Raw genomic sequence first — 454,680 nt, 5'->3', positions numbered from 1 at the left:
CTCGGTCAGCGCGGGCATCGGCAGCTCCGGCCAGGGTGAGCCCTTGGCGCCGTCGGCGTAGCGGGCGCGCAGCTCGGCGGGCAGCTCGGCCCAGGTGGGCTGGAAGGCGAGCGAGGAGTTCCAGCCACCGAAGGAGAAGTCGCTGACGGCGTCGAGGGCGAGCAGCTGCTGCTGGCGCAGGGTCGGCGCGGGCGTCCGCGCCTCGGCACGGTAGGCGACCTGCTGCCGGCGGGGCGCTCCGGCGTCGCGGATCTGGAAGGCGATCGACGCGAGGGCCAGCCCGAGGACGAGGCCGATGCCGAAGGTGAAGATCGGCAGTCCGGTGCTGCCGTCCGCGCTCGCGAGGCCGAGCACGAAGCCGACGATCCCGAGCGGAGCGGCGACGGCCGTGACCAGCAGGGCGCGGCGGCCGATCCCGCCGCCGGGGGCGCGCCGGTGGGAGTCCGCGGCGCGCGCGTAGCGCAGGCGCGAGCGCACGGGGAACTCGACGTCTCCCGGGTGATTCTGCAGCGGCACGATCGGCAGCCTAGACGGGCAGCGAGGACGCCGCGCGTGTGGTTGCCTGGGGGCATGAAGCTTGCCGAAGCACTCCTCGAGCGGGCCGATCTGCAGAAGCGGATCGAGGCCCTCCAGTCGCGGATCGTCGCGAACGCCTCCTACCAGGAGGGCGAGGAGCCGACGGAGGACCCGTCGGAGCTGCTGGCCGAGTGCCTGCGCGCGCTGGACGCGCTGGAGCGGCTGGTCACCGCGGTCAATCTGACGAACACGGCGGCGACCACGCCTGACGGCGTGCGGCTGACCGCGGCGCTCGCCCGGCGCGAGGCGCTCCGGACGCAGCACAGCATCGTCGTCCGGGCGGCCGACGCGGCGGCGGGCGACCGCGGCTACCGGCAGCTGCGCAGCGAGCTGCGGCGGCTGCCGGCGCTGCCGGTGCGCGAGCTGCGCGCGCGGGCCGACGTGCTCGCTCGCGAGCTGCGCGACCTCGACGCGGCGATCCAGCGCACCAACTGGGAGGTCGATCTGCTGCAGGAGTGAGCCGGAGCGCCCTTCGGGGCGCAGTCGGGCGGTGAGTCGGTAGGCGCACCGGAGCGAGCACACACCGTCGGGCCGGCGGTCAATTCGGCCCACTGTCACGCGGTGGGCAGCGTACGGCTCCGGCCATCACTCACAGCCCAGCACCGACGACCGGTGACCGCGCAGACAGGACATCTCATCACCACGTGCTGGCCGGGGCGCCGAGGGCGGGTTCGGGGACCTCACCGCCTGTCTCATGTCAGCGCGCGCAGCTGAGTGGCGAAGAAGGCCAGCGAGCGGTCGACCTCGGGCAGCGCGGGCGTGCGGTTGAGGTGGCCGTGCGGCATGCCCTGCGCGAGGTAGCCGGTCGCGGCGACGCCCGCCTCCGCGAGCTGGCGGAGCAGGAGCTCGGCCGAGCCGCGGAGCTCGTCGAACTCGTTGACGAGGACCGAGGTCGGCGGGAGGCCGTGCAGTGGTGCCGCGCCGGGGAGGGCGTGCGGGGGCAGGTCGGAGAGTCGACCGACGTAGGTGCGGACCATGTCCTCGATGCCCGCGGTCGGGAAGCGCAGCAGCGGCGGGAGCGGGAGCAGCTCGCGGAGCACGGCGTCGCCGAGTGCGGGGTTCGGGAAGTGCGCGAACGGGTAGGCGAGCAGCACGTGGTCCGGGAGGCGGGCGCCGCCGTCGCGCTCGCGGAGCGTCGCGGCGAGGGCCAGGGCGGCGCCGGCGCTGGCCCCGCCGATCGCGACGGGCAGCGCGTCGGGGGTCTCGGCGCGGAGGTGGCGCCAGGCGGCCTGCACGTCGTCGAGCGGGACGGGGAAGCGGACCTCGGCGCTCGCGAGGCGGTAGCCGACCGAGACGACGCGGCAGCCCGCGCGGGCGGCGAGCTCGGCGGAGACGACGTGCGACTCGCGCATCTCGAGGTCGCCGGCCTGGAAGCCGCCGCCGTGCACCCAGAGCAGGGCGGAGGCAGCGGGCTCTGCGGGCGCGTAGATCCGGAGCGGGATCGGGCCGTGCGGGCCGTCGCTCGCGGCGTCGGAGACGGTGACGTCCTCGGGGAGCGACCACGGGCCGGAGTCCTCCTCGAACTCGGCGACCTTCGCCGCCTGCGCCGCGTCGAGCGGGTAGGCGACTCCGTCGAGCAGCGGCAGGCGGGCGGCGAGGTAGGGATCGAGCGGCAATGGTGCCTCCTGGGTGGTGCGGGGTACGGAGAACACGGTAGTCAGGACGGGCGGCCCGCGGTCTGCCTCACGGTGGATCTCGATACGCCCTCTGCGAGGGCTACTCGATCAGCATGGATCACCCATGCTGGTCGAGTAGCGCGCAGCGCGTATCGAGACCCGCGTCCGTCAGAACGGGGGCGGGACGTCCTCGAAGCGGGGGCCCGGCGGCGCCCCGGCCAGGGCGGGTGGGCGGATCGTGACGGTGCGGCCGGTCGGGGTGGTCCAGACGATGCCGCCGTCCGGGCGGGGGACGTAGGTCCAGCGGTCACCGTGGCGCACGTGGTGGTGCGACGTGCAGAGGGAGACGAGGTTCTCCAGGGCGGTCTCGCCGCCGTTGCGCCACTCGATCGTGTGGTCCGCCTCCGACCTCGAGGCGCTGCGGGTGCAGCCCGGGAAGCGGCAGGTCTGGTCTCGGAGCTGCAGATGCAGGCGCATCTGCGGGGGCGGGACCCGGTAGGTGCGGCCGACGGAGACGACCGCGCGGGTGTCCGGATCCGTGAGGACGCGGGTGAAGGAGGCGCCGGTCTCGACCAGCGCGCGGGCGAGGTCGGCCGGGATGAGGCCGTAACCGTCGAGATCGGCTGGTGCGTCATCGAGTCCCGCGGCGGTCGACGCGGCGAGGGTGAGCCGCACCTCGGCTCGGATCCCGGGGACGTACGACTCGGACACGCGAGGACCGTCGCTCGCGGGAGTGGTGCCGGCGATGTCGCCGTCGCGCAGCAGATCGGTGAGGGCATCGGCCTTCAGCTGAGCCAGGGTGCGCTCGTCGCCGCCCTCCCGGAGGGAGCGGGCGATGCGGTCGAGACGATCCCCGATGCCCATCGCGTCCGGCGCGGGGAGGAGCGCGCAGAGAGTCGCCATCCCGTCGATCTCGGGCGAGATCCACACGGCGCGGTCCTGGCGGGCGCGGGCATGGCGCTGAGCGAACGGCTCCTCGTGCAGCTCGTCGCGGAGCCGGGCGACGATCCGCCTCAGCTGCGTCGGCGTCACGTCCGGCGCGACGCCCGCGGCGCGCTCGTCGAAGGCGGCGCGAGAGGCGGCGGGCAGGGTCGCGGCGATCGCGCAGATGACCTCGCTCGACTCCCAGAGGAGGCGTCCCTCCGCCACCGCGGCGCGCGTGCACGGCAGCTCCTCGACCAGCAGGATCGCGCGATCGATCACCTTCGACGCCGCCCGCTCCGACAGGCGCAGCGCGACCGCGAACTGCGCCCGGATCGACCGCTCGACGAGGCTGCTCGCCTCGCTCCGGGACAGTCCGCCGCCCCGCGCGAACTCCTCGGGAGCGGTGAGCGCCGTGCGGTACGCCAGATGCACGGCCTCGGCCCGCGTGAGCAGGAACCGCGCCGACGTGACACCGAGGTCGGCGGCGACGCCGAGGACCGCGCCGACCGCGGCGACCGGCCCGGTCGGTTCCTCCGCGCTGCTCGCGTCGCTGATCTCATCCATACGAGTATCGAAGCAGGGACCGCCGACACCCGCGGGGCGGTCCCGAGCAGTTCGAAGACAACCTCGCAAAAGAGCTCCTGTGGAGGAGCCACGGCGGTGGCGCGGGCGCCTCAGCGTGCAGGCGAAGCGCGCTCGAGGAGGAGGACCCCGTCCAGGAGGACCGTGTCCTCGCCGTCCGGGCCGGTCGCCGTCCGCTCGCGGGTCTCGACGAGCCGGGGCGTCCACTCGGCCGGATCGAGGGCGAGGGCGGCGAGCTCCTCCTCGGGCGAGGCGAGGACGGGCCCGCCCTCGTGCCGGTGCGCGTGCGCGGACCAGGGCGGCGCGGCCGCGTGCGAGACGACCGCGAGGACTCCGCCGGGCGCCACGAGCTCGGCGGCACGGCGCAGGATGGGGATCCGCGGCAGCTCCACCATCGAGTGCAGGAAGCTCGACGCGACCAGGTCGAAGACGCCCTCGACCGGCCAGTCGGCGCCGAGATCCGCCTGGCGGACGTCGATCACGAGGCCCCGGGAGAGCGCCTCGGCCCGGGCGCGCTCGAGCGCGGTCTCGGAGAGGTCGAGGCCGGTGACGGTCCAGCCCTGCGCCGCCAGCCAGAGGACGTCGCCGCCCTCGCCGCAGCCCAGATCGAGGGCGCGGCCGGGGGTGACGTCGCCGACGAGCTCGACGAGGGTCGCGTTCGGCCGGCCCGACCAGACGCGGTCGGAGTCGGAGTAGCGCGCCTCCCAGTGCTCGCGGGCGGTGCCGGGCTCGGCGCCGTGCTCGGTGACGTGCTCGTGCTCGTGCTCGTGCTCGCTGCTCATGTCGTTCCCTCCGGCGAGCGCGGCGCGTGCGTCCGGCTCCGCTCGAGGATGCCGGACCGCGCGCTCCGGAGCCAGCCGTCGTGCCGCTTCGGCACGGGCTCCTCCCCAGGCGCCGAGTCCGGGGCTCTCTCCACCGATCTCCGCGACCCCTTCCGCGACACCGCGGACGCCGATTAGCGTCGGCGGCATGAGCCTGAGCTTCGAAGAGATCATCGTCGACTGCACCGACTTCCGCGCCCTGGGGCACTGGTGGCAGGGGGCCCTCGGCTGGGACATCGTCGACGAGGACGACGAGGGGATCGAGCTGCTGCCCGCATCCGGCCGCGGCCCGAGTCTCCTCTTCCTCGACGTCCCGGAGCGGAAGACCGTGAAGAACCGCCTGCACCTCGACTTCGTGCCCGACGATCAGGCGGCGGAGGTCGACCGGCTGATCGCGCTGGGCGCCACCCGGATCGACGTCGGCCAGGGCGAGCAGTCGTGGGTGGTGCTCGCGGATCCGGAGGGGAACGAGTTCTGCATCCTCTCCGCACGCGAGTGACGGAGGGCAAGGATGCGTATGTATCGAAAACCGTCTGAGAATGTCAAGGGTAGAACGATCGTTCTCGACACCCCTAGCATCGGCTTCGACGCGAGCCCGCCCCGGCCGCGCAGAGACGAGGAGAGACCCGTGAGCGCGAACGCCCTGCCCGCGACGGCCCTGCCCGCGACGGCCCAGCCCACGAGAGCGGAGAAGGCGCAGTCCCCCGCACTGAACCGCACCGCCGGGCTCTACGCCTACGCCTACCGGCTCACGCTCTCGGAGTCGATGGCCACCGCCGCCCTGCACCAGGCCGCGGTCACCCTCCGCTCGGGATCACCGCGTGTCGTCGACGAGCAGTCGGCCCTCGAGATCGCACGGACGGAGATCGGCCGTCACAGCGTCGGCCGCCGCGCCGCGCTTGTTCCCGCGTCCGCTCCGGTCGGGCTCCGCGAGGACGACCTGCTCCGCTCCGCGTTCCACCGCCGCCTGCACGGCCTGCCCGCCCTCGAGCGCCAGTGCTGGCTGCTGCGCCACACCGGCGGGCACGACGTCGCGGTGATCGCCGACCTCCTCGAGATCAGCGCCGAGCAGGTGCGCTCGGCCCTCGGCAGCGCTGCGGCGATCCTCGTCGCGGGCGAGCTCGCCGACGCCGGCGCGGAGGACGCCGAGAACACCGCCCTCTGACACGCGGATCGCAGCGGCGGGTGCGGGAGGGAAGGAGCAGGAGGGAAGGAGCCCGAGGGACGCCGGGTCCAGCCGGCGGCGCCCCTCAGGCGTCTGAGACCGCGCGGGCGGCGCTCCCTCGGGAGGCGTCCGGGCGGAGGTCGGGGTCAGTCGAGGTAGTCGATGTCGTCCCACGGCTCCTGCAGGTCGCCGGTGTCGCGGTCGTCGTCGGGGACCTGGACCTCTTCGAAGATCACCGGGACCCCGGAGGAGATCAGCACGCTGACCTGGCGGTTGCCGACCACCACGAAGTCGATGAGCCCGCCGCCGGCCTGGGTCGCGCGGGTCGCGGACTCCTTGAGATCGTCGACGTCCGTCCCCTGGGAGAGTCCGTAGGTCTTGCCCTCGATGGTGACGGTGGTTCGGATCATCTGGCGCGCCTGCTCCTCGACTCGGGAGCCCTCACCCTACGAATCGTGCCGAAGTGCAGCCAGGCCTTGCGGAGGAGGCGGCGGACTGCCACGCGCGCTCGCGGACTCTGCGCAGGACACGCGCGGAACGGCCCCGCTCACGCTCTCCCCGCTCGCGTCAACGGGGGTCACGGCGGGCCGGGCGGACCGTAGCGTGGCCGACGCACGATCCGAACACCCGCGGGAGCAGGACCGACCGCGGAACGAGCAACGAGGAGGATCCCATGACGGACAAGAGCACCCCCGACACTCAGCCGGTCGAGCCCGACGAGGTCGACCCCGAGACCGCGACCGACCCCGAGGGCGACCCGGTCGAGAACCCGTCCGGCTGAGCCGGGCGCGCGCCGCACGGCGCAGAGAAGGCTGAGAGCGCCGGACCCCCTGCTAGTCGGGGATCCGGCGCTCTCAGCCTGTGTTGTGCGGGTGCCGCGGTGCTGTCACCACGGCACCCGCCGGCCGGGAGGGGGAGGCTCGGCTCCCCCTCTCATCGGCAGCGCCGCGTCGCGGTGATCAGCTGCGGTTGCGGCGTCGTGCTCGTCGCTGCTGGAGCAGCAGCAGTGCGCCGCCACCGAGGGCGAGGAACGCGAGCGACAGACCGGCACCGGTCTCGACTCCGGTCGAGGCGAGTCCGCTGGTCGGCGGCGTCCCGGACTTCGCCGGGATCACCGGCGGAGTGGAGGCCCGGGGCGTGGGCTGGACCGTGGGCGTGGGCGTCGAGGTGGGGGTCGGCGTCGGCGTCACCACGGGCGGCGTCGGCGTCGGAGTCGGGGTCACCACGGGCGGCGTCGTCGGCGGGGTCGTCGGAGGCGTCGTGGGCGGCGTGGTCGGCGGAGTCGTCGTCGGCGTCGTCGGCGGCGTCGTGGGCGGCGTCGTAGGCGGGGTCGTCGGCGGAGTCGTCGGCGGGGTGGTCGGCGGAGTCGTCGGCGGGGTCGTCGGCGGAGTCGTCGGCGGGGTGGTCGGCGGCGTCGTGGGAGGCGTCGTGGGCGGGGTCGTAGGCGGAGTCGTGGGCGGCGTCGTCGGCGGAGTCGTGGGCGGCGTCGTCGGCGGGGTCGTGGGCGGCGTCGTCGGAGGCGTCGTAGGAGGCGTCGTCGGAGGCGTCGTAGGCGGGGTCGTCGGCGGCGTGGTCGGCGGAGTCGTCGGCGGCGTGGTCGGCGGAGTCGTCGGCGGCGTGGTCGGCGGAGTCGTCGGCGGAGTCGTCGGCGGAGTCGTCGGCGGCGTGGTCGGCGGCGTGGTCGGCGGCGTGGTCGGCGGCGTGGTCGGCGGCGTGGTCGGCGGCGTGGTCGGCGGAGTCGTGGGCGGCGTGGTCGGAGGCGTCGTCGGCGGAGTCGTGGGCGGCGTCGTCGGAGGCGTGGTCGGAGGCGTCGTCGGCGGAGTCGTCGGCGGCGTCGTCGGAGGCGTCGTCGGAGGCGTCGTCGGCGGCGTCGTCGGCGGCGTCGTCGGCGGCGTCGTCGGCGGAGTCGTCGGCGGCGTCGTCGGCGGCGTCGTCGGCGGCGTCGTCGGAGGAGTCGTCGGCGGAGTCGTCGGCGGCGTCGTCGGCGGAGTCGTCGGCGGCGTCGTCGGCGGAGTCGTCGGCGGGGTCGTCGGCGGGGTTGTCGGCGGAGTCGTGGGCGGCGTGGTCGGCGGCGTCGTCGGCGGCGTCGTGGGCGGCGTCGTGGGCGGCGTCGTCGGCGGCGTCGTCGGCGGCGTGGTCGGCGGTGCCGTGGTCGGCGCGGTGGTCGGCGGGGCGGTGGTCGCCGGGGTGCAGGAGGACGAGACGAAGGTGTCGTCGTCGAGGGTCACGGCGCCGTTGCGGGCGAGGGCGCGGCCGTCGACGGTGACCGCGTTGGTCACGGTGATCGAGGTCAGCGCGAGGATCGAGCCCGCGAAGTCGGAGGAGGTGCCGAGGGTCGCGGAGCTGCCGACCTGCCAGAAGACGTTGCAGGCCTGCGCGCCGTTGATCAGCTCGATCCGGCTCCCGGAGCCCGTGATGAGGGTGGAGGCGGCCTTGAAGACGAAGACGGCGCCGTTCGCACCCTCGGCATCGAGGGTCACGGTGCCCGTGACTCCGATCGGGCCGGAGGCGGTGTAGACGCCGGGGGTGAAGGTGCGGCCGACGAGGTCGCCGGCGACGGACTCGGTGGTGGCCTGCGAGGTCAGCTGGTCGTAGGCCTTGACCAGGTCGGACTGCGCGCCGATCGCGTCGGCGTCCGCGGCGTGGGTCGCACCGAGGACCTCGCCGGGCGGGAAGCCGGTGATCGCGGTGCCGGGGCTCACGCCGAGGTCGAGCGGCAGGAGCGTGTCGCCGGTGTTGGTGACGGTCGATCCGCCGAGGACCGAGAAGTTCCCGGCCCTCCCGAGGGTCGGCGCCGTGGCCGCCTGGGCGGCGGTCGCGGAGAGGAGCCCCGCGGACAGGAGCAGGATCCCGGTCGACGCCGCGATCCCCACCTTCCAACGGGCCCGGTCTCGTCGGACGTGGGAGGGAGTTCCGTGCGGCATCGTTGCGCAGCGATCCGCCCACGACAGCGTGGGCTCGTGACACCCGAGGTGAGTGGAGTCGAACCGTAGCCCCGGGCCGGAGCAGGAGTACAGGGCGCGATCGCCGGCCCGGCGCGGATCTGCCGGGGATCCGGGCGCGGATCGACGGATTGTCACCCTGACGGGGGACTGCGTGCCGTTGCGCCGGTGTCCCCGGACACGTGACGCGACCGAGGCCACGATGACGCGGCGGCCACTTGCCCCGCCCCCGCTCGAGTGGGACCGTGGGCCGCAGCCGCCGACGCAGAGGAGCGCACCGTGGGAACCCTCGACATCGATCTGTTCAGCACCGTCGACGGGGTCGCGCAGGCGCCCGGCGGACCGGAGGAGGACCCGGGCGGCGGCTTCGCGTTCGGCGGCTGGCAGGCGCCGCTGGTCGACGAGGTGGTCGGCGAGCAGGTCCTGGACGGGATGGCCGGCATGGACGCCCTGCTGCTCGGACGGCGCACGTACGAGATCTTCGCGGGCTACTGGCCGCAGCAGCAGGGGCCGATCGCGGAGCTGTTCGACCGGATCCCGAAGTACGTCGCCTCCCGGGGGACGCCGCCACTCCCCTGGTCCGGCTCGGTGCAGCTCGGCGCCGACCTGCCCGCCGCCGTCCGCGAGGTGCGCGAGCGCCACTCCGCCGTGCACGTGATCGGCAGCCTCGACCTGGTGCAGACGCTGCTCGCGGAGCAGCTCTTCGACCGGCTCACCCTGTGGCTGCACCCGATCCTGCTCGGCTCCGGCAAGCCGGTCTTCGGCGGCGGTGCCGTGCCCACGAACCTGCGGCTCGACGGGCCGGCCGTCACCTCGCCGCGCGGAGTCGTGCGCCTGCAGTACCTGCGGGTGGACGGGACGCCCGGCACCGGGACGATGGGGCCCTGAGCCGCCGATCGACCCGCCGGCCTCGCGACCCTCCGGCATACTGACGGCGTGCAGGACGAGGACGACGAGCGCCAGGATCTCGAGCGCGCGCTCTACGCCCGCCCGACCGGGGACGACCGCGACGAGGCGCTGCGGGCCGAGGCGCAGCGGATCGAGGCGCAGCGGGCCGAGGCACTGCGGGCCGAGGCACTGCGGGCCGAAGCGCAGCGCCGACCCCTGGCCGCCGCCGCTGCCCCGGAGGCGCAGCCCGGCCCGCGAGGCGCCGGACCCGCGCGGACGGCCGGCGAACCCTCGCCCGCCGCACCCCCTACCCGGTCGCATCTCGTCCTCCTCGGCGCCGGGCTGCTCGTCGGCGGGCTCGCGATCGGCGCGGCCACCGCCTCCGTCATCGGCGCGGCCGTCCCGCAGCCGTCCTCGAGCGGGCCCGCGACGGCGACCGGGACCCCGACCCCGCGCGCGACCGACCGCTTCGCCGCGATCGTCGAGGGCTGGGCCGTCACCACCGACATCCCCACCGGCCTCTCGCTGATCTCGGGCGACGCCGAGGTCTACAGCCCGACCTTCGAGACCACCCAGGACGACCGGCTGCTGCTCACGGCGCCCGACGCCACCCGGATCTGCCTCGCCCTCGAGCGCCCCGACGGCTCCCTCTCGGCGGGCTGCACCGGCCTCGAGGCCTTCTTCGCCGGCGACGCCCTCGACGTGGTCGGCACGGCGACCGGCGACGACACCCCGGTCTACACGCGCGTCACCCTCCGCCCCGACGGCAGCATCGAGGGCGGCTTCCAGCTGGTCGCGACGCCAGGCCCGGAGGCGTGAGCCGCGAATCCGCAGCGGAGACCTTCCCGCGGCGCACTCTCACCACGGCCGACGGCACCGAGCTCTCCGTCCTGGATTCAGGAGGCTCCGGCCCGATCGTCGTCGTCCTCCACGGCCTCGCCGGCAGCTCCTCCGAGTTCTTAGCCACAGCCCAGGCGCTGCCCGAGCACAGGGTGCTGCTGCTCGACCAGCGCGGGCACGGGCACAGCACGCGGCGGCCGGCCGACGTGTCGCGGGAGGCGTTCGTCTCGGACGTGATCGCGCTCATCGAGGAGGTCGGCCGGCCCGTCGCCCTGGTGGGCCAGTCGATGGGCGCGCACACCGCGCTGCTGACGGCGGCGGCCCGGCCTGAGCTGGTGTCACGCCTCGTGCTGCTCGAAGGCGGCGAGGGCAGAGGCGACCCCGACCAGCATGCGGCGCTCGGCAAATGGCTCCGCGCCTGGCCGGTGCCGTTCGACTCCCGCGAGGCAGCGCTCGCCTTCCTCGGCGACTCCCCGCTCTCGCGCGCGTGGGTCGACGACCTCGAACAGGCGGCCGACGGCCTCCGCCCGCGCTTCGACCCCGACGTGATGGTGCGCGCGATCACCGCGGTCGCCGTGCCCCGGTGGGAGGAGTGGGAGAGAGTGACAGCCCCGACCACGGTGATCTACGCCTCCGACGGCCTCTTCACCTCGGAGGCGAAGGACGAGTTCATCCGCCGCGGACGCGACGTGACCCGCATCGACCTGGCGGGCGCCTCCCACGACGCGCATCTCGACGCGTTCGACGGATGGATCGCGGCGCTGCGAGCCGGTCTGTCGGGCTGAACGCGCCTGTCAAGCCTGCACGGGCGCTCAGAGAAACCGAGGGCGCGGGCGCCAGGATGCGGAGACATCCGCCCGCTCCGCCGAGCACCGACCCGAGAGGCCCCGCCGTGCCCGCCAGCACCCAGAACGCCACCACCGCCACCGACTCCGGCACCACCGCGCTGCAGGAGTACGACGTCGCCGTGATCGGCGCGGGCCCGGCCGGCACCGCCGCCGCCCTCCGCGCGGCCGAGCTCGGCGCGAAGGTGGTCGTGCTCGAGGCCGGCCGCGTCGGCGGCACCTGCGTCAACACCGGCTGCGTGCCCACCCGCGTGCTCGCGAAGACCGCGCGCATCGTCCGCGAGGCCCGCACCGCCGGCGACTACGGCGTCGACGTCGGCACGCCCGTCGTCGACTGGGCCGCGACCGTCCGCCACGTGCACGCGCGGGTCGACAAGGTCCGCTCGATCAAGCGCGAGGCGCAGCGCTTCGAGGAGGCGGGAGTCGAGCTGATCCACGAGGGCCGCGCGCGCTTCGTCGACGAGAGCACCCTCGTCCTGGACAGCGGTCGGCGGATCCGCGCGCGCTCGATCCTGATCTGCGTCGGCGGCCACTCGCGCCGCCTGCCGATCCCGGGCGCCGAGCTCGCCACCGTCCCCGAGGACGTGCTGGCGCTGCCCGCCCTCCCCCGCCGGGTCGCGGTCATCGGCGGCGGCAACACCGGCGCGCAGCTCGTCACGGTGTTCAACGCCTTCGGCTCCGAGGTGACACTGCTCGACGTCGCTCCGCGGATCCTGACCACCTCGGACACGAGCATCTCGGAGCACGTCGCCGGCGCCTTCGAGCGCCAGGGCGTGCGCGTGCACCTGGGCATCGAGACGGTCGAGCGCCTCGAGCGCGCGGAGGACGGCTCGATCGACATCACCTGGCGCGAGGACGGCTCCGCGCGCACCGAGGGCGTCGACGCCGTGATCATGGCGACCGGCTGGCCCGCCGACGTCGAGGACCTGGGGCTGGAGAACGCCGGCATCGAGGTCGTCCGCTCGGCGATCCCGGCCGATCAGTACTTCCGCACGATCGTGCCGCACGTCTTCGCGGTCGGCGACGCGAACGGGCGCGACATGCTCGTGCAGGCGGCGCAGTTCGAGGCGGAGGCGGCGGCCGAGAACGCGGTGCTCGGCGCCAACCGGCGCACCCCGCAGTTCCTGCTGCCGGCCGGCGGCTTCACGGACCCGGACTACGCGGGTGTCGGCTTCACGCAGGAGCAGGCCCGCGAGCGCGACCCGCAGTGCATCGTCGCGTCCGTGCCGTTCTCGAGCGTCGACCGCGCCGTGATCGACGACCGCGAGGGCGGGTTCCTGACGCTGATCGCCGACCGCCGCCGCGAGCTGCTGCTCGGCGCGCACGCCGTCGGCGAGAACGCGATCGAGGTCGTGCAGTCCGTGACGACCGCGATGGCGGCCGGCGTCGACGTCGCGACCCTGGCGAACGTGCGGTTCGCCTACCCGACGTACAGCGCGGTGATCGGCATGGCGGCGCGGGCGCTGCTGGCCGAGCCGGCGCGGCCCGCCGAGCTGGAGTGAGCGGCGCTACCCGATCCCGGAGCGCGGCGCCAGCCCTCACCGGGTTCGGCGCCCGCTCCGAATGATGAGGGAAGGGCGACTCCCGCCCTTCCGCTCCCGAGAGGAACCACCGTGCCGATCCCCGCTGTCGACTACGCCCACATCCGCCTGACCGTCCGCGACATCGCCGTGTCGCGCGCCTTCTACGACTCCGTCTTCGGCTTCGACGTCGCCTTCGAGGCGCCGCCCGCGGACGCCCCCGAGGAGCAGAAGGAGCAGCTCGCGTTCCTCTTCGGCGGCGTGATCTACCAGTTCCCGGGCGGACTGCTGGGCCTGCGCCCGGTCGCCGACGCGGGCGACCGCTTCGACGAGGACCGCATCGGTCTCGACCACCTCAGCTTCGCCGTCGCCGACCTCGACGCCCTGAAGGCCGCCGCCGCCGCGCTCGACGAGCTCGGCATCGCGCACGAGCCGATCAAGGACGCCGGCGGCCAGAGCATCCTCGAGTTCCGCGACCCCGACAACATCGCGCTGGAGATCAGCTCGCCGAGCTGAGCGCAGCGCATGCTGGTCGAGTAGCCCCGCAGGGACGTATCGAGACCCACCCATCGGACGACGGTGGATCTCGATACGCCCGCTCCGCGGGCTACTCGATCAGCAGGTGCCTCTCACGGGCGGCGCCAGAGGTACGGGGTCGTCGTCGAGACCTTCGCGAGGCCCGAGCGCTCGAGGATGGGGCGGGAGTACTCGGTCGAGTCGCTGTGCACGAGGGTGCGGCCTGCCTCGAGCGCGGCGGCGGCGCGCGCGGCCGTCAGCGCGCGGTAGATGCCGCGGCCGCGGTACTCCTCGAGAACGGCGCCACCCCAGACGCCGACGACGTCGGAGTCCGCGACCGGCTCGAGCCGGCCGCCGCCGACCATGCGGCCGTCGACCTCGGCGACCCACAGCTCCATGCCGTCGCCGCGAGCGAGCCGTGCGACCAGCGCATCGGCGATGTCCGTGTCGACGTCCTCGCCGAACGCGGCGTCGATCATCGCGCTGAACGCGCGGACGTCCGGCTCGTCGACGACGCGGCGCAGGGTCGCGCCGTCGGGCACCGGGGCGTCGCGGGTGAGCGCCTCGAGCGGGCCGATCATGATCGACTCCGTCTCCTCGGCGACGAAGCCGTGACGCAGCAGCGCCTCGTGCAGACCGGGCGCCCGGTCGTGGCCGCGGGTCTTCCACTCGACCTTCCGGATCTCCGCGTCGGCGTCGAAGTGCGCGCGGGCCGCGGTGACGAGGGCGTCGATCGCCGCCTCGTCCGCCCCGCCGAGGTCGCGGTAGGTGACGAAGCCGCGCCCGCCGGCGAAGGTGACCAGCCGGAGCGGCCCGGCGCGCGTCACCGCCACGGCGCTCGGCGTCTCGGCGTCGGTGCGGAGCTGCTCGTCGTAGACACGCAGGTACTGCGCGCGGAGGTCGTCGGGGTGGGTGCTGGTGGTCATCCCGCCACGCTACGGGCGGAGGGCGCAGATCGCCTCGGGGTGCCCATGCTGATCGAGTAGCCCGCGGAGCGGGCGTATGGAGATCCACCGACGTCAGAACGTGAGTCTGCAGACCCGCCGCGCTGAGGACGGCGGGTCTCGATACGACCCTGCGGGGCTACTCGACCGGCATGTTCGCCGGCGCCTCTTCCCGATGGATCCTCCGATGTCAGAACACGAGTCTGCAGATCCGCCCTGCTGGTGACACGGATCTCGAGACGCCCCTGCTGGCTCCTCGACCGGCAGGGGTGCGCACAACATCAGCTGAGAGCAGGGGGCATCCCCTGACAGCGGAGGCCACCCCTTCTCAGCTGATGTTCTGCAGCGCTCGAGCGCTCCACGCCGTTCGAGCGGGCCCTCCGGTGGTCGCACAGCACGTGCAGCGGGCGTGTGGAGGTCCGCCCGCGTCGGAAGACGAGTCTGCAGACCGCCCTGCGGAGGACGGCGGGTCTCGATACGCCCCTTCGGGGCTGCTCGACCAGCATGAGACTCGACATGCCCCTGTGAGGCTGATCGATCAGGAGGGTCCTCTCCCCCATCGCGGAGGCGCGAAGCGGCTTCGCCTGCTCGACCGGCGGGATGCGGAGCGGGGTCAGCCGGTGACGCGGGCGATCAGGTCCTGGATGAAGGGGAGGACGTCGCCGGCCTGGTCGACGCTCGCGAAGGCGGTGGCGAGCAGCGGCCAGACGGAGCCGACGAGGGTGGCGATCACGGCGGCGACCGCGGCGACCCAGGCGAGGGCCGCGTTCCGGGAGACCAGGGCCAGAGCGAGGAACGCCAGGGCGACCAGGTAGCTCAGGACGATCGAGAGGGTGATCGCGCCGACCGGGACGTCGAGGACGCCCGCGGTCGTCGCGTCGGCCGCGCCGATCAGGCCGAGCACCGGGAGCAGCACGCCGACGACGATCAGGAAGCTGACGACGACGCCGGTCGCGAGGGCGGCCCAGGCCGCGCGCGGCTTCCGGCGCGAGCCGTAGGAGCGGGTGCGCACGGCCTACTCCGACCCGCGGCGCTCGGCGTCGGCGATGTCGGAGCCGTCGGCGGCCGAAGCATCGGTGGCCGAGGTGTCGGCGTCCACCGGCTCGACCTCGACGCGGACGACGAACTCGGCGGCGGGAGCATCGGCGGTGACGACGACGGTCTCGACAGCGTCGGAGTCGGAGTCCGCGTCGGCGTCGCGCTCCACGCGGGCCGGCCGCGTCGCGACCTCGTCGGACAGCGAGTCCGCGGTGGCGTCCGACGCGGCGGCGCGGTCGGCGGCCTCGTCGAGGCGGTCCGAGGCGTCGTCGAGCGCGTCGGCGGTCCGCTCGCGGGCGGTGTCGAGTGCCGCGGCGCCCTTCTCCCGAGCGGAGTCGAGGGCGGCGCCGCCCTTCTCGCGGGCGGAGTCCATCGCGTCGCCGGCCTTCTCGACCAGCGAGGGGCCGTCCTCGCGCTCGGAGTCCGGCACCTCGATCGGGTCGAAGGGGCCGTGCACGTCGGTGACGTTGACGTTGACGACGACGCGCTCGCGGGTCAGCTGCGCGGCGGCCTTGCCGACCTGCTCGCGGACGGCGTCGATGACCTCCTGGACGGGGCGCGGGTACTCCGACACCAGGTCGAGGTCGAGGACGAGCGCGCCGTCGACGCGGGCGATGCTCACGCCCGGGCTCGTGCTGGTGCCCAGGACGGCGCGGGTCGCGCGGTCGAGGGTGCGGGCGGCGGCGCCGCCGAGGTGGTGGACGCCGGTGACACCGGCGGTGGTCTCCGCGGCGGCGGTCGCGAGCAGGCGCTCGATCGACTCGCCCTCCGGGTGCGCGCCGTCGATGGCGCGGAGGTCGTTCGTTCCGACGGTGTCGGTCATGGGGTACTCCTCAGTGGTCTTCCGGCCCTCCCGAGCGGGAGGGCCGGATCGTCCGGTGCGGCGGGTGCGCGGCACGGGGCGGCGCGGACGCCGCTACTGCACGCGGGCGCTGCTGCTCATCCTGGTGCGGAGGCCGCTGACGATCTGGATGACCACGGGGGTCTCCTCGCCCAGCACAGCGTCCCAGCTCTTCACCGCGTCGTCGATCGCGCGGCGGGTCCGCATCGGCGAGACGCCGCGGCGGGTGTGCGCGGTGACGCGGAGGACGGTGCGGTGCTTGACCTCGAAGGCGGTGACGTCGAGCGCGACGATCGAGGGATCGTGCGACAGCGCCTCCTCGAGGACGTGCTCGGCGACCTTCGCGTCGATGGTGACGGAGCCGCCGGTCGGCGTGCCCGCGCCGGAGCCGGAGCCCACGCGCAGCAACGTCGACGTGCGTCCCCGGCCCTGGCGCACGATGAAGCGCACCAGCAGCAGGATCAGCACGAGGGCGACCACGGCCGTGACCCAGAGGATCCACGGCTGCCCGCCGGAGAGGGCGTCGCTGGTGGGCTGCGTCGCGTCCTCCGCGCCGGTGGAGACCGTCTCCTGGACGTCGGGGAACAGCGATCCGGCCGCGACGGCACCGCCGGCGAGCAGGAGCACGAGGCCCACGACGAACAGGAGGAGGCGGTTGAGGAACCGGTTGGTGGTGGTCATCGGACCGTCCCCTTCTCGGACAGGCGCACGCGGGCCGTGAGCTTCGGGCTGATGTCGTAGCCGGCGAGCTCGGCGTCGACCGCCTCGCGGATGGTGCCGACGTCGAGTCTGCGCCCGGAGGTGCGGCCGACGGTGACACCGGCCGTGCGACCGCCGATCGACACCGACACCTGGTCGGGGTCGACGTCGCCGGCGTAGGCGGCGGTGCGGGCGAGGCTCTGCGCGATCACGCGGTCGTCGATGACGGCCGCCGTGCGATCGGCGCCGGCGCGGCGGCGGCCGCGACGACCCGGGGAGAAGGACACGACGATCAGGACGAGCCCGATCAGCGCGGCGACCGCTCCGCCGGCCACGATCAGCGGGACGGGAGCGCTCGCGGCGCCGAGCACCGCGGCCGCTCCGTCCTGCGGGGCGACGAGCAGCGCGGGCTGCCCGAGGGCGGCGAGCACCGCCTCCGTGCCGATCCACGCGAAGACGAGGATGAGCAGGACCGCGAGGACGATCGCCGAGGTGGAGCGGGACGAGGTGATCTCGCGCCGGACGAGCCGGGGATAGAGGGCTCCGGTGGAGCGGGTCCCTGAGGCTGCGGGGGTCGTCACGAGACTCTCCTTCGCTCGCGCAGGTCGGCCCCGGTGATCCGGAGGTCGACGCGCCCGATGGTGGACCCGGTCAGCTCGAGGCAGCGGGTGCGGATGGTGGACTGGGCCGTGCTGAGACGGCTGAGGACCGTGCCGGAGCGGCGGTCCCCCTCGCCGAGCGGACGGATGCGCAGGGGGGCCTGCGCGGTGACGTGCAGCTTCCCCCCGTCGTCGTCCAGCTCGACCGAGACGTCCGACGCGTCGACGTCGAGCGCCTCCGCGGTGACGGCCGACACGACCCTGCGCACGGCGCGCGAGGTGATCGTCGTGCGGCCGTGGCGGGCCTGGTCGGCCATCACCGCCGCGGTCACGAGGACCGCCGCCCGCGGAGGGTGTCGGCGAGCGAGCTCAGGTCGAGCTTGCCCTCGACGACGCGGCCGACGCCGTAGCCGATGGCCATGGCGAGGGCGACCCAGAGGAGAGCCCAGAAGCCGAAGACCAGGCCGGTGACGGCGAGGACGGCGCCCAGGATCAGGCCGAGGTGGGACGGAGTCACTTGACGCGGCTCTCGGTGTCCTCGTCCTTGTCGTCCGAGGGGATGTAGACGTCGGCGACGGTCACGTTGACCTCGGTGACCTCCATGCCCACGACCGAGAAGATGGCCTCGGAGACGGCGGAGCGGATGCTGTCGGCGAGCTTCTGCAGCGCGACGGGGTACTCGGCGACGACGGTGATGTCGGCGGCGACCTGCTTCTCGCCGACCTCGACGGAGATGCCCTGGCCGCGGTCCTGCGCGTTGATCGCGTTGCGGATGGCGCCGATGGCGCGGGCGGCTCCGCCGCCGAGGTCGTGGACGCCGGCGACCTGGCGGGCGGCGATGCCGGCGACCTTCTCGACGACGCCGTCGGCGATCGTGTTCTTGCCGGTCGAGGTCTCGGTGCCGTGCTTGGCCGAGGTGGTGGCGAGGGTGCTGGGGGTGACGTTGGTCATGATGCTCTCCCTGGTAGAAGGTGATGCGCGACTCGGTCGCGGTGACGACGATCCGTCGCACATGAATCAGACGTGCGGGGCTCCGGGATCGTCCCGCCGGATCAGCCAGTGCGCAGGAAACATCGAGCGACGACGCGCTCTGCGGCCAGCGCCGTCCACAGGCCCGCGGAGTTGCGCGGCAGCTGTCGGCGAGCCTCGGGGAGGAGGCGGTGGGCCGCGTGCTCAGCGGCGCAGCGTGTGGCTCGGCAGCTCCTCGAAGCGGGCCTGGTAGGCGCTGGCGAAGCGGCCGAGGTTGCCGAAGCCCCACTCGCGGGCCACGGCGGCGACGGTCGTCGAGCAGGGGTCGCCCTCGACGAGGTCGTGGTGGGCGCGGTCGAGGCGGACGTCGCGGAGGTAGACCGACGGCGAGACGCCGAGGTGGCGCTGGGTGGCCTGCTGCAGGGTGCGGGTGTGCAGGCCGGCGGCGCGGGCGGCGTCGGCCGGGGTGATCGGCTCGTGCGCGTGGTGCTGCAGGAAGTCGAGGGCGACGCGGGTGCGCGAGGCGGAGGGGCGGCGGAGCACGGCCGGGACGTCCCAGGCGCGCCACGGGAAGAGCAGCAGCAGCGCGCGGGCCAGGTTGAGCTCGGCGGTGAAGCGCACCAGCGGAGCGATCGCGGCGCTCGCGAGCGCGGCCGTCGCGTCGGTCACCGCGGTCCGCCAGCGGGCGAGCACGCCGGGGTCGGCGTCGGCCTCGTGGTCGAAGGAGACGGGCTGGCGCGGGCCGGAGTGCGACTCGGTCGCGACGTCCTCGAGGAAGCCCGGCGCGAAGTGCACGAGGTTCTGGCGGTGCGGCTGGTAGGCCAGGCCGAACTGGCGCTCGGCGGGCAGCAGGAACGGCGCGGACGCGGCTCCGGTGCGGGTGAAGGGGCGCAGGTTGAGCTGGCCGCCGCCGGCGCGGAACCAGCCGACGACGTACTCGCGCAGATGCGCGATCTCGCCGGTCAGCGCGCCGGCGCAGTCGGAGGTGCGGAGCGTGACCCGCTCGCTCCCGCGGTAGGCGTAGCGGAAGGAGAAGGCGCGCGCACCGGGCTGCACCCGGAACGAGCCGCCGCCGTAGGCCTCGGCGTAGACGGCGGACGCCTCGGCGGGGTCGGCTCCGGCCGCCTCGAACCGGCGCTCGGCGCCGACGGAGGAGTCGCTCACCGGGGCGAACGGGCTGCCCATCGTGAAGGTGGAGCCGCTGGGTGCCTGGGCGGGCGCTGTCGGCGACGGGGAGGTGTGCATGGTCGGGCTTCTCTCGGGGTCTGGGAGATCAGGGGCGGACGGGGGTCGGTCTTCGCCTCGGTGCTCTACAGATACAGACGGGTCGACGGCCGGAAACGTCACGGATCCGGGCCGTGCTCGCAATCCGGCCAGCGGATTCGTCGGCGACGGAGGAGGCTGGTAGGCATTCGGAGCAGCGGCTGCCGAGAACGCGCGCAGGCGCGCAACGACGGCGGAACGGCGGGAGGTGGCGATCGTGGCGGAAGCGCTGCCCGACGAGGCCCGGCCCGACGACGTCCGGCCCGACGACGACCCGCTGCTCCGCGCCTCCGACGCCACGCTCGCCGCCCGGGCCGTGGACGGCGACATCGCCGCCTTCGAGCAGCTGGCCCGGCGCCACGGCGCGCTGATGCGGGTCTACGCCGCGAAGCTGCTGGGCTCCGAGGCGGAGTCGGACGACGTGGTGCAGGAGGCGTTCCTCACCGGCTGGCGCCGCCTCGGCGACCTCGACAGCCCCGCGCACATCCGGAACTGGCTGATGCGGATCGTCTCGCACAAGGCGATCGACCGGATCCGCGTCCGCCGCCGCCACGACGACATCGACGACTGGGATCCGCCCGCGCCCGCCGAGAGCTCGCCCGAGCGGATCGTCGAGGCGCGGCTCCAGCTGGACGCCGTCTGGGAAGCACTGGACCGATTGCCTCCCGATCAGCGACGCTGTTGGCTGCTCCGCGAGACCGCCGGCTACAGCTACCAGGAGATCGCCGACGCTCTCGAACTCCCCGTCTCGACGGTCCGCGGCCTGCTCGCCCGAGCCCGCCGCTTCCTGCTCCACGAACTGGAGGCATGGCGATGATCGACGCAGACGACGCCGTGCCCGAGGACGGCACGCCCGAGAACGGCGCTGCCGAGACCTCCGCGCCCGGCGGCGCGGTGCCCGACGACGACCTCGAGGGCCACACGCTGGAGGAGCTCGGCGAGTACCTCGACCGCGGACGCACCCCGGTCGATCCCTCGATCGAGGGCTCGGCCGCCTGCCGCCTCGCGCTCGCGAACCTCACCCGCCTGAACGAGCTGTCGGCCACCGCGCTGCGCCGCCGCGCCGACGCGGAGCCGGACCGCGACGAGGTCTGGATCGCCGGGCTGCTCGACGCGATCCGGTCCGAGGTGCGCTCCGGGCGCGACGTGCCGATCCGCCACCCCGACCCGACGCTGCGGCTCGCGCTGACCGAGGCAGCCGTGCGCGGGATGATCCGGCGCGCGGGCGACACGATGGGCGGCGTCATCATGGGCCGCTGCACGCTCGACGGCGACGTCGGGACCCCGGGCGCGGTGATCCGGGTCGACGTCACCTTCGCGCTCGAGTTCGGCGTGCCGGTCGCGACCGTCGCGGACCGCCTGCGCGAGCGGATCCGCTACGCCCTCGAGCGGCACACCGAGCTCGTCGTCGGCGCGATCGACGTCACCGTCGACGACGTGTATCCGAGCAGGGAGGACCAGCCGTGACCGACAGCACCGCGACCGACAGCACCGGGACGGACGACAGCACTCTCGACGGCGCCGCTCACGACGACACCGCGCTCTCGCAGCGTCTCACCGCCGCGATCCGCGATATCGAGGGCGTCGCCGGGGTCTACCCGGCGCAGCCGCTGCTCGAGGCGGCCGCCGACGCGCTCGCGGTGAAGCTCGCCCTGCGGCAGCCGGACGTGCTCGTCGACATCGACCGCTCGGACGGCTTCACCACCGTCACCGCGCACATCGCGGCGACCGCGGCGCTCCCCGCCCCCGAGACCCTGCGCGCCGTCGGCGAGGGGCTCCGGCGCCTGCTCGACTCGGAGCCGTCGGTGATCGGCCCGCTCGCCGTGAACGTGAAGGTCCGGCTGGTCGAGGACTCGGGGCGCGCCGCGGAGTAGCGCCGGTCAGGCGTCGATCGTGCGCTGCGCGCCGGGATCGGGGCTCGCACCCGCGTCGGCCAGCCCCCCGTCGGTCACCCTCACGTCGCTCGCCTCCACGTCGGTCGACGCGAGACTGATCCGGCGCGGCTTCGCCTTCGCGGCGATGGGGATGCGCAGCGTCAGCACGCCCGCCGTGTAGTCGGCTTGCACGCTCTCGGTGTCGAGGGAGTCGCCGAGGACGAGCTGGCGGCTGAAGATGCCCCACTGCCGCTCGGCGGCGACGGGGTCGGCGCCCTCCGGGAGGTGGCCGGCGCGCTCGGCACGCACGGTCAGCACGTTCCGCTCGACGTCGATGTCGATCCGCTCGGGCTGGACGCCGGGCAGGTCGAGCTCGACGACGAAGTCATCGCCCTCGCGCCAGGCGTCCAGGGGCATCACGGTCGGACGGGCGGCCGTGCCGAAGACCTGCCGGCTGAAGCGGTCGAGGTCGCGGAACGGGTCCTGCTGCAGAAGCATCATGGTCTCCTCACTCGCTGGAAATCGGTCGCCACCGGGCCTTTCGCCGGTGACATACAAGTATTTACAGCGGCGGGAGCGCTCGTGCAAGAGCGTCTCAGCGAACGCCGAGGAAGTCGCACCAGGCGGGCTGATCGGGGTCGTGACCGGGCCAGACCTCGACCGGCCGGCCATCGACTCCGTGCTGCGCCGCGAGGTCCGCGAGCCGCTCGATCGAGCGCTGCGCGGCGTCCGCGTCCGACGGGCGGGCCGTCCAGCCGCAGGGGGTGCGCTCGTCGAGGTTGCGCTGCAGGTCGGCGGCGTCGCAGGCGAGCACGATCGAGCGGTCGGCGAGGTCGATCCGGAACGACTGGTGGCCCGGGGTGTGCCCGCGGGTGTCGAGCGCGGAGACGCCGGGGGCGAGCTCGGTGTCGCCGTCGAGGAGCAGCACCCGGACGTCGGCGTCGAGGAGGTCCTGCGGGACGACGGTCTCGCGGCGGCCGAGGCCCTCGCCGAGCCACTCCCACTCCCGCCGCTGCAGGGCGACCGGGGTGCCTGCGGGAGCGAGGCGCAGCCCGCCGGTGTGGTCGAGGTGCAGGTGAGAGAGGGCGACGAGGGCGAGGTCCTCCCAGCGCAGGCCGGCCGCCGCCACCTGCTCGGCGAGCGCGTCGCCGGGCGGGACGACGGCGGTGTAGCTCTCGTAGTCGTAGTGCGCGGCACGCTGGGCGGGGTCACGGACGCGGTCGAGGTGGAAGCCGCCGTCGATCAGGATCCAGGAGTCGCCGAGGTCGATCGCGGCGCCGGTGACCGGCTCGAGGAGGAAGCGCGCCGGGTCGCCGCCGCGGAGCGAGATCGACTCCGCGATCGGCTCGTGGCCGAGCACGAGCGGGACGAGGCGGCGGGGGCGGCCGAGCGGAAGGGCGCCAGGCCAGTCGTCGGCGATCACGGGAACCTCCTGCAGCTCTTCGGATTGGATCCAATATAGTCGTGAATGAATCCACAACCATCCTCCCGCACGAGACGAGGGCTCGCATGACCGGCGCCATCCCGATCAACATCCCGATCACCACCGAGATGCTCCACTGGGGCCGTCGGCCGACCTACGAGATGGTCGAGCAGATCGTCGACGGCTACCCCTCCGACGTCTCGCGCTGGCTGATCGGCGCGCACACCGGGACGCACGTCGACGCGCCGTCGCACTTCGTGCCGGGCGGCGCGACCGTCGACGAGATCGCGCTGGAGAGCGTGGTCGGGCCGGTCCGGGTGCTCGACCTGCGGCACGTCGCGGAGGAGATCACCGACGAGGACCTCGTCGCGGCCGGCGCCGAGGGGGCGGTGCGGGTGCTGTTCCGCACGCGCAACTCGACCGACGCGCTGACCCGCGCGGTGAAGTCGGAGACCTGGGTCGGCCTCGCGCCGAGCGGTGCGCGCTGGCTGGTCGAGCACGGCGTGCTCTTCGCGGGCCTGGACTACATGACGATGGAGGCGCCCGCGCACACCGAGGAGTGGCCGACCCACGTGCTCCTCTGCGGCGCCGGCGTCGTGATCCTCGAGAACGCGGACCTCGCGCAGGTCGAGCCCGGCGACTACCTGATGGTCTGCCAGCCGGTCGCCTTCGAGGGCCGCGAGGCCGCCCCCGCCCCGACGGTCCTGCTCCCCCTCCCGTGACCCCCTCCCCGCGAGATGCCACTTGTGCACGCTTTCCACGGCGGGTCGCGTACTCAAGTGGCATCTCGCGGAGGGGGTCAGACTCCTGCGGGCTCCAGGGCTCCCTGCTGCTCGCGGTCGAGCTCGGTGCGGACCGAGCGCTCGCCGGCGAGCTCGCGCGGGGTGCGCGGGGCGAGGAGGCCGACCACGATGAACGTGCCGAAGCCGATCGCCGCGGCGACGAGGGTGGCGTAGCCGTCGAAGCCGGCGCCGATCAGGTCGTTCGGGACGTAGAGGATGTCGTTCGGCACGCCGTAGAGCGTCGGCGTGAGCGCCAGGAAGACCAGGCGGACGACCAGGCCGACGCCGGCCGCCGTGAGCGCGGCGACGACCCCGGGGCGCTTCCAGAAGACGCCGAGCAGGAACGGCGCGGCGAGGCAGGCGAGCATGATGTCGAAGGCCAGCGTCAGCAGGATGCCGGTCTGGCTGACCCGGATCGCGAGGAACGAGCCGAGGATCACGATCGGCACCATGGCGACGCGGGTCCAGCGCAGCAGCGGGTCCGGGCCGCTGCCGGAGTGGCGGCGGACCGAGAGCACGTTGCGGACGACGATCGCCGAGGTGGCGAGGATGGCGCCGGACGCGGTCGAGAACGACGCGGCGACGACTCCGGAGAGCACCAGGATCGCGATGACCGGCGGCGCGTAGTCGTCGAGCAGCGTGAACAGGACCGGGCCGTCGGCGGCCGAGAGCCCCAGGACGGCGGTGGCGCTGAGCGCGACGATCGCGAAGATCGAGCCGATCGCCGCGGTGCCGACGGCGGCGGCGTAGCAGGCGCGGCGGGCGACCTCGGGCGACTTGGCGCCGAAGATCCGCTGCATGAAGTCGATCGCGACCAGGTCGCCGATGCCGAGGGCGACGAGGGTGGCCCAGTTGACGGGGGCGCCCATCGCCGGGTCGGTGAGCTGCTCGAAGTCGAATGGCCCCATGCCCTCGGGGATGACGATGCCGTAGGCGAGCGCGACCCAGACCAGCAGCGAGATCGCCGCGACGACCGTGATCACGGTCTGGATGGCCGCGGTGTACGCGTCGGAGAAGAGGCCGCCGGCGATCGTGTAGCTGAGCACGAGGGCGACCGAGAGGATCACGCCCCAGGCGTACGGGATGCCGGCGAAGCGCTCGAGCAGGAAGCCGCAGGCCACCAGGTTGCCGGCCAGCAGGATCGTGAAGGAGAAGACCATGATCACCGAGGCGACGACCTCGGTGGTGCGGTCGTAGCGCATCCGGAAGAAGTCGGCGAGGGTGAAGAGCTTCATCGCGTTCATCGGCTTGGCGAGGAAGAGACCCGTGATCAGGAGGCAGATCGCCAGGCCGATCGCGAGCGAGGCGCCCGCCCAGAAGCCGAACTGCGAGGTGAGGTCGGTGTTGCCGACGGTGGCGTTCGAGTCGACCGCGGCGGCGGTGAGGCTGACGGCGACGAGCGGGATGCCGAGGCGGCGTCCGGCGACGAGGTAGTTGGCGCTGTCGCCGTCGATCTTGCGGGCGACCGCGATGCCGACGGCGAGGATCACCACGACGGTGATCCCCACTCCGAGGATGATCATGCGTGCTCCGAGCTGCTGGGTGGTGCGGCGGGGTGTTTCTATCGGTTGATAGACACGGATCCTGCCGCGCGCTCGGTCGCGGTTCTTTTCGGGCGTGGGTCGATCCTGTTAACTCCGGCGCGCGGGCCCCTCATCGAGAACGCGAAAGTTGCGGTAGTCGACGCCGAGTACCGCAACTTTTGGAGGATGGGCGGGGGCTCGGGGCGTGCGGCAGGCCGGACGGGCGGGGCGTCAGCGCAGGTGGGCGAGCAGGGCCGGGCCCGCGGCGAGCGCCTCGGCGACGGCGGGGCGCGGGAGGTCGAGGACGCGGAGGGCCGCGAGGGCGACCGCCTCCGCGGAGGGGCCGGGCTCGGCGGGCTGCCGGCGGCGCTGGAGGATGACGTTCTCGACCAGGGCGAGGACGAGGGAGGCGCCGGTCGCGGGATCGGCGGCGCCGCAGGCCGCGACGAGGGTGCGGTAGGCGGTTTCCAGCTCGGAGCGGCGGTCGCGGAACTCGGCGAAGCGCTCGTCGCCGAGCTCGGGCAGCAGGTAGAGCGCGCCGACGTTGTGCTCGCCGGCCGCGAGCAGGCGGGCGTCGGAGACGCAGAGCGCCCAGAGGCGCGCGGCCGGCGGCTCGTCGCGGGTGAGGAGCACGGCGGCGGCGTCGAGCGAGGGCTGCACCGTGCCGAGCAGCAGCTCGAGCAGCACCGCGTGCTTGCCGCCGAAGTGGTGGTAGAGCGAGGCCTGGCGGATGCCGGCCGCCGCCGCGATGGCGTGCGTGCTGGTGCCGCCGAAGCCCTCCGTGCAGAAGAGCGCCGCGCTCGCCGCGAGGATGTCCGCCCGCGTGCCCAGCCCGGTGAGCGACGCCCCGGAGGCGCGCGGCCGTCCGGGGGGTGCGCTGGCCATGCGCTCGACCGTATCAGCGCCGTCGAGCCCCGCCGACTCTCCAAAAGTTGCGGTAGTGGCGCGCGACTACCGCAACTTTTGAGGAGTGGGCGGGTGGGCGAGGGGCGGGGGCCGGCAGACGAGGGGCGGGGGCGGGCGGACGAGGGGCGGGTGGGCGAGCAGGACGCGCGCGAAACACGATCGCAACGTCGGGGTCACAGCGGCGACACGGGGGCGCGGTTGACTTCCTGTCGAGCGATAGAAACCCCGGCAGCGACCGGACCAGCAGACGGAGCAGGCGCAGCATGACGACATCAGGCACCTCGACCACGGCGGGTGCGCGCGAGCACGCCCGCGCCCAGGAGGCGGCGGCGGCGAGCACGCGCCCCGACGCGCCGGAGGGCGTCACCCAGGCGGACCTGCGCTGGTCCGAGCGGATCGAGGGCGGCGGCTACGGCCACCGCGTCCTCGCCCGCGGGACGCACCTCCGCCTGACCGACGTCACGGGAGACGCCTGCGCCTCGCTCCTGGTGTACAACGCGCTGGAGCCGCACGAGCGGCTGAACGTCGCGGACACCGTCAAGGTGCAGTGGCAGGTCTACGCGGGCGCCGGCCAGCTGCTGCTCAGCGACCAGGGCCGCGTGCTCGCGAGCGTCGTCGCCGACGATTCCGGCCGCCACGACACGATCTACGGCACCACCGCGCTGGCGCGGAACGTCGAGCGCTACGGCGACGGCTCGCCGCAGGGCCCGTCGCCGGCCGGTCGCGAGCTGCTGCTGCTCGGCGCGGCCAAGCACGGACTGGGGCGGCGCGATCTGCCGCCGAGCGTCTCATACTTCCAGGGGGTGCGGATCCGCGAGGACGGCAGCCCGGAGTGGCTCGGCGGCGCCGGGCCCGGCCGCTCGGTGACGCTGCGGCTGGAGATGCCGGCGATCGTCCTGCTGGCGAACACCGCGCATCCGCTCGACCCGCGGCCGGAGTTCACGGTCGGCCCGGTCGACGTGCACGCCTGGGCGGGCGAGCCGGCGAGCGCCGACGAGCGCGCCGCCACTCCGGAGGGCCGCCGCGCCTTCCTGCAGACCGACGAGTACCTGAGCGCGAGGGGCATCGCATGAGCACCACCGGCACCGACACGAGCACGAGCAGCAGCGACACCACCACCGCCTACGGCACCGAGACCCACCGCGAGACCGTCGCCGCCCGCGCCCCCTGGTCGCGCCTCCTGAAGCGCGGCGAGTTCCTGACCATCGTCGACGTCGACGGCAACCAGGCCGTCGACTTCCTCGCCTACGACGCGGAGGACCGCACCGCCTACTCCGCGGCCGCGACCCTGCAGGCGCAGGAGACGGTGTACCTGGTCACCGGCTCGGTGCTCCGCGACGCCGAGCACCGCCCGCTGCTCACCGTCGTGGCGACCGACGTCGAGCGCCACGACACCCTCGGCGGCGCCTGCTCGAAGGAGAGCAACGCGCTCCGCTACGGCTTCCACACCACGGCGCAGCACGCCTGTGCGGAGAACTTCGTCGCCGAGCTCTCCCGGCACGGGATGGGCAAGCGCGACCAGGTCTCGAACGTGAACTGGTTCATGAACGTGCCGGTGGACCCGGACGGCGCCCTCGGGATCGTCGACGGGATCTCCTCCCCCGGCCTCAGAGTCGTGCTTCGGGCCGAGCGGGACACCCTCGTCGTCGTCTCGAACTGCCCGCAGATCAACAACCCGTGCAACGGCTTCGACCCGTCGCGCGCGGAGATGATCGTGCACAGCGGGGCGAACGCGGGAACGGGCACCGCATGAGCTTCGACACCCTCCTCGTCGCCAACCGCGGCGAGATCGCGGTCCGCATCCTCCGCACCGCGAAGGCGATGGGCCTGCGGACCGTCGCCGTCTACTCCGACGCCGACCTCGGCGCCGCGCACGTCGCGCTCGCCGACGAGGCGGTGCGGCTCGGCCCGGCGCCCGCGGCCGACAGCTACCTGCGGATCGACCGGATCCTCGAGGCGGCCGCGCAGACCGGCGCCGGCGCGATCCACCCGGGCTACGGCTTCCTCAGCGAGAACGCCGAGTTCGCGCGCGCCTGCGCGGCGGCCGGCATCGTCTTCGTCGGCCCCACTCCCGAGCAGCTGGAGGTGTTCGGCGCCAAGCACACCGCGCGCGACGCCGCCGAGCGCGCGGGCGTGCCGCTGCTGGCCGGCACCGGGCTGCTCGACGACGCCGACCACGCGGCCCGCGAGGCCGACCGCATCGGCTACCCGGTGATGCTCAAGGCGACGGCGGGCGGCGGCGGCATCGGCATGCGCGCCTGCCGCGACGAGGCCGAGCTGCGCGCCGCCTGGCGCGAGGTGCGGCGCCTGGCCGAGGCCGGCTTCTCCTCCGCCGGCGTCTTCCTGGAGCGGCTGGTCGAGCGCGCCCGGCACGTCGAGGTGCAGGTCTTCGGCGACGGCGCCGGCCGCGTCGTCTCGCTCGGCGACCGCGACTGCTCGCTGCAGCGCCGCAACCAGAAGGTGGTCGAGGAGAGCCCCGCCCCCGATCTGCCGGACGCCGTTCGCGAGCGCATCGCGGAGGCGTCGCGCCGGCTCTGCGCCGAGGCCGGCTACCGCAGCGCGGGCACGGTCGAGTACATCTACGACCCGGTCCGGCAGGAGGCGGCGTTCCTCGAGGTGAACACCCGCCTGCAGGTCGAGCACCCGGTGACGGAGTCGCGCTACGGCATCGACCTGGTCGAGTGGATGCTGCGGCTGGCGCAGGGCGAGACGGCGTTCCTCGACACGGTCCCGGAGCCGAGCGGGGCGGCCGTCGAGGCGCGGGTCTACGCGGAGAACCCGGACCTCGGCAACGCGCCGAGCTCGGGCACCATCACCGGGCTGCAGTTCCCGGACGACGTCCGCGTCGACGGCTGGATCCGCCCCGGAAGCGAGGTCTCCACCTCCTACGACCCGCTGCTCGCGAAGGTCATCGTGAGCGGCGGCACCCGCGAGGAGGCCTGGGCCGCGCTCGGACGGGCGCTCGCCGCCACCCGGGTCGACGGCATCGCGACCAACGTCGGACTGCTGCGGGCCATCGCCGCCTCGCCCTCGGTGCTCGCGGCCGAGCACTCCACCGCGACCCTCGACGACCTGCGCGACGCGAGCCCGCGGGTCGAGGTGCTGAAGGGCGGGATGCTGACCACCGTGCAGGACGCGACCGGGCGCCTGGGCTACTGGCCGGTCGGCGTGCCGCCGTCGGGACCGATGGATCCGCTGTCGTTCCGCCTCGGCAACACCGCGCTCGGCAACCCCGAGGACGCGCCGGGGCTCGAGATCACGATGAGCGGGCCGACCCTCCGCTTCCACACCGCCACCCGCGTGGTGCTGACCGGGGCACCCGCGCCGGCGACCCTCGACGGCGCGCCGATCCCGCAGTGGGAGCCGGTCGCGGTGCCGGCCGGCGGCGTCCTCGCCATCGGCACGGCCGAGAGCGGCATGCGGCTGTACCTGCTGGTCGAGGGCGGGCTCGACATCCCGCTGGTGCTCGGCTCGGCCAGCACCTTCGACCTCGGCGCGATCGGCGGGCACGCGGGGCGCGCGCTCGCCCCGGGCGACGTGCTCGGGCTGCGGACGCCGAGCGTCCCCAACACGGTCGCGATCGTGCCGGAGGAGGAGCGCCCCGCGTTCCCGCACGCCTGGACCCTCGCCGCGCTCGAGGGCCCGCACGCCGCTCCGGAGTTCTTCACCGAGGACGACATGGCCGTCTTCTACGCCACCGACTGGGAGGTGCACTTCAACTCGGCGCGCACCGGCGTCCGCCTGCTCGGCCCGAAGCCGCACTGGGCCCGCGAGGACGGCGGCGAGGCCGGGCTGCACCCCTCCAACATCCACGACACCCCGTACGCGGTCGGCGCCGTCGACTACACCGGCGACCTGCCGATCCTGCTCGGACCCGACGGCCCGAGCCTCGGCGGCTTCACCTGCCCGGCGAGCGTCGCGACCGGCCACCTCTGGCGGCTCGGGCAGCTCCGCCCCGGCGACACCGTGCGCTTCGTGCCGGTCACCGCGGCGCAAGCGACCGGGCTGCTCGACGCTCCGCTCGACGAGCCCGCGGCGGGCCGCGCGGCGGTCGACGACCAGGGCGTGCTGCACCGCCGGCCCGCGCACGACGGCGATCCGTCGCTGGTGCTGCGCCGGAGCGGCGACGCGAACCTGCTCGTCGAGATCGGCGAGATGAGTCTCGACCTCGCCTCGCGGATGCGCGTGCACGCCATCGCCGAGACGCTGGAGAAGGCGGCGCTGTCCGGCGTGATCGAGCTGACCCCGGGCATCCGCTCGCTGCAGGTGCACTTCGACCCGCGGACGACCTCGACCGACGCGGTCGCCGAGGCGGTGCTCGCGGCCGAGGCGCTGCTGCCCGCGACCGCCGACCTGCGCGTGCCGAGCCGCACCGTGCACCTGCCGCTGGCGTGGGACGACCCGTCGACGCGCGAGGCGATCCGCCGCTACATGGCGGGCGTCCGCGACGACGCGCCCTGGTGCCCGTGGAACATCGAGTTCATCCGCCGGATCAACGGCCTGGACAGCGTCGACGAGGTCTACCGCACGGTGTTCGAGGCCGAGTACCTGGTGCTCGGGCTCGGTGACGTCTACCTCGGCGCACCGGTCGCGACTCCGCTCGACCCGCGGCACCGGCTGGTGACCACCAAGTACAACCCGGCGCGCACCTGGACGCCGCAGAACGCCGTCGGCATCGGCGGCGCCTACCTCTGCATCTACGGGATGGAGGGGCCGGGCGGCTACCAGTTCGTCGGCCGCACGGTGCCGATCTGGTCGACGCACCACCAGGCCGGAGCGTTCGAGACCGGCGTGCCGTGGCTGCTGCGGTTCTTCGACCGCATCCGCTGGTACCCGGTGGAGCCGGACGAGCTGCTCGAGCTGCGCTCCGAGATGGCCGCGGGGCGCCTGCCGCTGCGGATCGAGGAGGGCGAGTTCGGGCTCGCGGAGTACCAGGAGTTCCTCGCGGAGAACGCGGAGTCGATCGCGGACTTCCGCGCGGTGCAGGCCGGGGCGTTCGGCGCCGAGCGCGCCGCCTGGGAGGCGTCGGGCGAGTTCGACCGCGTGGAGGCGGTGCCCGCGCCGCCCGCGTCCTCCGCCGTGGAGATCCCGGACGGCTGCGAGGGCGTCGAGGCGCCGTTCGTGGCGACCGTGTTCCGGATCGACGTGGCCGTGGGGGATGCGGTCTCGGCCGGGCAGACGCTGGTCGCCCTCGAGGCGATGAAGATGGAGGCGCCCGTGACGGCTCCGGCGGCCGGGCGCGTGGTCGCCGTGGTCGCCGAGGTCGGGGCGCACGTGGCCGCGGGCACGGTGCTCGTGGTGCTGGAGACGAGGGCCGAGCAGGCCGAGGAAGAGGACGCAGCATGATGGACGACCCCGCGCTGGACCCCGCGATTCAGGACCCCGCGGCGCACGTCGCCGAGCGCTACCGGCGGCTGGCCGCCCGGCCCGAGGCGTTCATCGCCCTGCGGCCCGAGGCCGAGGTGGCGGCCGAGCTGGCCGCCGTCGATCCGGCGCTCCCGCTCGCCGGGCTGCTGTTCGCGGTGAAGGGCAACATCGACGTCGCGGGACTGGAGACGACGGCGGCCTGCCCGGCGTTCGCGTCCGCGCCGGCCGAGGACGCGACCGTGGTGGCGCGGCTGCGCGCGGCGGGAGCCGTGGTGCTCGGCTCGGCCAACCTCGACCAGTTCGCGACGGGCCTCGTCGGCACCCGCTCCCCCTACGGCGCGGTGCGGCACGCGGTCGACCCGTCGCGGATCTCGGGCGGCTCGTCCTCCGGCTCCGCGGTCGCGGTGGCGCTCGGCGGCGCGGACTTCGCGCTCGGGACCGACACCGCGGGCTCCGGCCGGGTGCCGGCCGCGTTCCACGGGCTGGTCGGGCTGAAGCCGACCAAGGGCTGGGTCAGCGCCGCCGGCGTGGTGCCGGCCTGCCGGAGTCTGGACGTGGTGACGGTGATGGCGGCGGATCCGGCGATCGCCCGGCGCGCGCTCGACGTGATGGCCGGGCCGGACTCGCGCGATCCGCTCAGCCGCAGCGGAGTCGCCGAGCCGTTCGCCTCGACGGCGCGGATCGGCGTCCCGCGGCCCGGGCAGCTCGGCGAGCTGGCGCCCGGCTGGGCCGAGGCGTTCGACGCCGAGGTCGCCCGCTGGGCCGAGGCGGGGGCGACGCTGGTCGAGCTCGACATCGAGGTGTTCCTCGAGACCGCGCGGATGCTCTACGACGGTGCCTTCGTAGCCGAGCGCTACGCGGCGGTCGGCGAGTTCGTCGACGCGCACCCCGACGAGGTGGACCCGGTGGTCGGCGGCATCGTCTCGCGCTCGCGGGAGCTGCCGGCCTGGAAGCTCTTCCAGGACCAGGAGCGGCTCGACCGCGCGCGGGTCGCCTCGGACGCCGTGTTCGAGCGGATCGACGCGCTGCTGCTGCCGACGACGACCGAGCACCCGACGCTCGCGGCCGTCGCCGCCGACCCGATCGGCGTCAACTCGCGGCTCGGGCGCTTCACCAACTTCGCGAACCTGCTCGACCTGGCCGCCGTCGCCTACCCCGCCGGAGTCGTCGACGGGCTGCCGTTCGGCGTGCAGCTGATCGGGCCCGCGTTCACCGACCACCAGCTCGCCGATCTCGTCTGGAGCCGCTCATGAGCACCGCCGCGAACACCGTTCTTCTCGCCGTCGCCGGCGCGCACCTGCGCGACCAGCCGCTGCACCACCAGCTCGCCGATCGCGACGCGGAGTTCGTCGAGGCGACGATGACGAGCGCCGACTACCGCCTCTACGCGCTGTCGACCGTGCCGCCGAAGCCCGGCGTCGTGCGCGTCGCCGAGGGCGGCGCGGCCCTCGAGGTCGAGGTGTACCGGCTGACGGAGGCCGCGTTCGGCTCGTTCGTCGCGGCGCTCCCGCAGCCGATGGCCATCGGCGCGGTCGCGTTGGCCGACGGCTCCCTCGTCAGCGGCTTCCTCGTCGAGCCGATCGCCCTCGCCGGCGCGGACGACATCACCGCCTTCGGCGGCTGGCGCGCCCACCTCGCCCGCTGACGCGCGCCCTCCCCTGCTGGTCGAGCAGCGCGCAGCGCGTTCCATGCTGGTCGAGTAGCGCGGAGCGCGTTCCATGCTGGTCGAGTAGCGCGGAGCGCGTATCGAGACCCACCCACCGAACGATGGTGGATCTCGATACGCCCGCTGCGCGGGCTACTCGATCAGCATGGAGTGCGCCCGCTCCGCGGGCTCCCCTTTCCGCCTGGCTTTCCGCGTCTCGAGACCCGCGCCTCACGCAGCGGCTAGATCGTCGGGAGGAGGATCTCGCGGACGAGGGCGTCGAGGCGGGCGTCGGCGTCGAGGAACTGGCGGAGGGTGCGGCGGGTGGCGCCGAACGAGCCGAACTCGTCGACGGTCATGCCGTCCTCGAAGTAGGCGCGGCGGAACTCCGGGAGCTCGAGCAGCGCGGCCAGGATCTCGGCGGGGACCGGGACGTCGATCTGCGCCGGGTCGACCTCGATGCGGTTCTCGTGGATCAGCAGCTGCCACTCGAACGGCGGCGAGACGACGAGGTCGCCGCCCACCAGCTCCGACCACTGCAGGTGGTTGCGGAACGCGGCCGAGAGGATGCGCGAGCGGTAGCCGCGCTCCCGGAAGATCCGGTACGCCTCCTTGAGCGCCGCGACGCCCGCCCAGTCGAGGTGGCCGGGCTGCACGAGGCGGCGGTCGGCCGCGACCGACGCCTTGATCCAGTCGTCGAGACGCCCGCCCATGATGGTGACGACGGAGCCGAACTCGTGGTCCGGCAGCCCCTCGGCCGCGCGGCGGTCGAAGCCGCGCTCGATCGCCTCGGCGACGGCCACCGCCTGCGCGACGGTGAACGACACCGTCGCGTTGATGCTGACGCCGCGGTAGGTCGCCTCCTCGATCGCGCGGATGCCGATCGCCGTCGCGGGGATCTTCACGATGATGTTCTCGGCGAGCTCCGAGAAGTGCACGGCCTGCGCGACGAGCGCGTCGGCGTCGCGGTGCAGCCGCGGGTCGGTCTGCACCGAGAGGCGCCCGTCCCGTCCGCCGCTCGCGCGGAACGCGGGGAGCAGCAGCTCGGCCGCCTCGATCGACATCTGCTCGATGGCCAGCCAGCCGAGCTCGCTCTCCCCCGCAGTGGGGTGCTGCTCGGCGAGCGCCGCGATCCGCGGACCCCAGACGTCGAGGTGCTTCTCGATCGTGGTCAGCGCGATCACCGGGTTGCAGGTCGCGCCGACCGCGCCGAACGCGATCGACCGGCCGAGCTCCTCGAGGTCCGCGGAGTCGTTCCAGAGGCTGGTCGCCGTCGCGGCTCCGGCGCGCAGCGGCTCGTACGGGGCGGTCGCTGCGTCGGCGGTCACGGTGGCGCTCATGGTCTTCTCCAGGGGACGGGGCGCCTCGGCGCCGGTGGCAATGGTGCTCATTCTAGGCGGATTCTGTATAAATGTCCTGACATTAGGGCAGGCCTTTCCCGCCAGGCGCTCAGCCCAGCAGCGGCTTCTGCGCCGCTCGCTGCCGCGTGTACTCCTCGAACGCCCGCTGCGTGCTCGGCAGCTCGGACACCTCCGCGACGGGGACGTCCCACCAGCCCTCGCCGCTCGGCGCGTAGAGCAGCGGGTCGCTGTTGATGTGGATGAGGGTCGTGCGATCGGACGCCTTCGCGGCGGCCACCGCGGCGCGCAAGTCGTCGATCGCGGACCCGCTCGGTGCCACCTCGATCACGTCGACGCCGTAGCTGCGCGCGTTCGCGGCGAGATCGAGCGGGATCTCGCGGTCGTCGAGCCCGCGGTACTGCGTGCCGTAGCGGCCGGAGCCGACGGTCTCGGAGAGGTGCCCGATCGAGGCGTAGCCGTGGTTCTGGATCAGCACCACGATGATCTTCAGTCCCTCGGCCACCGCGGTCACCAGCTCGGTGTGCAGCATCAGGTAGGAGCCGTCGCCGACCATGACGACGACGTCGCGGTCCGAGCCCGACGCCTCCGCCCCGCGCTTGACGCCGAGGCCGCCGGCGATCTCGTAGCCCATGCAGGAGAAGGCGTACTCGACGTGGTAGCCGAGGCTGTCGCGCACCCGCCAGAGCTTGTGCAGGTCGCCGGGCAGCGAGCCGGCCGCCTGCACGACGACGTCCTCGGGGTCGGTCGCGGACTGCACCGCACCGATGATCTCGGCCTGGCCGGGCAGCGCGAGTCCGGAGGGGGCGAACGAGGCGTCGACCGCGGCGTCCCACTCCGCCTTCTCGCGGCGGAGGCGCTCGGCGTACTCCTCGGAGACGTGGAACCGGCTCAGCTGCTCGCGCAGCGCCACCAGCGCCTCGCGGGCGTCGGCGATGATCGGCAGGCGGCTGCCGTGCTTGTAGGCGTCGAACGCGGCGACGTTGATGTTCACGAACACGACGCCGTCGTTCTGGAACACGGTGCGGCTCGCGGTGGTGAAGTCGCTGTAGCGCGTGCCGATGCCGATGACGACGTCGGCGTCGGCCGCGAGGCGGTTCGCGGCGGTGGAGCCGGTGGCGCCGATCCCGCCGAGGTACTGCGGGTGGTCCCAGGCGAGGGCACCGCCGCCGGCCTGGGTGGTGGCGACGGGGACGCCGGTGGCCTCGGCGAACGCGCGCAGCGCCTCCTCGGCGCCGGAGTAGATCACGCCGCCGCCTGCGACGACGATCGGATTCCGCGCGGCGGCGATCGCGGCGACCGCGCGCTCGAGCGGGCCGCGCTCCGGGACCGGGCGGCGCAGGTGCCACTCGCGCTCCTCGAGGAAGGCGACGGGGACGTCGAGCACCTCGGCCTGGACGTCCTCGGGCAGGGCGATGGTGACGGCGCCGGTCTCCGCCGGGTCGGTCAGCACGCGCAGCGCCGCGAGGGCGATCGAGTACAGCTGCTCCGGCCGCTGCACGCGGTCGAAGAAGCGCGAGAGCGGCCGGAACGCGTCGTTGACGGTGATGCCGATGTCGTGCGGCAGCTCGAGCTGCTGCAGGACCGGATCGGCGACGCGGGTCGCGAAGGTGTCGCTGGGCAGCAGCAGCGCCGGGAGCCGGTTCGCGGTCGCGAGGGCGGCGCCGGTGAGCATGTTGGCGGCGCCCGGTCCGACGGAGGCGGCGCTGGCGTAGGTGCCGAGCCGGCGGTGCATCCGCGCGTAGCCGACGGCCTGGTGCACCATCGCCTGCTCGTTGCGCGCCTGGTGGTACGGCATCAGGGTCGGATCGAGGGCGTTCGACTGCGCGAGTGCCTGGCCGATGCCGGCGACGTTGCCGTGCCCGAAGATGCCGAACATCCCCGGGATCGTGCGCTCGCGGTGGTCGCCGTCCACGGTCCACTGCCGGGCGAGGAACTCGACGAGCGCCTGGCTCACGGTCATCCGCTGGGTCTTGTCGGCCATCAGTGCTGTCCTCCGGTGGTGCTGGGTGTGCTGTCGGTCGTGTCTGTGCTGGTCGTGCTGTCGGGCGTGTACGGGAGTCGGGGGTCGATGTCCTGGTCGTCCCAGGTGCTGCGGATCCAGCCGTGCGCCGGATGGTCGCTGATCCGCCAGGCGCGCTCCTCGCCCGGGCCGGCCATCACGTTGAGGTAGTAGAGGTCGTAGCCCGGCGCCGCGACGGCGGGGCCGTGGTAGCCGAACGGGACGAGGGCGATGTCGCCGGTGCGCACCGTCGCGTCGATCGCGATCTCGCCCGCGGGCGACGTGGAGGTGCTGAACATCCCGAACGGCTCCGCGCTCGCGGGCGCCTCGACGCCGCGGCTGACGGCGGTCTCGAAGTAGTAGATCTCCTCGAGCCGCGACTCGTGCCCGGGGACGTCCTCGTCGTGCTTGTGCGCGGGGTAGCTCGACCAGTTCTCGGCGGGAGTGATCACCTCGCAGACGATGAAGCGGTCGGCCTCGAGCGCGCTCGGGGTGCCGAAGTTGTGCACCTGCCGGCTGGAGCGGCCGGCACCGCGGAGCTCGACGGGGATCTCCGCGCGCGGGATGTAGCGGCTCGGGTACGCGGTCGCGGCGGGGGCCTCCGCGATCGCGACGCGGCCCTCCCCCGACACCGTCGCGGAGGACAGCATCGAGAGGTAGAGCACGTCGCTCGGGCCGTCGAAGACCGAGGCCCGGCCCGCGAGGACGGTGGTCTCCGCGGTGCCGTCGGCCTCGTGCCGGACGGTGAAGGAGCCGGCGAGCGGGACGACGAGGCGCTCGAGGCCCGCGGCGGGGAGCGCGAGCTCGTCACCGGGGGCCAGGTCCGCGACGCGGAGTCCGGTGTGCCGCCAGCCGGGCAGGCCGGCGTCGACGACGGACTCCCAGCCGTCGCGGGCGAGCGCGCCCCGCGGGAACAGCCACTCGTTGTGCGTGGTCATCTCGGGCCTTCCGTCGTGTCTCGGTGGGGGGTGCGCTGGCGGGGCGGGTCTCGATACGCCGCCTGCGGCGCCTACTCGACCAGCATGTGAGCCCGATGCGTCTGCGCGAGGGTGGAGCGCAACCGGTGAATCGCGTGCCAGCGATTCGACGTGCGCGGACGCAGGACGCTCTGCGGAACGCTCCCTTTTCGCGAAGCCGACCGCGGCCGAGCGACGACGAAGGAGGAGCGAGGCACAACGGCTCAGTTCTGGGGGAAGCCCAGGTTGATGCCGCCGTGGCTCGGGTCCAGCCAGCGCGACGTGATCGCCTTCTGCTGCGTGAAGAACCGCACGCCCTCAGCGCCGTGGGCCTTCGTGTCGCCGAACAGCGACGACTTCCAGCCGCCGAACGAGAACGTGGCGACGGGCACGGGGATGGGCACGTTGATGCCGATCATCCCGACCTCGACCTCGTTCTGGAAGCGGCGCGCGGCCCCGCCGTCGTTCGTGAAGATCGCCGTGCCGTTGCCGAACGCACCGGTGTTGATCAGCTCGACGCCCTCCTCGTAGGAGGCGACGCGCACGATCGAGAGCACCGGTCCGAAGATCTCCTCGGTGTAGGCGCGCGAGGTGGTCGGCACCCTGTCGAGCAGCGTCGGGCCGAGCCAGAAGCCGTTCTCGTCGCCGTCGACCTCGATCCCGCGGCCGTCGATGACGACCTCGGCGCCGTCCTGCTCGGCGATGCCGATGTAGGACGCGACCTTGTCGCGGTGCGCCTCGGTGACCAGGGGTCCCATGTCGCAGCCGCGGCGCCCGTCGCCGATGCGCAGCTGCGACGCGCGCTCCTGGATCTTGGTGATCAGCTCGTCCGCGACCGGCTCGACCGCGACGACGACCGAGATCGCCATGCAGCGCTCCCCCGCGGAGCCGAAGCCCGCGTTGATCGCCGAGTCCGCGACCAGGTCGAGGTCCGCGTCGGGCAGCACCAGCATGTGGTTCTTCGCGCCGCCGAGGGCCTGGACGCGCTTGCCGTGCTTCGTCCCGGTCTCGTAGACGTACTGGGCGATCGGGGTCGAGCCGACGAAGGAGATCGAGCGGACGTCGGGCGAGGTGAGCAGTCCGTCGACGGCCTGCTTGTCGCCGTTGAGCACCGTGAAGACGCCGTCGGGCAGGCCGGCCTCCTTCCACAGCTTCGCGAGCCAGATCGCCGCGGTCGGGTCCTTCTCGCTGGGCTTGAGGATCACGGTGTTGCCGGCCGCGATCGCGATCGGGAAGAACCACATCGGCACCATCGCGGGGAAGTTGAACGGCGAGATGATTCCCACCACGCCGAGCGGCTGCTTCGTCGAGTACACGTCGACGCCGGTCGAGACCTGCTCCGAGTACTCGCCCTTGAGGTGGTGCGCGAGGCCGGTCGCGAACTCCACGACCTCCTGGCCGCGGGTGATCTCGCCGAGCGCGTCGGAGATCACCTTGCCGTGCTCCGAGGTGATGATCTCGGCCAGCTCGCCCTTCTTCGCCTCCAGCAGCTCGCGGAAGGAGAAGAGGATCTGCTGGCGCTTGGCGAGCGACAGGTCGCGCCAGGCCGGGAACGCGGCCTTGGCCGAGGCGATCGCGGCGGCGATCTCGTCGGCGTCGGCCAGGGCGACCTCCTTGGTCGCGACGCCCAGCGCCGGGTCGTAGACCGGCGCGGTGCGGCCGGAGGTCGACGGCGACTCGCGCCCGTCGATCCAGTGCGGGACGACGGCGAGCTGGTGGAGCGGGGTGGTGCCGATGGTCTCGGACATGGTTCCTGTTCTCTTCTCGTAGGGGATGCGGTCAGCCGTGCACGAGCGCGGCAGCGGTGTCGACCGCCGCCGCGACGTCGCCGTCGGCCGGGTAGAGGAGCGTGCGGCCGACGACGAGGCCGCGGACGCCGGGCAGCGCGAGGGCCGCGCCCCACGACGCGTAGGTCTCGTCCGGGCGGCCGGCGGGGTCGCCGCCGAGCAGCAGCGTCGGCAGCGTGGTCGCGGCCATCACCCGCTCCATCTCGGGGACGACGGGCAGCTTCAGCCAGGTGCAGGCCGAGGACGAGCCGAGCCCGGAGGCGATCGCGATCGAGGTGATCACGGCGTCGGCGGAGAGGTCGTTGACGACGGCGCCGTCGACCCACTCGCTCAGGAACGGCTCGAGCATGATCGGCAGGCGGGCCGCCGCGGCCGCGGTCACGGCCGCCGCGTTGGCCTCGAGCGTCGCGACCGAGCCGGCGTCGGCGAGGTTGATCCGCAGCAGCGTCTTCGCGAAGTCGAGGCCGTCGCGGACGATCCCGTCGATGTCGTAGCCGGTGAAGCGGTCGTCCATCTCGAAGGACGCGCCGCGCAGGCCGCCCCGGTTCATCGATCCGACGACGACCTTGTCGTCGAGCAGCCCGAGGAGCGCGAGGTCGTCGATGATGTCGGGGGTGCCGAGCACGCCGTCGACACCGGGGCGCGAGAGCGCGGTGGCGAGGCGGTCGAGCAGCTCGTAGCGGTCCGCCATCGCCATCGCCTCGCCGCGCACGCCGAGCGCGCCGCGGGCGGGGTGGTCCGCGGCGACGAGCAGGAGCCGGCCGTCCCCGCCGAGCAGCGGCCGGCGGCGGCGGCCGGCGAGCGCCCGCGCGACGGCGGCCGGGTCCTCGGCGCGGAGCCGGCGCAGCTCCGCGAAGTCGCGATCAGAGCGTGACATCGGTGCGCTCCTCCAGGAAGGCCTCGACCTCGGCCGTGGTGGGCATCGCCGTCGAGCACTCGCGCCGCGAGGCGACGATCGCGCCGGCGACGTTCGCGAAGCGGAGGATCCGCTCCAGGTCCCAGCCCTCGACCAGCCCGTGGATGAGCGCGCCGCCGAAGCTGTCCCCGGCGCCGAGGCCGTTGACGACCTGCACCGGGAAGGGCGCGACCTGGACCGTCTCGGAGCGGGTCTTCGCGAGGACGCCGCGCGGCCCCTGCTTGACGATCGCGAGCTCGACGCCCCGGTCGAGCAGCGCGTCGGCCGCCCGCGACGGGTCGGTCTCGCCGACGGCGACCTCGCACTCCTCGCGGTTGCCGACCGCGACGGTGACCCACTCCAGCGCCTTGGCGACCTCCTGCGAGGCTCGCTCCGGCGAGCGCCAGAACATCGGCCGGTAGTCGAGGTCCAGCACGGTGAACGGGCGGCGGGCGCGCGCCTGCCAGGCCACGAAGTGCGCCGACCGGCTGGGCTCCTCCGTGAGCCCCGTGACGGTCGACCAGTAGACCGTCGCCCGCTCGATCGCGTCGAGGTCGAGCGACTGCGCGGTGATCGCCAGGTCGGGCGCCTTGGGCTTGCGGTAGAAGTACAGCGGGAAGTCGTCCGGCGGGAGGATCTCGCAGAACGTCACCGGGGTGGCCAGCTCGGGCTCGGTGCCGACGAACTCGTCGGAGACGCCGAGCCGGACCAGCTCGCGCTTCACGTAGCGGCCGAACGGGTCGTCGCCCGCCCGCGAGATCAGCGCGGCGGAGTGCCCGTGCCGGGCGGCCGCGATGGCGACGTTGGCGGCGCTGCCGCCGAGGTACTTGCCGAAGGTCTCGACGTCCTCGAGCCCGACGCCGTCCTGCAGCGGGTAGATGTCGACCCCGACGCGGCCGATGGTCAGCACGTCGTAGGGCGCGTCCGTCACTCCGGCCTCGCGGCGGCCTCGTGCGCGACCTCGGCGGTGACCGCGGAGTCGGGCATCGAGCGCTCGAGCTCGTGAGCGAGGGAGGCGAGCTCGGCGCCGCCGGCCATCAGGCTGGTCAGCTCGCCGAGGCTGATCTCGCTCTTCTCGAAGTTGCCGAGGCTGGTGCCGCGGTTCAGGAGGAGGAAGCGGTCGCCGACCGGGTAGGCGTGGTGCGGGTTGTGGGTGATGAAGACCACGCCGAGCCCGGCGTCGCGGGAGCGGGCGATGTACTTGAGCACCACGCCCGACTGCTTGACGCCGAGCGCCGCGGTCGGCTCGTCGAGGATCAGCACGCGGGCGCCGAAGTAGACCGCGCGGGCGATCGCGACGCACTGGCGCTCGCCTCCGGAGAGCGTGCCGATCGGCTGGTCGACGTCGCGCAGGTCGATGCCCATGCTCGCCAGCTCGCTCTGCGTGACCTCCTTCATCCGCTTCACGTCCAGGCGGCGCAGCGGCCCGCGCCCCTTGGTGATCTCGGAGCCGAGGAAGAAGTTGCGCCAGACCGGCATCAGCGGCACGACGGCGAGGTCCTGGTAGACCGTCGCGATCCCCGCCTGCAGCGCCGCGCGCGGCGACGAGAAGGTGACCGGAGATCCGTCGAGGAGCAGCTCTCCCTCGGAGGGGGTGTGCGCGCCGGCGAGCATCTTGATGAAGGTCGACTTGCCGGCGCCGTTGTCGCCGAGGACGCAGGTCACCTGGCCTGCGTTGACCGTGGTCGAGACTCCGGCGAGCGCGTTGACGGCGCCGTAGCTCTTGCCGATGTCGCGGATCTCGACGATCGTCGTGCCCACCGGGGTGCGGGGCGCGGCCGGCCGTCCGGTCGAGGGGCCGCTCGTCGTGTCGGCGCTCATCGCCCGCCTCCTGCTCGTGTCCGGACGAAGTTGTTGAGGAGCACCGCGGCGAGCAGCATGCCGCCGAGGACGGTGCGCAGCCAGTTGGTGTCCCACTGGGCGAAGGTGATGCCCTGGAAGACCATCCCGTAGATCAGCGCGCCGAGGGCGGCGCCGATCGCCGAGCCGTAGCCGCCGGTCATCAGGCAGCCGCCGACGACCGCGCAGATGATGTAGATGAACTCCTGGCCGACGCCGGTGTTCGCCTGCACCGTCGAGGTGCGGAAGAGCGAGATCATGCCGACGAGCCAGGCGGCGCCGGCGGTCCCCATGAAGAGGCCGATCTTGGTCTTCAGCACGGGGACGCCGACCTGGCGGGACGAGGTCTGCGCCCCGCCGACGGCGAAGATCCAGTTGCCGGCGCGGGTGCGCAGCAGGATCCAGGTCGCGACGGCCGCCACCACGAACCACCAGAGCACCGAGACGTAGAAGGTGCCGCCGCCGATGCCGAGCGACGAGCCGAACAGCGGCTGGATGCCGTCGTAGCCCGGGACCTTGGTCATGCCCTGGATCGCGACCTGGCCGGTGATGATCTTCGTCACCGCCAGGTCGATGCCGGCGAGGGCGAAGAAGGTTCCGAGCGTCACGATGAAGCTCGGCAGCCCGGTCTTCATCACCAGGACGCCGTTGAGGGCGCCCACCGCGAGGCAGACAACGAGCGAGACGACGACCGCCACCCAGATGCTGAGTCCGTAGTGGGTGGTCAGGATCCCGACGATGAGGGCGGAGAAGCCCGTCATCACGCCGGCGGAGAGGTCGAACTCGCCGCCGATCATCAGCAGCGCCACGGCGACGGCCATGATCCCGAAGGTCGAGGCCGACTCCAGCCAGACCCCGGCGCCGGCGAAGCTCAGGAACTGCGGGGTGTAGAGGGAGAAGAACACGAGCACGGCGAGGGCGGCGACGAACGCGCCGGTCTCGGGCCGGGCCAGGATCTTGCGGAGCGGGCGGCGCTCGAGGCGGGGCCTCGTCGCGATCGTCACGATGTCTGTGGTCGTCACTGCTGACTCCTGTCGGGGACGGCCGCGGCCGCTAGCGGGTGCCGTTCGCGGCGAACTCGGCGACCGCGGCCGCGTTCTCCTTGGTGACGAAGGCGGGGCCGGAGTAGACCGGCTGGCCGCCGCCGATGACGTTGCCGTTGGTCGTGTAGAGCTGGAGCGCCGTCACGCCGAGGAAGCCCTGGACGTAGGGCTGCTGGTCGACGGCGAAGGCGATCGAGCCGTCCTCGACCGCGGTGACGACGTCCTCGGAGAGGTCGAAGGTGCCGACCTGGGCCGAGCTGCCCGACTCCGACACGGCGCCGACGGCGTCGATCGCGTACTGGCCGCCGAGGGTGAGCACGCCGTCGATGGACGGGTCGGCCTGCAGCTTGGACTTGATGGTCGCCTTGACGTCGGCGTCGTTCGTGCCGTCCACCTGGAGGTTGCTCATGCTGCCGCCGAAGGTCGAGGCGGCCGCCTTGCAGCGCTCCTCGAGACCGACGTTGCCCGCCTCCTGGATGACGCAGAGCGCGTTGGTGGCGCCCGCCTCGGCGAGCTTCGTGCCGACCGCCTCGCCGGCGACCGTCTCGCTCTGGCCGATGTGGGTCAGGGCGCCGAACTCGGCGGAGCGCTCGATGCCGGAGTTGATGGTGACGACGGGGATGCCGGCCGCGACGGCCTTCTCGACGCTGTCCTTGACGCCGTCGGGGTTGGCCATCGAGACGACGATGCCGTCGACGCCCTGGGCGACCGCGTTGTCGATCAGCTGCGACTGCTTGGCCGGGTCGGGGTCCGCGTTGTAGGTGATCGTCGCGCTGTAGTCGGCGCCGGCCGCCTCGGCACCCGACTTCACGCGGTCCCAGAAGGCGTCGCCGGGGCCGGAGTGGGTGACGACCGCGTAGGTGTAGTCGCCGCCGCCGCTCGCGCCGCCGCCGGCGGTCGAGGCGGGCTCCTGGCCGGTGCCGGTGCACCCGCTGAGCAGCAGGGCCGCCGAGGCGGCGAGGCCCAGGCCTGCGAGGAATCGCTTCTTCATGAGAGCTCCTTCTCTGCGGACGGCGTCGTCTCTGACGGTCCGGAACGTCGTTGTCGGGTCGAGTATGAAATCACCGATTGCAAATGTCAATACATATTGTCATTGCGCTACGCTCGGAGCGGCTCACCGGTGAGTGGCATCGGGTGCCGAGCCGCTGTCAGGAGCATGGAGGAGCGCGCAATGGTGCACCGTTTCGGGGTAGGTCTGGTGTCGGTCGGCTGGATGGGACGCCTGCACACGCGCGCGTACCGCGCGGTCCCGGAGCACTACCCGGACCTCGGCGTCGCCGTGGACCTCGTGTCGGCGGCCGACACCGATCCTGGCACGCGCTCGCTGGCCGAGGACGTCCTGGGCTATCGCCGGACGACGGCGGACTACCGGGAGGTGCTCGAGGAGCCCGAGGTCGACATCGTCTCGATCTGCGCGCCGAACTTCCTGCACCGCGAGGTCGCCCTCGCCGCGGCAGCGGCCGGCAAGCCGTTCTGGATCGAGAAGCCGATGGGCCGCTCCGCCGCCGAGTCGTCCGAGATCGCGCGCGCCGCGGCCGACGCCGGTGTCGTCACCTCGGTCGGCTTCAACTACCGGCACGCACCGGCCCTGGCGCAGGCCCGCTCCCTGATCCGCGACGGAGCGATCGGCCGGGTCACCAACGTCAGCGTGCGCCTGCTCGCCGACTACTCCGCGGACCCGCTCGGCGCCCTCACCTGGCGCTTCCTGCAGGCGCGGGCCGGCTCGGGCGTGCTCGGCGATCTGCTCTCGCACGGCGCCGACCTGGCGCAGTACCTGGTGGGGCGGATCGACTCGGTCTCCGCGCTCACCGAGACCTTCGTGCGCGAGCGCCCGCTGCCCGGCTCGGCCGCGGCGGGCCACTTCAGCAAGGGCACCGAGGGCGGCGAGCGCGGCGCGGTCGAGAACGAGGACTACGCGGCGGTGCTCGGCCGCTTCGAGTCCGGCGCGGTCGCGGTGCTGGAGGCGAGCCGGGTCGCGGTCGGGCCCCGCGCCGAGTACACGCTCGAGGTCTACGGCACGAAGGGCTCGCTGCGCTGGGACTTCCAGCGGCTGAACGAGCTGCAGCTCGCCGACGACCCGAGCGGCTACCGCACGATCATGGCGCAGCCGGGCTTCGGCGACTTCTCCCGCTTCCAGCCGGGCGCCGGGACGAGCATGGGCTTCGACGACCTCAAGACGATCGAGGCGTCGCTCTTCCTGACCTCGGTGCTGGAGGGGCGCCAGCTCGCGCCGTCGGCCGCGGACGCCTGGTCGGCCGCCGAGATCGTCGAGGCGGCGCTGCGCAGCGACCGGTCACGGGCGTGGGAGAGTGTCGCGGCCGTGAGCGGGGACACCACCTACGACGCGTGAGCCGCGGGGCGGCCTTCAGAGTCCGAAGGCCGCCTCGAAGGCGTCGAGCGCCGACTCGGAGTCGGTCGACGGCCACGCCTCGAGGCCGACGACCCCGTCGTAGCCGAGGGCGCGCAGCTCCTGGGCGACGGCCGGGTAGCGGATCTCGCCGGTTCCGGGCTCGCAGCGGCCGGGCACGTCCGCGACCTGGATCTCGCCGATCCAGGGCAGGGACCGGCGCACGAGCTCGAGCAGGTTCCCCTCGCCGATCTGCGCGTGGTACAGGTCGAGGTTCAGCCGCAGACCGGGGCGGTCGACCGCGCTGACCAGCGCGAGGGTGTCCTCGGCGCGGGCGAACGGCGTGCCCGGGTGGTCGACGGCCGTGTTGAGGTTCTCCAGGGTGAAGACCCGGCCGCGCTCCTCGCCGAGCGCGGCCAGCCGGCGGAGGGTGTCCTCGGCGCGGTCGCGGTCCCCTGGCGTCACGTCGGTGCCGGGCCGGACGGGCAGGCCGCCCGGGGCGAGGCCGGTGCCGTGCAGGTTCAGCCGCGGGCTGTCGATGACCTCGGCCGCCGCGAGCGAGAGCTCGGCCGTGCGGAGCGTCTCGGCGATGCCGTCGGGCGTGATCAGATCGCCGGTGAGGTAGCCGGTCATCGACGAGAACGTCGCGCCGGTCGCCGCGAGCGCGGGCAGGTCCTTGGTGGACCAGTCCCAGATCTCGACCTCGAAGCCGCGCTCGCGCAGGCGGCGGACGCGGTCGGCGAACTCGAGCTCCGGGAAGAGCATCTCCGCGGAGGCGGCGAGGCGGACGGTCACGGCCGGCGCCCTACAGCTCGACGCTCACCGAGACGCGCTCGACCGCGGAGCGGGCGGCGGCGTCGGCGAGGACCAGGGCGGCGCGGCCGTCGGCGAACGTGGGGCTCGTCGACTCCTGGCCGCGGGCCAGCTTGATGAACTCGGTCAGCTCGGCCCGGTAGGCGACGGCGTAGCGCTCGAGGAAGAAGTCCTGGTACGGCGGCTTCGCCTGCACGCTCGTGCCGTTCGAGACGCTGACCAGGCTGGTGAGGGCGTTCGCGACCTCGATCGAGCCGTCCGCGCCGAAGGCCTCGATGCGCTGGTCGTAGCCGACCGAGCTGTGCCGCGAGTTGGTGATCGAGACGAGCGCACCGGAGGCGGAGCGGAGCGTGACGACGGCGGTGTCGAAGTCGCCGTGCTCGCGTGCGCCGGGGTCGAAGGTCGTCGTGCCGGTCGCGGTGACCTCGACGATGTCGGGGAGGAAGAAGCGCGCCATGTCGAAGTCGTGGATCGTCATGTCGCGGAAGATGCCGCCGGAGACGCCGATGTAGGCCGCGGGCGGGGCGGCGGGGTCGCGGCTGATGATCGAGAGCTGCTCGAGCGCGCCGATCTCGCCGGCGGCGACGCGGGCGCGCGCCTCGGCGAAGGCCGGGTCGAAGCGGCGGTTGAAGCCGAGGGCGATCGGCACCCCCGACGACGTGACGCGGGGCAGCAGGGCGTCGACGCGCGCGATGTCGAGGTCGATGGGCTTCTCGCAGAGCGCGGGGACACCGGCCGAGATCGCGGCCTCGAGCAGGTCGACGTGGGTCGCGGTCGGCGAGGCGATCAGCACCGCGTCGATCTCACCGGAGGCGAACATCTCGGCGGCGTCGGTCGTCACGGTTCCGCCATAGCGGGCGGAGACGGCGTTCGCGCCGTCGACGAACGGGTCGCAGACCCAGGCGAGCGTCGCCTCGGGGTCGGCGGCGATGTTCGCCGCGTGCACCTGGCCGATGCGGCCGGTGCCGATGAGTCCGAAGCGGAGAGGGGTGTCGGTCACGGCGATGTCCTTGCTGCCCGGGGGCGGTCTGGGTGGTCGGGGTTCGGGTGTCGGGAGTTCGGGTCTCGGGAGGTGGGCGCGGCGGGTCAGGCCCAGGCGCGCAGGGCCTCGCGGTTCACGGCCTGGTCGTCGCGGCGCTCGTCGCGGAAGGCGGTGATGTCGGCGTCGGGCGCGTTGAGGACGTCCTGCTCGACGACGACCCAGCCGTCGTAGCCCTGGGCGTCGATCGCGGTCATCACGGCGTCGAGGTCGATGTCGCCGCGGCCGAAGGCGACGAACGATCCGGAGGACCAGACCTCGCGCATCCCGCCGCCGGCCGCCAGGACCCGGCGCAGCTCGGCGACGTCGACGTCCTTGAGGTGCAGGTGGTTGATCCGGGAGCCCCAGCGCTCGACGGCCGCGACCGGGTCGCCGCCGCCGATCAGCAGGTGGCCGGTGTCGAGGGTGAGCCCGATGTCGACGGCGCCGAGGAAGCGGTCGATCTCCTCCGGCGACTCGATGTACGTGCCCGCGTGGTGGTGGAACGTGGGCTCGAAGCCGGCCGCGCGGACGGCGGCGGTGGCGCGCTCGACGTTGGCGACCAGCCGCGACCAGCGGGCGTCGTCGAGCGGGTCGGCACCGGCGCCGCGACCGGGCGAGGAGCGCCGGGCCGCGGAGCCGTCGTCGGCGAGGGTCGGCAGCGGGAGCCGCGCGGGGCCGTGCTCGGACGCCTCGGCGAAGAGGCGGAGCGCGGCGTCGAGCTCGGGGAGCGAGGCCGCGAAGGCCTCGTCGTCCGAGAAGGGCAGCTGGATCCAGCCGCCGGCGATGTCGAGTCCTGACCGCTCGAGGCGCTGGCGCAGCTCTCGTCCGCGGCCGAGGTAGCCGGCCGGTCCGAGATCGACGCCGGTGTAGCCCGCCTCGGCGAGCACGTCGACGAGGTCGTCGGGCGAGACGACGTCGGCGCCCTCCGGGGTGAGCTCGAAGACGCCGAAGCTGACGGGGGCGCCGGCGACCGCGGCCTTCATCGGGCCGCTCCGGGGGCGGCGTGCTCGGGGGCGCGGAGGATCATCTGGACCATACGACGGTGTACAACTCCTCGAGAGGGCGGTCTGTAATGTCGTTACAATAGCACAATGGGACGGTCTGCCGTGCTGCTGACCTGCGCTGCATAATGGGGTGACGCCGACGGGTGTCGATCATTCCCGGCGGAGAGCCGGCGGGCGGAGGGGGACGACATGGCGCTGCAGGAGGAGCACGCCCTGCCGATGGACCTCTTCATGGACCTCGACCGCTCCGGCCCGATTCCGCTCTACCACCAGATCGCGACCCGCCTCGAGCGGGCCATCCTCGACGAGACGCTCCCGGCCGGTTCTCGGCTCGAGAACGAGGTGTCGCTGGGCAACCGACTGGGCATGTCGCGGCCGACCATCCGCCGCGCCATCCAGGACCTCGTCGACAAGGGCCTCCTCGTGCGCCGCCGCGGCATCGGCACGCAGGTCGTGCACGGCAGGGTCACCCGCAACGTCGAGCTCACCAGCCTGTTCGAGGACCTCCAGCGCTCCGGCCAGAGCCCGACGACGAGCACCCTCTCCTCCACGGTCGGCACGGCCGACGAGAGGACCGCCGAGGCGCTCGGCGTCGAGGTCGGCTCGCCCGTCCTGCACCTCGTGCGGCTGCGGTCGGCGGACGGGGTCCCGCTCGCCGTGCTCGACAACACGCTGCCGGCCGACTTCGTCGACCTCGACCTCGGCGCCCTCGAGACGCACGGCCTCTACCAGCTGCTCCGGGCCCGCGGAGTGGCGATGCGCGTCGCCAAGCAGCGGATCGGCGCCCGCGCCACGACCCCGCGCGAGGCCCAGCTCCTCGACCTCCGCAAGGGCGCCGCGGTCCTGACGATGACCCGCACCGCCTTCGACAACTCCGGCCGCGCCGTCGAGTACGGCCAGCACTGCTACCGCCCCGACCTCTACTCCTTCGAGATCACCCTCGTCGACCGCTGACCCGCCGCCGGGCGGATCTCGATACGCCCTCTGCGAGGGCTACTCGATCAACATGAGGTGACCGCCCTCGACATGGCTGCTCGATCAGCAGGGACGGGCGCGAGCGCGCTGAACAGCACGGGCGGGCACGCCCGTTCCATGCTGGTCGAGTAGCGCGCAGCGCGTATCGAGACCCACCCACCGGACGACGGCGGATCTCGATACGCCCTCTCCAAGGGCTACTCGATCAGCATGGACGCGTCAGTTCCCGTCGCGGCGGAGGCGGGCCTCGCGGCCGGCGATGTGCACGCCGAGGCCGGTGATGCCGGCGGTGAATGCGACGATCACGCCGAGCATCCCGTAGATGCTCCCCGCGCCCGCGGCGAATGCGCCGATGAGGAGCGCGATCGAGGCCAGCACGATCAGGACGGCGCCGGCGATCTCGCCGCCGCTGGATCTCCTCAGCACGTCTCGCATGCCTCCAGACTGCGACGCGCGGCGCGCCCGCCGCAAGGCTTCCGAGATGAACGGAGCACGAGAGCCCGCCGCCCGCTAGACGGCCACCCGCCCCCGCCGCAAGCCCGAGAGACGCCGAGCCTCCGCGACCAGACTGGAGGCATGCAGCAGCTGACCTACGCCTCCAAGAGCATCGTCACCACCGACGCCGTCACCGAGGCCCTCCTCGACCTCGTGACCGCGATCGACCGGCAGGAGCACTCGGAGGCCGTCAGCGTCCCCGCCTTCACCGACGAGGGCGTGCTCATCGAGGCGAAGATGACCCTCGACGCGAGCAGCGAGCTCGTCGTCGTGCCGGTGGAGCAGTCCGTCGACGACGAGGCCGCGACCGAGGAGGCCGTCGCCAAGGCCGTCGAGGACATCCGCTCGCGCATCAAGGACAACCGCCGCACGATCGCGCGCCCCGTGATCGAGCCGGACCCGGAGCCGTACAACTACGAGGAGTTCTGAGCCGCCGCTGACCTCGGAGGGCTAGCCCAGGCGCCCGTCGAGGTCCTTGACCACGCGGCCGGACTGCAGCACGGCCCGCACCGCGGCCGGATCGCCGAGCGCGGCGATGTCGGCCAGCGGATCCGCGTCGGTCAGCACCAGGTCGGCGAGCTTGCCCGGCTCGACCGAGCCGAGCTGCGCGTTCAGGCCCAGCAGGCGGGCGCCGCCGAGGGTGCCGGCACTCAGCGCTTCGAGCGGCGTGAGCCCGACGGCGACCAGCTGCGCCAGTTCGGCGAGATTGTGACCGTGCGGGTGCACGCCGGCATCCGTGCCGAGCGCGAGCGGGATCCCCGCCGCGACGGCCCGGCGCACCGAGTCGAGGCCGCGCTCGCGCAGCAGCTCGCGCTGTCGCAGCCGCTCGGCGGTGGTCGTCGCCGGGTCGAACGCGCGGACCAGGATGCTCAGGGTCGGCACGAGCGTCGTCCCGCGCTCGCGCATCAGCGCGATGGTCTCGTCGGAGAGGTCGTAGCCGTGCTCGATGCTCGTCGCGCCGCCCAGCACGGCGGCGCGCGCGGCGTCGTCGGAGAGGGCGTGCGCGGTGATCGGCCGGCCGCCGCGCTCGGCGAGCAGCTCCGCGATCAGGGCGACCTGCTTCTGCGTGATCCCGACGTCGCGGGCGTCGTCGTTCGGTGAGCCGAGCCCGCCCGAGGTGGCGACCTTGATCACGTCGGCGCCGGTTCGGACGAGGGTGCGGACCGTCCGGACGACGTCCTCGTCCGTGTCGACGAGCCCGGGCGCGGGCATGCCCGGGCGCACGGCCCAGGCCGGCAGGCTGCCGTTGCGGTGGTGCGGATCGGCGTGGCCGCCGGTCGGCGAGAGCATGGCGATCGCGAGGTGCAGGCGCGGGCCGTCGACCGCGCCGCGCGCGACGGCCTCGCGGTAGCCCGGCGACAGCCCGTCGAGGTCGCGGGCGGTGGTCACGCCGGCGTCGAGCGTGCGGCGCAGGAGCCCGGCGATCTCGAGGACGTCCTCCTCCGGGAAGCGCTCGCGCGCCGCCTCCGGAGCGACCGGCACCATCGCGAGGTGCACGTGCACGTCGACGAAGCCCGGCAGCAGGAATGCGCCGGACACGTCGACCGCGCGACCCTCGAGCCCGGGATCCGCACGGCGCGGCCCCGCGTAGGCGATCACGCCGTCGCGGATCTCGACCTCGGAGTCCTCGAGCGGAGCGGCGCCCGTTCCGTCGACGAGCGTCGCGCCGACGAGGCGGAGCACACCCTCGGCGACGGGGGTGGCGGGCAGGCGGGCCGTCATGCGGTCTCCTTCGCGGGGACCGCCGCGGGACCCGAGAGGCTGAAGCCGGGCGAGCCCGGGTCGGCGTCGAGCAGGCGGCGGGTGTACCAGTGCTGGGGGCCGGCGTAAATCCGCTCGACCGGGCCGGCCTCGACGACCTCGCCGCGGTAGAGCACCACGACCTCGTCGCTGACCCGCTGGACGACGGCGAGGTTGTGCGAGATGAACATCATCGTCAGGCCGAGCGACTCCTTGATCCCGGCGAGCAGATCGAGGATCTGGCCCTGCACCGAGACGTCGAGGGCCGAAGTGATCTCGTCGGCGATCACGAAGGTCGGGTCGATGATCAGCCCGCGGGCGATCGCGACGCGCTGGCGCTGCCCGCCGGAGAACTCGTGCGGGAACCGGTGCCGCATGTCGGCGCTGAGACCGACGCGCTCGAGCCAGGCGACGATCAGCTCCTCGTTCCGGCCGACGCGGGCGCGGACCGGGTCGATCGCCTCGGCCAGGGTCTGCGCGATGGTGCGCCGCGGCGAGAGCGAGGAGTACGGGTCCTGCGGGATCATCTGCGTGCGCCGCCGGTAGGCGTGCATCGCCGAGCGGTTGGCGGCCACGATGTCGACGCCGTCCACGGTCGCCGTGCCGGCGGCCGCGCGGACCGAGCCGACCAGCACCTTGGCGAGGGTCGACTTGCCGGAGCCGGACTCGCCGACCACGCCGACGGTGCGGCCCCGCTCGACCCGCAGGTCGACGCCGTGCAGGACCTTCGCGTGGCCGAAGACCACGTCGAGACCGCGGACGTCGACCATCGCGGAGGACGCGGGGGTCACGGCGACGGCGCTCACGAGCGCACCTCCGGCGGCGTCGGCACGGTCACGACGGGCGTCGCGGCGAGCAGCTGCCGCGTGTACGGATGCGTCACGGTCTCCTCCGAGAGGTGGGCGATGTCCTCGATCCGCTCGACGATGCGGCCGTCCTTCATCACGAGGACGCGGTCGCAGAGCGCCCGGACGACGCCGAGGTCGTGCGAGATGAAGAGCACGGCGGTGCCGGAGTCCTCGTTCATCCGCTTGAGCACGCTCAGCACCTCGCGCTGCACTGTCACGTCGAGCGCGGTGGTCGGCTCGTCGGCGATCAGCAGGTCGGGCTTCGCGCTCATCGCCGAGGCGATCATTGCGCGCTGCTTCATGCCGCCGGAGAGCTGGTGCGGGTACTGCCGCAGGCGCCCCTCCGGATCGGAGAGCATCACCGAGCGGAAGCCGCGCAGGAGCAGGTCGAGCGCGTCGCGGCGGGAGTGGCGCAGGCGGATCCGCAGCACGTCGGAGAGCTGGGTGCCGAGGACCATGGCGGGGTTCAGCGCGGTGCCCGGGTCCTGGTAGATCAGGCCGATCTTCGCGGCGAGCACCCGGTCCGGGACGGGGCCGAGCAGGTCGGTGCCACCGAGCTCGAGCCGGCGCGCGGACGCCTCGAGACCCTCGCCGAGCAGCTTCGCGACCACGGACGCCGTCAGCGACTTGCCCGAGCCGGACTCGCCGACGATGCCGAGCACCTCGCCGCGGCGGATGGTGAAGGAGAGGTCGGAGACGAGCTCGCGGCCGGTCGCGCCGTGGCGGACGGTGATGCCGTCGGCGACGAGCACGGCGTCGGCGGGGGCGGGCGCGGCGGTCGAGGAGTCGGTGGCCCTCGTCATCCGGGCCCGCGTCGTGTTCGAGCGCGGGTTCGCCGCCGCCGCCAGGCCGTCGCCGACCAGGAGCGCCGCGAAGGAGGCGACCGTGAGCGCGAGCGCCGGGCCGAGGATGACGACCGGGTTCACCGAGATGCGGCTGAGCCCGTCGTTGAGCAGCGTGCCCCAGTCGAAGGCGGGGGTCTGCGCGCCGAGGCCGATGAAGGAGAGGCCGGAGATCTCGACCAGCGCGCCGGAGAAGGCGCCGGCGACGAGGATCAGCGTCGGCTCGGCCATGTTCGGCAGCACGTGCCGCAGCGCGACGAGGTGCGTCGGCACGCCGGTCAGCCGGGCGGTCGTGACGTACTCGCTCGCCGCGATCTTGGAGGCGAGGTTGGCCGTGAGCCGCGCGAAGCCGGCGATGTTGGCGACCGCGATGGCGACCACCACCTGGACGACGCCCTGACCGAGAATGGCGGCGACGATGATCGCGACGAGCATCGTCGGGTAGCTGACGGCCAGCTCGATCGCGCGCAGCCCGAGCTCGCGGACCCGGCGCGGGGCGAGCCAGACGCCGATGCCGACCGCGATGCCGACGATCGCGGAGAGCACGGTCGCGGCGAGCGCCATCAGCACGGTCGAGCGGGTGGCGACGAGGGTGCGGGCGAGCATGTCGCGGCCGAGGGTGTCGGTGCCGAGCGGGTGCTCGGCGGTCGAGCCGAGGCTGGGGCTGCCGCCGAGGCCGGTGGCCTGGCCCTCGAGCGCGATCGGGGCGATCAGCGCGGTGAGGGCGATCACGCCGAGCAGGCCGAGCCCGATCACGAGCCCGGGGTTCCAGGCGAAGGTGCGCGCGCCGGCGGGCTTCAGGCCGCGGACGGCGGGGAGGGACTCAGCCACGCTGCTCTCCGAGGGTGCGCGGGTCGATCAGACCCAGGATGACGTCGATCACGAGGGTGATCACGAGGGAGATGAGCCCGATGACGAAGACGGCCGCCCGGATCACCGGGTAGTCCTTGTCGATCGCGATCGCCTGGACGATCACGCCGCCGAGGCCGGGCCAGGCGAAGACCGCCTCGGTGATCAGCGCCGAGCCGAGCAGCGCGGTGAGGATGATGCCCGAGAGCGTCAGCGCCGTGGTGAGCAGGTTGGGCAGCATGTGCTTGGCGTAGAGGGTGAGCGCGGGCAGCCGCCAGCCGCGGGCGGTGCGCATGTAGTCCTGCTCGAGGATCACCGCGGTCTCGCGGCGGACGATCCTCGCGACGGAGCAGGTGCCGCCGACGGTGAGCGAGGCGATCGGCAGGATCGCGGCGGTGCCGAAGTCGTAGGCCGGCGAGTACGCGGGCGGCAGCACCTTGAGCAGCACCGCGAAGACGACGACGAAGCCGGTCGCGAGCACGTAGGTGGGGACCGAGGAGATCAGCCCGGTGACGGTGCTGAACACGGCGTCGAGCCAGCGGCGGCGGTCGCCGCGGGTCGCGACTCCGACCGCCATGCCCAGCGCGATGCCGAGCACGAGCAGGAGCAGCACCGCGGAGATCGTGATGGTCAGCGTGTACGGCACGGCCGTCATCACGAGGTCCATCGCGGGGATCGTGTAGCGGTAGGAGGCGCCGAAGTCGCCCTGCAGCACGCCGACGAGGTAGGTCCAGAGCTGCGCGGGCAGCGGCTGGTCGAGCCCGAGCTGGGTGCGCACCAGCTCGACCTGGTCGAGCGAGGCCGCCTCCCCTGCGATGGCGATCGCCGGGTCGCCGGGGATGAGCTGCACGATCAGGAAGGTGACCAGCACGAGCAGCGCCAGGTTGACGAGCAGGCCGAGGGCCCGGCGGAGGAGGAACCTCCGCCAGGCCCCGCCGAGGGTGCCGGCGCGGACGGCGCCCGGGCCGGGCGCCCCCGCGCCGGACGACCCGAGGCCCAACGATGCAGCGGTGGTGGCGGTCGTGGTGCTCATCGCGTCGTCTCCTCGTGTCGTCCGGCTCGGGTGGGCTGCTCAGTGGATCAGGGCGTCAGCGGATCAGGACAGGATCCGCATGGCCGAGATGTCCCAGTAGCCCGAGAACACCGAGGTGGCGAAGCCGGAGCGGGCCACGTAGCGGTGCGTGTCGGTGATCAGCGGCGTCATGTCGACGCGCTCGAGGATCGTCTTCTGGGCGGCGAGCAGGTTCTCGCACTGCGTCTCGGTGTCCGAGGCGGCCATCGCGGCCTCGTAGTAGGCGACGCCCTCGGGGTTGTCGCTGGAGGAGACGTTCGTGCCGCCGTCCGCGTAGGTCGGGCCGAGGTAGCGGGCGATCGTGGTGTGGATGAGGCCGGGGCCGGCGTTCTCCGCCGCGATCGCGACGTCCCAGGTGGCGGGCTCGGTGCGCATGGCCTTCGACCAGTCGGCCGGGTCGAGCGCCGAGACGGTGACGGTGGCGCCCGCGGCGCGGAGCGACTCGGCCAGGTAGTCGGCGGCCGGGTCCCAGTTCGACATCATCAGCAGGCGGATCGACTGACCGGTGAGCTCGGGCGTCGCGGCGGCGGGGTCGTACTTCTGCACCAGCGACTCGTCGTCCAGCGCGCAGCGGTAGCTCGCCGCGTTGACGGTGTACTGCGGCACGCCGAGGCCGTCGAGGCCGGCCGAGTTGAAGCCCTGGGTGTCGATCGCCTGGGCGACCGCGGCGCGGAGGTCCTCCTTGCCCTCGAAGATCGAGCCGGAGCCGGGGGCCTCGTTGAAGACGAGGTTGTAGGCCGAGCTGGCGAAGGTGACGGTCGTGTAGGCGGGGTCGTCCTCGAAGCGCAGCGCGTTCGAGTCGTAGAAGCGGGCCAGGTCGACTCCGCCGGACTCGAGCAGGTTGGCGCTCGTGTTGGAGTCGGACTGCACGGTGAGGTTGATCGTCTTCGCGGGCTCGCCCTCGACGTCCTGCCAGTCGGGCCAGGCGTCGTAGTCGTCGCGCAGCGTGTAGGCGGCGCTGACGCCGGCCGAGAGGTTCGAGAGCATGTACGGGCCGGACCAGGCGCCGTCGACAGTGCCCGCGGCGAGGCCCTCGGTGTCGGCGAGGCCGGCGGGGCAGATGATGCCGGTGCCGGGGCGGGTGACGCCGCCGAGCAGCTGCGAGTAGGGCTGGCTGAGCGAGATCGTCAGCGTGCCGGCCGCGTCGTCGGGGGTGAAGGTCGCGTCGCCGGAGCCGAAGGCCTGGTTCTTCCAGGTCAGCGCGCCCGAGTCGTCGAGGCCGGTGAGGTACGTGAAGGAGTCGGCGACGACGGTCGGCGTGATCGCCGTGCCGTCGGCGCAGGTGGCGTCGTCGCGGAGGGTGAACGTGTACTCGGAGGCCGAGACGGCGTTCCACTCGGTGGCGAGGCCGCCGATGTAGCCCTCGGTCTCGCCCTGGCGGAGCAGGGTGTCGAAGCCGAGGCGCGCGACGGTCACGTCGGCGTCGGCGGAGGCCTTCGCGGGGTCGAAGGTGGACGGCGCGTACCAGAGCTCCGCGTTGATGGTGTCGGTGGTGCCGGCGGTGCCGGTGGCGCTCTGCGGGGCGCTGGTGGTCCCGCAGGCGGTGAGCGCGAGGCTCGCGACGGCCGCCAGTGCGACGCCGGCGAGCAAGCTCTTCCTGACCATGGTGCTGTCCTCCAAGGGGTACGGGTGGTGCATCGGGGGCGGGGCGGAGTTGCTCGGGGGGCCGCTCAACTTGGATCCAATCTAAGGCAATGCGGATCCCATTGTGTTTCGTCGGGATTACATCTGCCGGGCGATCCCCGCGGCCCCCCCGTGCACCGTCCGCCCGCCGACCACCGTGCGCAGCACGCGCGCCCCGGCGAACTCCTCCGCCGAGCACTCCCCCGGGTCGACCGAGAGCAGCACCAGGTCGGCGAGGAAGCCGGGGCGGAGCATCCCGCGGCGGTCCTCCGCGAAGGCCGCGTGCGCCGCGCACCGCGTGTAGCCCTCGACGGCCTCGAGCACCGTGAGCGCCTGCTCCGGACCGAGCGGGTCGGGCAGTCGGCGCATCCGACGGCTCACCGCGGTCGCGACCACCCGGCGCGGGTCGAACGGGAAGTAGGGGGCGTCGGAGCCGAGCGCGATCACAGCGCCGGAGTCGCGCCAGTCGCGCATCGGGTTCACCGGGTCGGCCCGCGCGCCGAGCCGGGCGGTCAGTCCAGCCGCGTTGCTCCAGGCGATCGACGGCTGCAGCGAGGCGACGACGCCGAGCCGGGCCGCGCGCTCGCGGCTCTCGGCGGAGGGCTCGAGGTAGGCGTGGATCAGCTGGCAGCGCAGGGCGGCGATCCGCTCGGGCGGGCCCGCCGCCTCGAGGGCGTCGAGCACCTCGGCGACCGCGCGGCTGCCGACCGCGTGCACGCCCAGGCCCCAGCCGCGCTGGACGCACTCTGCGGCGAGCCGCGCGAACTCGGCGGTCGCGATCCGCTGCACGCCGTGGCTTCCGCCGGGCCAGGGCTGCTCGAGGAGGGCCTGGCCCTTCATCCCCTCGCCGTCGTAGTAGACCTTGATCGGGCCGAGGCGGAGCAGCTCGTCGCCGTCGCCGGTGCTGCCGCCGACGGTGTCGAGCAGGGCGAGCGCCTCGTCGACGCCCGGGACCGCTTCCATACCGAGCTCGGGGTAGGGCATCGCGACGACGCGCAGCGACAGCTCGCCGCGCTCGTGCGCCGCGCGGTAGGCGGCGAGCTCGTCGAGCGTGACGGCGGGGTCGATGACACCGGTGAAGCCCAGCTCGTGCAGCAGCGGCTGGATGCGGAGGAGGGCCGCGCGGCGGTCCTCGGGAGTGGGCGGGGTGTCGCCGAGCCAGTCCGGGGCGTCCGGATCGGCGTCCGCGTCGGCGAGCATCGCGGCCGAGAACGCGTCGGCGCCGGCGCCCGCGTCGAGCAGCTGCAGGGCCTTCAGGCCCGCGCGCTGGGCGTGCGAGTGCGCGTCGATGAAGCCGGGGAGGAGGGTGCCGTCGAGGTGCTCCTCGGGGGTGCCGGCGGGGGCTGCGGCGCGGACCTCCCGCAGGGTGCCGACGGCGGTGATCCGGTCGCCGTCGATCAGGAGCGCCTCGGCGAGCGGGTTCTCGGGGTCCATGGTGCGGACGCGGGCGACGAGGAGGCGGGGGGCGGTGCCGTTCTGGGACTCAGGCATCGATCGTCTCCCGGCGGTCGAGCCAGTCGTGCACGTCGGCGGCGGTGACGAGCGCGTCGCGCTGGAGGTACTCGATCGCCTCGAGGGTGGCGGCGTGCGCGCGCTCGCTCGAGCCGGCGACGCAGTCGGTGAGCACCCGGACGGCGTAGTCGTGCTGGTGCGCGTCCGCCGCCGTGTAGTGGATGCAGACGTCGGTGAGGCCGCCGACCAGCAGCAGCGTGCCGGCGCGGTAGGCCTTCAGGACGATCTCAAGCTCGGTGCCGAAGAAGGCGGAGTAGCGGCGCTTGCGGATCACGAACTCCTCGGGCCGCGGCTCGAGCCAGGACGCCAGCTCGGTGCCCGGGTCGCCCTCGAGGCAGTGCGGACCCTCGGCGCCGTCCAGCTCGCGGCCGATGTCGATCAGGTCGCGCTTGTGCACCTCCTGCACGAAGACGACCGGCACGCCGGCACTGCGGCAGTGCGCGATCAGGTCGCGCACCCGGGGTGTGCGCTCCGCCCGGCCGCTCATCACGGGGATGCCGAGGGTCGGCAGGCCCGAGGCGGCCCCGCCCTGGATGTCGACGACGAGGAGGACGGGAGTGCCGGAGACGGCGAGCATGCGGGTGGATCCTTCCGGGTGGTGCGCGGGTCGGGTGAGGTGCCCCCATGACCCCGGCGGCGCGAGGGCCGGGGCCCGTCGTCCGCCCGGCAAGTCTGACCAGGCGATCGTTCGGGCGGGGGTCGGCCGTGTTTCCCCGGGGTAAAACCTCGGGCTGCTCGGCTTGTGGAGGAGAGTCGGGCGCGGCCGCTCCATCCGCGCCCCCTGATTCCTCAAAAGTTGCGGTAGTCGCGCGCCACGACCGCAACTTTTGAAGAGTCGGCGAGCGGCGGAGGCGGCCGGCCGTCATTCCTCAGAAGTTGCGGTAGTCGCGCTCGACTACCGCAACTTTTGGAGAGTGGGTCGGGCGCGGGCCGGGGGGCTAGACCGGGCGGGCGGCGCGGCGGCGGCGGTGCGGGAGCAGGGTGGCGACGGGGACCGGAGCGAAGGCGTCGGCGACGGCGACCCAGACGGTCGCGTCGGGGGCGTGGTCGCCGAGGAGCTCGGCGCAGACGCCGCAGGGCTCGATGAGGTGGCGGGAGCCGGCCGGGCGCTGCAGCACTCCGACGATCGAGACGACCGGGGAGCCGGCGACGACGGCGGCGCTGAGGGCGGCCGACTCGGCGCAGACGGAGGCCCGGCCGGCGCTCGCCTCGACGTGCAGGCCGGTCACGATCCGCCCGTCCGCGAGGCGGAGGGCGGCCGCGACCTCGTGGACGCCGGTCCGGTAGCGCGCGTCGAGGATCGCCGAGGCCGCCTCGAGCAGCTCGCGGTCCGGCGCGGACATCCCCGCGGGAGGCCCGTCGAGCACCGGCCGATCGAGCACCGGGCTCTCCGGCGCGGAAGGCCCCGACTCCGCCCCCTCGGTCACGACCAGCCCAGGATCCGCGCCATGTTGCCGCCCTCGACCAGCGCGCGGTCGGCCTCGTCCGGGATCGCCTTGGCGATCTTCATCCGCTCGAGGTCGAAGTCGCTGCCCGGCCACTCGGAGCCGAGCAGGATCTTCTCAGCGCCGAGCCGGGCGTAGGCGCGCTTGACGTCGGACATCAGCGTCGCCGAGGTCTCGAGGTAGACGTGCGGGTTGCGCTCGGCGACGATGATCGCCTCGGGCACGTTCCAGACCGCGCCCATGTGGGCGATGATCGTCGGCACTCCGGGGAAGCCCTTCGCGATCTCCTCGATGGCGAACGGCGCGCAGAACGCGTCGTCGAGCGCGTTGATCAGCACGGGCAGGCCGAGCTCGTCGCAGACCGCGAACAGCGGGTCGAGCAGCCCGTGATCGGCGACGTGGTAGCCGTGCAGGCTGGGGTGCAGCTTGAGCCCGACCAGGCCGGCGTCGGCGAAGCGGCGGATCTCGTCGGTCGCGTTCTCCCACTGCGGCATGACCTGGCCGAAGCCGAACAGCCGGTCGGGGTGCGCCTTCACGAGGTCGATCAGGAAGTCGTTCTCGATGCCCTGCGCGAGGGAGCAGACCATCGCGCGGTCGACGCCGGCGGCGTCCATCCGGTCGAGGATGCGCTTCGGGTCGAACGGGGTGTAGGCCGGGGGCTGCTCGCCGGGGCGGACCCCGCTGAGGTAGTCGCTGCGGCCTCGGCGGTCCTGAGTGGTGTTGTACGCGTCGATGATCATGCGGCGTCTCCTTCTTCCGGTGTGGTGCGGGGGTGTCGTGCGGGGTGTTGTGCGGCGGGCGGCGTGTTGTTCGGGGGCGGGGCGGGCTGCTCAGCCGACCGCGGCCATCGCGCCCATGGCGACGAGCGCGGCGAGGGAGGCGAGCCTCCGGGCGGTGTCGAGGCGGCCGGGGCGTCCGGCGAGGGCGACGCGGAGCGTGCACGCCGCGTAGACGGCGACGGCGGCGCCGAGCGGCAGGGCGAGTCCGCCGCCGTGCGCGTGCCCGGCGCCCGCGAGCGGACCGGCACCCGCGGTGGGCGCGGCATCGGCGAGGAGCACGAGGACGGCGGCGAGCAGCATCCCGACCGCGTGCAGCGCGTCGGCACCGTGCCGCCGCACTCCCCGGCCTCGGCGCACCCGGTCGACGAGGGCGGCGACGAGCGCGCAGCCCGCGAGCAGCGCGGACCAGAGCGGCGCGGGCAGGAGGTGCAGGGCGGGCAGGTGCACGTCGAGCATCGCGGCGAGCATGGCCGCTTCGGCGACGAGCCAGCCGCGGCCCACTCCCCGCCAGCCGGCGAGACCGAGCGCGAGGGAGCTGGCGGCGCCCGCGAGCATCACGACCAGCAGCACGTCCACGCCGGCCTCCAGACCTCGATCGGTCGCCACGGCGGACAACATTGGATCCAATCTAGGGCTGTGCGGATCCATGGGTCAAGCCGGACGCAGGAGTGGGCTCGCCGTTCGACGACACCGACCCTCGCGTGGGATCCAATACCTGCAATGATTGGATCCCGGCCGACCTGGCCGCTGATAGGAGGGGATCATCGCGTGACGACCCAGGGCGACAACGCACTCGTGGACGATCTGGCCGCCCGGATCCGGGCGAAGATCATGTCCGGCGAGATCCCGATCGGCGCCCCGCTGCGCCAGGCCGAGCTCGCGACGCAGTTCGGCATCAGCCGCACCCCGGTCCGCGAGGCGCTGCGCCAGCTGCAGACCGGCGGGCTGATCGAGGTCGTCCCCAACCGCGGCGCCGTCGTCCGCGTGCCGGTGCCGTGGGAGGTGCGCGAGGCCTACGAGGTGCGCGCCGAGCTGGAGTCGCTGGCCGCCCGCCGCGCGGTCGACCGCCTGGACGATGCGACGATCGCCGAGCTCCGCTCCGTCAACACCGCCATGTACGAGCGCTCGCTCGCCGTCGCCGCCGGCACCGCCGCCGAGCGCGACGGCAGCGCCAACGACCAGTTCCACGGGCTGATCTACCAGGCCTCGGGCAACACCCGCCTCAGCCGGATGCTGATCGAGATCAACGACGCCTTCCCGCGCAACGTCTCGGGCCTGGTCCTCCGCGAGAACTCGCGCCACCGCGAGGAGAACTTCCGCGAGCACGAGCAGATCGTCGAGGCCTTCGTCGCCGGCGACCGCGAGCGCGCCGCCGCGATCATGCGCGAGCACGTCCTCCGCGCGGGCGAGCACCTCGCGCACTGGTACGAGCGCCGCTCCTCGACGGTGTTCACGGGCTGAGGGGCGGAGTCGGCCGCACAACATCAGCTGAGAAGGGTGGGCCTCCTCCCACAGAGGAGGCCGGGTGCTCTCAGCTGATGTCGTGTGGCGGAGTCAGCTCCGCGGCACCGTCGACCCGCGGATCAGCAGCTCCGTCGGCAGCAGCGTCGCCCGCGGAACGTCGTCGCCGGCCAGCAGCCGCACCAGGACCTCGGCCATCGCGTCGCCGAGGCCGGCGGCCGGCTGGCGGACGGTCGTGATCGGCGGCTCGGCCGCCTCCGAGGAGTAGTCGCCGTCGAAGCCGGCGAGCGCCACGTCGCCCGGCACGCTCAGGCCGCGCTCGCGCAGCACCGCCAGGGCGCCGGAGGCCATCTGGTCGTTGGAGGCGAAGACCGCGTCGATCGGGCGGCCGGAGTCGAGCAGGCGCCGCATCGCCTCGGCGCCGTCCCGCGGCGAGTAGTCGCCGATCTCGACGAGCGAGGCGTCCAGGCCCGCCGCCTCGACGGTCGCGCGCCAGCCCGCGAGGCGGTCGATCGCGCCGGGCATGTCCTGGCGGCTCGCGATCATCGCCGGGGCGCGCCTGCCGAGGCCCAGCAGGTGCTCGGTGACCTGGCGCGCCGCTCCGACGTTGTCGACGTCGACGAAGTGGCTGTCGTGGTCGTCGAGGCTGAGCGGGCGGCCGCCGAAGACGAGGGGGACGCTCGCGCCGATCCGGGCGTAGGAGTGGTCGCCGCTGTGGTGCGACACCACGAGGGCGCCGTCGACGTTGCCGCCGAGGAGGTAGCGGCGGGTCTTGTCGGGCGTCGCCTCGGAGGCGATCACGATGTTGAGCATGTAGTCGGTCGCGGCGAGGCGGGTCGCCGCACCTTGCACGACGGCGGCGAGGAACGGGTCGCCGAAGACCTTGCCGATCGACTCGGGCACCAGCAGGGCGAGGACCTGGGTCCGCCGGCTGGCGAGCGAGCGCGCCGCGCGGTTGGGCACGTAGCCGAGCTGCTCGATCGCGAGGCGGACGGCGGCCTGCGCCTCGGCCTTCACCTTCGGCGAGTCGTTGACGACCCGGCTGACCGTCGCCCGGGACACTCCGGCGAGCGCGGCGACGGCCTCGAGCGTGGGTGCGGCCGGTGCGGTGTCGTGACTCATGCGTGCCTCTCGAGCGGTGGACCCCCGGGCCCGAGAGTAGCCGAGCGGGCGCGTGCCCTTCGAGACACCTCCGGGGGTCCGCTCGCACTACGGCCATAGCGGGCTTCCCATGCTGATCGAGTAGGCCGCGCAGCGGGCTTCCTTGCGATCGAGCAGGCCGCGCAGCGGGCTTCCTTGCGATCGAGCAGGCCGCGCAGCGGGCTTCCCATGCTGATCGAGTAGCCCGCGCAGCGGGCGTATCGAGATCCACCATCGCCGGAAGTCGAGTCTGCAGACCCGCCCTGCTGAGGACGGCGGGTCTCGATACGCCCCTTCGGGGCTACTCGACCAGCATGCTGGCGGGCGACTCCTCCGAGGAGATCCGCTGCGGGAGGAGCTCCCGGGGTCAGCCCTTGACTGCGCCGCCCATGATGCCGGCGATCAGCTGCTTGCCCGCCAGCACGAACAGCACGAGCAGCGGGATGATCGACAGCACCGCGCCGGCCAGCACGATCGAGTAGTCGACGTAGTAGCCCGACTGCAGCTGCGACAGGGCGGTCTGCAGCGTCGGGTTGGTCGGGCTCAGCACGATCAGCGGCCAGAGGAAGTCGGTCCACGCCATCATGAAGGTGAACAGCGCGAGGATCGCCATCGCGGGCCGCGCGGCCGGCACCGCGACGGTCAGGAACGTCCGGAACTGGTTCGCTCCGTCGACCCGCGCCGCCTCGATCAGCTCGTCCGGGATCACGTCCACCAGGTACTGCCGCATGAAGAACACGCCGAACGCGGTGACCAGCGTCGGCACGATCACGGCGCCGAGGGTGCCGGTCCAGCCGAGCTGCCGCATCAGGATGAACAGCGGGATGATGCCCAGCTGGGTCGGGATCGCCATGGTCGCGATCACGGTGATCATCAGCCCGTCCCGCCCGCGGAAGCGCAGCTTCGCGAAGGCGTAGCCCGCCAGGGTCGAGAACGAGACGACCGACAGCGTGATGATCCCCGAGACGACCACGCTGTTCAGCAGCGCCGTCCAGAACGGGATCGCCGTGAACACCTGCGCCGCATTGGCGAGGAAGTTGCCGCCCGGGATCAGCGGCAGCGTCTCGCCGCGGGTCGCGTTGCTCCCGCTGGCCACCACGAACGACCACCAGAGCGGGTAGGTCGAGCCGAGGATGAAGGCGCTGAGCAGGCCGTAGGTGAGGAACCCCGGGCGGTCGACGCGGCCGGCGCCGGAGGAGCGCGGGCGCCGGGCGCGACGCTCGGGCTCGGCCGCGACAGGCGCAGCGGCGGGAGCGGTGGGAATCGTCGCGGTCATCGGTCGCTCGCCTTCTGCGCCGGTCGGCGCGTGCGCGTTCTCACGCGGTTCTCGACGGACGCGATCCGCCGCGAGATCGCGAAGTTCACCAGTCCGATCAGCACGATCAGCAGGAACAGCAGCCAGGCGACCGCCGCCGCCTCGCCGAAGTTCTGCCGGAAGAACGCCATCTCCCAGAGGTAGAGGACGGTCGTCTGGAACTGGCGGTCCGAGCCGCCGATGCCGCCGGCGTTCGAGACGTCGAACAGGCGCGGCTCGGCGAAGATCTGCAGTCCGCCGATGGTGGCCGTGATGATCACGAAGATCAGGGTCGGCCGGATGCTCGGGATCGTGATCGAGGTGAAGCGGCGGAACGAGCCCGCTCCGTCGAGCGCGGCCGACTCGTGCAGGTCGCGCGGCACGGCCTGCATCGCGGCGAGCAGGATGAGGGCGTTGTAGCCGGTCCAGCGCCAGTTGACCATCGAGGCGATCGCGATGTGGCTGGCGAGGCGGTCGTTGGTCCAGTCGATCGGGGCGATGCCGACCAGGCCGAGCAGATTGTTCGCCAGGCCCTCCTGGTCGCCGAAGATGCTCGAGAAGATCAGCGCCACGGCGACGGGCGAGACGACGTAGGGCAGCAGCACGCTCATCCGCCAGAAGGTGCGGGCGCGCAGCGACTGGTCGAGTACCGCCGCGAGCACCAGGGCCACGGCGAGCTGCGGGATCGTGGAGAGCAGGAAGATGCTCAGCGTGTTGCCGATCGAGTTCCAGAAGAAGCGGTCGCCGAGCACCGCGGCGAAGTTGCCGAGGCCGACGAAGTCGCCCTGGCCCTGCAGCAGCTGCCAGTCGTAGAGCGAGACCACCAGCGTGTAGACGAGGGGGAAGGCTCCCGTGATCGCGAAGAGCAGGAAGAACGGCGAGATGTAGAGGTAGGGCGACGCCTTGACGTCGAAGCGGCTCATCCGCTGCCGCGCGGTCAGCGGCAGGCGGGGCGCGGGGCGGCGGCCGGGAGGCGGCGCGGCCGACGCGGTCGGCGGGGTCAGGGTGCTCGTCATGGGTCGCTCTCGTCGGTCGCTCTCGTGGGGGACGCGTTCGTGGGACACGTCGTCGGACGCGTCATGGGAAGGGGAGGGAGGGCCCCCGCCCGGCCTGCTACCGGACGGGGGCCCTGTCTGAGGGGAGCGGGTCAGTCGACCAGCTCGTCGAGGAGCGAGAGCGCCTCGTCCCAGCCCTTGTCGCCGTCGAGCTCGCCGCGGTCGACCTTCTGCAGGACCGGGCCGAAGACGTTCTCCTGGATCAGCGAGTCGTCCGGACCCTTGTACTGGGCGACGACGCCCTGGGCGCGCTCGGCGAGGATCGCGCCGGTCGGCGAGCCGTTCAGCGCCGGGTCGGGCGCGGCGGCGGAGGCGAGCTGCTCCTGGGCGGAGACGGTGCTCGGGAACGGACCGGTCGCGTCGAACGCGGCGATCTGCTGCTCCGGCTCGCTCAGCCACGAGGCGAGCTCCGCCGCCTCCGCGGGGTGCTTCGACTGCGTCGGGACGGAGAGGAACGAGCCGCCCCAGTTGGCCGCGCCGCCGGGGAAGACGTCCGCGAAGTCCCAGCCCGTGGCCTCGGGATCGCCGCCGCCGGCCTCGACCTGCGCCTTCACCTGGCCGAGCATCCAGCCCGGGCAGACGAACGTCGCGAAGGTGCCGTCGTTGAAGGACTTGCCCTTGTTCCAGTCCCAGGCCTTCTGCGCGGCCGAGAGTCCGGAGGCGGCGCCGTCGGTGATCCAGCCCCAGCGCTCCTGCAGCTCGGCGTTGCCGTCGATGTTCAGCTCGCCGTCGGCGGTGTAGTAGCCCTCGGGGAGCTGGTTCACCATCGCGTTCCAGACGAAGCCGGACTGGTCGTACCAGGCCTTGCCGGTCGCGTCGTGGTACTGCTTGCCGGCCGCGAGGTAGTCCTCCCAGGTCGCGTCCGCGCCGCCGAGCAGCTCCGCGACGGCGGCGCGATCGGTGGGCAGGCCCGCGGCCTCGAAGGCGGCGGTGCTGTAGCAGAGGCCCTCGGGGCCGATGTCGGTGCCGTAGCCGATGACGCGGCCGTCGGGGTCGACCGCCTGCTCGTACTTCCAGTCGACCCAGTCGGCCTTGCGGTCCTCGATGCCGTGGTCGCGGAGGTCGACGAACTGGTCGGAGACCTCCATGATCGAGCCGAGCCAGCCCTCCTCGATGGCGACGACGTCGGCGAGGCCGGAGCCCGCGGCGAGCTTGGTGAACGCGTCGGTCCGGGCGTTGCCGCCGGTGTCGATGTTGTTCGGGACGATCGTGACGCCCGGGTGGGCGGCCTCGTACTCGGCGTAGAGGTCGTCGAACCCCATGGCGCCGAACGTGGTCACGGTCAGTTCGATGTCGCCGTCCTCGGCCGCTCCGGATCCGGACGAGCAGCCGGAGACGAGCAGGGCCAGGGTGGCGGCGCCGGCGATCGCCGTGGCGATCCTGGCGCGTCGTGATTCGAGCACGGTCACTCCTTCGTGATGGGTGTCAGGGCACCCCTGGGGGCGCTCCCACGGTGCTGTGCTGCCGTGTGTGAGAGCGCTCTCACGAGGTGTGAGGCGAGCATACGGAGCGGGTCGCGGGGAGGTCAAGACTTTTGTGAGAGCGCTCTCTTTTGCGGTCGTGGCGGGTCCTGGAGGAGGTTCGGCTCGCGGAATCGGCCTCGGCACGCGGAATGCAGCGGGAACCGCGAGCCGGAGGCGGTTCCGCGAGCCGGAGGTGACGCCGGGCGATCTCCGGCACGCGGAACAGCCCTGGGCTCGTGGAAACCGGACGAAACAACGGGCCGGAGCGGAGTCCGCGAGCCGGAGATGTGCGAGCCCGAGATCCGCCGGGACCCCGGGCGGCCCTGAACGGTTCCGGACGGTTCCGGCACACGCCCGGCACGGTTCCGACACGCGGAACGGCCCTCGGCACGCGGAAACCCGGCAGAACTGCGAGCCGGAGGTGATCCGACGAGCCGGAGTCGGCCCAAGGCGCCTTCGGCACGCGGAACCACCCTCGGCACGGAGAAACCCGCGGAAACGACGAGCCGGAGCCGACCTGGCGAGCCGCAGGTGACTCCGGAGCGACTCCGGCTCGTGGAATCACCTCCGGCACGCGGAAACCGGGTGGAACAGCGAGCCGGAGGTCGGCTCACGAGCCGGGGGCGGCTCCCGCGTCGATCGCGGCGTCTCGGGTCCGCCTCTTGACGTGGAACTTGTTTTTCACAAGCATGAGCGCAGACGCCGCAGTCCGCGGCTCCGCCGAGAAGGAGAGACTGCCATGCCCTCGATGTTCGTCAACCTGCCCGTCACCGACCTCGAGCGCGCGAAGGCGTTCTACGTCGCACTCGGCTTCTCGATCAATCCGGCGTTCTCCGACCACAACGCGGCCTGCGTCGTGGTGGAGGAGGACCACAACTACTTCATGATCCTGGTGCGCGAGTACTTCCAGACCTTCAGCGACCTGCCGATCGGCGACCCGGCCGTGAACCCCTCCGTCTCGACCGCGATCTTCCTCGACACCCGCGAGGCCGTCGACGCCACCGTCACCGCCGGGCTCGCCGCGGGCGGCTCCGAGTCGCGGCCCGCCTCCGACTACGGCTTCATGTACCAGCGCCAGGTCGCCGACCCCGACGGCAACCTGCTCGAGTTCGGCTGGATGGACCCGGTCGCCGCGGCGCAGGGCCCGGAGGCGTTCACCGGCGAGCAGGCCTGAGGGCGATGGCCGCACGCGACTACGGGCAGTACTCGGCGCTCACCCGCGCGGTCGAGCTGGTCGGCGAGCGCTGGGCGCTGCTGATCGTCCGGGACCTGCTGGTCGGGCCGCGCCGCTACAGCGAGCTCGCGCAGGGGCTCGCGCGCATCCCGAGCAACGTGCTGGCCGGCCGGCTGAAGGAGCTGCAGGCGGCCGGGATCATCCGGCGGGCGCCGCGCTCGCGCATCATCGTCTACGAGCTGACGCCCTACGGCCGCGAGCTCGAGCCGATCGTGCTCGCGCTCGGCGCCTGGGGGTTCAAAGCGCTGGGCGATCCGCGCGAGGAGCAGGTGATCACCCCGGACTCGATGACGGTCGACCTGCGCACTGCGTTCCGGCCGCAGGTCGCGGCCGAGCTGCCGGCGACGGTGTACGCGGCGCAGGTCGGGCCGGCCGGGCTGCTGATCCGGGTCGACGGCGCGGCGCTGGACGTCTCGCGCGGCGAGGTGCCGGGCGGCGAGGCTCCGGTGGATCTCGCGTTCTCTACTGGCGCGGACATCCGACTGCTGCTCTCGGGCGAGCTCGCGCCGGAGCGGGCGATCGCGACCGGCGCGGTCACGGTGCTCCGCGGGCGGGACGCGCTGCTCGGGCGCTTCGCGAGCACGTTCCACCTCGCGGCGTGACGCGCGGCACTGCGGTCGCGCACCCGCGGAGCGGGCCCCGTGCATGCTGATCGAGTAGTCCGCGCAGCGGACGTATCGAGATCCACCGCCGCTCGGAGGGTGGGTCTCGGTACGCCCCTCCGGGGCTGCTCGACCAGCGTGCGGCGGCGCGTCCGGGGCTGCTCGACCAGCATGGGGGCTGCTCGACCGGCATGCGGGCGGAAGGGCTGGCCGCTGAGCGAGGGGCGGGTGGCCGCGCAGGGCGCCTCCGGGGCCGCGCGGCCGGGAGCCGACTGGGCGCGCGGCTCCCTCGGCGCCGGCGGGTGCTGGAGTGGCGGTTGCCCTCGCGCGCCGCGGGGCCGTCCCACGACCCGCGGAGGAACCCCCATGCCGTCATCGAAGCCCGCCAGCCGCACCACGAGTGAGCAGCGGAAGGAGCACGCCGAGCAGTACTCCGCCGCGGCGCGCTACGCGTCCGAGGCGTTCGGCACGTTCCTGCTCGTCGCGGGCGGCGTGGGCACGGCGATCTTCGCCTCCGCCTTCCCGGACAGCGGCAACGCACTCGGCGTCGGCTTCCTCGGCGTCGCGCTCGCCTTCGGGCTCACGCTGGTCGCCGGGATCTACGCCGTCGGCCACATCTCGGGCGGCCACTTCAACCCGGCCGTCTCGATCGGCTTCGCCCTCGCGGGGCGGACGTTGTGGCGGCACATCCCCGGCTACATCGTCGCCCAGATCGTCGGCGGAATCGCGGGCGCCGGAGTCGTCGCGCTGATCGCGGCCGACGGGCCGGCCGGCTACTTCGACGCCGCCCGCGACTCCGGCTTCGCCTCGAACGGCTACGGCGCCGCCTCCCCCGGCGGCTTCGGGCTCGGCGCGGTGATCCTGGCCGAGGTCGTGCTGACGGCGGTCTTCGTCGGCGTGATCCTCTCCGTCACCGCGAAGCGCGAGTACAAGTCCGTCGCCCCGATCGCGATCGGCCTCACCCTGACCCTCGTGCACCTGATCAGCATCCCGATCAGCAACACCTCGGTGAACCCGGCCCGCTCGATCGCGGCCGCCGTCTTCGCCGGCCCCGACGCCCTCGGCCAGGTCTGGGTGTTCCTGCTGGCGCCGCTGCTCGGTGCGGCGATCGCCGGCCTCGCCTCGAAGACGTTGCACCGCACCCGCTGACGCGCGGGGTCCGGCCGGTCGCCGCGTCGACGACGCAGAAGTTGCGGTAGCCGAGCGCGACTACCGCAACTTCTGAGGAATGGGGGCCGCCCGGTGGGCGGGGCGAGCAGCAGGACGGAGGCGGGCCCCGGGCTGTGCAGCGCTCCGGCCGTGCAGAACATCAGCTGAGGGGGCCGCTCGACCGCGATGGGCGATGAGTGCGCGTCTCGGCTGATGTCGTGTCGCACCGATCGCGCGGGATCTCGATGCGCCCGCAAGCGGGCTGCTCGATCAGCATGCAGTGGGAGCGGTCGCGACACCTTTGCTGGTCGAGTAGCCCCGGAGGGGCGTATCGAGACCACACGCGCTCAGGACGGGGGATCTCGATACGCCCGCTGCGCGGGCTGCTCGATCAGCATGCTGCGGCGGGCGCGTCAGCCGACGAGCATCGCGAAGCCCTGGGCGGGGAGGGTGACCGGGGTCGCACCCGTGGCGGGCGATTCGCTCACGAGGGTGCCGTCCTGCGCGTAGACGCGGAGGGTGCCGGTGCCGTCGACCGTGGTCGGCTGGGGCGACGCGGTCGAGTTGCGGACCAGCTCGGTGCGGCCGGTGTCGCCGACGAGGACGAGGCGCGAGACGACGGGGCGGACCAGCAGGGCGTCGAGCTTCGTCTCGCCGGAGAGGGCGCGGACCTCGACGGTGGTCGCGCTCGCGGGGAGGGTGCGGCGGAGCTTCTGCGGCAGCAGGATGCCGGACGCCTCGGTGACGCCCTGCGCGCCGACGGTGCTGGTGAGCACGTCGAGCGGGCGGCGGCCCGAGTTCCAGAGGCTGATCGGGGTCTTCTCGGTGCCGCGCTCGGCGGCGAAGATCACGGCCTCGACCAGGCGGTCCTGGGTCGCGGAGCCGACGGGGATCGTCGCGGACCGGCGCCAGTTCGAGAGCGACAGGTAGGAGCCGCTCCAGCCGGACTCGCCGGTCCAGGCCGACTCCGGGGTGACGACCGTGCCGCCGCGGGCCGACTCGGCCTCGACGAGGCGGAGGCCGTCGCGGCTCGCCTGGGTCGTGACCGCGGTCGCGCGGGCGGCGACGGACGGGTGGGCGTCGAGCGCGAGCATCGAGAGCAGCCCGTGGATGGTGCTCTCGGCGCCGCTGTTGCGGTTGACGCTGCCGTCGGCCTGGACGCCGTCGTAGGTGACTCCGGTCGCCGGGTCGTAGACGGGGGCGCCGCTGAGATTGAGCCCGAAGAACCAGGCGCCCTGCACGCCCGCGAGGTCGAGGTAGGCGCTCGAGCCGGTCGCGTCGGCGAGGGCGAGCGAGTTCTGCAGCCGGGAGTCCGCGCCGTAGGCGATCTGCACGCGGTCGGTCGGCGTCGGGTTCCAGCCGTTGTCCGGGCCGCCGGCGGTCAGCAGCTCGGGGGCGAAGCGCGCGGCGTCGACGACGGCCGGCTCGAGGAGCGACGCGTCGCCGAGCGCGACGGACGAGGCGGCCAGGCCGCCCGCCATCTGCGAGGACCAGGAGTGCCAGAGCGAGCGCGACTTCGTCCAGGGCAGGATCGCGCCGTACGGCCAGGAGGTGGTGTCGCCTTGAGTCGTGGTGCGGGCGTAGGCGGCGACGCCCTCGGCGAGCTTCGCGGTGCTGGCGCGCACAGCGGCGTCGTCGGGTGCGGCCGCGACGTAGGCGGAGAGGCCGAGCAGGGCCTCCGCGGTGGCGTCGGCGCCGTCGACGATCAGCCAGGCGGGCACGTCGACGCCGTCGGCGACCGCGTACTCGCCGTAGCGGGTGAGCACCTCGCGGTCGACGGCGGAGACGCCGAGGCGCAGGCGCTCCTGCAGGAAGGCGGCGAAGTCGGGGTCCTCGTCCTGGAACGCGGCGTAGCCCTCGCCGAGCGCCCAGAGGGTGCGGGCGAGCCAGTAGCTGTCCTCGGAGTCGCTCGGGTCGGGCAGCTCGACGGGCTCGGCGCTGGGGTTCAGCTCGCCGTCGGGCTGCATCCAGAGGACGACGTTGCCGGCGTCGTCGCCGTCAGTGGTCTGGAAGTAGGCGAGCGAGCGGAGGGTCTCGTAGGCCTTGTCGCGGCTCGCCGTCGAGCCGGTCTGCTGCCAGTGCCGGAGGTAGACGACGGCGGCGCGGGAGACGTCGTCGGTGTTGTAGGCGCCCTGCGCCCAGTCGCCGGTCGCCGGGTCGAGTGGGCCGCCGCCGACGCGCTCGAAGGTGCCGCCGTCGCGGGCGTCGGCGTAGGTCCACGGGAGTACGAGATCCGGCTCCTCGGCGAGGCGGTAGGTGCTGTGGCCGGGCTGGGGCTCCGGCGTGGCGGTGTCGAGCAGGAAGTCGAGGTGCGCGGTGTTGGTCAGCGGCTCGGCGGCCTGGGCGGGGGCCGCGCCGACGGCGAGGCCTCCGGCGACGAGGGCGGTCGCGGCCAGGACGGCGGCGGCGCGGGGTCTGAAGTTCGTCATTGAACTCTCTCCTTGAAGGGGGGTGGTGGCTGGGGGTGGGGGATCTCGATACGCCCGCTGCGCGGGCTACTCGATCAGCATGAAAAGGCGCCCGCGGCGCGGGCCCGGAGGGGCATCGCCCGCGGGGCTCGGAGGGGCGACTGCATGCTGGTCGAGTAGCCCCGGAGGGGCGTATCGAGACCCGGCGCCTGCAGGACGGTGAATCTCGATACGCCCGCGGAGCGGGCTACTCGATCAGCATGAAACGGCGCCCGCCACGCGGGCTCCTCCGCGCCTACTCGTCCGTGCGGAGCAGGCGGGCCGCGCCGATCTTGGAGTCGGCCATGCCGTAGAAGACGTAGTGGCGGCCGTCGATCTCCTCGATGGCGGTGGGGAAGACGACGTTGGGGACGATGCCGCTGCGCTCCTCCTCGGTCTCGGCCTCGAGCAGCGGCTCGGAGGTGCGGGCGATCACCTTCGAGGGGTCGTCGGCGTCGAGGAGGATGGCGCCGGCCGCGTAGTTGACGTGCTGCTGCTGCGAGAAGGCGCTGTCGATGGTGCCGGTGACGCCGTGGTGCAGCAGGAGCCAGCCCTCGGGCACCCGCAGCGGCACGGGGCCGCCGCCGATCTTCAGCTCCTCGTAGGCGAACTCGGGGCCCGCGACGAAGCGGTGCCGGGTCCAGCGCGTCAGGTTCGCCAGGTCGCGGTCCACCTCGTCGACCGGCACGTAGCTGATCCAGATGCTCTGCCGCGGGTCGTCGACGCCCGCGGGCAGCCGCACGCCCTCCCCCGGCCGGGTCTCGCCGAGGTCCCACATCGGCCGGTGCAGCACCGCGAACGAGCGCGTGCCGTCCGGCGCCGCGACGATCTCGGGGAAGAACACCGTGTCCTTGTTGTGGAAGAGCCCGAGGTCGATGTCGAGGTCGTCGTCGTAGGCGAAGGTCACCGGGCCGAGGCGCCGCCACTCGCGCAGGTCCTCCGAGACGGCGAGCGCCGTCCGCGGCCCGAGCGGCCCGTACGCGACGTAGGTCATCACGTGCAGGCCCAGCGCCTCGATGAAGGTGACCCGCGGATCCTCGACGCCGGAGTGCGTCGCCCCGCGCTCGAAGGCGCGGTCGGGCGCCAGTACGACGCCCTGGCGCTCGACGCCGACGGGCACGCCGTCCTCGACGAGCACGCGGGCCAGGCCGATCCGCGAGACATTGCCGGCGGCGACCATCCGGGGCAGGAGGTACAGCTCGCCGTCGGGTCCGTGTCCGCTGCCGGGGTTGAGCACCCCCTCGGCCTCGAGCGGCTCGCCGGGGAGCGGCTCCATCACGACGCCGACGCGCTCGAGGCGGTACGGGACGGCGGTGCGGGTGGTGGCGGTGGTGGTGCCGGGGGTGGGAGTCATGGTCATCCTTTCACTCCGGATCCGAGATCCGTCGAGACGAAGTAGCGCTGGAACACGATGAAGAGCACGACGACGGGGGCGGCCAGCACGACGGCGCCCGCGAGGATCGCGCCGAACGGGTTGTCGGTCGACGACGCGACGTTGGAGATGTAGTTGGCGAGGGACACGGCGAGCGGCTGCAGCGACGCGTCCTTCGTGATCAGGAACGGCCAGAGGAACTCGTTCCAGGGGCCGATGAAGGTGAGCAGCACGGCCGTGACGAGCGCGGGGCGCACCAGCGGCAGCGCGATGTTCCACAGCAGCTTGATCTCGCCGGCCCCGTCGATCCGCGCGGCCTCGAACAGCTCCTTGGGCAGCTGCAGGAAGTACTGCCGGAAGATGATCACCGCCGTCGAGTTGATCGCGAACGGCAGGATCATGCCCAGGTGGCTGTCCGCGAGTCCGTAGTCGCGGGCGATCAGCACGTAGAGCGGGATCTGCAGCAGCTGGAACGGGATGACCTGCACCAGCAGCGCGAGTGCGAACACGGCGTTCCGGCCGCGCCACTCGAGCATCGCGAGTGCGTAGCCCGCCAGCACCCCGAAGACGATCGTGCAGAGCAGCACGCCGCCGGTGAAGATCCCCGAGTTGATCAACCCGGTGAGCAGGTTGATCCGCTCATTGACGTTCACGTAGTTGTCGAGGGTGAGGTTGCCCGCCTCGGGGATCGCCCCGGCCAGGGTGGGGTCGGGGTCGGTCTGCAGCGAGCCGATCACCATGTAGTAGAAGGGGAACAGGAAGACGATCGCGCCGAGCGCGAGCACCACGCCGCGCAGGATCACGGCCGATCGGCTCGAGGCCGGGCGCTTCCGCCGGGTCGGCGGGGCGGCGGCGGCGGGGACCGCGGAGGTCGCGCCTCCGGCACTGGCGAGCGTGCTCATGAGTTCCTCTCCCCGGCGAAGCGGTTCTGCAGGTAGGCGATGACGAGCACGAGCAGCACCAGCACGACGCCGATGGCCGAGGCCACGTCGGGCTGCCCCTGCTGGATGCCCAGCTGGTACATCAGCAGCACGGGTGAGGCGGAGGCGCCGTTGGGCCCGCCGCCACCGGTGAGCAGGTAGGGCTCGGTGAAGAGGTTCGCGCCGGTCACGGTGGAGACGAGCAGCACCAGCAGGGTCGCCGGCCGCACGCTCGGCACGGTCACCGACCAGAACTGCCGGATGCGGCCCGCGCCGTCGGTCGACGCCGACTCGTAGAGCTCCTTCGGCACGTTCTGCAGCGCCGCCAGGTACAGCAGGATGTAGAAGCCGAGCTGCTTCCAGGTGACGTAGAGCGCGATGATCGGCATCGCCAGCTTGTCGTTGATCAGCCAGGACGGGTCCGGCGCGAGCGGCCCGAGCAGGCTGTTCACGAGTCCGTTCCCGTTGAAGAGGAACAGCCAGACGCCGACGACCGCGACACTCGCGGTGACGTAGGGCACGTAGAAGCTGACCCGGAGGAACGTGCGCAGGTGCACGACCTTGTCCAGCGCCGAGGCGAGCAGCAGCGAGAGCACCACCGTCAGCGGCACGTTGATCACCAGGAAGATCCCGATGTTGCCGAAGGAGCGGATGACCTGCGGGCTCGAGAACGCGGTGACGAAGTTGTCGAAGCCGACGAACGGGCGCTCGACCTGCACGCCGGGGGCCGCGAAGAAGAAGTCGTGGAAGGCGATGTAGACGGAGTAGCCGACCGGGAACGCGAAGACCGCGAGCACGAACAGCAGGTAGGGGCTGCCGAGCAGCAGCCCGAACGGCTGCGGACCGAGGACGCGGCGGAGCAGGCTCCGCTTGTCCTGCGGCCGCGGGGCTCCGGCGCCCTGCGACGCCGGAGCCTTCGGGGCGAGAGTCGTCATCTCACTGCCGTCCGGCGTCTCACTGCTGGCCGGCGAGCCCGGTGACGGTCTCCGCCGCCCCGTCGAGCGCCGACTGCACGTCGCCGTCGCCGAAGATCACGGTCTTGCCCCAGGCGTCGCGGATCGCCTGCAGCATCTGCACGGTGTTCGGGCCGGAGGGCACCTCGATGGTGCGGCTCGCCTGGTCGCCGAAGCGCTGGTAGGCGGGGTTGGCCTCGAAGTAGTCGGCGTAGGTGGTCTGCAGGTCGGTGCGCAGCGGCATCTGGCCGGTGGTCTCCAGCAGCGAGCGATCCTGCTCCTCGCTGGTGGCGAACTTCAGGACGTCCCAGGCGGTGCCCTTGTTCTCGCAGGCGGAGTAGAGGCCGACGTTCTTCGCGTCGCTGAAGGTCCAGGTGTCCTCGGCGGGCGTGCCGTCGGGGGTGGGCACGGAGACGGAGCCCCAGTTCAGGTCGTCGTAGACCGAGACCGCCCACGGGCCGACGATCGACATCGCGGCCTGGCCGTCGGCGAACGCGTCGCCCTGGTACTGCTCGCGGCCGGCGAGGCCCTGGTCGTAGAGGCTCTTCCAGAAGTCGGCGACCTGGTAGCCGGCGTCGTCGGCGAAGGTGGCCTTCCCGTCCTCGACCAGCCCCGTCCCTCCGGTCGCCGCGGCGTAGAGCGGCATGAAGTCGAACTGGGTCTGGAAGAACTCGCTGGTCGGCGCGGGCTGGATCGCGGCGGGCGCGGCTCCGGACTCGACGAGGGTCTTCGCGGTGGCGGTGAACTCGTCGTAGGTGGCGAGCGACGGGTTCTCCGGATCGAGACCGGCCGCGGTGAAGATGTCCTTGTTGTAGAAGATGACGACCGGGTTGCTCTTCCACGGCATCTGGAAGTACTCGCCGTCGGCGTTCTGGTACTGCTCGGCGAGGTCGCCGCTGCGGGTCTCGATGTAGTCGACGCCGTCCTCGAACTCGGACAGGTTCACGAGTCCGCCCTGGCGCTCGAACTGGCCGACCGCGCTGGGCGCCGTGTTGAAGACGAGGCAGGGCGCGTTGCCGGCGGTGATCGCGGCGCCGATGACCTCCTCGCTGCTCTTGCCGGCCGGGATCTCCTGGCCGGTGATCTGCTCGTCGGGGTGGTCGGCGTTCCAGGCGTCGACCATGGACGTGCCCCACTGCACCTCCTGCTCGTTGTTCGAGTACCAGATGGTGATCGGGCCGGTCGCGGTCAGGTCGGTGGAGGCGCCCCCTCCCCCGCCGCTGCAGGCGGTCAGTCCGAGGGTCGCGAGCGAGGCGATGCCCACTCCGGTCAGCCAGCGTCTCTTCATCGAGGCCATGGTGTTCTCCTTGTTCTGCGCGTGCGCGGCGGTGCGCACGCGCGTCAGTGGATCGGGTTCAGGGGGTCGGGGTGCCGGTGGGTCGGGACCGCGGTGGCGCGGTCGAGTGGCGGACCACGAGTCCTGCGGGCTCGAGGTCGACGTCGGGGGCGGTGCCGTTCTCGATCAGGTCGAGGAGGGTCCGCGCGGCCGCCTCGCCCCAGCGCGCGGGCCGCGTGCGGGCCGAGGTCAGCGAGGGGTAGACGTGCGCGGCGATCTCGGAGTCGTCGAAGCCGGTGATCGAGAGGTCGTCCGGCAGGCGCAGCCCGCGGGTGTGCGCGACGCCGAGGCCGGCGATGGCCATCGGGTCGTTGGCGAAGACGATCGCAGTGGGCGGCACGGCGGAGTCGAGCAGGGTCTCGGTGGCGCTCGCGCCCTGGCCGGCGCTGAAGTCGGTGACGACGACGGGGCCCGGCTCGAGGCCGGCGTCGGCGCAGGCGCGCTCGAACGCCTCGCGGCGGCGGAGGGAGTGCAGCAGGTGACCGGAGCCGGCGACGTGCGCGATGCGGCGGTGGCCGAGCTCGGCGAGGTGCTGCACGGCGCCGGTGATGCCGGCGGTGTCGTCCATCACCACCGCGGGCGAGCTCGAGCCGTCGAGGCGGCCGAGCGTGACCGCGGGCAGGCCGAGCTCGGCCAGCAGCGCCGGGCGGGCGTCGGCCTCGCGCAGGTCGCTGAGGAAGACGCCGTCCACGCGGCGGTCGGCCGCGAGGGTGCGGTAGACCGCCTCCTCCGAGGCGCCCGGGTCGACGACGCTGAGCACCAGCACCCGGCCGTGCTCGGCGAGCACCCGCTCGACCCCCGAGATGAAGGCCGGGAAGAACGGGTCGGCGGCGATGACCTCGGGGTCGCGGGCGACCACGAGCCCGACGGCGAAGGAGACGCTGGTCGACAGCGAGCGGGCGGTGAGGCTGGGCCGGTAGCCGAGGTCGGCGGCGACGCGGAGGATCCGCTCGCGCGACTCCGGCGAGACGCCCGGCCGGTCGTTCAGCGCGAAGGAGACGAGCGCCTTGCTGACGCCGGCCGCGCGGGCGACGTCGAGGATCGTCGGTCGTGCCGCCATGGCCGTGCCTCCTGCTCGTCGTCGAGTCCGCGTCTGAACCGGTTTACTTAACCGGTTCAGGCACCGTAGCAGGCGCGTGCAGGCGGAGGGAAGCACCGGCGAGGCGCTGACCCCCGGATCGAGACCTGCGCCCGCCCGAACATGCTGGTCGAGTAGCCCCGAAGGGGCGGATCGAGACCGAACATCGCCAGCAGGGCGGGTCTGCAGACTCGCGTTCTGACGGCGATGGATCTCGAGACGCCCACTCCGCGGGCTGCTCGATCAGCATGGGGGCCCGCTGCGCGGGCACCTCGATCGGCATGCTTTCGCCAGCGGACCCGCGATGGGGCTCGCGCCGCGAGCAGGCCCCCGCCCGCGTCCACTCACGAGCGCCGACCTACGCGAGTGGACGCCTACTGGGCCCTGCGCTCCAGCAGGACCCCGTTCCGGGTCCACTCGCCGTACATGCTGGTCGAGTAGCCCCCGCAGGGGCGTACATGCTGGTCGAGTAGCCCCGCAGGGGCGTATCGAGACCCGACGTCGCCGGCAGGGCGGGACTGCGGACTCGCCTTCGGGCGGTGGTGGATCTCGATACGCCCGCTGCGCGGGCTACTCGATCGGCATGGGCCCGTCCCCGCGGGCAAGGCGTGGAGGCCCGCTGCGCGGGCTACCCATCAGCCGGGAGGCTCGCTCCGCGGGCTGCTCGATCGGCATGCAGACGGCCCGAGCCGTCGGCACGTCGAAACCCGACAGTTGCCGGAGAAGGTCTATGCATACGCATGCAGGGTGTGAGACAGTCGGTTGTCGCGACAGGCAACCCGAAACTGCCGTCGTGACGAAGACCTGAGTGGCACGGGCATCCCGAGCGGCGCACCTCGCGTGCGGCGCTGCCCCGCCGCTCTCACGCCCGCCGCCGGCCCGCCTCCTTCCGGAGCGCCCTGGCCGGCGCACCTCACCCCCAAGGACACCCTGATGAACGACACCCGCCTGCGCTCCACCCTGCCAACTCTGCCCACCTCGCCCGCCCTGCCCCGCCGCAGCGTCCTCTCCGGCGCCGCCTGGTCGGTCCCGGTGATCGCCGTCGCGATCGCCACGCCGGCCGCCGCCGCCTCGACCGCCCCCGAGGCCGACAAGGGCCCGATCACCGGCACCATCGCCTTCACGCCGGTCCAGTACCGCGGCACCCGCGCCGGCGACCGGGTCGAGTTCCCGGTGCTGACCGGTGTCGTCACCATCTCCCGCGGCCCGCTGCCGGCCAAGGTCTTCCTCAACTTCTCCGAGGTGAGCGAGGGACGCGTCGACCTGCGCCGCGACGCCGGCCGCTACGTCGCGGTCGACCCGGCGACCGGCCGCTTCGAGGTCCGCGGCGTCTACAACGCGATCGTCGGCGGCGACAACCCGTTCGGCTTCGTCTACGCGGGCGTCGAGGCGGAGGACGCCGACGGCGCCCTCTTCGGCTACACCGTCGCCGAGCTGATCGGCTGACCCGCCGACGGTCCCGCGAGGTCGGCGCGCGTCACCGGGCCAGGGCGGCCAGCTCCGCCCGGTTGTGCGCGCCGGCCTTGCGCAGCAGGTTCGACACGTGGAACTTCGCGGTGTTGCCGCTGATCCCGAGGTCGTCCGCGATCCGCTGGTTCGAGGCGCCGAGTGTGATCAGGTTCAGCACCTCGCGCTCGCGGGCGCTCAGCTCGGCGACGTCGAGCCCGTCCGGTTGAGCCGGCGGGTCGAGCGGCAGGCGGATCGACAGGGTCGAGCCCCAGCCCGCCGTCGACGCGATCGACAGCTCGCCGTCGAGGCCGCGCACGCGCTCCGCGATCGGGCGCAGCGCCTCGTCGCGGGTGGTCAGCTCGCCGCGGCCGTCGTCGCGGATCTCGACCAGCAGGTTCAGCCCGTCGCAGTCCCACTGGATCCGCACCCGCCGCGTCTGCTCCGACTCCACGAAGGCCAGCACCGCGCTCCGCACGATCGCGCGCGCCGCGTGCGCGACCTCGCCGGGCAGCGCGCGTCCCGTCGCCGGCGGCTCGACGAACTGCACGTCGAGATCGCCGAACCGCACCAGCGGGCTCAGGTCGCGCCGCAGCCGGGCGAACGCTCCGACCACCGGCTCGAGCATCGCGCTGCGCTGCTCGTCGGAGGCGGTGCGCAGCTCGACCAGCGCGTTCGCGGCGATGTCGATCGCGACGGTGCGGGCCGCCCGGTCGTCCAGGCGCTCGGCGCGCAGGGCGGCGAGCACCGACTCCAGCGCCACCGCGTGCCGGTCGGCCTGCTCGGCGACGGTGCGCGCGTGCTGCTGCAGCAGCGAGCGGGAGGCGGGGGTCTCGGCGGCGGTCTCGGCGGGCTCCATCCCTCGAACCTACCCGGCCTACCCGCACACGGCGCCACCCACCCGATCGGGTAGGCGGAACCGTCTCATCGGGTGGTGGGAGCCGGTGTCCCCCACGCGCAGGCTGGCCACATGCCCGCATCCACCGACGTCACCACCGACCCCGCCCAGGCCCTCGCCGCGATCGTCGCCGAGGTCTCGAAGGCGACCGCCGCGCTCACGACCGACCGCCTCGAGCCCGTCGCCGAGCTGCTCGCGGACGCCGAGCGCGTCTTCGTGCACGGCGCCGGCCGCTCCGGCCTCGCGCTGCGGATGACCGCCATGCGGCTGATGCACCTCGGTCTCGTCGTGCACGTGGTCGGCGACGTCACCACCCCCGCGATCCGCGAGGGCGACGTGCTGCTCACCGCGAGCGGCTCCGGCACCACCGGCGGCATCGTGCGCGCCGCGCAGTCCGCCGTCGACGCCGGCGCGCGGGTCGCCGCGATCACCACCGCCGCCGGATCCCCGCTGGCCGAGCTGGCCTCCGCCGTCGTGATCGTGCCGGCCGCCGACAAGCTCGACCGCTCGGGCGCGGCCTCGGCGCAGTACTCCGGCGGGCTCTTCGAGCAGGTCGTCGTGCTCACCGGCGACGCCCTGTTCCACGCGCTCTGGAAGCGCGGCGGCGCGAGCGCCGACGAGCTCTGGCCGCGCCACGCGAACCTCGAATGACGACCGACCCCACTCTCCTCCATACCCCCACCTCGACAGGAAGAAGCACCCCGTGAAGCTCCAGTTCGCCATGGACACCCTCAGCACCGACGCCGCCCTCGAGCTCGCCGCCGCGGCCGCCCCGCACGTCGACATCCTCGAGCTCGGCACCCCGCTGATCAAGAGCGCCGGCCTCTCGGCCATCACCGCCGTCAAGGAGGCGCACCCCGACAAGACGGTCTTCGCCGACCTCAAGACGATGGACGCCGGCGAGCTCGAGGCCGACATGGCCTTCAAGGCCGGCGCCGACCTGGTGACCGTCCTCGGCGTCGCCGGCGACAGCACCATCGCCGGCGCGATCGCCGCCGGCAAGAAGCACGGCAAGGGCGTCGTCGTCGACCTGATCGGCGTCCCCGACAAGGCCGCCCGCGCCCGCGAGGTCGTCGCGCTCGGCGCCGAGTTCGTCGAGATGCACGCCGGCCTCGACGAGCAGGCCGAGGAGGGCTTCACCTTCGAGACGCTGCTGCGCGACGGCGAGGCCTCGGGCGTCCCGTTCTCGGTCGCGGGCGGCGTGAGCACCGCCACCATCGAGTCGGTGCAGCGCTCGGGCGCCGTGGTCGCCGTCGCGGGCGGCGCGATCTACGGGGCGCCCGACGTGGGTGCGGCGGCTGCCGCGCTGCGCGCTGCCATCGCCTGATCGCCGCCATCGCCTGATCCCTCGGGGCGGCGTCGCGCGATTGCGCGCCGCCGCCCTCCTGCAGCTCAGCCCCTCAGACTCGCGCTAGGGAAGTCGCGGTGGCGCGATCAGTTCGAGGAAGCCGCCGAGCGCACCCTCGAGGTAGACGATGCGCGTACCCGCTCGGGCGCCGCTGGTCATCCGGTGGGGCGGACCGACCGGCCGCCAACCGTGCGCAGCACCCAGGCCCAGCACCCGGTCGAGGTCCGAGACCGTCAGCGCGATGTGCACCGTGCCGATGTCCGCGGGTGAGCCGGCTGCTCGAGCCGACCGAGGGGGGTCGTACTGCAGCAGCTCGACTCGGTGGTCTCCGAGTGTCACCACCGCTCCCCGGATCGTCGTTCCGTCGACACCCGTGGTCGCGACCGTGGTGTCCGCATCGAGCGTGAAGGTGCGGTCGAGTGTGAAGCCGAGACCGGAGCTCGATGAGCGAGAGGACATAGGCTCGCACGCATGGCAGCCGGCGCAGTGATGTACAACTTCGCGATACAGCTGGCCGATGTGGACCGCGGCGTCTACGAGGACATCACGCTGCGGGCCGCTCGGCACCCTTCCGAGACCGACGTGTTCATGATGACGCGCGTGCTCGCCTACTGCCTCGAATACGTGGAGGGGATCACCTTCAGCGAGGGGATCTCGTCGACGGCGACCGAGCCGGCGGTGCTGGTCCGTGATCTCACCGGCAGGTTGACCACGTGGATCGAGGTGGGCGCGCCGGATGCCGAGCGACTGCACTTCGGGAGCAGGCTGGCCGACCGCACGACGGTCTACACGCATCGCGACCCGGAGAAGGTGATCGCGGCGTGGTCCGGCAAGCGAGTCCACCAGCTCGAGCAGATCACCGTGCAGAGCTTCGACCACGGGTTCCTGGATGCCGCGGTCGCGGTACTCGAGCGCCGCAACTCGCTGACCGTGTCGGTCGTCGAGGGGCAGCTGTATCTCGAGTTCAACGGCGTGACGTCGAGCAGCGACATCCACGTGCATCAGCCGGGCTGAGCGTCGGCACCCTCGACGCGAACGGAAGGACCGAGTCGCGTCCTGTTGCACGTCGACGTCCGTCGACGACTGCATTCCAGGCGGAGGCACGGCCGTCACGACGGGCCGGGTGCAGTGCTCGTCGGTCTGCTGCTCGCGTACTAGGCGGTGCTGGAGGCGTTGATCGCGCCGACGTGCTCCTTGGAATCGTGGTACCGGGACCTGGTGCCGGCCAGGCCGGCTCGGGAGCCGGAGGAGAGCACGACGGTGAGGCCGCGACCCGTACTGCTGAAGTGTCCGACGTCGTGATCACGGCACCGGGAGCGGCCGTGGTCGCGGGGGTGACGAGGGAAGTCGATGTACAGCACCGCGGGTCGGCGGTCAGCAGAATCATGTCTTCGAACGAGGCAGAGAGCATCCAGTTCCCGGTGCAGCGGACTCACTGGGGCACCGGGGCTCTCAGCGACGCCGAGCCGGGCGGTCTTCTTGAACGTCTCAGTGCGCAGTGCGCGGTCGCCGCCGCCGCCGGTCGAGCCACCGTCGCCTGATTCCCGCGGCGCTGCGCGCCCTTCCTCAGGAACATCGCCCTCCTCCAGCGCCACCCCTCCGACTTGACCCCTCCCGCCCCCGCCCTCCATACTCGTCAAAACGAACTTTGAGTTCACCTAGTGAACTCCGCATCCCTCAACGACGAGCGGAAGGAACACCCCATGGGGTTGGCTGTCTGGGCCCTCATCGCGTACATCGCGGTCATCGTGATCTGGAGCGTCGCGCTCAAGCGCGGCATCGGCGAGGCCATGGTGGTCGGCTTCCTGGTCGTCTGCGCCTTCGGCGGCGGCGACTTCCTCCGCCTGGTCCTGGTCGGCATGCAGGCCGCCTTCGACCAGGAGATCGTGTTCGCCGCGCTGGCCTTCACCTTCATCGGCTTCCTGCTCGCCTCCACCGGCGTCATCGACCGGCAGGTCGACCTGCTGAACTCGCTGCTCGGCCGCCTCCGCGGCGGCGCGGGCTACGTCGCCACCGTCGGCTCGGCGCTGTTCGGCGCGGTCGCGCACTCCGGATCCGCGAACGCGGCGACCATGGGCTCGGTCGCGATCCCGTGGATGAAGCGCTCGAACTGGCCGCCGCACGTGGCCGCGACGCTGATCGCCGGGAACGCGGGCAACGGCACCGTCATCCCGCCGAGCGCCTCGTTCTTCATCCTGATCGGCACCGCCACCGTCGCGCCGTACATCTCGATCGACCAGCTGCTGCTCGCGATGTTCGCCGCCGCCGCCTGGTGCATCCTCTGGCGCCTGATCGTCGTCTTCTACTTCGTCCGCAAGTACAAGATCGGCCGCGTCGCCGCCGCCGACATCCTGCCGTTCGCCAAGTCGTTCCGCCGCGGCTGGACCTCGCTGCTCGTCTTCCTCGGCATCATCATCCCCGTCGTCGTCACCCTCGGCCCCACCGGCGAGGCGCTGACCGGCGTGCTCGGCGCGGACGTGATGGACGCGATCAGCATCATCGTCTGGATCCCCGTGCTGCTCGGCCTCTTCGCCGCCGCGCTGGGCTGGCGCGGCCTGCCGAAGTCGGGCCGGGAGTGGTACGCCTTCGTCGCGAAGACCGCGCCCCGCTACCGCGACATCGGCGCCACGCTGGTCTTCGCCTTCGCCGGCGGCGCGGTGCTCACCGAGCTCGGGCTCGCGGAGCAGCTCTCCACCGTGCTGAACGGGCTGAACGCCTCGCCCGTCGTGATGTCGGTGATCGTCGCCGTGATGGTCGTCCTGGTCGCCGGGCCGCTGAGCTCGACCGCGACCATCGCGACGATCGGCGGCATCGGCTTCAGCGTCCTCGTCGCCTCGGGCGTCGACCCGGTGCTCGCGGCGTGCGTCGTCCTCGTCGCCGCCTCCACCGAGGGCGCCTCCCCGCCCGGTGCCGCCGCGATCTACATCGCGACCGGCATCGCGCAGGTGAACCCGGTGAAGACGTTCGTCCCGCTGATCGTGCTCTACGTCCTCCCGATCCTGCTCATCGCCGCCCTCATCGGGCCGGGCTGGCTGCCGGTGCCGCACTGATGCGCGCCCGCCCCCGCCCCCGCCCCGCCGCCGTTTTCCCGCCCTCGTCCTGGAGACACTGATGTCCGAAGAAACCGCCCCCCGCGACTCCCCGCACGGCCCCGGCCGTCAGCGCGTCATCTCCGTGATGACCACCGTCTTCGTGGTCCTCCTCGTCACGATGCTCGTGCTCGGCACGATCCTCGTCCTGCTGCAGATCGCCGGTCTGGTCGTCGTGAACGGCACCCTCATCGCCGGCGCCTCCGCCGCGCTCAGCCCGTGGACGTTCGGCGTCGCCGGTGTGCTCGGCATCTGGACGCTCCTCCTCTCCTACGCCCACGGCTGGAAGCCCGCCGACTAGGCGGCGCTCCCTCGACACGGAACGAGAACGACATGACCGACAGATCCCTCCTCGAGCGCTTCGCCGCCCTCCCCGTCGCCAACGTCGGCGACTCCATGGACCGCCTCGGCGTCGTCGACGCCGCGATCCGCCCCGTCTGGCGCGGCGCCCGACTGGCCGGCCCCGCCTTCACGGTGGAGGTCGCCGGCGGCGACAACGCGGGCATCCACGAGGCGATCGGCCGGCTCAGCCCCGGCGACGTCCTCGTCGTCAACGGCCACGGCGTGCAGGACCGCGCGCTCGTCGGCGAGCTGATCGGCGAGCGGCTGCGCAAGGTCGGCTGCATCGGCATCGTGATCGACGGGGCGCTGCGCGACGTCGACGACCTCGAGGAGATGGGCTTCCCGGCGTTCGCCCGCGCGGTCAGCCCGGCCGGCCCCTACAAGAACGGACCGTTCCGGCTCGGCGTGCCCGTCGCGATCGGCTCGGTCGTGGTCTCCCCCGGCGACCTCGTGCTCGGCGACTCCGACGGCCTGGCGGTCGTCCCGCGCGGCGAGGCCGAGGCCGTGCTGGAGCGGGCGGAGGCCAAGCACGCCACGGAGACCGCGACTCGGAAGAGCATCCTGGCGGGGCCGTGACCGGGGACGGGACCGCCGCCGGGGACGCCGGGGTAGCGGACGTCAGCGCCGCGGCCCGGGACAATGGTGGCCATGGCCCAGACTCCCGCGGACGCGTCCGCCTCGACCGTGCGCAGCGTCGACCGCGCGCTCGACCTGCTCGAGCTCCTCGAGCGCAGCGACTCCCCGTTGCGGCTGGTCGAGCTGAGCCGCGGCTCCGGGCTGCAGAACGCGACCGTGCTGCGGATCCTCGGCTCGCTGCAGCACCGCGGCCTCGTCGCCACCGAGAACGGGCTCTACCGGCTGGGGCCGGCGGCGCTCGGGATGGGGCACAGCTACCTCGCGACCGACCCGCTGATCGCCCGGGCCCGGCCGGTGCTGCAGCAGCTGGCGGGCAGCACGGGCCTGACCGCCTCGCTCTACGCGCGGATCGGCGACTCGCGGATCCTCACCGTCCGCGTCGACGGGCAGGACCCGCTGCGCTACCAGCTCCCGCTCGGCCGCCGGCTGCCGCTGCACGTCGGCGCCGGGAAGAACATCCTGGCCGCCCTGCCGGAGGACGAGCGCGACCGGATCCTCGAGGGGCTCGGCGACACCGACACCGCGGCCGGCGAGCGGGTCACGGCCCGCGAGCTGCGCGAGCAGCTCGCGCAGGTCCGCCGCGACGGCTTCCATATCTCCATCAACGAACGCGAGACCGGCGTCGCCGCCGTGAGCGTGCCCCTCGGGGGCGCTGCCGGTGACGTGATCGCCGCGATCTCGGCCTCGGGCCCCCTCGAGACCACCCCCCGCGCCCACCTCGAGGCGCAGGTGCCAGAACTGCGCCGAGCGGCGAACGCCCTCCAGCGCTGATCAGCCGGAGCGCACGAGCGTCCGGCGAAGGAAGGACGCGCGATGCGCATCGGATTCATCGGACTCGGCGAGGCCGGAGCCCTCTACGCGGCGGCGGCCGCCGCCCACGGCGACACGGTCTCGGGCTACGACCCGGCCGCTCCCGGCACTCCCGAGGGGGTGGAGCGGACGGCTGACCTGGCGGGCGCCGTCTCCTCCGCCGACCTCGTCGTCGTGCTGACGGCGGCGTCGCTGAGCGAGCGGATCGCGGCCGACGCCGCCCCGCACCTGCGCGCGGGCGCCGTCTACGCCGACTTCACCACCGCCTCCCCCGCCACGATGGAGGCGGTCGAGCGGGTGATCGACGCCGCGGGCGGCCGATTCGCCGACGTCGCGATCCTCGGCCCCGTGCCCGCCAAGGGCGCGCGGACCGAGACCATCGTCAGCGGCGCCGCGGCGGCGGACGTCGAGGCCTGGCTGTCGTCGCTCGGCGCCGAGGTCGAGCGGATCGACGGCCCGGCCGGCGTCGCGACCTCGCGCAAGCTGCTCCGGAGCGTGCTGATGAAGAGCCTCGCCGCGGTCGTCGTGGAGGCCGTCACCGCCGGCCGCGCCGCCGGCTGCGAGCCGTGGATCCGCGAGCAGATCGCCGCCCAGCTCTCGGGCGACGTCGAGGCCAAGATCGACCGCTACGAGACCGGCAGCCGCAAGCACGCCGTCCGCCGCAGCCACGAGATGACCTCCGTCGTCGAGTACCTCACCGCCCTCGAGGTCCCGTCCGAGATGTCCGCGGCCTCGGAGCGCGTCCTGCAGCGCCTCGCGGACGAGGAGGCGGGCGGCGCATCGCGGGCGTGAGCAGCGAGCGCTCCCTGCTGGTCGAGCAGCCCCGCAGGGGCGTATCGAGACCCATCCTCAGACGTCGGTGGATCTCGATACGCCCGCTCCGCGGGCTACTCGATCACCATGCATCTCCCGGACGGAAAGGGCGCAGCGGCGACCGCCCTCCATGTTGGTCGAGTAGCCCCGCAGGGGCGTATCGAGACCCGCCGTCGTCATGCGTTCGGGTCTGCAGACCCATCTTCAGACGTCGGTAGATCTCGATACGCCCGCTCCGCGGGCTACTCGATCAGCATGAATTCACCAGCGCGAACAAGGTGATCTGTCCGAGGAGACCCAGCTCGGGTTGTCTTCGAGGGCTCCGACGCGCCGCGCCCACCGCTCCCCGGTCCTAGCCCCGCTCGGCTCCGGGCTCAGCGCCCGCCCAGCTCGCGAGGTAGGGCAGGCGCCGCTCGAGCGCGAAGACGCGGGCGACCTCGGCGGCGTCGGCGCGGCGGCGGGCGGACTCCTCGTCGGTGCCCGACCAGGCGTAGGGGTAGGGGAACGGGTCGGTGAGGTGCGCCATCAGGTGCAGCACCATCTCGTCGTCGTCCTCGGCGGTGACGTCGGGGCTCGCGGTGCCGCGCTCGTTCCACTCGGCGCTCCAGCGGCCGGCGAAGTCTCGGCGGGCCGACCAGCGCGGGTCGCCGTCGTAGGCGAGGCGGTCCTCCCGCACGACGGACCAGTGCCGGTCCCGCGACGGCAGCAGCTCGCGCGCCGCCTCGACGACGGAGACGGGCGTCCAGCCGGCGGGGAAGAAGGTGCGCAGCGCGGTCGCCAGGACGAGCGGAGTCGGGAGCGTCGACGCGTCCGCGCGGCCGGCGCTCACCAGCGCGCACACCGCGAGGGTCTCCGGGTGCGGCCCTCCGGAGGCGCGGCCGAGCTCGGCCAGGTGGATCGCGAGGGAGCGGTGGAACGCGGCCGAGGCCTCCGCGTCGGCGAACGGCGGGGCGGGGATGCGGCGGTCGAGCCGGATCCGGGGGATGTGGCGCACGACGGGTCCTCTGGTCGGTCGGGTCTCAGGTCACGGCTGCCGAACGGCGCGCGGCCGCAGGCCGTCGAGAAGCACGTCGAGCAGCACCGCCCGGTCGGCGGGAGAGCCGAGGCGGACGGCGTGCTCGATGCCGCAGACGAGGTGCTCGAGGTGGTCGATCGTGAGGTCCGGGCGGACGGCGCCGGCGGTGCGCGCCGCCGCGAGCACGGCCGCGAAGGACTCGAAGATCTCGCGCTTGGCCGCGCGGACGGACTCGGCCTCGTCCTCCGGCGAGAGCAGCACCGCCTGGAGTCCACCGTCGGACAGCTGGAGGTCGAGCGCCTCGCGCAGGTACACGGCGAGGGCGGCGCCGGGGTCGGGCAGGGCGGCGGCACGACGCGAGACGGCGAGCATCGCGTCGAGAGTGTCGGCGGAGAGGGCCTCGACGAGGGCGTGGACGGTCGGGAAGTGCCGGTAGACGGTGGCGACGCCGACCCCGGCCTCGCGAGCGACCTCGTTCAGCCGCAACGTGCCCCGGTCGTGGGTGCGCGCGACCTCGAGGATGCGCGCGCGGCTCCGCGCGGCGTCGGATCGGAGGACTGCCATGCGCCCCATCCTACGCAAGCGGATGAGTCATCCGTTTCGTGCTAGCGTCCGATGCGGATACATCATCCACTTCGAGAGACGAGGACCGCATGACGAGCGAGCACCCGAGTTGGGACACCGACCGACTCCCCGACCAGACCGGGCGCACCGTCGTCGTGACCGGTGCGACCGCGGGCATCGGCTACTTCGCCGCCGAGCAGCTGGCCGGCGCCGGCGCGGACGTCGCCCTGGCGTCGCGCTCGGCGGGCAAGCTCCGGCGGGCGGCGGACACCCTCCGCGACGTGGTCTCGCGAGCCCGGGTCCGGACCGTCGTGCTCGAGCTCGGCTCGTCCGCCTCCGTCGACCGGGCCGCCGCGGAGCTCGCCGCGCTGCCCCGCCTCGACGGGATACTGCTCAACGGCGGCGCGATGAGCATGGACCCGCGCGCGGTCACCGAGGACGGGCTGCCGCTGCTGCTCGGCACGCACGTCGCCGCCAGTGCGCGACTGGTCGCGCGGCTGCTGCCCGCACTCGCGGCCACCGCGGCCGAGCACGGCGGCCGGAGCCGGATCGTGCACACGTCGACGGGGTTCGTGCAGCAGTTCCCGATGCGGGTGGACGATCTGCGCCGGGTCCCGCGGGTGGGCATCAGCGCCTACACGAAGGCCAAGACGGCGACCGAGATCTGGGCTTTCGAGCTCGACCGCCGGCTGCGCGCCGCGGGCGTCCCGGTCGCGTCGATCGTCACGCGGCCCGGAGTGGGCGTCGACGCGAAGACCCCGGAGCGCGCGGGGATCCGCGACGCGACGACCCCTCACCAGCGCAATCCGTACACGCCGTGGGCGCAGGGCAAGGACACCGCCGCCTGGTCGGCCGTGCGGGCGCTCACCGATCCGCAGCTGCAGGGCGGGGAGTACGTCTCCCCGCGAGGACGCCTGCGGGGAGCGCCCGTGCTCGTCGCGCCGCCGGCCCGGACCGCCGCTCCCCCGGCGGACGCGGCCGACCGGCTCTGGCGCCAGGTCGAGGAGCTCGCGGGGGTCGGCGTCGACCTCTGAGGCCTGACCCGCGGTCAGCCCTCGAGCCAGTCGAGGGCTGCCGTGAGCAGCCGCACGTGCCCGGGCGAGGAGTACGACGCGGCGTCGTGGCCGAGCGCGTCGTAGACGGTGCGGCCGCCGCCCTCGCGCTCGAGCGCCCAGGCGATCGGGTGCCGCTCGCCGTCGTGCTCGTGCGTCGCGAGGATCCGGGCGGCGTCCGCGACCTCGAGCCAGGAGTAGCGCTCGTCCTGCACATCGAAGTCGTCGAGGCCCGCGGTGATCGGATGCGCGCCCGCGGCGATCGCGATGCGGGCGGGTCCGTAGTCCGGGTGCATGGTCGTGCCGCGGACCCACCGTCCGCCGAGGAGCGTCGCCCAGTCCGGGGAGTCCCCGAAGCTCGTGGAGCTGACGTGGATCCCGAGCACCGGGACCGCCGACCGGTCGAGCAGGGCGAGCGCCGCCGCCCCCTCGGCGAGCGGGCTCGCGCCGCCGTCGCGCGGCTGACCGACGTCGACGACGAGCAGGTCCGGGAGCGGTGCGCGGCCGGAGCCGAGATCGGCGAGCGCCTGGTCGACGTCGCCGCGGATCTCGACCTCGTGCCCACGCGCCGAGAGCAGCGCGGCCAGGGCGGCCGCGGTCTCTCCGAAGGGATGCCAAGGATCGGCGTAGCGGCCGTCGCCGCGGAGGAGCAGGGCGGTCACGGGAGCTCCGTTCTCGCGGACATCGGTCGCGGCAGCGCGGTCAGCTCGCGCGCGGCATGCGGAGGTCCGAAGACCGCATCCGCCGAGCCGTATCGTCCCACGCGGGTTCCGCGAACTCGCTCTCGTGGAGTGCAGCCGCACAACATCAGCTGAGAGTGGAGGGCCTCCGCTGTCAGGGGAGGCCGGTCCGTTCTGGCTGATGTTGTGCGCGCCGATCCCCTCGCCGGCCGCGGCGAGTCGCCGCCCGGCCCCCGCGACTCTCCGAAAGCTGCGGTAGTGGCGCGCGACTACCGCAACTTCTGGAGAGTCGAGGAGGGATGCAGGCCCGGCGTCAGAACGACGGGACCCGGGCGATCCAGCCGGTGGCCTCCTCCAGGGCGCGGGTGACCGCCAGCAGCTGGGCCTCGCGGCCGTGGCGGCCGACGACCTGGACGCCGACGGGGAGGCCGTCGGGGGTGAAGCCGGCCGAGGTGACGACGACCGGGTGGGCCGTGAGCGTCAGGCGGTTGGCGAGCATCTGCCAGGTGAAGTAGCGGTCGAAGTCGTGGCCGTCCACGGACGGCACCCACTCGAGCTCCGCGGGTGGCGCGACGACGGGGGTCGCCGGCAGGATCAGCACGTCGTGCGTCTCGAGGACGCGGGCGGTGTCGCGGAAGAGGCGGGTGCGGCGCTCGTAGGCGTCGGCGAGCTGCGTCGCCGACATCGCTCGGCCCTGCTCGACGTTGCGGAGGTAGTCGGGGCGGAAGCCGGTGGCGCCCGCGTCGACGGCGTGCCGGCCGCCGAGGAAGAACTCGAAGGTCTCGATGGTCTCCCAGGCCTCGTCGGCGCCCGCGAAGTCGGGCTCGTCCGCGTCGAGCACGGCGCCGAGTCCGGAGAGCTGCGCGGCGAACGCGGCGTGCACGGCGCGCACGGCGGGGTCGATCGGCAGCCCGCCGGCGTCGTCGCTCCACGCGATCCGCAGGCCGTCGACCGCGACCGGGCGCGCGGCGTGCACGGGCAGCGACGACAGCGGCCAGACGCTCTTCTCGACCGAGAGCGCGTCGAGGAAGAGGGCGGCGTCGGCGGAGTCGCGAGCCATCGGGCCGGTCACGCCGTGCGGGGTCCAGGCGTTGCCGGTGCGCCCGCTGGCCACGCGGCCGGGGCTCGGCCGCACGCCGACGACGTTGCAGAACGCGGCCGGGTAGCGCAGGCTGCCGCCGCTGTCGGAGCCGTCGGCGATCGGCAGCATCCGCGCGGCGAGGGCGGCGGCCGCGCCTCCGCTCGACCCGCCGGCGTGGCGCGAGACGTCCCACGGGTTCACGGTGGTGCCGAAGACCGGGTTGAAGGTCAGCACCCCCTGGCCCATCTCGGGGGTGTTGGTCTTGCCGATGATCAGGGCGCCGGACTCGCGCAGCAGCGCCGCGAGGACGCTGTCGTGCGCGGCGGGCGCGGCGTCGGCGAAGGCGGCGGAGCCGTTCGTCGTCGGGAAGCCGGCGACGTCCATCAGGTCCTTCACCGCGGTCGGCAGGCCGTGCAGCGGTGGCAGCGCCTCGCCGGCCGCGAGCGCCTCGGCGGTGCGGCGGTCGGCGGCCTCCGCGGCGGCGAGCGAGACCGAGTCGGGCTGCTGCGAGACGACGGCGCGGATCGCGGGGTTCCGCTCCTCGATCCGCTCCAGGTGCGCGCGCATCACCTCGACGACCGAGACCTCGCGGGAGGCGACGGCCGCGGCGAGCTCGACGGCCGAGCTGTCGGCCAGGTGCTCAGCCAGGCCCGCCATCAGCGGCCGCCCTCGTGCCCGTGCTGCTGCTCCGCGTGCTCGTGCCCGGCGTGGGCGTCCGACGCGCCATCGGTGTGGCACGCGTGCGCGTCGCCCGAGCTCCCCGGCGCGCAGTGCGCCGACTCCGACGCCGGCACGTCGAGCGACGGGTTCCGGTCGAAGAACCCGTCCGGCTCCAGCCGCAGGCTGATCCGGTCGACGGGCATGATCGGCCACTGCTCCGGGCGCGGGAAGTGGTGCACGCCGAGGACCGGCCAGAGCACGAGGCGCTCGTTCTCGAGCGAGCGGTCGGCCTGCTGCCAGACGTGCACGCCGTCGTCGCCGAGCTCGCCCTGGTTGGGGTACTCGCCGGCGATGAAGCGCTGCTCCGGGTCGAAGGCGCTCGCCCAGAGGTGCTGCCCGACGAAGGGCGCCTTCCGCTCGACGACGCTGCCCGGGCGGGCGTAGAGCTGCGCGGTGTTCTGCAGCGCGAGGCGGTAGGCGGTCGCCTCGCCGTAGCGGTTCTGCGCCGACTCGCTCTCGATCCGCCAGTGCAGCGCGCGCGACGGGTCGGCGCGGCGGGCGGCCACCGACTCCGAGGCCAGCGGCGTCTCGACGGCGAGGCAGGCGTTGCCGTAGGGGTTGGTCGTCTCGTCGGGGTCGGCCTCGGCGTGCACCTCGACCAGGCGGTTGAGCGGGCCGTCGATCGCGGTGTCGAGGCGGACCGCGAAGTAGTGCTGGTGGATCGGCGCCTGCACGTTCGGCGCGACCATCCGCCCCGAGCGCGGCGACTCGCCGTCGGCGATGCCGCTGACCGACATCAGTCCGGTCAGCTTCACCTCGAGTTCGACCGAGCCGTCCTGGTACAGCGACCAGTAGAAGCCGTAGTCGTAGTTCGCGACGGTCGCGAAGCTGGAGATCACCAGGCGGCGGCTGCGGCGCACCTCGGCGCTGCCGGTGCGGGTGTTCACGTGCTTCCAGAGGATCGAGTCGTCCTCCTCGTGCAGGCAGATGCCGTTGACGATGGTCTGCGGCTCGCCGTGGCCGTCGAGGTAGTCGACGTCGAAGTAGCGGATCTCGCCGAGGCAGTCGCAGCCGAGCTCGAGGCTCGCGGTGAGCGGGCCGGCGCCGTACTCGCCCCAGTCGAAGAAGTTCTTGCGGTAGGCGGTCGGGTCGCTGTCGAGGTACGGCACGTACATCTCGTTGACGGCGGCGCGCGCCAGCACCGGACGCTCGACGTCGCCGTCGCGGTAAGTCAGCTCGTGCAGCACGAGGCCCTCGCGGTGGCTGAAGCCGACCCGGAACGACCAGTTCTGCCACTCGACGCGGTGCCCCTCGATCGCGAAGCCCGGGCCGTCGGCCTGGACGATGTCGAGCTTCGACACCTCGCGGTCGGGGCCCCAGGTGCCGGCGGTGTAGACGCCGGTCTCGCTCGCCATCGGGATCACGCCGTGGTCCTCGATCCGGATCACCTCGAGGGTGTCGAGGTCGAGGATCGGCACGAGGCCGGCGACCGGGCGGGCGTAGCCGTTGTCCTCGGGGAACTCGCGGTACCAGACCGTGCCCCAGCTGAGCCGGCGGTCGGCGAGGTCGTCGGGGACGAAGCCGGTGATCGACTCCGGGTCGACCCAGACCAGCGAGGTGTCGGTGATGCCGCGGAGGGCGAGCGCCTCCGCGAGCAGCGGCGAGTTCCGGGCCGCCTGGGCGATCAGGCGCGCCTCGTCGCTGGAGACGCCGGGGCGGCGGTGGTCGACGTCGGTCCAGACCTCGACGATCGCGGGGCTGTCGGGGCCGGCGGTCCAGCCGCGCACCTCCCAGGCGGCGCGGGCGTCCGGGTCGAGCACGACCAGGCGGACGGGGCGGGCGCCGCCGGGCGCGATGCCGCGCGCCTTCTCCTCGTCGAGGCTGATGCCCCAGAAGCGCGGGCGGGCGCCGATGCGGTCGCTCGCGCGGACGGCGGCGACGAAGGACGCGATCTCGGCGGCGGCGAGGGGGTCGAGGGAGTGCGAGTGAGTGGTGAGGGTGCTGGTGCTGGTGGAGCTCATGGCGGCGGCGGTCCTTCGGTTCGGGGCGTCAGGCGTGCGGAAGAAAAGGGGAGTTCAGCGGGATAAGAGGAGCGGAGCGACGGGGCCGGTCCGACGAGGCGGGCGCGGTTCCCGGCCGCGACGGTCGAGAGCGGTCAGCCCGCCCCCGCGACGATCGCGCGGCCGTCGGCCCGCGGATCGCTGGCCGCGTCGAGCCGCCCGTCGCGGTGCAGCCGCACGAGCTGCACGTGCCCGGCCTCGTCGATCGGGCCGGACGATTCAGCGACCGGAAGCCCGAGCTCTCCCGCCGCAGCGACCGCAGCGGGAACCCCCGGCTCCGCCACGAGCGTCAGCTCCTCGTGCCCCAGATCCCGCGCCCCGACGACGAACCGCGGCCGCTCGAGCACTACTCCCGGATCCGCGGCCGGATCGAGCAGCTCGCGCACGAGCTGCGCGAGGATCCACGGCTGGGCGCTGCCGCCCTGGCAGCCGAGGCCGAGCAGCAGGTCCCCGCTCTCGGCGATGACCGGCAGCAGCGTGTGCGGCGGGCGCAGGCCCGGGCCGACCCGGCCGGGGTGGGCGGGGTCGGTGCTGAAGGCGGAGCCGCGGTTGTGCAGGACGATGCCGGTGCCGGGGTCGAGGATCCCGGAGCCGAAGAGCTGGTAGACGCTCTGGATCAGAGTGACGACGGTGCCGTCGGTGTCGGCCGCGGTGACCGCGACCGTGTCGCCGAGCGCGCGGCCGGCCCGCGGCAGGGAGCCGCGGGAGAGGGAGCGGGGGTCGAGCATGGCGGCGACGTCGATCGCTCCGCCGCGCGGGTCGCCGAGCGCGGACTGCCGCACGAGCGCCGCGTCGCGGACCGCCTCGACGAGCTGCGCGGTGTCGCCGGAGAGCGCCTCGGGCAGGACGCCGAGCAGCACCACGCCCTGGCTCGGCGGAGGGGCGACCCACCAGCGCACGCCGCCCTCGCGGGAGGCGGCCGGCTCGACCAGCTCGGCCTCGTGCGCGGCGAAGTCGGCGGGGGTGTGCGCGCCGCCGAGGGCGGCCAGGCGCGCGGCGAGGGAGTCGGCGATCCGGCCGCGGTAGAACGCTCCGGGATCGTCGACCAGCTCTACCAGTGAGGCGGCCAGCGCGGGCTGCACCAGCAGGTCGCCCTCGCCGAGGAGCCCGCCGTCGCCGTCGCCGAAGACGCCGCGCATGCCCTCGTCGGCGAGCAGCTCGTCGCGGCGCAGGGCGATCGCGCGCCCGAGCCCCGCGGAGATCGGGAAGCCGTCGGCGGCGAGCATCGCGGCCCGGCGGAGCGGAGTGTCGAGGCCGAGGCGCCCGCCGAGGCCGGCGATCGCGCACCAGCCGGCCACCGCGCCGGGGATCGTGACGGTCTGCGCGCCCTGCCGCGGCATCCGCTCCTCGCGGGAGAGCGCCGCGACGTCGATGCCCGCGGGCGCCGCTCCGGCCGAGACCACCGCGACGACGTCCTCGCCGGGGCGGCGGACCAGCGCGATCAGGTCGCCGCCGAGTCCGCACTGGTGCGGGTAGACGACGGTGAGCGCAGTCGCGGCGGCCAGAGCGGCGTCGATCGCGTCGCCGCCGTCGGCGATGGCACGGGCCGCGGCGTCGAGTGCGGCGGGGTGCGGCGCCGCGACGGCGACGCGGGCGGGAGGCGGGGAGAGGGTCATGCGGTCACCGTCCGGTCCGGGCTGAGGAAGTCGAGGTCGGGGCGGTCGACGCCGTCGACGAGGTCGGCCAGCGCCTCGCCGATCGCGGGGCCGAACTTGAAGCCGTGGCCGGAGCAGGCCGCGGCGACCAGCACCTCGGGCCGGCCGGGCAGCGCGCCGACGACGAACCGCTTGTCGGGGGTCATCGTGTAGAGGCAGGCGACGGCCTCGCCGCCGGCCGTGTCGATCCCGGGGACGAAGCGACGGAGCAGGCTCTCGAGGTGCGCGATCTCCGCCGCGGTCGGCGGGGCGACGGGGACGGCCGGGTCCCAGACCGGCCCCGCGTCGACGCCGATCTTGGCGCCGGAGCCGGCCGCCTCGGGCAGGCCGAAGACCAGGCCGTCCGGCAGATCGACGGAGAAGCAGCCGAGCGCCGGCGGCTGCGCGGCGCTCTGGCCGGCCGGGACGGTGAGGGTGAGGATCCGCTGCACCTCGAAGAAGCCGGCGGTCTCGGGGAGCAGCCGCTCGACCCAGGCGCCGCCGGAGACGACGAGCCGACGGGCGCGCAGCTCGCCGGCGGAGGTGCGGACGGTGACGACGCCCGCGCTGTCGCCGGTGCCGACGCTCCAGTCGAGCACCTCCTCGTCGAAGCGCAGCTCGGCGCCGGCGGCGGTCGCGGCGGACTGCGCGAAGGCCAGCGCGCGGGCGGCCTCGACGACGCCGGCGTCGGGATCGTGGACGACCCCGTAGTCGGCGGGCGGAGCGAAGGAGGTATCGGGCACGGCGACCGGCCGGCTGCGCCCGCCCTGCAGCGCCGCCTCGCCGCGGTGCGCGTAGAGGCCGCCGGTCGGGTGGACGAAGGGCGCGCCGGCCGCGGCCGACCAGCGGTCCCAGCCGCGGAAGGCGCGGTCGACCAGGTCGTTCCAGACCGGGCTCGGGTAGGCGCGACGGATCATCCGGGTCGCGCCGTGCGACGAGCCGCGGACGTGGCCGGGGCCGAACTGCTCGATCCCCACCACGCTGCGCCCGCGCAGGGCGAGCTCGAAGGCGGTGGCGGAGCCGTGGATCCCGAGGCCGACGACGATCGCGTCGTGGACGGTGTCGTCGGAGACCGTCATGAGCTCACCCCCGCGACCGCCGTCAGCAGCGCCTCGACGTCCGACTCGTCGGTGTAGACGTGCGGCGACACCCGGACGACGCTCGCGAGGCCGCGCGCGCCGAGGTCCCACTGCGCGTGCGAGGCGGGCACCGCGAGCGAGTCGACGGCCGCCTCGCGCAGCCGCGCCGAGACGGTCTTGCCGGGGACGCCGTCGACGGTGAAGGTCACGATGCCGGACGGCGACACGGGCGGATCCGCCACGGTGACGCCGCCGATCGCGGACAGCTCGGTGCGCAGCCGGGCGCCGAGGGCCACCAGGTGCGCCTCGGTCGCCGCCGTGCCGCGCTCGTGCGCCTCGCGCAGCGCCTCGCCGAGTCCGAGGCGGAGGGCCACCGACGACTCCCAGGTCTCGAGGGCTCTCGCCGTGCCGTCCATCGTCCACTCCTGCTCGCTCGTCCACTGCGAGCCTCGCACGTCGGGCGCCCAGGCCCCGATGCCCTCGAGCAGGCCGCGGCGGAGGAAGACCAGCCCGGTCCCGCGCGGCCCGCGGAGGAACTTGCGTCCGGTGGTGACCAGGGCGTCGCAGTCGATCGCGCGGACGTCGATGTCGAGCTGACCGACCGACTGGGTCGCGTCGAGCACGGTGATCGCGCCGTAGCGGCGGGCCAGCGCGCCGATCGCGGCGACCGGCTCGACGAGTCCGGAGGAGGTGGGGACGTGCACGGCGCTGATCACGGTGCGGCCGCTCGCGGTGGCGAGGGCGCTCTCCAGCGCCTCGATGTCGAGGCCGCCGCTGGAGTCGTTGGGGAGGAGCGTCAGACGGACGCCGTCGTAGCGCTCGAGCGCGAGCAGCCGCAGCGCCTGGCTGACGTAGCTCGAGCGCGGGGCGAGCACGGTGTCGCCGGGGCCGAGGCGGAGGGCGTCGAAGATCGCACGGAGGCCGCTGGTCGCGCTGTCGAAGAAGGCGATCTCGTCGGCGTCCGCGCCGAGCAGCGCGGCGGCGGCGGCGTAGGCGGCGTCGACCCGGTCGGCGACGTGGTTCGCGGCCTCGTAGCCGCCGATCCGCTGCTCGAGGCGGAGGTGCGCGATGACGGTCTCGAGGACCGAGTCGGTCATCAGGCCCGCGCCGGCCGCGTTGAAGTAGTGCCGGCCGGCCGTGCCGGCGGTGCGAGCGCGCTCGGCGGCCACATCGATGGACGTCCGGGCGGGGGCGCCACCGGTGAGGCCGATCGTCATCTGCAGGTCCCTTCTCGCGGTCGCCGTACCGCCGACCCCTTAATGGATCCCATCGTACGCAGGTTGTATCCATTCTGGCTACCGCCGGATACGCTTGCGGCATGAGCCACTCCGCCGTTGAGCACTCCGCCGAGCAGCACTCTCCCGAGCAGCGTGCCCGCGAGCTCGGCCTCGCGATCCCCGACTACCTCGACCCTCCCTACGGCGGGCGCTACGGCGGCAGCACCCTGCGGGCGTTCCACCGCACCGGCGACCTGCTCGAGCTCAGCGGCATCACCCCGGAGTCGCGCGACGGCGCCCTGCTGCACCCGGGAGCGGTCGGCGTCGACATCACCCTCGAGCAGGCACGGGAGGCGGCCCGCTACACCGCCGTCAACGCGCTCGGCATGATCCGCGCGGCCCTCGGCTCGCTCGACGAGGTCGTCGCCCTCTCGCGCGGGCTCTGCTTCGTGCTGTGCTCGCCCGGCTTCGAGCGCCTCAACGAGGTCTCGAACGCCGCGAGCGACCTCCTCCTCGACGTCTTCGGCCCCGACGCCGGCCGGATGGGCCGCGCCTCCATCGGCGCCACCGCCCTCTCCCGCAGCGCCTGCTTCGAGCTCTGGCTCAGCCTGGAGTGCCGGCCCCGCTGACACCCCCCCTCCGGCCGAGGCGTCCTCGAACGGTCGAGACGTCCAGGAGCAGCGGGACGCCTCGACGGTTCGAGGACGCCTCGGCGGCGCACTCCAGGTCCATGCTGGGGCCCCAGGCCCGCTCGCCGAACCGCCTGCGGCCCCGCCCGCCGGGGGCCGCAGGCGGCCGCCCTAAGCTCGAGGGCGTCGGTGGTCGGTGCAGCCCAGCAGGAGGACGAGTCGTGGACGTGGTTCTCGGAGTCGACGTCGGCACGTCCAGCACGAAGGCGATCCTCGTCGGCCTCGACGGGCGGGTGGTCGCCGAGGCGGCCCGGGCGCACGTCGTGGACCGGCCGCGGCAGGGCTGGGTCGAGATGGACTCCGGCGTCTGGTGGGCCGAGTTCCGCAGCCTCGTCGCCGAGCTCACCGCCGCCGCGCCGCACGGAGTCGTCGTCGCGGTCGGCGTCAGCGGCATGGGCCCGTGCGTGCTCCTGACCGACGCGGCCGGCGACGAGCTCCGCCCCGCGATCCTCTACGGCGTCGACACCCGCAGCGTCGGCATGCTCGACGAGGTCACCGCGCTGCTCGGCGGCGAGGAGGCGATGCGCGCCCGCACCGGCTCCGGGCTCTCGGCGCAGGCCGCGGGCGTCAAGCTCGCCTGGGTCGCCCGGCACGAGCCGGAGCTCTGGCGCCGCGCCGTCCGCTTCACGATGCCGTCCTCGCGGATCGTCGAGCTGCTCACCGGCGAGTACGTGCTCGACCACCACTCCGCCAGCCAGTGCACGCCGCTCTACGACGTCGCCCGCGAGGAGTGGATCGACGAGTGGGCCGCCCTGCTCGCCCCCGGCCTGCAGCTCCCCCGCCTCGGCTGGCCCGGCGAGACCGCCGGCCGCATCACTCCCGAGGCCGCCGCCGCGACCGGACTGCCGGCCGGCGTCCCCGTGGTCTTCGGCACCATCGACGCCTGGGCCGAGAGCCTCAGCGCCGGCCGCCGCCGACCCGGCCGGGTGTTCCTCCAGTACGGCACGACGATGTTCCTGGTCGCGCCGATGGCCGCCCCGACCCCGCTCGGCGGGATGTGGACGACGGTCGGCGCCGCTCCCGGCGAGCCGACCGCGGCCGGCGGCATGGCCACCTCCGGCGCCGTGACCGACTGGCTGCGCCGGCTGACCGGCGCCTCCTGGGCCGAGCTGCTCGACGAGGCCGCGCGGTCCGGACCGGGCGCCGGCGGGCTGCTCGTGCTGCCCTACTTCGCGGGCGAGCGCTCGCCGTTCGCCGACTCCGACGCGCGCGGCGTGATCGCCGGGCTCGGCGTCGGCTCCACCCGCGGCGACCTCTACCGCGCGGTCCTCGAGGCGACGGCCTTCGCCGTCCGGCACCACCTCGAGGTGCTCGGCGAGCACGGCGTGCGCGTCGAGGCGCTGGTCGGCGCGGGCGGCGGGGTCGCCGCCGAGCTCTGGCCGCAGATCGTCAGCGACGTCTGCGGCCTGGAGCAGGTGATCCCCACGGTCTCGGTCGGCGCGGCCTACGGCTCGGCCGTGCTCGCGGCGGGCCTGGTCACCGAGGTCGACATCGAGGAGTGGAACCCCGCGGCGACGACCCTCGTGCCCGATCAGGCCGTCGCCGCGCTCTACGACGGGCTGTACGCGGACTTCCGCCGGCTCTACCCCGAGACCCGCGCCACCGTGCACCGCCTGGCGCAGCGGAGCCGGGACCTCGGGGCAGGCGGCTGATCTCTAGGCGTCCACGCCCGCCGGCGCGCTCCCGTCGTACCCGCAGATCGCCGCGACCTTGCCCGCCGACGCGCTCGACGGGTCGAACTCGTAGCCGAGCCACTCCCGCGCCATCCGCCGCGCCACCTCCAGCCCGACCACGCGCTGGCCCAGGCAGAGCACCTGCGCGTTGTTCGACAGCACCGACCGCTCCACCGAGTAGGAGTCGTGCGCCGTCACCGCGCGCACCCCCGGCACCTTGTTCGCCGCGATCGCGACGCCCAGGCCCGTGCCGCAGACCAGGATCGCGCGGTCCGCGGACCCGTCGGCGATCATCCGCGCGGCCGTGACCGCGATGTCCGGGTAGTCGGTGTGGCTGTCGGCGTCGACGCCGACGTCGGTCACCAGCGAGACGCGGTCGTCCTTCAGCAGATCGGCCTTCAGCGCCTCCTTGTAGTCGTGGCCCGCGTCGTCCGATCCGACGACGACCCGATAGGTGGTGGTCATTCCGCTCCTCCTTCTGCAGTGGCTTGCGTGGTGGCATCCGCACCGGCGCGCTCCGCGAGGACGTCGCCGACCGCGGTCAGGATCATCCCCATCGAGGTCGCGCCCGCGTCCGGTGTGCCCAGGCTCTTCTCGGCCAGGGGTCGTGCGCGGCCGACCTTCGGCCGCAGGTCCGCCGTCGCCGCGGCGCGCTCGACGGCGACGCCCGCCGCCTCCCGCCACGCCTCGACCAGCGACGAGCCGCCCGCCACCCGCTCGCGCAGCACGCGGGCGAACGGCAGCAGCGCGTCGAGCATGGTCTTGTCGCCCTCGCTCGCCCGCCCGAGATCGACGATCGACTCCGCGAAGGCGTCGACGCCGGCCACGACGTCCGCCGCCGAGTACTCCTCGCGCCCGTCGGTCAGCGAGGCGCCGAGCGCCTCGAGCGCCGCGCCCCAGAGCACCCCGGAGGTGCCGCCGGCCTGCTCCGCCCAGGACTGCCCCGCGCGGGACAGCAGCCAGGCGCCGCCCGCGCGCTCCTCGATCCGGTCGAGGCGCCGGGTCGCCGCGCCGATGCCCTTGAGCATCCCGCGGCCGTGGTCGCCGTCGCCCGCGAGCGCGTCGATCCGCCCGAGGGTCTCCTCCTCGCGCTGCAGCAGCTCGCGCATCCGCTCGAGAGCGGCGCGCACGGTCTCGCCGAGCGCGACGGCCGCGTCGGTGGCGGAAGGAGCGGACTCCTCCTCACCCGCCGCGGCGTCCTCGCCCGAGGGCGCCAGCAGCGCCGCGACCGGCGCCGCGACCCGGCGGTAGGCCGGCGTGTAGGCGTCGGCGCACCAGTAGCGCTCGAGCTCGTCGTCGAGCCACTGCAGCGTCAGCGAGACGCCGCCCATGTCGAGGCTGGTGACCAGCTCGCCGACCTCCGGCTCGACGGTCTGCAGCCCGGCCTCCTCCAGCCGGCGCGCGATGTGGCGCCAGAGCAGGAAGAGCTCCTCGTACTTCGTGGTGCCGAGCCCGTTGAGGATCGGGGCGACGCGCGTCGTGCCGCCCTCCGCTCGGGCACCCTCGGGAAGGTCCGCCAGGAGCCGGTCGACGAGCAGATCCGCCAGCTCCGCCGCGCGCAGCAGCTCGATGTCCTGGATGCCGGGCTCGCCGTGGATCCCGAGCCCGAGACCCAGGTGACCCTCGGGCACGCTGAACAGCGGCTCGGCGGCGCCGGGCATCGTGCAGCCCGAGAACGCGACGCCGAGCGTGCGCGTCGCCGCGTTGCTCGCGTTCCCGATCCGCTCGACCTCGTCGAGGGACAGCCCCTCGGCGGCAGCCGCTCCCATCGCCTTGAACACCGGGAAGTCGCCCGCGATCCCGCGGCGCTTCCCGATCTCCTCCGCCGAGGCGATGTCGTCCGTGACGACGACGATCCGGGTGTCGATCCCCTCCTTGCGCAGCCGCTCGGCCGCGATGCCGAAGTTCATCGTGTCGCCGGCGTAGTTGCCGAAGCTGAACACCACTCCGCGACCCTGATCGGCCGCCTTCGCGACCGAGTAGGCCTGCGCCGCGGAGGGCGAGGTGAAGATGTTGCCCACCACCGCTCCGGTCGCGAGACCCGGGCCGACCGTGCCGCTGAACGCCGGGTAGTGCCCGGAGCCGCCGCCGATGACGACCGCCACCTGCGGCGACGCACCGGCGGTGCGGTGCGCGACCACTCCGCCGGGCACGCCGCGCAGGCGGTCCGCGTAGAGGGACAGGAAGCCGGCGAGCTGGTCCTCGGCGAACTCGTCGGGGTCGTCGTAGATCGTCGTCATGCCGGTCAGCTCCGGGCGTCGGCCGCGACGACCGCCTCGGTCAGCGACGGCACGATCGAGACCTTGACCGAGCCGCCCTGGCTGTCGGCGACGAGGTCGAGCGCCTCCTGGAACTGCTCGAGCGGGAACTGGTGCGTGCAGATCTCGTCCATCGGCAGCACGCCGCTCTCGAGCAGCTTGATCGCAGCGGGCCAGCAGTTCGGGCCGAGGTGGGCGCCGAGGACGTTGAGCTCCTTGTCGTCGCTGATGATCGACCAGTCGACCGAGGCGTTCGAGCCGAAGACGGAGTACTCGACGTAGGTGCCGAGCTTGCGCAGGATGTTGAGGCCCTGCGAGACCGCGGACGGGTGGCCGGTGGCCTCGATGTAGACGTCGGCGCCGTAGCCGCCGGTGAGCTCCTTGACGACGGCGACCGCGTCCTGCTTCGTGATGTTGATGACGAGGTCGGCGCCGGCCTTGGTGGCGAGCGCGAGCTTCTCGTCGCTCATGTCGAGCGCGATGACCATCTTCGGGTTCTTCTGCCGGGTGCCCGCGATCGCGCCGAGGCCGATCGGCCCGGCGCCCGCGATGACGACGACGTCGTCGAACTGGATGCTGCCGCGCTCGACCGCGTGCATGGCGCAGGACAGCGGCTCGCTGAACGCGGCGACCTGCGGGGCCAGGTCGCGGCTGACCGGGTGGGTGAGCGCGCGGGTCGGGACCAGCACGTACTCGGCCATCGCACCGTCGAAGCCCTTGAAGCCGAACATGTCGTGCGGTCCGCACATCCAGTAGGCGCCCATCAGGCAGTAGCGGCACTCCCAGCACGGCACGATCTGCTCGCAGGCGATGCGGTCGCCCAGCGCGACGCCGCGCTTGGCGAGCGCCGCGTCGTCGCCGGCGACGACGGTGCCGACGAACTCGTGGCCCGCGATGCGGTCGCGCTCGGCCCACGCGGGGCGGTTCTCGTCGCCCCAGAACTTGGCGGCGCCGTGGTAGCACTTCAGGTCGCTCGCGCAGACGCCGACCGCGTCGACGCGCAGCAGCAGCTCGCCGGCGGCGGGGACCGGCACGGGCACGGTCTCGAGGCGGTAGTCCTCCGGGCCGTGCACGACGACGGCGCGCATGGACTCGGGCACGTCGGAGCCGTCGAAGTGCCGCGTCTGCGGGGCCGTCTGCGGGGAAGGAGTGGTGATGGTCATGGGAAGCCTCCGAGGGGTTCGCGGGGCCGCTTCGTCGCGGCCTTCCCGAACCTACCCCGTCCAGAACACTTGTCAAGAACAGAATTTCTGTTCTTCGCGGTGCATGGCCGATCTGCCGCCAATTCCGTCGCGGCCCTTGCGGAAATTCTGTGTTGAACATAATTTCTTCTCCGGAGGCGGGTTCGCCCACCTCCCGCAGCGACGGAGCCGCCTCAGGGAGACGCCGTCACGAGCACCACCACGACCAGCACTCCCGACCAGCGAACGGACACCGCGATGACGCGTGCACTCCCTCCCACCACGAGCAGGCCCCCGATCGGCGCCTCCCGGAAGCGCCTGATCCTCGCCGCGGTCGTCGTGGTCGTCCTCGCCGCGATGGCGTTCAGCACCAAGGTCGTCGGCGCCGACTCCGACCTGGGCGCCGGACCCGCCGAGTTCTCGGCCGAGTCCTGGGCCGCCGAGAACTTCCCCGTCATCCAGGAGGGCATCGCCGACCGCGCGGTCGACGCCGCCACCCTCGCCACCGCGATCGCCGCCGACAGCGCGGCCGCCGCGACCGAGTACGGCGTCGCCGGCGGCACCGGCCCCGAGTTCGCCACCACCTTCACCGGCACCGTCGGCGCCGGCCAGAACGGCATCTACCCCGTGACCGTCGAGGGCGTCCCCGGCGACGTCCTGATCCGCGTGCAGACCGGCCCCGCGATCAACGGCACCGACCTCCGCGACGCCACCGGCACCGTCGAGTTCGGCCAGTTCACCAACCAGATCGACTACCAGGACGCGGCGAGCGCCCTCAACGAGCAGCTGAAGACCACCGTGCTCGGCGCGGTCGACACCACCGCGCTCGAGGGGAAGACGATCCAGGTCACCGGCGCGTTCCAGCTGATCAACCCGGCCGGCTGGCTCGTCACGCCGTCCGAGCTGGTGGTCCAGTGAGCACCGCCGCGGCCCCGGTCGCCGGCATCGGCGAGGTCGTCCTCGAGGCCGTCGACGTGGTCAAGACCTACGGCGCCACCCGCGCGCTCAAGGGCGTCGGCTTCTCGGTGCACCGCGGCCAGGTCACCACCCTCTTCGGCGAGAACGGCGCCGGCAAGTCGACGCTGATGAAGATCCTGTCCGGGGTCGAGCAGCCCACCTCGGGCGAGATCGTGCTGAACGGCACCGCGGTCGCCTTCGAGGACACCGTCGACGCCCGCGAGCACGGCGTCTCGATCATCCACCAGGAGCTGAGCCTCGCCCCGAACCTCTCGGTGCGCGACAACATCTTCCTCGGCCGCGAGATCACCGGCCCGTCCGGCGTCGACTACGCCGAGGAGGCGCGCCAGGCCCGCGCGGTGCTCGAGGAGCTCGGCGAGGACATCGACCCGCTGACCCTCGTCGCCGACCTGCGGCTCGGCCAGCAGCAGCTGATCGAGATCGCCCGCGCCCTCTCCGTCGACGCGCGGATCCTGATCATGGACGAGCCGACCAGCGCGCTCAGCGCCGCCGAGGTCGAGGTGCTCTTCACCGTCATCCACGACCTCACCGCCCGCGGCGTCTCCATCGTCTACATCTCGCACCACCTGGAGGAGGCGCTGGAGATCACCGATCACGCCGTCGTCCTCCGCGACGGCTCGGTCACCGCGACCGCCGTCGCCGCCGACATCGACCTCGCCTGGGTCGTCCGCGCGATGGTCGGCGAGGGCTTCGACCTCGGCTCGCCGCCCACCGGCTACCCGTTCGGCGACGTCGCCCTCTCGGTGCGCGGCGTCAGCGTCGCGGACCCGTCGATCCCCGGCCGCGACGTGGTCGACCGCATCGACCTCGACGTCCGCGAGGGCGAGATCGTCTGCCTCTACGGGCTGATGGGCGCCGGCCGCACCGAGCTGCTCGAGGCGATCGCCGGCCGCACCGCCGTCACCGCCGGCACGATCTCGAAGAACGGCCGCGACCTGGCCGGGATGTCGATCGCCGAGCGGATCGGCGCGGGCCTCGGCCTCGTCCCCGAGGACCGCCAGCGCGACGGCCTGGTGCAGACCATGACCGTCGGCCGGAACCTCTCGCTCGCGAGCATCGGCTCCTTCGTGAAGGGGCTGTTCCTCTCCCCCCGCCGCGAGGTCGACCTCGTCACCGACTCGATCCGCACCGTGCACGTGAAGACCGCGGGCGGCGAGGCGATGATCGGCTCGCTCTCCGGCGGCAACCAGCAGAAGGTCGTCATCGGCAAGATGCTGGCCACGCAGCCCGACGTGATCCTGCTCGACGAGCCGAGCCGCGGCATCGACATCGGCGCCAAGGCCGAGGTCTTCCGGCTGCTCTCCGAGCGCGCCCGCGACGGCCTGGCCGTCGTCTACACGACCTCCGAGGTCGGCGAGTGCCTCAGCATCGCCCACCGCATCATCGTGCTGAGCCGAGGCCGGATCGCGGCCGAGTTCGGCTCGGACGTCTCCAAAGAAGACATCATGGCCGCCTCCGGTGAGGCCGTGATCTCGTGACCACTACGGAACGGAAGCCCTCAATGACCTCCACCGCGACCGGGCAGCGACGCCCCGCGCTCTTCAAGGACGGTTTCGACCTCGGCCGCCTGCTGCTGCAGGGGCGCGCGTTCTTCGCGCTGATCGCGATCATCGTCGTGTTCTCGATCCTCTCGCCCAACTACTTCACCGTCGGCAACATCCTCACGATGTCCTCGCACGTGGCGGTCTACGCGATCCTCGCGATCGGCATGCTGCTGGTGATCCTCAACGGCGGCATCGACCTCTCGGTCGGCTCGACGCTGGGCTTCTCGGGAGTGATCGCCGGCTTCCTGATGCAGGGCGTGCAGATCGGCGGGAGCACCCTCTACCCCGCGCTCTGGGTCGTGGTCGTGCTCTCCTGCGCGGCCGGCGCGCTGATCGGCCTGATCAACGGGATCCTGGTCGCGCGGTTCAAGGTCGCCCCGTTCGTCGCGACCCTCGGCATGCTCTACGTCGTCCGCGGCGTCGGACTGCTGATGACGAACGGCCTCACCTACAACGACCTCGCGGGGCAGCCCGAGCTCGGCAACACCGGCTTCGACTGGCTCGGGTTCAACCGCCTGCTCGGCCTGCCGATCGGCGTCGTGATCATGATCGTCGTCGCGATCGTGGTCAGCCTCCTGCTCAACCGCACGGTCTTCGGCCGCTGGCTGTACGCCTCGGGCGGCAACGAGCGCGCCTCGGAGCTCTCCGGCGTGCCGGTGAAGCGGGTCAAGGTCCGCGTCTACGTGCTCTCGGGCCTGTTCGCCTCGATCGCCGGCCTCATCCTCTCCTCCGAGCTCACCAGCGCCAGCCCCACCGCCGGCAGCTCCTACGAGCTCACCGCCATCGCCGCCGTCGTCATCGGCGGCGCGGCCCTCACCGGCGGAGTCGGCACCGTCCGCGGCACGCTGCTCGGCGCGTTCGTCATCGGCTTCCTCTCCGACGGCCTCGTCATCATCGGCGTCTCGTCGTACTGGCAGACCGTCTTCACCGGCGCGGTGATCGTCTTCGCGGTCCTGCTGAACGCGGTGCAGTACCGCGGGAAGCCGCGCAAGGGCGGCGGCTCCGGCCCGCGGCCCGCCTCCGACGCGGGCGCTCCGGCGCCCGTCCCCCAGACATCGGGCGCCCCGGCCGCCTAGGCCGGCCTCCCGAGAGAAGACCTCGGTCGGCCACCGCCGATCGGACCACAGTGAAAGGAACAGACCAATGAACCGCAAGCTGGCAACGGTGCTCGCCGCGGGCGCGGGGCTCACCCTCGTCCTGTCCGGATGCTCCTCCGACGCGGGGACCGCGGGAGAGGCCGCCGGCACCCCCGGCGCCTCCGAGGGCGGCCTCATCTCGATCATCGTCAACGACCCGGCCAACCCCTACTGGCAGACCGAGGGCGACGTCGCGTCGGCCGAGGCCGAGGCGCTCGGCTACACCGCCAACGTGGGCGCCTCGAAGGGCGACACCAACACCGAGAGCACCCTGATCGACACCGCGATCACCAACAAGTCGGTCGCGATCATCCTCGACCCGGCCAACGCCTCCGGCTCGGTCGGCGCGGTGAAGAAGGCCGACGCGGCGGGCATCCCCGTGATCCTGGTGAACGCCGAGATCAACGAGACCGGCCTCGCGAAGGCGCAGCTCGTCTCCAACAACGCCCAGGGCGCGGCCCTCGGCGCGCAGCAGTGGGTCGCCGACGTCGGCGACACCGCGAACTACGCGGAGCTGTTCGGATCCCCCTCCGACAACAACGCGCAGACCCGCTCGAACGGCTACGCGACCGTGATCTCGCAGTACCCCGGCCTCGTCGAGGTCGCGAACCAGGTCGGCAACTGGGACCGCACGCAGGGCCACGACAAGATGCAGTCGATCCTGCAGGCCAACCCGGACGTCACCGGCGTCATCTCCGGCAACGACGAGATGGCGCTCGGCGCGATCGCGGCGCTGAAGGAGGCCGGCAAGCTCGACCAGGTCAAGGTCGGCGGCTTCGACGGCTCGCCCGACGCGGTCGACGCCATCAAGGCCGGCGAGCTGCAGTACACCGTGCTCCAGCCCGTCGCGACCTTCGCCAAGGAGGCCGTCCAGCAGGCCGACTCCTTCCTCCGCACCGGCGAGACCGGCGCCTCGGAGGAGAAGCAGGCGTTCGACTGCATCCTCATCACGAAGGAGAACGTCGACAAGATGACGGCCCCCTTCACCCTCTCCGAGTAACCCACCCGTCCCTCCTCCCTCCGCGAGATGCCACGTATGAGCGCCTTTCACGGCGTGTCGCGCTCACAAGTGGCATCTCGCGGAGGGGGAGGGGACCTGCACGACGCCGAGGAAGAGGGCACAATGACGCACGTGACTCCGCCGCCCAGCGCCCCCCGGCGCTCCGACACCGTCAGGTTCCCCCTCGACGTCGTCTATCAGGCGGCGCGGATGTACTACCTCGAGGACGCGACCCAGGTCGAGATCGCCGCGCGGCTCGACGTCTCGCGGCCGACCGTCAGCCGCCTCATCGCCGAGGCCCGGCGCCTGGGCCTCGTCCGGATCAGCGTGATCGACCCCTTCGTCGACGAGAACACCGGCCTCGCCGACGCCCTCCGCGAGGCGCTCGGCCTGAACGCCGTGCACCTCGCCCCCGTGACGCACGCCGCCACCCTCGGCCGCGACCTCGCCGTCCCGGTCGCCGCCGCCCTCGCCGACATGCAGCTCGGCGTCGGCGACGCGCTGCTGATGTCGCTCGGCCGCACCGTGCACGACCTGGCCAGCTCGGGGATGCTGCCGCCGCTGCCCGGAGTGACGATCGTCCCCGCCGTCGGCGGCCAGGCCGAGCCGCAGTCCTGGTTCCAGACCAACGAGATCACCCGGATGGCCGCCGCCGCGACCGGCGCCCGCTCCAGCTTCCTCTTCGCGCAGGCCCTGCCCAGCCCGGCGATGCGCTCCGGCCTCGAGGCCGACCCCGCGTTCCTCCAGGTGATGGACCTCTGGAGCAGCGCCAAGGGCGCCCTGCTCGGCATCGGCGCCCCGACCGCCACCCGCCACGAGCTCTCCTCCGGCCTCCCCAGCGACCGGCACCTCTTCGACGAGGCCGCCGGCGACGTCTGCCTCAACTTCTTCCGCGCCGACGGCTCGGCCGTCGAGTTCCCCGGCAGCGAGCGCATGGTCCGCGTCTCCCGCGCCGACCTCGCCGCCCTCCCCCACGCGGTCGGCGTCGCCGTCGGCGTCGACAAGGCCCCGAGCATCCTCGGCGCGGTCCGCGGCTCCCTGATCAACGCGCTGGTCACCGACGCGGTGACGGCCCGCGCGGTCCTCGCCGCGGTCTGACGCCGGCCGCGGGCGGCGCTCAGGCCAGCGTCGTGGGCTGCGGCGTCACGGGGTAGGACAGCGGCGGGAGGTCGACCGCGGTCGGGCAGAAGGACGTCGAGCCGAGATCGACCTGCGTGGTGCCCGGAGCGCCGGGGACCGCGAGCACCATGACGGTCGCGGCCGTCGGCGCGCACGAGCCGGTGGTGTCGGTGAGGAACGTGAGGTAGGCGTGCCCGCCCGGCTCGACCGTGACCGGCTCCCCCGAGAACTGCTCGCCGGAACTCGCCTGGACCACGGTGTCCACCGGGGCGCCGGCGTCGTCGAGGAAGGTCACCTCCGGAGTGCCCTGCAGCACGCAGGTGCCGGTGCCCGCGTCGGTCAGCTCCACGATCACCGTCACCGTGTCCTGCACCTCGAAGGTGGACGTGCCGGCGAGCGCGCACTCCTCGGCGACCGCCGAGGGCGTGGTCGTCGCGCTCGCGGTGCCGCTCGGAACGGGGCCGGCGGACGCGGTGCCGCCGGCAGCGGTGCCGTCCGGACTCGGCGCCGTGCAGCCCGCGATCCCGACGGCGAGGAGGACGGCCACCCCGCCGAGAGCGCACGCACGACCGGGCTTCATCGCGGACCTCGCACGATCATCGGACGCTCCTTCGCAGCACGACCCCGCCGGAGGCCGCTTCACCGTGCCGGCTCTCCGCGAGCCTCCTCCCAGTGTGCGCGCACGAAGGGAGGAGCGGTAGTGGCCCGCTGACGCAAAACGACAGATGGCGAATAGAGGGCCGGAAACCTACTGTGGAGGTGCGGTCGAGGAGTGGGGGCTCCGGTGACGCCGCGGGCGGACCGACGCGGACGTCGGTGCCGAGGTGCTCTCGGCCGCATCGGGGGACTGCGGCCGGGAGCACCGGCCCGGGCAGGACGGCTCGGCCGGGCCGGAGCCCGTCATGCGCCCGCGAGTGGACGCGGGCGGGGGCCCGCTTCCGACTCGGGCCCCATCGGGCGTCCTCTCGGAGGATCATGCTGATCCCCCTGCGGGGCTACTCGACCAGCATGTCTGCGGGCGTCTCTTCCAAGGAGATCCACCCGCACGCTGCGTGGCGACCGCACTCGCCCCGGGGATCGACCCGCGGGCCCGCTCCGCCCTACGCTTCGACGATGACACGCACTGACGCGCCGGGTCGTCCTCGCAACACGGTCGGGCTGATCGGCTTCCTGCTCGCGGTCCTCCAGACGCTGACGCAGATCCTGCTCGCCGGGGTCACCACCGCGCTACCGGTGCTCGCCTACGGCAACGGCATCGACGCGACGAGCATCGGCGCGCTGTTCGCGGGCATCGCCCTCGTTCAGCTGCTGCTCGCCGCCGCCACCACCGGGCTCGGCGTCGCCGGCGTGGTCCGCCCGGGACGCCCGCGGATCCTCGCCGCGATCGCCCTGGGCGTCGGGGCGCACGGCGTCCTCGTGGGCCTGGCGACGCTGGTCCTGCCCCCGCTGGTCGGACTCGTCCTGCAGTGATCGCGCCGCGGTCTGCGACGGCCGCGGCGTCACCGGCCCGCCGGATCACGACCGCCCCGCGTCGCCCCCGGTCGTCCGATTCCGGACATGACCGCTAGAGGACGTTGCCTCCACGACCCGGAGCCTGCCACTGTCGCAGAGCGACCGACGACGGTCCACGACTCGAAGGACCGGAGTTCACCGATGAGCGATTCCCTGTCGACCGATCACCCCACGAGCGAGATGACGCCCGAGGTGCTGGCGGCGTTCAGCGACGCCTGGTCCCGCCACGACCTCGAGGAGCTGATGAGCCACGTCACCGACGACTGCGTCTACGGCGCGTCCGTCGGTCCCGAGCCCGGCCGGACCTGGTCCGGGAAGGAGCAGGTCCGCGAGGGCTTCGCGCTGATGCTCGCCTTCGACACCGGCCAGGAGCGGCACGAGGAGGGGGAGCCCCTCATCGCCGGCGCGCGCGGCGCGGCCACCTGGTCCTTCACCGGGACCGGCCCCGACGGCGAGCCCCAGGTCACCCGCGGCTGCGACATCTACGAGTTCCGCGGCGGCAAGATCGCCCGCAAGGACGCCTTCCGAAAGGTGTACAAGGCCGACGCGCCGTCCGACTGACAATCGCAGCCCGCCGCTGCCTCATGGTGGTCGAGTAGCCCCGCAGGGGCGTATCGAGACCCGCCGCGATCAGCAGGGCGGGCCTGCAGACTCCTCTTCCGACGCTGGTGGATCTCGATACGCCCGCTCCGCGGGCTACTCGATCAGCATGCCTTAACCCGCACGAACAAGGCGATCGACGTGCAAGAGACGCTCACAGACATGCTGGTCGAGTAGCCCCGCCGGGGCGTATCGAGACCCGCATGCCTTCACCCGAGCGATGCCGGCGACTCCAGGCCCGTTCCGCGAGCCTGAGCGCGCCCGCCACCACCTCCGGCACGCGAAACGACCTCCGGCACGCCGTTCCGCGCGGATCCAGCGCGCCCGAGCCGATTCCACGAGCCCGAGCTCACCCTCCGGGACGCGAACCGGCCTCCGACTCGACGATCAGCGAAGAATCTCGCGGCGCGGATGAACGCTCGCGGGGGCCGGGCAGTACCCCTCTTCGAGTCGCCGATCTGCGGCGACCGGAAGTCTCGAGGAGTTCATGATGAGCAGGACCTTGAAAGTCGGCATCACCGCTGTCGCCGTCGCGAGCGTGATGGCCGTCGCCCCCGTGCTGGCCGGCGCGAGCACTGTCGCTCCCGCCGCCGCGACCAGCGATGCCAGCAGCGCTCTGGTCAGCGCCGCCCGCTCGGTGGCCGCCAAGCTGCGCGTCGTCGGTCTCGCCGACGAGGGCACGGCGCTCGTGCAGTTCAACCCCCTGAAGCCCGGCACGGTCTCCCGCAGCGTCGCCGTCACCGGTCTGACCGGCGGCGACACCGCGCTCGTCGGCATCGACTACCGCGTCCAGGACGGCGAGCTCTACGGCGTCGGGAACACCGCGGCGAGCGCCGGCGTCTACTCCATCGACGCGACCACCGGCGTGGCCACTCCGGTCACCCGGCTCACCGTGGCGCTCAGCGGCACCACCTTCGGCGTCGACTTCAACCCCGCCGCCAACGCCCTCCGCGTGATCAGTGACACCGGCCAGAACCTCCGCCAGCCGTTCGCGACTCCGGGTGCCGCGACCGTGGTCGACGGCGCGCTCAGCTACGCCGCGCCCGCCGTCGCCACCGGCGTCAACGGAGCCGCGTACACGAACAACGATCTCGACCCGAACACGGCGACGACCCTCTTCGTCCTCGACACGGCGCTCGACCAGATCGCGATCCAGTCCCCCGCCAACGCCGGCACGCTGGCGCCGACCGGGAAGCTCGGCGTCGACGCCGCGGGTGTCACCGGCTTCGACATCTACTCCGTCCTGCGCAACGGCGGCTCGATCGGCTCGATCGGCCTGGCCGCGGTGAACGGCTCGCTCTACGAGGTGGGCGTGCTCAACGGCACGGCCACCCGCCTCGGCACGATCGGCGCGGACGTCACCGACATCGCGATCCCGCTCGTCCAGCGCTGACCCGACCGGTCGGGCACGGCACCGACGCCGGCCGGCGCTCCGCGGGGAGTGCCGGCCGGCGTCGTGCTCGGCATCGACGTCACTGCTCCGAGGGGGCGGTGCGCGCCCGGAGGACGCCGAGGGCGACGAGCGCGGCGGCGAGGCCGGCCAGGACGAGCCCGGCGACGCCGACCGCGCCGGAGAGCTGCTCGGCCCCGGCCGCCGTCGCCCGGGCGCTCGTGATGCTGCCGGCGACGAGCGCGCTGAGGATCGTGCCGCCGGCGGCGATGCCGACCGCGGTCGCGAGCTCGCTCGCCGTGTCCACGAGGGCCGCGCCGACGGAGGTGCGCTCGGCCGGGAGCCCGCGGAGCACGTTCGTCCCGGCGACGACGCCGACCACGCGCATCCCCGCCGCGACGAGCACGAGGGCGATCAGCACCCCGCCGTAGCCGAAGCGGCCGAGCAGCCCGAAGACGGCGAGCCCGGCGACCACGGCGCCCGCGCTCACCGCGGCGGCGCGCTCGAGGCCGACGCGCGCGACGAAGGGGCCGACGAAGCGACCGCCGGCGAGGAGGACGACGACCTGCGGGAGCAGGCCGAGCGCCGCGGCGGCCGGACTCCAGCCCCAGGCGAGCTGCAGCTGCAGCGTGACCAGGTAGGAGAGCCCGCCGACGGCGAGACCGGTCGCGGCCTTGAACGCCAGTCCGCTGGAGACGAGCGGCAGGGCCACGAGGCGCAGGTCCAGCAGCGGATGCCGGGCGCTGCGCTGGCGGAGCACGAAGCCGGTCCCCGTGAGGACCGCCGTCGCCACGGCCGCCCACGGCGCCCACGGTCCGATCCCGGTCCCGGCGCCGTCGGCACCCACGGATCCGGTGCCGACGAACAGCGTCGGCGCGACGAGGGCGGCCGCGATCGTCACCGTGCCGAGCAGCGCGCCGACGACGTCGATCGGGCCGCGGTGCAGGTCGGCCTGGGCGTCGGCCGGCACGCCCAGGCGGATGCCGATCAGCGCGAGCACCGCGATCGGCACGTTCGCGAGCAGGAGCACCTGCCACGGCGCGACCGCCAGCACGAGACCTCCGGCGGTGGGGCCGACCGCGAGTCCGACGAGCCCGGCGGTCGAGACGACGGTCAGCGCCCGGACCCGGAGCTCGTCGGTCCCGAACAGGCGGAAGGCGAGCGCCATCGATCCGGGCGTCGTCATCGCCGCCGCGACCCCCATCACGGCCCGGACGGCGATGAGCTGCTCCGTCGTCGTCACGGCCGCGGTCGCCAGGCTCGCGACGGCGAGCAGCACCAGGCCGGCGAGCATCACCCTGCGGCGTCCGAAGCGGTCGGCGATCGCGCCGAAGAGGAGCATGAGGCCGCCGAACGCGACCGAGTAGGCACCCGTCACCCACTGCAGGCCCGCGGTCGACGCGTGCAGCTCGCGACCGAGCGTCGGCAGGGCGACGTTCAGGACCGAGTTGTCGAGCATCTCGAACAGGAAGACGGCCGAGAGACCGGCGAGGGCGATCCAGGCGTCGCGCAGGCGGCGGGGAGCCGCGTCTCGCGGGGCGGATCGTGGGGTGTCGAGCACCATGGGCGCACTCCTTCACAGGGAAGAAGTGGCGGATCTCTCGATGCCGCGTGCGCGTGCAGACCGGCGCGGCCTGCGTTTTACCTCAGATGCGACGACCGTACACCCGGGGCGGGTCGAAGGGCGACCACCGCCGCCGAGGTGGCCGGCTCAGCGGAAGGGCAGCGCCTGCTCCCGGCTGGTCAGCGTGCCGCTCGCGACCGGGCTCCGGCGCCCGCCCCCATGCTGGTCGAGTAGCCCCGCAGGGGCGTATCGAGACCCACCGTCGCCAGCACGGATGCCGGAAGCGGCTCAGCGCTCGGGCAGGCGAGCGGTGGTCCAGGCCAGGGCGTCCGCGACGGCGGCGGAGTCCGGTCCGACGACGGTGCCGTGGTCGAGGCCGGGATAGGGGCGCGCCTCCAGGGCGGTGCCGTCGGCGGCGGCGGCCCAGCGCTCCAGCGAGGCGGGGGCGACGACGTCGTCGGCCTCGCCCCAGGCGACGAAGGTCGGGGTGCCGGGCGCGGTCGTGGCCGTGTTGCCCGCGAGGCGGCGCCGGAGCAGCGAGGCCGAGTCGCGGACGCCGACCGGGACGGCCCCCGCGACGACCGGCTCCAGCCCGGCCGTGAGCTCGGCGGTCGGCGGGTCGCCCAGGCAGCCGGCCGCGACGGCCTCGAGGACGGGGGCGAGCGCCGGATCGAAGCCCTCCGTCGCGGAGTCGTCGCCGTACCAGGCGTCGTAGCCCGCGGCGATCCAGCCGCCGAGCAGCGCGGCCGCGACCGGCGGCGCCGTCGGCGCGATCAGCTCGCCGGGATCGACGGCGGGCGCGAAGGCGGCCACCGCTCGCACGGTCAGCTCGGGCGCGTACGACGCGGCGGTGCTCGCCGTCCAGAGCGCCGCGTGCCCGCCCTGCGAGTGGCCCCAGACCGCGAAGCCGGCGTCGAGTGCGCCGCCAGACAGCTCCCGCGTCGCGCGCACGGCGTCGAGCGACGCGCGCGCCTCCCCCTCGCCGACCAGATAGGGCATCGGCCGGTCCGTGCGCGGATCCGCGAGGTCCGGCGCGACGACGGTCCACCCTCCGCGCAGGAGCTCGTCGAGCCCGGGCACGGCCCCGCCGGTGAGCCAGCCGGGGATCGCGCTCGGCGAGCAGGCGGCCTGCGCGCCGGTCGTCCCGTGCTCCCAGACGAGGATCCGCCCCGCGGCGGCGACGGTCGGGCTGATCACCAGCGCGTGCGAGGAGACCGCGCGGTCCTGCACGTCGAGCGTGCGGAAGGTGACGCTCTGCACGACCGAGCCGGCCGGCGCCTCCCCCGCCCACGGCCCGACGTCGAGGACCGCCCCTGGCCGCGACGGGTCGGCGGACGACGGCGCGGGCTCCGGCGCCGCCACGCAGCCCGCGCCGCCCAGGAGCACCCCGACGGCGAGCAGCGCGACGCCGAGCCCCCGCGCCCGCCCACCCGCGCGACCCGCCCTCACGCGTCGAGGGACCCCGAGACCAGCCCGGCCTTCCACGAGATCGTGCCGTGCTCGAAGTCCTGCACCGTCGTGCCCGCGGCGTTCACGTACTGGCCCGCCAGCGGGAAGCCGTAGGCCGGCCGCCACGCGGTCAGGATGTCGCCGAGCACGAGCCAGGTCCCCGTCGGCGCGTTCGAGAAGACGCGCACGCCGGTCGGGCCGTTCTGCATCCCGTCGGCGAACGGCCCCGACGGCGGCAGCGCGACCTGCCGCCAGAGCACCCCGGCGGCGACCGGCGAGCTCCACCAGCCGGTCGGCGTCTCGAAGCGGGTGCCGGACACGTGGTCGCGCCCGAGAGCGGTCGGCCCCACGGTGAAGACGGGGCTCACCGCCGCGCCGAGGGCGGAGTCGGCGTGCGCGTCGAAGCGGACGACCTCGTCGCGCGCGGGGACGCCGTTCTGGAGCATCCACTGCACCGCGAAGGCCGCCTGCTTCGGCGCGTTCGCCGTGTCGAAGACGCCGAAGGTGTCGGAGGCCCCCTGGTCCTTCAGCTCGTGGAGGTACATCGGCCCGGCGAAGGACATCTCGGCCCACTGCGTCACGCCCGACGAGAGGAACCGCGCCTGCGGATCCGTGCCCAGGACGCTCGGGTAGCCGTACTCCGTCGCCCAGATCTGCGACGACCCCGCTCCGGCCGCCCGCAGCGACGCTGCGAAGCCGATCACCTGGCGCACCGGAGTGAGGTCCCAGCGGGCGCTCTCGGCGAGGGTGCCGTCCATGTCGTAGGGGTGGAAGGCGTAGTGGTCCACCTTCGTCGCGACGATGCCCGCGGCGATCATCCGGCGGACGAACTCCGGCGCGAGCATGTCGCCCGCGGCGGTCGATCCCGGCCCGAGACCGCCGCAGACGGTCAGGGTCCCGGGGGCGGCCGCGCGGATCTCCTCGACCGCCGCCTTCACGAGCGAGGTGAAGAACACCGGATCCGGCCCGGGCCAGAAGTACTCCTTGCCGTTGGGCTCGTTCCAGATCTCGTAGGCGAAGATCCGCCCCTTGTAGCGGGTCGCTGCGGCCTTGACGAAGCGGCGCCAGGTGGTGAGCGAGGCGGGCCGGTTGTGCGGCTGCCCCTCCTTCTTCTGCGCCGCGGCCCAGTACGGGGCGCTGCCGAGCACGGCCAGCACCGACAGCCCCCGGGCGCGGGCGCCGTCGACGATCGGATCGAACAGCGACCAGTCGAAGGTGCCGCTCTTCTGCTCGGCGAAGAACCAGGAGAGGTCGAAGCGGAGGGAGTTCGCGCCCACCGCGACCATCCAGTCGAGGCTGCGGGTGCGCGACTCCGCCGTCTCCCAGAGGATCCCGGAGTTGACCGAGAAGCCCGCCCCCGAGCGGGGCGCGATCGCGCGGGGCGCGGCGGCCGCGGCGCTCGGCAGCGCTCCCGCCGAGAGCGCGAGCGTGGACAGCCCCGCGGCGGAGATCAGTCCGCGGCGGGAGAATCGTGGTGCGTCGGACGGTCTGCTCGATGCCATGGCGCTGCTCCTCCACCGGTGCGCCGAGAGCTCTCCCCCGGCCGTGTCCCCCGATCATTCCCGCTCCCCGCGGATCCCGCCCCCGCGCGGATCCGGCCGCGCAGGGCGCTCCCGAGGGGCGCCGCCTCGGTAGCATCGATCCGGGTCGACGCGGGCGGACCCGTCGAGGGCCCGATGCGAGGAGGATCCGTGGCCGAGAGACCGGGAATCGACGCCGGCAGGCGCGAACGGCTCCCCGAACCCCCTCGGCCGGCCGGCACGGCGCCCGCCGAGATTGGCGGATTCGGGCGCCGCCCTGTCGCAGCGGCACACCCCGGCGCCGTTCGAGGAGCCGCCCGATGAGCGCCGCGGAGACCGCCGCCGAGCCGTCGCTCCGCCGCCGGCGCTCCCCGCGGATCCTGCTGGTCTGCGAGGGCAACATCTGCCGGTCGCCCGCGGCCGAGCTCCTCCTCGAGTCCCTGCTCGACGGCGTGCCGGTGCGGATCGCGAGCGCGGGGCTCGGCGCCGCGATCGATCGGCCGATGCCCGAGCCGATGCGCGCGGCGATCGCGGACTGGGGCGTCGACGCACACGCCCTCGACGAGCACCGCGGCCGGCAGCTCACCCCCGAGCTGCTCGAGCGCTCCGATCTGGTGCTCACCATGACCCGGGAGCAGCGCACCGCGGTCGTGCGCCTCGCCCCGGCCCTCCTCTCCCGCGCCTTCACCCTCGCCGAGCTCGCCCGCCTGGCCGACGGCGCCCGCCCCGGCGACTCGGCCGACCCCGGCACCCGGCTCCGGCAGCTGCTCGCCAGCGTGCAGGCCCGGCGGCCGCTCGCCCAGGCGGCCGCCGCCGAGGACATCGCCGACCCCTACCGCCGGTCCCACGACTCCTACGAGCAGGCGGCCACGGCGATCCGGGACGCGCTCGAGCGGGCCGCACCGGCGCTCCGGGCAGCGCTCACGCCGGGCGACGGCGTCCCAGCTTCCGCAGTCGCAGCGCCGGTCGCTCCACCCCCAGGAACACCACCGACGCCAGCGCGACGGTCGTAGCGAGCACGACGGCGGCACCGGTCACCAGCCCGATCGGGGTGTCCGGGAAGTCGACGCCGGCGCGGTCCAGGAAGAGGATCACCGGCATGTGCAGCAGGTAGATGCTGAGCGAGGTCTTGCCCAGCCAGAGCAGCACCGGGTTGTCGACGAGGTGCGAGACGCGCCAGACCGAGTGGCCGTCCTTGACCGGCAGCGCGAGCAGCAGGATCACCCCGAGCGACGCGATCGCCACGCCCGCGCTGATGAACCGCGGCACGAGCAGGTAGGCGGCCACCACCGCGACGAGCCCGACCGCGATCGCGATCCAGCCCGAGCGCCGGGCCGTGCGCAGCCCGCGCGGCCCGACCGCCTCGCGCTCGACGGCGATCCAGACGACGATCGCGACCATCCCCCAGCCGAAGCCGTCGGCCCAGACGGGCAGGCTGCGGCTGAAGACCGCGAGGGCGTTCGGTCCCCACTCCGAGGAGCCGTACTCGAGGCCCGACGCCTGCTGCCAGAGCGTGCCGGCGGTCTTCGAGACCAGGCCCACCGCGACGAGGACCGCTCCCGGTGCCGCCGCGACCGCGTAGCGCCCGAGCCGCGGAGCGACCCGGCCGAGGACCAGGACGCAGACCGCCACCAGCGGCGGCAGCAGCAGGTAGTAGGCGAGCTCGATGGTCAGCGTCCAGGCGGGCGCGATGCCGGTCTGGATCTGGGAGGGGAGGTAGGACTGCTGGAGGCTGAGGTGCAGGAGCACCCGCCACGGATCCTCGAAGCGGCCGATCGCGCTGTCGCCCGCACCGTCGCGGACGGCGTCGTAGGCGTTGGTGAGGTAGAGGGTGCCGCTGAGCCAGGCCACGACGAAGCCGACGGTCGCTCCCGGGAAGACGCGCAGCACCCGCGAGAGCGCGTAGTCGCCGAGCTTCCCGCGCATGCTCGTCCCGGCGACGACCGCCCGGGCGAACGGCCAGTAGATCAGGAAGCCGCTCAGCACGAAGAAGGAGACGACCGCCTGCGCAGTGACCTCGAGCCCCGTCCCGCGGAGGGCGCCGGGCGCCCAGTGCGAGCCGACGTGCGCGACGATGATGCAGATCGCCAGGCCGCCGCGGAAGCCGTCGAGGCCGATGACGCGCAGGGGGCGGCGGACGGGGGTCCGCTGGGTGGTGGCGGTCATGGCTGACGCTCCTGTCGGGGGGACGGCTGCGGAGTCGCGAGGGCGGCGGCGGTCCGCACTCCGGCCACCGGATCGGCGGGTGGCGGCGCGGGCGGAGCCACGCTGCAGAGCTGGGTCAGCAGCAGGCCGAAGGCGAGCGTGAGCGGGGTCATCGTGACGACCGGGAAGTCGACCTGGAAGGCGAAGAAGACCGTCCCGGCGTAGACCGCGAGGGCGAGGTCCGAGCCGGACCCCGAGCCCGCCCGCCGCGACCGCCGGACCGCGACGACCAGCACCACGAGCAGCAGCGCCACGAAGAGCAGCCCCGAGAGGATCCCCGCGCGCCAGACGATCAGCAGCGGCGTGTTGGCGACGTGGTTGAGCGAGTAGCCGTAGGCCGCGTCGGTGAACTCCCGCAGGTCCCAGCCCCGGCCGAACCACCAGTGCCCGGCCATCTGCCCCGGGTAGTTCGCCAGCGCGTCGACGCGGTCCGAGACGCCCGCGGTGCGCGAGTCGAAGGAGTCGACGAAGCGGTCGCGGAGCGCCGGCACCCAGTAGAGGCTCCCGAGCGCGAGGATCCCGCCCGCGACCGACGCGGCGCGGGCGCCCGCCGAGCGGTGCGAGACCACGAGCGTCACGGCGAGGCCGAGCACCAGCGCGCCCATCGCGCCGCGGGAGAACGTCCCGACGATCGCCGCGCCGAGCAGCGCGAGCACCAGGATCCGCGGCCGGCCGCGCAGCTGCGCGCCGGCGATCCCGAAGGCGAAGAGGAAGAACAGCCCCGCGACGTTCGGGTCGACGTAGAGCCCGCTGACCCGGGTGAGCGAGGAGCCGTCCACCGTCACGGTCCGCAGGTTGCCGACCGCCGAGGTGTCGCCGTAGCCGAAGAGGGCGAGCGAGTTGAGCAGCTGCCCGCCCGGATCGAGCACCACCATGACCAGCGCGGTCGCCGCGCCGATCGCCGCGCCCGCGACGAAGGCCTGCAGCACCGTCCGCCGCATCCGCTCGTCGGCGACGAGCGCGAGGATCGTGATGCCGGCCGCGAGCGCCCAGCGGAGGTAGATGAGCAGGGCGCCGATCCCGTCGAAGGTCACCACCATCGAGAAGGCCGAGACGATCAGGAAGGCCGTCAGCACGCCGAGCACCGCGGTGCTCTGCGGGCTGGAGCGGGGCCGCAGGCAGAGCACGGTCACGGCGAACCAGACGGCGAGCGCCAGCACGGCGTAGGTCCCGGTGCCGGGGACGGTGGCGAACGGCGCCGCGCCGAGCACCCCGCCGAGGGCGACGGCCGAGAGCGCGGGGACGCGGACGGCGAGGTGGAGCAGCAGCGGCGCGCTGCAGAGCAGGATCGCCACCGCGGTCGTCGCGACGCCGCCGCGGACGACGGCGAGCAGCAGCGCCGCCAGCGCGACGAGCGCGTAGGCGACGGCCGCGAGCACCGGCAGCGGTCGCCGGCTCACGGCGCCAGCCAGTCCTGGACCGCCCGGAGCGGGCGCTCCTGCCGCCAGTGCTCGATGTTCTGCTCGTAGACGTCGTCGCCGAGGCGGCGTGCGAGCGCGGAGTCGAGGAGGAGCCGGCGCGCCTGCTCGATGAAGCCCTCCCTGGTCTTCTCCACCGGGAGATCGAAGAGGGAGTCCAGGCTCCCCACGGCGGCGGGCGTGCCGACGACCGGCATCCCGCGCGCGACGGCGTCGAGGATCTTCACCCGCACGCCTCCGCCTGTGGCGATCGAGGCGAGGATCCCGCGGCAGGAGGCGAGCGTCGCGTCGAGGTCGTCGACGAAGCCGAGCTCGCGGACCCCCTCCGTCACGGGCAGCGGCCGCTCGCCGTGCCCGATGACGAGCAGCTCGGCGCCGGGGATGCCCGCGCGGATGGCAGGCCACCACTGCAGCAGCAGGCGCACGCCCTCCTCGTTCGGCGGCCAGCGGCGGTCGCCGACGAAGGCGACCCGCGGCGCGGCGAGGTCGCGCCGGTGGCGGGACACCGGCGGGAGGGTGACGTCCAGCCAGCGCGTCCGCCGCACTCCCCGGCGCGCGAAGTCGTCCGCCTCGCCGGCGTCGTAGGTGGCGACCGCGACCGCCTCGCGCACCGCCCGCAGCTCGTCGCGGAGGATCATGCCGCTCTGCAGGCGCCCGAGGTTCCCGCGCGCCGCGCCCCAGACCAGCGACTCCGACACGACGGTGTTGATGTACAGCTTCTTCTGCACGCCGGAGCGGAAGTACGGCTCGGCGAGGTAGGTGTGGTCGGCGACGACCCGGTCGGCGTCGCTCGCGGTGATGGCGGCGCGCAGCTCGGGCAGGTCGAAGCGCTCGTGCACCAGGCTCCGCCCGCGCGCGAGCGCCCCGGCGACGAGGCGCACCGGCGATGGCGGCGACTTCTTGACGAGCGTGTTCCCGTTCCGCACGCCCGACTCGCGCGAGAGTGCGATGTAGCGGACGGGCCCGAGCTGCTGCGCGAGCGAGTAGACGAGCGAGAACATCATCATGTCCCCGGTGCGCTCGAGCTCGGGGTCCTTGGCGACGAGGAACTCGGTGACGCCGCTCATGCGGATCCCTCCCCTGTCCTGCCCGGGACGGGAGCCGCGGCCGGCGCGACCGCCGGCGGGTCGACGCGGGCGCCGTCGACGTCCGGCGGCCCGCCCGCCCGCCGGTAGGCGTCGTGCACGACGACGGCGAAGGCGCCGACCAGGAGCACCTCGCCGACGACGGCCGCGAGCGCCGCGGCCGTCCCGCCGGCGACGCCCGCGAGCACCGCGATCGCCAGGCACGCGGCGCGCAGCAGCAGGGCCGCCCCCGCGCCGAGGATGCGGCGCCGGTCGGCGCCCAGCACGTACAGCGCGGTGACCCACGCGTTCGAGACGGAGCGCAGACCGGCGAACGGGGCCAGCACGAGCAGCAGCACGCCGACCTGCGCGGTCCGCTGGTCCAGGAGCAGGACGCCGCCCACTCCCGCGGTCCCGAGCGCCATCACCGCGCCCAGCCCGAGAACGAGCCCGAGCGGCGGACCGCCGTGCCGTTGCCCGCCCGCGTCCCGCAGCGACGCCGTGTACTGCTGCCCGAGCAGCTGCCCGACGATCGACGCCGCGAGCACCAGCTGCGAGGCGATCGCGTAGGCGCCGACGACCTCGTCGCCGAGCAGGAGGCCGAGGAGGAGGATGTCGCCCTGCAGGTAGAGCGCCGTGATGACCGCGTCGACGACGAGCAGCAGCTGCCCGCGCGCGCCCCGCGGCCAGCGCGGCCGGACCCCGCGGATCCCGCGGACGGCGACGACCGCGACGACGAGGTAGGGCAGGACGTAGGCGAGCATCAGCAGCTCGAGCGGAAGACCCCGCCCCGCGAGCAGCCAGAGCCCGACCGCCGCCAGGATCGAGCCGACCTGCCGGGCGGCGTCCCAGCGGGTCGGCAGCATCGGCTCGCCGTCGCGCAGCGCCCGGCTCTTGACCGCGTTGAACAGCATCTCGCCGCCGGCGATCAGCAGGGCGAGCCCGGCGACGAACGACCAGGCGTAGACCATCGCGCCCAGCGCGAACAGGGCGAGGCCGAGCAGCGTGCGGGCGCTGCGCTCCGCCGCGTAGGTCGCCGCGTCCACGCGCACGCTGCGCACCAGGAAGATGTTCTCGGACGGAGCGGCGAGCACCGCCGCGGCGGCGAACGCCATCGCGTAGAGGCCGTAGTCGCCGAGGCCGACGGTCGCCACCAGGAACAGCATCCAGGCCAGCCCGGAGCCGCGGCCCAGCACCATCCAGCCGCTCGCGCCGGCGAGGGCGAGGATCCGCCGGCGCCCCTGCCCCGCGGCGGCCGTCCCGGTCACGAGCGCGCGCCCTCGAGCAGCGCGGACCAGCGACGGGCGAACACCGCGAAGGCCGCCGCGCTGGTGAGCCGCTCCGCGAGGCCGGCCGAGCGCTCCGCGAGCGCGCCGATCGCCGCGTCGTCGGGCACCACGGCGTTGACCCGCTCGGCCAGCTCGCGCACGCCGCCCTCGACTACCTCGGCCTCGTCGCTGAGACCCGGGTGGCCGAGGGCGATGATCGGCGTCCGGTAGGCGAGGGCGCGCGCGACGACGCTCGACGCGACGTGGATCGTGGGACCGTAGGCGCCGCGCCGGCCGTAGGGCAGCACGATCGCGCGGACGCCGGCGAAGAAGCGGTCCTCGTCCTCGCCCTCCACGCCGCCCAGCACCCGCACGCCCGGCACCGGCTCCAGCGCCTCGGTGCCGCGCCCCGCCACCACGATCTCGATGGCCGGATCGACCGCGGCGCGGAGCGCGGCGAGCTGGTCGAAGCCCTTCCCTCGGTAGACGTAGCCGAAGAGCCCGATCGCGAGCGGGCGCTCCGCCGCTGGGGCGACGGCCGGCTTGACCGGGGCGGGCAGGAAGGCGACGTCGACGTCGCGGACGCGCAGCTCCTCCTCGATCGCCGCCGCCCCCGACGCGGTGAGGGCGAAGAGCGAGACGCCGCGCAGCACGCGCCGCTCGAGCAGGCGGTGCAGCCGCATCAGCGGGAAGTGGATCGCGTGGGTCGCGAAGTGGCTGCGGCCGACGAGCGCGGTGCGGAACGGCGTCCAGACCGCGAGCGGAGCGTCGTGCAGCGTGGCGGTGACGACGCTCGCCCGCGCGCGCACCCGACGGCTCGCGAGCAGCCAGAACGGCACGATCACGCCGCCGCTGTGCTCGGTGTGCACGATAACCGGGCCGGTGGCCGCCTCGATCGCCCGCAGGACCTCGCGGCGGGCCCGTCGGACCTCGGCCACGCCGTCCGCCCCGGCCCCGCCGTGCCGCACCTCGACGACCGCGCCGGCCACCTCGCGGGCCCGGGCGATGAGGTCGTCGGCGTAGTCGCTCACTCCGCTGGAGCCGGTGCGCGGGGCGACGTAGACGAGGGTGACGTCCGACCAGCCCTCGGCGCCCTCGTGCTCGCGGATCATCGCCGCCCTCTCGTGCATCAGTAGAACAGCCGTCGGAAGCGGGTCGAGTAGGCGAGCGAGGAGGTGCGCTGCCCGCGGACGACGGCGGGCACGCCCGCGACGATCGTCATCGCCTCCACGTCCGTGCGCACCAGCGAGCACGCACCGACGACGGCGCCGCGGCCGATCGAGACCCCCGCGACCACGGTCGTGCGCGAGGCCAGCCAGGCGTGGTCGCCGATGGTCACCGGCTCCTCGACGGCCTCGAAGGTGTCGGACTGCGGCAGGTGGTACGCGGTGATGATGTGGGTGTCGCTCGCGATCGCGACGTCGTCGCCGATCGTGATCCCGCCCCGCGCGTCGAAGAAGCAGCGGAAGCCGATCGAGCAGTTCTCGCCGATCACCAGGCGGTCGATGTCGAGGATCGACGTGCCGCGGCCGATCGAGGTGCCCGCGCCGATCCTCGCGCCCCACAGCCGCAGCACGCCCAGGCGTACGAGGTGGGAGGGGACGTGCGTGGCGACGATGTTGAAGGCGGCGATCCCGAGCTGCCGCCAGGCACGGCCGGCGATCCCGGTCACGAGGGCATCAGCTCCCGCTTCGAGTCGTCCGCACTGGCCGCGGGCTCCTCCGGGCGGACCTGCGCGATCGCCTCGACGTAGGCGCGGCTCTCGTAGCCGTAGGCGCGGCCGCGGTCGTCGGTCGCGGCGAGCAGATTCACCACGACGCCCACGAGCGGGGCGTGCACGCGCTGCAGGGCGTCCTTCGCGTTGGTGAGCTGCGGCCGCTTGACGAGCGCCGAGCCGACGACGAAGAGCACCGCGTCGGCCGCCCGCGCGAGCACGAGCGAGTCGGCGACGGGGAGCACGGGCGGGGCGTCGAGGACCACGTAGTCGGCCTCGGCGTGCAGCTCTTGCAGGATGCGGTCGAAGGTCGGCGAGGCGAGCAGCTCCGCCGGGTTCGGCGGGGTGCGGCCGGACGCGAGCACGCGGAGCGAGCCGCTCTCGCCGACCGGCTGGAGGAGGTCCTTCGCGGCGGCCCGGCCCAGCAGCGCGTCGGTGAGGCCGACGCCGGTCTCGAGCCCCAGCCGCTCCGACAGCCGCGACACCCGCAGGTCCGCGTCGACGAGGATCACGGACTTCCCGGCCGCGGCGAGGCTCGCGGCGAGGCTGAGCGAGATCGTCGACTTCCCCTCCCCGGGGATCGAGGAGGTGACCAGGATGATCCGCCGCGGCGACCCGCCGATGTCGACGAAGGTGAGGTTGGTGCGCAGCGCCCGGATCGCCTCGCCGAAGGAGGAGCGCAGCGCCGCCTCCTCGATCAGCGGGACGGTGCCGAGATTGCGGGTCCGCGGGATCGTCCCGAGCAGCGGCACGCCGAGCAGCGCCTCCGCCTGGGCCGCCTGCCGCACCCGCTGGTCGAGTGCGTTCAGGAGGAGAGCCAGCCCGACGCCGAGCAGGATCCCGGCGAGCCCGCCCGCGAGGAGGACGAGCGGGATCGACGGCCACGACGGCGCCGCGGGCGGTGCGGCCTCCTCCAGCGGCGTGACCGTGACGACGGGGTCGCGTCCGGCGAGCGGCCGCTCGAGCGTCTCGGTGATCGTCGAGGAGAGCGAGGACGCGACCGCGTTCACGAGGTCGGCGGCCTCCTCGGCCGACCCGGACTCCGCTGAGAGGTTGATGATCAGGCTGTCGAGCTCGACCGTGGAGGACACCCGCGTCGCCAGCTCCGCGGAGGTGGTCTGCAGCCCGAGGTCCTCGATGACCGCGTCGAGCACGATCGGCAGCGTCGCCACCGCGGCGTAGGACTCCACGCGGCTCTGCGTGTAGGTGGACCCCTGCAGCAGATCGGTCGCGGAGCCCGAGGCCTGGTTCGAGACGAACAGCCGCGCGGTCGCGGTGTACTGCGGCGCCGTGAGCAGCAGCGCCCCGCAGCCGGTCAGCAGGCCGACGGCGAGCACGCTCACCACGAGCGCCCAGTAGCGCTGCCAGATCTGCACGAGTTCTCGGAGGTTCATGGGGCTTCTCTCGTCGTGTCCCGGAGCACCGCGTCAGCCCTCGAGAGCGGCGCGGACGCGCTCGGAGACGATCGGTGCGATGGCGGTGGCGTAGTCGTCGGTGATGTGCTGCTCGTCCGCCCGGACGAGGGTGCCGCCGGCGAACGCCGGGCACAGGTCGGCGCTGGCGCAGAACAGGTCGCGGGTCTCCACCAGCCGCGCGGAGGGGGACGCCGCCACGGCCTCGGTGACGGCGTCGAGCTGCGAGAACCAGGTCTCGCTGACCGGCGCCGCGCAGTCGGACGGCGAGGCGACACGGGTGTAGCAGGTCGCCACCGCCTGGCCCCGGGGCGGCGTCATCAGCACGACGGTCCGGGCGTCGCCGACCTCGGCGAGGCTCCGCTCGAGGCCCTCGGTCCAGCGCGCCTGCGCGGTCGAGCGGTCCTCCGGGATCAGCTGGAGCATCTCGACCTCGGCGTCCGAGACGATCACGGCGGCGGGCCGGAGCGCCGCGATGCGCTCCAGCGTCCAGCGGCGGTGGTCGTCGCAGGTCGCGGGGAAGCCGGGGGCCGGGTCGGCGGTGACGGTCCCGGTGACCGGCAGGTCGGCGAACGGGCAGAGCGCTCCCGTCAGCAGCCGCACCCGGTACCCCTGCTCGTTGAGCGAGCCCGCGAGCGCGGGAACCCAGGCGAGGGCGACGGAGTCGCCGACGACGACGGCGGTCCTCGGGAGCGACGCGTCGCCGATCACGCAGTCGTCCTCGTTCGCCGCGTCCACCGTGATGCAGGTCCGGGCGAGGGCGCCGCCGAAGGCCGCGTCCCCCGCGTCGATCGCCTCCGCGACCGGCTCCGGCCAGGAGACCGCCGACGAGGCGGCACCGAGCGCGGCGGTGACCTGATCGAGCCCGTCGAGCCCCTCGGGCACGGCCGGCGCGGCGCCCGGCTCGACGGCCGTCGACGCGGAGACCCCGGCGACGGCGACGCTGTCGCGCGGGAGCACGAGCACGACGGCGGTCGTCACGAGCGCCGCGGCGGCGAGGCCGAGCGCGACCCAGCGGGGCCAGCCCTCACTCCCGCGCCGGTCGGTGCGGCGGGCCCGCGGCTCGAGCCATCGGCTGCGGCGCACGGGCTCCTCGACGCCGTAGTGGCTCGCGGTGGCGAGGACGAGGGCGAGCGGGATCGCTCCGGCGAGGTACCAGGGCGAGTCGTGGCCGACGAGCGCGGCGAGGAAGACGAAGACCGGCCAGTGCCAGAGGTAGAGCGAGTAGGAGATCCGCCCGAGGAACCGCGAGACCGGGTTGCTCAAGAGGACGACGTGGGAGGGTCCGCCCTCTCCGGCGACGATGATCGCCGCGGTCGCCAGGGTCGGGAGCAGCGCCGCGACGCCCGGGTACGGGGTCTGCGGAGTGAGCACGAACGACCCGGTGACGAGCACCGCGACGCCCAGCCAGCCGAGCACCGGGCGCAGCCGGTCCGGGATCCGGCGCCAGTGCGCCGCCCCGAGGAACAGGAGCGCCCCGAGGGCCAGCTCCCACGCGCGGGTCAGCGTCGAGAGGTAGGCGACCCCGGGCGACAGCTCGGACTCCACGACCGCCCAGGCGAAGGAGGCCGCCGCGACGACGGCGACCAGCGCGACGACCGCGCGCGACGACGGCGGCCAGACCCGCTGATCCGCCGGCCCGCGCCGTCGCCGGGCGACCGCGCGCGCGATCCCGAAGCCGACCAGGACCAGCAGCGGCCAGACGAGGTAGAACTGCTCCTCGACCGCCAGCGACCAGTAGTGCAGCAGCGGCGACTGCGGCGCCCAGGTGGCGAAGTAGTCGGTGCCGTTCAGGACGAAGTTCCAGTTCGCGCTGACCAGCGCCGCCCAGACCCCGTCCACGAGGATCGACTCCGCCCGGGCCCGGCCGAAGACCAGGAAGCCGGCCAGCACCGTCACCGCGATGACGACCGCGGCGGCCGGGGCGAGCCGGCGGAACCGGCGGACGTAGAACGTCGGCAGCGAGATCCGGCGCGAGCGGGTGTACTCCTTCACCAGGAGCCCCGTGATCAGGAATCCGGAGAGCACGAAGAACGCGTCGAGGGCGACGAAGCCGCCGATCGGAACCTCCGCGAAGTGCGTCAGGAGGATCAGCATGACGGCGAGCGCGCGGAGTCCCTCGAGGTCCGCGCGGTAGCTCGAGCCACCCGGCGAACGCGGCGCGGTGAAGGGTCTGGACACCGTGCACCTCGCGTTCTCGATGGGGTCGGGAAGGCATTCACGGCGCGCCGATACGACCGACGGAATGTCCTGTTTCTCGCTGTCGACGACGACTCGGCATCACTGTAGTGCGACGCCTTCTTCACGCCTACCATCGCATTCGCCCGGTATGCCCTCTCGAAGAGCGAAGAGGAGCGATCGGTGAATCCGCGGAGCAGACGGGTGACCATGACACGCCATTCCGACGACGAGCAGTCCGACCGGAGAGAACCTCTCGAGCGGGTGACGGTGCTCCATGTCTGCGAGCGCTTCGGCGGCGGTCTCGCCGACGCGATCTCGAGCTTCGCCGCGGCCGATGCGGGGATCCGCCACGTCCTGCTCTACGCCGCCAGTCCGGAGGTTCCGCTGCCGGTCTCGGCGCACGCGCTCTTCGACGGGGTCCTCGAGCTGCCAGCCGGCCACCTCGCCCGCGTGCTCGCCGTGAGGAGCGCCATTCGCCGCACCCGCGCCTCGATCGTGCACTCGCACTCCGCATTCGCGGGTTTGTATGCGCGCCTGGCCGTCTCGCGGCACGGCACGGCCCAGGTGCATTCGCCGCACTGCTTCCCCTTCGAGCGGGCGGATCGCGGGCCGTCGGCGCTCCGTGCGTTCCACCTGATCGAGTGGGTCCTGGCGCGCAACACCAGCCTCTTCGTGACCTGCTCCGAGAACGAGCTGCGCCGCGCGCGAGCGCTCGGCGGCGCCCCCGCCACCTGGGTGGTGAACTGCGCCAACGGCGTCCCGGCCCAGTTCATTCGCGACAACATCAGTGATTCCCCACCGGGATCAGAAGATATCGGGCATGATTCCGCACGCATCGTCGGAGTGGGCCGAATAGCCCCGCAGAAGGGCCCGGACATCTTCGCGAAGACCGCGAGGACTATCGCCGGACAAGGAGTTCTGGCGCGATTCCACTGGGTCGGTCGCGGAAACTCGGACGACCTCACTAATGATCTCGAGGAATCGGGTGTCGAGGTGACCGGCTGGCTCTCCAAGGAGAGCGGTCTCTCCGTTCTCGCGGGCGCGAGCGTCTATCTGCACACGGCCCGCTGGGAGGGCTTCCCGGTGTCCCTGCTCGAAGCCGTGGCGCTCGGCGTGCCGGTCGTCGTCCTCCGCCGGCCGTACGCCGAGTCGCTCCCCGAGGAGCTGCTCGCGGAGGAGCACGAGCTCGCCGACCGGATCGCCCGCCTCCTCGGGGACGCCGACCTGCGCCGGAGGAACGTCGCCCTGGCCCGCGACGCCCTCTGCTCGCACGTCCCCGGCCGCCAGCGGGAGCAGCTGCAGGACGCCTACCTCTCCCTGACGGCGTCGAAGGCGCGGCCGCGCACCGCGCCGGAGCCGGTCCCCGCCCTGCGCTTCCCCGCCGAGAAGGCCTCCTGACCCGTCGACTTGCGACGTCCTGAGCCCCGATCGGGGGCCGCCCTCTCCCCGGAGAGCGGATCTCGATACGCCCGCGGAGCGGGCTACTCGATCAGCATGAAGCGCAGGCGCCCGCCCCCCATGCTGGTCGAGTAGCCCCGCAGGGGCGTATCGAGACCCACCGTCGCCAACAGCCCGGGTCTGCAGCCCCGCGCGCCGCGCAGCCGACCCGGGGTCGTCCGCTTCAGTGCGCCGCGTCGTACGCGGCCTGCACGTCCGCGGGCACCCGACCGGAGCGGGGGACCTCGTAGCCGTGCCGTCGCGCCCAGTGCCGGATCGCGGCGAGCATCTCGGGGCTCTTCCGCCCGGCGCTCGCGGCGATCGGCGTCACCCGGGAGCGGGCCGGCGCCTCGGACAGCGGCCGGGCCGCGTCCACGAACGGCGCGAGCGCGCGGTGCAGGTGCCCGATGTTCGCCGCGGACAGGTCGATCTCGTACGCGTCGTCCCCGACGGAGAAGGACACCGTCCCGCCGCGCCCGGCGGCGATGGGCGCACCGGTGAGATCGTCCACGAGCACGACCTGGGAGACCACGGATCCGACGACCTTTCACGGGAGGAGCAGTGCGGCCGATCGGACGCACGCGCACGTCCATGGAACCAGATGCGGGCCCACGGCGGGGCCCGGCGCGGTCCGACGAGGGGACGGCGGCCGGCGGGAGAGCCGTCGAAACCTACTAAGAACAGCCTCCGATCAGCACCTTCAGCGGTGTCCTGTGCGATTCGCCCCACCGCCGCCGGGTCGTCACGGTGCCCTCAGAAGCAGCGGTCGGCGCGAGCAGTGGCCGGGACGCGTGAAGTCAACTAAGTTGACTTCACTGCTCGACCACCCTGAAGGAGGACGCATGTCCACGACCGCCCCACTCACCGCCCAGAGCTCGATCGGGGAATGGCTGAACCATCCCGAGGGCTCCGCGCTCATCCGCGACGTGCTCGGCGGCGCCGCCGGCGGCTTCGACGAGGCCAAGCTGGCGCCGGTGCGCTCGCTGCCGCTGCAGCAGCTGGTCGCGCTGAGCCAGGGGCAGCTCCCGCAGAGCGTCGTCGACGATCTGGTGCTGCGGGCGAACGGCGGCGTCATGCCCGAGGCCGCGGAGAGCACCGGCTGGCGCGAGAGCGTCACCCCCGGACGCTTCGCGGGGAGGACCGTGATCGTCACCGGCGCGGCGTCCGGCATCGGCCGCGCCACCGCCTCCCGCATCGCCCGCGAAGGCGGCCGGGTCGTCGCCGTGGACATCTCGGCCGAGCGGCTCCAGGAGTTCGCGGCCTCGCTGCCCGACGCCGAGATCGTGCCCGTCGCCGGCGACATCACGAAGCAGGACGACATCGACGCGATCGTCGCGGCGGCCGGCGAGCGGATCGACGGCCTCGCCAACATCGCCGGGATCAACGACGACTTCTCCCCCGCCCACGAGACCTCGGACGCGGTGTGGGACCGGGTGATCGCCATCAACCTCACCGGCGGCTTCAAGCTCTCCCGCGCCGTGCTCCCCGCGATGCTCGCGGCCTCGGCCGGATCGATCGTCAACGTCGCCTCCGAGGCGGGGCTGCGCGGCAACGCGTCCGGCAACGCCTACACGGTCTCCAAGCACGGCGTCGTCGGGCTCACCAGGAGCGCCGCGTTCATGTACGCGGGCAGCGGGATCCGCGTGAACGCCGTCGCGCCCGGCGGCGTCGCCACCGGCATCCCGTTCCCGCCGAACGTCTCCGAGGCCGGCAGCGCCCGGCTCGCCCCGTTCCAGAGCGCGATCCCCTCCGTCGCCTCCGCGGAGCAGCTGGCGGCGTCGATCACCTTCCTGCTCAGCGACGACGGCGTGAACATCAACGGGGCGATCCTGCCCAGCGACGGCGGCTGGTCCGTGCAGTAGTCAGGCGGACGCCGGCGGGCCGGGCCGGTCCGCGGGAGTGAGCAGGCCCTGCAGCGCGTCGCCGTAGCGCTCGACGATCTGCTCGTGGTCGGTGGCGAGGAGGACCTCGTCGCCGACCACCCACATCGAGTGCAGCAGTCCCCCGACGAGCGCCGCGGCCAGGCGTGCGCGCAGGTCCGCGTCCGGCCCCGTCATGCGGGCCCGCAGCGGAGCCACGAACGCCTCCTCGTGCACGGCGTGCAGCCGGGCGCCGATCGCGGGCTCGCTCCCCCCGCGCACCAGCGCGAGGAAGACGGCCTGCGTGTCGCGCTCGTCCGCGAGAAGGGAGGCGACGAAGCTGCGCCCGAAGTCCCGCAGCGGCACGTCCAGCTCCGGGCGGTCCTGGATGCTCACCTGCATCACGTCGAGGAACAGCGCCTCCTTCGACCCGAACCGGCGGACGACGACGGCGGGATCCACCTGCGCCTCCGCCGCGATCTCGCGGACGGTGACCCGCGAGTAGCCGCGCTCCCGGAACAGCCGCTCCCCCGCCGCGCGGATGCTCGCGCTGAGGGCGGCAGGAGAACGGCGAGGCACGGTGCTCGATCGTACCCGCGAGGTGCCGGACGAGGCGCGCCGAGCAGTTCGTCGACTCCGCGTGACGGGGGCGGTCACGGCTCGGTTCAGCGCTGCCGGCGGGCGCATCCGGCCTACCCTGCCGACATGGCCCTGCATCTGCGACAGATCGTGCTCGACGCCGAGAACGCGCGAGAGCTCGCCGCGTCCTACCTCGCCCTGCTGGACGGCGAGTACCGACCCGGGGACGAGCCGGCCGCAGACGGCTCCGACGACGACGCCGAGTGGGTCGCGATCCGCACCTCCGAAGGGGTCGGCATCACGGTGCAGCGGGTGGACGAGCTGCCCCGGGTGACCTGGCCGGACGGGCCGGTGCGCCAGCAGCTGCACCTCGACTTCACCGTCACGGATGCGGAGGAGCTCGAGCGGCAACGTGCGCGAGCGGTCGCCCTGGGCGCCACGGTCATCGACGATCAGAGCGCAGATCCGGAGGAGGCGCTGTACGTCCTCGCCGATCCGGCCGGTCACCCGTTCTGCATCTTCGTCGCAGACGACGGAACAGCACAGCCGAGCAGTCCGTGACCCGCCGGGCCATCGACTCCCTCGCCACCTCGTCGGAGCGGCCGGCGAGGAAACCCTCTGCGGCCGGCGGTGTCGCACCGAGCGATCATCAGCGGAACACTCCTCAGCGGTCGACCTCGCCGCCCGGCGGCTCGTGCCGATCAGCGCCCCTGCTTCTCCGGAGTCAGCTGCCCGTGAGCTGCGACACCCGGCCTCGGGACACGCCGAGGATCGCCGCGGAATCCGTCACGGAGTAACCGGCTTCACGCAGTCGTCGCGCTGCGGCACGCGAGCGAACCGCAGCGGCGACGGACGCCTGAGCCGCCTGCTCGGTCGCGCGTCGCGCTTCGATGATCTCGGCGCCGAGCGGACCGATCTCCGGAACGACGGTCACGTCCCATCCGCTGTGGTCGACGCTCGGATCGACGGTGTCGAGATAGTCGCGCACCTGCTGCACGGCCTTGTCGAGCGCGCTGACCTGGGTCACGGCCTCGCCGTCGATCCACAGCTCCCAGCCGTGCTCCCAGTGATGGGCCGTGACCGTGATGCTCATCGCTCGTCCTCCTTCGCCGCCTCGATCGCGTTCAACGCCTTGCGCACGAGTCCCGGAGAGACGTCCCGAGTCTGCGTGAGGACCACATGATGCCTGCCGTTGCACGACCACACCTCGTGGTCACCCTTCCCCTCTCGGGAAGTGAAGCCCGCAGCCCGCAACAGCGCCACCAGCTCCCTGTACCGCATCGGCTTGACCACGACCATAATTTACCCGGGCTCAACCGGCAACGGCGAGCCCGGATGGATGAGCGCGAGCGGTCACCCCGTCGGGCACGATCCGTCCCGTCGGCACGCCGCCGGTCCCCGGCGTCTCGAGCGGAGGGGGCGGCTCGGATGCCGGCGGAGGGTGGGGAGGAGACCGACGCCCAGGGGGAGATGGGTCTCCTTGGAAGAGACGCCCGCAGACATGCTGGTCGAGTAGCCCCGCAGGGGCGTATCGAGACCCACCACCGCCTGGACGTCTGCCTCTTCCCGCCCTGCGCCGGCGCCGAAGGCGCCCCCAGGGCCGCGCGTCGGCTCCGGGCGCCCGGGCAGGTGGGACGCCGCCGACCCGACGTCGCCCGAAGTGCTCAGGGTCGCCTCAGCGCGCCAGCAGCCCGAACGACCCGATGACGACCGGCACCACCGCGACGGCCAGCAGGAGGTAGGACAGCACGAGCCCCACCGTCGACTCGCGGCGAGGGCCCTCGCGTCGTCGCGCCACGTGACCGACGACGACGCCGGCCAGCGGGAGGACGTACTGCACCGTCGTCGCGATCCCGATCACCAGGGGATCGCCCCGCCACAGGTGAGCCACCGCCAGGTATCCGATCGCGTACGACACGACGGCGAGAACGCCCAGCACGAGCGACGCCCGCGTCCACCCGCGTCCGGTCCGCCGTGCAGTGCCCGTCTCCTTCATCGCATTCATGCCTCCACTGTACGAACCGACCCTCGCGTTCCACGGGCTCGGACCCGCACGAGGGCGGAGCGGAGGCGCGACGAGCCGGCTCGCCCGCGATCGAGCCGGGGGTCACCGGGGCGAGGGAGACCGCAGCGACCTCACCCGGAGGTGAGGCCGTCAGGACGAGGACGCCTCAGCTCCGATGCGAAGAAGCCGGTGATCCGGTCGAGCGCCTCGATGACCACGGCCCGATCGCGCCCGGCGAGGAGATCGTGGTCCGAGCCGACGAAGACGTGGTGCTCCGTGCGCACGCCCCCGCTCCGGAGCCGCGCGGCGAGCTCGGCGCCCTCGGGGGCGAGGGTGTCGTCTCCTCCGGTCAGCACGAGCGTCGGCGGCATCGCCGCAGGCAGCGCGAGGTCGCGGGACGGCGACGCGAGAGGCTCCTGCTGGCGCGGGACGTCCGGGAAGTACGCCCAGCCGACGAAACGCTGGACGAACGGGCTGATCGCCGGACGACGGACGCCCGACGTCCGGTCCGTCCGGATCACGTCCGTCACCGGGACGACGAGCGCGACGGCCAGCGGAGCCGGCAGCGACGCCGCGTGCAGCTGCTGGCAGATGTTGATCGCGAGCTTCGCCCCGGCGCTGACGCCGCCGAGCAGGAGCCGGTCCCCGGACCATCCGGCGCCGGTCTCCGCCTGGAGCCAGCGGGCGATGTCGCAGACCTCCTCCTCGGCGACCGGATACTGCACGCGCGGCCCGGTGTCGTAGTCCGGCAGCACCACGACGGCACCGAGCCGATCGGCCATCGCCCGCGCGATGTGCAGGTCCTGCTCGGGGTAGCGGTTGACGAAGCCGCCGCCGTGCAGCTGCAGCACGACCGGAGCGTCCGGGTCGTCGACGGCGGGACGCTGCACCACCGCGCGGACGACGCCGTGCCGGGTCGGGATCCGCAGGCCGGTCGGGGCGGGCAGTCGGGTGCTCGGCTCCGGGAGACCGCGGGGCGCTCCGACGCGGACCCGCGACCCGATCTGCGCGAGGGCCCAGAACAGCGGGCTGAGGGGACGGCGGACGGTCACGCCTCCACCGTAGAGCGGCCGCGGGGGTGGCGCCCGCAGGACGATCCCCCACCGGGACGGCGCCCGGCCTAAGGTCCCGGTGTGAGCATCGAGCACGACTCCCTCCCGCCGAGCGGTGAGCCGTCCGCGGAGGCAGGGCCTCCGCTCGACGAGCGGCTGACCGAGGACGAGCTCCGCCGCTGGTACCGGCTCCGCGACGAGCTCGCCGCCTTCGCCCGCGCCCGCGGAGTGAGCGCCTCGGGCCCGGACGGCGACCGCGCCGGGCTCCTCGCCGCCTGGCAGGAGTACCGGGCGCTGCCCGCCGACGTCCGCCCCCGCGCCTGACGGTCCTGGCCGGACGGCGCTGCGGTCGACCCGGGGCGCGCTTGACTCTGACGCCGCGTCAACCCGTAGCGTCGCTTCTATCGCCTCGGGTTCCGCCCGGGAGGCGGGAACGGAGGACGCGGTGGAGCACGAAGGGCCGGCGCAGGAGTGGTCCGCGCACGAGGTGGCGCGGCTGGCCGGCACGACCAGCCGGACGCTGCGGCACTACGGCGCCGAGAGGCTGCTGCCGGCGAGCCGGCTGGGCGCGAACGGGTACCGCTACTACGACGCGGCCGCGCTGGTGACGCTGCAGCGGATCCTGCTGCTGCGCGACCTCGGTGTCGGGCTGTCCGAGATCGGGCGGATCCTGCGTAGCGACACCGAGCCGGCGGTCGCCCTCGAGCGGCACCTCGATGTGCTGCGGGAGGAGCGGCGGCGGCTCGACCGCCGCATCCGCGCGGTCGCCGGGACCGTCGCGGCGATGAGAGAAGGGAACGGGCCGATGGCTGAGGAGATGTTCGACGGGTTCGACCACGCGGAGCACCGCGAGGAGGTGGAGCGCCGCTGGGGCGCGCCGGCCTACGCCGACGGCGACCGCTGGTGGCGCTCGATGACCGCGGAGGAGCGGGAGCAGTGGCTCCGGCGGCAGGCGGACCTCGCCGGCGCCTGGACCGCCGCGGCGGCGAGCGGCGCGTACCCGGCCGGCGAGGAGGCGCTCGCGCTCGCCGAGCGGCAGCGCGCGTGGCTCGCCGACGTGCCGGGCACGCCCCGCGACGCGTCCGGCGCCCCGAGCGACGAGTACCTGCTCGGCCTCGGCGAGCTGTACGTCGCCGACGAGCGCTTCGCCGCGCACTACGGCGGAGTGGCCGGCGCCCGCTTCGTCCGCGACGCGCTGCGGGCCCTCGTCGAGCGGGAGGGCTGACGCGACGGTGCGTCCGACACCGCACCTCCGGCTCGCGGAACCCCCTCCGGCTCGTCGATCCGCCCGTTTCCAGCGAGCCCGAGCGCCTTCCGCGAGCCGGAGCGCACCCGCCACCACCTCGGGCACGCCATTCGCCCTCCGGCACGTCGATCTGCGCGTTTCCAGCGAGCCCGAGCGCACTCCACGAGCCGGAGCGCGCCCACGACCACCTCGGGCACGCCATTCGCCCTCCGGTACGTCGATCCGCGCGAATCCCACGAGCCCGAGCGCATTCCGCGAGCCCGAGTACGGCCCCACAGGGGACCTGCGGACCTGCGCTCTCCGCAACGGGTCCTCGATGCGCGCCACGGCCTTGGCAGGACGACGGCCGCCGAGTTGGATGGCAGGATGCTGACCCTCCTCCCGCCGATCTCGGAACCCTGGACGGTCACGGGTCTGGGCCGCACCGACGACGGTCCTCTCGACGAGGTGCTGATCGCCGTCCACCGGGCGACGCCGGAGCACCGCTTCACGATCCGCACGATGCGGCGCACCGGCACGCGGCTGGGACCTCGGGGCTCCGTCCACGGGACGGTGACGGACTCGGTCGCGACCGCGAGCCTGGCCGTCGGCTGCCTGCTCCTGGACGTGCTGCCCACCGACCTGCCGACGCAGGAGGCGCGCGCCGCGATGAGGGCGACGGAGGAACGAGCTCAGGCTCTCGCCCGCGACCGGGACGGGTGGAACGTCACCGCGCTCCCCCTCGACGGCGTCGACTACGCCCTGTTCACCCGCAGCATCCCCGAGGGGAGCGTCGCCCACTCCGACCTCGGCTGGGCCACCGTCGCGATGTGGAGCCGCGGCCCTCTCCACGAGGGCCCCTTCCGACTGGCGGACGTCGAGCCGGGCGACGACCTCGGCGAGGACTGACACGACCGATCCCCGTTCGGGACCGCGCGGCGCTACTGTTCGGGCATGATCTCCCCCGAGCACTTCCTGGCGTTCGCGCTCGCGTCGGTGGCCCTGATCGTGATCCCCGGGCCGAGCGTCCTCTTCACGATCAGCCGGTCGATCGCCTACGGCCGCCGGGCGGGGGTGCTGAGCCTGCTCGGGAACGCGCTCGGGATCATGCCGGCCATCTTCGCCGTGGCCTTCGGGGTGGGCGCCGTCGTCGCGGCGTCGGTCGTCGCCTTCACCGTCCTCAAGCTCGCGGGGGCCGTCTACCTGGTGTGGCTCGGCGTGCAGGCGATCCGCCACCGCCACGCGCACGCCGGCACGGCCGCCACCGCCCCGGAATCGTCGTGGACCCTCCTGCGCCAGGGTTTCGTCGTCGGCCTCACGAACCCGAAGACCGTCGCCTTCTTCGTCGCCGTCCTCCCCCAGTTCGTGGATCCGGCCGCCGGCCCCGTCTGGGCGCAGCTGCTGCTGCTCGGCTTCACCTTCCAGGCCCTCGCGCTGGTCTGCGACAGCGTCTGGGCGCTGGCCGCGGGCACCGCGCGCTCGTGGTTCGCGTCGTCGCCGAAGCGGATGTCGACCCTCACCGGCACCGGCGGTGTGATGATCATCGGCCTCGGCGGCACGCTGGCGCTGACGGGGTCCAAGAGCTGATCGGGTCCGCGGGCTGACCGTCGAGATCCCGGGCTGCGCGAAGGCCCGCTCCCGGATCCGGGGGCGGGCCTTCGCGGTCGAGATCGTCCCGGGAAGCTACACGCCGCGGCTGGCCCAGACGGCGACGCCGAGTCCGTCGTACTCGACGAGGTTGCCGTCGTTCTGCATGACGAGGCGGTAGGGCTCGCCGGTCTCACTCGGCTTCGGCATGTTGGACCAGTAGCCCTGGCCCTCGCCGGAGCCGGGGGCGTAGACGACGAGGTAGCCGATGTCCAGGCCGACGATGCTGCCGGGGATCGAGGTGCCGGTGGACCAGTCGGCGCCGCGGGCGCCGTAGACGACGAAGTTGCCGTCGCGCTGCATCACGGCCCGCCAGGCGCCGTTCGCCGAGGTCAGCTGCTCGTTGCTCAGCAGGAGGTAGTTGTTCTGCAGCGTGTCGCGGCGGAGCTGTCCGGAGCTGCTCCAGAGCGGACCCCGATCGCTGGCACCGATGACGAGGTTCCCGTCGCCGCCGAGGTACATGGTGGCGCCGGGGTTGCCGTCGGTTCCGGAGGACCACTTCACCGAGCCGTCGGTGCCGTAGATCACGGCGTTGCCGTCGGTCTGCATGACGAGGCGGTTGCCGGCGCCGCTGGTGCCGGTGAACCACAGCGGGGTGCTGCCCGTGTAGACGACGAAGTTGCCGTCGGCCTGCATGATCGCGCGGCTCGGCCCGGCGGTCAGCTGCTGGCCGGCGGCGAGGGTCTGCCCGGACTCGAGCGTGAGGACGTCGGGGGCGGCGATGCGGCCGTTGACGAAGCTCGCCCAGGCGGGGGTGCCGGTGGCGCGGTAGACGACGAGGTTGCCGTCGTCCTGCATCCGGAGGGTGGAGCCGGGGTCGTTCGTCCCGGTGAACCAGACGGGACGGCCGGTGGCGTCGTAGATGACGACGTTGCCGTCGGCCTGCATGATCAGGCGGTCTCCGCGGCCCTGCGTGGCGGACTGCCAGACGACGCCGTAGGTGGCCAAGACGACCGCGTTCCCGTCGTCCTGGAACACGAAGCGGAAGGTGCCGTCGGGGGAGACGAGCGACTGGCCCCTGGTGAGCTGCTGCCCGGCGGTGAGCACGGATCCCTCGGCCGCGGCGACGGCGGCGGCCGTGATCGCGTGCGGCGCGCTCGCGGCGAAGGCCGGAGCCGCGCCGGCGAAGAGGCTGCCGGTCAGCGCCAGGGCGGCGAGTCCGGAGACGAGGGGACGGGAGAGGGAAGGCGTCATCGCGATGCTCTTTCGGCTGGTGGTGAGTGGTGAGAGACGGGCGATCGAGCGCGGTCCGCGGGCTCGCAGCACATCTGACCGATGTCTATCAGCGCGGTGCCCGGGTGCACATCCGTCGTCCGGGGGGCGCCGATCTCGGTTGCATCACGACCGCGGGGCGGGGGGGCGAGACCGCCCTTCCTACCAGTCGCCGCGCGCCGCCCCTCCGGAGTCATCCGACCTCGACGCGGCTGCCGAGGAGGCGGCGCAGCCGGGACAGCCGGTTGCGGACCGAGCCGACCTGCACGTCGAGCTGCGCGGCCGCGTCGGCGTAGGAGAGGTCCTCGACCAGGCAGAGGCGGAAGATCTGCTGGTCGATCTCGGGCAGCCGCGAGACGGCCCGGGTGACGTCCTCGAGCACGAGACGGGCCTCGACGAGGCGCTCGGCGGAGAACGCGGTGCCGACGTAGGCGTCGGGCTGCTCGCGGGCGACCTGGCGGATCGCGGCGCGCAGGACGTTGTTGCACTCCAGCCGCGTGGCGACGAGCAGCCACGGCAGGGCCGAGGTGCCGACGAAGTGCGTGCTTGCGCGCTTCCGCCAGAGTGCGAAAAAGACGCTCTGCAGCACGTCCTCGGCGTCCTCCTCGCTCCGCAGGCGCGCGACGGCGTAGCGGTAGACGGCCAGCGCGTGACGGCGGTAGAGCACGCCGAACGCGTCGCGGGAGCCTCCCGCCAGCTCGCTCAGCAGGGCGACGTCGTCCGCGGCGGCGCTCTCGGCGGTCATCGCGACTCGAGAGCGTCGAGGCCCAGACGGGCGCACCACGCGGCGTCCGGCTCGTCGCGCGCCGTCGGGAAGACGGCGGCGAGACCGTCGGGGCGGACGCAGACGGCGCTCACCGACTCGTCCGAGCCGCACATCGAGGTCGCGAGTGCGACGCGCTGCGTGATCTCGTCGGGCAGCCCCTCGACCATGATCGCCACCGCGGGATCGGGCTCGTTCAGGTCGGCTGTCGCGTAGCAGGCGGCACCGTCGCGGACGGTGCGGGAGGTGGCGGCCTCGAAGGTGGTGATCCCGGCCGCCACGCCCGCGGCAACGACACCGAGCCCCACGAGCACTCCGACGGTGCGCCGCTGCCGCGAGACTCGCCTCGCCCTGGTGATCCGCACCTCGAGGCGCTCCTCCACGCGCGCGAGCACCTCGTCGTCCCGAGTCGATGCCGTCATCAGTCCCCCCTCTGAACACTCTCACCCGGTAACGTCCGCCGCACCGTTTTCGTCTCACCGGAGTCCGACAGCAGGAACGGCGCATGATGCGGTCGCCCTGCTGCGCAGCGATCGAGCCGGAGTCACGACGTCGACCGCTGGCGGGCGGAGGAGCACACCGACCGGACGCTGCTCGGTGCGCAGGCGGGCTGATCGGTGGGGGCGGGGCCGGGCCCGGCCCCACCCCGTGGAATCGGGCGACGCGTCCGGTCATCTGCGGGGTACGGGACCGGAGGGCGGATTCCACCCCTCGAGCGGCGCGTGCGCGCTGCGCTCGAGAGTCGAGGGAGACGGGGGCCGGGTCTCGCGATCACCGGCAAGCTTCGCGCACGGCCGCGATCGTGTCCAGGGGCGGCCGCTCGCGAGCATCGCGGTCGCGGCAGCCCGGCGCCTAGGCTCGCGGAATGGCGAAGCGGAGGGTGTCGGAGCGCGCGCAGGCGCTGCTCCTCGCCCGGCCGTGGACGCTGGCGGTGCTCAGCGGCGTGTTCGTGGCGATGATCGTCGTGCTCGCCGCGGACGTGGGCTGGGACCCGGCCGCGGTCGTCGGCGGGGGCCGCCGGCACGCACCGCTGTGGCTGGTGACGGGGATCGGGCTGCCGTTCTTCGGCACCGGAGTCGTCGTGGGAGTCGTCAAGCAGGTGCAGTTCATGCGGCGGCGGCGGCGCGCGCCCGTGTCGCCGAGCCCGGAGGTCGAGCGGCTGCGTCGGGACGGACCCGGCTGGCTGAGCCGCCGGGAGGACGAGGCGCGTGAGCGGGAGGAGTCCGCGGTCGTCTCGCCGGAAGCGGTCGGCCGGCGCGCAGGGCGAGCAGCCCGACGGAGGGGGCCGTCGTGAGCAGTAGGCGGCCGGCGCCTGATCGCGCAGCCTGCGGTCGCGACCCGCAGGGAGCGGACGGGAGCGGTCCACCGGCTGGACCGCCGGAACGCGCGCCAGGCTGACCGAGTAGCCCGCGGAGCGGGCACTGCATGCTGATCGAGCAGCCCGCCTCGCGGGCGTCTCGAGATCCACCGATTTCAGTACCTCGGTGGAGGCGCGCCTGCTCACCCGGGTCTCGATATGCGCTGCGCGCTACTCGACCAGCATGAACAGGCGCCTGGGAGAGGATCGGCGCTCCGTGCTGACCGCGCAGCCCACGAAGCGGGCACTGCATGCCGCCTGCGCAGCCATGAAGCAAGCACCGCATGCTGACCGCGCAGTCGCCGAAGCGGCACTGCATGCTGATCGAGTAGCCCGCATCGCGGGCGTATCGAGATCCACCGTCGTCAGAACGGTGCGGGCACGTCGACGAAGCGCGGCTCGGGTGGCGGGTCGGGCGGGCGCCCGGGCAGAGGCGGCGGCCGGTTGCTGATCCGCCGGCCGGTGGGGCTCGTCCAGACGATCGTCCCGCCGGAGTCGACCGGGTCGTAGCTCCACTGCTCTCCGTGCCGGACGTGGTGGTGGGACGTGCAGAGCATGACGAGGTTCTCGAGACAGGTCTCGCCGCCGTTGCGCCACTCGAGCGTGTGGTCGGCCTCGCTGGTCGCGGCGGAGCGGGTGCAGCCGGGGAAGCGGCAGGTCTGATCCCGCAGCTGCAGGTGGAGGCGCATTCGGGCGGGCGGGAGGCGCTGGGTGCGTCCGACCGAGACGACGGCGCCGGTGTCGGAGTCGGTGAGGACCCGGGTGAAGGAGGCGGCGGTGCGGATGAGCTCACGGGCGATCGGTGCGGGGACGGGGCCGTAGCCGTCGAGGTCCGCGGGCGCCTCGTCGAGGCCGACCGCTGTGGATGCGGCGAGCGTCAGCCGCACCTCGGCGCGGACGCCGGGGACGAAGGTCGGGTCCGGCCGGTGCTCGGCGTTCGGCGTGGTGCCGGCGATGTCGCCGTCGCAGAGCAGGTCGATCGCGGCGTCGGCGCTGAGCTGCTGCAGGGTGCGGGGGTCGCCCTCGTCGCGGAGCGTGCGGGCGATACGGCGCAGCCGTTCGTGCGCGCCCACCACCGCGGGTGCCGGGCCGTGGATGCAGAGCGTGGCCATTCCGTCGATGTCGGGCGTGACCCAGGCAGCGCGGTCCTCGCGGGCGCGGGCGTGCCGCTGGGCGAGGGGATCCTCGTGCAGCTCCTCCCGCCAGCGGCGCAGGGCGCGGCGCAGCTGCGTGAGAGTCATCGACGGTGCCGCTTCGGCGGCACGCTCGTCGAGAGCGGCGCGGGAGGCCTCGGGGAGGCTTCCGGCGGTCGCGCAGATCGCCTCCCCTTCCTCCCAGTGCAGTCGCGCCTGCGCGAGCAGCGCCCTAGTCAGCGGGAGGTGCTCCATCAGCAGCTGCGCGTTCTCGAGACGGCGCGCGATCACCTGCTCCGGCAGGCCCTCGGCGACGGCGAGCTCGGCGCGGATGGAGCGCTCGACGAGGTCGCGGGTCTCGCCGGGGGTCGCACCACGGGCGAAGACGTCCTGGTGGGCGAGGGCCGTTCGGTGGAAGTCGTAGAGGTCTTCGGCCTCGGTGAGGCGGCGCTGCGCCGCGGCGCGGGCGTTCGCGGCGGCGCGGGCGCTGAGCACGCGCAGGTGCTCGAGTGCCTCTCCCGTCGATCCGAACTCCGTCATACGAGTATTGAATCAGGGACCACCGACACTGGGGCCGGCTCGTGGGGGGGCAGCGGGACGATCGGGGGCTGAACCGGGGCTGTGGAGGAGGCACTGCGTCGGCGGGGCGGGTCTCGATACGCTCTTCGGGCTACTCGACCAGCATGCAGCGCCCTGCGGGCTACTCGACCGGCACGCAGCGCCCTGCGAGCCCCTCGACCCGGTCGGCGCCCCGTGAGAGGCTCGCCCGGTGGACGGCGGGGACGATCGGCGCGACGGCGCGGAGCCGAGCCCGGTCGAAACGACCGAGCGGCTCCTGCTCCACCGACCCGCCGAGACGGACCTGGACGAGCTCTTCGCCCTGTACTCGGATCGCCGGCTGGCCGAGGGCGATCCCCTCCTCCTGCACCCCTCCCGCGCGCACACCCGCGCGGTGCTCGACCGGCGGCGGGAGCAGTGGGCGCGCGACGGCCTCAGCAGCTGGGTGGTCCGCGAGCGGAGCCCGCGCGGCGGGCCCGGACTGATCGGCATCGGCGGCTGCTCGCTCCTCGCGGGCACGGCGTGGAACGTGGCGTTCACCCTCCACCCGGACCACTGGGGCAAGGGCTACGCGCAGGAGATCGCCACCGCGGGCATCGACCGGGCGCGACTCCTCCGCCCGGACCTGCCGATCACCGCGGTCGTCGCGGAGCAGAACCGGCGCTCCCACCGCGCCGTCGAGCGCCTCGGCCTCGTGCGGGCGTGGACGGGCCCCGACGCGCACAGCCCGGACCCGACAGCCCGAGTCGTCCTGTACGCCGACCGCCCGCTCTCGACGGAGCGGATCGGCCTGCTGACGAGCTGACGCCTCCTGTGGTTGGGTTGCCGCACCGACCACACCCGGAGGACGACGATGCCCGACCACGACGAGACCTGCGCAGCCGAACTCCGGAGCCGAGCAGCGGCGGTCTCGGCATGAACGGCGTCGGCCCGATCGACGTCGCCTTCACCGCGCCGATCGGCGTCACCGTGAAGGGCGACCTCTGGTCGTGCGTGGAGGTGCCGGACTCCGCCGCGCTGCTCGGCACCGGCAAGTCCGTGAAGGTCGTCGCGACCGTCGACGGCGAGCCGCTCACCGCCGGCCTGATGCCCACCGGCGCCGGCGGCCACATGCTCTCGATCAGCGCCAAGCTCCGCAAGAAGCTCGGCAAGGACCTCGGCGACGACGTCGCCGTCCACCTGACGGAGCGCCTGACCTGACGGCCGGACCGCGGGAGAACGGTGGATCTCGATACGCCCGCGGAGCGGGCTACTCGATCAGCATGCACTCCCCGCCCGGCGAGCAGCCACCCTTCCATGCTGGTCGAGTAGCCCCGGAGGGGCGTATCGAGACCCGCCGCCGTCAGCAGGGCGGGTCTGCAGACTCGACTTCTGACGCTGGTGGATCTCGATACGCCCGCGGAGCGGGCTACTCGATCAGCATGGGACGGCTCCTCGATCAGCACGGGGGTCACGGCAGGACGCCGTCCGGGCTCCGCCACTCCGGATGGCGGGCCTCGACGGCGTCGGTGATGGCGTACTGGGTGTCCGTCGTCAGGGCGAACGGGCTCTGGACGTCGATCTGCACGTAGTCGAGGCGGTCCCAGACGGAGACGTGCCAGTCGCCCGGGGAGTCGCCGTCCCAGGTCGCGGTGCCCTCGGCGCCCGGCCGGGTGAACCACAGCTCGGCGCCCTCGCCGGTCTCCGCGGCGTCCTGCGTCAGCTCGTCCGCGACCCAGCCGTCGGCGAGCAGCTCGCGCTCGATCGCCTCCTGGATCTCCCGACTCACCTCGGGCCCCGCCTCCTGCGGTACCAGGCGCAGGAACAGCTCGACCCAGCGCTCGTCGTCGCGGCTCACCGAGGGCTTGCCGCCCCGCACCGACACCCGAAGGTCCGCACCGATCAGCACCGGGTGCAGCGACTCCGCGGCGGTCACCGCGCTGTCGCCGAGCTCCTCCGCCGCGAGGATCTGCTCGTCGACGCCCGCCGTCGGCCCCGTCGCGCAGCCGGTCAGCAGGCCGAGCAGCACGACGCCCGCGATCGCCGCCCGCCTCGATCTCATCCGCCCACCGTATCGACAGGTGCAGTCGGGCCCCGCGAGGGCTAAGATCCGCGAGACGCGACCCGACGCGGATGGACGGATCCTGGCCGGCCACGATCGTCGGTGCGCCCGCATTCGGAGACCCCTTGGACGCTCGACGACGCCTGCTGGTGGCGGCCGGGGCACTTGCGCTGGTGCTGGTCGCGGGAGCTTTCGTGCTGGACGCGACCGCCGGTGGCCCCGGCGACGGCAGCCCGATCAGCGCGGGCGCGACCGGCTCCGCGGGCACCCCCTCCCCCGGCGCACCCTCCTCCGGCACCACCTCCTCCCCCGGCGCCGCCGCGACCCCCGGCGCGACCTCCGCCGCCACCGTGACCCCGCAGGACCCGTCGAACCCCGCCGCCGTCGCCGACCCCTCCGCCCCGCTCGAGGTCTCCGGCCCCGCCCCCGTCGACACCGGCCTGCCCGACTCCACCCCGCGCGCCGCCCTCGTCTCCCTCCCACTGCCCGCCGCCGCGAGCGCCACCCGCGCGCTGGTCGCCGGCTACCCCTCCGCCGTCGTCGCCCCGCTGCCCGACTCGGTCGTCGCCTCGAGCTCGGTCGAGCCCGCCGGCGACGCACTGCGCTCGGGCCTCACCGCGACCGTCGCCCTCGACGCCGAGCAGATCGTCGAGAGCTACCGCCGCTCACTGGCCGCGCAGGGCTTCACCTCCGCCGCCGTCGACGCCCCCGCCGACGGCGCCGCGATGGTCTTCACCGCGGGCGAGGACAGCGTGAGCCTCTCCGTCACCCCCACCGGCACCCCGCGGATGAGCTACTCGCTGATCGCCGTCCTGCACCCGAGCGGCGGCTAGACGTGTACATCTCCCTGTCCGACCGGCCCGAGGGCGCGGCGGAGCAGCCCGCGCGCAGCACCGGTCCGTCGCGCATCGCCCCCGCCGTCATCGCCCTCGGCATCGTCAGCCTCTTCACCGACATCTCCTCGGAGTCGACCGCCGCGATCCTCCCCTTCTACATCACCGCCGCGCTGGGCATGTCGACGCTCGCGTACGGCTTCCTCGACGGTCTGTATCAGGGCGTCAGCGCCTTCGTCCGCATCGGCGCCGGCTGGACCGCCGACCGCACCGACCGGCCCAAGCTCGTCGCCCTCGCCGGCTACGGCCTGTCGATGCTCGCGCGCCTGGGCCTGCTGGCCGGCAGCGGCCCGGCCGCGCTCACGGCGGTCGTCACCGTCGACCGCCTCGGCAAAGGCATCCGCACCGCCCCCCGCGACGCGATGATCTCCGCGTCGTCCGAGCCGGCGTCGCTCGCCCGCTCGTTCGGCGTGCACCGGATGCTCGACACCGTCGGCGCGACGATCGGGCCGCTCCTGGCCTTCGTCGTGCTGCTGCTCGTGCCGGACGGCTACTCCACGGTCTTCGTGCTGTCGGCCGCGTTCGCGACACTCGGCGTGGTCGTGCTGCTGCTGTTCGTGCCGGACGTGCGGACGCGCATCGCGGGCGGCGCGGCGCGAACGAAGCTGCCCTGGCGCCGCCTCTGGGACCGGCGCCCGCGCCGCCTCCTGCTCGCCGCCGGCCTGCTCGGACTGCTCACGGTCGGCGACGGCTTCGTGTACCTGGTGCTGCAGAGCCGCAGCGGCTTCGCGGCGCAGTGGTTCCCGCTGCTGTACGTCGGGACGAACGCCGCCTACCTCGCCCTCGCGATCCCCTTTGGCCGCCTCGCCGACCGCTGGGGCCGCGCGCGGATGTTCGCCGCCGGCCACGTGCTGCTGCTCGCCGTCTACGTGCTCGCGGCGTCGCCCGCCGCAGGGCTCGCGGTGACGATCGCCTGCCTGCTGCTGCTCGGCGCCTTCTACGCGGCGACCGACGGCGTGCTCGCGGCCGTCGCCGGGGCGAGCGTGCCCGCCGAGATCCGGGCGAGCGGGATCGCCGCGGCGCAGACGGTCGTCGCGGTCGCGCGGCTGTTCGCGTCGGTCGGCTTCGGCGCGCTGTGGCTGTGGCTCGGCCGGGAGGGCGCGATGATCGCCGTCGCCGTCGGCCTCGCGGTGGCGCTCCCCCTGGCGGTGCTGCTACTGCGCGAGCGCTTCGCGGAGAAGAAGGGATGACGGCCGGTCAGGCGGGCCGCCTCTCGGACCGCGCGCGCTGGATCATCGCCGTGGTGGCCGCCGTCGCCCTGCTCGGCGGCGCGGCTGTGTACGGGGCCGGCGCCTGGGCGCGGTACCAGGCGCGCGCCTCCGCCGACTCGGCCGTCGCCGTCTCGACCGGCGCCCCCGCGGACGGCGACCGGATCGTCTTCCGCAACACCGCGAGCGGCCAGGGCTACGGGCTGGTCGCCTCCGTGCCACTGGCCGACCCGGAAGCCGCGCGCACCCTCACCGACCGCGCCTGCGACCGCGTCGCCGCCACCGAGTCGATGGAGCTCTGCCTGCGCACCGACCGCGGCGTGCTGACCACCTTCGAGGCCGTGCTGACCGGCGCCGACGGCGAGACCCTGCAGACGTGGCCGCTGCCGGGCATCCCCAGCCGCGCCCGCATCGGCGACGGGATGCTGAGCACGACCGCGTTCGTGACCGGGCACTCGTATGCGCCGACCACCTTCTCCACCCAGACCGTCATCCGCTCGCTCGACCCGACCGTGCCGGACCCGGGGGATCTGGAGTCCTTCGCGCTGAGCGTCGCCGGGGCTCCGCTGACGGCCGCCGACCGGAACCTGTGGGGGGTCACCTTCGCCGACGACGGGGACACCTTCTACGCGACCGCGGCGTCGGGGTCGCGGACGTGGCTGGTGCGCGGGAGCATGTCGGCTCGGACGATGACAGCCATCCACGACACGGCGGAGTGCCCGTCGCTGTCGCCGGACGAGACGCGAGTCGCGTACAAGAAGGACGTCGGGGACGGCGTGCCGGACTGGCGGATCGCGGTGCTGGATCTGGCGACGGGGGTGGAGACGGTACTGCCGGAGGAGCGGAGTGTGGACGACCAGGTCGTGTGGCTGGATGACGGGACGCTGCTCTACGGGATGCCGCGGGAGGGGGCGGCGGGGGATACGGACGTTTGGTCTATCTCGGCTGACGGCGAGGGCGATCCGCAGCTCGTCCTCGAGCACGCCTGGTCGCCGTCCGTCGTCCGACCATGATCGGCGCTACATGTCCCGACTCGGCGTTCAAGCTCTATGCCCGAACGGGTTTGTGCATCACTAACTCAACACCCTGGCTGCACTATGACAACAGACAAGTCAGCCCTGCCGTCGCAACGAGAAGGCTCGCTACGGACCGGCCCCCGAATTTCTAGCTCTGACGGGCGCGTATGAGCCCGCCGCAACTTGAGCTGGTGCAGAGCGAACGAAAGACCTCAGATCCCGAGGTTCACATCTATGATGACCCCATGACTGACGAAACGAGAGCCGCCCTATCGCAAGCCTCAGCCGCTCTAGCCGCCGCTCGTGAAAATGCCGAGCGTGCGAAGGAGTCGTGTCTCGAGCAGATCGCGGCCGATCTGCCCTCCCGCGCCGCCGAGTCCGCGCGCCGGGTTGCCACCGCGCAGCCTGAAGTGACGAAGAAGCTCGGTAAGGACGGCGTGGCGACGATGCGCGCTGCCCTTAAAACCGCTTCAGAGGAACTCGGCCTGCAGTTGATTGCCGCCAAGGACGAGATCGACTGGCCGCTCGGTACCCGCTACAAAAAGATCGAGAATTGGCACATTCGCGGCGCATTGTTCAACACATTTCACCGGCGCACCGGAGCCTTAAGTGCGGTTCTATCTGACAGCGGATACAAGCTCGACGTGTCTGATCCATTCCTTCCGCAGTACCTCTACACAGAATCCACGCTTTCAAAGGTTGCGGGAGCCCTGTCGGCGCTCGGAGCCGCGATCGAGCGGCTCGACGCGGCGAAGAGGGCGGACGATAATTCCACCGTGGACGAAATTTGGGGTTTATAGACAGACATCGGGCCAGCGTTCGCCACTGGGCCGATGGATTGAGGCCAATTCCCATGAGCCCGTAAAATCGAGGCCTAAGGGCCGAAAAGATTCGGCATTCTTCAAGAAACTTGAACGATACACAAAAGGATCTACTTACTTAATCGAGTCTCGTCTGAAGTTTGAAGTCGGCAAAAAAGGAACATTAAAGGTCAAATGCTTCGAGATTAGAGAGTAAATTTACAGAGTGAGACTCCGTAGGCCAGAGTCCATGCCGAGATCGAGTATCAACTCTGCAGAATCACGACATTGTGTATTTCGTTTCAAATAAACTTGCGGCATCAACATTCCCGATGCTAACTTCGCAAAATATCCCAAAGACCAAAAAGCTGAGGTAGAAGAGCGAGAAATAACTTCCCACTTCCAACTGCCTTATTTTTTGTCCATTCTCTTGCTTCATTCAAAAAAATGACGAGTCCAATCAGTGTCCCAACCGCGAAGCCTGGAACTCCTAGGACAAAGAGCAGCACGGCGACAATCAGAGCGACCACCGAAACAACTATCCGGACTACTCGTCTGCCGTTGAGTGCGAGATACTCAGCTTGCGCCTTTTCGATGTCGGCTTTCTCGCTCCGCAAACGTTCGATCTCGGAGAACGAAGCCGCAGCGGCCCTCTCGGCGCTTGCGCGCTCCGAAGCCACAACACTTAGTTCCGCTGCATTTTTCGTCACCGTTTCGGCCATCCGGGACCTTTCAGAGACAAAAGCTTTACGTTGCACCTCCGCCGCAATGGCCTGCCTGCTCGATCGCTTATTAGCAACGAAGGTTGAGATGGACTCCCTCCCTTGGATCTGGCCCGATCCCGCATTATTCAATAGATCGCCAAGAGTCAACTGCGCAACTCGAATATCAGTCTCGGACGGAGAACCTTGGCCGAGTGTTTGAGCTAGATTCAGGGCGACATCAGGCGGATATTTTACCGCAATTCGAAGAACAGCCTCTTGCCGGAGGAAGGAAGCAGCAGCCTCTATAAGCTCCCTAACCTCAGGTGCCGGGGCGGCCTGGGTAACTAGTGTCGCCCACTGGCCAAGGCTCAAAACAAGCGGCTCCTTATCCTTTGGATTTACACGCTGATATGTCGGGGAAATCTTCCGGTCATGCGTTATTAGCCAGCCACCGGGCCACAAAGAAAGATCATCTCGACTTGACCGGCGCCGCGCTCGCCACACCATTTCTATCGACTCGGCATCGCGCGCGATCTGCTTCGCTCCGCGAAAGCTGTTGCCAGCGGCTATCAATGTTTTCAACTGGTCGTTCAGGGCGTCTACATTCACTCGATCTAGGTTGCGGTGATGTCTAACCACCACTCCCAAATCTTCAAGTTCATTATTGATTTGACGCGCTCTCTCCGCGAACTCCTCCCAGTTTTTATACCGACGAACCTCGACGGCCTCCAGGAAAAGCTCTAGTACTTGCTCATTCACGCTGCTCGCGTAAACGCGAGCTCCGACTCCACCCCGAAGCGCTTCTTTCAAACCTGGTATGTACTGATCCTCGACTCGAGTCACCACGTCCAGTAATTCTTCGATTACATGCTCAGGTACGATAACTTGCATGCCAGTTTCGCGGGATAGTCGGACAACAGTTGCAAGGTGGGCTGCGGTATCATCAGGCCCGAGGTATGCGACTAGGACGGGCGTATCGAGGACGATGCGCTGGCCGGCAAGTGACCCAAGCGTCCCTTGCGCCTCTGCTCTCGACCTCCCCGCGATGATCGAATGGAGAACGCAACTAGTGGCAACATGATTCACTAGTTCGTTGCCGAAAGGGTCCGATTCATCGATCGAAGCCAATAGGCATGCTGTCAAGAAGTCAGTTGTGGCCTCGGGAGCGTCGAGTCGGTGAATTAAGGTCAGCATACGTGCGCCATTGAGCGATATCGGTCTGACGTTACCGCTGGCTGACTTGCTCACCGCTCCGGTGTAGACGTCAGGACTCGATACAATCGCATCAGAAAAAATTTTGACGAGTATTGCAGCCCATAGATCTGCCTGCTCATTAGACACGCCGCCGAAGTCCAAGGTCGCTCGTTCCTGAATTTGTGCAGCGAAGCGACTAAGCGCGTCCGAATACCACGAACGGGTCGCATCGATTTCCGTGGCTCCGGCTCGAGTCAGCGCCCAGTCGATTCCGTCTCCGGCCTGCTGAGTGGCCACAACACCCCCGCGCTGCGCATAGTCGAGGGCGAGTTCCACACGCTCCACGGCAACGTGCGCGCCCGGCCAGATCGCGTTTATGGACGTGTGAATTTCCGCCATTGGAGCCGGTCCAGACGCTAGGACCTCAATGCAAGTCGATACAAGAAGTTCTTGCTCATTCGCTAATCGCTCAGAGCTAAGTAGCACGTGAGCGGCCGAGAGCAAGTCGCGCGCGGGCTGCACTGTCTCGCCTGAGGTGTCTGACTGGTTCATAGCTACGCTCCTAGTTCACCTTCAGCATGCCAGAGCCCACCGACGCTCTTGACCATTCAGGGGCCGGGTCGTCAACCGTCGAGGGACACCCTGCCGAGCATCAGCCAGAAGTCCATGTCACTCTGCCTCGGCCAAGGAGGCAGGAACTCGCGAAGAAGCGGGGCCATCGCCGACGATACCGACGGTCGTTGCCCTGTGGCTCGGGTTGCGTAAACGTCGTAGTGGTACGTTCGAGCGGCTGGTTTCAGCGGGAATCTGCGTTGAATCCTGAAGTGATGGGGTCGCGACCTTACTCGATTAGTCGCCGTGCCTGACTCAAGTGCGCCACCTCGTCGACTGGGAATAGTTGCAGGGCGGAGGCACGATAGAGCCTGTGGCGCCCTCCACGCATAGGGGACAAGAGCGGCCTTCCGCGGGGTCGCCAGGTCCCGGCGGCCGTCTTGACGTGAAGCTGTCACAAGCCAAGTCGGTGGAGCGGCGCGTCATCAGCTCTGGCTCGCCGAGGTTTCACCCCGTCAAGGGTCAGATCGACGCAGAGGGGCGCGGCGTAGAATGTGTTCGGGTCGTCGGTCGAGCGCGGCCCTCCTCTGGTCCGATTCTGAGCGCGGTCAGGATCACCGTCCCTCACGTCGTCTCATGGGTAGCCTCCGTCTCGGGCCGCATTGCAGCCCTCATTCAAACCGACGCCAGTTTCCCCGGGTTCAGCAAGCACCTGCCGACACAAGCACCACGCCGCTTCCGTTGCCCCCGTCATTTCCCCTGGCTTCCGCTAGAGGTATCACCGCCGAGCTAGGCATCAAAAAACCAGCCTCAGTTAGGAAGTAATCATGAGCATGGAAGGCGTCGCCTGGAGCTCCCTCTACCGGATCTCCTCCGCCCAGAGCGGCAAGCACGGCATCTCCCGCGAGTCCGTGCGCCGCATCATGACCTTCGCGGTCCCGTACCGCGCCCGCCTCCTCCTCTTCATCGGCCTCTCCGTCGTCGGGGCGTTCCTCGCCGTCGCGACGCCGGTGCTCGCCGGCCGGGTGGTCGACACCATCGTCGCCCGGGGTGCGGTCGGGACGATCGTGCAGCTCGCCGTGGTCATCGCCGTCGTGGCCGTGGCCGACGCCGGCGTCTCGCTCGTCACGCGCTGGTACTCGGCGCGGATCGGCGAGGGGGTCATCCTCGACCTGCGCACCGCCGTCTTCAACCACGTGCAGAAGATGCCGATCGCGTTCTTCACCCGCACCCGCACGGGCGCCCTCGTCAGCCGGCTCAACAACGACGTGATCGGCGCGCAGCAGGCCTTCAGCGGCACGCTCTCCGGCGTGGTCACGAACGTCGTGGCACTGGTCCTCACCCTGATCGTCATGCTCAGCACGTCCTGGCTGGTCACCGTCCTCGCGGTGATCATGCTGCCGATCTTCCTCATCCCCGCGCGCCGGATGGGCAGCCGTCTCGCCGCGCTCCGCCGCGAGGCCGCCGACCACAACTCGGCGATGAGCACGCAGATGACCGAGCGGTTCTCCGCGCCCGGCGCCACCCTGGTCAAGCTGTTCGGCCGGCCCGACGAGGAGGCCGAGGAGTTCCGCGTCCGGGCCGCCCGCGTCCGAGACATCGGGGTCCGCACGGCGATGCTGCAGCTCGTCTTCGTCACCGCGCTGACCCTCGTCTCCGCGCTCGCCCTCGCGCTCGTCTACGGGCTCGGCGGCGTCCTCGCGCTCGGCGGGCAGCTCGACACCGGCGCGGTCGTCACCCTCGCGCTCCTCCTCACCCGCCTCTACGCGCCGCTGACCAGCCTCGCGAACGCGCGCGTCGAGATCATGAGCGCGGTCGTCAGCTTCGAGCGCGTCTTCGAGGTGCTCGACCTCCAGCCGCTCATCCAGGAGAAGCCCGACGCGGGCACCGTCCCCGAGGGCCCGGTGTCCGTCGAGTTCGACGACGTCCGCTTCGCCTACCCGTCCGCGGACAAGGTGTCGCTCGCCTCCCTCGAGGAGGTCGCGGTCCTCGACACCCGCGGCGGTGAGGAGGTGCTGCACGGCCTCTCCTTCCGGATCGAGCCGGGGCAGACCGTCGCGCTCGTCGGCACGTCCGGGGCCGGCAAGTCCACGATCGCGCAGCTGCTCTCGCGCCTCTACGACGTCGACAGCGGCGCGGTGCGCCTGGCCGGCACCGACGTCCGCGACGTCACCTTCGCCTCGATGCGGCACACCCTGGGCATGGTGACCCAGGACGGCCACCTCTTCCACGAGACGATCCTGTCCAACCTGCGCCTCGCCCGGCCGGAGTCGACCGACGACGAGGTGTGGGACGCCCTCCGCCGCGCGCGACTCGAGCCGCTCATCCGCTCCCTGCCCGACCAGCTGGACACCCTCGTCGGCGAGCGCGGCTACCGCCTGTCCGGCGGCGAGCGCCAGCGGCTGACCATCGCGCGGCTCCTGCTGGCCCAGCCGCGCGTCGTCATCCTCGACGAGGCGACGGCGGCGCTCGACTCCACCTCGGAGGCCGCGGTGCAGGCGGCGCTCAGCGAGGCGCTCGAGGGCCGGACCGCGATGGTGATCGCCCACCGCCTCTCCACCATCCGCAGCGCCGACCTGATCCTCGTGATCGAGGACGGCACGATCGTCGAGCGCGGCACGCACGAGGAGCTGCTCGCCGCCGCCGGCCGCTACGAGGAGCTGCACCGCACGCAGTTCGCGGTGCAGAAGGACGTGGCGGAGGAGGAGGCGCTCAGCGGGTCCTGAGCGCGACCGAAGTCGCTGGGGTGGGCGGGTCTCGATGCGCCCCTGCGGGTCTGCTCGACCAGCATGTCTGCGGGCGTCTCAGGCAGAGGAGACCCACCGCCGTCTGTGGGGCTGGTCTGCACACTCGCTTTCGACAGGGACCGCGACGGACGCACGAGGAGCCCTGCCTCAGCGGCTCTCGGCTCGACCCCGCCCCGGCTCCTCCCCGCCTCCGGGCGGCCACTGCCCTATCGTTACCGCTAACACGGGATCAGGCGGCGGGGGACGAGCATGGCCGACAGGCAGCAGCGCGCGGCGACCATCTACGACGTCGCCCGGGCGGCGGGGGTCTCGCATCAGACGGTGTCGCGGTTCCTGACGGGGACCGGCGGCATCCGTCCGGCGAACCGGGTCCGGGTCGAGGAGGCGCTGCGGACGCTGAACTACCGGACCAACGCCACCGCTCGCTCGCTCGCCACCCGGCGCACGCACCGCCTCGGGGCACTGGTGCACGAGCTGTCCGGGACCGGCCCGGGCAAGACGATGCAGGGGGCGAGCGACGCCGCCCGCCGGGCCGGCTACTCGCTCGACATCATCAGCCTCGACACCTCCGACGACGTCGAGCTCGCCGACGCATTGGACGCGCTCGGCAGCCGGGACCTGGAGGGCATCCTCGCCACGGCGCCCACCGACGAGGTCGATGCGGCGCTGCGCACGCTCGATCTTCCGATCCCGATCCACATCGATCGCGGCGGCGAGCGGACGGACGGCTCGTCGGTGGTCGGCACGCGGCTCGCCGTCTCGCACCTGCTGGAACTCGGCCACCAGTGCATCGCGCACCTCGCCGGCCCCGAGCGCTGGATCTCCGCGCAGGACCGCGCGCGCACCTACCAGCAGTGCATGACCGAGGCGGCGCTGCCCACCCGTCCGCTCGTGCACGGCGACTGGTCCTCCCGCTCCGGCTACGCGGCGGCTCCGCAGCTCTTCGCGGAGGCCGGCGTCACGGCGGTCGTCGCCGCGAACGACCGGATGGCGCTCGGACTGCTGCTCTGGCTGCACGACAACGGCCGGCGGATCCCCGAGGACGTCAGCGTCGTCGGCTTCGACGACATCGCCGAGGCGGAGTTCTTCCACCCGCCGCTGACGACCGTGCGCCAGGACTTCACGGCGATGGGCCGCGCCTCCGCGCTGGCGCTGATCGCCCTGGTCGAGGAGTCCGACCGGGCGGGCGCCGTCGACTACCCGGCGCCGGAGCTCGTCGTGCGCGCGTCGACCGCCCCTCCCGCCTGAGGGATCCGCGAGCCCGCGCAACCACGACCGCGGACCCTCCGATCCCCGAATCGTGACCGGTAACGATTCACCCTTGCGGTGAAGAAGACGGCGCTCTACGGTGATCCTGTCGCACAGTTCGTTACCGGTAACGAAACCCGGATCCACGACGCGACGCGCCTTCTGCAGAGCAGCAGAGGATTCACGCAGGGATGAAGACACCGATGAGAACGACGAAGTTCCGCAGGCCGCTCGCGGCCGTGACCGCCCTCGCCGCCGCCGCCCTCCTGGCGGGCTGCACCGGCGCGACCAGCCCGGCCGCGACAGGCGACGCCGACGGCCCCGTCACCCTCGAGTACTGGTCGTGGGCCCCCAACATCGAGAAGATCGTCGACGTCTGGAACCAGGCGAACCCCGACATCCAGGTGGAGGTCAACACCTCGACCGGCGGCGCGGAGATCGTCGCGAAGCTCAGCGCGGCGAAGCAGGCCGGCACCCTGCCGGACCTCTCGAACACCACCTACGAGAACCTGCCGAACCTGATCACGAGCGAGATCGCCTCCGACGTCACCGCGATCATGGGCGACCGGGAGGCCGAGACGGCCGGCCCCGCCTGGGAGCTGACGACGTTCGACGACGTGAACTACGCCGTCCCGCAGGGCACCGCGCCGATGTTCCTCTACTACCGCACCGACATCTTCGAGGCGAACGGCCTGGCCGTTCCGACCACCTGGGACGAGTACGCCGACGCCGCCCGCGCCCTGCACGCCGCGGACCCGACGAAGTACCTCGCGACCTTCCCCGCGAACGACGCGCAGCTGTTCGCCGGGCTCAGCCAGCAGGCCGGCGCCGAGTGGTGGAGCCAGGAGGACGGCACCTGGACGGTCGCGATCGACGACCCCGCCTCGCAGAAGGTCGCCGACTACTGGCAGGGCCTGGTCGACGACGGCAGCCTCGCGACTTTCAAGACCTTCACTCCGGAGTGGCAGGCCGCGCTCGCCGACGGCACGCTGGCCAGCTGGCTCGGCGCGGTCTGGACTCCCCCGCTGCTGCAGAACAACGCGCCCGACACGATCGGGAAGTGGGCCGCGGTGCCGATCCCGCAGTGGACCCCGTCCGACCCGAGCTCGGGAGTCCTGGGCGGCAGCGGCACGATCGTGACCACCGGCTCCGACCACCCGGAGCAGGCGCGCGAGTTCGCGCTCTGGCTGAACACCTCGACCGAGGCCCTCGAGGCGTACATCGAGTACGCCAGCATCTGGCCCGCCGCGCTCTCCGGCCGCGAGCTGCCCGAGCTGCAGCAGGCCCCGGCGCTGCTGCCCGAGCAGACCGACTTCTACGCCACCGCCGACGAGATCGATCAGATCACGGCGTCGGTGACCTGGGGGCCGAACGTCTCGGTCGCCTACGACGCCTTCAACAACGCCTTCAGCGCCGCCGTCAACGAGAAGGGCAGCTTCGCGGAGGCGCTCGCGAGCGTGCAGGAGGCGACCGTCGCGGACCTCGAGAAGTCCGGCTACGACGTCGCCGGGCAGTGAGGCTCCCGTGACGACCACCGCCGCGCCCCGGACCGGGCGCCCCTCGACCCTCGCCCCGCGCGCGGCACCCTGGTTCTTCGTGGCCCCCGCGGTGCTGCTCGCCGTCGCGCTGCTCGCCCTCCCGCTGCTCTACACGGTCTGGCTCAGCTTCCGCGGCAACACCGTCAGCGGCAGCGGGCTGGGCGTGAAGAAGGAGACGTTCGTCGGCTTCGACAACTACGCGCGGACCCTGTCCGACCCCGCGCTCTGGGCCGGCTTCGGCCGGATGCTGACCTACGCGCTGCTCTCGGTGCCGGTCACGATGATCCTCGCGCTGGTGTTCGCGCTCCTGCTCGACAACCTCTCCACCCGCTTCGGCCGGTTCTCGCGGATCGCGATCTTCGTGCCCTACGCGGTGCCGGGCGTGATCGCCGCGCTGATGTGGGGGTTCCTCTACCTCCCGGGCGTCAGCCCCTTCGTCGACGCGGCGACCGCTCTGGGGCTGCCCGCTCCGGTCTTCCTCGGACCGGACTCGGTGTTCCTCTCGGTCGCGAACATCGCGATCTGGGGCTCGGTCGGCTTCAACATGGTGATCCTCTACACCTCGCTGCGCGGTCTGCCGTCCGAGATCTACGACGCCGCCCGCATCGACGGCTGCTCCGAGCGCCAGCTCGCGCTGCGCATCAAGCTGCCGCTGATCGTGCCGGGAGTCATCATGACCGGGCTCTTCTCCGTCATCGGCGCACTGCAGGTCTTCTCGGAGCCGAACACGCTCGTGACGCTCACCACGGTGATCGGCTCGGACTGGGTGCCGATGATGCTGATCTACCGCGACGCCTTCGTGACCAACGACCTGTTCTCGGCGTCGGCGACCTCGGTCGTGGTCACCCTCCTCACCCTCATCGCCTCGCTCGGCCTGCTGCGGTTCCTGCAGTCGCGCGCCTTCGGAGAAGACTGATCATGACCGACACCCTCACCAAGCTCCCGCCCGTCCTCGAGGATCCGCGCCGGGCCGCGCAGTCGGTCCGCTCCCGCCGCCGCGGCCCCACGGTCACCCGGCCGCGGGCGGCGTTCTGGCCGACCGCTGTCCTGCTCGTCGGGGCCGTCTACTGCCTCCTGCCCGTCTTCTGGCTCTTCACGGCAGCGACCAAGCGCTCGGGCGAGCTGTTCACCACCTTCTCGCTCTGGCCGAGCTTCACCGGCGGGTTCCAGGAGAACTTCGCCCTGCTGCTCGGTGTGGGCAACGGCGCGTTCTGGTCCTGGTGTCTGAACAGCCTGATCTTCGCCGGCGGCGGCGGACTGCTCGGCACCGCCGTCTCCGCCCTCGCCGGCTACGGCCTCGCGAAGTACTCCTTCCGCGGGAAGAAGCTCGTGTTCAACTTCCTGCTGATCGGGGTGCTCATCCCCGGGGTGATCCTCGCGATCCCGCAGTACCTGCTGCTCTCCTCCGTCGGGATCGCCGGCACCTACTGGTCGGTGCTGCTGCCGTGCATGATCAGCCCGTTCAGCATCTACCTCTGCCGCATCTACGCCACCGCGGTCGTGCCCACCGAGATGCTCGAGGCCGGCCGGATCGACGGGGCGAGCGAGTGGCGGATCTTCTCGCGGATCGCCGTGTACCCGATGGTGCCCGGACTGATCACCGTTTTCCTGCTGCACTTCGTCGGCATCTGGAACAACTTCCTGCTCCCCTTCATCATGCTCTCGCGCACCGACATGTTCCCGTTGACGGTCGGCTTCTACTCGCTGATGAACCAGGGCAACGACCAGCCCAACACCTACAACGTCGTGATCATGGGCTGCCTCGTCTCGACCATCCCGCTGATCGCGCTCTTCCTCTTCCTGCAGCGCTACTGGCGCCTCGACCTCGTCAGCGGATCCCTCAAGGGCTGACCGCCCGGTTCCGCCGACCGCCCTGACCGCCCGGTTCCGCCGACCGCCCTGTCCGACCGCTTCTCCGCGCCGACCACCTCTCTCACACCGAAGGATCGACATGACCACCACCGAGACCGCCACCGCTCCGACCGCGACCGGCAGCACCCTCCCCGACGGCGGCTGGCCCGTCATGCTCACCCCGTTCCGCGAGGACCGCTCGCTCGACTTCGAGCAGGTCGACGCCCTCACGGACTGGCTGATCGACAACGGCGCCGCCGGCATCTTCACCGTCGCGCTCTCCAGCGAGATGTACGACCTCACCGAGGAGGAGCGCCTCGCCCTCGCGACGCGGGTCGTCGCCCGCTCCGCCGGTCGCGTCCCGGTGGTCGCCTCCTCCGTCTCCTCGGGCACCGCGGAGGAGCAGGCCGCGTCCGCCGCCGCGATGGCCGCGACCGGGGTCGACGCGGTCGTGCTGATCTCCTCGCTGGTCGGCGGGCTCACCACCACCGAGGAGGAGTGGCGCGCGACGGTGCAGCACATCCTCGACACCGTGCCGGGGGTCGACTTCGGGATCTACGAGTGCCCGGTGCCGTTCAAGCGCCTGCCCTCGACCGAGAACGTCGCCTGGATGGCCGGGACCGGCCGCTTCGTCTTCTACAAGGACACCTCGCACTCGCTCAAGACCATGCAGGAGCGCCTCGCCGCGATCGCGGGCACCCGGCTGAAGCTCTACAACGCGCAGATCTCCTCCCTCACGGACTCGCTCCGCGCGGGTGCCGCGGGCCTCAGCGGCTACGCCGCGAACATCTACCCGGAGCACGTGGCCTGGCTCTGCGAGCACTACGACGACGAGCCCGCCGAGACGGCCGTCGCCGTGCAGCGCCTGCTGACGGTCGCCGAGCACACGATCAACTCCCGCTACCCGACCTCGGCGAAGTACTACCTCCGGCACAGCTCGCGTCTGGCGATCGAGCCGATCAGCCGCTGGAAGCCCGAGGGGATCGGCGCGCACGAGGGCGCGCCGCTGCTGGAGCTCGCCGCCTACATCCGCGACCTCCGGCTGCCCGGGTCGGCGCGGGTCGAGGGCTCCCGCTAGATGCTCGTCGGGGCGTACCCGTCGCTGCCGGAGCACGCGCGACGCGACGCGGCGGCCTTCGACGCCTTCCACGAGCGGATCGCACTCGTCACCGGATGCTCGGGGTTCGAGATCCCGTTCGGCAGCGCCTTCGTCCCCGACGAGGCGGAGCTGCTGCGGCTGCTGCGCCGCGGGGGGACGCACGTGCTCACCCTGCTGCCGGCGGTGCTCGAGCGCGGGGTCGGGCTGGCGGATCCGGTCGAGGAGCGCCGGGCGGCCGCGGTCGCCCTCGTGCGGCGGGCCATGAGGGCGGCCGCGGCGGCGAACGACCGCGAGCAGCGGTCGGTCGTCGACGCCGTGCTGCTCCACTCGGCGCCGCGGACGACCCGCGGCTCCGCAGGGGCGGCCCGGGCGGCGTTCTCGCGGAGTCTCGCCGAGATCGCCGGCTGGGACGCGCACGGCGTGCGGTTCGTGATCGAGCACTGCGACTCCTTCGAGGGGCCCGGCCCGGCGAAGGGCTTCCTCGACCTTCCGACCGAACTCGACCTCGCCTCCCGCCACGGCTTCGGCACCGCGATCAACTGGGGCCGCTCCTACCTCGAGACCCGCCGCCTCGACGGCCCGCTCGAGCACGCGCGGGCCGCGCGCGACGCCGGCACCCTGGCGATGCTCGGCGTCTCGGGAGTCAGCGACACGGCCACGCCACTCGGCCCCGCGTTCAGCGACAGCCACGCCCCCGTCCGCACCGACGACACCGTCCCGAGCCTGCTCAATTCCGACACCCTGCAGCGCTTCCTCGGGGTGGATCCCGGAGCTCGTGTCGTCACCAAGGTCGCGGGCGGACCGCGCGCACTGGCCGCCTCCGCCCACGCCGCCCGCCGGCCCTTCCTGCCGGCCGAGCAGCCCCGCAGGCTTCCCCTGCCGGCCGAGCAGCCCCGCAGGCCCCACATGCTGGTCGAGTAGCCCCGCAGGGGCGTATCGAGACCCACCGTCCCCGGCAGTTCCGGCCTGACGACACGACGCCGACCACATCACCGCTCTCTGGAGACACGCCATGACCCACCACCCCGCCGACACCCGCTACGACCGCATGACCTACCACCGGACCGGCCGCAGCGGCCTGAAGCTGCCCGCCCTCTCGCTGGGCCTGTGGCACAACTTCGGCGAGACGAAGCCGATCGAGACCCAGCGCGCGATCGTCCGCCGAGCCTTCGACCTCGGGATCACCCACTTCGACCTCGCCAACAACTACGGCCCGCCCTACGGCTCCGCCGAGACGGCGTTCGGCCGGATCCTCGCGGAGGACCTGCGCCCGTACCGCGACGAGCTGGTCCTCTCCACGAAGGCCGGCTACGACATGTGGCCCGGCCCCTACGGCGATCACGGCTCGCGCAAGTACCTGCTCTCCTCGCTCGACCAGAGCCTCGGCCGGCTCGGCGTCGACCACGTCGACGTCTTCTACTCGCACCGCCCCGACCCGGAGACCCCGATCGAGGAGACGATGGGCGCGCTGGCGAGCGCGATCCAGCAGGGCAAGGCCCTCTACGCGGGCGTCTCGAACTACTCGCCCGAGCAGACGATCGCCGCCCGCGACGCGCTCGCCGCGTACGGGGTGCCGCTGCTGATCCACCAGCCCCGCTACTCGATGCTCGACCGCCGGCCCGAGGAGTCGGGCCTGCTCGACCTCGTCGAGCGGGAGGGCATCGGCGCCATCGTCTTCTCGCCACTGGAGCAGGGGCTGCTCACCGACCGCTACCTCTCCGGCGAGATCCCGCCGGACTCGCGCGCCGCGGTCGGGCACTTCCTCAAGCCCGGGGCCCTCGAGGGCGACTACCAGCGGCTGATCCAGGGCCTGAAGGAGATCGCGGACGGGCGCGGCCAGAGCATCGCCCAGCTCGCCCTGAACTGGGTGCTGCGCTCCTCCGCTGTCACCTCGGCGATCATCGGCGCCTCGAGCGTGCAGCAGCTGGAGCAGAACGTGGCGGCCCTCGACGCGCCGCCCCTCTCGGCGACCGAACTCGGGGCGATCGAGGATCTGCTCCAGCACTGACACCGTGCCGACCGGCGAGCTCGGATGCATCCACACGTCGGTTCCCGGCCCCGCGAGTCGAGGTCGTCCTGAGGGACGAGGCTGCACGCGACATCGGACATCGACGTCCGCTAGCCGATGATCCTGTCCAGGGTCGCGGCGGGAAGATCGAGCCGGTTCAGCAGGCGGAGGACGACGAAGACGCTGGGGTTGTCCTGGTCGCCGCGCTCGATGCGGCGCAGAGTCGCGGTTCCGACGCCTGCGTCGCGCGCGAGGTCCTCCTGGCGGAGCCCCCGCTCCAGCCGGGCTCGGCGCAGGTGCGCTCCGAGCCGGCGTGCGGAGTCGGTGGTGGGGTGGAGAGGTCGAGGCATCGGCGATCGGCCCTTCGGTGCTCAGTCGGACGGGATCGGGGTGCCGCGCCGGCCGTAGGCGCCGGCGGCGAGGAACGCGGCGGCCAGCAGTGCGGCGACGAGCCAGAAGGCGTTGAGGAGCCCGAACGACTCCGAGAGGCCGCCGATGACGGGCGGGCCGGCGAGGTTCGCGAGGTAGCCGACGGAGGCGACGATGCTGACGCGGGCGGCCGGGTTCGGACCGCTGTCGGCGGCGGCGGACATGCCCAGGGGGAAGCCCATCGAGACGCCGACCGCCCAGAGCACCGTCCCGAGGAGGATCAGCCAGGTGGGCCCGCCGAGGATGAACAGCACGAGCCCCAGCACCCCGACGGCGGCCGTGATCCGGATGGTGGCGACGCGGCCGAGGCGGTCGACGACCGGGCCGCCGACGACGCGAGCGATCGTCTCACCCAGGGCGAAGACCGTGAAGAAGAGCGCGGCGACCGTCTCCGTCTGTCCGTGGCCGTCCCGGGCCGAGAGCGACAGCCAGCTGTTCGCGGTCCCCTCCCCCAGCTCGGCGCCGAACATGACCACGCCGATGAGCAGAAGCCGCCAGTCGGCCAGGACCCGCAGCCGCTGACGCCAGCCACTCGAGGCCGGGGCTCCCGCGGCGCTCGCCTCGACGGCCTGCGCCGCCGGAAGGTAGCGGACCGCGATCAGGCCGGCGATCGCGATCAGCACCGCCTCGGCGCAGAACTGCCACTCGAAGCGGATCCCGGCCGCCGATGCGCCGGCGCCGAGCACGGAGCCGAGGATCGCGCCCGCCGACCAGGCCGCGTGCAGCAGCGGCATCAGCGTCTTCTGCACGGCGGCCTCGACCGCCGCACCCTCGACGTTGATCATCACGTCGAGCGAGCCGACCCCCAGGCCGACCGCGACGAACCCGACGATCGTGATGCCGAGGGAGCCGGCGACTCCGGCTCCGAGACCGACGACGGCCACGCCGGCAGCGGTCGTCAGGAGGGCGCCGAGGATCGCGCGCCGGGCACCGAGCCTCGACAGCAGCAGCGCCGCGACGCCCAGGCCGGCGATCGAGCCGACGGTCACGCCTGCCAGGGCGAGGCCGATCACGGCGTCCCCGATCCCCAGGGAATCGCGGATGCTCGGGAGTCGCGGACCCCAGGTGGAGACCGTGACGCCCCCGAGGGCGAACATCACCATGACGGCGTTCCGCCACGCGGCGGTCGAGTGGCGAGAGGGGGCGAGGGCGGTGCCGTGAACGTTCACAGGCCAGACGCTAGCAGAGGTCGGCGCAGAACCGTGAACGTTCCGATTTCTGCAGAGAAAGAGAGCCCGGGCGAGCGCATCGGTGCGCCGACCCGTGCAGTCGCGGTCAGGCGGAGTCGCGCAGGAGGAGTGTGAGCCCGACGACGGACTCCCCCACCGGCCCCGTTCCGCCGTCGGAGAAGGCCCGCTCGAGCAGCGTGACGGCCGCCTCCGCGAGCCGGGCCTTGTCGATCGCCAGGGTCGTCAGCTCGGGCGTGACGAGTCGGCCGATGTCGAGGCCGTCCACGCCGATCACCGCCACCTCTTCGGGCACGCGGCGCCCGGCCCTCGCCAGCGTCTTGAGCACGCCCAGCGCCATGATGTCGTTGTAGACGAGGACCGCGTCGAGCTCCGGGCACTGCTCCAGCAGCTCGCCGGCCCCGCGCATCCCGCCCTCCATGCTCTCCTCCGCGACGAGCGCCGGCAGGTCCCGCCAGGACAGGTCGTGCTCCTCGAGACCTGCGCGGAAGACGTCGCGGCGGACGTCGGTCCCCACCTCCGAACCGAGGAACGCGATCCGGCGCCGGCCCTGCGCGACGAGACGATCGACGGCCGCCCGGACCCCCTGCTCGACCTCGAGCACGACCCGCCCGTTCAAGCGCTCGTCGGCGGGCCCGTCGATCATCACCAGCGGCAGTCGCCGCTGCCCGCCCCGCAGCACGTCCTCGGGCAGCAGCGACAGGGTGTCCGTGCGGCAGCCTGTGAGCACCAGCGCGTCGACGCCCGAGACGATCGTCGCGAGCTGCCCGCGCGCCTTCCCCCGGTCCGTGCCGACGTCGCAGAGCAGCACGCCCCAGTCCCGATCGGCCGCGACCCGGTTCACCGCCGCGGCGAGTTCCGCGAAGTACGGGTTGCTCAGGTCCTCGAGCACGAGCCCGATGATCGTGCGGCGCCCGCGGACCATGCTCTGCGCCGCCCGGTTCGGACGGTAGTTCAGCTCCCGCGCCGCCGCGATCACACGCGCCTTCGTCGTCGCCCGGACATCCGCCATGTCGTTGAGAGCACGGCTGACCGTCTGCCGCGACACGCCTGCGACCCGCGCCACGTCGATGATCGTCGCCGGAGCAGGAGGAACGGACATGGCACGAGGGTACGCGCTGGGCGCGCCCCCTCTCAGGGCCGTCGGAGTCCCCGCTGCGACTCACGGCCGTCCGGCCCGGGGCGGACGTCCGGTGTCGAGACTTCACGCGCCCGTGACGCGGGGACCGTCCGCTCTGCGTCCGCGACCTGCTCGTCGATTGCGCTCTCGACGTCCAGCAGCAGCCATTCCGAGGTCCCCGCCGCCGCTCAGAACAGCCGGACCGCGTCCTCCGGCTCGTCCAGCCCGCGCACCAGCGTCGGGATCCGCTTCTTGAAGGCGAAGAACCCGCGCGACGCCGACGGCCACGCGGTGCCGTCCCAGCGGCGGCGCACGGTGACGAGCGCGATCCCCTCCTGAGCGAGGGCGGAGCGGAGCGCGTCCAGCCGCTCCTGCACGGGGCCGACCGGCGCGTACGGGACCACTACGGTGTCGAGCCGCTCGGACGCCGCCCAGTCGACGACCGTCGAGGGCACCGCATCGGCCAGCACGCGCGCCGGCCGGCCGCCCTTGTCCGGCGTGTGCTCCGCGGCGTCGGCGATCGCCGCGGCGGTGAAGTCCTGCACCGCCTCGGAGACCGCGAACGGCGAGCGCTCCCCCGGGTCGGCGAAGACCGCGGTCGCGATCAGCCGCTCCGCCAGTCCGGGCTGCTCGGCGAGCAGGCTCCTCGCGTCGAGGTCCTCCTCGTGCAGCAGGAGGCCGGGGCGGGTGCCGAGGGTGCCGACGACGTCGTCCGGCTCGATCGGCGTCCGGGGCGGGAAGTGCTCCTCGCTGAGCGCGGGTGCCGAGCCGGCGAGGCCCTGCGGCGAGAAGCGGCCCTCGGTGTACTTGGCGATGTTGGACGCGGTCGCGAGGTAGGTCTTGCCCGGGGTCTGCAGGCCGGCGACCCAGCGCCAGGAGAGAGTGTTGGAGGCGGCGTCGCCGTCGAGCAGGTGCCGGTAGAAGAAGTCGGCGCCGAGCTGCCAGGGCAGGCCGAGCGTGAAGATCCAGATGCTGGCGAACCACATGCGCGTGTGATTGTGCAGGTACCCGGTCTCGACGAGCTCCTGCACCCAGGCGTCCATCGCGCCGATGCCGCTCCGGCCCTCGATCGCGTCGCGGTAGCCGGTCGGGAGGTGCCCCTCGAAGTCGCTCACCTCGCGGCGGTAGCGGCGCCACACCTCGGGGTTCTGCTCGAGCCAGCCCTTCCAGTAGGTGCGCCAGAACACCTCCTGGACGAACTTCTCCGCGGCGGTCAGCGTGTGGCGGGCGAGGACGGCGACGACGACCTCCCGCTCGGTGACGAGCCGGTGGCGGAGGTACGGGGAGAGCCCGGACACGTTGCTCCGGGACGGTCCGTGGTCGTGATTGCGCTCGCGCGTGTAGGCGGAGCCGGCGCGCGCGACGAAGTCGTCGAGCGCCTCGAGACCGGCGGCTCGGGTCGGGATGAACATCCCGCCATCATGCGACGCGCTCCGGGGCGGGGGCTGACAGCGTCTTGCCACAACCTGTTTGGTCGGATCAACCACCGGCTGCCGCCGGGCCTCCTCAGACGTGCCGAGAGCGCCGTGAAGATCCGGTCTCACCAATGTCGGTAGTGGATGGTTCGATCTTCTCAACCAAGAAGGAGCGAGTCGTGTCAACAGGATTTATCAGGTTGCGCCACCCGTCGACGCCGACGCCGGACGGATGCCGTTGGTGCGGTACCGCTCCGGCGGGACACGGTTACATGTGGGTGCGATCGATAGGAGGCCACCTTTGGGAAGCGCCGACTAGCGCTCAGCGGCTTGCTCGCATGCGCCATCGGGGAGTCATTGCGCGCGCCGCATGAGCTCCTCGAAAACTTCAATCAGTGCGGCAGGGACCTCGTCCTTCGTCTTCAGGCGTAGGACCAAGGAAAGCAGCATGTCCGGCTTGCCCTTCGGGGCGCCGCTCGAACCTCGTTGAACCATGCGAAGGACGTCGGTACTGAACTTCTTTCCCACCCCTCGGTGCGATGCGAAATCGGCCTCCGACCAAGTGTCAGATGGGACGTCGTCCCCATCTCGAATCCACAAATCGTTCGCTGCAGTCACCCATTGCGCGTCAGAAAAGACGTCCTCGATCTCGTTGGGATCGCCGACATAGAGGCAATGCTTGCTGGGATGCAAGCCCGACTTCAACAATCGCTCGTCGCTGAAGACGTGCTTCGCGACGGTCTTTGAGTCGGTATCAACGAGGAACGAGACCTTCCTCTCGTGTCCTGCGAGAAATTGAGCAAAGCGCAACGCGCCTTCGTTGTTGTGGCACGGCCAGAGCGCGATACCGCACGATTCAAGATGGCGACCGGTAGCGAGTTTGAAAAGAACCGGAATCACTCTCGCTTCTGTCTCCCCTTCCACGCCAACAAAAAGCCGCTCATGCAACAAGACTGTATTTCGGAGGCCGACGCTGGCCGCGATGGCGCCGAGGTGCAAGCCGACCTGAGAGTCGTCGGCGAGGTGCTCAAGTATCGTGCGATGCTCAGCGTGCTTGACATGGACGACATCACTGATGTCGGTGCCATCGATGAGGTTCATCGAGTGAGAAGCTATGACGACAGTGACGTTCGGATGCGTAGTCTGCTCGTGGATCAGCCGCATCAATTCGCGTTGATGTCCGTAATCGAGATGTGTGTCCGGCTCATCGTAGAGAAGAACCACGTCCTCACCTGAGCGAGCGAGCACGGTGGAATTGTGCTCCCAGACCGCCAACGCGATGCGGCGTGCACGCCCGGCGCCTGAAACCTGAAGTCCAATCTCTTCTCCCGCGGGGTTCAACACCGTGATCTGAGTCGACTTCAGACCATTAGCGCTTGTGAAACTGACGGTTGGTCTAATCGTGACGTCGCCGATATCTTGCACCTTCTGCATGATATGGTCGCGAATCTCCTCCGCATCTTGCGTCAACTTTCGTTCGAGTTCCGCCTCAATCGTGCGGACATCGCCTTGTAACTCGTCCGACTCGAGGTGACCTCGGTACGCTGTCTGTAGCGTCGACTGAATGGCCGTCTCGGCGTTGACTGCACTAGCAGCGTCGAAGCGCTGGCCAGCAGGTAGCGCCCGGTCCAGAGCTGTCTCCGCGGGGCTCCACATTTCCTCGGTGTCGGCCGCCGTAGCAGCTTCATCCAGCCGGCTTACGAGGTCGGCCTTGTATCCGTCTGTCGGCAAGCCAAGTCCACTGAGCCGATCCTTCAACACATCGACCTTTAGGGCGGCATAGTCCCGCAGGCGAACGTCGGCTGGAACCTGCTTGAGCACCTCTAGAGACGTAGTTCCATTTCGGTGCACGCGCCGGGCTCGGAGAGGCGACGACCCAAGTCCGCTTTCCGTGTCGCGGAGCTCAAAGGTTCCCTCCACCCACGTTTCGGCAACACGACGAACCGTTTCGTCGTCATCCAGGACGCCACCCCGAAGATAGGTGCGATCCGAATCGTCTAGCTTTCGGGACCCGAGTAGAAATGAAATCGCGTCAATAATGGCGGTCTTGCCGGCATCATTGTGCCCGGCGAGCACCGTCGGAGAACCAATCGGCAACGGTCCCAGGGATTCGACCGACCGGAAGCCGGCAATGGACACACTAATAAGCTTCATCATTCCCCCGTACGACTGCTGTCCCGAGATAAACCTATCGCTAACTGCCCGGCCACGCACCCTGTGGTCCTGCGCGGAGCCACTCAACGTCAGGCGCCTGAGTGCGATGGCGTTTCGATCTTGCGGTCCTGACAGCCCGACAAGTCGCGCCCCCAGTGAACCGTCAGTGCGCCAGCTGGGCAGGCCGACCAACACCACAAGAACTACACCGACATTCGGACAGCGCACTCTACCGGATGCCTGTTTGAGGAGGTGACAGACAGGACTTGAATCGGACCGTTCGCCATGGCGCCGGGAGCAGCCGGTCAGGCGGGGGAAGTGGATTCTGCGTCGAACGGAAGCTCAAAGACGCGCGCCTTCACCTTGGGCGCTACTCCTTTTGACTACTAGAAGGCAGCTGATTCACGCACCAGCCCGCCCAAGCTGTTCCGGCACGCCACGGTCGTCAGACGTCCGGATCGCCGCGGAGGAAGGACTCGACAGCCTCGATGACCTCGCTGCCGCGGTCTTCGCGGATCGCCGTGATGGGCGTGTCCTCGTGGAGCACGGGGTTCCCGCCGAGGAACCACTGGCGCGCGACGTGCTCCGACTCCGACTCCGACAGCGCGACCCAGACGCGATGGCCGAGCTGCAGCCGGCGCGTGAAGTCCGCGGACGGGCGCGGACCGTCGGGTTTCGCCCACTTGCTGGGCAGCTTCCGGTCCTTGGAGCCGGTCATCGCCGCGACGAGTGTCGGGCCCAGACCCTGAACGAGCACGGCAGCGACCTCATGGACGTCCATGCGTGCGGTTCTCGCGTGCTGACCTGTCGTCACTGCGGTTGGCATCGCACCCTCCTCGAGAGCATCGTTACCCCTACTTTACCCCCGAGTTCTCCGACGGCGGCGGTATGACGAGGCCCTCCGCATCGCCGCCCCCTACCCCTTCGCCTGGAAGTACACGTCCACGAAGTAGTTCGTGGAGTTGTACGACGACGACGGCATGACCCCGCCGGATCCGTAGCGGTAGACGCCGTTGTCGCCGGAGGCCGAGGTCAGCGCGCCGTTCGTGACCGGCGACGCCAGCCCGGCTCCCGTGGCGGCGTAGTAGCCCGCGGGCGCGAGGTACGACACCGTGTAGCGCGCGCCCGGCACGAGCTCGACCGGCGAGGCGAACGCGGCGCTCTGCCAGCCGGTCGCGGTCTCGCCGGTGAATGTCACCTGCGCGATCCGCGTGCCGGAGGCGTCCCACAGCGAGCCGACGTGGGTGCCGGTGTTGCGGGAGCCCTTGTAGAAGGCGATGCCGGTGGCGCTGCCCGCCGTCGACGCGGTGAAGGACATCCCGACCTCGACCGAGGACGAGTCCTCAGCGGAGGCGGTCGCGGGGGTCGCATCCGCGAAGAGGCGCGTGCCCGACGGGGTGGTCGGCGTCGGGGTCGGAGTGGGCGTGGGCGTCGCCGACGGCGTGAACGAGACGTCGACCAGGTAGTTCGTGGTCGAGCGCTGCCCCGCGAAGCCGCCGGAGTAGGTGTAGGCGCCGGAGTCGCTCGCGGTGACGAGCGGGCCGCGCGTGGATCCGGAGCCGAAGCCGTTGATCGTGGCGGAGTAGTTGCCGGTGGTCGTCGTGTAGGCGGCGACGTAGTCGGTCCCGCCGGTCACGGCCACCGGAGTGGCGAACGTCACCTGCTGCCAGCCGGCCGTGCTCTCGGCGGTGAAGGTCGCCCGGCCGATCTCGGCGCCGGTGTCGGCGTTCGAGAGCGTGCCGACGTGGGTACCGGTGTTGCCGGGGCCCTTGTAGAAGCGGAGCGACGTGATCGTGCCGTCGACCAGCGGGGCGAAGCGCGTGCCCAGGGTGACGGGCGTGCCCTCGGCGACCTGCGCGATGCCCGGGGTCGTCGAGTCGTCGAAGAGCCGGCAGGGGCAGGCTCCCGCGACGGTGTCCGGCGCCTGGGTGGTGAAGGTCCAGCTGCCGCCGGCGGTGACGGTGCCGCCGCCGGTCGCGGTGCCGGCGAGCGTCGCGGTGTACCCGGTCGACGCGGCGAGCGGGGCGGTGGGCGTGAAGGTGGCGGTGCGGGTGGTGGCGTTGTACGAGGTGCTGCCCGCGACGCTCGCGCCGGCGGCGGTCTTCAGCGTCATCGCGACGGTGCTCGCCGTGACCGCCTTCGAGAAGACGGCCGAGACCTTCGTCGACGGCGCGACGCTCGAGGAGCCGGCCAGCGGCGCCTGCGACCCGACGCTCAGCGGCGTGGCGTCGACCGTGCTGTAGACGGCGTCGACGAAGTAGTTGTTCGCGCGGTAGCTGTCGGTCGGGAAGCCGCCGGTGGTGCTGTAGACCCCGGCGGGCGTCGCGCCGAAGCCGCCGGCGACCGTCAGCGGGGCGGCGGCGTAGCCGGTGCTCGACCAGAACCAGTCGGCGGACGAGTAGTGGCCGGTCGTGGTCGTGTACGAGACGACGTAGGTGGTGCCGGCGGTGACGGCGACGGGCGCGCCGAACGTGGCGGTCTGCCAGCCGCTCGCCGACTCGTTCGCGAAGGCGACGGTGGCCAGCTGCCGGCCGTCGACGCTCCAGAGGGTGCCGGTGTGCGGGCCGGTGTTGGCCGCGCTCTTGTAGAAGCGCACGCCCTGGATGAAGCCGTCGGCGCTCGGGGTGAAGCGCAGGCCGAGGGTGGCCGGATCGACGTCGCCGGAGTCGGCGGTCTTCGGCACCTCGGCGCCGAACACGGTGGCCGTGCCGGTGATGGTGACGGCGCGGCTCGTGACGGCGCCGATGTTGGCGCTGTCGTCGACGGCGCGCACCCGGATCGAGACGGTGCCGGCGCCGTGCTGGACGTAGCTGTACGACCAGGACGTCGTGCCGGTCGCCGGGTGCCAGGTGGCGCCGTCGGTCGAGACCTCGACGCCGGCGACCTTGCCCGAGGCGTCGGTCGCGGTGCCCGAGACCGAGACCGTGCTGCCGTTGGCCTTGCTGGTGGCGCCCGAGGGGTTCGAGACCGCGACGGTCGGGCCCGCGGTGTCGGTGCTCTTCGTCGCGGCGACCAGGCCGCTCATCAGCGTGGTGGGCTGCACGCCCATGTCGGCGAAGAGGTTCACCTGCGCCTGCTGCATCCGGACGTCCGCGGCGGCACCGTTGCCGTCGTGCTGCTGGTCGAGGCCCCAGGTCCACTGCACGGAGCCTGCCGAGAAGACGAGCGCGCCGCTCGCCGCCTTGTACAGGGTGAGGTTGTGCCGGGTGGTGCCCGCGGCGACGGTGGTGCCGAAGTCCTGCAGGTACTCGGGGACGGCGCCGGTCGTCGTCGAGAGGCGGATCAGGCCGGGCGGCCGGGCGCCGTTGTCGACGTCCTCGTTGGACTCGTAGCCGATGGTGTGCGGGGCGAGCGCGGCGCTGCTCCCGGTGGCGAGGCCGGTGAGCGAGGTGTTGCGCCAGAGCCGCAGCTTCCCCTCCGCGGCGCTGACGGTCACCGGCAGATCCGAGTAGTTCACCATGTAGAGCGTGCCCGCGAGGCTGTTCTCGGGCCGGCCGCCGCCGTTCGCCACCGAGGCGAAGCGCGGGTCGCGCCAGGTGCCGGTGGACTCGGGCGACGGGTCGGTCTTGGCGTTCGCCCAGGTCTCCTTGTAGGTGACGACGGTCCGGTAGTCCTGGCCGCCCGCGGTCGGCGAGGGCTCGTAGCGGGTGCGCCAGTAGTTCTCGTTGCCGGAGAGGAACTGCAGGTTCACGCCGGCGTCGCGCGCGGCGGTGACGTTCGCGCGCTGGGCGCCGGACCAGTACTCGTCGTGGCCGACGGAGAGGAAGGTGCGGTGCTGCTTCAGCGCCGAGCCGAAGCGGTCGGTGTCGACGCCGCTGAAGTAGCTGACGTCGTAGCCGTTGCGCTCGAGGAAGCGCACCAGCGGGAACTCGTTGGCGAAGTAGAAGTCGCGGCCCTCGTTGTCGCCGCGGGTGGTGACGGGCCGGTTGTAGCTGAGCTTGTAGGCGCGGCCGTTGGCGCCGCCGCTGTAGAAGTTCGAGCCGCCGTAGGTGTTGTAGGCCTGCCAGGTGGGGTCGGAGGTCTGGAAGAGCACGGCCGAGGTGCTGGCGGTGTCGCGCACGACGAAGGTGATCTGGCTCCGGCCGCCCGTGTCGGCGCGGGTGAGCAGGGCGACGTAGACGCCCGAGACGGCGGTGCTCGGCACGTCCCAGCCCGCCGAGACGGCCCAGGTGCCGCAGTCGTAGAGCTCGGTGGTGACGTCGGAGAGGCACTCGGGCTGGAGCTGCGGGAGGGCCGCGGTCGGGGTCACCGAGGTGATGAGACGCGCGCCCTTCCCGGCGTACCAGCCGGTGCGGTAGACGTCGATGGAGTAGGCCGCGGCGTCGGTGTCGATCTTGAAGTCGATCCGCTGGCCGACGTTGACGCTGATGTCGGTGGAGTAGCCCTGGATCGACGGGTCGCCGGCTCCGGTGATGTCCCAGACCGACGGGTCGGTACCGGGCTTCGCGTTCTCGCAGACGATGGCGTTCTGCCCCGGCGCGCAGGCGGTGTCGGCGCTCGCGGTCGGCACGACGAGACCGACCACGACGAGGGCTGCGGCGGCGGCGATCGCGAGGAGCGACGCGCGGAGGCGGCCTCGGCGGGTCGGCGGGAGGAGCCGCGGCGTCAGCGGGGTGCGCGGCGCAAGGGAGGTGCGCGGCGTCAGGGGGGTGCGCGGAGCGGGGGCGGGGTCCATCGGGGACGCCTTTCGGGGGTCGTTCCCGCGTCGGGTACGCGGGAGCCGGCGACGGGGCGCGTCCGGGGACGCGCCGAGCCCGGGTCCGCGAGGGTCCTGCAGCTCCCCCGCCAGGATCGGGGAAGAGGGGGACGCCGGGCGGGTGGACCGGGAATGCCGAGCAGAAAAACGGTACCGGAAGCAGAACGCGCCAGGGGGTCGATTCGGCAACGATTCGTGGTAATGCGCTGTGCGGCTCCGGACTTCCGATGCCGACGTGACCGGGGCGGGGACGTTCCAGGCCGCTCGTCGCTGATCCGACGCCGGATCGTTACCGAGAGAGCGCTCTCTCAGGACGTACTCTGGGCAGGCGCAGCTGGGGGGGGCTACTCCCCCTCGTCGCTCCATCACTCAACGAGGAGGAACCATGCGGTCATCTCTGCACCGTCGTCTCACCCTTCCGGTCGCCGTACTCGCGGCCGCCGGGATCGCCCTCGCGGGCTGCTCCAGCAGCAGCGACCCCAACGACCCGAACGCCGACGGCGGCGCGAGCTCCGGCGGCGCCGCGGGCGACGGCTCCGTCACCGTCTACGGCACGATCAACGGCGACGAGGCGACCCTGCTCGAGCAGTCCTGGGCGGACTGGGAGAAGGAGTCCGGGATCGACATCAAGTACACCGGCGACAAGGGCTTCGAGCAGCAGATCGGCATCAAGGTGCAGGGCGGCGACGTCCCCGACCTCGCGATCTTCCCGCAGCCGGGACTGCTCGCCGACACCGTCGCCTCGGGCAAGGTGAAGGAGCTGCCCGAGGGCGCCCTCGCGAACGTGAAGCAGAACTGGTCCGAGGACTGGCAGAAGTACGGCCAGGTCGACGGCACCCAGTACGGCGCGCCGCTGATGGCGAGCGTGAAGGGCTACGTCTGGTACTCGCCGGCGAAGTTCACGGAGTGGGGCGTCTCGGTCCCGACGACCTGGGACGAGATGGAGGCGCTGGGGAAGACCATCGCCGAGAAGTCGGGCGGACCGTCCTGGTGCGCCGGTTTCGCCTCCGACGCCGCGTCGGGCTGGCCGGGCACCGACTGGATCGAGGATGCGGTGCTGCGCGAGTCCGGTCCGGACGCCTACGACTCGTGGGTCGCGGGCGACACCCCGTTCACCGACCCGAAGATCAAGGCCGCGTTCGACTCGGTCGGCTCGATCCTGCTCGACCCGACGCTCGTGAACGCGGGCTACGGCGACGTGTCCTCGATCAACTCGACCGCCTTCGGTGACGTCGCGCAGAACATGGCCAACGGCACCTGCGCACTGACCCACCAGGCGTCCTTCTTCGAAGGCTTCCTCACCGGAGCCGACGCGACCGTGGCGGAGGACGGCGACGTCTGGGCGTTCCTCACCCCGCCGATCAAGGCGGACGACGACCAGGCCGTCACCGGCGGCGGCGAGTTCGTCGCCGCGTTCGCGGACGACGCGGACACCGCGAAGGTGCAGGAGTACCTGGCGAGCGCGGACTGGGCCAACAGCCGAGTGAAGCTCGGCGGCGTCATCTCGGCCAACACCGGCCTCGACCCGGCGAACGCGAGCAGCGACCTGCTGCGCAGCTCCATCTCGATCCTGCAGGACCCGGGCACCACGTTCCGCTTCGACGCCTCCGACCTGATGCCCAAGGCCGTCGGCTCCGACAGCTTCTTCAAGGGCATCGTGGACTGGATCGACGGCTCGAGCACCGACCAGGTCCTCGACACCATCCAGGCGGGTTACACCTCGTAGCGCGCATGCTGATCGAGTAGCCCGCGCAGCGGGCGTATCGAGATCCACCGTCTCCAGCAGGGCGGGTCTCGATACGCCGCCTCCCGCGGCTACCCGACCAGCATGGAACCGCCCGGAAGCTCGCGCAGCGTCCCTCCGCTTGCTGGTCGCGCGGCGGGCCTCAGCAGGTGGCCGCCGGGTAAGGGGCTCTCGTCGTGGACGTCGCGGGGGCGCCGCCGACCGTAGCGGTGCTGGTCACCGTCGCCGTTCCGGCCGGCATGCTCGTCGCGCGGACGGTAAAGGCGGCGCTGGCGGACTTGCCCGGCGCGACCTTCGGGAACGACTTCGTGCCGTGGCTGGTCTCGACCTTCAGGTCGGTCGGAACCGTCGCGTCGTTGCGGGCGCTGACGGTGAGCACGACCTTGCCGGCGACGCAGCGGCTCGACGCGCTGACGGTCGTCGGCAGTGTCGGGGCGATCGACACCGTGGTGGGCGTGCCGACGGCGACGGGCGCGATGGTGACCTTGTCGATGTTCGGGGCGTACGCCGTGGCGTTCCCGAGGACGATCGGCGCGGTCCCGGTGGTCAGCGTCAGGGGGACGGTGCGCTCCCAGAAGCTGTTCCACGAGATCGTGTAGCGGAAGTAGGCGCTGCCGACGGTGCCGGCGACCCCCTTCTCCGTCACGTCGATCCGGCGGTCGACGACCTGCGGGTTGTAGTCGTGGCGACCGCTGAGCTCGGCGTTGGAGTAGGTCACCGAGAGGTCGTAGGCGCCGGCGGTGTCGAAGCCCGCGGCCCGCGCGATCTCGAGGGTGTTGGCCGCGCCGTTGCCGACGAAGCCCACGTACTGCCCGCCCGACACGTTGGAGCCGGTGCTCGCGGCGAGCGAGGCGTTCGCCGCCGCACCCGTCTTCGTCGCGTTCTCGGCCTCGATCGTCGTCGCGGCGGAGTCGGAGTCGGCGGCGCGGGTCGTCGTCACGGTGCTGAGCAGCACGCCGGCGGTGGAGTGCAGCTCGATCTCGTTGATGCCCTCGACGAGGTGCAGTCGGGTGGTCGAGGACCAGAGTCCGGCCGATCCGGCGCTGACGGTGCTGACCTTGCGGCCGTTGACGGACACGTCGATGCTCGACGCTCCGCTCGTGCGGTAGTCGAGCGCGACGTCGTAGTAGCCGGTCTTCCACGCGTTGGCGTAGACGTCGGCGCGCTGCTGGCCGGCGATGCTCGCGAAGCCGCGCGCACCCGCCGTGTCGTAGACGACCTTGGCTCCTCCCGTGTAGCGCAGGGTCGAGGCCGGGTACACGGTCTTCTCGCCGTCGGTGACGTCGGTGAGGAGGAATTTGTCGAGGGTTATGTCGGCGTTCGGGAGCACCGTCGTGCCGTTCTCGCTGGCGCGCAGCGAGAGGGTGTGCTGGCCGGCGGTCAGCTCGACGGTCACCTCGGCGCTGCCGCGGTACTGCCACTTCTGCGTGTTCGTCAGGGCGAGGTCGGCGGTGTACTGCACGAGCTGGTTCTTCGCGCCGTCGACGAAGAGGGCGTGGCGCCCGGGGACGCCGGGCGTCGATCCGATCACCTGGAAGCGGTAGCTGCCGGTGCGCGGGACGGTGACGGTCCAGTCGGCCTTCGAGGAGGCGTTGTTGAACGATCCGACGTCGCGCCCGCCGGAGGCGAGGAACTTCCAACCGCCGCCGTCGGTGGGGTTCTGCGTGTAGGCCTGGGCGCCGGTGAGCGCCGTGTTCTCGGCCTCGATGCTGGTCTGCCAGCTCGCGGTGGTGCCGACGACGCGGTCCTGGGCGGGAGTGATGACCACCTGGTAGGCCGCGTAGCGGTCGTAGCTCGGGATCGCCAGATCGAGCGAGTCGGCGGCGAGGGCCGCTCCGTCGACGGCGGCGATCACGCGCGGCGTGCCGTGCACGCCCTGGGCGCCGGAGAGGGTCGCCTCGCGGACCTCGACGTCCACGGTCGAGCCGAAGACGGCCGGGTCGAGCCCGTCGAGATCGAGGGCGACGTTCTGCGCGCCCGAGCCGCCGTAGAGGACGGTCGCGCGCTTGTTCACCGGGTCGACCGCGCCGATGCCCTGCAGGGTGTCGGCGGTGTTCAGCTTCGGGGGCGTGACCGCGACGGTCTTCGAGCCGTCGAGGTCGCCGTACCACTTGAACATCCACCAGCCGGCGTTCGCCGCGTTGGGGCGGGCGCTGTTGTCGGAGAGGTTGCCGGCGTAGTTCCAGTAGGCGACCTGCGCGTCGACCTTCTCGTCCTCGAACATCGCGAGCCACTGGATCAGCTGGCCGGGCGTGCCCATGTCGCGCAGCATCCCGTACTCGGTGATGTTGATCGGGATGTCGGCGATCCCGCGGGCGTCCTCGAGGGCGCGGTAGTCCTCCAGGTGCGAGCGGAAGGTGGCGAGATTGTCGATGCCGAGCTCGTGCCAGATCATGACCTGCGGGAGCGTGCCGGTGGACTTCGCGTAGTCGAGGAAGTCCGCGGTGCGATCGGCGTGATAGGAGGCGTCGCCGGGTCCGCCGACGCGCGCGGTGCCCAGGCCGTGGCGGGCGTAGACCTTCTGGATGACGTCGTACGAGGCCTTCCAGTCGGCGAGGAAGGTGTCCTTCAGCGCACCCCAGTCGTTGTACCAGTTGCCGCCGTCCGGCTCGTTGAACGGGATGTGCACGTAGTCCTGCGGGCGGTCCGACTTCGTGGCGACCGCCTCGGTGACGAACTCGACGATCTCGAGGTAGTCCCACACTCCGTTCGGCGTGTTCGTGTACGTGCCGGTCGCCTGGTCGTAGGTGCGGGTGTCGCCCGGGCGCTGACCGCCGTTGTAGGCCCAGTCGGGGTAGTAGTCCTGCGTGTAGATGTACATGTCCTCGCCGTGCTTGGCGAAGAAGCCGTCCTCGACCTTGAGGGCGTCACCGCTCGGGTGCTGGGTGCCGAACGGCGCCTTCTGCGAGGTGTTGGTGATGTGCGCTCCGTCGATGAGCGCCTGCGTGGGCGCTCCTTCGTCGCCGAAGCCGTAGAGGGTGCCGGTGGCACCGCCGCGGAAATCGCCGGTGGACCGCGAGAAGTCCACGGCGAGGGTCTCGGAGCTGCCCGCCGCGCTCGCGGGGGCGGCGACCGCGACGAGGCCGAGTCCGCTGAGGGCGACGCCGATCGCGGCGGCGCAGGCCAGTGCTCTGGAGGCTTTCATCATCGAATGCTCTTCCTGTGGGAGGGGACGGCGAGGCGCCGCTGCCAGCACGATAGCGATTTCAGACTCGGCGAGCCAGAGAATTCTGAAATCGGTATCGCATGTCCATCGTCCTCAGCGATAACGGTTTCATCTCGCCCTTGCGCTCAACTGAAATCGGTATCAGTATCAGTCGAGCTTCCACCGGGAGCGAGCCCTTCCCACTCCACGACGACGAGGAGCCCCTGTGCCGAACGACCTGACCTGGGGAGACCCCGAGGACCTGCAGCTGACGTTCGCCTGCGACGCCGATGCTCCGTTCCGGCTGGTCGCGCTGACGGCCCGCGGTGTCGCGCTCCGGGCGACGCACGTCGCTCCGTTCTTCGAGATCACCACCGTCGCCGCCGGTCACGCCCCGGCGAGCAGCCGGCTGACCCACTCGCAGCTCGGCACCGCACTGCGCTACGTCTCGCACCGCGAGAGCGTCGTCGACGGCCTCGACGTGCTGGAGGTCACGGCTGAGGCGCCGGGACTGGTCGCGACCGCCGTGCTCCGGAGGGTGCCCGGCGTCGCCGCCGTCACCTCCGAGGTCGTCGTCCGCGCGGTCGAGCGGCAGGTGCTGCGCTCAGTCGTCTCCTGGAGCTGCGACCCGGGCGCCACCGTGAATGACGCGGCGGTGTCCGGCAAGGAGTCCTTCGCCCGCTGGTCGCTGCTGCGCGGCCGCAACGACTGGCTCGGCGAGGGCCGCTGGAGCAGCACGCCGCTGCGCGAGGCCGGCCTGGTCACCCTCCGCGAGGACATCACCGGGCACGACCCGCGCGGCGCGGTCGGCGCGGTCTCGACCGGCAGCTGGTCCACCGGAGAGCAGCTCCCGGTCGCCGGCCTCCACGCCCCCGACGCCGCCCTCCTCTGGCAGATCGAGCACAACGGCGCCTGGCGCTGGGAGGTCGGCGAGGACATCGACGGCGGCTCGATCGCCCTCTCCGGCCCGACGGACCTCGACCACGGCTGGCTCTGCGTGCTCGAGCCCGGCGAGGAGTTCCGCTCCGTCCCCGTCACGGTCGCCGTCGGCGCCGACACGACGGCCGCCGCGGACGCCCTCACCCTCAGCCGCCGGGCCCGGCGCCGCGCGCACCCGGACAACGCGGCGATGCCCGTCGTCTTCAACGACTACATGAACACCCTCGACGGCGACCCGACCACCGCGAAGCTGCTGCCGCTGATCGACGCCGCGTCCGCCGCAGGAGCCGAGATCTTCTGCATCGACGCCGGCTGGTACGACGACAGCGGGGTCGCCGGCGGCTGGTGGAGCAGCGTCGGCGCCTGGCAGCCGTCCACGGTCCGCTTCCCGGACGGCCTCTGCGAGGTGATCGAGCGGATCCGCGCGCGCGGCCTGGTCCCGGGGCTGTGGCTCGAGCCCGAGGTCATCGGCGTGGACAGCCCCCTGGCCGGCGAGCTCCCGGACGACGCGTTCCTGCAGCGGGCCGGCGCGCGGATCGAGGAGCACGAGCGGTTCCACCTCGACCTGCGCCACCCCGCGGCGCGCGCGCACCTCGACGCGACGGTCGACCGCCTGATCGCCGACTTCGGCATCGGCTTCTTCAAGCTCGACTACAACATCGACGCCGGCCCCGGCACCGACCGCGACGCCGACTCGATCGGCGCGGGCCTGCTCGGCCACAACCGCGCCTACCTCGCCTGGCTCGACGGCGTGCTCGAGCGGCATCCGACCCTGGTGATCGAGAGCTGCTCCTCGGGCGCGATGCGGCAGGACTGGGCCGTGATGTCCCGCCTGCAGATGCAGTCGACCTCCGACCAGCAGGACTTCCGCCGCTACCCGCCGATCGCGGCCGCCGCGCCGATGATGCTCCTCCCGGAGCAGGCCGCCAGCTGGGCGTACCCGCAGGCCGACATGGACGACGAGGAGATCGCGTTCTGCCTGGTCACCGGGCTCCTCGGCCGGTTCTACCTCTCGGGCTACCTCAACCGGATGTCCGACCCGCAGCTCGCCCTGGTGCACGAGGCCGTCGCCGCGGCGAAGCGGCTCCGCGCTCCGATCGCGGCGTCCCTCCCGCGCTGGCCGCTCGGGCTGCCGGGCTGGACGGACGACGCGGTCGCCCTGGCGCTGCGGACCGAGGACGAGCACCTGGTCTCGGTCTGGCGCCGCAGCGGCAGCGACGACGTCGTGCTGCGCGTCCCGGAGCTGCGCGGGCAGGACGTCGACGTCTCGGTCGTGTTCCCGGTCGCGCTGACGGCGTGGCCCGTCGAGTGGGAGCCCAGCACTGCCCGCCTCACCGTCCGGCCCACCGGCTCCGGTCCCTCCGCCCGCACCTTCCGCCTGTCCCTCCGCACCACCTGACCCCTGCCGGATCCACCCGTCCCGGCACACCCTCTCCCCTCACAGAAAGCTCGAGTATTTCGATGAAGAAGTCACTCCTCAGCGCGGCCGTCCTCGCGGCGGCCTCCGCCCTGCTCCTCGCCGGCTGCAGCGACCCCGGGGCCGGCGGCGGAACCGCGGGCGGCGACGCCGCACCCGCCTCCTGGCCCGCCCAGGACGCCGATCTGTCCGGCACCGACCTCACCATCTGGGCCGCGCAGAACTCCAACACCGTCCCGGAGTCGGTGATCGAGGGCTTCGAGGAGCTCACCGGCGCCAGCGTCGACGTCGAGACGATCCCGGACCCCTACGAGCAGGGCGTGCAGACCAAGGTCGCCACCGGCGACAAGCCCGATCTCGCCTTCTGGCAGCCCACCGCCTCGCAGCTCACCGCGCTGAACGCGTCGACGAACCTGCAGAGCCTCGACGGAGCGCCCTGGCTCGAGGACGTCGACCCCTCGCTGAAGGACATCACCGGCCTGCTCGACGACACCCGCTACGCCGCGCTGGTCACCACCCCCGCGGTCGAGGGCGTCTACTACAACAAGAAGGTCTTCGAGGCGAACGGCATCACGGAGACGCCGACCGACTGGGACTCGTTCCTCGCGACCGCCCGCCAGCTCAAGACCGCCGGCGAGACGCCGTTCTTCGAGATGGGTGCCGACCGCTGGGCCACCCAGTGGTGGGTGCAGGTGCAGCTCGCCGACGCTGCGAAGGACGGCCTCTGGGACCGCGTGAACTCGGGCGAGGAGAAGTTCACCGACCCGACGATCCAGGGCACGATCGACACCTACAAGGGTCTGATCGACGAGGGCCTGTTCAACGAGGATATCAAGACCGCCACCTTCGAGGACCAGGGCGCGGCCCTGCTCGCCGGCGACGCCGCGATGGTCGTCCAGGTCAACTCCTTCTTCGGCCAGCTGCAGTCGCTGTCCGACACCGCGACGCTGAACGACACGATCGGCTTCTTCCCGATCTCGCCCTCGGGCAACGTCGGCACCTTCATCCCGGACCAGTCGAACGCGCTCGTCGCCTTCGCGACCGGAGACGAGAAGAAGGAGGCGGCCTCGCGCCAGTTCCTCTCCTACTGGCTCGGCGACGGCTACTCGGACTTCGTCACCGCGCAGGACACCATCTCGCTCCAGCCCTCGGTCACCACGCCCGACACCGTGCCCACCGCGCTCGTCTCGGTCAGCGACTCCGTCGGCGACTCGGTCGGCTCGATGCAGGCCCAGGCCATCGCGAACCCCGACCTGTACATCTACCTCGCCGACATGATCCAGGGCACCAAGACCCCGGAGCAGGTCGCGCAGGCCACGCAGGACCAGTTCGCGCAGCTCGCGAAGGCGCAGGGCGCCACCGGCTTCTAGCCGCTCGACACCGGGGCCCGGCCACGACGGCGGGCCCCGGACCCTCCCGCGCACGACCCCCTCTCTCGAAAGGCAGTGCCCCGCGTGTCCACCACCCGAGCCGCCGCGCCACCCCGGGTCCTCGCCCGCGCCGTGAAGACCGGCGGCATGCCGAGCGGACGCCGCTCCGACCACCCGCTGGTCTTCCTCGTGCCGGCCCTCCTGGTCCTGATCGTCTTCTTCTTCGTGCCGACGGTGTTCAACTTCGTCTACGCCTTCACCGACTGGTCCAGCTTCAAGGCCGCCATCGGCTTCGTCGGCGTCGCGAACTTCGTCGACCTCTTCCAGAGCGGCACGCTGATCCAGGCGCTGCGGGTGACGCTGGTCTACGCGGTGCTCGTCGCGGTCTTCCAGAACGTCTTCGGCCTGATCCTCGCGCTGCTGTTGGAGAAGGACACCCGGGTCAACCGCTTCGCCCGGGTGATGTTCTTCATCCCGGTGATCATGTCCGCCCTCGCGGTCGGCTACGTCTTCCAGGCGCTGCTCAAGCCCGACGGCGCGCTGAACGGGATCCTCTCCTTCGTCTCCGGGCAGCCGGTCTCGATCGCCTGGCTCGGCGACACCACCTGGACGATCGTCGTCGTCGCCCTGATCCACTCCTGGAAGTGGATGGGCCTGTCGATGCTCATCTACCTGGCCGGGCTCAAGACGATCTCCGGCGACGTGCTCGAGGCCGCGCGCTTGGACGGCTCCTCCTGGTGGCAGACCTTCCGCGACATCCGCTTCCCGCTGATCGCGCCGGCGCTGACCTTCAACGTCGCCACCGCGCTGCTGGGCTCGATGAACGGCTTCGACATCGTCCAGGCCACCACCGAGGGCGGCCCCGGCGGCACGACCGAGCTGCTCAACATCTTCATCTTCCGCACCTTCGGCCAGGGCCTGTTCGCGCAGGCGACGACGATGAGCCTGATCCTCTTCGTCACCGTCGCCGTCCTCGCCTTCCCCGTCATCCGCACCCTGCGCCGTCGAGAGGACGTCCTGTGAGCACCGTCATCGAGCGACCGGTCACGTCCACTCCCGCCGCCCCGGAGTCGCGGGTCCGCCGCTCCCGCCGCCCGCTGCTGCAGCCGATCGCCGCCCTCGCCAGCGTCGCCCTGCTGCTCGGCGTGCCGTTCTGGCTGATCGTCAGCACCGCGGGCAAGACCCAGGCGGAGGCGCTGAACCCCAACCTCGCCGCCCCCTCGCAGTGGCAGCTGCTCGAGAACTTCGCGACCGTCTTCACCGACGGCCGCATGGTCCCCGCGTTCCTCGGCAGCGTCCTCGTGATGGTGCCCTCGGTGCTCGGTGTGCTCGTGCTCGGCTCGATGGCCGCCTGGATCCTCGGCCGCCGCACCGGTCGCGGGATGGCCGTCGTCTATGCGCTCGCCATCAGCGGCATCGTCCTGCCGCCCGCGGTCGTCACCGTGGTGCTGCTGCTGCGCCAGCTCGGCCTCGCCGGCACCGCCGTCGGCATGGTCGGCGTCTACATGGGGATGTACCTCTCGACCGTGATCTTCTTCGTCACCGGCTTCGTCCGCACCATTCCGGCGGAGCTGGAGGAGGCGGCCCGCGTCGACGGCGCGCGGCCGATCCGGGTGTTCTTCACGATCATCCTGCCGCTGCTGATGCCGGTGCTCGCGACCGCGACGATCCTGATCTGCCTCTACATCTGGAACGACGTCTTCTACGCGCTCTTCGTGGTCGGCGGCCGCCTCGACACCCTGCCGCTGAACCTCTACCAGGTCGCCAGCGCCGGGCTCTACCTGCAGAACTGGCACCTGATCTTCTCCTATATCATCCTGATGAGCCTGCCCCTGCTCCTGGTGTTCGTCTTCGCGCAGCTCAAGATCATCTCCGGCATCACGAGCGGCGCGGTGAAGTGACCACCGCCGGAGCCCGCGGCACCGAGCCGGTCGCCCTCGCTCCGTCGTGGCTCGCCGGGCACTTGCAGGACGGTCGAGGACGGAAGCGGGACGGCGTGACGCGCGACAGGTCGACGAGGGCCCCGGTCATCGCCGACGTCGCCCGCCTCGCGGGCGTCTCGGTCCCGACCGTGTCGCGGGTGCTGACCGGCGCCGCGCGGGTCGCCCCCGACAAGCGCGAGCGAGTGCTCGCCGCCATCGCGGAGCTCAACTACCGGCCCAGCGCCGTCGCCCGGAACCTCGTCACCCGGCGCTCGCGCACCATCGCCGTCGTCGCCGGCAACACCTCGCAGTACGGCTACGCCGAGGCGATCCGCGGCATCGAGGAGGAGGCGCGCGCCGGCGGCTGGACCGTCACCATCACCGTCGTCGAGTCGGCGGACCCGGAGCACGTCGAGCGGGCGCTCTCCTCGGTGCTCGACCAGAGCCCCGACGGGATCGTCGTCCTCAAGTTCGATCCGCCCGGCGTGGCCGTGCTCGCGGCGATCCCGGAGACCGTGCCGGTCGTCGCGCTCTCGGGGGTCCGCGGGCGGCGGCCGCAGGCGGTGCTCGACGAGCTCCGCGCAGCTCAGGCGCTGACCGAGCACCTGCTCGAGCTGGGGCACGCGACGGTGCACCACATCCGCATCCCGCCGTCGCGGCGCGAGGACGGACGCACGACCGGCTGGCGCCGCGCGCTGAAGGCCGCGGGAGTGGCCACGGCGCCGACCCCGTTCGAGGCGACCTGGGAGCCCGAGTCCGGGCGGCTGCTCGCCGCTCGGCTGGTCGAGGACCCCAGCGTCACCGCCGTCTTCTGCGGCAACGACGAGATCGCGATGGGCGTGATCAAGGGCATCACCGAGGCCGGGCTGCGCGTCCCCGAGGACATCAGCGTCGTCGGCTTCGACGACCACCCGCTCGCCCGGATGTGGACACCCGCCCTGACCACCGTCCGCCAGGACTTCGCCGGCCTCGGCCGCCGCGGCTTCGGCCTGCTCCTCACCGCGATGGAGGGCCGCACGGGCGCCGCCTTCTCCTCCGAGCTCCCGGAGCTCGTCCTCCGCGAGAGCGCCGCGGCCCCGCGCCCGCGCGCCTGACCGCCGGCTGCTCGAGGAGAGGCACGCCTCCCGGAGGGGTGGGTCTCGATACGCCGCCTGCGTCGGCTACTCGACCAGCATGCACGGCGGCGCAGACCGTCCCCTCCCCCGTGAGTAGGGCCGCCCGAGTCCATGCTGATCGAGCAGCCCGCGCAGCGGGCCCCCGCATGCTGATCGAGTAGCCCGCGCAGCGTGCGTATCGAGATCCACCGTCGCCGGACACGTCGAGCGCCTTGCTCCTGCCGCAGCGTCATGTGGTCTGCTCGAAGCACGTCCCGACCCGACCCGGAAGGCCCGCCATGCATCCGTTCCCGACCCCGCCCCGTGAGGTCCTGATCGGCGACGCCGCGGCGTTCGTCGGCGTCACTCCCCGGGGGATCCGTCACTACCACCAGGTCGGCCTGCTCCCCGAGCGCGAGCGCGGCGGCGACGGGCGCCGCCGGTACGGCTACGAGGAGATCATCCGGCTGCTCTGGATCCGCCGGATGGCCGAGGCGGGCATCGCCCTCGACGACGTGCGCGACGCCTTCGCCGGCGCCGCGCCGGACAGTGCGGACGGCGCGGACGAGGTCGCGGACGTCCTCGCGCGGCTGGAGGACACCCTCGCCGCGCAGGAGGCCGAGCTGCAGCGGCAGCGGGCGTCGGTGCAGCGCATGCGCTCCCTCGGCAGCCGGCTGGGCCTGCTCGACGACCTCGTCTCCGGCCGCCTCGAGGGCGCGCCCGAGGGCTCGCTGCGCCAGGACGACCTGGACGTCCTGCTGGTCACCGAGCGGGTGTTCGGCCCGCTCGGCGCCGCCATCCAGGCGGGCCGCTTCGCCGCGCTCGCCGCGCACCCCGAGCTGCGCGCCGCGTCCGACCGCGTCGACGCCGCCGAGGAGGCCCTGGACGATACCGTCGCCGTCGACGACCCCCGCGTCGCGCAGGTGGCGGCCGAGCGGCACGCCTTCGAGACGGAACTGCTGCGCGTCTGCGTCGAGTCCGGTCAGCTGGAGGAGGACGACGCTCTCGCCGACGCCTGGGACGAGCGGCACCCGCCCGAGGACGCCGAGACGCCCGCCCCCGCGGCCGATGCGCGCGCCCGGAGCGCGGCGGACGTCATCCGGAGCCTGCCCTACGACTTCTCCCCCGCCCGCGTGCGCTGCATGGAGCTGGCCGTGCAGCTCGGCGTGGAGGAGCCGCCGGCGTCCTGACCGCCCGGGTCAGCCCGCGCGGATGCGGTCGGCGAGCTCCCGCGCGTCCTCGTCGCCGGGGAGGATCTGCACCGAGTCGCCCTCGATCGCCTGCGTCACCGCCACGGCCGAGACGACCACGTCGCCGGCCCGCAGCAGCAGGCGCGCGTCCGGGCCGGCGTCCGCCGCCTCCGCCGTCGCGTCCTGGAAGAGCTCGGCGCCGTCCTCGTCGAAGCGCACGTCGACGGTTTGGGCGTCGCCGGTGCCGGACACCTCGACCGAGGCGACACCCGCCCGGGTGAACGCCGCCGGGTCGACGAGCACGTCCTGGCCGCCGACCGCGGTGCACTGCGGATCCGCGCCCGCCTCGCAGACCGCGGACACGGCGAGGTCGAGCCCGCCGCCGGACCCCTCCGGCTCGGGATCCGCGGGCGAGGCGCAGCCGGAGAGCGCGAGCAGAAGGATCCCGACGGCTCCTGCGATGGTGTGCTGACGCCCCACGATGCCCCCCTCGGGTCTCGGAGCGCGCCACGATACCGAACGCTCGCGGGCACCGCACCCGCCGGCCTCATCGACCCCCTGCCGATCGAGCAGCCCCTTCTTGCCGATCGAGCAGCCCGCGCAGCGGGCGTATCGAGATCCACCGTCCCCAGCACGCCGGGTCTCGATACGCCGCCTGCGGCGTCTACTCGACCAGCATGAGGCGGGCGCGCGAGTGGACCCGGACCGGGCTCCGGCCTGGGCGCAGCGCCCGACGCGCGTCCACTCGCGCGAGCCGGCCCCGCCGAGTGGACGCGTACAGGGGCCTGCTCGGGACTCGAGGCCCGTCGCGGGTCCACTCGAGGATTCGTGCTGATCGAGGAGGCCGCAGACCGGGCGCATCGGGTTCAGGAGGGTGGGTCTCGATACGCCGCCTGCGGCGGCTACTCGACCAGCATGAAAGACACGCCGTCTGCGGGGGCTACTCGACCAGCAGGGAAAGGCTCGTCGCCGGGGGCGGCTACTCGACCACCATGATCACTCGAAGAGCGAGAGGGTGAGGGTGGAGCTGTAGGCGCCCGCGTCGACGGTGGTCGGGGTCTTGAGGGTCAGGGCCGCGTTGGCGGTCCAAGAGCCCTCCTCGGCGACGCCGGCGGAGTCGTTGGTGATGGCGAGCAGTTCCTGGTCGACGAGGCCGACGCCGTCGGGGCCGCCGTCGAGGGCGGTGTCGACGACGTCGCCCTCGGCGACGAGGCCGGAGTCGCCGCCGTCGATCAGGTTCGGGGCCCAGCCGAGGTTCTCCGCGCCGATGGTGTCGCCGGTCGACGAGGTGAAGTCGCTCGCGGTTCCGAGGACGTACCAGCCGGCCCCGGCCGGGATGTCCGCGGCGTCGCGGGTGTCCGTCACCGTCACGGTCGGCAGGGTGCCGGTGAACTGGCGGACGACGCCCGTCGAGCCGTTCTCGGTCAGCGCGGTGGAGTCGCTCGCGACCGTCATCGAGAGCGAGCCGGGCGTGGTCAGCGGTGCGATCTGCACGTTGACGTCGACGTCGTCGGCGCCCTGCTGCTCGTCGGCGAACGCGGTGCCGGCGACGCCGAGCAGGAGCAGGCCCCCGGCGAGACCGGCGGCGCCGCGGGTGAGAAGGGGACGGATCCGGGTGGGGCGGGTGGTCATGGCAGGGGTTCTCCGTTCTCCGGCCGGCCTCGTCGCCGACTCGTCGTCGCGCGTCCCGCCCCTCCCGTTCGATCATTATCGATCATCAGAGAAAGGTGATCCGCGCTGCCGAGCAGACTATCCCGTGGTCGCGCCGAGAGGAAAGACCCTGCTAGGGCGCCGCTTCGAGCCGTTGCGCCCGCGAAACCGCTCGGATACGGTGACCACAGCGAGCGCTCTCCTCATGTTCTGAAATGATCGGAGTTGGCGGATCGCTCATCTCATTCGACTCGACGACGAGGCGCACTCATGCTCAACCGCTCTCCCCGGCACGCTCGAGGCTCGCAGCCCGAGCCCCCCTCGCTCAGCAGGCCGCACCGCAGGAAGGAGGGGAGGGGACGGACCCTCGTCGTGGCGACCGCGCTCGGAGCCCTGCTCGCCGCGGGGCTCGCCCAGGTGCCGGCCGCGCAGGCCGCGCCGTCGGACGTGCAGGCCGTCACCGTCACCGCGGCCGACGTCGCCGCCGCGGCGGAGAGCGTCAACGCGCTGACCTTCAAGGGCTTCGGCATCCTCTCCGCGAACTCGACCAGCGCGCTGCTGCTCGACTACAAGTCGCAGCACCCCGAGAAGTACTGGGAGCTGATCGAGACGCTCTTCGGCGGCGAGCACCCGATCATGACCACCATCAAGATCGAGATGGGCAACGACCGCAACACCTCGACCGGGCCGAACGTCGCGACGATGCGCTCGCGCGACGAGTACCCGAACGTGCAGCGCGAGCCCGGCTTCCAGCTGGCGGCGGACGCCCAGAAGGTCGCCGAGGGCGACGTGCACGTCAGCATCCTGCGCTGGAGCCGCCCCACCTGGGTGACCAGCGACGAGGACCAGTACATCTGGTTCAAGAACACCGTCCTGGCCGCGGAGCGCGAGTACGGGATCATGGTCGACTCGATCAACCCGGACACCAACGAGACCACGAGCCCGAACGCCGCGCTCTACAAGAAGTTCTCCACCTGGCTCCGCACCGACACCAAGGGCTACGAGGGCGCGAGCGCGCAGGACCCGAACAACGGCTTCGCCTCGGCGGACGAGGGCGAGCGCTACCGCGCGATCCGCACGGTCGCGGCGGACACGGTCGGCACTCCCCCGACCTCCTTCGGCGACCAGCTGAACTCGACCACCGACCCGTCGCTCCGCGACGCCGTCGACGTCGTCGGCTTCCACTACGCCACCTCGGACGACGCGAACGGGAACCTGAAGAGGTTCGCGCAGACCTACGACAAGGAGATCTGGAACTCCGAGGGCCAGGCGACCTTCTCCAACTCCGCCGACCGCCCGAACAACACGAACCCCGACGGCCAGGGCGGCACCGGGACCGAGTTCGGCGGCACCAACAGCGCGCTCGAGATGAGCAACTGGGTCACCTCCGGCTTCGCGAAGTCGCTGCGGACCCTGAACATCTTCCAGCCGGCTATCGGCTCCTTCTACGACGGCTTCCAGTACTCCTCGAAGGAGCTGGTCAGCGCCCGGGACCCGTGGTCGGGCTGGCTGTACTACGACGGCGGCCTGGCCGCGGTCGAGCAGTACACGCAGTTCGCGCAGCTCGGCTGGGAGAACGAGGACAACACCGCGGGCGTCTGGCGCGGCATCCCGCAGGCCTCCGGCAGCGCGCTCGGCGGCGGCAACCCGCCCAGCGGCGCCTCGACCGGGGCGGTGTCGTACACGACGCTCGCCGCACCGGACGGCTCGGACTTCTCGACCGTGATCGTCAACGACAGTCCGTTCGAGAAGACCTACGCGCTCTCGACGGAGGACCTCGACCTGGGCGACGACCGCACGATGGAGGTCTGGGAGACCCGCGCGGCCGACGCCGGCGAGGCCTACGACGCGAACTACGTCGTGCCCGTGTCGGAGCTGTCCGACGTGGACGGCGTGTACACGGTGACCGTGAAGCCCTGGTCGACGGCGACCGCCACCACGCTCGACCACGCGGCGAGCGCCGGCGGTGTCCTCACTCCGCGTGAGGGCTACGGCTCGACCCTGCCGACCTCGCCCGAGTACACCGACGCCGACGGCGGCCGCGACGTGCTCGACACCGACGCGAGCGGCGACGTCAACGGCGTCACGACCGACTCCGTCCTCTACGCGGACGACTTCGACTACGCCGAGGCGGCGGACATCCGCTCCTACGACCCGGCGACCGGGGCGCTGAGCGACTCCGGCGAGTCGTTCCTCGACAGCCGCGGTGCGAAGGCGAAGCCCGCCGGCACCCCCGCGGTGCAGCCGGAGGACGACGGCGCGATCCCGCGCTACACGAACGACACCAACGGCGCCTTCGAGTCCGTGGCCACCGGCGACGCCGCGCGCGACCGCGTGCTGCGCCAGCAGGTCGGCCCGGGCATGAACGGCTCCGCCTGGAACGGCGGCGATCCGAAGACGACGATCGGCGACTACCGCTGGGCGAACTACCGCGCCTCGGTCGACGTGCTCTTCGAGAACGGCGGCACCCCGTACGCGACCCTCGGCGCCCGCGAGCAGGGCGGGACGCCCAACGGGCAGAACGTCTCCGCGGCCGAGCTGCGGGTCGACGCGACGGGCGCCTGGAGCCTGCTGCGCTACGGCACCTCCGTCGCGTCCGGCACCGCCTCCGCCACCCCCGGCACGGCGTTCCGCACCGGCACCGGAGTGTGGAACCGGATCGCCGTGCAGGTGGCGGGCGACAAGTACACCGCCTACCTCAACGGAGTGCAGGTCGCCGCGTACGCCGACCCGTCGCCGCAGGCCGCGGGACGCGTGCAGCTCGGCTCGGCCTTCACCTTCACGCAGTTCGACGACCTCGTCGTCGAGCAGGTGCCCGGCTTCACTCCCTACTACTCCACCGTCGTCGACGGCATGCACCAGACCAGCTGGAGCGACGGCTCGACGCCGATCCTCGAGTTCGACGAGCAGTGGACGCACATCAACGGCCAGGGCATGTTCGAGTGGCAGCGCACGGCGTCGAAGAGCACCGGCAAGGGCGCGGCGCTGAGCTACTCCTTCACCGGGACCGGACTCGACGTCCTCGGCAGCAACACCGGGGCCGCGACGCTGAACGTCACGGTGGACGGCGTCCGGGTGGCGACGAACGCGCCGACCTGGGCGGCGGGCAGCGAGCGCACGGCGTTCCAGCTCCGCGGTCTCGCGGACGGCGCGCACACGGTGGTGCTGGAGACGGCGAACGACGGCGTCCTGAACGTGGATGCGGTCGGCGTGGTCGTCGCGAACGCGGACTCGTCCGCGGTCGACACCACCGCCCTCGCGGCGGCGCTGGCGACGGCCGAGCGCTTCGTCGAGGCGGAGTGGAGCGCCTCCTCCTGGGCTCCGTTCGCGAGCGTCGTGGGTTCCGCCCGATCGGCGCTGGCCGACCCGGCCGGCTACGGCCTCGACGCGGAGGGGGCCGCCGCTCTGGTGGCGCGCCTCAGCCGGACCGCCGCGGAGCTCGTGCCCGAGGGCGTGAGCACCGACGTCCGCGACCTCGGCCTGATCGCCGGGACCACCTCCGCCGGACTGCCGAAGACCCTGACCCTCGAGGGCACCGACCGCGCCGTGACCTGGGACGCGGGCGCCGCGCAGGCCCTCGCGGGGACGGCCGAGCTCGGCACGGTGCGGCTGACCGGCCGGACCACTGAGAAGGTCGCCTCGACCGGGGTGTTCCAGCGCTTCTCGGTGCCGCTGCTCGTCACTCCGGCCGACCTGCGCTACTTCGTCGACTCGGGTTCGAGCGGAGCCGCCGCCGGATCCGCCTACGCGGCCGTGAAGGCGAGCCAGCCGGGCGTCCTCAACGACGCCGCCGACCGCAAGTGGGACGGCGTCTCCGCGGGCAGCACCTGGGGGTACTCGACCACGTCGACCGGCGCCGTCGTGCCCGGCAACCCCGCGGACTGGAGCTCCTCGTACGTGCCGGCCGACTTCGGCAAGCCCGTCGTGACGCACCTGACGCTGCCCGCCGGGACCTACGACGTCGTCGCCGTGCAGGCGCCGCGGGCCGGATTGACCACCAACGTCGTCTCGACCGTCACCGCGGCCGGCACGACCAAGCGCGCCACCGCGGTCTCGACCGGGGCGGCCACGCCGGTGCGCCAGCAGGTGACCCTCGCGGCGCCGGGCGTCGTGGACGTGTCCTTCGGGACCGACGGGACGAGCGGCTACAACGCGCGGCTCGCGCTGGTCTACGTCCAGCGCGTGACCCGCGACCTCGGCTACCAGGGCGCGCTCACCGCGAGCGCCGCGCTGCCGACCACTGTGACGGTCGACGGCGCCTCCGTCGGCATCACCTGGGACGCGGACTCCGCGGCCCAGACCCGCACCGACTACGCGCCGGTGACCCTGCGCGGGATGCTCGCGAACGGCGCGAAGGTGACCGCGCGCTACGAGATCGTTCCCGAGGGGCTCGTCTACTACATCGACTCCGGCACCGCGGCGACCTCCTCGCCGCAGTACGGCGCGGTGCAGGCGGCCGTCCCGTCGCTGCTCAACGCCGTGTCGGACCGGGCCTCGACCGCCGCCGACCAGTGGGGCTTCGCGCCCGAGGGCATGAAGGTGAAGACCGGGACGGACGTCAACGACAAGTTCTCGACCGGTCTCTACCAGGACACGACGCAGCTGATCTACCGGCTGCCGCTGGCCGCCGGGACGTACACGCTGACGGGCGGGTTCACCGAGTGGTGGAACCTCAGCCGGACGATGAACCACACGGTCTCGGCCGGGGGCGTGGAGCTGGCCAAGGGCAACATCCCGCTGTCGGGCACGAGCACGCCGCTGACCGGGGCGCTGACCTTCACCCTCGCTGCGCCGACCACGGTGGAGTACCGGGTGACGAACGAGGGCGCGGGCGGCGAGAAGCCGGTGATCTCGTGGCTCGGAGTCGCGGCGGTCGCCCCCGCCGCCCCGGCGCTGCCGGACCTGGACGTGACGGTGCAGAGCCGGTGCGTCGCGGGCAAGGTGCAGCTGGGCGTCACCGCGGTCAACACGGCCGACGTGCCGGTGGGGATCACGATGACGACGGCCTACGGCGAGAAGGCGTTCACCGCCGTCGCGCCCGGGAAGAGCGCGTTCCACTCCTTCACCACCCGGGCCAAGACGGTGCCGGCCGACGCGGTCGACCTGACCGTGACGGGCACCGTCGACGGGGAGGACGTGACGCGGGAGCAGAGCGAGGAGTACCCGGCCGCGAGCTGCTGAGGAGCGGTGCGGGAGCCGGCGCCGCCTTCGTGAGGAGGGCGGCGCCGGCTCCAGCGTGTGCGGGGGCTGGAGCCTGGGGTGAGCCTGTGCGAGTTCTCAGTGTCCACTCCACGGAGCGCGTGCTGGCGGCGGTCCCGCCTACGGTCGAGCACGAGCACGACGGCGTGCGGCACTCCCCCTCGAGATCCGCTCCGACCGGAAGGCACGCCATGACCACCACGCTGGACCGCCCGACCACCTCCTCCACGGCCCGCCGCGGCGCACTGCCGGGGGTCTCCGCCGGACTGCTCGTCCTCCGCCTCGCGCTGGGCGCCGTCTTCCTCGCGCACGGCTGGCAGAAGATCGCCGTCGACGGCCTCGCGGCGACGACCGAGGGCTTCGGAGCGATGGGGATCCCGTTCGCCGCCGTCCTCGCCCCGGTCGCCGCCTTCACCGAGCTGCTCGGCGGCGCCGCGATCATCGTCGGCCTGCTGACCCGGATCGCCGCCGCCGGCCTCGCGATCACGGCGGTCGTCGCGCTCGTCGTCGTCCACCTGCCGAGCGGCTTCTTCGCCGCTACCGGCGGCATCGAGTTCGTCCTGGTGCTGGCCGCCGGAGCGGTGGCGCTCGTGCTGACCGGCCCCGGCCGCCTCTCGGTCGACGCCCTGCTGCGCCGCCGCCGCTGACCCCGGATCTGCTCGGGAGAGATGCCCGCAGAATGCTGGTCGAGTAGCCCCGCAGGGGCGTATCGAGACCCACCACCGCTGGCACGGTGGTCTGCAGGCTCTCGTCTCGGCCCGGGTGGATCTCGATACGCCCGCTGCGCGGGCTACTCGATCAGCATGGGGGGCGCAGTCCGCGGCCAGGGTGCCTGGCCCGACCGCCTCATGCCGGTCGCGCAGCCCGCAGGGCACTCCCTGCTGGTCGCGCAAGCCGCAGGTCGATTCATGCTGGTCGAGTAGCCGCCTCCGGCGGCGTATCGAGACCCACCATCACCGAGACATCCGGGAACGAGCCTCCTCCCCAACCCCCGATCCGCCTGCCCTCTCCCCCGATCGGCCCTTGCCCCCGCTTCGATGTCGGTGGCCACTGGTTCAATATAGGTATGGCAGAAGATGAGAATGCAGCAGCACTCGCGGAGGTGCGCAACTGCTTCGACGACTCCGCGGCCGCCGAGCGCGCCGCCTCTCCGACGCGCCTGAGGGCGGTCGAGCGGATGCACCGCGGGTACCGCGTCGCGCTCACCGTCCCGGAATCGTTCGCCCGCGGCGCGTCCCGGAGCGAGACCCGCGATCTCGTCGAGCGCTCGATCCGAGCCGAGCTCGCGGTAACGCTCGGCGTGTCCGAGCGGGAGGTCTGCCGGCGGCTCGAGACCGCGGAGATGCTGATGGAGCACCTTCCCCTCACCCGCGCCCTGCTCCGCGACGCGCGGATCCTCTGGGAGGCCGGCGAGGCCGTCTGCAGAGCGGCGAGCAGCCTCCCCGAGGCCTCTCGCGCGGCACTCGACGAGCGCGCCGCCGACGCCGCCCTCACGATGACGACGACCCAGCTGCGCCGAGCTCTCAGTCGCTGGCGCGAGGAGCTGCACGAGCAGCCCCTCGCCGAGCGCCACGCCCGCGCCTGCCAGGACCGCGCGGTCTGGGTCACCCCGGACGTCGACGGAATGGCGACCCTCTGCGTCCACGCTCCCGCACCGGCGGTGACGGGCGCCTACGACCGGCTGCGCCGCATCGCCCGCACCCTCCGCGACGAGGGCGACCCCCGCACACTCCAGCAGCTCAGCGCGGACGCGGCGGTCGATCTGCTCTGCGACGGCGACATCGCCGGCACCAAGCCGAACGCCGAGCACCGGCCGGACCCGACCTTCGTCCCCGGTGTCCGCGCGGAGGTACGACTGACGCTCGCGGCGTCGACCGCCGTGGGTCTCGACGACGCGCCCGCGGACCTCGACGGCTACGGACCCGTGCCCGCCGACGTCGCCCGCGAGCTGATCCGCACGGCGGCGTCTTTCACCCGGGTCCTGACCGATCCGGACACCGGCGCCGTCACCTCCGTCGGCCGAACCTGGCGCGTCCCACCCGCGCAGATGCGCCTGCACCTCCAGCTCCGCGATCAGACCTGCCGCTTCCCCGGCTGCACCCGGACTGCCGCGACGGCCGAGGCCGACCACACCCTCGAGTGGCGCAACGGCGGCGAGACGTCCCTCGAGAACCTCGTCATGCTCTGCACGTCCCACCACCACATCCGGCACGGAGAGCAGTGGAGCTACGACCGGATCGATGACGACGGGACGCTCGAGTGGACGAGCCCGACCGGGCGGCGGATCAGCAACCGGCCACCACCTCTGCCCGGGCGGCCGCCGAATCCTCCGCCGGGGCCTCGCTTCGACACTGTTCCCGCACCGTTCTGACGGTGGTGGATCTCGATACGCCCGCGAAGCGGGCTACTCGATCAGCATGGAGTGGGTGCACAGCGCGTCGGCGTGCCCCGACCCATGCTGGTCGAGTAGCGCGCAGCGCGTATCGAGACGCGGCGGTCAGGGGCGGGCGGCGGCGAGGAGGGCGCCGAGGCGGGCGAGCTGGGCCGGGTCCTCGAGGGCGGAGCCGACGGCGGCGACGCGGACGCCGGCGTCGAGGAAGTCGGAGACGTTGGCGGCGTCGAGGCCGCCGGTCGCGACGAAGCGGATGCCGGGGAAGGGGCCGCGGATGTGCTTGAACCAGCCGGCGCCGAGCCAGGTGGCGGGGAAGGCCTTCAGCCAGGTGAGGCCGAGCGAGGCGGCGAGCTGCACCTCCGACGGCGTCGCGACTCCGGGCAGCAGCGGGAGATCGACGGCGCCGGCCGCGGCGAGGATGCGCTGGTCGAGGCCCGGCGAGACGAGGTAGCCGGCGCCGGCCTCGCGGGCGAGCGCGACCTGCTCGGGGCGGACGATCGTGCCCGCTCCGACGGTCTTGCCGCGCTCGGCGCCCAGGCGCGCGACCTCGCGGAGGGCGACCTCGTCCTCCGCGGTCTGCAGCGGCACCTCGACCGAGTCGATGCCGAGGTCCCAGGCGGTCGTCGCGAGGGCGATCGAGCGCTCCACGCCCATGCCGCGCAGGATCGCCATCAGCGGGGCGCCTGCGAAGACCTCGTCGAAGGGGCTCGCGGTCGGGCTTGCAGTCGGGGTGGTCGCGGGGGTGGTGGTGAACACAGTCATCGTCGTGCCGTTCTCTCGTCGAGGGAGTCGCCCGCCACGGCGAGGGTGAGGGCGGCGCGGTCGTGGCCGCGGCGCAGGCGTGCTCCGGGGTCGGCGCCCTGGAGCAGGGCGGCCAGGTAGCCGCCGGCGAAGGCGTCGCCCGCGCCGACCGCATCGAGCACCTCCACCTCGTGCGAGGGCTCGAAGACCCCGCCGGCAGCGTCGGCACCGGCGCAGAACACCGTCGCGCCGATGTGGCCGTCCTTGACGACCAGCTCGGCGACGTCCGGGAACTGCGCGCGGACGTCCTCGGCGGTGCGGGTGCCCCACAGCGTCTCCGCCTCGTCGCGGCCGACGAAGACCACGTCGGCCAGCCGGACCAGCTCGGCGAGCACCGGCGCGGCATCGGCGACGCTCCAGAGCGCGGCGCGGTAGTTGACGTCGAGGCTCACCGGGACGCCGAGCTCGCGGGCGCGCATGGCGGCGCGCCGGAGGAATCGGTCGGCCGGCTCGGAGAGCGCCGCGGTGATCCCGGACAGGTGCACCAGCGCCACGTCGTCGAACGGGGCGGCATCGGCGTCGGCGGTGTCGAGGTACGCGGCGGCCGATCCCGCTCGGTAGTAGGAGACTCCGCGGCCGGGGTCCTTCACGTAGACGCCGGTGGGATGACCGGGGTCGCGGACGACGCGCGAGACGTCGATCCGCCGCGCCGCGAGCTGCCGGAGCACCCGCTCGCCGAGCGCGTCGGCACCGAGCCGGCTGTGCCAGCGCACGGGGACGCCGAGCGCCGCCGCGTGCGCGAGCACGTTCGACTCCGCACCGCCCGCGTCCACCAGGAAGTCGTCCGCGTCGGCGACGGAGCCGCCGCAGGGCACCAGCACGGCCATGGTCTCCCCCATGGCCAGCAGCACGCCGCCGACAGCGGATCCGGACGTCACGCCAGGTCCTTCACCGGCGCCGCATCCATGTCGTCGAACGCCTGGTTCTCGCCCGCCATCGCCCAGACGAAGGAGTAGGCGGCCGTGCCGACGCCGGAGTGCAGCGACCAGCTCGGCGAGAGGATCGCCTGGCGGTCGGCCACGACGAGGTGCCGGGTCTCCTGGCGCTCCCCGAGCAGGTGGATGACGCGCGCGTCCTCGGGCAGGTCGAAGTAGAGGTAGCACTCGGTGCGGCGGTCGTGGGTGTGCGCGGGCATGGTGTTCCACATCGAGCCCTCGTGCAGGGTCGTCACGCCCATCACGATCTGGCAGCTGCGCACGCCGTTCTCGTGGATGTACTGGTTGAGCGTGCGGCGGTTGCTCGTCGCCTGCTCGCCGAGCTCGCGGACGGTGCCCTCGCCGGGCGCGACGAGCACCGAGGGGTACGTGGTGTGCGCGGGGGCCGAGAAGAGGTAGAACTGGGCGCCCGCGTCTCCCGAAACCACGGCACCCGAGCCGGCGTCCTCGAACGCCACCGCCTCGATCCCGCGCCCCAGGTACAGGCAGGCGCCCGACACCAGCGTGTACGTCTCGCCGTCCGCGGTCACCGTGCCGGTGCCGCCGACGTTGACGATCCCCAGCTCGCGGTGCTCGAGGAAGGTGTCGCTCCGGATCTCCTCGTAGCCGGTCAGCTCGAGCCGCTGCCCCGCGGGGACGGCGCCGCCGAGCACGATGCGATCGTGGTGCGTGTAGACCAGCCGGATCTCGCCGGCGACGAACACCTCCGGGACGAGGTACTCCCGGCGCAGGTCCTCGGTGGTCATGCCGGGGATCTGCGAGGGGTTGGTGGCGTAGCGCTGCTCCATGGGGAGACTCCTGTCGGGTCGGTTCTGGTCGGGTGGGTTCGGGGAGCCGGTCGGCGTCAGCGCACGAGCCAGCCGCCGTCGACGGGGAGGATCGTCCCCGTGACGTAGGCGGCGGCGTCCGACGCGAGGAACACGAAGGCGCCCTGCAGGTCCGCGGGGGTGCCCCAGCGGCCGGCGGGAATGCGCGCGACGATCGACGCCTCGCGGGCCTCATCGGCGCGGATCGCCGCGGTGTTGTCGGTGGCGAGGTAGCCGGGGGCGATCGCGTTGACGGTCACTCCGGAGGCGGCCCACTCGTTGGCGAACGCCTTGGTCAGGCCCGCGACCGCGTGCTTGGAGGCGGTGTAGCCGGGGACGGTGATCCCGCCCTGGAAGGACAGCATCGACGCGACAGTGATGATCCGGCCCGAGCCCTGCGCGAGCATCCGCCGGCCGGCCGCCTGGGTGAGGTGGAAGACCGAGTCGAGGTTCACCTTCAGCACCTCGTCCCAGTCCGCGGCGCTGTGCTCGGCCGCGGGGGTGCGCTTGATCGTGCCGGCGTTGTTGACCAGCACGTCGATCCGGCCGAGCTCGCCGACGACCTCGTCGATCGCGGAGTGCAGCTCGGCGGCGGTCGCGGTGGCGAAGTCGCGGCGGATCAGGTGCGCCCGTCGGCCCAGCCCGCGGATCAGCTCGGCCGTCTCGCTCGCGTCGCCCCGGTCGATCAGCGCGATGTCGGCGCCGACCTCGGCGAGCGCCAGCGCGGCGCCGCGGCCGATGCCCCGGCTGGTCCCGGTGACGGCGGCGACCCGGCCGTCGAGCCGGAAGGCGTCGAGGGTGAAGGCGTCCAGGGTCATGGTCGTCCCTTTCGGAAGGTCGTGGTGAGGGAGCCGATCCCGTCGACGCGGATCGTCACCGCGTCGCCGTCGGCCAGCGGGCGGTGCGCCGCGAGCGCCTCCGGCAGCTTCTGCGGGCTGCCCGTGGCGATCACGTCGCCCGGCTCGAGGGTCATCCCCTCGCTGAGGTGGTGGACGAGCGCCGCCATGCTGAAGACCAGGTCGGCGGTGCTCTGCGAGACGGTGACGACGCCGTCGCGGACCACCTCGACGCGGAGGTCGCCGGTGTCCGCGATCTCGTCCGGCGTCACGAGCCACGGGCCCAGCGGGGCGAAGCCGTCGGAGCACTTGCCGAGCGTCCACTGGCTGGAGCGGCCCTGCCACGTGCGCTCGGAGACGTCGTTGATCACGGTGTACCCGGCGATGTGGCCGGCCGCCTCGTCGAGCGGGATGTCCCGCCCGCCGCGGCCGATCACGAGCGCGATCTCGCCCTCGTAGTCGACGTCGGTCGCCGTCAGCGGCAGGGTCACCGGGTCGCCGGGGGCGCCGAGGGTGTTCGGCGTCTTGACGAACACGTCGGGGGTCGTCGGCACCGGCCGGTCCTCGCCGCCGGCGGGCACGTGCCCGCGGTAGTTGTAGCCGATGCAGAGGATCTTCCCCGGCACGACCGGCGGCAGGAGGCGGAGCGAGTCCAGCGGCACGGTCGCAGTGCCGACCGCCCGGGCCGCGGTCAGCAGCGCGCGGTCGGCGAGCAGCTCCGTGACGGTCGCGGCACCCAGGTCGAGGACCCGGTCGCCGTCGCCGTCGCCGTCCAGCACGACCCCGGTCCGAGCGCCCTCGGCGCTCTCGAATCTGACGAGTCTCACCAGTAGGGCCGCCATTCCGGTCGCGAGACGCGCATCAGCGCCTCCAGGTAGAAGTAGTCGCCCCAGAGCGTGCCCTCGTCGACGCCCACGTTCTTCGGCAGGTCGTAGACGCTGTGCAGCAGGACGGTGTCCGCGGCCTCGGGGCTCTCGGGAGCGCAGTCCCGGATCAGCGCCGCGAGGATCCGGTGCGCGGCGTCGCGCCAGCGCTCGGCGCACTCGGCGTCGGTCTCGACCAGCGCCAGCTCGAGCAGTCCGCAGACCGCGATCGCCGCCGCCGAGCTGTCCCGGGGCGCGTCGCTGCCCTCCGCGTAGACGAGGTCCCAGTAGGGCACGAGGTCGCCCGGCAGGTGCGCGAGGAAGTACTCGGCGCAGGCCCGCGACGCCTCGAGCAGCGCGTCGTCGCCGAGCACGCGGAAGCCCATCGCGAAGCCGTAGACGCCCCAGGCCTGCCCGCGTGCCCAGCAGGAGTCGTCGAACGCGCCCTGCTCGGTGCCGCCGCGCAGCGGCTCGCCGGTCTCGGCGTCCCAGTAGAAGGTGTGGAAGGTGGACGAGTCGGGGCGGAGGATGTTGACCCGCAGCGCCTCGATGTGGCGCGCGACGGCCTCGGCGTAGCGCGGGTCGCCGGTCTGCTCGCCGGCCCAGGTCAGCAGCGGCATGTTCATCAGCGAGTCGATGATCGTGCGGCCGCGCTGCTTCGGGTCGCGGAGGTCGCCCCAGGCCTGGACGATGCCGGCCGTCGGCAGGAACCGCGTCATCAAGTGCTCGGCGGCCTCGAGCGCCGCGGTGCGGCCGAGCTCGTCGCCGAGGAGCCGGAAGGGCGCGACGCAGGAGAGCGTGTAGAGGAAGCCGAGGTCGTGGGTCTCCAGGTCCTCGCCCTCCCGCACGCGGCGGGCGAAGTCCTGCAGGTGGCCGCGGGCGGCGTCGAGGAAGACGTCCTCGCCGGTCGCCTCCCAGGCGATCCACTGCATGCCCGGCCAGAAGCTGGTCGTCCAGCCGCGGTTGGCGCCGGCCGCGAAGCCCTGTGCCGCGGGGCGGATCGGGTAGCGGCCGTCCGTGGTGGTGTCGTCGGGGTACGCGGAGCCGAAGGCCCCGATCATCCGGCGGACGACCTCGAGGGCGTCCGCCACGGCCTGCTCGGTGGTCGTCCTCCCCGTGGTGGGTGGAGTGGTCGTCATGGGGAGAGTCCTTCGTGGGAGGTCAGGCCGCGACCGGCTGGTCGGCGGCGAGCGCGGGGCGGAGGGTGAACCGGGCGTTCGCCCAGACCAGGTAGAGGGCGGGAGCGGCCGAGACGCCGAGGGCGAGCGCGGGCGAGGCGGTGAAGAGGTACGCCTGGAACGCGAGGACCAGCAGCGAGACCACCGACAGGTGCCAGCGGCGGGCGGCGAGGAACACCGCCGCCTTCACGGCCTGCCGGAGCGTCGATCCACTCGCCTCCGCGAGGGCGACGAGCGCCACCGGCACGCAGCCGACCACGAGCAGGGCGATGACCGCGAGGAACGGGATGACGACCACGCCGATCTGCGTCGGCGCGAGGAACCGCACGTCGACGAGCACCAGCACGACGACCGCGGTGGCGGCGGCCAGCAGCCACACGGGGCGGCGCCAGCTCGCGCGCCACGCCCGCCAGAACGTCCGCACGACCGCGGTCTCGCCGCGCGAGTGCGCCGCGAAGACCGCGGCGGCGCCCATCAGGGCCGGCGCGCAGAGCGGCAGCGCCACCGCGAGGAGCGGCCAGGAGAGCACCGGATCCGTCGTCACCAGCAGCAGCACGAGCGGCAGGCAGGCGACCAGGAGCAGCACGTTCGTCACCAGGATCAGGTAGGCGACGCCGAAGAGCGAGGCGTAGAGGCCGTTCGGGATGCGGCGCACGATCAGCCCTTCAGTCCGCTGGTCGCGATGCCCTCGACGAAGTACTTCTGGCCGAGGAGGAAGATCACGGCGATCGGGACCACCGAGATGACCAGGCCCGCGAACAGCAGCGCGTAGTTGGCGTCGTAGAGGGTGCTGACGAAGCTCTGCAGTCCCAGCTGGATCGTCCACAGGTCCGGGTTCCGCAGGTAGATCAGCGGCCCGAGGTAGTCGTTCCAGGTGGCGACGAAGGTCAGCAGCGTGAGGCTCGCGATCGCGGGGATCGACAGCGGCACCATGATCCGCGCCCAAATGCCGTACTCGCTCAGGCCGTCGATCCGCGCGGCCTCGGAGAGCTCCTCCGGGATCGTCTCGTAGAACTGCTTCATCAGGAACACGCCGAAGGCGCCGAAGGCCTGGATCAGGATGATCGCCCAGAGGGTGTTCGAGACCTTGAGGTTCGACAGCAGGATGAACTGCGGGATCATGTACGACTGCCACGGCACCGCGATCGTGCCGATGTAGACCAGGAACAGCACGTCGCGGCCGGGGAAGCGCATCCGCGAGAAGCCGTAGGCCGCGAACGAGCCGGTGACCACCTGCAGGATCGTGACGACGACCGCGAGCAGCAGCGTGTTCCGGATCCAGGTGAGCATGCCCGACTGGGTCCAGATCTGGACGTAGTTGCTCCAGACCCAGGTCTCCGGGAACCACTTCACCGGCACCGAGAAGACCTCGTTCGGCGTCTTCACCGAGCTCGTGATCATCCAGAAGAACGGCAGCAGCAGCGCGGCCGCGGCGATGATCATCACCGCGTAGCCGAGGAGGCGGCCCGCCCTGCGCGCCGGGGAGCGGCCGGCCTCCTTGCGGCGCGGCGGCAGCGGCTCGTTCACGCAGACGACGGTGGGAGCGCCGTCGGGGATGAGAAGTCCGGTCATCGGGACTCGCTCCTTCGGTTGAGGAAGAACTGGGCCAGCGTCACGAGGATGCAGAGCAGGAAGAGCACGACCGAGACCGCCGACGCGTAGCCGAACTGGTTCTCCTGGAAGCCCTTCTGGTAGATGAACTGCGAGAGCACGAGGGTCGCCTGGCCCGGGCCGCCCTGCGTCATCACGAGGATCAGGTCGAAGATCTTGAACGAGTTGATGGTGAGCATCACCGTCACGAAGAAGGTGGTCGGCCGCAGGCACGGGATCGTCACGTTGACGAAGCGCTGCCAGACCGAGGCGCCGTCGACGCGGGCGGCCTCGTGCAGCTCGCGCGGCACGGTCTGCAGCCCGGCGAGGAACAGGATCATGTAGTAGCCCATGTCCCGCCAGGTGCTGATGATCACGACCGCGGGCATCGCCCACTCGGACGAGGTCAGCCAGCCGGGCGGGTCGGAGATGCCGATCAGGCCGAGCAGCTGGTTGATCGGGCCGTACTCCGGGCTGAAGAGCAGGTTCCAGACCACGGCGATCGCGACGATCGAGGTGATGTAGGGGAAGAACGCGGCGGTGCGGAAGAACGCGACGCCGCGGAGCTTGTTGTTGAGCAGCAGCGCGAGCCCGAGCGAGACGACCAGCGTCAGCGGGATGTGCAGCGCGGCGTAGTAGAGCGTGTTCAGCAGCGCGATACGGAAGCTCGCGTCGCCGATCAGGCGCTGGAAGTTCGCGATGCCGACCCAGTTCGCCTGGCCGAAGACGTTCCAGTCGGTCATCGACATGTAGAAGAGGGTGATCACCGGCACGAGCGTGAGCGCGGCGAAGCCCAGGAAGTTCGGGAGGATGAAGGTCCAGCCGATCAGCATGTTCCGGACGGCGTACGCAGAGCGTCGTCGTCGGGGCGGCAGGGGCGACGGCGTCGGCGGAGTCGACGGGCCGGCGTCCGCGGCGGCGAGGGTCGTCATGAGACCTCCAGGGTCCGAGGGGGGAAGAAGAGGGGGCGGTGGCCGGCCCGTGCGGGGCCGGCCACCGCGGGGAGTCAGTTCGTGCCGACTTCGTTCTTCACGCGGTCCTCGGCGGTCTTCACGGCGTCGTCGAGGCTCGTCGAGCCCGACATGACGGCGGTGTGCAGGTCGAGGAGCACGTTCTGGACGGCGGCCGTCTTGGCCGAGGTCGGGTTCTCCGGCTTGGTGTCGTGCGACGACCAGGCGAACTTCGAGACCTCGTCGGTCGGCGCGCTGTCGACCGCGAAGTAGGTCTCGGCGACCGCGTCGCTGGTCAGGGCCGGGGTGATGCCGAGGGAGGCGACGACCTCCGCGCCCTCCTCGCTCGACGCGAACTCGAGGAACTCCTTGGCCGCGGCCTGCTTGCCCGAGTCGATGCCGGCGTTGATGCCGAAGCCGGTCGGGTCGCCGAAGGTCACGGGGGTCTGGTCCATGCCGGTCGTCGACTCGTCGAACTGCGGGATCGGTGCGAAGCCCCAGTCGAAGGTGTCCGAGTCGCCGGACGCCTGCTGGGCGATCAGCGACGCGACGAACCACGTGCCCATCGGCATCATCGCGGCGTTCTGCTTGCCGAACTCGGCCTGGTAGGTGAGCTTGTTCGCGACGATCGTGTTGTACTCCGCCTGCGCACCCGCGTCCTGGAGCGCGAGGGCGCGCTCGTAGTAGGGCTCGAGGTAGCCGTAATCGGCGTCGAGGATGTCGATGTCCGGGGTCTGCGCGCTCGCGAAGCCCTGCACCGTCGACTGCCAGCTGTGCTCGTAGGTGCCGGCGGCGCTGCTGCCGGCCGCGGCGAGCGCGGTGGTCAGCTGCTCGGCGGTGGCCTCGTAGTCGTCCCAGGTCCAGGAGCCGTCGGGGTAGGCGACGCCGGCCTGGTCGAAGAGGGCCTTGTTGTAGAAGAGGACCCAGGAGTCCTGGCGGTAGGGCGCCGCCCACTGCTTGTCGTCGACCTGGTAGGCCTCCACGCCGCCGAGGTCGTCGGGCAGCTCGATGTCGGAGACGTCGAGGAGCTGGCCGCCGGCCTGGTAGGTGACGACGTTCTTGACGTTCTTCTGCGTGACGATGTCCGGACCGCTGCCGGCCGCGAGATCCGCGGTCATCAGGGTGTCGTAGTTGGTCGCGTCGTACTCCTTGACCTCGATCGTGACGTCGGGGTCCTTCTCGTGGAACGCGTCGGCGAGCGCCTGGAACTCCGGCGTCGTGCTCAGGCTCCAGCCGGAGAGGCTGAGCGTGATCGGGCCGTCGGCCGCGGGCGCGTCACCGCCGCCTCCCGCCGAGCAGGCGGTGAGGGACAGGGCGGCGACCAGGGCCACTCCGGCTGCGGCGAATCTTCTCTTCATGCGTGCTGCTCCTTTGCATCTGCGTCCGGGACTCCACCTCGGGTCCTCGGGTACCGGAGCTGCCGAGCGGCGCGTCCGGAATCTGGGAGTCGGTGCTCGGTGACGAGGCCGTCGGGCCAGGTCGCCGTCACGGACAGGGCGTCGCCGTCGGGGGCGACATCGACGGAGGCGACGTCGACGGCGGCGGGGCCCGCGACGGGGGCCTCCGAGCCGGCTGCTTCGTCACCGGTGAGGCCGACCAGCGCGACGACGAGGGCGTCGACCTCCGCCGGGAGGGTGAGCGTCGGCACGCCGACCGCGGGGCCGAGCGGGCTCGCGCCGTCGCGGGCGACGACCTCGGGGACGGCGCCGGGGGTGAGGGAGGTCAGCGTGCTGGTGAGGCGGCCGTTCGAGGCGGTGGCCGTCGCGGCGCTCGTGTCCGCGTTGATCTCCGCGCCCGCCAGCGGCCAGCCGCCGATGCGCAGGGCGATCTCCTCCGGCCGCACGCCCTCGGCGAGCTCGTCGATCCGGACGAGGCGCAGCTCCCACGGACCGCGGACCAGCGAGTGCACGCTGATCCGGCCGGCGACGCGGACGGCGCCGCGCAGTCCCTCGCCGTGGCGGTGGCTGCTGCGCTCCGGGGTGATCCAGTGCGCGTCCCAGCTCGAGCCTGCGACGCCGACCCGGCCGTCCGCGTCCAGGCGGACCTCGGTCAGCGTCATGCCGGTGCGGTGGGTCGCGTCGCCCGCAGCGTCGACCAGCGCGACGCTCTGCTCGAGCACCTCCGTCCAGCCGCGCTCGTCGAGCAGCGGCGCAGTGGCGGTCGAGTAGCCCAGGCGGGCGTAGAGCGGGGAGTCGCCGGTCGTCGCGCCGGGCAGCGCCTTGTCGGTGCCGTGGTTGACGACGCGGACGATGCCGTCGGCCTGCGTGCCCGAGACGATCCAGCCGGGCGAGACGATCGCGCGGAGGTCGTCGCCCTGCTCGATCGGGAGCAGGGCGGCCGGGAGCGGCTCGATGGCCGCGGACCAGACCGGGTGCTCGGCCGGGAGCAGGATGCCGAGCATGCCCTTGACCGCCCAGTACGGCGAGCCGGGGCCGGAGTAGGACTGCGCGAGCTCGCGCCACGGGCCGTGCCAGCCCATCGAGAGCAGGCCGTCCTCGCCGGGAGCGCCGTTCTCGGCGAAGTGCCCGACGATCGCGCTCGCGGCGCGGCGGAGCCGGCCCGGGGAGTGCGAGGGCACCTCGGCGATCACACCGGCCCAGAACGGCGCGGCGGCGGCGAAGCGGTAGATCAGGCTGCGGCCCTGCAGCAGCGGCGAGCCGTCGCCGCCGACCAGCGCGAGGGCGTCGTCGAGGTAGCGGTCGAGCCGGGCGACGTCGGCGGCGGCCCGCGGGGCGGCCAGCTCGGCCGCGCCGGACATCCGCGCCCAGAGCACCGGGTACACGTGCAGGGCCCAGCCGACGTAGTGGTCGTAGGCGCGCTCCGCGCCGTCGGCGAGCCATCCGTCCTCGCGGACGAAGGAGTCGTGCCGAGCGAGGTCCGCGGCGACGTCCTGCGCGGACCACGGGCCGCCGACCGAGCGGAGGAAGGTCTCGACGACCAGGCGGAACCAGACCCAGTTGGTCTGCGGGTAGCTGTCGTCGCCGACGACGGGGGCGAGGTAGTCGATGACGCGCTGCTGGGTCCGCGCGTCGAGGCGGTCCCAGATCCACGGCCGCGTGAGGTCGAGCACCAGCGCGATCGACGCCGCCTCGACCTTGGCCTGGGCGTGCTCGTCGATCCGGACCCAGCGGTCCTCCGCGTCGGGGTCGACGCCGGTCTCGACGCCGCGGCGGTAGAAGTCGATCAGGTCGTCGACGCCCTCGCCGCGCGCTCCGGCGATGCGGAAGCCGGCGAGCAGGAAGGTGCGGGCGAAGCCCTCGAGGCCGTCGACCGCGCGGCCGTAGCCGCCCTCGGCGCCGGGGAGGGTGATCCGCCCGTGACCGGCGCTGGCGTAGGGGACCACCGCGGCGAGGAGCGCGTCCGCGACGGCGAGCCAGTGCTCGCGCGTCCAGTCGGCGCGGAGGTTCCCCTCGTCCACGGCGGTTCTCCTTTGAATCGTGATGTCCACGCTCTCTCCCACGTGACGTGAGCGGCACTGAACAGAACAGGACTATACATACGGAAATCGATCACCTCAAGAATTTGGTTGAAGCAAAATGATTGATTATGATCAGTTGCATGCCCCAGCACCCCGCCCCGGCATCGTCGCCGGGCGTGATCGAGTCCTTCCGCGGCCCGCTCGCGGCCGCCTTCTCGCCCGACCGTCCGCTCTCGGCGCGCGGGGTGCTCCTCTCTCCCGAGCAGTCGCTGCCGGTGCCGACCGCCGCCGACCGGGACGCCTGGGCCGCGGCCGATGCTCCGACCCTCGCCGCGGTCGCCCAGCGCGCCGCCGCCGACCTGCTCGCGCCGTGGCCGCAGCCGCTCGCGAGCCAGGCCGTCCGCGTGCACCGCGACGGGAACCGGGACGGCTGGGAGCAGCGGGCGTTCGAGCGGCAGCGTCGGCTGAGCCGCGCGGTGCTGCTGGCCGCGAGCACGAGCGGCGGCACAGCAGACTTCTGGCTCGATCAGGTCGCCGACGGCGTGCAGCTGCTCCTCGAGCAGAGCTCCTGGTGCTGGCCGGCCCACGACGACGCGCTGAGCCGGCACGGCTCGGTGCTCGCCGACGTCGCCGACCCCTTCCTCGACCTCGGCGCGGGCGAGGTCGCCGGCCAGCTCGCCTGGCTCGACCACGTCCTCGGCGAGCGCCTCGACGACCGGTATCCCGGGCTGCGCCGCAGGATCCGCCGCGAGACCCGCGAGCGCGTGCTCGCCCCGTTCCTCGCCCGCGACGACTGGCACTGGCTGGGCCTGGACGGCGACGTGCACAACTGGAACCCCTGGATCACCGGCAACGTGCTGGTCGCCGCCCTCCGCCTGCTCGACGCGCCGGGCGAGGAGGACGAGCGCGCCGCCGTCGTCACCCGCGCCGTCGCCGCGCTGGACCGCTACGTCGCCGTGCTCCCCGAGGACGGCGCGATCGACGAGGGCTACGCCTACTGGTGGAACGGTGCCGGCCGCGCCCTCGAGGCGCTCGACGTCCTCGCGCACGCGACCGGCGGCGCCTGGGATGCCTCGGCCGTGCCCGCCCTGCGCGCGACCGTCGCCTTCCCGCACCGCTCGCACCTCGGCGGCGACTGGTACGTCGCGCACGCCGACGGCCAGGCGTTGCAGTCGCGCGACCAGCCCTGGCACGCGGTGCACCGGGCCGGCCGCCGGGTCGGCGACACCGCGGCGATGGCGCACGCCGCGGCGCAGCGCGCCCCCGGCGAACCCGCCGCCTCCGAGAAGGAGGGACTCGGCCGCCTGCTGCGCGGAGCGACCGACCCGCTCTGGACCGCGGCCCCCGCGGCGCTCCCGCCGCTCCCCCGCGAGGTCTGGCTCGAGTCCGTCCAGGTGCTCCTCGCCCGCACGACCGCAGGATCGCCGGCCGGCCTGACCCTCGTCGCCAAGGGCGGGCACAACGCCGAGCACCACAACCACAACGACGTCGGCGCGTTCCAGGTGGCGAGCGACGGCGTACCCGTCGTCGTCGACGCCGGCCGCCCCACCTACACCGCCGCCACCTTCGGTCCGGAGCGCTACGGCATCTGGACGATGCGCAGCGAGTGGCACAACCTGCCCGTCGTCCGCGGGCTCGGGCAGCCGCCCGGGCGGGAGGCGGCCGCGGCGGACGTCTCGGTCGCGCTGAGCGACGCGTCCGCCGCGTTCTCCGCGGAGCTCGCCGCCGCCTACCCCGGGACGGGCCTGCGCTCCTGGCGCCGCACCGTCTCCCTCGACCGCCCGTCCGCAAGGGTCGTCCTCGAGGACCGCTGGGACCTCGCCCCGTGGGACGATCAGGACGATGAGCCCGGCACCGCGATCCGACTGCTCCTCGCGGGAGACGTCGTGACCGAGCGCGGAGCCGCCCGGGTCCGCCCGCTCGGCGGCGCTCGGCCGCTCCGGATCGCCTGGGATCCGTCCTGCGAGCACCGCACCGTCGTCCGGGAGCTGGACGATCCGATGCTCTCGAGCGTCTGGGGCGAGCGGCTGACGCTGCTGGAGATCGACGCCACCGCGCGCAGGGAGCTGCGGATCGCGATAGACCTGGACCCACCGATCGGAGAGCAACGATGAGCGACCAGACCCAGTCCCCACCCCTCGCCGCCGAGCGACGGGCGCACATCCTCGCGGCCCTCGGCGTCGACGGCGCCGTCCGCATCTCCCAGCTGACCGAGGCGCTCGGCGTGGCGACGGTCACGCTCCGCCGCGACCTGGTGCAGATGGAGCGCGAGGGCCTGCTCAGCCGCGTGCACGGCGGCGCGGTCGTGCTCTCCGGCTCGGCCGGTCACACGGCGCCCGCCCCGGAGCCGGAGGAGGTCAAGCTCGGCTCGATCGCCGTCCTGGTCCCCTCGCTCAACTACTACTGGCCCGGCGTGCTGCACGCGATGGAGGCGACCGGCCGCAGCCTCGGCTACGACGTCGTCCTGCGCGGCGCCTCCTACGAGCTGCAGGACGAGCGCCCCGTGCTCGAGCGCCTGCTGCGCTCCGGCGACGTGCGCGGGCTGATCGTCGCCCCCAACACCGACACGGAGCACTCGGGCGACGTCCTCCGCTGGCTCGCCGACTGCGGCGTCCCGTCGGTCCTGGTCGAGCGCGACGCGGTCCTCGAGCCCGAGGGCACGCCCGCCGAGTCGGTCACCACCGACCACGCGCTCGGCGCCGTGCTCGCCGCCCGGCACCTCGCCGAGCTCGGCCACCGCAAGGTCGGCCTGATCCTGTCGCGGAACTCGCCCACCTCGCGCAAGATCGCCGCGGGCTGGCTCTCGGCCTGCGAGGCGCTCGGCCTCACCCCCGCCGACCACTTCGAGGAGACGCTGCCCGACCGCGGCAGCGCCGACTTCTCCGAGGTGGTCAACGCGGCCCTGGAGACGGCCCTCGAGACCGGCGTCACCGCGCTGCTCGTCCACTCCGACCCGGAGGCGATGGCCTTCGTCGACCTCGCGCTCAACCGCGGCATCTCGGTGCCCGGCGACCTCTCGGTGATCGCCTACGACGACGAGGTCGCGCAGCTCTTCACCCCCGCGCTGACCGCGGTGAGCCCGCCGCGCGCCGGCGTCGGCGAGGCCGCGGTGCGCCTGCTCGTGCAGCGGATCGAGGACCCGGAGCGGCCCGTGCACCGCGTGCAGCTGAACCCGAGCCTGATCGTCCGGGCCTCGACGGCGGCGCCCGGGCGCCCGGCGGACGGGCAGCCGGACGGCGCGCGGTGATCGACCGCCACGAGCACTCGCCGTGGTCGTTCTGGGCGGAGGCCTCGCCGGAGCAGCGGTTCCGCCAGCTCGAGCTGCAGCGCGAGCTCCTGGCCGCGCACCCCGGCTGGACGATCGGCGTCGACTGCTTCGTCGCGGAGTCGGCCGCGGTCGACCCCGAGCACCTCGTGCTGGGCGACCGCTCGTACCTCGCCGCCGGCGCGTACCTGACGGGCGACGTCGAGATCGGCGCCGACTGCTCGCTCAACCCCTACACGGTGGTGCGCGGGAGCGTCGTCCTCGGCTCGGCCGTGCGGGTCGGCGCGCACACCTCGATCCTCGGCTTCAACCACTCGATGGAGCCCGGCACCGAGGTGTTCCGCCAGCCGCTGAGCTCGCGCGGCATCCGCATCGGCGACGACGTCTGGATCGGCTCGCACGTGGTCGTGCTCGACGGCGTGACGGTGGGCGACCACGCGGTGCTCGCCGCCGGTGCGGTCGTCACGAAGGACGTGGCGGCCGGTGCGGTCGTCGGCGGCAACCCCGCGCGGCGGCTGCGCTGGCGGGTGCCGCCCGTCGCCGCCGAGGTCTCGGACGCCGCGCGCCTGGCGGACCGGGCGCGCGAGGAGATCGAGGGGATCCTGCGCGGTGCACTCGTCGACGGCGGGCCGGCGCCTCAGGACGGACCTGCACTCCACGACGGACCTGCACTCCACGACGGGCCCGCCTTCCGCGACCGGCCGGGCGCCGCCCCGACCGACCGCGCTCTCGGCGACGCGGTCGAGCTCGCCGACCTCCTGCTCGGCTCGCCTCCTCCCGGCGTCGATCCCGCCGCGGTCGTCGCGCGGCTCCGCGGGCTGCCGGTCCCGGGGGCCGACCTGTGGACCGATCCGGAGGCCGCGTACCGCGTGCTGAGCGCGGGCTACGCGCTCGACCTGCTCGGGTCGGAGTTCGCCCGGCCGCTGACCGCCGTGACCGAGGAGACCCCGGAGGGCCTCGTCGCGCGGCTCGACGGGCTGCGTTGGCGCGACGACCCGTGGAACGCCGGCCACCACGTCGACGCGCTCGGCACCGCGCTGCACTGGACGCGCCGCCGCGGCGACGCGGTCCCGACCGGCCTCGAGGAGGCGCTCTACGGCTGGCTGCTCACCCGCGCCGATCCCCGCAGCGGCATGTGGGGCGAGGCGTCGGCCGACCGCGGACTGCTCCTGCTCGTGAACGGCGCGTACCGCGCGACCCGCGGCACCTTCGTGCAGGACGGCCGCCCGCTCCCCTACCCGGACGCCGTCCGCGACACCGTCCTCCGGCACGCCCGCGACGACCGCTGGTTCCGGCCCGAGCGCGTCGACGCCTGCGCCGCCCTCGACCTCGTCCACCCGCTCTGGCTCACCCGCGGCAGCACCTACCGCGCCGCCGAGGTGGAACCGCTGGCGCGGACCCTGCTCGCGGACGTCCTCGGCCAGTGGCGCCCCGGCCGCGGCTTCGCCTTCCGCCTGCACGCCGACGACGCCGGCCTCCAGGGCACCGAGATGTGGCTCGCCGTCCTCTGGTACCTCGCCGACCTCCTCGGCGCCTCCGACGCCCTCGGCTACCGCCCCCGAGGCGTCCACCGCCCGGAGCCGGCCCCGCCCCGCCCCATGCTGATCGAGTAGCCCGCGCAGCGGGCGTATCGAGATCCCCCACCCCCAGCACGCCGGGTCTCGATACGCCGCCTCCGGCGCCTACTCGACCAGCATGGGTCGGCCCACGAGTGGACCCGAATCGGGGCCCGACACAGGGCCACACCCCGATACGCGTCCCCTCGCGCGCCTCACCGCCTCCGACTGGACGCGCACCGGGGCCTGCTCGGGGCGCGAGGCCCCTCACGGGTCCGTTCGAGGACTCCTGCTGATCGAGTAGCCCGCGCAGCGGGCGTATCGAGATCCCCCCTGACCAGCACGCCGACTCCCAGCGCGCCGCCTCCGGCGGCCGCGCTCCACCCGCGCCGCTCAGGGGATCAGCCGCCGGTCGCGGAGGTCCTGGAAGAGGCGCAGGAACATCGCCTCGGTGTCGACGTACTCGTGGAAGCCCGCCCGCCGGGACTTCGAGCTGTCGGCGATGACGTCGTAGTCCCAGCCGAAGACGAAGTCGCCGAACCGCCAGGACGACACGTCCTCGTACGGGGTGGGCACGAGGCCGTGGCGCTCGATCATCGCCTGCCACAGCGCGCCCTTGTCGGCCATCACCTCGGTGAGGCTCATCGGCAGCGGCGGGGCGACCTCGAGGTCGAAGAAGGCGGCGATCCTCGGCCACATCGACGACCAGCGGAACAGATCGCCGTTGGTGATGTTGTAGGCCTGATCGCGGCTGCCGGGGTCGGTCGCCGCCCAGACGGTGGCCTTCGCGAGGAGATCCGCGTCGGTCATCTCGATCAGGCTCGTGTACGCGCCGGGCGCTCCGGGGAAGCGCAGCGGGATCCCGAGCTCCCGGCTCATCGAGGCGTACACCGCGATCACCATCGCGAGGTTCATCGGGTTGCCGAGGCCGACGCCGGCGACCACCGAGGGACGCAGCGCGGACCACGACCACCGGGCGCCCGCCCGCCGCCGCTCGAGGAACCGCTGCTGATCGACGTTGAACTCCGGCGGCATGTGCGGCGGGTCGTCCTCCCGCGCGGGCGTGGCGAACGGGCCGAGGTGCGCGCCGTAGACCTTGTAGCCCTGCATGAGCGAGATGTGCTCGAGACCCGGGGCGACGGGCTCGATCGCGTCGACGACGTGGGTGAGCATCGCCAGGTTCGGCGCGACGAGCTCCGCCCAGGTCGCCGGTCCTGGTACGCGGCGTAGAAGACGTGCGTGACCGCCGCCTCCTCCGCGAGGGCCGCGGCCGTCGCCTCCCGGTCGAGCAGGTCGACCGCGATCTGCCGGACGCGGGCGGTGTCCGCACCGCCGCGCCGCGAGACGCCGACGACGTCCCAGCCGCCCTCCTGCTCGAGATGCCGGATCAGGTTCCCCCCGATCACCCCTCGCGCTCCGACCACCAGTGCTGTCCTGTTCATGCGGCTCTCTCTTCACATCGCGTTTTCACGATGCCCTTTCTAGCAGACATCGGGATATCGCGATGTGGCGATAAGCTGAGGCCATGACGGAGCTGAGCGACGAGGAACTGGTGACGGCCTTCAAGGCGCTCGGGCATCCGACGCGTCTGGCGATCCTCGGCTGGCTGAAGGAGCCCGCGTCCTTCCCCGCGCAGGACCGGCCCGCCGAGGAGGTCGGCGTGTGCCTCAAGCACATCCAGGCCCGCGCCGAAGTGTCGCAGTCCACGGCGTCGCAGTTCATGGCGACCCTGCAGCGCGCGGGCCTGGTCATCTGCACCCGGATCGGCCCGTGGTCGCACTACCGGCGCAACGAGGAGACCCTCGCCGCCCTCGGCCTGGCCGTGCTCGACGGCGTTCAGACCCCCTGAGGACGCTCCGGCCGCGTCGCCAACGCGGCGGCGGCCGCCACACCGACGGTGTCGACCGGCTCCCGGCCGAGGAGCGCGGCCAGGTCGCCGCTCGGCTCCCCGAGGAAGCCGTGGCGCACCGCCGAGTGGATCGACATCAGCATCGCGGGCTGGAACGGCTTCAGTCCCGCTGCCCCGTACGACGCTCGGCGCTCCGCGAGATCGAGGTCGTCGAGCGGGACGCCCAGCCGCTCCGCCACGTCGCCCGCCGTGATCGCCGGTCCGACCAGGTCGTAGGCGCGGCCCTCGTGCTCCCCCGGCGCCGCGGCCACCGTCGCGGCGACGTCCGCCAGGTCCTCGCGGGCGACGGCGGCCAGCGCTCCCTCGCCGAACGCCGAGACGAGCCGCCGCCCGGACCAGGTGAGGAGGGAGCCGAAGAGGTCGGCGTAGAGGCCGTTGCGGAGGACCGTCCAGCGGACGGCTCCGCGGGCGAGACGGCGCTCGGTCCAGCGGTGCGCGAGGGCGAAGGCGAGGTGGTCGCCGGCCGCGGTGACGCTCGTGTAGACGACGTGCCCGACGCCGTCGCGCTCCGCCGCGGCGAGCGCCGTCTCGTGCCGCGCGACGACGACGTCGTCCTCCGCCTCCCCCGCCGACACGAGGACGAGGGTGTCCACGCCCGCGAAGGAGACGGTCGACGGATCGTCGAGGTCGATCCTCCGCAGGCCCGGCCGCTCCTGGCGGCTGCTGCCGATCGCGGGGACGCCGCGCCGGAGGAGGGTCTCGAGGATCGCGGAGCCGAGCTGCCCGGTCGCGCCGGTGATGAGGATCACGGTCTCACCTTTCGTGGTTCTTCGGGATGACTACGCTCTGATCGTGCTGCGCCCCGTCAGCCCCGACAAGGAGGCACTCTCGTGTCACTCACGCACACCGGAGTAACCGCGGACCTCGAGCCCTGCGGTCGGGAGGATCATCCCGACTGCGGCATCAGGGACGTCCTGACGCGGGTCGGCGACACCTGGTCGGTGCTCGTGATCGTCGAGCTCGCGAGCGGCGACCGGCGGTTCCGCGAGCTCCAGCGCGCGATCGACGGGATCTCGCAGCGCATGCTGACGCTGACCCTGCGCCGCCTCGAGCGCGACGGCCTGGTCGAGCGAACCGTCTTCCCGACCGTGCCGGCCCAGGTCTCCTATGCCCTCACCGCCTCCGGCAGCAGCCTCACCCACCTCGTGAAGGCCCTCGCCGACTGGTCGCTCGAGCAGCGGCCGGCGATCGCCGCGGCCCGCGACCGCTACGACGAGCGGAACCCGGGCCACGCCATCCGCTGACGCCCGGCCCGGGGAGGAGAATGGCCCGGTGGACATGCGGACCGTCGAGGTGCTGAAGGCGCTGGGCAACCCCACCCGCCTGCAGATCATGGAGTGGCTGCGGACGCCCGAGGCCTCCTTCAGCGAGTACGAGCCCATCGCCGACCGCGCGGAGTTCGGCGTGTGCGTCACCCATCTCGCCGCGAAGACCGGCCTCGCGCAGTCCACCATCTCCTCCTACATGGGGTCGCTGGAGCGCGCCGGCCTCGTGCGCTCGACGCGGGTGGGGAAGTACACGCACTACCGCCGGAACGCTGCGGACGTCGACGACCTTCTGCACCGCCTCGAGGACACCCTCTAGCGCTCGGGACGTAGCGACGTTTCGAGGATCGTCGATACGATGGCGGCATGAGCACCTCGTCGACGGCCGCCCCGGTGCGCCGCGCCCTCCTCGTCCAGGCCCATCCGGAACCGGGCTCGTTCTCCTCCGCCCAGGCCGACGCGGTGGCCGAGCAGCTGCGCACGGACGGGATCGAGGTCCGCCGGATCGACCTCTACGCGGACGACTGGGACCCCGTCCTGCACCGCGACCAGTTCGCGAGCGCACCCGGGTACTTCAAGCCGCAGGCCGAGCAGAGCGCCGCGGTCGCCGCGGGCACGCTCGGAGACCCGGTGCAGTCGCACCTCGACGCGCTGCGGGAGGCCGACCTCCTGGTGCTCTCGTTCCCGCTCTGGTGGTTCTCGATGCCGGCGATCCTCAAGGGCTGGATCGACCGGGTCTTCGTGATGGGCGCCGCGTTCGGCGGCGAGCACGGCGTCTTCGCCGAGGGCGGGCTGCGCGGACGGCGGGCCGTCCTGCTCCTGACCACCGGCGGCGGGGAGCCGGCGTTCGCGCCCGGCGCGGCCGACGGCTACGGCGAGCTGGACGTCTTCCTCGCGCACATCCACCGCGGCATGCTCGAGTTCGTCGGCTACGAGGTCCTGCCGCCCGTCGTCACCTACGCACCCGCCCGCCTCGACGCCGCCGAGCGCGCGGAGGCCCTGCGGAGCGCCCGCGCCCGGATCGCGGACCCCTTCATGCTGATCGAGTAGCCCGCATCGCGGGGCCTCATGCCGATCCAGCAGCCCGCATCGCGGGCCCCTTTCATGCTGATCGAGTAGCCCGCGCAGCGGGCGTATCGAGATCCACCGTCTCCAGCACGCCGGGTCTCGATACGCCGCCGGAGGCGGCTACTCGACCAGCATGGAAGGCACCGCCGGAGGAGCCTGCTCGACCAGCATGCGGGGCACCGCCTGAGGCTGCTACTCCGCAGGCGTCGTGGGCAGCAGCTCCGCCACCAGCGCCTGCACGCGGGCGCGGATGTCGTCGCGGATCGGGCGGACCTCCTCGAGGGGGCGGCCCTTCGGGTCGGCGAGGTCCCAGTCCTCGTAGCGCTTGCCGGGGAAGACCGGGCAGACGTCGCCGCAGCCCATCGTGATCACGACGTCCGAGGCCTGCACCTGCTCGGTCGTCATCAGCTGCGGCACGGCCTGCGAGATGTCGATGCCCTCCTCCGCCATCGCCGCGACCGCGACCGGGTTGATGCTCTCGCCCGGCTCGGAGCCGCCGGAGCGCACCTGCACGGCACCGCCCGAGAGCTCTCTCAGATAGCCGGCGGCCATCTGCGAACGGCCGGCGTTGTGGATGCAGACGAAGAGGACGGTGGGGGCGGTCATACGGCCGAATCTACCGACAGAGTCCACCGCGAGCACGCCCCTCGGGCGCCGGCGTGGACCAGCGCCCGCCCGCGCTTCTGGAGTCGCGGGCGCCCGCCCGCTCGACGCACACTGGCCGGGCCCCCTCCCGCGACGACCCCTCGGACGGATCACCGTGCTCACCGGACTCAGCGCCTTCCCGCTCACCCCGCTCCGCGACGACGCCGTCGACGAGCCGGCCTTCGCCGCGCTCGTCGAGCGCCTCGCCGCGGCCGGTGTCGACTCGATCGGGGCGCTCGGCTCGACCGGCTCCGCCGCCTACCTCGACCGCGAGGAGCGGCGCCGGGTCACCTCGCTCGCCGTGCGGCACGCGGGCGCCGTGCCGGTCGTCGTCGGGATCAGCGCACTGCGGACCTCGCAGGTGCTCGCCCTCGCCGAGGACGCGCAGGAGACGGGCGCCGCGGCGGTGCTCCTCGCTCCGGTGAGCTACCAGCCGCTGACCGACGACGACGTCCTCGGCCTCTACGAGGACGTCACCGCCCAGCTCTCCGTGCCACTCGTCGTCTACGACAACCCCGGCACCACGCACGTCACGATGACCGATGAGCTCTACGGCGCGATCGCCCGGCTGCCCCGCGTCGCCTCGATCAAGATCCCCGGCGTCCCCGCCGATCCGGCCGCCGCGGCAGACCGGGTGGCCGCGATCCGAGCGCAGGTGCCCGCGGGCGTCACGATCGGCGTCTCCGGCGACGCGTCCGCCGCCCGCGGCCTGCTCGCCGGCTGCGACGCCTGGTACTCGGTGATCGGCGGCACGCTCCCCGGCCCCGCGCTGACGATCGCGCGCGCCGCGCGGTCCGGCGACCGCGCCGCCGCCGAGGCCGAGTCCGCCCGGCTGCAGCCGCTCTGGAACCTCTTCGCCGAGCACGGCGGCAGCTACCGGGTGATCGCCGCGATCGCCGAGCAGCTCGGCCTCGCCGCCCCGGACTGCCTGCCCCGCCCCATCCGCGGCCTCGACGCACCGGCGCGTTCCCGGGTCGCCGAGGTCGTCGCCGCCCTCGACCTCGGCACCCCCACCGGCTGAGCTCACGGCGCGTCCACCGACCCCGGCGCGTCCAGCACCACCCGCCCGTCCAGCTCGAGCCGGTCGAGGAACGCGTCGTCGTGGCTGACGACGAGCAGTCCGCCGCGCCAGGCCCGCAGCACCTCGACCAGGTGGTCGGCCGTCGCCAGGTCGAGGTCGTTCGTCGGCTCGTCGAGCACGAGCAGCTGCGGCACCGGTCGCGCGAGGACCACGCCGGCGAGCGCCACCCGGAAGCGCTCCCCGCCTGAGAGCGTCGACGCGGGCCGGTCGACGATCGCGCCGCGCAGCAGCAGCCGCGCGAGGGCGTCGCGCAGGGCCGGGATCGGCAGGTCCGGCGCGGCCCGGGCGACGTGCTCGAGCACGGTGCGGTCGTCGTCGAGCATGTCCTCGCGGTGCTGGGCGAGGTAGCCGATGCGGTCGGTCAGCGCCCGCGCGTCCGTGCCGGGCACGGGATGCGGATGGTCCGGCTCCGCGCCGACGAGCCGCTCGAGCAGCAGGGTCTTCCCGGTGCCGTTGGCGCCGATCAGGCCGAGGCGCTCGGGGCCTTGCAGCACCGTGGTCCGGCCGCGGACGGTCAGCTCGGCGAGCCGCCGGGTCGCGGGCACAACCGGGTCGGGGAGGTCGAGCCGCACCGCGTCGTCGTCGCGGCGCCGCCCGGACGCCTCGTCGACCCGGTCCTTCGCGCGCGCCTCGGCCTCGGCGTGACCGGAGCGGAGTCGGCCCGCGGTCCCCTCCGCGCGGCCGCGGCGGAAGTCGGAGGCGCCCTTCGGCATCGACCGCCCCGACTTCTCGCCCGCCTTCGCGCGCCGGGCGATCGTGGTCTGCGCCTCGATCCGCTGGCGCTTCTCGGCGCGCAGCACCTGCTCGGCGACGCGGACGTCGCGCTCGACGGCCGCGCGCTCGACGGCGAGCCGCTCCTCGAAGTCGGAGAACGTGCCCGCCGAGGTGCGCAGGTCGCCGTCGCGCAGCTCCGCGATCTCGTCGACGTGCTCGAGCAGCTCCCGGTCGTGGCTGACGACGACGAGGGTGCCGCGCCAGCCGTCGACGAGCGCGAGCAGCAGCCGCCGGGAGCGGCGGTCGAGGTCGTTCGTCGGCTCGTCGAGGACCGCGATCGGCCGGCCGCGCAGCGCCACCCCCGTCACGGCCGCGAGGACCGCCTGCCCGCCGGAGAGCATCGAGACGGGGCGGAGCAGATCGGCGGCGTCGAGGTCGAGTCCGGCAGTGCCCAGCGCGGCGACGGCCCGGGCCTCGATGTCCCAGTCGTCGGCGAGCGCCTCGAACCGGTCCGCCCCGGTGTCGCCGGCCAGGATCGCGTGCAGTGCGTCGAGCCGACCGCGGATCCCGAGCAGATCGGCGACGGTGTCGTCGGCGCCGCGCGGAAGGCGCTGCGGCAGCAGGTCGACCGCGCCGGTCGCGGTGACGGTCCCGCCCGTCGGCGCGAGGTCGCCGGCGACGAGCCGCACGAGCGTGGACTTGCCGGCGCCGTTCGCTCCGACGAGGGCGGTGCGGCCGCGGCCGAAGGCGGCGGTCACGTGGTCGAGGACGATCGAGCCGTCCGGCCAGGCGAACGAGCAGTCGGTGAGGACGAGGGACGGAGGGGTCGGTGAAGAGAAGGGCACGGTGCTCCCGGTGGTCGCGTCGGCGCACGACGACCACCGCTCTCCGCCGAGGCGGGAGCGCGCGTCCGCCCGGTTCAGCGGGCGGGAGCAGGGGTCGTCAGTGCGAGGGCAGCTGCTGCGTCGTGGACGCAGTACCGGTGCTGGTGCGCACGAGACCGTCTTTCCTGCGGGGAGCCCCCGTGTCCGCGAGCCGATCGGCCGGCCGGTGAGGTGGCCGCCCCGACGTCGCGGCTCGCGACGAGGTACGCGTCGACGGTACGCGCGGTGCGGGGGCGGCCGCAAGGGCGGGGTGTCTCTTCGCTACTGCACCAGCGCCAGCAGCGCGCGGATGTCGGCGGCGAGCAGGTCCGGCTCCTCGTGTGGCGCGAAGTGGCCGCCGCGGGGCATCGGCGTGTACCGGACGACGTCGTAGCTGCGCTCCGCCCAGCTGCACGGCGGGCGCGTGAGATCGAAGGGGAAGACGGCGAGCGCGGTGGGCACCGCGACCCGGCCCACCCGCGTCGTCCGCCCGGTCGCGTACTCCCAGTAGGGCCGGAGCGACGTGGCGATCGAGTCGGTGAACCAGTAGAGCGAGGCGAGGGTGAGCAGGTAGTCGTCGTCGAAGCGGGTCGCGAGGTCGCCGCTGCAGTCGCTCCAGGCCCGGTGCTTCTCCAGGATCCAGGCGAGCAGGCCGACCGGCGAGTCCGACAGCGCGGGCGCGAGGGTGAGCGGCCGGGTCTGCTGCTGGTGCTCGTAGGCGCCCTCGTCCGCGAACCAGGTGCGCTGCTCCTCGAGGTGCTCGCGCTCCTCGGCGGTGAGGGAGTCGTCCTCGACGTGCTGCGGCGAGGCGACGGCGAGCAGATGGATCCCCGCCACCGCCTCCGGGTGGCTCTCGGCCAGCCGCGAGGTGATGCCCGCACCCAGGTCGCCGCCGTGCGCGGCGTAGCGGGCGAACCCGAGCTCCTCGGTCATCAGCCGGTGCCAGAGCTCGTGCGTCTGCTCGTCCAGCCCCGGCCGCTGCGGCGAGAAGGGGAACCCCGGCAGCGCGGGGACGACGACGGTGGCCGCCTCCGCCGGGTCGCCGCCGAACCGCGACGGCGTGGCGAGCCGCTCGGCGAGCGCCACCAGCTCGAGCGCGGTGCTGGGCCAGCCGTTGGTCAGGACGATCGGCAGGCGACCGGACGTCTCCGCCTCGAAGCGGAGATAGGCCACCGGCGTCCCGTCGAGATCGGCCTGCGCCCAGGGCAGCGCGCGCATCCGCCGCTCCTGTGCCGGCCAGTCGAACTCCTCCGCCCAGCGCCGCGCCAGCCGCCGCAGCTCGGCCTGGTCGGTTCCCGCCGACCAGCCCTCGACCGGCCACTCGGGCGACCAGCGGGTCCGGCGGACGCGCTCGCGGAGCTCGGCCCATTCCTCGGCGGCGACGGCGGGAACCGGAGAGTCGGAGCGAGACCAGGTCATCGCTCGACCGTAGCGGCGGGGGCCGACATCAGAACAGGTCGGGGCTCTCCTGCTCCCGCGCCGTCGACGACTCGACCTCGGCGACCTCGTGGCGCAGCGACGCGGTGACGTCGCGGGCGCCGGCGACGGACTCGACCCGCACCGTCACGCGCTCGACGGGGACGACGGTCCGGGTGAGGGCGATCCGCTCCTCGTGCAGGACCACGACGATCGGCTCCTGCGGGGCCGCCGCGATCGCGTCGGGCAGCGGCGGGCCGTCGGCGATCGGCTCGCGGGTGACGCGCAGCTCCTCCCGGCGGATCTCGACCGTGATCGTGCGCTGCTCGGTCACGACGACCCTCCTGACCCGGACGCGCTCGGTGGCGTGCCTGCGCGTGCCGACGAGGAGGCGCTCCTCGTGCAGGACCACCTCGGCGGTCGGCGCCGGCTCGGACGCGGTCGGCTCGGTCGGTGTCGGCACGGTCGGTGTCGCGCTCATGCGGTCCCCTCGATCTGCTGCGGACGCGGCCGGCCCTGCTCGGAGCGAGCGGAGCCGGCCGCGGGTGGTGCGGGTGGTGCGGTCGTGCGCCTAGCGGGGGCGGCGCGCGGTGGTCGCCGGGGCGGCCTGCTTCGCCTGGTCGGCGGCGCGCTTCGCCTGCTCGGTGACGGAGGGGGCGTTCTGCGCCTCCTGCTGGATCTTCGGCGCCTCCTCCTCGGCCTTCGTGAGGATCGCCTCCCAGCGCTGCTGCATCGGCTTGATCAGGCCGCCGCCGGCGCCGACGATGATGACGCCCGCGATGATCGCGAGCACGGCGACGAGGATCGGCGTGGTGACCGTCGTCGCGACCTCGATCTGGTTCAGGGCCGCGGTGACCCCGAGGAAGAGGATGAACACCGCGACGATGTTCCCGAGGGCCTTGCCGTAGGAGAGGCCGCCCAGGGTGTTCTGGATCAGGCCCTTGGCACCCGCGGCGATCGCGGCGGCGAGGACGACGATGATGATCGCCACGATGATCTTCGGCAGGAAGCCGATGATGCCCTGCAGCAGATCGCTGACCGGGTTGGGGCCGAAGACACCGAAGGCGAACTGCAGCACGAAGAGCACGAGCGTGTAGTAGATGATCTTCGACACGATGTCGGACGCGTCCAGCGTCGAGTTCGCGAGGGCCTTCTTGATGCCGCCGCGCTCGACGGCGCGGTCGAAGCCGACCTTGGTGAGCAGGCGCGAGAGGCCCTTCTCGATGAGCTTGGCGACGATCAGGCCGACGATGAGGATGAGCAGGAACAGCAGCGCGAGCGGGACGAACGCGATGACCGCGGCCAGTCCGTTCTGCAGAGCGGCGGGGAGATCCATGGGGGAGCCTTTCGGGCACGGTCCGGAGCAGGACGGGTGAGGGTGGTGCAGGGGGTCGTGCGGGGTGGTGCGGGTGCGGCGGCCGGCGAGCGGTGCTGCTCACCGGCCGCCGCGGGTCCCGCTAGGAGCGCGCGTCGCGGTCGACGACGGTCTCCTCGGCGCCGGAGCGGGTGCCGGTGCGGGTGTCCTCGGGCTCGACGAGCTCGATCTCCTCGTGCGAGACGTCGGCGTCGACGGTGCGCTGCTCGGTCACGGTCTCGGTGCCGAGCGACACGCGCTCGACGGGGACCGTCTCCTTCGCGGTGACGACGCGCTCCTCGGTGAGGATCACCTCGTGCTCCTCCTCGCTGAGGTCGGGACCGGCGAGCGCGTCGCCGGCGTTCGCCTCGGTGATCGGCTCGCGGGTGAGGGTGACCTCGTCGTGGCTGACCGGAACCGTCTTCGAGACCTGCTCGGTGACGATGTGCTTGCGCAGGCGGGCGCGGCCGGCCTCGACCCGCTCGGTGCCGACGCGCAGGCGCTCCTCGGAGCGGGTCATCGCGTCGTCGGTCGTCGGGCCCGAGGTGTCGTGGCCCTCGGTGCCGCGGTCGCGGTCGGCGGCGCTGTCGGCAGTGCGGTCGACCCCACTGTCCGTGCCGGCGCCGCGGTCGGCGTCCTGGTCGTAGAGGGGCGCCTCGGTCGGCGCCGCGTCGGTGCCGCCGAGCCCGTAGTAGGAGTAGAGGGCCTGCTCCTCGTCGGCGGAGAGCTGTCCGTCGTCCTCGATGCGCGGGGCGTCCTTGACGAAGGCCTTCTCGTAGCCGACGCGGAGGACGCCGCCCTCGTAGCTCGCGTCCGCGAGGGGCGCGAACGACTCCGAGGAGCCGAACAGGCCGGTGCGGACGGTGACCCAGGTCGGGGTCTGCGTGCTGTCCTCGACGTAGACCTGGCCGACGGTGCCGATCTTGGCGTCGTCGCTGCCGTGCACGTCGGCGCCGATCAGGCTGTCGATGCTGCTGCTGTCGATCATGGTGCTCTCTCTTCTCTCCCGGGACGGTGCCGCGGGGTCGCTGGTGCGGGGCGGAGGCGAAACGGGGCGCGGCCACCGGCGCAGCGGGTTCTGCGGGGTGGTGCGCGCTCCTCGGGGAGGCGGACCGGCGCGGGGATCGCAGGGAGCACGGTCCGGCAGCGGCACACTTACAGCGTAAGCCTGGTCGGAGCTTACGGTGTAAGCGTTGTTACGGTGGAGGTGCTTGCCTTCGCGGCACCGCACCTGGTATCCGGGCGGGCGGGCACTGCAGGAAGGCGCGGTGCATGACCGACAGCGAGAAGCCGAAGCGGAGCGGCTCCCCCGCCCGCAAGCTCAGCCGGGACCTCATCGTGGAGACCGCGCTCGCGATGATCGACCGCACCGGCCCCGAGGCGCTCTCCATGCGCACCCTCGCGCAGGAGCTGGGCGTCGAGGCGATGTCGCTCTACCGCTACGTGCACGGCAAGGAGGACCTCCTCGAGGGCGTCATCGCGCTGCTGATGCGCGAGCTCACCGTGCGGCTGGACGAGGCCGAGAGCCGGCACTGGCAGGAGTTCCTGCAGACGGCCGCCCACGAGGTCCGGCGCATCGCGACCGACCACCCGAGGGCCTTCCCGCTGGTCGCGACCCGGCACCCCGCGGCCCCCTGGCTCCGGCCGCCGCTGCGCAGCATCGAGGCCGTGAACACCTTCCTCCGCTCGCTGACCGGCAGCGGGCTCACCGACGCGCAGGCCGTCGGCGCCTACCGCTCGTTCAGCAGCTTCCTGCTCGGCCAGCTGCTGCTGCAGGCCGTGGTGCAGGGCGCCGAGACCTCGCCGACCGACCTCCCGCTCGACGAGGGCGACGCGACGATCCCGCAGGGCGACGGGAACGTCTCCCTCGACGTCGCGCCCGAGGTGAGGCGGCTCCGCGGCCTGCTCAGCGAGGACCACAGCGACGAGGAGTTCGAGATCTCCCTCGAGGTGCTCCTCGACCGGCTCGACCGGGAGCTCTCGCAGTAGCCCTCGCTGCTCCGCGGGGCGCGGCGACCCCCAAAGACCCGTTTGACGGTTCGTAAGGCCGGGCGTGACGATGGCCGCATGTCCACTCTCGAGGAGCTGCGCGCCACCGCCCACCCGATCCGGCTCCGGCTGCTGTCCCTGGTGACCGGCGCCGCGGCGAGCGCCGCCGAGGCCGCGCGCGAGCTGGGCCTCTCGCAGGCGACCGCGAGCTACCACTTCCGCGTGCTCGAGCGGGCCGGGCTGGTGCGGGTGGTCGAGACGGTGCGGCTGCGCGGCGGCGAGGCGAAGCGCTACCGGCACGAGTCCTCCGGGCGGCCGTTCGACGTGACCGCGACCGTCGAGGCCGGGCCGGCGGAGGACCGGCAGCTGTACCTGGAGGCGCTGATCGAGGAGCTGCGGCGGCGGTCCGCGGCCCGCGCCGACGGCCCGCAGCTCTCGACGGACGCCGAGCTCTGGGTCGACCAGGAGACCTGGCGGCGGGTCGTCCGGCACGTCGGCGAGGCGTCGGCTCTGCTGCACGCGGCGGCCCGGCCGCCCCGGAGCCCGGGCACGGTGCCGGTGTCGATGACGACCGCGCTGTTCCCGCTGCGGCGGCCGTGACTCCGCGCGGGACTCCCCGGCCCGGCCCCCTCGCGCACCGCCCGTTCCGCCGACTGCTCGCCGCCCGGACGACCGCCGTGCTCGGCAACGCCGTCGCGCCGATCGCCCTGGCCTTCGCCGTCCTCGACCTGACCGGCTCGGCGACCGACCTCGGCCTGGTCGTCGCCGCGCGCTCGCTCGCCAACGTCGCCGTGCTGCTGCTCGGCGGCGTCCTCGCCGATCGGCTGCCGCGCTCCGTGATCCTGGTCGGCACCTCGCTCGCCGCCGCCGGCACCCAGGCGGTCGTCGCCGCCCTGGTGATCAGCGGGACCGCGAGCATCCCCGCCCTCGTCGTGCTCGGCGTGCTGAACGGCGCCGTCGCGGCCGTGAGCCTGCCCGCCGCGTCCGCCCTGGTACCGGAGACCGTCCCCGTGGGCGAGCTGCGCCCCGCGAACGCGCTGCTCCGCCTCGGTCTCACCGCCGGGACGATCGTGGGCGCGTCGGGCGGGGCGGCCGTCGTCGCGCTCGTCGGACCGGGGTGGGGGCTCGCGATCGACGCGGCCGGGTTCGCGCTCGCCGCTCTCCTCTACTCCGGGTTGCGGCTGCCCGCCTCGACCCGGACGGTCGCCGGCGGCTCGGTGCTCGCCGACCTCCGCGAGGGCTGGCGGGAGTTCTCCGGCCGGCGCTGGGTCTGGATCGTCGTGGCCCAGTTCACGGTGCTGAACGCGGCGTTCGTCGGCGCGACCACGGTGCTCGGGCCGGTGATCGCCGACGAGTCCTTCGGCCGCGCGGCCTGGGGGCTGGTGATCGCCGCCCAGACCGTCGGCCTGGCGATCGGCGCCGTCATCGCGCTGCGCTGGCGGCCGCGGCGGGCGCTGGCCATCGGCGTCGCCCTGATGGCGGTCACCGCCGTCCCGGTCGCGGTCCTCGGCGTCGTCCCCGCGCTCCCCGCCCTGATCGTCGCCTTCGCGCTCGGCGGCGTCGCGCTGGAGGTGTTCGCCATCGCCTGGGACCAGTCGCTGCAGACCCACGTGCCGCGCGAGGCGCTGGCCCGGGTCTACTCCTACGACATGGTCGGCTCGTTCCTCGCGGTTCCGCTCGGCGAGGCGCTCGTCGGGCCGCTCGCTGACCTCGTCGGCACGCGGGCCGTTCTGCTGGGCTGTGCGGCGGTGATCGTGGCGGCGTCGCTGCTCGCCTTCGCCAGCAGGAGCGTCCGCGGCGTGGGCAGCGCGCCGGCGGGCACAATGGCGGGCATGGACCCCGAGAACAGCCCGGCCGCGACCGGCCGCTACGCGCACGGCCACCACGAGAGCGTCCTCCGCTCGCACCGCTGGCGCACCGTCGAGAACTCCGCGGCCTACCTGCTGCCGCACCTCGCGCCCGGCGTCTCGATCCTCGACGTGGGCTGCGGCCCGGGGACGATCACCGTCGACCTCGCCGAGCGGGTCGCCCCCGGCCGGGTGCTCGGGGTCGACGCCTCGGCCGAGGTGATCGCGCAGGCGGCGTCCCTCGACTCCCCCGCGGAGTTCGCGGTCGCCGATGCCTACGCGCTGCCGTTCGCGGACGACTCCTTCGACGTCGTGCACGCGCACCAGGTCCTGCAGCACCTCACCCGCCCGGTCGACGCGCTGCACGAGTGGGGCCGGGTCGGCCGCCTCGTCGCCGCGCGCGACGTCGACTACGCCGGCGTGCTGATCCACCCCTTCACGGAGGGCCTGCAGGCCTGGGCCGCGCTCTACCAGCGGGTGCACCGCGCCTCGGCCGGCGAGCCCGACGCGGGCCGGCGCCTCAAGGCCTGGGCGCGGGAGGCCGGCTTCGAGAGCGTCGAGGTCACCGCGTCGCTCTGGGTGTTCGAGAACGCGGAGGACCGCGGCTGGTGGGGCGGCATGTGGGCGGACCGGGCGGTCTCCTCCTCCTTCGCCACCGTCGCCCTCGAGCGCGGCCTCGCCACGCAAACCGAGCTCGAGGCGATCAGCGATGCCTGGCGCGCCTGGTCCCGCGACGAGGACGGCTGGCTCTCGATGCCCCACGGCGAGCTCCTCGCGCGCTGAGCGTCGCCGCGGCAGAGGTGCCTTCAGCGTCTGGACTCGTCCGACGTCTTCCGCGGCGCTACGAGCTGGCTCATCCGCTGCGGGGTGATCTGGAGCACTCGTGCCGCCTCCGCTTGCGTCAGCCGGTGATCGGCGAGCAGGGACCGGGCGGCCTCCCGGCGGAGGCGTGCGCTGCGGGCCATCGACGCCCGCCCTTCGCGCTCCGCCGACTCGGCCTCGGAGAGCAGCACGGACACCTCGGCCGGCAGTTCGATCACGACGTCGACCCCGCCGTCCCAGCTCTCGAGATCCAGCCAGAGCGCGGCGACGTCGCGCACGTCCTCGTCGAGATCCTTGAGTGAGCGCGACTGTCCCATCGCGACGATCTCCGCTCCAGTCGGACCGGCGCTCGTCAGCGCGGGGATCGTGAACACCCACCAGCGGCCCTCCCGGTGTGCGTGGGCAGCGATCGTCTCCTCGGTCATGCCGACCGACCTCCTCGTTCTCGTGTCATCGCCAGCTCGGCGGCGTCGCGGGGAAGACGGCGACGATCTGCCTGACCACTCCCGCCGACACCTCGCCGTGCGCTGGAATGCTGATCCGGCCCTTCCCGTCCGGGTCTCCCCACCATTCGTGGGACCCCTTCGCATCGCGGAGCCGTTCCCAGCCCTGCGAGCGGAGGAACTTCGCCACGTCGCGATACTTCTGCGGCTTGGTCATGGAATCTACCCCCGCTTGTCAACGGCATCAAGTGGCGCTGAATTCGATGGCACGACTTCGCACCTCGGATCGGCGCTCTCGGGAGAGAATCCTGACGACGGGAGAGAGGTACCGGCTCATCTGGCGCAGAACGTCGCGCTGCTGGATGAACGGGGAGGCAGAGGGATGACGTTCGCGCTGCTCGTGTGCTGAACCGTTCCGCTGCCGGCGGACACGGCTACGGAGCGGAGCGGTGATCCGGTTCAGTGGGGGCATGCGCAGAGTCCTGATCCTGGGTGGCAGCGGATGGCTGGGGCGCCGTCTCGCGGAGCGGGCGGTCGCGGCGGGGGACGAGGTCACCTGCGTGGCCCGCGGCGAGGCCGGAGCGGTTCCGGGCAGCGCGCGGCATCTGCGCGTCGACCGGCGCGACCGCGACGCGTACGACGGACTGCGCGGCGAGTGGGACGAGGTCGTCGAGCTCGCCCACGCTCCCGAGCTCGTCGGGCCGGCCCTCGACCGCCTCGCTCCGGCCGCCGCGCACTGGACGCTCGTCTCCTCCGTGTCGGTCTACGCCGACGTGGAGCGGATCGACGCCGACGAGTCCGCCGCCCTGGTCGAGCCGGTGGACCCGGAGCAGTACGCGGACGCGAAGGTCCTGGCCGAGCGCGCCGCCGCCGACGCCCTCGGCGGCCGGCTGCTGATCGCGCGCCCCGGCCTGATCGCCGGGCCCGGCGACCCGAGCGACCGGCTGGGCTACTGGCCAGCCCGCTTCGCCCGCGGCGGCACGGTCCTGGCGCCCGAGACCGACGGCCGTTTCGCGCAGGCGATCCACGTCGACGACCTCGCCGACTGGCTGCACGCGGCGGGCTCGGCGGGAGTGACCGGAGCCGTCGACGCCGTCGGCCCGGCCGCGCCCCTGGGCGACCTCCTCGCGACCGCCGCCGAGCTCGCCACCTTCCGCGGCGACGTCGTGCCCGCCGACGACGAGACCCTGCTCGCGCACGGCGTCGGCTACTGGGCCGGCCCGCGGTCGCTCCCGCTGTGGCTGCCCGCCGAGGCGGTCGGCTTCAGCCGGCGCAGCACCGCCTCGTACCTCCGCGCCGGCGGCCGCCACCGTCCGCCCGTGGAGACGCTGCGCCGCGTCCTCGACGACGAGCGCGCCCGCGGACTGGACCGGCCCCGCCGGTCCGGCCTGGAGCCTCGGGACGAGCGGGCCGTCCTCGACGCACTGCGCTGACGGCGCCCTCGGCGAGCCCGTCCACTCGCCGCCGCCGCACAACATCAGCTGAGACGGGTGGGCCTCGCCCCACAGAGGAGGCCTCCCCTTCTCAGCTGATGTTCTGCGCGAGTCCGCCCCGCTCCGCCCCCTCGTTCGCCGACACCCGTCGGCGAAGAGCCGCGGATCGGCGCCGATCGGGCGCCGCGAGCGCCTTCTGTTACGGCGAGCGTCGGCCGCCGTCGCGCCCGCTCGCCGCACCGCGCCATCATCATCAGCACACCGACGCGGACGCCGTCTCCGAGCACCCCGCGCCCCCTCTCCCACCCCCACCGGGCGCTCTCCGGCGCGCCCGCACACCCTCCCGGAAGGACCGACGCCATGATCCGCCTCGAGCAGCTCACCAAGGTCTACGGGCAGGGCGCCGACGCCGTGACCGTGCTCGACCGCCTCGACTTCTCGGTCGGCACCGGCGAGATCTTCGCCGTCGTCGGGCCGAGCGGCGCCGGCAAGAGCACGCTCGCCGCCTGCGTCAATCTGCTCGAGCGGCCCACCTCCGGCTCCGTCGTCGTCAACGGCGACGCCCTCTCGCAGCTGTCCGAGCGGGAGCTGCGGGTCGCCCGCCGCCGCATCGGCACCGTCTTCCAGTCGGACGGCCTCTTCAGCCGCCGGACCGCGGAGCAGAACGTCGCCCTCCCGCTCGAATACCTCGGCGTGACCGCGGCCGAGACGAAGCGCCGCGTCGCCGAGCTGCTCGAGCGCGTGGGCCTCGGCGACCGCGCCCGCTACTACCCGCACCAGCTCTCCGGCGGTCAGCGCCAGCGCGTCGGGATCGCCCGCGCGCTCGCGCTGCGCCCCTCCGTCCTGCTCTCGGACGAGGCGACCTCGGGCCTCGACCCCGCCTCGACCACCGCGATCACCACGCTCCTCAAGGAGCTGCGCGACGACCTCGGCCTGTCGATCCTCTTCATCACGCACGAGATGGAGACGGTCCGCCAGGTCGCCGACTCCGTCGCGCGCCTCGATCAGGGCCGCATCGTGGAGTCGGGGCGCCTCGTCGACCTGCTGCGCGACGCGTCCTCTCCTCTCGGCCTCGCGCTCAACCCGGTGCGCCCCTCAGTGCTGCCGGGCGCGGGGCTCGACGAGTGGGTCGTCGGCTACGCCCGCGACGGAGTGCCGGCCGACTGGGTGACGCGGCTGTCCGACGCGGTCGGGCCGGTCGCGCTGCTCGGCGCGGCGATCGAGACGGTCGACGGACGCGCCGTCGGCCACGCGACGATCGGCCTCGGTCCGGTCGAGGAGCGCCGGCTCGCGCACGCCGCCGACGCTCTCGGGCTGTCGGTGCGGCGGGGCGCGGTCCGGTCGGACGCGCTCGTCGAGGAGGCGGCGGCATGAGCGCGCTCATCTCCTCGGCGGCCCTCGGTGCGCTGCACCTCGACACTGTGCACGCCCTCGGCGCCCTGCACCTCGACAACAAGGTCCCCCTCACCGACATCCCCGCGCTCGTGCTGCCCGCGCTCGGCGAGACGCTGATCATGGTCGGCATCGTGATGCTGATCGTCGTGCTCGTCGGCGTCCCTCTCGGCGCCGCCGTGCACAACCTCGCTCCGGGCGGTTTGTTCGAGAACCGCGCCGCGCACCAGAGCCTCAGCTGGATCATCAGCATCGGCCGCTCGCTGCCGTTCCTCATCCTGATGGCCTCGATCATGCCGTTCACCCGGCTGATCACCGGCACCAACATCGGCATCGCGGCGGCCGTCGTGCCGATGTCGATCGCCGGCATCGCCTTCTTCACCCGCATCGTCGAGAACGCGCTGCGCAGCGTGCCGCTCGCGCTGACCCGGGTGGCCCGCGCCTCCGGAGCGTCGCGGCTGCAGGTGATCCGCTCGGCGCAGCTCAGCGAGGCGGTGCCGCAGATCCTCGGCGGCCTCACCATCAACACCATCGCGATGATCGAGTACTCCGCCATCGCCGGCACGATCGGCGCGGGCGGCATCGGCTACGTCGCCGTCACCTACGGCTACCAGCGCTTCGACACCACCGTGATGCTCGCGACCATCGTCATCCTCGTCGCGACCGTCGCCGTCGTGCAGCTCACCGGCGACGCACTGGTCCGCGCGACCACGCCGAGCGCCTCCCGGTCCCGGCGCACCCCGCGCGTCGCCGTCTCGGTCTAGCCGCTCCTCCCCCTGATCCCGCCCCGGGCCCTCCGCCCGGGCGTCCCTCCCGCGCGCCGCCGCCCGGCCGCGACCGCTCGAAAGGCACTGCCATGTCCACTGAGAACCACGGCCCTGAGAACCCCCGCTCCGAGAAGTCCGGCACCGAGAAGTCCGGCCCTGCGAAGCCCGGCCCCGAGGACCTCGGCTTCGAGCTGAAGAAGAAGCGCCGCTGGCCCTGGATCGCCGGAGCCGCCGTCGTCGTGGTCGGCGTCGGCGCGCTCGTCGCCGTGCCGCTGCTGTCGCCCGCCGTCTCGGCGAACGAGCAGGAGGGTGCGACCCTCTACGTCGCGACCGCCGAGGGCAACGCCTCGGAGCAGGCCCTGGTGGACTTCGTGGCGGAGGAGGTGGCGCCGCGCTACGGCATCACGGTCGCCTTCAAGGGCCTCTCGGACAGCAACACGATCAACCGCGCCGTCAGCGAGGGCGAGGTCGCCGCGACGGTCTACCAGCACAAGCTCTGGCTCGGCCAGGTGCTCGAGGCCAACCCCGACTTCGAGGAGGAGGCGGCCACGCCCGTCTTCCGCTGGGGCTTCGGCCTCTGGAGCGACAAGTACGGCGACGTCTCCGAGATCCCCGACGGCGGCACGATCTCGCTCTACTCCGACCCGGCGAACGAGGCCCAGGGCCTCTGGCTGCTGCAGTCGGCCGGCCTGATCACGCTGAAGGAGGGCACGGAGCCCGGCACCGCGACCCAGGACGACATCGCCTCGAACCCGAAGAACCTGCAGTTCACGCTGCTCGACTTCGCCGCCCAGTCCCGCGCCCTGCCCGACCTCGACGCGGCCGTCGGCTACACCGAGTACTACCTCGCCGCCGACATCCCGATCGAGAAGCAGATCTTCGCGCCCCAGGCCCCCGACGACTTCGCCGGCCAGCTCACCATCGGCTCGAAGTACAGGGACACCGCCAACATCGAGAAGCTCGTCGCCGCCTTCCAGGACCCGGCCGTGCAGGAGTTCCTCGCCACCGACGAGACGGTGAAGGGCATCCTGCTGCCGATCGAGGGCTGACCGGGCGGATCCGCGAGGGGGTGCGGCCGCGTCCTCCGCACGACATCAGCTGAGAGCCGGTCTCATCGCTGAGGGGAGATGAGACCGTCGCCCAGCTGATGTTCTGCGCGAGCCCCGCGCCGCCGCCCCTGCCGCCTCCGCGCCTTCGGCACGTGGAACCACCCCCGGCACGCCGAAGCCTGCAGATCCCGCGAGCCGGAGCAGGAATCGCGAGCCGGGGGCGGCTCCGGCCCACACGCACACGCCCGATACCGCCGCCGCGGGAACACGGAGGCCGCCGCCCGCGTTGGCTCTCTCATGACCGTTCCCCTCTCGATCCTCGACCTCGCCCCCATCGCGCCCGGAGAGACCGCGCGCGACAGCTTCGCCGCCTCCGTCGCTCTGGCGCAGCAGGCCGAGCGGAGCGGATACCGGCGGGTCTGGTACGCCGAGCACCACAACATGGCCTCGATCGCATCGAGCGCCACCTCGGTGCTGATCGCCCACGTCGCCTCGCAGACCTCGACCATCCGCCTCGGCTCCGGCGGCGTCATGCTGCCCAACCACTCCCCGCTGACCATCGCGGAGCAGTTCGGCACCCTCGAGACGCTGCACCCGGGCCGCATCGACCTCGGCCTCGGCCGCGCCCCCGGCAGCGACCAGGCCACCTTCCGCGCTCTGCGCCGCGAGCACGACTCGTCCGAGCGCTTCCCGCAGGACGTCCTCGAGCTGCAGGGCTTCCTCGCCGGCGAGTCCCGCATCCCCGGCGTCAGCGCGACGCCCGGCGCCGGCACCCGCGTCCCCCTCTACATCCTCGGCTCGTCGCTCTTCGGCGCCCAGCTGGCCGCCGCTCTCGGTCTGCCCTACGCCTTCGCCTCGCACTTCGCGCCCGACGCGCTGCACCAGGCCGTCGCCGAGTACCGCCGCGGCTTCCGCCCCTCGGAGCAGCTCGACGCCCCCTACGTGATCGCCGGAGTGAACGCCATCGCCGCCGACAGCGAGGAGGACGCCCAGGAGCAGTTCGCGCAGATGAAGCGCGCGCGCCTGATGATGCTCCTGCGCCAGAGCGGCCAGATCCCCGTCGACCAACAGTTCTCCGAGGAGGAGCTCGACCACCTGCTGACCGCCCCGGTCGGCGCGCACGTTGCGAGCATGACCCACTACACCGGCGTCGGCACCGGCGAGCAGGTCGCCGATTACGTGGCCGAGTTCGCACGTTCGGCGGAGGCCGACGAGGTCATCGTCGCCCACGCCTCGCTCACGACGCCCGCCCGCCTGCGCTCGGTCGCGCTGCTGGCGGAGCACTCGCTCGTCGCCGCGTAGCCCGCCGACCTGCCGACCCCCGTCCGATCTGCAGGCGATCCTGCCGACTACGCGCTGACGCCCACCCGGCAGCCGCTCCCGATGCCGGATCGCCTGCACAACGGACCGCCACCCTCCCGACGAGCAGCCCCTAGGTCCGATCTGCAGGTGATCCCGCCCACAACGCGCTGACGCCCACCCGGCAGCCGCTCCCGGTACAAGATCACCTGCACAACGGACCACAGCGCGCACGGCGGGCGGGACCCGGTCCGATCTGCAGGTGATCGCGCGTGGAACGTGCCGAGGCCCACTCGGCACGCGCTCCCCGTGCCGGATCGCCTGCACAGCGGACGTCACCCTGCACAGCGGACCGGTGACCATCGAATCGGCGCCACGCGGAATGACCGTGCCCCGCCGGAGGTTGCACGGGTGGGCTCCGACACGCCCGATGGAGGCTCCCCGTGCAGATCGTGGACTGGCTGTTCGACGCGCAGATCGTCATCGGCGACCAGACGGTGCTCTGGCGCGAGGTCATCGGCAACGTCTTCGGCCTGCTGAGCGCCCTCGGCGGCATGCGGCGCAAGGTCTGGGCGTGGCCCGTCGGCCTCGTCGGCAACGCGCTGCTCTTCACCGTCTTCATGGGAGCGCTGTTCGACACCCCGAACCCCGTGAACCTGCTCGGCCAGGCCGGCCGCCAGATCATGTTCATCATCGTCAGCATCTACGGCTGGTACCGCTGGACGCACCGCCCCAGCGACGCGACAACGCTGATCTCGCCGCGCTGGGCCTCCTGGCGCACGCGCGGGCTGCTGGTGCTCGGCATGATCGGCGGCACCGCGATCCTCACCCCGGTCTTCCGCGCGCTCGGCTCCTACGAGCCGGTCTGGAGCGACGCCTGGATCTTCGTCGGCTCGCTGCTGGCCACCTACGGCATGGCCAAGGGCTGGGTCGAGTTCTGGCTGATCTGGGTCGCCGTCGACATCGTCGGCGTCCCGCTGCTCTTCTCGGCCGGCTACTACGCCTCCGGCCTGATGTACGTCTTCTACGGCGCCTTCACCCTGCTCGGCTTCTTCGTCTGGATGAAGGAGGGGCGCCGCCCCTCGGCCGCCCCGGTCACCGTCGGCTGACCGCCGCGCCGCGCCGACCCGTCACGAACGGTCGCCCGACTCGCGCGGACACCGCCGTTCCTGACGGATCGATGGCGCCCGGCGTCGCGAATCCAAGACGGAGGGAGTTGGATCGACGGATGAGGACGACGATGACTCCCCCGACCGAGTTCGTGCTCGCCGCGCTGTGGGCGGCCCTCGCCGCCTGGGCGCCGCGATCGGCAGCACCCCCTTCCTGATCGGCGGCCTCGTCATGGCCGCCGCCTTCGCCGCGCTCGGCGTCGTCCTGCGCCGCCGGGCCCGCCGCTGACCGCGGAAGCACATGCTGGTCGAGTAGCCGCGGAACGCGGAAGCACATGCTGGTCGAGTAGCCGCGGAACGCGGAAGCACATGCTGGTCGAGTAGCCGCGGAACGCGGCGTATCGAGACCCGCCGTTCTCACCAGGGCGGGTCTGCAGACTCACCTGCTGACGGCGTCGGATCTCGATACGCCCGCTCCGCGGGCTGCTCGATCAGCATGCGGGGGCCCGCGACGCCGGCTGCTCGATCAGCATGCGGGCGCGAGCGCCGCGTCAGTGACCGCGCGCGATCCACGCCTCGCGGTCCGGCTTCTCCGTGCCGATGGTGGTCGTGGGGCCGTGCCCCGTGCGGACGACCGTGTCGTCCGGCAGGGTCAGCAGCCGGTCGGTGATCGAGTCGATGATCGTCGGGAAGGAGCTGTAGGAGCGGCCGGTCGCGCCGGGTCCGCCCTGGAACAGCGTGTCGCCGGTGAAGACGGTACCCAGCTCGGCCGCGACGAAGCAGACGGCGCCCGGCGTGTGACCGGGCGTGTGCCGCACCTCCAGCTCGGTGCCGCCGACGCTGATCCGCTGGCCGTCCTCGAGCGCGCCGCTCGGCGCGGAGTCGGGGTAGAACGCGTCCCAGAGCACGCGGTCGCCCTCGTGCAGCAGCACCGGCACGTCGACGGACTCCAGCAGTGCGGCGACCGCGTCGATGTGGTCGGTGTGCGCGTGCGTGAGCAGCACCGCGCGCAGCGTGCGGTCGCCGACGGCCGCGAGGATGGCCTCCGAGTCGTGCGCCGCGTCGATGACGACGCACTCGGAGTCGTCGCCGACGATCCAGACGTTGTTGTCCACGTCCCAGGTGCCGCCGTCGAGGGCGAAGGTGCCGCTGGTGACGAGGTGGTCGATGCGGGCGCCCATCAGAGCACCACCACTGAGCGGAGCACGTCGCCGCCGGCCATCGTGGTGAAGGCCTGCTCGATGTCGCGGATGCCGATCCGCTCGGTCACGAACTCGTCGAGCGGCAGGCGGCCCTGCAGATACAGGTCGGTGAGCATCGGGAAGTCGCGCTCGGGCAGGCAGTCGCCGTACCAGCTCGACTTCAGCGAGCCGCCGCGGCCGAAGACGTCCAGCAGCGGGATCTCGAGGGTCATCTCCGGAGTCGGCACGCCGACGAGCACGACGGTGCCGGCCAGGTCGCGGGCGTAGAACGCCTGGCGCCAGGTCTCGGGGCGGCCGACCGCGTCGATCACGACGTCCGCGCCGAAGCCGTCGGTCAGCGCCTGCACGGCGGCGACGACGCCGTCCTCGTCGAGTCCGCTGGAGTCGATCGCGTGGGTGGCGCCGAGCTCCTCGGCCTTGACGAGCTTCTTCGGGTCGCGGTCGATCGCGATGATCGTGCTCGCGCCGGCCAGCTTCGCGCCGACGACGGCCGCGGTGCCGACTCCGCCGCAGCCGATGACGGCCACGGAGTCGCCGCGGGTGACGTTGCCGGTGTTCATCGCGGCGCCGAGGCCCGCCATGATGCCGCAGCCGAGCAGGCCGACGGCGGCGGGGTCGGCGTCCGGGTCGACCTTCGTGCACTGCTTGGCGTGCACGAGCGTCTTCTCGGCGAAGGCGCCGATGCCCAGCGCGGGGCTGAGCTCGGTGCCGTCAGTGAGGGTCATCTTCTGCGTCGCGTTGAAGGTGTTGAAGCAGTACCAGGGCTCCGCGCGGACGCAGGCGCGGCACTCGCCGCAGACGGCCCGCCAGTTGAGCACGACGAAGTCGCCGACCGCGACGTGGGTGACGCCCTCGCCGATCGCGCTGACCCGCCCCGCGGCCTCGTGGCCGAGCAGGAACGGGAAGTCGTCGCTGATCCCGCCCTCGCGGTAGTGGTAGTCGGTGTGGCAGACACCGCAGGTCTCGATGTCGACGACGGCCTCGCCGGGTCCGGGGTCGGGGACGACGATGTCGACGAGCTCGACGGGAGCCCCCTTCGACCGGGCGATGACGCCGCTCACAGTGGTGGGCATGGGGGCTCCTTCGGCGGGGGCGGGTGGTGCGGGGAACCGTTCCACAGTACCGAGCGGCGCCTGCGCGGGGGCCGTCGGCGGGGCGCGGGCGGAGGTGCGGATCCGGCGCCGACGTCCCACCTCCAAAAGTTGTCGTAGTCGACCGCCCGGTACGACAACTCCTGCGCAGTGGATCTCACGGATATCATTAGTAATCGATGTAAGGGTTGACGAGGCTGCGCGGAGGGCTCAGGGTGACCCTGCGGGCGCTCACCGACGAGGGCCCGCGGAGAGGACCACCATGACTCGACGAGGAGTCACCACCCGCGCATCCCGCGCCCGCCGCAGCCCGCTGCGCCGCACCCTCCTGGCCGCCGCGCTCGGGGCCGCGCTGCTCGCACCGCTGGTCACGCCGTCGCCCGACGCGGCGCAGGCGTTCCCGGCGACGTCGAAGGCCGCCGTCCTGCAGTACCTGCAGTCGATCACCGGGACGAGCATCATCTCGGGCCAGCACAACAAGGAGCCGGCGAGCTCCCCCGCGCAGTACACGCAGCAGGTGAAGGACATCACCGGGCAGTACCCGGGGCTCTGGGGCGGCGACCTGTTCTTCACCGCCGCCGACGCCGCGAACCGCCAGCGCGTCGTCGACCAGGCGAAGACGGAGTGGGCCAACGGCTCGCTGGTCACCCTCGCCTGGCACGCGTGCCCGCCGACCGGGCCGAGCACCTGCGCGTTCGACGGCGGCGTGAAGAGCCGCATCACGGACGCGCAGTTCCAGCAGATCGTCACCGGCGGCACGGCGCTCAACACGACCTGGAAGCAGCGGATGAGCGAGGTCGTCCCGTATCTGCGGCAGCTGAAGGACGCGGGCGTGCCCGTGCTGTTCCGGCCGTTCCACGAGATGAACGAGACCTGGAACTGGTGGGGCGGCCGCTCCGGCGCGAACGGCGGCGCGAAGATCTACCAGCAGATGCGCGACTACTTCGACTCGCAGGGCCTGACCAACCTGATCTGGGTCTGGAACGTGCAGGACAACCCCGCGGGCGGCTGGGCGGGCTACTACCCGGGCGCGAACTACGTCGACGTCGTGTCGCTGGACGTCTGGTACAAAGGCTTCCCGAGCTCCGGCGACTACCAGCAGCTGCAGTCGATCGCCGGCTCCAAGCCGATCGCGATCGCCGAGATGGGGAAGGTGCCGGACGCGTCGCTGCTGCAGAGCCAGACGCGCTGGTCGTACTTCATGATCTGGTCGGAGCAGCTGCGCGGCAGCAACACGAACGCCGCCATCCAGAGCGCCTACTTCCACCCCCGCGTCCTCAACCAGGGCGAGCTGACGCTCCCCTGACCCTGCGGCTTCGGCGATCCGTCAGGAACGGCTGCCTCCCGCGCGAAGCGGGAGCCGTCCGTGACGGATCGCCGGGGCCGGGGCCGGGGCCGGGGCCGGGGCCGGGAGTAGGGTCCTGCGCATGAGTGCTGCGGACGAGAGCGGGCCGTTCTTCCACGGGACGAAGGCGGATCTGCGGGTCGGCGATCGGCTGGTGGCGGGGCGGCGCTCGAACTACCGGCCCGAGATCGTGATGAACCACGTGTACTTCACGGCGCTGCCGGACGGCGCGGGGCTCGCGGCCGAGCTCGCGCCCGGGGAGGCGGAGCCGCGGGTCTACGAGGTGGAGCCGACAGGGTCGTTCGAGGACGACCCGAACGTCACGGACAAGAAGTTCCCGGGGAATCCGACGCGCTCGTACCGCAGCGTCGAGCCGCTCCGCGTCGTCCGCGAGGTGCACGACTGGACGCGGCTGACTCCGGAGGCGCTGCAGGCCTGGCGCACGCGCCTCGCCGAGCTCCGCGACGACCCGCGCGCCGAGATCCTGAACTGAGCGGCCGGTGCTCCACGGTCGCCAGGGACCGCGGCGCGGGCCGACCGGTCGGTGCATTCATGCTGGTCGAGTAGCCGGCCGAAGGCCGACGTATCGAGACCCACCCCCGTCAGCAGGTGGGTCTGCAGACCCTGGTCCTGACGACGGTGGATCTCGATACGCCCGCTCCGCGTGCTACTCGATCAGCATGAGTGGCCCGCTCCACGGGCTACTCGATCAGCATGAGGGGCCCGCGGCGCGGGATCGGCAGTCAGCAAGCACCCCGGCGCGGGCCGACCGGTCGGGCGGGCGTTCATGCTGGTCGAGTAGCCGGCCGAAGGCCGGCGTATCGAGACCCACCCCGTCAGCAGGTGGGTCTGCAGGCGCTGGTCCTGACGCCCGTGGATCTCGATACGCCCGCTCCGCGGGCTACTCGATCAGCATGAGGGACCCGCGGTGCGGGCTGCTCGATCAGCATGGAAGGCCCCGCTGCGCGGGCTGCTCGGTCAGCAGGTCGGCGGCAGCTCCGCGGCTGCTCGATCAGCGGGGGCGCGGGCCGTCAGGACGCCGCCGTCATGCGGGCGTAGCGGCCGCCGGCGGCCAGCAGCTCCTCGTGGGTGCCCTGCTCGAGGACGCGGCCGGCGTCGAGGACGACGATGCGGTCGGCCGAGCGGACGGTGCTCAGGCGGTGCGCGACGATCAGGGTCGTCCGGCCGGCGCGCAGCCGCTCGAGGGCGCCGCGCACCTCGGCCTCGGCGCGCGGGTCGAGGGCGGCGGTCGCCTCGTCGAGGATCAGCAGCCGCGGGTCGCGGATCAGCGCGCGGGCGATGGCGAGCCGCTGGCGCTGGCCGCCGGAGAGCTGCGCGCCGCGCTCGCCGACCGTCGTGTCCCAGCCGTCGGGGAGCTCCAGAACGAAGCCGGCATTCGCCGCCCGCAGCGCCGCCTCGAGCCGGTCGTCGCCCGACTCCCCGGGGGCGGGCTCCGCGGCGCCGTAGAGGATGTTGTCGCGGATGCTCCCGCGGAACAGCACCGACTCCTGCGGCACCACCGAGACGAAGCGCCGCACCGTGCGCATGTCGAGGGTCGCGATGTCGCGGCCGTCGAGCAGGACCCGACCCGCCGAGGGGCGCAGGAAGCCCAGCGCGAGCCGGGTCAGCGTCGACTTCCCCGAACCGGAGGCGCCGACGAGCGCCACCGTCTCGCCGGCGGCGACGCGCAGGCTCACGTCCGACAGCACCGGCCGCTCGCCATAGGAGAAGGAGACGTCCTCGAAGGCGAGGCTCCCCTCCAGCGCGTCGACGACGGCGCGGCCCTCGTTCCACTCCACGTCCGGATCGGTGAGCACGCCGGCGATCGAGCGCTGCGAGGCGAGGCCGCGGGTGATCAGGGGCGCGGTCTGGAAGGCGCCGGTGATCGCCCCGGTCAGCAGGGCGAAGTACGAGCTGAGCAGCACCACCTCGCCGACGGTGATCGGGAGGGCGCCGGTCGCGCTCGCCCACGCCGCAGCGAAGAGCGAGCCCAGGGTGATCACCTGGTAGCTGCTCCAGGACAGCGCGCCGAAGCGCCCGTTCAGCCGGTCGAGCCGGGTGCCCGCCCGCTCGACCCGGTGCGCGGCCTCGACGACCCGCCGCACGGAGACCTGCTCCAGTCCGTGCGCGCGGGTGACCTCCTGGAGCGAGGACATCTCGCCGACGGCCGAGGACATGGTCTCGACGTCGAGGCGGAAGGTCTCGTTGCTCGCGGCGGTGCGCGAGCGCAGCCAGAGGATCAGCCCGGCGGCGAGCGGCAGGGTCAGCGCCAGCACGGGCAGGAACTGGGGCACCCGCACCGCCGTCGCGACGCCGGCGCCGACGAGGATCACCAGCGCGTTGAGCAGCGGGCCGAACGCCTGCTGCAGCATCAGCTCCAGGTTCTCCACGTCGCGCACGATCTTGGTCTGGACCACCGACGCGCTGCCGCGGGAGTGGTAGCCGAACGACAGCAGCTGCAGCCGCACCGCCAGCGCCTCGCGCAGCCGAGCGCCCATCGAGCGCACGGAGGAGGAGAACAGCCGCACGAAGACGCCGTTCGCGGCGATGTTGACGGCGATCGTCGCTGCGCCCGCGGCGGCGGGAGCGAGGAGCGCCTCGGGCGGGTCGCCGGCGACGAGGGCGTCGACGACGGCCGCGGTCACGAGCGGGAGGATCCACAGCGGGCTGTCCTTGACCGCGAACGCGAGCGCGGCGACGACCAGGCGGCCGCGCGAGGAGCGGAGGGCCGAGCGGAGCGGGTGCTCGGCGTCGATCGCCGGTGCGGCGGTCACCGGGAGCCGGGCCGGGAGTGCGTGCGCGGGGATCTCGAGACGCCGGCTGCGCCGGCTACTCGATCAGCATGGGGTGGGCGCTCGTCATCGGCATGGGGCGGGTGCTCGGCGGCAGCCGTCTCTGCGGGGGTGGATCTCGATACGCCGGCTGCGCCGGCTACTCGATCAGCATGGAGCTCGCTGGCGTGCGCTGCATGCTGGTCGAGTAGGCCGCCGGAGGCGGGCGTATCGAGACCCTCACCCCCGCCCGGCGCCGACCCGTCGAGACCCGCCCGCTCAGCGGAGCCGCCGAGCAGGCTCGGCAGGTGCACCAGGGCCGCCGCGCCGATCAGCGGGCCGGCGCCGCCGAGGCCGGAGGCGCGGATCGACAGGCCGCGGGCGTAGTCGAAGACCGCGCGCTCGCAGGCCGCCTGGCGCACCAGGTCGAGGTACGACGCCGTGACCGCGGAGAAGCCGCCGCCGACGGCGAAGTCGCGGACGTCGAGCAGCGTCGCCACGTCGGCGATCGCCGTGCCGACGGCCCCCGCCGAGCGCGCCACCGCGGCCAGCGCCACCGGGTCGCCGGCCGCGGCCGCCCGCGCCAGGTCCTCGCCGGTCGCACCGGCGAAGCCGCGGCGCCGCGCCCACGCGACGCTGCTCGGTCCGGAGGCGATGCTCTCCAGCGTGCCGTCGCTCCCCTCCTCCGGGTCCGCGTCGCCGACGTGGATCTGCCCGATGTGCCCGGCGTTCCCGGAGCGGCCCGCGACCGCGCGGCCGTCGAGCACGACGCCGCCGCCGACTCCCGTCGACACCACCAGGCTCACCGAGGACGCGGCGCCGCGGTTGGCGCCCACCCAGTGCTCGGCGAGCGCGATGCAGGTGCCGTCGAGCCGCAGGGCGACCGGCCGGCCGGGCAGCAGCCGCTCGACGACCGCGCGCAGGGCGAACCCGTGCAGCAGCGGCAGGTTCTTCGGCCGGATGCGCCCCTCGGCGAGGTCGAGCGGGCCGGCGGAGCCGATGCCCGCGCCGACGACCGAGCCCGCACCCGCAGCGGCGAGCGCCTCCACGACGCACCCCTCCACGGCCGCGCCGAACTCCGCCGGGGTCAGCGCAGGCCCGGTCGGCCGCCGGCTGCGCGAGCCCGGCACGAGCACTCCGTCGGCGCACACGAGCGCCGCCTCGATCTTGGTGCCGCCGACGTCGACGGCGAGCGCGAGCTGCGGGGTCATCTCTTCCTCCGGAAGGGTGTGGGCGATGCGGGTCGTGGCCGGCGCGGGTCGCGAACGGCGCGGAGGAGCCGACCGGGAGGCCTGCGCCGGTCCCGGTCGGCTCCGTCGATCGCCGCGGAGAGCGCCGCGGAGAGCGGCGCGTCAGCCCCAGTCGGCGACGAGCTGGTTGGCGGTGCGCAGCACGCTCGGCGAGACGAGCGCGGCAGGATCGAGCCCGGCCCCGCTCACCCGGAACGTCACCGACTCCCTCGGCAGCAGCGTGATCAGCTGGTCGTCGACGACCGCGGCCGGGTCGACCTTGTCGACGAGCAGCGTCAGGTCGCGCACGAGGTTCTCCGCGGTGACCGTCACCTCCGCCCCGCCGTCGACGGCGCGTACGGAGGTCGTCAGCCGCGCCGCCTCGAGCGCCGACTCCCGGTACTCCGCGAAGAACCAGAACGCGCGCTCGCCCGCGAGCTCGGCGACGAGCAGCTCGGCAGCGACGTCGTCCGCGGCACCCACTCCGACCGGCACGGTGACAACCGACCGCGCGTCCAGCGACACCGCCTGCCGCTCCGCCGCGAGCACCGTGCCGTCGAAGCGCACCCGGCGCACGACCACCTCGCCCGCCCACTCCTGAGCACTGTCGTTCACCGCGACGACCGCGAGCCCCTCGGCGCGCGGCTGCACGGTCAGCAGCCGGTCCGCGTAGACGTGCTTGAGCGCGTAGAGCAGCGGCTTCGCCGTCCCGTCGCCGTCGACCGCCGCCCACGAGGTGACGGGCCAGCAGTCGTTCAGCTGCCAGACCACCGAGCCCATGCAGCGCGGGCTCTCGGAGCGCTGGTGCTCGATCGCCAGCGTGACGGCGAGCGCCTGGTTGAGCGACATCGCCCAGTGCCAGTCCTCGGTGTCGTCGGGCAGCGGGAGGTGCGCGACCAGTCCGTCGGTCAGCTTGTCGTTGCCGTCGGTCGCCTTCTGGTGGTGGATCATCCCGGGCGACTCGGGGGTCAGCGGCGAGTCCGAGATCGAGCGCTGGATCGTCGACCAGGAGGCCGGGCCCTGCCAGCCGAACTCGGCGACGAAGCGGGCGTGCACGTCGCGGTAGGCGGGGTAGTCGACCCGGTTCCACAGCTCCCACAGGTGCACGGAGCCGTGGTCGACGTCGTTCGCGAAGATCGCGGTGTCGCCGGACCAGGGACTGCCCGGCGTGTAGGAGCGCTCGGGGTCGAGCTCGGCGACCAGGCGCGGCAGCAGGTCGAGGTAGTAGCCCAGGCCCCAGGTGCGGCCCTGCAGGCGCTTCTCCCAGCCCCACTCCTCGTAGCCCCAGATGTTCTCGTTGTTGCCGTTCCAGAGCGCGAGGCTCGGGTGCGGCATGATCCGCGTCACGTTGTCGCGGACCTCCGCCTCGACCTCGCTCCAGAGCGGCTCCTCCTCGGCGTAGGAGGCGCAGGCGAAGAGGAAGTCCTGCCAGACGAGGATGCCGCGCTCGTCGCAGAGCTCGTAGAAGTCGTCCGACTCGAAGTAGCCGCCGCCCCAGATCCGCAGCAGGTTCATGTTCGCGAACTCGGCCTGGTCCATCCGGTGGGCGAGGCGGGCGCGGTCGACGCGGGTGATGAAGGCGTCGTCGGGGATCCAGTTGGCGCCGCGGATCCAGACCGGCTCGCCGTTGACGACGAAGCGGAACGAGGTGCCCTCCTCGTCGCGGTCCAGCTGCACCTCGATCGTGCGGAAGCCGATCCGCAGCGTCCGGCCGTCGACGACGGCGCCGCCGACGCTCGCCTCGACGTCGAGCAGCGACAGCGGCTGCTCACCGAAGCCGCGCGGCCACCACAGGGCCGCATCCTCCACGGAGAGCTCGAGCACCGCCGAGCGCTCGCCGGCCGGCACGGTGACGGAGGCGGTCACGCCGTCGACGCTCGCCGTCAGCTCCACCTCGTCCTCCGTCGTCCGCTCCAGGTCGACGTGCACGGCGACGCGGCCGGTCGTCCCGTCCACCGTCACGACCGGGCGGACCGCGGCGAGCCGCACCTCGCTCCAGGCGTGCAGCGAGACCGGCTTCCACAGCCCGACCGAGGCCGCGTCGAGGCCCCAGTCCCAGCCGAAGTTGCAGGCCGCCTTCCGCAGCGCGTTGAAGGGGTGCGAGTAGGTGTGCGGGCGGTAGCCGATCTCGAGGCTGGCCCGGTCGGCCTCCGCGACCGGCGAGGCGAAGCGGACGACGAGCGCGTTGTCGCCCTCCACCAGCAGCCCGTCGACAGCGAAGCGGTATGTGCGGTGCTGGTTGCGGGTGCTCGCGACGACGGTCCCGTTCAATGTGATCGTCGCGACCGTGTCCAGGCCCTCGAAGACCAGCTCGTGCCGGTCGTGCCCGTCGGGCGACCAGGCGAAGACCGACGCGTACTCCCAGTCGGTCTCGCCGATCCAGGTGACCTTCTTCTCGTTCTGGTCGAGATACGGGTCGGGGATGAGGCCGGCGGCGAGGAGGTCGGTGTGCACGAGTCCGGGGACGGTCGCCGGGACCGTCGCGCCCGCGATCTCCGCGGGGATCGGGCCGCGGAGCGCGCGCACGCTCCAGCCGTCGTGCAGGGGGCGGAGGGTGGCCGAGAGTCGCTCGGTGCTGAGGTGGGTCACTTGGTGGCTCCTGAGGTCAGTCCGTTGTAGATGAAGCGCTGGAGGAAGAGGAAGGCGATGAGCGTCGGGACGATGACGAGGATCGTGCCGGCGGCGATGACCTCCCACTGTGCTCCGAAGGGGCCCATGAAGCGGAAGAGCGAGGTCGAGATGACCCCGAGATCCTGCGAGGGCATGTAGAGGAAGGGGATGTAGAACTCGTTGTAGACCGCGATCCCCTTGATGATCACGACCGTGGCGATCGCCGGCTTCAGCAGCGGCAGCACGATCCGCCAGTAGACGGTGAAGCGGCTGGCGCCGTCGAGCATCGCCGCCTCGTCGAGCGAGACCGGGATCGACTGCATGAACTGCAGGAAGATGTAGATCGCGACGATGTCGGTGCCGGTGAAGAGCAGGATCGCCGACCAGCGGGTGTTGAAGAGGTCGAGGGCGTTGATCACCTGGAAGGTCGCCACCTGGGTCGTCACCGACGGCACGAGGGTCGCCAGGAGGAACAGCCCCGTCACGAGCCGGCGCCCGCGGAAGCGGAAGCGGTCGATCGCGTAGGCGGCCATGGTGCCGATCAGGATCGTGCCCGCCACCGACACCAGCAGGATGATGCCGGTGTTGAGGAACCCGGTCACCATCCCGCCCTGGCTGAAGGCGATCGCGAAGTTCTCGAAGTTGAACCAGTTGCTCGGCGGGACGAGCGGACCGGTGCTGCGGTACTCCGTCGACGTCTTGAAGGCGAGCATGAAGATCGTCACGATCGGCACCAGCGCGAACAGGCAGGCGACGATCAGCGAGGTGTACTTGCCTATCGCGCCGAGCGTCGAGCCGCGGCGGGGCCGGCGGGAGCCTCGCGGGGCGGGAGTCACGGGCAGGCCGGTGACGGCCTCCGTGCGGGGCTGCGTGGTGGTCATTCCTGGCCCGCCTTCTCGTCGGGGAACACGCGGCGCTGCACCGCGGTGATGATCAGCACGATCGCGAGCAGGACGACGGCCATCGCCGAGGCGAGGCCGACCTTCGAGTAGCGGAACGCGGTGTCGACGGTCTGGATCACGAAGGTCTCCGACCCGTTGGCGCCGCCGGTCATGATGTACGGCATCTCGAACGCCGACAGGGCGCCCGCGATCGCGAGGATGAAGGACAGCCCGAGGATCCGGCGGATGCTGGGCACGATGATGTAGCGGAACTTGTCGAACGACGTGGCGCCGTCGATGTCCGCGGCCTCGTACTGCTCCTCCGGCACCGACTGGATCGCGCCGAGGAACAGCACGAAGTTCAGCCCCATGTAGCGCCAGACCGAGGTCGCCGCGAGCGAGACGTTGACGACCGACGGGTCGCCGAGCCACTGCGGGGTGTCCTGCACGCCGAAGGCGCCGAGCACCGCGTCGAGGGTGCCGTCGGGGCGGAAGAAGTAGAGGAACATCAGCCCGATCGCGACCCCGTTGATCAGGTACGGGAAGAAGATGACGCCCTTGAAGAAGTTGCGGAACCGGGTCTGGAAGCTCAGCAGCGTCGCGAAGAACAGCGCGAGCCCGAGCTGCGCGACCGCGCCGGCCAGGTAGAAGAGGCTGACGAAGAAGACCTGGAAGATCTCGGGCCGGGTGAAGATCTCGACGTAGTTCTCGAGGCCGACGAACGTCTTGTCCGGGTCGAGGCCGTCCCAGTCGGTGACGCTGTACCAGAACATGTTCGCGACCGGGATGTAGGTCAGGACGACGAGGAACGCCAGCGGCACGGCGAGGAACAGCCAGGGCGTGCTGCGGCGCCCGGTCAGCCGCTGGCGGCGGCCGGAGGGCCTGTCGCCGCGACGGCCGCCGCCGGCCCGCTTGCTCGCTCCGACCTCGAGGGGCGGAGCGTCGGTGATCGCCATGTCGATCCTTTCGGCATCCCGGGGAATGCGGTCGTGAGGGGGTGGGGAGGGGGGCGACCCGCGAGTGGCGGGTCGCCCCCGAGGGGCGGCTGCTACTCCGCGACGTCCGCGCGGGCCGCGGCCCAGCGCGAGTTGAGGTCGTCGAAGAGCGACTGCTTGTCGCCGTCGCCGGCGCCGCGGGCCGCGTCGATCAGCTTCTGGCGGTAGGAGTTGCCGAAGAGGTCGATCTCGGCCTCGTTGGCGATGTCGTTGATGACGGCCTCCTTGCCGACCGGGTCCGGAGCGAGCTCGAGGTAGGTCACGCCGAGCGCGTCGAAGTCGGCGAGGGTGTCGGGCGCCGGGTCCGAGATCACCGGGCTGATCGCGCCCTGGCTGGCGGCGAAGCCGGAGTCCTCGGTGAACCAGTCGATCCAGGCCCGGGCGGTCGCCTTGTTGTCGGAGTTCTTGTTGATCGCGAGGAACTTGTCCGAGGCGGTCACCGAGGTGAACGCGCCGTCCTGCGCCCACGGCATCGGCCAGAAGCCGATGGTGTCGCGCGGCTTGCCGGCCTTCTCGGCGGCGTCCTGCATCTGCGAGACGGCCCAGGAGCCGAGGACCATCGAGCCGATCTCGCCCTGGGCGAGGAGGTCCTTCGACTCCTCCCAGTTCGTGGTGGTCGGGTCGTCCTCGCTGAGGCCGGCGGCGACCGTGTCGTAGAGCAGACCGTCGATGTTGTACTGGTCGTTGCCCTCGGTCCAGGGCGCGTCGTCGGCGATCATCTCGGTGCGGACGTCCTCGCCCTGCACCGTGCCGAGGTTGCCCTCGATGGTCGCGAGCGGCCAGCCGTCCTTGTAGTTCGTGTAATAGGGAGTGACGCCGGTCGCCTTGATCGCCTCGAGGTCGGCCAGGTACTCCTCCTCCGTCTGCGGCGGGTCGGTGACACCGGCCGCGGTCCAGACGTCGCGGTTGAAGACGTAGCCCATCGCGGAGCCGAAGGTCGAGATGCCGTAGGCGGTGCCGTCGAACGAGCCCTCGTTCGTGAAGCGGTACTTCTCGGAGAGCTCGTCGGTCGAGCCGAGCGGCTCGAAGTAGTTCGCGTAGTCGTCCTTCGTGACGTTCGAGCTCGGGATGAGCAGCACGTCGCCGTAGTCCTTCGAGTTCAGGCGGATCTTGGTGTCGCCCTCGTAGTCGGTGAGCGCCTCGAACTTCACAGTGGTGCCGGGGTACTGCTTCTCGAAGGTGGAGGCGTAGTCGGCGAACGTGGTGTCCACCAGGTCGGTGCGGTTGGTCAGCACGGTGATCTCGCCGGCGGGCTCGCCGGAGTCGTTGCTCGCGCCGGCGGAGCAGCCGGACAGCACGAGCGAGGCCGAGGCGGCGACGGCGGCGAGGCCGATCAGCGTGCTGCGGCGGGCGGGCGTCGGGCGGCGGGTGGTGGGTCGGTGCACTGGGTCTCTCCTCGGTGGGCCGTCGCCGCCTTCGGCGACGGGAGGTGGTGAGTGGTGAAGGGAACGGATGGAGGGTGCGGGGGGTGCTGCGGCTCGCGGCTAGTGGCGGCCGAGCCACCACTGCCAGAGGTTCGGCAGGTACTTCTTCACCAGCGACTCGAGCCACGAGGGCACGGAGGGCGCGGGGGTCGGAGTGGGCGACGGGGTCGCTATGGGCGGGGTGGTGGGCGTGGCCGTGGGAGTCGCGGTGGGCGTCGCGGTCGGGGTCGCGGTCGGGGTCGCGGTGGGCGTGGCCGTCGGCGTCGCGGTCGGCGTCGGCGTCGCGGTGGGCGGAGCGGTCGGAGTGGGCGTCGGCGTCGGCGTGCTCGCCTCCGCCACCACGGTCTCGACGTCGTCGAGCACCAGCGAGCCCGCGCCCGAGCCGTTCACGTACAGCGCGTACTGCGTGACCGAGGTGAGGTCGAGGTCGGCCTGCGGCGCCCAGGCGGGCGGCGCGAAGTCCTCGAACGGGATCTCGATCCGCTGCGCGCCGTCGGCGGACGGGGTGACGGTCGCCTCCCAGTACGCGCCGTTCGCGACGAACTGCACCGCGAGCGGCACCGCCCGGTCGGCGTCGACCGTGAGTGACAGGCCGGAGTAGCCCCACCAGTTCTGCGCGGCGTCGAAGGTCCGCACCGTGCCGGCGTAACCGGCCGTGCCGGTGTCGTAGTCGAAGCGAGCGGCGCTCGTGTCGTTCGCGGGGCTCGGCACCAGCGTCGGCGTGATGGTGCCGCCGCCGGTGTTCCGGACGTAGGCGGCCTGCAGCGCGGCGTCGTCGGCGTAGCCGTCGAAGTCCTCGACCACGACCGGCTCGGTCGGCAGCGCCGCCGTGCTGAAGGTGCGCGTCGCCGACGCCGTGGCGCCGAGCCCGTTCACCGCGGAGACCTGCCAGTAGTACGGCGTCTCCGGGTCGAGCTCGACCGGGGGCCGGTAGCTCGTGGCCGAGAGCCCGGTGGCGGAGACCAGCGGGTCCGCGAGGTCGCTCGAGCCGGAGAGGACGAAGCGGTAGTACGCGGCGTCCGCGGCCGGCTCCCACGAGAAGGTCGGCGTCGCGGTGACGTCCGCCGTGCCGTCCGCGGGCGCCCCGAGCGCGGAGGCCGCGGGCAGGCCGAACGGCGCCGCGTTCGGGGAGGAGAGGCTCACCGATCCGATCTGCGGCGTCCAGACCTCGCCCGCGCCCTGCGGCCAGGAGATCCGGAGCCGGTTCACGCCGGTCAGGTCGCGGACCGAGTACGTGTACTCGCGCCAGTTCCCGGTGCCGCCGCGCGTCTCGACGGCGAGCGGCGTCCAGCTGGTGCCGTCCGCCGATCCCTCGACCGCGAGCGGGACGACCGGCTGGTCGGGCCAGTACCAGGCGGTGATGTCGGCGCCGCTGATGTCGTCGAAGGCGTACTCGAGGCTCGCCGGGTCGGCGCTGTCGCGCTTGATGCGGGAGGCGTCGCCGCCGAAGAGCGCGGGATTGCCGGTGTCGAAGGAGAGGCTGCCGGTGTGGGCCGCCGTCCGGGAGAAGTCGTCCAGCGGGTCGACGAGCGCGACCTGCGCGGCGGCGCTCGTGATCGTCGCCCGCTGCAGCACGCCGGTGCTCCAGCTCACCCGCACTCGGTCGCCGGAGAGGCCGGTCGCGGCGACGACGCTCGCGCCGTCGCGCTCGGTGGCCGTGGTGGCGGCGTCGGTCCAGGTCCGCCCGTCGCTGCTCGTCGCCACGGTGATCGCGGACGGGTCCGAGACGACGAACTCCGCCGCGCCGATCCCGTCGCGCTGCCAGGTGACGCTCGCGTCGCCGGTCGCGCTGACGACGCCGCCCGCGGGGGTCGGGGCGATCTCCGCGTTCTCGTGGCCGGCGGTCAGCAGCCAGCTCTGCAGCGGGTCGACCAGCACGGCACCGCCGGCGGCGGCGGCGACCGCGTCGGAGGCGGGACCGCGCTGGTCGTCGTCGCCCACCGGGACGACGCGGTAGCGCGCGGCGGCCGGAGAGTCGTAGTCCGTGACGGGCGAGGCCGAGGCGGAGACGGCTCCGTCCGTCACGTCGCTCCACTCGCCGCCGGTCGAGCGCTGCACCAGGTAGCCGGTGGCGCCCGCGGTGCCGCGCCAGGAGATCTCGTTGATCCCGTAGTCCTGCTCGATCGCGGTGATCAGCGGGGCGCCGAGCTCGAGCTCGCCGGGCGTGCTGCCCGTGGCGGTGCCGTACTGCTCGATCGCGTCGACGCTCTCCTGCTCGCGCGGGGTCTCGCCGGGGTAGTGCAGGGTGAAGCCGTCGTCGTGCGGCACGAAGCCGCCGCGGTCGTTGTTGCCGAACAGCGACCAGAAGAAGGTGCCCGAGACGTTCGGGTCGGCCGCGGCCGCGCCGAGGAGGTCCTCGCTCGCGGCCGTCGAGGCGTACTCGCCCGCGATGTAGACCTTGTCCGCGCCGGCGACCGTCGCGGCGTCGGCCGAGACCCGCTCGGCGGTCGGCGGGTAGTAGTGCACGTCGACGATGTCGAGGTCGGGCGCCGCGAGCGTGTCCGGGTCGATGTCGAAGCGGCGGCCGGCGGCGACGAGCTGCTCCGGGGCCTGCTCCTTGATGTGGGCGACCTGCGCGTTGATCCAGTCGAGGGTCATCCCCTCGAGCTCGTTGCCCAGCTCCCAGGCCATGATCGTCGGGTCGTCGACGAAGCGCGTCCCGGTGATCGTGTTGGTGTGGCCGAGGATCACGTCGACGTAGTCCTGGTACGCGGCGATCGCGGCCGGGTCGGAGTAGAAGTCGTCCGACTCCAGCCCGAGCGGGGTCGTGAAGTCGCGGTGACCGCCGTGGTAGTACGCCCACTCGTCGGTGAGGGGCAGCACCAGGCGGATGCCGAGGGTGCCCGCGTAGGCGACGGCGAAGTCGATGGTGCGGAACGCCTCCTCGTTGTACTTGCCGAGGCGCGGCATCAGGGCCAGCGGGTCCTCGTCGTTCTGCCCGGTCGAGGTCATCATGTGCGAGCGGACGACGGTGACGCCCATCTGCGCGGCGGTGTCGAGGGCGTCCTTGATCCGGAAGTAGGTGGGGTAGTCGACGCCGCCGACGTTCTCGTCGAGGCCGAGCCAGTAGATGTTGGTGCCGCTCGCGCGGAACCGCTCGCCGTCGAGGGTCAGGGCGCTGCCGTCGCGCTGCACGAAGGCGGTGTTCTCGCTCGTCCAGTCGACGGCGGTCGCCGCTGCCGAGGCGGTCGGCGCCGAGGCCGGCGCGAGGACGACCAGCGAGCCGGCCGTGACGGCCAGCAGCGCGGCTCCGGCGAGGGAGCGGCGCAGGGGGACCCGCGAGAACGCGGAGGGGGTGCGGTGGGCACGTGTCATGGGTTAGCCAGGCTCCTTCGACCGGTGACGTGTCTCGGCGCCGCAGCTGATCGGGAGTCGATCACCGCGGCGACGTGCCCAGAGTCGCTGATGCTCCTGCCCCGCGTCAAGTACAAAGATTAATAATTTATGTAAAGATCGGGCATGGCGAAACAGCGTCGACGCGACCGTCCCGGGGGCTCAGGCTCCGCGGGGCCCGGGCTGCGCGGGTGCGCTCGTCGTGCCGCGCGCCACCACCACGACCGGCGGGCTGGCGATCGATCCGCTCGCCGACTCGGCGATCTCGCTCAGCAGCTCCTGGCCGGTCAGCATGCCGATCACCTGCACGTCGTGCGAGACCGCCGAGAGCGGCGGCTCGCTCAGCTGGCACTGCGCGGAGTCGTCCCAGGCCAGCAGCGACATCGCCCCCGGCACGTCGAGCCCGAGCTCCCGCGCCGCGTCGAGCGCGCCGATCGCCATCAGGTCGCTGTCCAGGATCACCGCGGTCGCCCGCTCCGGCTCCTCCGTCAGCGAGCGCAGCGCCCGCCCGCCGGACTCGCGCGAGTAGTCGCCCGAGCGCTCGACCGCCTCGATCCCCCGGTCGGCGCACTCCTTGAGGAAGCACTCGCGCCGGATCTGGGTGTGCAGCAGCTCCTCCGGACCGCCGACGTGCGCGATCCGCTCGTGGCCGAGGTCGGCGAGGAACTGCACGGCGTCGCGCATCGCGTCGTCGTCGTTCGTCCAGACCGCGCGCAGCTCGCGCGCCGCGGAGGGCGGGCCGACGATCACCGCGGGCAGCCCGAGCTCGCGCACCAGCGCCGGCCGCGGGTCGTCCACCTCCAGGTCGACGAGCACGACGCCGTCGACCTCGCCGTCGCGGGCCCAGCGCCGGTAGGTCTCGATCTCCGCGTCGCGGTCGGGCAGCACGTTCAGCAGCACCGAGTGCCCGGCCGGGCGGACCGCGTGCTCCACCCCCGCGATGAACTCGTGGAAGTACGGCTCGGCGCCCATGATCTCGGTGGCGCGGACGAGGGCGAGCCCGAGGGGCCGCGGCGGTCTCGGATCGGTCATGGCGGCTCTCTCTCGGACGGGCGGTACCAGCGTAGGCGCGGGCGCGGGCCGCGGCGCCCGGTCCCGTACGCTGGCGGTCGAGCGGTGAGGAGCAGGCATGGCGCGTCGTGAGGCGACCCCCGCGGCCCCGGGCAGCCGCGCCCTCGTCGTCGACCTGATCCGCTCCTCCGGACCGATCAGCCGCGTCGAGCTCACCTCGGCGACCGGCCTGACCCAGCCGTCGATCTCGCTGATCGTGCGCAAGCTGCTGACCGACGGCATCGTCCGCGAGACCGGATCCACGGCCAGCGGCGGCAAGCCGCGGCAGATGCTCGAGATCAACACCCGGGCGCGGATCGGCGTCGGTGTCCAGCTCGGCTTCGAATCGATCACCTTCGTGGCGACCGACGCCGGCGGCGGAGTGCTCGCGCGCCAGCAGATCCGCGGGGCGGCGCTCGCGGCCCCGGAGGAGGTCACGCGGCGGATCGTCGACGGCTACGCCGCGTTCGTCCGCGGCACCGGCCTCGACCGCCGCACCATCGCCGGCGTCGCGGTCGTCGCGCCCGGGCCGATCGACCAGGCCCCCGGCCGGATCCTCGGCCCGCCCACCCTGCAGGGCTGGCGCGACTTCCCCCTGCGCGAGGAGCTCGGTACCGGCTTCGGCATCCCGATCCTGCTCGACAACGACGCGGCGGCCGCCGCCATCGGCGAGTTCTGGAGCCGCGGCGTCTCGCGGCACGAGACCTTCGGCAGCATCTACGTCGGCACCGGGATCGGCGCCGGCATCGTGCTCGACGGCGCGCTCTTCCGCGGAGCCAGCTCCAACGCCGCCGAGATCGGCCACATCACCATCGCCCCGGGCGGCCGCGAGTGCTTCTGCGGCAACATCGGCTGCCTCGAGCGCTACGCCGCGCCTTCCGTCGTCGTCGAGGACGCGAGCGTCGACCGGGCCGCCTTCGCCGACCTCGACCTCACCTTCGAGGTGGAGCAGAACGCCCGCGACTTCGACGTGCTGAGCCTCGCCGCGATCAACGGCCACCCCGCCGCGGAGGCGCTGCTGCAGCGATCCGCCGGGCACCTCGCCGACGGCGCCGTCACCCTCGCCAACCTGTTCGACCTCGACGCGCTCGTCCTCACCGGCCCCGGAGTCGCGATCGCCGGCTCGATCTATACGCGGGCGCTGCGCTCCCGGCTCGAGGGCCGCCGGTTCGCCCGCCGCGCGCACCCGATCAGCGTCGAGCTGTCGGCGAATCCGCGCGACGCCGCGGCGATCGGCGCCTCCTCCCTCGTGCTGCAGAGCACGCTCTCGCCCGGCCACGGGCCCGTGCTGCACCAGCCCGCATGACCGAGGTCGTGACTCCGGGGGGCATCGTGCGCGGCCGGGTGCTGGAGACGCCGGACGGCGCGGTGCACGCCTTCCTCGGCGTGCCGTACCTGCGGGTGGCCGAGCGCTTCCGGCCCGGCGCGGCGGTGGAGCCGTGGACGGGGGTGCGCCCGGCGATCTCGCGCGGGCCTGTCGCGCCGCAGCCGTTCGCCGACGCGCCCGTCTCCGAGCGGGACTCCCTGCACCTGAACATCTGGACGCCCGATCCCGCCGCCCGCGACCTGCCCGTGCTCGTCTGGGTGCACGGCGGCCTGCACCTCGTCGGATCGAACGCGGAGCCGCTCTCCGACGGCGCGCGCCTCGCCGCCGCGGGCCGCAGGGTCGTCGTCTCCGTCAACCACCGCCTCGGCGCCCTCGGCTTCCTGACGCTCGAGCACCTGCTCGGCGCGGAGTACGCCGACTCCGCGAACCTCGCCTTGCTGGACGTCATCGCCGCGCTCCGCTGGCTGCGCTCGGGCATCGCCGCGTTCGGCGGGGACGCGTCGCGGGTGACCCTCGCCGGGCAGTCCGCGGGTGCGGTGCTCGTCTCGGCGCTGCTCGCCGCGCCCGCTGCCGCCGGGCTCTTCCAGCGGGCCGTGCTGCAGAGCGGCAACCCGGAGCGGATCGGCACGCGGGCCTTCGGCGAGGGCGTCACCGCTGAGCTGCTCGCGCTCCTGGGCCTGGCGGACGACCCGTCGCGGCTGCTCGCGCTGCCGTGGGAGGACGTGGTCGCCGCCCAGCAGCGGCTGATCGAGCGCCGCTCGGCCGGCCACCCGAACCCGACGCCCGCCTTCCGGCCGAGCCTCGACGGCCGCGTGCTGCCCGCGGCGCCGGTGGACGCGGTCGCCGCCGGGGCGTCCTCGACGGTGGATCTGATCGTCGGCACGAACGTGAACGAGGGCTCCGGCTTCGTCGATCCCGGCGGCCCGGACCCGTCCCCGGAGCTCCTCGAGCGCGAGCTGACGCTGCTCCTGCCGCACTGGCCCGCGTCGCGCGGCAGCCGGACGGAGGCGTTCGCCGCAGCCCTCCGCGCCGACCTCGGCCGCGAGGTGTCCGGTGCCGAGCTCCTCGAGGCCTGCCTCACCGAGACGATCTACCGGCAGCCCAGCCAGCGCCTCCTCGACGCCCGCGCCGGCGCCACCGGCTCGACCCGCGCCTACCTCTTCACCTGGGAGCAGCCCGCCTCCGCCGGACCGCGCCGCGCCGGCCACTCCCTCGAGCTGCCGTTCCTCTTCCGTCACCTCGACGACTCGGACCTCGCCCGCACCGAGGTCGGCGACACCGCCCCCACGTCCCTCCGCGACGCCCTCACCCGCCACTGGTCCGCCTTCGCCGCCACCGGCGCCCCGGGCCCCGACTGGCCCGAGTACGGCGCCACCCGCGCGACCCTCCTCCTCGCGGAGCCGCCCCGCGTCACCCACGCCCCCCGCGACGCCGTCCGCCGCCTGGCCGCGTCGTCCTGTCCGCCGACCCCCTGACCTCGCCCGCCGGACCCCCTCCCTCTCCGAAAGTTGTCGTACCCGAGAACCCACTACGACAACTTCTGCGCACCCGAGGCGTCCGCCTGCCGCTACTCCACTGTGTCGATCACGTCGATCCGCCAGCGGCCGTCGAAGACCAGGCCGATCCGCACGCGGTGGATCAGGTCCTTCTCCTCGGTGCTGCGGAACGTCTCCTTGCCGTTGGCGAGGACGCGGATACCCGTCGTGTCCAGGAGCGCCCCGACGACGGCGTCGGTACCCGAGTTCGACAGCAGCTCGACCTCGGAGACGACCATGCTCCCGACCTGCCTCACCTTGCCCCGCGAGTACCAGCGAGCATCCGAGTCGAGGCCCGGAAGCCCCTTCTCGGTCACCGCCTCCACCAGCTCCTCCGGAATGCTCGGCGTGTAGCCCCGCTGGGCCCATTCGTCGTAGGCGTTCACGAAGGCCCACACGGCCTCGACCGGTCCGACGTCCTCGACACACACAGCTCCGTCCCTCCTCTTCTCCTCCTCGACGAGGAGACGTGACGAGGGTGCCGGAATCGCCGCACGAGCTGCCGACCCAGGCGCGGAATCCTCGCCGAGGGCTCCGAGCAGAGATCACCTCGTGAGCGGGGAACTCCATGCTGACCAGGAAAGGCCACCTCGTCAGTGCGGGGAGCTCCATGCTGATCGAGTAGCCCGCACAGCGGGCGTATCGAGATCCACCGTCATCAGAACAAGAGTCTGCAGAACCGCCCTCCTGACGACCGCGGGTCTCGATACGCCCCTGCGCGGCTACTCGACCAGCATGAACAGCCACCACCGCACCCGTCCCTCTTGAAGAAGATCACCTGGTCAGTGCGGAGATGTTCATGCTGATCGAGTAGCCCTGAGCACCCGCACCGTGCGCCGCTCCTTCGAGCTCGACGCGCGTCTGCCGGGCGGTGCGGCGTGATCCGGGTGCTCCTCGCCGACGACGAGGACATGATCCGCACCGCCCTCGCCGCGCTGCTCCGGCTGGAGCCGGACCTCGAGATCGTCGGCGAGTGCCGCGACGGCGCGGAGGCGGTCGCCGAGGCCGTGCGGCTCGAGCCCGACGTCTGCCTCTTCGACGTCGAGATGCCCGGCATGGACGGCATCGAGGCGGCCGAACGCCTGCGCCGCGTCTCGGCGACCCGGGTCGTCGTGGTCACCCGGCACGCGCGGCCCGGCGTGCTGCGCCGCGCGCTGGCCGTCGGGGTCAGTGGCTTCCTGCCCAAGTCGCGGCGGGTGGAGGACGTGGCGGAGGTGATCCGCCAGGTGGCAGCGGGCCGCCGCTACGTGGATCCCGAGATCGCGGCCGACGCCCTCGCGACCACGCGCAGCCCGCTCACCGACCGCGAGCTGGACGTCCTGAGCGCCGGCTCCCGCGGGGAGACCACCGGCGAGATCGGCAGGGCCCTGCACCTGTCCGCGGGCACCGTGCGCAACCACGTCTCGTCGATCCTGCGCAAGCTCGACGTCGACACCCGCCAGCGCGCCGTGATCGAGGCCCGCGAGAACGGCTGGATCTGACGCCTCAGCCCGGCACTACCCCGTCCGATCCGCAGGCGATCCGCCCCTCCTGCCTCCCGCCCTCGCGCCGGTGAGCGGCTTCCCCGCCGAATCACCTGCACAACGGAGGAGCACCTGCACAACGCGCGCACACCTGCACACCGGACGCGCACCTGCACTGCGGAAGGCTGCTGTCCGATCTGCAGGCGATCCGCCCCTCCTGCCCCCGCCCTCGCGCCGGTAGACGGCTTCCGCGCCGAATCACCTGCACAACGGACGCGCACCTGCACAACGCGCGGGCACCTGCACAACGGAGGAGCACCTGCACACCGGCCCGGCACCCTTCCGGAGGGGTTCTGTCCGATGTGCAGGCGATCACACCGGCACGAGACGCACGGGCGCGGCGGAAACCGCGTTCCCGCGCGGATCGCCTGCAGATCGAACCGGCACCGCCGGGCTCAGAGCGCGATGACCACGCTCTTCAGCTCGCAGAACGAGCGCAGCGCCTCCTCGCCCAGGTCGCGCCCCATCCCGGACTCCCCCACGCCGCCGAACGACAGCGCCGGGTCGAACAGGTTGTACGTGTTGACCCACACCGTCCCCGCGCGCAGTCGCCGCCCCATCCGGTGCGCCCGCGCCAGGTCGTTCGTCCACACGCCGGCGGCGAGGCCGTAGGTCTGGTCGTTGGCGAGAGACACCGCCTCGTCCTCGTCCTCGAACGGGATGATGCCGACGACCGGTCCGAAGATCTCCTCGCGCGCGATGGTCATCGTGTTCGTGACGCCCGTGAACAGCGTCGGCTCGACGTAGTAGCCCGGCCGGTCCGGCACGCCGCCGCCCACCGCGACGACCGCGCCCTCCGCCTCGCCCTGCGCGATAAAGCCGAGCACCTGCTGCCGCTGCTCCTCGGACACGAGCGGCCCGACGGTCACGCCGCCGGCCAGCCCGTCGCCGAGCGCGACCCTCCGCACCGCCGCGGTCAGCCGCTCCGTCGTCTCCTCGAGGATCGAGCGCTGCACCAGCAGCCGGCTGCCCGCCGTGCACATCTGGCCGGAGTGGCCGAACGACGCCCGCATCGCGGTCAGCACGACGGCGTCCAGGTCGGCGTCCTCGAACACGATGTTCGGGCTCTTGCCGCCCAGTTCCAGAGTCAAGCGGGTGAAGTCCTCGCTCGCGGCGCGCATCACCTTCCGGCCGACCTCGGTGCTGCCGGTGAAGGAGACCTTGCTGACCAGGGGGTGCTCGGTGAGCGCCGCGCCGACCCGGCCGTCGCCGGTGAGCACGTTGACGACTCCCGCGGGGACGCCCGCCTCCTCGCAGAGGGCCGCGAGGCGCAGCATCGTCAGCGGAGTCTGCTCCGCCGGCTTCACGACCACCGTGCAGCCCGCGGCGAGCGCCGGCGCCAGCTTGAAGCTCGCCGTCATGATCGGGAAGTTCCACGGCAGGATCAGCGCCGCGACTCCCACCGGCTCGAGCGTCGTGTAGACGTGGTGCTGCGCGTCGACGGGCACGACCGTTCCGGTCAGCCGCGACGGCGCGCCGGCGTAGTAGCGGAAGACCCGGGCCGAGGTCGCCGTGTCGGCGCGGGAGCGCTCGATCGGCTTGCCGTTGTCGCGGGTCTCGAGCACCGCGAGCTCCTCGAGACGCTCCTCGATCAGGTCGGCGACGCGGTTCAGGATGCGGCTGCGGTCGTGCGGGCTCATCCCGCTCCAGCGCGCGTCGTCGTGCGCGCGGCGGGCGGCGGTGACGGCCGCCTCGATCTCGGCGGGGCCGGCCTGCGGGACGCGGGTGAGCAGCTCCTCCGTGGCGGGATCGACGATGTCGAGCAGCTCCGCGCCCTCGGGAGCGAGCCACGCGCCGTCGACGAGGAAGGGCTCGATCGGCGCGAGCGGGGCGAGGGTGTCTCTCATGGGGTCTGCGTCTCTCTCATCGGGGGCCGGGTCGGGGCCGGAGTCGTCGGGGCCGAGGGGGCGGGGCGGTCGGTCAGGGCCGGTCGGTCAGGGCCGGTCGAGCAGGCGAGCGGGCTCCTCGACGCTCATCCGCCGCAGCACGTCGTCCGCGACGCCGAGCGCGCGGAGCCCCGGCAGGACGCGCGCGCCGAGGTGGTCGAAGCCGTGCCCGCCGAAGCGGCGCAGCTGGCCCTTCGTCCAGGTGCTGTGGCCGAGCACCCAGCGGATGCCGGGGTCGGTGCCGAGCAGCTCCAGCAGCGCATCCAGGCGCTGCGGGTCGCTCGCGTTGCGGATCCGGCCGACGTGCGCGCCCTCGTTGCCGAAGCAGAGCTCGAGCACGGCGCCGGCCCGGCCGAGGTCGCGGAGGTAGGGCAGGTCGAGGAACTCGTCGACGGTGCTGAACACGACGCGGGAGGGATCCACTCCCTCGGCGACGACGTGCGCGAGCACCTCGAGCCCGTTGCGGGCGTCGGCGGCGAGCCGGACGGTGATCGCGGAGCCGGTGGCGGCGGCCGCGCGGGCCGCGGCGGTGAGGCTGATCCGCTCCTGCTCGCCCTCGGGAGTCGCGAAGGCGCCGGTCGTGCCCATCAGGCCGAGCAGTCCCGCGCGGTAGGTCGTGCCGGGGATCGCCTCCGTCAGCGCGCGGGTGAAGAGCTCGGTGCGGCCGTCGACATCGAGGGCGAGGTACCACTCGGGCAGCAGCCGCGGGAGGTAGGCGCCGTAGCCGGCGACGATCGCGACGCCCGCCTGGCCGGACAGCTCGGGCAGTCGGGCGTGGTCGGGTCCGAAGCCGAGCGAGCTGAGGTCGACGGCCGCAGTGAGACCGGCCGACGCTCCCATGCGGAGTTCGTCGGCGAGCAGCTCGACGTCGTCGAGGCGGAGGTTGTCGGCGAGCGCGAGCTGGCTCCAGCGCAGGGCGGCCGCGAGCTCGGCGGTGACCGGGGCGTCCGGATCGAGCGCCTCGACGCCGGGCCGCTGCAGCGCGCTCGCGTCGGTCAGCAGATGCTCGTGCATCGACACGACGCCGAGCTCCGCCGCCTCGATCGGGCCGAGGACCGTCTGGATGGCCATGCGCCGCCTCTCGCGCGGCACGCTGCCGCTGGATCCAATATAGAGCCGGATGGATCCAGAGGCGACGTGTCGGTACTCTCCCAGCCTCGCCATCGCTGTCCCTGAGTAGAATCGCAGACAGCAAGGGGAGTACTCCCGACTGCGGTGAGCCCGTCATGACGGATGCGAAGGAGCGTCCCGGGCCATCGGCTCCGCCACCACCTCCGAGAGGTCCCGGCCGGAGTGGAGGAGACCTTGGTCCCTCATCGACCGACCCTCTTGGAGCACCCCCGTGCAGATCACACCCGTCATCTGGCTGATCACCATCGCCGTGACGATCGCCTTCTTCGTCTACGAGTTCTTCGCGCACGTGCGGAAGCCGCACGAGCCGACCATCGGCGAGTCCGCCCGCTGGTCGGCCTTCTACATCGGCCTCGCGCTGCTGTTCGGCGTCGGCATCGGCTTCGTCGCCGATTGGCGCTACGGCGGCGAGTACTTCGCCGGCTATCTCACCGAAAAGGCGCTGTCGCTCGACAACCTCTTCCTCTTCCTGATCATCATGACCGGGTTCGCGGTGCCGAAGATCTACCAGCAGAAGGTGCTGATGATCGGCATCGTCATCGCGCTGATCATGCGCGGCGGCTTCATCGCGGTCGGCGCGGCCCTGATCGAGAACTTCTCCTGGGTCTTCTACCTCTTCGGCGCCCTGCTCTTCGTGCTGGCCTACCAGCAGATCAAGGGCGACCACGGCGACCCCTCGAACAACGCCTTCATGCGCCTGGTGCGCCGCGTCCTCCCCGTCACCGACGAGTACCACGGCGACAAGCTGACGGTGAAGAAGGACGGCCGCCGCTTCGTCACCCCGATGCTGCTGACCATCGTCGCCATCGGCTTCATCGACCTCGTCTTCGCGCTCGACTCGATCCCCGCCATCTACGGCCTGACCAACGAGGCCTACATCGTCTTCACCGCGAACGCCTTCGCGCTGATGGGCCTGCGCCAGCTGTTCTTCCTGATCGGCGGACTGCTCGAGCGCCTCGTCTACCTCAGCCAGGGCCTTGCCGTCATCCTCGGCTTCATCGCCGTGAAGCTCGTCTTCCACGCCCTGCACGTCAACGAGGTCCCCTTCATCAACGGCGGCGAGCCGCTGCTCTGGGTCCCCGAGATCCCGATCTGGTTCTCGCTCACCTTCATCGGCTCGACGATCGCCGTCGCCACGATCGCCAGCCTCCTGAAGACCCGCGGCGACCGCTCCAAGTCCGACCGCGCCACCGTCCAGGACGCCCCCCTGGAGACCCCGGCCGACGTCCCCTCCCGCCGCGAGCACTGACCCCCTCCGCGAGATGCCACTTGTGCACCCGACACGCCGCCAAAGGCATGCACAAGTGGCATCTCGCAGCAGCGCGCCGCGCCGATCGAGCAGCGCCCCCTCTTTGCTGATCGAGTAGCCCGCGCAGCGGGCGTATCAAGATCCCCCACCTTCAGCAGACAGGTCTGCAGACCCGCCCTCCCGGGGACGCCGGGTCTCGATACGCCCCTCCGGGGCTACTCGACCAGCATGCGTCTCCACGGACGACGTGAGTGCGTCGCGAGATGCCACTTGTGCACGCGACACGCCGTGAAAGGCGTGCACAAGTGGCATCTCGCGGGGGGGCGCGTCAGAGGGTGGGCGTCCAGATGCGCATCGTGGAGGGGCCGCGGTTCGCCCAGCGGTAGTAGGGGTGGAACTCTGCGGTGAAGCGCTCGCCGAGCTCCGCCGAGACGGAGTACGGCCACGCGGACGCCGGGGCGTCGCGGCACACGAGCGCCACCCGGGCGCCGTCGCCGACAGCGACCGGCGAGACCTCGGCGTCCACCGCCACGTGCTCCGTGTCGAGGCCGTCCGGCAGCTCGAGCGACTCCAGCGCCAGCACGAACGGCCCGCGCTCCACCGCGACCTGCCCGCGCACCGCGTCGATCCGCGGGTGCGGCGTCACGAAGCGCGCCGGCATCGGCAGCGACAGCCGCACCACGTCGCCGGCCGCGAACGCCCGCCGCACCGTCACCGTCGACAGCCCCGCGTCCACCGCCTGCCCGTCCAGCAGCGCCGTCCCGCGCGCGAACGGCGGGATCCGCAGCGTCAGCGCGAACTCCGCGTCCGCGAGGACCCGCACCGCGATCTCGCCGTCCTCCGGATACGCGGTCTCCACCTCGAGCGACACGTCGCCCGTCGTCACCCGGTACGCCCCGTACTGGTGCAGCTGCACCCCGTCGTCCGTCGCGGTCGCGAAGCTCAGCTCGACGCTCGCGAGGGTCCGCGCCGTGTTCGTCGGACAGCAGGACACCCAGAACCACGGCGCCCGCAGGCTCGACTGCGCCCGGTCGGTCTCGACGCTCTCGTCCGGCGCCACCCCGTCCACCCGCTGCTGCAGCGTGTTCGTGTAGAAGAAGGCGCGCCCGTCCTCGCGAGTCGCGGGCAGCACGGCGTTCAGCAGCGTCCGCTCCATCAGATCCGCATAGACCGCGTCGTCCGAGCGCAGCAGCAGCCGCCACGACAGCATGTTCGACGCGATCGCCGCGCAGGTCTCGGCGTAGGCGCGGTCCGGCGGCAGCTCGAAGTCGGCGCCGAACGCCTCGTCCTGGTGGTGCGAGCCCATCCCGCCGGTCAGATAGGTCCGGCGCGCGACCGTCGCCGCCCACTGCCTCCCCACCGCGGCCTCGAGCTCCGCGTCGCCCGTCTCCACGGCGACGTCGAGCGCCCCCGCGGAGAGGTACAGCGCCCGCACCGCGTGCCCGCGCAGCACCTCGGCCGAGCGCACCGGCACGTCGTCCTGGAAGTACTCCGGCCCGAAGGCGATCGGACCGAGCGTCCCAGTGCCCCGCCGCTCGACGAACAGCCGCGCCTGCTCCAGGTACCGACCGTCGCCGGTGGCCCGCGCCAGCTCGGCGAGCGCCGGCTCGATCTCGGGATGCCCGCAGACCGCGACGCGCCCCTCCGCCCCGAACACCTCGATCACGTGATCGGCGAGACGCCGCGCGACGGCCGGCAGCAGGTCGTCGTACCCGGTGCGCAGCCGCGCCACGGCGGCCTGGATCAGGTGGCCGAAGCAGTACAGCTCGTGGCCCCACTCCAGATCGGAGTAGCGCGCGCGCTGCCCCGGCCGGCCGAAGCTCGTGTGCAGGTAGCCGTCCTCGTCCTGGGCCCCCGCGACCCGCAGCACCAGCGCCTCGTACTGCGCAGCGAGCGCCGGATCGTCGGAGCGGCCCAGCTCCCACGCCATCGCCTCGAGCAGCTTGTAGACCTCCGAGTCGACGAACTCGATGCCCGCGTGGAGGTCGCCGCCGGCCGCCGAGGAGATCGCGCCGTTCGCCGCGCGGTCGAAGTTGCCGGCCCAGCCGACCCGCTCGATCCAGCTCAGGCAGTGGCCGATCACGGCGTCCGCGCCGAGCCGCTGGTAGTGCTGCCAGAAGCCGCCGGTCAGCCGGATCTCGTCCTGGCGCAGCGGCCGGAGCGCGCCCGCAGTCGGGGCGACGGGGCCGCCGAGGGCGACGGTGGTGGTCAGGGTCACGAGGATCTCCTAGGAGGAAGAGGGTCAGTCCTTGACGGCACCGGCGGTGACACCCGCCGAGACGTACCGCTGGGCGACGACGAGGAGGAGGGCGGCCGGGAGCGAGGCGACCACGGCGGTCGCCATGATCGAGTTCCACTCCTGGTTGTTGTTGCCGATGTACTTGTAGATGCCGAGCGTGATCGGCTGGAGCTTCCCGCCGCTGTCGAGGGTCGACGCGAAGATGAAGTCCGACCAGGCCCAGAGGAACGCGAAGAGCGACACCGTGACGACGGAGTTGCGGCTGATCGGCATGATCACCGAGGTGAAGGTGCGCCAGGCGCTCGCGCCGTCCATCCGCGCGGCCTGGGTCAGCTCGTCGGGGATGCCGGACATGAACGCGGTGAAGATCAGCACGCCGAACGGCACCGCGATGGTCGAGTCGGCCACGATCAGCCCGGGGATCGAGTTCAGCAGCCCGAGGTTGAGGTAGATGGCGTAGAAGCCCATCGCCATGATGATCGCCGGGATCATCTGCGCGATCAGGAGGACGAAGGAGAGCCCCTGCCCGCCGCGCGGCCGCAGCTTCGCGAGCGAGTACGCGGCCGGAGCGGCGATCGCCACGGTCAGCAGCACCGTGCCGAGCCCGACGATCAGGCTGGTGCCGAGGTACGGCAGCTGCTCGCTCAGCACGGCCTGGTAGCCCGAGAAGGTGGGCGCGAACGGGAACCAGTCCGGCGGATCCTTCCGCATCGATCCGGTCTGCGTCAGTGAGACGTTGATCATCCAGTAGACCGGGAACAGCATGATCGCGGTGAGCAGCACGCCCACGAGGGTGAGCCACCAGGGGCGCCGGGCGCTCATGCGTCGGCCTGCTTCCGCTGGACGCGGATGTAGATCAGGCCGAAGACCAGGGCGAGGATGATCAGGAGGTTGCCGACCGCCGCCGCGGGGCCGAAGTCGGGCAGCATCGAGCCGAAGCCGAGCTGGTAGGTCCAGGTCGCCAGGGTCGTCGACGAGTCCGCCGGACCGCCCTTGGTCATGATCCAGATGATGTCGAACACCTTCAGCGTGTAGACGAGGCCGAGCAGGATCGTGATCGCCGACACCGGGCGCAGCAGCGGCAGCGTGATCCGCCAGAACTGCTGGGCGCCGGTCGCGCCGTCGAGCGAGGCCGCCTCGTAGAGGTCCTGCGAGATGTTCTGCAGCCCGGAGTAGAGGATCACCAGGTTGAACGGGATGCCGATCCAGATGTTGGCGATCAGCACCGCGATCAGCGAGGTCGACGGCGAGGTCAGCCAGTTGATCTGCCCGATCCCGAACGACTCGAGGAACGCGTTGACGATCCCGGAGTCGCTGTTCAGCATCCACGACCAGGTCGAGGCCGAGACGATCAGGGGCAGCAGCCACGGCACCAGGAACAGCGCCCGGAGGGTGCTCGCGAGCGGGAAGCGCCGGTAGAAGAAGACCGCGAGCGCGAGCCCCAGCGTGAACTGGAAGATCAGCGAGACGCCCGTGAACACCGCGGTGTGCAGCAGCGCGGGGCCGAAGGTCGGGTCGCGGAAGACCTGCACGTAGTTGTCGAACCAGACGAACGGGGCGTTGCCCTGCACGAAGGAGCGGACCGTGTAGTCCTTCAGGCTCAGCTCGAGGTTGCGGTAGAGCGGGAAGGCGTAGAACACGAGCAGATAGACGACGAGCGGGGCGAGGAACGCCCACGCCGCGAGCTGCCCGCCCGGCCGCCGCCGCCTGGGCGCCGGGGCCGCGACGGCCGCGACCCCGGGCTCGGCCTCGCGGCGCAGCAGCCGCCCCGTCTCAGTGGCCGTCGTCATCGTTCCTCCCGCATGCTGGTCGAGCAGCCCCGCATCGCGCCCTGCATGCTGGTCGAGTAGCCCCGCAGGGGCGTATCGAGACCCACCACCGCAAGAACCTCGGGCCTGCAGACCACCCCTCCGACGCCGGCAGATCCCGAGACGCCCGCAGAGCGGACTGCTCGATCAGCAAGGGGCTCCACACCGCTCATCACTGCGTCGCGGACTCGGCCGCCGACTGCGCCGCCTTCAGCGCGTCGGCCGGCGACTGCGAGCCGCTCAGCGCGGTCTGCACCGCGGACCAGAGCTGCTCGGAGATCTTCGGGTACTTCGTCCCGAGGTCGTCCGAGGTGCGGCCCTTCGCGGCCTGGACGGCCTCGACCCAGGGCTCGAGGTCGGCGTTCCCGGCGACCTGCGCCTCCTGCGCCGCGGCCGTCGGGGCGATGTACGACAGCGTGTCGTCGGTCGTCACCAGGTTCTCCGTCGAGGTGAGGCACTCGGCGATCGCCGTCGACGTCTCGTAGCGCGCCTCGTCCTTCTGCACGGGCAGGGTGAGGAACTCGCCGCCGGTCGGGGCGGGGGCCGAGCCGCCGTCCTTCGCGGGGATGGTGAGGATGCCGTAGTCGATGCCGGAGGCCTTGGCGTTCGCGAGCTGCCAGGTGCCGTTCTCGCCGAAGGCGTACTCGCCGGTCTCGAACTCCTGCCAGCTCGTGGTCTGGGTGTTGCCGATCACGGAGTTGGGCGCGTAGCCCTTCTCCAGCCAGTCGGTCCAGAGCGAGACCGCGTCCACGGCGGCGTCCGAGTCGAGCTCGGTCAGCTCGGCGCCGGAGCCCCAGAACCAGGGCAGGAACTGGAAGGTGCCCTCCTCGGTGCCGATGCCCGAGAACGTGATGCCCTTGCCGCCCGAGGCGGTGACCTTCTCGAGCGCGGCGGTGAGGCTCGCCCAGTCGGTGATCGAGGACACGTCGACGCCGGCCGTGGCCAGCACGGTCTTGTTGTAGTACAGCGCCAGCGTGTTCGCGCCGATCGGGACGCCGAAGGTGTCGCCGCCGACCTCGCCCGCGGCCAGGATGTTGGCGTCGATGTCGCCGGTCTCGAGGCCGTTCTCGGCGGTGGTGGTCAGGATGCCCGACTCGGCGAGCGTGGAGACGACCGGGTTGTCGACGAGCAGGATGTCGGGCGAGCTGCCCTGCTGCCCGGCGAGGAGCGCCTTGTTGGTCAGGTCGGTGGTGTCGTAGCCGGTGCGCTCGACGGTGACGCCGGCCTCGGTGCCGCAGGAGTCGATGAGCTTCGCCCAGTCGGACGACTCGTCGAACTGGGGGTACGGGTCCCAGAAGGTGTAGGTTCCGCCGGCGGCGGAGGAGTCGCCTCCCGAGCCTCCCGCGCAGCCGGTCAGTGCTGCGGCTGCGGTCCCGAGCAGGACGGCGGCGGCGAGGCCCCGAGTGTGCTTCCTCTTCATCGCGGATGTTCCCTTCGTCGTTGACGGGTGGTGCTGGCCGGTCTCGGCGACCGCCGGACCGAAACTACTTTCTGCGGGTTCAAAGTAGACAGGGCGGGAAGGTCGAGTCAAGAGTTGTCGCGTTTTCGGTGTTTTCGGTTCGCGGGATCCTGTGCGAGGATCGTCCAGGGCGCACCGGCGTCCCGCGGAAGGAGGACGTCATCGCGCCGCGCAAGCCCACGGGCACCATCACGCTGACCGACGTCGCCCGCGAGGCCGGCGTCTCGATCGCCACCGCGTCGAAGGCGCTGAACGGCCGCGACCAGGTCCGCGCCGAGACCCGCCAGAAGGTGCTCGACGCCGCCGCCGCGCTCTCCTTCACCCCGAACCCGTTCGCGCAGGCCCTCAACTCGCGCCGCACCGGCACGATCGGGATGCTCACCAACGACCTCGACAACCGCTTCGTGCTGCCCGTGCTGCTGGGCGCCGAGGACGCGTTCGGCGCCGGCTCCACCTCGGTGTTCCTCTGCGACGCCCGCGGCGACTCGATCCGCGAGCAGCACCACATCAAGAACCTGCTGGCCAAGCGCGTCGACGGGATCGTCGTGCTCGGCCGGACGACCAACCCGCGCCCGTCGATCACCGCGACGATCCCCGTCCCGGTCGTCTACGCCTACGCACCCTCCGAGGACGAGCGCGACTCCTCCTTCACGCCCGACAACACGCTCGCCGGCGTGCTCGCGGCCCGCCACCTGATCGAGCGTGGTCGCACCCGCATCGCGCTGATCAACGGCGAGCCCAGCTACACCGCCGCGCACGACCGCGCCCGCGGCGTCGAGCGCGCGCTGACGGAGGCGGGCCTCCCGCTGGTCGGCGGCGACGTGCTCTACGGCCAGTGGTCGGAGAGCTGGGGCCGCCAGTGCGCCGAGTCGCTGCTCGCCGCGCACCCCGATCTCGACGCCATCATCTGCGCGAGCGACCAGATCGCCCGCGGCGCCCTCGACCACCTGCGCGAGAGCGGGCACCCCGTGCCGCGCGACGTCGCCGTCGTCGGCTTCGACAACTGGGACCTCCTCGTCGAGGCCGCCCGCCCCCCGCTCACCAGCATCGACATGCAGCTCGAGGCCCTCGGCCGCGCCGCCGCCGAGGAGCTCTCCCACGCCATCCACGGCCGCGCGACGCCCGGCGTCCGCTCGATGCCCGTGCGCCTCGTCCCCCGCGAGTCCTCCGGCTGACGCCGGGGGTTCCGCGGGCGATGGTCCCGGCGGGCGGGTCTCGATACGCCGCGTCCCGCGGCTGCTCGACCCGCATGCATCCGGTCGGGCAGGCCTCTTCCTGCAGGTCGAGCAGCCCCGTTCACCCTGGTCGATGAGGCCGGTTCATGCTGGTCGAGTAGCCCCGCAGGGGCGTATCGAGACCCGCCCCCCGACCGATCAGAACGTGTTGCGCCTGGCTGCCGGGCGCAGCTGACCCGCATGGCATCATGCGCTGGTGAGCGCCCCCGACCTGAACGCGGATGTCCTGGCTCCGTTCCGAGACTCCAGCGTCGATCGGCATGTCACCCTGCTGCTCGGTGCCGGTGCGTCGACGTCATCGGGGCTGCCCGGGTGGGACGAGCTCGGCTCCTCCTGAAGAGCGGGGCCGTCTCCTCGGAGTCCGCCGCGCAGGAGCTCGTGCAACGGCAGGACCCACTCCTCGTCGCTGAAGCCGCGAAGAGCACTCTGGACCGGTGGGACCAGCGCGTCAGGGCCGCGCTCTACCAAGGGCTGCAGGATCTGTCGCCTTCGTCGCTGCATTTCGCGGCTGCCGGCCACGCCCTCGACGGGAGAACCGACGAGACCACGGTGGCGACGTTGAACTTCGACGTCCTCCTCGAGGACGCCATCGACATCGAAGGAACCGCGGAGGGTCGTGTCGACGACGACGAGTCCTCGACCGCGTACGTCGTGCACCACCTGCACGGAATCGCCTCCCCTTCGCGGAGCGAGGGCGTCGTCCTGACCCTGTCCGACTACAACGAGCTGCTCGGCGACCAGGACTGCTGGCAGCAGCGCTTGCTCACCAAGGCAGCGCAGGACGGCGCCATCGTCATCGCCGGAACGTCCTACCGAGATCCGGACGTCCGGCGCTGGCTCCACGTCGCTCTTGCCGACTCGCCTGACGGCAACGCGGCGCTGGTGCTTCTCGCGCGCCAGGCCTTCGGCGTCTCGAGAGAGCGATTCGACGAGATCAAGAGCGCCCTCGCCGGGCAGTGGAGAGCTGCCGGACTGCAGCCGATCCTTCTCGAGGACTTCACCGATGCCGCGCAGATCATCCGCGAGCTCCGTCATCTGCATCGACCTCGGTACCGCTCGCCGCAGCAGCGGGCGACCGCGCTCTGGGATCTCCACGTCGACGGCTTCGACGTCCGCCAGCCGGAGTACTCCGACGCACTGGACGACGACGCGCGGACGCTGCGCGACGCCTTCGACGTCGAGCAGCTCGGCGTCAGCCTGTGGCTCGCGGACGGAGCGGGCAGCGTCGGACGGTACGCCTCCCAGGACCGGACCTATCGAGCAGCGTCCGACATCCGCCTCGTGCCGAGCGGACACGACAGCGCCTGGGTCGCCGGCCGGACCCTCGGTGCGGAGAGCATCGTGTTCCAGAATCTCGACCCGGCCGGAACGAATCGCTGGGGCACGGTGCTCGCCCTTCCGATCAGGGTGTCGTTCGCGGGTCTGCCGGACATCGCGACCGCGGTGCTGAGCGTCGGCCTTCCCGGCACCGCGGAGGCGTTCTCCACGTCGAAAGCGATGTGGTTCGACCAGGTGCTCGACATCGCGAACGCGTGGAGCGAACGGCTGAGCGACTCCCTCGTGTGAGCCGCCTCGCGCAACTACGATCAACGAAGGACAAGGAGACAGCGATGACGAACAGCAGCAGCAACTCGTTCCAGAGCCTCGGCAACGGCGGCTTCCGAGTCAGCGGCGCGCGGATCAGCCCGACCACTGGCCGGTACGTCACCCGCAGCAGTGCTTCCGTCGGGAAGTCGGCTGCGTCTCCCGCCCAGCCGAAGACGCAGCCGACTCCGAAGTAGCAGGGTCGGCCGTCCGCGGACGCGCGGGCACAGCCCGGCACGAACGCGACCGTCGAGCGGTCGCCGACGAAGGCCCGGAGCCCGTCAGCGCTGCGACACCGGCGAGATCACCAGCTCGTCGATGCGGACGTGGGCCGGCGAGTCGAGGACGAACTTGACCGCGCGGGCCACGTCGTCCGGCGCGAGCATCCGGGCGCGGGCCTCATCATCCGGGACCTGCGGCCGGTGGCGGAGGAAGTCCGTCGCGACGTCGCCGGGGCAGAGGTGGCAGGCGCGGATCCCGGAGGCGGCCTCCTGCGCGTTCAGCGTGCGGGCGACCTCGGCCAGCGCCTTCTTGCTCGCGCTGTAGCCGACCCCCGCGATCGGGGCGAACGCCCAGGCCGAGTACGAGGAGACCAGCACGACCGCGCCGGCGTGCGCCCTCAGCTCGGGCAGCGCCGCGTCGATGATGCCCACCGGCCCCAGCAGGTTGGTGCGCACGATCTCCTCGAGCTCGCTCAGCCGCTGGTCCCCCCAGGTCCGCCGCGGGGAGTTCAGCCCGGCCGCGAGGACCAGCGCGTCGATCCGGCCGGTCGCCGCCAGCACCGCGTCCCGGGCGGCGGGCACCGCCTCCCCGTCGCTCACGTCGAGGGGGACGACGAGGGCGTCCCCGCCGGCGCTCCCGATCCGCTCGGCGACGGCGTCGAGGCGCTCGCGTGACCTCCCGCTGAGCGCCACCGTCCAGCCCGACGCCGCCAGGCGCTCGGCCGACGCGGCCCCGATCCCGGAGCCGGCTCCCGTGATCCAGGCGACTCTGCGAGCGACTTCAGTGTCCATGGGGCAGCCCTTCGATGCTACGGTGACGATCGATTAATCATACTAATAGGAGGCTGCCGTGCTCATCGATCTCACCGGTCTGGTCGTCGTGGTCACCGGAGGCGGGCGCGGCATCGGCCGCGCGATCGTCGACCGCTTCCTGGCGGAGGGCGCGCGGGTCGCCGCCCTCGACCTGGCCTTCCCCTCCCCCTCGGGCGACGCGCAGCAGATCGTCTGCGACGTCACGGACCCGGCGTCGGTGCGGGCGGCGATCGACGCGGTGGTCGAGCGGTTCGGCCACGTCGACGTCCTGGTGAACAACGCCGGCATCAACGTCGAGGGCACCGTCGAGACCCTCGATCCGTCGCGCTGGGACGCCGCGTTCGACGTGAACGTCCGCGGCACCTTCCTCGTCTCGCAGGCCGTCATCCCCGTGATGAAGGAGCGCGGCCGCGGCCGCATCATCAACGCCGCCTCGTTCGCCGCGATCGTCCCGAGCATCGGCGCCGCCGCCTACGGAGCCTCGAAGGCGGCCGTCGTGCAGTTCACCCGGGTCCTCGCCGGCGAGCTCGGGCCGTGGGGCATCACCGTCAACGCCTACGCACCGGGCATGATCCCCACCGCGATGAACGGCTTCGCCGACATGCCGGAGGCGGCGAAGGCACGGCTCCTCGACACGCTGAGCCTGCGCCGCTGGGGCACACCCGACGACATCGCCGACCTGCTCTGCTTCCTCTCCAGCGACGCCGCGAGCTACATCACCGGCACGCTCGTCGACGTCAGCGGCGGCAAGCTCGCCACGCAGATCCCCAGCCGCGCGTACGAGGGCCTCGCGAGCCCGGAGTGATCCCGCCGGCGCCTGAGGGCACCCCTGCCCGCCTCGACTCAGGCCGTCCCTCGGCCGGTCGACGTCGCCCGGATCTCCGCAGCGGTGTCGCGGACGAGCGTGCGCGCCGCGCTCTCCGCGAGATCGGCGTCCCCCGCCGCGATCGCCTCCGCCAGCCGCCGATGCTGGTCGACCGCTCGATCGGTGGCGGCGGTGAAGGTCGGAACGCCGCTGCCGTACCTGCTGTCCAGCGCGGCGGCGATGGTGCCGAGCAGCTGGGCGAGCACCGCGTTGCCCGACCCCTCGACCAGGATCCGGTGGAAGCTCTGATCGGCGCTCGTGAAACGGGGCAGCGATCGCGCCTCGGCCGCGAGGGCCAGCTCCGCCGCCGCGGCCGACAGCTCGTGCTGCCGGGCGGTCCGGCCGCTCGCCGCGAAGAGCCGGGCCGCGGCGGGCTCGACCGCCTCGCGCAGCAGGAGGAGCTCCTGCAGCTGCGTCTCGCTCGCCGGCCCGGCCGCCCGCCACTGGATCACATCCGGATCGAGGAGGTTCCACGAGCTCTCCGGCTGGACCTGCGTCCCCGCACGCGGGCGAGCGCGGATCATCCCGCGGGCCTCGAGAGCACGGAAGGCCTCGCGCACCACCGTGCGCGACACGTCGTACCGGCGGCCGATCTCCTCGGGCACGATCTGCGAGTCCGCCGCCCGGACCCCCGACGCGATCTCCCGCCCGAGCCCCTCGGCGACCCGGCGCTGCAGGCGTCTGCCGGAGCCGGAGGCCTCGAGGGCGGAGTCGACGGGCATGATGCGGCTCACGATACCCGCCCGGTCCGCGCACCCCTGCCGGTCGACCAGCCGCGGAACGCACGCTTCCTGCCCGCCGACCAGCCGCTACCCGCGCACTCCATCCCGGCCGACCGGCCACAGCCCCCGCGCTCTATGCCGGTCGAGTAGCCGCGGAACGCGGCGTATCGAGACCCACCCTTCAGGCCACGGTGGATCTCGATACGCCCGCTGCGCGGGCTACTCGATCAGCATGCAGAGGCCCGCCCCACGGGCCACTCGGCGCCCTACGAGCAGGCGACCATCGGCAGCGTGATGCGGATGTCGTCGTTCGCGTCGGTCCTCACTCCTTTTCGTCCGGGAACGATGAAGTGCCACATGAGCTGAACCGATCCCGTGGCGTTCGCCGTCCACAGGGTGGAGTAGTCGACGAACGAGAAGTCCTTCGTCAGCTGCACGTCGCCGTACTGACTCGTGTCGGTGCTGTAGTTCGGCGAGATGGGCACGTCGTCGATCTCGAGCCGGGCGTACTGCGGACCGCGAGTCCTGTCGTCGCCGGTCTGTGCGTACGAGCCACCGGCCCGGTAGAGGAAGGTGTAGGTGGTCCTGGCGACGACCGGCAGCCTGGCCCCCCACCAGACCTCCAGGTTGAACCCCTCGGCGGAGCCCGAATCGTCCGCCTGCTGATAGAAGAAGACGGCGCCGTTCTTCTCCTCGATGCCGGACACCCCGTGATAGCCGTAGCCGTTGTCGTAGCGTCGCCACTGGGCAGGGGCGGTGACCGACGGGCAGGGCGCAGGAGACGCCGATGCGGCCGGAGACGCCGTCGCCAGGGCGATGACGGGCACCGTCCAGACCCCTCCGGCGACGAGCGTCCGCCGGTGCACCGCGCTTCGACCGTCGGAGGTCGTCGGCCGATCGTCGTCGTGCGCCATGAGTGCGTCTCCCGTGGTGTCGAGGTACGACCGCTGCCACGGTTGGCGACGGCGTACCTGCACACCAGGGTGGTGCCCTCACGCCGCGTCAGGATAATTCGAGGCGCTTGAAGCACAACGATGACGCGTTCACGTCACTGCTGACAGGATCCGTGCCTGTCGACGTCCCGAGCAGTCCAGCCGCCGCGGCGCACGCCCCTGCTGGCCGAGCAGCCCGCGCAGTGGCCCCCTCCGTGCTGGTCGAGTAGCCCCGCAGGGGCGTATCGAGACCCGAGCATGCAGCAGCGGCGTCTCGAGACCCCGCCCGCCGCTACTCCGGCATCGAGAAGTCCGCGAAGTCGAAGCCCGGCGACACCAGGCAGCTCACCACCGCGTCCTCCGCCGACGGCAGCGTCCGCTGCCAGACGTCGGCCGGCACCAGCGCCTGCACCGGCAGCCCCTCGAACGCGGAGCCGAGCACCACGGTCTCGCCGTCCTCCGGCTCCTCGCCGAGCCCGCCGTACTGCAGCGCCACCCGGCCGGGCCCGTTCCAGATCCAGGTCTCCGCCGAGGACACCCGGTGCCAGGCCGACGCCTCGCCCGCCGGCAGCAGGAAGACGATCAGCGTCGCCGCCGGCCGCTCCCGCACCGAGCCGTCCGCACTGACGAGCGTCAGCCGCTCCGGCGACTCCCACGTCCGCCGGTACCAGCCGCCCTCGGGATGCGGCTCGAGCCCCATCGTCTCGGCGAGCGCCGGCCGCCGCACCCGCTCGAGCACCCGCCCGTCGACGCTCAGCCGGTCGACGAACCCGCTCAGCTCCGCGCCTGCCATCGGACCTCCCCGGAGATGATCGTGGCGAGGGCGGTCCCCTCACCGGCTTCGACGACGGCGGCGAGCACGTCGTCGGAAGAAGAGCCCGACACGCCCAGGACCGCGAGGTCGGCGAGCGCCCCCGGCACCAGCGTGCCGAACGACTCCGCCGCCCCCATCGCGACCGCGCCGCCGAGCGTCGCCGCCGTGAGCAGCCGCGCGTGCAGATCGCGCCCCGCGTACCCCTGCGCCCGCGCGATCCGGCACAGCTCGGCCACGTCCCCGAGCAGGTCGAGCGACGGCGTCGACGACAGCGAGTCCGTCCCGACCGCGATCGCGTTCCCCTCGCGCAGGTAGTCCGCGACCGGCGCCTCGTCGAGCCCGATCACCGCGTTCGAGCGCGGACACAGCGCGACGGAGGTGCCGGTGCGCCGCAGCGTCGCGCGATCGTCCGCGTCCACGTAGATCCCGTGCGCGATGTGCACGTCGTCGCCGAGCGCCCCGATCGTCTCCGCGTACGCCACCGGCCGCAGCGCGCTGCCGCCGTTGCGCAGCAGGTGGAAGCCGTCGTAGCCCCAGCGGCGCCACTGCTCCGCCAGGTCGCCGCGGCCGTGCATCGTGTACTCCGCCTCCCAGGCCGACTCGGCCAGGTGCAGGTGCCGGCGCACGCCGAGCTCCTGCGAGAGCCCGGTCAGGTCGCTCAGCACCGGGGTGTCCAGCGAGTACGGCGCGTGCGGCGAGAGCCCGATCCGGGTCACGCCGGAGGTGCGCACCAGCTCGGCGGTGATCGCCCGCCCGCTGCCGCGCCAGTCGTCCTCGAGGAGGCTCATCAGCTCCCAGTAGGCGATCCCGTGCACCCGGCCGTCCTCGAGCACGCGCAGCGCATCGAGGTCGGTGACGATGTCGGCGATCGCCGTCGTCCCGGTCGAGACCGCGATCTCGAGCCCCTCGGCGGCGGAGGCGCCCCAGTCGTGCGGCTGCTCGTAGACCTCCTGGAAGGCGCGCGACCAGTCCTCGAAGCCCGCGTACCGGCCCCGGCCGACCGCGGACATGCACGTGTACTGCAGATGCGAGTGCGCGTTGACGAGGCCCGGGACGATCGCGCCCGGCCACTCCCGCACCGCGGGCGACTCGTCGCGGAGCCCCTCCAGCACCTCGTCCCGCGTCCCGACCGCGACGATCCGCTCGCCGCGCACGGCGACCGCCCCGTCGCGCACCGGCTCACCCGCCACCGGCAGCACCCACGGCGCGCTGTGCACGGTGAGCACCGACGTCGAGCTTCCGGCGCTCTCGCGCCCGAGCGACACCGCGCCGCTCACGGGATCCACGCCGACGGCATCAGTCCCGCGAGACTCGCCGTGCTCGCCGCGACCGCCAGCAGCACCGCCGCGCCCGTCACCGTCCAGTCGACCGGCGTGTACCGGATCTCCCGCAGCCAGGTGCGCTTGCGCGTCCCGAAGCCGCGCAGATCGAGGGCGTCCACCGTGTCCTCCGCGTCCACGAACGACGTGATGGTGACCGGCACCATCAGCGGTGCGACCTCGCGCAGGCGCCGGATCGGATTGCGGGTCTGCGTCCGCTCGTAGCCGCGCAGCCGCTGGGCCGCGGCCGTCTCCTGCAGGTTCGAGGCCGCGCTGGGCAGGAACTTGAAGGTGAGGTCGATGCCGTAGGCGAAGCGCGCCGGCACCCCGAGCCGCGCGAACGCGACCGCGAGGTCTCCCGGGCGGATGGCGAACGCGAGCGGGAACCCGACCGCGACCAGCGTGAGGAAGCGCAGCAGCAGGTTGACCGCGTACGACACCGCCCCCTCCGTGATCGCCAGCCCGACGACCGGCACCGTGAACAGCGTCGCGCCGGCCTCCGGCTCGCCGCTGCCGGTCGCGCCGACGATGAGCCCGTTGATCCCCGCGAAGACCAGCACGAACACGGCCACGACGGCCCAGTTCGAGCGGACCTCGCGGAACGGGATCCGCGCGCTGAGGTAGTACGCGAAGGCGACCACGGCGAGCGCCGCCATCCAGCGCAGATCGCGCACCTGGCTGGCCGTGACGACGAACATCACCGGCACCAGGATCAGCACACGCGGATCCCGGCGGCCGAGGAAGGAGTCACCGCCGAGGTATCGAGGCGAGACCTCCATCCCGGGCGCCCGTCAGCGTCCGGCGAGGTTCTGCAGCGGCTTCCAGACCCGGTCGAGCACGGGCACCAGGATCACCGCGGTGATGCCGGTGGCGAGGATCGCCAGGAGGTAGGAGCCGAAGAACCAGTACTGGAAGGTCTGGCCGAGGAACAAGAAGTCGGTGGCGGTGAAGAGCAGTCCGACGACGACCGCGGCGACCGCGATGGCGGCGGCCCAGACGAGCTGGCGGCCGGTGGTGCGCGGCTCCTTCGCGTAGTAGCCGATCAGTCCGGCGAGCAGGCCGACGAGGCCGTTCGCGATGCTCCAGTTCCAGTAGGTGAGGAAGCCGTAGCCCATGATCTGGTCGACGATCGCGTTGCCGACGGCGCCGGTGAAGAATCCGGCGACCGGTCCGAAGCGCAGGCCCACGAAGGGGATGATCGCGATCGCGGGGCGGATCGAGATCATCGTCCCGGGGATCACGAAGCTCAGGGCGCCGAGCGCGCCGTAGAGGGCGGCGCCGACGGCGCCGAAGACGATCGTGCGGGAGGAGACGGCCCAGGGGCCGGTCTTCGCGGCGGTGGAGGTGGTGGCGGTCACGGGTGTGTCCTTTCGAGGGAGGGAGAGGAGCTGCGGGGATCGGCGGTGCGTCCGGCGTCGGGGGTGCTGCCGGGGCCTTGCTGCGCACGGCGGAGGCGCCGGGCGAGGTCGAGCGGGCGCGGGAGGCGACCGCTCGCGGGTCCGTGGCGCCGGGCGGCGCGCACGAAGTCGGTCTCGCGCAGCACCGCGCGGGAGTGGCCGGGGTCGACGCCCGGGCCGTGCCAGAGCGCCGTGTCGTGCACGACCTCGGCGGGACTGGCGTCGGCGACGATCCCGCCGCCGTCGACGACCACCACGCGGTCGGCTCGGGCGAGCGCCATGTCGACGTCGTGGGTGATGAAGTACACGCTGTCGATCCCGTCGATCGCCCACACCGCGTCGAGGAAGTGGCGGGAGGAGCGCTCGTCCTGCCCCGCCGTCGGCTCGTCGAGGATCAGGGTCCGCGGCCGCAGCGTGAGGGCGAGCGCGACGGCGAGCCGGCGCTGCTGCCCGAAGGAGAGCGTGCGCGGCGGCCGCTGCAGGATCCCCGGCACGTCGTCGAGTGACACGGCGCGCAGCGCGGCGTCGGCGATCGCGGGGATCTCCTCCGCCGGCACCCCGAGATTGCGCGGCCCGAAGGCCAGCTCCGCCTCGACCGTCTCGCTGAAGAGCGCCTGGCCGGGGTTCTGGAAGAGGTAGCCGCAGGTCGAGACGAGCTCGGCCGCGGTCAGCTCGTGCACCGGCCGCTCGTCCAGCAGGACGCGTCCGCGGGTCGGCGCGACCAACCCGACGGCCGCGCGCATCAGCGTCGACTTGCCGGCGCCGTTGCGGCCGAGGATCGCCACCCGCTCGCCCGCGTGGAAGCGGCGGTCCACGGCGGCCACGATCGTCCGCGCGCCGTAGCCGAGCTCGGCGCCGTCGAAGTGCAGGCGGGCGGCACCGGCCGGGGCCGGACGCGCCTCCTCCTCGGGCGACTCCTCCCCCGCGGCGCCGGCGAGCAGCGCCTCGAACGGCAGCTTCACCGACTCCGGCGAGGCGACCTCGAGGAAGCCGGCGACACCGCCCGAGTAGACGACCCGCCCCTCCTCCAGGTACACGACCCGGTCCGGCTCGAGCGCGAGCACCTCGTCGACGCGGTGCTCGACGATCACGGCCGCCCCGCCGCCGTCGACGTAGGCGCGCACCGCCCGCAGCAGCACGTCGGCCGCGTCGGGATCGAGGTTCGCCAGCGGCTCGTCGATGACGATGACCCGCGGATCGAGCACGAGGATCCCCGCGAAGGCGACGAGCTGCAGCTGCCCGCCGGAGAGCTCGTGCGGCGGCGTCGCCAGCAGCGCGGTCAGCCCGAGCCGCTCGGCGACCCGGTGCGCGCGCTCGCGGATCTCGGCGGGAGGCGTCCCGCGGTTCTCCAGCCCGAAGGCGATCTCGGCGAGCACACTGTGCCCGACGACCTGCTTGCCCGGATCCTGCAGCAGCGTGCCGACGACCTCCGAGATGTCGCGCAGGGCGAGCGGAGTCGCGTCCCGCCCCTCGACCTCGATCCGCCCGGTCACCTCGGCGCGGTACGAGCGCGGCACCAGTCCGTTCAGCACCCGCAGCAGCGTGCTCTTGCCGCAGCCGGACGGACCCGCGACCAGCACGACCTCCCCGCTCGACACCGAGAAGCTCGCGTCGACCAGCGACGGCTGCTCGGCGTTGCGGTAGGTCACTCCGACGCCGTCCAGGCGCAGCAGCTCGGTCACGAGCGCGCTCCGTCCCGCTGCGGCGCGGCCCGGCGGCCGGTCGAGGTCCAGCTGCCGAGGAAGTCGCGCTGCGCGCTGCTCGGCGCGTCGATCCGCAGACCGAGCGCGTCGAGCTTGGCGCGGGCGACCCGGTCGTCGACCTCGGGCGGGAGCAGGTGCACAGCGGGAGCGAGGCTCCCCGCCTCCCGCGCGAGCAGGTCGACGGCGGCCACCTGGACGCCGAAGGACAGGTCCATGATCTCGATCGGGTTCCCCTCACCGGCGGTGCAGTTGATGCAGCCGCCGTCGTCGAGCACGACGATCGAACGGCCGTTGGGCAGCGTGAAGCTCTCCAGCGCGTGGCCGATGCTCTGCCGGGTCGCGCCCGCGGCGAGCGCCGCGTCGATCGCGATCTCCTGCGCGACGCCGCCCGAGACGGCCACGGCCGCCCCCTCCGGCAGGGCGAGCAGGTGCTCCACGTCGACGGTGTGCGCGATGCCCGTCGCCGAGATCAGCAGGTCGGCGCTTTCGGCCGCCGACTCCAGCGCGTCGATGTCGTAGCCGGCGAAGACCGCCTCGAGCGCGCGGACCGGGTCGACCTCCGCGATCGTCACGCGGGCGCCGAGCGCGCGGGCGTGCTGGGCGACCCCGCGGCCGACAGGTCCGAAGCCCGCGACGACGACGTGCGCTCTGTCGAGCGGAGTCGCGAGCAGGTCGAGCATGGTAAGGAGCGTCGACTGCCCGGTGCCGTGCCGGTTGTCGAAGAGGGTCTTGCAGCGCGCGTCGTTGACCGCGAGCACCGGGATCCGCAGCGCGCCCTCGCGCTCCATCACCCGGAGCGGGCGCAGGCCGCTCGTGGTCTCCTCCGTCGCGCCGCGCAGGGTCTCGAAGACCGCGGGCCGGTCGGTGTGCGCGAGCCGGGTCACCGACGAGCCGTCGTCGACCAGGATGTCCGGGCGCCGGTCGAGCAGCCCGAGCGCGAACGCCCGGTCGTCGGCGGCGCTCGCGTCCGAGCGGGCGAAGACCGCGATCCCCGCGTGCTGCAGGGCGGCCGCGGTGTCGTCGTGGGTGTTGGAGGCGCCGCACATCACGCTGACGTCCGCGCCGGCCGCCGCCAGCTCGAGCGCGAGGGTCGCCGTCTTGGGCTCGAGCACGAGCACCAGCCCGATCCGCAGGCCCCGCACGGTGCCGCTCTCGCGGAGCTGTCCGGCGATCCCGCGGGTCACCGGCATGAAGCGCGCGGCCCAGTCGATCTTGTCCTGGCCCTGCCGCCAGAGCGAGGGGTCCCGGATCGGCGCGGTCATCGGAGCAGCTCCAGCGCGAGGGCACGGTCGGCGCGCTCGTGCAGATCGGGCGACGGGTCCTGCTCCCGGGCGGCCTCGACAGCGGCCGCGAAGCGCGCGGACAGCTGCTCCCGAGTGCGGCGGGCCGAGCCGTCGGCGACGTCGCGCGCCACGAGGAGGAAGAGCTCGCGCTCGGCGTCCGCGATCCGGTCGATCCCGGGGCGGCCGGAGGAGGGGTCGGTGGCCGCGGCGACCGCCGGGTGGTCCTCCGCCGCGTCGACCAGGAGCAGCGGACCGCCGGTGCCGAGCAGCGCCGCGGTGACCAGGCTCGTCAGCTCTCCCGTCGCGAAGGCGATCGTCGCATCCCGCAGGTCCGCCGAGTGCGCCGCCTGCACCGTCAGCCCGAGCTGGGCGATCTCGACCAGCGCGAGCGGGTCGTCGCCGACGACGATCACGCGAGCGCCCGTCGCGGCGGTCCTGGTCGCCAGCTCGACGGCGAGCGGCCCGGTCCCGAGCACGGCGACGCGGGTGTGCGCGAAGGAGAGGTTCGAGGCCGCGGCGACCGCGCGCAGCACGGCCTGCGCCCACGCGGTGCGGGTCAGCGCTCGGACGACCCGGGAGTCACCGGACGCGTCGGCCGCCGTCGCGGGCAGCGCGGCGCGGCGCAACGGGGTGAGGGTGGCGTGCATGACGCTCCAGGGGAGTCGGCGGTTCTAAGCGGTTAGCGTGACCATAGTCGCGCCCTGTTTCCCCCGCCCGCCCGTTTATTACGCCCGTGTGAAACATTCGCCGCCTGGACCGATCACGCCGACCGAGCATCCCGCGCCGATCATGCTGATCGCACATCCCGAGCATCCCGCGCCGATCATGCTGATCGAGTAGCCCGCGCAGCGAGCGTATCGAGATCCCCCCTCCCATAAGCTGACCGGATGTCAGCCCGCCCCCGGCGCCCCACCCTCGCCGATGTGGCCCGCTCGGCCGGCACCTCCGCCACCGTCGTCAGCTACGTCGTCAACAACGGCCCGCGCCCCGTCTCCCCCGAGCTCCGCGCCCGCGTCGAGACCGCCATCACCGAGCTCGGCTTCCGCCGCAACACCCTCGCCGAGGCGCTCAGCGTCGGCCGCTCGAACCTCGTCGGTCTGCTCGTCCCCGACTCCTCCAACGCCTTCTTCGGCGAGCTGGCGCGCGAGATCGAGCACGAGGCCCGCCGCCGCTCGCTGCTGACCCTCCTCGGCAACACCGAGTACGACCCGGAGGTGGAGCGCGGCTACGAGCGCACCTTCGCCGACCTCCGCACCGCCGGCATCCTCCTGATCACCATCGATCCCGCCAGCACCGCTGACACCGCCCCGCGCGTCTTCCTGCACTCCGCGGCTCCCACCGACACCGAGCCGAGCGTCGTCTTCGACGACGAGCAGGGCGTGCGAGCCGCGGTCGAGCACCTGCTCTCCCACGGCCACGAGGACGTGCACTGCGTCACCGGCCCCGACGACTTCGGCCCCTCGGGCCTCCGCGCCCGCTTCTGGGCGGAGGCGATGGAAGGCGCCGGAGGCCGCGTGCACCGCGTGCCGATGGACCGCGTCTCGGCCGAGGCCGCCCTCCGCACGATCCTGCGCACCGAGCGCCCGCGGGCTGTCTTCGCCACCACCGACGAGCACGCCCTCGCCCTCCTCCGCGCCGCCTCCCAGGAGGGGATCCGCGTCCCGGCCGAGCTCGCGATCGTCGGCTTCGACGGCATCCGCGAGGCACTGCTCGGCGGCGTCCGCGTCACCACCGTCGCCGTCCCCGTCCGCGAGATGGCCCGCATCGCCTTCGAGCTCCTCGACGAGACCCTCGCCGACGCCCCCGTCCGCCACGTCCGCCTGCCGACCACCCTCGTCCTCGGCGAGACCTGCGGCTGCACCCCCGCCCCCTGACGCCGGATCCACTGGGAAGAGTCGCCCGCAGACCTGCTGGTCGGGCAGCCGCACAGCGGCCCCCTCATGCTGGTCGAGCAGCCGCGCAGCGGCGTATCGAGACCCACCGTCCGATGAAGGCCAGGTCTGCAGACTCGTCCTTCCGGCGCTGCCGGCTCTCGATACGCCCGCTTCACGGGCTACTCGATCAGCATGGGGTGCGCCCGACAGTTCGGATCTGCAGACCACGGCACCTGATCCGGACGCAGAACATCAGCCGGGAGTCACTCTTAGCGCCCCTCGGCGACGACACACGTCCTCAGCTGACGTTCTGCCGCCGCCGATGCGCAGCTCCCCTTCCCTGCCGGTCGACCAACCGCGCAGCTCCCCTTCCCTGCCGGTCGACCAGCCGCGCGGCGCCCTTTCATGCTGGTCGAGCAGCCGCGCAGCGGCGTATCGAGACCCACCCCTCAGCCGATCGCCGCCAGCCGCCCCACGACGCCCTCGCCCAACTTCGCCACGTACGCCTCCGGGTCCGGCCCCTGCGGCGCGAGCTCGACCAGCGAGATCCCGAGCGCCGCGTACTCCTCCATCGCCCGCACGAACCCGTCCGGGTCGCCGACCGGGTCCCCGCCGCCGATGATCGTCTTCGTGATCGCGTCGTAGTCGCGCCCGAGCTCGTCGCAGTGCCGGCGCAGCACGTCGAGCTTGTGCGCGATCCCCTCCGCCCCGATCGCGAACAGGTTGCAGGCGTCGCCGTACTCCGCGACCAGACGCAGCGTCTTCTTCTCGCCGCTGCCCCCGATCAGGATCGGCGGACCCGGCCGCTGGATCGGCTCCGGGTGGTTCAGCGTCTCGGCCAGCTGGAAGTGCTTCCCCGAGTACGGCCCGTCGTTCTCGCTCCACATCTGCTTGCAGATCTGCAGCGTCTCCTCGAGCCGCTCGAACCGCTCCTTCAGCGCCGGATACGGCACGCCCAGCCCGAGGTGCTCCCGCTCGTACCAGGCCGCACCGATGCCGAGCATCGCCCGCCCGCCCGACAGCACGTCCAGCGTCGTCACGATCTTCGCCAGAAGCCCCGGGTGCCGGTAGGTCACCCCGGTCACCAGCAGTCCCAGCCGCAGCCGCTCCGTCCGCCCCGCGACGAACCCGAGCGAGGTGTACCCCTCGAGCATCGGATCCTCGCTCGTCGCGAACTGCTCCATCTGGAAGTAGTGGTCCATCAGCGTGAACCACTCGCAGCCGACGTCCTCCGCCGTCCGCGCCGTGGCCCCCAGGATCGGCGCGATCCCGGCACTGCCCCCCGGCAGCGTGAAGTTCATGAAATGAATGCCGACCTGCATGCGCGCGCTCCTGACGTCAGTGTCCTCCGAGCCTGTCACGCAGCGCGGACCCGGTCACGCGCCCTGAGCGCTTTCGCTGCTCACTGCGCTGCGTGCCTCAGGCTGAGGCGCGGAAGCTCATGAGCTGAGGGCCTGGTGATGACGGAGGTCTGCGGTTCGCGCAGTCCTTTCCGGAAGGGCCGGTGCGCCACGTCGAAGCAGTGGCGTCAGCCACAGCAATGGACCCGTCAGCGCGGCGCGTACCGCGTCAGCACCGCGCCCTCCGGCAGCGGCTCGCTGCCGAGGAAGCGCAGCTCCGGTCGGAACCCGGCGGCGAAGTACGGCGTCCCTCCGCCGAGGACGAACGGCTGCGTGTGGAGCCGGTACTCGTCGATCAGCCCGGCCGCGCCGAGCGAGGCGGCCAGCGTCGGCCCGCTCACCTCGATCGCACCCTCGGTCTCGGCCTTGATCCGGCGGAACGCGTCGATCGCGTCGGAGGCGATCAGCGTCACGCCCTCGGGCACCTCCGTCACCGTCGACGAGAAGACGACCTTCGGAGTCGCGACCCACGCCTGCGCGAAGTCCTCGGCGACCTCGTCCCACTCCGGGTCGGGCCGGCCCCAGTACGCCATCATCCGCCACATCCGGCTGCCGTAGACCGACAGGGCGGCGGCCCGCTGCCCCTCGTTGAAGACCCGGTGCAGCGCGGGCCCGGGCGCGGGGAACCCGGAGATGTCGCCGTCCGCCGCCGCGACGAAGCCGTCGATCGACACGAGCATCCCGTAGCTGACGAACCCCATCGGAGCCTCCTGACCGGTGCGACCCCGGCGTCGCACGCCCCGATGCTAGCCACGCACCCGCGGCACAGGGAAGAGGAGACGTCCGAACGAGAAGACGTCCGAACGAGCCCTACGCCCCGACGCGGAACCGTCGCCCGCCGAACTCCACGACGTCGCCGACCACAAGCTGCCGCCCGCGCCGCCGGTCCACCTCGCCGTTCACGCTGACGAAGCCGTCCGCGACGGCCTCCTTCACCTCGCCCCCGGAGTCGAGGATCCCCGCGAACTTCAGGAACTGCCCGAGCCGGATGCTCTCCCCGTCGAGCGCGACCTCCTCGACCGGTTCCTGTGCAGCCACGAGCGTCAGACCGCCGGGATGTCCGCGAAGCGGGAGAAGTGGCCGTGGAAGCCCACGGTCACCGTCCGGGTCGGACCGTTGCGGTGCTTGGCGACGATGAGATCGGCCTCGCCCGCGCGCGGGTTGTCCTTCTCGTAGGCGCTCTCGCGGTGCAGCAGGATCACCATGTCGGCGTCCTGCTCGATCGAGCCGGACTCGCGGAGGTCGGAGATGGCGGGCAGCTTGTCGGCGCGCTGCTCCGGTCCACGGTTCAGCTGCGACAGCGCGATGACCGGCACCTGCAGCTCCTTCGCGAGCAGCTTCAGCGCACGGGAGAACTCGGAGACCTCCTGCTGGCGGCTCTCGACCTTCTTGCCCGAGGTCATCAGCTGGAGGTAGTCGATGACGACCATCTTCAGGCCGATGCGCTGCTTGAGCCGGCGGCACTTCGCGCGGATCTCGACGAGCGTGAGGTTCGGCGAGTCGTCGATGTAGAGCGGGGCGTCGTTGATGCGGCCGCGGGTGGAGGCGATGGTCGTCCAGTCGCGCTGGTCGACCGTGCCCTTGCGCATGTGCTGCAGCGGAACGGACGCCTCGGCCGAGAGCAGGCGCATCGCGATCTCGCTGCGCCCCATCTCGAGCGAGAAGAAGATCGTCGCCATGTTGTGCTTGATCGCGGCGGCGCGGGCGAAGTCGAGCGCGAGCGTCGACTTTCCGAGTGCCGGTCGCGCCGCGACGATGATCATCTGGCCGGGGTGGAAGCCGTTGGTGAGGTCGTCCAGGTCGGCGAAGCCGGTCGGCACGCCGGTGAAGGCCCCGTCCTTGTGCGCCGCGGCCTCGATCTCGTCGATGGCGACGGTCACCGCGTCGGTCAACGGGACGTAGTCCTCCGCCGTCTCCGACCCGGTGACGTTGTAGATCTCGGCCTGCGCTGTGTTGACGAGGTCGAGGACCTCGCCCTCGCCCTGGTAGCCCATCTGCGCGATGCGGGTGCCCGCCTCGACCAGGCGGCGCAGCAGCGCGCGCTCGGCCACGATCGACGCGTAGTAGCCCGCGTTCGCCGCGGTCGGCACCATCGCGGTGAGCGAGTGCAGGTAGTCGGCGCCGCCGGCGCGCTGCAGCTCGCCCTGCTTGGTCAGCTCGTCGGTGACGGCGATGACGTCGGTCGGCTCGCCGTGCGAGTAGAGCGCCAGGATCGCCTCGAAGACGATCTCGTGCTTGGGGATGTAGAAGTCGGTCGCCTTGACGCTCTCCACGACGTCGGCGACGGCGTCCTTCGAGAGCAGCATGCCGCCGAGCGCCGACTGCTCCGCGAGCAGGTCGTGCGGGGGCGTGCGCTCGTTGCTGCGCGGGGAGTCCCCTCGGGAGTCCCGCCCGTCTCGTCCGTCCGAGCCGGGAACCGCCAGGTGCGCGATCGTCATGCCTTCGCCTCCTCCTGTCGGGTGCCTCGCGGAACGGGTGGCGACACGGTCGAGCCGCCTGTCGCGAGTGCCGGACACAGGTCTACGCCCGACCTCCGACAGCGGCCGCTCGGCGCCCGCCCCGCTCCCCTCGCGGGGCGCTGCGCCACACTACGGACCGCCCGCCGCCGGGGTCAAACCACCCTGTGGAGAGAACTGTGGAGAACGAGCGGGAAACGCCGCGCCCGCTGTGGGCAACATGTGGAGAACCCTGTGGGAACTCGACTGTCGGACAAGTTTTTTCAGCCGCCTGACCAGGCCTTTCCCGCTTTCCACAGGTGTGTGGGGAAAAGAGTCTCCAGACCACATTGAAGGTTGCCCTCCCGCGAGGGTGTATGTGGATGGAGCTGTGGAGAACCGCAACGACGAAGGGCGGTGCGAGGGGACCGTGAAGTCCCGTCGCACCGCCCTCCGCGGCGTTCTCGCGGCCTTACTTGGCCGCGACCACCTGCAGCTTCACGGTGGCCTGGATGTCGTCGCGCAGACGCACCACGGCCTCGTGCTCGCCGACGTTCTTGATCGCGTTCGAGATCACGATCTTGCGCTTGTCGAGCTCGCCGTAGCCGGCCGCCGCCACCGCAGTCGCGATGTCGGAGGTCTTGACGGAGCCGAAGAGGCGCCCGTCCTTTCCGGCCTTGACGGTCAGCTTCACGCGGTTGGCCTCGAGGACCTGCTTCGTGTGCTGAGCCTCCTCGATGGTCTTGTGCTCACGAGCGGCTCGCGCCGACTTGATCTGCTCGACCTGCTTCTCGCCACCGCGGGTCCACGCGACGCCGAAGCCCTGCGGGATGAGGTAGTTGCGGGCGAACCCGTTCTTCACGTCGACGACGTCGCCGGCGGAGCCGAGTCCGTCGACCTCGTGGGTCAGGATGACCTTGGACATCTTCTACCTACCTTCCGCTGCCGGCGTAGGGCAGGAGCGCCATCTCACGGGCGTTCTTGACGGCGCGGGCGATGAGGCGCTGCTCCTGGACGGAGACGCCGGTGATGCGACGGGCGCGGATCTTGCCGCGCTCGGAGATGAACTTGCGAAGGGTCGGGACGTCCTTGTAGTCGATGACGCCCACGCGGACCGACTTCGCGGGGGCCGCGTTCTTCGCGCCCTTGCCGCGGATCGGCTTGCGGCGGTCGCCGCTGCTCTTTCCAGCCATAGTGGTTTCCTTAGATTCTGGTTCGCGTCCGTCCGCACCCCTCTCGGGGCGGGGACGCGTGATTCAGGTGAGGGCGCGCTCGAGCCGGAGGCTCAGAACGGCGTCTCGTCGTTGTAGCTGCCCGGCGTGCTCCACACGTCGCCACCGGCCGGAGCGCTGGGCGCCCACGGCTCCTCGGCCTGGCCGCCACCGCGGTTGCCGCCGCCGTTTCCGCCGGAGCCCCCCTGGTTGCCGCCGTTGCCGCCGCCGAAGCCGCCCTGGCTCGCGCCCTGGTTGCCACCGCCGCCGCCGACCTGACCGCGTCCACCGCCGCCACCGGCCGCGCGCGTGACCTGAGCGGTCGCGTAGCGCAGCGAGGGGCCGATCTCGTCGATCTCGAGCTCGATGCTGGTGCGCTTCTCGCCTTCCTTCGTCTCGTAGGAGCGCTGCTTCAGGCGGCCGGTCGCGACGACACGGCTTCCCTTGGTCAGCGTCCCCGCGACGTTCTCGGCGAACTCGCGCCAGACGGAGGCCCGGAGGAACAGCGCTTCGCCGTCCTTCCAGTCGTTCGCCTGACGGTCGAAGGTGCGCGGCGTGGAGGCGATGGTGAAGTTCGCGACCGCGAGCCCGCCCTGCGTGTAGCGCAGCTCGGGGTCGGCGGTGAGGTTCCCCACCACGGTGATGATCGTCTCGCCGGCCATCAGCGTTACGCCTTGGGAGCGGCCGGAGCCTTGGCAGCCTTGCGGGCGGCCTTCTCGTCGGCGAGCTTCTTGGCGGCGGCGACCTGGGCGATGCCCTCTTCGGCGCGGAGCACCTTGGTGCGCATGACGGCCTCCGACAGCTTCAGCTGACGGTCGAGCTCGTTCGCGGCGGCCGAGGTCGACGTGAAGTCGACGATGGCGTAGATGCCCTCGGACTTCTTGTTGATCTCGTACGCCAGACGACGGCGGCCCCAGACGTCGACCTTGTCGATGGATCCACCATCGGTGCGGATGACGTTGAGGAACTTGTCGAGACTCGGAGCGACGGTGCGCTCATCGATCTCGGGATCCAGGATGACCATGAGTTCGTACTGATGCGTCACTAACCCACCTCCTTCGGACTGAACGGCCACGGTATTTCCGTGACAGGAGGGTATGTAGCATCTGCCCACTCCCGCGGACGCGAGTGCGTCTGGTCATGGACAACCTGACGACCCTACCATCCGCGGGACTCCGAGCCCAGGGCCGATCCGGCGGGATCCGCGGTCGCCCGCCGGATCCCGCCGTCACCGGGACGCGCTACCGCTGGATGAACGCCAGCAGGTCCGGGTTGAGCACGTCGGCGTGGGTGGTCAGCATGCCGTGCGGGTAGCCCTCGTAGATCTTCAGCGTCGAGTCCTGCAGCAGCTCGTGCTGCTTCAGCGCCGCGTCCTGGTACGGCACGACCTGGTCGTCGTCGCCCTGCAGCACGAGCACCGGGACGGTGATCGCCTTCAGGTCCTCCGTCTGGTCCGTCTCCGAGAACGCCTCGATGCCCTCGTAGTGCGCGAGCGCACTGCCCGTCATCCCCTGGCGCCACCAGTTGTCGATCACCGGCTGCGAGACCTCCGCGCCGTCGCGGTTGAAGCCGTAGAACGGACCCGACGCGACGGCCTGGAAGAACTCGGCGCGGTTCGCGGCGAGTGCCTCGCGGAACCCGTCGAAGACGCTCATCGGCGTGCCCTCGGGGTTCGCCTCCGTCTGCACCATCAGCGGCGGCACGGAGGAGACGAGGACCGCCTTCGCCACGCGGCCCTGCGGCTGGCCGTACTGCGCGACGTAGCGCGCGACCTGGCCGCCGCCGGTGGAGTGGCCGATGTGGACCGCGTCGTGCAGGTCGAGGTGCCGCACCACGGCGTCGACGTCGCTGGCGTAGTGGTCCATGTCGTGCCCGGTGCCGACCTGCTCCGACCGTCCGTGCCCGCGGCGGTCGGTCGCGATCACGCGGTAGCCGTGCGCGTGGAAGAAGAGGAGCTGCGCGTCCCAGTCGTCCGAGGACAGCGGCCAGCCGTGGTGGAACACGATCGGCTGCGCGTCCGCGGATCCCCAGTCCTTGTAGTAGATCTCGACGTCGTCGTCCGTGGTCACATACGGCATGGTCGTACCTCCGTGCTCGGGTCGGCCCGGGGCACGCCCGAGTCGACGTCAGCGTGCGCTCCTCCCCGAAGCAGGGGAGAAGTGGCTCCACGATAGGCCTGCCGCGTCGCGACACGGAGGGATCGCTCCGAAGTTCGAGAACCGTTCAGACGGTCGTCCGGAGGACGGGACGGATCTGGTGCCGGACGGCGCGGAGGGACAAGCTGAGCGCATGACGACGCAGCAGACGATCGACCCCTCCGTCCCGCCGAGCGGCCCCGGCTGCGTCGAGTGCGAGCAGTCCGGCTCGTGGTGGCTGCACCTGCGCCGCTGCGCGCTCTGCGGGCACATCGGCTGCTGCGACGACTCGCTGAACCGGCACGCGACCGCGCACTTCCACGAGACCGGCCACTCGGTCATCCGGAGCTTCGAGCCCGGCGAGGAGTGGTTCTGGGACTACCGGACGGACGACTACGCCGACGGTCCGCGTCTCGCCGACCCGCAGAGCCACCCCGCCGACCAGTCGACGCCCGGACCGGCGGACCGGGTGCCGCGCGACTGGCAGTCCGTTCTCACGGACCGGGACTGATCGGCTCCCGATCCCGCGCGACGACGCTCAGCGCGCCGCCCACCACTCCTTCAGCCGCCGGGCGGCCTCCTCCTCGCCGAGCGGTCCCTCCTCGAGTCGCAGCTCGAGCAGGAACTTGTACGCGAGTCCGACCTCGCGCCCCGGCGGCAGCTCCAGGATCGCCATGATCTGCGTGCCGTCGAGGTCGGGCCGCTTCGAGGCGAGCTCCTCCTTCTCGGCGAGCTCCGCGATCCGCTGCTCCAGGTCGTCGTAGGCGTGCGCGAGCCGGTCGGCCTTGCGGGTGTTGCGGGTCGTCACGTCGGCCCGGGTCAGGATGTGCAGCCGCTCGAGCAGCGGGCCGGCGTCGGTGACGTAGCGGCGGACGGCCGAGTCGGTCCAGGCACCCTCGGTGTAGCCGAAGAAGCGCAGGTGCAGCTCGATCAACCGGGCGACGTCCGCGATGGTCTGCTTGTCGAACTTCAGCGAGCGCAGCCGCTTGATCGCCAGCTTCGAGCCGACGAGGTCGTGGTGGTAGAAGCTGACCGCTCCGCCCGGCTCCAGCCGCCGCGTCGCCGGCTTGCCGATGTCGTGCAGCAGCGCCGCGATGCGGAGGGTGACGTCCGGCGCCGCGCCGGGGTTCCGCTGTCCCTCCAGCGCGATCGCCTGCTCCAGCACCGTGAGGCTGTGCACGTAGACGTCCTTGTGGTGGTGGTGCTCGTCCTGCTCGAGGCGCAGGGCCGGCAGCTCGGGGAGGAAGTAACCTGCCAGACCGGTGTCGACGAGCAGCTCGAGTCCGGCCCGCGGCGAGGCGGTCGCGAGGAGCTTCCGCAGCTCCTCCTGCACCCGCTCCGCGGAGACGTCGTCGATGCGCGGGGCCAGCTCGGCCATCGCCCACTCGACCTCGTCGGTGGTCCGGAAGCCGAGCTGTGAGGTGAACCGCGCGCCGCGCAGCATCCGCAGCGGGTCGTCGCCGAAGGAGAGGTCGGCCGCGGCGGGCGTGCGCAGCCGGCCCGCGAGCAGGTCCTCCACTCCCCCGGCCGGGTCGACGAGCACGATCTCGGGCAGCCGCAGCGCCATCGCGTTGACGGTGAAGTCGCGGCGCACGAGGTCGCCCTCGAGGCTGTCGCCGAACTCGACTTCGGGCTTGCGGCTGACCCCGTCGTAGCTGTCGCTGCGGTAGGTGGTGATCTCCACCGTCTCGCCGGCGATCCGCGCGCCGATCGTGCCGAACGCCCGGCCGATGTCCCAGTGCGCCTCGGCGATCGGAGCGACGATCCGCACGATGTCGTCGGGCCGCGCCGAGGTCGTGAAGTCGAGGTCGTGCACGCCGTGGCCCAGGAAGGCGTCGCGGACGGGGCCGCCGACCAGCGCGAGCTCGTGGCCCTGCGCGGCGAAAGCCTCCGCGAGCCGGGCCACCGTCGGTGTCGCCGCGAGAGCTCGGAGGGTCTCGAGGGCGGTCTGGACGCTGTGCATCCGGCAGATCCTACCGGGGAGCCGTGACCGGGCCGCGGTGCGCGCCGGAGTGCAACCGCCTCGACCGGTTACGGCTCCTGAGCGACTCCGCAGCGCATCCCGCGGCCCGGCAGACGGCTGCCCGGAGGCCTGCCCGTAGAATCACCCGCATGGAGGCCGAGTGAGTTCGATGCGTCGGCGCGACCTCACCCCCTCCGATCGCCCCCGCCCCCGGCGAGCGGTCCCGCAGCTGCTCCGCTCCGCCGGTGCCGCTGCGCTGTCGATCGCGCTCCTCGGCGGCGCCCTCCCCGCGGCGGCGCACGCCGCTGAGCGCACGGCCCTCGAGTCCGGACAGGCCACCGTCACGGCGACGGTCGGCGCGGCGAACGACGGCGTCCTCCTCCCCGGCGACGACCTCCAGCTCGCGATCTCCGTGCGCAACGGCACCACCGAGTCGATCGACGGCGCGCGCGTCGAGGTCGCGATCGACGAGGACACCCTCGACTCCCGGGCCGAGCTCGCCGAGTGGCTCGACGGCGAGTCCGAGGACGAGGGCACGAGCACCGGCGACGGCGCCGACGTGCGACTGCTCCCCTCCAGCTCCGCCCAGGTCGGCGTCACCGTCCCCGCGGCCTCGCTCCCCTTCTCCACCGACTCGATCCGCGACCCGGAGGCGTTCGGCACCCACGCGATCTCGGTGACCGTCAGCAGCCCCGGTGGCACCGTCGCGACCGCCCGAGGCGTCGTCGAGCTCTCGACCGGCTTCCCCAGCGAGCAGGAGACCGGCGTCAGCGTCCTCGTGCCGCTCACGGTCCCCGACACCGCTGACGGCATGCTCTCCGCCGAGACGCTGCAGGACTACACCCAGACCACCGGCACGCTCTCGCGCCAGCTCGACACCGTCGACGGCCGCGCCGTGACCATCGGAGTGGATCCGCGCATCCTCGCGTCGATCCGGGTCCTCGGCGACACGGCACCGGAGTCGGCGACCGCCTGGCTGGACCGGCTCGAGTCGGTGCCGAACGAGGTCTTCGCCCTGCCCTACGCGGATGCGGACGTCGCCGCCCAGGCGCAGTCCGGCCTGTCCACGCTCCTGGCGCCGACCTCGTTCGAGTACGCGCTCGATCCCACCCTGTTCGCGCCGACGAGCTCGGGGACGCCGACCCCGACGGCGGTTCCCGGCGACTCGACTGCTCAGAACCTCCCCGAGCGCCCGACGACCGAGTCGCTCCTCGCGTTCGACTGGTCGCCGACGGTCGGCCGCATCGCCTGGCCGGACGACGGCACCGTCCGCGCGGCGGATCTCGGCGTGTATGCCACCGGCGGCATGACCCGCACGGTCGTCTCCTCCGACAATCTCGAGCTGCCGGACGGCGTCACCACGACGACCCGAGCCTCCGTCGACGACCACGACGTCATCGTCGCCGACAGTGCCCTCTCCAGCGCCTTCGACCGTGCGGTCAGCGCGAGCACCGACTCGGAGTGGCGCGCGAGCACGGCCGACCTCACCGCCGACCTCGCGCAGGTGCAGCGGGAGGGCGAGTCTCCCGACGTGGTCCTCGCGCTCGACCGCGGCGCGGCGATCGACGGCGTCCGCCTCGCGCAGACCCTCGACGCCGTCGACGCCCTGCCCTGGGCCGAGGGCTCATCGCTCGCCGCCGCCCTCACCTCGCCGGCGACCGAGGACGCGACGATCATCGACAGCCCGGAGTCGGAGCAGCGCCTCGAGGGCGTGTCCGACCTGCTGACCGCGGCCGCCCGCGTGGAGTCGTTCTCGGCCGTCCTCACCGAACCGGAGCTGCTCAGCGGCAAGCGCCGCAATGACCTCCTCGCCCTGCTCGCCGTGACCTGGCGCGAGGACACGGCGGGCTGGCAGGAGGCGGTCACCGCCAGCCGCGAGCAGGCCGACACCACGCTCTCCTCCGTCGCCATCGAGAGCTCCGACAGCGTCACCCAGCTCTCCCGCGACTCCAGCATCCCGGTCTACGTCCGCAACGACCTGCCGTGGCCCGTGACGGTCCGGATCCAGGCCTCGACCTCGAACGCCGTCCTCGACATCGACGAGTCCTCGGTCGAGCCGACGGCGATCGACGCCCGCTCGCAGGGCCGCGTCCTCATTCCCGTGAAGGCACGCGTCGGCAACGGCGAGACCGAGCTCCGGATGCAGCTGACGTCGCAGGACGGCACGCCCATCGGCGCTCCCACCGGCATCGTCACCAACGTCCGCGCCGACTGGGAGACCGTCGGCACCCTGGGCGTCGGCATCCTCCTCGTCCTCGTCTTCGGCGCGGGCATCCTCCGCAACATCCGCCGGCGCCGCCGCGGCGACACCCCCGAGGAGGACGAGGAGGACCCCAACGCCCCGCTCGCCGTCCAGCCGGGCCTCGACGACGACCGAACGGATCCCCGTGGCTAGCTTCTCCCTCGGTCGCGCGAGCGCCGTCCTCGCCTCCGGCACGATGGTCTCGCGGGTCCTCGGCTTCGTGATGTCGCTGGTCTTCACCCAGACGATCGGCCTCGTCGGCCAGGGCGCCGACGCCTTCACCGTCGCCAACGGCCTCCCGAACACGATCTACGCGATCATCGCGGGCGGTGCGCTCAACGCGGTCCTCGTGCCGCAGATCGTGCGCGCCGGCCTCCAGGCCGACGGCGGTCAGCGCTACATCAACAAGCTGCTGACCCTCGCGCTCCTCGTCCTCCTCGGTGCCGCCGTGATCGCGACGCTCGCCGCACCCCTGCTGATCCAGCTGAACGCCTCGCAGTACGGGCCGGAGCAGACCCGCCTCGCCGTCACCTTCGCCTACTGGTGCCTGCCGCAGGTCTTCTTCTACGGGCTGTACACGATCCTCGGCGAGGTGCTCAACGCGCGCGGCTCCTTCGGTCCGTTCACCTGGACCCCGGTCGTGAACAACGTCGTCGCCATCGGCGGGCTCCTGGCCTTCCAGCAGCTCTTCGGCTCCGACGGCAAGGGTCTCCGCACGGCGACGGAGTGGTCGCCCGAGATGATCGCTGTGCTGGCGGGCTCGGCCACCCTCGGAGTGGCACTGCAGGCGATGCTGCTCGTCTTCTTCTGGAAGCGGGTCGGTCTGCGCTACCGCCCCGATTTCAGCGTCCGCGGGGTCGGCCTCGGCCGCGCCGGGAGGATCGCCGTCTGGACCTTCGCGACCCTGCTCCTGACGGTCGCTGCAGGCTTCATCGAGAACAACACCGTGAGCGCCTCCTCGGGCGAGGACGCCTCCGCCACGGCGCTGCAGAAGGCCTGGCTCGTCTTCATGCTCCCGCACTCGGTGATCGCCGTCTCGATCGCCACCGCGTACTACACCAAGATGAGCGGCCACGCCTCGCGCAACGAGATGAAGGACTTCCGGAGCGACATCTCCACCTCGATCCGGGTGGTCGGGCTCTTCCTGTTCTTCGCCACAGCGGCCCTCGTGGTCTGCGCCCGCTCCTTCGCGACGATCTTCGCGCCGACCGATCCCGTCGCCGCCGGGCAGATGGCCATGATCATCACCGCCTACGTCATCGTGCTGCCGCTGTTCTCGACGCTCGCGATCGTGCAGCGCGGGTTCTACGCCCTCAACGACGGCCGTTCGCCGTTCCTCTACACGCTGGTGCAGACCGCGATCATCGTCGTCGGCTGCGGGATCGCCTTCCTCCTCCCCGACGACTCGACCGCGTTCTTCGTCGCGCTCTCGATCTCGGCGGGAGTCGCCGTCCAGGCGCTGATGGCGTGCCTGATGCTCAGGAAGAAGCTCGGCGGCTGGGGCGGGACGCGCATCGTGTTCCGCTTCGCCACCTACGCCGCCGCGACCCTCCCCTCGATCGGCGCCGGCGTCCTGGTGATGTTCGTCCTCGCCCAGGCCGACGACTACCCGGCCGCCGGCTGGCCGCAGGCCCTCATCTCGATGGTGCTCACCGGCGTCGTCATGGCCCTCGTCTACTTCGGCGTGCTCTGGGTCCTCCGCGTCCCGGAGCTGCGCGCGATGGCCGCGCCGCTGCTCCGCCGCCTCGGGCGCTGACGCGGCACGGGACGCCCGAGCGTTCCTGAGAGCCGTCGTCGCGACACTGGGACGTCACCGGACCGGTGGTGCGCCCCCGGGCGCGACGTGGAAGGGTGGGGGCGTCCTCCGGCAGAGCCGCCTCCCCCCTCCTCCCTCCCGCCGATCCGGAAGGCGCGATGCGCTCCACCTTCGTCCTGCTCCGCGTGCTCGTCGCGGCCGCCGTCCTCACCGCGACCACGGTGAGCTTCCTCGACTCCCACGCCTTCTGGGTCGAGGCCCGCTTCCGCGACCGCGCCACCCTCGCCGCCAACTTCTTCAGCTACATCACCGTCGAGGTCTGCCTGCTCGCAGTCGTCGTCCTGCTGATCGGCGCCGTCGTCCTCGCCCGCGGCGCCCTGCCGGAACCGCGCTGGTTCGCCTGGCTGCGGGCCGGAGTCGTCACCTACATGGTCGTGATCGGAGTGGTCTACAACCTGCTCCTGCGCGGCACGGTGGTCACCGGCGCCGGTGCCGGTCAGGACTGGACCAACGAGGTCATGCACGTCATGGCGCCGCTCGCGCTGATCCTCGACTGGCTCTTCGCGCCCGGCCGGCGCCGCCTCTCCTGGGCGGTCGTCCCGGCGCTGCTCGCGTTCCCGGTCGCCTGGTTCGTCTACACGATCATCCGGGCGCCCCTCGTCTACGACCAGATGAAGCACGAGCAGGTCTGGTACCCGTACCCCTTCCTCGATCCGCGCCTGGCGGACCCGCCGATCGTCCCCGGTGGGATGATCGCGGTGGTGTTCTACGTCGTCGCGATGACGGCGGTCTTCGCCTCGGCCGGCTGGCTGACGGTCCTGATCTCGCGCCGGTCGATCGGGCAGCGCGGCACTCCCGCGGGCTCGGCGGAGAAAGAGCCGGTCAACGCGGCTTTCTGAGCCGTCTCGCGGAGAGCCGTTCGGCGACCCTGACCGCGGGCCGAGTGCCCCGGACGCCGCGGAATAGGCCCCGCCTAGGATGTGTTGTAGCCCCTGGAGCCCGGGAACGACAGAGCGAGCGGGACCGGCTCCGCGGATCCGCTCCCAGCACCGGATCCGGGCAGACCACCCCCTCCGGCGGACCGCCGGATCAGCCCCGCTCAGCACAGACCTCGAGGAGTTGCCGTGCGCGACATCGTCATCATCGGATCCGGCCCCGCAGGCTGGACGGCCGCCATCTACGCGGCGCGCGCCGATCTGCACCCGGTGGTCGTCGCCTCGTCCGTCGAGATCGGCGGCGACCTGATGAACACCACCGACGTCGAGAACTTCCCCGGCTTCCCGGACGGCGTCCTCGGCCCGGAGCTGATGACGGCCATGCAGAAGCAGGCCGAGAAGTTCGGCGCGGACACCTTCTACGACGACGTCGTCTCCCTCGACCTCGAGGGAGAGACCAAGACGATCCACCTCGGCTCCGGCGAGAGCATCGAGGCGAAGACCGTCGTCGTCGCGACCGGCTCCGCGTACCGCAAGCTCGGCCTGCACGACGAGGACCGCCTCTCGGGACACGGTGTCTCATGGTGCGCCACCTGCGACGGCTTCTTCTTCAAGGGCAAGACCATCGCTGTCGTCGGCGGCGGCGACTCCGCGATGGAGGAGGCGACCTTCCTCACCAAGTTCGCCGAGAAGGTCTACGTCATCCACCGCAAGGACTCGCTCCGCGCCTCCAAGGTCATGCAGAAGCGCGCCCGCGACAACGAGAAGATCGAGTTCGTCTGGAACACCGAGGTCACCGGCATCACCGGTGAGAACCACGTCAACGGCGTCAAGCTGCGCAACACGGTCGACGGCACCGAGTCGAAGCTCGAGCTCGACGGCCTCTTCATCGCGATCGGCAACGACCCGCGCACCCACATCGTCCACGGCAAGCTCGACCTGACGACCGACGGCACCATCGCCGTCACCGGCCGCTCGTCGCAGACCTCCGTGGCGGGCGTCTTCGCCGCCGGCGACGTGATCGACCCGACCTACCGTCAGGCCGTCACCGCCGCCGCTTCGGGCACCGTCGCCGCCCTCGACGCCGAGCACTACCTCGCCGCCCTCACCGATGGCATCGCCAGCACCGAGGGCACTCCGGCCGCCGAGCTCCTCACCCTCTAGCCCTCCCACCACCCGCACTCGAGTCGGCGCCGCCGGCTCACGAAGGAGAAAATCGTCATGTCCACCGCGAAGAGCGTCACCGACGCATCGTTCCAGGCCGATGTCCTCGACTCCGAGAAGACCGTCCTGGTCGACTTCTGGGCCGAGTGGTGCGGCCCCTGCCGCATGGTCGCCCCGATCCTCGACCAGATCTCGGCCGAGCACGGCGACAAGATCGAGATCGTCAAGCTGAACGTCGACGAGAACCCGCAGATCGCCGCGAAGTACCAGATCACCTCGATCCCGGCGATGAAGGTCTACCAGAAGGGCGAGGTCGTCAAGACCGTCATCGGCGCCAAGCCGAAGCCCGCCCTCGAGGCCGACCTGGCCGCGTTCCTCTGAGTTCGACTCCCGACGGTTCGACCGTCTGACGAAGCCCCTGCGCCCCTGTGACGCGGGGGCTTCGTCGTTACTGGCCGCTCCTCATGTTTCACGTGAAACGGCCGCAGAAGGCAGGCCACGGCCCGCACAGTGGCGTCCCCCTCCCCCTGTCCTCCTGAACCCCGCCGAGTAGTCTGGATCGATCCGGCTGACGGTCGGAGACCCTGTCCATCGAGCGGAGCGACATCACCGTGATCAACGCCGGCACCAACCTCGATCCCTGGTACGACTCCTACGCGGAGCGCACGGCCGGCCTCGCGGCCAGCGAGGTCCGAGCACTGTTCGCTGTCGCCTCCCGCCCCGAGGTGGTCTCGCTCGCCGGCGGCATGCCGTTCGTCTCCGCCCTCCCCCAGGACCTCGTCACCGACGCGATGGCGACCGTGATGCGCGAGCAGGGACCCGTCGCGCTGCAGTACGGCTCCGGTCAGGGCGTCCCGGTGCTGCGCGAGCAGATCCTCGAGGTGATGGCGCTCGAGGGCATCTCGGCCAGCGCGGACGACGTCGTGGTGACCACCGGCTCGCAGCACGCCCTCGAGCTCGTCTCGAAGCTGTTCCTCGACCCGGGCGACGTCGTCCTCTCCGAGGGCCCGAGCTACGTCACCGCCATGGTGATCTTCCGCTCGTACCAGGCCGAGATCGAGCACGTGGCGATGGACGAGCACGGACTGATCCCCGAGGCGCTGCGCGAGCACATCGCCCACGTGCGCGCCGCCGGCAAGCGGATCAAGTTCCTCTACACGATCCCCACCTTCCACAACCCGGCGGGAGTCACGCTGAGCTGGGACCGGCGGGTCGAGATCCTCGAGATCTGCAAGAGCGAGGGCATCCTCGTGCTCGAGGACAACCCCTACGGTCTGCTCTACTTCGAGGACGTGCCGCCGAAGGCGATGCGCTCCCTCGAGGAGGACGGCGTGATCTACCTCGGCACCTTCTCGAAGACTCTGGCGCCCGGCTTCCGCATCGGCTGGGCGCTGGCGCCGCACGCCATCCGCGAGCGGCTGATCCTCGCGAACGAGGCGGCGGTGCTCAGCCCGTCGTCCTTCAGTCAGCTCGTGATCTCGCAGTATCTGGCGACGGCGGACTGGCGCGCGCAGATCGACACCTTCCGCGGTGTCTACCGCGAGCGCAAGGAGGCGATGATCCGCGGGCTCGAGACGCACCTCCCCGGTCTCAGCTGGACGAATCCGAACGGCGGCTTCTACGTCTGGGTCACCCTCCCCGAGGAGCTCGACTCGAAGGCGATGCTGCCGCGCGCGGTCAAGGAGCTGATCGCCTACACGCCCGGCACGGCCTTCTTCGGCAACGGCGACGGGCGGCAGAACATCCGGCTGTCCTTCTGCTACCCGACTCCCGAGCGCATCGGCGACGGCATCCGCCGCCTCGCGACGGTCATCAACGGCGAACTCGACCTGCTGTCCACCTTCGCCGACGCCCGAGTGCGGAGAGGCGCCGGCGTCGATCAGCGCGACGCCGTCCTCCCGCCCCAGATCTCCTGACTCCGTGATCCACGAACGACAGAAGGCCCGGTCATGACCGATTTCTCCACCCTCGACCGCACCCTCGACATCGTCGTGATCAGCGGCGGCATCAGCCACGAGCGCGACGTCTCCCTGCGCTCCGGCCGTCGCGTCGCCGACCGCCTCTCGGCCATGGGGCACCGTGTCGCCCACCGCGAACCGGATTCCGGTCTCCTGGCGGCGCTGCTCGACCAGCGTCCCGACGTGATCTGGCCCGCCGTCCACGGCGCGAGCGGCGAGGACGGTGCTCTGCTCGGCCTGCTCGAGGCGGCCGGCTTCCCCTACGTGGGCTCGCGCACGGACGCCGCCCGCCTCGCGTGGTTCAAGCCGACCGCGAAGACGCTCGTCGCGCGGGCCGGCATCGCCACTCCTCGCTCGATCACCCTCCCCCGCGAGACGTTCCGCGAGCTCGGCGCCGCAGGCATCCTCGATCAGGTCCGCGCGCACCTTCCCGGCCCGCTCGTCGTCAAGCCGGCGCAGGGCGGCTCCGCCCAGGGCGTGAGCATCGTGACGGAGACCGACGAGCTTCCGCGTGCGATGGTCGACGCCTACACCTACGGCGAGGTCGCGCTCATCGAGCAGCAGATCATCGGGACCGAGGTCTCCGTCGGTGTCCTCGACCTCGGTGACGGCCCCTTCGCTCTCCCCCCGGTCGAGATCGCCCCGGTTGCGGGTCGCTACACCTTCGAGGCCCGCTACAACGCGGGCGAGACCCGCTTCTACACCCCGGCCCGCCTCCCGGACGAGGCTCTCGACGACGCCTCCCGCGTCGCGGTCGCCGTCCACGAGCTGCTCGGCCTGCGCCACCTCTCCCGCATCGACTTCATCGTCGACCCCGACGGCCTCCCCTGGTTCTTCGACGCCAACGTCCTCCCCGGCATGACCGAGACCTCCCTCGTCCCCCAAGCCATCGAGGCCTCCGGCCGCTACCTCGGCGACGTCTACTCCACCCTCGCCCGCCTGGCTCTCACCCATTAGCCCCCCCGTTTCACGTGAAACATCCGGGCCCGCCGCTCCGGTCGTGCGGAGCGTCAGCCCCACCTCCGTTTCACGTGAAACGCTCCATGCTGGTCGAATAGCCGCCTCCGGCGGCGTATCGAGACCCACCCGCCTCCCCCCAGCTACCGCCAGGAGCAGGGGGCCCGGTGTCGATACGGCGCTGCGCGCCTACTCGACCAACATGCTGCCGCCTGCGAAGTACCGCACGGGGCCAGGCTCTTCCACAGGCCTCGTCCCGGCAGAACATGCTGGTCGAGTAGCCGCCCACGGCGGCGTATCGAGACCCCATTCATGAGTACAACGATCGCCAGCATCGGCGGGCTCGGTCTCGATACGGCGCTGCGCGCCTACTCGACCAACATGGTCCCGAATGCGGAGGACAAAGGGAAGCCAGGCACCCCTCATGCCTTGCTCCCGCAAAGCATGCTGGTCGAGTAGCCGCCACCGGCGGCGTATCGAGACCTACCCGCCAACAGCCCGGTTCGCTCCAGAACTGCACGCGCCGGTCTCGATATGGCGCTCTGCACCCACTCCACCCGCAAGAGGCGAAGGCAGCTCAAGAGCTGGCCACTTCACCATGCTGGACGAGTAGCCGCGTCAACGGCGTCTCAAGACCCGGCCCCGTACGCACACCGTTTCACGTGAAACGGCCGCGCACCTCACGGCGCCAGCGACACCTCGGTCGGCTCACCGATCTCGGCCAGAATGCGGTTCAGATCATGGATGGTCGCGAAGTCGATGACCACCTGCCCCTTGCGGGCTCCCAGCGTCACCTTCACCCGCGTATTCAACCGGTCGCCGAGGTGGTCCGCCACCGTGCTGAGGTGCCCGGCATGACCGCCCTGCTCCTCCTCCGGCTCGCGCGAGGTGGTCTTCGGAGCCTTCATCTGCGCAGCAGCAGCCTCAGCGGCCCGCACCGACAGGTCCTCGTTGACGATCTTGTCCGCGAGCCGGCGCATGAGCTCCGGCGTCTCCACGGACAGCACCGCACGCGCGTGCCCCGCGCTGAGCACGCCGGCAGCCACCCGAGCCTGCACATCGGCGGGGAGCCGCAACAGTCGCAGCGTGTTCGAGATCTGCGGGCGCGATCGGCCGAGGCGCGTCGCCAGCGCCTCCTGCGTGATGCCGAAGTCGCTCAGCAGCTGCTGGTACGCAGAGGCCTCTTCGAGCGGGTTCAGCTCGGCGCGGTGCAGGTTCTCCAGGAGCGCGTCCCGGAGCATGTTCTCGTCCGCCGTGTCCTTGACCACCGCGGGGATGGTCTTCAGGCCGGCGGCCTTGGAGGCGCGGAAGCGCCGCTCCCCCATCACCAGCTCGTACTTCGCGCCCTTGCGCCCGGTGACAGGCCGCACCACGATCGGCTGCAGCACCCCGAACTCGCGGATGCTGTGCACCAGCTCGGCCAGCTCGTCCTGGTCGAAGACCGACCGGGGCTGCGCCGCGTTCGGCACGATCTCCGACAGCGACAGCTGCGCCAGCCGTGCGCCGGGTACCTGCAGCAGCTCGTCCTCGGCGTTCGCTGCACCCACCTGATCCGGGAAGAAGACGTCGACGGGCCGCGAGCGGGTGTCGTCGCTGACCGGGATCAGGGCGCCGATGCCCCGGCCGAGTCCTGTGCGCTTGGTCGCCATCAGCGGTCCTCTCCATCGGGCGTCGCCGCCGGGGTCTTGGGTACGCCTCGGCGCGCGATCTCCGCCGCCGCCTCGAGATACGCGAGGGAACCGGACGACTGCGGGTCGTAGCTGATCACGCTCTGCCCGTAGGACGGCGCCTCCGAGATCCGCACGTTGCGCGGGATCACGGCGCGCAGCACCTCCTTCGGGAAGTGCTCGCGCACATCCGCCGCGACCTGGTTGGACAGGTTCGTCCGCCCGTCGAACATCGTCAGCAGGATCGTCGAAACCGCCAGGTTCGGGTTGAGGTGCCGCTCGATCAGGTCGATGTTCTTCAGCAGCTGACTGAGACCCTCGAGCGCGTAGTACTCGCACTGGATCGGGATCAGCACCTCGCGCGCCGCGACGAACGCGTTGATCGTCAGCAGCCCGAGCGACGGCGGGCAGTCGATGAAGACGTAGTCGAACGGCTCGTCCATCCCCTTGAGCATCCGGTCCAGCGCGCGGCGGAGCCGCTGCTCGCGCGCGACGAGGGAGACCAGCTCGATCTCGGCGCCGGCAAGATGGATCGTCGCCGGAACCCCGTAGAGCGAGGCGAACTCCGGGCTCTTCTGCACGACGTCCGCGAGGGGCGTGTCGTTCACGATCACGTCGTAGACGCTCGCCGTCTCGGCCCGGTGCTCGATCCCGAGCGCCGTCGAGGCATTGCCCTGCGGGTCCAGGTCGATGACCAGGACCTTCGCGTCGCCCCGAGCGAGCCCCGCGGCCAGATTGACGGTGGTCGTGGTCTTGCCGACGCCGCCCTTCTGGTTGGAGATCGTGATGACGCGGGTCGTCTCCGGCTTCGGCAGCGGCTGCGCGTTGAGCAGCGCGCGCCGGCGCGTCATGTCCGCGATCTCGCGGGCGAGCGGGGTCGAGGCGTCGAAACCTCCGGTCAGTCCGGCGGGGTCGGATCGTTTCACGTGAAACCTTCGCTCAGCGGGTGGAAGTGGGGCAGCACCGAGGAACCGACAGTCGAGGATTCAGGGGATCGCGTGCGACGTCGTGGCGATCATCCCACTTTAGCTCGGACGACCCTCGTCACCTCGGAGAGCACGCCGTCGCCGAGCACGACGACCTCGGGCGGGGAGAGCTTGAAGCGACGGATCTGCTTGGCCGCGGCCTCGATCTCCTTCTCGGCGTTGATGCCCTTCAGCAGGACGAGCTCGCCGCCCGGTCGCAGCAGCGGTGCCGTCAACGGAATCAGCTTCGAGAGAGCACTGACCGCGCGCGCCGTGACCTGATCCAGCGGCTCCGCCAGCCGGACCTCCTCGGCGCGGGCCCGCAGAACCGAGACATTCTCGAGTTCGAGCGCGTCGACCTGCTCCTGCAGCCACAGCACCCGGCGCTCCATCGGCTCGATCAGCACGAAGCGGACGTCCGGCCGTACGATGCCCAGCACGACGCCGGGGAGGCCGGCACCACTGCCGACATCACCCACGAGCCCCGGACGCAGGAGAGGGGCCACCAGGGCGCTGTTGAGCACGTGCCGCGTCCACAGGCGCGGGAGCTCCAGCGGACCGATGAGGCCCCGCTCCTCCCCCTCGCGGGCGAGCGCCTCCGTGAAGCGCCGCAGGACGGGCAGTCGCTCACCGGCGATCGCGGCGGCAGCAGCGGGCTCCGGCTCGAGGGTCGGCTCCACGGCGCTCAGCCGCGGGTGATGACGGTGTGGCGCTCGCGGGCCTCGCCGCGCGACTCCGACACGAAACCGCGCTCGCCGACCATGTCGTGGACGAGCTTGCGCTCGTAGGACGACATCGGGGGCAGCGACGCCGACGTCGCGCCCTCCTCGATGCGCTCGATCGCCCGGTCGACCAGCTGGGCCAGCTCGGCCTCGCGGGCGTCCCGGGAACCGCCGATGTCGAGGATGAGCCGCGAGAAGCCGCCCGTCCTCGTCTGCACCGCGAGGCGCGTGAGCTCCTGCAGCGCCTGGACCGCGTCCGGGCGGGAGAGCACGCGCAGGTTGGTGTCGCCGGAGGCCGTGACCGACAGGTAGGCGCGGCCGTTGCGGACCTCGATGTCGATGTCGCCGTCGAGGTCGCAGATGTCGAGGAACTCCTCGATGTAGTCCGCGGCGACGTCGCCCTCCTCCTCGAGCTGCGACAGCGTCGGCACGGCACCGCCGTCGGCGGAGGACGCCCGCGGAGCGAGCTCCTCGTCGGCCGGAGCCTGCGCGTCCGGGGCCGCCGGAGCACCGGTGAACATCTGCGTCGAATCGGTCATTCTGGGGGCCTACTTCTTTCCGGCTTGCTTCTTGGAGCGGTTCTTGCTGACGGGCTGCGCGCGCTGCACGACCTTCTTCTCGACGAGCGTGACGGTGCCGGCGTCGGTCGTCTCCTCGACGAGCTTGCCCTTGCGGCGCAGGCGCTCCTCGCGGGCCTTCGCGGCCTCGCTGCCGGGGGTCGGCATGTTCCGGATGACGATGAACTGCTGGACCATCGTCCAGATGTTCGAGGTCAGCCAGTAGAACATGACGCCGAGGGGGAAGGCGAAGCCCGAGAAGGCGAAGACGAGCGGGAGGATGTAGAGCAGGATCCGCTGCTGCTTGAACGTCGGCGAGGCCTTGGCCTCGGGCGACATGTTCTTCGAGACGATCTGCAGCTGGGTGATGAACTGCGAGGCGGTCATCAGGACCACCATGACGACGGCGATGACGACGACGAGCTCCTGGCCGCCCTCCGCGAGCGCACCCTGGATCGACTGGTGCAGCGGGGCGATGCCGAAGAGGTTGGCCTCACCGAACTGGCGGGCGAGGACGTCGTCCAGCGGACCGACGCCGCGCTGGCTGTGCTGCGCCGAGTTCAGCACAGAGAACAGGCTGAAGAAGATCGGCATCTGGATCAGCAGCGGGAGGCACGAGGCGAGCGGGTTGGTGCCCGTCTTCTTGTAGAGCTCCATCGTCTCGCGGGACATCGCCTCGCGGGACAGCTGGTCGCGCTTGCCCTTGTACTTGTCCTGGATCTTCTTGAGCTGCGGCGCCACCTCCATCATGCGGCGCTGGCTCTTGATCTGCTTGACGAAGATCGGGATGAGCGCGGCGCGGATGACGAGGACCAGCCCCACGATCGACAGCACCCAGGTGATGCCGGCCGCCGCATCGAGGCCGGTGAAGGTCAGCAGCTGGTGGAAGGCGACGAGGAGCAGCTCGACCACCCACTTGAGGGGCCAGAGAATCGTGCCGAGGAGGTCCATGGGAGGGGGTCAGTCCTTTCGAGGGCCCGCGACGAACCCGAGACGCGTCACGGCGAAGCGGGTCCGGCCGGGAGCCGGTCGGTGCAGGGGGATCGAGGTCGGCACGTCGTCGACCCCGCCGGCCGCCCACGGGTGGCAGCGGAGGAGTCGGCGGGCGCCGAGGACGGACCCGAGGACGAGCCCGTGGAGCTGGACCGCCTGGAGTGCGTAGGAGGAGCACGACGGGTAGTAGCGGCAGACGTCGCCGTACAGCGGCGAGATCACCGCCCGGTACACGACGAGCAGCAGGATGCCGATGTTGCGCGGCAGCAGGAGGAGGAACCAGCCCAGGCGGGCGGTCCAGGAGGCCGCGGGCGACGATCCGGGAGCGGTGACGACCGGTGCGGCCGTGGACGGGGCGGCCGTCACCGGAGCGCCTCGCCTGTGCGGACGGCGCGCGCACGGGTGACGGCGGCGACCACGTCCTGCCGCAGCGCGGACCACGGAGCGTCGGCGCTGCCGGGCAGTGCCCGGACGACCACGTCGGTCCCGGACTCCAGCATCGGCACGAGCTCGAAGGCGACGGCCTTGAGCCGGCGCCGCACGGTGTTCCGCTTCACGGCCGTCCCGACCGTCTTGGCCACGATGAAGCCGAACCGCACCGGTGCGTCGCCGGAGGACCTCCGGACATACGTGACGGTGTGCGGTCCCGTGGACCGCACACCGCGACGGACGACTGCCCGGTACTCGCCACCGAGGACGATGCGATGGGCTCTGGCCAGCACCGCTGGACGGAATCGCTAGGCGCTACGCCGAGAGCTCGGTGCGGCCCTTGGCGCGGCGAGCGCTCAGGATGCCGCGACCGGCGCGCGTGCGCATGCGCAGACGGAAGCCGTGCACCTTGGCGCGACGACGGTTGTTCGGCTGGAAGGTTCGCTTGCTCATAGTCAGATCTCCACGTACGGGTTCCGCGGTGCGAGCGGGGCTCCACGCCGGTGGCGGGGGCTCCGGTTCGTCCGGGAAGAGGGGGTGCCCGGGTGCCGATCGGCCCGATCCGCGAGGACCGTGCTCCCGACGCCGGGCAGGCGTCAACTGACTTAAACTACGTCCTCCGCCGCCACCGGTCAAATGTGCGCCGGGCGAAACCTCGATTCTGCACACGGGACGCGGTGTTCCGCGCATTGACACGCGGGTGTCGCTGTGGTGGATTTGTCTCCCGTCGGCTCCGTTGGCTACGGTGTTGAGCCGCAGTTATCCACAGGCGTGAACCGTCCCCTCCCGCGTGATCGCGGGGATCGGGCGAGGCCTGTGGAAGCGCCTGTGCAGGGATCGGGCCCCGGATCTCCGCTGGAACCGAGGGCCCGCCGTGACGGACGACAGCCCGAGGCGGCGGCCAGGATTTCGAGAGCGACCGAGGACCGGAGACAGATGCCTGACGACACGTCGATGATCGACGCGTGGAACGTGATCCGCGGCGAGCTGTCGCGGGACGAGCGCATCACCGCGCCGATGTACGGCTTCGTCTCGCTGGTGGAGCCCAAGGGCATCATGGCGGGCACCTTCTACCTCGAGGTCCCGAACGAGTTCACCCGCGGAATGCTCGAGCACCGGGTCCGCGTGCCGCTGCTCAGCGCGATCGGCGCCCTCGACGACTCCTTCGGCGTCTCGACCTTCGCCTTCGTGGTGAACCCCGACATCGAGCACGAGCCGATGAGCTCCCCGTCGTCCGACTCGCTGAACCCCTTCGAGCCGGTGACCGGCTCCTCCGCCACGGTCGCCCCGCCGGTGCGCGTCGTCGAGGAGCTGCGCACCGTGCCGGCGACCGACACCCGGCTGAACCCGAAGTACAGCTTCGACAACTTCGTCATCGGCGGCTCCAACCGCTTCGCGCACGCCGCCGCGGTCGCCGTGGCCGAGGCGCCGGCGAAGGCGTACAACCCGCTCTTCGTCTACGGCGACTCGGGCCTCGGCAAGACCCACCTCCTGCACGCCATCGGCCACTACGCGATGAGCCTCTACCCGGGCATCCGCGTGCGGTACGTGTCGAGCGAGGAGTTCACCAACGACTTCATCAACTCGATCGCGAACAACCGCGGCAACGCGTTCCACGGCCGGTACCGCAACGTCGACATCCTCCTCATCGACGACATCCAGTTCCTGCAGGGGAAGGCGGAGACGCAGGAGGCGTTCTTCCACACCTTCAACCAGCTGCACGACCACAACAAGCAGGTCGTGATCACGTCCGACCTGCCGCCGAAGGCGCTGACCGGCTTCGAGGACCGCATGCGCTCGCGGTTCGAGTGGGGCCTGATCACCGACGTGCAGGCGCCCGACCTCGAGACCCGCATCGCGATCCTCCGCAAGAAGGCCGTCAGCGAGAAGCTGCTCGTCCCGGACGACATCCTCGAGTTCATGGCGTCGAAGGTGTCCAGCAACATCCGCGAGCTGGAGGGGACGCTGATCCGCGTCACCGCGTTCGCGAGCCTCAACCGCACCCCGGTGGACATGGCGCTGGTGCAGACGGTCCTGAAGGACCTGATCACGCTCGACGAGGACAACGTCATCTCGCCGGTCGACATCATCAATCACACCGCGGACTACTTCAAGCTCACGGTCGACGACCTCTACGGCTCGTCGCGCTCGCAGGCCGTGGCCACCGCCCGTCAGATCGCGATGTACCTCTGCCGCGAGCTGACCAACCTCTCGCTGCCCAAGATCGGCCAGCTGTTCGGCAACCGCGACCACACCACGGTCATGTACGCCAACAAGAAGATCTCGGAGCTCATGAAGGAGCGCCGCAGCATCTACAACCAGGTCACCGAGCTGACCACCCGCATCAAGACCAACCGCTGACCCCCGGCCGCCGGCTGCTCCCTCTCTCTCTGGTCGAGCAGCCGCGGCCGCATGCCGGCCGAGCAGCCGCACAGCGGCCCTTCCATGCCGGCCGAGCAGCCGCGCAGCGGCCCTTCCATGCCGGCCGAGCAGCCGCGCAGCGGCCCTTCCATGCCGGCCGAGCAGCCGCACAGCGGCCCCCACTTGCCGGCCGAGTAGCCGCGCAGCGGCCCCTGCATGCTGGTCGAGTAGCCGCGCAGCGGCGTATCGAGACCCACCCCTCCCGGTGACGCCGTCTCCCACTACGCCCCCTCGCCACCCCGCCACGCCCGCCGTCGTTCGCCACATCGAACGATTCCGGTCGATTTCCACACGTGTGAGCAACCTGTGGATAACTGTGGACAACCGCCCTCGATCTGTGCGCTCCGAGGACCCGCCTGTGCACTCCGGACGACCCGGTCGAATCCCTCCACAGGCCGTCCACGACCGCGCTCACACTCCGTCCACAGCTCGACCCCCTCCGCATCGCAGTCGTGAGTAGGGGTCCCGGACGTTTTCCACAGTTTCCACACGTGTTAACACTGTTAACGCAGTTCTCTCTTTAATCAGGGGCGGACCGGCAACCTCTCCACAGGGCTCGGCTGAGCCGGGAGGGGGTCGTGCTTCCGGGCACGTCGAAGCTGACGAGTACGATGGGCGTCGGTCTTCGTCCACGACTCGTCAGGGGTGTTCTCGTGAGGTTCCAAGCCAACCGCGATGTCTTCAGCGAGGCGGTGTCGTTCGCGGTCAAGCTGCTGCCGCAGCGCACGACCCTGCCGATCCTCTCGGGCATCCTCATCGAGGCGACCGCCGAGGGCCTCACGCTCTCCTCGTTCGACTACGAGGTCTCCGCGCAGACGCAGATCGCGGCCGACGTCGAGGAGACCGGCACGGTCCTCGTCTCCGGCCGGCTGCTCGCCGACATCGCCAACCGGCTCCCCAACGCCCCGGTGCGCGTCGCGACGGAGGAGTCGCGCGTCTCGGTCTCGGCCGGCTCCGCGCACTTCACGCTCCTGCAGATGCCCGTGGAGGAGTACCCGAGCATCCCCGAGATCGACGCCTCCACCGGCCTCGTCCCCGCCGACGCCTTCTCCGCCGCGATCTCGCAGGTCGCCGTCGCCGCCTCCCGCGACGACGTCACCCCCGTGATCACCGGCGTGCAGCTCGAGATCACCGAGAACACCATCGGCCTCGTCGCCACCGACCGCTACCGCGTCGCCGTCCGCGAGATCGACTGGGACAACGGCGACAACGCCGCCCCCAGCCAGCCGCTGACCGCGCTGGTCCCCGCGCGCACCCTGCAGGAGGTCGGCAAGACCTTCAGCCACTCCGGCACCGTCTCCGTCGCGATCACCCAGCGCGACGAGCGCGAGCTGATCGCCTTCACCGCCGATCGCAAGACCGTCACGTCGCTGCTGATCAAGGGCAATTTCCCGCCCGTGAAGCGCCTCTTCCCCGCCTCCGTCGAGAACTACGCGGTGATGGCGACGAGCGACCTCATCGAGGCCACCCGCCGCGTCTCGCTCGTCCTCGAGCGCGAGGCCGCCCTGCGCTTCAGCTTCAGCAGCGACGGGCTCACCCTCGAGGCCATCGGCTCCGAGCAGGCTCAGGCGTCCGAGAGCATCGACGCCATCGTCACCGGCGTCGACGTCGTCGTGTCGCTGAAGCCGCAGTTCCTGCTCGACGGCCTCGCCGCCGTGCACTCGGAGTTCGTGCGCATCGCGTTCACGAAGACCGAGAACCCCAACAAGCCCGGACCGGTCCTGATCACGGCGCAGACCTCGCGCGAGCAGCCCGGGAGCGACAGCTACCGCTACCTGCTCCAGCCGAACCTGCTCCTGCGCTGACCGCTCCTCCCCGATCGCAGCGCCGCGACCGCCCTGCTCCCGACGAGCACCCGCCCGCCGGACATCGAATCCCAGGAAGGTTCACCATGCACATCGGACTCGTCGGACTCGGCAAGATGGGCGACAACATGCGCTCCCGCCTGCGGGAGAAGGGCGTCGAGGTCACCGGCTACGACCGAAACCCGGACGTCTCGGACGCCGCCTCGCTCGACGAGATGATCGCCGCCCTCCCCGCGCCGCGCATCGTCTGGGTCATGGTCCCGGCCGGCGCCATCACGGACGCCGTCGTCACCGACCTGTCCGAGAAGCTCAGCGAGGGCGACCTGGTCATCGACGGCGGCAACTCCCGCTTCACCGAGGACTTCAAGCACGACGCGCTGCTCAAGCCCAAGGGCGTCCACTACATCGACGCCGGCGTCTCCGGCGGCGTCTGGGGCCTCGAGAACGGCTACGGCCTGATGGTCGGCGGCCCCAAGGAGCTCGTCGAGTACGCGATGCCCGTCTTCGACGCGCTGCGCCCCGAGGGCCCCCGCGAGGAGGGCTTCGTTTACGTCGGCGAGGTCGGCGCGGGCCACTACGCGAAGATGGTGCACAACGGCATCGAGTACGCGCTCATGCAGGCGTTCGCCGAGGGCTACGAGCTCCTAGACACCCGCAAGGACATCATCAAGGACGTCACCGGCACCTTCAAGGCGTGGCAGCGCGGCACGGTCGTCCGCTCCTGGCTCCTCGAGCTGCTCGTCCGCGCACTCGAGCAGGACCCGGAGTTCGAGCACATCGAGGGCTACGTCCAGGACTCCGGCGAGGGCCGCTGGACGATCGAGGAGGCCATCAACAACGCCGTCCCCGTCCCCACGATCAGCGCCTCGATCTTCGCGCGGTTCGTCTCCCGCCAGGAGGACTCCCCCGCCATGAAGGCGGTCGCGGCGCTCCGCAACCAGTTCGGCGGGCACTCCGTCAAAGCGGTCGACTGAGTCGACCGGTTCGGACTGCCTGCGGCAGTCCTCACGGCGGTCGGCTTCTCGAAGCTGTGGCGTCATGCAGAGCCGGTCGCGGACGGCGACCTGCGGCCCGCCGCCACCGTGAGGCAGGGATGCTCTCACGGCGGCGGCGGCGCCTTCGGCCGCCTGCACCTTGCACTGGGAGCGCGGCCGCTTCTGCTGTGCTCGGTGGGAGAGGCGCGTCCTTCGGACGACGCGGTGGCTTGCTGGGTCGCGTCCTGCGGACGGCGGGGTTCCATGCTGGGTCGCGTCCTGCGGACGGCGGGGTTCCATGCTGGGTCGCGTCCTGCGGACGGCGGAGTTCCATGCTGGTCGAGTAGCCGCGCAGCGGCGTATCGAGACCCCGCGCCCGGCGCAGGAGCATCGGGCAGAGTGGACACGGAGGAGGTGAGCGCGTGCAGGTGACGCAGCTGGCGTTGAGCGACTTCCGCAACTACGCCTCCGTGGACGTCGCGCTCGCGCCGGGCCCGAACCTCTTCGTCGGGCGCAACGGCCAGGGCAAGACGAACCTGGTCGAGTCGCTCGGCTACCTCTCCACGCTCGGCTCGCACCGGGTGTCCACCGATCAGGCGCTGATCCGCGCGGGTCGGGACAGTGCGGTGATCCGCGCACGGCTGCGCAACGGCGACCGCGACCTGCTCGCCGAGGTGCAGATCAACCGCTCCTCCGCCAACCGCGCGCAGATCAACCGCGGCGGCATCAAGCCGCGCGAGCTGCCCCGCTTCTTCTCGAGCGTCCTCTTCGCGCCGGAGGACCTCCTCCTCATCCGCGGCGACCCGTCCGCGCGCCGCCGCTTCCTCGATCAGCTGATCGTCCTCCGCTCCCCGCGGATGAGCGCGGTGCAGGCGGACTACGAGCGGGTGCTCCGCCAGCGCAACTCGCTCCTCAAGTCCGCGCGGGCGAGCGGCGTCCGCGATCCTGCGAAGCTCGGGACGCTCGACATCTGGGACGAGCGCCTCGTCGCCCTCGGCACCGAGATCATCCAGTCGCGGCTGACCCTGGTCGACGAGCTGAGCGGCCCGGTCCGAGCCGCGTACGAGGCGGTCGCCGGAGCGGACCAGCGCCCGGTGCTGCGCTCGCGCCTGAGCATCGAGGGAGCGGTCGACGACGACGACGAGCCCGTCGCGACGGCCGAGGCCTCCGCGGCGCCGGCGGAGCTGGCCGCGACCTTCTCCGCGGCCCTGCTCTCCGTGCGCCGACGCGAGCTCGACCGCGGGATCTCGCTGGTCGGGCCGCACCGCGACGACGTCCAGTTCGAGCTCAACGACCTCCCGGCGAAGGGCTACGCCAGCCACGGCGAGAGCTGGTCGTTCGCTCTGGCGCTCAAGCTCGGCGCGGCCGAGCTGCTCCGGCGCGACTCCCCCATGGGCGACCCCGTGCTGATGCTCGACGACGTCTTCGCCGAGCTCGACGCCCGCCGACGCGAGCGGCTCGCGGCCGTGGTCGCCGACTACGAGCAGGTGCTGATCACGGCCGCCGTCTTCGACGACGTGCCCGCGGCGCTGGCGGCGCACACGGTCCGGATCGAGGCGGGCCGCATCGTCGAGTCCGACGCGGTCGTGGTCCCGGAGACGCCCCTGATCGCACCTGAGACGGCCGCACCTGAGACGGCCGCACCCGAGACGGCCGCACCCGAGTCCGCGGCCGAGCCGGACCCCGAGCCCGGACTCGAGCAGAAGCCGGAGCCGGACTCGGCGGCCGAGCCGGTGCCCGTCTCCGAGCCCTCCCCGGAGCCCGACCGTGGCTGACTCCCCCCGCCGCGGCGCGCCCTCCCCCGCGCCCGACTCCGAGGCCGCCCGCGTATACCAGCACCTCAAGGAGGTCTTCGGCGGCGACGCCCCCCGCCGGGTGCGCAAGACCGTCGACCGGGCCGAGCCCAAGGGCGACGCCGCCCCGTTCGGCGGGGGCCGCGATCCGCACGACCTCGGCGACGTGCTCTCCTCTCTCACGGTGAAGCTCGGCTGGACCGCTCCCCTCGCCCAGGGCGACCTGATGTCGTCCTGGACCGCGATCGCCGGCGAGGAGACGGCGAAGCACTCCACTCCGGTCGGCGTGGTGGACGGCGTGCTCACGGTGGCGTGCGAGTCGACGGCCTGGTCGACCCAGCTGCGTCTGATGCGGATCGAGATCATGAACCACATCGCGGTGAACCACCCGGACGCGGGGATCACCGCGATCCGTTTCCAGGGGCCCGACGTCCCGAACTGGAAAAAGGGCCCCAGGTCGATTCCAGGGCGTGGTCCGCGCGATACCTACGGCTGAGGACGCATTTTCGGTCGACCCCGGAGAAATCGTTCGTCAGATCGCCACTGAGCGCCGCGCGACCGGCCGCCGCGCGATAGAATGGAGGGCCGCCGAACCGCAGCGTCGACCCCGTGCGCGAGATCTCCAGATCCGCCTGCGCGCCGCGACGGACCGTCAGAGGAGAACTCCACAGCTATGACACCCGAGCCGACCGACTCCACGTCAGCCCCCGCAGCGAACGACCTGGACGCGAACGGCTCCACCGGCCCCTCCGCTCCGGCCGAGGCCGCCTCGTCGGAGGCCGCGCACTCCGCCGGCATGTCGACGAAGTCCTCCGGCGACTACGGCGCGAACCAGATCCAGGTCCTCGAGGGCCTCGAGGCGGTCCGCAAGCGCCCCGGCATGTACATCGGCTCGACGGGCCCGCGCGGTCTGCACCACCTGGTCTACGAGATCGTCGACAACGCCGTCGACGAGGCGCTCGCGGGCTACTGCGACAACATCGAGGTCGTCATGCGCGCTGACGGCGGCCTGACCGTCGTCGACAACGGCCGCGGCATCCCGGTCGACATGCACCCCACCGAGGGCATCTCCACCGTGGAGCTCGTCCTGACCGTGCTGCACGCCGGCGGCAAGTTCGGCGGCGGCGGCTACGCGGTCTCCGGCGGTCTGCACGGCGTCGGCTCGTCCGTCGTCAACGCGCTCTCCACCCGGCTCGAGGTCGAGGTGAAGCGCCAGGGCGCCTCCTACAGCATGACCTTCGCCGACGGAGTGCCGGAGGCGCCGCTCGCGAAGGGCGGGCCGAGCGACGAGACCGGCACCACCATCACCTTCTGGCCGAACGCCGAGATCTTCGAGACCGTCGAGTTCGACTACGAGACCCTCCGCGCCCGGTTCCAGCAGATGGCGTTCCTCAACAAGGGCCTCCGCATCGCGCTGACCGACGAGAAGGAGATCGAGTTCGACGGCGAGGGGGAGAACGAGACCTCCGGCCCGCGCAGCGACGTCTTCCTCTACGAGAAGGGCCTCGTCGACTACGTCGAGTACATCAACTCGCTGAAGAAGTCCGATCTCGTGCACTCCGAGATCATCGACTTCGAGTCCGAGGACACCGAGCGCCGCATCTCCCTCGAGGTCGCGATGCAGTGGACGACGGCGTACACCGAGAGCGTGCACACCTACGCGAACACGATCAACACGCACGAGGGCGGCACGCACGAGGAGGGGTTCCGGGCGGCGCTGACGACGCTCGTCAACAAGTACGCGCGCGCGAACAACCTGCTCAAGGACAAGGACGAGAACCTCTCGGGCGACGACATCCGCGAGGGCCTCACCGCCGTCGTGTCGATCAAGCTCGGCGAGCCGCAGTTCGAGGGCCAGACCAAGACCAAGCTCGGCAACACCGAGGCCAAGGCGTTCGTGCAGCGGGTCGCCGGCGAGCAGCTCGCGGACTGGTTCGACCGCAACCCCAACCAGGCCAAGGACATCATCCGGAAGGCGATCCAGGCCGCCTCCGCGCGGATGGCCGCCCGCAAGGCGCGGGAGACCGCGCGTCGCAAGGGCCTGCTCGAGGGCGGCGGCATGCCGGGCAAGCTCAAGGACTGCCAGTCGAAGGACCCGTCGATCTCCGAGATCTTCATCGTCGAGGGCGACTCGGCCGGCGGCTCCGCCGTCCAGGGCCGGAACCCCGAGACGCAGGCGATCCTCCCCCTCCGCGGCAAGATCCTCAACGTCGAGAAGGCCCGCCTCGACCGCGCCCTGGGCAACAACGAGGTCCAGGCGATGATCACGGCCTTCGGAGCCGGCATCGGTGAGGACTTCAACCCCGACAAGGCGCGGTACCACAAGATCATCCTGATGGCCGACGCCGATGTCGACGGCCAGCACATCACGACGCTGCTGCTGACCCTGCTGTTCCGCTACATGCGCCCGCTGATCGACCTCGGCTACGTCTATCTCGCGCAGCCGCCGCTCTACCGCCTCAAGTGGTCGAACTCGCCGCACGAGTACGTCTACAGCGACCGCGAGCGCGACGCGCTGCTCGCGCACGGCGCCGCGTCGAACAAGCGCATGCCCAAGGAGAACGGGATCCAGCGCTACAAGGGTCTCGGCGAGATGGACTACAAGGAGCTGTGGGAGACCACGATGGACCCCGCCACGCGGACCCTCCTCCAGGTCACCCTCGACGACGCGGCCGCCGCCGACGAGATCTTCTCGACCCTGATGGGCGAGGACGTCGAGTCGCGCCGCTCCTTCATTCAAAAAAACGCCAAGGACGTGCGTTTTCTCGACATTTGATCCGTTATCGCGCTGCGATAACCGACAAATGTCGAGGTCGAGTAGGCCGCAGGCCGTATCGAGACCCGCCCACCTCCCACCACCCCGCACCACCGCATCACAACAACTGAACTGACACCCAGCGCGACCCGCCCCCGTCACGACCCGGGGCCGGGACCCACCTGAGAAGACAGAGATCATGGCAGACGAATCAGACACCCCCACCGGACCGGACGACGGCGAGGACATCGTCACCGAGACCGGTGTCGTGATCCACGGGCACGACAAGATCGAGCCGGTCGACCTGCAGCTCGAGATGCAGCGCTCCTACCTCGACTACGCGATGAGCGTCATCGTGGGCCGCGCGCTGCCCGAGGTGCGCGACGGCCTGAAGCCTGTGCACCGCCGCGTGATCTACGCGATGTACGACGGCGGCTACCGCCCCGACAAGGCGTTCTCCAAGTGCTCCCGCGTCGTCGGCGACGTGATGGGCCAGTTCCATCCGCACGGCGACTCGGCGATCTACGACGCCCTCGTCCGCCTCGTCCAGCCGTGGAGCCTCCGCTACCCGCTGGCGCTGGGCCAGGGCAACTTCGGCTCCCCCGGCAACGACGGCGCGGCGGCCCCCCGCTACACCGAGACCAAGATGGCCCCGCTGGCCCTCGAGATGGTCCGCGACATCGACAAGAACACCGTCGACTTCCAGGACAACTACGACGGCCGCACCCGCGAGCCGGCGATCCTCCCCGCGCGCTTCCCCAACCTGCTCGTCAACGGCTCGGTCGGCATCGCGGTGGGCATGGCCACCAACATCCCGCCGCACAACCTCCGCGAGGTCGCGGCCGGCGCGAAGTGGGCGCTGGAGAACCCGGAGGCGTCGCGCGAGGAGCTGCTCGAGGCGCTGCTGCAGCGCATCAAGGGCCCCGACTTCCCCACCGGGGCGCAGATCCTCGGCGTCCGCGGCATCCAGGACGCGTACCGCACGGGCCGCGGCTCGATCACGATGCGCGCCGTCGTCTCGATCGAGGAGATCCAGGGCCGCACCTGCCTCGTGGTCACCGAGCTGCCGTACCAGGTGAACCCGGACAACCTCGCGATCAAGATCGCCGAGCTGGTCAAGGACGGCCGCGTCTCCGGCATCGCCGACATCCGCGACGAGACCTCGGGCCGCACCGGCCAGCGCCTCGTCGTCGTGCTCAAGCGCGACGCGGTCGCGAAGGTCGTGCTGAACAACCTCTACAAGCACACCCCGCTGCAGGAGAACTTCGGCGCGAACATGCTCGCGATCGTCGACGGCATCCCGCGCACGCTCTCGCTCGACGGCTTCATCCGCGCGTGGGTCGACCACCAGGTCGAGGTCATCGTCCGCCGCACCCAGTACCTGCTCGACGAGGCCGAGGCGCGGATCCACATCCTGCGCGGCTACCTCAAGGCGCTCGACGCGCTCGACGAGGTCATCGCCCTCATCCGCCGCTCCCCCACAGTGGAGGAGGCCCGCGACGGCCTGATGGAGCTCCTCGACATCGACGAGGTGCAGTCGCGCGCCATCCTCGACATGCAGCTGCGCCGGCTCGCCGCCCTCGAGCGCCAGAAGATCATCGACGAGCACGACCGGATCCAGGCCGAGATCGAGGACTACAAGTCGATCCTCGCGAGCCCGGAGCGCCAGCGGACGATCATCTCCGACGAGCTCGACGAGATCGTCGACCGCTTCGGCGACGACCGCCGCACCGAGATCCTCTTCGGCTTCGACGGCGACATGAGCGTCGAGGACCTGATTCCCGAGGAGGAGATGGTCGTCACCGTCACCCGCGGCGGCTACCTCAAGCGCACCCGGAGCGACTCGTACCGCGCCCAGCACCGCGGCGGCCGCGGCGTGCGCGGCGCCCAGCTCAAGGCCGACGACATCGTCGAGCACTTCTTCGTCACGACGACGCACCACTGGCTGCTGTTCTTCACGAACACCGGCCGCGTGTACCGCGCCAAGACGTACGAGCTGCAGGAGGTGAGCCGCGACGCGAAGGGCCAGCACATCGCGAACCTCCTCGCGCTGGAGCCCGGCGAGCAGATCGCGCAGATCCTCGACATCCGCGACTACGAGGCGGCCCGCTACCTCGTCCTCGCCACCCGCGACGGCCTCGTCAAGAAGACGGCGCTGATGGAGTACGACACCAACCGCTCCGGCGGCATCATCGCGATCAAGCTCCGCGAGGGCGACGAGCTCGTCTCCGCGCTCCTGGTCGACGAGGACAGCGACGTGCTGCTCGTCTCCCGCAAGGGCATGTCGATCCGCTTCACCGCCTCGGACCAGGCGCTGCGCCCGATGGGCCGCTCCACGTCCGGAGTGATGGGCATGTCGTTCCGCGGCGACGACCGACTGCTGGACGCCAACGTCGTCAGCGACGAGGGCTACGTCTTCGTCGTGACCGAGGGCGGCTACGCGAAGCGCACCGCAGTCGACCAGTACCGGCTCCAGGGCCGCGGCGGTCTGGGCATCAAGGTGGCCAAGCTCGAGGAGAAGCGCGGCGACCTGGTCGGCGCCATCATCACGGGGGAGGACGACGAGGTGCTCGTCGTCCTCGCCAGTGGCAAGGTGGTACGCTCTGCCGTGGCCGAGGTACCGGCCAAGGGTCGCGACACCATGGGAGTCGTCTTCGCACGATTCGCAGACGACGACCGCATCATCGCACTCGCCAAGAACACCGAACGCAATCTCGACGCCCAGGACGAGGATCCCGACGCCGCGGCGTCGGCCGAGTCCGACGCGGTGTCGGAGGAGGATGAGTCCGTCGATGAGTAGCACGGTCGCCGAGAAGCTCGCCAAGAAGTCCGCGAAGAGCCCGGCGGCGAAGCAGGTCAGACTCAAGCTGGTGTACGTCGACTTCTGGTCGGCCGTCAAGCTGTCGTTCCTGCTCGGTCTGACGTTGGCGATCATCACGATCGTCGTCGTCTACCTCGTCTACACGGTGCTCGCGCAGACCGGCGTCTTCGACGAGGTCAACGGCCTCGTCCAGGACATCGCCGGCGCGGAGGCGTTCGACCTCAACACGATCATCTCGCTGCCCCAGATCATGGGCTTCGCGGTCGTCGTCGCAGTGCTGAACACCATCGTCACCACCGCACTCGGGGCGATCGTGGCGCTGCTGTACAACCTCAGCGTCAAGATCACCGGCGGCCTGCTGGTCGGCTTCACCAACCAGTAGGGCGGAGCGGCCGATTGGGATTCTGACCCGGTGTCGGGTAGAGTCACATCTGGCCATTTCGGGGGTATAGCTCAGGCGGTTAGAGCGCTTCACTGATAATGAAGAGGTCCCAGGTTCAAGTCCTGGTACCCCCACGTGCCGAACGGCCCGACATCGCGAGGTGTCGGGCCGTTCCACTCTCGTCGGCTTTCCGCCGCCGGTCCGGGGCCTTAGCTCAGTTGGTAGAGCGCCTGCTTTGCAAGCAGGATGTCAGGAGTTCGAATCTCCTAGGCTCCACACTCGAACCCCTCCGCCGGTTCTCCTCACCCGCTGTGCGTGCCGTACCGCGGTCGGCGTGCTCTGGCGGCGAACTCGTCGAGGGCCGCCAGGACCTCCACGGCCTCGAACGATCGGTTCCTGCGTCCCGCTCGCGGCTGGGTGAGGACTCCGGCGTCGACGAGCTTCTGCACGGCAGCATCCGCTGTCGGGAAGCTCACCCCGAGCTCGGCGGTGACGAGCGCGATCGTGACCACGGGCTGACGGAGCAGCAGCTGCCGCAGTGCATGCACCGAGGAGTCGCTCCGCGCGCGGATGCCGACGTCCCACCGCGCTCCTATCGCCGCGATGTCCGCGGCGAGTCGCCGTCCGTTCTGCACGGCGGCGAAGGCGGCGTCGGCGAGTGTCTCGATGACCGGGCGGACATCCCCGGAGCGGTAGGCGGTCAGCGCGTCGAAGTAGCGCTTCATGTCGCCGAGCAGCCCGGCGGAGACGGGGACGGTGACGTTCTCCGTGACGCCGGCAGCGCGGAGCATGCCCTGGACGAGCGCGCGACCTGTCCTGCCGTTGCCGTCCGGGAAGGGATGGACGGTCTCGAACTGCGCATGCACGATCGCCACCTGCGCGAGGACGGGGACGTCGACCCGGCGCGCGAACTCCATGACATCGAGCATCAGCGCCGGGACGCGCTCGTGATGCGGAGGAACGAAGAGCGCTCCGTGCGGGGACACCCCGCCTCCGCCGATCCACACCTGCTGGTCGCGCCAGTGCCCGACGATGTCGGGGGCCGTGCTCCCCAGCAGGATGCGATGCGTGGTGAGCACGGTATCGGTGTCCAGCTCGTCGGACAGCGCGATCGCCGCTTCCATCGCGGCGATGTTGCGGACGACCAGCTGAGCGTTCGTCGACGTGGAATCGCCGAGCTCGGCGAGCGCGACCTGCTTGGCACTCGCGGTGAGCTGCTCGACCTCGGAGCTCGATGCGCTCTCGGTCCGCAGCAGGATGGAGGCGAAGGGCGCGGTGAGGGTGCCGACCTGAGCATCGGGCTACGAGCAACTCGTCCTCTGGCGGGCGGCGGCGGGGTCAGCGGGGCTGGCAGGCCAGGCCGAGGAAGTTCTCGACGGAGAGGGTCTCGGAGGTGCCGTCGCGGATGTCGCCGACGATGATCTCGCCGACGGACAGGGTGTCGAACTGCTCGGCGGTGAAGACCACGGGGCGCCCGATGACCGAGCCGTCGACCGAGTAGGCGCCGAGGGTGAGGTCGACGCCGAGGGGGAACCTCTCGATCTCCCGGTCGGCGGGCCAGACGGTGCGGCCGGCGAGGTCGGTCGCGCCGATGTCGTCGACGGGCTCCGGGGCGACCCAGCGGGTGATCCTCCGCGCGCGATCGCCGATCAGCAGCGGAGCGGTGTCCTCGACGGCGAGGTCGAGGCCGTCGACGGCTCCGGAGCAGACGACGACGACGCCGAGCACCTCGGCGCGCTGCCCGCCGCGGCCGATGCCGACGGTCGCCTCTGAGACGGGCTCCGTGGCGCAGCCGGACAGCGTCAGCGAGGCCGTGGCCGCCAGCACGACCGCGACGCTGGCGACTCGACGACGATGCGGCACGAGGTCACCCTACGGCGAGGGCGAGCGCGGAGAGCGCCTGGGGGAGCGAGGGCGCTCCCTCCGCACGGAACACCGCGCGGCCGTCGGCGTCGCGGACCACGACCGTCGGGGTGGAGCGGATGTCCGCGGCTTCCGCTGCCTCGGGCGCGAAGGCGACGTCGAACTCGCGGATCTCCGCAGCGGGGACCAGCTCCGCCGCGCGCTCGAGCACGCTGCGGGCCGCGTTGCAGGCGCCGCAGAACGCGGACGTGTAGAGCTCGACGATCACAGGAACGACAACACCGGCGGGCATCAGACGATTCCTCGGGAGGCGGATCTCGATACGCCCGCTACGCGGGCTACTCGATCAGCATGGAGCGGCCGGACCGCGGCGGACCGAGGCTGACGCGGAGGAGGATCGCAGTCCGTCGGCGATGCAGCACGGCCGGCCGGCGCTGCATGCTGGTCGAGTAGCCCCGCAGGGGCGTATCGAGACCCGTCGTCAGCGCAGCGTCCAGGCCTCGTTCATCGTCAGGGCGACGTCGATCAGCTCGACGCGCTCGAGGCCCTCGACCTCGGCCAGCGGGAACCACGCGGCGGCGTCGGTCGAGCCGTCGACCTCGTGGGTCAGCTCACCGCCGGTGACGCGGGCGCGGTAGACGACGCGGATGGCGTGCAGGGGTCCGGCCTGGGGGTCGCTGCGGCGATGCGCGGGGATCACGTGCGAGTCGACGCCGATCAGCCCCTCGAGCTCGGCGTGGTAGCCGGTCTCCTCGAGTATCTCCCTGACGGCAGCGTCCGCGGGCGACTCGCCCTCGTCGATCCCGCCGCCGGGAAGCGTCCACGCCTCCCAGGGCCCCTGGCTCCAGTGCGCGAGGAGCATGCGCTCGCCGTCGATGATCACGCCGTACGCGGCGACCCGGATGTCCACCTCAGCAGCCTAACCGCGGACCGCGCACCACCGGACACGCGTGAGGCCCGGACCCGCGTGCGGTGTCCGGGCCTCACGCGGCGACTCAGGAAGCGGTCGACGCCGGCGACTGCGCGGCGCTGGCCGGCTCGTCCTCGGCGACCCACAGCTCGTCGTCGGCGCGGAACGTCTGCCAGACGGCGTAGCCGATGCCTCCGACGGCGACGAGAGCGGCGCCGATCGCGAAGACCGTGCCGACCTTGTTCTTCTTCTTCGGGGGAGTGGTGAGCTCCTCCCAGCGCGCCTTCGAGATCTCGGCGAGCTTCGCGCGGTTCTTCGAGTCCTTGGCGGCCTCGAACGCGGCCGCGGCGGTGCCGCCGACAGCGGCGAAGGTCGGGAGCACCTTGTGCTTGTAGGCGTCGCGTGCGGAGGAGTACGTGCCCTCGACGGCGGAGACCCCGTTGTCGTAGACGGGCTTCACCCGGCTCGAGTAGGCGTCCTTGACGGCCGGCACGACCTCCTTCTTCGCGTACGTGGTCGCGTGGCGGCGGCTCTTCTCGAGAACGGAGGCGGCGTGCGCCAGCACCTCCTGCTGCTCACTCCAGACCGCCTCGGCGTTCTTGCGGAGGCGCTTGAGATCCTTCTTGTGCTTACGTGACAGACCCACTTGGTCCTCCATCGGCTACGAGCGGCGAACAACGGCTCAATACTGCCACTCATCCCGCGGCCCGCGCATCGCGCACCCAGCGCATTGACACCCGGCGTTGCGGAGCCCTACAGAGCCGCTGTGCGAGAATCCCCCCATGCCTTTGCACACCGCAGTCGCGACGTTCCACACGACCAAGGGCGACATCGTCGTCAACCTCTACGGCAACCACGCGCCGAAGACGGTCCGCAACTTCGTCGGTCTCGCGACCGGCGACATCGAATGGACCCACCCGGCGACCGGTGCGAAGACGAAGGAGCCGCTCTACAACGGCACCGTCTTCCACCGCATCATCCCCGACTTCATGCTCCAGGGCGGCGACCCGCTCGGCCAGGGCATCGGCGGCCCGGGCTACCAGTTCGACGACGAGATCAACTCGGAGCTCGACTTCACCCAGCCCTACATCCTCGCGATGGCGAACGCCGGCAAGCAGGCGGGGCGCGGCACCAACGGCTCGCAGTTCTTCATCACCGTCGCGCCGACCACCTGGCTCCAGGGCAAGCACACCATCTTCGGCGCCGTCGCCGACGACGAGTCCAAGAAGGTCGTCGACGCGCTGTCGGCCGTGGCGACCGACGGTCGCGACAAGCCCCTCGAGGACGTCGTCATCGAGAGCGTCGAGATCACCGAGGTCTGAGCGCCTCTCCACCACTCATCGAGGGTCGGGTCCATCTGGGCCCGGCCCTCGTTCTCTCTCTCCCGGAGGAACGTCCGTGACCCAGGTCCCGCCGAGCAGCAGCACCTACACCTGCTACCGCCACCCCGATCGCCAGAGCTTCGTGCGCTGCCAGCGGTGCGGTCGCACGATCTGCGGCGAGTGCCAGACCCCGGCTCCGGTCGGTGTCATCTGCCCGGACGACATGGCGCAGCAGCGCAGCGAGGCCCCGCGCGTCCGCGGACCGCTCGTGTCGCGGGTCCGGGCGATGACACGGGCCGACCAGCCGACCGTCACCTACGCGATCATCGCGCTCTGCGTCCTGGTCTGGATCCTCGAGGTGCTCCCCTTCATCGGGAACACCGTGCTCAACGCGATCGCCTACTTCCCCGCGTACACGCTGCCCGGCTTCGGCGCGGGCTTCGAGCCGTGGCGGATGATCACGTCGATCTTCGCGCACAGCACGTCCCTCTTCTTCGTGGTGCCGTTCCACCTCCTGCTGAACATGTACACGCTGTGGGTCTTCGGCATGGCGCTCGAGCGGATGCTCGGCCGCGGGCGCTACCTGACGCTGTTCCTCCTCAGCGGCTTCGCCGGCTCGGTCGGCGTCCTGCTCCTCTCCAGCCCGCTCACCCCGGTGATCGGCGCCTCGGGCGCCATCTTCGGGCTGATGGGCGCGTACCTCGTGATCCTCCGCCACCTCGGCGGGCAGGCCTCGCAGCTGCTGGTGCTGGTCGGGCTCAACCTCGTGATCGGCTTCCTGCCCGGGATGAACGTCGCCTGGCAGGCGCACGTCGGCGGCCTGGTGGCCGGTGCTCTCATCGGGCTGGTCTTCACGCGGACGCGGCAGCGCTCGCAGCGGCGCACTCAGAACCTTCTCGTCGGGCTGATCGGCGTCGGCCTCGTGGCGGTCACCGTCGGGGCGTACGTCCTGGCCTGAGCCGCCTCGGCGCCGCCCCACGAGCTCGTCCACAGGGCGTCCAAGACTGTCCACAGCATCCGTCCACAGCTGGGGACGAAGTTATCCACAGAGTTGTTAACACTGGGGAGAACTACGCCGCTGTCATTCGGAGCAGCCGGTGGGACGGCCTCCTGATCGGCGATCCTGCCCTGTCACGCCGCCGATGCGTGCCCGATCAGGCTCCGCATCCGCGGACTGGCGCGAGGTCCGGAGTTGTCCACAGGAGTTTCAACACCTGGGGATAATTACACGCGTGTAGTTCGCCGTCGCGGGGCGGAGACGACCGTGGCGTCGAGGTCCTCGTCGAGGAGGATCGACGGGTCGAATCCCACGTCCGCGAAGAGTGCCGCCGTCCGCTCCGCCTGCTCTCGGCTGGTCTCGATGACGACCGCGCCGTCGTCGCTCAACCAGGGCAGGACCCCCGCCGCGATCCGGCGGTGCAGCGCGAGGCCGTCAGCCCCGCCGTCGAGGGTCGACGCCGGCTCGTGCAGGCGGGCCTCCGGCGGCATCAGAGCGATCGCCGCGGTCGGCACGTAGGGCGCATTGACCACGACGAGGTCGATCCGGCCTCGGAGATCCTCGGGAAGGGCGGCGAACAGGTCGCCTCGGTGGACCGTGGCGAGTCCCGCCAGGGTCCGCCGGGCGCAGGCGACCGCGGCGGGGGAGAGGTCGGCCGCGTGGAGGGTGAGGCTGTCGCGCTCCTCGAGAAGGGCCCGCCCGATCGCTCCGACACCGCAGCAGAGGTCGAGGACGGTCGCGGGCCCTCTCCCGTCCAGCAGTTCGAGCGCCGCGTCGACGACGGCCTCGGTGCGCCGTCGGGGGACGAAGACGCCGGGGGAGACCGGGACGCGCAGCCCGCGGAAGGCGACCCAGCCGAGGATCTGCTCGAGCGGCTCCCCGGCCTCACGGAGCCGCAGGAGCGCGTCGAGGCGGTCGGAGCCGGCCGCCGCCTCGTGCAGGAGCTCCGCCTCCTCCTCCGCGAAGACGCAGCCCGCCGCACGCAGGCGCGCGACGGACGATGCGAGGGCCGGCGGGAGACCCGCCCCCGGGGACGACGAACGCCCCGTCGGCGGACCGGACGGGGCGTCGTTCATGCTGGTGTGATCAGCGCCAGCGGGTCGTCATGAGGAAGCCGATGAAGGCGATCCCGAAGCCGATGAGGATGTTCGCGTTGCCGAGATCCGGCACGGGGAGCGTGCCCTGGCTCACGTAGAAGACGATGATCCACGCGAGGCCCAGCAGCATGAACCCGAACATGACGGGCTTGAACCACACGGGATTGGGTGCGTCCTCACCGGTCCGGGCCTCGTCGCGCTCGGGCTTCGGGCTCTTCGTCGCTCGTGCCATGCCTTCCACTGTACCGGGAGACGGCCGCCGACCGGGAGCGCGAGGCCGCGGGGATGCCGTGCAGGCGCGCAGGAGCGGCTGTGCGGAACGCGCCAGGGGCCGCGGAGCCCGTGGGACGTGCGCGCCCCGCGCCTAGACTCGTCGCATGACCGCCCCGTCGCCCGCCGCCGCACCGCTGCGACCGCGCGACCGACGAGAGCGCACACGGCGACCGCGCCGCCGCCTGACGTTCTTCGGCGTCCTCGGCGAGTTGCTCATGACGGCCGGAGCGCTCGTCCTGCTCTACCTGGGCTGGCAGCTCTGGTGGAACGACGCGGTGATCGCCGGCCAGCAGACCTCCGAGGCCGCGGAGCTCCGGCAGAGCTGGGGTGATGCCGCCCCCGCACCGGAGCCCTCGACGGCGCCGAGCGAGACCCCCGCCGGCTTCGGCGATCCGGTGATCGCTCCGGTGGCGGCACTCGACACCTCCTTCGGCAACCTCTACATCCCGCGCTACGGCGAGGGCTGGGTCCGCACCATCGCGGAGGGCGTGGACGCCGAGAACGTCCTCGACGAGGGCAGCATCGGCCACTACCCGGGCACGCAGATGCCGGGCGAGGCGGGAAACTTCGCCCTCGCGGCGCACCGCAGCGCCTACGGCGGCGGCATGCACCTGATCGACGAGCTCCAGCTCGGCGACGCGATCTACATCGAGACGGCGGACGGCTGGTACACCTACCGATTCCGGAACCTCGAGTACGTGCAGCCCTCGGAGATCCAGGTCATCGATCCCGTCCCGTGGACGACGGGAGTGACGCCGACCGACCGGCTGATCACCCTCACGAGTTGCAATCCGCTCTACTCCACCGCCGAGCGGATCATCGCCTACGGCGTCTTCGAGTCCTGGCATCCGCGCTCCGCGGGTGCGCCGGCCGAGATCGCCGCGTCTCTCGCGCAGGAGGGCTGACCGTGTACGCGGCACTCTGGCGGGTCCTGCCCGGACCCTGGTGGCTCCGGCTGCTCCTCGTGATCGTCCTGGTGGTGGCGGTGCTCGCCGCACTCGCCGAGTGGGTCTTCCCCTGGGTGCAGTCGCTCGTGCTCGATCAGAACGTCACCGTCGGGACGTGAGCGGGCCCCCGAGGCGGTCGCCGCGATGACGCGGATCCTGGTCGTCGACAACTACGACAGCTTCGTCTTCACGCTCGTCGCCTACCTGCGCGAGGCGGGGGCGGAGGTCGACGTCGTCGAGGGAGCGGAGCTGGCTCCCCGCGACGCGATCGAGCGCGCGGCGGGGAGCGACGGGATCGTGCTGTCGCCCGGGCCGGGCCGACCGGAGGAGGTCCCCACATCGGTGGCGCTCGCGCGGCACGCCCTGGCCGAGGCGCAGCCGCTCCTGGGGGTCTGCCTCGGGCACCAGGTTCTCGCTCACGCCCTCGGTGCCCGCGTCCGCGAGGCTCCGGAGCTGATGCACGGCCGGACCTCGGCGGTCGTGCACGACGGCGATCCGCTGTTCTCCGGGATCCCGTCGGGGTTCACGGCGATGCGCTACCACTCGCTCGCCGTCCAGCGCTCGACACTGCCTGCGGAGCTCGCCGTCATCGCGGGGACCGCCGAGGGGGTCGTGATGGCGCTGCGCCATCGGACCGCGCCCGCGGTCGGCGTCCAGTTCCACCCCGAATCCGTTCTCACCGAGGGCGGTCGTCGGCTGATCTCGAACTGGCTCGTCGAGACGGAGCGGCCCCGTCCGACCCGATAGGCGCGGAGCGGAATGCGGAGCCCAGTCGTTGCGAACGCTCGGGCGCCGCTTATCGAACCGACCGAGCAGGCCCATTCACCGCTTATCGACGCACCATTCGCAGCGTGCGGTCCGAGAAATCACCCGTACTTGCGGCCCCCTGATGGGGGGCCCACCTGGGCGTCAGAAGGGGTGCGATCCGCGCCATCGACGCGCTATGAGAGCGCGCACTCGTTCCGGGATCCGCGCCACAACAGGGAAGTCCCGCTCGCGTGCTTCCGCGATCCCCCCGAGCGGGTGGCGTGATTTGACGGAGCCCTGGCGGATGATGCGGGGGGCTCGACGGGCATAATCGGAGGGCGCCGGTTAGGGGACCGGTGCCGTCGAGAAGAGAATTCCGAGGCATCACATGGTGGAATCGATTTCTTGGGCTTATTCCGGAATTCGCGAGCTCGAGACACTGGGCCCGCGCATCGTCGTCAAGCCGGGCACTGTTCCGCGCATGGCGGGCTCCGGTTTCACCGCGGCCGGCATCAGCGTCGTCCTCCTGACGACCTCGCCGCTGCGGGTCCTCCGGGGGACCTGGGGCGCCGACGACACGTCGATGCTGAGCTTCAGCTTCCTGATCGAGGGCGCGGTCCGGCTCGTCGGGCCGGATCGGACAGTGCTCCTGCGGCCCGGCTCGATCGCCTACCAGCCGGGGACGACCACCTTCACCACCGAGTCGACGATGCCCGTCACCTCCCTCCAGATCACGATCCGCGCGGACGAGATGCGCCGCTACGGCTTCGATCTCGGCTCGAACGTCTACGCGCTCGATCCGGACGCCCGGTCCACCCGTGCGGCCTTCGCCTTCACGACGGCGTTCGCGCTCGCGGCGGAGTCGGGCACGGGACTCCCGTCCGACCACGAGGTCGACGGCTTCGGGCACGTGGTCAAGCAGCTGCTCGTGAGCGCCTTCCTCGCCTCGGCCGGCTCTCAGCCCGGGACGACGAGCGTGCGCGCGGCGACCCTCGGCCGAGCGCGGACCGTGATCGACCGGACTCACCGGACCCCGCGGTGCACCCCGGAGGCGGTCGCGGACGCGGTCAACGTGTCCACGCGGTCGCTGCAGCGGCTCTTCGAGGACGCGGGGACGACGGTGGCGAGCGAGATCGAGCGCGCGCGGGTCGCCAGCGCCGTCGAGCTGCTCCGGCGCCGACCGCGCGAGGTGCCGCTCGAGGCCATCGCTGCGGCGTCGGGCTTCTCGTCCGCCGATCACCTCCGCCGGGCGCTGAAGCGCCGCGAGGGTCTCACTCCGAGCGACATCCGCGGAAGGGTGGGGACGTCGATGGAGGCCGGCTCGCCGGACGACGGGGTGCTGCGGCTCGCGCCGCCGCTCGCCGACGCTGCCCGGCGCGCGTAGAGCAGCGGGTGTCGTCCATGCTGATCGAGTAGCCCGCGCCGCGGGCGTGTCGAGATCCACCAGCGCCGGGAGGACGAGTCAGAAGACCTTCCCTTCTGGCGACGCAGCGTCTCGATGCGCCCCTCAGGGGGCGAGGGTCAGCCGGCGCAGAAGCCGAGCTCGACGGTCGAGCCCTGGGGGACGTCGCCCGGGGCGATCGACTGGGTGGTGATCGGGGGGTTGGCCCGGACGGAGTCGCAGGTCTCGTCGGGAGCCTCCTCGCCGATCAGCTGGAGCTGCTCGGACGCCAGGGTGGCGAGGGCGGTGCTCAGCGTCTGGCCGACGAGGTCGGGCAGGGTCACCTGGCCCGAGGAGACGACGAGGTCGATCGGCGTTCCCGGGGCGAGCTGCTGGCCGCCGGCAGGAGTGCTGGAGAGCACCACGTCGCCCGGCACGGTGGGTGAGTTCTGACGCGTCTGCGATCCCTCCGAGAAGCCGGCCCCGGTGAGGGCGGCGATCGCCTCCTCGAGGGTCGACCCCGCCGTCTCGGGAACGGCCACCGGCTGGGCGCCCTGAGAGACGTAGACCCGGATGACCGTCTCGGGCGCGACGATGGTGCCGGAGCCGGGATCGGTGCGGATCACCTCGCCGGCCGGGACCGTGTCGCTGAACTCGGCGAGCTGACTCGCCACCAGGTCGAGCTCGGTGAGCGTCGACTGCGCGCTGTCGTAGCTGGTGCCCGTCAGCACGGGGACCTCGCGCGATTGCGAGGGCAGGGTGGTCGTCGGCTGGAGCGTGAGCACCCAGATCACCAGCGCCGCCACGATGACGGCGAGCACGACGATCGACGACCAGATCCAGAGCACCGGCGGGCGGCGCTGGGTGCGGACGATCGAGTTGTCCTCGGCGAGCTGGCGCAGGGCGAGCTCGGAGTCGTTCATGCCGCCGCCGCTGCGCGCGGCGAAGAGAGACGTGGTCAGCTCGTCGATCGGGCGGTGGTCGGGGAGGCGGCCGGCCGCGGCGTCGCGCAGGTCGTCGCGGAACTCGGCGGCTCCCTGGAAGCGCTCGTAGCGATCCTTCGACAGCGCTCGGGCGACGACGCCGTCGAGGGCGGGCGAGACGGCGGGGTTGATCGAGCTGGGCGCCGGGGGCGTCTCGCTGACGTGCTGGTAGGCGACGGCCACCGGGGTGTCCCCGCGGAAGGGAGCGCGGCCGGTGAGCAGCTCGAAGAGGACGATGCCGGCGGAGTAGAGGTCGCTGCGGGCGTCGACCTGCTCGCCCTTCGCCTGCTCCGGCGAGAAGTAGGCGGCGGTGCCGAGGATGGCGGTGGTCTGCGCCACGGTCGCGGCGGAGTCGGAGACGGCGCGGGCGATCCCGAAGTCCATCACCTTCACCTGGCCCGAGGGGGTCAGCATGATGTTGCCGGGCTTGATGTCGCGGTGGACGACCCCCGCGCGGTGGGAGTACTCGAGCGCGGTGAGGATGCCCTCGGTGATGCGGACGGCCTCGTCGACCTCGACCGGTCCCTCCGCGATGACGTCCTTCAGCAGGCGCCCCTCGATGTGCTCCATCACGATGAACGGACGGCGCGACTCCGCACCGGTGTCGTCGAGCGAGACCTCCTCGCCGGCGTCGAACACGCGGACGATTGTCGGGTGCGACATGCGGGACGCGGACTGCGCCTCCTGCCGGAAGCGCAGGCGGAACGCGGAGTCGGAGGACAGTGAGAGCTTGAGCTCCTTGATCGCGACCGTGCGCCCCAGGCGGGTGTCGGTGCCGAGGTAGACCTCGGACATCCCTCCGCGACCGAGCCGGGGCCCGACCTGGTACCGTCCTGCGATCAGGCGTCCCTCATCCGTCACGCGCACGCTCCCGCCCTGTACTTCCGTGTGGCACGGCCCCCGGGGAGCCACGGCAAGTGTACCCGGGCGCCTCCTGGCAGCCCGGCGCGCGACGCCGGGTCCTCGATGCGCAGACCGGAAGGCCGCTGAAAGCGAGGAGCCCGCCCTCCGGTGCCGCGGTCGCGGTCGGAGGGCGGGCTCGTTCGAGCGGGGAGGGTCAGCGCTCGTCGGGGGCGTTCGAGGCCGGCGCCGACGAGGTCGGGGTGGCCGTCGACGTCGGGGTCTGCGTCGGGGTCGGGGCCACGACGGGGACCGACAGGGTCGGCGAGGCGGGGGATTCGGGTTCGCCGCAGAGGACCGTGTAGGTGATGTCGATCGTGCCCGCGGACTCGCCGGCCTGGATCGTCGCGGTGGTCGACGTCGACGGGTTGGTGCTCGTCACGGTCGCGCCCTCGCCGGCGACGGTCACCCGGTAACCGGTCACGGAGGTTCCGCTCGGGCACTGGTTGTAGTTGCTCCAGGTGACGTTGAACGTGTCGCCGGGCTCGACGCTCGACGCGGCGGGAGTGACCGTCGGGACGGCGGTCGGGGCACCGGGGACGGCGACCTCGGTGTAGGTCGTGACGACGATCGTGGTGCCCTTGATCACGTTGGCGGTCGGATTGACCTCCTCGACCGCGCCGACCTGGTCCGAGCTGGGGGCGCTGGAGCCCTCCTCGCGCTGGACGCCCATCCCGAGCTCGGTGAGCTCGGCCTCGACCTCGTCGAAGGGGCGGCCGACGTAGTCGGAGGAGTTGATGACGACGATGTTCGAGCTCGGCGTCGCCGACGGCGTCTGCGAGGGGGACGGCGCCTGCGACGGGGTCTGGCTGACCGTCTGGCTCGGCGTCGGCTCGGCCTCGGTGCCGCCGTTGCTGGTCAGCGCGAAGATCGTGCCGCCGATCACCACGGCGAGGATCACGATCAGGGCCACGAGCGGCCAGGTCCAGGGGCTGCGCTTGCGCGGCTCCTCGGCCTCGATCGTCTCGTCCAGGGCGCCCGTCGGCGGGTTCGCCGCGAAGGCGGTCGTCGCTCCGGCGCCGAGAATCGTCGTCGCCTGGGTCGCGTTGCCCGCCGCGGAGGGCAGGACGGTCGTGGCCTGGGTGTTGGGCAGGTCGGCGGCGACGGCCGGCACCGCGAGCGCGGCGCCGCGGACGTCGCCGGAGCGCAGGGCCTGCGCGGCGCGGGCGAGGTGCGCGGCGGTCGCCGGCCGGTCGACCGGCTTCTTCGCGATGCAGGAGTAGACCAGGTTGCGCACGGGCTCCGCGACCGTGACCGGCAGCTCCGGCGGGGTGTCGTTGATCTGGGCCATCGCGATGGCGACCTGCGACTCGCCGGTGAACGGCCGGCGGCCCGCCAGGCACTCGTACGCGACGATGCCCAGCGAGTAGATGTCCGTCGCAGGGGAGGCGGGCTGGCCGCTCGCCTGCTCCGGGGAGAGGTACTGAACGGTGCCCATGACCTGGCCGGTCGCGGTGAGCGGGACCTGGTCGGCGATGCGGGCGATGCCGAAGTCGGTGATCTTCACGCGGCCGTCGGGCGTGATCAGGAGATTGCCGGGCTTCACGTCGCGGTGCACCAGGCCCGCGGCGTGTGCTGCGTGCAGGGCCAGCGCGGTCTGCGCGACGATGTCGAGGACCTTGTCGGTCGACAGCACGCGCTCGCGCTCGAGGACCGTGGAGAGAGCCTCGCCGGGCACCAGCTCCATCACGAGGTAGGCCGAGCCGTCCTCCTCGCCGTAGTCGTAGACGTTGGCGATGCCCTCGTGGTTGACGAGCGCGGCGTGCCGGGCCTCGGCGCGGAAGCGCTCGAGGAACCCGGGGTCGCCGAGGTACTCGTCCTTGAGGATCTTGATCGCGATCGTGCGGCCGATGACGAGATCCGTCGCCTGCCACACCTCTCCCATGCCGCCGATGGCGATCCGGGACTGCAGTTCGTAGCGTCCCCCGAAGGTGAGGCCTGATGTGGGTCTCATTTGTTCAGCACCGCCTCTAGTACCTGTTGTGCGATGGGTGCGGCGATCAGGTTGCCGTACCCGGTCTGGCCGAGCCCCCCGCCGTCCTCCACGAGGACGGTGATGGCGTACTGCGGATCGTCCGCAGGAGCGAATCCGGTGAACCAGAGGGTGTACGGGTCGTCCCCGCCGTTCTCAGCGGTGCCGGTCTTACCGGCCACCGTGACGCCACCTATTGTTGCATTCGTCGCCGCGCCGCCCTGGACGCTGGCGACCATCATGGCCTTCACGGCGTCCGCCGTCTCGGTGCTCACGGCCCGCCCGAGCGACTTCTCCTCGAAGCGCTGCAGCACGCTGAGGTCCTGCGAGCGGATGACGTCCACCAGGTTCGGCTGCATCACCTCGCCGCCGTTCGCGATCGCCGCGGAGACCATCGCGATCTGCAGCGGGGTCGCGCGCACCTCGTACTGGCCGAAGGCGGTCAGCGCCGTCTGCGCGTCGTCGGTGGTCTGCGGGTAGGTGCTCGCCTCGACCGACATCGGGATCTCGAGCTCGGTGTCGAAGCCGAACTTCTCCGCCTGGGCGCGGATCGCGGCGGCGCCCAGCTGCACGCCCATCTCGGCCATCGGCACGTTGCAGGAGAGCGAGACCGCCGTGGCGAGGGTCACCGTGTCTCCGGAGCCGCAGAGACCGCCGCCGGAGTTGGTCACCTGCGAGCTCGAGCCCGGCAGTGTGTACGCCTGGACGTTCGGGAAGCTGGAGTCCGGCGTGAAGCGGCCGGACTCGAGGGCGGCCGAGGCGACGACGAGCTTGAAGACCGAGCCGGGCGGGTTGAGCGAGCCGCCGATGGCGCGGTTGATGAGCGGATCGGTCGGGTCGTCGTTCAGCGCGCGGTACGCCGCGAGGACGTCGTCGGTGTCGTGTGACGCCAGGGCGGTCGGATCGAAGGTCGGCTTCGAGACCATCGCGAGGACGCGGCCGGTGGCCGGCTCGGTGACGACGACCGCTCCGGTGTAGTCGCCGAGGGCGTCGAACGCGGCCTGCTGCGCGACCGGGTCGATCGAGAGCTCGACCGAGGCGCCCTTCGGATCCTGGCCGGTGACGAGGTTGTTGATCTCGTCGAAGAACTGCGAGTTCGAAGTGCCGGAGAGGTAGTCGTTCAGCGAGCGCTCGATGCCGGTGGTGCCCTGGTTCAGGGTGAAGTAGCCGGTCACCGCCGAGTAGAGCGGGCCGTTCGCGTACTGGCGCTGGAACTTGTAGATGTCGTCCGACGGCGTCGAGGAGGCGATGGGCTCCCCGCCGGCGAGGATGACGCCGCGCTCCGTCGAGAAGCTCTCGTACAGCGTCCGGGTGTTCCGGGAGTCCTCGGAGAGGGTGTCGGCCTGGAGGACCTGGATGGTGGAGGTGGACACGAAGAGGGCCACGAACATCGCCAGGACGACGAAGCTCACGCGCTTGAGTTCTCGGTTCATCGGGGAGTCACACCACCAGACGCGGCTGATTGCGCACTGTGTCGGACAGGCGGAGCAGGACGGCGACGATCATCCAGTTCGCGACGAGCGACGAGCCACCGGCGGCGAGGAACGGCGTGGTGAGGCCGGTGAGCGGGATGACGCGGGTGACACCGCCGATGACGATGAAGCACTGCAGGGCGATCACGAACGAGAGCCCGACGCCGAGGAGCCTGCCGAAGTCGTCCTGGCCGGCGAAGCCGATCCGGAAGCCGCGCGAGACCAGCAGGAGGTAGAGGCCGAAGATCGCGAAGAGGCCGGCGAGGCCGAGCTCCTCGCCCAGGCTCGCGATGATGTAGTCCGACTGCGGGACCGGGGTGATGTCGGGCATGCCCTGGCCGAGGCCGGTGCCGAGCAGGCCGCCGTGCGCGAGGCCGAACAGTCCCTGCACGAGCTGGTAGCTGCCGCCGGGGTCGGCGCCGTAGCGGTCGGAGCTGAAGGCGTCGAGCCAGTTCGCGAAGCGGTTGCCGACGTAGCCGAGGGTCTGGCTGGCGAGGATCGCGCCGCCGAGGAAGAGGCCGACGCCGATGAGCACCCAGCTGGTGCGGCCGGTCGCCACGTAGAGCATCACGAGGAAGAGGCCGAAGTAGAGCAGCGCGGTGCCGAGGTCGCGCTGGAAGACGATGACGCCCATCGTCACGGCCCAGACCACGAGGATCGGACCGAGGTCGCGCAGCCGCGGGAAGCGCATCTTCAGGAAGGTCTTGCCGACCATCGAGAGCGAGTCGCGGTTGCGGACGAGGTAGCCGGCGAAGAAGACCGCGAGCGCGATCTTGGCGATCTCGCCGGGCTGGAAGCTGAAGAAGTCGCCGATGCCGATCCAGACGCGGGCGCCGCTGACCTCCTTGCCGATGAACGGCAGGAGGGGGAGCAGGAGCAGCACGATCGCCGCGAATCCGGCCACGTAGGTGTAGCGGAAGAGGACGCGGTGGTTGCGGATCACCAGCAGGACGACGATCGCGGCGACGATCGCCAGGCCGCTCCAGATGATCTGCCGGACGGCGACCGACTCCCAGCCGGTCGCGCCGTCGGCGATGTCGATCCGGTAGATCTCGGCGACGCCGAGCCCGTTGAGGACGGTGGCGATCGGGAGGAGGAAGGGGTCGGCCTCGGGCGCCGCGAAGCGCAGCACGACGTGGACGACCAGCACGAGCCCGGAGAGGCCGGCGCCGAGCGAGACGAGGGTGGTGTCGACCGCGCCGAGGGCGCCGAGCTGGACCAGGACGATCGCCGACGCGTCGATCAGGCACGCGCCGATCAGCAGCAGCAGCTCGAGGTTGCGCAGGCGCTGGCGGAGGAAGCGCGGGCGCTCCCGGGTGGCGGGGGCAGTGGCGGTGGCGGTCACGGTGCTCCGTTCGCGTCCGTCAGGCGCTCGACGATGTCGACGGCGCCGGCGTAGGAGTCGGCGCTGATCGTCTGCTCGAGCTGCTCGACGTCGTAGTCGCGGAGGGAGTCGAGGGGGATCCCCGTGTCCTCCTTCACTCCGGAGAGCGAGAGCGGGCCGACCGACTGCTGGATGCCCTGGTAGATGATCACGTTCTGGCCGTCGGTGCCGACGTAGAAGCGCGACTGCGTCCAGTCGTAGGCGAGCAGGACGCCGAGGAAGCCGGCGATCAGCACCAGCGAGAGGCCGACCAGCCAGGTGATCCGGCGGCGCAGGTGCCGGCGGCGGTCCTCCTCGATCAGCTCGTCGAGGTAGTCCTCGGACGCGGGCTCGAAGTGGGTCGGGCCCTGGGCGGCCGGGGCGCGGGTGTGCAGGCGGAGGCCGGGGATGCGGATCCGGTTCTGCGAGTCGTCGGTGCTGAGCGGCGTGGGCGCTGCGGCGGAGCCGACGATCACGGGCTCGGCCGTCGGCGCGAGGATCTGCGCGGTGTCGCCGGCGCCCGGGACGTCGAGGATGACGACGGTCACGTTGTCCGGTGCGCCGTGCGAGAGGCTGTCGCGGATCAGGCGGTCGGCGACCTGCTGCGCCGTCTCGTCCCGGGAGAGCTCCTTCTGGATCTCGTCGTGCGGGACGACGCCGGAGAGGCCGTCGGAGCAGATCAGCCAGCGGTCGTTCGGCTCGGTCTCGAGGGTGAGGGTGTCGATCTCGGGGTTCGTGTGCACGTCGCCGAGGACCCGCATGAGGACGGAGCGGCGCGGGTGCGTCATCGCCTCCTCCTCGGTGATGCGGCCGGAGTCGACGAGTCGCTGGACGAAGGTGTGGTCGGTGGTGACCTGCTCGAGCTTGCCGTCGCGCAGCACGTAGATCCGGGAGTCGCCGATGTGCGCGATGGCGACCGACTCGCCGACGCGGACGATGGCGCTGACGGTGGTGCCCATGCCGGTGAGCTCGGGGTGGTCGACGACGGCGTCGGCCAGCATCGTGTTCGCGGCGAGGAGGGTGCGCTTGAGCTCGTCCTCGGCCTCGTAGGTGGAGGCGTAGGTGCGGTCGGCCTGCGCGATGCGCTTGATCGCGATGGAGGAGGCGACGTCGCCGCCCGCGTGCCCGCCCATCCCGTCGGCGACGACGAAGAGCTGCCGGCCCGCGTAGCCGGAGTCCTGGTTGTTGGAGCGGATGCGGCCGACGTGCGAGACGGCGGCGCTCTCGCGCGTGACGCCCGTCTCCGCGGCGCTGTCGGGTGTGGCTGCCACGCGCTACGACCGCCGCAGCTCGAAGGTCGTCGTGCCGACCTTGACCGGGGTGTTCAGCGGCACCTTGGTGGGAGCGCCGACGCGACGGCCGTCGAGGAACGTTCCGTTGGTGGAGTCGAGGTCCTGGATCATCCACTCGTCGTTCCAGATCAGCAGGCGCGCGTGGTGCGTCGAGGTGTAGTCGTCGCGGATCACCAGCGCCGACTCCGAGGAGCGGCCGATCGTGAGCGGCTCGCCGTTGAGCTCGAGCTCGGTGCCGCGCTTGGGGCCCGAGGTGATGACGAGGCGCTGCGCGGTGTGCACGGTGGCGACGCCGCCGGAGTCGGTGCGCTCCTCGCGGGGGCGCCGAGCGGAGGGGGCCGACGGCTGGGGTGCGGGGGCGGCGGCCGCGGCGGCCACGACGGGCTGCGCGGCGGTGACGAACGGAGCGGCGTCCTGCGCGGCCGCGGGCTGCTGGCCGGCGGGCAGCTTGCGCACCCGCTGGCCGAACAGGTCGGAGCGCAGCGCGTAGACGATGCCGAACACGAAGAACCACAGCAGCGCGAGGAACGCGATGCGCAGGAGGAAGAGAGTGAGCTCGCTCATAGCCGGTCGTCCCAGAATCCCTCGGAGGAGCGCCCGGACGGACCGGACGGCGAGCGGTCGGCGCGCGCGGGTGCGGCGCCCTGGACGACGCGGAAGACGATCCGCGTGCGTCCGATCGAGATGGTCTGCCCGGGCGAGAGCGGCGCCTGGGTGACGGGCTTGCCGTCGAGCTTGGATCCGTTGGTGGAGCCGAGGTCGTGGACCTGGGCGCGGACGCCGTCCCAGAGGATCTCGACGTGCTTGCGGGAGGTGCCGGAGTCGTCGACCGTGATGTCGGCGTCGCTGCCGCGCCCGATGACCGTCCTGGACTTCGTGATCGGGTAGCGCTTGCCGTCGATCTCGAGCGCGGGCGTGGAGGCGACGACGCCCTTGACGCTGCGGGAGTCGACCTCGACCATCCCGGCGCTGAGCGACTCGTCGGCGGCGAGGGAGATGTCGATCGGGCCGGAGAAGCGGAAGCCCTGCTTCTTGGCGTGCTCGGTGGCGACCGCGATGAGCTCGTCGATCAGCGTCGGGCCCATCCGCTCCATCCGGTCGAGGTCGGCGGCGGACATGCGCAGGGTCAGCTGATTGGGCACGAGGATGCGGTCGCGGGTGACCACGGCCGCCGTGGTGTCGAGCTCGCGGCGGAGAGCGGAGGCGAGCTCGACCGGCTGCAGACCCGACTTGAAGGTCCGAGCGAAAGCGCCGTTGACGACGCGCTCGAGTCCCTTCTCGAAGTTGTCCAGAATGCCCACAGTCTTCCGATCTTCCGTTTCTTCGCCTCTCGGCGGTCGCGTTGGGATCGAGGTGTCTGCGCGCCCGGTCCGCTTCCGATCTCGTGTCTGCGCCGCGCACGGCTACGGGCATGTTACTGGGATGCTCTGGATACGGCCTCCCCGAGCGGGATTCGGAGTGCGGACCGCACCCGTCCGGACGCGGGGCTCCGGCTCGCGGAACGTCGTCCGGCACGCTCGAATGCGCCGATCTCGCGAGCCGAGGACCGTTCTGCGAGCCCGAGGTGGCACGCGACTCCCGTGGTCGCGGGGCCCGGTTTCCGGTGTCGGCCGTGGGGGTGCTAGTCTTTCTCGTCGGTGCTTCGGTGCCGTTGGTGAGCGCGAGTGGCGGAATAGGCAGACGCGCACGGTTCAGGTCCGTGTGCCCGAAAGGGCGTGGGGGTTCAACTCCCCCCTCGCGCACCAGAGACACAGCCCCCGATCGGAATCCGGTCGGGGGCTGTGCTGTTCCCGGTCGAGCTGTTCCCGGCCGTGCTGTTCCCGGCCGTGCTGTTCCCGGCCGTGTCGTTCCCGAGCCGTTCGCCGACGCCGGGACACAGGGGGAGGGGCGCGTGTTCACCGGGCGGACGCCGCGGGCGGGCACTGTCGGCGCATGATCGCTCTCCGCGCCGACGTCGGCGGCCTCGACTCGCGGGCGCTGCCCGAGCTGCTCCGCCGACTCCGCAGGCACCGGCACGTGCAGGTGGGCGCGCGTCAGTGGATCGCGGTGCTGCCCGAGGTGGGCTCGGTGCTCCTCACGGACGGCGCCGAGCTCGTGCTCGACGTGCTGGTGGAGCGGCGGGCGCTGCTGCCGATCGTCATCGACGCTCTCGAGGCGGAGCTGCGGCGCGACGGCTTCCGCGAGCGGCTCGCCCTCCGCTGGTCGACCCCCGACGCGGTCCCCGTCCCCTTCCGCTGACGCCCGGCGCCTCACGCGAGATGCCACTTGTACACGCCTTTCACGGCGTGTCGCGTGCACAAGTGGCATCTCGCGGAGGGGGAGAGGGGGGCGGGGGTCAGCGGCGGGTCAGCTCTACGACCGGGATGGTGCGGGTGGTCTTGGCCTCGTAGCCCTTGAAGCCTTCGGAGGCGTCGGTGAAGCGCTTCCAGCCGGCGTCGCGCTCGGCGCCCTCGAGGACGCGGGCGCGGACGGGGACGGTGCCGTCGTCGGGGGTCTCGATCACGGTGTCGGGGTTCGCCTCGAGGTTGTGGAACCAGGCGGGGTGCTTCGGGGCGCCGGCGGCGGAGGCGGCGATCAGCCAGACGTCGTCGGAGGGGTGCAGGCCCATCAGCGGGGCGATGCGCTCCTCGCCGGAGCGCGCGCCGGTGTGGTGCACGAGGACGAGGCTGCGGCCGAAGCCCGCGGTCGTCACCGTCCCGCCGTTCGCGCGGAACTCCGCGATGATCTGCTCGTTGAAGTCGGCCATGCTCGTGCTCCTCGACGTCGGTGTCAGGCGCGGGCGCCGAGGGCGTCCGTCCGCGAGCCGGGGCCGGACGCGGGAGGCGGCTCCGAGCCGCCGACCGCCGCCGCGGGATCCGCGAGCGCGCGACGCCAGGGTAGCTCCGCGGCCCCCACCAGCTCCAGCCTCGAGCGCAGGGCCGCGCGCTCGATCCGGACGCCGCGGGCGAGGTCGCTGAGGGCGCGCGCCGAGACGCGGGCCGCCAGGCGCTCGCGGTCGACGGTGAGCAGCGAGCCGAGGAAGCCGCCGAGGACGACCGCGGTCGGGTTGAAGAGGTTGATGTAGGTCGAGAGGCCCTCGGCGAGCAGGTCGACCTGGCGGGCCACCTCCCCGAGGACGGCGGGGTCGCGGGAGGTGCCCAGCGCGATGTCGAGCTCGTCCTGGTCGAGCACTCGGGCGCCGAGCACGTCGAGGAGCGAGCGCATCCGGACCTCCGCCTCGAGGCAGCCGTGCCGCCCGCAGCCGCAGAGGCGGCCGTTCGCGGCGACGAGGGTGTGGCCGAGCTCCGCCGCGAACCCGGAGGAGCCCTGCAGGGGGACGCCGCCGATGATCACGCCGCCGCCGATGCCGCTGGCGCCGCCGGTCACGTAGACGACGTCGGCGACGCCCCGCGCGGCCCCGAACAGCGACTCGCCGATCGCGCCGAGCGTCGCGTCGTTGCCGACCGAGACGGGGAGGTCGAGCGCGCGGCTGAGCTGCGACGCGAGGTCGACGTCGCGCCAGCCGAGGTGCGGCGCGCGGTGCACGAAGCCCGAGTCGGCCTGCACGAGGCCCGGCACGGCGACGCCGGCGCCGAGGAGGACGCGATGGGTCTCCCGCTCGGCGCGGAAGCCGGCCACGATGCCGCTGACTACGCGGACGACGGTCGCCGGGCTCGCCGGCTTCGGGGTGTCGAAGCGGACGCGGCGGAGGAGGTCGCCGTGCAGGCCGACCAGGCCGACGATGATCGCGTCGGTGTCGAGGTGGACGCCGACGACCGCGAAGGTGCGGCCGGGGACGACCGTCGCGCTCGGGCGGCCGATGCGGCCGTCGGAGGCGGTGGTCTCCTCCTCCACCCAGCCGAGCTCGCTCAGCTCGCCGACGAGGTTGGCGACCGCCGAGCGGTTCAGGCCGGTCAGGCGGCCCAGCTCGGCGCGGCTGATCGGTCCGGAGCGGTGCACCAGGGTCGCGATGGCGGCGAGGTTGTGCCGACGGAGCAGAGCGTTGCTCGATGCTCCGACTGCTCCTGCCATGCTGCTCAGCCTCTCGTCGGCGCGATGGGGCACCGGTCCGGGGATGCGCTCGGGCGCGGGCCCTCCGTGGAGAGAGCACGCGCCCGAGCACGGTGCAGGGAGGAGAGAAGGCTAGCGCCCGCCCGCCCTCCTCTTGTTGAAGATGTCGAACGCGACGGCCAGCAGGAGCACGAAGCCCTTGATCGCCATCTGCCACGCGGCGTCGACGGAGAGGATCGACAGGCCCATGTTGAGCACGCCCATCACGAGACCGCCGATGACCGCGCCGACCACCGTGCCGACGCCGCCCTGGACGGCCGCGCCGCCGATGAAGACCGCGGCGATCGCGTCGAGCTCGTAGTTCTGACCGGCGGAGGCGACGGCGCCGCCCGCGCGGGCCGTGCTGACGATGCCGGCGACACCGGCCAGCGCGCCCATGTTGACGAAGATGAAGAAGTTGACCCACTTCGTCTTCACGCCCGACATCATCGCGGCGAACAGGTTGCCGCCCATCGCGTAGATGTGGCGGCCGAAGACCGTCCGCCCGAGCACGAAGCTGTAGGCGAGGATCAGCACGGCGAGCACGATCAGGATGATCGGCGTGCCGCTGTAGCCCGCGAGCAGCCAGGCGAGGGCCATGATCGCGACGACCGCGACGACCGCCTTCACGTAGAAGGAGGCGATCGGCTCGCGCGGGAGCTCGAGACGGCGCAGCGTGGCGCGGGTGCGCACCTGCTGCACGACGAGGGCGACGCAGACGAGCAGCCCCAGCACGAGGGTGAGCGCGTCGCGGCCGGCGATGCCGCCGAGCACGCCCGGCAGCCAGCCCGCGCCGATCGCGGTGAACTCGGTCGGCAGGCCGTTGATCGTGCCGCCGGTGAGCAGGACCAGGGTGAAGCCGCGGAAGATCAGCATGCCCGCGAGGGTCACGATGAACGCCGGTATGCCGACGAAGGCGACCCAGAAGCCCTGCCAGGCGCCGACGGCGGCACCGGTGACCAGGGCGACGATCACGGCGGCCCACCAGGGCAGGCCCCAGTTGTTCATCGCGATCGCGGAGATGGCACCGACCATGGCGACGACCGAGCCGACCGAGAGGTCGATGTGGCCGGCGATGATCACCATCACCATGCCGATCGCGAGGATCAGCACGTAGGCGTTCTGCTGGATCAGGTTGTTGACGTTGCCCGGCAGCAGCAGGCGGCCGTTCGTCAGGACCTGGAAGAGCAGGATGATGATCGCGAGCGCGGCGAGGATGCCGTACTGGCGGAGGTTGATGTTCAGTCGGCGCGCCCGCTTGGGCGGCGTCGACGGCGTGCTCGCCGGCGTGCCGCTCGGGGCTGTCGTGGTCGTGGCGCTCATCGGGCCTGTTCCTTTCCGGCGGTCATGTAGTGCATGAGGTGTTCCTGGGTGGCGTCGGCACGGTCGATCTCGCCCGTGATGCGCCCCTCGGAGATGGTGTAGATCCGATCGGCCAGCCCGATCAGCTCGGGCAGCTCGGACGAGATGACGACGACCGCCTTGCCCTGGGCCGCGAGCTCGTTGATGATGCCGTAGATCTCGTACTTGGCTCCCACGTCGATGCCGCGGGTGGGCTCGTCGAGGATCAGCACGTCCGGGCCCGAGAAGATCCACTTCGAGAGGACGACCTTCTGCTGGTTGCCGCCCGAGAGCTTGCCGGTGACGGCGGAGACGCTCGGGGCCTTGATGTTCATCTTCGAGCGGTACGAGTCGGCGACCTTGTACTCGCGGTGCTTGTCGATCACGCCGAGGCGGGCGAGCCGCGAGAGCGCCGCGGCCGACACGTTGACGGTGATGTCGCCGATGAGGTTGAGGCCGTAGCGCTTGCGGTCCTCGGTCGCGTAGGCGAGGCCGTTGCGGATCGCCTCCTCGACGGTGCGCGTCTGGATCTCCTTGCCGTCCTTGAAGACGCGGCCCGAGATGCCGGTGCCGTAGCTGCGGCCGAAGATGCTCATCGCGAGCTCGGTGCGCCCGGCGCCCATCAGCCCCGCGAAGCCGACGATCTCGCCGGCCCGCACGGTGAAGGAGGCGTCCTCGACGACCACGCGATTGATGTCGACCGGGTGGTGGACCGTCCAGTTCTCGACGCGGAGCTTCTCCTCGCCGATCTGCGGATCGCGCGGCGGGAACATGCTGTTGAGGTCGCGGCCGACCATCGCGCGGATGATCCGGCTCTCGGAGGCGTCCTCGCCGGCCATCGCGAAGCTCTCGATGGTGCGGCCGTCGCGGATGATCGTCACCGTGTCCGCGATGGCGCGGATCTCCTTCAGCTTGTGGCTGATGATGATGCAGGTGATGCCCTGGCGGCGCAGCTGGTCGATCAGGCCGAGCAGGTGGTCGCTGTCCTCGTCGTTGAGCGCGGCGGTGGGCTCGTCGAGGATGAGGAGCTTCACCTCCTTCGCGAGCGCCTTGGCGATCTCGACGAGCTGCTGCTTGCCGACGCCCAGCTCGAGGATCTTCGTCGCCGGGCTCTCGGCGAGGCCCACGCGGGCGAGCAGCTTGGCCGCCTCCGCGTTGGTGGCGTTCCAGTTGATGACGCCGCGGGTGGACTTCTCGTTGCCGAGGAAGATGTTCTCGGCGATCGACAGGTAGGGGCTCAGAGCGAGCTCCTGGTGGATGATGACGACGCCGTCGGCCTCGCTGTCGTTGATCGAGCGGTACTGCGCCTGGCGGCCCTCGAACTCGATCGAGCCCTCGAAGCTGCCGACGGGGTAGACGCCCGAGAGGACCTTCATGAGCGTCGACTTGCCGGCGCCGTTCTCGCCGCAGATGGCGTGGACCTCGCCCGGCTGGACCGAGAGCGAGACGCCGTCGAGGGCGCGGACGCCGCCGCCGAACTCCTTGACGATGTCGCGCATGATGAGGATGGGACTGGCCAACAGGGCCTCACTTCGTTGTGCAGAGGATGGGCTTCGAGGGGAAGAAGGGGGAGAGGGGCGGGGTGGGGGAGGATCACTCCTCCCCTGCCCCGCCCGACCGATCAGAGTCCGACGTCGCCGGCCGTGAGGAAGCCGGAGTCGACGAGGACCGACTGCACGTCGTCCTTGACGACGACCTGCGGCTCGAGGAGGTAGGACGGGACGACCTTCTCGCCGTTGTCGTACGTCTCGGTGTCGTTGACCTCGGGCTCCTCGCCCGCGACGATCGACTGCACCATCTGGAAGACGCGGTCGCCGAGGGTGCGGGTGTCCTTCCAGACCGTCATCGACTGCTCGTCGGCGAGGATCGCCTTGACGTTGGCCTTGTCGGCGTCCTGCCCGGTGATGATCGGGTAGTCGGCGCCGGGCGCGTAGCCGGCGGACTTCAGCGAGGCCTCGATGCCGATCGCCAGGCTGTCGTTGGGGGAGAGCACCACGTCGACCTTCTGGTCACCGGTGTAGAAGGAGGAGAGGCGGTTGTCCATCTCGGACTGCGCCTTGTCCGAGGCCCAGCCCTGGATGCCGATGGAGGCCCAGTCGTCGTCCGAGGCGGGCGACTTGCCGGACGGCACGACGAGCTTGCCGCTCTCGATGTAGGGCTGCAGGACGTCCCAGGCGCCGGAGAAGAAGAACTTGGCGTTGTTGTCGTCGGGGCTGCCGGCGAAGGGCTCGAGGGTGAAGGGACCCGCGGCGTTGGCGAGGTCGAGGGTCGACTCGATGTACTGGCCCTGGAGCTGGCCGACCTTGTAGTTGTCGAACGTCGCGTAGTAGTCGACGTCGGCGGTGCCGTTGATCAGGCGGTCGTAGGCGATGACGGTCGCGTTCTGCTTCTTCGCCTCGGCGAGGACGGGGGCGAGCGCCTCGCCGTCGATGGCCGCGACGACGAGGATCTTCGAGCCGCCGGCGATCTGGTTCTGGATCTGCGAGATCTGCTGGTCGGTCTTGTTGTCGGCGTACTGCAGGTCGACGGTGCAGCCGTCGCCCTCGAGCTGGGACTGGAGGCCCTCGCCGTCGTTGATCCAGCGCTCGAGGCTGCGGGTGGGCATCGAGATGCCGACGGTGCAGTCGCCTTCGGCGCCCGCGCCGGCAGCGGCGCCGCCCGAGTTGGCGGGGCTGGCGGAGCAGGCGGCGAGGCCGAGGGAGATGATGCCGGCGGCGGCCAGCGTGGTGATGCTGCGGGAGAACTTCATGGAGTGCATTCCTCTCTGAAAGCAGTGTCCGAGGATGAGGACGGCGCGAGAGCGTGCAGGTGGGAGCACGTCGTCGTGTCGTCGCCCGGGAGGGGCGGGGAGCCCCGAGGGGCTTTGTCCACGGAGACAACATATTGCGCGTGCACCGGTCTGTAAAGCGCGACGGGAGATCGATCCGCGGCGTTGCCGAACCGTGACCTTCCACCGGTGTCTCCGCGCCAGCGCTGGGTGAGACCGCTCTCAGGAGGCGACATGAAAGCGGGGACCCCGGGCACGAGCCGAGCTCGTTCCGGGGTCCCCGTGTTCTTCAGCGCCGTCGTCAGAGCCAGCGGCGCAGGCCCGGCCGCTCCAGGACGCCGGCCAGGGTGCGGTTCCGGGTCCGCATGATGCGGACGAGGAGACCGGTCGCGGAGATCTGCGAGCAGGTCGCCGCGAAGGCGAGGACGAGGCCCGAGAGCAGCGCCATCACCGGGTACTCGTCGATGAGCTGATCGGCCGACCAGTACATCAGCAGCGTCGCGAGCGAGGCGAGCGCGGCCGGCGCGGTGAGGATCCCCGCGATCAGCGCGACGCCCAGCCCGATCTCGACGAGCGGGGTGACGAAGCCGAAGAGACCGGCCTGATCGTGCAGGATCGTCGACGCGAAGAGCTGGAAGTAGTCGGGCACTCGCCCGTTCTCCGCGGCGCCGTCGGCGACGAGGAGGATGTCGGAGGCTCCGAATCCGGATCGCAGCTTGATCGCGCCCTCGTTGATCCAGAGCAGGCCCAGGGCGACGCGGACGGCGGTGCCCAGGGCCGCGGCCGCCCAGCGCCACCCGGGCCGCGTCACGAGAGCTTCGCCGCGCCGAAGACGGCCTTCGCCTTGTCGCAGTGCACGACCACGTAGGTGTAGTCGGCGGCGTCGCCCACGTCGAAGCTCTGGGTCTTCGTGTCGTAGGAGACCGGGCCCAGCTCGACTCCGGCGCTCACGGCCTTCTCGTCGGTCCCGTTCGTCAGGTAGAGGTGCAGGTCCGGGCCCTCGTCGGAGGAGAAGCCGCTGAGGTCGACCGTCTTTCCCGACACGGTCGCGGTGCCGGTGACCTTCTTGCCGTTGAGGCCCTCGAACGCGCCTTCGCGGCTCTCGCCGGCCGGCGCGACCGTCGACGGCGCCGTGGTCTTCGCGGCGGCGGAGCTGGAGCTCGTGGACGACTGCGAGGCGGTTCCGGTGGCCGGCGCGCAGCCGGTCAGGACGCCGGCCACGAGGACGACTCCGGCGATCGCCTTGGGGAGCAGGTGACGGGACATGGGGTGTTCCTCTCGTTCTGGCTCTCCGGGTCGGGGTGACCGGGAGAGCGGAAGGGCGACCGGAGGGGAGCCGGTCGCGACCTCGGGCGGGCCGCAGCGGAGTGTGGGAACGGCGCGGCCCGCCCGAGGAGTGCGGGAAGGGTCAGTTGACCTTCGAGATGGCGCAGGACTTGAAGCCCGAGTTCGCGTTGACTTGCACGTTGTAGGAGTGCCCGGCCTCGAACGTGTAGCCCGATCCGACCGGGCAGGCGTACTGCTCACCCGGTGAGGCGACGTCGCTCTGCGCGGAGTAGCCGTTGATCAGCACCTGCGAGGTGGTGAAGGACTTCTTCCCGCCGCTGAAGATCGAGTCGAGGCTGCTGCTGTTGATCACGTACGGGGTCGCGGGGTTCTTGGCGGACGCCGAGGTGCCGAACGACTCGTTGGCGCCCGGGCTCAGTGCAGAGCCCCACTTGTTGCCGAAGATCCAGTACTGACCGTCGACCACGAGCGTGGCCGAGGCGTAGGCGCCCGAGTCGGGGCTGTCCGGGCCGGTGTTGCTCACCTGGAGGAGGAAGTACGGAGCCGGTGCCGGCGCGGCCGCCCCGAAGAGCGCGACGCTGAAGGCGCCGGGGACGGCCGAGGTGTCTCCCCAGGCCGCGGGCGCGTAGTCGTTGTTGAGCGACCACTGCATCACGCCGGTCACGTGACCGTAGAGCTCGGGCTTCGCCTTCATCGCCTTCCACTGCGCGGCGAGGTCGGCGAGCACCGCGGCCTGGTCGTAGGCGGCGGCGCCGGATCCGCCGAAGACGTTGTTCGCGGTGCCGCTGGCGCCGGCGTTGCTGACCTGGCCGATCACGATCCTCGTGCCCTCGCCGATGCACAGCGAGGTGGCGGCGGAGCAGTCGGACCGCACCGCGCTGTTCAGCGCGCGGGCGATCGTGCTGAAGAAGCCGGGGTCCTTCTCGGCGGCGCCGCCGACCGTCCAGCCGCCGGTGTTGTAGGTCTGGGCGAGCAGGTAGTCGACCGTGCCGCTCTTCAGGAGCGGACCGAACTGGTCGTTCGCGCCGTCGTGGACACCGGAGGTGAGGGTCAGGTTGGTGGGCGCGGCCGGGTCCACCTCGGTCCCGCTGCTCAGGTAGACCTGCGGTGCGACGGCGAGGGAGAGGCCCGCGCCCTTCACGGTCGCGCCGAGGGCGCTGATCGTCGGAGCGTCGATGCCGTTCTCGAGGTCGAGGTCGACGCCCGTGATGCTCCCGCCGCTGAGCTTCGCGTTGTAGTCCTCGATCTGCGCGAGCAGCCGGGAGCCGACGGCGCTCGCCGTGCCGGCGTTCACGGTGTCCCGGGTGACGGTCTGCCCGCCGAGGCTGAGCAGGTTCACCGTGCCCTTCGCCTCCTGGTCGATGACCTTCTGCATCGCCGCGAGGGTCGCGGGATCGGCCGTGCTGCTCGCCGGGTCGGCGAAGGCGAACACGATCACGTTCGAGGCGGCGATGCCGGCCGGATCGATCTGCGCCAGCGAGCCGGTCGCTCCGAGCTGGAGGTAGGAGACGCGGAGGTCGGGGACGGGGCTCGCGGTGTCGGCGACGGCGGCCGGTGCGGCACCGCCCACGGCGACGGCGCTCGGAACGGCGACAGCGGCGGCGAGGGCGGCGGCGGCCAGGAGGCGGCGGAGTCGTGGTCTCATTCTCGGGTGTCCCTTTCGTGGGTGGGGAGGGCGAGCGATGGTCGCGGCGGACGACGATCTGAACCGGCCTCGTGGGCGGCAGAGCGGTTTTCGCGGGGTCGACATCGATGGTGAGCCGACCGCGCGGCGTCCCGAAATCTCTGGCACGGATCATTGGAGGTGGCGGGAACGGCTGATGAGGCTCAGTGATCCATGTCCGGAACCTGAAAGTGCTCTTCGTTCATGAGGACGTATATAAAGGTCGATGCTTGCGTATAGAAAGACATCCATCCGCGGAAAGACGGGGAATCGAAGATGGCGGAGATCAGCTGATCCGGCGGGGAATCACTCAATTGGCGCCGGACTTGAATTCGGCGCCCTCTCTCCTGTTACACTCACCGCTCGGTCACCCCGCAGCAGTCCCCGTTCACCGTGCGGATGAGCAGGTTGTGGCTTTGAGAATTCACATGTCCTGCCGTCGCGGACGTGTGGCGAGTGGATCCCGTTCCGGGCGCTCGTAGCCGATCCTCGAGATGGAACTGCAGTGATGAAAGAGACCCTCCCGTCCACGGACTCCCCCCTCAGGCCGAGCTCGCCCTGCCGCATCGATCGCCAGCGCTTCAGCGGTCCGGGCGCCGAGAAGGCGATCAGCGAGTGGATGGGAGTCGGTGAATTCCATCCGCGCAGTCGAGAGGCGTTCGAGGCGGAGTCGGAGCGAGTGGTCATCGATCAGGTGAGTGCTCAGCGGATGACCGCGCGCGCCAATTACTTCACCTCACCGGATTCGAGTTCCCTCGGATTCCCGAGAAGCAATCGCATCGAGATCGTGGCGCTGATCGAGGGCGAGTGCTTCATCTCCGTCGGCACTCAGCGCTATCGCCTCACGCGGGGCTCCATCGCCATCGCGGGCGGCGGTGAGCCGGTGTCCTCGGAGACCTACGACGTGACCGAGTGCATCTTCATCAGCATTCCGGTCGATCAGCTGAGCGAGCGCTTGCGGGCCTCCGTCCCGCTCTACGGGCTGGAGGTGATCTCGCCGCCGCGACTGATGCGCCTGTTCCAGACCCTCTCGCACGAGCTCGCCTCGCAGGACTCGATCTCGCCGGACGCGTTCCGCGCGCAGCTCGCGCAGCTGACCGGGTTGATCGAGGCGTCGCTCGCGAACCGGTCGCACCTCGCCGTCGGCGACCTCGATCGGATCAAGCTCTCCCGGGAGCACGTCGAGGGCTACGTGCGCGACCACCTCGCCCAGCGCGATCTCACCGTCGGCACCCTGGCCGAGGTCTTCCACACCAGTCCCCGCACGATCCACCGGCTCTTCGCGAGCGACGGACCGACCCTCTCCGAGTACATCCGGACCAGTCGCCTGACGGCACTCGCCGCGGAGATCAGCGCGGCCGACAACCCGGACGGCTTCGAGGTGCTCGCCGCACGGTGCGGACTGCACGAGTACGTGACCGCCGCCCGGCTGTTCCGCAAGGAGTACGGCCTGACCATGCGCCAGTTCTGGAAGGCGTACCGCCTGCGCTGAGGCTCGCGGCGCACCTCGGGCTCGTAGAATCACCCTCGGCTCGCCGGAACGCCGCGATCGTGCGTGCCGGAGCCGATCTCGCGAGCCGAGGGTGGGGGCCGGAGCATGACGAAGGGCCGCCTGCGCGTGCTGCTGGGAGCGGCGCCCGGCGTCGGCACGACGTCCACGATGCTCGAGGAGGGCGGCCGGCTCGCCGCCGAGGGCCGCGACGTCGTGATCGCGGTCGTCGAGACGCACGGCCGCGCCGAGACCGCCGCGAGGATCGCGGGCCTCGAGGTCGTCCCGCGGCGCGCGGTCCTGCACCGCGGTGCGCGACTCGAGGAGATGGACCCGGCGGCGGTGCTCGCCCGCCGACCGGACATCGCGCTGGTCGACGAGCTCGCGCACACCAACGCTCCCGGCTCGTCGCACCGGAAGCGCTGGGAGGACGTGGCGGAGCTCCTCGACGCCGGTATCACCGTGCTCACGACCGTCGACATCCAGCACATCGCCTCGCTGAACGACGTCGTCGAGGCGATCACCGGGGCGCGGCCGCACGAGACGATCCCCGACGCCGTGCTCCGCGCCGCCGACCGGATCGAGCTCGTCGACCTCGCTCCGCAGGCGCTGCGCGACCGGCTCGCCGCGGGCCGCGTCTTCCCGCCCGAGCGGATCGACGCCGAGCTCTCGCACCGCTTCCGCCTCGGCACGCTCACCGCGCTGCGCGAGCTGGCACTGCTCTGGCTCGCGGACGAGGTGGACAGTGCGCTCCGCGACTACCGCGGCGAGCACGGCATCGACAGCACCTGGGCCGCCCGCGAGCGCGTGGTCGTGACGCTGACCGGCGGCTCGGAGGGCGAGACTCTGCTGCGCCGCGGTGCGCGGATCGCCGCGCGCGCCTCCGGCGGCGACCTGCTGGCCGTGCACGTGCTGACGCCGGACGGACTGCGGACGCCGCGGCCCGAGGTGCTCGCGGCGCAGCGCGCGCTCGTCGAGTCGCTCGGCGGCAGCTACCACCAGGTGGTCGGCGAGGACGTGCCGCGCACGCTCGTCGCGTTCGCCCGCTCCGTGGACGCCACGCAGCTGGTGCTCGGCGTGAGCCGGCGCAGCCGCCTCGCCGCGGCGCTCACTCCGGGGATCGGCGCGACCGTGATCCGCGAGTCGGGCGACATCGACGTCCACATCGTCAGCCATTCGGCCGCCGGTCGCGCGGCGGTGCTGCCGCGCCTCGGCGGAGCGCTGACGCTGCGGCGCCGGCTGCTCGGCACGGCCCTCGCGCTGGTCGGCGGGCCGCTGGTCACCTGGCTGATGGCGAGCCTGCGGAGCGACGAGTCGATCACCAGCGACGTGCTCTCGTACCAGCTGCTCGTCGTGCTCGTCGCGCTGGTCGGCGGGCTCTGGCCCGCGCTGTTCGCGGCCGTCCTCTCAGGGCTGACCCTCGACTACTTCTTCGTCGATCCGCTCTACACCGTCTCCGTCGACGAGCCGCTGCACGAGCTCGCGCTCGCGCTCTACGTCCTGAACGCCGTGCTGGTCAGCGCCGTGGTGGACAGGGCGGCCCGGCGCTCCCGCGCGGCGAAGCGGTCCGGAGCCGAGGCGGAGCTGCTCGCGACGATCGCGGGCGGGGTGATCCGCGGCCAGGGTGCGCTGCAGGCGATCCTCGAGCGCGCGCGCGAGGCGTTCGGCCTCACCGGCGTCCGGCTGGTGCGGGACGGCACGGTGGTCGCCGCGGACGGCGAGCCGACGGCCGCGGGTGAGCCCGTGCGGATCCCGGTGGGCGCGCAGGCGGAGCTCGAGCTGCACGGCCGCGAGCTGGAGGGCAGCGAGCGGCGGCTGCTGCAGGTGGTCGCCGCGCAGCTCGACTCCGCGCTCGAGCGGGAGGCGCTGAGCGAGACGGCGAGCTCGCTGGCTCCGCTGGCCGAGACCGATCGGATGCGCAGCGCCCTGCTCTCGGCGGTCAGCCACGACCTGCGCCGGCCGCTGGCGGCCGCCACCGCCGCCGTCTCGGGGCTGCGCTCGCGCGACGTGGAGTGGAGCGAGGGCGACCGGGCGGAGCTGCTCGCGACCGCGGACGAGAGCCTCACCACCCTGGGCGCGCTGGTCACCGACCTGCTCGACGTGACCCGGCTCGAGGCGGGAGTGCTCGCCGTGTCGCTCGCGCCGCTGGACGCGGCCGATGTCGTGCTGCCCGCTCTCGACGAGCTGGGGCTCGGCCCGGGGGAGGTCGACCTCGACCTGGATCCGGCCGGGCCGGAGCTGCTCGCCGACGGCGTGCTGCTGCAGCGGGTCGTGGTGAACCTCCTGGCGAACGCGGTGCGCTACGCGCCGCAGGGGACGCGGGTGCGGGTGTCGACCAGCGTCTTCGGCGGCACGGCGCAGCTCCGGATCGTCGACCACGGCCCCGGGATCGCGCCCGAGCGCCGGGAGGAGGTCTTCGTGCCGTTCCAGCGCCTGGGTGACGACGACAACATGACCGGGCTGGGGCTGGGGCTCGCGCTGTCGAAGGGGTTCACCGAGGGGATGGGCGGGACGCTCGAGGCCGAGGACACCCCGGGCGGCGGGCTGACGATGGTGGTGACGCTGCCGGTGGCGGCGGACGACGCGGCCGCCCGGACCGATGCCGCCGAGACCGATGCCGCCCAGACCGATGCCGCCGAGCGGCGCGCCGCGGGAGCCGATGCTTCGGGAGGAGCCGCATGAAGATCCTGATCGCCGACGACGACCCGCAGATCCTGCGCGCGCTGCGGATCACCCTGACCGCCCGCGGCTACGACGTGGTCACCGCGGGCGACGGGACCGAGGCGATCAACCGCGCCATCGACGAGCGGCCGGACGTCTACATGATCGACCTCGGCATGCCGCGGCTCGACGGGGTCGAGGTGATCCAGGCGCTGCGCGGCTGGACGAGCGCGCCGGTGCTGGTCGTCTCGGGGCGCACCGGGTCGGCGGACAAGGTCGGTGCCCTCGACGCGGGGGCCGACGACTACGTGACCAAGCCGTTCTCGATGGACGAGGTGCTCGCGCGCATCCGGGCCCTGTCGCGGCGCGTGCAGCCGGCCGAGGGCGAGCCGACGGTCAGGATCGGCGACGTGACCGTCGACCTCGCGGCGAAGAGCGCGATGCGCGACGGCGCAGCGGTGCGGCTCACGCCGACGGAGTGGCAGGTGCTGGAGATCCTCGTGCGGAACGCGGGCAAGCTGGTCACCCGGCGCTCACTGCTCGACGAGATCTGGGGGCCGACCCACGTGACCGACACCGGCTACCTCCGGCTCTACCTCGCGCAGCTCCGCAAGAAGCTCGAGCCCGATCCCGCGCACCCGCGGTTCCTGCTGACGGAGGCGGGGATGGGCTACCGCTTCGTGCCGGGCGAGGACGCGGCGGCGCGGTAGGCGCGCAGACGGACACCGGTCGGCCGCGATGCACAACCCGGCGCCGTCGGCCCTGCCGGGGCTGCGGAACGAGCTCTCGGTGACGGCGGATCTCGATACGCCCGCTGCGCGGGCTACTCGATCAGCATGGATCGCGGGGGCGCATCGAGACCCGTCCACCGTCGGTAGGCGTGACGGTGGATCACGAGACGCCCGCTGGGCGGGCTGCTCGATCAGCGTGCAGGGCGCTCGGGCTGCTGTCGGAGGCGCGGGGGACAATGGAGGGACCCCAGGAGAAGGAGACCACCGTGGATCAGCCGCGCATGAACGTCGAGTCGTTCAACCTCGATCACCGCACCGTCGCCGCGCCCTACGTGCGCCTGGCCGACGCGAAGACGCTTCCGGCCGGGGACCACCTCGTCAAGTACGACGTGCGCTTCACCCAGCCCAACCACGGCCACCTCGAGATGCCGACCGTGCACTCGCTCGAGCACCTGTTCGCGGAGAAGTCGCGCAACCACTCCGACCGCGTCGTCGACTTCTCGCCGATGGGCTGCCAGACCGGCTTCTACCTGATCCTGCAGGGCGAGCCCGAGCTCACCGAGGTGCTCGACCTGGTCGAGTCGACCCTCCGCGACATCACCGAGGCCACCGAGGTCCCCGCCGCCAACGAGACGCAGTGCGGCTGGGGCGCGAACCACTCGCTCGAGGGCGCCCAGGACGCGGCGCGCACGTTCCTCGCGGAGCGCGACCAGTGGGAGCAGGTCACCGCGTGAGCGCGGTCGAGGCGATCGTCCTCGTCGCGATGGACGAGGAGGCCGAGCCGTTCCTCGCGGCGGCGGGCGGCGCCCCGGAGCCCGTCGCCGTGGGCAACGCCCTGCAGTGGTCGATCGAGGTCGGCGGCCACCCGGTGCTGCTCGTGCGCACCGGCGTGGGGCTCGTGAACGCGGCCGGCGGGCTGACGGCGGCGGTCCTCCGGATCGGTGGCGCGCCGCTGGTGATCAGCGCCGGGTCGGCGGGCGGGCTCGGAGCCGAGGTGCGCGTCGGCGACGTGGTCGTCGGCGACGAGTACGTGCAGACCGATGCGGACGCGCAGGCGTTCGGCTACGCGATGGGGCAGGTGCCGGGGATGCCGGCGCGCTACTCCGGGCACGCGCCGGCGCTCGCCGTCGATCTCGACGCGGCGATGCCGGACGGCGCGGCGATCACGGTGCGGCGCGGGCTGATCGTCTCGGGCGACGTCTTCGTCTCGGGCGATCACGTCGCGCGGGTGCGCGGACTGTACGACGGGGCGCTGGCGACGGACATGGAGTCGGTCTCGCTCGCGCAGACCGCGTACGTGCACGGGCTGCCGTTCGTGTCGGTGCGCGGCATCTCGGACCTCTGCGAGCCCGGGTCGTTCGAGGCGCACGTGGACGACGCGGCGGACCGCTCGGCGGCCGTGGTGCGGGCGCTGCTGGACGCGGTGGGGTGATCCGCGGCGCGGGGCGGTCCGCGGAGCCGGTGTGCCGGGGGTGGTGGGTCTCGATACGCCCCTTCGGGGCTACTCGACCAGCATGAACGGAATGCCGCGCGTCCTCTCCCTCACGGACGAGACGCCGACCAGTGTGATGACAGCACTGCGGGGCTGCTCGATCAGCACGGGGGCAGCGACTCGTTCGGATCTCTTTCACGGGGATGTCGATATCGGCGGGCGCCGTTCGACGGGATAGTAGGAGGGCGCAGAGGGCGCCCGCGAATCCCGAGGAGACCACCGTGAAGTACATGCTGATCATGCGCGCGACCGATGCCGCGAAGGCCGCCTACGAGGCGATCCCGTTCGACGAGATCATCACCCGGATGGGGCAGTACAACGAGGCGATGATCACCGCCGGCGTCCTGCTCGCCGGCGAGGGCCTCTCCGACGACGTCGCGACCTCCGGGTTCGTCGTCGACTTCTCCTCCGAGCCCGCCGCGATCACCGACGGCCCCTACGGCGAGACGCACGAGCTGTTCAACGGCTTCTGGATCATCCGGGTCTCCTCGAAGGAGGAGGCGAAGGAGTGGGCGCTGCGCTGCCCGCTCGTCCCCGGCAACACGCTGGAGGTGCGCCGCGTCACCGACGAGAGCGACTTCGCGGACTTCGCCGACAACGAGTACCTCCAGAAGGAGGCCGGCTGGCGCGAGGACGAGAAGGCCCGCGCCGAGAACGGCTGACATGACGCCGGCGCCTCCCGGGGAGGAGATCCGGGCGCGGGTCGACGCCGTCTGGCGGATCGAGAGCGCGCGCATCGTCGGGACGCTCGCGCGGGTGACGGGCGACGTCGGCCTGGCCGAGGACCTGGCGCAGGAGGCCCTGGTCGAGGCGCTCGAGCAGTGGCCCACGACCGGCGTCCCGCGCAACGCCGGGGCCTGGCTGACGGCCGTGGCGAAGCGGCGGGCGATCGACGGCTGGCGGCGGCGGACGGCGCTCGACGACCGCTACCGCCTCCTCGCCCGCACCCTCGAGGAGAGCGTCGACGACGAGTGGCGGCCGATCGAGGACGACGTGCTCCGGCTGGTCTTCACCGCCTGCCACCCCGTCCTCTCGCGGGAGGCGAGCATCGCGCTCACGCTGCGGCTCGTCGGCGGGCTCGGCACGGAGGCGATCGCCCGGCTGTTCCTGGTGCCGGTCGCGACCGTGCAGCAGCGGATCGTCCGGGCGAAGAAGTCGCTCGCGGCGTCGGGCGTGCCGTTCGAGGTGCCGGACCCGGCGGAGTGGCGGGCACGGCTCGACGCGGTGCTCGGGGTCGTCTACCTGATCTTCACGGAGGGCTACGCCGCGACGTCGGGCGATCGCTGGCTCCGCACGGAGGTGGCGGGGGAGGCGCTGCGGCTCGGGCGCGTGCTCGCCGCGCTGCTCCCGCGCGAGCCCGAGGTGCAGGGGCTGCTCGCCCTGATGGAGCTGCAGGCCTCGCGGTTCGCGGCGCGGACGGCGCCCGACGGCTCGCCGGTGCTGCTCGAGGACCAGGACCGCACCCGCTGGGACCGCGGGCAGATCGAGCGCGGCCGGGAGGCGCTGCGCCGCGCCGACCGCGTGGGCAAGGGCCGCGGGTCCTACGGGCTGCAGGCGGCGATCGCCGAGTGCCACGCGATCGCGCCGAGCGTCGCCGCGACCGACTGGGAGCGCATCGTGCTGCTGTACGAGATCCTCGGGCGGGTGTCGCCGAGCCCGGTCGTCGAGCTGAACCGCGCCGCCGCGGTGTCGATGGCGACCGGTCCCGCCTCCGCGCTGCTGATCGTCGACCGGCTCGCGTCCGAGGGTGCTCTGCGGGCCTCGCACCTGCTGCCGAGCGTGCGGGGCGAGCTGCTCGCGCGCCTCGGCCGGCGGGAGGAGGCGCGCGCCGAGCTCGCCGTCGCCGCCGAGCTCGCCGTCGCCGCCGCGCTGGCCGGCAACGAGCGCACCCGCGCCCTGCTGCTGGCGCGCGCCGCGTCGCTCTGACTCCGGCGCCCCGACTCCTCAGAAGTTGTCGTAGCGGGTGGTCGAGTACGACAACTCTCGGAGAGCGGAAGAAGTGACGGGAGTCGGGGGTGCACCCGCGGTCCGAAAGTTGTCGTCGCGGGTGGTCGAGTACGACAACTTCTGGAGAGTGCAGGGAGTGAGGGAGCGGAGGGGCGTCCCGGGCGCGCGGGTCAGCGCTCGGTGACGACGCCCGCCTCGACGTGCCAGTGGCGGGTCAGCTGCACGGTCTGGAGCATGCGGCGGTCGTGGGTGACCAGCAGCAGCGTGCCCTCGTAGGCCTCGAGCGCCTGCTCCAGCTGCTCGATCGCGGCGAGGTCGAGGTGGTTGGTCGGCTCGTCCAGCACGAGGAGGTTCGTGCCGCGCGCCTGCAGCAGCGCCAGGGCGGCGCGGGTGCGCTCGCCGGGCGAGAGCTCGCCGACGGGGCGCGAGACGTGGTCGGCCTTGAGGCCGAACTTGGCCAGGAGGGTGCGCACCTCGGCGGTCGGCCACTCCGGCACCAGCGCCTCGAAGGCGTCGGCGAGCGGGACGTCCGAGGCGAGCATCGCACGCGCCTGGTCGATCTCGCCGATGGCGACGCTCGCGCCCAGCGAGGCGCCGCCCTCCTCCGGAGCGGAGCGGCCCAGCAGCAGTGACAGGAGCGTCGACTTGCCGGCGCCGTTGGGGCCGGTGATGCCGATCCGGTCGCCGGCGTCGACCTGCAGCGAGACGGGGCCGAGGGTGAAGGTGCCGCGGCGGGCCACCGCTGCGTTCAGGGTCGAGACGACCGAGCTCGAGCGCGGGGCGCTGCCGATCGTGAAGGCGAGCTGCCACTCCTTGCGCGGCTCCTCCACCTCCTCGAGCCGGGCGATGCGGCTCTCCATCTGGCGGACCTTCTGGGCCTGCTTCTCGCTCGACTCGGCCGAGGCCTTGCGGCGGATCTTGTCGTTGTCGGGCGCCTTCTTCATCGCGTTGCGGACGCCCTGGCTCGACCACTCCCGCTGGGTGCGGGCGCGCGAGACGAGGTCCTCCTTCTTGTCCGCGAAGTCCTCGTACTTCTCGCGGCGCTGGCGGCGGGCGGTCTCGCGCTCCTCCAGGAAGGCGTCGTAGCCGCCGCCGTAGACGGTGGTGGTGCTCTGCGCGAGGTCGAGCTCGAGCACGCGGGTGACGCTGCGGGCGAGGAACTCCCGGTCGTGGCTGACGAGCACCACTCCGCCGCGCAGGCCGCGGACGAACGCCTCGAGCCGCTCGAGGCCGTCGAGGTCGAGGTCGTTGGTGGGCTCGTCGAGCAGCACGACGTCGAAGCGGGAGAGCAGGAGAGCGGCGAGGCCGACGCGGGCCGCCTGGCCACCGGAGAGCGAGGTCATCAGGGAGTCGGCGGAGACGCCGCCGGTGCGGCCCGTCGGGTCGAGGGCGAGGCCGAGGTCGGCGAGGACGACCGGGGTCCGCTCGTCGAGGTCGGCGGCGCCGCTCGCCAGCCAGCGGTCGAGGGCGAGCGCGTAGCGGTCGGCGATCCGACCGTCGGGGTCGGGCTCGGCCAGCGCGGAGGCGGCCGCATCGAGCTCGGCCGAGGTCTCCGCGGCGCCGGTGCGCCGGGCGATGTAGCCGGCGACGGTCTCGCCCTCGCGGCGCTCGTGCTCCTGCGGGAGCCAGCCGACGAACGCGTCGCCGGGCGCGAGCACGACGCTGCCCTCGAGCGGGGCGGTCTCGCCTGCGAGGATGCGCAGGAGGGTGGACTTGCCCGCTCCGTTCGCGCCGACGACGCCGACGACGTCGCCCGGGGCGACCGTGAGGTCGAGGCGGTCGAACAGGGTGCGGTGCGCATAGCCTCCGGAGAGGCCCTTGGCGACGAGGGTGGCGGTCACCGGTCCAGCGTAGGCGGGCGGGCCGCCGGCACCGGCCCCCGATCGCTAGACGCTCTGATTGCACGCGAGTCTAGGATGGCCGGATGAGCGAGACGACGGTCCGGGGCGGCGCCGGCTACTGGTACCCGGACGAGTCCTCGACGCGACGTGCCGTCGAGGTGCTCAGCGCGATGCGCAGGTACCGCGTCTCCGAGGTGGCGATGCGCCGCCGCACCCGCGAGAAGATGGCGATGGGCGAGACCGACCTGATCGCGATCCAGTTCCTGCTGCGGCGCCAGCGCGAGGGCGACCTCGTCAGCGCCAAGGATCTCGCCGCGCACCTCTCGATCTCCTCCGCGTCGACCACCGTGCTGATCGACCGGCTCGTTCGCAGCGGGCACCTGGTGCGGAAGCCGCACCCGAGCGACCGCCGCGGCATCGTCGTCGAGGCGACGGTCGACAGCGATCAGGAGGTCCGCGAGACGCTGCAGGAGATGCACCGCCGGATGCTCGAGATCGCGGAGGACCTCGACGCGGGCGAGGCCGAGGTCGTCGTCAACTTCCTCCGCCGGATGGGCGCCGCGGTCGACGAGATCGACGCCGCCGCAGACGACGAACTCGAGAAGTAGCTAGACCTTCTAGTAAAGAGCCGGACTAGGGATAGGCTGGCGTCATGGGTCAATTCCTCTACGGCACACCGCCGGCCGTGATCGAGATCGAGGACCGCACCCTCGCCCACCTGCAGATCGTCGTCTACGCGAAGTTCCGGCGCGACGAGCGCTTCAGCCTCACCCTCGACTCGATGCCCGAGGGGGCGCGCGGTCGCCACTCGTTCTGGATGAACCCGAACATCGCGCTGCAGTTCCACTTCGCCGGTAGCCGCCAGCCCACGATCAACCCGTCCTGGGTCGAGGTGCTGATGGACGCGGCGAACGGCGGCGGCGGGCTGCGGCTGCTGCCCGAGCCGCACGCCTGATCCGCGCCGCACGCCTGCTTCCGAGCGTCGTCCGGCATCGCCGCGCCCTGCACGTCTCCTAGGGTGGATCCGTGCGCCCGGGGGTGGGCGCGACGAGGGGGAGCACATGCGCGCACGAGTTCTGGGAGGCGCACTGCTCGCGCTGGTGGCCGCGGGGGTGCTCGCCGGCTGCTCGGCGCCGGCTCCGGCGCCCACGGTGACGGTCTACGCCACGGCGACGCCGACTCCCGATCCGACCGTCACGGCCGCCCTTCCGCAGTCGACCGCCACGGTGTTCGTGCCGGTGCCGGAGGCGACCGTCACCTTCACCCCGAACGACGTGCCCGTGATCCCCGAGACGGCGTTCGCCGTCGACAACGGCGCGATCCCGGGAGCGAGCGGGGAGCCGACGACGAACGCCGCGGGGGACATCGTGACCTACACCGTGGTCGAGGGCGACTCGTTCTTCGACATCGCCCAGCGCTTCGGGATCCCCGTGCAGCAGCTCCTGCGGATGAACCCCGGGGTCGCGGGGGCGGGCGAGGCGGTCTACATCGGCAACGTCATCAACCTCGACGCGAACTACCTGGGCTGACCGCCGGCGCCGGTCCGATCGCCGGCGGGGCGCCGGGCGCTACTCCGACTTCGGCAGCAGGTGGAAGGCGAGCGCGAGCGACGCCGAGATCATCAGGATCCCGCCGAAGAAGAGGAAGCCGGCGAGATCGGGCAGCAGGAACGAGTTGCCGAGCACCAGGATGCCGCCGAGGAACAGCACGAAAGAGAGGACGACGCCCAGACCAGTCATGCCCTCATCGTACGGGGCGCGGGGCGCGAAGGGCGCCCGGCCTCAGGGCAGCAGGAGCGCTCGCAGCTCGTCCGCGCCGGAGGCCACCGCGATCGTGCCGACCGCCTCGAGCGGGGAGCCGTAGCCCCACTCGACCATGATCGTCGGCACCCCGTGCGCGGCGGCACCGTGCACGTCGTGCTCGCGGTCGCCGACCATGACGGGCGTCGAGAGGTCGACGCCGATCTCGCGGAGGCGGCGCAGCGCCTCCTCGACGACGTCCGCCTTCGCGCTGCGGACCTCGTCCTCGGAGGCGCCGCAGATGATCGTGAAGTGCTGCGCGAGGCCGTAGTGCTCGAGGACCCGGCGCGCGGCGGACTCCGGCTTCGAGGTGGCGAGCGAGAGCGGGATGCCGGCGGCGGCGATGCCCGCCAGCAGCTCCGGCAGACCGGGGTAGACGCTGGAGTCGAAGAGGCCGCCCGCGTTGTAGCGACGGCGGTAGACGACGAGGGCGGCCTGCGCCTCGTCGACGCTCATCCCGCCGAGCTCGAGGAACGCGTCGAGCAGCGGCGGTCCGACGTAGGCGAGCAGCTCGACGGGCGTGGGCACCGGGCGGCCGAGCTCGACGAAGGTGTCGACGAGGGTGCCGGTGATGCCGGGCGCCGAGTCGGTGATCGTGCCGTCGAGATCGAAGAGGATGCAGCTCCAGGTCGCCTCGATGCCGGGCTGCGCGTCGGGCGCGAGAGTGGTGTCGGACATGGCGGGCTCCTGCCCTCGGAGGGACGTCGTGATCCCGGCGGTGTGCCCCGTCGGGGGGAACACTCTACGGTGCCGGGGCGTCGAGGGACTGCTCGATGAACGACCGGGCGACGACCTGGGCGATCGAGCCGGCGTCGAGCTGGACGGCGACGAAGTCGGCGGTGCGGATCAGTGCGAACGCCTCGCGGCCGGGCAGGACCAGCATCTGCACGCGCGGGTGCTGCTGCCGGGGGACGGCGGCGCGCAGCTCGTCGGTCGAGGTGAACAGCGGGAGCACCTGCTCGCCGGTGGTCGTCGCGACCACGCGCACGTGCGGCACGCCACCGGGCTGCGAGCCGGTCACATCGACGACGAGCGAGCCCTCGAGGCAGGCGGCCAGGAGGCGCTCGACCCCCTCCGCGGTCGCGTCGGCGACCAGTGCCTCGAGCGCTTCGCGGGCCGCCGTGTTGCGGTACGGGCCGGGTCGCGACGGGCGGGCAGGGGGTCCGTTCCTCCGGGGCATGTCTTCACGGTATCCGGGTTCGCGCCATCTCTCGAATCTGTCGCGACAATCGCGCGCATTCGATGTCCGAGTGCGCTATACGACGGATGCCGGGGAGATGAGCCGATTCTCAGGCCGATTGCGACGCTTATCCTGAGTATCGGCGCAGATGACGACGGAGAATCGGACGAATGGCGCCGATAAGTGCTCGACCGCCGACAGGAGGGGGTAATGTCTCCTCCTGTCAGTGACATCCAGGAGGAAAAGTGGCCCAGAAGATCACGCTTGTCGACGATATCGACGGAACCCCTATCGACTCCGGGGACGGCGGCACCGTCCGCTTCAGCATCGACGGAGCCAACTACGAGATCGACCTCGGTCCGGACAACATCGCCGAGCTGCACTCCGTGCTCGAGAAGTTCGTCTCGAACGGCCGCCGCGTCGGCTCGCGCCCCGCTGCCGCCACGTCGGTCGCCTCGGCGTCGAAGAGCGACCCCAAGCAGCTGAAGGCCGTCCGCGAGTGGGCGAACGCCAACGGACACCAGGTGTCCGACCGCGGTCGCATCCCCGCCGAGGTCCAGGCGGCCTACGCCGCCGCTCACAAGTAGAGCCGCGCCGGGCGCACCGAGAGGTCGCGCCCGCATCGTCGAAAGGCCCCGTCGATCCGTCGACGGGGCCTTTCGCGTGCTGTTCTCCGCGACCGCTCGTGGATTCTCGCAGAGCCCCTGGAAAGGGGGACGCGAGCGCTAGAAGAGGCGCGTGTGCGAATCGTCGACGCCGCGCATCGACTCGTAATCGAGCACGACGCAGCGGATTCCGCGGTCTTGCGCGAGGGTCCTCGCCTGCGGCTTGATCTCCTGCGCCGCGAAGACTCCGGTGACCGGAGAGAGGTGCGGATCGCGATTCATCAGCTCGAGATAGCGGGTCAGCTGCTCGACGCCGTCGATCTCTCCTCGGCGCTTGATCTCGACCGCCACGGAGGCGCCGCTCGAATCGCGGGCGAGGATGTCGACCGGTCCGATCGCCGTCATGTACTCGCGCCGGACGAGGGTGTGGCCCTCGCCGAGCAGATCGATCTGCTCGGCCAGCAGGCGCTGCAGGTGCGCCTCGACGCCGTCCTTGATCAGGCCGGGATCGACGCCGAGCTCGTGCGCCGAATCGTGCAGGACCTCGTGGATCGAGACGACCAGGGCGTCGCCGGTCTTGCGGTGCGTGACCGTCCACTGCTCGTGGACGCCGGCCGCCCGGGCGTCCTCGTCGGGCTCGCCGGTGCTGAGGATGCACGGGGGGCTCATCCAGTTCAGCGGCTTGTAGGAGCCGCCGTCCGAGTGCACGAGGACGCTGCCGTCGGCTTTGACCAGCAGCAGTCGGGTGGCGAGGGGGAGGTGGGCGCTGAGACGGCCGGTGTAGTCGACGGAGCAGCGCGCGATGACGAGACGCACCCGTCGAGGATAGACGGGGGCGGTCGGGAGCGGTCGGACGGGTGGGTCTCGATACGCCCCTGCGGGGCTGCTCGACCAACATGAGAGGGTCCGGTTGCGGAGCTGGGCGACAAGCATGAAGTGGATTCATGCTGATCGAGTAGCCCTCGCAGAGGGCGTATCGAGATCCGGCGATGTCGGCAGGGCGGAGTGCAGGCTCGTCGTGCTGGGGCGGTGGGTCTCGATACGCCCCTGCGGGGCTGCTCGACCAGCATGAAGCGGGCCCCTCCGGGGTCGGCGCGCGTCAGGCCATGCGGAGGACGTTGCCGGTGACGCGGCGGCCGGCGGGGGAGACGAGGTAGGAGACGAGGTCGGCGACCTCGTCGGGGCGGGCGACGTCGAAGAAGGCGTCGTTCGCGGCGACGGCGGCGTGGACGTCGTCGGTGACCCAGCCGGTGTCGGTGACGGGCGGGTGGACCGCGTTGGCGGCGACGCCGAGCGGGCTGAGCTCGAGCGAGGCGGAGATCGTGTAGTTCACGAGGGCGGCCTTGGCGGCGCCGTAGGAGACCTCGCCGGGGAAGCCGCGCTCGCCGCCCGAGGTGAGCGTGACGATCCGGCCGCCGTGGCCGCCGCGGCGCTCCAGCCGCTCGGCGAGCTCGGCGATCAGCAGTGCGCCGGCGCGGGCGTCGATGTCGAGCACCCGGTCGATGCTCGCGGCGTCGACGCGGCGCTGGGGGCGGCCCATCCAGTCGTTCGGGCGGGTGCGGAAGGTGTCGATGACGGAGCCGGTGGCGTTGTGCACGAGGACGTCGACCGGGCCGAGCGACTCCTCCGCGGCGTCGAGGAGCAGGGCGGCGGAGGCGGCGTCGCGCAGGTCGGCGGAGACGGCGCGGGCGCGGCCGCCGGCGGCGCGGATCCGCTCGGCGACCTGCTCGCCGTCGGTGCGGTGGGCGAGACGCTGGCGCTCCGGCTCGTACTCCGGCAGCTCCTCGGCGAGGAAGGCGACCAGCACGGACAGACCGTCGGCGGCGAGGCGCTCGGCGATCGCGGCGCCGATGCCGTGGTTCGCCCCGGTGACGACGGCGACGCGGCAGGGCTCGAGGCCGGGGGCGCTCATGCTCGCGCGCCGTCCTGCACGCGCTCCGCGGGCTCCTTCTGCGGGCGGGCGGCGGGCGAGGCGAGCCCGGCGAGGACGACGAGCGCGAGCACCAGGAACAGCGCGTTGAGGAGGCCGAAGTGCTCGCCGAGGAAGCCGATCGCGGGCGGGCCGACCAGGAAGGCGACGTAGCCGAGCATCGCGACGGCACTGACCCGGGCCGCAGAATGCGGGCCCTCGGCCGCGGCGGACATGCCGACCGGGAAGCCGAGCGAGCAGCCCAGCCCCCAGGCGACCGCTCCGGCGATCACGAGGCCGTCGACCGGCGCGAGGATGAAGAGCAGGATGCCGACGATCGCCAGGCCGGCGGACGCGCGGAGCACGGGCACGCGGCCGAAGCGGTCGAGCACGGGGCCGCCGAGCACGCGGCCGACGGTCATCGCCGCGACGAAGACACCGAAGACGACGGCGGCGGTGGTCTTGTCGGTGCCGTGGCCGTCCACCATGGCGAGGGTCAGCCAGTCGTTGGCTGATCCCTCCGCGAAGGCCATGCCCAGCATGATCAGGCCGATCAGCACCAGGCGGCGGTCGCGCCAGACGCCGAGCGAGGCGGCGACGCGCTCGCGGACCGGCGCCTTCGCGACGACGGCGACCCCGGAGGTGTCGAGCTCGTCGCGCACGGGGACGAAGCGGATCGCGACGGAGACGGTGATCACCACGACGACGGCGACGCCCGAGAGGTGCGCGGCGACCGGCACGGCGAGCGCGGAGGCGGCGGCGCCGAGGATCGCGCCGAGGACGGTGCCGAGGCTGAAGAAGGCGTGGAAGAGCGGGAGCAGGGTCTTGCCGAAGGCCTTCTCGTTCGCAGAGCCCTCGACGTTCATCATCACGTCGACCGCGCCGTTGCCGAAGCCCAGCAGGACCATGCCCGCGAAGGCGAGGGGGAGTGCGCCGAACGCGTCCGCCGCGAGGCCCAGGAGCGCGAGACCGGAGGAGCAGACGACGAGTCCGGCGACCATGCCGCGGCGGGCGCCGAGGGCCGACATGATCGCGGTGGAGAGGCTGAGGCCGACGATCGCGCCGATCGACATCGAGAGGATCAGGAGGCCCACGCCGGAGGTGGGGAGCTGCAGCTCGTCGCGGATGGCGGGGGTGCGCGAGACCCAGGTCGCGATCGAGAGGCCGCTCAGCACGAAGATCGTGAAGACGGCGTTGCGCCACGCGATGAGCTGCGGGCGGCTGAGGGCGGAGGTCGAGGGCATGCGGGGTCCTGGCTGATCGCGGGGCGGTCGTGGGGGCCTGATCGACGATGATCGAATCGATTCGATGCGGGCCGGTCTAAGCTATCCGGAACGCCGGGACCGGTCAAGGACGGGTCGCCCGGCGCCGGCCCTCCGGGTCGGGGACGAGGAGCACCGTGGAGTCGAGCAAGGCCGTGGAGTCGAAGAGCGGCGGATCGCCGACGTCGCGCCCGACCCTCGCGCGGGTCGCGAGCCGGGCGGGCGTGTCGCCGTCGACGGCGTCGCTCGTGTTCAGCGGCTCCGGACCGGTCGCGGCGTCGACCCGCGAGCGGGTGCTGCAGGCCGCCGCCGAGCTCGACTACGCCGGACCGGATCCGCGGGCGCAGTCGCTCCGGCGTGGGCGCTCGGGGATCGTCGGGGTCGTCGTCGACGAGCGCGTGCTGCACGCCTTCCGCGACCCGATCAAGATCGCGATGCTCGACGGCATCGCCGACGTGCTCGGCGGGGCCGGCGCGGGCATCCTGCTGCTCACCGAGACCGAGGGCGGCTCGGGGCTGCTGGCGACGGCGCCGGTGGACGCGATGATCCTGGTCGGCTGCAGTCCCTCCGTCGACGACTCCGTGGCGGTGCTGCGGCGCCGCGGCGTGCCGGTCGTGGTGGTCGAGGGGGTCTCCGACCTCGGCGCTGCGGTCGTCTCCCTCGACAACCGGGAGGCGACCCGGACGCTGGCCGAGCATCTGCGGGACCTCGGGCACGAGCGCGTCGCCGTCGTCTCGCTGCCCTTCGCGAAGGACCGCCGCCGCGGCCCGATCCCGGCGGACTGGCGCTCGAGTCCGAGCATCACGGCGGTCGAGCGACTGCTGGGGGCGCAGGACGTGTTCGGCGACCTGGAGGTTGTGGCGGCGGGGGCGAGCACGGTCGACGAGGGGGTCGCCGCCGGGCGGGTGCTGCTCGATGCCGCCCAGCCGCCGACGGCCGTGATCGCGCAGAGCGATCTGCTGGCGGCCGGGGTCGTCCTCGCGGCCGAGCAGCTCGGGCTGCGGGTACCGGCCGAGGTGTCGGTGGTCGGCTTCGACGGAGTGCAGGTGCCGGGGCTCGCGGCCGAGTACGACCTGACGACGATGGTGCAGCCCGCGGTCGAGAAGGGCCGGGCCGCGGCCCGCGCCGTCCTCGCGCTGATCGCCGGCGACGAGGCCGAGCCGGTGCGCTTCACCTCCGTCTTCCATCTCGGCACCACGAGCGCGCCGCCGCGCTGACTCCCTCCGCGAGATGCCACTTGTGAGCGGATTCTGCGGCGTGTCGGGCTCATAAGTGGCATCTCGCGGGAGGGGGTGGACGCGGGGGTCACCCGGAGTTGTGCACAGGGTTGTCCACAGGGTGTTCGAAACTTTCTTCGAGGGTCAGCGGAGCCAGACGTCGCCGCGGAAGCGGAGGCCGAGGGTGAGCGCGCGGGCGCCGAGGAAGCCCGCGGCGTAGGCGATCCAGAGGGCCAGGAGGCGCCAGTCCTCGGGCGCGAGGGGCGCGAGGAGGGCCAGCGGGGCGAGGACGGCGAGGTTCACGAGGCCGCTCAGGGCGAGGTAGCGGCCGTCGCCGGCGCCGATCAGCACGCCGTCCAGGACGAACACGAAGCCGCCGAGCGGAGCCGTCAGGCCGACCACGACGAGGGCGGCGGGGAGCAGGCGGAGCACGTCGGGGTCGCTCGAGAAGACGAACGGGAGCACTCCGCTGGTCGCGAAGATGACCGCTCCGAGGGCGACTCCGGCGCCGATTCCCCAGGTCACACAGCGTTTCGCGACCGCTCGGGCGCGCGCCGGGTCGCCCTCGCCGAGGAGGCGGCCGAGCAGCGCCTGCGCCGCGATCGCGACGGCGTCGAGGGCGAAGGCCACCGTGGAGAACAGCGTCATCGCGACCTGGAACGCGCCGAGCTCCTCCGCGCCGAGCGAGCCGGCGACCGCGACCGCGAGCAGGATGGCGGCGCGCAGCGAGGCGGTGCGCAGCAGCAGCCAGCCGCCCGAGCCGGCGGAGGCGCGCAGCCCGGCCGGGTGCGGGCGCAGCGGCGCTCCGACGCGGCTGGCGAGCCGCAGGGCGATCACCGCGTAGGCGCCGAACATGCCCCACTGGGCGATCACCGTCCCCAGGGCGGACCCGGTTATCCCCAGGCCGGCGGGGTAGATCAGCACGGCGTTCAGGGCCGCGTTCACCACGAATCCGCCGCCCGCGATGATCAGCGGAGTGCGGGTGTCCTGGAAGCCGCGGAGCAGGCCGGTCAGGGCGAAGACGCCGAGCATCGCGGGGATGCCGGCCATGCTCACCGAGAGGTAGCGGACGCCCGCGTCGGCGACGGCGGGCTCCGCGCCGAAGAGGCCGATCAGGGCGGGGGCGGCGATGGCTCCGGCGACCGCGATGACCGCGCCGAGGGCGAGCGCGAGCCAGCCGCCGTCGATGCCGGCCGCGACGGCACGGCGCTCGTCGCCCTCGCCGAGCGCGCGGCCGACCCGGGGAGTGGTGCTGTAGGCGAGGAACACCATCAGGCCGACGATCGTCTGCAGCACCGCTCCGCCGAGGGCGAGGCCGGCGAGCGGCACGGCGCCGAGGTGGCCGACGAGGGCGGAGTCGGTGAGCAGGAACAGCGGCTCGGCGATCAGCGCCCCGAGCGCAGGCACGGCGAGCCGCAGGATGCTGCGGTCGAGGGTGCGGCGGTCGGTGGTGGTCACCGCTCGACGGTAGCGGGGCGGGCGGGATGCGCGGGCGGTGTGGGCGGGCGGTAGCTACGGTGGAGGCACCCCCGGACGGAACGAGCACCATGGCATCCCGCACTCCCCGCCTCGGCCTCGGCCTGGCCGCCGTCGGGCGACCGGCCTACATCACCGCGGGGCGCGACGGCGATCTCGGGCCGCCGGAGGGGCGCAGCGTCGACGCCCTCCGCGCGCGGTCGCACGAGCTGCTCGACACCGCGTGGGGTCTCGGCGTCCGCTTCTTCGATGTCGCTCGGTCGTACGGGCGCGCGGAGGAGTTCCTCGGCGCGTGGCTGGCGGAGCATCCGGAGCGGCGCGCCGAGCTGACGGTCGAGTCGAAGTGGGGCTACGAGTACGTCGGCGGCTGGGCGATGGACGCTGAGGTGCACGAGCGCAAGGAGCACTCGGTCGCGATGCTCGAGCGCCAGTGGTCGGCGACCCTCGCGGCGCTGGGGAGCGCGCCGGACCGCTACCTCGTGCACTCGATCACGCCGGAGAGCCCGGCGCTCGTGGACCGGGCGCTGCTCGACCGGCTGCGCGGGCTCGCCGGGTCGGGCGTCGCGGTCGGGCTGTCGACGAGCGGGCCGGAGCAGGCGCGGACGATCCGGCTCGCCCTGGCGATCCCGGACTCGCCGTTCAGCACGGTTCAGACGACCTGGAACCTGCTCGAGCGCTCGGCCGGGGCGGCGCTCGCCGAGGCGCACGACGCGGGGTGGACCGTGGTGGTGAAGGAGGCGCTCGCGAACGGGCGGCTGGTCGGCGACCGGGCGCCGGAGGTGCTGCGGGGGCTGCAGGGGGTTCCCGAGGAGCTCGCGCTCGGTGCGGCGCTCGGGCAGTCGTGGGCCGACGCGGTGCTCAGCGGGGCGGCGACTCCGGAGCAGCTGCGGGAGAACGTGCGCGCGCGGGCCGGCGCGCTGCCGGAGGGGCTGCCGGCGCAGGATCCGGGGGAGTACTGGGCCGAGCGGTCGGCGCTGGCCTGGCGCTGACGCGCGGGGCGGGTGCGCGGCTCGGGTGACCTCGGGCTCGCGGAATCGGGGTTCGGCTCGTGGGATCGGGCGGTTCCGGCGTGCCGGAGGTGGTGCCGGGGGTCGGCGGTCGGGAGAGGGGCGAGCGGGTCAGCGCGGGGAGACGGCCGCCAGCCACTGTGCGACGAGGGGGGTGAGCCAGGACGGGTCCTCGCCGGGGGCGAGTGCCAGGACGGCGCGGTCGGGGGCGCGCCAGTCGAGGCGGCCGTCCGGGTCGGACAGCGCGTCGGCGAGGCGGCGGTCCGGGAGGGGCGCGGTGCCGCGGTGCAGGATCACCTCGACGCGGTCGCCGGGGCGGAGGCGGAGGGTCACCAGGTGGGCGCCGATCGCGTAGCTCGGGGCGTTCCACTTCACCGACTCGACCAGGCGCTCGTCGGCGGCGAGGACCGCCTCGCGCGTGCGCTCGATCTGCTCGCGGCGCGGGTGGTGCATCGCGTCGACGTGCGCGGTGGTGGAGGCGTCGAGTCGGGGCATGGGGACACGGTGGCAGAGGTTCGGGGGTGGGTGGGTCTCGATACGCCCCTTCGGGGCTACTCGACCAGCATGGAGCGCGGCCGCCCACGGCTCGGGCGGGGCGCCTGCATGCTGATCGAGTAGCCGCCCTGCGGGCGTATCGAGATCCACCAGCGTCGGCGGACGGGTCTGCAGACTCAGTTCTGCTCAGGCGGGTGGGTCTCGATACGCCCCTGCGGGGCTGCTCGACCGGCATGCCGAGCATCCCGTGCGGCGGGTCCGCTCGATCGGCGGCTACGTGGTCTTCACCGCGTTGTCGCCGTGGTTGCCGATGACCTCGTAGGCGGTGCTGCCGACGGCGCGGACGGGCTTGGCGTTGACGTGGCCGGTCGCCCACTGGTTGCCGAGGACGGAGACGGCGCGGGCGTTGAGGGCCTCGACGCAGTGGGTCCAGCCGGAGCCGGCGTCCTCGCAGGCGAAGATGTTGCCGGTGATGCTGAAGCCGACGGTGCGGGCGGTCGGCGAGACGCCGAGGATGGCGATGGCGGGGTAGGTGTTCGCGGCGGCCTTGCCCCCGTTGCTGATCGCGTTGCCGACGATCTGGATCTGCGCGAGGTCCTCGGTCAGCCACGGCGGCATCGTGTAGACGAGGGACTGCCGGCGCGCCCCCTCCATGATGTTGTTCGCGATGGTGATGCGGCGGTTGCCGCGGAGCTCGATGTTGATCTGCGGCGAGCCGTCGAGGTGATTGCCGAGGATCCGGATCGGGCCGCCCTCGATCGAGAGGTCGGCGTAGCTCGCGCCGATGTTGTTCTCCACGATCCAGGAGTCGATCATCCGGTAGCCGGTCCAGATGCCGGTGCCGGTGCACTGGTCGATGCTGCAGCGCTGGATGCGGTTGAGCAGGCCGAGGTCGCCGAAGGTGCCGTCGTTCAGGCGCATGCCGTAGTCGGTCCAGCCGTAGAGCTGCAGCGAGTCGAGCACCGTCTTGTCCAGGTGCGCGGAGACGCAGGGCGAGCCGAGGCCGTTCGCGTCGAGGATCAGGTTGTCGAAGCGGCAGGCGGAGAAGGCGCCGGTGACGACGGGGGCGTTCGTCAGCGAGCGGATCCGGGTGGACAGCTCGCCCGCGCCGCGGAAGGCGATGCTCGCCAGGCCCTCGGCGCGGCCGATCGATCCGGCGATGCGGTAGATGCCGCGCGGGAAGTAGACCGTTCCGCCGTAGCTGGCGACGGCCGCGTCGATCGCGGCGTCGATGGCGGGGAGGTCGTCGGTGCTGCCGTCGCCCGTCGCGCCGTAGTCCTGGACGTTGTAGACGAGCTCGCCCTTCGCGACGGGGCGCTCGCCGGAGACGGTGCGCACCGCCTCGGGCAGCTGCGCGACGGGGACGGTGGCGGTGGAGTCGAGGCCGGCGACTCCGCCCGGGGAGGCGATCTCGGAGTGCAGGACGGGGTCGGAGGGGGCGGTGCCGGCCGCGGCGGCGCCCAGGGGGGAGGCGAGGAGACTGCGACGGGTGAGGTCGGCGGTCAGTGCGGTGAGAGGGGGCATCCGCTCACAGTCGACGGGTCGAGGAGGCGGTGCCGACCTCCGAAGTGGGGCGTTGGGGCCGCAGGGATCGTCGACAGTCCGGCGGAGGCGGCGCGGAACGACCCACGGCCTAGCATGCCACCATGCCCCGTACGCGCGAGCTGAGCCTCCTGGATCTGGCGATCGCGGGCGTGCTGAGCCTCTTCGCGCTCGTGCTCATCGCCCGTGCGACGGCCCTGCTCATCATCACGCCGCCGGTCAGCTGGGCGTTCGTCGCCGCGTTCGGCGTGGCCGTCGCGCTCACCGCGGCCTTCCGGATCGCCCTCGGCCGCCGCTCGGGCATGCCGGTCGCGGGCCTGACGGTCACGCTCCTCGTGATCATGCAGCCGGAGGCCGACCCGTTCCGCCTGCTCGGCGTCTGGACGGCGGCGAGCCTGGTCACCCAGCTGCTGCAGACCCGGAACCTCGCGGTCGCGGGCTACGTCACGGGACTGGGGTCCCTCGCCGCGCTCCTCTACGTCATCGTCTTCCAGGCGGGGAGGGCTGTGCTGACGCCGCCGATCGCGCTGCTCGCGGCGAGCGCGCTCTTCCTCGCCGTCATCCTGCTCGTCGACCTCCTCCGCCAGCGCGGCCGCTGGGGGATGCAGTGGGAGCGGGGCTTCGGCGCCCTGTCGCCCAAGCGGGTCGGCTTCTACCTCCTCCTGGTCTGGCTGCTGAGCACGGCCGTCTGGTTCCTCGACGCCGTGGTCGTGCCGGCGATGGCCGGGGACCCCGCCATCGAGCAGAGCCCGATGGTCGTCCTGGTGGTCGGCGCGCTGGTCTTCGGCGTGGCGAAGCGGATCGAGGTGCGCGGCGTGCGGCGTCGGCTCGCCGGCGTGCTCGACGCGGCACTCGCGCTGCCCTGGGGGACGGTGGAGCAGGCGGAGCGCAAGATCGTCCGCCACGCGCTGACCTCGATCGAGGCGGACGCGATCGAGGTGCGCGACGAGCCCGCCTCCGGGCGGGAGATCGCCTCCGCCATGCTCCTGCCCGACGGCCGGACCCGGTACGTCGTCGCATCGAAGCGGGTGAGCGCGATCCCCTTCAACGACGACGACGAGCAGATCCTCGACGCCCTCGCGCACATGGGCGCGGACACGCTGAGCACCCGCTACGACGTCGAGTCGCTGCGGCGCTCCGTGGACCACGACGCGCTGACCGGGCTGCCGAACCAGCGGGTGTTCCAGTCGGCGCTCGCCGCCGCCAACCGCGACCGGCGGCCGTTCGAGGGCATCGCGGTGCTCTTCCTCGATCTGGACGACTTCAAGGACCTCAACGACGGCCGCGGGCATCACGTCGGCGACAAGATGCTGCGCCTGGTCGGGGAGCGACTCGCGGAGGTGGCCGACGAGGGCGGAGTCGCCGCGCGGGTCGGCGGCGACGAGTTCGCGCTGGTCCTGCGCGGACTCGACTCGGCCGAGGACGCGCGGCGGCGGGTGCAGGCCCTGGTCGAGCGGGTGAGCGAGCCGGCGACCGTCGACGGCGACACCCTCGCCCCGGTCGTGACCGTCGGCGTCGCGTTCTCGGCGCACGAGGAGACGGACCCGACGACCATCGTGATCGAGGCCGACCGCAGCATGCTCGCGCTCAAGCGCGGGCGGGGCCGCAGCGGCCGAGGGCGCTCGAGCAGCCTCGACGTCACCTCGGTGCTGACCGACCCGGTGCGCGAGGTGGCGTCGCGCGCCCTCCGCGACCGCACCCTCGACCTCGCCTTCCAGCCCGTCGTCGATCTCGGCACCGACCGGATCTGGGCCTACGAGGCGCTCGTGCGGCTGGAGGACCCGGTGCTCGGGCGGATCGACCCGTCCCTGCTGATCCGGACGGTGCGGCACGCCGGCCTGCTCGACGAGCTGACCGTCCAGGTGGTGGAGAAGGCGATGTCCGCCGCCGCCTGCTTCCGCGACTCCGGCGCCGGGGTGGAGTGCATGAGCGTCAACGCGGACCTGGAGCAGCTCGCCGCCGAGCGGCTCGGCCCGTACTTCGCGGCCGTGCCCGAGCGGTTCCCGGGCCTGCGGTTCTGCCTCGAGCTCAGCGAGGGGTCGCTCGCGGCGGCGACGGACGAGCTGCGCGCGCAGGCCCAGCTCCTGCGCGACGCGGGCGTGCTGCTGGCGCTGGACGACTTCGGCACGGAGGGCTCCTCGGCACTCGCCGTGGCGACGTTCCCCCTCGACGTGGTGAAGCTCGACCGCGCCCTGATCGCCGATCTGACGACCGAGCTGCGGCAGCGCGAGATCGTCCGGGCGATGCAGTCGTTCGCGGTCGCGGTCGGGGTGCGGATGATCGTCGAGGGGGCGGAGGACGAGGAGACGGTCGCGGTGCTGCGCGAGCTCGGAGTGACCGATGTGCAGGGGTTCGTCTACGGCCGGCCTGACACTCGGACGGGGGCGGAGCAGCGGTTGCTCACCACCGGATCGGCTGTCGGCGACTGCCTAGACTGACGCCAGAACGGGGCGTCCTCTCCCGCACTTCCGCGGTCTCCCGCCGCTCCTCGTGCACGACCGTTCCACTCTCCATCCTCGAGCGCCGGACCTCCCGGGCTCCCGTATGCCGATCGGAACCCCGCCCCATGGCTCCTTCGCTCCTGCCTCGACGCGCCCTCGTCCCGGCCTTCGTCCCGGTCCTCTGCCTCGGTCTCGTCCTCGGCGCCGCGACCTCCGCGTCCGCCGCCGACCTCGTCGATCCGGTCACCGGCGGCGTCGTCCAGGGGCTCGAGAGCGACGCCGTCGTCTCGGTCGCGGCCGGCTCCGCGCCGCAGTTCGTCACCGTCCCGGTCGCCGACGGGGTCGTGCCGACCCGCGTGATCGCGTCGCTCGCACCGCTCGAGCCGCTCACCGGCACGCTCTCGGTCATCGTGTCGGGCCGGGTCGTGCAGACGCTCGACGCCGCCACCGCGACCGCGATCGACGCGCCGGTCCAGGCCTCCGACGTCGTGGACGGCGTGCTCGCCGTCGGCGTCCAGCTCGGCGGCTCGGGCGACTCGGCCGGCGCGCTCTGCGAGGTCGGGAGCGAGGTGCTGAGCGTCTCCGGCCTGGGCGTCGTCGTCGACGGCACCCCGACCGCGCCGACCACCGTCGGCGACTTCTTCCCGGACGCGGTCACCGGCGTCTCGATCGTCGTGCCCGACGGCGCCGACGACGCCCTGCGCGCCGCGGGCCTCTCAGCCGCTGCCTCGCTGGCCTCGCGCTACTCCTCCGGAACCGCGATCACCGTGTCGGAGGAGAGCGCGACCGAGGGCCGCCCGGCGCTCGACGCCGCGCAGGGCCGCATCGTGCGCTTCGCGGCGGGGGACGGCGACGTCGTCAGCGCGATCGGCGACGCCGGCGGGGTGCCCGAGCTCACCCTCACCGGGGCGGAGGCGGACCTTGCCGCGGCCGGCGCGGCGCTCGGCAGCGAGTACGCCGGACTCGCCTCGAGCGCGACCACCACCGGTCTCGCGCAGAAGGTCGTCCCCTCGAGCTCGCTCGACCACACGCTGGCCGACTTCGGCACCGAGCGCATCGCCCTCGGCAGCACCGGGGCGTCGACGAGCTACACGACCATCACGCAGTCCGCGTTCGGCGGACCCGTCTCGAGCGTCGAGGTGGACCTGGTCGGCACGCACTCCGCCGTCCCCGAGGGGATCACCGCGACCGCCAACGTCTACTGGAACGACTTCCTGATCGGCTCGACGGTGCTGGGTCAGGACACCGACGTCGCGATGACGCTGCCGGTGCCGACCGGGCAGCTCAGCGCGTCCAACGGCCTGTCGGTGACGCTCTCGGCCGTGCGCGAGAGCGACGGCGCCTGCATCGGCTCGGCCGACTCCGTGCCGATCGAGTTCTTCGTCGACGGCGCGGGCTCGAGTGTCACCGGCGTCCGGGGCGAGTCCGCGGCCCCCGGCTTCGGCCGCTTCCCGCAGGCGTTCGGCGGTGAGCTCGCCGTCGCGTTCGGCGGCTCCGCGAGCGGCGCCGACGCGCTGCGCAGCGCCGGCGACCTGGTCACCGCGCTGCAGCGGGTCGACGCCGACCCCCTCGCCGTCTCGGTCGTCGGCGTCGACGACTTCCTCGACTCGGATCGCTCCGGGGTCGTCGTCGGCGCGGGGACCGACGAGGCCGAGGCGCTGAGGACGCCGCTGCGCCTCGCCTCCTTCACCGCGATCGACGCCTCGCGCCTCAGCTACGGCGTCGGCACCGAGGCGCCGTACGCGGCCCTCGAGGCCTTCACCACGGACGGCCGCGAGATCGTGCTGCTGGGCGGCTGGAGCGCCGACGGCGACGCGACGGCGTCCTCCGGGCTGCAGTCCTCGATCGCCGGCTGGGCGGCGGAGGAGGGCTGGACCTCGCTGTCCGGGAACCTCGCCGTCTCCGGCTCGGCCGAGGCCGATCCGGTCCTGATCGACAGCAACGAGATCACCCCGCAGGACGAGGTGAAGGACGACTACTCCTCCTACGCGATCTGGTTCGTGATCGCGGTCGTGGTGATCGGCCTGCTGATCCTCCTCGGCTGGCTGGCGCGCCGCCGCCGGTCGCGGAAGGTCGCCGCCTACGTCGACGCGCAGGAGCGGGCGGCCGGCGAGCCCGCGGCCGTCGACCCCGACTCCGCCGCCACACCCGCCTCCGCGCCTGCCGCGGAGGGCGACCACCCCGCCGCGCGCCACTCCTCGACCGACTGACGAGCGGATGACCAGCACGATCGCCGCCCCGTCGCCGGTGGCCGGCGCGCCCGCCCGCCTCCCCTGGTGGCGGGAGGCGTGGGAGCGCCTCGGCCGGCCGGTCACCGGGCGGCAGGTGCCCGGCACGGTCGTGATCCTGGTGGTCTCGCTGCTGGTCGGCTTCGCGGCCTGCCTGGTGACCACCTCCTCCGGGATCAACCTCGCCTACGCCGACACCCAGAGCCACCTCTCGATCTCGCGGCGCATCTTCGACTCGAAGGCGCCCGGCTTCACCCAGCTCGGCACGGTCTGGCTGCCGGTGCCGAGCCTGATCCTGATCCCGTTCGTGCAGTCGCTCTGGCTCTGGCACACGGGCTGGGCCGCCGGGCTGCTCGGGATGATCTGCCTGGCCGGCACGGCCTGCGGCGTCTACCGGATCTCGGCGCGGGTGGGCCACCTGCGCGCCGGCCGGCTCACCGCGGTGCTGCTGGTGCTGGCGAATCCCGGCGTGCTCTACGCCTTCTCGACGGCGATGACGGAGCCGGTGCTGATCGTCACGATGGTCGGCTGCTTCTCCGGGCTGGCGCACTGGGTCACCAGCCGGCGCAACCTCAGCGCCGGCGAGATGATGGTCTTCTCCGGCCTGCCTGCGGCGGCCGCGACGCTCTCGCGCTACGAGGGCTGGGTGCTCGTGTTCGGCGGCACCTTCGTGGTGCTGATCGTCGCCTGGCGGAAGAAGCGCTCCTTCTTCTACGCGATCAAAATGGCGAGCGCGTTCGGGATCCTGCCGCTGATCGCGATCGTCTGGTGGCTGGTCTACAACTTCGCGGTCTACAGCAACCCGCTCGAGTTCATGAACGGCCAGTACTCGGCCGCGAACCTGCAGAAGGCGGTCGCCGACGCGGGGCTGCTCGCCTACCAGGGCAACGCGGGGCTCACGCTCTGGTCGTACAACTGGGCGGTGCTCGAGACCTCGGGCCTGCTGACGGTCGCGCTCGGCCTGGCCGGCGCGCTGGTGCTGGCCTGGCGGCGCGGGATCTCGGACGACGCGCTCGTGATCTGGCTGATGATCGTCTCCTACGCCTTCTCGCTGCTGAGCCTCTACCTCGGCCAGACGCACATGAACAACGACCAGACCCTGCCGACGAACTGGTGGAACAACCGCTACGCGCTGTCGGTGCTGCCGTTCCTCGCGGTGCTCGGTGCCGTGCTGGTCGACGCGCTGCGGCGGGTTCCCCGGATCGGCGCGGGCGCGCTCGGCCTCGTGCTGGTGCTGCTCGGCGCGCAGACGGCCTGGTGGGTGCAGGACCTGGACCGCAACGCGGTCATCGCGGAGGCGACCGGCTACGTCTCGATCAAGGAGGCGTCGGGCGCGACCGCTGCGGCCCGGTTCCTGAGCGAGAACTACGACGGCGGCGGCATCCTGATCGACGAGAGCGCGGCCGGCAACGCGCTGCTGCCCGAGATCGGCGTGCCGCTCGCCGAGTACTACAACCGCTCGGCCGGCGAGCTGTTCGACGAGGCGCTCGCCGCCCCGTACACGCACGCGAAGTGGGTCTTCGTGACCACCGCGGACGCCCCCGAGCTGAGCGAGACCGGCGTCGCCGACCTCGTCTACGACGCGATCACCCGCGACTCCTCCTTCGACACCCGCTACCGGCCGGTGTTCGCGCAGGGGATCTACGTCATCTACGAGCGGCTCGGAGGCTGACCATGGCGACGACGACGCCCCGGGTGGGCGAGATCCTGCTCTCCCGCGGACTGATCACGGCCGAGCAGCTCGACGAGGCTCTGCGCCGCCAGGAGCGCGAGGGCGGTCTGCTCGGACGGCACCTCGTCATCGACGGCGCCGTCACCCGGCGCGAGATGTACGGCGCGCTCGCGGAGCAGTGGGACGCGCCGATGCTCGACCTGGTCGAGGAGCCGCCGGGAGCCGCGCTGCTGGCCCGCATCGGCGCCTCCACCCTGGTCGGCGCGGGCTGGGTGCCCTGGCGGGTGCTGCCCGACGGGACCGGCGTCATCGCGACCTCCGTCCCGCCGACCGAGGCGATGCTCGCCGAGGCGCGGGAGATGCTCGAGGTCGACGTGGTCACCGTGCGCACCACGACCGACTGGGACATCTTCCAGGCGGTCGAGAGCGCCTGCCGCGCCGCGCTGCTCTTCGGCGCGGCCGACTCGCTCGCGGTGCAGAGCGGTGACGAGTCGGCCAAGTCGGGGCTGCGCCGCTGGCAGGTGATCACTCCGCTCGTCGTCGCCGCGATCGTGATCGTCGGAGCGGTGCTGGCGCCGAGTCTCACCTTCGTGATCGTGCTCGCCTCGGCGAACCTGCTCTTCCTGATGAACATCGCCTTCAAGGCGCTGGCCGGCCTGCGCGCGCCGCTCAACCAGAGCTCGGTGAAGGCGTGGGAGGAGGAGGTGGCGCTCGAGCGCGGCCGCCGCGGGCTGGACGTCTCGCCGCCGCGGATGACGGACGACGAGCTGCCGATCTACACGATCCTGATCCCCGCTTATAAAGAGGCCAACATCATCAGCAAGCTGCTGGTGAACATCGGCGCCCTCGACTACCCGAAGGCCAAGCTCGAGGTGCTCGTGCTGCTCGAGGCCGACGACGACGAGACGATCTCGGCGGTGCGCCGGATGAGCCCGCCGGAGTACGTGCGGATGGTGATCGTGCCCCCGGGCGGCCCGCAGACCAAGCCGCGCGCCTGCAACTACGGGCTCAGCTTCGCCCGCGGCGAGTTCGTGGTGATCTACGACGCCGAGGACCGGCCCGACCCCGACCAGCTGCGCAAGTGCGTGCGGCTGTTCCGCGAGGACGCGTTCGAGCGCGAGCACGTGGATCCGGAGCAGAAGCAGCTCGTCTGCCTGCAGGGGGCGCTGAGCTACTTCAACGCCGACTACAACGTGCTCACCCGGATGTTCGCGGTCGAGTACGCGCACTGGTTCGGCGCGATGCTGCCGGGCCTGGACCAGTCGCACCTGCCGATCCCGCTCGGCGGCACCTCGAACCACTTCGAGACGCGCGTGCTGCGCGAGCTCGGCGCCTGGGACCCGTACAACGTGACGGAGGACGCCGACCTCGGCCTGCGCGTGGCCGCGCACGGCTACCGCGTGGGCGTCGTCGACTCCAACACCTGGGAGGAGGCGTGCGCCGAGGTCCCCGCGTGGATCAAGCAGCGCACCCGCTGGATCAAGGGCTACATGATGACCGCTGGCGTGAACACGCGGCACCCGATCCGCTGGTTCAAGGTGAACGGGGTGCTCGGCTCGCTGAGCCTGGTGGCGCTGATCATGGGGACGCCGGTCGCCTTCCTGCTCTACCCGCTGGTGCTCGGCTTCACCGTGATCACCTACATCGGCGTGCAGTTCCTGGGGCTCGATCTGCCGGAGTGGCTGATCGTCGCGGGGACGACCAACATGCTCTTCTCGAACACGCTGATGATCGTCGTCTCGGGGATCGCGGCGTGGAAGCGCTACAACTGGCGGGTCGCGGCGTTCGCGATCCTGAACCCCGTCTACTGGGTGCTGCACTCCATCTCGGCCTGGCGCGCGGCCTGGCAGATCGTCTTCAGCCCGCACAAGTGGGAGAAGACCCCCCACGGCCTGACGGAGGACTACGAGGACTCCACGATCGGCGCGCCGGCGTAGGGGCTGGTGAGGCCGCCCTTTGCATGCTGGTCGAGTAGCCCCGCAGGGGCGTATCGAGACCCGCCGTCACCAGCCGGCGGGTCTGCAGACTCGCCTTCGGGCGACGGTGGATCTCGATACGCCCGCTGCGCGGGCTACTCGATCAGCATGCAGGGGGCCGGACGCGTCAGAGCGGCGGCGCCGCCAGCAGCACGGCGCCGGCGGCGGCGCTGAGGGCCGCGACGAGGCACCAGCGGTCGGCGCGGACGCGGCAGCCGCCCGCGCGGGCGAGCGCGGCGAGGCCGGCGGCGAGCACCGCGTCGCCGATCTGCACCGTCGCCGACGTCCGCATCAGCGACCACGCCTCGAACGGCGGCACGCGGCCCCCGCCGGGCAGGAACGGCAGCCCCGCGACGCTCGCCGACGCCAGCAGCAGCAGCGCCGACCCGACCGCGAGAGCCACCACGACGTGCCCGAGCACCTCGGCCGCGGCCCGCTGCCGAGCGCTGGGCGCGGCGATCTGCGGAAGGACGGCTGGGGCGCTCGCAGCACTGCGGAGGGGCATGCGCCGAGCGTAGAACGCGGCCGTCTGCGGCGAACCCCCTTGCAGATCCCCCTTCCGGAGGTGATTCCACGGGGAGACACGAGTCTCGATGCGGCCGCCCTGCGGGCTACCCGATCAGCATGTGCCGGTCGAGCAGCCGCGGAGGGCTATCGAGCGGAGGTACCGCCCGGATGGAGGACGATCCTCTGCGGCGGTGTCTTCGTACCCTGGCTCGGACGCGGATCGTACGACCCCGACGTGGCTCGTGCGGCGCCGACTGCAGCGCCTTGACTCTGCGAACGGTAGACGTTGCTGTCCGGGAAGCTCTGACTGCTCATGTGCGGGCGGAAGAGTGTGTCGGTGTCGTCGGAGACATCGCCTGCGTCACTCGATCCATCGGAACGAGTCTGCGTCAGCGTCGTTGCTCTGTCGGAGGCGAGAGTCAGGCCCTCGTGTGCGTCGGTGACCATGACGATTCTCATCAGACCAGTATGAACCCGCGGCGTGCGAGCAACACGAGGTCGTGGGCGATGGCGGTCCTGCTGCGGACGGGAATCCGCGTGTCGTCGTCCTACTCGTTCTCGACCTGATCGAGCACGAACGCGGTGAAACCGGGAACCGTGAACGACAGGTGTCCGTGCTTGTTGGCGTCGACGAGACCCTTGTCGAGCAGCCGCTGCCGGGTGACGGAGATCGATCGAGTGGTCGCTCCGAGGGTGTCTGCGAGCACGCCGCGTCGGACGTCCTCCCCGCCGAGCTGTGCGATGCCGACGAGCATCTCCCGCTGTTTCGCCGAAGCACTGCGCCAGCGTGAGCGGAAGAGGGTGAGCATCTCGGCGTCGACTCCGGGCAGGGCCGCGCGGACGTCGTCGAGGGTGATGACATCGGTGGGGCCGAGGCCGTCCGATTCGAGGCGCCTCTCCGCGGCCCGCCAGGCGAGGTCGCCGATGAGCTGGACCTTGTAGGGGTATCCAGCTGATTCCGTGACACCTCGATCGAGCGCGGCCCGCTCCCAGCGCACACCGACGTCGGTCGCCGTCGATTCCAGTGCTTCGCGGGCACCGGCCTCCGACAGACCGTGGAGCGGCTGGAAGCTGAAGCGCTCGCTGAAGGTGACGGCACGAGTGATCGTGCTCGGTGCGCCCGGGAGCCCGACCGCGAAGAGCGCGGTGCGCGGCTGGCCCTGGTCCGACACGTCGAGTGGGTTCATCTCCTGCCAGGCGTAGGCGATGGTGCGCAGGCTCGTGGCGTCCGCCTCCTGGATCTCGTCGATCAGAAGGACGAGGCCGGCGTCTCCGTCGCCGACGACCGCGTCGAGAGCTGCTCGGAGTGCGCGCTGGAACTCCTTGGCCGAGGCTGCTGCCCGCGCCTCGGGAGGTGCGACGGTCACCGTCGCGCTCGCGAGTCCGGGAGCGCCGAGCGACAGTGTCGCGGAGTCGATCGCGTCGCGGGCCGTCTGGCGAAGACGAGGCCCGGTGCCGACGGCGAGTCGGAGTTCGGCGAGGAGCGAGCGTACGAGGTCCTCGCCGGGGTCGGCGGTGATCAGGACGGTCCTGATGTCGTAGCCGCGGAAGATGCGCTGGGCCTCGCGGAGGAGAGAAGTCTTCCCGACGCCGCGGGGGCCGTGGTCGACGTGGACCCGCGGGACGAATCGTCCCTCGGACGCGATCCGCTGTGCGGCCTGCCGGAACTGTTGCAGCGTCTCGGTTCGGCCCGGCAGCTTCATGGGGACAGAACCCGGTGTGTAGGGACTCAGTGCCACGATCTCACCTCTCGCTCGATGTTATACATCGGGCCGAAGTATAACTTCGAGAGCAGGCGGTTGTGCGCGACGGGGCCGTCCGTACCTCTGGCTCCGGTGGATCTTGATACGCCGCGCTCCGCGGGCTGCTCGATCAGCATGAGGCGGCGTGCCGCTGACCATCCATGCTGGTCGAGTAGCCCCGCAGGGGCGTATCGAGACCCCGCCGCCGGGGTCCCGGCAGCCGTCCGCGTCAGATGTTCAGGCGGTTGAAGATCGGGGACGGCAGCAGGCGGATGACCGTCATGATGACGCGCCACTTGGCCGGGGCGTAGGCGACGGCGCGGCCGGAGGCCATCGCGGCGGCGACGTCCTTCGCGACGGAGTCGACCGGGGCCAGCGAGGCTCCGCTCTGCTTGAGCGAGGCGGTCATCGGGGTGTCGGTCGGGCCGGGCTTGATCAGCACGACGGACAGGCGCGAGCCGGCCAGGCGGTGCTGCAGGCCCTGGGCGAAGCGCTCGACGAGGCCCTTGGCGGAGCCGTAGACGTAGTTGGTCTTGCGGCCGCGGTCACCGGCGACGGAGCCGATCACGCCGATGCTGCCGGAGGTCAGCGCGTTCGCGTACGCCTCCATCCAGAGGGCCACCGAGACGCCGGTGACGACGAGCACGTCGCGGGCGACGGCGAGGTCGGCGGACGCCTCGTCCTGGGTCGTCATCGCGCCGTGGGCGATCAGCACGGTGTCGGGGGCGCCGCCCTCGAGCGAGGTCGCGACGACCGAGGAGATCGCGGCCGGGTCGGTGAGGTCGACGGCGGCCACCGACAGCGCGGCCGCGGGGAAGCGCACCCGCAGATCCGTCGCCAGCGCCTCCAGCCGGCCGGCGTCGCGGCCCACCAGCAGCGCCGAGCGCGCGCCCGTGCCCAGCCACAGCCGCAGCGTGTGCTCGGCGATGGCGGAGGTCGCTCCGACCACGACGATCTTGGAGGGGGTACCAGTGCTCACGTCAGCTCCCGAGGACTCGGCGCGAGAAGCCGGAGGAGATCCCCGGGTCGCGCTGGAGGGCGAATTCGGCGAGGCGCGGGAAGCCGGCCTCGAACATCTCGCGCGTCATGCGCGCGTCCTTCGCCGGGTACAGTCGGCCGCCCGCGGCGAGCACCAGCGCGTCGAGGCGCTCGAACAGCGGCAGCGCGACGGGCGTGTTCGGGAAGTCGAGCGCGAAGCAGACCCCGGGCGCCGGGAAGCTCAGCAGCCCCGGCGACTCCAGCGCCCCGAAGGTCTTCAGCACGCCGAGGAAGGAGCCGGTGCCCGAGGCCGCGATCAGGGCGAGCATCTCGCGGGTCGTCTCGAGCGCCCCCTCCCACGGCACGGTGCTCTGGTACTGGTAGAAGCCGCGCGGACCGTACATCGTGTTCCAGCCCTCGATCGCGTCGAGCGGGTAGTTGAACTGCTCGTAGTGCTGCACGGAGCGGCGGGCGCGGGTCGCCTTCAGGCGGTAGTAGGCGCGGTTGAGCAGCGGCAGCGTGGCGCGGTTGACGACCGAGAGCGGGAAGGCGAAGGGCACCTTCAGCGAGCCCGGCCGGGTCTCCGGCAGCTCCGGGGCGGCCGTGCTGTCCGCGCGGGAGTAGACCCCCCGACGCCCGCCGCCCGTGGTGACGTCGATCCAGGCGACGGTGTGCTCGAAGACGTCCATCGACTCGTGCACGAGATCGAGGTACCCGTCGAGGGTCTGGAAGGGCACGTCCTCGCTGACGAGCCACGGCCCGGGGACGCGGGCGAGCTCGAGCTCGACCTCGACGATCAGCCCGGTGAGCCCGAGGCCGCCGATCGTCGCCTGGAACAGCTCGACGTTCTCGGTGGGCGTGCAGCGCGAGGACGACCCGTCGCTGCGCAGGAGCGTGAAGGAGCGCACGTGCCGGCCGATCGTGCCGGCGGAGGCGTGGTTCTTGCCGTGCACGTCGTTCGCGATCGCGCCGGCGAGGGTGACGTTCTTGGTCCCGGGAGTGACCGGCAGCATCCAGCCTCGCGGGGAGAAGACGGCCTGCACGTCGCGCAGCAGCACGCCCGGCTCGGCCCGCAGCACGCCGGTCTCGTCGTCGAAGGCCAGCAGGCGGTCGAAGCCGCTGAAGTCCCAGATGCGCCCGCCGCCGTTGAGCGCGACGTCGCCGTAGCTGCGGCCGAGCCCGTAGGCGATGCCGCTGTCGCCCGCGGCGAGCGCGGCCTGCGCCTGCTCGATGCTCGTGATCCGGGTGACGCGGTGCTCGTCGCGCGAGAGCAGGCCCCAGGAGGAGACGGGGGTGGTCATGCGGGCTCCTCTCGTGGGCCGGAGAACGTGACGTTCTTGTCGAGGTGGTACTTGGCGACGTAGCCGATGGCCAGGCCGATGACGGCGCCGGTGTAGCGGGCGAAGTCCGTGCCGAACAGATAGTCGAAGCCGAACTCGAAGCCCCAGAAGATCAGGGTCGTCACGCCGCTCATCACGCCGTAGAGGAGGAACGTCCTCAGCCCGTGCGCCGCATTCATCGTCTCGTGCTTGAAGATGAAGCGCTTGTCGAGCACGTACTTGGCGATCACCCCCGTCAGGGTGCCCGCGAGCACGGCGGCGATCGTGGCCCACTCCGCGTCGACGGCGAGCTCGACGAGCATCTGAGTGCCCAGATTCACCGCCGTTGCAAGGATCGCGAAGACGACGTACAGCGCGGCCGTCCGCATGCGCTTCCCTCCGTGGTGCTCCGGTCGTGAGCGCTGCGGATCCGGGCGGATGGAGCGCGTTCACCCCCGATTGTAGGTTGGGCCCGCGTCACCCCGATCCCGCCCGATCCGGCCGCTCCAGGCCCTGTTCCCCGAGAGGGAGACGTCGTGAACACCGCCCGCGCACTCGTCGCCGCCATGCGTCCGCGCCAGTGGCTGAAGAACGTCCTGGTGCTGGCCGCTCCGGTCGCCGCCGCGCGCATCCTCGAGCCCGAGATCCTCGTCGCGACCGTCATCGGGGTGATCGCGTTCAGCCTCGCCTCCTCCGGCGGCTACCTGCTGAACGACCTCCTCGACGTCGAGTCGGACCGAGTGCACCCGAAGAAGCGCTTCCGCGCGATCGCTTCCGGCGCGCTGCCGCTGAAGGTCGCCTGGCCGGCCGCGTTCGTGCTGATGATCGTGCCGGTGCTGGTCACCTTCCTCCTCGGCTTCACCTGGTTCGCGGCGACGCTCGCCGCCTACCTGGTGATGCAGATCTCGTACTGCCTCTGGCTCAAGCACGAGCCGGTGATCGACATCCTGATCGTGGCGGGCGGCTTCGTGCTCCGCGCGATCTCGGGCGCGGCCATCGCGGACATCCCGCTGACGCAGTGGTTCCTGCTCGCGGTGTCCTCGGGCTCGCTGTTCATGGTCGCGGGCAAGCGCTACTCCGAGAAGCTGCAGAGCGAGGGCAAGGAGGAGAGCCACACCCGCTCGACCCTCAAGGTCTACACGCCGGGGTACCTGCGCTTCATCTGGTCGGTCGCCGCGTCGCTGACGATGATCTCCTACGCGCTCTGGGCACTGTTCATCAACGGCGAGAACTCGCTCTGGTCGATGGCGTCGGTGGTGCCGTTCGGCGCGGCGCTGTTCCTCTACGCCCTCGACATCGAGCGCGGGCGGGCGTCGGCGCCGGAGGACATCGTGCTCGGCAACCTGCGGCTGCTGGTCTGCGGCGCGCTGTGGGCGGGGCTGTTCGTCGTCGCGATCATGACGCGGACGACCACGGGCTGAGGTCGCGGGTCGGGCCTCGTCCGGGTCCGCCGCTACGACGTCGATCCGCGCCGCAGCCGCAGCCGGGTCTCCTCGAGATCCAGCAGCGCCTGAGCCTGGCCGAGGATCCGCTGCGGGTAGGCGCGGCGGGAGCGGGCGTCGAGCAGGGCCTCGCGCTCGGCCGAGACGACGGCGAGCCGCAGCGCCCGGTAGAGGCGGTGCGGAGTGTCGGCGGTGTCGCGCTGGGAGCCGCGCGACCGCTCCCAGGCCGCCTCCGAGCGGAGGAAGGAGGTCTGGCGCACGCGCTCGAGCACGTCGGGGTCGACGTCGTCGACGCCCTCGACCACCTCGCCGGGCTTCTCGAGGACCGAAAGCCCCTTCTCCGTGATCTCGTCGAGCAGGCCCGCGAGCTCGCGCTGGTCCTCGAGCACGTCGACCCCGCGGATCCCGGTGGCGCGGATGAGCAGCGGCAGGGTGCTGCCCTGGATCAGCAGCGTCGACACCGCCACGGTGAAGGCGATCAGCACGAGCTGCGGGCGGTACGGGATGTCCTCCGGCAGCGACTGCGCGGCGGCGAGGGTCACCACTCCGCGCATGCCCGACCAGCCCAGCACGAGACCGCCGCGCCAGCCCAGGCCGTTGCTGCTGAAGTGGCGGTAGTCGGAGCGGCGCAGCTGGTAGCGGCGCTTGGCCCGGCCGAGCTCCTCGCGCGGCGGCCGCACGCCGTCCGTCGACTCGAGCAGCTCCTTCTGCTCGCGCGCCCGCCGCTCGGCCCGGCGGGTCTGCCAGCGCTCGCCGAGGAGCACCGGCCCGACCCAGGCGAAGCGGACCACGATCAGCCCGGCGGTGGCGACCAGCCCGATGCCGACCGCGGCGGGGATCGTCAGGGCGGCGCGGTCGGCGTCCTGGATCAGGCTGCGGATCTCGAGCCCGATCAGGAGGAACACGCCGTTCTCGAGGAGGAACTGCACGGTGCGCCAGTTGATGCGGTCGTTGACGCGCGACTGCGCGGTGAAGGCGCGGGAGGAGGCGTGCCCGGTGTGCAGGCCGGCGACGACGACGGCGAGCACGCCCGAGGCGCCCAGGGTCTCCGCAGGGATGAACGCGACGAACGGCACGACGAAGGAGACGACGGTGTTGAGCACCGGGTCCTCGAGGCGGGAGCGGACGAAGACCGTCACGATGCTGGCGACCAGGCCGACGACCACGGCGACCACCACGGCGTAGAGGAAGTCGCCGATCGCCGCCCACGGCGTCGCGAGGGTGCCGGCCGCGGCGGCCAGCGCCGAGCGCAGCAGCACCAGCGCCGTCGCGTCGTTGATCAGGCCCTCGCCCTCGAGCAGGGTGAGCAGCCGGGGCGGCAGGCCGAGGCGACGGCCCACGCTCGTGGCGGCGACCGCGTCGGGCGGGCTGATGATCGCGCCCACCGCGATGGCGAGCGGCAGGCCCAGCTCGGGCAGCAGGACGAAGAGCAGCGCGCCGATCCCGGCGGCCGAGATCAGCACGAGCACCACCGAGAGGCCGCTGATCGTGGCGATGTTCCGGCGGAAGTCGACGAACGGCACGCTGATCGCCGCGGCGTAGAGCAGCGGCGGAAGGACGCCGTCGAGCACCCACTCGTGCGGCACGACGACCTCGGGGACGCCGGGGAGGAAGGACAGTCCGACGCCGGCGAGCACCAGGGCGATGGGCGCGGCGACGCCGAGACGGCGGGCGAACGCGGCGACGCCGACCAGGACCGCGACGCCGATGACGGCGGCGATGCCGAGCTCCATCAGAGCGTCCTGCGGGCGGCGTCGGGCATCGGCGGTCTCGATTCGGGGAGGGGGAGGCGCCTGTCCGTGCGCGGGCGCTCGCGCGCGCGGTCGAGGCCGGACTGCGAGTCTGCGCTCGTGTCCGGCCTCGGCCTAGGGGGTTGCGGGTGGGCGCGCCGGTCGCTCCGGGCGCGGGGCGTGCACGGACATCAGCCAGGAGGCGGTCTCATCGCTGACGGGCGACGAGGGGCACTCCTGGCTGATGTTCTGCGCGCTTCCGGGCGGCGGGCGCGGTGCTGCCGCTCGTCAGCGCCGGTCGAGGACCCGGACGAGGCCGATCAGGAGGGCGATCGTGCCGAGCGCGGCGATCGCGATCGCGGCGGCTCCGGCCGGACCGAGCGAGAGCGCCCAGTCGACGACGGCGGTCCGCAGCCCGGCGTCGGCGGCGACGAGGAGCAGGAGGACGGCGACGACGGCCTGGACCAGTCCCCAGACGACCGCGCCGGCGCGGATCCTCGGCCGCTGAGCGGTCTCGGGGGCGGTGCTGGTCTGCGTGGTGGTGGTGCTCTGCGCGGTCATCGTCCTGCCTCCGTCGGGGTCGTGCTGTCGGTCCCGGTCGTGCTGCCGGTCCCGGTCGTGCTGTCGGTCCCGGTCGTGCTGCCGGGGTCTGTCGGGGTGGCGGGGTCCGTCGGGGCGCCGGTGTCCGTCGGGGCGCCGGTGTCCGTCGGGGCGCCGGTGTCCGTCGGGGTCGGGAGGTCGGTCGCGGCAGCGGTCGCCTCCGAGGTCGGCTCCGCGGTCGCCGTGCCGTCCGGGTCGAGTGCGGCGCCGCTGGTCGAGTCCTCGGCGGTCCGGTCGTAGACGGTGACTCCGCCGCGGCCCTGCGCGATCCGGACGACGACCGGCTCGGCGTCCGGGTCGCCGAAGGTCTGCGTCCAAGTGGCTCCGTCGCGGCTGTACTCGACGTCCTCCGGGTCGGACCCCACGTCACCGTCGGCGAAGGCGGTGGTCAGCCAGTAGTAGCCGTTCGCCGTGGACGCCTCGAGGCGGACCGCCGCTCCGGCCATCGGCATGACGGTGATGTTCCCGGCGCCCTGCCAGACGTCGATCACCTCCCCCGGAGCACCCAGCGACGGGTCGATCGTGATCTGCAGGTCGCCCGCCAGCATCGCGTAGCTGCCGGGAGTCGCGTTCGAGACGCCGTACGAGCTCAGGAGGGGCAGCAGCTGCCGCTCCGGCGGGACGAGCGACGCCGTCGAGGCCGTCAGCACCGTGACCACCGAGACCGCGATCAGGAGGATGGCGCGCCGGCGGAGCAGCCCGGCCGCCACGATCGCGAGTCCGAGCACCAGGGTCGCGACGCTGAAGCCGACAACGGTCGCGGTCGAGCCGGAGACGGTGAGCGACGCGATCGCGCCGGCGACGGCGGCCAGGCCGAGCACGAGCAGCGTGACGCTCCTCCGCAGCCGCGGGTTCGCCTCGCGGTGCAGCCGACGCCGCTCGAGGCGCGCCGCGGTGATCGCGGCGGCCCGCAGGCGCGACTCCTCCGCTCGGGCCCGGGCCGTCTCGCGGGCGGTCGCGCTCTCCTGGGCGCGGAACGCCTCCCGCTCGGCCTTCCACTCCTCCTGGCGCTCGCGCCACAGCGCGAGATCCTCGGGGGTGCTCGGCCGCGGCTCGGTCGGGCGCTGCGGAGGGAGGAGGGGAGCGCCGCTTGTGGGCTCGCCGGTGGGGGCGGGGTAGCCGGCGGCCGAGGCGCCGGGTCCCTCGGGGCTGCCGTACGGCGGCGGCGCCGGGTCGGTGCGGCCCGAGCGGCGGGCGATCCAGACCACGAAGACCACGATGAGCACCAGGACGACGACCGTCCAGAGGGCGCGGCCGGTGGCGGGCGCCCAGGGCACCGCCCCGGTGTACGCGCCGCCGAGCGACCAGAAGCCCTGCGCGACCGGGAGCATCGAGGCGAGCACCAGGGCGCCGATGCCGGCGTGGACGCGGGTCAGGCGACCGCGGAGCATCTCCTCGACCGGCAGCACGCCGTCCTCGTCGGGCAGCAGCAGCCAGGCCGCCGCGTAGAAGAGGAAGGCCGGGCCGCCGAGGACCGCGACCACGACGAAGATCCCGCGCACGATCAGCGGATCGATGCCGAGGCGATCGGCGATGCCGGAGCAGACGCCGCCCACCCAGCCGGGCCGGCGGGCGAGATCGAGGGGGCGCAGCCAGAGGAGGAAGCGGTTCTCGGAGGAGGGGCCGGGTGCGGAGGGGCCGGGTGCGGCGCCGGGGCCGGAGGTGCCGGTCCCGGGAGTGCCGTTCCCGGGATCGCCGGCTCCCGGCGTCGGGTCCGGAGCCGGTGGGTCGCCCGCCGTCTCCTGCGCCGGGTCCGGCGGGGTCGTGCTCGCTGCTGTCATGGCTCGAGTGTGACGCTCCTCCACAGGCGCCGACCATCGGGGGAACCCCTGATCCGACCCCGACTCCCGCCCCGGCGACCCCGACGACCTGTTTGGATGCAGGGGTGAGCACACCCACCCTCCCGAGCACCGCGGCGCACCCGCCGCGGCGTCGGCCGTCCCCGGGCCGATCGTCCGCGGGCCGGCCCGCCTCGGCCCGGCCTCCGCTGCGCCGCCCGCGCCGGATGGTCCTCGGCGGCGTGTGCGCGGCGCTCGCCGAGCACCTGGGCCTGCGCCCGGGGACGGTGCGCTTCCTCATGATCGTCGCGACGCTGCTGGGCGGCGGCGGCGCGCTGCTCTACCTGTGGCTGTGGGCGCTGGTGCCCCTGCGCGACGCGGGCCCGGACTCCGGTGCGCAGACCGGCGGTGTGCGGCGGTCCGTTCCGGTCGCGGTGCTGCTCGTCGGCGTCGCCGGGGCCGCGACGCTCTCGGTCGTGGTCGCACTGCGCGGGGGCGACGACGCCGACGTCACCCGGGCGCTCGCCGCCGTCGCGGTGCTCTCGGGCGGCGCCGTCGCCTGGAGTCTCGGACTCGACCGCGGCGATCCGTCGCGCTCGGCGCGCTCCTCCGCCCTGGTCCGCCTCGCCGCCTGCGCCGTGCTCGTCGTCGCCGGGGCCGCCGTGCTCACGGCCCGCCCGAGCGCGGTCAACGCGGTCCTCGCCGTCGGCGTCCTCCTGGTCGCCGCGGGCGTGCTCGCCGCGCCCCGGGTCGTCACGCTGTGGACCGAGCTGATGGGCGAGCGCGCGGCGCGGGTGCGCGAGGAGCAGCGCGCCGAGATCGCCGCGCACCTGCACGACTCCGTGCTGCAGACCCTCGCGCTGATCCAGAACCGGGCGGGCGCCTCGAGCGAGGTCGCCCGCATCGCCCGCGCGCAGGAGCGGGAGCTGCGCGACTGGCTCTTCGAGCGCGACGTCCCGGTCGCGAACGACCTGGCGGCCGAGATCCGCGCCATCGCCGCCGCGATCGAGCTCGACTGGCCGGCGACGCTCGAGGTCGTCGCGGTCGGGGCCTCGGTGCCGGGCGCCGCCCCCGTGCTCGCTGCGACCCGCGAGGCGATGCTCAACGCCGCTCGGCACGCCGGCGGCGAGGTCTCGGTCTACGTGGAGTCGTCGGCCACCGGGGTGGACGTGTTCGTGCGCGACCGCGGCCCCGGAGTCGACCTCGGCGCGCTCCCCGGCGACCGCCTCGGCATCCGCGAGTCGATCGTCGGCCGGATGGCGCGCGCCGGCGGCAGTGCGACCGTGCGGCCCGGAGCGGGCGGCTCGGGCACCGAGGTCCACCTGCGCCTGCCGGCGGGGGCCGAGCGGTGACCCGCGTCGTGCTGGTCGACGACCACTCCATCTTCCGCTCCGGCCTGCGCGCCGATCTCGCCCCCGAGCTCGACGTCGTGGGCGAGGCGGCCGACGTCGACTCCGCGGTCGCGCTGGTCGCGGCCGAGCGTCCGGACGTGGTGCTGCTCGACGTGCACCTGCCCGGCGGCGCGGGTGGCGGCGGTGCCGAGGTCCTGCGCCGCAGCGCCGCGCACCTCGACGCGGTGCGCTTCCTGGCGCTGAGCGTCTCGGACGCGGCGGAGGACGTCGTCGGCGTCATCCGCGCCGGCGCTCGCGGCTACATCACCAAGGCGAGCTCCGGCGCCGAGGTCAGCCGGGCGGTCCTCGCGGTGGCGGGCGGTGACGCCGTGTTCTCGCCGCGGTTGGCCGGCTTCGTCCTCGACGCGTTCGGCGCCCTCAGCGGTGAGCAGGCGGAGTCCGTCGACGAGCTCGACCGCCTCTCGGCCCGCGAGCGCGAGGTGATGCGCCTCATCGCCCGCGGCTACGCCTACAAGGAGGCCGCCGCCGAGCTCTTCATCTCGGTGAAGACCGTCGAGTCCCACGTCTCCGCAGTGCTCCGCAAGCTCCAGCTCTCCTCCCGCTACGAGCTGACCGCTTGGGCCTCGGCCCGCCGCCTCCTCTGAGCCTCCCGTCTGATCTGCAGGCGATCCGCTGTGGAAGGCGCCTTCCACAGCGAGGCGCGGAAGACAGACGCGCGGATCACCTGCAGATCGGACAACGGACGGCAGACGCCCCCGCGCCGGAAGCTAGAACGAGAGCAGTGGGAGGAACGGCAGCGCGGCCAGCGCCGCGAGCGTGCCGAGCGCCGCGCCCGCGAGCACGTCGGTCGGGAAGTGCATCCCGAGCACGATGCGTGACAGCAGCATCACCAGCACCACGAGGACGGCGAGCGGCCAGAGCGCGGGCAGCATCACCGCGAACACGATCGCCGCCGCGGTGGTCGAGGACGCGTGCGAGCTCGGGAAGCTGAGCTTGCTCGGCGCCGTCCCCCGCACCTCGACGCCCTCGCCGAGGGGCCGCGGCCGCCGGACGACGCGCTTGATCACGATCGACAGCCCGTGCGCCACGACGATCGCGACGTCGCAGAGCGCCCACGCCCAGAAGCGCGACGGATCGGCGAACGCACCGACCACGCCCAGCAGCAGCCAGCCCGCGGCGTGCTCGCCGAAGAAGCTGAGCCAGCGGGCGATCGGGCGCAGGGGCGGTGCCAGCGGCGAGCGCTGCACGGCGACGATGACCGCGGACTCGCGGCTCCGGAGGGTCGACATCGCGCTCAACCTAGCGCACCCCTCAGGCCCCCGTTGTGCAGGCGCCCGTCCGTTGTGCAGGTGTCCGACCGTTGTGCAGGCGACCGGGCGGCGGAAGACACTTTCCACCGCGTCGAGTGCGCCGCCGAGCGTCGGATCGCCTGCACAACGGACCTGCGTCCCCGCTCAGGCCTCGGGCTCGGCCTCCGTGGCGGCCGCGCGGCGGCGCGCACCCAGACCCAGTGCGGCCGCACCCGCGGTCAGCAGGGCGGCGGCGCCGGCGACGAGGCCCACGCTCTCGACACCGGTCGAGGCGAGTCCGCCGCCGCCGCCCACGGGCAGGGGGACGGGCGTGCCGGTCGGCGCGACGGTCGGAACCGCGGTCGGCCCGGCGGTCGGCCCGGCGGTCGGCCCGGCGGTGGGCGCGGCGGTCGGCACCGCGGTCGGTCCGGCCGTCGGAGTCGCCGTCGGCGCCGTGGTCGGCCCCGCGGTCGGCGTGGGCGTCGGCGTCACGAGCTGCGACGCCGGCAGGATCTGCACGATCGCCGGGCGCGGCGCCGCGACGGCACCCGCGGCGACGACTCCCGCAGAAGCGAAGTCCGGGAAGTACGAGCTCGGCGCCTCGAAGGTGCCCTCCTCGCCCGGGTGCTGGACGGCCACGAACACGTGCTGGTCCTGGTCGTGCACGATCGGCCCGCAGGTCTCGGCGTCGCGCGGGACCGAGAGGAACTGCTCCACCCGGCCGCGCTCGGCGCCCTCGAGCGCCACCTTGAAGAGGCCGTCGTTGTAGCCGATGCCGCTGGGGGCCCCGTCGGTCGAGATCCAGAGATTCCCGACGGAGTCGAAGGCGAGGTTGTCCGGGCAGGAGATCGGCGAGACCTGGTCGACCGGGAAGCCCGAGAAGTACACCGTGTCGCCCTGCGCGACGTCGCCGCACAGCATCAGCAGGTTCCAGGTGAAGGTGCGGCCGGTCTGGTCGCCGCCGTCCTCGATGATCTCGACGATGTGGCCGTCGCGGTTCTCGGTGCGCGGATTGACCTCGGTCGGCCCCTCCTTGCCCTCGGTGCCGCGGTTGGAGTTGTTGGTGCAGGCCACGTAGATCCGGCCGCTGACCAGGCTCGGCTGGACGTCCTCGCAGCGGTCCATCTTGGTCGCGCCGGCGATGTCGGCGGCCATGCGGGTGTGCACGAGCACCTCCTCGACGCTCATGCCGGCGATCATCGACGCGCCGTCGAGGACCAGGGGCAGCCAGGCGCCGATGCCGTCGAAGCCGCCGTCCGAGGGGACCGCGCCGGTGCCGGTGATCTCGGCGACGGGGGAGTCGCCGGTGAAGCTCGCGACGAAGAGGTCGCCCTCCTCCAGCAGGGTCTTGTTGTGCGCGCGGTCGCCCTCGATGTAGCGCTTCTTCGAGACGAACTTGTAGAGGTAGTCGAAGCGCTCGTCGTCGCCCTGGTAGGCGACCACGCGGCCGTCGGGGGCGACGATGACGTTCGCGCCCTCGTGCTTGAGGCGGCCGAGCGCGGTGTGCTTCTTCGGGGTCGACTCCGGCTCGAAGGGGTCGAACTCGACGATCCAGCCGAAGCGGTTGGGCTCGTTCTCGTAGCCGGGCGTGCGGGCGTCGAAGCGCGGGTCGTCGAGCTCCCAGAGGCGGGCGGTCTCGGCGTCGGTGAGGCCGTAGCGCTTCTCGGCGTCGCTGGTCGCGGTCGCGCGGAAGTAGCCGTTGAAGTTCTCCTCGCCCGAGAGGATCGTGCCCCACGGCGTGGTGCCGCCGGAGCAGTTGCCGAGCGTGCCGAGGACGGAGCGTCCCGTCGGGTCGGCGGCGGTCTTCAGCAGCGCCGAGCCGGCCGCGGCGCCGGTGGCCTCGTAGGGGGTGTCCAGCAGGTAGCGGCGGTTGTGCTCGCCGCCCTGGACGTACGCCCAGGGGCGGTCGACGGCGGTGCGGACCAGCTCGACGACGCTGAGTCCGTGGGCGGCGCGGCCGACGGCGCGTACGCGCTCGGGCTCGGCCTCGAGCTGCGCGGCCGGGAACATGATCGACTCGTTCGTGTACTCGTGGTTCACGACCAGCAGGGCGCGCAGGCGCTTCGAGCCGGGGATCTCGACGATGTCGGTGTAGTCGTTGTTGTAGCCGAACTGCGCGGCCTGGGCCGACTCCGTCTGGTTCCGGATGTCGAAGGCGGGGCTGTCGGCGAAGAGCGGGTCGCCCCAGCGGATGATCGGCTGCCAGGCGAAGCCCTCGGGGACGGTGAACTCATCGACCGTGTACGGCACCGGGGCGATCGGGGTGAAGGCGAGCGGGGACCCGCCGACCGCGGCGCCGGCGACGGCGGCCTCCGCGGTGAGGGCGCCGCCGGCCGAGGCGACGGCGACGGTGACCGCGCCGGCCAGGCCCAGGCCGAGGGCGCTGCGGCGCGAGATCTGCCGGGCGACGATGTCGCGGAACGAGCTGTTGTGCGAGGTGTTGCAGGCGGCGGTCGAGCACGCGTTGGCGCACTTCAGGGCGCAGGTGACGGGGCTGCGCTTGCCGCGCACGTGCCCCGCCATGGGGAGGACGAGCGGGCGGCGGGCGGTGTCGGTCATGCGAGGTCCTTCGATCGGCAGGCAGTGCGATCGAGTGGACCAGTGCGAGGGGACGCGCATCCCGCTCAGCGGAGGCCTCTCCCTGAACGGAATATGAACGTTCTCACAAGAAGGTGAGGCTATCCTTCGTCGCTCCGGCGGGCGTCCCGGGCGGCCAGCACCGCGCCGACGTTGTCCGCGATCCACTCGACCACCGGCAGCAGCCGCTCGGCCAGCTCGGCCCCGAGCGGGGTCAGCGCGTAGTCGACCCGCGGCGGGATGACGGCGTGCGCCTCCCGGTGCACGAAGCCGTCCTCCTCGAGGGTGCGGAGGGTCTGCGCCAGCATCTTCTCGCTGATGCCGCCGATCCGCCGCCGCAGCTCGCCCCAGCGCAGGCCGCGCTCGGCCAGGGCGGCGAGGACGAGCACGCCCCACTTGCTCGTGACGTGGCCGAAGACCTCGCGGCTCGGGCAGTCGGCGGAGTAGACGTCGCCGGTGAGGAGAGGGCTCTCGATGATGGTCACAGGAGTACTAACCAAATAGTGGGTACTGCATTCCGGGAAGTTCTGGCGGTGCGGCCCGGTTCCCCTCTCCGACGGCGCCCCACCCGCCGTCTCCCGAACGGAAGGACCACCCCCATGACCCTCGTCGTCACCGGAGCCACCGGCCACCTCGGCCGTCTCGCCGTCGAGCACCTGCTCGCCCGCGGCACCGCCGCCTCCGACATCGTCGCCACCGGCCGCGCCGCCGCCAAGCTCGAGGCGCTCGCCGCCGACCTCGGTGTCCGCACCGCCGTCGCCGACTTCGAGGACCCGGCCTCGCTCGACGCCGCCTTCTCCGGCGCCGAGGCCGTGCTGCTCGTCTCCGGCTCGGAGGTGGGCAAGCGCGTCGCGCAGCACACCGCCGCGATCGAGGCCGCCGCCCGCGCCGGCGCGCGCCTGGTCTACACGAGTGCGCCGAAGGCGACGACCAGCCCTCTGATCCTGGCCCCCGAGCACAAGGCGACGGAGGAGGCGATCGCCGCCGCGGGCCTCCCCGCCGTGATCCTCCGCAACGGCTGGTACAACGAGAACTACGCGCAGACCGTCGCCGAGCTCGCCTCGACCGGCACCACCCTCTCCAGCGCCGGCGACGGCCGCGTCTCCAGCGCTGCCCGCACCGACTACGCCGAGGCGGCCGCCGTCGCCCTGCTCGACGCCTCCCTCGTCGGCTCGGTGCACGAGCTCTCCGGCGACACCGCCTGGACCTTCGACGAGCTCGCCGCCCTCGTCGGCGAGGTCGCCGGCCGCGACGCCGCGATCACGCACGTCGACTCCGCCGAGCACACCCGCATCCTCACCGAGGCCGGCGTCCCCGAGGGCGGCGTCGGCTTCGTCGTCGGCCTCGACGCGAACATCGCCGACGGCCTCCTCGGCGAGACCGACGGCTCGCTCGCCCGCCTGATCGGCCGCCCGACCACCCCGATCCGCGCCTACGTCGAGGAGCAGCTCGCCGGCTGAGCCGCGTCCTGCGGCCGGTGGCTGACCTCCGGCTCGCGGAATCCGCTCCGGCTCGCCGGATCGTCCGGTTCTCGCGTGCCGGAGGCGCTCGCGCGTGCCGGAGCCGCTGACTGAAGCACCTCGGGCACGCAGAATCGGCTCCGGCTCGTCGAATCGGCCGGTTCCCGCGTGCCGGGGGCGGTTCGGCGAGCCGGACCCGCGCCCCGGGGCCGCGGTGTCCGACCCCCGACGTAGGCTTGACGCCATGACCTCGACGACGCCTCGCTCCGGTATCGACCTCTCCGAACTCGACCCGGCGACGCGTCCGCAGGACGACCTCTACCGCCACGTCAACGGGCTGTGGATCGACCGCACCGAGATCCCGAGCGACAAAGCGCGCTACGGCTCCTTCCACGTGCTCCAGGAGGAGGCGGAGAAGGCGGTCCGCGACATCATCGTCGAGGCGCAGTCCGCCCCGCAGGGCACCGAGGCGCGCATGTTCGGCGACCTCTACACCTCCTTCCTCGACGAGGCGCGCGCCGAGGAGCTCGGCGCCGCCCCGCTCGCCGACGACCTCGCGGCCGTGCAGCGCGTCGACTCGATCGCCGCGCTGCTGCAGGCCGTCGGCACCTTCGAGCGCGCAGGCGTCCCCGGCCTCTTCGGCCTCTTCGTCGACAACGACCCGGGCGACCCCGAGCGCTACCTCGTGTTCGTCAACCAGGGCGGCCTCGGCCTGCCCGACGAGAGCTACTACCGCGAGGAGGAGTTCGCCTCCGTCCGCGAGGCGTACCTGCCCTTCGTCGCCCGGATGCTCGGGTTCGCCGGCATCGACTCGCCGGAGTCGCGCGCCGAGCGCATCGTCGCGCTCGAGACCGACCTCGCCGCCGTGCACTGGGACAAGGTGCGCAGCCGCGACAGCCAGGCCACCTACAACCTCCGCTCCTGGGCCGAGGTCACCGAGCTCGCCGCCGGCATCGACCTCGACGTCTGGCTGACCGCGATGGGCGCGCCGGAGGGGGCGCTCGCCGAGGTCGTCGTGCGCCAGCCGAGCTTCCTCGAGGGGCTCGCCGGCCTGCTGACCGACGACCGCCTCCCCGCCTGGCGCGACTGGCTGTCCTGGCAGGTGATCCGCGGCGCCGCGGCGTACCTCTCCAGCGACTTCGTCGACGCCAACTTCGACTTCTACGGCCGCACGCTCACCGGCACGCCGCAGAAGCGCGAGCGCTGGAAGCGCGCCGTCTCGCTCGTCGAGGGCTCGCTCGGCGAGGCCGTCGGCCGGATCTACGTCGAGCGGCACTTCCCCGAGACGGCGAAGGCCGCGATGGACGTCCTCGTCGCGAACCTGATCGAGGCCTACCGCCGCTCGATCGTGGATCTCGAGTGGATGGGCGCCGACACCCGCGAGCGCGCGCTGGAGAAGCTCGCGAAGTTCACGCCGAAGATCGGCTACCCGGTCCGCTGGCGCGACTACTCCGCTCTCTCGATCGACCCGGCCGACCTGGTCGGCAACGCCCGCCGCGTCGCCGCCTTCGAGTTCGACCGCGAGCTCGGCAAGATCGGCAAGCCGCTGGACCGCGACGAGTGGTTCATGACGCCCCAGACCATCAACGCGTACTACAACCCCGGCTTCAACGAGATCGTCTTCCCCGCCGCGATCCTGCAGTTCCCCTTCTTCGACGAGTCCCGCGACGCCGCGGCCAACTACGGCGCGATCGGCGCGGTGATCGGCCACGAGATCGGCCACGGCTTCGACGACCAGGGCTCGCGCTTCGACGGCGACGGCCGCCTGACCGACTGGTGGACCGAGGACGACCGGGCCGCGTTCGAGGAGCGCACGAAGGCCCTCATCGCGCAGTACGACGCCCTCGCTCCCGCGACGACGCCCGGCCACCACGTCAACGGCGCGCTCACCATCGGCGAGAACATCGGCGACCTCGGCGGTCTCGGCATCGCGTGGAAGGCCTACCTGCTCTCGCTCGACGGCGAGGAGTCGCCCGTGATCGACGGCCTGACCGGCGCGCAGCGCTTCTTCCTCTCCTGGGCGCAGGCCTGGCAGCAGAAGGCGCGCGACGAGGAGACGATCCGCCTGCTCGCCATCGACCCGCACTCGCCGTCGGAGTTCCGCTGCAACCAGATCGTCCGGAACCTGGACGAGTTCTACGCTACTTTTGACGTCACCGAAGGCGACTCCCTCTGGCTCCCGCCGAGCGAGCGCGTCGCCATCTGGTAGTCGCCGCCGACTGCCGTCCCGCACCACGGGCGAGCGGCGGGCATCGAGAGCCGACCGATGCCTTCCGCGCCGTCCGTCCACCGACGCGTCGTCGCGGTGGACCCCGCTCCTCCCCTCCGCACCGACCGTTCCACCGACCCGGAGAGAGGCCGCAGCCGTGGTGATCCCCGCCCACGAGACCCGTCGCGAGAGTCGTCGCGCCCGCCGCGGCCGCCACAAGGGCGACTACGACCACGACGACTTCCAGCGCGGCTTCGACGCGCTCGGCCGGCTCGCCCTGGACGGCGTCGTGGTGTCGGCCCGCGCGGTCGACCTCGGCACCGGCCGCGCCCTCTTCGCGGTCGACGACTCCGTCTCCATGCCGACGGCGTCCGTCGGCACGATCGTGCTCCTGGTCGAGGTCGCGGCGCGGCTCGCCACCGACCCGCAGGAGAACCTGCGCCTCGTCGACCGCACCGCCGCCGACGCCGTCACCGGCACGGGGATCTGGCAGCACCTGCAGATCCCGTCGATGCCGATCGCGGATCTCGCCGCCCTCGTCGGCGCGACCAGCGACAACCTGGCCACCAACGTCCTCCTGCGCCGGGTCGGACTCGACGCCGTCCGCGAGCGGGCCGAGGCGCTCGGCCTCTCGCGCACCGCTCTGCTCGACGTCGTCCGCGACGAGCGCGGTCCGGACGACGCTCCGCAGCTCTCCATCGGCTCGGCCAGCGAGCTGACCTGGCTGCTCGCGACCCTCGCGAACGGCGAGGTCGTCGACCCCGCGGTCAGCTCGCGCGTCATCGGCTGGCTCTCGCTGAACAGCGACCTGTCGATGGTCGCCTCCGCCTTCGGCCTCGACGCGCTCTCGCACCGGCAGCCCGACCACGGCGTCCTGCTCGTCAACCGGACCGGCACCGACGTGGGCGTCCGCGCCGAGGTCGGCGTGCTCCGCGGCCCGCGCGCCGGCGTCGCCTACGCCGTCATCACGCAGTTCGACGACTCGAGCCTGCGCTACCGCCTCGCGGTGCTCGACGGCATGCGCACGCTGGGCGTCGACCTGCTGGAGTACGTGCACTGACGGTCGCAGCGGCCGCGTGCTTCCGCTCGCTCCCCTGCGGTCCGCGCTCGCCGACCTCCGGCTCGTGGAACATCGTCCGGCTGCCGGAATCGCGCGATCCCGCGTGCCGAGGTCGGATCCGCGTGCCGAAGGTTCTCGCAGTGGGCGGCGTCGTCAAGCAGGTGACCGGGCCCGGAGGCGCGACCTAGGCTGCCCGCAGCGGCGCCGCCTCCCGGTGCGCCGCGGAGAGGACACCATGAGCAGCTTCGGCTTCGACGCCCCCGAGGACGTCACCGACACCACCCGTCCCGACGCCGACTCCCTGCCGGTCCCCCCGGAGGACCCGGCCGAGGTCGACGACACGGAGGCGACCGGAGAGGCGACCGACGAGGGAGCCGACTCCCGTCTCGACGACGATGCGCGCCTCGACGACGACCAGGACCCGCCGGAGCACCCCTTCGTCCCCTCGCCCAGCTGAGCGACGGACCGGGCTCCGGCCCGGCGCGTGCACAACTGAGGCTGGAAGGGCCGGATCGGTCCGAAAACACGATCCGCCGCTGCCGGCCTGAGCTGTGCACACGCTCGACGGCTGACGTCGCTGCGGGCGGCCAGTGACGAGGCGGCCGACCCTCGTCAGCCGCGGAACGCCCCGCGGTGGCGCGCCGCCGGGTGCCGCGGGTTCAGCCGCGCGGCGCCGGTCAGCCGCTCGCGCAGCCCGCCGGGCGCGTACTCCGAGCGGGCGAGGCCGCGCGCCCGCAGCACCGGCATCACCTCGTCGACGAACTCGACGTAGCTGTCGGGCAGCGTCCAGTGCGCGAGGTTGATGCCGTCGACGCCCGCGTCGCGCAGCTCCGACAGCCGGTCGGCGATCTGCTCGGGCGTCCCGACGACGCGCTGGTGCCGGCCGACGGTGAGTCGCGCCAGGTCCGCGACGGTCGCGTCCCGGTCGGGCAGCAGCCGGATCATCGACTCGAGCGTGCTGCGATTCCCGTTGGTGACGATGTCGCGCAGCCTCGTCTCGGGCGGGAAGGGCGTCCCGTCGGCCTGGTCGACGCTCAGCCCCGCGTGCAGCAGGTGGGCGTCGACGCTGCTGTACTCGTCGAGCTCGGCCTCGCGCTCCCGGGCCTCGCGCTCGGTGCTGCCCACGATCACCGACAGGGGTGAGAAGAACAGCACGTCGTCGCCCCGGCGCCCCGCCGCCTCCGTGAGCGCCCGCGTCGAGGCGATCAGCTCGCGGGTCTGCTCCGTCGTCGAGCCGCCGACGAACTGCGCCTCCGCGTGCCGGGCCGCGAAGGCCCGCCCTGCGGGGGAGGAGCCGGCCTGGAAGAGGAACGGCGTGCGCTGGGGCGACGGCGCCGAGAGGTGCGGGCCCTCGACCCGGTAGCTCGCGCCGGCGTGGTCGATGCGGTGCACCGACTCCGGACGGGAGTACGCGCCGGCCTGGTCGCGGACCGAGGCGTCGTCGTCCCACGACCCTTCCCACAGCTTGTAGACGACGTCGAGGTACTCCTCGGCCTGCGCGTAGCGGTCGTCGTGCTCGGTCAGGCGGTCGAGGCCGAAGTTGCGGGCCGCGTTCTCCTGGTAGCTGGTGACGATGTTCCAGGCGACCCGGCCCTTCGAGAGGTGGTCGAGCGTCGACATCCGCCGCGCGAACTCGAACGGGTGCGCCTGCAGGATCGAGCTCGTCATCGCCAGTCCCAGGTGCTCGGTCGAGCCGATCAGCGCGGCGAGCAGGATCGACGGGTCGTTGTTCGGCAGCTGCAGTCCCTCGCGCGCGTTCACCTCGAGCGGAGCGCCGACCGCCCCGTAGGTGCCCACGACGTCCGCGAAGAAGATCGCGTCGAACACCCCGCGCTCGAGCGTCCTCGCGACCTCGATCCAGTGCCCCAGGTCCTCGAACGCGCCGGGCCGCGCCCCGGGCCGCCGCCACTGGCCGTGGTGGATGTGCGACGGCGTGTTCATCACGAACGCGTTGAAGAGCAGCGGGCGGGGATCGGTCATGCGGGTGCTCCTGAGGACGCGGGTGCGGACGTCGGTCTCGTGCGAGGCGATCGTACGGTGAGCGCGCCGGGCACGACGCGAGCGGCGTCGCCGGGTCTCGATACGCCGCCTGCGGCGGCTACTCGACCAGCATGATCGTCCGCCTACTCCCGCGGGGTCGGCCCCGGCTTGATCCGCTGCGCCAGCCGCTTCAGCGGGTGCGCCGGCTCGCGCTCGAGCGGCTCCTCCACCTCGAGGCCGTAGAACGAGCCGATGTCGCCGACGAAAGCGGCCCGGCGGGCGCGGTCGTAGGCGCGGATCTCCCTCCGGAAGGCGATCACCGTCGCGACGCACATCAGGATCATCACCACGCTGAACGGCAGCGCCGAGAGGATCGCGGCCGTCTGCAGGGCGTCGAGTCCGCCGGCGATCAGCAGCGAGAGCGCGAGCAGCGCCGTCGCGAGCGCGAAGAAGATGCGGATGCCGTTGCGCGGCTCCGCCTCGCCGCCGGTGGCGATCATCGCCATCACCAGGGCGCCGGAGTCGGCGGAGGTGACGAAGAAGATGCCGATCAGGACGATCGCGCCGACCGTGAGCACCGAGCCCGCGGGCAGGCCCTGCAGCATCGAGAAGAGCGCCGCGTCGGTGCTGACCGAGCCGTCGGCGCCGACGAGCCCGCCGTCGCCGTACAGCTCGCGGTAGAGCGCGGTGCCGCCGAGCACGCTGAACCAGAGGAAGGTCATGATGGTCGGCACCAGCAGCACGCCCGCGACGAACTCGCGGACGGTGCGGCCCTTCGAGACCCGGGCGATGAAGATGCCGACGAACGGCGCCCACGACATCCACCAGCCCCAGTAGAACGTCGTCCAGGTCGCCTGCCAGGCCTCGCCCTCCTGGCCGGCGTAGGCGCTGACCGTGAAGGTGAGGCCGATGAAGTTCTGCAGGTAATTGCCGAGCGACTGCACGAACTCGCGCAGCAGGAACTGGGTCGGGCCGGCGACCAGCACGAACACGAGCAGCGCGGCGGCGAGCAGCAGGTTGCCGGTCGAGAGCCACTTCATGCCCTTGCCCACACCGGAGACGAGCGAGAACACGGTGAGCGCCGTCACGACCGCGATCACGATGATCTGCACCGTGAGCGAGGAGTCGACGATGCCGCTCGCCTCCAGTCCCGCGGAGATCTGCGTGACGCCGAGGCCGAGCGAGGTGGCGACGCCGAACATCGTGCCGACGAGGGCGACCACGTCGATGGCGTTGCCCCAGCCGCCGCGGACGCGACGGCCCAGCAGCGGCTCGAGCGCCCAGCGGATCGACACCGGGCGCTTGCGGCGGTGGATCGCGTAGGCGAGGGCGAGGCCGACGACGACGTAGATCGACCAGGCGTGCACGCCCCAGTGCAGATAGGTCTGCGAGATGGCGCTCTGCGCGAGCTCCGTCTCGGTGCCGGTGACGCCGGGGCGCGGGGTGGCGAAGTGGGTGAGCGGCTCCGCGACGCCGTAGAAGACGAGGCCGATGCCCATCCCGGCGGCGAAGAGCAGCGAGATCCAGGAGAGCATCGAGAACTCGGGCTCGTCGTCGTCGGCGCCGAGCGTGATGTCGCCGAAGCGGCTGACGCCCATCCAGATCGCGAAGGCGACGAAGACCGCGGCGATCAGCACGTAGTACCAGCTGAAGGTGTTGACGACGGTGGTCTGCAGGGAGGCGAAGACCTCGGTGGCGACCTCGGGGGCGAGGATCGCGAACGCGGCGATCGAGAGCGTGATCACCGCGGCCGGCCAGAACACCCAGCGGGCGAGGCGCTGCGGGGGCCTCTCGGACGTCTTCTGCTCGGGCATTGCGCGGGCCTCTCGTCGACGGCAAAAGCTCCACCGTACACGGGGGCCGCGGCGCGGGCGCAGGCGGAGCGTGCGCTCGGGTCGGTGCGGCAGGCTGGACCCGTGCAGTTCAGAGTCTTCACCGAACCCCAGCAGGGCGCGAGCTACGAGGATCTCCTCGCGGTCGCGCAGGCCACCGAAGCCCTCGGCTACGACGGCTTCTTCCGCTCCGACCACTATCTCCGGATGGGCGACGGCGATCCCGGCCCCGGCCCGACCGACGCCTGGACGACCCTCGCGGGCCTCGCGCGCGAGACCGAGCGGATCGCGCTCGGCACCCTCGTCTCCTCCGTCACCTACCGGCCGCCGGGGATCCTCGCCATCCAGGTCGCCCAGGTCGACGCGATGTCGGGCGGCCGCGTCGAGCTCGGGCTCGGCACCGGCTGGTTCGAGGAGGAGCACGCCGCGTACGGCATCGACTTCCCGCCGCGTCGCTTCGACCTGCTCGAGGAGCAGCTCGAGATCGTCACCGGCCTCTGGTCGACGCCGGTCGGCGAGCGCTACTCGTTCGCGGGCGAGCACTACACGCTGACCGACTCGCCCGCGCTGCCCAAGCCCGCGCGCCTGCCGCTGCCGGTGATCGTCGGGGGAGGAGGACCCAAGCGGACCCCGCGGCTCGCGGCCCGCTTCGCCAGCGAGTTCAACCTGCCCTTCCCCGAGTTCGACGCGATCCCCGGCGCGTTCGAGCGCGTCGACGAGGCCTGCGTCGCGATCGGGCGCGAGCCGTCCTCGCTCGTGCACTCGGTCGCGCTGATCGCGGTCGGCGGAGCGGACGAGGCGGAGTTCGTCCGGCGCGCCGCGGCGATCGGCCGCGAGCCCGCCGAGCTGCGCGAGCACGGCGTCGCCGGCGGCGTCGACGAGACCGTCGACCGCCTCGAGTCCCTGCGCGAGGGCGGCGCCGAGCGCGTCTACCTCCAGTTCATGGACCTCCAGGACCTCGACCACCTCGACTTCTTCGCCCGCGAGGTGCTGCCGCGCCTGTCGGCCTGAGCCTCCCCTCATGCCGATCGAGTAGCCCGCGGAGCGGGCGTATCGAGATCCACCGTTTCGCAGAGGCCGGGTCTCGAGACGCCGCCGGAGGCGTCTACCCGACCAGCATGGAGAGGGCTGCTCGACCAGCGAGGCCGCAGGCAGGGAGACGCCCGTCGCTGCGACCTAGGCTGGAGGGATGGTGGACACGATCGAGCGCGCCGACGAGCGGCTGGCGACCCGCTCGGCCGCCGAGCTGCCGTGGGTCGTGCTCGTCTGGGACGACCCGGTCAACCTGATGTCGTACGTGTCCTACGTGTTCCGCAGCTACTTCGGCTTCGGCCGGGCCGAGGCCGAGCGGCTCATGCTCCAGGTGCACACGGAGGGGCGCGCTGTGGTCGCGACCGGCAACCGCGAGGAGATGGAGCGGCACGTGGAGGCGATGCACGGCTACGGCCTGTGGGCGACACTGCAGAAGGCCGACGCATGACCGCTCGACTCACGGCGGGCAGGCCCTGATGCGCTCCTTCCGCCGCGACTCCTCCGGTGCCGCCGTCGCCCGCTTCGACCGCGAGGAGGCCGGGATCCTCCGCCACCTCGCCGGCGAGATGCTCGAGCTGCTCGACCGCGGGACGAGCGAGGACGCGCGCAACGACCCGGCGCTGGCGCGGCTGCTGCCCGACGCCTACCGCGACGACGACGAGGCCGCCGCCGAGTTCCGCCGCTTCACCGCCCCGGATCTGGCCGGCCGCAAGATGGACGACGCCCGCGCGATCACCGCTGCGCTCGACGCGGGCGAGGGCTCCGGCCACGCCCGCGTCTTCGCCGGTCTCGGCGAGGTCGCCGTCCGGCTCGAGCCGCCGCAGGCGCTGTCCTGGCTCCGCGGGCTCACCGACATGCGCCTCGCCCTCGCCGCCCGCCTCGGCATCGTCGACACCGACGACGTCGAGCCCGACGGCGAGACCGGCCAGGCGATCCGCGCGGTCTACGACTGGCTCGGCAGCGTCCAGGACGGCCTGGTCCGCGCGATCGACGTGTGATCGCGACGGTCGCGGCCAGGCCTTTCCGCTAGAGGATCGAGAGATCTCCACAGCTGTGGACAAACCTGTGGAGAGATGTGGAGAACGGGCGTCCTCGCCGGTGCCCGCCGCCGCGGATCGCCCGTCCCGCAGCGGATCCGGCCGAGCAGAGGGTGTGGAAACGCGAGGTGTCCGGTCGGTGAACCCGCGCCCCTGGAACGGGGGATCAGGCTCCCGGTTCGACGCCGGGGGGCGGAACCGCGTACCGTCCGGACCGTGAACACTCCTTCAGGAACCCAGGCCAAGCGCGCCGCCGACGACGCTCAGGACTCGACCGCGGTGCGCACCCTCGCCCGCGGGGGCTACGCCGCGAACGGCCTCGTCCACGTCCTCATCGGCGTCATCGCCCTGCAGATCGCGACCGGCGGCCAGGGCGAGGCGGACCAGTCCGGCGCGCTCGGCTCGCTCGCCGCGCAGCCCGGCGGACTGGTCGTGCTCTGGGTCTGCGCGATCGGGCTCTTCGGTCTCGCGCTCTGGGGCGCGCTCGAAGCGTTCCTCGTGGCGGGCGGCGACAGCGCGGCGTCGCGCTGGGGCAGCCGCCTCAAGGAGGCGGCGAAGGCCGTCGTCTACCTCGCGCTCGGCATCACGACCCTCCGCTTCGCGCTGGGCGGCAGCTCCGACTCGTCCGAGACGTCCGAGAGCGCGAGCGCGCAGGTCCTCGCCGCTCCCGGCGGAGTGGTGCTGCTCGTGATCGCCGGGCTCGCGATCCTCGCGGTCGGCGGCGTCTTCGTCTACCGGGGCGCGTCGAAGAAGTTCCTCGAGAACGTCGCACTGCCGGGCGGGACGGCCGGCCGCGTCGTCACCGGTCTCGGCATCGCGGGCTACGTCGCGAAGGGCGTCGTGCTCGGCGTGCTCGGGATCCTCGTGATCATCGCCGCCGTCACGCACGACCCGGCGCAGGCGGGCGGCCTGGACGAGGCGCTGAAGACGCTGACCGAGCTGCCGTTCGGCGTGGTGCTGCTCGGCGTCGTCGCCGTCGGGCTGATCGCCTACGGCGCGTTCTGCTTCGCCCGGGCGCGCTGGCCGAAGCTCTGAGGAGGGCCGCCGGGGCACCGACGTCGCGCCGGCGGGAGGGCTCGGCGCGATAGCCGTCGCGGAGCCCGCCCATGCGCGCCGGATCCGCACCACGCCGCCCTCCCGATCTGCGCCGTCGCCGGGCTCCTGATCCCCGGAAGGACGCCGCCGGAGAGCGCGGAGCCGTGACAGGCGAGCGCGGCGCGGGGCCGATACCCCCTGACGGGTGTGATCGCAAGCAGTGCCGAGGTCCGGCTTCCAGTGACACTCTGTGCAGATGCATGCAGGTGGCGACGACGCGAGTGCGGAGCGGGTCCGCCCTGCCCTGGCCGAGACGGCCGCGCGCCTGCTCCGGGCCGTCGCGACCGGTGACCGCGCCGCGTTCGCCGAGCTGTTCGACCGCTTCGGCGGGCTCTTCTCCGCCTCGATCGCCACGGTGCACGCCGACGCCTCCACGCGCGACCGGCTCTGCACCGAGGCCTTCGCCGCCGTCTGGCGCCGTGCCCGGGAGGGCGCCAGCGCCCCGGAGCCGGTGCTCTGGCTGCTCGAGGTGCTCTGCGAGACGCTCGGCTCCTCCCGGGAGGGCTCGCGCCGCCCGCTCGCCGAGGGGCTCCTCGCACTGGCCTGCCCGGACCGCGAGCTGCTGCTGCTCGCCGTGGCCGGCCGCTACTCCCAGCCCGAGATCGCCGCGCTCACGGGCGTCCGCGAGTCGCGGCTGCGCGCGGTCCTCCGCGACGCGCTCGGCTCCCTCCGCGGCGGCCTCGGCGACGGGCGCCTCACCGCCTGATCTGCGGCGCCGTCTCCTCGAGAACTCGCCGCCTCCCCCGCGGCGGCTCCGACGGGCGTAAACTTGAGTCACCCGAACTCAACTTTCGAACCGCAAGGAGGAGATGCAGATGCAGGCCGGTCGGACACCCCAGCAGGACGAGTCGTCCGCTCTCGCGCAGTACGGCGTCGACCTGACCGCGATCGCGGCGAGCGGCAAGCTCGACCCGGTCATCGGACGGGACGCCGAGATCCGCCGCGTCAGCCAGGTGCTCACGCGTCGCACCAAGAACAACCCGGTGCTCATCGGCGAGCCCGGCGTCGGCAAGACGGCGGTCGTCGAGGGGCTCGCGCAGCGGATCGTCGCGGGCGACGTCGCCGACAGCCTCAAGGGCAAGCGGCTCGTCAGCCTCGACCTCTCCGCGCTGATCGCGGGGGCGAAGTACCGCGGCGAGTTCGAGGAGCGGCTGAAGGCCGTCCTCGCCGAGATCAACGACTCCGGCGGCCGCATCATCACCTTCATCGACGAGCTGCACACGCTGATGGGCGCCGGCGGTGGCGAGGGCTCTGTGGCGGCGGCGAACATGCTGAAGCCGATGCTGGCCCGCGGCGAGCTGCGGATGATCGGCGCCACGACGCTCGACGAGTACCGCCAGTACATCGAGAAGGACGCGGCCCTCGAGCGCCGCTTCCAGCAGGTGTTCGTCGGCGAGCCGACCGTCGAGGACACGGTCGCGATCCTCCGCGGGCTGAAGGAGCGCTACGAGGCCCACCACAAGGTCGCGATCGCCGACTCCGCGCTGATCGCCGCCGCCTCGCTGTCCAACCGCTACATCACCGCCCGCCAGCTGCCGGACAAGGCCATCGACCTGATCGACGAGGCCGCCTCGCGCCTGCGGATGGAGATCGACTCCGCGCCGGTCGAGATCGACGAGCTGCGCCGCTCCGTCGACCGGCTGAAGCTCGAGGAGCTCGCGCTGAAGAAGGAGAAGGACGAGGCCTCGAAGGCGCGGCTGGAGACGCTGCGCGAGGACCTCGCCCGCCGCGGCGCCCACCTCGCCGAGCTGCAGCAGCGCTGGGAGCGCGAGCGCGCCTCCCTCAACCGCATCGGCGATCTCAAGAACCGGCTCGACGCGCTGCGGATCGCGGCCGAGCGGGCCCAGCGCGAGGGCAACCTCGAGCGCGCCTCCCGCCTGCTCTACGGCGACATCCCCGCCGCCGAGAGCGAGCTCGCGGCCGCCGAGCAGGAGGAGCAGCCGGCCGAGGGCCGCATGGTCAACGAGCAGGTCACCTCGGACGACATCGCCGCGGTCATCGCCGCCTGGACCGGCATCCCCGTCGGCCGGCTGATGCAGGGCGAGACCGAGAAGCTGCTGCACCTCGAGACCGAGCTGCACCGGCGCCTCATCGGCCAGAACGAGGCGGTCTCGGCCGTCGCCGGCGCCGTCCGCCGCACCCGCGCCGGCGTCTCCGACCCCGACCGGCCCACCGGCTCCTTCCTCTTCCTCGGACCGACCGGCGTCGGCAAGACCGAGCTGGCGAAGGCGCTCGCCGACCACCTCTTCGACGACGAGAAGGCGATGGTGCGGATCGACATGTCGGAGTACGGCGAGAAGTTCGCCGTCTCGCGGCTGGTCGGCGCCCCTCCCGGCTACATCGGCTACGAGCAGGGCGGCCAGCTGACGGAGGCGGTGCGCCGCCGGCCGTACTCGGTCGTGCTGCTCGACGAGATCGAGAAGGCGCACCCCGAGGTCTTCGACGTGCTGCTGCAGGTGCTCGACGACGGCCGGCTCACCGACGGCCAGGGGCGGACGGTCGACTTCCGCAACACGATCCTCATCCTCACCTCGAACCTCGGCTCGCAGTTCCTGGTGGACCAGTCCCTGACCCGCCCGCAGAAGGTCGAGGCCGTGCAGCAGATGGTGCGCCAGGCCTTCAAGCCCGAGTTCGTGAACCGGCTCGACGACATCGTCGTGTTCGAGGCGCTCGACCGCACCGAGCTCGGCGAGATCGTCTCGCTCTACGTCGACCGCCTCTCGCGCCGGCTGGCGGAGCGACGTCTCGACCTCGCCGTGACGCCCGCCGCCCGCGGCTGGCTGGCCGAGCGCGGCTACGACCCGCAGTACGGCGCCCGGCCGCTGCGCCGCCTGATGCAGCAGGAGATCGACGACCGGCTGGCGACGGCCCTCCTCGACGGCTCCATCCGCGACGGCGACGTGGTGCTCGTCGACGCGGGCCCGGACGGCCTGCTGGTCTCCGCGGGCCTCGCGACGCCGTAGCTCGGGCCGGTCCGCCCCGCCTGTCGCCCCCGTCCCGCCCCGACCCTCCTCTCCCATTCCTCAAAAGTTGCGGTAGTCGCGCGCCACTACCGCAACTTTTGGAGGATGGAACGGGCGGTTCGGGGCGGGGGCTCCTCCACAGGGGGTGATCGCGGACGGGCCGTCCACAGACGCAGCCCGGGCGCCTCGCCGGGGTCGCGTCGGCGGGTAGCGTCCCGCCCATGAACTCCCCGTCTCCCGCCGCCGGCGCCCGCATGGCCGACCTCGCGCCCGAGGAGCGGCCGCGCGAGCGGCTCCGCGCCCGCGGTCCCGAGGCGCTGACCGACGCCGAGACGCTCGCCGTGCTGATCGGCAGCGGGGTCCGCGGGGCGAACGCGACGGTCGTCGCGCAGCGCCTGCTCGCACGCTTCGGCGGCATCGACGCGGTGTCGCGGGCGGGCGTCGCCGACCTGGTCCGCCAGCGCGGCGTCGGCGAGGTCGCCGCCTGCCGCATCGTCGCGTCCTTCGAGCTGCGGCGGAGGATGAACCGCGCCGGGCGGACCGCGCGCGTCGTCGACGCGGCCGGCCTCGCCGAGCTGGTGACGCCGCTGCTCGCCGCACGGCCGACCGAGACCGTGCTCGCCGTCGCGCTGACCGCCGCCGGGGCCGTCCGCGACGTGATCGCGCTCGCCGACGGACCGCCCACCCACGCGGAGGTGCCGGTGGCCGAGATCCTCGCCGAGGTCCTGGCGCGCGGTGCGGCCGGCGTCGGCCTCGCGCACAGCCACGCCGGCGCGGCGGACGTCCTCTCCTCCGACCTCGCCGCGACCCGGGCGCTGGCCGAGGCGTGCGCGGCCTGCGGGCTGCGCTTCGTCGCGCACGTCGTCGTCGGCGCCGACGGCTGGCGGGAGGCGCCGCCGTAGCAGCCGCGGGCGTTCATGCAAGCCCCTGGCCGGCCACCCTTCCGCCCCGCGACGGCGGCGTACCGTGGACGAGCCCCCACCCCCTCTCGATCAGGAGTCCCCATGCGAGCAACGATCATCCACGGCGAGCGCGACGTCCGACTCGAGGAGGTGCCCGACCCCGTGCTCTCGACCGGGCGCGACGCGATCGTGCGCGTCACCGCCGCGTGCGTCTGCGGCTCCGACCTCTGGCCGTACCGCGGCGTCACCCCGACGAAGGAGGCGCACCGGATCGGCCACGAGTTCGTCGGCGTCGTCGAGGAGATCGGCGACGACGTGCACGACATCGCGGTCGGCGACTTCGTGATCGCCCCCTTCTACGTCTGCGACGGCACCTGCGCCAACTGCGCGAACGGCGTCTCGACCTCCTGCCTCACCGGCGGCTGGTGGGGCGCCGAGGTCGGCGAGCAGGGCTTCGCCGACGGCGCGCAGGGCGAGAAGGTCCGCGTCCCGCTCGCCGACGGCACGCTCTTCCCGGTCGGCACCGACGTCGACCCGACGCTGATCCCGAGCCTGCTCACCCTCGCCGACGTGATGGGCACCGGTCACCACGCCGCCGTCTCGGCCGGCGTCACCGCGGGCTCCACCGTCGCGGTCGTCGGTGACGGCGCGGTCGGCCTCTGCGCCGTGCTGGCGGCCAAGCGCCTCGGCGCGACGACGATCATCGCGATGTCGCGGCACGAGTCCCGCCAGGCGCTCGCCACCCGCTTCGGCGCGACCCACATCGTCGACACCCGCGGCGACGAGGGCGTGGCCCGCGTCCGCGAGCTCACCGACGGCATCGGCGCCGACTGCGTCCTGGAGTGCGTGGGCACCAAGGAGTCGATGCAGCAGGCGCTCGACTCGGCCCGCCCCGGCGGCATGGTCGGCTACGTCGGCGTCCCCAACGGCGGCCCGGAGCTGCCCGTGCGCCAGATGTTCGGCTCGAACGTCGGCGTCAACGGCGGCGTCGCGCCGGTCCGCGGCTACATGGCGGAGCTGCTGCCCGACGTGCTCAGCGGCGCGATCGAGCCGGGCCTCGTCTTCGACCTGGAGCTGCCGCTCGAGGAGATCGCCGAGGCGTACGCCGCGATGGACGAGCGCCGCGCGATCAAGACCCTCGTGCGGCCGTAGCGGGAGCCGGTCGTGCGCATCGAGGTCGAGACGTCCCGTGGCGTCGTCGCCGGGGTCGCGGAGGACGGCGTCGCCCGGTTCCTCGGCGTCCCCTTCGCCGCGGCGCCGGTGGGCGATCGCCGGTTCCGCGCGCCCGAGCCGCGGGCGCCGTTCGACGGCGTCTTCGAGGCGGACGTGTACGGGGCGACGCCTCAGCGCGGCCGCCCGTTCGAGTTCACGACCATCCCCGAGCACTCGATCCCGGGTGAGGACACGCTGACCCTGAACGTGTTCGCCCCTTCCGAGCCGGCCGGCTCGCTCCCCGTGCTGGTCTACCTGCACGGCGGCGGCTACGTCACCGGAGCGGCCTCGAGCGACTGGCACGACGGCTCGGCGTTCGCGCGCGACGGTGTGATCGTCGTGACCGCCGCCTACCGGCTGGGGGTCGACGGCTTCGGCGTCGTCGAGGGCGACGCGAACCGCGGGGTCCGCGACTGGCTGGCCGCCCTCGAGTGGGTCCGCGAGAGCATCGGCGCGTTCGGCGGCGACCCCGGCCGGGTCACGATCGCGGGCCAGTCCGCAGGCGGCGGCGCCGTGCTCGCCCTGCTCGGCTGCGCCGAGGCGCAGCCGCTCTTCGCGCGCGCCGTCGCGATCTCGCCGACCGATCGCAGCGTCCCTATCGAGGAGGCGGAGGAGCAGCTCACCGCCTTCGCGCACGCCCTCGGCGTCGAGCCCACCCGCGCCGCGCTCGCCTCGCTCGACGAGGACGGGCTCTCCGAGACCGCCGCCCTCACGATGATGCCCGGCTCAGGTCACGCGATCGTCTTCGCGCCGGTCTCGGGCGACGCGCTCCTGCCCCTGCCCGTGTCCGAGGCGACCGCGACGACCGGCCTCGACAAGCCGCTCCTGATCGGGTCCACCGCCGACGAGTTCGACAGCCCGCGCCTCGAGCGCGAGCCCGGGGCGGTGCCCCGCACGACCGACCTGCTGTTCCGCCGCGCGGTGCTGCAGGCGGCGCGGAACCGTGCCGCAGGACCGGCGCCGACCTGGCTCTACGCCTTCGACCGGCTCTCGCCCGCGACCGGCGGCGCGTCGCACTGCCTCGACCTGCCGTTCTTCTTCGACCACCTCGACGCCGAGGCGACCACCCGGGTCCTGGGCGAGGACCCGCCCGCGGCGCTCGCCACGGTGATGCACGGCGAGCTGGTGGCCTTCGTCCGGGGCGAGGAGCTGCCCTGGCCGCCGGCGCACGGCGCGGAGGGAGACGCGGTGCGCGTCTACGACGTCGAGCCGGCGGTCGTGCCCGGCCACTACGACGACGTGCTGCCGCTCGTCACGGACCCGCGGGCATGAGCGGGTCCGCGCGCGGCGCCGCACCGCGCTTCCACCCCGACCTCGCGCTCGGCCGCCTCGTCCCGCCGATCGTGCTCGGACCGCGGCTGCTCCGCCTCGCCACCCGTCGCACCGCCGTCGGCGGGGAGGCGCCGCCGGACCTGCTCGTCGAGGACCTCGAGATCCCGGGGCCGGACGGGCACCCGGTCCCGGTCCGCAGCTACCGTCCGCGCACCCTCCGCCGCGCCGCGCCCGCGCTGGTCTGGGTGCACGGCGGCGGCATGGTGCTCGGCAGCCGCTTCGACGACGAGTCGTCGAACATCGCCTTCGCCCGCACGCTCGGCATCACCGTCCTCTCGGTCGGCTACCGGCTCGCGCCCGCCCATCCGGCGCCGGCCGCCCTCGAGGACGTGCTGGCCGCGTTCCGCTGGCTCGCCGCGCACGCCGAGGAGCGGGGAGTCGATCCCGAACGGATCGCGCTGGGCGGCGCGAGCGCGGGCGCCGGCCTGGCCGCGGGGGCGACCCTCCTCGCCCACGACCGCGGGGGAGCGCAGCCCGCGTTCCAGCTGCTCGTCTACCCGATGCTGGACGATCGCACCGTCACCCGACCCGGACCGGTTCCCCGCGGCGTCCGCGTCTGGACGCCGGGCAGCAACCGCTTCGGCTGGACCTCCTACCTCGGCGCCGAGCCCGGCGGCCCCGACGTCTCGCCGTACGCCGCGCCCGCCCGCCGCGACGACCTCTCGGGCCTCCCGCCGGCCTGGATCGGTGTCGGCACCCTCGACCTCTTCCACGACGAGGACGTCCGCTACGCCGAGCGCCTGCGCGCGGCCGGGGTGCCCTGCGAGCTCGAGATCGTCGACGGCGCGTTCCACGGCTTCGACGCCCTCTTCTCCCGCACCGGCGTGGCGAAGCGCTTCTGGGCGGCGAAGGCCGCCGCTCTCGGGAGGGCACTGGGGGTCTGAGGGCCTGCGATCCGGGCCGGACCGGACGGCGGGTCGGGCCGTGCGAGGGGCCGCTGCGCCGGATGGGAGCATGGACGCATGGACATCGACCGCCTCGCCACCCGCTACGAGATCGCCCTGCCCGCCTGGATCGAGGACGCCGTGCGCGACGTCCCCGAGTTCCTGCCCGAGCGCGAGGACCGCATGGCCCTCGTGCACGCCCTGGCCGACCGCAACTTCCGCGAGGGCAACGGCGGCCCGTTCGCCGCGATCGTCGTCGAGCGCGACTCCGGCCGCGTGGTCTCGGTCGGCGTGAACGTCGTTCTGGGCAGCGGAGTCTCCTCCGGCCACGCGGAGGTCACCGCGCTCGGTCTCGCGCAGACCGCGCTCGGCTCGTGGGATCTCGGTGGCGAGGGCCTGCCGGCGCACGAGCTGGTCGTCAACTGGCGGCCGTGCGTGCAGTGCTACGGAGCGACGCTGTGGTCGGGCGTGCGGCGCCTGGTGGTCGCCGGGTCGGGTCCGGAGCTGGAGGAGATCTCCACGTTCGACGAGGGTCCGATGCGCGAGGACTGGGCCGCCCAGTTCGAGGCGCGCGGCATCGAGGTCGTCGACGGCGTGCTCCGCGACGAGGCGCTCGAGGTCTTCCGCGCCTACCGCGCGCACGTCGACGCGGGCGAGGTGCTCGTCTACAACGCGCGCGCCGCGGACTGAGCCCCGCGCCCTGAACGAGCGAGCCGCCCCGAGGGATCCCGGGGGCGGCTCGTCGTGTCAGTGGGCTCGTGCTGTCGGCCCGCTCGTGGCGTCAGTGGTTGCCGGGCGTGTACACGGCGGAGGCGCGCCACCAGTCGTCGAACATCGACAGCGGCACCTGCCGCTTGTGCTCGGTCGCCTGGTACCGGGCCTCGATCGCCTCGGCGACCTCGGTCGCGACGTCGCCGCCCTCGAGGTAGGTGTCGAGGTCGGCGTACACGAGGCCGAGGTTCGACTCGTCCGTCTGACCGGGGTTCTCGTCGAGCAGGTCGGCGGTCGGCGCCTTCTCGTAGAGGCGGGTCGGGGCGTCGAGGTGCTCGAGCAGCGAGCGGCCCTGGCGCTTCGTGAGGCCGGTCAGCGGCAGGACGTCAGCGCCGCCGTCGCCGAACTTGGTGAAGAAGCCGGTCACCGCCTCCGCCGCGTGGTCGGTGCCGACGACGAGCATGCCCGCCTGGCCGGCGATCGCGTACTGCGCGACCATCCGGGCACGCGCCTTGACGTTGCCCTTGACGAAGTCCGAGATCGGCTCTCCGACGGCGTCGCCGAACGCGGAGGCGATGCCGTCGACCCCGGCGTGGATGTCGAAGGTCACCTGGCGGTCCGGCCGGATGAAGGTCAGCGCGAGCTGCGCGTCCTCCTCGTCGGCCTGCACCCGGTAGGGCAGCCGCACCGCGATGAAGGAGGCGTCGCCGCCCTCCGCGCGCACCTGCTCGACCGCGAGCTGGCAGAGCCGGCCGGCCAGGCTCGAGTCCTGCCCGCCGCTGATGCCGAGCACGAGGCCCTTGGCCCCGGTGTGCCGGAGGTAGTCGGCGAGGAAGCCGCTGCGCCGCTCGACCTCGGCGGCCGGGTCGACGGTGGGGGAGACGTGGAGCTCGGAGATGATTCGCTGCTGGACATCGCGCACGATCCAACGCTACTCCCGATGCCGCCGCCCCGCCCCGCTTCGGAGCCGACCGCGAGCCTCAGGCGGCGCACATCGTCCTGCAGGTCGGGTGGCCCCGTCCGGGCGCGCACGTGCCGGGTCGAGCAGCCCCGCCCGCACACCCCCTTGCTGGTCGAGTAGCCCCGCAGGGGCGTATCGAGACCCGCCGTCACCAGCACGGCAGGTCTGCAGACTCGCCCTTCTGATGACGGTGGATCTCGATGCGCCCGCTGCGCGGGCTACTCGATCAGCATGCCGGGGGCCCGCCGCGCGGGCTGCTGATCCGGGAGATCCTCGGACGGACCCGCGAGGGGCCTCCTGTTCGAGACAGGCCCCCGCACACGTCCACTCGACGGTGCCGACCTGCGCGAGTGGACGCACATCGGGCTCTCCACAGCTACCGGACCCCTTCGCGGGTCCGCTCGCCGACCCGCCTCCGGCGCGTCCGGCGCCCCATGCTGGTCGAGTAGCCGCCGGAGGCGGCGCCCCATGCTGGTCGAGTAGCCGCCGGAGGCGGCGTATCGAGACCCACCCTGCTGGACGCGGCGCCCGCGCGTCTCAGCCGCGCGCGGCGACGATGCGGGCGATCCGCTCCGGGACCGTGTCGTCCTGGAGGCTCGTGACGTCGCCGAGGGCGCGGCCGTCGCGGATGTCGCCGAGGAGGCGGCGCATGATCTTGCCCGAGCGGGTCTTCGGCAGGTCGGGGACGACGACCACGTCGCGCGGCTTCGCGATCGGGCCGATCGCCGTCGCGACGTGCTCGCGCAGCGCCTGCGACAGGTCGGCCTCGAGCGCCGTCCAGTAGGCGGGATCCTCCTCGGCGCGGTCGATCGCCTCGTCGGAGGGGATCACGAACGCCGCGATCGCCTGACCGGTCGTCGCGTCCTCGACGCCGACCACGCCGGCCTCGCCGACTGCCGGGTGCGCCACCAGGGCGGACTCGATCTCGATGGTCGAGAGCCGGTGCCCCGAGACGTTGATGACGTCGTCGACCCGGCCGAGCACCCAGATGTCGCCGTCGGCGTCGTACTTCGCGCCGTCGCCGGAGAAGAAGTAGCCGCGGTCGGCGTAGCGGGCCCAGTAGGAGTCGCGGTACCGCTCCGGGTTCCCCCAGACCGTCCGGGCGAGGGCCGGGCCGGTGCGGTCGACCACGAGGTAGCCGCCGGAGCCGTTCGGCACCCGCTCGCCCGCCTCGTCGACGACGAGGGCGCCGAGGCCCGGCAGGGCGCCCAGCGAGGAGCCGGGCTTGAGGGTCGAGACGCCCGGCAGCGGGCACATCACGGCCGCGCCCGTCTCGGACTGCCACCAGGTGTCGACGATCGGGCAGCGTCCGCCGCCGATCCGCTCGTGGAACCACACCCAGGCCTCGGGGTTGATCGACTCGCCGACCGTGCCCAGCAGTCGGAGGCTGGAGAGGTCGTACTCGGACGGCACGCCCTCCGGGAACCAGGTCATCAGCGTCCGGATCAGGGTCGGCGCCGTGTAGTAGACGGTGACGCCGTAGCGCTCGATGATCTCGAAGTGCCGCGCGGTGTGCGGGGTGTTCGGCGTGCCCTCGTAGATGACCTGGGTGAGCCCGTTCGAGAGCGGACCGTAGATCTCGTAGGTGTGCGCCGTGACCCAGGCCAGGTCGGCGGTGCACCAGTGCACGTCGTCCGGCTTCGCGTCGAAGACGGCCCAGTGCGTCCAGGACGCCTGGGTCAGGTAGCCGCCGCTGGTGTGCACGAGGCCCTTCGGCTTCCCGGTCGTGCCCGAGGTGTAGATGATGAACAGCGGCGTCTCCGCGTCGAAGGCCTCGGCCTCGTGCACGTCGCTCTGCCCGTCGACGACGTCGTGCCACCAGACGTCGCGGCCCTCGGTCCACGGGAGGTCCGGCGTCTCGTCGCCGGTGCGGCGGACGACGAGCACGTGCTCGATCGATGCGACGCCGGCGACCGCGTGATCGGCGTTCGCCTTCACCGGGACGGCGAGACCGCGCCGGAACTGGCCGTCGGTGGTGACGAGCAGCTTCGCGCCGGTGTCCTCGACGCGGAAGCGCACCGCCTCGGCGGAGAAGCCGCCGAAGACGAGGGAGTGGATCGCGCCGATCCGCGCGATCGCGAGAGTGATCACGACGGTCTCGGGGATCACCGGGAGGTAGACGACGACGCGGTCGCCCTTCCCGACGCCGAGCGCGGTGAGCGCGTGCGCGGCGCGGGCCACCTCGCGCTGCAGCTCGGCGTAGCTGATCGAGCGCCGGTCGCCGCGCTCGCCCTCGAAGTGCAGGGCGATCTTGTCTCCGCGGCCCGCGTCGACGTGCCGGTCGACGCAGTTGACGGCGACGTTGAGCGTGCCGCCCTCGAACCAGGTCGCGCGCGGGACGGACAGCGTGCCGTCCTCCTGCGGGACAGCCGGCTCCCAGCGGTGCGCGGTGTGCCAGGGCTCGACCCAGTCGAGGCGCCGGGCGGCCTCCTCCCAGAACGCCACCGGGTCGGCGGCGGCGCGGGCGTGCTCGCCGGGGCCGACGTTCGCCTGCGCGGCGAAGGCCTCGGGCGCCGGGAAGCGGCGGGACTCCTCGAGCAGGTTCGCGATCGTCTCGCTCATCGGCGGGCCTCCGTGGTCGTCGTGCCGGTCGTCGTGCCGGTCGTGGGACGCGCCGTGCCGGTCATCCTCACGCCCACTTCCGGATCGCGTAGCGCTGGAACACGCCGACGATCGAGTCGGTCAGCTTGCCCAGCACCGCCAGCAGGATGATCGCGAGGAAGACGCGGTCGATGCGCCCGTTGCTCTGACTGTCGGTCAGGCGGAAGCCCAGGCCCATCGACGAGGCGATCAGCTCGGCGGCGACCAGGAACAGCCACGACTGCGCGAGCGCCAGGCGCAGCCCGGCGATCACCGAGGGGATCACGGCCGGCAGCTGCACCGCGGTGAACAGCCGCACCCCCGAGAGCCCGAACGCCCGGCCCGCCTCGACGAGCTGCCGGTCGACGTGGCCGAGGGCGGTCGCCACGGTGGTGAAGACGGGGAAGAACGCGCCGATCGTGATCAGCGTGATCTTCGACTCCTCGCCGATCCCCATCCAGAGCAGCAGCAGCGGCACCCAGGCCAGCGACGGCACCGCGCGGATCGCGCCGAGCGTCGGTGCCAGCACGACCTCCCAGACCCGGGAGAGCCCGAAGAGCGCGCCGACCAGCAGCCCCAGCGCGGAGCCCAGGCCGAAGCCGATCAGCACCCGCTGGGTCGAGATCGCGACGTCCTGCCCGAGGTCGCCGCGCTGCGCGAGATCGACCGCCGCCGCCCAGACCATCGCCGGCGACGGGAACACCGAGACCGACACCATCCCGGTGGTCGTGACGATCTGCCAGGCCGCGAGCAGCAGCACCGGGAGGATCGCCCCGCCCACGACCAGGAACCAGCGCCGCGAGGTGAGCGGCCGGGCGTGCGCCGCCTCGTCGTCGCGGAGCCGCTTCTGCGACGCCTCGACGCTCGGACCGACCACGGCGGTGCCGACCGCACCCGGCGCCTGCACGAGCCCGGTGCTCCGGCGCACGAGGTCGGCGTCGGTCACGGTCTCGTCGTCGCGTGTCGCCATCGTCGTCTCCTCGGTCGGTGTCGCGGTCAGTGCTGTCGCGGGTCGGTCTGTCCCGGGTCGGTGCTGTCGTGCTGCGGTCGTGCGGGCGTCAGGAGCGCCGTCAGGCGATCGCGGACGGGTCCGCCGCCGACGCGTAGCTGTCGTCGATCAGCGAGTCGAGGGCCGCGTCGACCTGCTCCTGCGTGGCGACGTCGCCGTTCGCGACGAAGATCGGGCCGATGATGGCGAGCACGTCGGTCTGGGCCGAGCCGGGGACGTTGTCGACGTCGAGGTTGCTGCGCTCGGAGATCACCGTGGTGGCCACGGCGACGTCGAGCCCGGCGACGGACGCGAGGATGCTCGCCGTCTCCTCCTGGTTCTCCAGGGCCCAGGCGCGGGCGTGCTCGTAGGCGTTCACGACGGTCTGCGCGAGGTCGGGCTTGGCCGCGAGGAAGCTCTCGGTGGCGTTGAGCAGCCCGTAGGAGTTGAAGTCGACGTTGCGGTAGAGCAGGGTCGCGCCGGCCGCCTCCGCGCCCGCCATGATCGGGTCGAGTCCGGCCCAGGCGTCGACCGAGCCGTTCTGCAGCGCGGCCCAGCCGTCGGCGTGCTGCAGGTTCTGCACGGTGACGTCGTCGATGCTCAGGCCGGCGGCCTCGAGCGCCTGCACCAGGAAGAAGTAGGGGTCGGTGCCGCTGGTGGCCGCGATCTGCTTGCCGGCGAGCTGCTCGACGCTGGTGATCGCCGAGCCGGCGGGCACGACGAGGGCGGACCACTCCGGCTGGGAGAAGATGTCGATCGTCCTGATCGGCGAGCCGTTCGAGCGCGCGAGCAGCGCGGCCGAGCCGGCCGTGGAGCCGACGTCGATCGCCCCGGCGCGCAGGGCCTCGTTGGCCTTGTTCGAGCCGGCCGACTGCACCCAGGTGACCGTGACGTCCTGCTCGGCGAGGGCTGCCTCGAGCCAGCCCTTCTCCTTGATGACCAGACTCAGCGGATTGTAGGTCGCGAAGTCGAGCGTCAGCGTGCCGCCCTGGGTCTTCGCGGTCGAGCCGTCGGAGGCGGCGGGCGCCGCGGCCGCGCCGCCGCCGCCCTCGCCCTGGACGCAGCCCGCGAGGAGCGGGACCGCGGCGGCGGTGAGCAGGCCCGCGAGCGCGGTGCGGCGGGTGAGCGGGGAGGTGCTGAACGACGGGAACGACATGGGGGCCTCGACTTCGGTGCGGTGGCGGGAGTGGGACGAGTGTGCGGGAGCGGACGGACGGGATGTCCGCGAGCGGTGGGATCCGTGGACGGAGGGCGGGATCGGCGCCTGGGGAGGAGAGGAAGGAGGGGCGCAGCGGCCTAGTGCCGCTCGATCCCGAGCCCCTCGAGCAGCTCGACCCGCCGCTCGGCGAGCTCGGCGGAGCCGCGGTCGCGGGGCCGCGCACCGGGGACCGTCATGATCTGCCGGATGCGCGAGACGCCGCCCGGCTCGTCGCGGCCGAGCAGCACGATGCGGTCGGCCAGCTGCAGCGCCTCGTCCACGTCGTGGGTGACGAGCAGGATGGTCGCGGGGGCAGCCGCGTGCACCTCGAGCAGCAGGTCCTGCATCCGCAGGCGGGTCAGCGCGTCGAGCGCGCCGAACGGCTCGTCCAGCAGCAGCACACCGGGGTTGCGGGCCAGGGCGCGCGCGAGCGAGGCGCGCTGCGCCATGCCTCCGGAGACCTCGCGCGGCCGGGAGCCGGCGTGCGCGGTCAGCCCGACCAGCGAGAGCAGCTCGTCGACCGCCGTGCGGCCGGCCTCGCGCGAGGTGCCGCGCGGGAGCCCGAGCGCCACGTTCGCCGCGAGGGAGCGCCAGGGCAGCAGCCGCGGCTCCTGGAACGCCACCGCGCAGCGCGGATCGATGCCCGACACCGGCGAGTCGTCGATCAGCACGCTGCCGGCGCTCGCCGTGTCGAGGCCGGCGGCGATCCGCAGCAGCGTCGACTTGCCGCAGCCGCTCGGGCCGAGGATCGCGATCACCTCGCCGGCGCGCACGTCGAGCGAGACGTCGGCGAGCACGGGGGCGCCCGGGGCGAAGGTGCGGCCGACCCCGTCGAAGCGCACCGGGAACGCCGACTGGCCGAGCGCGGCGTCGAAGGCCAGGCTCGTGCGGGCGGGGGTTCCGGTCATGAGGGCTCCGAGGCGGGGCGGGCGGGCGGACCGTCCGATCGTACGGACGAGCGCCGACTCCTCCGATTCCGTGATGAAACGCGGAGTAACACAGGGTGCACGACGAAGGCCCCGCCGGCACCGCGCAGCGGCGGCCGACGGGGCCTCGGGGGAGCGGACTACGCCTGGACGAGCACGAGCTCCTCGAGCGGCAGGCGCGTGCGGGGAGCGGTCTCGCGCTCGCGGAGCACGTCGTTCTCGAGCGCGTCGGGGCTGGCGAGCACGCCCACGGCGGCGACGGTCACCGGGTCGAAGCGCGCGTCGACGCCGAACGCCGTGCGGATCCCGTCCTTGTCGAAGCCGGCCATCTGGTGCACGTGCAGCCCCTCGTGGTGCGCCTGCACGCTGAGGTGGGCGACGGCCTGGCCGAGGTCGTAGACGGCCCACGGGCGCGCCTCGCCCTTCTCGTCGACCGTCTCGGCGAGCGCGACGATCAGCGCGGCGGCCGAGCCGGCCCAGGCGGCGTTGAAGCCGACGAGGGTGCCGACGATGCTGTCGAACTCCGGAGTGCCGCGGCGCGCGACGATGAAGCGCGACGGCTGCGAGTTGCCGGCCGAGGGGGACCAGCGGGCGGCCTCGAGCAGCGCGGTCAGCGTCTCGTCCGCGATCGCCGCGGAGGCGTCGTAGGAGCGGGGGCTCCAGCGCTCGGCGAGGACGTCCAGGATCGGGGCGCTGGTCGAGGCGGTACGGGTGGCGGTGTCGGTCATGGGGTGCTTCTCTCCGGAGATGGCTGAACAGGGCGGGCCTCGTCGCCCGAGGGACCCAACCGCAGGAGCTCCGCCGGCATTCCCGCTCGTCGCGCCGACCGGCCGTTCGCCCACGGAGGAGCACGGGGTCCTGTCGGTGCGGAACGGTACCCTGGAGAGCGGCGTGCTTCCCCGCGCGCGACAACTCACCACTCTGATGGAGGATCATCCATGGCCCAGCACTTCGACGTCGTCGTCCTGGGGGCAGGCCCCGGTGGATACGTGGCCGCGATCCGTGCCGCCCAGCTCGGCAAGTCCGTCGCCATCGTCGAGAAGAAGTACTGGGGCGGTGTCTGCCTCAACGTGGGCTGCATCCCCTCCAAGGCGCTGCTGCGCAACGCGGAGCTCGCCCACATCTTCCACGCGCAGGCGAAGCAGTTCGGCATCTCGGGCGACGTCTCCTTCGACTTCGGCGTGGCCTTCGACCGCAGCCGCACCGTCGCGGACGGACGCACCAAGGGCGTCCACTTCCTGATGAAGAAGAACAAGATCACCGAGTTCGACGGCACCGGCTCCTTCACCGGCCCGCAGGGCCTCGACGTGCAGCTCACCAAGGGCGGCTCCGAGTCGCTGACCTTCGACGACGCGATTATCGCGACCGGCGCGAGCGTCCGCCTCCTCCCCGGCGTCGAGCTCTCCGAGAACGTCGTCACCTACGAGACCCAGATCATGACCCGCGAGCTGCCCGACACGATGGCCATCGTGGGCGCCGGCGCGATCGGCATGGAGTTCGCCTACGTCCTGAAGAACTACGGCGTCGACGTGACGATCATCGAGTTCATGGACCGCGCCCTCCCCAACGAGGACCCGGACGTCTCCAAGGAGATCCAGAAGCAGTACAAGAAGCTCGGCGTCGAGATCCTCACCTCGACCAAGGTCGAGTCGGTCGTCGACAAGGACGGCTACGTCACCGTCACCTACACCGGCAAGGACGGCACGCAGTCGACCCTCGAGGTCGACAAGGTCCTCATGTCGATCGGCTGGGTCCCCCGCGTCGAGGGCTTCGGCCTCGAGAAGACGGGCGTCGAGGTCACCGAGCGCGGCGCCATCGGCATCGACGAGTACATGCGCACCAACGTCCCGCACATCTACGCGATCGGCGACGTCACCGCCAAGCTGCAGCTCGCGCACGTCGCGGAGGCGCAGGGCGTCGTCGCCGCCGAGACCATCGCCGGGGCCGAGACGCAGACCCTCGGCGACTACCGGATGATGCCGCGCGCCACGTTCTGCCAGCCGCAGATCGCCTCCTTCGGCCTCACCGAGAAGCAGGCGACGGACGAGGGCCACGAGATCACCGTCTCGACCTTCCCGTTCATGGCCAACGGCAAGGCGCACGGCCTCGGCGAGCCGACCGGCTTCGTCAAGCTCATCGCGAGCAAGCAGTACGGCGAGCTCCTCGGCGCCCACATGATCGGCCCGGACGTGTCCGAGCTGCTCCCCGAGCTCACGCTCGCGCAGAAGTGGGACCTCACCGCGACCGAGCTGGCTCGCAACGTGCACACCCACCCGACGCTGTCGGAGGCGCTCCAGGAGGGCTTCCACGGCCTCAAGGGCCACATGATCAACATGTAGCTCCCCGCACCACCTGCACCGCGCGCCCCGGCTCGCGGCCGCACCTGCTCCGGCTCGCAGGATCCGCCTCAGCTCGTCCGATCGCGTGGATCCTGCGGGCCGGAGCTGTTTCCGCGAGCCGGAGATCCCGTCCCGAGCCGTATCGCGTCTCGACGAGCCCGGCTCGGGGCCGCCGCTAGCGTGGACGGATGGATCCGCGACTCCTCGACCGACTCGCCGCCGACGCCTGGCCGCCCCTCGAGCGCCGCGTGCTCGGCGGCTGGCGGCTGCGCGCGGCCGGCGGCGTCACGAAGCGCGCCAACTCGGTGCTCACCTCCGGTCCCGTCGAGGACGTGGACCAGGCGATCACCGCAGCGGAGGAGTTCGCGCGCGAGCAGGGGATCCCGCCGCTCTTCCAGCTCGGCCCCGCGACGCTCCCCGCCGACCTGCCCGAGCGGCTCGCCCGCCGCGGCTACGCCGGGCACGAGCGCACCCTCGTCCTCACCGGCTCCGTGACGGAGGCGCTCGCCGCGCTCGGTCCCGCCGCCCCGGAGGACGCGGAGCAGGTCGAGACGACGGAGGCGCCCGGTGAGGAGTGGCTGTCGCTCTGGTGGTCGGTCGACGGCCGCGGCGGCGACGCCGAGCGCGGGATCGCCGAGCGGATCCTCGCGGGCTGCGACTCCGCCTACGCCCTGCTGCGGGACGGGAGCGGCCCCGCCGCCTGCGGCCGGCTCTCCTGGGCGACCGCCGAGGACGGCGAGTCCTGGTGCGGTCTCTTCGCGCTGGCCACGCGCCCGGACGCGCGCCGCCGCGGCCACGCCGCCACGCTCCTCCGCGCCCTGCTCGAGCAGGCCGCCGCCCGAGGCGTCGACCGCCTGTGGATCCAGGTGCTCGCCGACAACGCCGCCGCCCGCCGCCTCTACGCGTCCCTCGGCTGCCGCGAGTCCTCGCACTACGAGTACTGGCGCCGCTGACCGTCCCCCTCCCTCCCGCGAGATGCCACTTGTGCACGCGACACGCCGTGGAACGCGTGCACAAGTGGCATCTCGCGGCGGGGGATCAGCCGGCGATGACCGCGCGCGCCACGGACTCGGCTCGGGCCGCGTCGCCCGTGACGAGCACGCGCCACCACGTGTCGTCGGCCAGCACGTCGACCTCGCACGAGCCGCCGCCGCAGCCCGAGAGCGCGCGGTCGCCGAGGCCGTCGAGCGGAGTCAGGGTGACGGCGAGCCCCGTCGTCAGAGACAGATTGCGCCAGCCGTCCTCGCCGTTCGGGAGCACGTCGACGCTCAGACCCGCGTAGCTGCTGCTGGTCGCGTCGGTCCAGGTGCACGAGGCGTAGCCCGCGCGGGCGGCGGCCGCTCCGGAGGCGGTCGACGGCGCGACGCCCTCGGTCCCGCTCCCCGGGGTCGCGTCCACGAGCCCGGCCGTCGCGGCCAGCTGCTCGCCGGTCAGCACCTCGGCGCAGGCGGGTGCGGTCGCGGTCACCGGCTCGTCGAGCCGACCGCCGGCCGCCGCGGCGGTCGCCGTGGCGAGGGCCGCGAGGTCGGCGTCGGCCGGCGAGCCGGTCAGCGCGAGCGTCACCCAGGTCGAGCCGGTGAGCAGATCGACGGAGCAGATCTCGACCGAGCAGGCGCTGTAGGCCTCGACGTCGGTCGCGAGTCGCGTTCCCCCGGAGAGACCGGCCGCGGCGAACGCGTCCGCGGCGTCCTCGGCGGCCGAGGCGGTGATCGACGCCGTGCCGTCCTCCTCGTACCAGGCGCAGGTCAGCAGCCCGCCGTTCTCCTGCGCCGACTCGCGGATCAGCTCGGCCGAGGAGCGCACCGTCTCGTCCCGCGTGCCCTCGAGCGAGCCGGCCGCGACCCCGAGGGCGCTCGACGCGCGTGCGACCGGCAGCAGGGCGTCGCAGCCGAGCCGGGCGGCGGAGGAGCGGCTCGGGGTCGGCGACGCGGACGTGGAGGCAGGAGGAGTCGCAGAGGCCGTCGCGGACGCCGTCCCGCTCGCCTCCGGCTCGGCGGCCGTGCAGCCCGCGAGCAGGCCGGCCGCGACGAGCAGCGCCGCCCCGGTCCCGACGGCGCGCGCCCTCACGCGGCCAGCTCGCGCTCGATCGCCGCCGTGAACGCGTCGATGTCGTCCTCGCTCGTGTCGAACGAGCAGACCCAGCGCACCTCGCCGGTCGCCGGGTTCCAGTCGTAGAAGCGGTAGGCGGCGCGCAGCCGGTCCGCGACCCCCGCCGGCAGGGTCGCGAACACCGCGTTCGCCTGCGTCGGCTGGGTGAAGGCGAGTCCGGTGATCCGCCCGGCGGCCATGGCCTCGTCCAGCTGCGAGCGCAGCCGCGCCGCCATCGCGTTCGCGTGCCGGGCCGAGCGCAGCCAGAGCGGCTCCGCCTCGCCGTCCTCGCCGAGCATCGCGAGCAGCTGCGCCGAGAGGAAGCGCATCTTCGAGGACAGCTGCATGTTGGTCTTGCGGAGGAACGTCAGCCCGCTGGACGCCTCGGGGTCGAGCACGACGATCGCCTCGCCGAGCAGCATGCCGTTCTTGGTGCCGCCGAAGGACAGGACGTCGACTCCGGCGTCGCTGGTGAAGGCGCGCAGGGGCAGCCCGAGGGCCGCTCCGGCGTTCGCGATCCGCGCTCCGTCCATGTGGAGCCGCATCCCCCGTTCGTGGGCCTGGTCGGCCAGCGCGCGGACCTCCTCCGGCGTGTAGACCGTGCCGAGCTCGGTCGACTGCGTGATCGAGACGACCAGCGGCTGGGCGCGGTGCTCGTCGCCGAAGCCCCAGGCCTGCTCGTCCACGAGCGCGGGCGTGAGCTTGCCGTCGGGGCTCTCGACGGTGAGGATCTTGATCCCGCCGACCTTCTCGGGGGCCCCGCCCTCGTCCGAGTTGATGTGCGCGGTTCCGGCCGAGACGACCGCCCCCCAGCGGGGCAGCATCGACTGCAGACCGGTCACGTTCGCCCCGGTTCCGTTGAAGACGGGGAAGGCCTCGGCCTGCTCGCCGAACTCGCGGCGGAAGACGCGCTGCAGCTCCGCGGTGTAGACGTCCTCGCCGTAGGCGACCTGGTGGGCGCCGTTCGCCGCGGCGATCGCGGCGAGCACCTCCTCGTGCACGCCGGAGTAGTTGTCGGAGGCGAAGCCGCGGAGGTCGGGATCGTGCAGAGCGCTCATCCCCCCATCCTCGCAGCCCGCCGCGGATCGATCCTGGTGGCGGGCGCCGCCGCTCCCTGTGTTTCCGGCATGTGAACGGACCATCCCCTGAAAGCCGATTGCCGTCAAGAAGTTGGTATCGCGTGGGAGGCAGGCCACTCTTGTCCTATGCGCATGGACACTTCGGGGGCGGTCCGCGACATGCCCGCCCCTCCCGGGGTGGACGAGATCGCGGCACGCTTCGGCGACCCCGTCCTCGCGTTCGCCCCGCAGCCCCGCCTCGAGGAGTTCGCGGCGGCGCAGACCATGGCGCTCGGACGCTTCGTCGAGATCTCCCTCTCCTACTCGTTCTTCAAGAATCCGCGCAACCGCGCCGACCCGGTCAACCACGTCCCGCTCACCCCCGAGCAGAAGCGCGCGATCGAGCGCGCCGAGAACGACCACCTCCCGCCGTGGATGGTCGATCAGGTCACGCGGATGCGCTACCCCGTGCTGTGGGAGGCGGTGCGCACCTCCGTGCCGATCCCCGCCGAGCGCAGCCGCCCGCTCGAGTCGCGCCTCGCCGCGCACATGGGCGACGTGCTGAGGAACACCTTCCCCGGCCGCGTCCGCACCCGCCGCGGCGGCATGCCGGTCGTCGCCGCCGCCCTGCGCGACGAGGACGTCGTGCGCGGCGTCCCGGTCGTCGTCGACGGCGAGGCGCTGCGCGGCTACCGCGTCGACACCGACCCCGACGTGGTCGCCATCGGCGCCCGGGTCGACGGCCGCTACATGACCGTCGTGCTCGACAGGAAGATCGTCCCCGACATCCGCATGGAGTTCGTCCGTCGAATCCCGCCACGTCCGGCTCCGGCCCAGCCTCGGCGCTGACGCCCGAACGGGCACGAGCGCCCGGTGACGGGCGCGATCGGGCCGGCGCGCGGACCGGAACGGTCAGGACCGCCCCGGCACCGCGATCCCGTGCTCGTAGGCGAAGACGACGGCCTGGATGCGGTCGCGGACGCGCAGCTTCATCAGGATCTTGGACACGTGGGTCTTCACGGTGGCCTCGCCGACGTAGAGCTCGGCGGCGATCTCGGCGTTGGACGAGCCGCGGGCCAGGTGCACGAGCACCTCGCGCTCGCGGTCGGTGAGCTCCTCGATGCCGGGGTGGACCTCGGCGCGGGCCGGCGCCGTCGCGAAGCGCTCGAGCACGCGGCGCGTCACGTCGGGTGCGAGCATCGCGTCGCCGCGGGCCACGACCTGCACGGCCTCGACCAGCTCCTCCGGCGACGCGTTCTTCAGCAGGAAGCCGCTCGCGCCGGAGGACAGCGCCTCGAAGAGGTAGTCGTCGCGGTCGAAGGTGGTCAGGATGAGGACGCTGGAGCACAGCCGCGGATCCTTGACGATCTCGCGGGTAGCGGCCAGGCCGTCCATCCCGGGCATCTGCACGTCCATGCAGATGACGTCCGGGCACAGGTCGGAGGCCCGCTCGATCGCCTCGATCCCGGTGCGGGCCTCGCCGACGACGACGATCCCGGGCTCGGACTCGAGGATGGTGCGGAAGCCGGCGCGGACGAGCTCCTGGTCGTCGACCAGCAGCACCCGGACATCGGCCGTCATGCGCGCCCCCCGCTCGCTCGCTCCCGGCGCCCCCACGACACCTCGGACGACGCTACCGGCTCTCCGGACCCCGCGCGGACGCTCGTCAGAGGGACGCGGGCACGCACCAGGTAGCCGGAGCCGCTCGGGCCGGTCTCGACCGTGCCGCCGACGACCGCGGCGCGCTCGCTCATGCCGGTGTGCCCGAGCCCGCAGGACGTCGCGGCGACGGGATGCGCGCCCTCGCCGCCGTCGTCGGAGACCTCGAGCTCGACCGCGTCGTCGAGGTAGCGCAGCCGCACCTCGGCGGTGGCGCCGCGGCCGGCGTGCTTGCGCACATTGGTGAGCGACTCCTGCGCGATCCGGTAGAGGCTGAGACCGACCGTCGCCGGGATGTCCCGGGGTTCGCCGACGGTGAGGAACACGGCGGGCAGACCGGAGCCGGCCGCGGCGAGGACGAGCTCCTCGAGCTGCGCGACCCCCCTGGTCGAGGCGGCGTCGGTGAGCGGGTCGAGGGCCGTGTCCTCAGCGCGGAGGGCGATCAGGATGCGGTGCAGCTCCTCGATCGCCGAGCGCGCATCGCTCTCGATCGCGCTGAGCGCCGTGGCCGCCCGCTCCGGATCGCGCGCGAGCACCCGCCGAGCAGCGCCCGCCTGCACGCCCATCACGCTGACGTGGTGGGCGACGACGTCGTGCAGCTCGCGGGCGATGCGCAGCCGCTCGGACGACACCGCCTGGCGCGAGGAGCGCTCCCGCTCGTCGTCGAGCTCGGCGGTGCGCGCCTCGAGCGCCTCGAGCCGCCGCGCCGACTGCCAGGACGCGTCGCCGAAGACGTAGGCGCTGCCGAAGTAGAGCAGGTTCGCGACGACGGCCAGCGCCGACTCCGCGACGTAGGGCGGGAGCAGCCCGGCCGACTCCTCCGCCGGGAGCGGGCTGCTCACGGGGGCGCCGGTGGCGAGGGTGACGATCAGCCAGCCCAGCATGCCGACGGCGATGACCGTGCGCACGACGAGCGCCAGGCGCCGGTCGCGGCTCCACGCGCCGACCGTGTAGAGGGCGAGGTAGAGGCAGATCTGGTTGAACAGCGACTCCGGCACCTGGAGGATCAGCCCGAGCGCGTAGACAGCGGTGAGCGCGACCGCCACGGTCGACGGGAAGCGCCTGCGGAGGGCGAGCGGGAGGGTCATCGCGAGCGCCCAGAGCGTGCTCACGGCGGGGTGCGCGGCGTCCGTGAAGCCCGCCGAGGCGTAGAGGGCGACGGAGACGAGGGTCGCCACCAGCAGGACGCCGGCGGCGACGGCGTCGCGGACGTAGGCGGAACGGGTCGGCGCTCGCCGAGTCCAGCCCGCATCGAAGGGGTCGGCAGCGACGGCGCCAGGAGGCATGCGCCCCACGCTAACCGACGACGGTCGGGCAGGCTGCCGCCTGAGTCGCCGCATGACGCTCCATTCGAATCGGTCGTGCACGTCCCCATGCTGGTCGAGTAGCCGCCGGAGGCGGCGTATCGAGACCCGGCGTGCTGGGGACGGTGGATCTCGATACGCCCGCTGCGCGGGCTACTCGATCAGCAGGGGCGGGGCCGCTGCGTGGGCTGCTCGATCGGCAGGGGCGGGGCCGCTGCGCGGGCCACTCGATCAGCAGGGGCGGGGCCGCTGTGCGGGCTACTCGATCGGCATGATGGTGCCCGCTGCGCGGCCCGCCCGCGCGGTCAGTCGCGCCCGGTGATGCCCGCGGTCGACGCGATCACGTCGCCCATCTTCTTGCCGAGGGCCTCGTAGAACATCGAGAGCGGGAACTCGTCGTCCAGCACCGCGTCGGTCAGCCCGCGCGGAGCGCCGAGGAGCACCTCGTCCGGCAGCCCGCGCGCCCAGGCGGAGGCGGGGTGCGGCGTCACGGTCGCCGCGACCAGCGCGTAGGCGGCGAGCCAGTGCGCGGTCTTCGGCCGGTCGATCGAGCGCCAGTAGAGCTCGTCGATGGCGTCCGAGAGCGCGACGACGACGTCCGCGACGCTGTCCCACTCGAAGGCGAGCCGGGTGTCGGTCCAGTGCAGCACGCCGTGCTGGTGCAGCCAGGCGAAGAGCAGCTGGCCGCCGAGCCCGTCGTAGTTGCGCACCCGCGAGCCGGTCAGCGGGAAGCGGAACAGCCGGTCGAAGAGGATGGCGTACTGGACCGTGCGCGCCCGCGCCGCGAGCGCCTCCTCCTCGCCGTCGCGGTGCTCCTGGCCGGCCAGGCGCCGCTCGATCGCGACGGACTCGCGGAAGGCGGTCAGATCGCAGCGCAGCTCCTCGAGGGAGTAGAGGAAGAACGGCATCCGCTGCTTGATCATGAACGGGTCGAACGGCAGGTCGCCGCGCATGTGAGTGCGGTCGTGGATGAGGTCCCACATCACGAAGGCCTCCTCCGCGGTGTGCTGGTCCTCGAGCATCCGGCGGGCGTCCTCCGGCAGCTCGAGCCGCGTGATCTCCGCGGCGGCGGAGACGACGCGGCGGAAGCGCGCGGCCTCGCGGTCGGCGAAGATCGCGCCCCAGGTGAAGGCGGGGACGGCGCGCATCGCGACGGTCTCGGGGAAGAGCACGGCGCTGTCGGTGTCGTAGCCGGCGGTGAAGTCGACGAAGCGCACGGGCACGAACAGCGCGTTCGAGTAGTCCCCCGCCTCGAGCTCGGCGACGAAGCGCGGCCAGACGACCTCGACGAGCACCGCCTCGACGTGGCGGTCGCGGCTGCCGTTCTGCGTGAGCATCGGGAAGACGACCAGGTGGCGCAGTCCGTCGATCCGGTCGAGCTGCGGCTGGAACGCCTGCAGCGAGTCGAGGAAGTCCGGGACGCCGAGGCCCTCGGCGCTCCAGCGCTCGAAGTCGACGACGAGCGCCTCGAGGTAGGCGGCGTCGTGCGGGAAGGCGGGCGCGAGGGTGCGGATCGCGTCGACGAGGCGGTCGATCTCGGCGCGGGCGTCGTCCAGGCGGTCCGGGTCGGCCAGCGAGCCGTCCTGCGCCTGAAGCGGCTGCAGTGCGGTGGCCGCGGCCTTGAGGCGGAGCCAGGCGCCGGAGGTCTCGATGCGGTCCTCGACGACCTCGGGTTCTCCGACGACGGTGCTCTGCACGAATTGCGACATGGTGATCCTCCTCACGCTCGTATAACCGGGTGGTTCGGGCCGGATCCGGCCCATCCCCGAGCGTATGGGCCGCGGCGCGCGCTTTTCTTGCGTGGGCCCGGAGCGAATCCGCGAGGTCGGCGATCACGGCGCACGACTCCGCCGAAACGGCCCTCTCTGCGCGGATCGACGGGGGAATCGGCGCACGATATCAGGCCGCGACCAGCCTTTTCGCAGGTAGCACCCCCCGTCCGGGGCTAGATTCGCAAGGTTCCTGCCAAGGCTCCTCCAAGGGGTCGAAGATAGGGCGGACATCTCGGCTGCACACACCCGGCGGCCATCCGATCGACCTGCGACTCCGAACACCTGGCGGAGCGGCAGGGCGTCGGTCCACCTTCAAGAGGAAGGATCGGATCGCGTGACGGGACCCGAACCCGGAAGCGACCACAGAACAGTCAGCATCGATCAGCACTCCGAGACCCTCCGCCTCCTGCCCTGGCCGCAGGCGGACGTCACCGCACTCCGCAGCGATCTCGCGGAGTCCGGAGAGCGTCTCGAGACGGAAGACGAGTTCCTCGACCGGCACGACCGCTACCTGCGCGGTTGGGCCGAGGGGAGCGGATTCTTCTACGCGATCGAGCTCGACGGGCACTGCGTCGGCTCCATCGGCTATTGGTACGGCCACTCGCGTGGCGCGCTCGCCTACGAGACGGGCTGGAGCATCGCTCCCGCTGCCCGTGATCGCGGCGTCGTGGCGCGCTCGGTGCGCCTGCTCCTCGAGGAGGCCGCGGCGTTCCCACTGCCGCGCTTCGTGCACGCGTACGTCCCCGCGGACGACGCCGAGGACAGCGCGATCTGCGTCGAGGCCGGCTTCGACCGCGTCGACGTCGTGGAGGCCGGCGACCCGCCCGTCCTCTACGCCGACTGGGCGTTCGACCTCGCCGACGTCGCGTAGTCTCGGCCCACCATGCTGATCGAGTAGCCCGCACAGCGGGTGTATCGAGATCCACCCTCCTGCAGGGCGTGGGGTCTCGATACGCGCTGCGCGCTACTCGACCAGCATGATGGCGCGCTGTCGCGCCCGTTCCCTGCGCGCTCCGCGACCACATTGCGCGCTGGCGCGCCCGTTCCCTGCGCGCTGCGCAACCAGCAGGTGTGCGGGGATGTTTACGCTTCTCCGCCGCAGTGGGCCCGTCCATGCTGATCGAGTAGCCCGCGCAGCGGGCGTATCGAGATCCACCAGCGTCGGACGTCGAGTCTGCAGAGCCGGCGTGCTGAAGTCGGTGGGTCTCCATACGCCCCTGCGGGGCTGCTCGACCAGCATGAGTGTGCGCCGTCGTGGGCGCGTCCGCCGTCGCGGCTCGTGTCAGAGGCCGTGGGTCGCCAGCCAGGGGCGGAGGACCGCGAGGAACTCGTCGGGCCGCTCGACGCTGGGGAGGTGGGCCGCGTCATCGAAGACTTTGGCGTCGGCGCCCGGCACGGTCGCCGAGAGGAAGGCGTGCACGGGGAGCGACTCGGAGACGTCGTGCGCGCCGACCATCGCCAGCGTGGGCACGGCGATGTCGACGACGCGGTCGTAGGCGGGCGGCTCGATCGCGGTCGGCCGCGGCTTCTCGCCCTCGTGGCCGGCGCGGCCGCGGGCGAGTTCGCGCACGGTCTCGACGAACGCGGGATCGAGCGAGGCGGGGTCGCGGTCGGGGCCGAACGCCCACAGCTCCGCCTCCATCCGCGCGACGCGCTCGTGGTCGCCAGCGGTCAGCACCGCGTCGATCTCGTCGAAGCGGCGGTCCTCCTCCTCGGTGAGGTCCGGGTAGGGGAAGCCGCCGACGCCGGGGGCGATCAGTACCAGGCCGGTGACGCGGTCGGGGTGCTCGAGCGTCAGGTCGAGGACGAGCGAGCCGCCGCGGGAGCAGCCGATCACCGTCGCGCGCTCGACGCCGAGGTGCTCGAGCACGTCGAGGGCGTCCTGCCGCGGGTCGAACTCGACGTCGTCCGTCCGGGTCTCGCCGAAGCCGCGGGTGTCGTAGCGGATGACCAGGTGGTCCTCCGCGAGCGCGGGGACGACCGGGTCCCACATCCGCAGATCGGTGATGCCCGCGTGCACGAGCAGGAGGGCGGGGGCGGAGGCGGGGCCGTCCGCCTCCCAGTGCAGGGTCGCTCCGGGGACCTCGAGATGCGGCATGCGCCCACCGTAGGCCCGGCCTCGCGACGGGGCAACGGGCGGCGCCTCCTAGGCTGGACGCGGTGCGCCGACCCGCGCCGACGATCCCAGCCCGCGAGCCGCCCGGCTCCGCCGACGAGACGGAGGACGCCGTGGAGGGAGTGCTCACCGGGTTCGCGATCATCGGGACGGTCATCGCGGTCGGCTACCTGATCGCCCGGTTCGGCCTGGTGCCGCCCGAGGGTCGCGCCGTCCTCACCCGCATCGCCTTCTTCGTCACGACGCCGGCGCTGCTGTTCACGGTGCTCGCCCGCGCCGACGTGACGGTGCTGTTCTCCTCCTTCCTCCTGGTGTCGCTGATCACGGTCGCGATCGTGGCGGTCCTCTATCTGGTCGCGTCGCGGCTGTTCTTCCGCCGGCCCGTGCCGGAGACGGTGATCGGCACCGCTGCCTCCTCCTACGTGAACGCCAACAACATCGGCCTGCCGGTCGCGATCTACGTGCTCGGCGATCCGCAGTGGGTCGCGCCGACGCTGCTCCTCCAGCTGCTGCTGCTCGCGCCGACGATCCTCACCGTGCTCGACGTCTCGACGAGCGGGCGCGCCTCCGTCACGGGCATCCTCACTCAGCCGCTGCGGAACCCGATGATCATCGCCTCGGCGCTCGGCCTGGTCGTCTCCGTCACCGGGGTGCAGCTGCCGGCACCGCTGCTCGAGCCGTTCTCGATCATCGGCAACGCGTCGATCCCGCTCGTGCTGATGGCGTTCGGGATGTCGCTGCGCGGGCAGCGGCCGCTGGAGCCGGGGCCCGGGCGGATCGAGGTCGCCGTCGCCTCGCTGCTCAAGACGCTGGTGATGCCCGCGACCGCCTATCTGCTCGGCCGCTTCGCCTTCGCGCTCGACGCGGAGCACCTCTTCGCGGTGACCGTGACGGCGGCGCTGCCGACCGCGCAGAACATCTTCAACTTCGCCTCCCGCTACGACCGCGGCGTCGCCGTGGCGCGCGACACGGCCCTGGTGACCACCGTCACGGCGGTGCCCGTGCTCATCGCCGTGTCCCTCCTCCTGGGTTGACGACGGCGCGGATCGACCGCCGTGCGCGGGCGGGCGTCGCTTAGGCTCTCTCGAATGAGCACCACGACGACCTCCTCTCGCCGCGCCTCCGGCACCCCTCGCCGCAGCAGACGGGGCCTCTGGATCACCCTGACCGTCCTGCTGGTCCTCGTGATCGGCGCGGTCGTCGCCGCCTTCCTCGCGGTGCAGACCTACGAGAAGGCGATGACGGTGCGCGCCAAGCTCACCTCCGCCATCCCGCTGGTCTCCCAGGTCGCCGACCAGCTCACCGGCTTCGACACGGCGGGAGCGGAGTCGACCGCCGGCCAGATCGCCACCCTCACCGGCGAGGCGCGCGACGAGACCGACGACCCGGTGTGGCGGGTGATGGAGATCGTGCCGTTCCTCGGCCCGAACCTCTCCGCCGTGCGCGCCGCGACCGAGATCGCCGACGACGTCTCGGGCAAGATCGTCACCCCGCTCTCCTCCACCTCGCTCGACGTCCTCAAGCCGGTCGACGGCAAGGTCGACATCGCCGCGATCACCGCCCTCTCCGACAAGATCACCGTCGCCAAGGGCGTCGTCGACGAGGCGCAGGCCCGCGTCGAGGGGATCGACCGGGGCGCGCTCGTGCCGCAGGTCGCGTCCGCGCTCGACGCGTTCGCCCCGCAGCTCGAGACGGCGACCAGTGCGATGGACCAGGTCCAGCCGATCACCGCGATCCTCTCCGACGCCCTGGGCGCCAGCGGACCGCGCAGCTACCTCGTGCTCTTCCAGAACCTCGCCGAGGCGCAGGCCCTGGGCGGCGGCGCCTCCTCGGTGATGCAGCTGAACGTGGACGGCGGCGCGATCACGGTGGGGACGCAGCAGTCGAGCCAGGACTTCCGCGGGCTGCAGCCGGTCACGGTCGACCAGAGCGCGCTCGACACCTTCGGCGGCAACCTCGCGACCACGTTCAACGTGTCGACCAGCCGCCCCGACTTCCCGACCGCGTCCTCGATCGCGACGCAGTTCTGGGCGCAGAAGTTCCCGGAGCAGAAGATCGACGGCGTGCTCGCGATCGACCCGATGGCGCTGCAGTACCTGCTCGCCTCCACCGGCCCGGTGACGCTCACCGACGGCACCGAGCTGACCAGCGAGAACACGGTCTCGACGCTGCTCAACAAGGTGTACTTCCGCTACTCGGACGCCACGGTCGCCGACGCGACCGACGCGTTCTTCTCGGAGGCCAGCGCCACCGTCCTCGGCAAGATCCTCGGCGGCGACATGGAGCCGTCGAAGATGCTCCCGGCCGTGGTGAAGGCCGTCGGCGAGAGCCGGATCCTCGCCTACAGCACCGATCCGGAGGAGCAGGCTCTGCTGGCGCCGACCCCGATCGCGGGCGTCCTGCCGACGGACAACGACGACACCTCGACCACGGGCGTGTTCTTCCAGGACGCGTCGGTCGGCTCGAAGATGGACTACTACCTCGACACCGCGGTGACCCAGTCGAGCACGAACCGCTGCGCCGCCGGCGGCACCAGCTTCTCGACGCAGGTGACGCTGACCAACACCATCACCGAGAAGGTCGCGCGCACGCTGCCCAAGTACGTGGCGGCGAACGGCGGGAACCGCTTCCCGCTCGGCGACTTCGTCACCAACGTCTACGTCTACGGCCCTCCCGGCACGACGACCTCGCAGGCGCAGGCGTCCTGGTCCGACCCGCTCGGTGAGGCGGCCCGGATCTTCGACCCGACCGACGACCTCGGCCGGCCGGTCGCGCGCGTCTCGGTGCAGCTCGCTCCCGGCGAGTCCACGACGGTGACGATCGGCTTCACCGCCGCGGACCCCGCCGCGACCTTCGGCGAGCAGGCCGTCCGGGTCACCCCGATGATCAACAAGACCGAGGTGACGCTCGCCGACGACCCGACCTGCGCCGGCTGAGAGCGGGGCGGCCGGTGGACGGCCGCTCCGCTCAGGCCAGCGCGGAGCCGGGGATCGAGCTGGTGACGAGCCAGGACGCGAGGAACGCGGTGCCGACGCAGAGCACGAAGGCGACGATCGGGATCCAGAACACCCGGCGGCCGACGAGGTAGCGGATGATCGTCACGCCCACGGCGATCAGCGTCAGGATCGGCGGGCCGATCAGGGCGAGCGAGACGCCCCAGTCGATCCGGTCGTAGTCGCAGGCGATGTTCTGCCCCTCGCACTGGCCGGGGAAGACGGCGAGGATCGCGGCGAGGTAGCCGAGCACCACGCAGAGCAGCCCGAGCGCGAGGCAGCCGAGGATCGAGAGCACCAGGTCCCAGCGGCGGCGCAGCGGCTTCCCGGCGGCGAAGGTCTCGCGGACGGAGCGGTAGGCGTCGGCGCGGAGCTCGTCGTGCGCGCGGGCCACGGCGGGGCGGCTCGCGGCGGCGCGCTGGGCGGTGGAGGAGCGCTGTGTCGTGGAGGGGCGCTGGGCGCTCGAGGGCTGCTCGGCGCGGGCGCGCTTCTTCTTCGAGGACGCCACGGTCAGAAGATCATCGGGCGGTCGTCGTCGAGCGAGGTGTCGAGGTCGAGATCGACCACCACGGGGACGTGGTCGCTCGGGGCGTCGCCCTTGCGCTCGTTCCGGTGGATGGAGGCGCCGGTCACCAGGTCGCCGAAGGCGCGCGAGCCGAGCACGAAGTCGATCCGCAGGCCCTCGTTGCGCGGGAAGCGCAGCTGCTTGTAGTCCCAGTAGGTGTAGCCCTCGGGGACGAGCGGGCGCACGACGTCGTGCAGGCCGGCGGCGGTGAAGGCCTCGAAGGCCGCGCGCTCCTCGGGGGAGACGTGGGTGGAGCCGGGGCCGAGCGTCGGGTCGCCGACGTCGCTGTCGAGCGGGGCGACGTTCCAGTCGCCGACCAGCGCGAGCGGCAGGTCGGGCTCGGCCGCGAGCCAGGCGCGGGTACTCGCCTCGAGGGCCGCGAACCACTCGAGCTTGTAGTGCCAGTGCGGGTCGCCGACCGCGCGGCCGTTGGGGACGTAGAGGCTCCAGACCCGCACGCCGTCGACGGTCGCGCCGATCGCGCGCGCTTCGAGCGGGAAGGAGCCGTCCGCCGCGGGCTCCTTGGCGAAGCCGGGCATCCCGGGGAACCCGACCTGGACTTCCTCCATCGGCAGGCGGGAGGCGATGCCGACGCCGTTCCACTGGCTGAGGCCGACCATCTCGACGTGGTAGCCCGCCTGGGCGAAGGCCTCGTGCGGGAACTGCTCGGGCTTGCACTTGAGCTCCTGCATGGCGAGCACGTCGACGTCCTCGCGCACGAGCCAGTCGACGACGCGGCCGGTGCGGGCCCGGATGGAGTTCACGTTCCAGGTGGCGATGCGCATTCCGGAAGTCTAGGAGCCGCCGCCGACAGCTTCCCCGCACGGGGGCCGGGCGCGCGCGGTCTCCTCCTGCCGACCGATTGCGGAACCGGTGTCGGTGGTCGATGGTTGTCTTGCGCCGTCCCTGAAGCGGCCGCTCCTCCGCGCCGCTCGGCCCGAGCCCCGAAGCTCCGACCGTCCCCGTGCTCGGCCGATCCGCCTCTCGTTGATCCGGCCGCCCTCTCCCGCCCCGCCCCGACCGGAGGACCCATGATCCTGCTCCGTCTCGCGTCCTCGTACGCGAAGCCCTACTCCCGGTCGATCGCGGCGGTCGTGGTGCTCCAGCTGATCGCGACCCTCGCGGCGCTCTACCTGCCGAGCCTCAACGCCGAGATCATCGACCAGGGCATCGGCCAGGGGGACACCGACTTCATCTGGGCCACCGGCATGACGATGCTCATGGTCTGCCTGGTCCAGGTCGCCGCGGCGATCGGCGGCGTCTACTTCGGTGCGCGCACCGCGATGGCCGTCGGCCGCGACCTGCGCCGCGACGTCTACCGCCGGGTCGACTCGCTGAGCGGGCTCGAGGTCGGCCGCTTCGGCACCGCCACCCTGATCACCCGCGGCACGAACGACGTGCAGCAGGTGCAGATGCTCGTGCTGATGACGCTCAACTTCATGGTCTCGACGCCGATCATGTGCATCGGCGGGATCGTCTTCGCCCTGCGCGAGGACGCCGGGCTCTCCTGGCTGGTCTGGGTCTCGGTGCCCGTGCTCTTCGTCGTCGTCGGCGTGCTGGTCTTCCTGCTGCTGCCGCTGTTCCGCCTGATGCAGGACCGCATCGACGGGATCAACGGGGTGCTGCGCGAGCAGATCACCGGCATCCGCGTGGTCCGCGCCTTCGTCCGCGAGCCCTTCGAGTCGGAGCGCTACCGCCGCTCGAACGAGGCGATCACCGAGGTGTCGATCAAGGTCGGCAACATCTTCGTGCTGATGTTCCCGGCGATCATGATGATCCTGCACCTCGCCACGGCCGCCGTGCTCTGGTTCGGCGGGCACCGGGTCGACGCGGGTCAGATGCAGATCGGCTCGCTGACCGCGTTCCTCCAGTACCTGCTGCAGATCCTCACCGCCGTGATGATGGGCGTCTTCATGGTGATGATGATCCCGCGCGCCGTGGTCTGCTCCGAGCGCATCCAGGAGGTCCTCGACACCCGGACCAGCCTCACCACGCCGACCGGCGGCGTCGAGGCGCCGACCGGCGGCCGCGTCGAGTTCTCCGGCGTGGTCTTCGGCTACCCGGGCGCCGAGCGCCCCGTGCTCTCGCAGCTCGATCTCGTCGCCGAGCCGGGCCGGACGACGGCCATCGTCGGCTCGACCGGTGCGGGCAAGACGACGCTGCTCGGCCTCGTGCCGCGGCTGTTCGACCCGCAGGAGGGCTCGGTCGCCATCGACGGCGTGCCCGTCTCCTCGCTCGACCGCGCGCAGCTCGCGAAGGTCGTCGGGCTCGTCCCGCAGCGGCCCTACCTCTTCTCGGGCACCATCGCCTCCAACCTCCGCTTCGGCCGGCCCGACGCGACCGACGCGGAGCTCTGGGAGGCGCTGCGCATCGCCCAGGGCGAGGACTTCGTCCGGGCGAAGGAGCGCGGGCTCGACGAGCCGGTCTCGCAGGGCGGCACCAACGTCTCCGGCGGGCAGCGGCAGCGGCTCTGCATCGCGCGGGCGCTCGTCGCGAAGCCGCGCGTCTACCTCTTCGACGACTCGTTCTCGGCACTCGACGTCGCGACCGACGCGCGCCTGCGCGAGTCCCTCGCCGAGGCGACCACCGACGCGACCGTGATCATCGTCGCCCAGCGCGTGTCGACGATCCGGAACGCCGACCAGATCGTCGTGCTCGACGCGGGCCGCATCGTCGGCCGCGGCACGCACGACGAGCTCCTCGAGACGAACGCGACCTACCGCGAGATCGTCGAATCCCAGCTGAGCGTGGAAGGGGTGGCCTGAGATGGCACGCGCACGCGACACCGAGGCCCAGACGGCGCCGGTCGCCGAGTCCTCCGAGCTCGAGCCCGAGTTCGAGCCCGGCGAGGGCGACGGCGGCATGTTCGGCGACGGCCCGCCCGCCCGGAAGGCGCAGAACTTCTGGCCCTCCGCCAAGCGGCTGTTCAGCCTGCTCGGCCCCGAGCGCGCCCGGATGATCCTGGTCGTCGCGCTCGTGTCCGCGTCGGTCGTCCTCACCGTCATCGCGCCGAAGATCCTCGGCCAGGCGATGGACACCATCTTCAACGGCGTCATCGGCTCGCAGCTGCCGGCCGGCGTCCCGCTCGAGCAGATCATCGAGCAGCAGCGGGCCGAGGGCAACGGCACCTTCGCCGACATGCTCTCCAAGACCGCGATCGTGCCCGGCGAGGGCATCGACTTCACCGTCCTCGGGCGCCTGATCATCATCGTGCTGCTGATGTACGTCGTCGCGTCGGTGCTGATGTGGGCCCAGGGCTACATCCTCAACGGCCTCGTGATGAGGGTCGTCTTCGGCCTGCGCCAGGACATCGAGGCGAAGATCAACCGCCTCCCGCTGCGCTACTTCGACACCCGGCAGCGCGGCGACGTGATGTCGCGGGTGACCAACGACGTGGACAACATCCAGACGGCGCTGCAGCAGGCGTTCTCGCAGCTCGTGCAGTCGGTGCTCACCATCATCGGGATCGCCGTGATGATGTTCATCGTCTCCTGGCAGCTCGCGCTGATCGCGCTGGTCTCGATCCCGCTGTCCGCCGTGATCGCCGGCGTCATCGGCGCCCGCTCGCAGAAGCTCTTCGCCGCGCAGTGGAAGAACACCGGCGCGCTGAACGGCCACATCGAGGAGACCTTCTCCGGCCTCGAGATCGTCCGCACCTTCGGCCGCGACCGCGAGATGCTCGAGGAGTTCGACCGCCGGAACGACGCGCTCTACTCGGCCTCGTTCGGCGCCCAGTTCGTCTCGGGCATGATCATGCCGGCGATGACCTTCGTGTCCTACCTCTCCTACGTGCTGATCGCCGTCGTCGGCGGGCTCCGGGTCGCCTCGGGTCAGCTGACCCTCGGCGACGCGACCGCGTTCATCCAGTACTCGCGCGAGTTCACCCAGCCGGTGACCCAGCTCGCGAGCATGGCGAACATGCTGCAGTCGGGCGTCGCCTCGGCCGAGCGCACCTTCGAGCTGCTCGACGCCGACGAGCAGGAGCCGGAGACCGCGGTCGACTCGCTGCCCGAGCGCACCGACGGCCACGTCGAGTTCCAGGACGTCTCCTTCTCCTACGACCCGGAGCAGCCGCTGATCGAGGGACTGACCTTCTCGGCCCAGCCGGGCCAGACGGTCGCGATCGTCGGTCCGACCGGCGCCGGCAAGACCACGCTGGTCAACCTGGTGATGCGCTTCTACGAGCTCACGGGCGGGCGGATCCTGCTCGACGGCGTCGACATCACCCGGATCGGCCGCGGCGACCTGCGCTCGCGGGTCGGCATGGTGCTCCAGGACGCCTGGCTGTTCCAGGGCACGATCCGCGAGAACATCCGCTACGGCCGCCTCGACGCGACCGACGAGGAGATCGTCGACGCCGCCCGGGCGACGATGGTCGACCGCTTCGTGCAGCAGCTCCCCGACGGCTACGACACGGTGCTCGACGCCGAGGGCGGCAGCGTCTCGGCCGGTGAGCGCCAGCTGATCACGATCGCCCGCGCGTTCCTCGCCAACCCGTCGCTGCTCATCCTCGACGAGGCGACCTCCTCGGTCGACACCCGCACCGAGCTGCTCGTCCAGCACGCGATGGCGGCGCTGCGCACCGACCGCACCTCGTTCGTCATCGCGCACCGCCTCTCCACGATCCGGGACGCCGACACGATCCTGGTGATGGAGGCCGGCCGCATCGTCGAGCAGGGCGCTCACGAGGCGCTGCTCCAGCGCCGCGGCGCGTACTACGACCTCTACATGACCCAGTTCCGCGGGGGAGCCGAGGAGGGACAGGGCGAGAAGGCCGGTGCGACGCGCGCGGGCGGGGCCGAGTCCGCGCCGTAGGCGTGCCCCGTAGAGTAGGCGCGTGACCGACGCACGCCAGCAGCTCATCGAGTACATCGGCTCCGACGCCGTCTTCCACGGGGACTTCACCCTGACGAGCGGCAAGAAGGCGAGCTACTACGTCGACCTGCGGCGCGTCAGCCTGGACCACCGGGTCGCCCCGCTCATCGGCGACGTCATGCTCGACCTCATCGCCCCGATCGAGCGGGTCGACGCCGTCGGCGGTCTGACGATGGGCGCCGACCCGATCGCGTCCGCGATCCTGCACCGCGGCGTCCTCCGCGGACTCGAGTACGACGCCTTCGTCGTGCGCAAGGCACCCAAGGACCACGGCCGCGGCCGCCAGGTCGAGGGCCCGGACCTCGCCGGCAAGCGCGTCGTCGTCGTCGAGGACACCTCCACCACCGGCGGCTCCCCGCTCGCTGCGATCGAGGCCCTGCTGAAGGTCGGCGCCGAGATCGCCGGAGTCGCCGTCGTCGTCGACCGCGCGACCGGGGCCCGCGAGATCATCGAGGGCGCCGGCTACCCCTACTTCGCCGCGATCGGGCTGGCCGACCTCGGGCTGAGCTGATGGTGGACGACGACGGCCGCGAGCGCGGCGACCAGCCTGACGGCGGGCGCGACGAGCAGCCCGAGCCCGAGCGCCGCGCCGGCGGCAGCGAGTGGCTCCTCGAGCAGCTGAGCGGCGGCCGCCTGAAGAGCATCTTCGACGCCCCGCGCAGCCCTGCGCCCGAGGCCGCACCCGAGCCTGCGCCCGCGACCGAGGCGGCGCCCGCCAAGGAGGAGCAGCCCACGGAGACGCAGGACCCGACCGAGGCCGGGCAGCCCGCGGAGACGCGAAACTCCACCGAGGTGGAGCAGCCTGCCGAGGTGGGGCGCGCCATCGACGCTGAGCGGTCCGTCGCGGGCGAGCAGTCCGTCGTCGAGCAGTCGGTCGTCGAGCAGTCGGCGGACGTCGAGCGCCGCGCCGGGTCCGAACCGGCCGTCAGCATCGAGCAGGCCGACGGGACCGAGCGGGCCGATGAGGCCGAGCAGGCCGGCCCGATCGAGCAGGCCGGTGAGACCGAGCAGGACGGCCCGTTCGAGCGCCCCGTCGCTGCCGAGCAGTCCGTCGAGGACGAGCGCCCCGTCGAGGACGAGCGCCCCGTCGAGGACGAGCGCCCCGTCGCTGCCGAGCGTCCCGTCGATTCCGAGCAGCGCGTCGATTCCGAGCAGCGCTTCGATTCCGAGCAGCGGGTCGATCCCGAGCAGCAGGCCGACGTCGAGCAGCCGGTCGATGCCGTGCGGCCCGTCGAGCCCGAGCCCGGCTCCGCTCCTGAGACCGTCGTCCAGCCGGACCCCGCCCCCGCACCGCCGACCACGGACGCGGCGCCCGCGGAGGACGACGCGCAGACGCCCGTGGAGCCCGCGTCCGATCCGGAGGCCGACGCCGCCTCCGCGCGCCGCGACATCTGGGCCGCCTTCACCGCTCCCCGGTCGAGGCCCGCAGCGGACGACTCGACCACCGCGGAGTCCGCTCCCGAGCGACCGGTCACGCCCTCGCCGCGCTTCCCGCTCGGCCCGGTGCTCCCGCAGTCGCCGGCCGCCCCGGGCCCCGTCGCGGCTCCCGCGCCGGAGTCGCCCGTCGCGCAGGCCGAGCCCGCGCCCGCCGCGCCCGTCCTGCCCGCGGCACCGCCGGTCGACGATCTGCCGACCGCGCCCCCGGCGCTCCGCGAGCGAGGGCGCCGCTCCGAGGCGCGCCGCGACCGACCCGAGGGTGCGACCGAGCCCGAGCCGCGCGAGCCCGCGGCGCCCAGCGTGTACCAGTGGCCCGACCCCCGCGGCGGCTGGGACGAGCCGCCGGTGTGGGAGGACGTCGTCGCCCCGCGCGACGAGCCCGAGGACGACGGCGGCGACGAGGAGCTCTGGCGCGAGACCGCCGGCGCCTACGCCTGGAACCTCGAGCCGGACGACGACGGCACCGCCTCCGGCGAGCCGACCGGCGAGGCGACCACCGATGCGGAGGGGACGTCCGGCGAGGACGAGTCCGCCGCCCCGGCCGTCGCGCCGTTCAGCACTCCCGCTCGCGCGCACGTCAACGCCGCCAAGCGCTCGACCCGCAAGCCCCGCGCCGAGAAGCCCCGCGCCGAGAAGCCCGCGAAGTCACCGGCCCCCGCTCCCGTCCCCTCCGTCACGAGCGTCGGCGCGCCCGGCCCCGACCGCGCCCGAAGCCGGCGGCGCCTGCTGATCGGCCTGATCGCCGTCGGCGTCGTGCTCCTGCTCGGCGCGATCCTCGCCATCGGGATCGCCGTCGGCTCGAACGGCGACCAGGAGGCCGCGCCGGCCCCGGCCGCGACGACCGCCGCTCCGTCCGAGCCGAGTGCGACGCCCACCGCCGCCCTGCCCACCGTCGGCCCGCTGCCGGCCGGCAGCTACGCCTGGACGGCGCTGCTGGGCGGGGAGTGCCTCCAGCCGTTCGACACGGTCTGGGCCGAGCAGTTCACGGTCGTCGACTGCGCCACCGCCCACACCGGCGAGATGGTCGCGACCGGTGAGCTGACCGACGCGACCTTCCCGGGCCAGGACGCGCTGGCCGTCTCGGTCTCCTCGCTCTGCCAGGCGCAGGGCGTCGTCGACATCGCGGGTGCCGAGGCGTACGGCGACGTGCAGGTGTCCGCCTCCTACCCCGTGACCCAGGAGCAGTGGGACGCCGGCGAGCGCAGCTACTACTGCTTCGTCGACCGCGCCGGCGGCGGCGACATGCTCGGCTCGGTCGACGGCACCCCGTCGGCCTAGGCCGGGCGGCGCGACACGTGGACGAGGCCGGGCCCTCCGCCTCCCCCGAGGCGACGACGAACGGCGTGGGGCCGTGGGTCGGTCCGCGACCCGACGACGACCGCCTCGATCCCGAGCTGCTCGAGCGCGGTGATTCCCGCAACGTGATCGACCGCTTCCGCTATTGGCGGATGGACGCGATCGTCGCCGAGCTCGACGCGTCGCGGCACCCCTTCCACGTCGCCATCGAGAACTGGCAGCACGACATGAACATCGGCTCGATCGTGCGCAGCGCCAATGCGTTCGGCGCCGAGAGCGTGCACATCGTCGGGCGCCGGCGCTGGAACAAGCGCGGCGCGATGGTCACCGACCGCTACCAGCACGTGCAGCACCACGAGACCGTCGCCGACCTCGCCCGCTGGGCCGAGGCGGAGGACGTCCCGCTGCTCGCGATCGACAACGTGCCCGGCTGCGTGCCGATCGAGACGTTCGCGCTGCCGGAGCGCTGCGTGCTGCTGTTCGGGCAGGAGGGGCCGGGCCTCTCGGAGGAGGCGATCGCCGCCTCCGTCGCCGTGCTCGAGATCTCGCAGTTCGGCTCGACCCGCTCGATCAACGCCTCGGCCGCCGCCGCCGTGGCGATGCACGCCTGGATCCTCCAGCACGTCCGCTTCTGAGCAGCCGGGCGCCCCCTTCCCCCTCCCACTCTCCAAGAGTTGCGGTACTCGCGCTCGACTACCGCGACTTCGGAGGAGTCGGAGTGGGCGACTACCGCAGCTTCTGGAGTGTCGGCAGGTCGGGGGTGAGGAGCGGCGGGCCGGGGCGGCGGTCAGAGGATCTGGTCGTCCGGCGGGAACTCGGTCTCGTACGGGTCGGTCGAGAGCAGCTCGTGCACGCCGGTCAGCACCTCGTCGGGGCGGAACGGGTAGCGGTCCATCTCGGCGCGGTCGCTGATGCCGGTGAGGACGAGGACGGTGTGCAGGCCGGCCTCGATGCCGGCGACGATGTCGGTGTCCATCCGGTCGCCGATCATGCCGGTGTTCTCGCTGTGCGCGCCGATCTTGTTCATCGCCGAGCGGAACATCATCGGGTTCGGCTTGCCGACCACGTACGGGTCCTTGCCGGTGGCCTTCGTGATCAGGGCGGCGATCGCGCCCGTCGCGGGCATGACGCCCTCGGCGCTCGGGCCGGTCGCGTCGGGGTTGGTCACGATGAAGCGGGCGCCCCCGACGATCAGGCGGATCGCCTTCGTGATCGCCTCGAAGCTGTAGTTGCGGGTCTCGCCGACGACGACGTAGTCCGGCGCGGTCTCGGTCATGATGAAGCCCGCCTCGTGCAGGGCCGTGGTGATGCCGGCCTCGCCGATCACGAAGGCGCTGCCACCCGGCATCTGCGAGGCGCAGAAGTCGGCGGTCGCGAGGGCGCTCGTCCAGATCCGCTCCTCGGGCACGTGCAGCCCCGACGCCCGCAACCGCGCCGCGAGATCGCGCGGGGTGAAGATCGAGTTGTTCGTGAGCACCAGGAACGGGGTGCCCGCGTCCGTCCACTCCTGGATGAGCTCGGGCGCGCCGGGGAGCGCCTGGTTCTCGTGCACCAGCACGCCGTCCATGTCCGTGAGCCAGGCCTCGACCTCGCTGCGCTTCGTCGCCATGGGGTCGATGCTATCGGCGCAGCCCGGACGGGGGAGTCGACGGGCTGCCCCGGAGGGGCACAGCGGGAGCGGGTTACCCTGAGGACATGAATGGCGAGAACCTGCTGGGCCCCGAACCGACCCTCCTCCCGGACGAGCCCGCGATCACCGCGGCCCTCGCCAAGCACGCGAACCCGGGAGCCGTCGAGTTCGCCGCGCTCGCGGCGGCCCACCCGCGCTCACCGCTGGCCTGGGCTCTCCTCGCGGACAGCGTGTGGGGGATCGACGCGGCGCTGCCGTCCTACGCCTACGCGCGCGTCGGCTATCACCGCGGCCTCGACCTGCTCCGCACCGCCGGCTGGCGCGGCCAGGGCCCCATCCCGTGGCGCCACGGTCCCAACCGCGGCTTCCTGCTCTCCCTCTACGCCCTCCGCCGCGCCGCCGAGTCGATCGGCGAGACCGACGAGGTCGCGCGCCTCACCGGCTTCCTCGAGCAGGCCGACCCCGCCGCGATCCCCGAGATCGAGCGCTACCACGAGGACGCGCTGCCCCCCACGGCCGCCATCGTCATCCTCGGCGCGGACTGATCGCCGCCCGGCCGCGGCGCTCGCGGCGTTGTCGTCGGTCGCCGTAGCTCCGCTACGCCTCCCTCCTCCGCCTTGCGATCACCGCGACCGGACGACGATCAGGCTGAGGCGGTGCAGGATTGCCGTCCCCGCCGCATGCTGGTCGAGTAGCCCCGCAGGGGCGTATCGAGACCCACCGTCGTTCGGTGGGTGGATCTCGATACGCCCGCTGCGCGGGCTACGAGATCAGCATGAAGCGGGGCCCTCTTCGCGGGCCGCTCGACGCGGCAGAAGTGTGCCCGCTGTGCGGGCTCCTCGGCTGGGTGTTCGGTCAGCGGGACGAGTGCGTCGCCGCAGGGGCGGCGCGGCGGCGGAGGAGCAGGACCGTCGCGAGGGTCAGCAGGGCGCCCAGCGCCGCCGCGCCGGCGGTGACCAGGAAGCCGGACTGCGGGCCGAGGGCCTCGACGGCCAGGCCGCTCAGGGTGGAGCCGGCGGTGGCGCCGAGGGCGATGCCGGTCGGCGGCCAGGCGAGGGCTTCGGTGAGGCGGCTGCGCGGGGCGATCGACTCGACGAGGCTCGAGCCGGTGATCAGCAGCGGCGACGTCGCGAGGCCGGCGACGAAGGCCAGCGCGATCAGCACGGGCAGCGACCCGGCGAGCACGAGCACCGGCACCACCACTCCGAAGACGGCGCCCGCCACCAGGAACCTCGAGCGCGGACCGCCGGGCAGGCGCGCGGCACCCACGACCACCCCGGTGAGCACGCTGCCGATGCTGTACGCCGAGAGCAGCAGCCCCGAGGCGGCTCCCGCCCCGGACGCCTCCGCGGTCGCGATCGCCGCGACGTTGAACGAGCCGAAGACCCCGCCGATGGTCGCGAAGACCGCCACGATGCCGACGAGACCGAGCGGCAGCCGCTCCCGCGCGGGCGACGCGGCCGAGCGCACCGGAGCGAGCGCCGGCTGCGTCCCCGTCTGCACGAGCAGCGCGACACCGCCGGCCACGCCGATCCCGAGGCCGACCAGGACGCCGGCCGCCGGGTGCACGAGCGAGGCCAGCAGGGTGACGATCGGCGGCGCGACCACGAAGGCCGCCTCGTCCGCCACCGACTCGACCGAGTACGCGGTGTGCCGCAGCCCCGGGTCCGAGGTCGCGGCGCTCCAGCGCGAGCGGACGGCCGAGCCGACGTCGAGGACGGCCGCGCCGGCGAGGATCCCGAGCGCGAACCAGGTCCAGACGGGAGCGCCCAGCAGCACGGCGGCGACGAGCCCGAGCGAGGCGGCGACGAGGACCGGGAGCGACAGGGCGAGCGCCCGGCGCTGCCCCCAGCGGTCCATCACCCGCGACCAGAGCGGCCCGGTCACGGCGAGGGCGAGGGTCAGCGCGCCGGAGACCGCGCCGCCGAGCGCGTAGCTGCCCGACTGCGCAGACACGAGGACGAGCACCCCGATCGCGAGGCTGCCCTTGGGGAAGCGGCCGAGCCAGCCGGCCGAGGAGAAGGCGAGCGACCCCGGGAGGGCGAACGCCCGCGCGTAACTCCCGGTCGCACGGCTCAGAGCGGAGGTCGAGGTGGTCGTGGGGTCTGGCATGGTCGGATCCGATTCCGGTCGTTCCGACGGCGGAGACTGCTCCACTGGCTGGACGGACGACAGGACGAGCCTACGCGGGCGGCACCTCTGCGGGCATGATGGACGCATGGACACCGCCGCGCTCGAGTCCTTCCTCGCCGACCTGCCGGGCGCAGGCGCGAGCTTCCCCTTCGGCCCGGAGACGCGGGTGTGGAAGGTCGAGGGCAAGGTCTTCGCGCTCGAGATGGAGCGGTTCGGCCGGCCCGTCGTCAGCGTCAAAGCGCTGCCCGAGAACGTCGTGCACCTCGTCGCGGGCGTCGACGGCATCGAGCCCGGCTACCACCTCAACAAGAAGCACTGGGTGACCGTCGACGCGGGCGGCCGGGTCGAGGAGGGCCTCGTCCAGGAGCTGCTCGCGGAGTCGCACGCGATCATCGTCGCGAAGCTGCCGCGCCGCCTCCGCCTCGCCCTCGACGGCACCGCCACCGGCTCCCTCAGCGAGGACGCCTGACCCGAGCCCGGCCCTCCCCGCGAGATGCCACTTGTGACGGACTTTCGCGGCGTGTCGCGCGCACAAGTGGCATCTCGCGGGGGAGGACCGGGCTCGCAGAGACCTACAGGCCGTAGGAGCGGAGGTAGGCGGCGGTGTCGTGCCAGCCCTCGACGGCGAAGGTCTCGACGCCCATCGCCTTGACGGGGTAGTCGTTGCCGTCGGGGTCGAGGCGGTCGCCGACGAAGATCATCTCGTCGAGGGGGATGCCGGTGAGCTCGGTGAGCTTGTTCATCCCGTAGGCCTTGTCGATGCCCTTGCGGGTGATGTCGACCGAGGTGGAGCCGCCGGAGCGGACCTCGAGGTCGGGCAGCACGGCCTGGACGGCCTCGCGGAGGGTGTTCTTCTTCTCGCCGGTCGGGTCCCAGGCCTGCTTCACCGGCACCGGAGCGGCCTGGCCGAGCGCGGAGAAGGTGATCTGCGAGTCACGGTCCTCGAGGATCGGGCCCCAGGTCTCGGACTCCCAGTAGCCGAGCTCCTTGGCCTTCTCCTCGACGGCGGCGAGCGCGCGGGACTTCTCGTCGTCGGTGAGGTTCTCGGCGTAGATCTGCGCCCAGTCGCCGTTCTCGTAGCGGTAGTACTGCGTGCCGCAGGTGGGCATCAGGTGCAGCTTCGCCAGCACGGCGGGGTCGGCGCCCTCGAGGCGGTCGAGCACCTGCATCCGGAACTGGCCGATCTGGCCGCCGGAGATGATGCACACCTCCGTCGCCTGCAGCAGCTTGACGAAGAGGTCGGCCATCACCGGGTCCACGGGGGACTTCGAGGCGGCGAGGGTGTCGTCGAGGTCGAAGGCCATCAGGCGGGGCAGGGTGCTCATGGAACTCGTTTCACGGTCTGCGGACAGGGCGGTAATGACGGGGTGGCGCGGCGCGCGCGGTATCGAGGATACGGGGCGGTGCAGCCGGAGCGCGGGAACCGCGGGCGCAGACTGGGGCGATGAGCCTCCCGCGCACGATCGCCCGCATCCTCCTGGGCCTCGTGCTCGTGTTCGCGGGGACGGGGCACCTGACCTTCGCGCGGCGGTCCTTCCAGGCGCAGGTTCCGCCGTGGCTGCCGTTCGATGCGGACTTCGTCGTCCTGGCATCCGGTGTCGTCGAGATCGCGCTCGGGCTCGCGCTCCTGCTGCTGCGGCGCCGGCGGGTGCTGGTGGGGATCGTCGTCGCCGCCTTCTTCGTCGCGGTGTTCCCCGGGAACGTCTCGCAGCTCGTCACCCGGACTCCGGCCTTCGGCCTCGAGACCGACGCTGCCCGGGCGATCCGGCTGGTCTTCCAGCCGCTGCTCGTGCTCTGGGCGCTGTGGTCGACGGGCGTGCTCGCCGCCTGGAACGCGAGACGGCGCCGCCCTCGGGAGTGAGGGCGGCGCCGTCCGGTCGTGCGGGTGGTGCGGGCGGCTACTCCGAGTGCGAGGCGGAGCGGCGGCGGCGGAGCACCGTCAGCGCGATGCCGGCGAGCAGCAGCAGAGCCGCGCCTCCTGCGGAGGAGGCCGCGTCGACGCCGGTGTTCGCGAGCGGTCCGGAGTGCGAGCCCCCGGCGACGGGGACGGGCGTGGCGGAGGGCAGCGGCACCGGGGTGGCCGTCGGCTGCTCGGTCGGCTCGGGCTGGCCGGGCTCAGGCTGGCCGGGCGCGGGCGTGCCGGGCTGGCCGGGCGTGCCGGGCGTGCCGGGCTCGGCCGGGACCTCGGCCGCGACCGACGTCAGCGACCAGTTCTGGTCGAAGAAGTCCGCCTGGTCGATCACGCCGCGCGCGCTCGCCCAGTCGATCAGCAGCTGCCGGATCTCGAGCCGCTCGTCGTAGACGAGGGGAGCCGCGGCGACGGCCGGGTAGGCCCCGCCACCGCTCTGCCGGTAGTTGTTGACGGCCATCACGAAGCGGTCGTCGTCGGCGACGGGGGTGCCGTCGAGCTGCGTCAGGTCGCGGATCCGGGAGCCGGCCGGCTGCGAGATGTCGATGACGTAGTCGAGGCCCGAGAGCGCGTCGTAGTTGTAGTCCGGGATGCCCGTGGGGCGGTCCGCGGTGATCGCGTTCGTGCCGGTGGCCGGGTCGAACGGAGCGCCCGGGGCGACCTGGTTGAAGTAGCGCGCCGAGTACTCGAGGTAGTCGCGCACCTCCGCGCCCGTCATCTCGACGCCCCGGAGGGTGTTCTCGTAGATGTAGAGACCGGCGATGTCGCGGATCGTGACCTGCCCCTTCGGGAAGACCGCGGTGCGCGAGAACGGCGACGCCTGCGAGATGACCGGGACGTCGGCCCACTCCGTGCCCTCGAGCGCGGCGTCGACCGTCTCGGCCTGGACGTTGTTGATGAAGTCGATGATCGGGGTGTCCTCGTAGCGCGAGGTCTCGGCCGAGAGCTCCTCGAGCGACTCGGCCACGGGGGTGTTCACGTACTCGATCGTGGTCGCGTGCGGCTCGGCGAGGGCGTCGACCACGGCGGTCGACTCCTCGGCGATGTCGCGCGCGTAGACCGGGGTGACGACGGGAGCGCTGCCCTCGGTCCAGTCGACCTGCAGGTCGCCCGCGGCGTCCTTCACCAGGTTCAGGGTCACCTCGGTGAGCCCCTGCGCCCAGAAGTACGGCTGGGTGACGAGGACCTGCTCGCCGGCGACGTTCGTGTAGAGCGTCTCGGGGACGTCCTGGTGGCTGTGGCCGGCGACGACCACGTCGATGCCGGGGACCTGCGTCGCGATGTTGTTGACGACGTCCTCGTTGAGGTCGGCCGGGTCGTACTCGGCGTCCGGGACGGTGCCCTGGCCGGTGTGCGCGAGGACGACGACCACGTCGGCCTCGGCCTCGACCTTCGGGACCCACTCCTTCGCGGTCTCGACCATGTCGCGGAACTCGAGCACGCCGTCGACGTACTGCTTGTCCCAGACGCGGACGCCCGGGGTGACCAGGCCGAGCACGCCGACCCGCACGGTCTCGCCGTCGATCTCGCGCTCGATCACGGTGTACGGCTTCTGGTACGGCTCGCCGGTCGCGACGTCGACGACGTTCGCGCCGAGCAGCGGGGCGTTCAGATCGCCCTCGTAGGCGCTCAGCATGTCGAGGCCGTAGTTGAACTCGTGGTTGCCGACGACCTGCGCGTCGTAGCCGATGGTGTTGAACGCGGTGGCCATCGGGTGCGTCGTCTCGCCCGAGAGGACGCCCGCGGCGCCGTCGCCGAGGCCGTAGTAGTAGGTGAGGGGCGTGCCCTGGATCGCGTCGCCGTTGTCGAAGACGAGGACGGAGTCGTCGCCCTTCTCGGCGCGGAGGCGGTCGACCTCGGTCGCGACGCGGGTGAGGCCGAGCGTGTCCTCGCCCTCGTAGGGCGCGTTCGCGAAGTAGTCCCAGTTGTAGACGTGCCCGTGCGTGTCGGTCGTCGACACCAGGGTGAGCTCGACGCCGTCGTCGAGGGTGGCCGCGCTCGCGAGGGGAGCGGCGGTGGCCGCCCCGAGCGCGATGACGGCGAGGAGGCTTGCGGCGCGGAGTGTGCGCATCGGTTTCCTGTTCGCGTGATCGGTGGAGTGTGAACGCCTTCGAATCTATGCGCCGGGTGTGAACGCGTCGTTACGGGTTCGAGAGCATCGCTCGGCTATCGGTCGGACGGGGCGGATCGCGTCCCCTTTGTGCACTCCCTCTCAATGCTGAGGGTATGTCAACTAGGCTGCGGCGGACACGTGGCAGGACGTCACCCTCAGGGAATCGTCGTCCGCGCCCCCGTGCGGAGCTCGGCATCATGCTGCGGAGGACTGGACTCGAAGGGAAGGGCGTCGGTGATGGTGTCTGGTGCTTCCCCTCGCGGCGGTGGCGTCGAGGGCCTGCTGGTTCCCGTGCTGGTGTCCGTTCCGCTCTTCGGGCTCCTTCTCGCGGCCCACGCGTGGATCGAGGCGTCGATTTTCGCCGGGGCGGCCGTGCTCACCGTGACCACCCGCGCGATCCTCGCTCGAACCCACGCGCCCGAGGAGAGGAAGAACGGGAGAGCGCAGCGAGAGTTCGGCCGCAACGCCCTGCTGGACGACTCTCGCGCTGAGTTGGAATGATGCCTGGCGACGAGGGGATCGACCGGCTGCTCGATCGCGGAGGTGTCGGTTTCACCGGCTCGGCCGGAGTCGAGGCCTTCTACGTCCTGTGCAGCCCGTGCTCATCGCCGGCGGACGAGAAGTGCATCGAGCTCACGTTCAGCCGGGAGTTCGTCCAGCTCGGAGATGTGCGGACCGATGTCGTCGTCAAGTGGGGGCGTGAGGAGAACGTCCGCGCCTGGCTCGCGGCTCTGGTCGAGGAGTTCGACGTCGAGGTCGGTCCGCCTCTCATGGAGGCGGCCGCCATCGAATTCGTCGTGAGGAGTCCGTTCAATGACGCGGGTGAGGAGCCGATCTATGCCCTGCACCCCTGGAGACGCTTCGAGACGAACAGCGGTGAGAGCAACACGGGAAGCGAGTCCTGATCTATGGACTCGGTGACTCGGCTCGGAACGCTGCTGGCGCGCGAGGGTCGCCTCGTCGCGGTGGAGCGGGACGGGCGGCTGCTGCGGGTGGCCTCCCTCAGCGGAGGCGGACTGTCGGCCGCCGTCGTCGCGTCGGCGAGTCGGTCGATGCACGTCGCGGCGATCTCCGGAGTGCACCGCACGGCGTTCTGCCTCCTTCGCGACGACGTCCCTGAAGCGTCGGTCGCCGAGCCGGTGGTGTGGGCGGTCCGTCGCCGGCGCGGGCTCGTCCGCGATCCGATCCTCGGCGCGGAGCGGAGGCTGCGGGTGCTCGGAAGGGTCTTCGTGCTCGGAGGCAGATCACCCTGTCGGTGTCGGGACGTCCATGCTGATCGAGTAGCCCGCGGAGCGGGCGTATCGAGATCCACCAGCGTCAGAAGGACGAGTCTGCAGATCCGCCCTGCTGATGAGGGCGGGTCTCGATACGCCCCTGCGGGGCTGCTCGACCAGCATGGGGACGCCCCTGCGGGGCTGCTCGACCAGCAGGAAGGGCCTCCGCCGCGTCCGAGTGAGACGGTAGTGATCGGGGGAGTGGCGGCGGCCCTCCCGTAAACTGGCTCGGGCTGGTCGCCCTGTCGCGACTCCTCCGTCGCACGGCCGGCCCCGCACCCGGCGTCTCCGGGTACTGCCGTTTCGCACAGCGAAGGACACGCCATGCCAGCAATCGTCATCACCGGCGCCCAGTGGGGCGACGAGGGCAAGGGACGCGCGACCGACCTGCTCGGCAGCCGCGTCGACTACGTCGTCAAGTTCAACGGCGGCAACAACGCCGGGCACACGGTCGTCGTGGGCGACGAGAAGTACGCGCTGCACCTGCTGCCCTCGGGCATCCTCACGCCGGGCGTCGTCCCCGTCATCGCGAACGGCGTCGTCGTCGACATCGAGGTGCTCTTCCACGAGCTCGAGGCGCTGAGCGCCCGCGGCGTCGACGTCTCGAAGCTGCTCGTCAGCGCCAACGCGCATGTGATCACCAGCTACCACCGCACCCTCGACAAGGTGACGGAGCGCTTCCTCGGCAAGCGCCAGATCGGCACCACCGGCCGCGGCATCGGCCCGGCCTACGCCGACAAGATCAACCGGGTCGGCATCCGGATCCAGGACCTCTTCGACGAGAACATCCTCCGGCAGAAGATCGAGGGCGCCCTCGACCAGAAGAACCACCTGCTGGTGAAGGTCTACAACCGCCGCGCGATCCTGGTCGAGCAGGTCATGGAGGACCTGCTGCAGTACACGGAGCGCCTGCGCCCGATGGTCGCGGACACCTCGCTGGTCCTCGCCCGGGCCCTCGACGCCGGCAAGACGGTCCTCTTCGAGGCCGGCCAGGCCACGATGCTCGACGTCGACCACGGCACCTACCCGTTCGTCACCTCCTCCAACGCGACCTCGGGCGGCGCGGCCACCGGCTCCGGAGTGGCGCCCAACCGGATCGAGCGCGTCATCGCGGTCATCAAGGCGTACACGACCCGCGTCGGCGCCGGCCCGTTCCCGACCGAGCTGTTCGACGAGTGGGGCGAGTACCTGCGCAAGCAGGGCTTCGAGTTCGGCACCACCACCGGCCGCCCGCGCCGCTGCGGCTGGTACGACGCCCCGATCGCCCGCTACTCCGCGCGGATCAACGGCGTCACCGACTTCGTGCTGACCAAGCTCGACGTGCTCTCGGGCCTGGAGACCATCCCGGTCTGCGTCGCCTACGAGGTCGACGGCGTGCGCCACGACGAGGTCCCCGTCTCGCAGAGCGACTTCCACCACGCGAAGCCGATCTACGAGGAGTTCCCCGGATGGCAGGAGGACATCACCGGCTGCCGCGAGTTCGCCGACCTGCCGCAGGCCGCGCAGGACTACGTCCGCGCCCTCGAGGCGATGAGCGGCGCCCGCTTCTCCGCGATCGGCGTCGGGCCGGAGCGCGAGCAGGTCGTCGTCCTGCACGACCTCCTCGACTGAGGCGCGACGGGGTCGACCCGCTTCGAGACCCGTCCGCTCCGGCAGCGACGCGCACGACGGCCGCGGGCGGGGGATGATCGGCTGGTGCAGATCTACGCCGACCTCCCCGCCGTCCGCGCCCGCCAGATCACGGCCGACGCCCTCGCGCTCGCCGTCGCGGTGATCGCGATCGCGGCCGGGATCGCCGTCGGCTCGCTGATCGCGGGCCTCGCCGAGATCGGCCGCCGCCTCGAGAGCGCGGGCAGCGGCTTCGGCTCGACCATGAGCGACGCCGGCTCGACGCTCGGCGGCATCCCGCTGCTCGGCGACGCCGTGCGCGCGCCGTTCGACGAGGCCAGCGGCGCCGGAGCGGTGCTCGCCGCGGCCGGCCGCGACCAGCAGCAGCTCGCGAGCGCGCTGGCGATCGTGGCCGGCCTCGCGATCGGCGGGCTGCCGCTGCTCCTGCTCGCCGTGGTCTGGCTCCGCCCGCGCCTGCGCTTCGCCCGCCGCACCGCCGAGCTGCGTGCCCTCGGCACGACCCCCGGCGGCGCCGAGCTGCTGGCCCTCCGCGCCCTCACCGAGGCGACCCCGCGCGAGATCCTCGCCGCCCACCCGGCCGCCGTCCCCGCCTGGCGCGCCGGCGACCCCGCCGCCACCGCCGCCCTCTCCGCCCTCACCCTCCGCCGAGCCGGCCTCCGCCCCTGACGCCGCCCCCTGACGCGCGCGCCGATCCCCGCCGCGAGATGCCACTTATGAGCACGACACGCCGTGGATCCCGCTCATAAGTGGCATCTCGCGGGGGCCGCAGGGACCAGCACGGGTCACCCGGGAGGATGACGGCGGCGGCCACCCGGGGCGACGCCCGCGACAGAGGCGGCTCCGTAGCGTCGGAGACATGCAGAACCAGACCTCCTCCGTCGTGGCGCGCGTCGAGGGCGTGCGCAAGCTCTACGGCAGCACGCCGCCCGTCGTCGCCCTCGACGACGTCACCCTCTCGATCGAGCGCGGCGAGTTCACCGCGGTGATGGGCCCCAGCGGCTCCGGCAAGTCGACGCTGATGCACGTGCTCGCCGGCCTCGACACCGCCTCGGCCGGCCGCGTCTTCCTCGGCGACGTCGAGATCACCGCGATGGGCGACGCCGAGCTCACCGTGCTCCGCCGGCGCAGCGTCGGCTTCGTCTTCCAGGCCTTCAACCTCGTCCCGACCCTCGACGTGCGCGGCAACATCCGCCTCCCGTTCGAGCTCGACGGCCGCCGCGTCACGGCCGAGGAGGAGGAGTGGATCGCCCGTCTGATCGAGTCGCTCGGTCTCCGCGAGCGCCTCACCCACCGCCCGCACGAGCTCTCCGGCGGCCAGCAGCAGCGCGTCGCCATCGCCC

The 454,680-nt window shown here is 72.4% G+C and carries 416 protein-coding genes, 3 tRNA genes and 3 pseudogenes (2 of these 422 running past the window's edge); 191 read left to right on the top strand and 231 right to left on the bottom strand.

What is annotated here, in order from left to right:
• Positions 1-516, bottom strand: partial view of a DUF1266 domain-containing protein gene (locus MT355_RS11500; RefSeq protein ID WP_243599629.1) — the 5' portion only. The gene continues 507 nt to the left of window position 1, outside the view; the window shows 516 of its 1,023 coding nt (coding positions 1-516); its start codon is at positions 514-516; its stop codon lies off the left edge, out of view.
• A 54-nt stretch (positions 517-570) separates the two neighbouring features.
• On the opposite strand from MT355_RS11500, the gene MT355_RS11495 reads away from it, so the two are divergent.
• Positions 571-1,035, top strand: coding sequence for a DIP1984 family protein (locus tag MT355_RS11495; RefSeq protein ID WP_243599628.1), 465 nt, complete (start codon positions 571-573; stop codon positions 1,033-1,035).
• 233 nt (positions 1,036-1,268) lie between these two features.
• Here the strand turns inward: MT355_RS11495 and MT355_RS11490 are convergent, their stop codons facing one another.
• The 3 genes from MT355_RS11490 to MT355_RS11480 all read right to left on the bottom strand — a co-directional run bounded on the left by MT355_RS11490 (position 1,269) and on the right by MT355_RS11480 (position 4,480).
• A complete protein-coding gene (locus MT355_RS11490) occupies positions 1,269-2,192 on the bottom strand; it encodes an alpha/beta hydrolase (RefSeq protein ID WP_243599627.1) in 924 nt (307 codons plus the stop codon).
• 168 nt (positions 2,193-2,360) lie between these two features.
• On the bottom strand, positions 2,361-3,680 hold the full coding sequence (locus MT355_RS11485; RefSeq protein WP_243599626.1) for an HNH endonuclease signature motif containing protein: 1,320 nt from the start codon (positions 3,678-3,680) through the stop codon (positions 2,361-2,363).
• A gap of 110 nt (positions 3,681-3,790) precedes the next feature.
• Positions 3,791-4,480, bottom strand: a complete 690-nt coding sequence (locus MT355_RS11480; protein WP_243599625.1) for a cyclopropane-fatty-acyl-phospholipid synthase family protein — start codon at positions 4,478-4,480, stop codon at positions 3,791-3,793.
• Positions 4,481-4,667: 187 nt separating this feature from the next.
• Between MT355_RS11480 and MT355_RS11475 the strand changes: the two genes are divergently transcribed.
• Positions 4,668-5,018, top strand: coding sequence for a VOC family protein (locus MT355_RS11475; RefSeq protein ID WP_243599624.1), 351 nt, complete (start codon positions 4,668-4,670; stop codon positions 5,016-5,018).
• A 129-nt stretch (positions 5,019-5,147) separates the two neighbouring features.
• Complete coding sequence (locus MT355_RS11470) at positions 5,148-5,684, top strand: RNA polymerase sigma factor (protein ID WP_243599623.1); 537 nt, start codon at positions 5,148-5,150, stop codon at positions 5,682-5,684.
• 146 nt (positions 5,685-5,830) lie between these two features.
• Here MT355_RS11470 and MT355_RS11465 read toward each other — a convergent pair whose 3' ends face one another.
• The 3 genes and pseudogenes from MT355_RS11465 to MT355_RS21595 all read right to left on the bottom strand — a co-directional run.
• On the bottom strand, positions 5,831-6,094 hold the full coding sequence (locus tag MT355_RS11465) for a hypothetical protein (protein WP_123447479.1): 264 nt from the start codon (positions 6,092-6,094) through the stop codon (positions 5,831-5,833).
• 549 nt (positions 6,095-6,643) lie between these two features.
• On the bottom strand, positions 6,644-6,799 hold the full coding sequence (locus tag MT355_RS21600) for a hypothetical protein (protein ID WP_185022456.1): 156 nt from the start codon (positions 6,797-6,799) through the stop codon (positions 6,644-6,646).
• 1,152 nt (positions 6,800-7,951) lie between these two features.
• Positions 7,952-8,608, bottom strand: a pseudogene (locus tag MT355_RS21595) (ice-binding family protein); the annotation flags it as partial.
• A gap of 297 nt (positions 8,609-8,905) precedes the next feature.
• On the opposite strand from MT355_RS21595, the gene MT355_RS11450 reads away from it, so the two are divergent.
• The 5 genes from MT355_RS11450 (at position 8,906) to MT355_RS11430 (ending at position 13,235) form a co-directional block, all read left to right on the top strand.
• Positions 8,906-9,514, top strand: a complete 609-nt coding sequence (locus MT355_RS11450) for a dihydrofolate reductase family protein (RefSeq protein ID WP_243599622.1) — start codon at positions 8,906-8,908, stop codon at positions 9,512-9,514.
• Positions 9,515-9,562: 48 nt separating this feature from the next.
• Positions 9,563-10,333: a hypothetical protein gene (locus tag MT355_RS11445; protein WP_243599621.1), complete on the top strand. Its 771-nt coding sequence runs from the start codon at positions 9,563-9,565 to the stop codon at positions 10,331-10,333.
• Entirely contained in the window at positions 10,330-11,139 is an 810-nt protein-coding gene (locus MT355_RS11440; RefSeq protein WP_243599620.1) for an alpha/beta fold hydrolase, read from the top strand. Before MT355_RS11445 ends, MT355_RS11440 begins: the two co-directional genes overlap by 4 nt.
• Positions 11,140-11,246: 107 nt before the next feature.
• Positions 11,247-12,701: an NAD(P)/FAD-dependent oxidoreductase gene (locus MT355_RS11435; RefSeq protein ID WP_243599619.1), complete on the top strand. Its 1,455-nt coding sequence runs from the start codon at positions 11,247-11,249 to the stop codon at positions 12,699-12,701.
• A 111-nt stretch (positions 12,702-12,812) separates the two neighbouring features.
• A complete protein-coding gene (locus MT355_RS11430; protein WP_123447474.1) occupies positions 12,813-13,235 on the top strand; it encodes a VOC family protein in 423 nt (140 codons plus the stop codon).
• Between the two features lie 113 nt (positions 13,236-13,348).
• Here the strand turns inward: MT355_RS11430 and MT355_RS11425 are convergent, their stop codons facing one another.
• From MT355_RS11425 to MT355_RS11385, 9 genes are all read right to left on the bottom strand, one after another.
• Positions 13,349-14,161 carry a GNAT family N-acetyltransferase gene (locus MT355_RS11425; protein ID WP_243599618.1) on the bottom strand — a complete coding sequence of 271 codons (813 nt, stop codon included), beginning with the start codon at positions 14,159-14,161 and terminating at the stop codon, positions 13,349-13,351.
• A gap of 631 nt (positions 14,162-14,792) precedes the next feature.
• Positions 14,793-15,191: a hypothetical protein gene (locus MT355_RS11420; RefSeq protein ID WP_243599617.1), complete on the bottom strand. Its 399-nt coding sequence runs from the start codon at positions 15,189-15,191 to the stop codon at positions 14,793-14,795.
• Positions 15,192-15,194: 3 nt separating this feature from the next.
• Entirely contained in the window at positions 15,195-16,040 is an 846-nt protein-coding gene (locus MT355_RS11415; protein WP_243599616.1) for an Asp23/Gls24 family envelope stress response protein, read from the bottom strand.
• A gap of 93 nt (positions 16,041-16,133) precedes the next feature.
• Positions 16,134-16,739, bottom strand: a complete 606-nt coding sequence (locus MT355_RS11410) for a hypothetical protein (protein ID WP_243599615.1) — start codon at positions 16,737-16,739, stop codon at positions 16,134-16,136.
• Entirely contained in the window at positions 16,736-17,338 is a 603-nt protein-coding gene (locus MT355_RS11405) for a hypothetical protein (RefSeq protein WP_243599614.1), read from the bottom strand. Before MT355_RS11405 ends, MT355_RS11410 begins: the two co-directional genes overlap by 4 nt.
• The gene (locus tag MT355_RS11400) at positions 17,335-17,688 is read right to left on the bottom strand and encodes a hypothetical protein (RefSeq protein ID WP_243581525.1); all 354 of its coding nucleotides are present in this window, start codon (positions 17,686-17,688) and stop codon (positions 17,335-17,337) included. The genes MT355_RS11405 and MT355_RS11400 overlap by 4 nt, the downstream gene beginning before the upstream one ends.
• A complete protein-coding gene (locus MT355_RS11395; protein WP_123734545.1) occupies positions 17,685-17,873 on the bottom strand; it encodes a DUF2273 domain-containing protein in 189 nt (62 codons plus the stop codon). Before MT355_RS11395 ends, MT355_RS11400 begins: the two co-directional genes overlap by 4 nt.
• Entirely contained in the window at positions 17,870-18,307 is a 438-nt protein-coding gene (locus MT355_RS11390) for an Asp23/Gls24 family envelope stress response protein (protein WP_243599613.1), read from the bottom strand. Before MT355_RS11390 ends, MT355_RS11395 begins: the two co-directional genes overlap by 4 nt.
• A gap of 222 nt (positions 18,308-18,529) precedes the next feature.
• Positions 18,530-19,570, bottom strand: coding sequence for a helix-turn-helix domain-containing protein (locus tag MT355_RS11385; RefSeq protein WP_243599612.1), 1,041 nt, complete (start codon positions 19,568-19,570; stop codon positions 18,530-18,532).
• A 235-nt stretch (positions 19,571-19,805) separates the two neighbouring features.
• Between MT355_RS11385 and MT355_RS11380 the strand changes: the two genes are divergently transcribed.
• Genes MT355_RS11380 through MT355_RS11370 form a run of 3 tightly spaced genes read left to right on the top strand, consistent with a single transcriptional unit; the run spans position 19,806 to position 21,462 of the window.
• Positions 19,806-20,405, top strand: a complete 600-nt coding sequence (locus MT355_RS11380) for an RNA polymerase sigma factor (protein WP_308197361.1) — start codon at positions 19,806-19,808, stop codon at positions 20,403-20,405.
• Positions 20,402-21,055 carry an Asp23/Gls24 family envelope stress response protein gene (locus tag MT355_RS11375; RefSeq protein ID WP_243599611.1) on the top strand — a complete coding sequence of 218 codons (654 nt, stop codon included), beginning with the start codon at positions 20,402-20,404 and terminating at the stop codon, positions 21,053-21,055. Before MT355_RS11380 ends, MT355_RS11375 begins: the two co-directional genes overlap by 4 nt.
• The gene (locus tag MT355_RS11370; protein ID WP_243599610.1) at positions 21,052-21,462 is read left to right on the top strand and encodes a hypothetical protein; all 411 of its coding nucleotides are present in this window, start codon (positions 21,052-21,054) and stop codon (positions 21,460-21,462) included. Before MT355_RS11375 ends, MT355_RS11370 begins: the two co-directional genes overlap by 4 nt.
• Positions 21,463-21,468: 6 nt before the next feature.
• Here MT355_RS11370 and MT355_RS11365 read toward each other — a convergent pair whose 3' ends face one another.
• Together MT355_RS11365 and MT355_RS11360 are read right to left on the bottom strand one after the other, a co-directional pair.
• Positions 21,469-21,960: an Hsp20/alpha crystallin family protein gene (locus MT355_RS11365; protein ID WP_243599609.1), complete on the bottom strand. Its 492-nt coding sequence runs from the start codon at positions 21,958-21,960 to the stop codon at positions 21,469-21,471.
• A gap of 97 nt (positions 21,961-22,057) precedes the next feature.
• A complete protein-coding gene (locus tag MT355_RS11360) occupies positions 22,058-22,885 on the bottom strand; it encodes an N-acyl homoserine lactonase family protein (RefSeq protein WP_243599608.1) in 828 nt (275 codons plus the stop codon).
• A gap of 41 nt (positions 22,886-22,926) precedes the next feature.
• Here MT355_RS11360 and MT355_RS11355 point away from each other — a divergent pair, with 41 nt between their 5' ends.
• Positions 22,927-23,607, top strand: coding sequence for a cyclase family protein (locus MT355_RS11355; RefSeq protein ID WP_243599607.1), 681 nt, complete (start codon positions 22,927-22,929; stop codon positions 23,605-23,607).
• A 77-nt stretch (positions 23,608-23,684) separates the two neighbouring features.
• On the opposite strand, the gene MT355_RS11350 is transcribed toward MT355_RS11355, so the two are convergent.
• Together MT355_RS11350 and MT355_RS11345 are read right to left on the bottom strand one after the other, a co-directional pair.
• Positions 23,685-25,190, bottom strand: a complete 1,506-nt coding sequence (locus MT355_RS11350) for a sodium:solute symporter family protein (RefSeq protein ID WP_123734537.1) — start codon at positions 25,188-25,190, stop codon at positions 23,685-23,687.
• Between the two features lie 231 nt (positions 25,191-25,421).
• Positions 25,422-26,075 (bottom strand): TetR/AcrR family transcriptional regulator, encoded by a 654-nt coding sequence (locus tag MT355_RS11345; protein WP_243599606.1) that lies wholly within the window; start codon positions 26,073-26,075, stop codon positions 25,422-25,424.
• Between the two features lie 284 nt (positions 26,076-26,359).
• Between MT355_RS11345 and MT355_RS11340 the strand changes: the two genes are divergently transcribed.
• From MT355_RS11340 to MT355_RS11320, 5 genes are read left to right on the top strand one after another with little or no spacing between them, the layout of a single operon-like run.
• Positions 26,360-27,169, top strand: coding sequence for an urea amidolyase associated protein UAAP1 (locus tag MT355_RS11340; RefSeq protein ID WP_243599605.1), 810 nt, complete (start codon positions 26,360-26,362; stop codon positions 27,167-27,169).
• Entirely contained in the window at positions 27,166-27,849 is a 684-nt protein-coding gene (locus MT355_RS11335; protein ID WP_243599604.1) for an urea amidolyase associated protein UAAP2, read from the top strand. The genes MT355_RS11340 and MT355_RS11335 overlap by 4 nt, the downstream gene beginning before the upstream one ends.
• Positions 27,846-31,442, top strand: a complete 3,597-nt coding sequence (gene uca, locus MT355_RS11330) for an urea carboxylase (protein ID WP_243599603.1) — start codon at positions 27,846-27,848, stop codon at positions 31,440-31,442. Before MT355_RS11335 ends, uca begins: the two co-directional genes overlap by 4 nt.
• Entirely contained in the window at positions 31,439-32,716 is a 1,278-nt protein-coding gene (gene atzF / locus MT355_RS11325; protein WP_243599602.1) for an allophanate hydrolase, read from the top strand. Before uca ends, atzF begins: the two co-directional genes overlap by 4 nt.
• Positions 32,713-33,108, top strand: a complete 396-nt coding sequence (locus tag MT355_RS11320) for a hypothetical protein (protein ID WP_243599601.1) — start codon at positions 32,713-32,715, stop codon at positions 33,106-33,108. The genes atzF and MT355_RS11320 overlap by 4 nt, the downstream gene beginning before the upstream one ends.
• Before the next feature lie 242 nt (positions 33,109-33,350).
• On the opposite strand, the gene MT355_RS11315 is transcribed toward MT355_RS11320, so the two are convergent.
• The 9 genes from MT355_RS11315 to MT355_RS11275 form a co-directional block, all read right to left on the bottom strand.
• A complete protein-coding gene (locus MT355_RS11315) occupies positions 33,351-34,499 on the bottom strand; it encodes a transaldolase family protein (protein ID WP_243599600.1) in 1,149 nt (382 codons plus the stop codon).
• A gap of 58 nt (positions 34,500-34,557) precedes the next feature.
• Positions 34,558-36,450, bottom strand: a complete 1,893-nt coding sequence (gene iolD / locus MT355_RS11310; RefSeq protein ID WP_243599599.1) for a 3D-(3,5/4)-trihydroxycyclohexane-1,2-dione acylhydrolase (decyclizing) — start codon at positions 36,448-36,450, stop codon at positions 34,558-34,560.
• Entirely contained in the window at positions 36,450-37,406 is a 957-nt protein-coding gene (gene iolB / locus MT355_RS11305; RefSeq protein ID WP_243599598.1) for a 5-deoxy-glucuronate isomerase, read from the bottom strand. The genes iolD and iolB overlap by 1 nt, the downstream gene beginning before the upstream one ends.
• 242 nt (positions 37,407-37,648) lie before the next feature.
• Complete coding sequence (locus MT355_RS11300) at positions 37,649-39,172, bottom strand: CoA-acylating methylmalonate-semialdehyde dehydrogenase (RefSeq protein WP_243599597.1); 1,524 nt, start codon at positions 39,170-39,172, stop codon at positions 37,649-37,651.
• Between the two features lie 31 nt (positions 39,173-39,203).
• Positions 39,204-40,088, bottom strand: coding sequence for a deoxyribose-phosphate aldolase (locus MT355_RS11295; RefSeq protein WP_243599596.1), 885 nt, complete (start codon positions 40,086-40,088; stop codon positions 39,204-39,206).
• A complete protein-coding gene (iolC, locus tag MT355_RS11290) occupies positions 40,075-41,037 on the bottom strand; it encodes a 5-dehydro-2-deoxygluconokinase (protein ID WP_243599595.1) in 963 nt (320 codons plus the stop codon). The genes MT355_RS11295 and iolC overlap by 14 nt, the downstream gene beginning before the upstream one ends.
• Positions 41,034-41,927, bottom strand: coding sequence for an ATP-binding cassette domain-containing protein (locus MT355_RS11285; RefSeq protein ID WP_243599594.1), 894 nt, complete (start codon positions 41,925-41,927; stop codon positions 41,034-41,036). The genes iolC and MT355_RS11285 overlap by 4 nt, the downstream gene beginning before the upstream one ends.
• The gene (locus MT355_RS11280; protein ID WP_243599593.1) at positions 41,924-42,967 is read right to left on the bottom strand and encodes an ABC transporter permease; all 1,044 of its coding nucleotides are present in this window, start codon (positions 42,965-42,967) and stop codon (positions 41,924-41,926) included. The genes MT355_RS11285 and MT355_RS11280 overlap by 4 nt, the downstream gene beginning before the upstream one ends.
• 31 nt (positions 42,968-42,998) lie before the next feature.
• Positions 42,999-43,979, bottom strand: a complete 981-nt coding sequence (locus MT355_RS11275; RefSeq protein WP_243599592.1) for a sugar ABC transporter substrate-binding protein — start codon at positions 43,977-43,979, stop codon at positions 42,999-43,001.
• A gap of 180 nt (positions 43,980-44,159) precedes the next feature.
• Here MT355_RS11275 and MT355_RS11270 point away from each other — a divergent pair, with 180 nt between their 5' ends.
• On the top strand, positions 44,160-45,338 hold the full coding sequence (locus MT355_RS11270; RefSeq protein ID WP_243599591.1) for a Gfo/Idh/MocA family protein: 1,179 nt from the start codon (positions 44,160-44,162) through the stop codon (positions 45,336-45,338).
• A gap of 15 nt (positions 45,339-45,353) precedes the next feature.
• Here MT355_RS11270 and MT355_RS11265 read toward each other — a convergent pair whose 3' ends face one another.
• The 3 genes from MT355_RS11265 to MT355_RS11255 form a co-directional block, all read right to left on the bottom strand.
• The gene (locus MT355_RS11265) at positions 45,354-46,100 is read right to left on the bottom strand and encodes a TIM barrel protein (protein ID WP_243599796.1); all 747 of its coding nucleotides are present in this window, start codon (positions 46,098-46,100) and stop codon (positions 45,354-45,356) included.
• 40 nt (positions 46,101-46,140) lie between these two features.
• Positions 46,141-47,148 carry an inositol 2-dehydrogenase gene (gene iolG / locus MT355_RS11260; protein ID WP_243599590.1) on the bottom strand — a complete coding sequence of 336 codons (1,008 nt, stop codon included), beginning with the start codon at positions 47,146-47,148 and terminating at the stop codon, positions 46,141-46,143.
• An 86-nt stretch (positions 47,149-47,234) separates the two neighbouring features.
• Positions 47,235-48,152: a sugar phosphate isomerase/epimerase gene (locus MT355_RS11255; protein WP_243599589.1), complete on the bottom strand. Its 918-nt coding sequence runs from the start codon at positions 48,150-48,152 to the stop codon at positions 47,235-47,237.
• A 210-nt stretch (positions 48,153-48,362) separates the two neighbouring features.
• Between MT355_RS11255 and MT355_RS11250 the strand changes: the two genes are divergently transcribed.
• Positions 48,363-49,127, top strand: a complete 765-nt coding sequence (locus tag MT355_RS11250; RefSeq protein ID WP_123734522.1) for a GntR family transcriptional regulator — start codon at positions 48,363-48,365, stop codon at positions 49,125-49,127.
• A gap of 240 nt (positions 49,128-49,367) precedes the next feature.
• Here the strand turns inward: MT355_RS11250 and MT355_RS11245 are convergent, their stop codons facing one another.
• Positions 49,368-49,583 carry a hypothetical protein gene (locus tag MT355_RS11245; protein WP_243599588.1) on the bottom strand — a complete coding sequence of 72 codons (216 nt, stop codon included), beginning with the start codon at positions 49,581-49,583 and terminating at the stop codon, positions 49,368-49,370.
• A gap of 141 nt (positions 49,584-49,724) precedes the next feature.
• Here MT355_RS11245 and MT355_RS11240 point away from each other — a divergent pair, with 141 nt between their 5' ends.
• Positions 49,725-50,072, top strand: a complete 348-nt coding sequence (locus MT355_RS11240; RefSeq protein WP_123447447.1) for a hypothetical protein — start codon at positions 49,725-49,727, stop codon at positions 50,070-50,072.
• A 21-nt stretch (positions 50,073-50,093) separates the two neighbouring features.
• Here the strand turns inward: MT355_RS11240 and MT355_RS11235 are convergent, their stop codons facing one another.
• The 10 genes from MT355_RS11235 to MT355_RS11190 form a co-directional block, all read right to left on the bottom strand.
• Entirely contained in the window at positions 50,094-51,365 is a 1,272-nt protein-coding gene (locus tag MT355_RS11235; RefSeq protein WP_243599587.1) for an amidohydrolase family protein, read from the bottom strand.
• A complete protein-coding gene (locus MT355_RS11230; RefSeq protein WP_243599586.1) occupies positions 51,362-52,189 on the bottom strand; it encodes an ABC transporter ATP-binding protein in 828 nt (275 codons plus the stop codon). Before MT355_RS11230 ends, MT355_RS11235 begins: the two co-directional genes overlap by 4 nt.
• The gene (locus tag MT355_RS11225; protein ID WP_243599585.1) at positions 52,186-53,904 is read right to left on the bottom strand and encodes a dipeptide/oligopeptide/nickel ABC transporter permease/ATP-binding protein; all 1,719 of its coding nucleotides are present in this window, start codon (positions 53,902-53,904) and stop codon (positions 52,186-52,188) included. The genes MT355_RS11230 and MT355_RS11225 overlap by 4 nt, the downstream gene beginning before the upstream one ends.
• On the bottom strand, positions 53,897-54,955 hold the full coding sequence (locus MT355_RS11220) for an ABC transporter permease (protein ID WP_243599584.1): 1,059 nt from the start codon (positions 54,953-54,955) through the stop codon (positions 53,897-53,899). Before MT355_RS11220 ends, MT355_RS11225 begins: the two co-directional genes overlap by 8 nt.
• Before the next feature lie 63 nt (positions 54,956-55,018).
• Positions 55,019-56,599: an ABC transporter substrate-binding protein gene (locus MT355_RS11215; RefSeq protein WP_243581556.1), complete on the bottom strand. Its 1,581-nt coding sequence runs from the start codon at positions 56,597-56,599 to the stop codon at positions 55,019-55,021.
• Between the two features lie 117 nt (positions 56,600-56,716).
• A complete protein-coding gene (locus MT355_RS11210) occupies positions 56,717-58,108 on the bottom strand; it encodes an amidohydrolase (protein ID WP_243599583.1) in 1,392 nt (463 codons plus the stop codon).
• Positions 58,101-58,706 carry a cysteine hydrolase family protein gene (locus MT355_RS11205; protein ID WP_243599582.1) on the bottom strand — a complete coding sequence of 202 codons (606 nt, stop codon included), beginning with the start codon at positions 58,704-58,706 and terminating at the stop codon, positions 58,101-58,103. The genes MT355_RS11210 and MT355_RS11205 overlap by 8 nt, the downstream gene beginning before the upstream one ends.
• 361 nt (positions 58,707-59,067) lie before the next feature.
• Positions 59,068-59,511 (bottom strand): hypothetical protein, encoded by a 444-nt coding sequence (locus tag MT355_RS11200; RefSeq protein ID WP_243599581.1) that lies wholly within the window; start codon positions 59,509-59,511, stop codon positions 59,068-59,070.
• 41 nt (positions 59,512-59,552) lie between these two features.
• Positions 59,553-60,314, bottom strand: coding sequence for an amidohydrolase family protein (locus MT355_RS11195; protein WP_123447441.1), 762 nt, complete (start codon positions 60,312-60,314; stop codon positions 59,553-59,555).
• 90 nt (positions 60,315-60,404) lie between these two features.
• Positions 60,405-60,959 (bottom strand): hypothetical protein, encoded by a 555-nt coding sequence (locus tag MT355_RS11190; RefSeq protein ID WP_243599580.1) that lies wholly within the window; start codon positions 60,957-60,959, stop codon positions 60,405-60,407.
• 162 nt (positions 60,960-61,121) lie between these two features.
• Between MT355_RS11190 and MT355_RS11185 the strand changes: the two genes are divergently transcribed.
• Complete coding sequence (locus tag MT355_RS11185; RefSeq protein ID WP_207901612.1) at positions 61,122-61,814, top strand: GntR family transcriptional regulator; 693 nt, start codon at positions 61,122-61,124, stop codon at positions 61,812-61,814.
• 93 nt (positions 61,815-61,907) lie between these two features.
• Here the strand turns inward: MT355_RS11185 and MT355_RS11180 are convergent, their stop codons facing one another.
• The 4 genes from MT355_RS11180 to MT355_RS11165 form a co-directional block, all read right to left on the bottom strand.
• A complete protein-coding gene (locus tag MT355_RS11180) occupies positions 61,908-62,936 on the bottom strand; it encodes a LacI family DNA-binding transcriptional regulator (protein WP_243599579.1) in 1,029 nt (342 codons plus the stop codon).
• 385 nt (positions 62,937-63,321) lie between these two features.
• Entirely contained in the window at positions 63,322-64,230 is a 909-nt protein-coding gene (locus MT355_RS11175; protein ID WP_123734512.1) for a carbohydrate ABC transporter permease, read from the bottom strand.
• Positions 64,227-65,264, bottom strand: coding sequence for a carbohydrate ABC transporter permease (locus MT355_RS11170; RefSeq protein WP_243599578.1), 1,038 nt, complete (start codon positions 65,262-65,264; stop codon positions 64,227-64,229). Before MT355_RS11170 ends, MT355_RS11175 begins: the two co-directional genes overlap by 4 nt.
• Positions 65,265-65,395: 131 nt before the next feature.
• Positions 65,396-66,706 carry an ABC transporter substrate-binding protein gene (locus MT355_RS11165; protein WP_133961025.1) on the bottom strand — a complete coding sequence of 437 codons (1,311 nt, stop codon included), beginning with the start codon at positions 66,704-66,706 and terminating at the stop codon, positions 65,396-65,398.
• A 799-nt stretch (positions 66,707-67,505) separates the two neighbouring features.
• Between MT355_RS11165 and MT355_RS11160 the strand changes: the two genes are divergently transcribed.
• From MT355_RS11160 to aqpZ, 3 genes are all read left to right on the top strand, one after another.
• Positions 67,506-67,940: a VOC family protein gene (locus tag MT355_RS11160; protein WP_123705888.1), complete on the top strand. Its 435-nt coding sequence runs from the start codon at positions 67,506-67,508 to the stop codon at positions 67,938-67,940.
• 5 nt (positions 67,941-67,945) lie between these two features.
• Positions 67,946-68,602 (top strand): helix-turn-helix domain-containing protein, encoded by a 657-nt coding sequence (locus MT355_RS11155; RefSeq protein ID WP_132435434.1) that lies wholly within the window; start codon positions 67,946-67,948, stop codon positions 68,600-68,602.
• Between the two features lie 366 nt (positions 68,603-68,968).
• Positions 68,969-69,751: an aquaporin Z gene (aqpZ, locus tag MT355_RS11150; protein WP_243599577.1), complete on the top strand. Its 783-nt coding sequence runs from the start codon at positions 68,969-68,971 to the stop codon at positions 69,749-69,751.
• 413 nt (positions 69,752-70,164) lie between these two features.
• Here aqpZ and MT355_RS11145 read toward each other — a convergent pair whose 3' ends face one another.
• From MT355_RS11145 to MT355_RS11120, 6 genes are all read right to left on the bottom strand, one after another.
• A complete protein-coding gene (locus tag MT355_RS11145; RefSeq protein ID WP_243599576.1) occupies positions 70,165-72,180 on the bottom strand; it encodes a hypothetical protein in 2,016 nt (671 codons plus the stop codon).
• Positions 72,181-72,454: 274 nt separating this feature from the next.
• Positions 72,455-73,552: a glycosidase gene (locus MT355_RS11140; RefSeq protein ID WP_243599575.1), complete on the bottom strand. Its 1,098-nt coding sequence runs from the start codon at positions 73,550-73,552 to the stop codon at positions 72,455-72,457.
• A 2-nt stretch (positions 73,553-73,554) separates the two neighbouring features.
• Positions 73,555-74,472: a carbohydrate ABC transporter permease gene (locus tag MT355_RS11135; protein WP_123447430.1), complete on the bottom strand. Its 918-nt coding sequence runs from the start codon at positions 74,470-74,472 to the stop codon at positions 73,555-73,557.
• Complete coding sequence (locus MT355_RS11130) at positions 74,469-75,425, bottom strand: carbohydrate ABC transporter permease (protein ID WP_123447429.1); 957 nt, start codon at positions 75,423-75,425, stop codon at positions 74,469-74,471. Before MT355_RS11130 ends, MT355_RS11135 begins: the two co-directional genes overlap by 4 nt.
• Before the next feature lie 19 nt (positions 75,426-75,444).
• On the bottom strand, positions 75,445-76,740 hold the full coding sequence (locus MT355_RS11125) for an extracellular solute-binding protein (RefSeq protein ID WP_279396360.1): 1,296 nt from the start codon (positions 76,738-76,740) through the stop codon (positions 75,445-75,447).
• A gap of 58 nt (positions 76,741-76,798) precedes the next feature.
• Entirely contained in the window at positions 76,799-77,839 is a 1,041-nt protein-coding gene (locus tag MT355_RS11120; RefSeq protein WP_243599573.1) for a LacI family DNA-binding transcriptional regulator, read from the bottom strand.
• 951 nt (positions 77,840-78,790) lie between these two features.
• Here MT355_RS11120 and MT355_RS11115 point away from each other — a divergent pair.
• The gene (locus MT355_RS11115) at positions 78,791-79,303 is read left to right on the top strand and encodes a hypothetical protein (RefSeq protein WP_243599572.1); all 513 of its coding nucleotides are present in this window, start codon (positions 78,791-78,793) and stop codon (positions 79,301-79,303) included.
• Between the two features lie 31 nt (positions 79,304-79,334).
• On the opposite strand, the gene MT355_RS11110 is transcribed toward MT355_RS11115, so the two are convergent.
• Positions 79,335-80,162, bottom strand: a complete 828-nt coding sequence (locus MT355_RS11110; protein ID WP_243599571.1) for a response regulator transcription factor family protein — start codon at positions 80,160-80,162, stop codon at positions 79,335-79,337.
• A 111-nt stretch (positions 80,163-80,273) separates the two neighbouring features.
• Here MT355_RS11110 and hxlB point away from each other — a divergent pair, with 111 nt between their 5' ends.
• A complete protein-coding gene (gene hxlB / locus MT355_RS11105) occupies positions 80,274-80,852 on the top strand; it encodes a 6-phospho-3-hexuloisomerase (protein ID WP_132435456.1) in 579 nt (192 codons plus the stop codon).
• 52 nt (positions 80,853-80,904) lie between these two features.
• On the top strand, positions 80,905-81,528 hold the full coding sequence (gene hxlA / locus MT355_RS11100) for a 3-hexulose-6-phosphate synthase (RefSeq protein WP_243599570.1): 624 nt from the start codon (positions 80,905-80,907) through the stop codon (positions 81,526-81,528).
• Between the two features lie 84 nt (positions 81,529-81,612).
• On the opposite strand, the gene MT355_RS11095 is transcribed toward hxlA, so the two are convergent.
• Entirely contained in the window at positions 81,613-82,008 is a 396-nt protein-coding gene (locus MT355_RS11095) for a VOC family protein (protein ID WP_243599569.1), read from the bottom strand.
• A 12-nt stretch (positions 82,009-82,020) separates the two neighbouring features.
• Between MT355_RS11095 and MT355_RS11090 the strand changes: the two genes are divergently transcribed.
• The 7 genes from MT355_RS11090 to MT355_RS11060 all read left to right on the top strand — a co-directional run bounded on the left by MT355_RS11090 (position 82,021) and on the right by MT355_RS11060 (position 87,218).
• Positions 82,021-82,563, top strand: coding sequence for a YaeQ family protein (locus MT355_RS11090; protein ID WP_243599568.1), 543 nt, complete (start codon positions 82,021-82,023; stop codon positions 82,561-82,563).
• Between the two features lie 272 nt (positions 82,564-82,835).
• Positions 82,836-83,090 (top strand): hypothetical protein, encoded by a 255-nt coding sequence (locus tag MT355_RS11085; protein WP_243599567.1) that lies wholly within the window; start codon positions 82,836-82,838, stop codon positions 83,088-83,090.
• A 162-nt stretch (positions 83,091-83,252) separates the two neighbouring features.
• Positions 83,253-84,599, top strand: coding sequence for a TRAP transporter large permease subunit (locus MT355_RS11080; protein WP_243599566.1), 1,347 nt, complete (start codon positions 83,253-83,255; stop codon positions 84,597-84,599).
• A 61-nt stretch (positions 84,600-84,660) separates the two neighbouring features.
• Complete coding sequence (locus tag MT355_RS11075) at positions 84,661-84,939, top strand: hypothetical protein (RefSeq protein ID WP_243599565.1); 279 nt, start codon at positions 84,661-84,663, stop codon at positions 84,937-84,939.
• Positions 84,940-84,971: 32 nt separating this feature from the next.
• Positions 84,972-85,556 carry a methyltransferase gene (locus tag MT355_RS11070; protein ID WP_243599564.1) on the top strand — a complete coding sequence of 195 codons (585 nt, stop codon included), beginning with the start codon at positions 84,972-84,974 and terminating at the stop codon, positions 85,554-85,556.
• 72 nt (positions 85,557-85,628) lie between these two features.
• The gene (locus MT355_RS11065; RefSeq protein WP_243599563.1) at positions 85,629-86,387 is read left to right on the top strand and encodes an IclR family transcriptional regulator; all 759 of its coding nucleotides are present in this window, start codon (positions 85,629-85,631) and stop codon (positions 86,385-86,387) included.
• 42 nt (positions 86,388-86,429) lie between these two features.
• Positions 86,430-87,218: an NAD(P)-dependent oxidoreductase gene (locus MT355_RS11060; RefSeq protein ID WP_243599562.1), complete on the top strand. Its 789-nt coding sequence runs from the start codon at positions 86,430-86,432 to the stop codon at positions 87,216-87,218.
• A gap of 373 nt (positions 87,219-87,591) precedes the next feature.
• Here MT355_RS11060 and MT355_RS11055 read toward each other — a convergent pair whose 3' ends face one another.
• Complete coding sequence (locus tag MT355_RS11055; RefSeq protein ID WP_243599561.1) at positions 87,592-88,233, bottom strand: hypothetical protein; 642 nt, start codon at positions 88,231-88,233, stop codon at positions 87,592-87,594.
• Positions 88,234-88,263: 30 nt separating this feature from the next.
• Positions 88,264-88,818, bottom strand: coding sequence for a TetR/AcrR family transcriptional regulator (locus MT355_RS11050; protein WP_243599560.1), 555 nt, complete (start codon positions 88,816-88,818; stop codon positions 88,264-88,266).
• Positions 88,819-88,907: 89 nt separating this feature from the next.
• Here MT355_RS11050 and MT355_RS11045 point away from each other — a divergent pair, with 89 nt between their 5' ends.
• Positions 88,908-89,852, top strand: coding sequence for an SDR family NAD(P)-dependent oxidoreductase (locus MT355_RS11045; protein WP_243599559.1), 945 nt, complete (start codon positions 88,908-88,910; stop codon positions 89,850-89,852).
• A gap of 14 nt (positions 89,853-89,866) precedes the next feature.
• Here MT355_RS11045 and MT355_RS11040 read toward each other — a convergent pair whose 3' ends face one another.
• From MT355_RS11040 to MT355_RS11015, 6 genes are all read right to left on the bottom strand, one after another.
• Entirely contained in the window at positions 89,867-90,532 is a 666-nt protein-coding gene (locus tag MT355_RS11040; protein ID WP_243599558.1) for a ThuA domain-containing protein, read from the bottom strand.
• A gap of 331 nt (positions 90,533-90,863) precedes the next feature.
• Positions 90,864-92,288 (bottom strand): amidase, encoded by a 1,425-nt coding sequence (locus MT355_RS11035; protein WP_243599557.1) that lies wholly within the window; start codon positions 92,286-92,288, stop codon positions 90,864-90,866.
• A complete protein-coding gene (locus tag MT355_RS11030) occupies positions 92,288-94,312 on the bottom strand; it encodes a primary-amine oxidase (protein ID WP_243599556.1) in 2,025 nt (674 codons plus the stop codon). The genes MT355_RS11035 and MT355_RS11030 overlap by 1 nt, the downstream gene beginning before the upstream one ends.
• Positions 94,313-94,446: 134 nt before the next feature.
• Positions 94,447-95,967, bottom strand: a complete 1,521-nt coding sequence (locus MT355_RS11025; RefSeq protein ID WP_243599555.1) for a gamma-glutamyltransferase — start codon at positions 95,965-95,967, stop codon at positions 94,447-94,449.
• Positions 95,964-97,064, bottom strand: a complete 1,101-nt coding sequence (locus MT355_RS11020) for an FAD-dependent oxidoreductase (RefSeq protein WP_243599554.1) — start codon at positions 97,062-97,064, stop codon at positions 95,964-95,966. Before MT355_RS11020 ends, MT355_RS11025 begins: the two co-directional genes overlap by 4 nt.
• Positions 97,061-98,281, bottom strand: a complete 1,221-nt coding sequence (locus tag MT355_RS11015) for an aminotransferase class V-fold PLP-dependent enzyme (protein ID WP_243599553.1) — start codon at positions 98,279-98,281, stop codon at positions 97,061-97,063. The genes MT355_RS11020 and MT355_RS11015 overlap by 4 nt, the downstream gene beginning before the upstream one ends.
• 101 nt (positions 98,282-98,382) lie before the next feature.
• Here MT355_RS11015 and MT355_RS11010 point away from each other — a divergent pair, with 101 nt between their 5' ends.
• Both MT355_RS11010 and MT355_RS11005 read left to right on the top strand, forming a co-directional pair.
• Positions 98,383-98,910, top strand: a complete 528-nt coding sequence (locus tag MT355_RS11010) for a RidA family protein (protein WP_279392298.1) — start codon at positions 98,383-98,385, stop codon at positions 98,908-98,910.
• 221 nt (positions 98,911-99,131) lie between these two features.
• On the top strand, positions 99,132-100,622 hold the full coding sequence (locus tag MT355_RS11005; RefSeq protein ID WP_243599552.1) for an FGGY-family carbohydrate kinase: 1,491 nt from the start codon (positions 99,132-99,134) through the stop codon (positions 100,620-100,622).
• Positions 100,623-100,625: 3 nt separating this feature from the next.
• On the opposite strand, the gene MT355_RS11000 is transcribed toward MT355_RS11005, so the two are convergent.
• The 3 genes from MT355_RS11000 to MT355_RS10990 are packed head-to-tail and all read right to left on the bottom strand — an operon-like array spanning position 100,626 to position 104,064.
• Entirely contained in the window at positions 100,626-101,108 is a 483-nt protein-coding gene (locus tag MT355_RS11000; RefSeq protein WP_127888036.1) for a ribose-5-phosphate isomerase, read from the bottom strand.
• Positions 101,105-102,883, bottom strand: coding sequence for a dihydroxyacetone kinase family protein (locus tag MT355_RS10995; RefSeq protein ID WP_243599551.1), 1,779 nt, complete (start codon positions 102,881-102,883; stop codon positions 101,105-101,107). Before MT355_RS10995 ends, MT355_RS11000 begins: the two co-directional genes overlap by 4 nt.
• A gap of 5 nt (positions 102,884-102,888) precedes the next feature.
• The gene (locus MT355_RS10990) at positions 102,889-104,064 is read right to left on the bottom strand and encodes a zinc-binding dehydrogenase (protein WP_243599550.1); all 1,176 of its coding nucleotides are present in this window, start codon (positions 104,062-104,064) and stop codon (positions 102,889-102,891) included.
• Positions 104,065-104,340: 276 nt separating this feature from the next.
• On the opposite strand from MT355_RS10990, the gene MT355_RS10985 reads away from it, so the two are divergent.
• The 5 genes from MT355_RS10985 (at position 104,341) to MT355_RS10965 (ending at position 109,838) form a co-directional block, all read left to right on the top strand.
• Complete coding sequence (locus MT355_RS10985) at positions 104,341-105,000, top strand: DUF2291 family protein (RefSeq protein ID WP_243599549.1); 660 nt, start codon at positions 104,341-104,343, stop codon at positions 104,998-105,000.
• Positions 104,997-106,538, top strand: a complete 1,542-nt coding sequence (locus MT355_RS10980) for a sugar ABC transporter ATP-binding protein (protein WP_243599548.1) — start codon at positions 104,997-104,999, stop codon at positions 106,536-106,538. The genes MT355_RS10985 and MT355_RS10980 overlap by 4 nt, the downstream gene beginning before the upstream one ends.
• A gap of 23 nt (positions 106,539-106,561) precedes the next feature.
• Positions 106,562-107,680: an ABC transporter permease gene (locus MT355_RS10975; protein WP_123447405.1), complete on the top strand. Its 1,119-nt coding sequence runs from the start codon at positions 106,562-106,564 to the stop codon at positions 107,678-107,680.
• 67 nt (positions 107,681-107,747) lie between these two features.
• A complete protein-coding gene (locus MT355_RS10970; RefSeq protein ID WP_243599547.1) occupies positions 107,748-108,740 on the top strand; it encodes a D-ribose ABC transporter substrate-binding protein in 993 nt (330 codons plus the stop codon).
• A gap of 132 nt (positions 108,741-108,872) precedes the next feature.
• Positions 108,873-109,838, top strand: coding sequence for a sugar-binding transcriptional regulator (locus MT355_RS10965; protein WP_243581596.1), 966 nt, complete (start codon positions 108,873-108,875; stop codon positions 109,836-109,838).
• A 19-nt stretch (positions 109,839-109,857) separates the two neighbouring features.
• Here MT355_RS10965 and MT355_RS10960 read toward each other — a convergent pair whose 3' ends face one another.
• Entirely contained in the window at positions 109,858-110,439 is a 582-nt protein-coding gene (locus tag MT355_RS10960) for a DUF4232 domain-containing protein (protein ID WP_243599546.1), read from the bottom strand.
• Between the two features lie 533 nt (positions 110,440-110,972).
• Between MT355_RS10960 and MT355_RS10955 the strand changes: the two genes are divergently transcribed.
• The 3 genes from MT355_RS10955 (at position 110,973) to MT355_RS10945 (ending at position 113,364) form a co-directional block, all read left to right on the top strand.
• Positions 110,973-111,329, top strand: a complete 357-nt coding sequence (locus tag MT355_RS10955) for a hypothetical protein (RefSeq protein ID WP_243599545.1) — start codon at positions 110,973-110,975, stop codon at positions 111,327-111,329.
• A 183-nt stretch (positions 111,330-111,512) separates the two neighbouring features.
• Positions 111,513-111,932, top strand: coding sequence for a nuclear transport factor 2 family protein (locus MT355_RS10950; protein ID WP_243599544.1), 420 nt, complete (start codon positions 111,513-111,515; stop codon positions 111,930-111,932).
• A gap of 529 nt (positions 111,933-112,461) precedes the next feature.
• A complete protein-coding gene (locus MT355_RS10945; RefSeq protein ID WP_243599543.1) occupies positions 112,462-113,364 on the top strand; it encodes a DUF4394 domain-containing protein in 903 nt (300 codons plus the stop codon).
• Positions 113,365-113,443: 79 nt separating this feature from the next.
• Here MT355_RS10945 and MT355_RS10940 read toward each other — a convergent pair whose 3' ends face one another.
• From MT355_RS10940 to MT355_RS10930, 3 genes are all read right to left on the bottom strand, one after another.
• A complete protein-coding gene (locus MT355_RS10940) occupies positions 113,444-114,925 on the bottom strand; it encodes an MFS transporter (protein ID WP_243599542.1) in 1,482 nt (493 codons plus the stop codon).
• 288 nt (positions 114,926-115,213) lie between these two features.
• Positions 115,214-116,374: a lipase family protein gene (locus MT355_RS10935; protein WP_243599541.1), complete on the bottom strand. Its 1,161-nt coding sequence runs from the start codon at positions 116,372-116,374 to the stop codon at positions 115,214-115,216.
• Entirely contained in the window at positions 116,371-117,876 is a 1,506-nt protein-coding gene (locus tag MT355_RS10930) for a cellulase family glycosylhydrolase (RefSeq protein ID WP_243599540.1), read from the bottom strand. The genes MT355_RS10935 and MT355_RS10930 overlap by 4 nt, the downstream gene beginning before the upstream one ends.
• A 338-nt stretch (positions 117,877-118,214) precedes the next feature.
• Between MT355_RS10930 and MT355_RS10925 the strand changes: the two genes are divergently transcribed.
• Positions 118,215-118,907 carry a hypothetical protein gene (locus MT355_RS10925; RefSeq protein ID WP_243599539.1) on the top strand — a complete coding sequence of 231 codons (693 nt, stop codon included), beginning with the start codon at positions 118,215-118,217 and terminating at the stop codon, positions 118,905-118,907.
• On the opposite strand, the gene MT355_RS10920 is transcribed toward MT355_RS10925, so the two are convergent.
• From MT355_RS10920 to MT355_RS10885, 8 genes are read right to left on the bottom strand one after another with little or no spacing between them, the layout of a single operon-like run.
• Positions 118,816-120,060, bottom strand: coding sequence for an acyltransferase (locus MT355_RS10920; protein WP_243599538.1), 1,245 nt, complete (start codon positions 120,058-120,060; stop codon positions 118,816-118,818). The genes MT355_RS10925 and MT355_RS10920 overlap by 92 nt on opposite strands.
• On the bottom strand, positions 120,057-121,499 hold the full coding sequence (locus tag MT355_RS10915) for a hypothetical protein (RefSeq protein ID WP_243599537.1): 1,443 nt from the start codon (positions 121,497-121,499) through the stop codon (positions 120,057-120,059). The genes MT355_RS10920 and MT355_RS10915 overlap by 4 nt, the downstream gene beginning before the upstream one ends.
• Positions 121,496-122,584, bottom strand: coding sequence for a glycosyltransferase family 4 protein (locus MT355_RS10910; RefSeq protein ID WP_243599536.1), 1,089 nt, complete (start codon positions 122,582-122,584; stop codon positions 121,496-121,498). The genes MT355_RS10915 and MT355_RS10910 overlap by 4 nt, the downstream gene beginning before the upstream one ends.
• Positions 122,581-123,849, bottom strand: coding sequence for a hypothetical protein (locus tag MT355_RS10905; protein WP_243599535.1), 1,269 nt, complete (start codon positions 123,847-123,849; stop codon positions 122,581-122,583). Before MT355_RS10905 ends, MT355_RS10910 begins: the two co-directional genes overlap by 4 nt.
• A complete protein-coding gene (locus MT355_RS10900) occupies positions 123,846-124,961 on the bottom strand; it encodes a hypothetical protein (protein ID WP_243599534.1) in 1,116 nt (371 codons plus the stop codon). Before MT355_RS10900 ends, MT355_RS10905 begins: the two co-directional genes overlap by 4 nt.
• Before the next feature lie 17 nt (positions 124,962-124,978).
• Positions 124,979-125,521: a DapH/DapD/GlmU-related protein gene (locus tag MT355_RS10895; protein ID WP_243599533.1), complete on the bottom strand. Its 543-nt coding sequence runs from the start codon at positions 125,519-125,521 to the stop codon at positions 124,979-124,981.
• The gene (locus MT355_RS10890; protein ID WP_243599532.1) at positions 125,518-126,957 is read right to left on the bottom strand and encodes a polysaccharide biosynthesis tyrosine autokinase; all 1,440 of its coding nucleotides are present in this window, start codon (positions 126,955-126,957) and stop codon (positions 125,518-125,520) included. The genes MT355_RS10895 and MT355_RS10890 overlap by 4 nt, the downstream gene beginning before the upstream one ends.
• 33 nt (positions 126,958-126,990) lie before the next feature.
• Complete coding sequence (locus MT355_RS10885) at positions 126,991-129,156, bottom strand: acyltransferase family protein (RefSeq protein ID WP_243599531.1); 2,166 nt, start codon at positions 129,154-129,156, stop codon at positions 126,991-126,993.
• Between the two features lie 207 nt (positions 129,157-129,363).
• Here MT355_RS10885 and MT355_RS10880 point away from each other — a divergent pair, with 207 nt between their 5' ends.
• Positions 129,364-130,554 (top strand): glycosyltransferase, encoded by a 1,191-nt coding sequence (locus MT355_RS10880; RefSeq protein ID WP_243599530.1) that lies wholly within the window; start codon positions 129,364-129,366, stop codon positions 130,552-130,554.
• 223 nt (positions 130,555-130,777) lie between these two features.
• Here the strand turns inward: MT355_RS10880 and MT355_RS10875 are convergent, their stop codons facing one another.
• Positions 130,778-131,125: an Lsr2 family protein gene (locus tag MT355_RS10875; RefSeq protein ID WP_308197356.1), complete on the bottom strand. Its 348-nt coding sequence runs from the start codon at positions 131,123-131,125 to the stop codon at positions 130,778-130,780.
• 310 nt (positions 131,126-131,435) lie between these two features.
• Here MT355_RS10875 and MT355_RS10870 point away from each other — a divergent pair, with 310 nt between their 5' ends.
• Positions 131,436-132,455 carry an SDR family NAD(P)-dependent oxidoreductase gene (locus tag MT355_RS10870; RefSeq protein WP_243599529.1) on the top strand — a complete coding sequence of 340 codons (1,020 nt, stop codon included), beginning with the start codon at positions 131,436-131,438 and terminating at the stop codon, positions 132,453-132,455.
• Here MT355_RS10870 and MT355_RS10865 read toward each other — a convergent pair whose 3' ends face one another.
• Complete coding sequence (locus tag MT355_RS10865) at positions 132,456-133,031, bottom strand: TetR/AcrR family transcriptional regulator (RefSeq protein WP_243599528.1); 576 nt, start codon at positions 133,029-133,031, stop codon at positions 132,456-132,458.
• A gap of 126 nt (positions 133,032-133,157) precedes the next feature.
• Between MT355_RS10865 and MT355_RS10860 the strand changes: the two genes are divergently transcribed.
• Positions 133,158-133,592, top strand: coding sequence for a VOC family protein (locus MT355_RS10860; RefSeq protein WP_243599527.1), 435 nt, complete (start codon positions 133,158-133,160; stop codon positions 133,590-133,592).
• Between the two features lie 163 nt (positions 133,593-133,755).
• On the opposite strand, the gene MT355_RS10855 is transcribed toward MT355_RS10860, so the two are convergent.
• The 4 genes from MT355_RS10855 to MT355_RS10840 all read right to left on the bottom strand — a co-directional run bounded on the left by MT355_RS10855 (position 133,756) and on the right by MT355_RS10840 (position 136,088).
• Complete coding sequence (locus tag MT355_RS10855) at positions 133,756-134,124, bottom strand: antitoxin HicB (RefSeq protein WP_243599526.1); 369 nt, start codon at positions 134,122-134,124, stop codon at positions 133,756-133,758.
• The gene (locus MT355_RS10850; RefSeq protein WP_243599525.1) at positions 134,121-134,324 is read right to left on the bottom strand and encodes a type II toxin-antitoxin system HicA family toxin; all 204 of its coding nucleotides are present in this window, start codon (positions 134,322-134,324) and stop codon (positions 134,121-134,123) included. The genes MT355_RS10855 and MT355_RS10850 overlap by 4 nt, the downstream gene beginning before the upstream one ends.
• A gap of 382 nt (positions 134,325-134,706) precedes the next feature.
• The gene (locus tag MT355_RS10845) at positions 134,707-135,036 is read right to left on the bottom strand and encodes a hypothetical protein (RefSeq protein WP_243599524.1); all 330 of its coding nucleotides are present in this window, start codon (positions 135,034-135,036) and stop codon (positions 134,707-134,709) included.
• A gap of 131 nt (positions 135,037-135,167) precedes the next feature.
• Positions 135,168-136,088 (bottom strand): alpha/beta hydrolase, encoded by a 921-nt coding sequence (locus MT355_RS10840; protein ID WP_243599523.1) that lies wholly within the window; start codon positions 136,086-136,088, stop codon positions 135,168-135,170.
• Between the two features lie 81 nt (positions 136,089-136,169).
• On the opposite strand from MT355_RS10840, the gene MT355_RS10835 reads away from it, so the two are divergent.
• The 4 genes from MT355_RS10835 to MT355_RS10820 all read left to right on the top strand — a co-directional run bounded on the left by MT355_RS10835 (position 136,170) and on the right by MT355_RS10820 (position 138,900).
• The gene (locus MT355_RS10835) at positions 136,170-136,412 is read left to right on the top strand and encodes an SAP domain-containing protein (RefSeq protein WP_243599522.1); all 243 of its coding nucleotides are present in this window, start codon (positions 136,170-136,172) and stop codon (positions 136,410-136,412) included.
• 121 nt (positions 136,413-136,533) lie between these two features.
• Positions 136,534-137,313: a MerR family transcriptional regulator gene (locus MT355_RS10830; protein ID WP_243599521.1), complete on the top strand. Its 780-nt coding sequence runs from the start codon at positions 136,534-136,536 to the stop codon at positions 137,311-137,313.
• 387 nt (positions 137,314-137,700) lie between these two features.
• Positions 137,701-138,222, top strand: a complete 522-nt coding sequence (locus MT355_RS10825; protein ID WP_243599520.1) for a hypothetical protein — start codon at positions 137,701-137,703, stop codon at positions 138,220-138,222.
• Between the two features lie 45 nt (positions 138,223-138,267).
• Complete coding sequence (locus MT355_RS10820; RefSeq protein ID WP_243599519.1) at positions 138,268-138,900, top strand: LysE family translocator; 633 nt, start codon at positions 138,268-138,270, stop codon at positions 138,898-138,900.
• 96 nt (positions 138,901-138,996) lie between these two features.
• Here MT355_RS10820 and MT355_RS10815 read toward each other — a convergent pair whose 3' ends face one another.
• The 3 genes from MT355_RS10815 to MT355_RS10805 form a co-directional block, all read right to left on the bottom strand.
• Positions 138,997-140,154, bottom strand: a complete 1,158-nt coding sequence (locus MT355_RS10815) for a hypothetical protein (protein ID WP_243599518.1) — start codon at positions 140,152-140,154, stop codon at positions 138,997-138,999.
• A 211-nt stretch (positions 140,155-140,365) separates the two neighbouring features.
• Positions 140,366-140,917, bottom strand: coding sequence for an RNA polymerase sigma factor (locus tag MT355_RS10810; protein WP_243599517.1), 552 nt, complete (start codon positions 140,915-140,917; stop codon positions 140,366-140,368).
• A complete protein-coding gene (locus MT355_RS10805) occupies positions 140,914-141,357 on the bottom strand; it encodes a hypothetical protein (protein ID WP_243599516.1) in 444 nt (147 codons plus the stop codon). Before MT355_RS10805 ends, MT355_RS10810 begins: the two co-directional genes overlap by 4 nt.
• A 443-nt stretch (positions 141,358-141,800) precedes the next feature.
• Between MT355_RS10805 and MT355_RS10800 the strand changes: the two genes are divergently transcribed.
• Positions 141,801-142,229: a hypothetical protein gene (locus MT355_RS10800; RefSeq protein WP_243599515.1), complete on the top strand. Its 429-nt coding sequence runs from the start codon at positions 141,801-141,803 to the stop codon at positions 142,227-142,229.
• Between the two features lie 428 nt (positions 142,230-142,657).
• Here MT355_RS10800 and MT355_RS10795 read toward each other — a convergent pair whose 3' ends face one another.
• Positions 142,658-143,965 carry an HNH endonuclease signature motif containing protein gene (locus MT355_RS10795; RefSeq protein WP_243599514.1) on the bottom strand — a complete coding sequence of 436 codons (1,308 nt, stop codon included), beginning with the start codon at positions 143,963-143,965 and terminating at the stop codon, positions 142,658-142,660.
• A 229-nt stretch (positions 143,966-144,194) separates the two neighbouring features.
• On the opposite strand from MT355_RS10795, the gene MT355_RS10790 reads away from it, so the two are divergent.
• Together MT355_RS10790 and MT355_RS10785 are read left to right on the top strand one after the other, a co-directional pair.
• Positions 144,195-144,788 carry a GNAT family N-acetyltransferase gene (locus MT355_RS10790; RefSeq protein WP_243599513.1) on the top strand — a complete coding sequence of 198 codons (594 nt, stop codon included), beginning with the start codon at positions 144,195-144,197 and terminating at the stop codon, positions 144,786-144,788.
• 110 nt (positions 144,789-144,898) lie between these two features.
• On the top strand, positions 144,899-145,183 hold the full coding sequence (locus tag MT355_RS10785; RefSeq protein WP_243599512.1) for a DUF1905 domain-containing protein: 285 nt from the start codon (positions 144,899-144,901) through the stop codon (positions 145,181-145,183).
• A 250-nt stretch (positions 145,184-145,433) separates the two neighbouring features.
• Here the strand turns inward: MT355_RS10785 and MT355_RS10780 are convergent, their stop codons facing one another.
• Positions 145,434-146,024 (bottom strand): hypothetical protein, encoded by a 591-nt coding sequence (locus tag MT355_RS10780; protein ID WP_243599511.1) that lies wholly within the window; start codon positions 146,022-146,024, stop codon positions 145,434-145,436.
• Between the two features lie 125 nt (positions 146,025-146,149).
• Here MT355_RS10780 and MT355_RS10775 point away from each other — a divergent pair, with 125 nt between their 5' ends.
• The 4 genes from MT355_RS10775 (at position 146,150) to MT355_RS10760 (ending at position 149,941) form a co-directional block, all read left to right on the top strand.
• Positions 146,150-146,857: a hypothetical protein gene (locus MT355_RS10775; RefSeq protein ID WP_243599801.1), complete on the top strand. Its 708-nt coding sequence runs from the start codon at positions 146,150-146,152 to the stop codon at positions 146,855-146,857.
• Between the two features lie 2 nt (positions 146,858-146,859).
• Positions 146,860-148,107: an MFS transporter gene (locus MT355_RS10770; protein WP_374204654.1), complete on the top strand. Its 1,248-nt coding sequence runs from the start codon at positions 146,860-146,862 to the stop codon at positions 148,105-148,107.
• Positions 148,104-149,138 carry a hypothetical protein gene (locus MT355_RS10765; protein WP_243599510.1) on the top strand — a complete coding sequence of 345 codons (1,035 nt, stop codon included), beginning with the start codon at positions 148,104-148,106 and terminating at the stop codon, positions 149,136-149,138. Before MT355_RS10770 ends, MT355_RS10765 begins: the two co-directional genes overlap by 4 nt.
• A 248-nt stretch (positions 149,139-149,386) precedes the next feature.
• Positions 149,387-149,941, top strand: a complete 555-nt coding sequence (locus MT355_RS10760) for a hypothetical protein (protein WP_243599509.1) — start codon at positions 149,387-149,389, stop codon at positions 149,939-149,941.
• Positions 149,942-150,276: 335 nt separating this feature from the next.
• Here the strand turns inward: MT355_RS10760 and MT355_RS10755 are convergent, their stop codons facing one another.
• Positions 150,277-152,175 (bottom strand): hypothetical protein, encoded by a 1,899-nt coding sequence (locus MT355_RS10755; RefSeq protein ID WP_243599508.1) that lies wholly within the window; start codon positions 152,173-152,175, stop codon positions 150,277-150,279.
• 1,043 nt (positions 152,176-153,218) lie between these two features.
• Between MT355_RS10755 and MT355_RS10750 the strand changes: the two genes are divergently transcribed.
• The 8 genes from MT355_RS10750 to MT355_RS10715 all read left to right on the top strand — a co-directional run bounded on the left by MT355_RS10750 (position 153,219) and on the right by MT355_RS10715 (position 162,882).
• Positions 153,219-155,117 (top strand): ABC transporter ATP-binding protein, encoded by a 1,899-nt coding sequence (locus MT355_RS10750; RefSeq protein ID WP_243599507.1) that lies wholly within the window; start codon positions 153,219-153,221, stop codon positions 155,115-155,117.
• Between the two features lie 270 nt (positions 155,118-155,387).
• Complete coding sequence (locus MT355_RS10745) at positions 155,388-156,386, top strand: LacI family DNA-binding transcriptional regulator (RefSeq protein WP_243599506.1); 999 nt, start codon at positions 155,388-155,390, stop codon at positions 156,384-156,386.
• Between the two features lie 203 nt (positions 156,387-156,589).
• The gene (locus MT355_RS10740; protein WP_243599505.1) at positions 156,590-157,903 is read left to right on the top strand and encodes an ABC transporter substrate-binding protein; all 1,314 of its coding nucleotides are present in this window, start codon (positions 156,590-156,592) and stop codon (positions 157,901-157,903) included.
• A gap of 7 nt (positions 157,904-157,910) precedes the next feature.
• Positions 157,911-158,840: a carbohydrate ABC transporter permease gene (locus MT355_RS10735; RefSeq protein ID WP_123731534.1), complete on the top strand. Its 930-nt coding sequence runs from the start codon at positions 157,911-157,913 to the stop codon at positions 158,838-158,840.
• 2 nt (positions 158,841-158,842) lie between these two features.
• Positions 158,843-159,775: a carbohydrate ABC transporter permease gene (locus tag MT355_RS10730; RefSeq protein WP_159986384.1), complete on the top strand. Its 933-nt coding sequence runs from the start codon at positions 158,843-158,845 to the stop codon at positions 159,773-159,775.
• Positions 159,776-159,875: 100 nt separating this feature from the next.
• Positions 159,876-160,853 carry a dihydrodipicolinate synthase family protein gene (locus MT355_RS10725; RefSeq protein ID WP_243599504.1) on the top strand — a complete coding sequence of 326 codons (978 nt, stop codon included), beginning with the start codon at positions 159,876-159,878 and terminating at the stop codon, positions 160,851-160,853.
• A complete protein-coding gene (locus tag MT355_RS10720; RefSeq protein WP_243599503.1) occupies positions 160,854-161,795 on the top strand; it encodes a DUF4862 family protein in 942 nt (313 codons plus the stop codon).
• Between the two features lie 91 nt (positions 161,796-161,886).
• Positions 161,887-162,882 carry an aldo/keto reductase gene (locus MT355_RS10715; RefSeq protein WP_243599502.1) on the top strand — a complete coding sequence of 332 codons (996 nt, stop codon included), beginning with the start codon at positions 161,887-161,889 and terminating at the stop codon, positions 162,880-162,882.
• A gap of 110 nt (positions 162,883-162,992) precedes the next feature.
• On the opposite strand, the gene MT355_RS10710 is transcribed toward MT355_RS10715, so the two are convergent.
• From MT355_RS10710 to MT355_RS10680, 7 genes are all read right to left on the bottom strand, one after another.
• The gene (locus MT355_RS10710) at positions 162,993-163,232 is read right to left on the bottom strand and encodes a helix-turn-helix domain-containing protein (protein WP_123736065.1); all 240 of its coding nucleotides are present in this window, start codon (positions 163,230-163,232) and stop codon (positions 162,993-162,995) included.
• 21 nt (positions 163,233-163,253) lie between these two features.
• Positions 163,254-164,480: an MFS transporter gene (locus MT355_RS10705; RefSeq protein ID WP_243599501.1), complete on the bottom strand. Its 1,227-nt coding sequence runs from the start codon at positions 164,478-164,480 to the stop codon at positions 163,254-163,256.
• Between the two features lie 106 nt (positions 164,481-164,586).
• Positions 164,587-165,600 (bottom strand): LacI family DNA-binding transcriptional regulator, encoded by a 1,014-nt coding sequence (locus tag MT355_RS10700; protein WP_123736067.1) that lies wholly within the window; start codon positions 165,598-165,600, stop codon positions 164,587-164,589.
• A gap of 206 nt (positions 165,601-165,806) precedes the next feature.
• Positions 165,807-167,030, bottom strand: a complete 1,224-nt coding sequence (locus MT355_RS10695) for an FAD-binding domain-containing protein (protein WP_243599500.1) — start codon at positions 167,028-167,030, stop codon at positions 165,807-165,809.
• A 357-nt stretch (positions 167,031-167,387) separates the two neighbouring features.
• Positions 167,388-169,172 (bottom strand): ATP-binding protein, encoded by a 1,785-nt coding sequence (locus MT355_RS10690; RefSeq protein WP_243599499.1) that lies wholly within the window; start codon positions 169,170-169,172, stop codon positions 167,388-167,390.
• A 460-nt stretch (positions 169,173-169,632) separates the two neighbouring features.
• Positions 169,633-169,968: a hypothetical protein gene (locus MT355_RS10685; protein WP_243582930.1), complete on the bottom strand. Its 336-nt coding sequence runs from the start codon at positions 169,966-169,968 to the stop codon at positions 169,633-169,635.
• A gap of 135 nt (positions 169,969-170,103) precedes the next feature.
• Positions 170,104-173,862 (bottom strand): DUF4082 domain-containing protein, encoded by a 3,759-nt coding sequence (locus MT355_RS10680; protein ID WP_243599498.1) that lies wholly within the window; start codon positions 173,860-173,862, stop codon positions 170,104-170,106.
• 406 nt (positions 173,863-174,268) lie between these two features.
• Here MT355_RS10680 and MT355_RS10675 point away from each other — a divergent pair, with 406 nt between their 5' ends.
• Positions 174,269-175,609 carry an ABC transporter substrate-binding protein gene (locus tag MT355_RS10675; RefSeq protein ID WP_243599497.1) on the top strand — a complete coding sequence of 447 codons (1,341 nt, stop codon included), beginning with the start codon at positions 174,269-174,271 and terminating at the stop codon, positions 175,607-175,609.
• 160 nt (positions 175,610-175,769) lie between these two features.
• Here the strand turns inward: MT355_RS10675 and MT355_RS10670 are convergent, their stop codons facing one another.
• A complete protein-coding gene (locus MT355_RS10670; RefSeq protein ID WP_243599496.1) occupies positions 175,770-178,772 on the bottom strand; it encodes a CBM35 domain-containing protein in 3,003 nt (1,000 codons plus the stop codon).
• A gap of 226 nt (positions 178,773-178,998) precedes the next feature.
• Here MT355_RS10670 and MT355_RS10665 point away from each other — a divergent pair, with 226 nt between their 5' ends.
• From MT355_RS10665 to MT355_RS10640, 6 genes are all read left to right on the top strand, one after another.
• Complete coding sequence (locus tag MT355_RS10665) at positions 178,999-181,110, top strand: glycoside hydrolase family 36 protein (protein WP_243599495.1); 2,112 nt, start codon at positions 178,999-179,001, stop codon at positions 181,108-181,110.
• A 62-nt stretch (positions 181,111-181,172) separates the two neighbouring features.
• On the top strand, positions 181,173-182,498 hold the full coding sequence (locus tag MT355_RS10660; RefSeq protein WP_243599494.1) for an ABC transporter substrate-binding protein: 1,326 nt from the start codon (positions 181,173-181,175) through the stop codon (positions 182,496-182,498).
• An 84-nt stretch (positions 182,499-182,582) separates the two neighbouring features.
• On the top strand, positions 182,583-183,521 hold the full coding sequence (locus MT355_RS10655) for a carbohydrate ABC transporter permease (RefSeq protein ID WP_243599493.1): 939 nt from the start codon (positions 182,583-182,585) through the stop codon (positions 183,519-183,521).
• The gene (locus MT355_RS10650; RefSeq protein WP_243599492.1) at positions 183,518-184,399 is read left to right on the top strand and encodes a carbohydrate ABC transporter permease; all 882 of its coding nucleotides are present in this window, start codon (positions 183,518-183,520) and stop codon (positions 184,397-184,399) included. The genes MT355_RS10655 and MT355_RS10650 overlap by 4 nt, the downstream gene beginning before the upstream one ends.
• On the top strand, positions 184,396-185,514 hold the full coding sequence (locus MT355_RS10645) for a LacI family DNA-binding transcriptional regulator (protein WP_243599491.1): 1,119 nt from the start codon (positions 184,396-184,398) through the stop codon (positions 185,512-185,514). The genes MT355_RS10650 and MT355_RS10645 overlap by 4 nt, the downstream gene beginning before the upstream one ends.
• A 299-nt stretch (positions 185,515-185,813) precedes the next feature.
• On the top strand, positions 185,814-186,704 hold the full coding sequence (locus MT355_RS10640; protein WP_243599490.1) for a MerR family transcriptional regulator: 891 nt from the start codon (positions 185,814-185,816) through the stop codon (positions 186,702-186,704).
• A 9-nt stretch (positions 186,705-186,713) separates the two neighbouring features.
• Here the strand turns inward: MT355_RS10640 and MT355_RS10635 are convergent, their stop codons facing one another.
• Positions 186,714-187,184: a hypothetical protein gene (locus MT355_RS10635; RefSeq protein ID WP_243599489.1), complete on the bottom strand. Its 471-nt coding sequence runs from the start codon at positions 187,182-187,184 to the stop codon at positions 186,714-186,716.
• Positions 187,185-187,700: 516 nt separating this feature from the next.
• Complete coding sequence (locus tag MT355_RS10630) at positions 187,701-188,336, bottom strand: hypothetical protein (RefSeq protein ID WP_243599488.1); 636 nt, start codon at positions 188,334-188,336, stop codon at positions 187,701-187,703.
• Between the two features lie 390 nt (positions 188,337-188,726).
• Between MT355_RS10630 and MT355_RS10625 the strand changes: the two genes are divergently transcribed.
• The 3 genes from MT355_RS10625 to MT355_RS10615 all read left to right on the top strand — a co-directional run bounded on the left by MT355_RS10625 (position 188,727) and on the right by MT355_RS10615 (position 195,924).
• A complete protein-coding gene (locus MT355_RS10625; protein ID WP_243599487.1) occupies positions 188,727-193,535 on the top strand; it encodes a hypothetical protein in 4,809 nt (1,602 codons plus the stop codon).
• 209 nt (positions 193,536-193,744) lie between these two features.
• The gene (locus MT355_RS10620; protein ID WP_243599486.1) at positions 193,745-194,200 is read left to right on the top strand and encodes a DoxX family protein; all 456 of its coding nucleotides are present in this window, start codon (positions 193,745-193,747) and stop codon (positions 194,198-194,200) included.
• A gap of 419 nt (positions 194,201-194,619) precedes the next feature.
• Entirely contained in the window at positions 194,620-195,924 is a 1,305-nt protein-coding gene (locus MT355_RS10615; protein WP_243599485.1) for an HNH endonuclease signature motif containing protein, read from the top strand.
• Between the two features lie 126 nt (positions 195,925-196,050).
• On the opposite strand, the gene MT355_RS10610 is transcribed toward MT355_RS10615, so the two are convergent.
• From MT355_RS10610 to MT355_RS10560, 11 genes are all read right to left on the bottom strand, one after another.
• Positions 196,051-196,707 (bottom strand): bifunctional 4-hydroxy-2-oxoglutarate aldolase/2-dehydro-3-deoxy-phosphogluconate aldolase, encoded by a 657-nt coding sequence (locus MT355_RS10610; RefSeq protein WP_243599484.1) that lies wholly within the window; start codon positions 196,705-196,707, stop codon positions 196,051-196,053.
• Positions 196,704-197,624, bottom strand: coding sequence for a sugar kinase (locus MT355_RS10605; RefSeq protein ID WP_243599483.1), 921 nt, complete (start codon positions 197,622-197,624; stop codon positions 196,704-196,706). The genes MT355_RS10610 and MT355_RS10605 overlap by 4 nt, the downstream gene beginning before the upstream one ends.
• Positions 197,621-198,469, bottom strand: a complete 849-nt coding sequence (gene kduI / locus MT355_RS10600; protein WP_243599482.1) for a 5-dehydro-4-deoxy-D-glucuronate isomerase — start codon at positions 198,467-198,469, stop codon at positions 197,621-197,623. Before kduI ends, MT355_RS10605 begins: the two co-directional genes overlap by 4 nt.
• Before the next feature lie 56 nt (positions 198,470-198,525).
• Positions 198,526-199,305 (bottom strand): 2-dehydro-3-deoxy-D-gluconate 5-dehydrogenase KduD, encoded by a 780-nt coding sequence (gene kduD, locus MT355_RS10595; RefSeq protein ID WP_243599481.1) that lies wholly within the window; start codon positions 199,303-199,305, stop codon positions 198,526-198,528.
• Entirely contained in the window at positions 199,302-200,150 is an 849-nt protein-coding gene (locus MT355_RS10590) for a fumarylacetoacetate hydrolase family protein (RefSeq protein ID WP_243599480.1), read from the bottom strand. The genes kduD and MT355_RS10590 overlap by 4 nt, the downstream gene beginning before the upstream one ends.
• A complete protein-coding gene (locus MT355_RS10585; protein WP_243599479.1) occupies positions 200,147-201,325 on the bottom strand; it encodes a glycoside hydrolase family 88 protein in 1,179 nt (392 codons plus the stop codon). The genes MT355_RS10590 and MT355_RS10585 overlap by 4 nt, the downstream gene beginning before the upstream one ends.
• A 22-nt stretch (positions 201,326-201,347) precedes the next feature.
• Positions 201,348-202,019 (bottom strand): ferredoxin-NADPH reductase, encoded by a 672-nt coding sequence (locus MT355_RS10580; RefSeq protein ID WP_243599478.1) that lies wholly within the window; start codon positions 202,017-202,019, stop codon positions 201,348-201,350.
• Positions 202,020-202,021: 2 nt separating this feature from the next.
• Positions 202,022-202,936 carry a carbohydrate ABC transporter permease gene (locus tag MT355_RS10575; RefSeq protein WP_243599477.1) on the bottom strand — a complete coding sequence of 305 codons (915 nt, stop codon included), beginning with the start codon at positions 202,934-202,936 and terminating at the stop codon, positions 202,022-202,024.
• On the bottom strand, positions 202,933-203,886 hold the full coding sequence (locus MT355_RS10570) for a carbohydrate ABC transporter permease (protein ID WP_123447343.1): 954 nt from the start codon (positions 203,884-203,886) through the stop codon (positions 202,933-202,935). The genes MT355_RS10575 and MT355_RS10570 overlap by 4 nt, the downstream gene beginning before the upstream one ends.
• A 74-nt stretch (positions 203,887-203,960) precedes the next feature.
• Positions 203,961-205,262: an extracellular solute-binding protein gene (locus MT355_RS10565; protein ID WP_132435616.1), complete on the bottom strand. Its 1,302-nt coding sequence runs from the start codon at positions 205,260-205,262 to the stop codon at positions 203,961-203,963.
• Positions 205,259-207,322 (bottom strand): DUF2264 domain-containing protein, encoded by a 2,064-nt coding sequence (locus tag MT355_RS10560; RefSeq protein ID WP_243599476.1) that lies wholly within the window; start codon positions 207,320-207,322, stop codon positions 205,259-205,261. The genes MT355_RS10565 and MT355_RS10560 overlap by 4 nt, the downstream gene beginning before the upstream one ends.
• 140 nt (positions 207,323-207,462) lie before the next feature.
• Here MT355_RS10560 and MT355_RS10555 point away from each other — a divergent pair, with 140 nt between their 5' ends.
• The 3 genes from MT355_RS10555 to MT355_RS21270 are packed head-to-tail and all read left to right on the top strand — an operon-like array spanning position 207,463 to position 212,200.
• Positions 207,463-209,436 carry a heparinase II/III family protein gene (locus MT355_RS10555; RefSeq protein ID WP_243599475.1) on the top strand — a complete coding sequence of 658 codons (1,974 nt, stop codon included), beginning with the start codon at positions 207,463-207,465 and terminating at the stop codon, positions 209,434-209,436.
• The gene (locus tag MT355_RS10550) at positions 209,433-210,569 is read left to right on the top strand and encodes a substrate-binding domain-containing protein (RefSeq protein WP_123447339.1); all 1,137 of its coding nucleotides are present in this window, start codon (positions 209,433-209,435) and stop codon (positions 210,567-210,569) included. The genes MT355_RS10555 and MT355_RS10550 overlap by 4 nt, the downstream gene beginning before the upstream one ends.
• Entirely contained in the window at positions 210,566-212,200 is a 1,635-nt protein-coding gene (locus MT355_RS21270) for an acyltransferase (protein ID WP_308197351.1), read from the top strand. Before MT355_RS10550 ends, MT355_RS21270 begins: the two co-directional genes overlap by 4 nt.
• Before the next feature lie 336 nt (positions 212,201-212,536).
• Here MT355_RS21270 and MT355_RS10535 read toward each other — a convergent pair whose 3' ends face one another.
• Positions 212,537-213,316: an SDR family oxidoreductase gene (locus tag MT355_RS10535; protein ID WP_243599474.1), complete on the bottom strand. Its 780-nt coding sequence runs from the start codon at positions 213,314-213,316 to the stop codon at positions 212,537-212,539.
• A 74-nt stretch (positions 213,317-213,390) separates the two neighbouring features.
• Positions 213,391-213,585 (bottom strand): annotated as a pseudogene (locus MT355_RS21750) (NAD-dependent epimerase/dehydratase family protein); the annotation flags it as partial.
• Positions 213,586-213,668: 83 nt separating this feature from the next.
• Here MT355_RS21750 and MT355_RS10530 point away from each other — a divergent pair.
• Positions 213,669-213,992 carry a helix-turn-helix transcriptional regulator gene (locus MT355_RS10530; RefSeq protein WP_243599473.1) on the top strand — a complete coding sequence of 108 codons (324 nt, stop codon included), beginning with the start codon at positions 213,669-213,671 and terminating at the stop codon, positions 213,990-213,992.
• On the opposite strand, the gene MT355_RS10525 is transcribed toward MT355_RS10530, so the two are convergent.
• Positions 213,980-214,801 carry an NAD(P)H-binding protein gene (locus MT355_RS10525; protein ID WP_243599472.1) on the bottom strand — a complete coding sequence of 274 codons (822 nt, stop codon included), beginning with the start codon at positions 214,799-214,801 and terminating at the stop codon, positions 213,980-213,982. The two genes, MT355_RS10530 and MT355_RS10525, sit on opposite strands and share 13 nt — an antisense overlap.
• A gap of 81 nt (positions 214,802-214,882) precedes the next feature.
• Between MT355_RS10525 and MT355_RS10520 the strand changes: the two genes are divergently transcribed.
• The 3 genes from MT355_RS10520 to MT355_RS10510 are packed head-to-tail and all read left to right on the top strand — an operon-like array spanning position 214,883 to position 216,367.
• Entirely contained in the window at positions 214,883-215,296 is a 414-nt protein-coding gene (locus MT355_RS10520; protein WP_243585752.1) for a helix-turn-helix domain-containing protein, read from the top strand.
• 34 nt (positions 215,297-215,330) lie between these two features.
• A complete protein-coding gene (locus tag MT355_RS10515) occupies positions 215,331-215,636 on the top strand; it encodes a helix-turn-helix transcriptional regulator (RefSeq protein ID WP_243599793.1) in 306 nt (101 codons plus the stop codon).
• A 47-nt stretch (positions 215,637-215,683) separates the two neighbouring features.
• The gene (locus MT355_RS10510; RefSeq protein WP_243599471.1) at positions 215,684-216,367 is read left to right on the top strand and encodes an NAD(P)H-dependent oxidoreductase; all 684 of its coding nucleotides are present in this window, start codon (positions 215,684-215,686) and stop codon (positions 216,365-216,367) included.
• A 210-nt stretch (positions 216,368-216,577) separates the two neighbouring features.
• Here MT355_RS10510 and MT355_RS10505 read toward each other — a convergent pair whose 3' ends face one another.
• Positions 216,578-216,991 carry an arsenate reductase ArsC gene (locus MT355_RS10505; protein ID WP_123706188.1) on the bottom strand — a complete coding sequence of 138 codons (414 nt, stop codon included), beginning with the start codon at positions 216,989-216,991 and terminating at the stop codon, positions 216,578-216,580.
• A 154-nt stretch (positions 216,992-217,145) separates the two neighbouring features.
• Here MT355_RS10505 and MT355_RS10500 point away from each other — a divergent pair, with 154 nt between their 5' ends.
• Positions 217,146-218,051: a dihydrodipicolinate synthase family protein gene (locus tag MT355_RS10500; RefSeq protein ID WP_243599470.1), complete on the top strand. Its 906-nt coding sequence runs from the start codon at positions 217,146-217,148 to the stop codon at positions 218,049-218,051.
• Positions 218,052-218,053: 2 nt separating this feature from the next.
• Here the strand turns inward: MT355_RS10500 and MT355_RS10495 are convergent, their stop codons facing one another.
• The 5 genes from MT355_RS10495 to MT355_RS10475 form a co-directional block, all read right to left on the bottom strand.
• Positions 218,054-219,670, bottom strand: coding sequence for an ATP-binding cassette domain-containing protein (locus MT355_RS10495; RefSeq protein ID WP_243599469.1), 1,617 nt, complete (start codon positions 219,668-219,670; stop codon positions 218,054-218,056).
• Positions 219,671-219,970: 300 nt separating this feature from the next.
• Positions 219,971-221,107, bottom strand: coding sequence for an epoxide hydrolase family protein (locus tag MT355_RS10490; protein ID WP_243599468.1), 1,137 nt, complete (start codon positions 221,105-221,107; stop codon positions 219,971-219,973).
• Between the two features lie 28 nt (positions 221,108-221,135).
• On the bottom strand, positions 221,136-221,585 hold the full coding sequence (locus MT355_RS10485) for a YsnF/AvaK domain-containing protein (protein ID WP_243599467.1): 450 nt from the start codon (positions 221,583-221,585) through the stop codon (positions 221,136-221,138).
• A gap of 90 nt (positions 221,586-221,675) precedes the next feature.
• Positions 221,676-222,440 (bottom strand): hypothetical protein, encoded by a 765-nt coding sequence (locus MT355_RS10480; protein WP_243599466.1) that lies wholly within the window; start codon positions 222,438-222,440, stop codon positions 221,676-221,678.
• 121 nt (positions 222,441-222,561) lie between these two features.
• Positions 222,562-223,446, bottom strand: a complete 885-nt coding sequence (locus tag MT355_RS10475; protein ID WP_243599465.1) for a DUF2382 domain-containing protein — start codon at positions 223,444-223,446, stop codon at positions 222,562-222,564.
• A gap of 284 nt (positions 223,447-223,730) precedes the next feature.
• Here MT355_RS10475 and MT355_RS10470 point away from each other — a divergent pair, with 284 nt between their 5' ends.
• The 4 genes and pseudogenes from MT355_RS10470 to MT355_RS10455 all read left to right on the top strand — a co-directional run bounded on the left by MT355_RS10470 (position 223,731) and on the right by MT355_RS10455 (position 227,077).
• Positions 223,731-224,447: a TetR/AcrR family transcriptional regulator C-terminal domain-containing protein gene (locus MT355_RS10470; RefSeq protein ID WP_123706181.1), complete on the top strand. Its 717-nt coding sequence runs from the start codon at positions 223,731-223,733 to the stop codon at positions 224,445-224,447.
• A gap of 78 nt (positions 224,448-224,525) precedes the next feature.
• Complete coding sequence (locus MT355_RS10465) at positions 224,526-225,047, top strand: helix-turn-helix domain-containing protein (RefSeq protein ID WP_243599464.1); 522 nt, start codon at positions 224,526-224,528, stop codon at positions 225,045-225,047.
• Positions 225,044-226,219, top strand: a pseudogene (locus MT355_RS10460) (MFS transporter); the annotation flags it as partial. The gene MT355_RS10465 and the pseudogene MT355_RS10460, both read left to right, overlap by 4 nt.
• A gap of 60 nt (positions 226,220-226,279) precedes the next feature.
• Entirely contained in the window at positions 226,280-227,077 is a 798-nt protein-coding gene (locus MT355_RS10455) for a methyltransferase domain-containing protein (protein ID WP_243599792.1), read from the top strand.
• A gap of 23 nt (positions 227,078-227,100) precedes the next feature.
• Here MT355_RS10455 and MT355_RS10450 read toward each other — a convergent pair whose 3' ends face one another.
• Both MT355_RS10450 and MT355_RS10445 read right to left on the bottom strand, forming a co-directional pair.
• The gene (locus tag MT355_RS10450) at positions 227,101-227,541 is read right to left on the bottom strand and encodes a hypothetical protein (protein ID WP_132437269.1); all 441 of its coding nucleotides are present in this window, start codon (positions 227,539-227,541) and stop codon (positions 227,101-227,103) included.
• Between the two features lie 25 nt (positions 227,542-227,566).
• The gene (locus MT355_RS10445) at positions 227,567-227,776 is read right to left on the bottom strand and encodes a type II toxin-antitoxin system HicA family toxin (RefSeq protein WP_123736102.1); all 210 of its coding nucleotides are present in this window, start codon (positions 227,774-227,776) and stop codon (positions 227,567-227,569) included.
• A gap of 253 nt (positions 227,777-228,029) precedes the next feature.
• Between MT355_RS10445 and MT355_RS10440 the strand changes: the two genes are divergently transcribed.
• From MT355_RS10440 to MT355_RS21265, 7 genes are all read left to right on the top strand, one after another.
• On the top strand, positions 228,030-228,992 hold the full coding sequence (locus MT355_RS10440; protein ID WP_243599463.1) for an NAD-dependent epimerase/dehydratase family protein: 963 nt from the start codon (positions 228,030-228,032) through the stop codon (positions 228,990-228,992).
• A 360-nt stretch (positions 228,993-229,352) separates the two neighbouring features.
• Positions 229,353-230,366 (top strand): methionine ABC transporter ATP-binding protein, encoded by a 1,014-nt coding sequence (locus tag MT355_RS10435; RefSeq protein ID WP_243599462.1) that lies wholly within the window; start codon positions 229,353-229,355, stop codon positions 230,364-230,366.
• Positions 230,363-231,148 carry a methionine ABC transporter permease gene (locus MT355_RS10430; RefSeq protein ID WP_243599461.1) on the top strand — a complete coding sequence of 262 codons (786 nt, stop codon included), beginning with the start codon at positions 230,363-230,365 and terminating at the stop codon, positions 231,146-231,148. The genes MT355_RS10435 and MT355_RS10430 overlap by 4 nt, the downstream gene beginning before the upstream one ends.
• Positions 231,149-231,240: 92 nt before the next feature.
• Positions 231,241-232,200, top strand: coding sequence for a MetQ/NlpA family ABC transporter substrate-binding protein (locus tag MT355_RS10425; protein ID WP_243599460.1), 960 nt, complete (start codon positions 231,241-231,243; stop codon positions 232,198-232,200).
• Between the two features lie 297 nt (positions 232,201-232,497).
• Positions 232,498-233,502, top strand: a complete 1,005-nt coding sequence (locus tag MT355_RS10420; RefSeq protein ID WP_243599459.1) for an LLM class flavin-dependent oxidoreductase — start codon at positions 232,498-232,500, stop codon at positions 233,500-233,502.
• A gap of 440 nt (positions 233,503-233,942) precedes the next feature.
• Positions 233,943-234,608, top strand: coding sequence for a nicotinamide riboside transporter PnuC (gene pnuC, locus MT355_RS10415; RefSeq protein ID WP_243599458.1), 666 nt, complete (start codon positions 233,943-233,945; stop codon positions 234,606-234,608).
• 166 nt (positions 234,609-234,774) lie between these two features.
• On the top strand, positions 234,775-234,897 hold the full coding sequence (locus MT355_RS21265) for a hypothetical protein (protein ID WP_279392294.1): 123 nt from the start codon (positions 234,775-234,777) through the stop codon (positions 234,895-234,897).
• A 262-nt stretch (positions 234,898-235,159) separates the two neighbouring features.
• Here the strand turns inward: MT355_RS21265 and MT355_RS10410 are convergent, their stop codons facing one another.
• Together MT355_RS10410 and MT355_RS10405 are read right to left on the bottom strand one after the other, a co-directional pair.
• Positions 235,160-235,789, bottom strand: coding sequence for an MBL fold metallo-hydrolase (locus MT355_RS10410; protein WP_243599457.1), 630 nt, complete (start codon positions 235,787-235,789; stop codon positions 235,160-235,162).
• Positions 235,789-236,883, bottom strand: a complete 1,095-nt coding sequence (locus MT355_RS10405; protein ID WP_243599456.1) for an S-(hydroxymethyl)mycothiol dehydrogenase — start codon at positions 236,881-236,883, stop codon at positions 235,789-235,791. The genes MT355_RS10410 and MT355_RS10405 overlap by 1 nt, the downstream gene beginning before the upstream one ends.
• A 280-nt stretch (positions 236,884-237,163) precedes the next feature.
• Between MT355_RS10405 and MT355_RS10400 the strand changes: the two genes are divergently transcribed.
• Positions 237,164-238,207 carry a glycoside hydrolase family 26 protein gene (locus tag MT355_RS10400; protein ID WP_243599455.1) on the top strand — a complete coding sequence of 348 codons (1,044 nt, stop codon included), beginning with the start codon at positions 237,164-237,166 and terminating at the stop codon, positions 238,205-238,207.
• A gap of 121 nt (positions 238,208-238,328) precedes the next feature.
• Positions 238,329-238,739, top strand: coding sequence for an NAD(+)--rifampin ADP-ribosyltransferase (gene arr / locus MT355_RS10395; protein ID WP_243599454.1), 411 nt, complete (start codon positions 238,329-238,331; stop codon positions 238,737-238,739).
• A gap of 538 nt (positions 238,740-239,277) precedes the next feature.
• On the opposite strand, the gene MT355_RS10390 is transcribed toward arr, so the two are convergent.
• The 8 genes from MT355_RS10390 to MT355_RS10355 all read right to left on the bottom strand — a co-directional run bounded on the left by MT355_RS10390 (position 239,278) and on the right by MT355_RS10355 (position 252,521).
• The gene (locus tag MT355_RS10390) at positions 239,278-241,020 is read right to left on the bottom strand and encodes an ABC transporter ATP-binding protein (RefSeq protein ID WP_243599453.1); all 1,743 of its coding nucleotides are present in this window, start codon (positions 241,018-241,020) and stop codon (positions 239,278-239,280) included.
• Positions 241,017-242,228: an ROK family protein gene (locus MT355_RS10385; protein WP_243599452.1), complete on the bottom strand. Its 1,212-nt coding sequence runs from the start codon at positions 242,226-242,228 to the stop codon at positions 241,017-241,019. Before MT355_RS10385 ends, MT355_RS10390 begins: the two co-directional genes overlap by 4 nt.
• A 141-nt stretch (positions 242,229-242,369) precedes the next feature.
• Positions 242,370-244,835 (bottom strand): glycoside hydrolase family 2 protein, encoded by a 2,466-nt coding sequence (locus tag MT355_RS10380; RefSeq protein ID WP_243599451.1) that lies wholly within the window; start codon positions 244,833-244,835, stop codon positions 242,370-242,372.
• The gene (locus MT355_RS10375; RefSeq protein ID WP_243599450.1) at positions 244,832-245,737 is read right to left on the bottom strand and encodes a carbohydrate ABC transporter permease; all 906 of its coding nucleotides are present in this window, start codon (positions 245,735-245,737) and stop codon (positions 244,832-244,834) included. Before MT355_RS10375 ends, MT355_RS10380 begins: the two co-directional genes overlap by 4 nt.
• Positions 245,734-246,693: a carbohydrate ABC transporter permease gene (locus MT355_RS10370; RefSeq protein WP_123731482.1), complete on the bottom strand. Its 960-nt coding sequence runs from the start codon at positions 246,691-246,693 to the stop codon at positions 245,734-245,736. The genes MT355_RS10375 and MT355_RS10370 overlap by 4 nt, the downstream gene beginning before the upstream one ends.
• A 92-nt stretch (positions 246,694-246,785) precedes the next feature.
• Positions 246,786-248,117 carry an ABC transporter substrate-binding protein gene (locus tag MT355_RS10365; protein ID WP_243599449.1) on the bottom strand — a complete coding sequence of 444 codons (1,332 nt, stop codon included), beginning with the start codon at positions 248,115-248,117 and terminating at the stop codon, positions 246,786-246,788.
• A 99-nt stretch (positions 248,118-248,216) separates the two neighbouring features.
• Complete coding sequence (locus MT355_RS10360; protein ID WP_243599448.1) at positions 248,217-251,471, bottom strand: carbohydrate binding domain-containing protein; 3,255 nt, start codon at positions 251,469-251,471, stop codon at positions 248,217-248,219.
• 180 nt (positions 251,472-251,651) lie between these two features.
• Positions 251,652-252,521 (bottom strand): LacI family DNA-binding transcriptional regulator, encoded by an 870-nt coding sequence (locus MT355_RS10355; protein ID WP_243599447.1) that lies wholly within the window; start codon positions 252,519-252,521, stop codon positions 251,652-251,654.
• 97 nt (positions 252,522-252,618) lie between these two features.
• Here MT355_RS10355 and MT355_RS10350 point away from each other — a divergent pair, with 97 nt between their 5' ends.
• Positions 252,619-253,845 (top strand): ROK family transcriptional regulator, encoded by a 1,227-nt coding sequence (locus MT355_RS10350; protein ID WP_243599446.1) that lies wholly within the window; start codon positions 252,619-252,621, stop codon positions 253,843-253,845.
• Positions 253,842-255,341, top strand: coding sequence for a carboxylesterase family protein (locus MT355_RS10345; protein ID WP_243599445.1), 1,500 nt, complete (start codon positions 253,842-253,844; stop codon positions 255,339-255,341). The genes MT355_RS10350 and MT355_RS10345 overlap by 4 nt, the downstream gene beginning before the upstream one ends.
• 92 nt (positions 255,342-255,433) lie before the next feature.
• Here the strand turns inward: MT355_RS10345 and MT355_RS10340 are convergent, their stop codons facing one another.
• Positions 255,434-255,832, bottom strand: coding sequence for a hypothetical protein (locus tag MT355_RS10340; protein ID WP_243599444.1), 399 nt, complete (start codon positions 255,830-255,832; stop codon positions 255,434-255,436).
• Positions 255,833-256,279: 447 nt separating this feature from the next.
• On the opposite strand from MT355_RS10340, the gene MT355_RS10335 reads away from it, so the two are divergent.
• Positions 256,280-256,882, top strand: a complete 603-nt coding sequence (locus MT355_RS10335; protein ID WP_132437287.1) for a response regulator transcription factor — start codon at positions 256,280-256,282, stop codon at positions 256,880-256,882.
• Between the two features lie 437 nt (positions 256,883-257,319).
• Here MT355_RS10335 and MT355_RS10330 read toward each other — a convergent pair whose 3' ends face one another.
• Together MT355_RS10330 and MT355_RS10325 are read right to left on the bottom strand one after the other, a co-directional pair.
• A complete protein-coding gene (locus MT355_RS10330) occupies positions 257,320-258,771 on the bottom strand; it encodes an aldehyde dehydrogenase (protein WP_243599443.1) in 1,452 nt (483 codons plus the stop codon).
• 87 nt (positions 258,772-258,858) lie between these two features.
• Positions 258,859-259,881 (bottom strand): hypothetical protein, encoded by a 1,023-nt coding sequence (locus MT355_RS10325; protein ID WP_243599442.1) that lies wholly within the window; start codon positions 259,879-259,881, stop codon positions 258,859-258,861.
• A gap of 271 nt (positions 259,882-260,152) precedes the next feature.
• Between MT355_RS10325 and MT355_RS10320 the strand changes: the two genes are divergently transcribed.
• A complete protein-coding gene (locus MT355_RS10320) occupies positions 260,153-261,190 on the top strand; it encodes a TerC family protein (RefSeq protein ID WP_243599441.1) in 1,038 nt (345 codons plus the stop codon).
• Between the two features lie 328 nt (positions 261,191-261,518).
• Here the strand turns inward: MT355_RS10320 and MT355_RS10315 are convergent, their stop codons facing one another.
• From MT355_RS10315 to MT355_RS10300, 4 genes are all read right to left on the bottom strand, one after another.
• Complete coding sequence (locus tag MT355_RS10315) at positions 261,519-263,408, bottom strand: beta-L-arabinofuranosidase domain-containing protein (RefSeq protein ID WP_243599440.1); 1,890 nt, start codon at positions 263,406-263,408, stop codon at positions 261,519-261,521.
• 24 nt (positions 263,409-263,432) lie between these two features.
• The gene (locus tag MT355_RS10310; RefSeq protein WP_159423915.1) at positions 263,433-264,251 is read right to left on the bottom strand and encodes a carbohydrate ABC transporter permease; all 819 of its coding nucleotides are present in this window, start codon (positions 264,249-264,251) and stop codon (positions 263,433-263,435) included.
• On the bottom strand, positions 264,248-265,219 hold the full coding sequence (locus tag MT355_RS10305; RefSeq protein ID WP_123736118.1) for a carbohydrate ABC transporter permease: 972 nt from the start codon (positions 265,217-265,219) through the stop codon (positions 264,248-264,250). Before MT355_RS10305 ends, MT355_RS10310 begins: the two co-directional genes overlap by 4 nt.
• Positions 265,220-265,409: 190 nt before the next feature.
• The gene (locus tag MT355_RS10300) at positions 265,410-266,657 is read right to left on the bottom strand and encodes an extracellular solute-binding protein (protein ID WP_243599439.1); all 1,248 of its coding nucleotides are present in this window, start codon (positions 266,655-266,657) and stop codon (positions 265,410-265,412) included.
• A 128-nt stretch (positions 266,658-266,785) separates the two neighbouring features.
• Here MT355_RS10300 and MT355_RS10295 point away from each other — a divergent pair, with 128 nt between their 5' ends.
• The 4 genes from MT355_RS10295 (at position 266,786) to MT355_RS10280 (ending at position 269,712) form a co-directional block, all read left to right on the top strand.
• A complete protein-coding gene (locus MT355_RS10295; protein ID WP_308197347.1) occupies positions 266,786-267,871 on the top strand; it encodes a LacI family DNA-binding transcriptional regulator in 1,086 nt (361 codons plus the stop codon).
• Between the two features lie 256 nt (positions 267,872-268,127).
• On the top strand, positions 268,128-268,268 hold the full coding sequence (locus tag MT355_RS10290; protein WP_243599438.1) for a hypothetical protein: 141 nt from the start codon (positions 268,128-268,130) through the stop codon (positions 268,266-268,268).
• Positions 268,269-268,480: 212 nt separating this feature from the next.
• Complete coding sequence (locus tag MT355_RS10285) at positions 268,481-269,497, top strand: SIR2 family protein (protein ID WP_243583022.1); 1,017 nt, start codon at positions 268,481-268,483, stop codon at positions 269,495-269,497.
• Positions 269,498-269,541: 44 nt separating this feature from the next.
• Positions 269,542-269,712 carry a hypothetical protein gene (locus tag MT355_RS10280; protein ID WP_159423922.1) on the top strand — a complete coding sequence of 57 codons (171 nt, stop codon included), beginning with the start codon at positions 269,542-269,544 and terminating at the stop codon, positions 269,710-269,712.
• Between the two features lie 84 nt (positions 269,713-269,796).
• Here the strand turns inward: MT355_RS10280 and MT355_RS10275 are convergent, their stop codons facing one another.
• The gene (locus MT355_RS10275) at positions 269,797-270,528 is read right to left on the bottom strand and encodes an SDR family oxidoreductase (RefSeq protein ID WP_243599437.1); all 732 of its coding nucleotides are present in this window, start codon (positions 270,526-270,528) and stop codon (positions 269,797-269,799) included.
• 58 nt (positions 270,529-270,586) lie between these two features.
• Here MT355_RS10275 and MT355_RS10270 point away from each other — a divergent pair, with 58 nt between their 5' ends.
• Positions 270,587-271,354 carry an SDR family NAD(P)-dependent oxidoreductase gene (locus MT355_RS10270; RefSeq protein WP_243599436.1) on the top strand — a complete coding sequence of 256 codons (768 nt, stop codon included), beginning with the start codon at positions 270,587-270,589 and terminating at the stop codon, positions 271,352-271,354.
• A 38-nt stretch (positions 271,355-271,392) separates the two neighbouring features.
• Here MT355_RS10270 and MT355_RS10265 read toward each other — a convergent pair whose 3' ends face one another.
• The 9 genes from MT355_RS10265 to MT355_RS10225 all read right to left on the bottom strand — a co-directional run bounded on the left by MT355_RS10265 (position 271,393) and on the right by MT355_RS10225 (position 280,231).
• A complete protein-coding gene (locus MT355_RS10265; RefSeq protein WP_243599435.1) occupies positions 271,393-272,136 on the bottom strand; it encodes a FadR/GntR family transcriptional regulator in 744 nt (247 codons plus the stop codon).
• Positions 272,137-272,402: 266 nt separating this feature from the next.
• A complete protein-coding gene (locus MT355_RS10260) occupies positions 272,403-273,050 on the bottom strand; it encodes a hypothetical protein (RefSeq protein WP_243599434.1) in 648 nt (215 codons plus the stop codon).
• A gap of 310 nt (positions 273,051-273,360) precedes the next feature.
• Positions 273,361-273,861 carry a cupin domain-containing protein gene (locus MT355_RS10255; RefSeq protein ID WP_243599433.1) on the bottom strand — a complete coding sequence of 167 codons (501 nt, stop codon included), beginning with the start codon at positions 273,859-273,861 and terminating at the stop codon, positions 273,361-273,363.
• A complete protein-coding gene (locus tag MT355_RS10250) occupies positions 273,843-275,168 on the bottom strand; it encodes an amidohydrolase family protein (RefSeq protein WP_308197346.1) in 1,326 nt (441 codons plus the stop codon). The genes MT355_RS10255 and MT355_RS10250 overlap by 19 nt, the downstream gene beginning before the upstream one ends.
• On the bottom strand, positions 275,156-275,980 hold the full coding sequence (locus MT355_RS10245) for an energy-coupling factor transporter transmembrane protein EcfT (protein ID WP_243599432.1): 825 nt from the start codon (positions 275,978-275,980) through the stop codon (positions 275,156-275,158). The genes MT355_RS10250 and MT355_RS10245 overlap by 13 nt, the downstream gene beginning before the upstream one ends.
• 12 nt (positions 275,981-275,992) lie before the next feature.
• Positions 275,993-276,559 carry an ECF transporter S component gene (locus tag MT355_RS10240; RefSeq protein WP_123447291.1) on the bottom strand — a complete coding sequence of 189 codons (567 nt, stop codon included), beginning with the start codon at positions 276,557-276,559 and terminating at the stop codon, positions 275,993-275,995.
• The gene (locus MT355_RS10235) at positions 276,556-278,280 is read right to left on the bottom strand and encodes an ABC transporter ATP-binding protein (RefSeq protein WP_243599431.1); all 1,725 of its coding nucleotides are present in this window, start codon (positions 278,278-278,280) and stop codon (positions 276,556-276,558) included. The genes MT355_RS10240 and MT355_RS10235 overlap by 4 nt, the downstream gene beginning before the upstream one ends.
• Complete coding sequence (locus MT355_RS10230) at positions 278,277-279,563, bottom strand: adenosylhomocysteinase (RefSeq protein WP_243599430.1); 1,287 nt, start codon at positions 279,561-279,563, stop codon at positions 278,277-278,279. The genes MT355_RS10235 and MT355_RS10230 overlap by 4 nt, the downstream gene beginning before the upstream one ends.
• The gene (locus MT355_RS10225; protein ID WP_243599429.1) at positions 279,560-280,231 is read right to left on the bottom strand and encodes a hypothetical protein; all 672 of its coding nucleotides are present in this window, start codon (positions 280,229-280,231) and stop codon (positions 279,560-279,562) included. Before MT355_RS10225 ends, MT355_RS10230 begins: the two co-directional genes overlap by 4 nt.
• A 37-nt stretch (positions 280,232-280,268) precedes the next feature.
• On the opposite strand from MT355_RS10225, the gene MT355_RS10220 reads away from it, so the two are divergent.
• Both MT355_RS10220 and MT355_RS10215 read left to right on the top strand, forming a co-directional pair.
• Positions 280,269-280,424 carry a hypothetical protein gene (locus MT355_RS10220; RefSeq protein WP_243599428.1) on the top strand — a complete coding sequence of 52 codons (156 nt, stop codon included), beginning with the start codon at positions 280,269-280,271 and terminating at the stop codon, positions 280,422-280,424.
• A 47-nt stretch (positions 280,425-280,471) separates the two neighbouring features.
• A complete protein-coding gene (locus MT355_RS10215) occupies positions 280,472-281,458 on the top strand; it encodes a LacI family DNA-binding transcriptional regulator (RefSeq protein WP_243599427.1) in 987 nt (328 codons plus the stop codon).
• A 449-nt stretch (positions 281,459-281,907) separates the two neighbouring features.
• Here MT355_RS10215 and MT355_RS10210 read toward each other — a convergent pair whose 3' ends face one another.
• The 9 genes from MT355_RS10210 to MT355_RS10170 all read right to left on the bottom strand — a co-directional run bounded on the left by MT355_RS10210 (position 281,908) and on the right by MT355_RS10170 (position 288,582).
• A complete protein-coding gene (locus tag MT355_RS10210; protein WP_243599426.1) occupies positions 281,908-282,780 on the bottom strand; it encodes an LLM class F420-dependent oxidoreductase in 873 nt (290 codons plus the stop codon).
• 227 nt (positions 282,781-283,007) lie between these two features.
• Positions 283,008-283,559 (bottom strand): dihydrofolate reductase family protein, encoded by a 552-nt coding sequence (locus MT355_RS10205; RefSeq protein WP_243599425.1) that lies wholly within the window; start codon positions 283,557-283,559, stop codon positions 283,008-283,010.
• Positions 283,560-283,668: 109 nt separating this feature from the next.
• Positions 283,669-283,896 (bottom strand): RNA-binding S4 domain-containing protein, encoded by a 228-nt coding sequence (locus MT355_RS10200; protein ID WP_243599424.1) that lies wholly within the window; start codon positions 283,894-283,896, stop codon positions 283,669-283,671.
• A 5-nt stretch (positions 283,897-283,901) separates the two neighbouring features.
• The gene (dnaB, locus tag MT355_RS10195; RefSeq protein ID WP_123447283.1) at positions 283,902-285,296 is read right to left on the bottom strand and encodes a replicative DNA helicase; all 1,395 of its coding nucleotides are present in this window, start codon (positions 285,294-285,296) and stop codon (positions 283,902-283,904) included.
• 469 nt (positions 285,297-285,765) lie between these two features.
• Positions 285,766-286,218: a 50S ribosomal protein L9 gene (rplI, locus tag MT355_RS10190; RefSeq protein ID WP_123447282.1), complete on the bottom strand. Its 453-nt coding sequence runs from the start codon at positions 286,216-286,218 to the stop codon at positions 285,766-285,768.
• A gap of 7 nt (positions 286,219-286,225) precedes the next feature.
• The gene (gene rpsR / locus MT355_RS10185; RefSeq protein WP_056039813.1) at positions 286,226-286,486 is read right to left on the bottom strand and encodes a 30S ribosomal protein S18; all 261 of its coding nucleotides are present in this window, start codon (positions 286,484-286,486) and stop codon (positions 286,226-286,228) included.
• A 92-nt stretch (positions 286,487-286,578) separates the two neighbouring features.
• A complete protein-coding gene (locus tag MT355_RS10180; RefSeq protein ID WP_123706126.1) occupies positions 286,579-287,166 on the bottom strand; it encodes a single-stranded DNA-binding protein in 588 nt (195 codons plus the stop codon).
• A 5-nt stretch (positions 287,167-287,171) separates the two neighbouring features.
• On the bottom strand, positions 287,172-287,549 hold the full coding sequence (gene rpsF, locus MT355_RS10175) for a 30S ribosomal protein S6 (RefSeq protein ID WP_123447279.1): 378 nt from the start codon (positions 287,547-287,549) through the stop codon (positions 287,172-287,174).
• A gap of 196 nt (positions 287,550-287,745) precedes the next feature.
• A complete protein-coding gene (locus MT355_RS10170; protein WP_243599423.1) occupies positions 287,746-288,582 on the bottom strand; it encodes an alpha/beta fold hydrolase in 837 nt (278 codons plus the stop codon).
• A gap of 211 nt (positions 288,583-288,793) precedes the next feature.
• Between MT355_RS10170 and MT355_RS10165 the strand changes: the two genes are divergently transcribed.
• On the top strand, positions 288,794-289,150 hold the full coding sequence (locus MT355_RS10165) for a UBP-type zinc finger domain-containing protein (RefSeq protein ID WP_123706124.1): 357 nt from the start codon (positions 288,794-288,796) through the stop codon (positions 289,148-289,150).
• A gap of 27 nt (positions 289,151-289,177) precedes the next feature.
• Here MT355_RS10165 and MT355_RS10160 read toward each other — a convergent pair whose 3' ends face one another.
• Positions 289,178-290,602, bottom strand: a complete 1,425-nt coding sequence (locus MT355_RS10160) for a CCA tRNA nucleotidyltransferase (RefSeq protein ID WP_132437309.1) — start codon at positions 290,600-290,602, stop codon at positions 289,178-289,180.
• Positions 290,603-290,771: 169 nt separating this feature from the next.
• Here MT355_RS10160 and MT355_RS10155 point away from each other — a divergent pair, with 169 nt between their 5' ends.
• From MT355_RS10155 to MT355_RS10120, 8 genes are all read left to right on the top strand, one after another.
• Positions 290,772-292,997: a DUF6049 family protein gene (locus MT355_RS10155; protein ID WP_243599790.1), complete on the top strand. Its 2,226-nt coding sequence runs from the start codon at positions 290,772-290,774 to the stop codon at positions 292,995-292,997.
• Complete coding sequence (gene murJ, locus MT355_RS10150) at positions 292,990-294,600, top strand: murein biosynthesis integral membrane protein MurJ (RefSeq protein ID WP_243599422.1); 1,611 nt, start codon at positions 292,990-292,992, stop codon at positions 294,598-294,600. Before MT355_RS10155 ends, murJ begins: the two co-directional genes overlap by 8 nt.
• A 158-nt stretch (positions 294,601-294,758) precedes the next feature.
• Complete coding sequence (locus tag MT355_RS10145; protein ID WP_243599421.1) at positions 294,759-295,499, top strand: Pr6Pr family membrane protein; 741 nt, start codon at positions 294,759-294,761, stop codon at positions 295,497-295,499.
• A 225-nt stretch (positions 295,500-295,724) separates the two neighbouring features.
• Positions 295,725-296,699, top strand: coding sequence for a thioredoxin-disulfide reductase (gene trxB / locus MT355_RS10140; protein ID WP_123736143.1), 975 nt, complete (start codon positions 295,725-295,727; stop codon positions 296,697-296,699).
• 57 nt (positions 296,700-296,756) lie between these two features.
• Positions 296,757-297,080: a thioredoxin gene (gene trxA / locus MT355_RS10135; RefSeq protein ID WP_123447267.1), complete on the top strand. Its 324-nt coding sequence runs from the start codon at positions 296,757-296,759 to the stop codon at positions 297,078-297,080.
• 230 nt (positions 297,081-297,310) lie between these two features.
• Positions 297,311-298,615 (top strand): PLP-dependent aminotransferase family protein, encoded by a 1,305-nt coding sequence (locus tag MT355_RS10130; RefSeq protein WP_374204653.1) that lies wholly within the window; start codon positions 297,311-297,313, stop codon positions 298,613-298,615.
• A 33-nt stretch (positions 298,616-298,648) separates the two neighbouring features.
• Positions 298,649-299,614, top strand: a complete 966-nt coding sequence (locus MT355_RS10125; RefSeq protein ID WP_243599420.1) for a D-alanine--D-alanine ligase — start codon at positions 298,649-298,651, stop codon at positions 299,612-299,614.
• Between the two features lie 312 nt (positions 299,615-299,926).
• Positions 299,927-300,073, top strand: a complete 147-nt coding sequence (locus MT355_RS10120) for a hypothetical protein (protein ID WP_243599419.1) — start codon at positions 299,927-299,929, stop codon at positions 300,071-300,073.
• A 221-nt stretch (positions 300,074-300,294) separates the two neighbouring features.
• On the opposite strand, the gene MT355_RS10115 is transcribed toward MT355_RS10120, so the two are convergent.
• The 8 genes from MT355_RS10115 to rpmH form a co-directional block, all read right to left on the bottom strand.
• Positions 300,295-301,263, bottom strand: coding sequence for a ParB/RepB/Spo0J family partition protein (locus tag MT355_RS10115; RefSeq protein ID WP_243599418.1), 969 nt, complete (start codon positions 301,261-301,263; stop codon positions 300,295-300,297).
• Positions 301,263-302,132: a ParA family protein gene (locus tag MT355_RS10110; RefSeq protein WP_123706250.1), complete on the bottom strand. Its 870-nt coding sequence runs from the start codon at positions 302,130-302,132 to the stop codon at positions 301,263-301,265. Before MT355_RS10110 ends, MT355_RS10115 begins: the two co-directional genes overlap by 1 nt.
• A gap of 164 nt (positions 302,133-302,296) precedes the next feature.
• Positions 302,297-302,926, bottom strand: a complete 630-nt coding sequence (gene rsmG, locus MT355_RS10105; RefSeq protein WP_243599417.1) for a 16S rRNA (guanine(527)-N(7))-methyltransferase RsmG — start codon at positions 302,924-302,926, stop codon at positions 302,297-302,299.
• A 5-nt stretch (positions 302,927-302,931) separates the two neighbouring features.
• Positions 302,932-303,507 (bottom strand): R3H domain-containing nucleic acid-binding protein, encoded by a 576-nt coding sequence (locus MT355_RS10100; RefSeq protein WP_243599416.1) that lies wholly within the window; start codon positions 303,505-303,507, stop codon positions 302,932-302,934.
• 9 nt (positions 303,508-303,516) lie between these two features.
• A complete protein-coding gene (gene yidC / locus MT355_RS10095; protein WP_123447263.1) occupies positions 303,517-304,476 on the bottom strand; it encodes a membrane protein insertase YidC in 960 nt (319 codons plus the stop codon).
• 9 nt (positions 304,477-304,485) lie between these two features.
• Entirely contained in the window at positions 304,486-304,806 is a 321-nt protein-coding gene (gene yidD, locus MT355_RS10090) for a membrane protein insertion efficiency factor YidD (RefSeq protein WP_132437452.1), read from the bottom strand.
• A 74-nt stretch (positions 304,807-304,880) separates the two neighbouring features.
• Positions 304,881-305,240, bottom strand: a complete 360-nt coding sequence (gene rnpA / locus MT355_RS10085; RefSeq protein ID WP_308197345.1) for a ribonuclease P protein component — start codon at positions 305,238-305,240, stop codon at positions 304,881-304,883.
• Between the two features lie 22 nt (positions 305,241-305,262).
• Positions 305,263-305,400: a 50S ribosomal protein L34 gene (gene rpmH, locus MT355_RS10080; protein ID WP_055784512.1), complete on the bottom strand. Its 138-nt coding sequence runs from the start codon at positions 305,398-305,400 to the stop codon at positions 305,263-305,265.
• Between the two features lie 483 nt (positions 305,401-305,883).
• Between rpmH and dnaA the strand changes: the two genes are divergently transcribed.
• Entirely contained in the window at positions 305,884-307,308 is a 1,425-nt protein-coding gene (dnaA, locus tag MT355_RS10075) for a chromosomal replication initiator protein DnaA (protein WP_123447261.1), read from the top strand.
• Here dnaA and MT355_RS10070 read toward each other — a convergent pair.
• Positions 307,260-307,565 (bottom strand): hypothetical protein, encoded by a 306-nt coding sequence (locus tag MT355_RS10070; protein WP_243599414.1) that lies wholly within the window; start codon positions 307,563-307,565, stop codon positions 307,260-307,262. The two genes, dnaA and MT355_RS10070, sit on opposite strands and share 49 nt — an antisense overlap.
• Positions 307,566-308,021: 456 nt before the next feature.
• Between MT355_RS10070 and dnaN the strand changes: the two genes are divergently transcribed.
• From dnaN to MT355_RS10025, 9 genes are all read left to right on the top strand, one after another.
• Complete coding sequence (gene dnaN, locus MT355_RS10065) at positions 308,022-309,173, top strand: DNA polymerase III subunit beta (RefSeq protein ID WP_123447260.1); 1,152 nt, start codon at positions 308,022-308,024, stop codon at positions 309,171-309,173.
• A gap of 86 nt (positions 309,174-309,259) precedes the next feature.
• A complete protein-coding gene (gnd, locus tag MT355_RS10060; protein ID WP_243599413.1) occupies positions 309,260-310,147 on the top strand; it encodes a phosphogluconate dehydrogenase (NAD(+)-dependent, decarboxylating) in 888 nt (295 codons plus the stop codon).
• Positions 310,148-310,569: 422 nt separating this feature from the next.
• On the top strand, positions 310,570-311,922 hold the full coding sequence (gene recF / locus MT355_RS10055; RefSeq protein WP_243599412.1) for a DNA replication/repair protein RecF: 1,353 nt from the start codon (positions 310,570-310,572) through the stop codon (positions 311,920-311,922).
• Positions 311,915-312,436 carry a DUF721 domain-containing protein gene (locus tag MT355_RS21590; protein ID WP_123447257.1) on the top strand — a complete coding sequence of 174 codons (522 nt, stop codon included), beginning with the start codon at positions 311,915-311,917 and terminating at the stop codon, positions 312,434-312,436. The genes recF and MT355_RS21590 overlap by 8 nt, the downstream gene beginning before the upstream one ends.
• A 300-nt stretch (positions 312,437-312,736) precedes the next feature.
• A complete protein-coding gene (gene gyrB, locus MT355_RS10045) occupies positions 312,737-314,716 on the top strand; it encodes a DNA topoisomerase (ATP-hydrolyzing) subunit B (protein ID WP_123706249.1) in 1,980 nt (659 codons plus the stop codon).
• A gap of 178 nt (positions 314,717-314,894) precedes the next feature.
• Entirely contained in the window at positions 314,895-317,495 is a 2,601-nt protein-coding gene (gene gyrA, locus MT355_RS10040; RefSeq protein WP_243599411.1) for a DNA gyrase subunit A, read from the top strand.
• Complete coding sequence (locus MT355_RS10035; RefSeq protein ID WP_123447255.1) at positions 317,488-317,898, top strand: DUF3566 domain-containing protein; 411 nt, start codon at positions 317,488-317,490, stop codon at positions 317,896-317,898. The genes gyrA and MT355_RS10035 overlap by 8 nt, the downstream gene beginning before the upstream one ends.
• A gap of 60 nt (positions 317,899-317,958) precedes the next feature.
• Positions 317,959-318,032, top strand: a tRNA-Ile gene (locus tag MT355_RS10030).
• A gap of 69 nt (positions 318,033-318,101) precedes the next feature.
• A tRNA-Ala gene (locus MT355_RS10025) sits at positions 318,102-318,174 on the top strand.
• Positions 318,175-318,200: 26 nt separating this feature from the next.
• Here MT355_RS10025 and MT355_RS10020 read toward each other — a convergent pair.
• The 5 genes from MT355_RS10020 to MT355_RS10000 form a co-directional block, all read right to left on the bottom strand.
• Positions 318,201-319,022: a Fic family protein gene (locus MT355_RS10020; RefSeq protein ID WP_243599410.1), complete on the bottom strand. Its 822-nt coding sequence runs from the start codon at positions 319,020-319,022 to the stop codon at positions 318,201-318,203.
• Between the two features lie 214 nt (positions 319,023-319,236).
• Positions 319,237-319,761: a hypothetical protein gene (locus MT355_RS10015; protein WP_243599409.1), complete on the bottom strand. Its 525-nt coding sequence runs from the start codon at positions 319,759-319,761 to the stop codon at positions 319,237-319,239.
• A 4-nt stretch (positions 319,762-319,765) separates the two neighbouring features.
• Positions 319,766-320,053 carry a thioredoxin domain-containing protein gene (locus MT355_RS10010; RefSeq protein WP_243599408.1) on the bottom strand — a complete coding sequence of 96 codons (288 nt, stop codon included), beginning with the start codon at positions 320,051-320,053 and terminating at the stop codon, positions 319,766-319,768.
• Positions 320,054-320,242: 189 nt separating this feature from the next.
• A complete protein-coding gene (locus tag MT355_RS10005) occupies positions 320,243-320,671 on the bottom strand; it encodes an NUDIX hydrolase (protein WP_308197340.1) in 429 nt (142 codons plus the stop codon).
• A gap of 85 nt (positions 320,672-320,756) precedes the next feature.
• Entirely contained in the window at positions 320,757-321,317 is a 561-nt protein-coding gene (locus tag MT355_RS10000; protein ID WP_160086123.1) for a hypothetical protein, read from the bottom strand.
• Between the two features lie 136 nt (positions 321,318-321,453).
• On the opposite strand from MT355_RS10000, the gene MT355_RS09995 reads away from it, so the two are divergent.
• Both MT355_RS09995 and MT355_RS09990 read left to right on the top strand, forming a co-directional pair.
• Positions 321,454-321,993, top strand: a complete 540-nt coding sequence (locus MT355_RS09995; RefSeq protein ID WP_123447250.1) for a peptidylprolyl isomerase — start codon at positions 321,454-321,456, stop codon at positions 321,991-321,993.
• 76 nt (positions 321,994-322,069) lie between these two features.
• A complete protein-coding gene (locus MT355_RS09990; protein ID WP_243599407.1) occupies positions 322,070-322,951 on the top strand; it encodes a rhomboid family intramembrane serine protease in 882 nt (293 codons plus the stop codon).
• Positions 322,952-323,217: 266 nt separating this feature from the next.
• Here the strand turns inward: MT355_RS09990 and MT355_RS09985 are convergent, their stop codons facing one another.
• The gene (locus tag MT355_RS09985; RefSeq protein WP_243599406.1) at positions 323,218-324,066 is read right to left on the bottom strand and encodes a putative protein N(5)-glutamine methyltransferase; all 849 of its coding nucleotides are present in this window, start codon (positions 324,064-324,066) and stop codon (positions 323,218-323,220) included.
• Positions 324,067-324,076: 10 nt separating this feature from the next.
• Positions 324,077-324,319 carry a cell division protein CrgA gene (locus MT355_RS09980; RefSeq protein WP_123447247.1) on the bottom strand — a complete coding sequence of 81 codons (243 nt, stop codon included), beginning with the start codon at positions 324,317-324,319 and terminating at the stop codon, positions 324,077-324,079.
• A 145-nt stretch (positions 324,320-324,464) separates the two neighbouring features.
• Between MT355_RS09980 and MT355_RS09975 the strand changes: the two genes are divergently transcribed.
• The 4 genes from MT355_RS09975 (at position 324,465) to MT355_RS09960 (ending at position 327,438) form a co-directional block, all read left to right on the top strand.
• Positions 324,465-325,265: a class E sortase gene (locus MT355_RS09975; RefSeq protein WP_243599405.1), complete on the top strand. Its 801-nt coding sequence runs from the start codon at positions 324,465-324,467 to the stop codon at positions 325,263-325,265.
• A 2-nt stretch (positions 325,266-325,267) separates the two neighbouring features.
• Positions 325,268-325,426, top strand: coding sequence for a hypothetical protein (locus MT355_RS09970; RefSeq protein WP_164874570.1), 159 nt, complete (start codon positions 325,268-325,270; stop codon positions 325,424-325,426).
• 25 nt (positions 325,427-325,451) lie between these two features.
• Positions 325,452-326,054: an aminodeoxychorismate/anthranilate synthase component II gene (locus MT355_RS09965; RefSeq protein ID WP_243599404.1), complete on the top strand. Its 603-nt coding sequence runs from the start codon at positions 325,452-325,454 to the stop codon at positions 326,052-326,054.
• A gap of 481 nt (positions 326,055-326,535) precedes the next feature.
• Positions 326,536-327,438, top strand: a complete 903-nt coding sequence (locus tag MT355_RS09960; RefSeq protein WP_165909115.1) for a helix-turn-helix domain-containing protein — start codon at positions 326,536-326,538, stop codon at positions 327,436-327,438.
• A gap of 137 nt (positions 327,439-327,575) precedes the next feature.
• On the opposite strand, the gene pknB is transcribed toward MT355_RS09960, so the two are convergent.
• From pknB to MT355_RS09925, 7 genes are all read right to left on the bottom strand, one after another.
• Complete coding sequence (pknB, locus tag MT355_RS09955; protein ID WP_308197339.1) at positions 327,576-329,279, bottom strand: Stk1 family PASTA domain-containing Ser/Thr kinase; 1,704 nt, start codon at positions 329,277-329,279, stop codon at positions 327,576-327,578.
• Between the two features lie 196 nt (positions 329,280-329,475).
• The gene (locus tag MT355_RS09950; RefSeq protein ID WP_132437323.1) at positions 329,476-331,272 is read right to left on the bottom strand and encodes a protein kinase; all 1,797 of its coding nucleotides are present in this window, start codon (positions 331,270-331,272) and stop codon (positions 329,476-329,478) included.
• Positions 331,269-332,723, bottom strand: coding sequence for a penicillin-binding protein 2 (locus MT355_RS09945; RefSeq protein ID WP_243599402.1), 1,455 nt, complete (start codon positions 332,721-332,723; stop codon positions 331,269-331,271). The genes MT355_RS09950 and MT355_RS09945 overlap by 4 nt, the downstream gene beginning before the upstream one ends.
• A 7-nt stretch (positions 332,724-332,730) precedes the next feature.
• Entirely contained in the window at positions 332,731-334,107 is a 1,377-nt protein-coding gene (locus MT355_RS09940) for an FtsW/RodA/SpoVE family cell cycle protein (protein ID WP_133961351.1), read from the bottom strand.
• Entirely contained in the window at positions 334,104-335,396 is a 1,293-nt protein-coding gene (locus MT355_RS09935; protein WP_123447238.1) for a Stp1/IreP family PP2C-type Ser/Thr phosphatase, read from the bottom strand. Before MT355_RS09935 ends, MT355_RS09940 begins: the two co-directional genes overlap by 4 nt.
• Before the next feature lie 3 nt (positions 335,397-335,399).
• A complete protein-coding gene (locus MT355_RS09930) occupies positions 335,400-335,981 on the bottom strand; it encodes an FHA domain-containing protein (protein ID WP_243599401.1) in 582 nt (193 codons plus the stop codon).
• Entirely contained in the window at positions 335,978-336,718 is a 741-nt protein-coding gene (locus tag MT355_RS09925) for a DUF3662 and FHA domain-containing protein (RefSeq protein ID WP_243599400.1), read from the bottom strand. Before MT355_RS09925 ends, MT355_RS09930 begins: the two co-directional genes overlap by 4 nt.
• 357 nt (positions 336,719-337,075) lie before the next feature.
• Here MT355_RS09925 and MT355_RS09920 point away from each other — a divergent pair.
• Positions 337,076-337,162: transfer RNA gene (locus MT355_RS09920), tRNA-Leu, on the top strand.
• A 187-nt stretch (positions 337,163-337,349) separates the two neighbouring features.
• Positions 337,350-337,655: a hypothetical protein gene (locus MT355_RS09915; protein ID WP_243599399.1), complete on the top strand. Its 306-nt coding sequence runs from the start codon at positions 337,350-337,352 to the stop codon at positions 337,653-337,655.
• Positions 337,656-337,752: 97 nt separating this feature from the next.
• On the opposite strand, the gene MT355_RS09910 is transcribed toward MT355_RS09915, so the two are convergent.
• From MT355_RS09910 to MT355_RS09875, 8 genes are all read right to left on the bottom strand, one after another.
• Positions 337,753-338,163 carry a nitroreductase/quinone reductase family protein gene (locus tag MT355_RS09910; RefSeq protein WP_243599398.1) on the bottom strand — a complete coding sequence of 137 codons (411 nt, stop codon included), beginning with the start codon at positions 338,161-338,163 and terminating at the stop codon, positions 337,753-337,755.
• A gap of 23 nt (positions 338,164-338,186) precedes the next feature.
• Positions 338,187-339,428, bottom strand: a complete 1,242-nt coding sequence (locus MT355_RS09905) for an ROK family transcriptional regulator (protein WP_243599397.1) — start codon at positions 339,426-339,428, stop codon at positions 338,187-338,189.
• Positions 339,429-339,539: 111 nt separating this feature from the next.
• Entirely contained in the window at positions 339,540-340,769 is a 1,230-nt protein-coding gene (mmsB, locus tag MT355_RS09900) for a multiple monosaccharide ABC transporter permease (protein ID WP_123447231.1), read from the bottom strand.
• Positions 340,766-342,286, bottom strand: coding sequence for a multiple monosaccharide ABC transporter ATP-binding protein (mmsA, locus tag MT355_RS09895; protein WP_123447230.1), 1,521 nt, complete (start codon positions 342,284-342,286; stop codon positions 340,766-340,768). Before mmsA ends, mmsB begins: the two co-directional genes overlap by 4 nt.
• A 122-nt stretch (positions 342,287-342,408) precedes the next feature.
• A complete protein-coding gene (gene chvE, locus MT355_RS09890) occupies positions 342,409-343,536 on the bottom strand; it encodes a multiple monosaccharide ABC transporter substrate-binding protein (RefSeq protein ID WP_372487834.1) in 1,128 nt (375 codons plus the stop codon).
• A 319-nt stretch (positions 343,537-343,855) separates the two neighbouring features.
• Positions 343,856-344,365 carry a DoxX family membrane protein gene (locus tag MT355_RS09885; protein ID WP_243599396.1) on the bottom strand — a complete coding sequence of 170 codons (510 nt, stop codon included), beginning with the start codon at positions 344,363-344,365 and terminating at the stop codon, positions 343,856-343,858.
• A complete protein-coding gene (locus tag MT355_RS09880) occupies positions 344,362-344,820 on the bottom strand; it encodes a DM13 domain-containing protein (RefSeq protein ID WP_123736172.1) in 459 nt (152 codons plus the stop codon). The genes MT355_RS09885 and MT355_RS09880 overlap by 4 nt, the downstream gene beginning before the upstream one ends.
• 142 nt (positions 344,821-344,962) lie before the next feature.
• Positions 344,963-346,486, bottom strand: a complete 1,524-nt coding sequence (locus tag MT355_RS09875) for a hypothetical protein (RefSeq protein ID WP_243599395.1) — start codon at positions 346,484-346,486, stop codon at positions 344,963-344,965.
• A 526-nt stretch (positions 346,487-347,012) separates the two neighbouring features.
• On the opposite strand from MT355_RS09875, the gene MT355_RS09870 reads away from it, so the two are divergent.
• The 7 genes from MT355_RS09870 (at position 347,013) to MT355_RS09840 (ending at position 354,803) form a co-directional block, all read left to right on the top strand.
• Positions 347,013-347,996: a hypothetical protein gene (locus MT355_RS09870; protein ID WP_308197337.1), complete on the top strand. Its 984-nt coding sequence runs from the start codon at positions 347,013-347,015 to the stop codon at positions 347,994-347,996.
• A gap of 105 nt (positions 347,997-348,101) precedes the next feature.
• Positions 348,102-350,675 (top strand): ATP-binding protein, encoded by a 2,574-nt coding sequence (locus MT355_RS09865; RefSeq protein ID WP_243599393.1) that lies wholly within the window; start codon positions 348,102-348,104, stop codon positions 350,673-350,675.
• A complete protein-coding gene (locus tag MT355_RS09860; RefSeq protein ID WP_243599392.1) occupies positions 350,672-351,364 on the top strand; it encodes a response regulator in 693 nt (230 codons plus the stop codon). Before MT355_RS09865 ends, MT355_RS09860 begins: the two co-directional genes overlap by 4 nt.
• A 257-nt stretch (positions 351,365-351,621) precedes the next feature.
• On the top strand, positions 351,622-352,119 hold the full coding sequence (locus MT355_RS09855) for an S-ribosylhomocysteine lyase (protein ID WP_374204652.1): 498 nt from the start codon (positions 351,622-351,624) through the stop codon (positions 352,117-352,119).
• Positions 352,116-352,817 (top strand): 5'-methylthioadenosine/S-adenosylhomocysteine nucleosidase, encoded by a 702-nt coding sequence (gene mtnN, locus MT355_RS09850; RefSeq protein WP_243599391.1) that lies wholly within the window; start codon positions 352,116-352,118, stop codon positions 352,815-352,817. The genes MT355_RS09855 and mtnN overlap by 4 nt, the downstream gene beginning before the upstream one ends.
• Before the next feature lie 281 nt (positions 352,818-353,098).
• Positions 353,099-353,539, top strand: a complete 441-nt coding sequence (locus MT355_RS09845; protein ID WP_243599390.1) for a YciI family protein — start codon at positions 353,099-353,101, stop codon at positions 353,537-353,539.
• A gap of 1 nt (position 353,540) precedes the next feature.
• Positions 353,541-354,803, top strand: a complete 1,263-nt coding sequence (locus tag MT355_RS09840; RefSeq protein WP_243599389.1) for an RNA polymerase sigma factor — start codon at positions 353,541-353,543, stop codon at positions 354,801-354,803.
• A gap of 191 nt (positions 354,804-354,994) precedes the next feature.
• Here MT355_RS09840 and MT355_RS09835 read toward each other — a convergent pair whose 3' ends face one another.
• Positions 354,995-356,665, bottom strand: a complete 1,671-nt coding sequence (locus MT355_RS09835) for an ABC-F family ATP-binding cassette domain-containing protein (RefSeq protein WP_243599388.1) — start codon at positions 356,663-356,665, stop codon at positions 354,995-354,997.
• Positions 356,666-356,748: 83 nt separating this feature from the next.
• Between MT355_RS09835 and MT355_RS09830 the strand changes: the two genes are divergently transcribed.
• The 3 genes from MT355_RS09830 to MT355_RS09820 all read left to right on the top strand — a co-directional run bounded on the left by MT355_RS09830 (position 356,749) and on the right by MT355_RS09820 (position 358,194).
• Positions 356,749-357,273, top strand: coding sequence for a MarR family winged helix-turn-helix transcriptional regulator (locus MT355_RS09830; protein ID WP_243599387.1), 525 nt, complete (start codon positions 356,749-356,751; stop codon positions 357,271-357,273).
• A gap of 44 nt (positions 357,274-357,317) precedes the next feature.
• Positions 357,318-357,620: an ATP-dependent DNA ligase gene (locus MT355_RS09825; protein ID WP_123447216.1), complete on the top strand. Its 303-nt coding sequence runs from the start codon at positions 357,318-357,320 to the stop codon at positions 357,618-357,620.
• A 106-nt stretch (positions 357,621-357,726) separates the two neighbouring features.
• Positions 357,727-358,194 carry a LysM domain-containing protein gene (locus MT355_RS09820; RefSeq protein ID WP_243599386.1) on the top strand — a complete coding sequence of 156 codons (468 nt, stop codon included), beginning with the start codon at positions 357,727-357,729 and terminating at the stop codon, positions 358,192-358,194.
• 39 nt (positions 358,195-358,233) lie between these two features.
• Here MT355_RS09820 and MT355_RS09815 read toward each other — a convergent pair whose 3' ends face one another.
• From MT355_RS09815 to MT355_RS09805, 3 genes are all read right to left on the bottom strand, one after another.
• Positions 358,234-358,404 carry a hypothetical protein gene (locus tag MT355_RS09815; RefSeq protein ID WP_164874567.1) on the bottom strand — a complete coding sequence of 57 codons (171 nt, stop codon included), beginning with the start codon at positions 358,402-358,404 and terminating at the stop codon, positions 358,234-358,236.
• A 42-nt stretch (positions 358,405-358,446) separates the two neighbouring features.
• Positions 358,447-359,142, bottom strand: coding sequence for an HAD hydrolase-like protein (locus MT355_RS09810; RefSeq protein WP_243599385.1), 696 nt, complete (start codon positions 359,140-359,142; stop codon positions 358,447-358,449).
• 64 nt (positions 359,143-359,206) lie between these two features.
• Positions 359,207-359,644, bottom strand: a complete 438-nt coding sequence (locus tag MT355_RS09805) for an SseB family protein (protein ID WP_123447212.1) — start codon at positions 359,642-359,644, stop codon at positions 359,207-359,209.
• A gap of 245 nt (positions 359,645-359,889) precedes the next feature.
• Between MT355_RS09805 and MT355_RS09800 the strand changes: the two genes are divergently transcribed.
• The gene (locus MT355_RS09800) at positions 359,890-360,231 is read left to right on the top strand and encodes an Lsr2 family protein (RefSeq protein ID WP_123447211.1); all 342 of its coding nucleotides are present in this window, start codon (positions 359,890-359,892) and stop codon (positions 360,229-360,231) included.
• 138 nt (positions 360,232-360,369) lie between these two features.
• On the opposite strand, the gene nucS is transcribed toward MT355_RS09800, so the two are convergent.
• The 3 genes from nucS to MT355_RS09785 form a co-directional block, all read right to left on the bottom strand.
• Positions 360,370-361,065 carry an endonuclease NucS gene (gene nucS / locus MT355_RS09795; protein ID WP_123706083.1) on the bottom strand — a complete coding sequence of 232 codons (696 nt, stop codon included), beginning with the start codon at positions 361,063-361,065 and terminating at the stop codon, positions 360,370-360,372.
• Between the two features lie 283 nt (positions 361,066-361,348).
• Positions 361,349-362,161 (bottom strand): SDR family NAD(P)-dependent oxidoreductase, encoded by an 813-nt coding sequence (locus tag MT355_RS09790; protein ID WP_243599384.1) that lies wholly within the window; start codon positions 362,159-362,161, stop codon positions 361,349-361,351.
• Positions 362,158-363,402, bottom strand: a complete 1,245-nt coding sequence (locus MT355_RS09785) for a sugar MFS transporter (protein WP_243599383.1) — start codon at positions 363,400-363,402, stop codon at positions 362,158-362,160. Before MT355_RS09785 ends, MT355_RS09790 begins: the two co-directional genes overlap by 4 nt.
• 155 nt (positions 363,403-363,557) lie before the next feature.
• Here MT355_RS09785 and MT355_RS09780 point away from each other — a divergent pair, with 155 nt between their 5' ends.
• The gene (locus MT355_RS09780) at positions 363,558-364,637 is read left to right on the top strand and encodes a LacI family DNA-binding transcriptional regulator (protein WP_243599382.1); all 1,080 of its coding nucleotides are present in this window, start codon (positions 363,558-363,560) and stop codon (positions 364,635-364,637) included.
• Positions 364,638-364,781: 144 nt separating this feature from the next.
• On the opposite strand, the gene MT355_RS09775 is transcribed toward MT355_RS09780, so the two are convergent.
• Positions 364,782-366,095, bottom strand: a complete 1,314-nt coding sequence (locus MT355_RS09775) for an MATE family efflux transporter (RefSeq protein WP_243599381.1) — start codon at positions 366,093-366,095, stop codon at positions 364,782-364,784.
• Positions 366,096-366,184: 89 nt separating this feature from the next.
• On the opposite strand from MT355_RS09775, the gene MT355_RS09770 reads away from it, so the two are divergent.
• Entirely contained in the window at positions 366,185-367,102 is a 918-nt protein-coding gene (locus MT355_RS09770) for an aldo/keto reductase (RefSeq protein WP_243599380.1), read from the top strand.
• Positions 367,103-367,231: 129 nt separating this feature from the next.
• Here MT355_RS09770 and MT355_RS09765 read toward each other — a convergent pair whose 3' ends face one another.
• Entirely contained in the window at positions 367,232-367,615 is a 384-nt protein-coding gene (locus MT355_RS09765; RefSeq protein ID WP_243599379.1) for a DUF1801 domain-containing protein, read from the bottom strand.
• Positions 367,616-367,888: 273 nt separating this feature from the next.
• Positions 367,889-369,139, bottom strand: coding sequence for a glycosyl hydrolase family 28-related protein (locus MT355_RS09760; protein WP_123447204.1), 1,251 nt, complete (start codon positions 369,137-369,139; stop codon positions 367,889-367,891).
• 122 nt (positions 369,140-369,261) lie between these two features.
• Between MT355_RS09760 and MT355_RS09755 the strand changes: the two genes are divergently transcribed.
• The 4 genes from MT355_RS09755 (at position 369,262) to MT355_RS09740 (ending at position 377,435) form a co-directional block, all read left to right on the top strand.
• Positions 369,262-371,595 (top strand): bifunctional diguanylate cyclase/phosphodiesterase, encoded by a 2,334-nt coding sequence (locus MT355_RS09755; protein ID WP_243599378.1) that lies wholly within the window; start codon positions 369,262-369,264, stop codon positions 371,593-371,595.
• 128 nt (positions 371,596-371,723) lie between these two features.
• A complete protein-coding gene (locus MT355_RS09750; RefSeq protein ID WP_243599377.1) occupies positions 371,724-373,808 on the top strand; it encodes a hypothetical protein in 2,085 nt (694 codons plus the stop codon).
• A gap of 7 nt (positions 373,809-373,815) precedes the next feature.
• On the top strand, positions 373,816-375,498 hold the full coding sequence (locus tag MT355_RS09745) for a glycosyltransferase family 39 protein (protein ID WP_243599376.1): 1,683 nt from the start codon (positions 373,816-373,818) through the stop codon (positions 375,496-375,498).
• 2 nt (positions 375,499-375,500) lie between these two features.
• Entirely contained in the window at positions 375,501-377,435 is a 1,935-nt protein-coding gene (locus MT355_RS09740; RefSeq protein WP_123736192.1) for a glycosyltransferase, read from the top strand.
• A 166-nt stretch (positions 377,436-377,601) separates the two neighbouring features.
• Here MT355_RS09740 and MT355_RS09735 read toward each other — a convergent pair whose 3' ends face one another.
• The 5 genes from MT355_RS09735 to MT355_RS09715 form a co-directional block, all read right to left on the bottom strand.
• Positions 377,602-377,979, bottom strand: coding sequence for a hypothetical protein (locus tag MT355_RS09735; protein ID WP_243599375.1), 378 nt, complete (start codon positions 377,977-377,979; stop codon positions 377,602-377,604).
• 550 nt (positions 377,980-378,529) lie between these two features.
• Positions 378,530-379,684, bottom strand: coding sequence for an ATP-binding protein (locus tag MT355_RS09730; RefSeq protein ID WP_243599374.1), 1,155 nt, complete (start codon positions 379,682-379,684; stop codon positions 378,530-378,532).
• Between the two features lie 268 nt (positions 379,685-379,952).
• Positions 379,953-380,702, bottom strand: a complete 750-nt coding sequence (locus tag MT355_RS09725; RefSeq protein ID WP_123706073.1) for an SDR family NAD(P)-dependent oxidoreductase — start codon at positions 380,700-380,702, stop codon at positions 379,953-379,955.
• A 1-nt stretch (position 380,703) separates the two neighbouring features.
• On the bottom strand, positions 380,704-382,002 hold the full coding sequence (locus MT355_RS09720) for an FAD-binding oxidoreductase (protein ID WP_243599373.1): 1,299 nt from the start codon (positions 382,000-382,002) through the stop codon (positions 380,704-380,706).
• A complete protein-coding gene (locus MT355_RS09715) occupies positions 381,999-382,409 on the bottom strand; it encodes a GtrA family protein (protein ID WP_123447196.1) in 411 nt (136 codons plus the stop codon). Before MT355_RS09715 ends, MT355_RS09720 begins: the two co-directional genes overlap by 4 nt.
• A 147-nt stretch (positions 382,410-382,556) precedes the next feature.
• Here MT355_RS09715 and MT355_RS09710 point away from each other — a divergent pair, with 147 nt between their 5' ends.
• Positions 382,557-383,441 (top strand): decaprenyl-phosphate phosphoribosyltransferase, encoded by an 885-nt coding sequence (locus tag MT355_RS09710; RefSeq protein ID WP_123447195.1) that lies wholly within the window; start codon positions 382,557-382,559, stop codon positions 383,439-383,441.
• Positions 383,442-383,473: 32 nt separating this feature from the next.
• Here the strand turns inward: MT355_RS09710 and MT355_RS09705 are convergent, their stop codons facing one another.
• From MT355_RS09705 to MT355_RS09695, 3 genes are all read right to left on the bottom strand, one after another.
• A complete protein-coding gene (locus tag MT355_RS09705; protein WP_243599372.1) occupies positions 383,474-385,195 on the bottom strand; it encodes a sodium:proton antiporter in 1,722 nt (573 codons plus the stop codon).
• A gap of 285 nt (positions 385,196-385,480) precedes the next feature.
• Positions 385,481-385,753: a hypothetical protein gene (locus MT355_RS09700; RefSeq protein ID WP_243599371.1), complete on the bottom strand. Its 273-nt coding sequence runs from the start codon at positions 385,751-385,753 to the stop codon at positions 385,481-385,483.
• Complete coding sequence (locus MT355_RS09695; protein ID WP_243599370.1) at positions 385,750-387,573, bottom strand: PspC domain-containing protein; 1,824 nt, start codon at positions 387,571-387,573, stop codon at positions 385,750-385,752. The genes MT355_RS09700 and MT355_RS09695 overlap by 4 nt, the downstream gene beginning before the upstream one ends.
• 104 nt (positions 387,574-387,677) lie before the next feature.
• Between MT355_RS09695 and MT355_RS09690 the strand changes: the two genes are divergently transcribed.
• Together MT355_RS09690 and MT355_RS09685 are read left to right on the top strand one after the other, a co-directional pair.
• Complete coding sequence (locus MT355_RS09690) at positions 387,678-388,922, top strand: ATP-binding protein (protein WP_243599369.1); 1,245 nt, start codon at positions 387,678-387,680, stop codon at positions 388,920-388,922.
• Positions 388,919-389,566 (top strand): response regulator transcription factor, encoded by a 648-nt coding sequence (locus MT355_RS09685; RefSeq protein WP_123447181.1) that lies wholly within the window; start codon positions 388,919-388,921, stop codon positions 389,564-389,566. Before MT355_RS09690 ends, MT355_RS09685 begins: the two co-directional genes overlap by 4 nt.
• Before the next feature lie 123 nt (positions 389,567-389,689).
• On the opposite strand, the gene MT355_RS09680 is transcribed toward MT355_RS09685, so the two are convergent.
• The 3 genes from MT355_RS09680 to MT355_RS09670 all read right to left on the bottom strand — a co-directional run bounded on the left by MT355_RS09680 (position 389,690) and on the right by MT355_RS09670 (position 393,273).
• Positions 389,690-390,211: a phosphatase PAP2 family protein gene (locus MT355_RS09680; protein WP_123447180.1), complete on the bottom strand. Its 522-nt coding sequence runs from the start codon at positions 390,209-390,211 to the stop codon at positions 389,690-389,692.
• 165 nt (positions 390,212-390,376) lie between these two features.
• The gene (locus MT355_RS09675) at positions 390,377-392,770 is read right to left on the bottom strand and encodes an alkaline phosphatase PhoX (protein ID WP_243599368.1); all 2,394 of its coding nucleotides are present in this window, start codon (positions 392,768-392,770) and stop codon (positions 390,377-390,379) included.
• 119 nt (positions 392,771-392,889) lie between these two features.
• Complete coding sequence (locus MT355_RS09670) at positions 392,890-393,273, bottom strand: helix-turn-helix domain-containing protein (RefSeq protein WP_243581413.1); 384 nt, start codon at positions 393,271-393,273, stop codon at positions 392,890-392,892.
• A gap of 114 nt (positions 393,274-393,387) precedes the next feature.
• On the opposite strand from MT355_RS09670, the gene MT355_RS09665 reads away from it, so the two are divergent.
• From MT355_RS09665 to MT355_RS09650, 4 genes are all read left to right on the top strand, one after another.
• Positions 393,388-394,248, top strand: coding sequence for an NmrA family NAD(P)-binding protein (locus MT355_RS09665; protein WP_243599367.1), 861 nt, complete (start codon positions 393,388-393,390; stop codon positions 394,246-394,248).
• A 244-nt stretch (positions 394,249-394,492) separates the two neighbouring features.
• Positions 394,493-396,457, top strand: coding sequence for a M13 family metallopeptidase (locus MT355_RS09660; RefSeq protein ID WP_243599366.1), 1,965 nt, complete (start codon positions 394,493-394,495; stop codon positions 396,455-396,457).
• Between the two features lie 157 nt (positions 396,458-396,614).
• Positions 396,615-397,517: a serine hydrolase gene (locus tag MT355_RS09655; protein WP_123447174.1), complete on the top strand. Its 903-nt coding sequence runs from the start codon at positions 396,615-396,617 to the stop codon at positions 397,515-397,517.
• Between the two features lie 235 nt (positions 397,518-397,752).
• Positions 397,753-397,974, top strand: coding sequence for a hypothetical protein (locus tag MT355_RS09650; RefSeq protein WP_123706052.1), 222 nt, complete (start codon positions 397,753-397,755; stop codon positions 397,972-397,974).
• 155 nt (positions 397,975-398,129) lie between these two features.
• Here the strand turns inward: MT355_RS09650 and MT355_RS09645 are convergent, their stop codons facing one another.
• Positions 398,130-399,497, bottom strand: coding sequence for an NtaA/DmoA family FMN-dependent monooxygenase (locus MT355_RS09645; RefSeq protein ID WP_243599365.1), 1,368 nt, complete (start codon positions 399,495-399,497; stop codon positions 398,130-398,132).
• A 143-nt stretch (positions 399,498-399,640) separates the two neighbouring features.
• On the bottom strand, positions 399,641-401,311 hold the full coding sequence (locus MT355_RS09640) for a BCCT family transporter (RefSeq protein WP_243599364.1): 1,671 nt from the start codon (positions 401,309-401,311) through the stop codon (positions 399,641-399,643).
• Between the two features lie 102 nt (positions 401,312-401,413).
• On the opposite strand from MT355_RS09640, the gene MT355_RS09635 reads away from it, so the two are divergent.
• The 11 genes from MT355_RS09635 to MT355_RS09585 all read left to right on the top strand — a co-directional run bounded on the left by MT355_RS09635 (position 401,414) and on the right by MT355_RS09585 (position 412,476).
• On the top strand, positions 401,414-402,340 hold the full coding sequence (locus tag MT355_RS09635) for an LLM class F420-dependent oxidoreductase (RefSeq protein ID WP_243599363.1): 927 nt from the start codon (positions 401,414-401,416) through the stop codon (positions 402,338-402,340).
• A 178-nt stretch (positions 402,341-402,518) separates the two neighbouring features.
• A complete protein-coding gene (clpS, locus tag MT355_RS09630) occupies positions 402,519-402,809 on the top strand; it encodes an ATP-dependent Clp protease adapter ClpS (protein ID WP_132437372.1) in 291 nt (96 codons plus the stop codon).
• A gap of 28 nt (positions 402,810-402,837) precedes the next feature.
• Positions 402,838-403,359: a DUF2017 domain-containing protein gene (locus tag MT355_RS09625; RefSeq protein ID WP_243581408.1), complete on the top strand. Its 522-nt coding sequence runs from the start codon at positions 402,838-402,840 to the stop codon at positions 403,357-403,359.
• Between the two features lie 255 nt (positions 403,360-403,614).
• Entirely contained in the window at positions 403,615-404,433 is an 819-nt protein-coding gene (locus MT355_RS09620; RefSeq protein WP_243599362.1) for a DUF1206 domain-containing protein, read from the top strand.
• 256 nt (positions 404,434-404,689) lie between these two features.
• A complete protein-coding gene (locus tag MT355_RS09615) occupies positions 404,690-405,199 on the top strand; it encodes a hypothetical protein (RefSeq protein ID WP_243599361.1) in 510 nt (169 codons plus the stop codon).
• 109 nt (positions 405,200-405,308) lie between these two features.
• A complete protein-coding gene (locus tag MT355_RS09610) occupies positions 405,309-407,456 on the top strand; it encodes an ATP-dependent Clp protease ATP-binding subunit (RefSeq protein WP_123706241.1) in 2,148 nt (715 codons plus the stop codon).
• 221 nt (positions 407,457-407,677) lie between these two features.
• A complete protein-coding gene (locus MT355_RS09605; RefSeq protein WP_243599360.1) occupies positions 407,678-408,358 on the top strand; it encodes a RadC family protein in 681 nt (226 codons plus the stop codon).
• Positions 408,359-408,460: 102 nt separating this feature from the next.
• On the top strand, positions 408,461-409,510 hold the full coding sequence (locus tag MT355_RS09600) for a zinc-dependent alcohol dehydrogenase family protein (RefSeq protein ID WP_127887857.1): 1,050 nt from the start codon (positions 408,461-408,463) through the stop codon (positions 409,508-409,510).
• 12 nt (positions 409,511-409,522) lie between these two features.
• Positions 409,523-410,842, top strand: a complete 1,320-nt coding sequence (locus MT355_RS09595) for a carboxylesterase/lipase family protein (protein WP_243599359.1) — start codon at positions 409,523-409,525, stop codon at positions 410,840-410,842.
• Complete coding sequence (locus tag MT355_RS09590; protein WP_243599358.1) at positions 410,839-411,786, top strand: alpha/beta hydrolase fold domain-containing protein; 948 nt, start codon at positions 410,839-410,841, stop codon at positions 411,784-411,786. The genes MT355_RS09595 and MT355_RS09590 overlap by 4 nt, the downstream gene beginning before the upstream one ends.
• 78 nt (positions 411,787-411,864) lie before the next feature.
• Positions 411,865-412,476, top strand: a complete 612-nt coding sequence (locus MT355_RS09585; RefSeq protein ID WP_173234484.1) for a nucleoside deaminase — start codon at positions 411,865-411,867, stop codon at positions 412,474-412,476.
• Positions 412,477-412,567: 91 nt separating this feature from the next.
• Here MT355_RS09585 and nadE read toward each other — a convergent pair whose 3' ends face one another.
• From nadE to MT355_RS09555, 6 genes are all read right to left on the bottom strand, one after another.
• Entirely contained in the window at positions 412,568-413,419 is an 852-nt protein-coding gene (gene nadE / locus MT355_RS09580; RefSeq protein ID WP_243599357.1) for an ammonia-dependent NAD(+) synthetase, read from the bottom strand.
• Positions 413,420-413,995: 576 nt separating this feature from the next.
• The gene (acs, locus tag MT355_RS09575) at positions 413,996-416,020 is read right to left on the bottom strand and encodes an acetate--CoA ligase (RefSeq protein WP_243599356.1); all 2,025 of its coding nucleotides are present in this window, start codon (positions 416,018-416,020) and stop codon (positions 413,996-413,998) included.
• Between the two features lie 67 nt (positions 416,021-416,087).
• Positions 416,088-417,008, bottom strand: a complete 921-nt coding sequence (locus MT355_RS09570) for an ABC transporter permease (protein ID WP_123447157.1) — start codon at positions 417,006-417,008, stop codon at positions 416,088-416,090.
• A 100-nt stretch (positions 417,009-417,108) separates the two neighbouring features.
• Positions 417,109-418,182, bottom strand: a complete 1,074-nt coding sequence (locus MT355_RS09565; RefSeq protein WP_243599355.1) for an aliphatic sulfonate ABC transporter substrate-binding protein — start codon at positions 418,180-418,182, stop codon at positions 417,109-417,111.
• Positions 418,183-418,322: 140 nt separating this feature from the next.
• On the bottom strand, positions 418,323-419,132 hold the full coding sequence (locus tag MT355_RS09560) for an ABC transporter ATP-binding protein (protein ID WP_160085958.1): 810 nt from the start codon (positions 419,130-419,132) through the stop codon (positions 418,323-418,325).
• A gap of 158 nt (positions 419,133-419,290) precedes the next feature.
• Positions 419,291-419,878, bottom strand: coding sequence for a nitroreductase family protein (locus tag MT355_RS09555; protein WP_123447154.1), 588 nt, complete (start codon positions 419,876-419,878; stop codon positions 419,291-419,293).
• A 210-nt stretch (positions 419,879-420,088) separates the two neighbouring features.
• Between MT355_RS09555 and lpdA the strand changes: the two genes are divergently transcribed.
• Entirely contained in the window at positions 420,089-421,489 is a 1,401-nt protein-coding gene (lpdA, locus tag MT355_RS09550) for a dihydrolipoyl dehydrogenase (protein ID WP_123706034.1), read from the top strand.
• A 188-nt stretch (positions 421,490-421,677) separates the two neighbouring features.
• On the top strand, positions 421,678-422,442 hold the full coding sequence (locus tag MT355_RS09545; RefSeq protein WP_243599354.1) for an N-acetyltransferase: 765 nt from the start codon (positions 421,678-421,680) through the stop codon (positions 422,440-422,442).
• An 85-nt stretch (positions 422,443-422,527) separates the two neighbouring features.
• Here MT355_RS09545 and MT355_RS09540 read toward each other — a convergent pair whose 3' ends face one another.
• Both MT355_RS09540 and MT355_RS09535 read right to left on the bottom strand, forming a co-directional pair.
• The gene (locus tag MT355_RS09540; protein ID WP_243599353.1) at positions 422,528-423,556 is read right to left on the bottom strand and encodes a hypothetical protein; all 1,029 of its coding nucleotides are present in this window, start codon (positions 423,554-423,556) and stop codon (positions 422,528-422,530) included.
• On the bottom strand, positions 423,553-424,635 hold the full coding sequence (locus tag MT355_RS09535) for a low specificity L-threonine aldolase (RefSeq protein WP_243599352.1): 1,083 nt from the start codon (positions 424,633-424,635) through the stop codon (positions 423,553-423,555). Before MT355_RS09535 ends, MT355_RS09540 begins: the two co-directional genes overlap by 4 nt.
• A gap of 153 nt (positions 424,636-424,788) precedes the next feature.
• On the opposite strand from MT355_RS09535, the gene MT355_RS09530 reads away from it, so the two are divergent.
• Positions 424,789-425,484 (top strand): hypothetical protein, encoded by a 696-nt coding sequence (locus tag MT355_RS09530; protein ID WP_127887847.1) that lies wholly within the window; start codon positions 424,789-424,791, stop codon positions 425,482-425,484.
• Between the two features lie 63 nt (positions 425,485-425,547).
• Here MT355_RS09530 and MT355_RS09525 read toward each other — a convergent pair whose 3' ends face one another.
• The 3 genes from MT355_RS09525 to MT355_RS09515 form a co-directional block, all read right to left on the bottom strand.
• On the bottom strand, positions 425,548-426,216 hold the full coding sequence (locus tag MT355_RS09525; protein WP_123706238.1) for a response regulator transcription factor: 669 nt from the start codon (positions 426,214-426,216) through the stop codon (positions 425,548-425,550).
• Positions 426,213-427,580, bottom strand: coding sequence for a sensor histidine kinase (locus MT355_RS09520; RefSeq protein ID WP_243599351.1), 1,368 nt, complete (start codon positions 427,578-427,580; stop codon positions 426,213-426,215). Before MT355_RS09520 ends, MT355_RS09525 begins: the two co-directional genes overlap by 4 nt.
• 323 nt (positions 427,581-427,903) lie before the next feature.
• Positions 427,904-429,307, bottom strand: coding sequence for a DUF6421 family protein (locus MT355_RS09515; protein ID WP_243599350.1), 1,404 nt, complete (start codon positions 429,305-429,307; stop codon positions 427,904-427,906).
• 397 nt (positions 429,308-429,704) lie between these two features.
• Between MT355_RS09515 and MT355_RS09510 the strand changes: the two genes are divergently transcribed.
• On the top strand, positions 429,705-430,241 hold the full coding sequence (locus MT355_RS09510; protein ID WP_159421751.1) for a GNAT family N-acetyltransferase: 537 nt from the start codon (positions 429,705-429,707) through the stop codon (positions 430,239-430,241).
• Between the two features lie 411 nt (positions 430,242-430,652).
• Here MT355_RS09510 and MT355_RS09505 read toward each other — a convergent pair whose 3' ends face one another.
• Positions 430,653-431,468, bottom strand: a complete 816-nt coding sequence (locus tag MT355_RS09505) for an alpha/beta fold hydrolase (RefSeq protein ID WP_243599349.1) — start codon at positions 431,466-431,468, stop codon at positions 430,653-430,655.
• A gap of 131 nt (positions 431,469-431,599) precedes the next feature.
• Here MT355_RS09505 and MT355_RS09500 point away from each other — a divergent pair, with 131 nt between their 5' ends.
• Both MT355_RS09500 and MT355_RS09495 read left to right on the top strand, forming a co-directional pair.
• A complete protein-coding gene (locus MT355_RS09500; protein ID WP_123736312.1) occupies positions 431,600-432,520 on the top strand; it encodes an AEC family transporter in 921 nt (306 codons plus the stop codon).
• Between the two features lie 54 nt (positions 432,521-432,574).
• On the top strand, positions 432,575-434,422 hold the full coding sequence (locus tag MT355_RS09495; protein ID WP_243599348.1) for a DUF4012 domain-containing protein: 1,848 nt from the start codon (positions 432,575-432,577) through the stop codon (positions 434,420-434,422).
• A gap of 31 nt (positions 434,423-434,453) precedes the next feature.
• Here MT355_RS09495 and MT355_RS09490 read toward each other — a convergent pair whose 3' ends face one another.
• Together MT355_RS09490 and MT355_RS09485 are read right to left on the bottom strand one after the other, a co-directional pair.
• On the bottom strand, positions 434,454-434,987 hold the full coding sequence (locus MT355_RS09490) for a DUF6264 family protein (RefSeq protein ID WP_243599347.1): 534 nt from the start codon (positions 434,985-434,987) through the stop codon (positions 434,454-434,456).
• 2 nt (positions 434,988-434,989) lie between these two features.
• Positions 434,990-435,829 (bottom strand): exodeoxyribonuclease III, encoded by an 840-nt coding sequence (locus tag MT355_RS09485; RefSeq protein ID WP_243599346.1) that lies wholly within the window; start codon positions 435,827-435,829, stop codon positions 434,990-434,992.
• Positions 435,830-436,075: 246 nt separating this feature from the next.
• Here MT355_RS09485 and MT355_RS09480 point away from each other — a divergent pair, with 246 nt between their 5' ends.
• From MT355_RS09480 to MT355_RS09460, 5 genes are read left to right on the top strand one after another with little or no spacing between them, the layout of a single operon-like run.
• Entirely contained in the window at positions 436,076-437,809 is a 1,734-nt protein-coding gene (locus tag MT355_RS09480; protein WP_243599345.1) for an ABC transporter ATP-binding protein, read from the top strand.
• 1 nt (position 437,810) lies between these two features.
• Positions 437,811-439,859: an ABC transporter ATP-binding protein gene (locus MT355_RS09475; protein WP_279392292.1), complete on the top strand. Its 2,049-nt coding sequence runs from the start codon at positions 437,811-437,813 to the stop codon at positions 439,857-439,859.
• Positions 439,860-439,881: 22 nt separating this feature from the next.
• Positions 439,882-440,430, top strand: a complete 549-nt coding sequence (gene pyrE / locus MT355_RS09470; protein WP_123447133.1) for an orotate phosphoribosyltransferase — start codon at positions 439,882-439,884, stop codon at positions 440,428-440,430.
• The gene (locus MT355_RS09465; RefSeq protein ID WP_243599344.1) at positions 440,430-442,634 is read left to right on the top strand and encodes a septum formation family protein; all 2,205 of its coding nucleotides are present in this window, start codon (positions 440,430-440,432) and stop codon (positions 442,632-442,634) included. The genes pyrE and MT355_RS09465 overlap by 1 nt, the downstream gene beginning before the upstream one ends.
• 17 nt (positions 442,635-442,651) lie before the next feature.
• The gene (locus MT355_RS09460; protein ID WP_123736245.1) at positions 442,652-443,287 is read left to right on the top strand and encodes a TrmH family RNA methyltransferase; all 636 of its coding nucleotides are present in this window, start codon (positions 442,652-442,654) and stop codon (positions 443,285-443,287) included.
• A gap of 152 nt (positions 443,288-443,439) precedes the next feature.
• Here the strand turns inward: MT355_RS09460 and MT355_RS09455 are convergent, their stop codons facing one another.
• The gene (locus tag MT355_RS09455) at positions 443,440-444,261 is read right to left on the bottom strand and encodes an HAD-IIA family hydrolase (protein ID WP_123447131.1); all 822 of its coding nucleotides are present in this window, start codon (positions 444,259-444,261) and stop codon (positions 443,440-443,442) included.
• Positions 444,262-444,347: 86 nt separating this feature from the next.
• Between MT355_RS09455 and MT355_RS09450 the strand changes: the two genes are divergently transcribed.
• Positions 444,348-444,827 (top strand): DUF3151 domain-containing protein, encoded by a 480-nt coding sequence (locus MT355_RS09450; RefSeq protein ID WP_123447130.1) that lies wholly within the window; start codon positions 444,348-444,350, stop codon positions 444,825-444,827.
• Between the two features lie 310 nt (positions 444,828-445,137).
• Here MT355_RS09450 and MT355_RS09445 read toward each other — a convergent pair whose 3' ends face one another.
• Complete coding sequence (locus MT355_RS09445; protein WP_243599343.1) at positions 445,138-446,394, bottom strand: MFS transporter; 1,257 nt, start codon at positions 446,392-446,394, stop codon at positions 445,138-445,140.
• A 106-nt stretch (positions 446,395-446,500) separates the two neighbouring features.
• On the opposite strand from MT355_RS09445, the gene MT355_RS09440 reads away from it, so the two are divergent.
• A complete protein-coding gene (locus MT355_RS09440; RefSeq protein WP_208110615.1) occupies positions 446,501-446,884 on the top strand; it encodes an MmcQ/YjbR family DNA-binding protein in 384 nt (127 codons plus the stop codon).
• 103 nt (positions 446,885-446,987) lie between these two features.
• Here the strand turns inward: MT355_RS09440 and MT355_RS09435 are convergent, their stop codons facing one another.
• On the bottom strand, positions 446,988-447,740 hold the full coding sequence (locus MT355_RS09435; RefSeq protein WP_123447127.1) for an HAD-IIB family hydrolase: 753 nt from the start codon (positions 447,738-447,740) through the stop codon (positions 446,988-446,990).
• Between the two features lie 119 nt (positions 447,741-447,859).
• Between MT355_RS09435 and MT355_RS09430 the strand changes: the two genes are divergently transcribed.
• Positions 447,860-448,276 (top strand): hypothetical protein, encoded by a 417-nt coding sequence (locus MT355_RS09430; RefSeq protein WP_243599342.1) that lies wholly within the window; start codon positions 447,860-447,862, stop codon positions 448,274-448,276.
• A 37-nt stretch (positions 448,277-448,313) separates the two neighbouring features.
• On the opposite strand, the gene MT355_RS09425 is transcribed toward MT355_RS09430, so the two are convergent.
• Complete coding sequence (locus MT355_RS09425) at positions 448,314-450,395, bottom strand: 5'-nucleotidase C-terminal domain-containing protein (protein ID WP_243599341.1); 2,082 nt, start codon at positions 450,393-450,395, stop codon at positions 448,314-448,316.
• A 279-nt stretch (positions 450,396-450,674) separates the two neighbouring features.
• On the opposite strand from MT355_RS09425, the gene MT355_RS09420 reads away from it, so the two are divergent.
• The 5 genes from MT355_RS09420 to MT355_RS09400 all read left to right on the top strand — a co-directional run.
• Entirely contained in the window at positions 450,675-450,938 is a 264-nt protein-coding gene (locus MT355_RS09420; RefSeq protein WP_243599340.1) for a hypothetical protein, read from the top strand.
• Positions 450,938-451,342, top strand: a complete 405-nt coding sequence (locus MT355_RS09415; protein ID WP_243599339.1) for a hypothetical protein — start codon at positions 450,938-450,940, stop codon at positions 451,340-451,342. The genes MT355_RS09420 and MT355_RS09415 overlap by 1 nt, the downstream gene beginning before the upstream one ends.
• A 693-nt stretch (positions 451,343-452,035) precedes the next feature.
• On the top strand, positions 452,036-453,322 hold the full coding sequence (locus tag MT355_RS09410) for an adenylosuccinate synthase (protein WP_123736253.1): 1,287 nt from the start codon (positions 452,036-452,038) through the stop codon (positions 453,320-453,322).
• An 84-nt stretch (positions 453,323-453,406) separates the two neighbouring features.
• Positions 453,407-454,006 carry a hypothetical protein gene (locus MT355_RS09405; RefSeq protein WP_243599338.1) on the top strand — a complete coding sequence of 200 codons (600 nt, stop codon included), beginning with the start codon at positions 453,407-453,409 and terminating at the stop codon, positions 454,004-454,006.
• A gap of 190 nt (positions 454,007-454,196) precedes the next feature.
• Positions 454,197-454,680 carry the 5' portion of an ABC transporter ATP-binding protein gene (locus tag MT355_RS09400; protein ID WP_123447122.1) on the top strand. The gene runs 269 nt beyond the window's last position, so only the first 484 of its 753 coding nucleotides appear in the window; the start codon lies at positions 454,197-454,199; the stop codon falls past the right edge of the window.

Origin of the sequence: Rathayibacter sp. VKM Ac-2929 (genome assembly GCF_022815495.1) — a bacterium.
Taxonomy (GTDB): Bacteria; Actinomycetota; Actinomycetes; order Actinomycetales; family Microbacteriaceae; genus Rathayibacter; species Rathayibacter festucae.
This window is presented reverse-complemented; position numbering and strand designations above follow the sequence as displayed.

Bases quoted from the DNA above. Each gene is read 5' to 3' on its own strand.
- MT355_RS11195 (WP_123447441.1), bottom strand. From the start codon at position 60,314: ATGATCATCGACGCGTACAACACCACTCAGGACCGCCGAGGCCGCAGC.
- MT355_RS11365 (WP_243599609.1), bottom strand. From the start codon at position 21,960: ATGCTTCTGCAGCAGGACCCGTTCCGCGACCTCGACCGCTTCAGCCGG.
- MT355_RS11350 (WP_123734537.1), bottom strand. From the start codon at position 25,190: ATGATCATCCTCGGAGTGGGGATCACCGTCGTGGTGATCCTCGCCGTC.
- MT355_RS10795 (WP_243599514.1), bottom strand. From the start codon at position 143,965: ATGACGGAGTTCGGATCGACGGGAGAGGCACTCGAGCACCTGCGCGTG.
- MT355_RS10145 (WP_243599421.1), top strand. From the start codon at position 294,759: ATGCGCTCCACCTTCGTCCTGCTCCGCGTGCTCGTCGCGGCCGCCGTC.
- MT355_RS11485 (WP_243599626.1), bottom strand. From the start codon at position 3,680: ATGGATGAGATCAGCGACGCGAGCAGCGCGGAGGAACCGACCGGGCCG.
- MT355_RS11065 (WP_243599563.1), top strand. From the start codon at position 85,629: ATGGCCCAGACTCCCGCGGACGCGTCCGCCTCGACCGTGCGCAGCGTC.
- MT355_RS09815 (WP_164874567.1), bottom strand. From the start codon at position 358,404: ATGACTGGTCTGGGCGTCGTCCTCTCTTTCGTGCTGTTCCTCGGCGGC.
- MT355_RS10505 (WP_123706188.1), bottom strand. From the start codon at position 216,991: ATGACCGCCCCCACCGTCCTCTTCGTCTGCATCCACAACGCCGGCCGT.
- MT355_RS10425 (WP_243599460.1), top strand. From the start codon at position 231,241: ATGTCCACTGAGAACCACGGCCCTGAGAACCCCCGCTCCGAGAAGTCC.
- MT355_RS11020 (WP_243599554.1), bottom strand. From the start codon at position 97,064: ATGACGGTCTCCGACGACACCGTCCACGACGCGATCGTCGTCGGCCTC.
- MT355_RS10530 (WP_243599473.1), top strand. From the start codon at position 213,669: ATGACGGAGCTGAGCGACGAGGAACTGGTGACGGCCTTCAAGGCGCTC.
- MT355_RS10765 (WP_243599510.1), top strand. From the start codon at position 148,104: ATGACGGCCGGTCAGGCGGGCCGCCTCTCGGACCGCGCGCGCTGGATC.
- MT355_RS11240 (WP_123447447.1), top strand. From the start codon at position 49,725: ATGCAGCAGCTGACCTACGCCTCCAAGAGCATCGTCACCACCGACGCC.
- MT355_RS10815 (WP_243599518.1), bottom strand. From the start codon at position 140,154: ATGACGCCTTCCCTCTCCCGTCCCCTCGTCTCCGGACTCGCCGCCCTG.
- MT355_RS10180 (WP_123706126.1), bottom strand. From the start codon at position 287,166: ATGGCCGGCGAGACGATCATCACCGTGGTGGGGAACCTCACCGCCGAC.
- MT355_RS09555 (WP_123447154.1), bottom strand. From the start codon at position 419,878: ATGACCGACACCGCCACCCGTACCGCCTCGACCAGCGCCCCGATCCTG.
- MT355_RS10760 (WP_243599509.1), top strand. From the start codon at position 149,387: ATGACTGACGAAACGAGAGCCGCCCTATCGCAAGCCTCAGCCGCTCTA.
- MT355_RS10575 (WP_243599477.1), bottom strand. From the start codon at position 202,936: ATGACCGGACTTCTCATCCCCGACGGCGCTCCCACCGTCGTCTGCGTG.
- MT355_RS11385 (WP_243599612.1), bottom strand. From the start codon at position 19,570: ATGCACACCTCCCCGTCGCCGACAGCGCCCGCCCAGGCACCCAGCGGC.
- clpS (WP_132437372.1), top strand. From the start codon at position 402,519: ATGGTGGACACGATCGAGCGCGCCGACGAGCGGCTGGCGACCCGCTCG.
- MT355_RS09480 (WP_243599345.1), top strand. From the start codon at position 436,076: ATGATCCTGCTCCGTCTCGCGTCCTCGTACGCGAAGCCCTACTCCCGG.
- MT355_RS09680 (WP_123447180.1), bottom strand. From the start codon at position 390,211: ATGTCGACCCTCCGGAGCCGCGAGTCCGCGGTCATCGTCGCCGTGCAG.
- MT355_RS11235 (WP_243599587.1), bottom strand. From the start codon at position 51,365: ATGACGGCCCGCCTGCCCGCCACCCCCGTCGCCGAGGGTGTGCTCCGC.
- MT355_RS10035 (WP_123447255.1), top strand. From the start codon at position 317,488: ATGAGTAGCACGGTCGCCGAGAAGCTCGCCAAGAAGTCCGCGAAGAGC.
- MT355_RS09560 (WP_160085958.1), bottom strand. From the start codon at position 419,132: ATGACCGGAACCCCCGCCCGCACGAGCCTGGCCTTCGACGCCGCGCTC.
- gnd (WP_243599413.1), top strand. From the start codon at position 309,260: ATGCACATCGGACTCGTCGGACTCGGCAAGATGGGCGACAACATGCGC.
- MT355_RS11090 (WP_243599568.1), top strand. From the start codon at position 82,021: ATGGCAGCCGGCGCAGTGATGTACAACTTCGCGATACAGCTGGCCGAT.
- MT355_RS09545 (WP_243599354.1), top strand. From the start codon at position 421,678: ATGGATCCGCGACTCCTCGACCGACTCGCCGCCGACGCCTGGCCGCCC.
- MT355_RS09455 (WP_123447131.1), bottom strand. From the start codon at position 444,261: ATGGCGACGAAGCGCAGCGAGGTCGAGGCCTGGCTCACGGACATGGAC.
- MT355_RS10510 (WP_243599471.1), top strand. From the start codon at position 215,684: ATGAGCACCTCGTCGACGGCCGCCCCGGTGCGCCGCGCCCTCCTCGTC.
- MT355_RS10300 (WP_243599439.1), bottom strand. From the start codon at position 266,657: ATGAAGAGGAAGCACACTCGGGGCCTCGCCGCCGCCGTCCTGCTCGGG.
- MT355_RS09705 (WP_243599372.1), bottom strand. From the start codon at position 385,195: ATGGAGCTCGGCATCGCCGCCGTCATCGGCGTCGCGGTCCTGGTCGGC.
- MT355_RS11120 (WP_243599573.1), bottom strand. From the start codon at position 77,839: ATGGCGGCACGACCGACGATCCTCGACGTCGCCCGCGCGGCCGGCGTC.
- MT355_RS10475 (WP_243599465.1), bottom strand. From the start codon at position 223,446: ATGATCGACAGCAGCAGCATCGACAGCCTGATCGGCGCCGACGTGCAC.
- MT355_RS10205 (WP_243599425.1), bottom strand. From the start codon at position 283,559: ATGGGGTTCGTCAGCTACGGGATGCTCGTGTCGATCGACGGCTTCGTC.
- kduD (WP_243599481.1), bottom strand. From the start codon at position 199,305: ATGACCCTGGACGCCTTCACCCTCGACGCCTTCCGGCTCGACGGCCGG.
- MT355_RS10325 (WP_243599442.1), bottom strand. From the start codon at position 259,881: ATGGCCATCCAGACGGTCCTCGGCCCGATCGAGGCGGCGGAGCTCGGC.
- MT355_RS09415 (WP_243599339.1), top strand. From the start codon at position 450,938: ATGCCTGGCGACGAGGGGATCGACCGGCTGCTCGATCGCGGAGGTGTC.
- MT355_RS10870 (WP_243599529.1), top strand. From the start codon at position 131,436: ATGTCCACGACCGCCCCACTCACCGCCCAGAGCTCGATCGGGGAATGG.
- MT355_RS10450 (WP_132437269.1), bottom strand. From the start codon at position 227,541: ATGACCGAGGAGACGATCGCTGCCCACGCACACCGGGAGGGCCGCTGG.
- MT355_RS09600 (WP_127887857.1), top strand. From the start codon at position 408,461: ATGCGAGCAACGATCATCCACGGCGAGCGCGACGTCCGACTCGAGGAG.
- MT355_RS11205 (WP_243599582.1), bottom strand. From the start codon at position 58,706: ATGCTCGCCGTCTCCGGCACTCCCGTCCTCCTCGTCGTCGACATCCAG.
- gyrA (WP_243599411.1), top strand. From the start codon at position 314,895: ATGGCAGACGAATCAGACACCCCCACCGGACCGGACGACGGCGAGGAC.
- MT355_RS11135 (WP_123447430.1), bottom strand. From the start codon at position 74,472: ATGAGCACGCTCGCCAGTGCCGGAGGCGCGACCTCCGCGGTCCCCGCC.
- MT355_RS11495 (WP_243599628.1), top strand. From the start codon at position 571: ATGAAGCTTGCCGAAGCACTCCTCGAGCGGGCCGATCTGCAGAAGCGG.
- MT355_RS10280 (WP_159423922.1), top strand. From the start codon at position 269,542: ATGACGAACAGCAGCAGCAACTCGTTCCAGAGCCTCGGCAACGGCGGC.
- MT355_RS10970 (WP_243599547.1), top strand. From the start codon at position 107,748: ATGAACCGCAAGCTGGCAACGGTGCTCGCCGCGGGCGCGGGGCTCACC.
- MT355_RS10455 (WP_243599792.1), top strand. From the start codon at position 226,280: ATGGACCCCGAGAACAGCCCGGCCGCGACCGGCCGCTACGCGCACGGC.
- MT355_RS09650 (WP_123706052.1), top strand. From the start codon at position 397,753: ATGAGCAGCTTCGGCTTCGACGCCCCCGAGGACGTCACCGACACCACC.
- MT355_RS10990 (WP_243599550.1), bottom strand. From the start codon at position 104,064: ATGACCATCACCACTCCTTCCCCGCAGACGGCCCCGCAGACGCGGCAC.
- MT355_RS11175 (WP_123734512.1), bottom strand. From the start codon at position 64,230: ATGACCGCGACGATTCCCACCGCTCCCGCCGCTGCGCCTGTCGCGGCC.
- MT355_RS10400 (WP_243599455.1), top strand. From the start codon at position 237,164: ATGACTCGACGAGGAGTCACCACCCGCGCATCCCGCGCCCGCCGCAGC.
- MT355_RS09605 (WP_243599360.1), top strand. From the start codon at position 407,678: ATGAACTCCCCGTCTCCCGCCGCCGGCGCCCGCATGGCCGACCTCGCG.
- MT355_RS10245 (WP_243599432.1), bottom strand. From the start codon at position 275,980: ATGGAGGTCTCGCCTCGATACCTCGGCGGTGACTCCTTCCTCGGCCGC.
- MT355_RS09770 (WP_243599380.1), top strand. From the start codon at position 366,185: ATGGCATCCCGCACTCCCCGCCTCGGCCTCGGCCTGGCCGCCGTCGGG.
- MT355_RS11345 (WP_243599606.1), bottom strand. From the start codon at position 26,075: ATGGCCAGCGCACCCCCCGGACGGCCGCGCGCCTCCGGGGCGTCGCTC.
- MT355_RS10820 (WP_243599519.1), top strand. From the start codon at position 138,268: ATGATCTCCCCCGAGCACTTCCTGGCGTTCGCGCTCGCGTCGGTGGCC.
- MT355_RS10330 (WP_243599443.1), bottom strand. From the start codon at position 258,771: ATGAGAGACACCCTCGCCCCGCTCGCGCCGATCGAGCCCTTCCTCGTC.
- MT355_RS11000 (WP_127888036.1), bottom strand. From the start codon at position 101,108: ATGACCACCACCTATCGGGTCGTCGTCGGATCGGACGACGCGGGCCAC.
- MT355_RS11475 (WP_243599624.1), top strand. From the start codon at position 4,668: ATGAGCCTGAGCTTCGAAGAGATCATCGTCGACTGCACCGACTTCCGC.
- MT355_RS10805 (WP_243599516.1), bottom strand. From the start codon at position 141,357: ATGACGGCATCGACTCGGGACGACGAGGTGCTCGCGCGCGTGGAGGAG.
- MT355_RS11465 (WP_123447479.1), bottom strand. From the start codon at position 6,094: ATGATCCGAACCACCGTCACCATCGAGGGCAAGACCTACGGACTCTCC.
- MT355_RS10925 (WP_243599539.1), top strand. From the start codon at position 118,215: ATGAGCGCCGCGGAGACCGCCGCCGAGCCGTCGCTCCGCCGCCGGCGC.
- MT355_RS10420 (WP_243599459.1), top strand. From the start codon at position 232,498: ATGACCGTTCCCCTCTCGATCCTCGACCTCGCCCCCATCGCGCCCGGA.
- MT355_RS10555 (WP_243599475.1), top strand. From the start codon at position 207,463: ATGCCCCAGCACCCCGCCCCGGCATCGTCGCCGGGCGTGATCGAGTCC.
- MT355_RS10305 (WP_123736118.1), bottom strand. From the start codon at position 265,219: ATGACGACGGCCACTGAGACGGGGCGGCTGCTGCGCCGCGAGGCCGAG.
- MT355_RS10620 (WP_243599486.1), top strand. From the start codon at position 193,745: ATGACCACCACGCTGGACCGCCCGACCACCTCCTCCACGGCCCGCCGC.
- MT355_RS10660 (WP_243599494.1), top strand. From the start codon at position 181,173: ATGAAGAAGTCACTCCTCAGCGCGGCCGTCCTCGCGGCGGCCTCCGCC.
- MT355_RS09420 (WP_243599340.1), top strand. From the start codon at position 450,675: ATGGTGTCTGGTGCTTCCCCTCGCGGCGGTGGCGTCGAGGGCCTGCTG.
- MT355_RS09590 (WP_243599358.1), top strand. From the start codon at position 410,839: ATGAGCGGGTCCGCGCGCGGCGCCGCACCGCGCTTCCACCCCGACCTC.
- MT355_RS10375 (WP_243599450.1), bottom strand. From the start codon at position 245,737: ATGACCACCACGCAGCCCCGCACGGAGGCCGTCACCGGCCTGCCCGTG.
- MT355_RS10630 (WP_243599488.1), bottom strand. From the start codon at position 188,336: ATGACCACCCGCCCCACCCGGATCCGTCCCCTTCTCACCCGCGGCGCC.
- MT355_RS09610 (WP_123706241.1), top strand. From the start codon at position 405,309: ATGCAGGCCGGTCGGACACCCCAGCAGGACGAGTCGTCCGCTCTCGCG.
- dnaB (WP_123447283.1), bottom strand. From the start codon at position 285,296: ATGACGATCGCGCACCTGGCGGTTCCCGGCTCGGACGGACGAGACGGG.
- MT355_RS10010 (WP_243599408.1), bottom strand. From the start codon at position 320,053: ATGCCCGCCGGTGTTGTCGTTCCTGTGATCGTCGAGCTCTACACGTCC.
- MT355_RS10825 (WP_243599520.1), top strand. From the start codon at position 137,701: ATGCTGACCCTCCTCCCGCCGATCTCGGAACCCTGGACGGTCACGGGT.
- MT355_RS09530 (WP_127887847.1), top strand. From the start codon at position 424,789: ATGGACACTTCGGGGGCGGTCCGCGACATGCCCGCCCCTCCCGGGGTG.
- MT355_RS11480 (WP_243599625.1), bottom strand. From the start codon at position 4,480: ATGAGCAGCGAGCACGAGCACGAGCACGAGCACGTCACCGAGCACGGC.
- MT355_RS10100 (WP_243599416.1), bottom strand. From the start codon at position 303,507: ATGACCGATTCGACGCAGATGTTCACCGGTGCTCCGGCGGCCCCGGAC.
- MT355_RS10360 (WP_243599448.1), bottom strand. From the start codon at position 251,471: ATGACACGTGCCCACCGCACCCCCTCCGCGTTCTCGCGGGTCCCCCTG.
- MT355_RS09790 (WP_243599384.1), bottom strand. From the start codon at position 362,161: ATGAGCGCCCCCGGCCTCGAGCCCTGCCGCGTCGCCGTCGTCACCGGG.
- MT355_RS10615 (WP_243599485.1), top strand. From the start codon at position 194,620: ATGGCAGAAGATGAGAATGCAGCAGCACTCGCGGAGGTGCGCAACTGC.
- MT355_RS11015 (WP_243599553.1), bottom strand. From the start codon at position 98,281: ATGACGATCGGCCTCACCGGTGGCGCCCCCGCCCGGACGTCCATCGAT.
- MT355_RS10570 (WP_123447343.1), bottom strand. From the start codon at position 203,886: ATGACGACCCTCGCCGCCGCGGACGCCGGCCCGTCGACTCCGCCGACG.
- MT355_RS09675 (WP_243599368.1), bottom strand. From the start codon at position 392,770: ATGACCGACACCGCCCGCCGCCCGCTCGTCCTCCCCATGGCGGGGCAC.
- MT355_RS09805 (WP_123447212.1), bottom strand. From the start codon at position 359,644: ATGCCCCGGAGGAACGGACCCCCTGCCCGCCCGTCGCGACCCGGCCCG.
- MT355_RS10750 (WP_243599507.1), top strand. From the start codon at position 153,219: ATGAGCATGGAAGGCGTCGCCTGGAGCTCCCTCTACCGGATCTCCTCC.
- MT355_RS09535 (WP_243599352.1), bottom strand. From the start codon at position 424,635: ATGAGCGCTCTGCACGATCCCGACCTCCGCGGCTTCGCCTCCGACAAC.
- MT355_RS10880 (WP_243599530.1), top strand. From the start codon at position 129,364: ATGACACGCCATTCCGACGACGAGCAGTCCGACCGGAGAGAACCTCTC.
- kduI (WP_243599482.1), bottom strand. From the start codon at position 198,469: ATGGAGCAGCGCTACGCCACCAACCCCTCGCAGATCCCCGGCATGACC.
- MT355_RS11285 (WP_243599594.1), bottom strand. From the start codon at position 41,927: ATGAGCGCCGACACGACGAGCGGCCCCTCGACCGGACGGCCGGCCGCG.
- MT355_RS09525 (WP_123706238.1), bottom strand. From the start codon at position 426,216: ATGACGGCCGATGTCCGGGTGCTGCTGGTCGACGACCAGGAGCTCGTC.
- MT355_RS10800 (WP_243599515.1), top strand. From the start codon at position 141,801: ATGGCGAAGCGGAGGGTGTCGGAGCGCGCGCAGGCGCTGCTCCTCGCC.
- MT355_RS11320 (WP_243599601.1), top strand. From the start codon at position 32,713: ATGAGCACCGCCGCGAACACCGTTCTTCTCGCCGTCGCCGGCGCGCAC.
- MT355_RS10945 (WP_243599543.1), top strand. From the start codon at position 112,462: ATGAGCAGGACCTTGAAAGTCGGCATCACCGCTGTCGCCGTCGCGAGC.
- MT355_RS10745 (WP_243599506.1), top strand. From the start codon at position 155,388: ATGGCCGACAGGCAGCAGCGCGCGGCGACCATCTACGACGTCGCCCGG.
- MT355_RS10845 (WP_243599524.1), bottom strand. From the start codon at position 135,036: ATGAATGCGATGAAGGAGACGGGCACTGCACGGCGGACCGGACGCGGG.
- MT355_RS09755 (WP_243599378.1), top strand. From the start codon at position 369,262: ATGCCCCGTACGCGCGAGCTGAGCCTCCTGGATCTGGCGATCGCGGGC.
- MT355_RS10275 (WP_243599437.1), bottom strand. From the start codon at position 270,528: ATGGACACTGAAGTCGCTCGCAGAGTCGCCTGGATCACGGGAGCCGGC.
- MT355_RS10440 (WP_243599463.1), top strand. From the start codon at position 228,030: ATGCGCAGAGTCCTGATCCTGGGTGGCAGCGGATGGCTGGGGCGCCGT.
- MT355_RS09735 (WP_243599375.1), bottom strand. From the start codon at position 377,979: ATGCCCCTCCGCAGTGCTGCGAGCGCCCCAGCCGTCCTTCCGCAGATC.
- MT355_RS10480 (WP_243599466.1), bottom strand. From the start codon at position 222,440: ATGGATCTCCCCGCCGCTCTGCAGAACGGACTGGCCGCGGTCATCGCG.
- MT355_RS10975 (WP_123447405.1), top strand. From the start codon at position 106,562: ATGACCTCCACCGCGACCGGGCAGCGACGCCCCGCGCTCTTCAAGGAC.
- MT355_RS09745 (WP_243599376.1), top strand. From the start codon at position 373,816: ATGACCAGCACGATCGCCGCCCCGTCGCCGGTGGCCGGCGCGCCCGCC.
- MT355_RS09515 (WP_243599350.1), bottom strand. From the start codon at position 429,307: ATGTCGCAATTCGTGCAGAGCACCGTCGTCGGAGAACCCGAGGTCGTC.
- MT355_RS09520 (WP_243599351.1), bottom strand. From the start codon at position 427,580: ATGCCTCCTGGCGCCGTCGCTGCCGACCCCTTCGATGCGGGCTGGACT.
- MT355_RS09820 (WP_243599386.1), top strand. From the start codon at position 357,727: ATGCGCGCACGAGTTCTGGGAGGCGCACTGCTCGCGCTGGTGGCCGCG.
- MT355_RS10165 (WP_123706124.1), top strand. From the start codon at position 288,794: ATGACGACGCAGCAGACGATCGACCCCTCCGTCCCGCCGAGCGGCCCC.
- MT355_RS11125 (WP_279396360.1), bottom strand. From the start codon at position 76,740: ATGGCCTCGATGAAGAGACGCTGGCTGACCGGAGTGGGCATCGCCTCG.
- MT355_RS10345 (WP_243599445.1), top strand. From the start codon at position 253,842: ATGACCGAGGTCGTGACTCCGGGGGGCATCGTGCGCGGCCGGGTGCTG.
- MT355_RS10700 (WP_123736067.1), bottom strand. From the start codon at position 165,600: ATGTCCGTTCCTCCTGCTCCGGCGACGATCATCGACGTGGCGCGGGTC.
- MT355_RS09485 (WP_243599346.1), bottom strand. From the start codon at position 435,829: ATGCGCATCGCCACCTGGAACGTGAACTCCATCCGGGCCCGCACCGGC.
- MT355_RS09945 (WP_243599402.1), bottom strand. From the start codon at position 332,723: ATGAACCGAGAACTCAAGCGCGTGAGCTTCGTCGTCCTGGCGATGTTC.
- MT355_RS09435 (WP_123447127.1), bottom strand. From the start codon at position 447,740: ATGAGCACCCTGCCCCGCCTGATGGCCTTCGACCTCGACGACACCCTC.
- MT355_RS09785 (WP_243599383.1), bottom strand. From the start codon at position 363,402: ATGCCCTCGACCTCCGCCCTCAGCCGCCCGCAGCTCATCGCGTGGCGC.
- MT355_RS10485 (WP_243599467.1), bottom strand. From the start codon at position 221,585: ATGAGCGCGACACCGACCGTGCCGACACCGACCGAGCCGACCGCGTCC.
- MT355_RS10900 (WP_243599534.1), bottom strand. From the start codon at position 124,961: ATGATCCGCGAGCACGAGGGCGCCGAGGGCTGGTCGGACGTCACCCTC.
- MT355_RS10785 (WP_243599512.1), top strand. From the start codon at position 144,899: ATGAACGGCGTCGGCCCGATCGACGTCGCCTTCACCGCGCCGATCGGC.
- MT355_RS10855 (WP_243599526.1), bottom strand. From the start codon at position 134,124: ATGAGCATCACGGTCACGGCCCATCACTGGGAGCACGGCTGGGAGCTG.
- MT355_RS11295 (WP_243599596.1), bottom strand. From the start codon at position 40,088: ATGTCACGCTCTGATCGCGACTTCGCGGAGCTGCGCCGGCTCCGCGCC.
- MT355_RS09715 (WP_123447196.1), bottom strand. From the start codon at position 382,409: ATGCGGACGGCCGCGCTGTACGTCGTCTTCGCGATCCTTGCAACGGCG.
- MT355_RS09980 (WP_123447247.1), bottom strand. From the start codon at position 324,319: ATGGCACGAGCGACGAAGAGCCCGAAGCCCGAGCGCGACGAGGCCCGG.
- MT355_RS10260 (WP_243599434.1), bottom strand. From the start codon at position 273,050: ATGGCGCACGACGACGATCGGCCGACGACCTCCGACGGTCGAAGCGCG.
- yidC (WP_123447263.1), bottom strand. From the start codon at position 304,476: ATGGACCTCCTCGGCACGATTCTCTGGCCCCTCAAGTGGGTGGTCGAG.
- MT355_RS10950 (WP_243599544.1), top strand. From the start codon at position 111,513: ATGAGCGATTCCCTGTCGACCGATCACCCCACGAGCGAGATGACGCCC.
- MT355_RS11050 (WP_243599560.1), bottom strand. From the start codon at position 88,818: ATGGCAGTCCTCCGATCCGACGCCGCGCGGAGCCGCGCGCGCATCCTC.
- MT355_RS09730 (WP_243599374.1), bottom strand. From the start codon at position 379,684: ATGAAGCTGCCGGGCCGAACCGAGACGCTGCAACAGTTCCGGCAGGCC.
- MT355_RS09965 (WP_243599404.1), top strand. From the start codon at position 325,452: ATGACGCGGATCCTGGTCGTCGACAACTACGACAGCTTCGTCTTCACG.
- MT355_RS10640 (WP_243599490.1), top strand. From the start codon at position 185,814: ATGCATCCGTTCCCGACCCCGCCCCGTGAGGTCCTGATCGGCGACGCC.
- MT355_RS10860 (WP_243599527.1), top strand. From the start codon at position 133,158: ATGGCCCTGCATCTGCGACAGATCGTGCTCGACGCCGAGAACGCGCGA.
- mmsB (WP_123447231.1), bottom strand. From the start codon at position 340,769: ATGAGCGCCACGACCACGACAGCCCCGAGCGGCACGCCGGCGAGCACG.
- MT355_RS10120 (WP_243599419.1), top strand. From the start codon at position 299,927: ATGAGTACAACGATCGCCAGCATCGGCGGGCTCGGTCTCGATACGGCG.
- hxlB (WP_132435456.1), top strand. From the start codon at position 80,274: ATGCCCGCATCCACCGACGTCACCACCGACCCCGCCCAGGCCCTCGCC.
- MT355_RS09640 (WP_243599364.1), bottom strand. From the start codon at position 401,311: ATGCCCGAGCAGAAGACGTCCGAGAGGCCCCCGCAGCGCCTCGCCCGC.
- MT355_RS09960 (WP_165909115.1), top strand. From the start codon at position 326,536: ATGGCGGGCTCCGGTTTCACCGCGGCCGGCATCAGCGTCGTCCTCCTG.
- MT355_RS09985 (WP_243599406.1), bottom strand. From the start codon at position 324,066: ATGAACGACGCCCCGTCCGGTCCGCCGACGGGGCGTTCGTCGTCCCCG.
- MT355_RS11220 (WP_243599584.1), bottom strand. From the start codon at position 54,955: ATGAGCACCACGACCGCCACCACCGCTGCATCGTTGGGCCTCGGGTCG.
- MT355_RS10920 (WP_243599538.1), bottom strand. From the start codon at position 120,060: ATGACCGCCACCACCCAGCGGACCCCCGTCCGCCGCCCCCTGCGCGTC.
- mmsA (WP_123447230.1), bottom strand. From the start codon at position 342,286: ATGCGCGACATCGTCAAGGAGTTCGGCGGCGGCGTCCGCGCCCTCGAC.
- arr (WP_243599454.1), top strand. From the start codon at position 238,329: ATGAGTGCTGCGGACGAGAGCGGGCCGTTCTTCCACGGGACGAAGGCG.
- MT355_RS11270 (WP_243599591.1), top strand. From the start codon at position 44,160: ATGGTGCACCGTTTCGGGGTAGGTCTGGTGTCGGTCGGCTGGATGGGA.
- rplI (WP_123447282.1), bottom strand. From the start codon at position 286,218: ATGTCCAAGGTCATCCTGACCCACGAGGTCGACGGACTCGGCTCCGCC.
- MT355_RS10680 (WP_243599498.1), bottom strand. From the start codon at position 173,862: ATGGACCCCGCCCCCGCTCCGCGCACCCCCCTGACGCCGCGCACCTCC.
- MT355_RS10565 (WP_132435616.1), bottom strand. From the start codon at position 205,262: ATGAAGAGAAGATTCGCCGCAGCCGGAGTGGCCCTGGTCGCCGCCCTG.
- MT355_RS10115 (WP_243599418.1), bottom strand. From the start codon at position 301,263: ATGGCGACCAAGCGCACAGGACTCGGCCGGGGCATCGGCGCCCTGATC.
- MT355_RS10515 (WP_243599793.1), top strand. From the start codon at position 215,331: ATGCGGACCGTCGAGGTGCTGAAGGCGCTGGGCAACCCCACCCGCCTG.
- MT355_RS10225 (WP_243599429.1), bottom strand. From the start codon at position 280,231: ATGCACGCCACCCTCACCCCGTTGCGCCGCGCCGCGCTGCCCGCGACG.
- MT355_RS11245 (WP_243599588.1), bottom strand. From the start codon at position 49,583: ATGCGAGACGTGCTGAGGAGATCCAGCGGCGGCGAGATCGCCGGCGCC.
- MT355_RS11250 (WP_123734522.1), top strand. From the start codon at position 48,363: ATGGCGCTGCAGGAGGAGCACGCCCTGCCGATGGACCTCTTCATGGAC.
- chvE (WP_372487834.1), bottom strand. From the start codon at position 343,536: ATGAAGTTCTCCCGCAGCATCACCACGCTGGCCGCCGCCGGCATCATC.
- MT355_RS11340 (WP_243599605.1), top strand. From the start codon at position 26,360: ATGACGACATCAGGCACCTCGACCACGGCGGGTGCGCGCGAGCACGCC.
- trxA (WP_123447267.1), top strand. From the start codon at position 296,757: ATGTCCACCGCGAAGAGCGTCACCGACGCATCGTTCCAGGCCGATGTC.
- MT355_RS09665 (WP_243599367.1), top strand. From the start codon at position 393,388: ATGACCCTCGTCGTCACCGGAGCCACCGGCCACCTCGGCCGTCTCGCC.
- MT355_RS10355 (WP_243599447.1), bottom strand. From the start codon at position 252,521: ATGACCGATCCGAGACCGCCGCGGCCCCTCGGGCTCGCCCTCGTCCGC.
- MT355_RS09465 (WP_243599344.1), top strand. From the start codon at position 440,430: ATGGTGGACGACGACGGCCGCGAGCGCGGCGACCAGCCTGACGGCGGG.
- aqpZ (WP_243599577.1), top strand. From the start codon at position 68,969: ATGCCGTCATCGAAGCCCGCCAGCCGCACCACGAGTGAGCAGCGGAAG.
- MT355_RS09450 (WP_123447130.1), top strand. From the start codon at position 444,348: ATGAATGGCGAGAACCTGCTGGGCCCCGAACCGACCCTCCTCCCGGAC.
- MT355_RS11265 (WP_243599796.1), bottom strand. From the start codon at position 46,100: ATGCTCTTCCCGGAGCTCGAGTTCGCCGACCGCGTCCGCCGCCTGCGC.
- MT355_RS09495 (WP_243599348.1), top strand. From the start codon at position 432,575: ATGAGCACCACGACGACCTCCTCTCGCCGCGCCTCCGGCACCCCTCGC.
- rpsR (WP_056039813.1), bottom strand. From the start codon at position 286,486: ATGGCTGGAAAGAGCAGCGGCGACCGCCGCAAGCCGATCCGCGGCAAG.
- MT355_RS09645 (WP_243599365.1), bottom strand. From the start codon at position 399,497: ATGACCGATCCCCGCCCGCTGCTCTTCAACGCGTTCGTGATGAACACG.
- MT355_RS10110 (WP_123706250.1), bottom strand. From the start codon at position 302,132: ATGACGCGCCGGCGCGCGCTGCTCAACGCGCAGCCGCTGCCGAAGCCG.
- MT355_RS09695 (WP_243599370.1), bottom strand. From the start codon at position 387,573: ATGACAGCAGCGAGCACGACCCCGCCGGACCCGGCGCAGGAGACGGCG.
- MT355_RS11110 (WP_243599571.1), bottom strand. From the start codon at position 80,162: ATGGAGCCCGCCGAGACCGCCGCCGAGACCCCCGCCTCCCGCTCGCTG.
- MT355_RS11275 (WP_243599592.1), bottom strand. From the start codon at position 43,979: ATGAAGAAGCGATTCCTCGCAGGCCTGGGCCTCGCCGCCTCGGCGGCC.
- MT355_RS10490 (WP_243599468.1), bottom strand. From the start codon at position 221,107: ATGACCTGGTCTCGCTCCGACTCTCCGGTTCCCGCCGTCGCCGCCGAG.
- MT355_RS10155 (WP_243599790.1), top strand. From the start codon at position 290,772: ATGCGTCGGCGCGACCTCACCCCCTCCGATCGCCCCCGCCCCCGGCGA.
- MT355_RS09615 (WP_243599361.1), top strand. From the start codon at position 404,690: ATGCATGCAGGTGGCGACGACGCGAGTGCGGAGCGGGTCCGCCCTGCC.
- iolB (WP_243599598.1), bottom strand. From the start codon at position 37,406: ATGACCACGCACAACGAGTGGCTGTTCCCGCGGGGCGCGCTCGCCCGC.
- MT355_RS09875 (WP_243599395.1), bottom strand. From the start codon at position 346,486: ATGAGACCACGACTCCGCCGCCTCCTGGCCGCCGCCGCCCTCGCCGCC.
- MT355_RS10445 (WP_123736102.1), bottom strand. From the start codon at position 227,776: ATGACCAAGCCGCAGAAGTATCGCGACGTGGCGAAGTTCCTCCGCTCG.
- MT355_RS10535 (WP_243599474.1), bottom strand. From the start codon at position 213,316: ATGCTCACCCACGTCGTCGACGCGATCGAGCCCGTCGCCCCGGGTCTC.
- MT355_RS10265 (WP_243599435.1), bottom strand. From the start codon at position 272,136: ATGCCCGTCGACTCCGCCCTCGAGGCCTCCGGCTCCGGCAGACGCCTG.
- MT355_RS09750 (WP_243599377.1), top strand. From the start codon at position 371,724: ATGGCTCCTTCGCTCCTGCCTCGACGCGCCCTCGTCCCGGCCTTCGTC.
- MT355_RS10960 (WP_243599546.1), bottom strand. From the start codon at position 110,439: ATGAAGCCCGGTCGTGCGTGCGCTCTCGGCGGGGTGGCCGTCCTCCTC.
- MT355_RS09830 (WP_243599387.1), top strand. From the start codon at position 356,749: ATGAGCGAGACGACGGTCCGGGGCGGCGCCGGCTACTGGTACCCGGAC.
- MT355_RS10675 (WP_243599497.1), top strand. From the start codon at position 174,269: ATGCGGTCATCTCTGCACCGTCGTCTCACCCTTCCGGTCGCCGTACTC.
- MT355_RS11030 (WP_243599556.1), bottom strand. From the start codon at position 94,312: ATGAGCTCCACCAGCACCAGCACCCTCACCACTCACTCGCACTCCCTC.
- MT355_RS10430 (WP_243599461.1), top strand. From the start codon at position 230,363: ATGAGCGCGCTCATCTCCTCGGCGGCCCTCGGTGCGCTGCACCTCGAC.
- MT355_RS09760 (WP_123447204.1), bottom strand. From the start codon at position 369,139: ATGCCCCCTCTCACCGCACTGACCGCCGACCTCACCCGTCGCAGTCTC.
- MT355_RS11315 (WP_243599600.1), bottom strand. From the start codon at position 34,499: ATGAGCACCATTGCCACCGGCGCCGAGGCGCCCCGTCCCCTGGAGAAG.
- MT355_RS09660 (WP_243599366.1), top strand. From the start codon at position 394,493: ATGACCTCGACGACGCCTCGCTCCGGTATCGACCTCTCCGAACTCGAC.
- MT355_RS09585 (WP_173234484.1), top strand. From the start codon at position 411,865: ATGGACATCGACCGCCTCGCCACCCGCTACGAGATCGCCCTGCCCGCC.
- MT355_RS10930 (WP_243599540.1), bottom strand. From the start codon at position 117,876: ATGGCATCGAGCAGACCGTCCGACGCACCACGATTCTCCCGCCGCGGA.
- MT355_RS11075 (WP_243599565.1), top strand. From the start codon at position 84,661: ATGTCCGAAGAAACCGCCCCCCGCGACTCCCCGCACGGCCCCGGCCGT.
- MT355_RS09950 (WP_132437323.1), bottom strand. From the start codon at position 331,272: ATGAGACCCACATCAGGCCTCACCTTCGGGGGACGCTACGAACTGCAG.
- MT355_RS09910 (WP_243599398.1), bottom strand. From the start codon at position 338,163: ATGGCCGACTTCAACGAGCAGATCATCGCGGAGTTCCGCGCGAACGGC.
- MT355_RS09570 (WP_123447157.1), bottom strand. From the start codon at position 417,008: ATGGCGACACGCGACGACGAGACCGTGACCGACGCCGACCTCGTGCGC.
- MT355_RS09475 (WP_279392292.1), top strand. From the start codon at position 437,811: ATGGCACGCGCACGCGACACCGAGGCCCAGACGGCGCCGGTCGCCGAG.
- lpdA (WP_123706034.1), top strand. From the start codon at position 420,089: ATGGCCCAGCACTTCGACGTCGTCGTCCTGGGGGCAGGCCCCGGTGGA.
- MT355_RS09430 (WP_243599342.1), top strand. From the start codon at position 447,860: ATGAGCCTCCCGCGCACGATCGCCCGCATCCTCCTGGGCCTCGTGCTC.
- MT355_RS11025 (WP_243599555.1), bottom strand. From the start codon at position 95,967: ATGACCCTCTCCCCGCCTCCCGCCCGCGTCGCCGTCGCGGCGCCGCAC.
- MT355_RS09720 (WP_243599373.1), bottom strand. From the start codon at position 382,002: ATGACCACCCCCGTCTCCTCCTGGGGCCTGCTCTCGCGCGACGAGCAC.
- gyrB (WP_123706249.1), top strand. From the start codon at position 312,737: ATGTCGACGAAGTCCTCCGGCGACTACGGCGCGAACCAGATCCAGGTC.
- MT355_RS11060 (WP_243599562.1), top strand. From the start codon at position 86,430: ATGCGCATCGGATTCATCGGACTCGGCGAGGCCGGAGCCCTCTACGCG.
- MT355_RS10215 (WP_243599427.1), top strand. From the start codon at position 280,472: ATGTCAGCCCGCCCCCGGCGCCCCACCCTCGCCGATGTGGCCCGCTCG.
- MT355_RS10370 (WP_123731482.1), bottom strand. From the start codon at position 246,693: ATGGCGATCACCGACGCTCCGCCCCTCGAGGTCGGAGCGAGCAAGCGG.
- MT355_RS09425 (WP_243599341.1), bottom strand. From the start codon at position 450,395: ATGCGCACACTCCGCGCCGCAAGCCTCCTCGCCGTCATCGCGCTCGGG.
- MT355_RS09565 (WP_243599355.1), bottom strand. From the start codon at position 418,182: ATGTCGTTCCCGTCGTTCAGCACCTCCCCGCTCACCCGCCGCACCGCG.
- MT355_RS10125 (WP_243599420.1), top strand. From the start codon at position 298,649: ATGACCGATTTCTCCACCCTCGACCGCACCCTCGACATCGTCGTGATC.
- MT355_RS09440 (WP_208110615.1), top strand. From the start codon at position 446,501: ATGGACACCGCCGCGCTCGAGTCCTTCCTCGCCGACCTGCCGGGCGCA.
- MT355_RS10715 (WP_243599502.1), top strand. From the start codon at position 161,887: ATGACCCACCACCCCGCCGACACCCGCTACGACCGCATGACCTACCAC.
- MT355_RS09700 (WP_243599371.1), bottom strand. From the start codon at position 385,753: ATGACCGCGCAGAGCACCACCACCACGCAGACCAGCACCGCCCCCGAG.
- MT355_RS10160 (WP_132437309.1), bottom strand. From the start codon at position 290,602: ATGCACAGCGTCCAGACCGCCCTCGAGACCCTCCGAGCTCTCGCGGCG.
- MT355_RS10550 (WP_123447339.1), top strand. From the start codon at position 209,433: ATGAGCGACCAGACCCAGTCCCCACCCCTCGCCGCCGAGCGACGGGCG.
- atzF (WP_243599602.1), top strand. From the start codon at position 31,439: ATGATGGACGACCCCGCGCTGGACCCCGCGATTCAGGACCCCGCGGCG.
- MT355_RS11080 (WP_243599566.1), top strand. From the start codon at position 83,253: ATGGGGTTGGCTGTCTGGGCCCTCATCGCGTACATCGCGGTCATCGTG.
- MT355_RS11255 (WP_243599589.1), bottom strand. From the start codon at position 48,152: ATGAAGGCCGCGGTCGCCGGCGCCCCCGTCAGCTTCGGCGTCTTCGAG.
- MT355_RS11160 (WP_123705888.1), top strand. From the start codon at position 67,506: ATGCCCTCGATGTTCGTCAACCTGCCCGTCACCGACCTCGAGCGCGCG.
- MT355_RS10720 (WP_243599503.1), top strand. From the start codon at position 160,854: ATGCTCGTCGGGGCGTACCCGTCGCTGCCGGAGCACGCGCGACGCGAC.
- MT355_RS10740 (WP_243599505.1), top strand. From the start codon at position 156,590: ATGAGAACGACGAAGTTCCGCAGGCCGCTCGCGGCCGTGACCGCCCTC.
- MT355_RS11045 (WP_243599559.1), top strand. From the start codon at position 88,908: ATGACGAGCGAGCACCCGAGTTGGGACACCGACCGACTCCCCGACCAG.
- MT355_RS10910 (WP_243599536.1), bottom strand. From the start codon at position 122,584: ATGAGCGGCGTCACCGAGTTCCTCGTCGCCAAGGACCCCGAGCTCGAG.
- MT355_RS11010 (WP_279392298.1), top strand. From the start codon at position 98,383: ATGAGCCACTCCGCCGTTGAGCACTCCGCCGAGCAGCACTCTCCCGAG.
- iolD (WP_243599599.1), bottom strand. From the start codon at position 36,450: ATGGCCGACAAGACCCAGCGGATGACCGTGAGCCAGGCGCTCGTCGAG.
- MT355_RS09855 (WP_374204652.1), top strand. From the start codon at position 351,622: ATGGAGGGACCCCAGGAGAAGGAGACCACCGTGGATCAGCCGCGCATG.
- MT355_RS11425 (WP_243599618.1), bottom strand. From the start codon at position 14,161: ATGACCACCAGCACCCACCCCGACGACCTCCGCGCGCAGTACCTGCGT.
- MT355_RS09410 (WP_123736253.1), top strand. From the start codon at position 452,036: ATGCCAGCAATCGTCATCACCGGCGCCCAGTGGGGCGACGAGGGCAAG.
- MT355_RS11300 (WP_243599597.1), bottom strand. From the start codon at position 39,172: ATGTCCGAGACCATCGGCACCACCCCGCTCCACCAGCTCGCCGTCGTC.
- MT355_RS11410 (WP_243599615.1), bottom strand. From the start codon at position 16,739: ATGACCACCACCAACCGGTTCCTCAACCGCCTCCTCCTGTTCGTCGTG.
- MT355_RS09740 (WP_123736192.1), top strand. From the start codon at position 375,501: ATGGCGACGACGACGCCCCGGGTGGGCGAGATCCTGCTCTCCCGCGGA.
- MT355_RS10730 (WP_159986384.1), top strand. From the start codon at position 158,843: ATGACCGACACCCTCACCAAGCTCCCGCCCGTCCTCGAGGATCCGCGC.
- MT355_RS10465 (WP_243599464.1), top strand. From the start codon at position 224,526: ATGTCCACTCTCGAGGAGCTGCGCGCCACCGCCCACCCGATCCGGCTC.
- MT355_RS10255 (WP_243599433.1), bottom strand. From the start codon at position 273,861: ATGGCAGGCGCGGAGCTGAGCGGGTTCGTCGACCGGCTGAGCGTCGAC.
- MT355_RS11140 (WP_243599575.1), bottom strand. From the start codon at position 73,552: ATGACTCCCACCCCCGGCACCACCACCGCCACCACCCGCACCGCCGTC.
- MT355_RS09840 (WP_243599389.1), top strand. From the start codon at position 353,541: ATGACGCCGGCGCCTCCCGGGGAGGAGATCCGGGCGCGGGTCGACGCC.
- acs (WP_243599356.1), bottom strand. From the start codon at position 416,020: ATGAGCGAGACGATCGCGAACCTGCTCGAGGAGTCCCGCCGCTTCCCG.
- MT355_RS11070 (WP_243599564.1), top strand. From the start codon at position 84,972: ATGACCGACAGATCCCTCCTCGAGCGCTTCGCCGCCCTCCCCGTCGCC.
- MT355_RS10210 (WP_243599426.1), bottom strand. From the start codon at position 282,780: ATGCAGGTCGGCATTCATTTCATGAACTTCACGCTGCCGGGGGGCAGT.
- MT355_RS09880 (WP_123736172.1), bottom strand. From the start codon at position 344,820: ATGTCCCGTCACCTGCTCCCCAAGGCGATCGCCGGAGTCGTCCTCGTG.
- MT355_RS11390 (WP_243599613.1), bottom strand. From the start codon at position 18,307: ATGACCAACGTCACCCCCAGCACCCTCGCCACCACCTCGGCCAAGCAC.
- MT355_RS10890 (WP_243599532.1), bottom strand. From the start codon at position 126,957: ATGAACCTCCGAGAACTCGTGCAGATCTGGCAGCGCTACTGGGCGCTC.
- MT355_RS11095 (WP_243599569.1), bottom strand. From the start codon at position 82,008: ATGTCCTCTCGCTCATCGAGCTCCGGTCTCGGCTTCACACTCGACCGC.
- MT355_RS11145 (WP_243599576.1), bottom strand. From the start codon at position 72,180: ATGACGAACTTCAGACCCCGCGCCGCCGCCGTCCTGGCCGCGACCGCC.
- MT355_RS10710 (WP_123736065.1), bottom strand. From the start codon at position 163,232: ATGCCTCGACCTCTCCACCCCACCACCGACTCCGCACGCCGGCTCGGA.
- MT355_RS10955 (WP_243599545.1), top strand. From the start codon at position 110,973: ATGACACGCACTGACGCGCCGGGTCGTCCTCGCAACACGGTCGGGCTG.
- MT355_RS11130 (WP_123447429.1), bottom strand. From the start codon at position 75,425: ATGACGACTCTCGCCCCGAAGGCTCCGGCGTCGCAGGGCGCCGGAGCC.
- MT355_RS10310 (WP_159423915.1), bottom strand. From the start codon at position 264,251: ATGAGCGCCCGGCGCCCCTGGTGGCTCACCCTCGTGGGCGTGCTGCTC.
- MT355_RS10585 (WP_243599479.1), bottom strand. From the start codon at position 201,325: ATGACGACCACTCCACCCACCACGGGGAGGACGACCACCGAGCAGGCC.
- MT355_RS10385 (WP_243599452.1), bottom strand. From the start codon at position 242,228: ATGACCCCGCAGCTCGCGCTCGCCGTCGACGTCGGCGGCACCAAGATC.
- MT355_RS09930 (WP_243599401.1), bottom strand. From the start codon at position 335,981: ATGAGCGAGCTCACTCTCTTCCTCCTGCGCATCGCGTTCCTCGCGCTG.
- MT355_RS11170 (WP_243599578.1), bottom strand. From the start codon at position 65,264: ATGACGAGCACCCTGACCCCGCCGACCGCGTCGGCCGCGCCGCCTCCC.
- MT355_RS10610 (WP_243599484.1), bottom strand. From the start codon at position 196,707: ATGACTGTGTTCACCACCACCCCCGCGACCACCCCGACTGCAAGCCCG.
- MT355_RS10695 (WP_243599500.1), bottom strand. From the start codon at position 167,030: ATGTTCATCCCGACCCGAGCCGCCGGTCTCGAGGCGCTCGACGACTTC.
- MT355_RS10230 (WP_243599430.1), bottom strand. From the start codon at position 279,563: ATGACCGCGCCGATCCGGGACCCCTCGCTCTGGCGGCAGGGCCAGGAC.
- MT355_RS09860 (WP_243599392.1), top strand. From the start codon at position 350,672: ATGAAGATCCTGATCGCCGACGACGACCCGCAGATCCTGCGCGCGCTG.
- MT355_RS09505 (WP_243599349.1), bottom strand. From the start codon at position 431,468: ATGCCGCATCTCGAGGTCCCCGGAGCGACCCTGCACTGGGAGGCGGAC.
- MT355_RS10170 (WP_243599423.1), bottom strand. From the start codon at position 288,582: ATGCCGTATGTGACCACGGACGACGACGTCGAGATCTACTACAAGGAC.
- MT355_RS09915 (WP_243599399.1), top strand. From the start codon at position 337,350: ATGATCGCTCTCCGCGCCGACGTCGGCGGCCTCGACTCGCGGGCGCTG.
- MT355_RS11415 (WP_243599616.1), bottom strand. From the start codon at position 16,040: ATGACCGACACCGTCGGAACGAACGACCTCCGCGCCATCGACGGCGCG.
- MT355_RS11215 (WP_243581556.1), bottom strand. From the start codon at position 56,599: ATGGTCAGGAAGAGCTTGCTCGCCGGCGTCGCACTGGCGGCCGTCGCG.
- MT355_RS11335 (WP_243599604.1), top strand. From the start codon at position 27,166: ATGAGCACCACCGGCACCGACACGAGCACGAGCAGCAGCGACACCACC.
- MT355_RS10940 (WP_243599542.1), bottom strand. From the start codon at position 114,925: ATGGTGCTCGACACCCCACGATCCGCCCCGCGAGACGCGGCTCCCCGC.
- MT355_RS09445 (WP_243599343.1), bottom strand. From the start codon at position 446,394: ATGCCAGACCCCACGACCACCTCGACCTCCGCTCTGAGCCGTGCGACC.
- MT355_RS09765 (WP_243599379.1), bottom strand. From the start codon at position 367,615: ATGCCCCGACTCGACGCCTCCACCACCGCGCACGTCGACGCGATGCAC.
- MT355_RS10985 (WP_243599549.1), top strand. From the start codon at position 104,341: ATGACGCGTGCACTCCCTCCCACCACGAGCAGGCCCCCGATCGGCGCC.
- MT355_RS10810 (WP_243599517.1), bottom strand. From the start codon at position 140,917: ATGACCGCCGAGAGCGCCGCCGCGGACGACGTCGCCCTGCTGAGCGAG.
- MT355_RS11210 (WP_243599583.1), bottom strand. From the start codon at position 58,108: ATGCCTGAGTCCCAGAACGGCACCGCCCCCCGCCTCCTCGTCGCCCGC.
- MT355_RS10995 (WP_243599551.1), bottom strand. From the start codon at position 102,883: ATGACGACGATCTACGACGACCCCGACGAGTTCGCCGAGGACCAGCTC.
- MT355_RS09625 (WP_243581408.1), top strand. From the start codon at position 402,838: ATGCGCTCCTTCCGCCGCGACTCCTCCGGTGCCGCCGTCGCCCGCTTC.
- MT355_RS09870 (WP_308197337.1), top strand. From the start codon at position 347,013: ATGAAAGAGACCCTCCCGTCCACGGACTCCCCCCTCAGGCCGAGCTCG.
- MT355_RS09975 (WP_243599405.1), top strand. From the start codon at position 324,465: ATGACCGCCCCGTCGCCCGCCGCCGCACCGCTGCGACCGCGCGACCGA.
- MT355_RS09905 (WP_243599397.1), bottom strand. From the start codon at position 339,428: ATGGCAGGAGCAGTCGGAGCATCGAGCAACGCTCTGCTCCGTCGGCAC.
- MT355_RS10670 (WP_243599496.1), bottom strand. From the start codon at position 178,772: ATGAAAGCCTCCAGAGCACTGGCCTGCGCCGCCGCGATCGGCGTCGCC.
- MT355_RS09825 (WP_123447216.1), top strand. From the start codon at position 357,318: ATGGGTCAATTCCTCTACGGCACACCGCCGGCCGTGATCGAGATCGAG.
- MT355_RS10350 (WP_243599446.1), top strand. From the start codon at position 252,619: ATGGCGCGTCGTGAGGCGACCCCCGCGGCCCCGGGCAGCCGCGCCCTC.
- MT355_RS11035 (WP_243599557.1), bottom strand. From the start codon at position 92,288: ATGGCGGGCCTGGCTGAGCACCTGGCCGACAGCTCGGCCGTCGAGCTC.
- MT355_RS10685 (WP_243582930.1), bottom strand. From the start codon at position 169,968: ATGGACGTCCATGAGGTCGCTGCCGTGCTCGTTCAGGGTCTGGGCCCG.
- MT355_RS10405 (WP_243599456.1), bottom strand. From the start codon at position 236,883: ATGCCCACCACTGTGAGCGGCGTCATCGCCCGGTCGAAGGGGGCTCCC.
- uca (WP_243599603.1), top strand. From the start codon at position 27,846: ATGAGCTTCGACACCCTCCTCGTCGCCAACCGCGGCGAGATCGCGGTC.
- MT355_RS10780 (WP_243599511.1), bottom strand. From the start codon at position 146,024: ATGAGATCGAGGCGGGCGGCGATCGCGGGCGTCGTGCTGCTCGGCCTG.
- MT355_RS11180 (WP_243599579.1), bottom strand. From the start codon at position 62,936: ATGAGTCACGACACCGCACCGGCCGCACCCACGCTCGAGGCCGTCGCC.
- MT355_RS11115 (WP_243599572.1), top strand. From the start codon at position 78,791: ATGAACGACACCCGCCTGCGCTCCACCCTGCCAACTCTGCCCACCTCG.
- MT355_RS11375 (WP_243599611.1), top strand. From the start codon at position 20,402: ATGATCGACGCAGACGACGCCGTGCCCGAGGACGGCACGCCCGAGAAC.
- MT355_RS09810 (WP_243599385.1), bottom strand. From the start codon at position 359,142: ATGTCCGACACCACTCTCGCGCCCGACGCGCAGCCCGGCATCGAGGCG.
- dnaA (WP_123447261.1), top strand. From the start codon at position 305,884: ATGCCTGACGACACGTCGATGATCGACGCGTGGAACGTGATCCGCGGC.
- MT355_RS10020 (WP_243599410.1), bottom strand. From the start codon at position 319,022: ATGGAAGCGGCGATCGCGCTGTCCGACGAGCTGGACACCGATACCGTG.
- MT355_RS09865 (WP_243599393.1), top strand. From the start codon at position 348,102: ATGACGAAGGGCCGCCTGCGCGTGCTGCTGGGAGCGGCGCCCGGCGTC.
- MT355_RS10470 (WP_123706181.1), top strand. From the start codon at position 223,731: ATGACCGACAGCGAGAAGCCGAAGCGGAGCGGCTCCCCCGCCCGCAAG.
- MT355_RS11155 (WP_132435434.1), top strand. From the start codon at position 67,946: ATGGCCGCACGCGACTACGGGCAGTACTCGGCGCTCACCCGCGCGGTC.
- MT355_RS10435 (WP_243599462.1), top strand. From the start codon at position 229,353: ATGATCCGCCTCGAGCAGCTCACCAAGGTCTACGGGCAGGGCGCCGAC.
- MT355_RS10725 (WP_243599504.1), top strand. From the start codon at position 159,876: ATGACCACCACCGAGACCGCCACCGCTCCGACCGCGACCGGCAGCACC.
- rpmH (WP_055784512.1), bottom strand. From the start codon at position 305,400: ATGAGCAAGCGAACCTTCCAGCCGAACAACCGTCGTCGCGCCAAGGTG.
- MT355_RS10410 (WP_243599457.1), bottom strand. From the start codon at position 235,789: ATGGGCGCCCGCATCGACCACCTCGTCACCAGCGGCACCTTCGCCCTC.
- MT355_RS09995 (WP_123447250.1), top strand. From the start codon at position 321,454: ATGCCTTTGCACACCGCAGTCGCGACGTTCCACACGACCAAGGGCGAC.